The organism is Silvibacterium dinghuense (genome assembly GCF_004123295.1).
GTDB classification, from domain to species: domain Bacteria; phylum Acidobacteriota; class Terriglobia; order Terriglobales; family Acidobacteriaceae; genus Silvibacterium; species Silvibacterium dinghuense.
Genome location: NZ_SDMK01000002.1, coordinates 1 through 461373 on the forward strand (window position 1 = coordinate 1; position 461373 = coordinate 461373).

Here is a 461373-nt window from a genome sequence, read left to right on the forward strand (position 1 = left end):
GGAGTAGGTTCACAACCTGCTCAGGGGTATGCCGCTTCCTCGCCATAGCCAGCTCCTTGTACCCAGTTCCTATGATTACAACTGGTACAGATCAAGCCGGGCAGACCAAGCTGAATGCGGCCTATACCTGGAGCAAATACTTGACGAATGTCCAGCCCGGCAATCCAGGAACAAACGGAGCAGGCATAGGCTATGACGAGGCTGCGAGTCCTCAGAACCCGCATAATCTGCGCGGTGACTATGGCGCGCCCGACTTTGACCGCCGGCATGTCTTTACCTCGGTGTGGGCCTATCAGTTGCCGTTCTTCCTGCACAGCGACAGCATATTCAGAAGGGAAGTGCTGAGTGGATGGGGTACATCTGGTCTGGCAGTGGCAGAAAGCGGCTTTGCGTTGAACCCGGCAGTAAGTGTTTCCGACGTTGGTCTGGCTACACATCCAAATCTGGTGGGACCTGCCAACTCGACAGGGAGCGGCAAGCCAGGAACGGGAACTACGTTTATCAACCCCAACGCATTTCAATCTCCGGCATTCGGCTATTTCGGTAACGCCTCTCCAGGTGTGGTCCGCGGACCGAAGGACGTGACTTTCAACGTAGCTGCCGATAAGAACTTCCCGATCACCGAGAAAGTGATTGCGAAGCTCAGAGTGGAGGCGTTCAACGTATTCAACCACCCCAACACGATCGTCAACTCCACCTGGAGTGGAGCCAGCGGAGGGACATTCGGCCAGGTCATCGGGTCAGGAGATCAGAGAATGATGGAGTTCTCAGGACGCTTGAGTTTCTGATTATCTGGGTATCGATCAACAAGGGCCAATGCGGTACTGGTAGCGAAGAGAACTAAGAGCCCATTCGGTGTCCCGACGGGATTCGAACCCCTGTTACCGATGTGAAAGACTCCCTGGAAGTCAGAACTGAATGAAAATGCCAGCCGGGAAACTATTGGAACACGTCCTTAGTGCAGCAAGGGATAGCCCAATTAGTACTCAGTGGGCGCCCGAAGTGGTTCAGAGATGTCGGATATGGCGATGCCGACAAGTGATCGGGTTCGAACCAACGGCCTAGGGCGTGTCGACATATTGAGAGAGCCATCTCCGGGCACAAGCGATGGCGACGGTGGCGTGAAAATTTTGCTTGAGTTTATCAAAGCGAGTGCTGAGTCTTCTGAATTGCTTGAGGTGGGCGAAGGTTCGTTCGATGCGGTTTCGCGTTCAGTATAAGGTGCGATTGAAGTCGCGTTGAGTCAGTCGCCGTTTACTGGGTGGGATGATGGCTTCGATGTTTTGTTCGGCGAGATGGTCGAGGATGTAGTTCATATCATAACCCTTGTCGGCCAGAACCGCCTTGGGTCGAAGGTCCCCGAGCAAGGTCAGGGCCTGGGTATAGTCGTTTCGTTCGCCGCCGGTCAACAGGAAGCCTAGAGGGCGTCCAAGCCCATCGGCGAGTAGATGGATTTTGTGCTTCAACGAAGCTGAGCCTGAAACTATGCAGATCGGCAATGATTACCCCTTTGGCTTATATGGAGCGATGGAAGGCAGATCGAGCCCCCGCTCGGCGGCGCACCGAATTGCCTCTTCATATCCGGCGTCGGCATGACGCATGACACCGGTAGCCGGGTCATTCCACAAGACGCGTTCGATGCGGCGGGCTGCAGCTTCTGTTCCATCGCACACGATGACCACACCGGCGTGTTGTGAATAGCCCATACCCACTCCACCTCCATGATGGATGGATACCCAGGTTGCACCCGATGCGGTGTTCAGAAGTGCGTTGAGAAGAGGCCAGTCGGAAACGGCGTCGGAGCCATCCTGCATCGCCTCTGTCTCGCGATTGGGGCTGGCGACCGAACCCGAATCAAGATGGTCTCTTCCAATGACGACTGGAGCTTTGAGCTCTCCATTGGCGACCATCTCATTAAAGGCCAGACCCAGGCGGTGCCGGTCTCCCAGGCCCACCCAGCAAATGCGCGCTGGCAGACCCTGAAAACGGATTTTTGTTCTGGCGAGATCAAGCCAACGGTGAAGGTTTGTATGGTCAGGAAGGAGTTCTTTTACCTTTTGGTCGGTTCGATAGATATCTTCCGGGTCGTCGGACAAGGCCACCCAGCGAAATGGACCAATGCCCCGGCAAAAGAGCGGTCGAATATATGCAGGCACAAAACCGGGGAAGGAGAACGCATCCTCCACGCCCTCATCCTTTGCAACCTGACGAATGTTGTTGCCGTAGTCCACGGTCGGGATGCCCAACCGATGAAACTCGACCATGGCGCGAACGTGAATTGCGATGGACGAACGCGCCGCGGCGGCAACTTCTGCGGGGCTGCTTTGGCGCTTCTGCTCCCATGCCTCGATCGTCCAGCCCAGTGGCAGATATCCATTGGCTGGATCGTGAGCGGATGTTTGATCCGTCACAATATCCGGGCGGATTCCGCGCCGGAGGAGTTCGGGAAGAATCTCGGCTGCGTTTCCGCAAAGCCCCACCGAAGTCGGCTTTCTCTCGCGGCTTGATTCTTCGATGATGCGCAGGGCTTCATCGAGGTCTTTCGTTGCTCTGTCCAGATATCCGGTCCGGAGCCTCATCTCGATGCGTGACCACTGGCATTCGATTGCCAGGCAAGATGCTCCGGCCATGACGGCAGCAAGGGGTTGAGCGCCACCCATGCCGCCTAACCCGGCAGTCAGAATCCAACGCCCCAGAAGGTTACCTTGATAGTGCTGGCGGCCCATTTCAACGAACGTCTCGTAGGTTCCCTGTACGATTCCTTGCGACCCGATATAGATCCATGAGCCGGCCGTCATCTGGCCGTACATCATCAATCCCTTGCGGTCGAGTTCCTGGAAGTGTTCCCAGGTCGCCCAGTGGGGAACAAGGTTGGAGTTTGCGATTAGAACACGCGGAGCATCGGCATGAGTTCTGAAGACGCCCACCGGCTTTCCTGATTGAATGAGAAGCGTTTCGTCATCGGCCAGTCTCTTCAATGTCTCGACGATTTTGTCGAAGCTCTCCCAATCCCGGGCTGCGCGGCCAATGCCTCCGTATACCACCAGCTCCTCAGGACGTTCGGCAACATCAGGATGGAGGTTGTTCTGAAGCATGCGCAGTGGAGCTTCGCAGAGCCAGCTGCGGGCGGAAAGCGTATTGCCTGTCTGCGGAACGATTCTTCTCATTTGCTTAGTGGGTGGCATGGTGATCCCTCGCTGCAGGCTTTTGATTACTTAACTCCGCAAATTGCAAACAGTCGCTCAATAAAACTCGTAGTATTTCGCGCAGCCGTTGTGCGCTCGCGGGCAAGTAGGGCGTCGGCCATTCGTCTTCTCGTATTACATCGGGATCGCGCATGTACGAACGGCATGCGATCTCCATTTGTACGGCATGGACGCCATCTGACGGCGAACCGTAATGCCGTGTAATCCATCCGCCTTTGAAGCGGCCATTCTCCACATGCGAAAAGCCGGAGTTGGCAGCTGTTTGTGTGAGCCGTTGTTGAAGCCCTGCATCGCAGGTCTGACCGTCGTTGGTTCCAAGATTCAAGTGCGGCAATTCTCCGGAGAAAAGCCGCGGGATACGGCTTCGAATCGAGTGCGCATCGTAGAGCACGACATTCGCATGTTGCGCCTGAAGGCGATCGATCTCCATTCGCAATGTCCGGTGATAGGGTTCGAAGTACTCTTTCGTTCTCTGTGTAATCTTGTCAGGCGTGGGTTCTTCTCCCACAAGATAGAGAGCTTCTCCATCGAATGTAGTGCTGGGGCAAAGCTCGGTCGTTGCCTGTCCTGGATAGAGAGAAGCTCCCGATGGATCGCGGTTGACGTCAATGATCGATCGACAGATTTCTGTACGAACCACAGTAGCGCCTAACTCCTGGTGAACAAAGTCATAGAGCTTTTCCAGCCACCAGTCCACGTCTTTGCGTGCCAGCCACTGTGAAACGAACGATGATCGATAGCAAGCGGGGAGCTGCGTCCCGGCATGGGAAATGCTGACGATTAGCGGCGCATCTCCGCGATGAACGTGGAGCCAATCTGGATATTCCATCAGCAATCCGGCGACTTCATTCATGGCCGGCCCTCACGCGGGTATGCAGTGGATTCAGTCCAAGGTTGTAGACAAGCTCTGCCGGGTTGGAGACATTCCAAATAGCGAGGTCGCAGACCTTACCCTCCTCCAGCGACCCATGGGAGTCTTGCAATCCGAGTGCTCGCGCTGCATGGCACGTTACTCCGGCAATGCACTCTTCGGCAGACATGCGAAAGAGAACAGCAGCCAGGTTCAGGACGGTCAGGAGGGAAGAAAGTGGAGAGGTGCCAGGATTACAGTCCGTTGCAAGGGCGATTGGAATGCCTGCCTTCCGCAAGGCTTCGACCGGGGGCACCTGTGTTTCACGCAAGAAATAAAAAGCTCCAGGAAGAAGCGTGGCCACGGTGTGGTTCGCAGCCATGGCCTGGATTCCGCTTTCGTCGAGGTACTCCAAATGGTCAGCCGAGAGTGCGCCGAACCGCGCAGCCAAGGCTGCACCATGGCCCGTCGTGAGTTGTTCTGCATGTACTTTGACGGGGAGTCCAACCTCACGAGCTCGTCGAAAGATCATCTCGCTCTGAGCGAGACTAAACGCAATCGACTCGCAGAAGACATCGACCGCATCGACAAGTCCAGCTGTGACAGCAGCAGGAATGATCTCGTCACAGATCAGCGAGACATATCGATCAGGGTCTGCTTTGTACTCGTAGGGGACGACGTGTGCAGCCAGCAGTGTCGTAGAAATTTTTACGTTTCGCTCCTGTTCAAGCTGACGGCCAAGACGAAGCAATCGCAGTTCCTGCTCGAGTGAAAGTCCATACCCGGATTTCACCTCGATCGTCGTGACGCCTTCGGCAATCAAGGAGTCCAGTCGTACCAGGGCAGACTTCAGCAGTGCAGCATCGCTCGCTTCGCGTGTTGCACAGACCGTCGACCAGATGCCGCCACCGGCTTCGGCGATTTCCCGATACGATTTTCCTGCACGTCTCAGTTCGAACTCGTGAGCCCTGGAGCCGCCGAATATGAGATGAGTGTGGGGATCGATGAGTCCGGGAGTGATGAGCCGACCATCACAGGAAACGATCTTTTCTGCTTCAAATTTTGGGGCTCTATTCGCTGGCCCGGCGTAAAGAATCTTTCTGGCTCTGCATGCGATGACACCGTCCTCGATCAACCCGAATCGTCCGTCGCGCATGGTCAGGAGGCGGGCATCGCGCCAGACGGTTTCACACGAGGAAGCCATGGGTATCGAAGGCATGATAATGTCTATACATTATTTAAGACGCTGTAGTCTAGGAATTCTTCATGATAGAGCCGCATTCTCTTTACTTCGAGCAAGCGCTGCTTCCGGAAGGATGGGCAGCACGGGTTTCACTTCGCATGCACGAAGGGCGAATCGTCGAGGTCATGCGAGACGTCGATCCAAGTAGTGGTGACGAGCGGCATGCTATTGGAATTCCAGGCATGCCCAATGTCCACTCGCATGCTTTCCAGCGTGGGATGGCCGGGCTCACGGAGACGAGGGGACCGGCGCACGATAACTTCTGGACGTGGCGCGAGGTGATGTATCGATTCGTGGGACGGCTAGGTCCAGGGGAATTCCAAGCGGTCGCGGCCCTCGCGTACATGGAGATGCTGGAAAGTGGTTTTACCCATGTCGGGGAATTCCATTACTTCCACCGCCCAACCCATTTCAGTCAAACGGTGCCAATAGATATGATCGCGGCCATTTGTGCGGCCGCCTCCAAGACGGGCATTGGACTGACGCTTCTCCCTTCGTTCTATGCCCACTCAAATTGTGGAGGGAAAGCACCTCTAACGGGCCAGCGTCCTTTTCTGCTTACTCTGGAGGAATACAGCCGTTTACTGGATGACACGCGAAAGTTGGCGCATCGCTTAGCCGGTGCAGTCGTTGGCGTCGCTCCTCATTCTCTTCGTGCCGTATCTCCTGAAGAGCTCGCAGTCATCGTTCCACTTGCGCAAGATGGCCCCATTCATATTCATGCCGCCGAGCAGACGCAGGAGGTAGAGGACTGTCTCCGGTGGTCGGGGCAACGGCCTGTCGAATGGCTTCTTGAGCATGCACCGGTCGACGAGCGCTGGTGCATCATTCATGCCATCCACATGACGTCTCAAGAAATCACTGGGCTTGCCCGATCGGGAGCGGTTGCCGGACTTTGTCCGGTTACAGAGGCAAACCTGGGAGATGGCATATTCCCTACGCCATCTTTTTTGCATGATGGACGCATGGGTATAGGCACGGACTCAAATGTCTTGATCGGGGTTGCGGACGAGCTCAGAACGCTGGAGTACACGCAACGGCTGATAACCCGATCGAGGAATGTTCTCTGCCGCGGCGAAGGTTCTTCTAACGGCGGAACACTCTATCGATCAGCCTTGAGTGGTGGATCACAAGCGCTTGGTATTGGATCTGGCCTGGCAGAGGGTTCTTTCGCCGATATCGTGTCGCTCGATGCAAAACATCCTTCTTTAGCAGGTAAAAAGAACGATCAGATCCTCGACTCATTTCTCTTCTCGTCTTCGAATCGACCGGTAAGCTGTGTCTGGCGGGCGGGCTGCAAGGTGGTGAGTGATGGTGCGCATATCGAACGCGAGAACATCCTGGCTCGGTATCGCGATGCCATCGCTAAAATTGTCTGATGCCTATCGCCAGTATCTCCGAGACAATTCGGTCGGAGCTTGAGTCCCGTATCTTATCCGGAGCGCTGTCCCCGGGAGCGCGCATTCCCGTCGAGCGCGAACTGATGGAAGAGTATGGTTGCTCGCGGATGACAGTGAACAAGGCAATCTCTTCTTTGGTTGCTGCAGGGCTGATTGAGAGACGCAAGAAAGCGGGTTCTTTCGTTAGCCGTCCCATCATGCATCCGACGATGCTTGCCATCCCGGACGTGCAGACAGACGCTGTTGCAAAAGGGCAATATTATTCTTTTCGCCTGCTGCGGAGGGAGGTTCGAACTGCCCGGAAGCGCAATGGTATTGAAGCTGCATTGGGTCAGAACGGGCAGTTGCTCGCTTTGTCGGGGATTCATATCGTAGATCATCAACCTCTAGTAACAGAGGAACGGATCATCAGCCTCGCATCCGTTCCAGAGATTGAAGACGTGGATTTTACGAAGGTTTCACCGGGAACCTGGCTTCTCCAACATATTCCCTGGACTCAGTCGGAAACCAGATTGAGCTCCACCGCTGCCTCAATGACTGAAGCGCCGTTGCTGGATATTCCATTTGGGGCTGCATGCTTTGTGGTGGAGCGGAAAACCTGGCGCGAGACGCTGCCGATCACGTATGTCCGGCAGGTTTATAACGGTTCGGCGTTTAGCCTGACCGGACATTTCGGCGTTGGCTCCTCCCGATAGCCAGCATGCGGGATGGCATCTTCTTGCAGAGAGCGCAGCATACTGCATAACAGAACCTTCACTCATGTCACTCACATCGCAAGGTGATCGAAGGATCCACATCCATGGCCCGGCGTGCCGGGATGAGGGTTGCTAGGACGGCGATACCAAGCAGAAAGCACGGCACGGAAACAAATGCGACGGGGTCATGGGCCCCAATGCCAAACATCATGCTGGCAAGCACGCTTGAGATCATGCTGCACAGAATCACACCTGCTGCTCCACCGATAAGCACCGGTTTCATGGCCTGCCAAAGCACATGCCGCATGATTGCTTTTTTGTCCGCGCCGAGAGCCAGGCGAATACCGATCTCCCGTATGGAACGGCTGACACTGAAGGACACCATACCGTATACGCCGATGGAGCACAGGAGAAGAGCCAACGCGCCCAGGCTGCTGGCAAGACCGGCGACAATGCGTGAAGGTGTGCGCCAGACTTCAAGATAATCACTCAACCTCGTGACATCGACAGCAGCATTTCTATCGATGGCATGCGCGGCCGTGGTCATGCTCCTTGCTGTGTCGCTGAAATCCGCGGCATAACGAACCAGCACAGAGCCGTGTCCATCGTATTCGGGACTGAACGGGTAATAGAGATAGTTTGAAGTGGACTCTCCCAGGTGTGACACCTGTGCGTCCCGCACAACGCCAATTACGGTATGCACGTGGCCGTTCCCCTCCCGCAGAACTTTGCCAAGTGGGTCCTGCTGCGGCCAGAGCTGTCGTGCCGTCGATTCCGTAACAATGACGCCGGGGGAGCTTTGTGTTTCTGACGATGTGAAATTACGCCCGCGTATGATGGGCATTCTTAAGAGAGAAAAGTAGCTTGGCGTTACTTCGTTGTATTCGATCGGAATTTGATCCGAGTGGCCGGGCAGAGTGAAGTGGTCGACACTAAAGTCGTGTGCCAGAGGCGCAGACTCGGCCTGCGCAACCTCGGTGACGCCAGGAATGCTGCGAAGTCTCTCTGTGAATTGCATCATGAACTGTGTTGCCTGCGGCTGATCGTATCCCTGAGACTTTAGATCCAAGACAGATGTCGCCACACCGTTCATCTCAAAACCGGGATCGACGGTCTGTGCATAGTAGAGTCCGCGCAAGAGCAAGCCCGCAGCCAATAGCAACACCATGCAGACGGCCACCTGCGAGCTGACCAGCGTTTTCAAAAGGAGCCGGCTGCTTCTTTTTCCTGAAACCGCATAAGCGCCGTCACTCTTCATGCTGCCATTCAGATCGGTGCGCGTGCTATGCAGGGCTGGAACCAGACCGAATGCAATGCCCGTGCAAACTGTGAGCAAAAGGGCATACATGAGCACATGCAAATCGGGCGCAACATTGATGGAAACCACAGGAAAGTCACTCGGCAGATGACTCGTTACAAAACGCGTGAGCCCCGGAAACAGGCAGCAGGCGATGATCGAGCCGAGGACGCCGCCGGCGAGTGAAAGCAGCAGGCTCTCTGTGAGCAGTTGACGGATGAGACGGCCTCGGCCTGCTCCCAGAGACAGGCGCAATGCCATTTCTCTCTGCCTCATCGAAGCGCGCGCCAGAAGAAGGTTGCTGACATTGGTGCAAGCGATGAGTAGCACAAGAGCGAATGCTGCAAGGATGACAGACGAAACCGGGATAAGGACTTGACGCTCTTCCGGACTGGAAAAGAACCGTGCCGTGTGGATGACGAGCGAGATCGTTCTGCCCGGATACTGGCGATTGATGCGCTGGGCGATGACATTCAGTTCGGCGCGCACTTCGTCGAGAGTAGAGCTGGGGCGCATACGTCCAAGCAGCGCCAACCAACTCATGTTGTCATTTGCAAGACGGTTCTCCCCCGGTTCAAGCGCAGTCTGCATGGTGACAGGAACCCAGAAATCACTTGGTATCAGATCCGTACCGATAAACCCCGAGCGCGCAATGCCGATGACGGTAAAGGGTGTTCGATTGAGAATGATCGGCTTGCCGATAAGTGCCGGGTCTGCTGCGAACTGATTGCGCCACATTGACTCACTGAGCACCACGACGCCGTTGCTTTCCCGTGCTGTGCAGTCGGCTTCGACAAAGCCCCGCCCCAGTGTAGGGTGTTCCTGCAGCACGTCGAAATAATTGCACGAAGCAAGGGAACCCATGATCCGGTGCGCACTCCCGCCTGCCAGTGTCGCTTCCACATAAGGCTCGTAAGCCGCGATGCCGGATAAGGTGTGATTGTGATCGCGGTAGTCACGATATTCAGACCAGGAAAAGTAACCTCCGTTGTTGTGTACGAAGCGAGTCCCGTGATCGTGAAACTGGATAACCTGGCTGATGCTCAGCACTTCTTGAGCACGTGGAATGGGGAGCAGCCTGAGAGCCAGTCCGTTGATCACGGAGAAAATCCCAACGTTCATTCCGACACCAAGAGCGATAGCCAGCACGGCAGCAATCGTGAGACTGGGACTATGACTCAGGGTGCGCACACCAAAGCGGATGTCCTGCAGGAACTGTTCCAGCCATGTCAGGCTCCAGACCTCGTGCGTCTGCTCCTTAACGCGTGTGACATTGCCGAATTTGCGCAAAGCCGCATAACGGGCACTTTCTGGAGGCATGCCGCGATCGATGTTGTCCTGTGTCTCGCGTTCGAGATGTTCGAGAATCTCTTCATCGAGCAGTTTCAACATCTGTTTGCGACGCATCATCGGCCCTCCTCATCCGCCGGCCGGAGGATCTGAGCAATCGCCGCGGCCAGTTTTTCCCACTTGCTGGTTTCAATTCTCAGCTGCTTCTTGCCAAGTGCCGTGAGCGCATAAAACTTGGCGCGGCGGTTGTTCTCCGATGTGCCCTCTTCGACAGAGATCCATCTCCGCTTGATGAGCCGGTGCAGAGCCGGATAGAGCGATCCCTGCTCAACCTGAAGCACTTCGTCCGAGCGATACTCGATCGCCTTCGCAATGGCGTGGCCGTGCAATGGTCCGAGTTGCAAGGTCCTGAGAATCAGGAGGTCCAGGGTTCCTTGCAGCAGCTCAATCTTCTCTTGTTCTTCTTTAGTAGACATTCTAGGTGACAATAGGCCTGCACAGGTAGAATGTCAAGGGGAGAAATCGAACGCCATCAAAGCACCCTCGAAGCTTCACCATGAAATTCTCTTGAGGCCATCGAGTAAGTTGTGGCCTTGCGGTTTCTTCTTGAAGGGGTAGAACTGAGGCTGTTGAGAAGCGCGTATTTGCGTGATCAAGATCCGGGAGCTTCAGAACGAGCTTGCGGCAGGGTAGCTTATGTTCTTTTTACGCAGGAGAGCAGCCTCCATGCGCAAGATAGACCTGACGCATTAGCAATGCCCTCAAAAAGTGCGTAAGCGATACGGTATCTCTCCAGTTTATTTAGATCACGAGGTACCTCTCGGTGGACATTAGGCTCATCCTTATGGCGGATGACATCTGCGCCTGCCTGTCTCGATTATTGCCGCAGCTTTCAACGATGATTTCCAGCGCAGATCAAAGGCCCTCCCCTACGTTTGTTCAGGCGCGTTTATCCGCCACGATCGCTAGAGATGCTCTGTCTCTGATGCGCTCCTGAACGGCATCCGGAATAAATCGTAGAAAGAATGGTCCCCCCTCACAAAACATCAGCGCCAGAGGTCTGCATTCACAATCAGGCGCGAGAGCACGGAAACGCTTTTCGGAGGTCTCGTGAAACTTCGTATCTCTGCAATATGGATGAGTATTTTCCTTCTCATGCTTGGTTTTTCAGGAGCAAACCGTAGCAGCTATGGACAAGCTACAAATGCATCCATTCATGGCACAGTGATTGATCCCAAAGGGGCTGTATTGCCGAATGCTCTGGTAACAGCGATCAATATCAGCACCGGCATTGCCATGAGCCAAAAGACGGATAGCAAAGGCTATTTTCTCTTTCCACAGCTCCATATCGGCGGCCCATATTCGATCGCTGTAGATGCAATAGGATTTCAACGCTTCATCGTTACCGGCATCATGCTTGATCTGAGCTCTGCACGGGAGGTCGATGCTCAACTACAGATCGGAGCCTCGTCGCAAACGATTCAGGTGAACGCTCAGAACGTGCAGGTTGAGTCTTCAGATATTCAGCTGAAGAACGTGATCGGCGCCCGTGAGCTCGAGGAGCTACCAACGTTAGGCCGTGACGCCGTTCAGCTGCAGAAGACAGCGCCAGGTGTGATGGAGGCTTCGGATCGCGAAGCCACCTTCTCTACAAATGGAAGCCAGACGCAGGAGAACTCTTATCTGCTCGATGGCACCGACATTAACGACTTCCTGCTGAACCAGCCGGGCATTACAGTGAATCCCGATGCGCTGGCTGAAATCAACGTCATCTCCAGCACACTCGATCCAGAGTTCAGTCGCAACTCGGGCGCCATCGTAGACGAAGCATTGAAGAGTGGTACAGATCAATTTCATGGCAGCGGCTTTGAGTTCTATCGGGATACGTTCCTGAACAATGGCAACTACTTCTCAGCTACGCGGCCACCATTCCACCAAAATGTCTTCGGGGGGACACTTGGTGGCCCGATTCTGAAGCATCACGCGTTCTTTTTTGTGGCTTACCAGGGGTTGCGAAACCGCACAGCGCAGACGCAGCTGACACCGGTCTTCTCAAGTGCCCAGCGACTGGGAGACTTCTCAAACGATGTGCCGCAACTTTCAAGCAAGCCTATTCCGTTTCCTGCGGGGTTGAATGGCACTACGGGCTATTGTCCGGCGGGCACTCCGTGGAATACCTGCTTCCCTGATGGGCACATTCCAGCGGCAGACTTCGACTCGATTGCAAATACGCTGATGAATCGATATGTGCCTACTGCGAACTACACAGCCGCCGGCACAAGTTACTACAACTTCAATGCGCCAAATACAGCCGCAGATGACCAGGGGATCATTCGCATCGACGATCAGTTGACTTCAAAAGACTCTCTGTGGGCATCGACGATCTTCGATTCGAATCCCGCGATGGACACGCTCCCGCTGCCGTCAACCGAAGCCACAGGAACTGGCGCTACATTGCCAGGCTTTGCAGCGAATAACTCTTCACACACGAAGATCTTCAATGCTTCATGGACGCACATTTTTAATAGCACCACTCTGAATGAGCTTCGCGCTGGATATTTCCGTTTCAATTACAAGGCTCTGGAGCCTGCAACCTCAACGCTGGCCGCACCGTCCTCGTTCGGCTTCAATATTGTGCCTCAGAATGAAGCGGCCGCTACACTGCCCTTCATGAATGTGAATGGCTACTTCGCACTGGGCTTCAGCACGAACGGGCCTCAACCAAGGAAGGACGAGAATTACACATACTTCGATAACTTTAGCAAAGTTACCGGACGTCACGACCTCAAGTTCGGAGTGAATACGGAGCGGTTCATCATCAGCAATCCGTATTACACGAATAACAGCGGCGCATACACGTTCAACAGTTCGGCTACCTACAGCACGGGCGATCCCGCAGCCGATTTTCTGCTCGGAATCCCTGCAACTTACAATCAGGGGTCAGGTTTTTTCGTGGATATCCGAGCTTCCCAGTACTATGCCTATGCTCAGGATCACTGGAAGGCCACAAGCACCTTGAGCCTGGCTTATGGACTCGGCTACGAGGTGGAAACGCCATACGAGAATCTGCAGTACGACGGCGTGGGCGTCACCTGCTGGTTCCCGACTGACGTGCAGTCGAAGGTTTTTCCTGGAGCGCCTCCGGGAACACTGTATCCCGGCGACCAGGGCTGCAATCGTAACGGTGGACCCACGACTCACTGGAACCACTTTTCACCCCGTGTCGGATTTGCATGGTCACCGATGAATGGTCCTCAATCCATCTTCGGAGCGCATGGACAAGGAACTTTTGTGGTGCGCGGCGGCTTCGGCGTCTATTGGAATCGCGTACAGGCCGAAGGAGCGCAGGAGAACTCGAATGATCCGCCATTTTCTCTCAGCAGTGTCGGCGCGTCTGGATTAGGTGGCAACCCTGGCTTCGCAAATCCCTTCGCAGATATCGCTGGTACTCCAGGCGCTTCCTATACGGCGAATCCATTTCCATATTCTGTACCGAAGCCCGGTTCGGATGTGAGCTTCGCGTCTCTCTATCCGCTGGGCATGGACAATCTCACCGCGGACTTCGACGTTCCATACACTTACAACTTCAACCTGAATGTGCAGCGCGCATTGCCAAGCAACATGGTACTGACAGTGGGTTATGTCGGATCGCTTGGAAGAAGCCTGGCGCGGGCGCGTGAAGGCGATCCGCTCACGCAGCAGGGACACGACGACTGCCTCAACGGCACGGGCGCGGGCGCGCCAATTGACCTGGGCGGACGCACTTTCACCTGCCTGCAGCTGATCGGCTCACAATCTATTTACTTCCCGGGCGAAAAGCTGCAGCCAGGTGTGGTGCCGGGCTCTCAGATCCCGGGTGTGCTCCCCAATGGCGAGCCCTACTATTTCTCGATCGGCGGCATGCACACCAGTGGCTTTTCCAGCTATCACTCGCTCCAGGTATCGCTGGTGAAGGCTCCGACACACGGACTTTATTTCTCGCTCGCTTATACCTACAGTCACGCGCTCGATAATGCTTCGAGCCTCGAAGACTCCGTAGCGAATGGATACGGATCTAACTATGTTCCGGGCTTCGAATATCTGAGCTATGGTGACTCCGCCTATGACGCACGCCAGCGACTGGTGGGCGTCTACAACTATGAAATTCCGACCTGGCGTAGTTTGCAGAGCGTAGCACCAGTCCGCTCGATCCTTTCTGGCTGGCACTTCTCAGGCATCACGGCTGTACAAAACGGGTTCCCCGTCACCGTTTACGATGGAGGTGTCTATAACTCGCTCTATTGTGATCAGTTCAGCTTTGTGAACTGCCCCGATGTGCCCGACACGTCCACCTTTCGCATCAAGACGTTGAATCCGAGAAATGCTGGGCATTTCTGGTTCAACACCGCAACCTTTTCTCAGGAACCGATCGGGACCTTCGGAAATGTGAAGCGGAACTTCTTCCATGGTCCTGGATTCAACTACTCGAATTTTGAGGTCTATAAAAATATTCCACTCGGCGAGCATGACAGCACGCGGTATATCCAGCTTCGTCTGGAGGCTTATAACGCATTCAATCATGCGAACTTTGCGAACCCAAGCGGCAACTACGGAGCCGGCTCCACGGTCTTCGGCGTTGTGACCTCGGTCGATCAGCCTATCAATGCCGGCGGCGATCCGCAGCCCGGACGCGCCATTCAACTTGCCGGAAAGTTTTACTTCTAACCCTGCCGTCCGGTCGCCCCTGATATCCATCTTTTGATGGATATCAGAGGGATTTCTGCGGTCCTATACTCCGACGCAATCCCTTCATGGCAGATGAGAAACACGTGAGTACACCAGTGAACCCAAGGCGTCCAAAGCGCGGGACTTACAGGCCAAAGCCGGAGACGCTGGCTCAACTCGGAGTGTCCGGCAATCCTATCAATGGCCTTGGAGAGGCTACTCTACGCAGGCCTTCTCCCTTCTTTTGGCATCCGCCAGACAAGCATCCATGGGGTGGTTTGCAAATCATCGCACGTGAAAACTCGCGCAAGTGTCCGGGTTCCATGGATGCGTTTCAGGCTGCCTATAACTATCCTGAACTGGTTGAAGTTGCGGCGACAAAGACCCAGGCCACGCCGGAGCAGCTTTCTGCTCAATTGAAGCAGTTCGCTCTTGCCCACGAGGCCGATGACGTGGGCATCGCTCCAATGGACCCGCTCTATGTTTTTGAGGGCTACAGCGTTGAGGAGCCCTGGGTCATCGTGCTCGGTCTTGCGCACAATTACGAACGCCTCAGGGAAGTTCCTTCCGACGAGACGAATGGCGTCGGAGTCTGTGATGTCGGCGATCAGTATGCGAAGGGCACGCGCTCCTCTTACGCGCTCTCAAACTGGATTCGCTCGCAAGGCTACAACGCCAGCCCGTATCCCGGACCCTCCGCAGGGGCGCTGGCACTCATTCCTCCCGCCATCGCCGCCGGTCTTGGTGAGCTCGGCAAGCATGGCTCGCTGATCAGCCGGTATTTCGGCGCAGGTGTGCGTCTTGCGGGAATCGCCACCGATATGCCTCTTGTGGCCGATTTTCCGGATCACTTCGGCGCCGATGAGTTCTGTGCTACCTGCCAGGTTTGTACCAATGCCTGCCCTCCCGGTGCCATTGTTCCGCAAAAGCAAATGGTGCGCGGCGTTGAGCGATGGTATGTGGACTTCGACAAATGCATTCCGTACTTTGCTGAGGCCGCATCCTGCGGTATTTGCATTGCAGAGTGCCCCTGGACGCGTCCGACAGCGCGACCAAAGCTGCTTGCCACGATGGAGCGGCGGCTGCGCCAACTCGAACCAGAAAAGATTGAGCAGAGCAGATGAGCGAAGAATTATCCCGGTCCGTGAGCGAGAACTCCATCCGATACGCCGGCTGGGGAGTGACCGCCGCCGCCTTTGCTGGCGTGATGGTGAGCTTCGCTCCCATCATCCCTTATACCTTCAGTCTCTTTCTCAATCCATTGCATGCAGCCTTTGGCTGGAAGCGCCAGGCGATGGGCACAGCCTTCGCACTTGCCGCAATGACCGTCGCGTGCGTTTCGCCGCTGATCGGCCTGCTTCTTGACCGGTTCCCTCCGCGGCGCATTCTGTTACCGGCAATCGTCATCTTTTCGGCAGCGCTGGCTTCGTTGAGTCGCTTGGGTCCAGGCATCGCGCGCTTTTACTTCACTTTTTTCATCCTGGGCCTTGTAGCCAATGGCACGGCACAGTTTGCTTATACCCGGACGGTGCTGACATGGTTCGATCGCCGGCGCGGTCTGGCTCTTGCATTGATACTCACGGGTAGTGGAGTCGGGGCGTTCATCATTCCTCCGCTGACGCAATGGGTTATTCAGAATCACGGATGGCGCGATGCCTATCTTACGCTGGGTGGTATCGCACTGCTCGGCATTCCATTGACGGCACTGTTGGTGCGCAATCGGCCACACCCTATACAGCATCGGAATGAAAATGCAGATTCGGGCGCAACCATAGGAGCAGCCTTTCGCAGCTGGCCCTTCTGGATTTTGGCCATCATCATCATGCTGTCGGCGTTCAGTGAGAACGGACTTGTCACGAACCTCGCAGCCATTCTCACCGAGCATGGCATCACCGCTTCTGTTGCGGCCCTGGCACTTTCCGTGCGAGGCGGCTGCGGCATCATTGGCAGGCTCTTTGCGGGAATACTTCTCGATCGTTTCCCGGCGCAGCGGATCCAGACCTTCATTCTTTTGCTTTCTGCTTTTGGGACTCTGATTCTTGCTTACGCGAAGACTCCGTCCATCTCGCTTATCGGAGCTGCTCTACTGGGTGCGGGCCTTGGCAGCGAAGCCGATGTCGCGCCGTATCTGCTCTCACGCTATTTTGGACGTAAACACTTCTCCGTGCTCTACGGCTTTACTTGGACCGCGTATGCCATTGGCGGAGCCACCGGTCCGATGACGATCGGACATCTCTACGATCGGGCAGGCGCATATCTCCCTATCTTCATCGTGGGACTGGCGGGGGTAGCGATGCTCGCGGTTTTATTCAGCCTGTTTCTTGCTCCAACGAAAGACGCACCATTCGAGCACATCGAAGACGCTGCTTCGGCCAATTGGCGGCTTGCCGCTACAGGTCAGGAAAACTAGGCCCTCGTCCATGAGCAAATCTATTGGAAGATGGAGGCGCGTGTGCGCTCTGTCACCGCATGCTGACCTATCGCATGGGGAAATATGCTCTGCGTCAGGAAGATCTGCTCGTTGCTGATTGTTTCTCCAGATCGCAGATTCCGGCCTAAGCCGCATCCATGCGTGGGAGCGCTACCGTTATATGCATAACGCAGGTGGGGCGCGGCCCCAGTCGAAAAAACAACGGCTTGCATACGCCATAAGCTGATACATCCTGGCGTGCCAGCATGCAGGATGCGTGCTTCTGGGCAGAATCGGAATGCTCCCGGGCAGAATGAGGCCATGCATTCATATTCTGTTGACATGCAATCACGATCGCGCTAACGTTCATTCCATTCCCGCAGTACTATTCTGCCGCAGAGCTTCATCTCCAAGCTCGGTGGGATTCGACCATTTTGTATCCGTAATCTCGAGTGCCTCGCTGTCCTGGTTTTTCAGCCAGCGAGTTGTCGAAAGGCCATTGCGTCAGCAGTACGCACGCTCTGGTTGTTTGAGGTTGTCGAGGTCTATCTGAAAGCTGCTTCACGGCAGCGAAATGGTTTTTGGGCGCCTGGCCTGCAGTAGCTCGGGTGTCGACAGGATACGTGTATCTGGCAACAGTGGGGGCTGCCCCCGGAAGCAGCGGTGTCTTTGCACGTGCGGCGAGTGTGAGCTCGTTCGCGGGAAAGGCAGGTCTGTCTGAATCAACGTTAAGGCTGAAGTGCAAAGCAGGATTCTGGATGTCGAAGCGACTGCCCGTCGCCAGCGGCACCGGTTGAGCTGTCACACGCCTGTGTATTCCCTATCGCGTGGCGGGACGGCCAGATAGATAAGCACAAGCTGGAGGGAAGTTCGATGACGCGTTTTGTTGTGAAACAGGCGGGGCGTAGTGGGCTCCTTCTGTTCTGCGTGTTTTTGACTGCGATGTTGTCGTTTGCTCAGGCAACGAATACGGGTACGATCGTCGGCACCGTGACAGATCCGAGTGGAGCGGTGGTTCCGGGAGTCACGATCACCATCACTGATATATCGACCGGCGCCAGCCGCTCGACGGACACGAATGGCTCCGGCCAATATGTGCTGGTGAATGTCGCGCCGAGTATCTACAACGTTTCAGCAACGAAGAGTGGCTTCGCAAAGGCGGAGATCCTGCGTCAGACCGTGAGCGTCGGCACGCAGGTTACGGCGAGCTTCAAGCTGGTCCTGGGTGCGGCACAGCAAACAGTGCAGGTGCAGGAGCAAGCCGTTGAAATGCAGACGCTGAACTCGACTGTCGGCAGCACGGTGACGCCCGAAGCGATCCAGGCACTGCCCTCGCTGGGCCGCGACGCAACGACCTTCGCGACACTGCAGCCGGGCGTGGGCCCTGACGGCAGTGTCGCCGGCACGGTCGTGGACCAGAGCACCTTCCAGCTGGACGGCGGCAACAACACCAACGACATGGACGGCAGCCAGAATGTGTATACGCCGACCTTCGCCGGCAACCCAACCGGACTTACTGCGATCTCCAGTTCGGCCGGCGTCATGCCGACACCGGCAGACTCGGTCGAGGAGTTCAAGGTCAACACCGCGAACCAGACGGCGGACTTCAACAGCTCGGCCGGTGCGCAGGTGGAAATCGTCACCAAACGCGGACGCAACGACTGGCACGGAACGGTCTACGAGTTCTATCTCGATAACAATTTTGGCGGTAACACCTGGGATAACAACCTCTCCGGTACGCCGATCCCCGGGTATCACTACAACCGCTTCGGCGCTGCCGGCGGCGGCCCGGTCATTGCCAAACCGATTCTTGGCGGCGAGACGTACTTCTTTGCGAACTACGAAGGCTACCGCTTCCCGGATTCCGCCACCTATGAGCGCGCAGTGCCTTCCGATGCGATGAAGGAGGGCATCCTCCAGTTCAACGGAACCAGCTATAACCTCAACACACTCGATCCGCGAGGCGTAGGCCTCAATCCCATTGTTTCCGCGATGTGGAACAAGTACGAGCCGGAGGGGAACGATGCTTCGTGCGGTGCGATCCTGGGCAGCCGTTGCGATGGCGTGAACGAGATTGGCTACAAAGCGAATGTGAGTCTGCCGGAAAGCAGCAACTTTCTGGCGACGCGGCTGGACCATGACTTCGGCTCGCGCTGGCACTGGATGTCCAGCTACCGCTATTACGAAGACACACGCGCGACAAACAGTCAGGTGGACATCGGCGGCCTGCTGGGTGGCTCGCTGGGGACGCCGACAGCTCTCTCCAACCGACCACAGCGCCCGTGGTACTTCGTAACCCAGCTGACGACGGATATCTCGCCCGGCTTCACGAACGACTTCCACTATAGTTTCCTACGCAATTACTGGGCATGGAAGGACTCCAATGCTCCAGCGCAGATTACTGGCCTTGGCGGCGCTCTGGAGCCGCTGGGGGAGAGCGCGACAGGCGTACTGGCGCCTTACAACGTGGACACGCAGGATATCCGTACCCGCTTCTGGGATGGAAAGGACAACTTCTTCCGCGACGACCTTACCCTGCTCAAGGGAAACCACCTGATGAGCTTCGGCGCGCAATACCAGCACAACTTTGACTATCATCAGCGCTCGGATAACGGTGGTGGCATCAACTATACGACTACCTATCAGCTGGGCGATTCGAGTGGCGCGGGTCTGGTCAGCCTTTCGGGTCTCACTTCGGCGGGATATCCGACAGGCACGACGGCTGGCCGCGACGCAGCAGCGGTACTGGGCATCGTCACCGATTCGCAGGTGGCCTATACGCGCACCGGCGCCAACCTCACCCTGAATGCTCCGCTGACTCCGGCTTCGGATAAGTCAACGATTCCTTACTACAACGTCTACTTCTCCGACTCCTGGCACATGAAGCCGAACTTCACGCTGACCTACGGCCTGAGCTACGCGATCGAGATGCCGCCCACGGAGGCTACCGGCAAGCAGGTGGCGCTGGTGGATGCGGCCGATGAGCAGATCCAGACCGAAGACTACCTAGCACAGCGCAAGGCGCAGGCTCTCGAGGGTGAGGCATACAACCCTGAGGTTGGCTACGCATTGGTGGGCAATGTGGGCAAGGGTTTGAAGTATCCCTACAACCCGTTCTACGGCGCCTTCAGTCCGCGTGTGGCGGCGGCGTGGAATCCTCACGTAGATACGGACAGCTGGCTGGGCAAGCTGCTGGGCGGCGATGCGACGGTGATCCGCGGAGGGTACGGCCGGGTCTATGGCCGCCTGAACGGCGTGGATCTGGTGCTGACGCCGCTGCTCGGCACGGGCCTGATTCAGCCGGTGCAGTGCCGCCTTGCGCTGGCCTCCGGCGCTTGCGGTCCGACAACGCCGACCGACTCGACGGCTTTCCGTATCGGTGTGGACGGCGACACGGCGCCTTTGCAGGCGGCGACGACAACACTGCCTCAGCCGCTCTATCCGGGCTACAACAATACGTCGGCAGCCGCAGGCGAGGTGCTCGATCCGCACTTCCGTCCGAACGACGTCGACTCCTTCGATCTGACCATCCAGCGCCGCCTGACATCGACGACGATGGTCGAGGTCGGTTATATCGGCCGTCTCATCCATCACGAGTATCAGCCGATCAACCTGAACGCGGTGCCGTACATGATGTCGGCCGGTGGCCAGTCCTTCGAGGCTGCATACGCGGCGATTGAAACCGCCATGGGCTGCGCGACTTCGGCTGCGAAGTGCGGAGCCAACGGTACACCGACCGTGGCCAACCAGCCTTTCTTTGAAACGGCACTGGCAAGCAGCGGATACTGCACCGGCTACACGAGCTGCACGGCCGCGGTTCTGGCGAACGAGTTCTCAAACCTTCAGACCCAGTCGGTCTGGAGCCTGTGGTCGGACCTGGACAGTGCTGGCTTCAGCTTCGGCCGGACGATGATGAACACGCCGATTGCCGATTCGACAAACGGCTCGAGCGGACAGATCACCGGTGGCGTGGCGGAAAACGCCAGCCTCGGCCATGCCAACTACAATGCGGGCTTTATTTCGATCACGACCAACAACTGGCACGGGGTCACGGCCCGCGAAAACCTGACCTACAGCAAGGCGCTGGGCACCGGCGCATTCGTACAGGCCACCAGCGAATATACCGCCAACGATCCTTTCAACCTGAACGCGATGTATGGTGTGCAGGGCTACAACCGCAAGTACATTTATAACCAGTTCGTGGTGTGGGACCTGCCCTGGTACAAGGACCAGCATGGGCTGATTGGCCGCGCGGCCGGCGGCTGGACCCTCGCTCCGATCTTCACCGCCGGTAGCGGCGCTCCACTCTACTGCAACACGCAGACGGATGCGCAGGGCTGGGGCTCCGGTGACGGCGTGAACTTCTACGATAACGAGCAGTGCGTCTTCACCAGCAAGTACACCGGCGGCAACTCTTCGCACTACGGCATCACCGGAGGCACCGATCCATATGGCAATTCGGTGGGCACGGCTGTGGCCGGCACTGGTAGCGCGGCGGTGAACATGTTCAAGAACCCGGTGGCGGTGTGGCAGCAGGTGCGTGCGCCCATCCTCGGCATCGACACCAAAAACCCGGGCCTGGGTCCGATCGTGGGCCTGCCCTACTGGAACATGGATATGAGCATCTCGAAGACGGTAAGGATCGCCGAAAAGGCGACCTTCCAGTTCACCACGGTGATGACGAATATCCTCAACCACAACGTGTTTGGCGATACGACGCTGGCTCTCTACGAGCCTTCTGCCTGGGGCGTGCTGAATGCCCAGGGCAATGTGCCGAGAAAGATCCAACTCGGTGCGCGTTTCAGCTATTAACCCTCACCGCTGGCAGGGGAAGGGCCGGAGCGAAAGCTTCGGCCCTTTGCTCCGTCTCCGTTAGAATGCGTTTGATCCATTGGGGGCTGCGCATCGGCCTTCACATCTTCTGTCGCAATTCACCTGGAGAGGTTTGTCGCATATGCGTGTTGTTGTGGCCGCAGCCTGCCTGGCTGCTCTTACCGCTCATGCCGTGGATACAGGAAAGTCCCTGCGTGGCTATACCCCGGCTGACTCGGCGACCGAGGTGCAGTGGGAACAGAAATTCCGCGCGATTCCCGAGCCGGACAACATTCGCGAGAACATGCGCCGGCTTTCTGCGCGTCCGCACCACGTCGGCTCGCCCTATGACAAGGACAATGCCGAGTGGCTGCTGGCGCAGTTGAAGTCCTATGGCCTCGATGCGAAGATCGAGACCTTCTCGGCGCTGTTTCCCACACCGAAGTTTCGGTCATTGGAGCTGTTAGGGCCACAGACTTTCAAGGCGACGCTCGAAGAGCCAACGCTCAAAGAGGATCCGACTTCGGGACAGAAGAGCGAGCAGCTGCCGACCTACAATGCCTACTCAACCGATGGTGATGTGACAGCTCCGCTGGTGTATGTGAACTATGGTCGGCCGGAGGATTACGAAGAACTCGAGCGCATGGGCGTATCGGTGAAGGGCGCGATCGTGCTGGCGCGTTATGGCGCGAGCTGGCGCGGCATCAAGCCAAAGGTGGCGGCCGAACATGGCGCTGTCGGCTGCCTGATCTACTCCGATCCTAAGGATGACGGTTACTTCAACGGTGATACCTATCCCGAAGGCCCGTCGCGGCCGGACGAGGGCGTACAGCGTGGCAGCGTGATGGATATGCCGGTGTATCCGGGCGATCCGCAGACCCCGGGCGTAGGTGCGGTGGAAGGCGCGAAGCTGATTCCGCTTGATCAGGTGAAAACCATCACCAAGATTCCGGTGATGCCGATCTCCTACGCGGATGCGACGCCGTTTCTCAAGTCGCTGGGCGGGCAGGTGGTGCCGGAGGCGTGGCGCGGTGGCCTGCCGTTCACCTATCACGTGGGGCCGAGCACGGTGAAGGCCCACCTGGTGCTGAAGTTCAACTGGGACCGCGCGCCGCTGCGCGATGTGGTAGCCACGATTCGGGGAGCGAAGTATCCGGATGAGTGGGTGATTCGCGGCAATCATCACGACGGCTGGGTGAATGGGGCGGAAGACCCTATCTCAGGCGCGAGCCCGGAGCTCGAAGAGGCTCGGTCGCTCGGTGAGCTGCTGAAGCAGGGGTGGAAGCCGGATCGCACCATCATCTACTGCTTCTGGGATGGTGAGGAGCCCGCTCTGCTCGGTTCAACCGAATGGGTGGAGACGCATGCGGAGGAACTGAAGAAGCATGCGGTAGCGTACTTCAACACCGACGGCAATGGTCGCGGATATTTCGGCGCTGAAGGGTCGCACACTCTTGAGAACTTCGTGAACGACGTGGCCAAGGACATCACCGATCCGGAGACTGGGATGTCGGTGTGGAAGCGTGTCCGGTTGGTGGATCTTTCGCGTGCAGATGCGGATAGGAAGAAAGAGATTCGTTCGCGTGCAGATCTGCGGATTCCAGCGCTAGGTTCGGGATCGGACTACTCGGCCTTTATTGATCACCTGGGGATTGCCAGCGTGAACGTCGGCTACGGCGGTGAAGATACCGGCGGGCAGTATCACTCCATCTACGACGATTTTTACTGGTACACGCATTTCTCGGATACGAACTTTGTCTACGGCAAGGCGCTGGCGCAGACAGTCGGCACAATGGTGCTGCGCATGGCCGATGCCGATACGCTGCCGTTCGAGTTCGGCGATTTCGCTGACACCATCCACATGTATGTGGACCAGCTGCAGGCGTTGGCCAAGAGCGAGCGCGAGAAAGCGAAGGAGCAGGATGAGGAGATTCGCGAGGGCGTGTATAAGGCGCTCTACGATCCGAAGAAGACAATGGTGCCGCCCTCCATCGAGCCGATCCCGCCTTTCCTGAACTTCGCGCCACTGGAGCAGGCATCGGAAGATCTGAGCGATGCGGCCAAGAAGTTCGACAAGGCGTATGCCGTAGCTGGGGGCGTCGCTCCTGCCGGGCTGAACGCCGAGCTGATCGAGAGTGAGCGTGATTTGACTGATGAGCAAGGGCTGCCCAACCGGCCCTGGTTCAAGCACCTCATCTACGCGCCTGGGCTTTACACCGGCTACGGGGTGAAGACGATTCCGGGCGTGCGCGAGGCCATCGAGCACAAGGACTGGACGGTGGCGCAGGAGCAGATTGGCCTGGTCTCGGCGGCGCTGGAGCGTGAGGTGGAGTTGTTGAAGAGGGCGGCAGCGGCGCTGCCGTCTCCGAAGGAAGGCGAGTAGTCACGCTGTACGCAGAGGGAAGCATCGCGCAGGGCGGCCAAGGCCGCCCTGCTTTTTTATGGAAGACACGGGGCAGTCGATGAGGAATATGTGGCTGGTTGCACGAGAAGACGCCGTAGTATGGACCAGCGCCACCCTTCCGGAGTGAGCGAGAAATTCTTGGTACCAGAACGGCAAACGGACGGAGTCGCCCCTTCTCACATACTTCGACTCCGTCTTCAGCAATTACTCAATTTAACTCTAAGCTCTGACTGTCAAGTGAAGCCTGGACAGTCAGTTTGATGGGCTTGGCTAGAACTATCCTTCTGACTGGTATGGAAAGACGAGGCCCTTCAACTGCCAGCAGGCTGATTTCTCTGTTATCCCCAGTTGGAGCGAACAGCAGAACACGGTCTCCATCGGCACCATTGAGAAAGGGCCATGGGTCAGGGCAATCTGCCTCGTGAAGTCCAGATCGCCTGTAAGCTCATGTGGTGAGTCCTATCCACCGAAAACACAATAACCACGGCGCGAAGAGAGCTAGCACGCTCTCCGCGCCGTACTCTTTTCTGCCTATGCTTTCTTTTATGCGAACTCACCCCCTGGCCGTTGCTCTGTTTTTCGCTGCGATGGCACTGCCGGCACACGCCACGTCATTTTATGTAGATGCTGTGCACGGTGACGATCATGCCTCCGGATCGCGTTTACATCCGTGGAGATCGCTGGATAAGGTGAATCAACATGCTTATCTGCCTGGAGACTGCATCCTTCTGCATGCCGAGTCGCGGTGGCAGGGACAGCTTCATATTACAAACTCCGGATCGGAAGGCTTGCCCATTCGTATCGATCGTTATGGGCAAGGCTCATGGCCGCGCATCGATGGAGCAGGTCTCGCGCGGGAAGCTGTGAGCCTCATCAATGTCTCCTATATGGAGGTGCGCCATCTCGAAATTACGAATCACACGGCACAGCCGGCTCTTCTGCGTGGAGTCCTGGTTGCAGCGATTGATAGCGGGACGGTGCGCCATATCGTGCTCTCGGATTTATATCTTCACGACATCTCTGGTACGGAGAAGAAGAAAGACTCCGGAGGCATCATATTCCAGACCTCAGGCAGTCATATTCCGAGCCGGTTCGACGACTTGCGCATAGAACGCAATCTGCTCTGGAAGGTCGATCGTTCGGCCATTGCCGGCCTAAGCGATGAAGCCGACCGCACGCGTTGGTTTCCCAGCCTTCACGTCGTTATCCGTGACAATGTCGCCGACGATATCGGAGGCGATGGCATTGTTCCCTGGGCTACGGATGGAGCGCTGCTCGAGCACAACATCGTGTGGCATGCGAATCAGCGCGCGGAAAGTTACAACGCGGCTATCTGGCCCTGGAGTACCGATAACACGACTCTGCGCTGGAATGAGGCAGCATGGACGCATTCCACGCTCGACGGCGAAGGCTTTGATTCCGACTACAACTCGCGCAACACGCAGTTTTTTCAGAACTACAGCCATGACAACGACGGTGGCTTTATGCTGCTCTGTACTCCGGTGCGCCGCGATGTTCGCAAGAACTTCGGCAACTCCGGAACGGTAGTTGCTTATAACATCAGCCGCAACGATCACAGCCGCACCTTTCATTTGAGCGGTGCAGATAGCGTGACAATCCATCACAATGCCATTTACACCGCGCAGGGCGAGGATGTGCAGCTCCTCCTCGTAAGCGACTGGGATGGATGGTCAAACGATGCGCGCCTTGCCTTCAATCTCTTCGATGTGCAGGGAGCCGGCCGCTATGGTCATGGAGCCGAAAGGCACTCAGACGGTACGTTCTCTCTTGCTCCGGGCTGGGGTGGCGCTACAGAAATTCAATTCCAATGCAACCACTATGTGGGTAGACAGATCGATGCACCGCAGGACTCCTGCTCTCCTGATGATCAGGCTAAGGCCGTAAAGCCTCTCGACTGGAGTATGCTTCCACCTGAGCCCACCTTTAACCCACGCAACCCAACGGGGCTTCCGGTTTTTCTTTCTGCACATCGCAAGTGGATGTATCGCCTTTTTTCGCTGCAGTTTTCTGCAAATATCAAGCTTTATCGTCCGTAAATATGAGCTCCTTCTGAATGCCGAGATGCTGAGTCGGGCTTAACCAGCTGAGCACGATTTCTAGAGCTTGTCACCGTCAGATGGATTCTCACCTCCTCCGATCTCGCTTCCGGCCTGGAATCTGTGTCGTCCCATTGCAGTGGGGCCTTACTGATGCGAAGGCCAAGAAGACCATGCAGATACACGAGAACCACGGTGTCGCCTGCTCATCATGCGGTTTTATTGAAATTGAGAGAATAAGACTTGATCGTTATGGTTATTTTCGATCATATTGAAAGACGTATCACGCATAATTGAAGGTGAGCACTTTAAATGGATGACGCTTCCGGTACAGGACTAACGGTGCGTGGCTTTTATGATCGGCAGCCCTTTCTTTGTATCGAGGAGGACTCGACAGCGTGCCTGGAAGGCATGGAGGAGATTCTTGCCGTTCTCGGTCGTGCCATTGCCGATGCCCATACGGTTGTACTTGAGCAGTATCCGGGGGTGCTTTCTCAACCGTTACTAGAATCGCTTCGTACTGTGCTTCCTGATGTCTTGTTTGTGAACTGCGAAGATGCATACCAAGAGCCGGAGCACTTGCGGCAGCAGTTTGCCGGCACGCTAGGCGACGACCCGGTATTTGGATTCTTGCAAGCGTGGGATGTGGCGGCTTACTTCGATCCGAAGCGACTGGAGGGGATTCGTGAGCGGATTCGAACGCATCATGGCGTGAGTGTTGTCTTTGGAACGGGTGCTTCACTCGCATGGGAGAAGCCGGATTTACTGGTGTATCTGAGCGGAACGCGCTGGGTATTGCAGAAGCAGCAAAGAGCCCATCGCATCGGGAATCTTGGTTTGGACAATGCGGCAGATTCGCCTGCAACGCTGTACAAGAATGCCTTCTTTCTGGAGTGGCGTGTCGGAGATGCATTGCGGCGCGAGTTATTCGAGCGAGTGGACTGGTTTGTAGATCTGGACGATCCGGAAGTGCCACGAGTGCTTGCTGGCAGTGTGCTGCGACAGGCCGTGAAGGATGCAGTGTTGAGGCCATTTCGCGTAGTCCCGTTTTTCGATCCTGGGCCCTGGGGCGGGCAGTGGATGAAAGAGCGTTTTGGGTTGCCGGAAGATGCTCCGAACTACGCCTGGGCGTTTGACTGTGTGCCTGAAGAAAACAGCGTGCTGCTGGGTTTCGGCGACAGAAGGTTCAGCCTGCCGGCACAAGTATTGGTGGAGCAGGAGCCTGAAGCGCTGCTGGGAGCGGCTGTGCACCGGGAATTCGGTGCGGAATTTCCCATCCGGTTCGACTATTTGGACACAGTGGGTGGTGGAAACCTGTCGTTGCAGGTTCACCCGCTACGAGCATACATTCGCGAACACTTTGGGATGAAGTACACGCAGGACGAGAGCTACTACATTCTTGACTGCGAACCAGGCGCGCATATGTACCTGGGGCTTCGTGAGGGAGTAGAAGCGGATAAGTTTGCCCATGCTCTAAGCGAAGCGAATGCGGGGCGCGAGCGCCTGGATGCGGAGCAATGGGTGAATCGGATTCCTACGCACAGGCACGATCATTTTTCTATTCCTGCGGGCACAGTGCACTGCTCCGGACGAGACAACGTGGTGCTGGAGATCTCCGCAACACCCTACATCTTTACCTTCAAGTTATGGGACTGGGGAAGGATGGGGCTGGATGGCAAGCCCCGGCCAGTGCACTTGAAGCATGGGTTGGAAAACATACAGTGGGACCGGGATACGGAGTGGGTGAATGAGAACCTGCGCCGTCCTGTTGCAGTGGTGGCTGAGGGGGAAGGCTGGCGTGAAGAGAAGACCGGGCTGCATGAGCTTGAGTTTCTGGAAACACGCAGGCATTGGTTTACCCAGCCAGTGATGCACGATACATGCGGCACTCTGAATGTGCTGAATCTCGTAGAAGGGGATGCCGCCATAGTGGAGAGCCCGGATGGCCGCTTTGCGCCGATGATGGTGCACTACGGCGAGACGTTTATTGTGCCAGCAGCCGTTGGGACATATCGAATTCGGCCAGTCAATGAAACAGAGACGCCGCTGGCCACGGTGAAGGCATATGTGCGCACGGACGAATTTGCAAAGCGATAGGTGAGGACGATGCAGCGACGCGATGTGTTGAAGGGCTTGGGTGTCACGGTAGGTGGTGCATTGCTCCCGCGTGCAGGATGGACACGCATTCTGGCGACAGGCGGTCTGCCGTTGGTGACAGCTGTTCGCGGGCTCGTACGGAAAGACGGGAAGTTATTGCAGCCCCTGCGGATTGCATTGCCGGAAGCGGGGGCTGGCGTACAGGTGGTGACGAAGCTGGATGGGGTGGAGGTGGATCGTCGCACGCTTGAGAGCGGAACGCATGGCTTCGAGGTGTTGGTAGAGCCGGTGACCGCGGCGCGTATAAGTCAGGTGGCGGTTGCTGTGAATGGCATGGAGCAGGCAGCGAGTGTAGAGCGGAAGCCAGTGTGCAGGGTGCTGGTGTATGTGCTGCCGCATTCACACCACGACCTTGGTTACACAGATCTGCAAGCGAACGTGGAGGAAAAGCAGATTAACAACATTCTACTGGGCATGGATCTGGCGCGGAAAACCGCGAGCTATCCGGAGGGTGCACGCTTTGTGTGGAATCTGGAAGTGTTGTGGGGTGCGGATCTGTTTCTGAAGCGGAGGCCGGAGAGTGATCGCGCCGCATTGCGTGAAGCAGTGCGTAAGGGATGGATTGGACTCAACGGATCATATGCGAATGAGTTAACCGGGCTTTGCCGTCCCGAAGAGCTGATGCAGCTCTTTCGCTTTGGTACGCGGCTGGGCAAGGAATTTGACGTGCCTGTTCGTTCAGCGATGATGAGTGATGTGCCAGGCTTTACATGGGGCACGGTCATGGCGATGTCGCAGGCAGGGATTCGCTATTTCTCGGCTGCACCAAACTTCTTCGATCGTATCGGCACATTTATGGAGGCATGGCAGGACAAGCCGTTCTGGTGGATTTCACCATCGGGCAAGGAACGAGTGTTGTTCTGGGTTCCATGGACCGGCTATGCGATGTCTCACGTGATGAAGCTCGGCGATGAGTGGGTGGACAAGTATCAGGATCGGCTGGATATGGTGAGCTTTCCGTATGACATCTCGTATATCCGGTGGTCAGGGCATGGAGATAATGCAGTGCCTGACCCAGAGCTGAGCGAGTGGATCAAAGATTGGAATGAGACGTACGAGTGGCCTAAGTTTCATATCGCGACTACGGAGGTTGCATTCTCTGCCTTTGAAAAAGCCCATGGAGACAGGCTGCCTGAGTTCCGCGGGGATCTGACACCGTACTGGGAGGATGGCGCAGCTTCTTCAGCATTGGAAACGGCGCTGAGCCGCAACGCCGCGGAGAAGATCGTGCAGGCAGGAGCGCTGGCGGCATTGTCCCGGCCAGCAGCGTACGATGTGGCACGGTATACCGAGGCCTGGCGGAATGTCTTGTTGTATTCCGAGCATACGTGGGGAGCATGGAACAGCGTTTCGGATTCAGAGAATCCGTTCGTGCAGAAGCAGTGGGACGTGAAGCGCAGGTTTGCTGTAGATGCAGCGCAGCAGGCGAATGAATTATTGGAACAGGCAATTGGGACGCCTGATCAGAACACCGCGGAAGTGGACATCTGGAACACGACTTCGTGGGTGCGAAGCGAAGTGGTGTTGTTGAGCAGGGAACTCTCCCAGGTTGGAGACCATGCAGAAGACGAGCATGGCAGAAGCGCTCCGACGCAAAGGCTTGCTTCCGGCGAATTAGCGCTCATGGTTGAGAAGATCGAACCCTTCAGCAGCAGGCGGTATCGTTTGACGGGCAAAAAAGCCGTGCGCCCTGAGCATGCAGTGACGGTACGAAGCGGAATTCTGCAAAACGGCAAGCTGCGCGTGACCGTGGATGCAAAAACGGGCGACGTGATCGAACTGGTGCAGCAGGGCGATGCGGTGAATCTTGTAGACACCTCAAATGGCGCGGTGAACCGCTTTCTCTCTATGGCCGGGAATGACGTCGATCATCTGAAGCGGAGTGGAGTGCCAGCGATAACGGTAGAAGATGCAGGCCCGCTGATTGCGACACTGCGTATCGAGTCATCCGCGCCGACGTGCAACAGGCTGGTACGCCGTGTGCGACTGGCGGCAGGTGCGGATCACGTGCTGCTCGAAAACCTCGTGGACAAGCAGCGCGCGCCGCTGAATCCGAATCCAGGCAACGGGGACCAGGGTAGTGCATTTGCGCAGCGTGGCAACAAGGAGAGTATCCAATTCGCGTTCCCTCTGGCCGTTGCGGATGGAAAGATGACGATGGACGTTCCGCTTGCGGTCATGCGGCCAGAGCTGGATCAGCTGCCGGGCTCATGTAAGAACTGGCTGCCGGTGGGGCGCTGGGTCGATGTGAGTTCGGAGACGCGCGGCGTAACATGGGCAACACTGGATGCGCCGCTCGTAGAGATTGGCGGAATCACGGCGACCATGCTGGGCTCACAGAAAAATCCGGATGTGTGGCGTAAAAAGATTGCCGAGACACAATTGCTCTACTCATGGGTGATGAACAATCACTGGGGAACGAACTATCGGGCGTATCAGCAGGGGCCAGTCACGTTCCGGTATGCGCTGCGGCCGCACCGTGGAAATTCGGCTGCGGAGAAGCAGGAGTTCGCAACCGGTTTGACGCAACCTCTGGTGGCAGCACCTGCTACAAATGCGGAAGACGTTCGGGAGCCGCTGCTGCGGATATCTCCGGCAGATGTGGTGGTGCAGAGCCTGATGCCGAGCGAGGATGGCAAGGCCTGGATTGTTCGGTTGTTTGGCGCGTCTGGCGAAGCGCGGGAGGTTATGCTGAACTGGTCAGCGAGGGCGAAGGCAGGAAAGACGTGGATCAGCAATCTTGCAGAAGAGGCGATAGCGCCTGCCAATGGAGTAATCACGGTAGCAGGATGGCAGCTGGTGACCGTTCGAGTTGAGCGTAATCTGTAACCAGGACAGCGACATATGCATGATGCAGCAACGGGTGGGATGCTGTTGATCCTGGCTGGCGTGATGAATGGCAGTTTTGCTCTTCCCATGAAGCGGATGCCGCGCTGGGAATGGGAGAATGTGTGGCTGGTGTGGTCGCTGCTTGCGCTTGTGGTGATGCCGTTAGCGACTGCGCTGGCATGTGTGCCGCATTTGTTTAGCGGCCTGCAGGAAATACCCATGACTACGCTGCTGCCTGTTGTGCTTTGCGGTGCCGCCTGGGGTGTTGCACAGGTTCTGTTTGGATTGAGCGTTGTAGCGATTGGGATGGCGCTGACATTTTCCCTGGTGCTCGGGATTTCCGCAGCGCTGGGCGCGGTGATTCCGTTCCTTCACTTTCATGAAGACCTGCTGTGGACCCGATCGGGTGCGTTTCTCTTTATCGGTCTGGGTGTATTGGCGCTGGGTATGGCATTGTGTGCATGGGCCGGGGCCTTGCGTGAGCGCGCAGCCGGAGGCGCGGCGAAAGCTGCCTCTATTCGGTTTGGGTTGTTGCTGGCGATAGCAAGCGGTGTTTGCGCGAGCTCGATGAATGTAGGGTTTTCCTATGCGAAGGAACTAAGCGTAATGGCGGTAAGGCACGGAGCATCTCCTGCCGGCAGCGCGACGGCGGAGTGGCTGCCGCTGTTGGCAGGCGGAGCAATTCCAAACCTTTTTTATGCTGCATATCTGTTGCGGCGGGGAACAGCGGGACGCTATCTCGATGTAAGAACGCGATGGTACTGGCTACTTACCATGTGCATGGCCAGCTTGTGGTTTGCAGGCACCACGTTGTACGGGGTGGCGAGCGGAATGCTGGGAAGTCTGGGAGCTGTGCTTGGATGGCCGGTATTTATGTCCATTATGGTGCTGGTCGCTTCCTTGCTGGGCTGGATGGCAGGTGAATGGCGAGGTTCCGGCTCGAGGCCGGTGCGCGTTCAGTTTGCGGGCCTCATCTTATTGACGGCGGCGGTATTTCTTTTCTCAAGGGCAGCGGTTTAGTCCATGCGACATGCAATCGCGATTGATCTGGGTGGATCTCACGCATCGATCGGGGTGATTCGCGAGAATGTGCTACTTACAGCGCGGGATATTTCCGTGGAGGCCATGGATGGATTGCAGCCTTTGCTGCCGCGACTCCGGGCGTGTGTGGATTCACTGCTTTGCGAACAGGGACTGACATCTGCAGATTGCATCGGTACAGTGCTAAGCCTGCCGAGTCTCGTGGACTTCCGCTCTATGCGGATCGCTTCCGTGAATAACAAGTATCCCGATGCGACGACGGTCGATCTTCAGGAGTGGTCGCGGGAGGCATTTGGATTGCCGCTGGTATTGGAGAATGACGCACGTGCGGCATTACTCGGAGAGGTGACTGCAGGCGCGGCCCAAGGCCTCCGGGATGTAGTCATGCTGACCCTGGGCACGGGTGTTGGCTGTGCTGTTCTGGTAGATGGTATTCCGTTTCGCACGATGCAGCCGCAGGGCGGCAACCTGGGTGGGCATATTCCGGTGCGCCTGGATGGGAGGCAGTGCGTGTGCGGAGCATCTGGCTGCCTCGAATCAGAGGCCTCTGGCTGGGCTTTGCCTCTGGTTGCGAAAGAGATGCCAGGTTTTTCCCGAAGCGCACTTGCGCATGAGCCCGGGCTGGATTTTGCGACGCTGTTTGCGTGGAGCGATGCGGGCGATATCGTGGCATCAGAGCTGGTGCGGCACTGCATTCGAGCATGGAGCGTGGGGACCGTTGGGTTGATTCACGCATATGGCCCGCAGCAGGTTGTATTCGGCGGAGGTGTGCTAGCCCGCGCCAACGATGTGCTGCCGGCAATCCGCAGCTATGTGCAAACCCATGCATGGACGCCTGCGGGGCCAGTGGAGATCGTCGCTGCACAGTTGGGGAATCGCGCGCCGCTGTATGCGGCTATCGCACTGATCGAGGAGGCTGAGCGGATGCGTGAACGATGAGGCAGCGCTGGAGTCTGCGGTGCAGGAGATAGCTACAGATCTTTAGGCTTTGATTATTGAAATACCCTGTTTCTCAAAAGGCGCGATCAATCCGCGGCTTGCTCCGCTATCTGTAATAAGACAATCGATGTTGCGCGTTGGGCAGAGAAGATATTTACTCATATGGCCTAGCTTACTGTGATCTGCCACCACGACCTTTTTTGTGGATTGCGCTGTGAGTTTCCGGAGCAGCTCGGCCTCTGCGGGGTTTGTGCAGGTTAGACCGCGTTGCGCATCAATACCGTCGACTCCAAGAAAGATAATGTCTGCAAAGAGCATTTCCGTGGAAGCATTCGCGATCGGTCCGATGAGCGTAAACCAGTTGCCACGCAGCACGCCGCCAGTGACGATCACCTCAATATCCTTGCAGTTGCTCAACTCCATGGCGACGTTCACCGTATTTGTAATGATCGAAATTCCGCGCATGGTTTTCAAATTCCGCACGACTTCGGTTGTTGTCGTTCCTCCACTCAACGCGATGGTCTGGCCCGGTTGGACCATACCCGCAGCGACACGCGCAATTCTTCGTTTTTCGTAGGCAAAGCTCGCTATTTTGTCTTGGAAGGATGTGTCGTTACGGAAAGGTTCATAGAAGAGAGGACCTATAGGTACCGCGCCTCCACGCACTCGTTTAATTAAGGAGCGCTGCTCCAGATCTGCAAGATCTCGCCGAATGGTGGCGAGGGAGGCACCAAATGTTTTGCAAAGGCTCTCGATGGAGACTGTTCCAGATTCCTGCAGTGCACGAAGTATGTATTCATGCCTTGCAGCAGAGTTATCCGCTTTCCTCGCCATGAGACGGAGGATATCAAATATTGTCGCGAGGATTTCAATGCCTCGCTGAGCACTGCAGGCGCCGGAGCTGATATCCGAGAACCCGTTTATTTGCTCCATCCAGCTGGATGGAGCAAATTGCATAGGTTTAACGCAAAGATGAAGAGGTAGATCGCAATGACGCATCCATGGAAGCTCCGGAAGAATGCTCAATTCAAGACTACGTTTAACCGTCGCCAGTTCTGCGAAGCAGGTGCTTCCGCGATTGCAATGGCATTTCTGCCTGCAAAAGCTCGTACTGCAATGGCTGAACCGACCTCCACAGACATGTCTGGGATTCCGACGTTGGATGAGTTGGGAACAGGATGGCTCGACTGCAGTCAGTTGGCGCACATGCCGTCGCTCCATAATTTCCATGAAATGGCTGCATGCGCGCCAGACCTGGTCGGCGTCAATTTTTTACCTGGCGGGCAGCTTTATAAAGATTCAGGGCCTCACTGGTTTATCTATAACACTCTGCCTTTATGCCGCATGTCTGTCGATGGCGCGACATATGACAGTACGAGCTGCAAGTGGTCCGCCTACCAGGCAGTAAGGCGTACGCAGCTCCCTGATCTTGAAATAGTGACGACAAATCGTCTTGTCATGGAAGAGCCGGCCATTTTGTGGCGAGTCAGGTTCAGGAATACCAGTGAGACGGAGAAAACCATTCGCATATCCATCGAGACAGATGGCGTTCTCAGGGAATTTATAGGAGGAGTTCAACTGGTAGCGAAGTCACAAGAATTTGCGATGACCGCGGTCTATCAGGTTTTTGATTCTCCTCAACACGATGCGAATGGTACGCGAGTGGAGTGGGTGTTGCACCTTCCTCCGAAGGAATCCCGAGAGATTCGTTTTTCTATGAACGCTTGTGCCAAAGACAACGAGCCTCAAGCAGTTATGTCTATTCCGTGGTTTGAGTCAGAGTGGGTTCGAGCAAAGAAGGTCTGGGAAGATCGCTGGAAGGATGCTTTTACACCTGGTAACAAGTTTTTCTCGGGGAATGCACCTACCTTACATACAGAGGATGCTGCGATCCGTGTAATTTACTACCGCAGCATACTGACTCTCATGGTTCTACTCCGAACCAACCTTTGGAGCAAAAGGACGTTTATTACAAGTGGGGAACGAGCGAAGGGAATTGTCTATTACTGGGACACCTCGCTCTTTTCGACACTTTTTGCCATGCTTGAACCTAAGGGGATGAAGGAGCAGATCAAGCTCTTTCTTGAGCAAGATCCACACGAGAGTGCTGTCATCGTGTTCAAGGCCGGACGCCCTGCTTCCCCCGAGAAAATAGTCAGGTCTGAAGGATGGGACCTCAGAGGTTATGCTGCGAACGACCTCTCCATCTTTCGCTTAACGTGGTCGTATTTATCTGTAACTCAGGACAGAGCATTTCTGGCTGAAACAATCGGAGATCAGACAGTAAACGAAAGATTGCGAGCCCTGGCAACTGGATGGAAGAGGCTCTTACGTGAGCCATCGGACAAACTTGCGGATTACGGGGAAGCGCCTAACCTTTTGGAATGTGTTCCTACGTATATCCACAAAGTACCATCTTTCAATTCGGCAAACGTGTGGATGATGCGTGAATATGCCGGCATTCTCGACTTAACAGGAGATCATTCGGAAGCGGTCGAACTTCGCAGAGAAGCAGAGGGGATGGCCAAGGCTGTATTAACTCTCTATGAGCCAGGCAGAGGTGTATGGGTAAGTGTGCATCGGGATGGCACACGGGTTGAGATGCGGCACTGCTATGACTTTGCTACCGTTGGCAGATTTATGGCGGCAGACTTGTCTCCCGCCATTCGCCAGCAAATGGTTGAGTTTGTTCAGAGTGAATTGTTAACTGAGAGATGGATGCACGCCCAATCGTTGCTTGATGTAGCGGCTGCCAACTCTGATCGTCCTGATCATGGTCCGATGGGAGCCTATGATGCATGGCCAGCGGTGACCGTTGATGCAATGTGTGTGCTTGGGTATTGGGAGAACGCGATTTCGTTCTTACGCAGAACCGGAGTTGCAAACTACGAAGGCGTTTATGCGCAGGCGCATGAATTTTACGGGCCAAGACGGCGTGAATATGACGCTCCAGTCCGGATCGCACAACGCGGAGGCTGCATGCGGGAATGCACGGGTGGCGGTGCTTTTGCTGAGACCATTATCAATAGGCTGTTCGGTTACATACCCAGGCTGGGACAGCCATTGCATTTATTCGAACCACAGACTCCTCGAGGGTTTGCAGGAGAGCTTTCTCATGTGCGCTACGGGAGCAGTCAATTCACGATCCAGTCTGATCGCTCAGGTCTGCATTTGAGAAATGAAGTTAATGGAAATGCGCATGTTGATCGAATGCCAGCGCATTCCCTTTCGTATAGTGTCTGGGGGCGATCAGATTCAGGCCGCATTTAAGGCTTTTCTCCATTTCGAAAGGCATCGATTCCAATACATGAGAATGCCCGTCATGGCGAGAGCGGGGAAGGCGAGTCCGGCGGTAGCCCAGAGGATTTTCCCAAGCATGCCGAACGAAGTCCCGAAGTGGAGTGGAACCGCAAGCCATAGGAGCCAGTCTCCCAGGGTGTGATTCTGGCCACGGTGCCAATTGAGAAAAAGATTGCCGCTGGATTGATCGAAATAGACGAAGTCTGTATTCGCATAGTCTCCCATGGCGCCTCGAGCCATATAGACGGTGAAGATAGGAGCGCGGCCTGAACCGTAAAAGAACCCCTCCAGGCGTGCGGGATGAGAGTCAGAAACCGCACGCTCAAGGGTGGAGGTGAGGTCGAAGGTAGCGGGTTCAGCCGATGAAAACCGGGCCTGGAAGCGGGCGATGTCTTCGGCGGGATAACGCGCTGTAGTCATAGGCGAGAGCAGTGAGATAGCGCGCTCGAAAGGGGTTTCCCAGGCAAAGTAGATGCCGGTGAGAGCCCAGGTAAGGCTGAAAAGAATAGTCCAGAAGCCTACGGCGCTGTGAAGATCGAAATTGATCCGCTTCCAGTTGAGGGAAAAATTCACCTTGAGGGCGCGTGCCCAATTGCGGATACCGGGCCACCAGAGGAAGAGACCAGTGACAGCCAGAGCAAGGAGAATGCCTGCGCCAAGGCCATTCCACTGGCGGCCGTTTTTTCTGAGCAAGAGGTCGATATGAAAGCGTTCGACGAACCCTATCCACGTGGCATCCTGATCCTCTTCACCGGCCACTTGGTCGGTTGCTGGATCAACGTAGAGGGTGACAGCGGGTTGGCCGGATGCTTGGAGATTGATCTGATAAAAGCGGTCGGCATCGGTTGGGCAGCTGGCGAGTTGCGGCATGAAATGCGGATGTAGATGCTCAGCCGCCTGGAGTGCGGTGACGAGGCTTGTCGGTGTACAGGGCGTGCCGGGGGGTGATCCTGTGAAGTGTGGTCGCGGCATCAGTTCGTCATGAAAGACAAGAATGGAGCCACTGATTCCGATAGCACAGATATAGAGGGAAAACAGAATACCTGCCCAGAGATGAATTTGAAAGCAGGCACGACGCATCCAGAGCTGCCGTGGGCGATGGATGAAGCTGCGGAGCCAGCCTTGCGGCTGGCTCGTTTGCGTGACTCCTGGATTGCTTGGGATAGGCATTGCTGATGGAGTGTCCGCTATCTACCGGCCGTTTCAGGTGGTAAGTGCTGAGAGAACCAGTCCAGCTCACGGGTAAGCGAATCGATCTGGTGTTCCGTCTCGCGGAAGATGTGGGGCTCGCGTGGGTAGATGACCATGACGGCTTCGCGATTCAGGAAGCGTAGTGCATGGTAAAACTCTTGTCCCTGGCTGAGCGGGACGCGAACGTCTGCGCCACCATGAAGTACAAGGGTAGGAGTATGGCAGTTGGCGGCAAAGCGCACCGGGGAGTGCAGGTCCAGGTCCTTATAACTCTTGGCGTAGACGTTATACAGCGCGTCAAGATAGCTCGGAGCAATGTCCGTTGTCGTGGCCATGCTGTAGACATCTGTTACTGCTGCGCCGGCCATAGCCGCTTTGAAGCGATCCGTGTGCGTTACAGCCCATGAGGTCATGAAGCCGCCGTAGCTCCAACCCGCAATAACCATGCGGTCGGGATCGGCATAGCCTTGCTGGATGACCCAGTCGGTGCCTGCCATCACATCGGCAAAGTCCCCACCGCCGCCATCCTGATAATTGGCCTCGGTAAAGTCAATAGATTGCCCGGAGGAGCCTCGGTAGTTTGGTTGAAGAACAACATAGCCTTGCGAGGCCAGCAGGAGAGCGTAGTTGTACCATGTGGCGCTGAATCCAACTGTAAAGGACTCTTCAGGGCCGCCGTGAATGTGGATGGCGGTCTTGTAACGCTTGCCGGGTGTGTAGCCAGGAGGCAAAGTAAGCACGCCGTAGATGATGCGATGGTCCTTGGGGTTTATCCACTGTACTTCGCGCTGTTCGCCGAGTGCCCAGTTCTTCGTCTGAGGATTGGTGTCCGAGAGGACGGTCGTATTCTCTGCGTGCCATACAGTGACTTCCGCCGGTTGTGTGGGTGTTTCACTCAGGAAAGCGATGGAAGAGCCGTCCTTGGTCGCGTCGAAATCGAGGGCTGTAGGTGTGAGATGGCCGAGCTGCGTTGCGCTGAGCGTCGCGGGATCGAAGATGTGCGCTTCTGTGTGAGCGTGCACGAAGGCATTCACAAGTAGTCGGTTGCCGGTAAGCCAGCGCATCTCGTAGAGGGTGCCGTCGAGCTTGTCTTCGAGCCGGATGTCTTTGCCGGTAGCAAGATTGCGGATGAAGTGCTCATCGGTGATGCGCTTTTGTGTGAAGCGGGAATAGGAGATGTTCTGCCCGTCTAGTGAATAGATGGGTGTTTCATAACCGGATTTCTTCTCAATTACCTGCGTGATCTCCCCACTCGATGTTGAGAAAATTTCGACGACGGAGACGCGCCAGTAATCGTCGATGCGCGGTGTGGGCGAAACACGGGCAAGAATGCCCGTGCCGTCCGGAGACCAATCAATGGAGTCTACATTGACGTCCTGGCGAGAGAGCAGGCGCGCCTGATGAGTATCGATGTCATAGAGCCAGAGTCGATCGAAATGATATTCGCCGTCGATGATCTCGCGATCGTCCTTTTTTTTCTTGCGCGCACTCTCTTCGGGGGTGTCAGAGTCTGTGCGAAGAAATGCGATCTGTTTACCATCTTTCGACCACTCGAAAGATTTGATGCCACCGGGGAGATTGGTGAGAGGTTGGGCTTCGCCGCCGTCGAGCGAGATCGACCAGAGCTGCATATCCTTACCCTCGTTGTCTCCGCTCGACACAGATACAGGAGGCTGAGGTTGAGGATCTTTTTGCTGCGGGGTGGGTGTCTGCGATTGCGTCGGCGGAGTGCTCGAGGACGTATCGATCAGCTCCTTCGGGATATCGCCGCGATAGTTGCCGGGAGCCACGCTGAAGTGGAAGGGCGATCCGGGAGATGCGAGCGGGTTCGGGCGATTGGAAAGAAAGACGAGGGTGCGGCCATCCGGTGACCAAGCCGGAGAGCTATCGTCTCCAGAGCCGGAGACGAAGAGTCGGGCCGGCGAAGAGTGATCGGTGGAAACGAGCCAGATGTGCGTGTTGCGTGGCTTACCCGCGGGCATGGGCGTTGTCACGGTATAGGCAATGAGCTTGCCATCAGGCGAGATCTTTGGCGTTTCGATGCTCCTCAGGCCAGCGATATCGGCAGGCTGTACGGTGTGCTTCTGCGCATGACAAGGAAAAGAGAGGAGCAGGGAAGCGAACGCGAGGAAGCAGGCGCGGCGATATGAGACAGAATGGGAGACGTGCATCGAGACTCCTGGAATATGTGCTCGAAAAAGAATCAGAGCGCACCAAGCGAACTGGCAAGCTACGATAGCAGGCGCGCTCTGATTATTTAGAACTGCAGCTTAAGTGCGAACTGCATGGAGCGCGGTGAGCCGATCTGATAAAGGCTGCTAAAGCCGCCATCGGCGCCGCCTCCACCGAGACTATCGGCAAGCGTGTGTTCGGAGATACCGAAGTATTGATTTGTCAGCGAATTGCGATCGCTGTCATTGGTGCCGGGATCGCCAAAGAGAGGGTGGTTAAAGACGTTGAAAGCTTCTGCCCGGAACTGAAGTGCCAGGCTGTCGTGGATCGGGAAGGTGCGGCGGAGAGCGACATCTTCCTGCCATGCGCTGAAACCGCGAATGGTATTACGCTGCAGGTCACCCTGCGCATCGATAGTGGGCGTGGAGAAGTGACCGGGGTTATAGCCCTTGCCGCCGGGACAGGGCAGACCGCCATTGCGGGCCGCGCAGGTGGAACCGCGGACGTAGAGTGGCGAGTTTGGGACGAGGTTGGGTCGTTGGTTCACCGCGTCGTCATTCCATTCCATGCCGAAGGCACCATAGACGCCGGTGTTTACATTGACAGGGAGTGCTGTATTGGAGCGGAAAAGACTGTCGAGGGCCCAGCCGCTGCTGACATACCGCGTAAAGGCATGGCTGCTGTGGAGGCCGGGCATCTCGTAGGTGATGGCATTCGAGAAGGACTGGCGCACGTCGAGGTCGGAATTGCCATAGTCCTGATGCGGGTCGTAGATCGTGTGATACGGGTTGGGTAGCGCGAGGCTTGAGGAGTTATCGAGCGCATGCGACCAGGTGTAGCTGAAGAGCGCCTGGAGGTGGTGCGAGAGGTTCTGCTTGAATTGGACCTGCAGAGAATTGTAGTTCGAATATGCGTGATTGAAGTAAGCAGTCAGATATTCGAAGTTGGCATTGCCGCCTTCCGCCGGCTGGAGGAGTTCGCTTCGGAGTAGGTTATCTCCCTTGTTGCCGACGTAGCTGATCTGGAGGGTGCGGCTGCTGCCAAGGCTCTGCTGGAGGGCCACGTCCCACATGGTAACGCGGGGATCCTTGAGGTGAGGATCGAATGCAAAGACGAGGCTATACGGTGGATCGGTGCTGAGAGGAGCAGGTGTGCCCGCGGAGGTGTCAAGCGGATACTCACCGTCCGCGCCATAGAGGTACTTGGTGCTGGTGTAAGGAGTCCCAAGGGTTCCCTGAGCGCCGATCTCATTTCCAAGACCGTAGTAAACGCCTGCGCCGGCGCGGACGACCGTTTCCCACCCAGGCTGGGTGCGGGCGAGATAAGAGAAGCCGACACGCGGAGCAAAATTGGTGCGGCTCTCATTCCAGAGTTTGGTCCCAGCTGGAGCAAGCTCGACGTTTGCCGGGTCTTCCAGGTTCGTGGCGGTATAGAGAGGGTACTTGCCTGAGCTTGGCGGAGGATCGATGTCCCAGCGGAGGCCGTAGTTGAGGGTAAAGCGAGGGCTGATCTGCCAGGAATCTTCGGCGAAGAGAGAGAGGTTGTTGAAGACAGGGTGAATCTCGGCCGTCTCGGCGCTATCGATCGCGGCGTAGACAGGTTCCTGCGTGGTTACCAGCGTCTTCACATCGGCGAAGTCGTAGAAGATGTCGTAAGGCCGATATCCATTGAGCGGCGTAAGACGCCGATAGTCGCCGCCGAATTTGAACGCATGGTGGCCGTGAGTCCAGCTGAAGCTATCGACGTAGTTGAGCTGGCGCTGGTGGTTGGTTGCGTCGTTGCCGACGTAATAGTCGCCGGTTCCGTCATTGAAGAAGACACCGAAGACCGCAGTATTCAGGTTGTATTGGGGCTGCGACTGGAAGAGGTAGGCACTCGAGGGTACAGTTGCGCCGCCGAAGTCAGTCGGGCTAACAGTGGTGGCTCCTTTGGCGTGGCTGATGTTGAAGCGGAAATCATTTACGAGCGACGGACTGATGATGTACGTGGCGCCGGCCGTAATGGTGTCGACATTGGAGATCGTGTGGCTGAGTGTGGAGCGCGTGTAAAAGTCGAAGGCACCGTATTGCTCGCCATCCGAGGGTGCGTAATTGCCGCGGATGAAGAGATTAAGCTTTGAGGTCGGGCTATAGTCGAGCCTGACGCTGGTCGCGTTCAATGTCGATGGATTGGAGAACGTGGCATAGAAGATTCCGGTGTAATTGCCGGTAATATCCTGCCCCGCGGATGGTTTGGCATAAGCCTCAAGGAGCGGGGCGACCGCCGAGGAGGCCTGGTTGCGGGCCCAGGTTGTCGGCACAACATCCTCTCGGGATTCGGGGACGCGGAGCCGCAGCCCCTCATAGGATCCGAAGAAGAAAAGCTTGTTCCTGATGATGGGGCCGCCGAAGACGCCGCCGAAATCATTCTGCTTCTCGGCCTGACGCGAGAGACCTTCTTCATTATTGAACCAGTTGTTGGCGTCGAAGATCTCATTGCGGAGATATTCGAAGAGAGTGCCATGGAACTGATTGCTACCGGAACGGGTCACGATCGAAAGCTGCGCGCCGGTGGTGCGACCGTACTCGGCATCGAAAGTGGAAGTCTGTATCTTGTATTCCTGCATCGCGTCGACGGAGACAAGATTGTTATATCCGCCATTGTTGCTCGTAGCCTGCGAAGTGCCGCCGCCGGCCGTACCGAGATAGACGTTGCTGCCCTGAGTGATACCGACGTCGGCGCTGACACCGTCGATGGTGAAGTAGTTGGCATCTGTCCGCTGCCCATTGACGCTGAACTGGCCGGCATTGGTGTAGTAGGTCTTTGCGGTGACATTACCGGGCGTCAGCGCAATCAGGGCCTGGAAGCTACGGCCGTTCAGAGGCATATTCTCAACGAACTTGCGATCGACGGTGGTCGAAATAGCGTTCGAGGTCTCGAGTTCATCGGTTTGTCCATTCACGGAGACAGATTCGCTCGTGGAGCCTACTTCCAACGTGATTTCCTCGCCAAGGTTGTCCTGCGCATGGAGATCGATGCTCTCGATGATGCCTTCCTTGAATCCGGAGGCGGCGATGCTGAGCTTATAGCGGCTGGGCTTGAGCTGTGCAAAGTGGAAGATGCCGTCCTGGCCGGTGGTCGCGGTCTGTGACTGGTTGGTGGCAATGTCGGTGATGGTCACCTTTGCCCCAGGAATGCGCGCTCCGCCGTGATCGGATACGGTTCCGTTCATCGCTCCGCTTTCCAATTGCGCGGAGGCCATCTGTGTCAGCCCCGCAAAGCTGAGGATCAAGATCAAGAGAAGAACAACAGGGTGTCGCTTCATAGCGTCTCCTTAAAAACCTTTCGGTAACAGCGTGTACAACCAAGAAAATGGCTTCGCCGATGTGCTATTCGCGCCCGGCGTTCTGATCGCGAATCATTGCGGCAAGCTTGCGATGCTCGGGAGCGTCATGCCTCCCAAGCACGTCCGCGACTGCCAGTGCATCGCGCAGCGGTTCGTCCTGTCCCAGCTTGAATTTGGCTTCCACACGCGAAACGCGCAGACGGAAACCGGTGATGCCGGCAAATCGGCGGGTGATCTCACTGCGGGGAATCTCGCTGGTCTTCCAGCCGCTGGAATAGGAAGCTTCCATGCTGTTCACCAGGAGCTCAAGCGAGCGATCGAGTTCCGGCTCTTCCTGGAACTCGATGGTGCCGTAGCAATGTACGGCCGAGTAGTAATAGGTCGAGGGCATCTGGCGCTCGGGATACCAACTGGCCGTGACGTAACTCCAGGGGCCTTCGAAGATTGCCAGCACCGGTGTGGTGTTCTCCCGCAGAGCGGCAAGGTGTTCGTTCGCCCGGGCGATATGGCTGACGAGTACAAGTTCATCGACCGAATGATCACCGGCAGCTTCTTCCACCAGAAAGGGAAGATTCGTAGCCAGAGGACCTGCATCGCTTTGGCTGACGAGGAGCGCCCACGGGTTCTCGTCGATGATCTGTCGGATATCTGCCGGCGATTTGGGTTGCCAGCACGGGCGCACAAACATACACGTCTCCTGGAATGCTTCGGCTGCACCTTTTCTTCGGCAAGTATTGCCGGGATGCGGTGCAGGTCTGACGAGGCTCCTACGATGCCTTCAGGGCCTGACAATTTCGCCACCGAGGACAGTGGTCAAAACCTTCACGTTCTCGATCTGAGCTGGGTCGATGTGAAAGATGTCGTCGGAAAGAACGTCGAAATCGGCGAGCTTCCCTGGTTCGAGACTGCCCTTGATGTCGTCCTGGCTTTCTGCATAGGCAGAGCCCACGGTGTAGGCATGAACGGCTTGTTCGACGGTGAGCTTCTGCTCCGGGAACCATCCGTCGGGGTGCTTGCCATCCAGCGTGCGGCGTGTCGTGGCTGCGTAAATCGTGAGCATTGGATTGATGGGCGCAACGAACCAGTCCGTTCCAAACGCGAGTGTCGCGCCGGAATCGAGCAGTGACCGAAATGCGTATGTACTTTTCGCACGCTCGTGGCCGAGGCGTGTTTCGGCCCATCGTCCATCATCGATGGCGTGATAAGGCTGCACTGAAGCGATGACATGAAGCTGCCCGAAGCGCGCGATATCTTCCGGACGCAGTGTTTGTGCGTGTTCGATCCGGAGACGGCGATCAGCGGGACCGTCTTCTTTCTCCAGACGCTCATAAAGATCGAGAATGACTTTGTTCGCGTGATCGCCGATGGCGTGCGTGGCGATGTGATTACCGGCCTGATCCGCAGCCTTCAATTCGGCATAGAACTTCTCTGGATTGGCGAGGTCTTCCGAAGGAAGACCTCGGTTGCCCGGCTGGTCGTCGAAGGGCTGCTCAAACCATGCTGTCGCCGAGCCGAGGGAGCCATCGGCAAAAGCTTTGAGCGAGCCGATGACCAGCGTATCGTTGCCGAAGTTGGTCATGATGCCGAGCGCGCGATAGCGGGCACCTTCGGGCAGTGGAAAGCGGGCGGCAACGCGAACCTTCCACTTGCCTTCCGCCATCAGGCGCTGGTAGCCGCGCACGACGCGGGCTTCCATGTCGGCCGCTTCGGTACCGGTAAAGCCCATGTCCTGTACGCTGGTTACGCCGTTATCGAGGGCGTATTTCTGGGCGGCGAGGAGTGCGGCATCCACCTGAGCATCCGTCGGCGGTGGGATAGCGCGAGTGATGAGATCCTTGGCCGCGTCCTTGAATATGCCGGTGGGATTACCATTGGCGTCACGGACGATCGTTCCGCCAACGACGTCCTTCGTATTTTTATCCACGCCGGCGAGCTTCATCGCCAGCGCATTGGCAAGAATCTGATGCCCATCGGTGCGCTGGACCCATACAGGATTATGCGGAGTGACAGCGTCGATCCAGTCGTGGCGCGGTAGCTCCACGGGAGACCATTTCTGTTCGTCCCAGTTCCCGTCGACAATCCAGGCGCCGGGTGGCTGAGTTTTTGCGAAGGCTGCGATGCGGGCGACGAACTCTTCGCGGCTGCGGGCATCGGTGAGCTGAACGCTGGCCAGGCCTTGCCCACCCCAGAAGAAATGAACGTGTGCGTCGTTGAAGCCTGGAACGACGCGGCTTCCCTTGAGATCGATCACTTTCGTATTCGGGCCGGCGAGTTTCTGGATTTCGGCGTCTGAGCCAACGGCGAGAATGCGGTGGCCGGAGATCGCGAGAGCTTCCGCTTCGGGCTGCCTGGGGTTCTCCGTCCATATCTTTCCGTGCAGAGCAATCATGTCTACCTGCGCGAAGAGTGGGCGGGAGAGAAGAACCGCCACGAGCATGAGGATTTTTCGCACGTAATCTCCTGATCCGGATACCGGGAGCGATCGAGCTGGATGGCTGCGAGCTCCATGGGGCGTATGCTTTTGCAGCGTTTCGTAAAAGTACGGCGAAGTCTGGATGGTGTAAAGAGCCAGTTTATGCAGTTATGCTGGTGCCAGATTTTCGTTTATCACCCACCAGAGGTTTTCCATGAAGGGTTTTGAACATCTCGATCTGGATCGAGACCATCGGCGCACACTGCAAACTCAGCTGACCGAACAGTTGAAGGTCATGGTCCAGCAGGGTGAGCTTCGGCCGGCGGAGAGGCTGCCGTCGACGCGAGCACTGGCCGACGAACTCCGGATATCGCGCAACACGGTGGTGGCGGCCTATGAGCAGCTGGAGAGTGAAGGGTATCTACAGGCACATGAGCGGAGCGCCTTCACGGTTGGAGCAGCGGCAAGAGCCTTCGCGCGACCACGGCAGGGAGATGCCAAGCCAGGACAAAGAGTGGTGGGTCCGCCGCGAACTCTGATTGCACCCAGGCCATTCCGGCCAGCCCAGCCGGATATTCACCTCTTCTCGCTCAAGACCTGGAATCGTCACCGGACCCGGGTGCTGCGTGAAGCCTTGCTGCTGCAATATCAGTCGCGATTCTCCATGGGACTGGATGTGCTGCGGCAGAATGTCGGGGCATATTTACAGGAGAGCCGTGGGATCCGCTGCTATTGGGATGAAATCGTGATCACCGGGGGCTCGCAGCAGGCGCTGTTCATGGTGGGACAGCTTCTTCTGGACTCCGGCAGCAGCGTTTACATGGAAGACCCCGGATTCCCCGGAGCGATAAGAGCATGGCAACAAACGGGAGCAACGATTGTGCCCGCGCCCGTTGATGAGGAAGGGATCTGTCTGCCGCTCCCCATGGCGGAACAGGCAAAGGTGGTGTATGCAACTCCCTCCCATCAATTCCCACTTGGTGTATGCATGTCTTTGGCGCGGCGATTGGAGTTGCTGCGGGTGGCGCGCGAGCGTGAGCTGTGGGTGGTTGAGGACGACTACGATTCGGAGTTTCGGTACAACAGTGCCCCGCAACCCAGCCTGCAGAGTCTGGACGAACATCGCAGGGTGATCTACGTGGGATCGTTCAGCAAGACATTGTTTCCGGGGCTCAGGCTCGGTTACATGGTCTTGCCGCCACAGCTGGTGGAGCGTTTTGCACGGCTGAAGGCGACGCTTGAAGATCATGGACCACTCATCGATCAGGCAACGCTCGCGAGTTTTCTGGAAAGCGGAGCATTCGACTCGCATCTTCGCCGCTGCCGGAGAATCTACCGCGAGCGGCAGCAGCTCTTTCTGGACCTGGTAAGCCGGAAGGGATTGCCCTTGCGCTTTCCGGTAACAGGTCGGGGTATGAACCTGGCGGGACACTTTGTAATGGAGACCGACGATGCCCGAGTTGGTGCAGCTCTGGAAAGGGAAGGAGTCGACACTCCCGCGCTCTCTTCTTATTGCAGCCAGGCTCGGTGCTCGGGGTTACTGTTTGGGCTCACGGCGTTTACGGATGCCGAGATCCGAATGGGCATCGAGATGTTGGCGAATACGCTGGTCCGTAGTGTGGAACATAAGAGAGGCAGATAGGGAAGCACGCAGATTACGTCCGCGTTAGGCCTGGGATGAAAATCACTTTCATGCGCATGGTTGGGAGGGCAGGAGACGGTAGTACAGGAGAACGGCTATTCTAGTAAGCACCTCTGCTCCAGACTCGCTGTTTCGGGCGGAATAGCCCAGAATCCTTGTGTCGAATTTATCTCCAGAATCCATGCAGTCAGAAGTTGCCAGTGAAGCATGCGATGCCTTGCTCCTGCGCATCGTGGAAAGCCAGGAATTGCGGCGTTCAGCGCGGTTGCGTGAATTGCTTCTTTACCTGGGCCGATGTCACCAGAGTGGGGCGGGGAACGTCCGCGAACAGGAAGTAGGCGCGGCGGTCTTTGGACGGGCAGAGGACTATGACACGACGCTCGATAACATCGTGCGGGTGAATGTTTCCGAACTGCGCAAGCGGCTGGCGCACTACTTTCAGGAAGAGGGCGCGCAAGAACCGGTCATCGTGGAGATTCCGCGCGGTGGGTATCTGCCGAAATTTGTGCGCAGGACCTTCCTGGAAGAGCCAGAGCCGCAACCCGCCCAGGAGGCAACTCCTCTAGCGACAGCGGTGGCCGGAATAGCGGCGGTCGAAGCGGGTGCAGTGATTAAGGTGGGCCGAGCAGAGCGTAACCCGAGGCGATGGCTGGTGACCGTACTCGTCCTGCTGATGCTCGTGGCCGGAGCCGGATGCGGGGTACTGATCTGGCAGAACGCGGCTCTGCGCACGGAATTGCATCCGTGGACGGCGGACCCGGCTCTTGAGAGTCTGTGGTCACAGTTTTTCGCAACGGGACGCGAGGTCGATATCGTCTCGGCCGATACCTCGTATGCACTCGAAGAGGATGTGCTGCGGCAGCCGATCTCGCTCGAAGATTATCTGAACTACAACTACAAGCGGCTGGGTAACCGGTCCGATGTACCGCAGGCGACACGGGATGCACTGGAACAGATTCTTGACCGGGATAGCGGGAGCATTGGGGATTTTCAGGTGGCGGTGCGCATCCTGCGACTGGGTGGTCATGATGAACACCTGAAGGTGACTTCGGCACGGTTTTATTCGCCGGAAAGCCTCAAGACGAACGACCTGATCCTGATCGGAAGCCAGCAGTCGAATCCGTGGGTGGAGCTTTTCCGGGACCGGTTGAACTTCTATCCGGAATATGATCTTTCTCTGCACCGCTCGTTTGTCCATAACCGCGTACCTGCCAAGGGCGAGCAGGCGGTTTACACGGCGGCCGAAGAGCCGAACCGGGGTTACAGCGTGATTGCGTTTCTGCCGAACCTGAACGACCGGCAGAATACGTTGATCCTCGCGGGGACGGACTCGCGGGCGACGCAGGCAGCGGGAGACTTCATCACGTCGAGATCGGGGATGCGGGAGATTGCGAAGCGGCTGCCGGTCGGCCCGTATCCGCATTTCGAGGTGTTGCTGTCCTCTTCGCAACTGGTGGGCACCCCGTTGCATACGGAGGTTGTGACGGTGCGGGTATTCGACCACTGAGCCCGGCGGAGTTCTTACTTTGCTCCTTACAGTAAAAGTGCAGCATTTTTCCAATCACTTACTTGCGCTCGGGTAATGCGGTGAGCAGAATCTTTCGCAATGTCACTCCACGGGTTTCTTTTCACTTCACCATGTAAGCGTCTTCTTCTGCTTTTTCTCCTGGCTGTCGCGGCGCTGCCGTCGATAGGGGCTCCTCATGCTTCTCCTTTAGATGAGGGAGGAGATCCGACGAGCCTGGTCAACATGATGATCGGTACGGCGGCCGAGGGGCAGACTTATCCGGGCGCGAGCATGCCCTATGCGATGACGCAGTGGACGCCGCAGACGCAGGAAGGAGAGACCAAGTGCGTGCCTCCGTACTACTACGCCGATACGCGGATACAGGGGTTTCGCGGATCGCACTTCCTGAGTGGCTCTTGCGCGCAGGATTACGGCAGCTTCACGGTGATGCCGCTGGTTTCGGCGGAGAAGCTTGACGCTCAGGGGCGGTCCGCGGCCTTTTCGCACGCGCATGAGGTCGCGCGTCCTTATCTGTATGCTGTCGATCTCCAGGACAGTGGCATTCATGCGGAGATTACGGGCTCGGAGCGGAGCGGAATGATGGAGTTTCATTTTCCAGCCAGCGCAGAGATGGGATGGATCGACGTGGAGGACAACATCCGGCTGGGTACAGGAGCGATCCGCATCGATGCCAGGCGGCAAGAGATTACAGGGTATAACCCGGTGCACCGTATTTATGCAGGCAACGGAAAGAATGCGGGATTTTCGGGGTACGTGGTGATTCAGTTTGACCAGCCGTTCGAGGTCGGAGGCACCTGGACGCCGGCGGCGAGGCACGAAGGTGCAATTGAGCAACAGGGTGAGAGCGGAGCGGCGGGAGCGTATGTACGTTTTCGCTTGCCGGAGAGCCATGTCATCCATGTGCGGATCGGAACGTCATTCGTGAGTGTGGATGAGGCGAGGCGCAATCTCGAAGCAGAGATGCCGGATTTCGATTTTATGGCAGCGGTGCAGCGCTCCCGCGACGCATGGACAGCGGCACTGGGGCGGTTTGCGGTGGGAGGCAACAGCCCGGACAGGAGCATCTTCTATACCGCGCTGTATCACGCCATGCTGCTGCCGCGCATCTACAGCGACCGGAGCGGGACGTATCCGAAGTTTGCAGGCGACCCGGCGGGGGGACAGACGGAGCTGGCGAAGGGGTTCACGTATTACTGCGACTACTCAGTATGGGACACCTTCCGGGCGGTGCATCCGCTGTTGACGCTGGTGGATCCAGCGCGGGACCTGGATATGGTGAAGTCACTGATTGCCAAGGGCGAACAGGGCGGATACCTGCCGATTTTTCCGGCATGGAGCGAATACACCAATGAGATGGTAGGCGACCACGCGGGAGTGATCCTTGCTGATGCGTATGTAAAAGGTATCCGCGGCTTCGATGTTGAGGAGGCCTATCGGCTGATGCGAAAGAACGCCACGGAGACGCCGGAGGAGCAAGCGCTCTATGAGGATGGTCGAGGCAGGAGAGCGCTTCCGTCGTATGTGAAGTATGGCTATATCCCACTCGAAGACCCGGTGCCGTTTGCCTTTCATGGAAACGAACAAGTGTCGCGGACGCTGGAGTATGCCTTCGATGATTTCGAAGTGAGCGTAATGGCGAAAGCGCTGGGGCATGCGGAGGATGCGGCGATGTTTGCGCGGCGGGCGCAGAGCTGGCGCAACGTGCTGGACCCGGAGACGGGCCTTGCGCGCGGACGGCATGCGGACGGGACGTGGGTCACCCCCTTCGAGCCGGGCAAGACGGCCAGCTATATCACCGAGGGACTGCCGTGGCAGTACACCTTCTTTGTGCCGCAGGACATCCCGGCTCTGATCGCCTTTGAGCACGGGCCGGAGAAGTTTGCACAGAAGCTGGACGAACTGTTTGCCGGAGGTTTCTACGACCACGGCAATGAGCCGAGCCACCATATCGCCTATCTCTATGATGACGCTGGAAAGCCATGGAAGACCCAGCTTCATGTGCACGAGATCATGCAGAAGGAGTACCGGAATGCTCCGGCCGGGCTGGCGGGCAACGACGACGCGGGACAGATCTCGGCCTGGTATGTGATGTCGGCCATGGGAATCTATTCAGTGACACCGGGGACGCCTCGGTATGCGATTGGGACACCGCACTTTGACGAGATGCGGGTGCGGATGGGATCAGGGCGGGAGTTGCACATCGTGGCACATGGAGCTGAAGCGGGACAGTTTTATGTCCGGACGGTGCGGCTGAATGGGCGGGAGATCACGCGGCCCTACCTGCTTCACGAGGAACTGGAAGAAGGTGGGGAGCTCGAGTTCACGATGAGCGATCAGCCGATGAAGGGAAAAGAGGAAGTCTTCACCCCTGTGCGCACTGTGAAATAGCCTCTCCTTACGTGAATCTCACTGTAAATTCACTTGTCTGCGCTCCTTGCGAATCAGCAGGATGGATGCCGCTTCAGAAACAGCACTTTCTGCTGGTGGTGGATACTGCTCCATCTTCCGGGCACGGCCACGCAGGCGTGGCGTGTCCAGGGGCAATCGAAGAGTAGGCCTCCGCGGACGGCAGGTTTCCGAGGCAGTTTTAGGGAAGCCAGGAGAAACAAATGAAGAAGATAGAGAAGGCGCTGAGTAGAATCGCCATGGCCTTAGCGCTGATGTTGACCATTGTTGTCGGAGGCAGCCGTGCTCTGGCCCAGGGAATCACGGGCACGATTACAGGAACGGTCACCGATGCCAGCGGGGCAGCGGTTCCAGGCGCGACGGTCACCATTCTGAATCTGGATACGAATGCGGTGCATGCGGTGCATGCGTCCGATGCGGGTACCTATACGGTGACCCAGCTGCCGCCAGGAAATTATTCGGTGACGGTGGAGAAGCCCTCATTCCGGACCTTCAAGCAGGCCCGGCTCGTGCTGGCGATCGACCAGACGGCTGAGGTGGATGCACCGCTGGTGGTCGGCTCAGAGGCGCAGACGGTAGAGGTTTCGGCGGCTCCTCCGGTGATTCAGTCCGAGGATTCGTCGGTAGGTTCGGTGATCGATTCACAGGCGATCCAGAACACGCCGTTGAATGGGCGGCTGAGTGTGATTGGACTGATTGCGCTGGCACCGGGCGTGCAGAACTCCGGCGCGCAGGATCAGCTGGCGACACGCGGCGTGACGGCGGCAGTGGGTACAGGCTCACGCAACTCCTACGGCGGACTGGGATCGACGCTGGACGGTGTGACAAACCAGGAAGTGACGCTGCAGCGCGGCGAAGGCGAAGTGCCGTCTCTGGATGCGATCTCGCAGTTCAAGGTGCTGGCGACAGGCGCGCCGGCGGAGTTCAACCAGCCGGCACAGATTATCGTGGTAAGCGCGAGCGGTACGAACCAGCTGCACGGCGAAGCACTCGAGTACAACCGCTCGAAGGGCATGGGCGCGAAGACGTATAACTTTTCGACTGCCGCGGCGCCGGAGCGTCCGCCTTACCAGCGCAACGAATATGGCGGCAATCTGGCGGGGCCGATCTATATTCCGCATCTTTACGATGGCCGGAACCGCAGCTTCTTCTTCGCGGCATTCGAAGGCTTTCACCTGACGCAGTCCTATGCTCTGAGCAGCGAACAGCCAACCGAGCTGGAGCGTGAAGGGAACTTCTCGGAATTTCTCTCCGGTGGAGTGTGCGCGACCTCATCCGCAAATACAGTGACGATCACGAATTCGAATTTCACCAATAACGTGATCAATTCCTCGTCACTGATCAACACTGTGGACCAGAAGCTGATGAACCTGCTGTACCCGAAGCCGACGCAGTCCGGCTGCGGCACGAATACCTATGAGCAGGTTGCGGCGCTGAGCAAGTCGACGCGCTTCTCGTTGCGGCTTGACCATAAGATCGACGACAAGAACCAGATCCGCTTTACCTGGCTGCGGGCCTTCTATGGACCGAACCAGACTGTGGGTACGGACAGCCTGCAGGGCGGCAACTCGCAGGACGGCGAGCACAACAGCAACTTCATCCTGGGTTACACACACATCTTTTCTCCTACGGTCGTGCTCGACCTGAATACCTCGTACTTCCACCTGCCGATTTATCGCACGCCGCAGAACGTGGGAACAGATTTCTCTTCAATTATTCCCGGGCTGGGTACAGAGCTGATCGAGGGCGCGCCACAGATCTCGATCACCAATATCACCGCGGTGTCGGAGTCGGGCTCAAAGGATCTTGAGCAGGACGCACAGATCAATGCCTCGTTGACGAAGGTATTCGCGCGGCACACGGTGAAGGCCGGCGTCTCTTACCTATTCAACAACCACTGGAATGACTCGGTAGAGAGCCCGCAACGCGGTTCTTATACCTTCAATGGGCACTACACGGGCATTGCGTTTGCGGACTTCATCCTGGGTGATCCGATCTCGACCGGCAACGCGACGCCGAGCGACTACATCACCAAGAATCTTTCCCACCAGTACGGTCTTTATGTGCAGGACGACTGGAAGCTGCGGCCCAACCTCACCATCAATATGGGGCTGCGGTATGACCTGCAGTGGTTCCTGGACAGTCCTTATGGCGAGAACTCGCTGTACATCCCATCGCTCGAGAAGGTAGTGGTCTTTGGGAAGAGCTTCCCGGCGGCAGCGGAGAGCTACATTGCTGCCAATCCGTCGATCCCGATTGTGCTCTCATCCTCGGTGGGTCTGGGATCGAATGTCTTCTCCTATCTTGGGCAGGACAAGAACAACTTTGCTCCACGACTGGGTTTTGCCTATGAGCCGATGCAAAACACCGTGGTGCGCGGAGCCTTCGGCATTTACTTCAACCTGCTGCCGGCCAGTTATGTGGGCACGGCTCCTTTTTCCACGCTGCCTTTTGTGAGCGCGGTGACCTATACCAATTCGAGCAGCTCGACTCCTTCGTTCACCATGGATAATCCGTTCTCGGCTACGGGAAGCTACAGCGCAAACCCGAGCGTGCTGGCGCAGGCAAAGACAACGACTCCTTACACCGAGGCCTATAACCTCGCGGTCGAGCATCAGTTCCCGAAAGAGCTTTCGCTGCGCATCGGTTACGTAGGGCAACACAACCTGAAGCAGAACAACTATGGCGGCTCGGGCAACTATGCGCCGAATATCAACCTGGCCGATCCGCCGGTGATTGGCAAGACGGTGCAGAGCACGAACCTGGTGCAGCCGTTCTCGACGATCAGCCTGGATATGGCCCCGATCTTCCACAGCTCCGAGAATTCGCTGCAAGTCGGTGTGCACAAGCAGTACAGTCACGGCATTGCGGTGGGCGCAGAGTACTCCTGGACGCGGGTGCTGGGCACAGAGAATCTGGAAGACCCTTCGGGCAGATATCCGAACGATTCTTATGGGCCGATCGGAGGCATTGCGCCGCAGGTGCTGACGGTGAACTATTCCTATGTCCTGCCCTTCGGCAAGGGGCAGACCTTTTTCTCGACTGCTGGCGATGTGGTCAACAAAATCATCAGTGGATGGCAGCTTTCCGGCATCAGCGTCTTCCAGGGCGGCCAACCCTTTTCGGTGACCTATACGGCATCGGGTTCTCCGACCGGACAGGTGAGCGGACGCGCGAATGTGGTTCCGGGTGAGAGTCTGTATCCCAGGCACAAGACGAAGTCGGAATGGTTTAATCCGGCAGCATTCACCGCTCCTCCCTGCTATACGGCATCGGGTACGGTGAGCTGCAGCAGCTGGACATCATCCAGTCCAACGACCTATGCCAGCTATGGCGATTCCGGCTATGACATGCTGCGCGGGCCCGGTTTCCAGGACTGGGATATGAGCCTGCAGAAGAATATCGAGTTCAAAGAGCGGTATCGGGTGCAGCTGCGTGCGGATTCGTTCAATATCTTCAATCATCCAAACTTCAGCACGCCGGTAGCATCCATCACGAATTCCAGCGTAGGCGAGATCACATCCAGTTCCAGCGTGCCAACGTATGAGCAGCGCACGGTGGAATTCGCGGCAAAGTTCAACTTTTAACGAGTCCTGTTCTACCCGTTGTTATCCGTGGCGCATGTTGATGCGAACAGTGTCGGCATGCGCCACTTTTTTATGAGCAGCCGGGTATCTGGCGACGCTCTCAGAAGAAGAAATTCTCACTGCATGGTAACGAGGAACGTCTTGACCTGCTTGAGGCGTGCGTCAACGTTGTCTCGCTCTTCGGCGCTGAATTTGCGCTCAAGGGTGATCTCCTGCTGAGCGCGCTCGCGCTCGCCGGTGTGGTTGAGAGCCAACGCAAGGCGATAGTGAGCAGCCGCGTATTCGGGCCGCAGGCGGATAGCAGCCTCCAGTTCGGGAATGCTCTGCGGCCACTGGCTGCGCGTCTGTAACAGCAGGCCCATGCCGTAGCGCGCCTCGGGAAGATCGGGCTGTGCGTGGACGGCGGATTCAAGGAGGCGTTGGGCGAGGTCAAGCTGCGCGGCATCGGAGGGCTGGTGAAGGATGCTCGTGGCCGCGTAAGTCGCGAGGATGGCGTTCTGCGGATGCTTCTCTGCAAACGTGATCAGGGAAGCGCAATGCGGATCGGAGCCCTCGGTGAGCACGGTGCAGACGCGCCCGAGCAGCTCGGCGTACATTTCGTTCGAGGAGTCAGCCGCGAGCAGGTCGGCGAAGACGGGGATGGCCTTGCTGTAGTCACCATTGGCGTAATAGGCGATGCCGAGCCCGGCGCGCATGCGGCGGCTATCGGGAAAATGCTCGATGCCGGCGGAGAAGACATCGATGGCCGGTGTGAAGGTCCAGTGACGCAGCAGTTCGATGCCAAGCACATACTGATTCGCCTCGGTCGGTGCAAGCCGTACAGCATTGGCATAGTGCTGGGCCGCGTCCTTGTAGCTGCCGAGTTTCTCGTCCACGTCACCGAAGAGCGACTGGGCCTCGGCGGAAGACTCCGCGCCGGGCAGGCGGCTGAGCAGTGAGGCCGCTTCAGCAGCATCATCGGCACTGTAGTCGGCGAGAGCGGCGTTATAGAGCAGGGTAGGGTCGTTGGGTTCGAGAGCCAGAGCCGCGCGATATGCTTCAGCGGCCGGTTGCGGCTGGTTGAGCTGCATCCGTACTTGTCCGAGCGCCTGCTGAGTCGCTGCGTTGGATGGGTTCAGATGCGCGGCCCGCTCGAGTTCGTGCGCAGCCTCCTGCGGGCGGTTGAGCTTGAGATAGGCGGTGCCGAGGTTGGCGTGCGCAATGTCAGAGCCGGGCTGCTCGAGAGCAGCCGCTTCAAGCAGCGGCGTGGCCTCGGGAATTTTTTCTTCTCCGGCAAGCAGCAGGCCAAGCGATTCGTTGATTTCAAAGTTATGCGGATGGCGTGCATGGAGCTGGCGGAGCAGCGGCTCGGCAGTGGTGGCGTCGCCACGGTTCATCGCATCCATGGCACGGGCAAAGGCCTGCTGATCTGCGGCGGAGACAGGCGCGGCGGCTTGTTGCCCGGCCTGTGCTGCGGGAGCGGGTAGAGCAAGGATCGCGGCGGAAAGTAAGAATAGAAGGAAATTCACGCAGACAATGCGGGCGGAGATAGGCAGGCGCAGCAACAAGGAGGGAAGCCTCTTCTGTGGGACATGGTAACGGCCATGTCCCTCAGAAGAAAAGTGGTTGGAGTCGAATCCATTTCGCCTAAAACTGATACTTGGCGGCGAACTGGAAGAAGCGGGCATCTGGTGTGAAGTTCTGGAAGGTGCGGGGAGCGGTGATATTCCCCAGGTTGGAATTGATGGTGGTGATGCTGGGCTCACCATATGCCGGTGTGTTGAAGACGTTGAAGATATCCGCGCGGAACTGGAATGTTTGTTCGCGGAAGGTGTGGAAGTCCTTAAAGACGGACATGTTGACACGCTGATATCCGGGACCGTAGACGTCGTTGCGGCGTCCGCCGAGGTAGGACTCGACCTGAGTGATGCCGGTGACGAGCGAGCCAGTACCGGAGACCGGAATATCGGTTCCGGGCAGCGGGTTGGCGAAGGCGCAGGGATTGATCCAGTTCGTGAGGTTGCGTGTCTTCGTCGCGCAGGTCACATCAGGATTGGTGGAGTTTGGCGTGCCGCCTGATTTGAATGGATCGCCGATACGAATGGCACGCGTGCTGCCGCCGGAAGGACCGCTGTTGTTGGGATAGACAGTGAAGGGATTGCCGGTCTGCGCCTGGAAGGTGAGGTTCGCGGCCCATCCTCCAATCACTGTATCGGCAATAGCGTTCTGGTTAAGGTATTTGCGGCCCTTGCCAAAGGGCAGCTCGTAGTAGGTGTTGAAGGTGAAGCGCTGGCGGGTGTCCCAGGCCGAGTTGCTGTAGTCGTAGATGATCGGCAGCAGGTTCGTGTTCCGGTAGCCGCCGTCGCCAGTGGAGCCGAGCGGAGTAGGCGCATCATCGAGCGAGTGCGCATACGTGTACGTGGCAAGGAAGTCGAATCCGCTGCTCATACGCTTTTCCAGCTTGGTCTGGAATGAGTTGTAGTTGCTGGAGCCAGCGTAGTTGGTATACGCCGTACCGCCGAAGCCGGGGAAGGGACGAACGGTCTGATCGCTGTTCGCCGGATTCTGCAGAGCCATGGGGTTGTTGGGGTCAGGGAAGACTGCCAGGTGGCGGGAAACATCGCCCACATAGCTGAACGTCGCGACCATATTGCTGGAAACCGAGTGCTCGACCGAGAGGTTGTAGCTCATGGTGTAGGGCGTATGCACGTTCTCGTCGGAGCCGCGCAGCGCAGGGGTGGAGATGTAGTTCGCCAGGCCGGCAGCAAGGGCGTTTGAGAACCCGTTTTCGAGAGAGACGCCACCGTAAGCCGAGTCGCTGATGCTCTGGCAGCTTCCAGCCGTGCAGGAGGGTGCGGTGAAGGTATCGGTGAATTGGAAGGGATAGTTTTCACCGAGGTTCGGGTAGTAGCCCGTACTTTCGAGGCCACCGTAGAAGAGACCGAAGCCTGTGCGGATAACGGTCTTCGGGTCGAGCGAATACGAGACGCCGAAGCGAGGAGCGAAATTCAGTTTTTGCGCATTGATCAGTGCGGGGTTGTTCGAGTACCCGAGGCTGATGTTGTTGGAGGTGAGCAGGTCAGTAAATGCGGCGACCAGCGGGTAGCTCTGCTGCTGTTTGGGAATGAGGTATTTGGCTGATCCGCTGCCAATGCTCGAGGGACCGGTGAGATAGTAGGTCGCCTGGTATCCACCTACATCCTTGTAGGGCTGGTAGTAGTCATAGCGCAGGCCGATGTTGAGGGTGAGCTTGTCCATGGCGCGCCAGTCATCCTGGAAGTATGCGGCGCGATACCAGTGGGCGTCGCCGTTTTTGAACTCGTTGGAAAGCTCGGCATAGTAATTCTGGTCGGCGAGGAAGTCGGCTACTCCGTAGCCGGTATAGCTGGCGTTCAGGTCGCTGGTGTACTGGCCGGTGAAGTCATAGGTGCCGCGTGGGTACGGTGGCTGCAGGGTGGAGAAGCGCAGGCTCTGGAAGCTGACGCCTGCCTTGAGCGAGTGATTGCCGGCGACCTTGGTGACGTTGTCGAGGATCTGGAAGACGTTCTCGTGTTCGTCGGTGACATAGAACGTCGTGCTGCCAAAGGAGGAAAGGCCACCGATGCTCACGTTCGGCAGACCACCATTCAGCGGGAAATCAGGTCCGTAAGGAATGCCGCCAAGACCGAGGCTGGCAGCGATGTCCGTGGTGGCGTTGGGCTGCTGATAGCCGTCGTGGAGGTAGTTGTAACCGAAGCGGAACTCGTTGGAGAGCGTGGAGCTGAAGATATGGGTCTCGCTGCCGACGAAGTTTTCGCCCAGATTGATGATGGTGCCGGTGGTGCCGAAGCTGCCGCCGTCGAGAATAGGGCCGAGCGGAGGGGTGTAGTCGCCAGGCTCATGGTAGTAGCTGAAGCGCGCGAAGAGCTGGTCCTTGGGGCTGATGTTCCAGTCCATACGCGTGTCCCACTGCCACGTGTTATCAATGTCGCTGGCGTTGACGACATAGTTGCTATAAGTCTTGCCGCCGTTGGTATTAGGTGAAGGGTAGAGGTTGAGGATCTTTTGTGCCAGGGCATCAATCTGGCTGGAGCAGAAGACGTTCTGCTGGCCATTGCAGGTAAGCAGGGAGGACCCGCCGGAGTTCGGCTGGTAGAGATAGATCGGTTGAGAGCTGCCGGTGAGCGAAGTGTTGAGCAGTTCGGTGAAGTTGCCTTCACGCATGAGCGCGGTGGGCACCGATTCTGTCGTGGTGTTGCCGAAGATAATACGATTGGCCTGTACATCACCGAAGAAGAAGAGCTTGTTCTTGATGATGGGGAAGCCCAGCGTTGCGCCGAACTGGTTCTCTCGATATTTAGGAACTGAGAGCGCGTTGAAGTTGCGGGCATCAAGTACGTCGTTGCGGAAGTACTCCCACATGTCGCCGTGGATCTGGTTGGTGCCAGACTTGATGCTGGCGTTGATGACCGCGCCGGCAGAGTGGCCAAACTCGGCCGAGTAACTTGAAGTCTGGACCTTGAATTCGGCAAGGGCATCAGGCGGCGGCTGTACGACATAGCTGGCGCCGTTCACGAAGTCGACGACGTTGGAGTTGTTATCGACGCCGTCAAGAATAAAGTTGTTCTGCTCGGCGCGTTGGCCGTTGGCGTTGAAGTCACCTTTGCCCTGACCGCGTGAGCCTTCCGGCGGATCGGCTCCGGCGGAGAGCTGCGCGATGTAAACCCAGTTGCGGCCATTAAGAGGAACGTTATTGATCGTCTGAGCACTCATCACCTGTCCGACAGAGCCATCCTGGGTCTGCATGAGCGGCGGCGCGGTGGTGACGGTGATGGTCTCGGTTGCCGCGCCAGGCTTGAGCGTCATGTTGACGCTGAGGCGCTGCTGTAGATCGAGGTGCACGTTCTGTTGCGTGGTGATTTCAAAGCCGGAAGCGCCGGCACTGAGCGTGTAGTTGCCGATCTTGATCGGCGAGAAGACATAGACGCCGCTGGAGTCCGCTTTACCTTTGAGCACGAGGCCGGTGTCTGTGTTGGTGAGTGTAATGTCGGCGTTCGGAATGGCAGCGCCGGTGGTGTCGCTAACGATACCAGTGATGGTTCCCTGGTCAGTTTGCGCGATGGCAGCATGTCCAGCTGTCAAGAGAAATACAGCAAACATCGCGAAAAGGAGGCGTCTCGATGCGCCTCTATTCCATTGCGTCAATTGCATTGCACAACCTCCTCGAAATGCCGTCTGCGCATCTACCGCAGCGGCTGATGCAATACCTGCCAATGCGAACCGCAATTGCGGGCGGTTGTTTAGCAGGGAACAGCGGAGGCCTGCACCTGATCGAAGATCATCCTGAGAGCACTGTCCTCTGGCGCAGGTAATGTATTCGTATACATCGGAAGGGGTGTGAGTTTATGTATACGAATACATTTCAGCGTTCAGTTCGAATTACTATCGACGATTCTGCAACTCGTTTTGAACGCGGGACTCTGTATATTGCAGCGGAAATTGCGGTGTCAAGTGAAAACCAGATAGTTCTGACAATGCGATTGCGAAGTCTGGAGGGCGAGTGAAATGGGGAGCGCTTACATTGAGAGCTGGCTGTTACTCGTGTAAGCGCTTTTGTTCGCAACTGCATGAACGGAGATTAAGACAATCGTACTCAGAGAGCACAAAGAGAGTAGTTAAGCGCTACATTGGACACGCTTGAAGGTATGCGGAGTGCGCGGCATCCACGACATAACTCTGCCGGGCATGCCAACTGGAATACCCGGCAATCTGTGTGCAGTTTTTAAGGAATGATTTACTTGTCGATGTCACGACTGTGGAACTTGGATTGCGAGTGAATGCGACCCTTGGGAGCAGCGAAGATCATGTCCCTCTGGGTTTCGAGCACGATGGCCGGGGGGCCTGTGTCTTCGTGGAGCTCGGTAAGCATCAGGCGGCTGCTCTTCGGCGTAGCCATCGAGATCGTCTCCTGGCCATGCGTGCCTACGATGGTGATGCGGTGACCAGCAGATGCAGATGATGCCTATGCTCTGGACTCATCTGAGCTTTGCGTGCGCACGTTGCGGCTCGTTTCCTGTACCGTGACTGGGAACTGAAGGGGTGACGCGAATAATCCGCACCGAGCGTATATCGACATCTCGGGCGTATCCCGCGATTCTGCTATGTGAGAATGCTATGAACTAACTCTTTAAAAGCGCACAAGACGACCCTCCGGCCTTCCCCGCAGGTGAACAGTGTTACGCATACGGCCTTCTACAACAGCAGCCAGGTGCAGGACTTCACGATCCAGTGCATCAGCATGCTGGCCGAGGCGTATCGCAAGTCTCAGGTGGGCTGAATTTATCGCAGACGCCTGTGGGCTGCTCGATAATGATTTTCTGGATCGTGTCCAAGAAGCCTGATATCCATTCGCAGTCATTTGGACACAAAGGTCGTGCGCGCTCGACATTTTGCAGATGAAAGAGGTGCGTAGGCGACTACTCCGCCTTCCTTGTGTCATGCTGCGACGTGCTTTAACGAAAGCCTTTTCTCATTCCAATCGCAAATCTTCAAATTTTGATTGAAGCATCGCCGGTGCATTTGTGTGGGGTCGCTACCCCTCTTATTTTAAGTGTTTAAATATTTAAAATTGACGGAATATTTGTCGATTTATATGATTTTTGAGTATTTTGAGCGCCTATGTGTGGGTGTACGCGCTGAACGTCTGGCCGGGTTGGAAGAGCGTGCTCGGAATCGAGAAGCATGGTGCTGGAAATCTTATTCATTTTTAGGAGCGATGATGGCGGACTGCTTCATTACGCGGGTTTCCGCGATAGACAAACGGTATTCACTGCCTCCGGGAGCGGGTTCGGACGCCGTACATAGCAATCCCGAGTACAGCCTTGCGGTCACCAGGCTGGAGACCGGAGGACCGCTGGCTGGTACAGGAATTACGCTGACGCTTGGCCGCGGCAACCGATTGGTCTGCGATGCCATCGAGATTCTGGCGCGGCCACTGATTGGGCGAGAGATCGAAGCGTTGATGGCAGAGTTCGGACGCGTGCTGCGGCAGCTTGCTGACGATCCAGCGATGCGCTGGCTGGGACCGCACAAGGGTGTCGTTCACCTGGCGCTGGCCTCCATTACCAATGCATGCTTCGACCTGTGGGCGAAGAGCCGCGGTGTACCGCTGTGGAAGCTGCTGCTGGATCTGAGTCCCGATGAGCTGGTGGCCTTGCTGGATCTGAGCTATGTAGAGGACGTTTTGACACCGGAGCAGGCAAGGGAGATTTTTGCCGAGCGCTGGGCTGGGCGCACAGAGCGGGAGAGCATTCTGAAGCAGGGATATCCGGGCTATGACACCTCCGTGGGCTGGATGGCGTACGAAGATCAAAAAGTCTGCGAGCTGACGAAGGCTGCACTCGCTAAAGGATTCACGGCGTTCAAACTGAAAGTGGGGTCACCGGATCACGGCCGGGACCTGCGGCGGGCACAGTTGCTGAGAGAGTGTGCCGGCGACAGAGCGACACTGATGTTTGACGCGAACCAGCAGTGGAATCTTTTTGCTGCGACAGAGATGGGCCGGGAGCTGGCAGCTCTGCGGCCGCTATGGATTGAGGAGCCAACCCATCCGGATGATGTGCTGGGGCACGTGAAGCTGACGCGTGAGCTGGCCCCGGTGAAGCTGGCGGCAGGCGAGCATATGCCGAATCGCGTCGTCTTCAAGAACTTCATCGAGGCCGGGGCAATTCACTTTGTGCAGGCCGATGCCGTACGCCTGGCGGGAATCAGCGAGTTTCTGACGGTGAGCCTGCTGGCGACTCGTTTTGGTTTGCCGCTGGTACCGCATGTAGGGGATATGGGGCAGCTGCATCAGCACCTGGTGCTCTTCAATCGCGTCGCGCTGGGGCAGGAGATTCACTTCCTCGAGCACATTCCGCATCTGCGGCAGCACTTCCTGTTCCCAGTCGAAGTGGAGGGAGGCGTCTATCGAACACCGCAAGAGCCGGGGGCATCGACCGATCTGGTAGACCTCAGGCCCTCGGCTTGACACGTTTCTCTTCGCCGCGCCGGCGCTGCTTGGTTTTTGCGGTGTCTGGCGTGGCATTCTTCTTTTCCCAGTTATCGTAAGCGCTCTGACCAAAGCGCCGCATGGCATTGTGCACGTATTGCTCGGCAAGATCACCCGGGCCTTCGTGGACGAGGTCAATGATGCGTTGGTGGATCTCGATGTCTTTCCCCCATACATCAGCGGTCTGTCCGGTGGTGAGAACGCGGATGCGGGCAAAAGCGAAGAGCGGCAGGATGACCCGGCGCGCGTGGTCGAGAAGATATGGATTGCCGGAGAGACGGCAGAGCTCGAGGTGGAAGGAGAGATCCCCGTCGAGCATGTGTTCGGCATCGTCTTCCTTGAGTGCCTGGCGCATCTGATCGAGCGCCGCTGCGAGCGGAGCGATGTCGGCAGAGGACTCTGCAACGAGCCGCGCTGCCAGGCCTTCAAGAACACCCCGCAAGGCGAAAATCTGCAGCACATCCTGTTCCGTCAAGCTGACGACGCGGGCACTCCGGCCGGATGCCTTGGTGACGAATCCATCCTGCGCCAGGATGTTGATGGCTTCCCGGATCGATCCCTGAGCGACGCCGAAACGGCGAGCCCAAGTCCCCTCGACGATACGCATCCCGGGAAGCAGGGCACCGGTGGCGATTTCATTCCGTAGGCGATCCGCTACGGTGTGTTTTACAAGCGTCTCTCCGACGCTTTCGTTTGTTTTGGGCGGCACTGTGGGTCCTTCAAGAATTTTTCAAAGCTTATAGAAAGCCATAATGGAGGTCAATCGTTTAAGTGCTCAAAATTGAATCCATTTGGATTTCTGCGACGCTAGACGCGAAAGCGGATACCGAGACGCCCAGGAGACAACCTGGCTCCAGCGATCTACAGCATATTTTCGACCAGACGTGAGCGATAGTGAGTATTAGGGCAGCAATCCCGCCCTTTAAGTACTTACTGGCGGCACGGAGAAAACTGTTGTGTCAACGGTTACATCGCGCTTGAAGTCGTATTTCTTTACATGGAATCAATTACTTACAGGAGGGCGTTGACAAGCAGTATTTTAAGCGCTTAAGTTTGGCGTCGCATTATGAGTGCTCAAATGTCGCATGGCTTACGGCTTAGGCAGGCTTTTCTTCCCGAGAATTGCGGAGGAACAGGAAGCCCTTCCAGGGAAGTTTGCTGACAGATGGGTACACACAAAACGAGGGAAGGCGAAACCATGTCTCCACAACTTAGAAAGCTGCTCACGCTGTTTCTTTTTTCCGGAGTGCCGTGCCTGCTTCTTCTGCTCCTCTGTTCTATGGGTTATGCCCAGGTAGATCAGGGAACGATCACGGGTGTAGTGCAAGATCCATCCGGAGCAGTAGTTCCAAAAGCAAAGGTGACGTTGACCGAAATTGATACGGGACTTGTACTGGACCGGAGTTCGAATGAGAGCGGCGTTTATGTTTTTTCTCCACTGAAAATCGGCAATTACAAAGTAAGCGCCACTGCCTCAGGGTTTCAGACGACTACCCGGGAGAATGTGCACCTCGACGCACAGCAGCGCTTGAACATTGTTCTGAGTCTGGTTCCTGGCGCTGTGACGCAGACGGTGACGGTGACCGATGCCGCTCCACTGTTGCAGACGCAGACGAACGAAGTGGGACAGGTGATCAGCGCCGAGACCATCAATAACACCCCGTTGAATGGACGCAACTGGGTCTACATCGCCCAGTTGACAGCTGGTGTGGCTCCGCCATTCGGGCAGACGCGCGGCAGCGGATCGGGGGACTTTGTCGCCAATGGCCAGCGTGCGGAACAGAATAATTTCATCCTCGACGGCGTCGACAACAACACGAATCTGGTGGATTTTCTTAACGGCTCCAGCTATGTGATGCGGCCTCCTCCCGATGCTCTCTCCGAGTTCAGCTTGCAGACCAGTAACTTCAGCGCCGAGTTTGGTCACTCAGCAGGCGGTGTGATGAGCGCCAGCATCAAATCCGGTACCAACCAGATTCATGGAGATGTCTGGGAATATATTCGCAATACTGCACTTGACTCCAACTATTGGTATTCGGCTCCTAATACCCCTGTCCCGCCCTATCATCAAAATCAATTCGGCGCGACGCTGGGTTTCCCAATCTTGAAGAACAAGCTGTTCTACTTCGGAGATATCGAGGCCAACCGAATCTCGATCAGCTATCCGAGCATCCAGACAGTGCCTACGGCGCTGATGCGTCAAGGCAATTTCAGTGAGTTGCTGAACGGCAATCTGACGGGAAATGGTCCAAATCAGCCGGTAACACTTTATCAGCCGAATTCGGCGAACCAGAGTCAACCGCTTTCGTGCAATGGGCAGGCCAATGTCCTGTGCTCGAACCAGATTGATCCTGTTGCCCAGAGCATTCTGAACCTCTATCCGAAGCCGAATGCGAATAATGGTCTAACTTACAACAACCTGAATGAAGTGCTTTCCAATTCGGACGACATCATTCAATGGGACCAGCGTGCAGACTGGAATATCAGCTCCAGAGACCAGGTTTATGCGCGCTTCAGTTACATGCATGAAATCAAGACGAACGGTTTGCCTCTGGGGCCGGTCCTTGACGGCAGCGGCTATGGTGGTCAAAGCGATACGAATCTCTTTGAGAACTTCATGGGTAGCGAGACGCATGTCTTCAGCCCAATGCTGACGAATGAATTTCGCTTTGGCTATAACTGGGGAATCTCCAAGTATCTCCAGGCGAATGCTTTTAATCCAGGGCTTGCTGCGTCGCTCGGACTCGGAGGCATTCCCAGCCTTGGACCAGGAAAGTATGGTCTACCGCTTGGGCAGGTAAGCGGCATCACGAATTGGGGATCGGTAGGCACGAACGACGAATCCCAGAACACATATCAGATTCTTGACAACGTCACAGATGTCCTGGGCAATCATTCACTGAAGTTCGGCGTTTCACTTCAGTCGATTCGTTTTGCATACCAATATGCGCCCGCCTCTCTGGGGCAGTATGACTGGAATGGCACGTATACAGGTATTCCTGGCGTGAGCTTTACCGGTTATGGCGTGGCGGATTTCCTGGCAAACCAGGCAGCCAGCGCCGATGTCGCGAATGCACCGAATATCAGCGATGCCCAGTGGTACTACGCGGGCTATGCGCAAGATGATTGGAAGGTAACGCACAAGCTGACTATCAACCTGGGCCTGCGCTACGACTACTACCAGCCATATAAAGAGAACGCGGGACAGCAGGCGAACTTTGTTGTGACCGGTCCTCTTGGACCTGGTACTGGCTCGGCCGTATACGAGTTGCCAAAGAAAGCGCAAAACGTTGCATTAGGCGCAAACTTCATCAACACGTTGGCGGCAAACAATGTCACTGTGCAGTATGTGAACAACGATCGCTTAGTAAATGGGCAAAAGACGAACTTTGCACCTCGTATCGGCTTTGCCTATCAGGCTCGTCCAACAACAGTCGTGCGTTCAGGCGTTGGTATCTTCTATGGCGGCCTGATGGCTGAAGGCAATACCAACCTTGGTGCAAACTATCCGTTCTTTAACCAGGCAAATTTCAATCCATACAACTGCCAGCCGGACTTCTGCCCTTCGATTGCCACTCCGTCGAATGGAACAGGGGGTTCGTCTGTCATTGCCGCGCCGGGCATCACTCTTGAAACTGGAGTCGAACCGCAAATTGCAGCTGGAGGCTTGGTCAACTTTGTTTCTTATCCCAGCTTCCACGCCTCTGATGTCAATATCAAGACGCCTTATACGATGAGCTACAGCTTGTCGGTTGAGCAGGCGATTACGAATAACACCGCTGCAACCATTAGCTATGTGGGCAACTTTGCCCGTCACCTCTCACTGTACGGATCGCCAAACACGGCACCCGCGCTGTGGAGACCAGGTACTCCAAATACGAATCTCTATAATCCGTTCCCGACGCTCGGTGGTGTCGGTCAGATCCATTACGCAGGCGTAAGCACTTATAACTCGCTGCAGGCGAAGATTGAGAAGCGGTATTCGCATGGTCTCTCCTTCCTTGCGACTTACACCTGGTCACATGCTTTGGACGATGCAAGTGATGCGGGCGGTAACTTTGGGGCGGTCGGCGATCGCAATCTTGCATTGATTCCTTTTATTGATGAGCTTACAAACTCAAATTTTGACGTTCGCAATCGCTTCACCATCAATGGTAACTATGAACTGCCTTTTGGAAGAGGCAAGACATTCCTGAGCAACAGCTCTCGTTGGGTCGACGAGGCTATCGGTGGCTGGTCCTCCAGCTTGAGCTATGCCGCACAGACCGGCACGCCATTTACAGCTGGCCCGAATATCAGCACGGCGGGCGGCGGTGGTGCGCGGGCCATTATCAGGCGTGACCCGTATGCTGGGGGAGGCTCGCCTGACCCGACGAACCCGAACATTACATGCCCGGCACATGTAAAAAATAAGACGAATTACTTCAATCCATGCGCACTGGCGAACCCGATTCCAGGCGAGGCCATTTCCAATGCCAGCAATCCGGTTGGTACTCGGAACTCGGATGGTTCTTATGTCACGATCCAGGGACCGGTTACGGATACGGCAACTGCGGAAGCTCTGCTTGGTGGTTTGCAGAATACTCTCTACAGCCCGGGCTATTACCAGGTGAACATGTCTCTCTTTAAGTCGTTTCCAACCTGGCGTGAGCAGAAACTACAGTTTCGCGCAGACGCTTTCAATATCCTGAATCATCCCACGCTTGGGACTCCGAATGGTTCGATCAATGAAAACGGAGGCCAGATCACGGGGAGTAAATTTTTCCAAAACAATACCCCGGACTCACGCTTCTTCCAGCTCTCTCTGAAATATACGTTTTGAAAAGTGGCTCCTCGAAAAGGGCGGCTTCCATTACCGCCCTTTCTTTTTATGCAGTATCTAGACAATCCTTGTTTACTGTTGCAACCATGCTGGCCGGGTGAAAGAGATGAATATGTGCGTGCGCCTTTTATGGCGCGCTACTGTAACAAGCATTGTGTTATTTGTGGGGCTGGCTTCTGCCGAGGCTCAGGTAACCTCTTCTATTCATGCAGACGAGATCACGCTCAAGAGTCGTCTGCTGACTATCGACTACCATACGCAGACCGGCCGCATGGATGCGGAGTGGCACGATGGGCAAAGGCTCAAGGGAATAGAGAGTGCGGTTCAGCTGGCGGATGGGCGTGAGCTTGCGACCTCGGCTTATACGACACATACGCTCGAGTCACATATGGCTTTGAGCGGTAAGGATGGGGTGACGGAGTTCACCATCGTAAGTCGGGCGGAGGGCAAACCACCCCTGTTGCAGCATGTGCGGATTGCAGCGGATAAGCCGTGGTTTTCTGTGCAGCTTGAGTTGGATGCCGCCGCAAGTGCGGTCGGTACAAGGCATATCAATGCAGTCCGATTGGCAGGCGATGATGCGGTGACGGTAAAGCCAGGTGCTTCCTTGCGCGTACTGCATGTTCCATTCGATAACGACATGTGGTTTCGTTATGACAGTGAACCGGTGCAAGGGCTGACGGCGGGTAAAGACTTCACCAGCAGTGAAGTGACGGCGGTCTACGACAACGCAAGCCGCGCGGGCTTCGTACTGGGTTCGATCGATCACGATGTATGGAAGACGGCGATTGATGTGCGTGTGGATTCCGGTAAGATCCGTGGATTGGATATTTACGGTGGCATTGCTTTACCGACCGGAGTTCGTACGGATACGCATGATACCTTGCCGCACGGCGTGGTAAGCGGCAGGCGGGTGACTTCGCCGCGGGTTTTGATCGGATCGTTCGCGGATTGGCGGGATGGACTGGAAACATATGGCGCGGTGAATGCGGCAGTGCATCCGTCATTGCACTGGGCGGGGCCTGTTCCGATGGGATGGAATAGCTGGGCAGCATATGCAGACAAGATTGATTATGACCGCTATCTGGGGGCCGCTGCGTATGTGCACGACACGCTGCTTCCGCAAGGCTTTGGCAAGGGGCGGGTCGTCTACATCAATCTTGACGCCTTCTGGTCAAGACTGGATGCAGTGCAGCTAGCAGATGCCGTGGCGACAATCAAGGCTATGCGCGCACCAGATGGCACGCGCTTCGAGCCTGGCATCTACTGGACGCCGTTTGCATATTGGTCAGACAATCTGGATGCGATAGTTGAAGGTACACATGGTAAGTATCGCTACCGGGACATTCTTTTAAAGGCTCCGGATGGATCGTTGCTGCCAAAGGTGGACGGAGGCCGGCCGATCGATCCCACACATCCTGGAGAGATAGAGCGCATTCGCTTTACGATGCAGCAGTTTGCGCAGATGGGATTCCAGTACCTGAAGATCGATTTTCTCTCGCATGGAGCGCTGGAGGGCAAGCACTATGATCCGGCGGTCCAAACGGGCATCGAGGCCTACAACAAGGGGATGCAGGAGATCGCGAAAGCGGCTGACAGGCGTATATTCCTCAGTCTGTCGATTGCACCGTTGTTCCCTTCGGGGTATGGGAATGCACGGCGCCTCTCCTGTGATACGAAGGGGCACATCGACGGCGACCAGTCCACGGAGTACATGTTGAACTCGCTGACGTATGGATGGTGGACGAGCGGGAATCTATATATCGCAGATCCAGACCATGTGGTGCTGGGCGAGAATGCTGACCTGGGTGCGCGGAATGTCACCGAAGGAAGGAGCCGGTTACTGTCAGCGATCATAAGCGGAGGGATGATCCTGGACAGCAGCAGATTAGCGGATGATCCGCAGGGGCGTGAGCTGGCGCGACAGGTCTATGACAATCCGCGATTGTTTGCTGTGGCCAGTGAGGGTAAGGTCTTTCGTCCGATTGAGGGGGACACGGGAGATCGGGCTGCAGCCGCCTTTGTGCGGAAGACATCGAGTGGCTACTATCTTGCGCTGTTTAACTATGACGCGAAGAATGCGAAGACGATAGACGTGCCACTGGAGAGGATTGATCCATCACTGAGAACAGTTAGTGGGGCCGCGCTCACAGATGTTGCAAGTGGAGAAGGAATGCCTTCGGTGCATGGAACGATTGCGATTTCACTTAGTGCAGGGGAGTCGAAGCTGATAGAAGTACGACCGCAGAGATGATGTGATTGCATGATGAGTTGCATCATGTGGCAAAGAACTGGTAGCGAAAGGGTTTGGCATTGTCCGTATCAAGGCGTGAATTTCTTCAGGGTGCCGCAGCGTTGGGGGTGATGACGAAGTTGCCTTCCTCATTGCATGGGGAGCAGACGCAAACAGGTGACGTGCTGTGGTATAGCAGGCCGGCAGATACGTGGTTGGAGGCGATTCCGCTGGGCAATGGACGGCTCGGTGCGATGGTTTTTGGCGGTATGCAGCGGGAGCGGATTGCACTCTCTGAATCAACCGCGTGGTCGGGAGCCGCAGCAACAGGGGATGTGAACCCGGGCGCGCGCGAGCACCTCGAGGAGATCCGGCGGCTGCTTTTTGCGGAAAAATACGATGAAGCGCAGGTGCTCAGCTCGAAGTATCTGGTCGGCAGTATGAAGAACTTCGGCACGAATCTTCCACTACCAGAGTTGCTGTTGGAGTTTGAGAGCGGCGCCGAAGTGACTGAGTATCAGCGATCGCTGCGTTTGAACGAAGCCATCGCACAGGTGCGATGGATGGCGCACGGAGATCGCTATGAGCGGGAAGCCTTTGCATCCCATGCTGATGGCGTGCTGATAATGCGGGTGAGTTGTAACAGGAAAAAGCGGATCGGGTTCCGCATGCATTTTGGCGAGGGCGTATTGCCTGGTGAGGTGCATGCTGCGGATGGTGCGCTACGGTTCACTGGGCATGCGTGGGAGACGTTGCATAGTAGTGGTCGTGATGGTGTGGCAGTGCAGATTGAAGCACGAGTGTTGAATGACGGTGGCATGGTGACAGCACAGGCGAATAGCCTAGAAGTGCAAGGTGCCGATGAGGTGACGCTGCTTGTGGCAATCGGTACGAGTTATGGTGGTGCAAACGCTGGCCAGATGTGCCGCAAGATACTGGATGCGTCCACAGTCAAGAGCTATTCGCAACTGCGAAAGGCTCATGTATCCGACTATCAGCCGCTTTACCGGCGCATGGCCATCGATCTTGGCGAAAGTACATCGGCAATGCGCACCATGCCAATCGATCAGCGGAGGAAGGCAGTCGAGGATGGCGCGGATGATCCGGAGCTCCTGGCGCTATTCTTTCAGTACGGGCGCTATCTCACCATTGCTGGTTCGCGCGAAGACTCGCCGTTGCCACTGGCTCTGCAAGGTATCTGGAATGATGGGTTGGCGAGCAGCATGGGCTGGACAGATGACTTCCATCTGGACATCAATACCGAACAAAATTATTGGCCGGCCGAAGTATGCAATCTCTCCGAATGCCAGATGCCGCTGTTTCGTTTGATTGATGGGATGCGGGAGCATGGACATGAAACGGCGCAGGGCATGTATGGGGCTCCAGGATGGGTAGCTCACACGGTTACCAATCCATGGGGATATACAGCGCCGGGAGGCACAGGGTGGGGCATATTCGTAACTGCTGGCGTATGGATATCACTACAGCTCTGGCAGCATTGGAGCTTTGGCGGAGATATCGTATTTCTGCGCACGCGGGCGTATCCGGTGCTGCGCGATGCCGCGGAGTTTTTTCTCGGTTATATGGTCACAGAGCCGAAGCATGGATGGCTGGTGACCGGGCCATCCGAATCGCCTGAGAACTGGTACCTGACACCGACGGGTGGGAGGGCCAGTGTCTCCATGGGGCCAACTTGTGATCGGGTGCTGATCGATGCGCTCTTTCGCATATGCATAGAAGCGAGTGAAACGCTAGGAGTGGATGAAGCGCTACGTGAACGACTCATGTCTGCCAGACGGAAGCTGCCGCCATTTCAAGTTGGACGGCATGGGCAGTTGCAGGAATGGCTGGAGGATTTTGAAGAAGCGTATCCGAATCATCGCCACACGTCACACCTCATTGCACTCTATCCGGAGAACGAGATTTCACCTCGCAAGACGCCAGAATTGGCTCGTGCAGCGGAGGTGACGATAGAACGTCGTATCCATGCGCCACACTGGGAGCAGAGCGAGTGGGGGCGAGCCAATCTGGTGGTCTACTACGCGCGGCTGCTGAAAGGTGATGAGGCACGGAAGTATCTGATTGAGCTGATATCGAAGTCCTCTGCATCGAATCTGCTGACCTTTTCAAGCGGTGGCGTTGCCGGTGCGGAGCAGGACATCTTTGCCATCGATGGAAATACAGCAGGGGCAGCAGGTATTGCGGAGATGCTGCTGCAATCGCAAGGAGGAGAGATCGAACTATTGCCCGCGTTGCCCGTGGCCTGGGCGAAAGGATCAATCCGTGGATTGTGTGCGCGGGGTAGCTTTGTGGTGGATCTTGCATGGGAACGCGGGCAGCTGAGGGAGGCAATGCTGTTTAGCCAGCGCGGCGGCAAGACACAGATCCGCTACGGGGAACGAGTACTGAGCGTAGAGATTGCTCCCGGCGAGACGCGGCGTATGCTGGCAAGGGATTTTCGAGCATGATGGACGAATGTTTGATCGAGCTATGCGCGATCTTGAAGGTAAGTGAAGGGAAGATGAGGTGACGTGGATGTTTGTATGGTTCCGTAGAAAACGCGCCGTTGTGCTCCTGATTGCAGCTGGCGCGCTTGGCACACCGCTGTTATCCCTTGCACAGACACCGGTGTCGATCCCTGAAGAGATTGAATGGACATGGGAGGTGCGGCCAGCGCATGTCGATGCGCATTTACCGAATGTGCTGCTCCTGGGTGACTCAATCTCGCGAAATTATTTCCCAGAGGTGACGAAGCAACTGACGGGCCTGGCAAATGTTTATTTGATGGCATCGTCGATCTGTGTGGGAGACCCGCGTTTGCCGAAACAGATTGCGGAGTTCGCAAAGCTGGAAGGAGTGCGCTTTCGGGTGGTCCACTTTAACAACGGGATGCACGGGTGGAGTTATACGGAAGCTCAGTACGAAGCAGGTTTTCCTTCATTTGTGAAAGCGGTGCGAGGACTTGCAGGCAGGGATGGTGCGCTTATCTGGGCCTCGACGACGCCAGTGCGCTCCGATGCCGATACAGGTGCAACCAATCCACGTGTAGATGCCCGGAATGCGATTGCTCTGGCGATGGTAAAGGCGAAGAGGATTGCAGTAGACGACCAGCATGCTCTGATGCTGGATCACCAGGATCTGCACGAGGATCCAGTTCACTTTAACCCGAAAGGGGCGGACATTCAGGGTGACCAGGCTGCCGCAATGATTCGCTCTGCATTGGGAAAGGTAGCCCATTAAGAGGCAGCAAAATTTAGATGAAATCCATGCATGACTTGCAAGATTGATTGCCTCGATCTGTGCCTACTCGAAGGATTCGCGTGGTACTGCTCCCGCTGTTCCAGCCATTGTGGATGCTTCGGCATTTCAGTGCTTTTCAACGGCCAGGAGTCGCTGTTATGAGTGTTAGAGGTTTTCTTCGCAGTCGGGTTGGATTTTGTGCCACCCACTTCCTTTTCCCTGAACCTGCAAGACGGTCGAGATTGCGTCGCGTAAGGCAGGCGCTCTTGCTTCGGCGAAGCTGGTGCATGTTAACAGTCGTGCTGGCTTTGGCTTCATCAGCCTTTGCACAGAGCACGGTTCAACATCGCAACCCCTATTTAGGTTGGAGTACATTCAGCCAGCAGACAATCGATTCGTCATTCCTCACGCAGAGCAATGTCTCAGCGGAGTCTGATGCCTTGGCTGCTTCAGGGCTTGAAGCGCACGGATTTCAGTACATCAACATCGATTCAGGTTGGATGGGCAGCTTTGACGGCTACGGCCGGCCAATTCCGGATACAACGACATTTCCAGACATTCAGGCACTGATTGCACATATCCATGCGAATGGGCAGAAGGTCGGGATCTACTGGATTCCAGGTGTAGAGTATCCAGCTGTGGCGGCGAATTCGCCTATTCTCGGAACGCAGTACCACATTCAGGACATCCTTACAGTGCCTTATACAGCGGGGAATGCTTTTGGAGGGTCGGGGACTTCGCCGTATCACTACAAGATTGATTTTTCAAAGCCAGGCGCGCAGGAATATATGAATTCGGTCGTGGCGCTGTTTGCTTCGTGGGGCGTGGACCTGATCAAGCTCGATGGAGTTACACCGGGATCGGATAGCTACGGACTCTCTATTGATAACCGTGACGACGTAGCTGCATGGTCAAAGGCGATTGCAGCAAGTGGCCGTCCGATCTGGCTGACGATTTCCTGGGCTCTCGATGAGGATTACCTCAGCGTATGGCAGGAGTACGCGAATGCGCGGCGTATCGATCAGGATGTAGAGTGCGAAGGTGATTGTTCAAAGCTGACGAACTGGCCTCGCATCTATGAACGCTTCCGGGATCTGCCGGGATGGGAGAGTGCTGCGGGGTTCGAAGTGGGATGGAACGACCTCGATTCGCTGGAGTTGCTCAATGGCTCTGCAGACGGTCTGACGCGGGAAGAGAAGCGGTCGGCATTGAATCTATGGGTACTGGCGAATGCACCGATTACTCTAGGTGGCGATCTGCGCAGCATCGATACATTTGGCAAAGAGCTGTTGAGCAACGATGAGGTGCTTGCTGTAGACCAGAGTGGCAGTCCGGCGAAGCAGGTGCTCGATGGCGACCTGGAAGTGTGGGTGAGCGATCTTGGCCATGGTGATTACAACGTCGGTATTTTCAATATGAATGCAACCGTTGTGCGCGCGCAAATCCCATGGAGCTTGCTTGGCTTTGGGCAGGCAACGGATGTGCGTGATGTATGGCTGCATCGTGAGCTCGGTTCTGTGCCTGGGGGCTTTTCGACGGTACTAGCGGGCCATGGTTCACGACTGCTGCGGGTGCACGGCATTGGAAAGCCTGCCTCTGCTCCTTCAACAAACTATGAGGCAGAAAATGCAACGCTGAGCGGCTCGGCCTCGGTAGCAGAATGCAATGCCTGTTCAGGCGGAGAGAAGGTTGGCAATCTGGGACTTGGTGCGGCGAATACTGTGACATTTGAAAATGTGACGGTGCCGCGGAGCGGAGAATATCTGATGGAGGTGGACTCGATGACAATCGGTCTTAGGTCCTTCCTCTATAACGTGAATGGTGGCTCTTTCCAGACGCTTAACTGCAGCGGTGGAAGCTTCGAGATTCCGGCCAGCACAACGGTGCCGGTGTATCTGAAGAAAGGTGTGAATACCATTTCCTTTGGCAATCCGCCCAGTTATCCGCCCGATCTTGATCGCATCGTGATTCGCGGCAACGGTGATTTTCCCGCTCCATCCACAACGAGCTATGAAGCAGAAGTTGCTACGCTCAATGGTTCGGCGAGTGCGGTCTTCAGCAACTACTCCTCGGGACTTGCTAAGGCGGGAAACCTCGGTGGTGGAGCAGGGAACACGGTCACATTCGAGCAAGTGACTGTGCCGAGTGATGGAACTTATCAGCTCGAGATCGATTATCAAACCAGCGGCTTGCGCTCGTTCTTTATGAGTGTGAATGGAGCGGCGGCGACGGAACTCGATCTGAATGGCGATACCTTTAGCGATCCAACTCCGACGGTAGTTCCTGTGACGCTGCACGCGGGGACAAATACGATTGAGTTCGGCAACGCATCAGGTTATGCACCGGATCTGGATCGTATTGTCGTAGCCCCGAGACTTGGACACCCCTGATCGCATTCTTGTCGGCCACACCGCATGTTTGCGGTGTGGCCGATTCTTGTCGCCTCAGATCCTATGACCCTTCATTCGATCTGTGGATGGTCCAGATGGAATCTCAATACCTGTGCGATATTTACTTTGTTGTAGAAACGCGGATCACACGTACAGGTCCCAACAGTCCGGAAGGAAGAAGAGGGGAATCGGCATGATATGGGGTTACATCCGCAAAGGTGTACTTCACCGTAGCATCCGGCTGCTGGTCGCCGATCAGGCGATTAACCCATAGGTTAATTACCCGAATGGATATGTCATTCTTTCCTGGGTGTAAAGCGTGCGAGACATCGATTCGATACGGCGCGTGCCAGGTTACACCTAGATCTTTTCCATTGATCGTGACGCGTGCGAGTTCTTTTACCGCTCCAAGGTCGAGATAGAGTTTGCTGCCAGATTGAAACCATGCCTGTGGAGCTTCAAGAGATTTTGTGTATGTTCCGGATCCCGAGAAGTATCTGACTCCCGGATCCGTGTTTTCACTCCAGGAGGCAAGGGACTGCATCGTGATAGAGGAGGGAGCACCGCGGCCAGCCTCGAAGCTGACAGTCCACGGTCCCTGCAAGGTCTCTAGATTCGTTTCCAGTAATGGCGGCACTTGGTGGGATGATTCTGTCGTTGACTGGCGGAAGACAACAAAGGCTGTCCCCCACGCTTCGAGGTGAAGAGGAACGTTTGTACGTCCATTGGCGATCTCGTACGAGACCGGCTCGGAGGTCCCGGTTTCTGCCTTCCAGATTTCCGGGGCTTTGCCCATGACTCGGAAACTTGCATCGATCGACGCCTCATGGTCGCTGCGATTGTCTATGAAATAGATCTCCCCATTGCTGACAGTGCGGTGTGCGAAGAGCACGGACGGATCGTCGCCTGCTCCCTTATAGTCAAAGTCGGGGGCGATATGCATCGCCTGAAATACTTCAGTAAGCGGCCTGCCAGCATAGACTGTCCCCCTGCCCACATGGCGCACACTAGGTTCGCTGCCGAATAGCTCTTCGCTCAAGCGTTTAAACTCGACCTGATCATCTGCGAGGCTCGGATCGTCCAGCGGCTTGGGGCCTGCAACCGTTGCACCAGACTGCACCAGCTGATAAATGGCTCGTAGAACTGGCAGAGACATATGCTTTGAAAACGAATCGAGGCCGAGCAGGCGATAATGCATTCCGCTCGCTGTAGTCAGCGAGCCATCGTTCGCAACGTGTAGTTCATGGATCAGTGCGTCGGCATTGATGTAGTCGAAGCCATGCCCTGGAGGGATAGCGGGCGACGAGTTTTCGAAAATTGCTGTTAGATTCGAATCTTCTCCGTAGAAATAGACAATGTCTGCAGCATAGTGACCTTGCTGCAGAAGATAGCTGGTACGTGCTAGGTAGCTGATCCATGGGCCGGCTTCCTTGGCCCATGTCTCGTTCCTGTTGAACCATTGGCCGTAGGGCCCGAGTGTCAATCCCGGTGCTTTTCCGATAAGTGGCTGATGGGCCGACTCGTGGATCACGATACGATTAATGCCATTGAGGAACTCTTGATCTGCTGTGGGCTTGAGAGTAGCCGGCGACCAGCCCCATGGTGCATTCCCTGCGGTCATAGACTCGGCTGCAGCAATGTTTTGGCCATAGATGTGGGCCACGGATGCTGACTCGCGGTCGTCTGCGTTGTAGCGATATATCACGTTGTTCACGCCAGGCGTTTGCGTCCACATGGCAGACATCGGAATATCATCAAGTTTTTTTACTTCCATGCCATCTGCGATAAAAGCGCGCCCGGATTCATGCGATTCACCATAGTGGCCCATGTCGCGCGCCTTCAGTGATGCCTCGATCTGACCATAGTGCTCATCGGCTGTCAGATCAGCAATCGTCTTGCGGAAGTCCCACAGGAAGCGATCGCTATCCGCTGCGCTCTGCACAACCTGTCCCGCTAGAACGGGCATCCATGGCGTAGGATCGTAGCCGCGCAGCCGCTTGAAATCTGCCACCATGTCGTCTGTCCAGTTCTGTGCGCCAGCTTCCCAGCTGTCCGTAATCACATATTGAATGCCGCGCTTGCCCATCTCCTCTGCACCGACCGTGCGTTTGTAGCTGTCGAGATACTGATCCATATAGTTTGCGACGTATCTGCGGTTCAGTTTGTCGACTTCGAGGCCTGTGGCTTCGGCCGTAGCCGGATGATTGGTTATGCCGAGCAGCGAATAGCCAAATCGCAGGACTACCCAGTGGCCCGATGGCGGAGTCCAGTCCAGAGTGCCGTCAGCCTTCATCTTGCTAGTGAGATCGATAACATCGTGCTTTGCCACCGTGGTATCTGAGGGGAACTCTGGTGTGGCAAGATCGTAGAGGTTCGGCACTGGAACAAATGCGGCCTTCTCTTCAAAATGATTCACATGAGCATCACTGAAGAGGCGCAACTCTTCGATGTCGAAGGTATTCTTTGCCTTGCTCCTTGCCGCCTCGAGTGCTTTCGGGTCCATGTTCCTGATCCGTGCAGGCAGCTCTTTGGGAGGGTTCTTCTTGAAGACAACGCGATAAAATCGTGCCTTTACAGCGGGAAAAGAGATCGTGGACTCCTGCGATCTGCCGCGAGGGATGTCTACAACCTTGCGGAAGGTCGTTCCATCCTCACTGGATTCCAAATCAATCTCGGGATTTGCTGTCCCGGTGATCTGTGCCTCCAGGCCGGAGTTCGTCTTCATCGCGAGTGATAGCCCGCGAATTGTTTGTGGGGATGAAAACTCATACTGGACCCAGGCCTCTCCGTCTTCGGCGATGGGAACATCTACTGTCTTTGTGAAGTCACCGTCCGAGAGCAGCGCGGCATCCGCGTTGTCTCCACTGAATGTAATGCGGGGCTGAGATGCTTTCATCGCAAGCGCATCGGCAGGCATGCGATAGGCGACCACGACAGAGTCTGCATAGAACTGAGGAGAGGTTTGAGATCCATCCGGCGCGGTGATTGTTTCGTGCGAGGAGAGATTCTGGAAGGCGCCTGTATCGCTCGGAGGATGCGCAAGTATTCCGTGGAATGGTCTTCCGCCCTCGACGAATGTCTCACTCCACACATATTTCTTCATGCCCTGCGAGGCAGGTACCCATGGTCCTCCGGTTTCGCTCCAGCCTGGCGATCCGGCGATGGCTTCTTCCATGCCGAGTTCATCAGCCGTCCTGGTGGCAAAGCGGAAGGCATCCTGCCATTCCGGCGTCATGTATACGAGACGCTTGGGAACAACCTGTGGCGTGGAAATGGCCGCATCGAACATCTGGAATCCGTCGATGCCTACGCTGTGCATCCAGTGCAGGTCCAGGTCAATGCCACCCTTGCTGATGTTTCCGTTCATCCAGTGCCACCATACCCGCGGATGCGCTTCAGGCGGAGGGTTCAGAAACCCTAGTGGGTCCGGTTCCTGCGCAAATGCGGCTGCAGACGCGCAGCCAAGCAGCGCTAAAGCAAGGATTGTGCTGCGATGAGCGGCCATGAAATTCTTCTCTCCTGCAAAGCATCGTGGTCCAGGTCACAACGCAAAAATGCGAATGAGACTTGCCGAACTCTGATAACACACGCAATGCCATTAGGGCAATAGAACCATTAGGAAATCAATGGCACCCCTATGCCATTTCACGGAATACGGTAAATCCACCAGGTTACTGGTCCGGAAAGCCCCGATGGCAGAAGAGATCGATCTGCTGGCGGTATGACAATGTTGGTGTGGGTGCTTCGCTGCGCAGGGTCCATTGCATCTCCAACAAGCCGGTTATGCCAGAGGTTTGTGACATCGATGGACAGATGAACGCGGTCGCTCTTGAATTCCCGGATGCAGTATTGGTAGGGATCTGTCCACACGATCGCCGGGTCCTGATCATCGCTGTGGAACCTGGCGACTTCATGGATCTGCGATGTGTGCAGGCAGGCAAATTCGCCGGAAGCCAGACGAGGAGCATGGAGATTCGCCTGATAGGTTGCGGTGCCCGAGAAAAAGCGAAGCTCGTTCCTCTCGGTCCAAAATTCTGGCTTGTCGAGGGAGAGAGCAACCTTACCAGGCACCTTGAGCTGCCAGGAGCCTTCAGTTGCCTCTTCTCGCACTTTTGTGGGTGCGGATTGGGTGGTGCTTCTCTCCGGGAAGACGATGCATATAGAGCCAAAAGCGGGCAGTTGCAGGTCCACTCTTGTACGATCGCCCGTGACTTGCATAGAAGCGGAGTAGATTTCTCCAGTGACGGGGTCCCAGAGCTCTGCTGCTCCTTGCGCGCGAAGGTAGAGGGAAAATTTCTTTTCTTCGCCATAAGCGCTGCGGATGAAATAGATACTTCTTCCATCCACTATGCGATGGACCCAGTCGATGGTATTGCTGCTTGCAGCAGCGATGCGGATATCGCCGGAGGCAAGTTCTACATCTGGGGTCATCTCCATCTGTTGCAGCGCAGCATGAGCATCCGCGGTGCAATACACCATGCCTTTCAAGTATCGATGTACACCGTCGTGGCAGTGGTTCCATATTTGTGCGGATAACTGATCAAATTTGTTTTTTTCCGCCTCCGGCACATTGCCAGTCGCCGATGCAGGGGGGAGAGATGCGATGTGTCCACCGGCTTTGAGATATCGCTGTACAAACTGCAGGACCGGAAGTGATAGTCGTCTCGTAGGTGGAAGAACCAGCAGCTTCCAACGTACTCCGCTTGGTCCCAGGAGTTCTTCTCCTTCAATGTGAATGGTGCGCAGCAAGGCGTCTTCGTTGGTGACATCGTAGTCGTAGCCGGGCAACACATGGGCCGGGTCGTCGGCCTTGAGACGTACGAAGTTTGGCGTCTGGTCGCCATAGAAGTACAGAACATCACGGACGGCATGTCCCTGCTGCATCATGAACTGCACGCGATTCAGATAGTCAAAGAATGGGCCTCCGACATTCCACCATGTCACGTTGGGGTTCAAGTGTGTGCCTGCAAAGTACTCCTGCCCAGGCACACCCGCTGATGCAGGGCTCGAGGTAAATTCGTGCCAGACGAGGCGATTCATTCCTTCGGTCACTGCCATATCGAAGGAGGGTTTCAGGTCTTCAGAGAGAGACTCTGACCATTGTGGTCCGATGGAGGTTTCGCCTTCGGCAGCTGCATAGGGTTGGCCATAGATATCCGCGGCACTGGCGGACTCTTTGACGAAGTAACGATTCCTGTCATTGCGGCGGTGGTTGTTTTGCGCCCAGAATTCTGTCTGAGGTACAGCCGATCGGCGAAAGGTCTCGAGTGCATCGAGCGGAGCGACATGCGGGCCACCGCTTTCTGCCTGTGCACCAAGGCCGAACTCCGCAGCACGCGCGGCAAAATGGTCATAATGCTGCTTCACAATGAGATCTGCCACAGTACGCCGCATATCCGTTAAGAAGCGCGTCGAGACAGAGGGATTGCCGATGATGCGGCCCGCGATAACGGGAAGATAGGGGATCGGGTCATATCCGCGATTCTTTTCAAACTCCTCACGGAAGTCTTCAGTCCAGTTCATGCCGCCGACTTCCCAGCTGTCTGTGGCCAGGTATTTCAGGCTGTGATAAGGCTTTGCAGCTATGAGCAGTGGTTTCACATTCTGGTCCCAGTAGTGGTCGAAGGCGTGGCTGCTCAGATAGTCGATGGCAAGGCCCTTCCACGTATCACTGGATGTCGAGACTCTTGCGCCTGAGTTCGTGTACCCGACGCGCAGAATCTCCCATGTACCGGCTGGGAGCTGTATATGCACGAAGCCATCGGTGCGGAGGTTCAACACATGTACCTCGGCGACGGATGCATCCGCAAATGTGGGGTCGGCCTTAAAGGTTGTACTGGTGTCGTCGTCCAAGAGGAATGCGGTGTCCTCCATACTCATTCCGAATTCGGATGCAGCAGAGCGTACGCGCAGCATGTGCTCGTATGAAGCAGGACTTATCGCTTGGGAGTCAGTCTTTGTGATTGCGAAAGCTGCTCCGTGGTGCAGCGGATATGCGAGCACTGCAATATCCCGATAGAAGTTATTTGCAGCAGGCGGAAGAGGGAGATGAAGATCCTGTGCAGAGCCACCCTGTACATCGATGGCGGCAAAGGTGAGCAGCTTGGCAGCATCCTGCGGCGTTACCCCGGGGCCTCCCAGGTTCCAGCCACTCTGAATGTTCAAGGTAACTTCGAGCCCGAGACGGTCCGCCTCCTGGAGTGCATATAGGTAGAGTTCGGTCCACGCAGGAGATCCAAACCTTGGTCCTGCAGGTACGGATGCATTGCCATTCTGAGTGGCACCGCCAGCATCGACCAGAAGGACGCCACCGAAGCCTTTCTCCTTCATCTGCTCAAGATCATGCCGAATGGTCGGTTTGTCGGTATTGCCGTTCAGCCACCACCAGTAGCAGCGCAAGCGCGCCTGTTGTGGAGGGTTGCGAAAGCCTGCGCGAAGCCGACTGATGCTGTCTTCCTGGGAGGGTGAGCTTGCAGTTTGTGAATAGCTGACCAGAGAGAATGTAAAGACGATCGTCGCCGCGATCATCTGGCGAAGAAACATGCCGATCCTTTCAAGGTTGTTCGGCTTGAAAGACAGACGCAGCGGCGCAAACAATAGCGCCGCTGCGCTCAGAAGATGGACTCAGAAGTTAAGGCGAGCTGTAAGCTGACCAATGCGCGGATCATTAGCCTGCGTCAGCGTCACCACCCCCCAGGTCGAGCTGCCGATGGATGTTCCCGGGCCGCCGAAGATAGGGGTGTTCATGATGTTGAAGAACTCACCGCGGATCTCGAAGGTCGTTCCCTGCCGGATCTGGAATTGTTTGAAGAGCGAGGCATCGGCGACTGGCTTCACATGTACACGGATATTGAGTTCCGTGCTGTTGTACTGCGTGGTGTAGGACAGCCGCTGGCGATAAGCAGGTACAGGTGAGAGACTGTCGCAGGCTGGAGCGCTGGCGGTCGACTCTACAAGCTCACCCGAAGTGTTCTCATAGCAGGTATTGAGATAGCGGCTGTATGTCGGGTTGGCCTGCTTCGTATTTCCGATAATTGTTACGCTGCCTGGAGCCGAAATAAGCGGTCCGTTTTCGAGACGCAGCACGCTGTTGAAATTCCAGCCGCCCAGGACCATGCGCTCAAAGAGATTATGTCGTGCGAACTTTGGCAGTTCGACAGTGGCGAAGATATTGCCTACCAGTGTCGGGCTTGAGTCTTCAATCGATGCGAGCTTGGTGTCGAATCCGTTCAGGTAGGATGTGTGATCCATTGTCTTGGACCATGTGAAATTGCCTTGCAGTGTGTAGTGGTTCTTCATCGAGTGCTGTACTTGCACCTGCAACGCGTTATAGGGAGCGCTGCCGATCGAAGAATAGTCCTCGGTGACCGAACCAAATTCGGGATATGGCAGCAGGAGCAGATACTGCGCAATGGTTGTGTTGTTCAGCGAGGTCGTTCCGCTGAACACTCCCGCCATCGGATTCTCAACCTTGCTGTTCAGATACGTTATTTCGGCAGAGCCCTTGTCGTAATACTGTTTCGACAGGTAATTGATGTTGTGATTTACTTCCAGCCGGGTCGGCCGTGTTCCAACGTAGGCAATCTGGAGTACATAATCGCCGGGCATCTGTTGCTGCACGCTGGCCGACCACTGCGCGCTCTTTGGCTGTACGTGATTCTGATCGACGAAGCTGATGCTCTGGCCGAGCCCGGTGGACAAGCCTAGCGAACTGCCTGTTGGTTCCTGTACACCTGAGGGGAATGGATTGCTGATGGAGTAGAGCGGTGCGCTGGTTTCGTAATTGTTGTAGCTGGTCGTCTGGCTGAAGCCAGTACCAATTGGAGATTCCAGCGTGTTGAAGTAAATGATGCCGAAGCCGGCGCGTGCCACTGTCTTTGGTGTCGCAGCGTAAGCCAGGCCAATACGCGGCTGGAAGTTGTTCCAGTCCGAAGGATAGGGATGGCGGTTGGACGCATTGGTGAATTCCAGCCCGCCGTCGAGCGTAAGCCCGGAAACTGAAGCTTGCAGCGGGTTGGTGCAGCTGAAGCAGAAGCCGGTAACCTGCTTGTTGTAACGCTCAGTGAAGGGCGACTCATAATCCCAGCGCGCGCCGAGATTGAGTGTGAGTTTATCGGTTACGCGCCAATCGTCCTGCGCAAAAGGCGCGGTGTAGATTTGTTGCAGTGCGTAGGCTGCTTCGATGTTGTAGGACATGGACGAGTCGTAACCGAGCAGGAAGGATGCGAACGGATCACCGGAACTTGCATCTGCCCCTACATTTTCGGTCACAGAGTTTTTCTGCGTGAAACGGCGATCGAACTCATAGGCACCAAGACCGCTTTCAGGGTTCTGCACGTTGTAGCGAATTAATTCGCCGTCAAAGCCGAAGCGGAAGGTGTGACGCGCAATTGTCTTAGTAAGGATTTCCGAGAGTGCAGCCGTCAGGTTCGTGCTGATCTGTCCGCCTGAGCCGCCTGCTAATCCGGCGTAGCTGTCAGAGTTGAAAGTAAGCCCTGGAAAGCTGGTATACGGCAGTCCTGTGGACGAGATACCAAGTTGTGACAGATCGTAGTTTTCATTTCCTGGATAGACCAGGCCGAACGGGTGCCACATCACGCCCAGACGAGAGTCAAGAACCAGCGAATCAGAGAATTGTTGTACGTCGTCGATGCTGCCGCCGCGGTTATTGCGATAGACATGATAGCCATAGCCGGAGGGGCCGATTCCTTTGGGAAAACCCTGGAGTGGATAGTTCTGCGTGAGACCGGAGCGGAACATGATGGCTGAGAACTTGTTCCTTGCGCCGATCGCCTGGTCGACACGACCGATGAAGGATGGATAGGTGCTCGGATACGAGGTCTGGTTGGAGATATAGTTTGGTACGGTCAACGCCGTTGCATTCACGACATTGGCCTGGGGAAAATAATTCACCAGCGTTGCGGCCGAGGCGTTGATCGCCGAGGCGATATTATTGTCTGCGTAGTACTCCGTGCGGTTTCCATTCGCGTCTACCGGCGAATTCGGCTGGTAGAGCTGCACACCTGACTGACAGAGCCCATTTCCATCAAATCCTCCTGTGCAAAGCGCCGAAAAATCTCCGGAGCGCTCGGCGGAGGTTGGCACGCGCGAACTGTAGTTGATCGCCGTGTGCGAGGCATAGCGCTCGAAGGCAAACATAAAGAATGTCTTGTCGCGGCCATCATAGAGACGCGGTATACGCACTGGGCCGTCAATGACAAGACCGGTCTGGCTAAGCTGATCGTTGTTGCGTGGCGTCCGGATCGCGGGATTTGTCGCATCCTGATCAGGAACCTTCTCGTAGGTGTTTGCGTTGAGGTAGGTATTCTGAAAGGCGTAATACAGCGCGCCGTGGTAGGCGTTGCCGCCGCCGCGGATGATGGTATTGGTTACAGTTCCATTGCCGTGGCCCACCTGCGCGTCGAAAATCGAGGTTTGGACTTTAACTTCCTGCACAGCCTCGGGCGAGGGAACGAATCCCGTATAGGAGGCGCCGGACAACCGCTCCGCAGGATCGTCTGGGATGCCGTCCAGCGTAAGTCGGTTGTGGCCGCTGCTGCCTTCGCTCTCAATCTGCACAGCGACGCCGCTGAATGGATTGGTGAATTGGCTGGCTTTGGCCTGCGTATATTCCGTGGTGACCACGCCAGCCGCAAGCGTTGCCATGACAAAGGGGTTGCGGCCATTATTCGGGACGCTGGTGACCTCTTTCGCATCAAGCGTGGTGGCGAGATTAGGAGAGGCGGTATCCATCAGGGTGTTTTGCTCGGCCAGCACCCTGACGATCTCATTCTGCGTGCCGGGTTCAAGCCTGACGTCGACCTGCTCTACATTCCCCGCAATGAGCACGATGCCTGTCTGGGTCGAGGTGCGGAAACCTGCTGCTGTCACCGTGACCGTGTAGGTCCCGGGGTTGAGTGAGGCGAATGTGTAAGCCCCGTCGCCGTTGGACTTTCCCGTGGTCTTGAAGTGTGTGGTGGTTTCTTCCGTAACGATCTCCACCCCTGGAACAACCGCTCCGCTCGAGTCTGTGATCGTGCCCCGGATTGAGCCGAGATAGCTTTGTGCCCGGGTAGTGGTCGAGCCTACCCAAAAGAGAGTGGCAACTATAGTTGCAAGTAAAAGGAGCTGGAATCTGTTCCTCAAGTGACGCCTCCGGAAATTGCCGCGAAGAGCCTGCTCTTCGAAGACCGGAGGCCATGCTGAGTGGCCCATAGATCAACCAGCAAGTGAATTTACCGGAAGACCACAGGTGGTCTTTACCGTTAAAAGTCTATGTAAGTTCTTATTTGTCAATATTCTTCGCAATGTGGAACGTCGTGGTGCGAGCGATAGGCACTCTTTGCAGGTACCCATGCCAGGCCATTTGTTACGTGGATGCCACCTGATAGTTGCGGGTGCTACACTTCGACCACGATAAATGTTCCCTGTGGAAACTCGATTCCGTATTAAAGATGACCTCGCCGGCATCCCATCCGTGGAAGAACGCCGGGCGCTGATCGACCGGGTAGCTCATAGCTCCCAGTTCTCCCGGTCGGCGCGCCTCCGTGACTTTCTGCAGTATGTTGGGTATGGCTCTCTCGAGTCCGGTGGATCTGAAATCCACGAGCATACGATTGGTGTGCATGTGTTCGGCCGGTCTCCTGACTACGATCGCAGCCAGGACAATATCGTTCGCGTTAATGCGAGCGAGCTTCGCAAACGCATCGACCGTTATTTTGAAACCGAAGGTGCGGAGGAGACGCTTACCTTTTCCATTCCACGCGGCGGATATATCCCGCTCTTCCAGTGGCGAGAAGCGCCAACCTCTTCTGCCATCGCCCTTCCGGAGGCGCAGGGGCTAACACTTTCTACAGACGCGTCGCTGGAGTCAGTTGCAAAGAAGCCTGTATCGCGAAAGCTTCCTTGGGCATGGCTTTGCGTCACATTTGTACTTGTTACAGTCTGCTGTATCCAATGGTGGCAGAATCGCGCACTGCGAATATTGACCGATACATGGGCGGGGCGGCCTGTGGTCTCGGAGTTCTGGACGAGTTTTGTCGCAGCGGCGCCAGAGACGCATATCATTCTTCCGGACGCTTCCGTGACCATGAGCGAAGAGATCACCCATAAGCAGCTCTCCTTATGGGACTATATCCATCGAGATTTTCCCGGGAGTGCTCATGGCAGTAATATGAGTGCGGACCGGCAGCGAGATTTGGACACAATCTTTGGCCACAACATCGTTACGCTCGGAGACTTCGCCGCTGCGCAGCAGTTTCTGGCTCTCTCGCCCATTGCTCCGTCTTTTCACCTGTCATTGGCGCGCTTCTTTGAGGCGGACTCGATCAATCACGCCAATATGATTATTATCGGTGGCAGAAAAGCCAATCCGTGGACTGCGCTCTTCGATGAGAAGCTGAACTTCGGCCTCGAGGACAGTGACGAAGCTGCTTCACTCTGCGTGGTCAATCGGCATCCGCTCGCCAGCGAGTCTGCCAGGCTTTGTCCATCGATAGGGCAGAACTACATCACGGCGTACAGTGTGGTTGCCTTCGTTCCTAATCCGGGCAGGACCGGTAAGGTGCTGCTATTAGGCGGAACAGATTCTGACGCTACGGCTGCCGCGGCACAGTTCATGACGTCGACCGATGGTTTGAACGATCTAAAGGCGCAGCTGCATAGCGATCATATTGGATACTTCGAAGCGGTTTTGAAGAACACGAGCTTGCGTGGCGCGCCGTTCCGCGCTCAGTTGCTGTCCATACGCGCACAATAGTTCGCTGTAGAGGCATGCAGCCGTCATCGTTTCCGATATAACGATTTTCTATCTGCACGTATCGGCATAGCTGAAGCGCCTGCTGGAATAAATTTTGACCTCTCTGAACTTTCGGGAAGATAATGCCCGCGTTGGAAATACGTTCAAGTTCTGAGCGTTGTTGCGACGGCGCGTTTCGAAAGCCCATGTTCGGGCGGATACCGAAAGAGTAAGAATGCACTTCGCTGTAGCCGATTGCATCGAGTGCACAACAGCCTTAGAGCTTAGAGACTCTCTGAAATTATGTCTGCCTGGGTCTGTCCTGTCGAAAGTTCTTGATGCTCTGGGTAGCCTAGATGCAATAATGCGTCATTAAGAAAACAGACGGAAGAAGGAACGTCCTGGCGATCGTGCGATTGCAGGGATACTGAAACTCAGTGCTGGCCGATCTGGTCACCTTAACCTTTATAACCGTGTCGTCGTACGAGACTGAATCTTCAGCTCGTGCGATCTCTCTTCTTTGCATGATTGGTTTGCAACTTCGGAGGCTGGTATGAGGAATTTCTTTATAGGTACTCGTGTCATTGTCTGTTGTAGTATCGCGGCGCTGTTATCTGGCGGTATCAGCTTATCCGCGCAAGATGCTACTACCGGTGGCATCAGCGGCACGATTACAGACACGTCTGGCGCTGTGATTAAGGGGGCCCAGGTCACCATCACGAACATTGACCGGAACCAGGTAGAAAAGACACTGCTCTCGAATGACAGGGGCTACTACACCGCAACGGCGTTGCCTCTGGGGCATTACACCATACAAATCAGCGATAACGGATTCAAGACCGAGTTGATTTCGGGCATTACGCTGCATGTGGCAGATGCGCTGACGGTGAACCGGTCTCTGGTGCCGGGCTCGGCGGATGAAACGCTGGTGGTGAAGGCGGATACGACCAGTATTGATCTGCAGGATGCAACTTCAGCTGGCCTTATCAACAGCACACAGATCAACCAGCTGGTCATGGTCTCTCGTAACTATGAGAGTCTGATGACGCTGCAGCCCGGCGTTGCCTATGGCAATACGACCGACAATCTGCAGCGCGGTCCGGTCGGCGTAAATGGCGCTTCCTCGGTGGTGAACTTCTCGGTCAACGGTGCTCGCGACACTTCGAACAACTGGACGATTGACGGCGCGGATAACCTCGACCGCGGAGCCAATCTTACGCTGTATGTCTATCCCAGTCCGGATGCGATCTCTGAATTCAAGACTCTGCGCGGGCAATATAGTGCAGAGTTCGGACGCAATGCCGCGGGCCAGGTGGACGTGGTGACAAAGTCAGGCAGCAATAGCCTGCATGGCAGCGCTTATGAGTATTTTCGTAATGACGCGCTGGACGCCAACAACTATTACGACAACTACGTTGGCGTACATATCCCGAAGTATCGCTACAACGACTTCGGCTTCACCGTTGGCGGACCTGTTTTGATTCCGAAGATCTATGACGGTAAGAACAAGACCTTCTTTTTCTTGAGCGAGAACTGGCTGCGCGAGGTGACCTATAGCACCGGTTCCGCGGTCGTGCCCACTTCAGAGGAGCGTAGTGGAGATTTCTCAAACGAGTGGTACCAGAATGCCTCTGGTGCATGGGTGCAGGGAGCAGTGCCTGTGTGTACGGCCTTTACCAATAACTCGTCCGAGCAGATCAATACCTGCACGACTGCGGGCACACAGGTTTCGAACATCTCATCGGCGGCCAATGCTTATCTGAAGGATGTCTACAGCATCATCGGCAAACCGGACGAACAGGCTAACGTCGCCAAGGGGCTCGATCCCCACACGCTCACCAGCACGATTCCCAATAGTTATCCAAATCTCGATACAGTCGTTCGCATCGATCACCAGATCGGGCAGAAGCTCGCCTTCCTGTATCGCTACGTGCATGACACCTTTCCCGATTACATCGGTTCGGGCACCTTTGTGGCTGTGCCAATTCCTGGCTTATCCGGCACTACTTCGGATAATCCAGGCACGCAGCATCTGGGCAAAGTAACCTGGACTGTTACCCCCACACTCGTAGCGAACATTGGCTATGCGTACTCGAATGGCTCTATCTACACAGCTCCGCAAGGCGCGTTGCTCTCTGCAAACTCGAAGGATATTGATATCACCACGCCCTATACCAACGTGGTGGGGCTGGTGCCGACGATTGCTGTATCGAATATGACTACTCTCGGCGGAAGCGCTGTGTATCACGATCACGGAGTGAACCACCAAGCCTTCGGCGATATCACGAAGGTGTTGGGAAACCACACCCTGAAGTTCGGCTTTTCCTATTCACATTACGAGAAGCAGGAGAATAACTCTTCAAGCGGCAATAACCAGGGTTCTTTTGGGTTTATCAATGACTCAGCTTACGCTTCGGTCGTAGGATTGCCGAGTGGAACTACCGCCTATGGGACCGGCGTCTCCGAGGCTCAGGCGTTTGCAAATTTTCTCCTCGGTAATGCCAATGACGGATTTTCGCAGTACAACCGCAATCCTGCGGTGGATGTAAAAGAACAGATTTACGAGACATATGGGCAGGACAATTGGAAGCTGACGCCCCGCCTTACACTGGATTATGGTCTGCGTTATAGCTACGTGACACCGCCTGTCGATGATACGGGCTACCTGAACAATTTCGATCCCGGAAGCTACTCTGCAGCGAAAGCGCCGACTATTGCAGCTTCAGGTCTGATATGCTTCACAGCTCCTTGCAACCAGTCGAACAGTGGCGCGGGTCAGTCAACCTCGCCGAATGCAAGTGCGGATTATGCCGGCGTCAACTACATCAACGGCCTTATCTACGGCACGCCGAGTTCGGCCAATAACAACCAAGCATCTCCATTTGGGCAATACACCAACACGATGCAGAAGACCAATTTCGCGCCGCGCTTCGGTTTTGCCTATGACGTGTTCGGTGATGGCAAGACGGCTCTCCGGGGTGGGTACGGCCTGGTCTTCGATGAACTGGAAGTCAGCTACTGGGAGACAACAGACTGGAGTAATCCTCCGGCTGTGACGACTTACTCTGTGAGTCAGGCTGTGTTGGATAATCCGACAGGCGGATCTGCCAGCACATCGCCATCAACCACGCCGGGACGCATCCAGGCCGTGCCTCTCCATGCCGCGACACCGTATGTTCAGCAGTATTCGCTTGGAATACAGCAGCAACTTGGCAGAAATGCGACCTTTGAACTCGGTTATATTGGCTCGCATGGCACACACCTGGCCGGAGCGGAAGAGATCAACCAGCCTGTGCCTGGCGCATGGCGAGGTGTCATCACGCCACTTTCAGCAAATACGGGCTGCTACATCGGTTCCTCGGCAACGCCGGCCTTTATCAGTTCCACTTGCGATCGCGTCCTGAACCAGATCAAGCCATACCTGGGTTATTTCTCTGTGGATGCGATGCGCACCGTCTTCAGTTCGAACTATAACGGGTTGCAGGCGAAGGTGAATAAGCGGTTCAGCGGTATGACGTATATCGATGCGAACTTTACCTGGTCGCGCGATCTCACTAATTCGCCGGCCGACTACTCCGGCTTCATTCAAAATATTTATAACCCTAATGGCGACTATGGGCGCGCTACCGATGATCGCAATATGATCCTGTCGATCGATGGTGTCTATGAACTGCCATGGTTCCGTGAACAGCACGGACTGGAGGGGAGGCTCATTGGAGGATGGGAGTTATCAGGCATCTACTCCGCGGCTTCGGGTCTTCCGTTTACGGTTGGAGCTTCGGGCGGCGCATCGATTCAGTACACTCCAGGCATCACACCTGCGGCCAGTGCCGATAACCCCAGCAATATAGTCAATGACAATGCAGGTCTGAGTGTTCTCGGCAATACGAATGCAGGTCTGCGTGTCAATCAGGTTTCAAATCCGCAGGACGGCCATGGCATCAAGCTACGTACGACCAAGAAGCCTGGGCAAGCTTCCAACCCGGAATTTTATACCGGTGCGTTCGAGGCACAGGATCCCAATAGCAACGTTCCCGGCACTGCCAAGCGTGGTACGATCGCTGGTCCGGGTTATCAGACTGTCGATCTCGGCGTCTTCCGCAACATTCGCATCTTCAACAATCTCAAGACGCAGTTCCGAGCAGAAGCCTTTAACGTCGCCAACCATACCAATGTAAACAGCTACTATGCGACAGCGACATCATCTTATTTTGGACAGATATATCCTGCCACTACTTCCTACCGCGATCCGCGTATTCTTCAGTTCGCGCTCCGTTTTGACTTTTAATTTCCAGAGTCATCTCTTGGCCCTCCGCCTCAAGGCGGAGGGCTTTCACTTTGCTTGCTGGTTCATTGCGAAGTCGTGGGGAAAGATAAGTTCAGAATTCTGTATCTCAAACGCTCGCACAGGTTCTTATTGCAAGTCGGGTGCGACTGATTTTTTAATTGCGTCAGGCTCAATGCCCGCATTTTTCATGATTTCGCGGGCTTCCGCAGGCCATTGATTGTTTATCACAAGATGGTCGTCGAAAATGAGATCGTTTTGGTAGTTGGTCCACATGCCGCCGATCTTTGTGCTGTCGTGCCAGTTATCGATAGCTGTGTTGTCGGGTGAGATGCGGAGCGGATAAGCAGCGTGAACGGTGTTGATATTGAGCCATTCCCCAGTCGGATCTTGCACTACATTTTTGCGCACGGTGATATAGCGCGAGCCTTCGTCGAGATACAGTGCGATACGGCCGCTGTTGTCGAAGATGTAGTTCTCAGTGATCAGCGTGTTAGGGCTTGCGGAGAGATTGTAGATTGCTCCACCGTCATGGAAGAGCTGTTTGGCTCCATGAATGCGGTTCGCGGCAACCACGACATCATGGTGGGTGGTGGGTGTTTGATAGACGAGGTTCTGCGGCCAGTCGTAGCCATGCATGCGCAAACGATAATTGGGGTTGCCGCCGGGGTCCTGAATGCCCCAGCCATATCCAATGTCGATGGCATCGTACGGAACATCGGAGATGTCGTTATGCAGGATAATGGCTCCTTCCACGTAGGTACTGAGGATGGCACTGTTATCGTGGTAATCGCGACTGACTGCATGGATGCGATTATTACGGATGATGAGCTGACGGTTTATCTGGCGTAAATCTGTAGGATGGTGCGCATCGCGCCGAACACCGCCGGCAAGGATAGCGCCGCCGGCACAATCGGTGAAGACATTGGCTCCGACGGTGATATCGCTGGTGGCGAGGCCGATGCCGGAGAGCATTGCATTGGCGTCGTTGCCGATGCCGAGCGCATATTGACCGAGATGAGCGAAAGTATTTCCATCAAAACTGATACGTTCGGCTGCGCTCACCTGGACGGATGCAGGCATCTGCTCCCACTCATTGCGCATGCTCTCGAATTCCCGGCATCCAACTGCGCAGGTGGCAATGGGGTCTGCGGGATATGCAGAAGCATGACCTGTCAGATACGAGCCGCTCTGCTGGCTGGCATAGCCTTCAGCTCCGGAAGGGCCGAGCCATGTGGTGTAAGAGAAGCGCAGGCCACGGAAGACGAGATCGTGTACTGGTGCATTCAGGCTGTTACCAATGGAGAGTAGGACGCTAAGTTGTGGCAGCTCCACATCGGCAGTGTTGAGTTTGATTCCCGCAGCAGGGCGCAAATAAAGGCGGCCATGGTCAGAATCGAGATACCACTGGCCCAGCTGCGTGAGCAATGACAGCGCATTGGCGAGGTATAGGTGCTGAAGTTCAGGGTGAAAGGGCTTCTCTATCGTGTCATAGCCCCATAGATTGTTGTCCCATGCTGGCTGTTGCATGATGAGCGTGCCGTGATCGACGCGGGCGATTGGTGAGACACGCTCGGTGAAAAATCCGGTAGCACGAAGTTCGAGATGTATAGCTGTGTCGAGTGCAGGTATTGTTGGCGCGGAGCCCTTTGGCAACATGCCTTGGCGAGTGAAGGTGTAATCATTGCGATGAATCTCCATGGAGGCAATGGGCGCGAGCGCATTGTTAACCCAGAGCTGTCGCGAGGCTAGACCTAGGGGTGTCTTGGCAACGTAGATGTCTCTTTCTTTGTCGTAAAGCTGCCATCCGGTCACAGGAATGGCTCCGCTAAGGATTGGATGCGCACCAGGTGCGGCTTGCCAGACGACGGTGTGTCCGTTGTGGCCTCCATCTTCTGCCGAGAAACGCAGAGGCTGCGCGAGACGATAAACACCATCTTCGATTTGCACGGTGACATCATGCTGCGCATTCAGCGTGCGAACTGCGGACTGGGCTCGCTCCAAAGTGCGGAAGGGAGTAGCAGGGGTGCCGGCGGCGTTGTCATCGCCGGTAGGCGAAACCGCGAGAGTGATGGCATCCGGCGATGATATTTCCGTATTTAACGGAAGAGCGTGGACAGAGAGCAGCAGAAGTGCAGAAGAGATGAGGAAAACCCTGTGCGCGAATGCGCCGAGATGATGGAGTAACCTCATAGATCGAAATGACTCCCTGGGATGGAAACAGTATGCTGCATGCCGCTGTAACGGAGTTCGCGCATTACCTGTCCTTGCTGTGTATGAAAAATGACACGGTAATCGCGTTCCCGCACAAGCGATGAAAAGTCTCCTATGCGCCTCGAAAGCGTGAGGTTGTGCGTAGATTCATCCCAAGAAATAAGGGTAGTGGCGAAGGCGCCATCTTCATAGGCGTAGCTGTCGCCATCGTCTTCGTAAAGCGTGAAACTCGTATTTGCTCCGGTATAGACATGAATCTCGTAGGGCGCATCTGGCTGCTCTTCAGTATGTTGTGTTACCTCGCCGAGAATAAGAATCGATCCGGAAGGAACGTAGAGCGGGATGTGATCGAGAGTTGCGGAGGTGAGGATGGTCTGGCCGCCGCTGAAATAATCATTAGACCAGAAGTCGTACCAATCACGGCCATGCGGGAGATAAACGAGGCGCGTGTGATCTACGTCTCGTATCGGGCGTGAGTTTTTACTGTAATGCATGGCATGTGTGATGGGGCACACCATTATGGCGGGTCCGAATAAGAACTGGTCGGCGATCACATGCGTGGCATGGTCTTGCGGAAAGCATAGGGCCATAGCTTGCACCATCGAAGCATCAGAGAACGTAACATCGGCAGCGACAGAATATATGTAGGGGAGCAGGCGATAACGAAGCCGGATGGTAGAAGCGATGGCGTCATAGAACAGATTGCCGGGCTCGCCGAAGCGCCATATTTCGCGCGGGGCATCGGTACCGTGTGAACGAAACATAGGTAGAAATGCGGCATATTGCAGCCAGCGGGTATAGAGCTCATGAAAGCCAAGATCGGTACAGCCCAGGTCGCTGGGGTCTGGCTCGATTGCATCCATGGCGGTGAGGCCACGAGAGCCAGCGTTATAGTCGCCGCGCCAGAACCAAAGCGAGGGGTCGTTACGAAGGAAGAAACCTCCGATGTCGACGGTCCAGTATGGCTCTCCAGTTGCGCAGAAGTTCAGTCCCTCTGCGATAGACCGGCGCAGTGAATCCCAGGTGCCGCAGATATCACCGTTCCAGGTGAATGTGCCGTAACGATGCTGTCCGGCGTAGGAAGAACGGGTGAGATTGAGCACGCGTTTCTGGTGATTCGTTCGGCGCTGTCCTTCGTAGATTCCTTGCGAGTGGAGAAGCGAATAAGCATTGATATTGCCTGCATCCAGGTAGCGCTTTGATGCTTCTGTGTTGAGCCTGAGCCGCTGATGTGGCTCAGGCTTGATGGCGCCGGACCAGTCTGCCTCGAAGGGTTCCGTGCAATCGCACCACCAGGCATCGACTCCTTTTGAAAATAGACCGCGCGACACCTGCTGCCAGTAAAGTTCGCGCGCTTGGGGATGAAAGGCGTCATACGTGGATTGGTTGCCGAGCATGAAGCCATGCTGAAGTAATTCGCGCTGGTCAGGGCATGAACCGGTCATGATCGGCCAGATAGAGACCATGAGCCGTGCGCCGAGCGTGTGAAGCTCGGTGGTAAGGCCTTCGGGATTGGGGAAACGGAGTGGGTCGAAGGACTTCTGGCCCCAGCCGGCACCGTTTGGCCAACTTTTCCAGTCAAGGACGATGACATCGAGCGGGATAGCGCGGCGTCGATATTCCCGGACTACGTCGATAAGCTCTTGTCCGTTGACGTAGCGCTCCTTGGACTGCACATAGCCAAAGGCCCAGCGCGGCGGTAATGGTGTGCGTCCGGTAAGACAGCGATAGTGACGGATGACGCCGTCGTAGGTCTCTCCGTAAAGCAGGTAGTAGTCAAGTTGATCGACGCAGTCAGCCCACCAGTATGAGCCAAGCGCATCGTCATGGAAGGTCATCAGGGAGCAGCAGTCAAACAACAAACCGTAGCCGCGGGTGGAGACGAGATGCGGTACGACGGCCTTCATATTTTGTTGATAGAGCTCGCGTGAGCGGCCGCGAAGATTTGCGTATCCCTCTTCATGTGAACCAAGGCCGAAAAGCGCCTCATCTTTGGCAAATTCGAATTCGAGCTTTGCCTCAAAGGCCTCGCGATCGAACAAGGAAGTATAAGTAGCAGAATTTGCGCGAGCACCGTCGATGCCTTGTCCTTCGGCAATGCCTATACCCCTATCAAAAACATTGCGTGTAACTGGTCGTGGCGTGAGCCATTTCCCGCCATGCTCAGGTTCCTGCATCAACGTACGCCCGCCAGCAGTTGCATACACAAGACGGCCGGTTGCGCGAACGAGTGTGATCGTAAGTGCCGTGGTACGGAAAGTGTACTCATGCGGAGTTTCGTGCAGTTTGACCTCAACTTCTTCCGGTCTTCCAATGACAATGCGGCTAGGGCGGTCATGAAATACATCGTGCCCGGTGACAGTGATGCGGACGATGGCTGGAGTAACAAAGCCAATCCGTAAAAGGCGATCCAAGGAGCGAAAGAGGAAGGCCCCGGGCATTTCGTCCGCATGATAACTGTCAATGGTAAACATGTTAAACAGCTCCGCTTACGAGAGCCGCGATCCTACGACGCGCCTCGAGCTCTGCCCGAATGCGCGGCTCCAGACACTCATAGCGGTGATAAAAGCAGACAGGCACCGTGGCGAGCAGCCATGCTGCGGCAGGCAGCCAAATGAAGCTGGCACAGATGCCATGCAGCGCGGAGGAAGACTGGATCGCATTTGGCACATAACCGGTATTGGCGAGAATCCATGCGGATGCCGCGCCCCCAATGCCACTGCCGGCCTTGAGGCAAAAAGCGGCACCGATCGCAGTGAGCAGGCCTGCGGCGCGGATACCGCTCTTCCATTCGCCGTAATCGACGCTGTCAGAAAGCACGGAGAAGGGGATCGCCATGGCGATCCCGCTGGCTAGAAAACCCAAAATCCATCCGGCGAAGATGAGAGGAATCGACGCGGCAAAGGTTCCTGCGCCGAGAATAACTTGTCCTGCAATGGAGCCGAGGAGTGCGACAACCCAGGTATTGCGCTTTGAAAAGCAACGACAGAGTGTGGGTAGAAAGAAGATGCCGGCCAAAGAGACGACGTCCATGCTGTTGGCGATGGAGGTGAGCTCGGGACGCCGAAGCACGTACTGAAAAAAATAGGGTGCGGAGGAGATGCGCGCGATGAAGGCAATCCAGAAAAAGAGGCTACTGAAAAAGATGATGTGCCAGGGCGCATTGCCTCGTAGCGCATGGAGACTGCGGGCCACAGGGAGTCGGTGGCGATGTGTAGGTACTGCTTCGTGAAGGTTTCGAAAGGCGACGAGGTAGAGTGCCACAGTGCCGAGCGCATAAATGGGCATCACCCTCATGAAGCCAAGGCGATCATTGCCTTGCCCAAGCACAGACACTAGCGGCAGCACGGAGAGATTTACGAAGAGGACGCTGAGCTTGGAGCCAAACATGCGCCATGTGGTGAGCGTGATGCGCTCGTGTGGATCTGACGTGAGCGACGCAAGAATGGATGTGACCGGAGTATTGATGCCTGTGTAGAGAATGCTGGAGGCAACGTAGGTGAGAACTGCGTAAATGATTTTAGAAGCGGGCCCGAAGTGGGGCGTGACAAAGGTGAGGACGCCGAAGACTGCGAAGGGTAGGCATAGCCAGAGGAACCATGGGCGGCTGCTTCCCCAGCGGCTGTGTGTTTTCTCGAAAAGGATACCCCAAAGAGGAGCGTCGAACGCATCGACACAGCGTGCGATGAGCAGGATCATGCCGGCCACTGCTGCGGAGATGCCGTACACATCGGTATAAAACTTGAGCAGATAAAAAGAGATGACACAAAAGATGAGCTGGCCGGCGATTTCGCTGGCCATATAGCTGAAGCGCGTGGTGTAGCTCCTGCTGCTCATCGATTGCACGGTTGTGTTCCGCAGATCGTCCTCGCGATACTTGCATAGCATACCGATTCCAGTGGGGCTGGCGGCGTTGTGTGCGTCAGGCCGAATATGTCCCAGTTATGCCGTCAAACGGGTTAGGCATAGGGACGGTTTACACGACAACATTCTTGTCTTCGGGGAAAGGGCCCCAGTTTTCTGCAGAGTCTTCTGCGTGGTTATAGATATTCTTTCCGTCTTTGAGGAAAGGGGTAGCCATTGCCCAGGGTTTGCCGTCGGGGCGGGTGAGTGGCTTTTCACTGTATTGTGGGAGGTAGATGCGGCGCATGTTTCCCGTCAGGTTGGGGCCACTGCGGTGGAAGACGAAGCTATCAAAGGCGACGATGCTGCCGGCAGGCACAACTACGGGGTCGCCGGGATCGCTGCCGGTATAGCCGATGAGATCGTTGGTGCCGTCTTCCTTGATATGGGTGATGATCTCGCTCTTTGTACCCCCGCGTGAATGTGGCAGAAGATAGACCGTGCCATTCTCTTCACTGACCTCGTCGAGCGTGCACCAGCAGGTGACGTAAGGTTTGTGCTGCGTGGTGGGGTTGTACCACTTCACATAACCGGAGTCCTGATGCCATGCAAATTTCATCCCTTGTTCGGCGCCTTTGACAACCCACTGCTCATGCATCAGCCATGCCTCATCCCCAACGGTGGCCCGAGCCACCTCCGCCATGAGGTCGCTGAAGATGAATTGCCATAGGCGGCTGCTCAGGCGGTAGCGGTTGTTGATAAAGTAGCGCTTTCCACGATGGCTGATGTTCTCGGTTTGCACTCCTCGGCTGTCCATTATGCAGTCGTAATAGCCGAGATAGTAGGAGCACTCCTCGCGCAGCATGGCAAGCATGGCCGGCGGGATGACGCCGGGCAGGATCATATAGCCTTCAGAGCGATAGAGACTGCGCTGTTCTTTCGTGATCATCATGGCCGCTACTTTAGTGAGGATGCGACACGACTGGCTTCTCACTTTTGTCGAAGTTGTTATCATTTTTTGTCGCTATGTTGCAACGCCTCCAACTCCCGGACGAACTTGACGGAAATATGTGGCGCTATGCCAGCCTGGCAACGGCGAACCGGCGGCATCGGCACGCTGAGTTGGAGCTGAACCTGGTAACTCGCGGTAAAGGTCTATATTTACTGGGTGCACGCCGATATGAGATCCGGCGTGGAGACCTGCTGTGGCTTTTTCCGGCGCAGGAGCATGTCTTGATCGAGCAGACTGCGGACTTTGCCATGTGGATCGCAGTTTTTCGACGCCGGGCAGTGAAACGCTGGGCCGTCGATCGGGCTGCGCGTCCTCTTTTGCAGCGGGAGCTCCAGGGCGAAGCATGCCGCAGACTGGTGCGACAGGAGCTCGAACGCTCCGAACAGCTATTCCAGGAACTGGCTGCCACGGATTGCGACCCCGGACTGAAGAATGCAGGGCTGGGATATGCCCTGCTGCATGCCTGGAAATGTTTCGAGCAGGCCGCGGCGGTACCTGCGCAGGCACTGCACCCCGCAGTAGAGCGGGCAGCAAAAATCATCCGCTCGGGTGGTGATGGATATAGTCTGCAGGAGCTGGCGCGACAGGCAGGTATTAGTACATCCAGATTAAGCAGGTTATTCCCACAGCAGACGGGGACCACAATTGTGGAATTTCGTAATCGTCAACGCGTGCAGCGATTCCAGCAGGAGCGGGAACGAAATCCTCACCGTAACCTGCTGGATGCCGCTCTGGATGCGGGCTTTGGAAGCTATGCGCAATTCCACCGTGTCTTCCGCGAAATGGTGGGATGCTCTCCGAAAGAGTATGGGCTCTAGAGCCGGCTCCATAGTTCTTCGACCTCAAGACGCACGATGCGCGCATCCTCCCATGGGTTGGGAAAGGTGGATAGCGCATAGCCTCCTTCGACTGGGCCAAGTTCGGGGCAGATAAAGATCTCCCGATCGGTGGATGAATTGCCGGAGAGCCAGCATTCAAGGAGTGCCTGTGCAAAGGGTAGCCAATCATGAAACTCCTGCGTTAGGGAACCGCGTCCATCCGTGATCGGAATCTGGACGTGGTGACCGTTAAAAGGGCGGAAGTGAAACTGCTGTGCATGCTGGATGAGCTCAGGGCGCAGCATGAGGCGTGCTGCGAAGTGCGAAGTTGCAAGGTGTTTTACGACGGCAAAATGTGAGAAATCCCAGGAGATACGAAGCAGGCGGCCTGTCTTTTGCTGGTATGCATCCGCAAGGGCATAGGTCTTCTCTGGAGTCTCGGTACACGTGCCGCGATGCGATTCGATGGCGGGTAGCAGGCCGAGCGGTTCAGCAAGAGTATCGAGGGCGAGGGTAAGATCGAGAGCCTCAGGTGTCAGAGTATCGTCCGCGGCCAACTGCACATTGACGTGATGGGCGCCCCAGCGATGCAAGTCATGAAGAAGTATGGGAAAAGCTGAGGCGTCGCCTGAGGCCATACCGCCGACAAAGATCAGCCCACGCTGATGGCAACCGGTATGGAGCTCTGCGCTAGGAGCCCAGCAGACACCATCAAAGCCAGCTGCCTGGATAGCATCGAGCTTTTCGCTGAGTGTCCATTCGGTACTGGGGGCTGGATGGTTCATCAACGTCCAAAGATTGGCGATGTGGCGGAGTTGCGGTTTCACGATTCCTCTCAGATGAGCCATGCGAGAAGCCATGGCTATGCAGATTCAGGTGACCGGAATGGAAATTACTTCCGTATTCACGTAGATATCGAAAATTAGCTTGACATGATTTTCAGGTTTTCGGAAGAATGCAGAGGACTTCGGGAGCAACCGGTCGATAGTTTCAAGGCCGAGGAAAGAGGATCAAATCGCTTACGGCAAAGCTCCAGAAGGTGTGGCTATCGTCGCAGACGACCTGACGGGCGCCTGCGATGCCGCAGTTGCGTTTACGGGCTTAGGCCAGACGGTGCGGGTGTACCTGGATGCAGTTCCGAAGGCGGCTGAAGGTGTGTACGCGGTATCCACGGAGAGCCGTAGTCTTACCGAGCACGAAGCGGTCGCGAGGCTGGCCCGACTGGCATGGGAACTGCCGCGCATGGCGCAGATCTTCAAGAAGATTGACTCCGTATTTCGTGGCAACAGCTTCGCGGAAATTGCAGCGGCTGTACGAACCTTTCCGGAGCGGTTGGCGGTGCTGGCGCCGTCGTACCCTGCGCATGGGCGACGGGTACGGAACGGAATGTTGCATGGGAGTGGATTGGAGAATGATCGCCCGCTGGATCTGGCGGCAGCACTATGTGCTGCTGTATGCGCGCCTTTGGTGATGGTGTCTGGAGAGGATGCGGAAACGCAAATGCAGGCAGCTCCGTATGGAGCTTTGTTGCTCTGCGATGCATGGGATCAGGATGAGTTGGAAGCTGTGGTGCGGGCCGCGGCTACGCTTCGCGAACGTGTGTTGTGGATCGGATCGGGAGGGCTGGCGCATGCGCTGGCCGCGGCTTATGGTGTAACAGTGTCATGCGACTCAGTGCGCTGGCCACGAGGGCGAACAATTTTTGTTGTGGGAAGCGATCACATCGCGACGCAGCAGCAGGTACTGCATTTGGAAGAGAGCGCAGTTGTTCAGCGGAGTGGATGCGGAGAAAAAATAAGGACAAAGACTTCGAGCTTTGTGCTGGATGTACCGCGAGGCACAGGAGTAGAGAGCGTGCGGGCCGCATTGATGGATATCCGTCCTGAGGATACTGCATGTCTCTTTCTTACTGGAGGTGATACCGCGATGCTTGTGTGCCGGGCGCTGGGAATACGAAGCCTGCGTCTGTTGCGTGAGTTCGCGCCTGGCGTTCCTATGGGGATTGCCGAGGGCGGTGCCTTCGATGGCGTGAGAGTGATGCTGAAGAGCGGCGGGTTTGGAGAACGCGATCTTTTGCAGCGTGTGTATGAGTCATTTCACGACAAAGAAAGTGTCACTGTCTGATGCATATATATCCCCCTAGGATCGTGATATCGCTGGGCGACCCTGCGGGCGTTGGCGCGGAGGTGACTTTGAAAGCGCTCAGCGCTGCAGAATTACCGGCCGCGAGGGTTCTCGTATTAGGAGACCGCGCAGCAGTTGCCACGGCTGAAGCGAGCACGGGCATCCACATGGCAGAGCTGCCGGTGGAGTTTCGCGATTGCGGGATGTTATCTCCGGACGAGCCGGTCCGGATGGGATCGTTGCGCGCGGAATATGGCGCGGCGGCGATGCGCTACGTGAAAGATGCGACTCTGATGTGCCTGCATGGAGACGCCGATGCCATGGTGACGGCGCCTCTCAACAAAGAAGCTGTTGCCTTGAATGGCATTCCTTTCAGCGGACACACAGAATATATCGCGGAGCTATGCGGTGTGAGCGGGTCCTGCATGATGTTGACCAGCGAACGGCTGAGCGTCGTGCATGTTTCGACGCATGTAAGCCTGCGTCGCGCGACGGAACTGAACACTGAGAGGATTATCCGCACCATCGAACTGGGTTACGAAGCGATGCGGATGATGGGCAAGGAACGGCCGCGGATCGCAGTATGCGGGCTGAATCCCCATGCTGGCGAACACGGCATGTTTGGTGCGGAGGACGAAGCCTTCATCCTGCCTGCAGTGGATGCATGCCGCGCGCGGGGCATCGCCTGTGAAGGTCCGGTAGCGGCAGATACGATTTTCTTCAAGGCGGCGCGCGGATCGCATGACCTGGTGGTGGCGATGTATCACGATCAGGGACACATCCCGATGAAGCTTCTGGACTTTGAGGCGACGGTGAACACCTCACTTGGTATTCCGCTTATCCGCACGTCGGTGGATCACGGCACTGCATTCGACATTGCGGGAAAGAATCTGGCAAGCGGCGCGAACATGGCTGCGGCGATTCGGCTGGCGGTGACGATGGCGAGTCATCGCATTCCGGCGCGGACGAAGGGCTGAGCCATGCGGACCGCCGATGTGCTTGTGATTGCAGCGTATATCGCCGGGTTGATAGGTATTGGGCTGCGCTTTTCCCGCCGGCAGAATACGACGGATGAGTACTTTGTCGGCGGCCGTTCCATTCCAGGCTGGGCGACTGGGCTCTCGCTACTGGCGACAATCATTACCAGCGTGACGTTCATTGCCTATCCAGGCTCCTCGTACGCCGGCGACTGGTCGCTGATGGTGCCCGGGCTGCTATTTGTCGGTGTGCTGGCGCTGGTTGGGCGCGTCATTGTCCCGTTCTTCCGGCATGTTGTGCGAATGAGCGTGTACGAGTATTTCGGGCATCGCTTCGGACCTAGAGTCCGACTCTATGCCTCGCTTGCATTTGCCGCCGGACACTTCTCGAAGATGGCCTTTGTGTTTTATCTGCTGGCGCTCACACTGGCAGGCATGACCGGATGGCCGGTGCAGCGCATCATCGTATTGACCGCTGCTATTACGATCTTCTACACGCTGATCGGCGGAGTGAAGGCCGTGGTATGGAGCGACGTGGTGCAGGGCTTCGTGCTGTGGACCGGGATATTGGTTTCTCTGGGATATCTGCTCTTTCTTCCTGCGCAAGGGCCGCATGCGGTGCTGGCAGATGTGTGGAAGCATGGCAAGATGAGTCTGGGCAGTACGGCTCTTCGCTTCGATCAGCCGACGATCCTGGTTCTGGTGATTTACGGATTCTTCTTCTATTTGCAGAAGTACACAGCCGACCAGACAGTAGTGCAGCGATACCTGATCGCCAAGTCTGACAAGAGCGCATTACGCGGGATTGCGTTGGGTGCAGGGCTCTGCGTACCTGTATGGGCAGCCTTCATGTTGATCGGAAGCCTATTGTGGAGTTTTTACCGGCTCACCGGCGAGCGTCTTCCGAAGAGTATTACCAAGCCGGATCAGGTGTTTCCACACTTTTTGTTGACTCACCTGCCTGCCGGGTTGGCAGGGCTTTTCATCGCTGCTTTGCTGGGCGCAGCTATGGCGATGCTGGCATCGGATATGAACTGCTTTTCCGTAATCGCGACAGAGGATTTCTATCGGCTGGCGCGGCCGCAGAGTTCGGACCGTGAGTTGCTGCGCGTAGGGCGCATCGTCGTGGCGCTGTGCGGAGCCGCGGCTGCAGCGATGGCCATCCTCCTGGTGCACAGCCAGGGGAGCGCGCTCTCGCTTTACTACACGTTGACTTCCATCGTGGCAGGGGGACTTGCGGGGCTCTTTCTGCTGGCCTTCCTTGTGCCGCGCGCTACACCCGCAGGAGCCACTGCCGGCGTTCTCGCCGGGTTGCTGTTTACGGCGTGGGGCGTGCTCACGGAGAACGGAAAGATCCTAAATCTCGTGCACTGGAACTTTACCTGGCACGACTACATGCTGGGTGCGCTTGGACATGTAGTGGTGCTGGGAGTGGGTGTGGCCGCGAGCCTACTGCTGCCGGGCACGCCGCGATCCAGCGAGCTGACGTGGCAGGGGTGGCGGCGACGCATGTCTTCTGCGACAGAAATGTCTGTGCCCAAACTCTCCGCACCATTCACTTATTCCATCGATCGGGAGCCCAGATGAATCGCCTGCATGCTGCAATCGGAATGAACAAGGGAAAGCCTCTGCTCGGCGCCGCGCTCTATTCCTACGACCCGATCTTCCTCGAAATTGCCGGACACCTGGGCTTCCAGGTGATCTGGATTGAAATGGAGCATGCAGCGATCACCTTTGCTGAAGCGGCGGATCTGTGCCGGATGGCTCAAGGGGCTGGGTTGTTGACGATGATCCGCATCCCCGATGCACGTCGGGAGAGCGTCCTGAAGGCCTCGGAGTGTGGGCCAGATATGATCGACATCCCCATGGCCGATTCGCCCGAGCAGGTCTCCGAACTCGTGCGGTATGCGAAGTTCGCACCGATGGGGGCGCGCGGATTCTTCAGCGTATCTCGTGCTATCAAGTACGGCATTGTAGACAGCGTGCCCGAGGAGCAGCAGAAGCTGAACCAGGAATTGGCCCTCCTGGCGCAGGTGGAGACGAAGGAATCGCTGGCGCGGATTGAGGAGATTGCCGCTATTCCTGGCGTGGATATTTTTATTGGACCGGCGGATCTCGCTGCGAGTATGGGGCTTCCGGGACAAACTGGACATCCTCAGGTTCTCGCCGCCGCCGAACATATTGTCAGCGTGGCGCGACAGCATCACAAGAAAGTTGTGACTGCGTGCGGCACAGCGGATTACACCCACTGGATTCGGCTGGGTGTGGACCTGCTCTTCTGCACGAACAACATCGTGTGCCTGAAGGTGGGAGCACAGCATGCGCTGGATGCCGCGAAGAAAGCTTGCGCCGAAGCGGATGCGCAGACCGGTGTGCGTCATAGTGCGGAGCCCGCTCCGATGCGCATTTTGCGGTAATCACCTTTTAGGCCGGCCACAAAGGCTTCTGAAATCATGCGAACGATTACTTTTCTACAACCGCGTGTTCTGACGTTTGGAAACGGTTGTCTGCCGGATGCAGTGACATATCTGCGGGAGACGCCGCACACACGCATTCATATCCTTGGATCACCCTCGCTTTCGCAGACAATTGAGGTATTGAGCGGGCAACTTGCGCATGCAGGATGTTCAGTGACGGCGCAGCTTGCTGCACGTGCCGAGCCGACGATCCGTGACTTTAATCTGGCACTGGAAACTGCGCGCAATGCAAGCCCAACGTGCGTTCTGGGTATCGGCGGTGGGAGCACGCTCGACCTGGCGAAACTGGTGGCTGCCTTCGTCAATAGCACGCAACGGGTAGAGGAGAGCTTCGGTATCGGCCTGTTGCGGGAGCGCACGTGCGGGCTGGTCTGCATGCCGACGACATCGGGTACGGGCAGCGAGGCCTCTCCGAACGCTATTTTGCTGGATGAAGCAGCGCAGCTAAAGAAGGGTGTGATCAGTCCGCATCTGGTGCCGGATGCAACCTTCATCGATCCATCGCTTACAGAGAGCGTTCCTCCGGAGGTGACTGCGGCGACGGGGCTCGATGCCTTGACACACTGCATCGAGGCATACACAAACAGACATGCGCATCCTCTGGTGGATGTATATGCGCTCGAAGGCGTGCGGCTGGCAGCTCGATTTCTTGTAAGGGCCGTACAGGATGGACGAGATCGCGAGGCTCGTGAGGGGATGGCACGAGCGAGTCTCTATGGTGGCCTGTGTCTTGGTCCAGTGAATACTGCGGCGGTGCATGCGCTGGCTTATCCGCTGGGCGGAGAGTTTCATCTTCCGCATGGGCTTTCCAATGCAGTGCTGTTGCCGGCTGTTTTTCGTTTCAATGCCGAAGCCGCGCTGGAGCGCCATGCTGCGGTTGCGCTCGCCTTGGGGGCAGAGACGGGAGTGGATGCGATGGAGACAGCGGAAAATGGCGCCCGCGCACTCGAAGACTTAGCACGGGCCTGCGGAGTGGAGATGGATCTGGAAAAGCACGGGCTGCGGAGGGATGCAATCCCGAAGATGGCCGAAGTCGCGCTTAGTGTGCAGCGGCTGTTGCGGAATAATCCGCGTGAGGTAACGCTCGAAGCTGCGCAGCAGATTTACGCACAGTGCTTTGGCAAGTCCTGAGCCCATCTGCGAACGCGCATTGGTGCGAATGCGCGGGGTTCAGGAGCGAGGGACTTCCGCGAAAGAAAGATGGACGTGCCGGATGGCGGTGCGATGCCAGGTGTAGGTGATTTCCAGATCGCCGTTGCGTGTCTGGATGATGGCAGGGTACGAGTATTCTCCTTCTCCCTGCTCGAGTGTTGCGAAGACGCGAAAGTGCTCGCCGTCGGTACTGATGGCGAGGTTGAGTGGTGAGCGTCCGCGCGGAGTGTCGTTGAAGATCATGATCACGCGGCCGTCGGGACGGTTGTTTTTGCCGAGCAGAGACACGGCGTCGAGTCCGGAATTGTTGCTGGGCAGATCAAGGAAATGAGTCTTTGTCCAGGTGAGTCCCTGGTCGTAGGAGTCGGCTACAACAATCTTTGCGGCAAGCGTGCGAGATCGTGCATAGAGACGCAGATGCGCAGGCCCGAGAGACACGACGGATGGTTGAATGATGCCGTCGAAGGCGCGTGGTCCTTTGTCTTTCTCGCGCAGTTCGGGTGAGCTGAGAGAGGGTTCAGGCGCTGGCGGCTCTGCCTTATCCTGGGCTTCTGTCACTGTGATTGGACCAATCTTTGTCCATGTGGCGCCATCATCGGTGCTCCGTTCGATCCATGAGGCCCAAGCTTTGTAGGCCTCAACGGAGGAACCGCTGACGATGAGGTGATCCGGCAGCACCAGCGGCTTGGTGCGGCTGGGACCGATGATGCCCGCAGGCAGGCGCTCGGGACTCGACCAGCTGCGGCCTTCATCCGTGCTCGAGATGCGAACGGCAGACCATTCGCGCGGATTATCTCCGGTCTTGTAGTAGAGCCAGAGTCGACCGTCCTGGGTATGGAAGAGAACTGGATTCCATGTTGGAATGCCTTTGTCGCCGTCGTGCTCGCGTGCAACTTCTACGGGTGGCGACCAATGGCCGCCAGAGAAACGTGCCGTGTAGATGGCGACGTCGGGCGCGCCCTCCTTGGTGCCACCAAACCATGCGGCCAGCAATGAGCCATGGCGGAGCTCGATGAGCGTAGAGGCATGACACTGCGCGAAGGAGGCCGAGCCTGGAGCGAAGACAAAGTCGGTGACCGGGTGAATGCCGGGGTCTGTATTGTGCGCTGGTTTCCATTCCGCAAATGCGGAAATGCAGGTCAGTAGCAGGGAGGCGGCAAGGGTTCGGCGGAAAGTTCTAGTCATCATGGGGCAGAAAAGCTCGCGAGGGTGACGATCTCGCCGGGAGCAATGGTGAGGGCATCGGGCATCGCCGTCTCGAGATTCGGTGAGTAGAAACTGGTGCGCTCGAGCCGTGTCCAGTGTGCATCCGGCCAGCTAATGTGAAGCTGCTGCGTCGAGGTAGACCGGTTGAGAACAATAAGGGTGGTGCGCTTGCCGTCCGTAAAGGCTACGGTCAGCAGATCGGGGTTAGAAGACGAGGCATCGACGCGGTGCATGCCCTTCGGCACGTGCCGGCTGAAGGCGCCGAGAACTCGTAATTGGAAGCTGGAGGGAATAGGAATCTCCCCTTGCGAGCGATCAGGCACAAGCAGTGAGCGTGAGCCACCGAAGTTGGGTTGTTCAACATCGAGGATGAGCCAGCAGTAGAGCAACATCTCCGCATCGAGCTGCGTGAGGTCTTTCTGGTAGAGCTGACCAACCTGCAACGCAAGGCGATACGAAGCATCCTGATAGCGGCCGTCGTTCAGGCAGATTTCGGAAGCGAGGAATGGCTTGTCCTCCGAAGCTGTGTGCATGGCGGCGAGGCGTGAGTTGTAGAGATCGGGGTTGGCGAGGAACTCCTGGTAGTCGTACTGGTGAGCTGCGGTGAAGTCGGTCGCAGACCATGCAGCAGGGAAGCGTTTGAGATCGTTTGCGCGGGTGGTGCCCATCCAGAGGTACGGTGCGTCGGCCATCTGGATCTTCGTGGATTGGAAGCCGGCTTCATCCAGAGCCTTGCGCACAGCGGTGGTCATAGAGGCATAGATTTCTGGGTACTGTTCGACTTCATTCTCGATGCCGATGATCTCGGGTGCAGCCCCTGAGCGCTCCTTTGCGCGACGGCAGAACTCGACCACGATACGCGCATAAACCTCCGGATTCGCCGAGGTTTTCACCGGCTTACCCCAGGCATCGAGAATCGGTTTTCCCTGTGGGGTATAGTCCTGCGTTGCCCAGTGTGGAAGAGCCCACATCTCGTAAAGCACACTGCCGCCAAGCTCGCGTGTTCTGCGGCTGTAATCGAAGTCGGAGACTTCGCCGTTGGGAAAGTTGTCGCCGTAGTAGTGGGGCGTGGCGTCGTGGAGATCTTCCACGTTGGAGAGATCAGGCTTGAGCTCTGTCCCCATTGGATACTCGCGGTCGATGAGAAGGTTGTAGCGGCGTAGCCAATCCCAGTATTGGCGCTTGCCCTCATCGCTTAGGGCAGCATAGGCGGGAACACTGGGACTGCCGCCAAAGCCGAGCATCACTTGGTGTTGCTTTGCAGACGAGACGGTGATCGTTGTATCGACCACCTTTTCTGCGAGGAGCGCGCCAGCCAGCACGAGATGCTCATGGCGTGGGCCAGTGAACTTGAGCTGATGTCGGGTGAGGTCGAAGATCAGCGGCTGCATCAGCAGTGTCTGACCATTGAGCAATACGCTTACTGAAAGATGCGCATCGACCACTACCGTGAGCGTGCGTGCCTGCCCTGTATAGGGCCGCTCTTCGTCATGGAGAATAGGTTCGCCTTCGCCAGGCGCTCGCAACCCCGCCGAGGCATATTCACGCTCGTAAAGCCGCACCGTGGTAGCGGTCAACTCGACGGTGAGTCCGGCATGTGGACCAGTGAAGATCCAGGAGAGACGGGTCTTGTCGGGAATGCCGGCATCCAGCAGTATCGTGCGGCGGAAGAGCGCGGGCAGCTCCTCGTGAAAATAAACGCGTGCAACTTCGTCCGGATGCGACCAGCCGGGACCGATCGGACCGTCAGATGCAAAGCGGAAGTCCTGCGCCCGCGCTGCTACTGGCTGTGAAATGGCGGGAAGCGGAACTGCCTCCTGTGCGAGAACAGGAAGTGGAAGCAGGGACGCGGTGAGAAGCAGTGCAATTCGCATAGGGGCTTACTTCCTCTCCATATCGAGACCAGGCCCTTTGAGGATGCTTTCTCCGCTGGACGCAGTCACGACGAAGTCGGTGGCGCGAATTTGAGCGTACTGCATTGCTGCACCCTTTTCACTGGCGATATGAACATGGCGCAGGACGAGGTTGCGGATTGGGCTCTCAGGTAGCCCGTAAATCTCCGCGGCCTGCTTCGCACCCGTGGCACGGACGTTCTCGATCCTGAAGTCATGAAAGCGCGGCGTATGCGGCGTCATGGGTTGCGCCGTGTCTCCGTGTACGCCGCCGGTGTAGTATGCGGTGATCTGGATAGGCACCTCCACGCCAGAGAGCGTGATGGCCTTGAAGACGAAGTTCCCGATATCATTGCCGCGGCCGCGCGCGCTCTTGATGCGGATACCTTGCCGGGTGCCCTGAAAAGTGACATGTTCGACGTGCACATCGCGAACACCGCCTGCGGTCTCGCTGCCGATGGACAGCCCATGACCATTGCGCAGCGCACAATTCCGAATGGTGATGTGAGTGCTGGGAACATCGGGATCACCGCGCTCGACTAAGCCGCTCTTGATGGCAATGTCATCGTCACCGGTGTCGATGAGATCGTGTTCGATGAAGACGTGACTGCTCGAGATGGGATCGATGCCGTCTGTATTCGGTGCGTTACGTCCGGGATTAAGAATCTTGACGTTGCGCACGGTGAGGCCATCGCAAAGCACGGCCATGATGTTGTACTGCGGCGAATTCTGGATCGTTACGCCATCGATGCGAATCTTCGAGGAGTGGGTGAGGTCGAAGAGCATGGGGCGAGGTTTTTCCTTAAGTCCTGCATGGCGGTCGGATTCTTGCTGCGTCCACCAGATCTGGCCATTACCATCGACGATCCCCGCGCCGGTGAGTGCGATATCCGTCGCGTGATCCGCGTGAAGTAGTGACACGCGACGCCAGGGAGCATCCTCGCGTATTGGATAGTCGTCCATATCGGACGATCCAAGGAGCGTAGCGCCGGAGTCGAGCTGGAGCCGGACATGGCTCTTCCACTCAAGTGGCGCAGAAAAATAGGTTCCAGGTGTGAAGCGGACTGTGCCGCCTGTCTCGGCGCAGCTGTCGATGGCTTTCTGTATGGCGGCGGTGTCCTTGCTGTGACCGTCTCCAGCGGCGCCGAAAGCGCGGACGTCGCAAACCTTGCCCGAGGCATGAGCGAATGTGGCTACAGACAGGGCGAAACAGAGCAAGGCTGCCTGGCAGGGGGTAGACTTTATTTTCATATCTGAGTGTTAACTTGCATGTATGCGGAATCCTACCTGCAACACGCGGCACGCGACAAGCGGGATATTTCGGGCAGCGTGGATCATGCTGTATCTGTTGACCGTTGTCGCTTCATCTAATGCGCGGGCGCAACGTTCCATTGATCCGGCGCGCAGAGTAGTTCTGGCCGAGCCTCCGCCGAACCGGTTGCGGGAGCAGTTCGTATGGACGGCAAACGATGCTGCGGCGCTGGACCCGACGTTACAGGCGCGTGTCCGGGGGCAGAACGACAAGGTAGAGCCGCATTTCTTCCGGGCACACTTTTATGTGGAGCAGGTGCCGCGCGAGGCGACGCTGTATCTGGCCGGACCTCGGGCTGCGACTGTGTATTTAAATGGGCAAGTCGTGCTGCAGAGCACAGATCACCCAACCAGGCCGAAGGGATTGACCGTACTCCATGCCGCTGTATCCGCTGCGCTGCGGCCGGGTGAAAACGTGATTGCTATCGAAGCGATGCGTGGGCACTCCTCGCTGCACACAGGAGCGGACGCGACTATTAACCAGGTGACCTACGGAGAAGTGCTGGCATGCAAAATCGTGCCACAGTCTACGGGCATTGATGCCAAACCGCTGGTGATCTCGGATGGCTCGTGGAGGAGTGTGCTTGCCTCCGGGACAGGATGGCAGGAGCCAGGGTTTGATGACACAAGCTGGCCGAGGGTACAGGCGCTGGGCGTGCTTGGGATGAAGAGCGATTTTCTGCAATGGAATGCCGACGCCGGGCTATACACCTGGCCAGGATATGCCGGCATCAGTGACCGGCTGCGTGTGTTTTCGCTGCAGCCGGTCACCGATACTAAGTCAGCGGACGGAGAGACGGTGGACTTCGGGCGCGAGATCAGCGGGCGCGTGCGGATCACGACCCGTTCTTCAGAGCCGCTGACTGTGCAGGTGAGCTACGGTGAATCGCGTGAGGAGGCTGAACGCGGGAAGAGCTATCTGGGAACGCGGACGATGCTGATTCCCCCGCGCAGCATCTCTTACGGGCCAAAGAGCGGTTTCCGCTATGTGCGGGTCATCGCACCGCAAAGCTTGCTGCGGCGGATACAGATTGACGCACAGGGAATCACGTATCCGGTGCGTTATTTAGGCTGGTTCGAGAGCTCAGATCCTACGGTGAACCGCATATGGGAGACGGCCGCATATACAGCGCGGCTGTGTATGCAGGAGGGGATCTGGGATGGCGTGAAGCGCGATCGCGCGCGATGGATGGGCGATCTCGATGTGACCGGACGTACGATCAGCAGCGTCTTTGGCGAAGATGCCGCAGTGGAAGAAACGATGAAGGACATTATTGGCGAGCCGCCGGTGACACGAGATATCAATACAATCGTGGGCTACTCGGCATTATGGATCACAGGGCAGGCCGAGCTCTATCGCCACAGCGGAGATCGAAACTATCTGCAAGCAATGCGTGTGCCGCTGATGCAGTTGGTTAAGCGGATGGAGAGCGAAGTGGATGCGGATGGAGTCTTCCGCAATCATGAGGGGCATAAGGTCTTTGTCGACTGGTCCGAAGGGTTCAGCTCGGATACCGCAGAGTCGCGTGTGGCTACCGGCTTCGAGTTGACACGGGCCTTTGATGAAGCTGCATTCCTCTTCGAGCAGCTCGGTGACAAAGAGGAAGCAGCGCAGGCTCGCACAGAAGCAGACCAGATGCGGGCAGCTGCACGCGTTCATGAGCTGACAGGCGAGACCTTTGGCCAGAGATGGCAGACGAATGCGATGGCCGTGCTTTCCGGGAGTACCGATGCCGGCGAACGGGATGCCATCTGGGGGCAGATCTTGTCGCATATTGGCGAGGGCGATGCGGTGATCACGCCTTATTACGGCTATTACGTGCTGTCAGCGATGGCCGAACTGGGGCATGGCCGCGAAGCACTGGACTGGATGCGCCGGTACTGGGGTGGCATGCTCGAGGAAGGGGCAACGAGCTTCTGGGAGGCGTACGATCCGCACTGGCCGAAGCAGGATTTTCATGCGTATCTGCAGGCCGACGGCAAGCAGGGATATTATGTTTCGCTCGCGCATGGATGGTCGAGTGGCCCCGCGCCCTGGCTGATGGAGCGGGTGCTGGGCATTCGTCCAACCGATGCAGGCTTTCGCGAGGTGACGATCGCTCCCGAATTGGACGGGTTGAAGTGGGCACGAGGCGCAGAACCGACGCCGCGTGGAGCTATCCGCGTGGAGGTAAGCGCGAACGTAGTGATGGTGACCTTGCCTCCGGAAACGCGGGCTACAGTGCGATTGCCTTTCTCGGCAGACGCGGTTGTGAAACAGAATGGAAGGCTGTTGCCAACATGGGATGAAGCAGGCAATCAGAAGAAGATTGTGCTGGACCATGCGGGGACCTATCGCTTTGATGTGACTTCTCCGCTCGTTACAGAGGAGAAACATCACGCACCTTGATCGGCACATGAGGAAGAGGATGAAATTTGCGGCAATGCTGCTGAATGCGGTTGTTCTGGTGCTGTGCGTGGCTTCATCTGCCAGCGCTCAGCGCATTCCTGGCTACCTGTATGACGAATCGAAGATCGCGTCGTATACGATGCTCGATCCCCTGCGGATGGAGAACGGTAAGCCAGTGACAAACGCGGCGATGTGGAACGCGCAGCGCAGGCCCGAGATACTGCGGCTCTTCGAAGAGAACGAATTTGGGCGAACGCCAGATGCGGCCAGGGCCGCGGTGATGCATGCGAAGATCATCGAGCGGAACGACTATGCTCTGAACGGCCTTGCGGTGCGGGAGCAGATCGAGCTGACCTTCGATCCTGCGCCGGGTGTCACGCCTCCAGCCGAGGCCTCGCGCAGCATGCGCCTGCTGCTCTACGTGCCGCATGTCCAGCATCCCTCTCCGGTAGTGCTGGGGCTTAATTTTCTTGGTAATCAATCGGTGGTGGATGACGCCGGGATTCTACCGACGCCAGTGTGGTCGAAGCCGAAGGGAAGCACCGCTCTGGTGCATGAACTGCCTGCGGAGAGTACGCGCGGCAGTGGTGCTCAGCAGTGGCAAGTAGAGATGCTTCTGAAGCACGGCTATGGGCTGGCGACAATCTATTACGGTGATTTAGAGCCAGATTTTAAGGATGCTTCGCAATACAGCGTGCGACAGCTCTTCGATCGGCCAGGTGCTGTGCAGGCTCAGGACGCATGGGGATCATTGGGTGCGTGGGCCTGGGGATTGAGCCGGGCAATGGATTATCTCGAGAACGATCCGCTGGTGGATGCGAGCCACGTTGCGGTTACGGGACACAGTCGTCTGGGCAAAGCTGCGGATTGGGCTGCGGCGCAGGACACTCGTTTTGCTGCACTGCTCTCGACAGAGAGCGGACATGGCGGCCAGTCGATTCAGCGGCGCGCGCTAGGCGAAACCGTTCAGCACCTGGAGCATTCGTTCCCCTACTGGTTTTGTCCGGCATATGCCCAGTGGGTCGGGCACGATAACGAGATCCCCGTCGATGGAAATCTGCTGGTGGCGCTGGTAGCGCCGAGGCTGCTGTATGTGGCAAGTGCGAAGGAGGATGAATGGTCGGATCCGAAGGGGGAATTCCTGAGCGCGTTGAGCGCCAGCAGCGTCTACCGTTTGCTCGGCGAGAAGGCTCTCCCTCCAGATATCCCAATGCCGGCGGTAGATACAGCGATCGGCTTTGACGGCGATGTGGCGTATCACGAAAGAGCAGGGAAGCATGATGTGACGAGCTTCGACTGGGAGCATTACATTGTGTTTCTGAATCGCCATTGGGGCGACCCAGAAACGTTGCCAGCCGTGCCGCCGACAGGAGAAGTTCCGCCTCCTGCTGCAACCCATGCGGCGAGCAAGGTACAAATCGCAGCATGGCGCCGACAGATGCAGCATGCGCTCTATCTGCCCGGCCAGCCGCTTGCGCCGCAGACGCAGAATTTCGGCGGCAGCGAGGTGACGCCAGGTGTAACGGTGGAGAAAATCACGTACCAGACGCTCTACGGGCTGCGTGTACCGGCGGTGATCTATCGTCCGACGGTGCGTCCGGCAAGGAAGTTGCCGGCGCTCGTGATTGTGAATGGGCATGGAGGCGATAAGTCGAGCTGGTATGCCTATTACGCAGGCATACTTTATGCGCGAGCTGGAGCCGTGGTGCTCACCTATGACCCCATCGGCGAAGGCGAGCGCAATGACGAGCATAAAACGATGACCGGCGAGCACGATCAGCTGGTGTTTTCGCCGAAGAGTATGCCGATCCGCATGGGGGGCTTGATGATCGCCGATGCGATGGGTGCTGTAAGCGCGCTTGCGGCGAGGCCGGATGTGGATCGGCATCGCATCGGCATGATGGGATTTTCTATGGGGTCGTTCATCGCCGCGCTCACCGGGGCGGCGGACGAGAGAATTCATGCGCTGCTGCTGGATGGAGGTGGCGACCTGGATGGGGTCAACGGGTATTGGGATTCAGGCCACGCCATCATGTGCCAGGCGGCGCCTTACAAAGCCCTGCGCGTGCTGGGCGATCGGGGAGCCGTGCTCTATACGCTGAATGCCCGTCGTGGCGACACGTTCGTAATAAATGGGACGGCGGATACAGTCGTGGCGATTCCGACGCATGGGCCTGAATTCTTCTCCATGCTGCAGACGCGTGTGGTGGCATTGAATGGTGGCGAGAAGGGCGTATTTGCTACCTATTTCGATCCGGGTGCGAGCCACCGTCCTTCGTGGATGACGCCCACGGCGGCAGCGTGGCTGCATGCGGAGCTGAGGTTTCCCGCGTGGCGCGGCAAGAAGATAGGCGTCATGCCGACGGTGACTATCCGTACCTGGGCTGCGAAGGTTGGTTATGCTCTCGGCAAGAGCAGTGGACGCGAAGATCGAGACGCCGGAATTGTGGCCCTCGAGGCAGGTGTGCCCTTGCTTACCGCGGACCAGCTGGATGTGTTTTCGCCTCCGGAATGGGAGCAGAGAAAAGCAGAGCTGATTTATGCCTCCTGGCTGGGCCGGGCAGCGCAGGCGGCTACGGCAAGCACTTCCAATAATGGACGTTAATTTTCATTTATGGTTGCCGACTCTCGTATCATTTCGCTATAGTGGCACCGTCTGAACTTCGCCATGTCCTGCCATCGCGTGCTCCTTATCTGCTGCTTTCTTCTGTTGCCGCTGGTTCCCAGTAGCACCTGGGCTGAGACTTCGGCTATGGTGCTGCAGCCTGCGGATTATCGGCACTATGTGGAGCAATTCGAAGCCGATGAGCGGGCCGCGACGGGGAAGGTGTATGACGGCGAGCCTCAGGCAGACGGCCTTACACCGGAACCAGCGTGGGCGTGGATGGAGCGTGAGCTGCCCTGGTTCGACAGCTCTGACAAGGCCGTCGAGGAGATGTACTACTTTCGCTGGTATGCATGGAAGAAGCATCTGGTGAAAACGCCGCATGGCTATGTGATCACGGAATGGTTGCCGAAGCCGGAAGTGAAAGATGGCAGCTATGGTGCGCTGCCGGATGCGGCTCCGTTTCATCTGGATGAAGCGCGCTGGCTGCATACGCGGGCGATTGCGGAAGACGATGCACGGTTCTGGTTCCAGCCTGAGAACGATGTACGGAAATATTCCGACGCCATGGCGACGGCGGTGCGATCGGTCATGCTCGCCAATGGCGACAACGCATTGGCGACAAGTCTCCTGCCAGAAATGAAGCGGGTATACGGGGATTGGGAACGGACGCAGCAGGACTCGAATGGGCTGTTCTGGTCGATCGATACGCGGGATGCGATGGAGAAGTCGATCAGCGGTGACGGTTACCGACCCACTCTGAACAGTTACATGGAATCCGACGCGCGGACTATCGCCGCAACCGCGCGGCTGGCGCATGACGAAACAACAGCGCGCGAGTATGAGGCCAAGGCAGACAAACTACATCAGTTGATTGAGACTGTGTTGTGGAATCCGAAGGATGAATTCTACGAAGTGGTTTCCCCGGCAAAGGATTCGGGGATTCGCGCTCAGAAGAAATTTGTGGATTCCGGAACGACGATGCAGTTCTCCGGCGTGCGTGAGTTAATTGGTTATCTGCCGTGGGAATATAGCGAGCCGGCGCAGGACCATGACGTGGCTTGGAGGCAACTCTTCGCCCCGCAGGGCTTTGACGGGCATTACGGCGCGACCACAGCGGAGCGCCGCAGTCCGCGATTTCGTTTCGCTTCCTCCGATCAGTGCACATGGAACGGACCGGCATGGCCGTTCGCGATGACGCAGACGCTGCAGGCACTTGCATCCTATCTCGATGGAGCAGGCAAGCACGTATTGGACGGTGCGGACTACATGCGGCTTTTCGATCGCTATGTGCTGGCGCAGCACATCAAGCTGAAAGATGGCCGCATGATCGATTGGATCGATGAGGACTATGACGCCGACACGGATGAGTGGATTGCGAAGCGGATGCTGATCGAGAAGAACAAACAGGTGGGACGTGGCAACTATTACAACCACTCCGGCTTTGCTGATCCGCTGATTACAGGAGTTATCGGGCTGCGGCCCAGGGCTGATGACCGCATTGTCGTGCAGCCGCTGGTGCGCGCATGGAGCTACTTTGCCATCGATGCGTTGCCTTATCACGGACATCTACTGACGATTGCCTGGGATGCGACCGGCAAGCGATACAGGCATGGCAAAGGCCTGTGGCTGGCAGTCGATGGCCGCATCATAGCCCGGCGCACAACCTTGGGCACACTCGAAACACGCTTGAACGCAACCAAGGAGAAACGATGACGCTGGCTGTAACACGGATGGGCCGTCTGACTGCCTGTTGGGGTACAGCGCTTCTGTGCTGCCTGGTCGCAACGGCTCAGAAGGATGGCGTGCTGGCGCGGATGGCTGGTGAAGCCCCGGTAATGGCTGCGAATGGCGTGCCGGCAACCGTGAATATTCCGGCGGGAAGCTTTGAGATGGGCGCGGATGGTGAGACCCTCGATGCTTCGATAACAAAGGGCTATGGCGTGATGTCGTCACGTCCGAAGCATGGAGATTTCGATGAGAAGCCGGCGCACCGAGTAAGGATCACGCGCAGCTTTCGCATGAGCGTCACACAGATTTCTCCTGAGGAGTATGCGCAATTTGATCCGACGTACAAGGCTCATGCCTCAACGCCCGCGTACGCGGCTGGTGTGAGTTGGGATCAGGCTATGGCGTACTGCCGCTGGCTGAGTCGCAAGACGGGCAAGCCGTGGCGGTTGCCGACAGAAGCCGAATGGGAGTATGCAGCACGCGCTGGCGGTACAAAGATCTACGGCGCAACAGATTCGCCGATGCCAGTGGATCAGCCGAATGCTTTCGGCGTAAAGAATATGGAGGTGGGACGCCCGGAATGGACTCTCGATTGGTACGGACCATACCAGCCAGAGGAGATTGCGGATCCAACCGGCGTTGCGAGCGGTATGACCAAGGCCATCCGTGGCGGCGGTCTCGACTGGCGCCACACGGCGACGAAGACCTCACCCGATCTGGATGTGCCGGCAACCGCTTCGTATTTTGATCGGCCGGCAAATCGCGCGAGCCTGCCGCCCACGTATAAATCGGACACGGGTAACGTGGGCTTTCGTGTTGTGCAGGCAGCGATGCCGAAGGTGAATACGACGCCACCTCGTCAGTATTTCTTTATGTCGGCAGTGAAGCAGCGGTCGCTGGCAGGCGGTCCGGCACGCTCCCAGAGCGTGGATACGCCGGATGCATCGACGCCAATCTATCGCACGCACGAGCTGTTTCCGGATCTCGGCGGGAAGAGCATGATGGGCATCGGTTGGCGCCTGGGCATCGCTGAAGGGATCGGCGTGAATTATCACAACTCCGCCATCCAGGTACTGCCCAATGGCGATCTGCTCGCGGCGTTTTACAACTCTCCGGATCATGAAGACGACCCGGACCAGACGATTATGACGATGCGCCGTCGTGCCGGAGCGAACGAATGGGATATGCCTGAGCCTTGGCCGATCTTTGCCGATGCGGGGCTCGCCGGACCAGTGATCTGGAACGATCCTGCGCATCAGCAGCAGGCGGGTGGCAAGGTCTGGTTCTTCTGGGGATTCGCAAGGCTCATCGGTGCCCCTCCATTTGCATGGGCTACGAGCGACGACAACGGTGCGACATGGAGTGCTGCACATTTTCCGGCATTCCCGCAGCCGATCGGGCGTTATGTTTCACAGCCAATCAACTCGATCGTACGCGGGCCGGATGGTGCGATTTATATGCCCACCGATTCGACTGGAAGAGACTCCGACGGCAATGGCTCTATCAGCGCGGTATGGCGCACGGACGATGAAGGCAAGAGCTGGGCCGACACGGGAGGACGCACAGCGGGGCGGCACACCACGATCGTGTTTGCTGAAAACGGCGACTTGCTGGGCTTCGGCGGAAAGAATTCGAATATCGATGGCCGCATGCCGCTGGCAACATCGAAGGATGATGGCAAGACCTGGGTCAAATCGAAGCTGCCTTTCGATCCTTTGCTCTCCGGCGAGCGCCCGAGCGTGATCCGGCTGAAGAGCGGACGCTTATTTTTTGTTGCCGACAGAAATCCGAATCATCAAAAGCATGTCCACAAGGATGGTGCCTATGTGGCACTCTCTGACGATGATGGAAAAACCTGGGCGGTGAAGTCACTGCCTGAAAACATCCTGACGGTGGGCTACACCACGGCTACGCAGGGACCGGACGGCATGATCCACATCGTAACAACAAAGAACACGGTGAATTACGAGATCGAGCTGAATGAAGCCTGGGTACTGGATAAATCCGCAGGCGAAGAAAACGCAGAGCCAGAGCAGGTAAAGGACCGCAAGAGCTATACGGAACGCTATCCGGGAGGCCACGTGAGGGCAACGTGGAGCGTTGGTCGTGCCGTTGATGGTCGCTTACTGCTGGATGGGGCAGAGAAGTTCTTCTATCCGGATGGAAAGCTGATGTGGGCGGTGAATTTTCGCGCAAGTGAGAAGACAGGCGAGGAACGATGGCTTCGTGAGAATGGCACGCCGATCTGGGTGAAGACTTATGCAGAAAATGGTATGTGGACCTGGGAGAACTTCGACGCGTCGGGCAGGCGCATCGCCATCTCGCATTGGAAGGGCAAGCATTTGCTGAGCAGCGATGTGCCCGATGGCCCTGTGGATAAGCTGCCGGGGGTGGATAAGATGCCTACTCCAGAAGGGATGTAAGCGTGAGACGGAGCATGCAAATTGGCGCGATGCTTCTGGCTGCAGTTGTGCCGGCAATGGCGCAGGCGCTGAAGGCCGGTGATCCATATGTCTTTGCTTATTTCAGGGAACCGGGTAATCAGGGCATCTACTTTGCACTGAGCCGCGACGGTTACCACTACACTCCGCTCAACGATGGGCAGCCGTGGATTAGACCCACGGCTCCGGGTGAGATCATGCGTGACGTCTACATCACGCGGAATCCGGATGGGCACGGCTTTCGGATGGTCTTCACCTGGGCCTGGCACGGAGATTCGATCGGTGTAGCAAGCTCAGATGACCTGATGCACTGGTCGCCGCAGCGTGATGTGAAGATCATGAGCGATTTTCCGTCGGTGCAGAATACGTGGGCTCCGGAGACTTACTGGGATGTGAAGAAGAAACAGTGGCTGATCGTGTGGGCAAGCTCGTTTGCGGCCGCATCGGGGAGCAAAGATAAGGGTGAGGGGCTTCGTCTGTGGTCGTCATGGACACGCGACTGGCAGAGCTTTACGAAGCCGGAGAAGTTCTTCGACCGTGGCTATCCGGTGATCGACGCCACCATGTTTCATCGTGAAATGCATGGGAAGAAAGATGTGGTGATGGTTTTTAAGGATCAGACGACAGACCCGTTGCGCTATAACGAGCGGTGGGTAGCCGGCCCGACAGTGGCCGGTCCCTGGGGCGAAGCTTCGGGGCCAATCAACGAGAGTTGGTCCGAGGGGCCAAGTGTGATCCATGTGAAAGACAAATGGGTCGTCTTCTACGATCATTACCGCTCTCCCCGGGCACGCTTCGAAGCGGTCGAGACCTCGGACTGGATTCACTGGGAAAGCGCGGATGACGCCATCGATCTTCCCGAAGGTTCGAAGCACGGCAGCTTCTTCCAGGTGACGAAGCAAGAAGCGCAGCGGCTGCTCAGCCGCCACGATACTCCATCTGTTGCAACGCAGCCCTGAGGCTAATCCTCGAAGAGCCAATCCAGATTCGGTGGCTGCTTGCTGTTCGGGTCAAAGGCAACGTGCGGCGTAACGTGCGTATCCGCTGGGATGAAGCCCAGAACAACATAGGCTCCTTTGCCCAGGTCGAGATCGTTTTCACCAGCAGGAAGTGGTTTTGCCCACACGCTGATGGGCAATCCCTTCTGCTGTGCGACCGCATCGGGTAGCAGGATGTTCCACTGCTCAGTATCGGGTGAGACATTCATGGCCTTGCGCGAGTTCGACTTAAAGAAGCCGACAAGAATTTGTGCCGGGTGATCGAGGGTAAAACGGATCGGTGTCTCCTGGTGGATGGAGAGCCGGATGCCCTTGAGGCCGTCGAGTTCAGGAGAGAGTGCGGTGATTAGCTCCTGCTGGTCGGTGTAAAGGCTCACACCTTTGTTTACGGTGAAGACTTCACCGCCTCCGCCGTCGAGAGTGAATCCAACCTGCGGCAAAGGCCCGTTGCTGTGTGCAGTTTCAACCGCCGACCCGGAGGCCAGCGCGCTGAGGCGATGATCGAAGATGGCAAGCTCTTTTTGATAGACAGGCAAAAGCTCGCGCCAGTGATTCGTATCCGGGCCGCCGCGCACGGGGATCTGCCGCTGCGAAGTCTCCATGCCGGCCGCGTTGCGATACGTGTGCTCCGTGAGGCTGGAGAGTTCTGCAAAGTGCTGCACGCTCTCGGCCAGCAATGGCTGCGCCGCGGTGAGGTGTGCCACATTGCGGTCATAACCGTAACGCATCACCAGTGCAGCTGCCTGCACCTTCGCGTTGTAGAAGGCCATGAGCGCTGCAATGCAGCGCATATCGTTTACCACTCTCTCATACTCAGGCTGCGCGGAGGCCGCAATGCCAGGCGATGCAGCTTCTGCTTCTTTGACCGCTTTCGCAGACTTTTCAGCTGCGTCAGCTGCAACGCTCAGTGGGCTTTCGCCATGATGCTTGCCGCCATTGATTTCATTTGCTACCCACTCATTTAGCTCCTCACCGTCCGGAGCATCAGCAGTCCAAAGCGTGGTTGCTGGATTAAATCTTGCAGCATCGATGAGCTGCGGCATGGTCATGCCCAGCGAGAGCACCTCACGATTTCCTTCGGTAATGCCGAGGCGGCGGATAACCTCCGGAGCTGCCACGCCGGAATCTTCATACGCTGCCAGCAGGTCGCGTCCAGCATCCAGTTGAGCCGCTGTGTAGTCGTGCGGTTGGGCCGTGAAGGTGTCCAGGCTTTCGAGACCGACGACTGTGTCGCTATGTCCCTGGGCATCGATGCCGCCGGGCACGGCAAACCGGCGTGTAAACTGCTCCGCCCAGTATTGCTGTTCCATTGCCGGATCGCGTTCCGGGTTCCAGGCATAACGCGCCCAGCTGGCAAACCAGATCCAGTCGCGGTCTGTCTGTGACAGTAACGGTTCCGTATTGTCTGCGGAAACAGGCCAATCCCAGTAGCGCAGGGGATAGACATGCACGCCGCCGATGCCGAGACGCACAAAGTTGATGGCTGTCTCGCGTACAAAATCGGGATCGCCCCAACGGAAAGGCTCGAGGTTCGATAGGAGATGCATGTTCACGATGGTGTCGTTGGAGTTGGCCACCATCATCTGGAATTTCTGCCGGACGCTGCCGCGGATGTTGGTCCAGGTCAACGACTCTCCATTCCATTTCCACATGCTGTCGATATTCGAATAGAGCGGTTTCGCATCGGCGAGGACTTTGTCGATATCTGTGGCGTGCGCACGCACTACGATGGGCGGCTGCGGAACAGGATGGCCGACGGCCTTTTCTTCTTCCGCAAGGCCGTCGAGCACGCCAGGGATGATTGTTTTCGTCAGCCATTCAGGTCCGTAGTGCGGGCCCATCGCCTCACCGAGCGTCATGAAGATGCCGACGTTTGGATATTCGCGGATGAACTCGGAGATGCAGTAGCGGGTGTATTCGCTGGCGAGCGGGCTGGGAGCAGAGAGGTGATAGGGAAGGTTGTGCGCGCGAGCGAAAGCATGCGAGAGGTGGATGTTGTAGAAGCCCTGCAAAATCCAGATGCCACGCTTGTCGGCTTCTTTCGTGAGCCAGCGGAACATGGCAATGTTTTGCTCGAGTTGTGCATCAGGAAGCTCCTGTGCCTCCGGATATTTCGATAGCTTCAGCAGAGAAGTAAAGGGATGTCCGTTCCAGAGGAAGAGCGCATTTGTGCGCTGTTCAGCTAACTGATCGAGATAGCGAGTCCACGCAGCTTTGTCGTAGAACCAGGGAAAGCTCTGCGGTGTGTAGGGGTAGTCGTATTCTGCGCCGTCGTATGTAATTTCAGGTTTCTGCAGTCCGATGACGGCTCCACGAATCTTGAGCTGGGGATGGTCTTCGAAGTCGAGCTCACGCGGCAACGCGTGCTTCGCATGGATGCGGTCGATCAGCTCTTCCGTGCCATAGAAAACACCCGAAGGGTCATAACCGGCGACGAGAATCGTGTTGCCGATGCGCCGGAGAATAAAAGCTTCTTTCGCGCCGGGCCACAGGTCGGGAATTGTTTTGTCATAGCGGAGGAGCAGCGCATCATGTCGCGTAGCGAGCAGGATCGTCTCACGGCCAGGCAGGCTGGATACCGCATCGTGAAGAAGCTCAGCAGCATATTGCTCACGAGGTGTGGCAGTAGCGGAGATCTTTATTTGCGGTGCGGCATATGCTGCAGAGGTAGAGCAGGCTGCGGCGAAGAAGAGAAGTATGGCACGGTGCAAAACCATCGTCAGTCCTGCACCTCTGGTGTCGGAGCTTTGCCGGTGGGTTTGCCGATCACATCGGATATCTTGCGAAAGAGAATGGCCTGATAAGGGCGGTTAGGGAGTGCGACGCGCGACTTTCCGGAGAACATTCCGTCAAGCTTAGTCTGCGTCATGGCATAAGGATCGATGAGCGTTGCTTCGAAGTTAGCCGTGTTGGGCAGGGGAAATTCATAACGCGCGGGGCGATGGTAGTCGAAGTACCACAGGTACAGTTCATTTGGGGTGCCGGAGCAGAGGTAGTACGAGCCTTCATATTCATTCAAGCCAACCTGCGTATGCGCGGCAACCAGGTCATGGAGAAAGTGAATCCGGGATGCGGATTCTCCGCGAAGACGTCCAGCGTCGGACCAGCTCGGCTCATGCGCATGAGGTCCGTTCTCATCGGCGATGAAGACTTCTCCATGCGTTGCGTAGACACCCCGCACGGCAGCAAGCCAGAAGCGTCGGGTCATCTCTTCCGCAGAGAGATTCCCCCAACGCCGTTCCACGTCGCCTTCATACTGGATTTCGTCATAAATAATGGGCTTGTTCCATGCCGCGCGGCGCTCGGCAGACTTCTCGAAGTCATAGCTCTGCAGGCTGGCATGCGTGCACCAGGGTTTCGAATGGTCATAGATGACGGCAGAATGATGGATCGAGCGTAGATGGCTGTATGGATCTTCGGCTTGCACGATACGAAAGAAGCGATCCCAGTCGGCGGTGGTCTTGGACTTCACCAGGTCATACTCGTTGGCGATGGACCACCAGACATTGCGATATGCCGCGAGGCGCGCGACAACATAGCGCAGGTAAAAATCATCGACCTCGGACGGCATAGCCTTGTATCCCCACGCATCGTAAGGATGGAAGAGGATACAGTCGGCCTCGATGCCCGCGGATTGAAGCTCGACGATGCGTTTCTCGAGCAATTGGAAGTATGCAGGGTTAAAGCGCGCGTAGTCATTTGTGCCGCCGCGACTGTCTGCCGCTGCGCCGGTATTGGGAAAAGGAAGAATCTGAGCTCCCTGGCCCAGGGGCTTGGGCAGCACACAGGCGCGTGTTTTGTTGAAAGCCCCTTTCATGCCGGCAAGCGAATCTGCGGCGTGTGCATCCCCGGTGAAAAAATAGGCGTAGGTTGTGGTGCCGAAGGGGAAGTATGGTGTGCGATCGGCATGGAGAAAGTGATAGCGGTGCGCAGTCGTTACAGGGCCGTGATTCTCGGGGGAAGGTGCGGTGCAGTCAAAGCGGGTGCTGTGGCCGTTGAGTTCCTTTGACGAGCTAGCAGTGACGCAGCTCCACGGCCCCTGCATATCGGGCATAAATCGGACCTTGTAAACGCCATCTCCGTCGTAGAAGCCCTTGACCTCAACGGTGCGATGTTCATGAGTAAAAGCGGCGCTGAATGTGACATCCTGGAACGGGTTGCCCGAGGCTGGGCCATGCAGCGCGAGTTCGAAGAGCCCCCATTGTTCAACCCTCTGCAGAGTGTCAGGAGAAGGAGAAGCTGTGGATCGGGTTTTCTCCGCGCTTTTGGCGAAAGCTGCCGGCTGCAGCGTGACGGCCATTGTGGCCGCGCCAAACTTGAGCATCTCTCTTCGATCCATCTTTCCGTCCATCCCTGCAATTTGTCCCGGCACATGTCTTTCCGCCGCCGTACTGGACGCATTGAGTTCTAACGGAGCTGAGAAAGCAAAGTCAATATATTTTGGAAATTAATGACGATAAGCGAAAATATTCATCGTGCCCTACAATATCGCACAAGCATCTACCCGGTTGAAGGCAGGCAAATACGCTGTGCTCCTTCGCGACGAGAGTGACGTATGAAGAAAACTGAAAGCAAATCGAAGGCTGGAATCCGCAGACGGGTTCCCAAATGGGCGATGACGAACACGGAGACCGCGCCGGATGACGATGCTTATTACCTGCGATCGATCGGCCGGGCTCTCGATGTCCTGAATTGTTTCGACGGGCAGACTCCGTTGTCGTTGAAGGAGATCAGCATGCGGGTGGGATTACCGGAGTCCTCGCTCTTCCGCGTGTTGCGAACGCTCGAAAAGCATGAGTATCTGCAGCAGTTCCGCGATGGCACCTATCAATTGTCGCCGCGGCTGATCTTCGGATGGCTCGTGCGGGCTGCTGACAAAGTGCGGGATACGGCGCGTCCTGAGCTGGAACGCCTGGTGAACGCGTTCAATGAAACAGCGAGCCTGGCGTATTTATTCGATGACCGCATTCACGTGCTCGATTGCATGGAGACCTTCCATGAGATTCGCATGACCAATAAAATCGGGCGCGTGCTTCCGCCACATTGCTCTGCGCTGGGCAAGGCCATTACCGCGTTCCAGGAGCGCAGCCAGGCAGATCGCTTGCTTGAGGTATACGGCTTGACGCCACGTACCGAGCACACGATCACTGATCGTCAAAAGCTCTTCGCGGAGTTTGCGCACGTACGCAAAAGTGGTGTGGCCTGCGATCGCGAGGAGTCTATCCGCGGCGGTATTTGTTTTGCGGCCGCAATGCATGCGGAGAATAAACCGGTCGTCGCTGCCATCAGTTTGTCGACGCCGGCGATTCGCATGGATAGCAAGCGTGAGCTGGAGATTCAGGCTGCACTGCTCGAAGCAGCTCAGAGCATCGCTCGCAAGCTATAGTCGCGGGTGGCTTCATATCCTCGTTCTAGCTTTCTGGAGAATTCCGCCAAACGGATTTTCCTATGCAGTGGCGGTCTTCAGCCTGAAGACCGCCATCGTGCCAATTAGGCTTTTCTGCCGAAGATATTTATTTTCAGTGTTTGAAATCCCTCCTCTCGCCGGTACCCGGCATTTGTCTTTGAATTTTCAAGTTCTCCATAAATGTCGCTTGACATTCGTTTGCTCCGTAAACTATTTTCGCGTCCGATCAATAATTTTTACTTTTCAAGTAAAGCGGAGTTTCGCATGAAAAGGCACATGACTCATCTTTCGGCGAGTCTTGTTTTTCTCACTTGTGGATTGGCTATGGCGCAGGAGGTTCGTTCCACTATCGCAGGTCATGTTTCCGATAGCACCGGGGCGCGTGTTCCAGGCGCGCAGATCACGGTTCGAAACACGGACACCGGGGTGGTTACGACGGTAAAAACGAACGAAACAGGCGATTACACGGTTCCATTCCTGCAGCAGGGAACCTACGACGTGATCGCAAGCGAACCAGGATTCAAGGCTACGCATTATGCGGGGTTGCTGCTTTCAACCGAGCAAACGCTGACCGAGAATATCGTTCTTGCCATCGGTAACGTGAGCGAGACGGTGACAGTTGCCAGCGAAGGTGCGCTGATCGACACCGCCACAGCAGAGACGGGACAGACTTTGACCGCGAAAGAGGTAGAAGATCTACCGAGCAATGGCCGCTCGCCCCTGGGTTTTGCGCGCGATGAATATGGCGTGGTCTCCAAGGGTAAGCATTCGCAGGCGCAGACAAGGCCTTTCGACAATAGCGCGGCCGACGACTTCTCCCTTGGCGGAGGCAACTCGGCGTCGAACGAACTGCTGTTGAATGGTGTGCCGAATATGCAGGACTCAAGCCGCACGGCAGGTTATAGCCCGCAACTTGATTCCGTGGATGCAGTCCACGTGGACGAATTTACTTCGGATGCCTCCTTTGGTGACACCTCTGGTGGCACGGTGAACATCACGACCAAGCCTGGAACCAATACCTTTCATGGGAGCGCATCAGAATACTACTCAGGCTCCCGTCCGTTGACCGCGGAGCCCTATTTCACGACACAGGGTGCGAGCGTGAGCTCGACGCATTTCAACCAGTTTGGCGGAGCTATTGGCGGGCCGGTATATATCCCACATGTTTTTGATGGACATAACCGGGTTTTCTTTGAGTATGCGTTCGAAGGCTACATCGGAGCACTCCCTTCGACCTTCATCGGTAGCGTGCCGACTGAGGCCGAGCGGAAGGGCGACTTCTCGTCGCTGCTGGCTGTCTCGCCGGAATATCAGCTTTACAATCCGTATGATGTGACAGCCACAACCGCGAATGGCAAGACAACTTATACTCGTGCGGCGATCAATGACAATATCATGTCCAACGCCGGGCTCTCGGTAAACTCGGTCGGTGAGAACTATCTTGCCTTGTTCCCATCGCCAAACTATAGCGGACCGTCAACCAAGGATGACGGCACGAATAACTTCTTCGCAAGCGATCCGACGCAGAATAACTACAAGTCCAATGCGCTGCGCGTCGATGTGGCGATTTCACAGGCGAATAAGATTTATGGGGAAGTGCACCGCAGCACCTCCTACACAAATCAGTCGAATGTATTTCACTCGATTGCGACTGGAACGAGCGCAGAAGTGCTGCTGTGGGGCGGCTCGATTGATGATACTCACACCTTCAACAGTACGACCTTTTTGGATACGCGGCTTGGCTTCAGCCGCAGCATAAACAGCTCAAACCCAAACAGCTATGGCACGGACCCCACAACGCTGGGCTTCCCGTCTTATATTCGTGGCGATTCGACGGCGTACGCCATTCCGCGGCTGACATTCTCAGATGATGGATATAGCAATATTCCGAGCATCAGCAGCGAGCCTGGAAGCACGGCGTCTTACGATAGCATTCAACTCTTCGCCAGTTTAAACAAGTCGATTGGCCGGCACACAATCAAGATCGGTCCAGATATTCGAGCGAATAAGGACTCGGTGTTATCGCCTGGCAATGCGGATGGCGACTATAGCTTTAGTACTGGTTCAACAGACTTCCTGACCAGTGGATCTACTGGAACAGTACAGCCCTTCGGCAGTACTTTTGCCATGCTCTATCTTGGACTACCGAGCAGTGGTTCTTACGATGTGAATACCAAGTTCCAGTACAACAACTGGTATAACGCGTTATTCATTCAGGATGACTGGAAGATCCGCCCGAACCTCACGGCCAGCCTCGGGCTCCGTCTCGAGCACGAGACGCCAGTGAACGAGAGCAATAACAAGATGACCACGGCATGGGATCCGAATGTCGAAAATGCATCTTCATCGGCTGCCGCAGCAGCCTATGCGGCCGATCCTTCGCTGCTGCCTGTTGCTGACTTCAAGCCGACCGGCGGGTTATATTATGCCAACAGCAGCGACCGGCACGCGTATCATACGGCGCCGTTGTACCTTGGGCCCCGTCTTGGCCTGGCCTACTCGCCTGAACTTACACACGGCACTACGGCCATCCGTCTGGGCTGGGGGGTGTTCGAAAATCCGTTCAACAACTATTACCAGGGGCAGACATACGGTTATTCGCAGACGACCAGCATGATCGTATCGAATGACAGCAATCAGACGGTCGCAACGACTCTGTCCGATCCCTTCCCGACAGCCAGCAATCCTATTGTTCAGCCGGCAGGCGCCGCGTGGGGCATCAATACGAACCTGGGTAGCAAGATGGTGTTTTACGGCAATATCAAGGTCCCGTATGCGATGCGTAGCAGCCTGGACATTCAGCAGCAGTTTGGAAAGAACTGGATGCTGGATATCGGCTATATCAATACTCACCAGGTGCATCTCTCTTATTCGAACACGATTACAGGTGGATCGGGATCCGTTCCTGTCTCCTATCTCAGCCGGTCGCGATATTACGATGCAGCGCTCACGGCAGAGTACAACACTACGGTCGCCAACCCATATAAAGGCACGCTGGTAGGGCCTGGAGCGACGACAGGGATTAACACCGCCTCCACACTCTCGGTATCGCAGTTGTTGTGGCCTTATTCCGAATACAGCAGCGTGACCCAGCAGCTGGTCCCGTATGGGAATGCAAATTACAACGCATTGCTTATTCGTCTCGAAAAGCGCATGGCAAATGGGCTTGATCTGGATGTGAACTATACCTATTCGCGCAACCTCGGCGCAGAATCGCAGCTGAACACCGCTGGCGCACTCTGGTATGGAGAAACAGCCTCGGATTTCCCACACAGCCTGCATCTCACGGCCATCTACCAACTCCCGTTTGGAAAAGGGCGCGCCTTCCTTGGTAACGCATCGAAGCTTGTAGATGAAGCACTTGGCGGATGGGAGCTGAGCACAATCTATAGCTTTGACTCGGGTACTCCGTATAGCTGGGGCAATGTGATTTATAACGGCAACTGGCACGATATCGATAACAATCCGCACAACGCCAAGGGAGAGGCTTTCAATACGAAGGTCTTTGATACACGTACCTGCGAAAACGGTACGACTACCTGCAACAATACTGTCGGATCGTCGAGTTACAACCCGAGCATTCAGCCGAATGCTTATAACAATCGCACCTTCCCGCTCTATGCGTGGAGAGCCGATCCAACCAATAACTGGGATTTCTCGATGCTGAAAAACTTCCGTATCCACGATCGGTTGCAGATTCAGCCTCGCATAGATGCTTTCAATATCTTTAATCGCGTGCAGTTCAGTGCGCCAAACTTGAGTCCGACCTCATCGGCCTTTGGTACGATTACTGCTCAACAGAACACGAATCGTCAGCTGCAGGGCGGAATTCATATCCTGTTTTAAAAACATTTACAGCAAAGCAGAAGGCCCACTACATGACGGGCCTTCTGCTTTACGGCGGAGATAACTGTTAAACAAAGGTAAGCCGATAATGTTGCCCGGCTTTAACCGATAGCGATGGGAGCAATTCTGACGATGCACGGAATGGATGCCCATTGATGGATGCAACAGATTCTCCGGCAGGCAGCTGCAAGCGGTAAACATGATCGAGGGTTGCTCGGAAGGTCGCTGCGGTCGCCTTGCCGTTGGTCCATTGCAGATCGATCTCAAGGCCGCCGCGAGCACGCAAGCCTCGAAAATTGCCATTGGGCCATGCGGATGGGAGAGCAGGGAGCAGACGCAGTGTCGTCTCTGTCCCCTTATCACTGCTGCGTGCATCGAGTGGCGTGTGGCCATGCGATTGTAGAAGCATTTCGATAAAGCCACAGGGCGCACCGAGATTGCCATCGATCTGAAATGGCGAGTTCTCCTTCAGGCCGCAGACGTCGAAGAGATTTGGACGAACAGACTGGCGAAAGAGTTCGCGGATATTTGCATAACAGGCCTCTCCATCCTGAAGGCGTGCCATGCAGTTGATGATCCAGGAACGTGACCATCCAGTAGAACCTCCACCCGCAGCGAGTCGTCGGTCAAGAACGAGACGGGTGGCACGGGCAAGTTCGGGTGTTTCGTCAGGTGTGATCTGGTCTTCGGGGAAGAGCCCGAAGAGATGCGAGATGTGGCGATGGCCTGGCTCATGGTCTTTGTAATCCTGCTGCCATTCCTGCAGTCGTCCATCCTGGGCAATCTGATAAGGCGGGAGCTGTACAAGCGCTTCTCTTGCGCGCTGGAGGATTTCAGTATCCTTCGCAACAAGTGCGGTGCTCTGCAGGCAAGTCGCCGCCTCAAGCAATCGAGAAAACACCGCACGTGTAATAGCGATGTCCATGGTGGGCGCCATGCAGAGGTTGTGGCTTTTGCCGTCGGGAAGCTCGTAGGCATTCTCTGGCGAGCAGGAAGGGCCGGTGAGAAGATGTCCGGTTTGCGGGTCGCGGACGAGATAGTCGAGAAGGAACGCAGCATTCTCACGTAATGCGGGATACGCTTGCTCCGCGAGGAAACGCGCATCTCCGTGAAATGCATAATGCTGCCATAGATGCAGCGAAAGCCAACTGCCCCCCATCGGCCATACACCGCCGCCGAGCCCGTCGATGGGGCAGGCGTCGCCCCAGATATCAGTGTTGTGGTGCACAACAGCGCCGCGTGCATGATACATTGCGCGCGCAGTGCGCATGCCTTGCGGGAGCGTGGCATGAAGGAGATCGAAGAGGGGAAGCTGTAGCTCGGCGAGGTTTGCCGTATTGGCGAACCAATAGTTCATCTCCGTGTTGATGTTGATGGTGTACTTCGATCCCCATGGCGGATCGATGCTTTCGTTCCAGATGCCCTGCAGATTTGAAGCGAGGGTGCCTGGACGCGAGCTGGAGATGAGCATGTAACGCCCATATTGAAAGTAGATGGGCAGAAGATGAATATCTTCTCGGCCCTGCTTCATGGCATTTACACGTTGATCGGTCGCTACCGCTGCATTTGGATCTGGACCGAAGTCAATCGAGGCTCGGCGGAAATAGCGGCGATGATCGGCAAGATGCCAGCTGCGGAGTTCAGCGTAGGAGCGGTGCATCGCCGCTGAGAGATTGCGATCGACAGCGGCACGCATGGCCGCCTGATCTCCTGTAAGAACATCCGCATCCACGCCGGAAGATCTTCCGGTATGTGCGGGATAGCGATAGCTGGTCGCGCAATCAAGCAGCAGGGTTACGGCGTTAGCACCTGTAACCTGGAGTATGTTGCCCGCAGCGACCATGGAGCTGCCACCGTCGCAAATCACGCGAAGCTCGGAGAGGAAGCGAACCCCAGTCGGATGCTCCTTTACTGCAAGGCCAGGATTGTCATGGAAGGGAAGCGCCTGGCCGGTCATCACGAGACTGTGTGAGGAAGCCGCCTCAACCGAAAAACTCTGCGGGCGATCGAGCGTGGCATGGAAGGACAGGCTGGCTGGCCTGCTTGTGGTCAGGCGGATAACGAGAACCTGGTCTGGCGCAGAAGAAAAGACTTCACGACGATACTCGATCCCTTGATGCGTGAAGCGCGTCGTGACAATAGCCGTGTCGAGATCCAGGTCGAGACGATAGGCATCGACTGCGGAAGCATCGGTGATGCCGAGTGGAGAGAAGTCGAGATGAAGATCGCCGAGCGTCTGATAGCAAGGCATGCGCCGCGGGAGAGCTAGGACATCACGGGTCGCAAGAGCTTCAGCTGCTGCAATATCTCCCTGGAAAAGCAGCTCGCGAATCTTCGGAATCGCTTCGGCTGCGGCAGGGTTGGTGCGGTCGCGGTTGGGTTCGCCATCCCAGATGGATTCTTCATTGAGCTGAATCCGTTCGATGGCAGGGTTGCCGAAGACGACCGCACCGAGGCGCCCATTGCCGACGGGCAGTGCATCCGGCCATTTTGATGCCGGTTGTGCAAAGTGCAGCGTGTAAGGGCTTGGGCTCTGCTCTTCTTTCGTTGCGAGAGCAGAGGCCAGTCCATGGCTGATGGGCGCTGCAAGCACTGCCGCGCCACCAAGGAAGCTGCGTCGGGATAGATGGGGGATGGAATGTTTCATGCTTTTTTGAGCGCAAGACCGCGAAGTGCGTAGGTGTTTGCTGTATACGGAGACGCAGTTACAGACGATTTGTATGCATCATGTGTCTCAGATATTTCGATCCCATCCTTCGCCGCGAGGGAGGGAGCGTGCAAGACTGATCTCTTTGCCGCAGCGATGCCGGCAGGAAGTGAGAGCTGAGTCTCATGAGCTGTGGAGTTTACGATGACTAATTCATGCTCTTTGGGATGTGCGAAGGTAAAAGCCTCTACATTGGCTTCGGTTCCTGCCAGACGTGTAGGGATCATCGAAGCGCCGGCAAAGCGTGCGACGAAACGGATGCCGAAGAATTCCGGGCGACGCGTGAAGCCGCGTGAGGGAGCGCCGACAATAGGAGAGTAGATGCCGTTGCCACCGCCATGAAGATTGACCCCTGCCCATCCCCGCTGCATACAGCGAAGGATGTAGCCTGCAGACCAGAGCGCAGAGGCATATCCATCGGATATGCCCGGCTGACCGCCATTCCAGCAGGAATTGCCTTCAGACATGCGATAGGGAAGATGCGCGAGCCGACGTGCATCTTCGATAACAGAGAGATCGCGGTTCTTGAGCGTGCTTGAAACCGGATCTTCGCTGAGCAAATTATCGAGCGTGGCATGAGGGCTGCCCGCAGGGCCCATGGCATAGTAATGGCTGGTGAGGAGGACCACATCGGGATGATGAGGAGCTTCCTGCGCGAAGGCCGTCAGATAGGAGAGCTTGTTCGATATGTCCGGTCCTGCAAAGCGTGCACCGGGCGCAGCATGCGCCACTCTGTCACGGAAGTGATTCCACTCGGCAAGATAGTCGGCAGGAGTATAGGTGGCAGGGCGGTAGCGATTGCGAAAGCTGTCTGGCTCATTTCCTATCTGAAAGGCTAGGAGCCGTGAGCCAAGAATGCGCTGTGCCGCGGCAGCCTCGCTCGCCGCATTTTCCGCTGTTCCGCGGCCTAAATTTAGCCCGTAGAGGCAACTCCATCCAGTGGCATCGAGAAAGCCGCGCAGTTGATGCAGTGCGAGAGCTGTGGTGATCGTCCCCGTCTTGACGGTCTTTGAGGTGTCGGGTCCGAAGGCTTCGAAGGGTGGTGGAGCCGATGGATTCTCTGCTGAAAATGTTGTGAACTCGCTCGAACCTCCTCCGATACGTAGGTTCCCCGACCGTGAGAGCTCACGGAAGAGCGCAATCAGTTTGTGATTCTGCGGCGAAAAGAAATCAGGATTCGCAAGCTGGGCACTTTCATAAGACAAACCGATAAAGTCAGTGGGAACTGTGGGCGAGGGGGAGTCGGGATCAAAGACAAGAGACGGTTGTTGCGGGGATTGGGCCCTGGCACAGCGCAGAGCAACCGCAGAAGCAGCAAGCGAGGCAAGAAAATGGCGGCGATTCATGAGGGTATAGGGCAAGAGATGCAATGTATCCGCATCGCTGCAGCACAAAAATCAGCACCACCTGTGTATCACTTCGTTATGAGAAATTGGAAGCTTCATTGCGGAAGCTCAGTATCAGCGATTTGTATTCATACGCGTGTGTTCAGAGCTGCTAAGGAGAAAGACAGAGGCCGCGCTGATGAAGCGCGGCCTCTGTCTTTGATTGGCCTTCTTTCGAAGGGCCGGGGTTAGAAGGTGTAGTGGAGAGAAAACTGCAGATGGCGCTCCGTGGAGCGAATGGAGCCGAGCTGCGCGATTTCACCAAAGGTGGCGTCGCTGACACCGGTGTCGGGATTGCCGTAGCTGACCAGGTTGAATGCATTGAAGGCATCGAAACGGAAGCCAATGACCTGTTCCTTATAGGTCTGGAAATCCTTAAAGGCAGAGAGGTCGACATTCTTGTAGTCGGGGCCGCGGAGAGAACCATTGCGCGCCGTACCGAAGAGTGTTCCGCCGGAGCCGTTGGAGGCCGGCAGTCCGAATGCGCATGTGCCGTCGTCAACGCCAGAGGGACAGATGTCGGTGGCGGAAGCATCGGTGCCGAACCAATGATCCATGCTGCGATGAACGACCTTGATACGGCGATATTGATTGGGGCGAGAGTTACCGTAGCTGTTGGAGTTGTTTCCTGGGCCGGTTGCGGTTTCGGGGAAGCCGGACCAGAAGACTCCGGCTGCGGAGATCTTCCAGCCGCCGAAGGCTTCCTCTACCAGCCGGTTGGCGTTTGAGAGATATTCGTGTCCGCGGCCGATGGGCAGGGCATAAACAGGCACGAACGAGAGGTTGTGAGTGGCGTCGTAACCGGCAGGGCCGTAATCCGCGCCGCTGTCGTAGTAGTTCTGGAAGGCGCCGCTGTAGCCGTTGACGTTGAGTGCATAGTTGCCAAGGCTGTTGGTCATGGCCTTGCTGTAGGTGTAGTTAAGCTGAAATTCGAGTCCATGGTTCAGGCGCTGGCGCAGGGTGGACTGCAGCGCGTTGGAGTTCATCATGGCACGAGACTCAGTGATAAGCAGGGAGTTCGAACCGATCGAGGTGGAGGGATCAACGGCATTCACACCAAGATATTCGTTGTTATAGAACGGGGCCGAGGAGGGAACACCGTTGACCAGATACTGGTTGACGTTGCCGTAGTCCTCGATGTGCTGTCCTTGCTCACCGATATAGCCGATCTGCAGAGAGAGCGTGTGGGTGAGAGCATACTCCGTGGTGAGGTTCCACTCCTGGATATAAGCGGGCTGAATGTCCTGCGGATAGACATTGAAGGTGCCGCCATACTGGGTGGTGCCACCGCTGAAACCCTCTTCCGCAGTACGCGGGTCTCCGCCATTGTCTACGGTAGGCGTGACCACGGTGACGCTGATGGCCTGGATGAAAGGAGTAATCGAGGTGAGTCGCTGGTTGGAAGAGTTGCCTTCGAAGAAGCTGGTCGCGCCGTATCCTCCGCGGACGACAAAGCGGTCCGTGGCCTGATAGGCAAAGCCCAGGCGCGGCATGAATTGGTGATAGTTGGGCGCATAGCAGCCGGCATATTTGCAGATACCTGAACCGACAGGCGCACCGACAGGTACGTGGCCTTCATACTGCACCTGCCCGGTTGTCAAATCGATGTTTCCAGTTTTGTCATTCTGTTCGACCCAGGGCTGGTCATATTCGTAACGCAGTCCAAGGTTGAGAGTAAGTTTTGGCGTGGCTTTCCAGTCGTCGGCAATATAGCCGGCCACACGCCACTGGCGCTGACCTACATTGACACTGCTGAGCGTGGCGCCGGCCGAACTGACGCGATCGAGGACAAAATCCGCTGGGCCGAATCCGCCTGCGCTGGCAGCATTGATCGATGGGTTGCTGGTGAAAAGGCCGCCATAGCCAAGGGAGCCAAGGTAACCGGAGTTGTTGGCTGTGGGGTAGTTGTTCTGGTAGCGCATGGCCTGGATGCCGGCAACGATCGTATGCGTGCCGCGCTGCCATGTGAGGTCATCGATGTAGGAATAGGTGTTGTCGATCAGACCGCCGCCATAGGCCGGATTGCCGACACCGGAGACATAGCTGCCCATCGACTGGTAGGTGAACCCGGCGAAGGATTGGTTAGGAAAAGGGATGCCGATAATCTTGTCGCCGTTGTCCCCGAAGATGCCGGTCGTGTCGATGGGATAGTCCGTCGCCCAAACGGTGCGTGTGAAGCCGATGTGGGCAGAGTTGACGATTTCCGGCGAGAAGGTGTGAACCCAGTTGGTGCCGAAGAGCTTGGTGGGATAGTTATTGACGCCTGGGAAGCTGATGGCAAGGACGGAGGTGGTACCGTCATACGCCGTGGACATCGAGTAGAAGCCGGTGATCTTGTCCGTCGGCCGAGGTGTGTACTCGATTTTGATGTCGCCCTGGTTGTTCGCCTTACCTTATAGGTGCGCGTGGGGCCCTGGTAATTGTTCTTGAGCAAACCATCGGTGCCGACAGCGTTGGGCAGAGGATAGATGTTCGAGTTGGCGAAGAGGTACTTGGCTACCGGGTTGACGATAGAGATCTGGTTGTTCGCGTAGGGGACGAATTGATTCTGCGTGTTGTAGAGCTGAATGCCGTAGGTCTCGAGCACGTCGGAGAAATCGCCACTTCTTTCGGCTGCAGTAAAGACGCTGGCTGAGCCGGTGCCGCCCGCGTGATAGCGAGAACCGCGATAGTCGACGAAGAAGAAGAGCCGGTCACGCTTGATGGGGCCACCGAAAGTGCCGCCGAACTGATCCTGCGAAAAAGGATTGATGGGAATCTTTGGCGAGGCCTGGTTGTTGGTCCAGGAGTTGGCATTGAGGCGGTAATCCTGCACATAGCCATAAGCCGAGCCGTGGAACTGGTTGGTTCCGCTCTTCAGCACACTGATCTATAGCCGTCAGGAAGAACCGCCAGGATCTGGTTCGAGCCGGGGATTGCGTTGCAAAGAATCGAATGGTTCATGGAGCACTTCCTGCTTGCAATGTGAGCGCTTGCGTCACATCTGTACTCGAAATATCTAAAATCAATCAAATATTTGATTGAAATTTGCAAAACAGAGCACTAAAGTCACATTCATCAGGTATTCATACCTGACTTGTGGAGGCAGCATGTTTCAAACTTTTAAGGCTGGCGGTTGTCGTCCGCAGCGGGGGACAGCTTCGCGAGCCCTTCGCCTGGCGCTCTTTGCCACAGCTCTGCTGGGATCGGCAGCCATACCCTTCCATATGGGAATGGTGGCCTATGCGCAAAACGCGCAAGGAAGCATCCTTGGCCACGTGGTAGACAGCACGGGAGCAGTGATTCCCGGCGCCCAGGTGACCGTGACCAACCTGAGCACGAATGTAAAGGTAGTTCTTCCGACGAACGGTAACGGTGATTATGTGGTGCCGCAGCTGAACCCCGGCCCATACACGATCACGGTTGAGGCATCCGGCTTTAGCGCCGCATCGTCCACCCAGCTGACGCTGGAAGTGGACCAGAAGCTCCGTCAGGATTTCAAGCTGTCCGTCGGCTCGGCCGCATCCACGGTAACGGTCTCGGCAGATACACAGATGCTGCACACCGATGACACGACCATCGGTCAGGTGATGGATGACAAGCTGATCCAGGCTCTGCCCGTGAACGGTCGCGACTTTACCAACCTGATGCTCACCAATGTGGGTACGAATATTACCCCCGGTGGCTCGGGAACAGACTGGTCCTTCCATGGTCTGAACAATACCTATATGGAAGTGAGTGCGGATGGCGCGCAGGCGCAGACCACCAGCTACAGCGTCGACGGCATCTACGACGCGGACTTCTTCTTCAGCGTGCCGATCAATATTCCGAACGAGCTCTCCGTTCAGGAATTCAAGATGATGAACGGCATGTATGGTGCACAGTACGGTTCCGGCGTTTCACAGGTAAACGTGGCCATCAAGTCGGGCACGAACCAGCTGCACGGTGCCGCATACGAAGCACTGGAAGCGAATTGGCTGGAGCCGGATAACGCCTATCAGGCAGCCGAGAATGCAGCCACCGGCAGCACCTCTTCGACCAGTCCCGATTTCCATCAACACCAGTTCGGTGGCACGCTGAGCGGCCCTCTGGTAATCCCGCACGTCTATGACGGCCGGAACAAGACCTTCTGGTTTGGCAGCTATGACCAGGGTCTGTATACGAAAGTGAACAGCCCCTCGACGGACTTCGTGCCGACAGCTGCGGAGCTTTCGGGTGACTTCAGCGCTTATCCATTCCCGATCTACGATCCAGAAACGACAGTTACGAATACGGCTTACAACTCCAGCGCGGCACAGAGCCCGACGAACTCACCGGTCATTCGTAAACAATTTGCCAACAATCAGATTCCGGCAAACCGTATTGATGCAGTGTCGGCTGCGATCGCCAAGTATTTCGACGCGGAGAATATCTCAAGCTGCTCGGAGTCAAGCCATATTCTCAGTGGTTGCGATAACTACTCGGCAAACACAAAGACCACGAAAAATACGGGTGTGGGTACGGCGCGTATCGATCAGTACATTGGTGCTGACGATCACGTCTTCCTGACGGCCAATGTGGGCAATCTTTCGCAGACCTCAACCTCCATTCGCTTCGGTCAGGGCGGACAGGTGTATACGCGTCCAAAGCTTTTTGGCGGAACGTGGAATCACACCTTCAATTCGAACCTGATGAATCAGGCGACGCTGGGTTACAGCCGGGACCACTTCCTCAGCGGTACGAACACCGCGTATGGCGCGAACCTCTCAGAGGACGTAGGCCTGGCGAATACTGCCAGCAATCCGGCGACATACGACCTGCCGACGATGTCGGTCTTCAATTACCAGGGATTCGGTGGCGGCGAGCCGACCACGTATGCCGATAACATCTACCAGGGCGTGGATACGGTCACTTGGTTACACGGACGCCATACCTTCAACTTCGGTGTGGACTATCGTCGTGTTCAACTCTATGAGTTTGACAACTACGACGGCACCGGTTCGCTGACCTTCAACGGTGAGTTCACCTCCGCAGTTCCGGGCTACGCCGGCGATGCACTGGCTAGCAGTGGTGCCTACTCCTCAACCGCGGCGTACCAGGGCAACGCCCTGGCTGACATGCTGCTGGGGGACTGGAGCGGCGCATCGGGCCCTCCGCCGATCGCTACAGACGATTACATCCTCTGGGGCAACAACTGGAACCTGTTTTTCCAGGATGACTGGCGGGTCTCTGATCGTCTGACCCTCAATGCGGGTCTGCGCTGGGAGCGGCCAGCGGACTTTCATACGGCCCACAATGACGGCTATGCCTTCAGCCCCTCGAATGGCGGCCAGTTTGTCTGGGCCAACTGCTCCTTCACGGAGCCGATCCTTGCTGCTGGGGGCAACTCCAACTTTCTGCAGTGTGGCGCGAGCAGCACCCTGGTGCCGGTCGACAACAAGGACTTTGCTCCGCGTATCGGTTTCTCGTATCGCCCTGCAGGAGCAAAGGAGAAGCTGGTTGTGCGTGGCGGCTTTGGCATCTTCTACGGCACTTACAATCGCTACTACGACGGCTCGCAATACGATAAGGATGAGCTGTACAACGAAACTGCAGCAACCTATACTTCTCCCACCGGCACCGAGGAGTATCCCACCAATGCGAGCGGCCAATCGCTGGTAGTGAGCAAACTCTGGTCTGCGCCTCTCAATGCGGACAGCCTATTTGAGACCAACGGTTGGGAATTTCCCTTTAATCAGGTCAACTGGCCGAAGAATCATACCCCGTATGATGAGCAGTGGTCTTTCGATACCGAATATCAGCTGACCTCTTCGCTGATGCTCGATATCGGCTACGTCGGCGATCACGGTCTGCGTCAGCCCAGTCAAGACATCATCGGAGCAGCAGCACCCCCGAAGGTGGCTGGCGACTCCTGTAACAATCTGGTGGACGCTTCGCTCGCGACAGGCAGCAACGCCTATTGTGCCTCGGATTCAAACTTCCAGCCGATGGATGAGCGGACGCCGTACGCCAATATGCCGCCGTACCTCTACGCAAACATCAACGGTTTTCAGTCAACCTATAACGCACTGCAGGTGCAGCTCATCGAGCGGATGATTCACGGTCTTACTTACCACGTGAACTACACCTACTCGAAGACGATGGACCTGACCTCGGGCATCAACCTCGTCAATGGCGAACAGGCGCAGATTCAGAATCCGCAGCATCCGTACCAAGAGTACGGCCTGGCGGCTTCCGATGAAACCCATCGCCTAGTGGCTACCTATGCCTACGAGGTGCCAAAGGACCTCATTCACATCGCGCACATGAACTGGCTGTTTGCTGGCTGGACCACCAGCGGTATCTATCAGCTCTCGAGCGGTTTCCCCTTCTCTATTCTCGGCGGCGTCGGTTCGGACCAGATGGCGGAAGATTACACGGGCCGCTTCCTGGCCAACTCCACCTACGCAAAAAATGCGAGCTTCAAGAGCACGCTGGGTCAGGCGTTTAATACCTCGATGTACTCCACTCCCGAGCTGGGCCGCTATGGCAACACGAATAAGAGCCCGGAACGCACGCCCTACTTCACGAACTTCGACGCTAGCTTTGGCAAGACGACCCACATTGGTGAGCGTCAGGCTCTACTGATCCGCATCGAAGATTTCAACCTCGGCAGCACGTGGCACTCCAGCACCAGCCTGCTTTTCCCCGACTCGACCGTGACAGATACGAACTTTGGATCGCTCATCAACAAGACGTACGGAAATGTCTCGCTATGGAATCCCCACACATTGCAGCTGACCGCGCAGTACAGCTTCTAAGGCATTCTTGACGTTGTCTCCGCCCGTCCCGGTAGATTAGGGACGGGCGTTTCTTTTTCCGAGAGGAGCACTTTTCGTGGTGAAGTTATTTGCAGGCTTGTTGTGCGTTCTGCTTGTTATTTTTTTACCGATGAAAGGGATGGCGCAGATGCCGCTTTCTTATGAGTGCCTGCGCGCTTCATCTCCGATTCATATCGACGGCAAGCTGGATGATCCGGCTTGGCAAAAGGCTCCATGGACGACGGACTTCGTGGATATCGAAGGAGATAAACAGCCTCGGCCAAAATATCGAACCCGGGTAAAGATGCTGTGGGACGATCAGTATCTGTACATCGCAGCCGAACTGGAAGAGCCGAATGTGAAGGCCACTCTGACAAAGCACGATTCAGTGATCTTTCGCGACAACGACTTCGAAGTCTTCGTAAAGCCATTGCCGGCAACGGAGAGCTACTACGAATTTGAGATAAACGCGCTGAACACGGGCTGGGATCTCTTCCTGTCAAAGCCTTACAGCGAGGGTGGAAGCGCGGATAACAGCTGGGATATCGCAGGTCTGAAGACCGGCGTAGCGGTGCAGGGAACGCTCAATGATTCCCATGATGAAGATCATGGCTGGACTGTAGAGATTGCGTATCCTCTCAACGCGTTTGCCTCGCGGCAAGCGGTCCCGCATCCGAACTCCGGAACGGTATGGCGGATCAACTTCAGCCGCGTGGAGTGGACAGCTGAAAATCCCAGGGAAGACAACTGGGTCTGGTCGCCGCAAGGAGTCATCAATATGCACGTGCCTGAGCGTTGGGGTTACCTGCACTTCTCGGAAAGAAAATAGTACTGGACGGGTGCTTTGTCGCGGAGCAATGCGATACAGCACCTTTTGTATTGATCGGTAGGATGCATTCTCAATCACCACGAATACCGCTGTGCAAATAGAAGCTCTGCATAGCTGAATCGTCCATAAACCATGCAGCAGCTGCTATTTCAAAAATTAGATTTTCATAACCTCATGCCCTCTGGTTTAGCCACCGTATTGCTGCGGTAAGGCTAAGGCCTGCAGGAGGGTCCCATGAGGGCATATTGCATAGTGTTGTTGTTCCTTCTCCTGCCGTGCTATGCCCCGCGCTTGAAGTGTCAAAATGCGGGGAGTCAGGTATCCGATCCGGATACTCACACGGATGTTTCCGATACCTCGACTCGTAGACATCCGGAGACACTCGCATCTGCCGCGCCATTACCCCAGGCGGTGCAGCCTGTGAGATTTCAGAGTAGTGTCGTCGTCAGCGGCTATGAAGACAGCAGTGCGAAGCCCGGCGGTGCCACAACGCAGTACCATGCGACATCGAAAGAGATAGAGTCTTCTGCCGGCACGTATGGTGATCTTTCACGATACCTGCAGCTCTTTCCAGGCGTGGTCTTCAACAGCGACGAGAGCGACGACGTTCTTGTCAGAGGAGGAAATCCGATCGAAAACCTCTATCTGCTGGATGGTATAGAGGTGCCGAATATCAATCATATTGCGACCGATGCCACCACTGGAGGTCTGGTCTCAATGATAGATAGCTCAGCCATCAGCAATGTAGAGTTCTTAACCGGTGGGTACGACGCCAGTTATGAAGATAGGCTCTCTTCGGTTATTTCAATTCATTCACGAGAACTTTCTGGCCGGCAGCCATACGATGCAGTCGATGCCGGCTTCATTGGAGCTGGTTTTATCAGCGAGAGGCCTTTTCTCGACAATGGGTCAATTCTTGTGACTGCGCATCGTAGTTTGTTGAACCTGTTTACGAACAATATCGGTCTCAGTGGTGTCCCGATTTATACGAATGCTCTGAGTCGCGCAGAGTGGAACCCCACTGCAAACGATAGCCTATCGATCGATAGTCTTACCGGAATCGATTCGATCCGCATTACGCCGGATCGTGATGACCCCTTCGAGACGAATACCATTGACACGCAATATAGCGGCTGGCGTTTAACAAATGGTATTCGCTGGCGTCACATGTATTCGCGGGATGGTTTTGGAGTCTGGACTCTTAGCAATTCCGAACAGCGATTGAATATTGATCAGCAGGATCAGCTTTTTGATGACACGCTCTCCCCTGGAGCTAACCGTGATGATAACCCATTGGTTCCCGTGTACTCCGAGTCAACCCATGATGGCATGACGAATCTTCGCTATGATGGCTATCAGCGCCTTGCATCTGATTTGGCATTCGCATTTGGTGCATCCGGCCATTTGTATCGTATTGCCTACTCTGTGCAGCAGCCGTATGGTGAGCAGTCACCTCTCAGTACAGATCCGACACGTTCTGATGCGACATCGTTCTTTCCGCATTTCTGGACAGCTGAGACCGGTTACTACGGCCAGGTGACGAAGACGTTTCGGAGGTGGAGTCTTGATGCTGGAGGAAGATTTCAGCAATTTTCCTTCGGAGACCACCTGACATTTACCCCTCGAGTCGGTCTCTCCTATCAGGCGAGTGAGAGACTCGCATTCCATGCGGGTGGCGCGGAGTATCAGCAGCTTCCGCCTTTTTTGGAGCTAACCTCATATTCGCAAAACAGAGCTCTCAAGCCGATAAAGGCGTCCCATTTCACTGCGGGCGCGCGATGGAATCCTGTACGCGGCATGGGGGTAAACCTTGAACTCTATCAAAAGGAATACACAGCCTATCCTGTATCAACCGAGTATCCATCCCTTTCACTCGCTAACATGGTGGATACACTCGGACAGGAGTTTATCTGGATTCCTCTTGTGAGTATGGGTAAAGGATATGCGCAGGGGATAGAGCTCTCGACGGAGATGCGCTGGGCAGATCGTCTCGAATTACAAGCAAATGCGGCTATGGCCTTGGATAAGTTTGCAGGTCTGGATGGAATCTATCGGAGAGGGAACTTCGACTATCCATTTGTTCTGAATCTGGCGGGACAGACTGCTATCTCCAAGAGGTACGCTGCTTCCTGGAGATACGAGTACACGGCGGGTAGACCATACACTCCATTTGCTGAAGCGGCATCCGTTCAGCAAAATAGGCCGGTATACGATTTGAATCGAATGAATGCATTGCGTGGGCCGTTTTACAGCCGCCTTGATTTCAAAGCCAGCCGCATGTTCCTGTTCGGATCAAGACGTCTCAGTTTATATGGCGGACTTGAGAATGCCATGGATCGAAATAACTTCCTGGGCATTGCCTGGACACCTCGTCGCGGAGATGTAGGCTTGTGCCAGAAGTCAATAACCTACTGCATTTCTGACCAGGATCAGATGGGAATCTTCCCGGATCTCGGAGCCATGTTTGTGTTCTAGTCATTCTGGAAGTGAATGGCTGGGGATGAGATCGAAATTGAGCGTTGGGTAACAAGAGAGAATCTAAAGCGCTATTTCCTAAGAAGCTGTTCAAAGAGTGCGAGATAGCGAGCAGCGACTGCAGAGGATTGGAACCGTTCAAGATGTGCTGGTCCGGCGTCAACAAGACGTTTACGCTTCGCATCGTTTGTTAACAGTGTTTCGAGATGTGCAGCCATTACTTTGGCGTCGCGATTAGGAAAATACAATCCAGCTGGACCACCTGCTTCTGGGAGACCGCCTTGATTAGACGCTACGATCGCGCATCCTGAAGCAATGCCTTCCAGTGCAACAATGCCAAACGGCTCAGCCCATACAGAAGGAATGGCCATGATGCGGTGCTGAGCGACAAGCTCGCCGCGCCCTTCGCGTACTGCGCCTTTAAATTCCACCTGAGAGCCTAACTCGAACTGTTCGACGAGTGCTCGCAATTTCGGCATCTCTGGTCCATCGCCGATAATGGTGACTGAAGGAGTGAAGCCTCGCGTCTTTAACTCGGCCAGTGCTACCAGTAATACATCACATCCTTTATCGGAAACCAGGCGCCCCATGAAGACGATGTCTCGATTCTTGGGGCGTTCGCGCAGAGGCGCAAACTCAGCGAACTCAAAGGGATTGCCAATTACCTCAGACTTTACCGGTAGGGAATCGGCGATGGATTGGCTGATCGCGATGTTATGGCAGAAGCGAGACGCCAGGCGCTTGAGATGGTTTTCTGTTCCCAGAGTGCCATCATTGCGACGCATCCAGCTTTGATGCGTTACCAGCATGGGCTTGCGAGTTAACAGCAAAGGCATCAGTGTACGTAACGAAATCATGTTCTGCATCAGCACATCAGAATGCTTCGCAAGATGAGAAAGTGCCCTCCCCGAAGGATTACGAACGATCTCATAGGCAACCTGCATTTCGCTCGCAGAAGGACCGGAAGTACTTGTAACAATAGTCACAACATGACCTGCGCGGGTGAATTCTTCGGCAAGGATCTTCGAAACTGTTTCTACGCCTCCGATGCTTGGAGCGAACCAGTGAGAGCAGAGCAAAATGCGCAAGAGATCGCCTTTTCGAGAGAGCGGACTGATGCAGTCCGGTAAAGAAAAGCCAAATTTAGCAGAGCGCAAGATGTGCGCTATGAAGGATTGTGATCCCCAATGATTCGAACGGTGAAAGGGAAAGCTTAGCCGCGAACGGGATTGCAATTTGCAGTCCCGTTCGCGGCATTCTTTAGTTCTTTCTAGCCATGCTGCTTTTCAAACCGCAGACCATTGCAGAAGAGGCTTGCCTATTGTTCTTTTCCAAGTAGGCGGCTTCGCAAGGAGTCCTCTTCGTCAACCTTGTCGAATTTATGAAGGTGTGAGCCAGGTTGCTCTGGAAGATGGCCATATCCTTTGTTACTGGTCGCTGTCTGGCCATACGCACTACGCATTCCGGGCTTTATAAGCTTCCGAAGGCTTGTAATTTCACTGGCGGAGATTCCACTATATGCGGTAGAAGAGCTTCCCGATGTCATGCCTTTGGCCGATAGAGCGTGGTGCGAAAAAGAGAGTCCGTTGGTTGCGCTACCCATCGTTGCCGCAGAGCCAAAGCCGGAACTGAAAGGGCTTGTCCCCAGACTGTGCTCATTCATAGAAGAAGAAAGCAGGCTTCGGCGGGAAGCACCAAAAGACATCGCAGCGGCAGGCCTGGTAGAACTTGCTGAGATTGTCGAATTGCTGAAGGCTGAATTGGATGACGATGCCAAGCCCACAGTGGAAGGATAGAGTGCGACAGCTTTTTTTTCTGTAGAGCCACTTGCACTCATGGCCGATTGACCGAAGGTGGTTGTGGAAGCAGTCCTCGCCGCGTAGAGCATAGCAAGTCTTTGCTGTGCGGCAGGGGATAGCTGAGCCATACTGCTGGCGAGCGAAGGGTTACTCCGCAAAGTCGATGCGATACCCCCTCCTCCACTGCTGCTGCCTGGAGCTAATCCGGTCGAGGTGACCGGATTAGCCGCGATGCTAGGGCTGTTGATGCCGGCATATGCCCCATTTGCGGAAAGATTGGCTGCAGCCTGAGCATGGGCTGCAGCCGAAAAGAGCAAGACTCCGAGAGACGTTGCTGCTGCAATAGTTTGTAAGGCGCTATGGTGAAGGACCATTCGTTTTCCTTTCAAAGAGGCAGCCTAATCAATCAAGGAATATGCAATGGCGCTTGATATTGCACTACTGACACCCGGCATGGCCGTAAAGCCGAAGTCCTTCCAGCCGCTGCGCGGCAGGACCAGAACATCTCCAGCCTGCATAGCAAGATTCGGTGCCTCATTATGCATAACTTTATTCAGGTTAAAAGAGATTGTTTTCGCAGTGCCATCAGGCATAGGCCGAATAATTGCTGCATGCTTCATGGCCGCTGTGCGATTCGGCCCTTGCGCTAACGAAACAAGATTCAGAATGGTGAGTTGAGTTCCACCCTGAATATAAAAGGCACCGGAATGGACAAAGTCTCCCACAACATAAACAAGCGGTGCCCGGTTAACCACAATCGTGTCACCGGGCAGTACAACCGTGGCCTTCTGCTCGGGAGAATAGTCCACCGTATTTACGTTGACGATGATTGGATGGGTTGCGTCGTCAGCATGCGTGATGGTGATGGTCGATCCTTCGCTGGCGGTCGTCCCCCCAGCAGCAGCCAGCGCGTCATACAGGGAACGCGGTCCCAGCAGGGTATAGATCCCAGGCATCTTTACTTCACCGAGAACAGTGACTCCCTCCGAGGAGTATTCGACAATGGAGACCGTCACTGTTGGATGCAGCATGAGGTTCGCATGTATGAGCTGATTCTGGATTGCCAGCGCCGCATCTCTGACGAGAAGTCCCTGGACTTTGACATCTCCGCCAATGGGCAGGGTGACGTTGCCGCGCTGATCTACGCGCAGCTTCCCTGACATCTCAGGTGTAGCAAAGATTTCTACGTCCAGTAGATCGCCGGAAGAGATCGGAATGTTCTTGAGTGGACCATGGTCTACCGGATTCTGCATCGATTGTGCACTGGCTATTGCAGCAGAGCCGGCCGGAGGCAAGGCCTGTCCAAACACCAATACAGGGCTAATGAAAAGAGCGGCAATCCCAAAGAGTCTAGTTGTAGTATGCATAGCCGTCCTTTCCGTAATATCCGGAATCTTCATTCGCATGGGAGATATCGTTGAGCAACACACCAGAAATGCGAGCGTGTGCACGCAGAAGGATAGCCTTCGTACGAGCTAGTGCCTTTAAAGGAGTTACGCCGGCACGTGCGACCAGCACCGTGGTATCTGCCCAGGTGGCCAGAGGTAAGCTATCACTGACCGTAAGAAGGGGAGCGGAATCCAGCAGCACAATGTCGTATTCCTTTTTCCACTCTTCCAGTTGCATGCGCAGCTTGGAGGATGCAAGTGTCTCAGAAGGGAACGCGACACTCTTGCCTGCGGGCAGGAAGTGGAGGTTCGGCAATTCTTCTATGGGTTGCGCTATATCTTTGGAGGTTCCGCGATCAATGAGCAGGTCGCTAATGCCAATTGTGTTCGAGACGCCAAAAATCTTATGCAAGGTTGGGCGGCGTAAATCTGCATCGATGATCAGCACCTTGGCCCCATTCTGCGCCAGAACTACGGCATAATTCGCGCTCGTGGAACTCTTGCCTTCGCCGGGGAGTGAACTGGTAACCAGCATGAGTCTCGGTGGCATATCGATCGAACTGAGCAAGACAGAATTGCGCAGTGTTCTGTAAGACTCTGCTGCGCGGGAACGCGGCTCTCGCAGTGTGATGAGTCGCACGCCATGGCCCATTTTTGTTGCTGTTCCATCCGCGGCCTTATTCTCCCAATCCATGTGAGGCACCGTGGCCAGATTGGCAAGGCCTACATTGCTTTCGACCTGAGAGATCGATTGGATTTCACCGCCCATGGATTCTCTTAAGAGAGCGGCGCCGATACCGGCTACACATCCCAGGATCAACCCTGATGCGAGGATGAGCGCCTTCTTCGGCTCAACTGGAAACCTCTGCAGTCGGGCACGATCGACAATCATCGTATTGATCGAATCGAGGCCGGCATTTACGCTCGCCTGCTGAATCTTGTACTGCAGCGTGTCGTAAAGATCGCGGCTTGCGGCTCCTTCCGCTGCCAGCACGGCATAGTCAGCTTGTTTGCGGTTCAATGCATAGGCCTGGGAGACAGCATCCTGATATTCCTGATGCATCAGGCTCTCTGCCTGTCTTGAAGCATCAAGGTCTTGCTTCAGGTGAGCCGTTATGTTACCTACGTTCTTCCGGATCTGATCACGGACACTTGCTAACTGCTCGCGCGTCTCGACCAGGGGAGGATAGCTGGAGCCGAATTTTGTTGCGAGTTGTGCTTCCTGCGCATAGAGACTAGCTTCTGTGGTTTGTAGCGATTGCAAATTCTGGTCTGGCATAAGGGCAGCCAGAACAGCAGGGTCGCCAGTTTCAGCGGCACGGTATTGGGCTTCCTTGACAATGCGATCGCCCTCTGCCTGTGTCAACTGCTCATTGATCAGTTTCAGGCGGTCGATCACGGTGTTATCCGTGGGATCTGTACCAACCAGATTGTTATCTTCCTGGAATTTAGCCAGCTTTTGCTGCGCGTCGGCGGCGTGCTTCTGCAGATCATCCATCTGGGCAGAAAGCCAGTCGCGGACCTGCGCTACAGAGCCATAGCGGCTATTAAAGCTTTGCCGAAGGTATGCGTCTACCACGTGATTGAGCAACAGCGCAGCCATCTGCGGGTTTTGATCACGGAAAGAGACATCGACAAGCTGAGTCCCTTCTTCCTGTTTTGCCTTGAGGGCTAATTGGAACTTATCGAGGACATCTTCCTGCTGAGGAGTCAAATTGATGGGCCGATGTTGATCGTCCTCGAGGCGAAAGACCATCTGGCTGCGGGAGAAGCCGGCATAGTTTTGAAATTGCTCAGGTGTCAGCATCTCCAAAGCCGACAGGGCAACCTGAGCACTGCCCAAAATCCCAATTTCTGTAGGGACCTCGTCGCTATTTGCTCCCAGTAAGGCGTCGGTGAGCCCAAGTGTGCCTGAGCGATTCGGATCGATGCGTACTATTCCGTCTGCTTCATATACAGGTTTTGTGACGGTAATGTAAATCAGTGCAATGGCACCGCAGAGTACGGTCGAGGCCAAAATAAACCACTTGCCTTTAAGGATCGCGCGGAAGATCTCTCGAAAAGAGATGCCTTCGGAGTCACCGACTCCCGGACTCGAAAAAGCCGCAGGTTGAGCTTGCAAGGGGGATGCAGCAGCAGGTTGGTTCATAGGTTACCTTTTATTCTAAATGAATTGACATTAGGTGTAAGCAGCTTCTGCAGGTAGCGATAACTTTTAAAGAGTGAGCGCGGCTTACTGGCTTGCGCCCAATTGATGGATAGCTTGATCAATTCCGTGAATCATTCCCTGGATGGAGAATTCTCGTTCGGCGCTTAACCGGCCGTTAGTTGCTAGCCTTACACGCAGTTCAGAATGATTTTGCAGTTGCATAAGGGCAGTAGCCAGTGCGGCTGAATCGCCAGGTGAGACAAGCAGTCCATTCTCTTTATCACGGACAATCTCCAGAGCTCCTCCCGCCCGGGTCGCAATCACGGGACGTTTGGCCAGCATTCCCTCCACGATTACGCGGCCAAAGGGTTCTGGCGCTGTTGCGGTATGGGCGACGACATCGACTGCGCGCATGAGCTCCGGGATGTCGCGTCGAAATCCGAGGAAGTGCACGCGGTCCTCTATGCCATGCTGTTGAGCCTGAATGCGCAGTGACTCGGCATAATCTTTCTCTCCGAAAAGTGCATCCCCTACGATTGCAACGTGCAGAGTTGGGATCGAGGTTATTGCATCCAGAAGAATATGCTGGCCCTTCCATGGAGAGAGTCGTCCGAAGGCCCCTGCCACGAAACGCCCCTCCCAGCCGAGCTTCTTCCGAATCTCCAGCACCTGCTCATCGCTGATCGAATCAAACGGTGCTGGGCTGATTCCGTTGTAGATCACTGTGGCTTTGTCGCGTCGCCCACCGGAGGCAACAAGCGACTCCAGAGTAGCTTCTGAGTTCGCAACAATCAGGTCTGCTGCGTGATTGCCGGTAAATACAGCAACCTTGCGCAAAAGCTTGCTGAAATGCTCGGCACTCAGCATGTCTCGTAGATGCCACAACAGCGGCTGCCGTGATTGTTTCGCCAGCGCGCTTACGATGAAGGCCTTTTGCGAATTGGCATAAATGACATCGAAGTCACGTGCAATATGAGCAAGCTTGTTGCGCAGCTGCAAGAAGGAGGGAATGGCTGAGAGCAGAGCGCCCATGGCCGCTTCTCGCCGTACCTCGCCAGCGCCTCCGGCAGATAAAAGGTGAACACGTACAGGTATTTCTTCGAGCAATTTGCGAAATGGCCCATCGGTAAACAGCACAACTTCGGCGGTGTGTCCTGTACCGCGGATGAGATCCAGCAGGCTCAGTTCACCGCCGCCAAGCTGGCCGGTCTGGTCGACAAATAAGACCTTCAAACCAATGCCTCCTCATAAACGGCTCGAGTTTTTGCTGCGATAACCGGCCAGTCAAAGTTTTTCACTGCATAGGCACGGCAGGCATCGCTGGAAGGCAGCTTTTCTGCGCCAGTGAGGAAGCTGGTAAGCGACTCCGCAATGGTGTTGGTGCTCGCATCTGCGAGCACGCAGCGCGGGTCGAAGGGCCGGATCACCTCGGGAAGCCCGCCCACGGGGGAAACTAGCACGGGCGTGCCGCAAGCAAGGGATTCGAGAGTGATCATGCCGAAGCCTTCCAGAGCCTGAGTAGGCACAATGGAAAGATCAGCGGCACGATAGGCCGTAGGGAGATCGGCGTCCTCTACGCGTCCCAGCTGGCGGATATGATTCTCCAGCCCAGCCGATGTGATACGTTCACGTAACTCGCCCATGATGGGTCCGGAACCAGCCAGCATGATCATGATTTCCGGCACGTGCTTGCGGACCTGCAGCGTGGCGTCAATCAGGTTCTCAAGCCCCATGCGGCGAACCTGGCGTCGCACAGCCAGCACGGTTGGCCGATCGATTGGCCAGCCCAGGCGTTCGCGAGTTTCTGCACGTGTCAACCGATCATGGAAGCGGTCTGAATCGATTCCTCCGGGGACAAGGCGCACGAGATTTTCCGGAACCCGATAACGGCGTACTAACTCATGTGCGAAGGCTTCCGAGAGCACAATCAGACGCCGTCCGCGCTGGTAAACGGCGCGTTCCATGGCAGCCTGTACACGCGAACCGAGTGAAGACTGTCCTTCTACACCGGCTTCCGCTGCCCAGGGGCCATGAAAGTGAATCACCGTCGGCGTGCGCTTCAGTGCATCCACAATCGGCAGGGTATAGAGCGCGAAGTGAGAGGCTACGAGATCGAAGTGGCCGCTCTTGAGTTCATGAAGTCCTGCTTTCCGTGCTTCCCATAGTCTCTTTGGCAGAGGAGCTTTCGCCGGGGCAAAGCCGGTAACTACGCCTCCGGTTGAAGCGGCCACGCCTGGGCTCCCGGCTACAAGGCCGCGTACTTCCACATTGGCGCCAGGGAGATGACGGAGCAGCTCACTGTAAACGCGGTTGAGGCCGCCTTGTCGTTCTCCGAACCAGTCATTTCCAAGTTGCAGGGTGCGCAAAGATTCTCCGTTCGTCAGTGGCACTGCTGTTACTCCACTGCCGTTATGTATTGATTGGCCTAATACCCTGGGCAGGTCTTGTTGCGCAACCTTTTGATGTGCCGGCCAAAACGTTATGCGAGGTGACCTATTTCGTACGTTGCTGCAACTACAGCTATTAGCTGGCCACCATCACTACATGGAATGGCAGCAGAAATCTCTCCTTGGTAGATCCGAGGAACTGGACATTCATTGTGTGACAGCCGTATCGAGCAGCGAGTCTATTCGATCGGCGAAGCGATCCACAGAAAAGCTTCTGCCTCTCTCTCGTGCTTGTTTGCCTGTTTCTGCACGGAGAGCAGGATCGCGCAGAAGTCGAAGCATGATGTCCGCAAGCTCGGTTGAATCTCCTGGAGGAATCAAAAAGCCATCCTTGCCATGTCGAATGATCTCCGGGATTCCGCCGGTATTGCTGGCGATGACGGTACGGCCCATGCCCATGGCTTCCGCCACGGCCATGCCAAAGGGCTCCGTGCCGATGCAGGGATGCACGATCAAATCTGCACTGGCAAGCCAGAGAGGCACTTCGTCCGCGGGGCGTTGCCCGGCCAGAATGAGTCGATCTCCCAGATTCAGGCGGGCTGCCATGGTTTCGATCTCATGTGCATAATCCGGATCGCGCGGATGGGGTCCTCCCACGATAAAAAAGCTCGTTTCAGGTTCGAGTGCGGTCAGCTTCGCAATTGCTTCCAGAAATACATGCACGCCTTTCCAGCGTTCCCAGCGCGAGACCATGCCAACTAAGCTAGTATGAAGTCCAAGATTCAGCTTTTGTTTTGCCTCAGCAGTGGTAGACATCTCGATTGGGAATGTCACGCCTGGATGGCACACTACACTGCGCCGATGTGGGGGGAGACGATCCTGCGCTTGCTGTGAAGCTGCCGAGCAACAAAATACCGTATCTGCGCGCAGCCTTGAAGCGAGTTTATCTATGCACTGTCCTGATGAGATGCCATGCTGAAACCAGTACAGTCGCTGCGATGAAAATGCCAGTGCTGGCGCAACGTAAAGATGCGCTTTCGACATCCAGGAAAGGACGGCATCGAGTTTTTGAAAGCGAGCCCACCTGCGGATACGCCACTGGCTTCGTATAAGATTGAGCGCATCCGTAAGTCGCGTTGTTGCGATAACCTCGACCGAATAGTTTAGAGCTCGCACGCGCTCCACCATAGGCCCATCTTGCAGGAAAAGGCAGTGTAGCGTAAATCGTTTGCTGCCATGGGTAAGCAAATGCATCAGCAGATTTTCGGCACCACCTTGCTGGTGGCCCAGTGGCATCACGATTCCGATGCGCTTCTGCTCCATGAGGTTTAGCTTGTCCCCTTCCGGCGAAGTTCCGCACTACGTGCAATCGCGGCACGTCTGCCTTTGTGCGCAGCGGTCCATACTTGCATTGTGCGCTGATCGCGCCGTGCTATGGCTATTGCTCCGCGTAGCCAGCCGGGATGCCCATTGGTTCCTAATATAGATTCCCACAACATTGCCATGCTCCGCCGCGGTCCTGCTTTCAGATGATGCTGCAATATCCACCATCGATTGAACGAAACATTTTCGACTGCTTCGAGGTTGAGAACACCTCGGATATCATTATCGAAGCGCTGAGAAGGATAATGGTTTACCTGTACTGCGGGATCATAAAGAAGACGCCACCCTCGGGAAGCCACGGCCAGGCTAAAGGCCATATCGTTGCCGACCTGTGCTCCCGCGCCGCGCAGGTCAGTGTCGAAGCGTAGACCGCGGATTGCTGACATCCGATAGCTCATATTGGCGCCCTTCAGGATATCGACATACGTCATTGCTGGTGCGATGAGATGATGATTGCCGACTACGCGGCCCCATGGCTGCACACGGCCAGTTACTTTACAGTGACCGGTGAGCAGACCTTCCGTAGCATAGACTATATCTCGCCCACCGATACCTCCGATCATCGGATCACGAATAAAATGCTCTTCGACACGCCGGCACCAGTCATTGTGTGGGATGGCGTCGTCGTCTGTGATCATCACGATCTCGCCGGTGACAGCACTCAGACCCGCATTGAGTGCTGTCACCTGGCCGCCAAGACGCACTTCGACAACACGTAAATATGGCTTGTTCTGCCAACGCGCGAGCACCTCGCGGCTTTCCTCATCTATATCGCGTATGACCACGATGACTTCATCGGGTCTGCGCTGCTGGCTGTCGAGGCCTTGCAGGCAGCGTTCGAAATCTACGGGGCGCCGATAGGTCGGGACCAGAACACTCAGCCGCACGTCTTTTGCATGACCTCCTCAGTTTTCTTTTATAGCCGTCGGCCGTAGTTATCTTCGCCGGGACGCATCTTAAATGTTGGACGAGGTGGCGGATGTCTTTGGCCGGAGCCGCTCATAGGTCCTGAGATAGGCCGCAACGGTTTCTGACCAATTTACTGTCAGAGCTCGTTCACGTGAGGCTTGGCTCATGAAAGCTCGACGCTCCGGCGACGCCAGCAGGCTATTCAGGATCGCAGCTAGAGCCTCATGATCATCGGGATTGTCCAGTACAGCGAAGGTTTCGCCGAAGCTCTTCACCGATCCGACATTTCTCGAAATGACGATGGGGAGAGCGCTGGCCATTGCCTCGAGCACCACGAGAGGATGTGCCTCGTAGCGCGAGGGAAAGCAGAAGAGATCTACTGAACGCATGAGGGCAGGGGTACGCGATGTCTTACCTAAAAAGTGTACGCGATCTGCGATGCCGAGTGAGCGGGCCTGTGCCGGAGCAGGGCTGCCGTTGACAGTACCTGCTACTGCCAGATGCACATCGGGTAGATTCTGTAGTGCACGCAGTATAGTGCCGAGGTTTTTGCGAGGTGTGCGGATGTCTCCGACGAAGAGCAGCATGGGGACGCCTTCCGGTAATCCGAAAGAGGCGCGCGCGGAAGCACCAGGTCGAAATTCGTCTGTATCCACGCCGTTGTATATCACTTCAATCTGGCTAGGGGGCACACCAAGAGCTGCAACATCCGCGGCTACAATTTCAGAAACCGCGATGATATGGCGTGCTGAACGGAAAGCGCCCTTCTCCCAGATTGAGTTCAGCTGTGAATATGTGCGCTGATATAGCTCGTAAGGCTTTAGCCAGTTACGGAAAGGATAGTATGGGCTTCTCATCCACGAAGTATGCACAAAGTGCGCAGCGACGATATCGCAGGGCTCCCAAGTAATGAAACCATTTGCCTGCACAAGATCGAATTCGGTGCGATGCTTACGCAGCCATGCCGCGCTGTCAGATGCAAAACCAAGATTCTTAGCTAATCTTGTTGGCCAGTTTTCACGGCCCACTTTTACTACAGTTGCGTTTGGATGAGAGGCGATTTCCTCCGCGCAGTGTGCCGTTACGAGAGTCAGTTTAACCCCGCTCTCTAATGCTGCACGAGCTACTTCATAGTTGACTCGGCCTTGTCCGTCATTTTTTTCGAAACGATTGGCCACAATCGCCAGCCGCAGCGGAGCAGCGGTACTGGCAAGGAAAACGGTTGCGTCGGTAACTGGGGTCGTCGGAGGAATCACGCAAAATGTCTCTTTAAGCGTAGTAGGGGTTCTTCAAAAAAGTGATAACTGGCTATAGAGATTGCCAAAATAACGCTCATGGCTATGAGCAGGAAGAGCATACCGCCTACAGCATCTGAGTGAACGAATCGCTGTATGGTATGAACTCGATGCGTGAGTGGTTCGAGCAGTAGACCCTGGTAGACATATAGCCCATAGCTGTATCGCCCGAAGAATCGAAGCCAGCGAGTGCCAAAGATGCGTGTTACCAATACATGGCCCTGCTGTGCCCAGTAAACAAGACAGGCGAAGAACAGACCTAGCGTGGTGTAGCCGACCGTGGAAATGAGTTGAGTGCGAAGGCCGCTAACATGGCCGCTGAGGAGAATCAGTACGCTCAGCAATCCGCAGAGAAGCGCTACAGGCTTGACCGGTAGATGCTGACCATTGGGGCCACGTACAAGCAATGCCACTGCAGCGCCAAAGATCAGGCTGTCGGCTCGAGTGGGGAGTAAGGCATACACATCCAGTTGTGTGCCGCCGTGCAGGATGATTGCGGTTCGCAATGCCAATGCGCCGACCATTACGGCAGCAGAAATCCATAGCAGCTTGCGGCGATCGCGAATAAACCACACCACAAATGGCCAGAGAAGATAAAACTGTTCTTCTACCGACAGGGACCAGAAATGATTCAGCACCATCGATGGTCCGGGACTTGCCAGCTTAGGGGCAAGGAGCGGAACCATGTTGTAGAGATAAAGAAAATACAATGCATGCCCGGGTCGCCAGTGCAGGTGTAGCACAGGGGTCAGCAAGAGAAAACCAAACAGCACGCCATAAAAAAGTGGGAAGATGCGCAGAGCGCGGCGCGCGTAGAAGTTTTTGATGCGGTCTTTCTTGTGTGCTGTGTCGTACAGAATGCCTGTAATCAGGAAGCCGGACAGTACAAAAAAAAGATCCACTCCCATCCAGCCGGCATGCACGATTGCCAGCCAGATACGAATGGGCAGATTTGTGGGTTTGTGATTTCCCCCACCAAAATGAAAGAGGAATACAGCCAGAATCGCCGTCCCGCGCAATCCATCGAGCGCAAAGTAGTGTATGTGCGGCTTTTCCGCCTTGATTCTCGGATGTACAGATGCGGGCACGTTCGGCTCGACCATTGCTGGTTGGGTCGTCGACATCATTTTTTCCTTAAACCTGAAGGATGGCGTCTGCCCAGCTTCGGCAGAGACGTGCACGGATATGTGACTTCAGTATACGAAGTATGTGACTTCAGTATATAGAAGAAGAGCAGCTTTTCAGAAGGAAACTGGAAGACTTTTGGCTATAAGTAGTAATGTTTCGTTCACAATATGTAATTCTATGGTCCCGGTCGTCGGACTGTCTCCCAGGGCCGCGGTTCCCCATGCATAGGGTGGTAGCTCCCCTTTCCAGGTACCTGTTCCGGCTGGTTGCAGTCTTGCCGCCGCCGCAATTTTAGGTGCGGCCCCCATTGCTTCCGCAGCTGAGGTGAAGCTCGCTGCCCACACCGCGTTCCCATAGGCGCGACGATGCAGCCCTGTGGCGTAGTTGTGGTAGGAAGCAATCTGCCCGGGAGCGTCCCATTGACCTGGCTCGTAATATTTGGCTTGCCAGATCATTTGCGGCATTGTTCCGATGTCCTCCAAGGCGCCGCGATATTCATCCTCTGCTACCTGTGTCAGGGCTATTCGTCGTAATGAGCCCAGCTTTTCCGGTATTACCGCTGGTGTGACAAAGCCTGGCGACAAGGGATCGCGATCCAGCAACGTTGGAGCTGTGCGTTTCCAGCCCGGAGCGGCAATCAGTCCATTCACCAAACCCTGCTTGAGAAAGCCATCTACCGCTAACGTTACCCCAATGGAATCCGTACCAGTCAGGCTTATCCACTCGCACTCATAGGGGGCTTTCGGAATGGCGGCAGCATGGAGGAAGGGGTTTCGATCCGCTTCAAGATAGCCAATCGAGCCTTGTATATGTCCGAATCCAAAAGCAAAGAGTGATCGGGATGCCGGCTGGATTGCAGCTTCACGCTGCCATGCTTGCTGCAAAAGTGGATCGTTTGCCAGCGCAATCAGGACCACATGGTTGTAGGCCAGTTGCTGCGGATTCGGTGACGAGATGTCGATCATCGGTCGCCCGCCGGAAAGCGTTATAAGCAGGGGATGAGTAGATGCGGCAGCCTGGATGACTCTACGAAAAGCATCCCCCTCGGCTCCGAGTCTCATATCGATATATAGAAGCAGGCCTCGTTGCCCCGCGTTGCTGGGGGGCGGACTCATTGGACTAGCATTATCCCAACTGATGGCGGAACGCGCTGGAATCGCTAGGGTCGCTGCGGCTGCGGTGGAAAGTTCGAGAAATCGACGCCGATTCAAAAATGTTGTCATCGGCTTTCCTGTATGGCCAAAAGAACGCTATCGCCAGAACGCATAGGAACTGTGATTTCCCAGTAGGCTCCGTCATCAGCCACTGTCAGCGTGTTGTGATCGTTCAGGTTGGCGGCAGACGCTCGTTGTGCCCCAGGAGATTTTCGAAGCCGGACGTTTGCCTCACGTGTCTGCTCGAGCCAATCTTCGACAACGATCAGATTCAGATTCTGGCAGCGGAAGCCATAGCCCGCAAAGTCGGCGGAAAAGCTGATGGGAAGCTCGAGCTCTTTTATGAGTTGAGCCGCGATTTCGAGCGCCTGCGCGTGCGTCAAGCCGGAAGCCAGCATTTCCAGTAGGAATGTGCCGGGACGAGAGAAAAGAGCGGCGACATTGGGCGGCAGGGAACTGCGTGGGGCGAATGCTGCGACCCGCACCCCTTGCTCCTGCACGCGGATGAGTCCTTGGATTTCCTCAGAATTGAAATCCTGCAGATTCAAGACGATCAGGGAAGCAGATGGAGTAGGCTTCCAGGATGCGAGCGTTGAAGCATTCGTTGCAAAGGGAATGCTGACTCCTGCTTCGGTGAGAGAACGAAAGGCATCCATGAGCAGACGGGTTTCCGGCAAAGCTGTAGGGTCACTTCCGTTCCATCGGGTAGATTGTGGCTCAGCATTCTTCCGCGTGCTGATAACGAGTCCGGCCCCTAGGGGCGATTCCGGTTGCAGTAGACTTCCGCGTTGTTGGAGATTCCACCATTGCTGGTACTCCTCTGCGGTGAGCACATAGGGCGAGCCCACGTTATCGGTGTACCCATAAGTTGCGGATGCAGCATAGGTGCCATCATCCCACACAAGCCCGCGCCATATCCGGTTATGAAGTAGTCTGCGATTTGGCTCTGTTGTCCCTACCGGATCATGCCATTGCCAGTTATTGAAGACTGGGGATACGAATCCCCAGGGCATCATGGTGTTTACTTGCCACACCGGATTGAAGGCAAGGCTACCAAGCGTTCGTCCTGTCGTGAGATTAGGGCTGTTATCTTCCATGCCCCAGGTAAAATCGTCGTTCATTCCGCGAATGGTTTGAGCAAGTTCACGCCCTGGCTCCCCGGCAACAGCGGGGAAGCCCTGAGAATAGATCACTGCATCTTTATGCTCAACACGGAAAGCTTCTCGGATCGCGCGGACAGCCTCCACGTATCGACCGAGTTGCCATGCTTGCCATTGGTTCTCATGATCGGTATGGATAGAGTTTTCTATTTCCGTATGAGTGCGTCCATCCAAGCCTTTGCCGGTTTGGGTGCGCAAATAACTATCGAAGGCAACGTACTCCTGCCAGCTGTTGCAGTTTCGCAGGTCTGGGCCAATTACCCAGCGGTCGGCAAAGTTCAGTCGCACTAATACGGACTTTTTCCAGCCATTCTGTTGCTTCAGATGCTGTACGAGTCCAGGAACCGATGTCTGAAAAAACGGCTCACCGTTGCTGAACTCGCGCCAGGGAATCGAATAATGGCGCATATCCGACTGTGTCGCATAAAGACGATTTGCCGCTGTACGCGCTTTCGGCGGAATCTCCTTGAATTGGCGGCTATAAGCCCAGACCAGATCGTCTGGATGTCCCCATCCATTCCATGGCTCCGATGTTCCCGTAGCCAGCTGAAAAAACTGCGTAAAACCATTGGTAACAATCATGCCCGTCCCAAAGACATCGGGGCCGGTGATCTCCTGGATGGATCTCAATGTTTTGCGCGGAGAGATCGCTAATATCGGAGCTGTGGCGATAACTCGGTTTTGAGCATTGTCCGGCTGGAAGGTTCCCTCTAACCGATAAATCTCTGGCTTTGCCGACTGCGGCAGCTCCACGGTGAAATCCTGCAAGCGCGTCTCGCAGGAGCCAAGCATCACAGCTTGCTCTAGGACTGGTTGCCGATGCCCGCTCAAAGCTTCTACCAGTGCTAGGGTCAAACGGCCGCTTTTATGATCAGTAGTGGAGATTGGTACGGGCCAGCCTTCGATCTCGATTTCGCCCAGCCATGGTTCCTGTCGCTGCCGATTCCCAACTTCGGGAACCCATGGCAGCCGTATTTTCACTCTGCTACCAGTAGTCCCTGGAGGCAGCGCTATCCGGACTTGTCCCAGACCTTTTGTAAAAGCCGAATCAAGATCGGCGATTGCTGTACCTGGCTTATCGTCGATCTCGACGGCAAGCTGGCCTGGATTATGCAACGCAAAATTACCATAGCTCTCGCAGCTGCCTACCAGTGTGATTGCAGAGAATCTTGAGGGCACTGAAAAGGTAAACTGCAATACATTTTCTACACCGGGCTTGCCGTTCCATGTTCCATACCCCTGTATGTGGTCGATCGGTGTGCGGCGAATGGCAGCACCTCGATCGTTCAGTGCAACCACTGATACATTCCCTGGCTGAGTCAGGTCTTCGACCTTGGCGAGAGGCGCAAGATTCTCGCATTGATACCGAAGCATCACCGCCCCTCGTACTACACTTCCGGGCAGGTAGGCATAGGAGGAGGTGGCTGTCCCCATTCGACCTTGGAAGCCGGCTAGTGCATCGGTTCCCGGCCCCGAGAAGGGAAAAGGCGCGGTATACAAGTTTTCTGTTGCAATATGTAGTCGGAGCGCTGGAGGCAGGGAAATAGCTCGTTGTTCCGCCAGCAGGGTGGATCCATCATCGGCTAGCAGACCGGCTCGCACTTGGAGGCTGGTTTCCGCTTCGTTTGCTTCGATGCCTGGTAATGCAGGCGGTAAAAGAGGCAAATCCAGAACGGTAGAGCGCCCTGCGGGGAGTGTCACGGGTTTCACGAATTCGCCGGCTCCATCGCCGAGCATGGCCCCGTCGCGATCCAGCGTACGCATAACAAGTTGAACCGGTAAGGGTGTATGCGAAGGGTTGTTCATGGTCAGTCGAACGGTGTTCGCTGAAGGGAAGCTCATAGCCAGAGATGGCTTGATATCCGGAATTGAACCACCGCGTGTATTTGCTTCATTGAGCCATCCGATCACCGCACGCCAGAAGGCCTGCGCTGCAGGAGATTCTCCAAGCGCGGCAGAGGTGGTGGCTAGCATCGCCACCTTTCCTGCTCCATAACGACTCGTCACCAGGAGTGGCAGACGTTCGATGGTGTTATAGCAGGCACGAACAGTCCATTCCCGATTCAGCAGTGGCCGCGACCACAAATCGGAGTTCGGTGCCATGTCTGTTCCGAGTATGGGGTGCTGTATCCGATAGCGTTCATACCGCGATTGCCCACGCTCCACAGCGGAGACAGGACGGATATCAAAACCTAACGGTGCTGCGAGCCCGTCGAGATTGGCTCCTTTAAAAAAAGTGGCATCGGGCGCAAGGATAGGTGTGGGTGTCTGGGGATCATAAGAGGGGGGCTGCCTCTGTGAGGTCCAGCCAGTAGATGGAAGGGCCTGGCTCAACCAGAAGGGGCTTTGCCCGGGATGCATGCCGACGGTAAACAGGAAACTTCCCCCTCTGCGCAGATTGTCAAGAAGAGATACCGTACTTTGCGCATTCAAGGAGTTGTTCGGGCGCTGACCTGCTTCAAACAGCATCAAAGGCACGGAGGATGAAGCAGAAAATGCCTGGGCGTGCGGAGTGATGTTGTGATCCTCGCAAGCGCTTAGGAGTGCCTGCGAGGGCTGGGGGATATTCGAAGAAAAATTCGGCAATCTGCTTCGCTCCTTGCAACATGAGAAGGGGGCAACATCATTTCCGTTGCCATCTGCTCCGTTAAAGGCTGCTGGCTATCTCAGGCGCAGGGTTGCGCGAACGTCCTCGGCGCAGTGCGCGAAGATCCTCACGACGTAACAGCAAAGACGGCGGTTTTACACCAAGTCGGCGTTGGAAACTGAAATATACGAATGTGAATCGCGCCAGAGTCGAGAGTGCGAAGGCGATCGCAGCGCCCATGATTCCCCAGCGAGGGACCATCAGCAACAACAGTGGAACCGCAGTCAACAAGCCACATCCCTGAAGCATGGCGACAGTGCCGGGACTGGATGCCGCCAGGAAAGCCTGCCCCAAGGTGCTGGTCACGCCATCGATGACTGACTCCACCAGCAGCAGCCGGAGGATCGGAGCTGCTCCGTCGAAGCGTTCGCTGTATGCGAAGTGAAGAATGGACGGTCCTAACAGAATCAGCGTTAGCGATGCGGCGGCCATGAGAGCGGCTGTGACGCGTACTGCGCGCCCGGTAAAGGCCACGATCTCTTCTGTGGAGCGTGCAGCAACCTTGGGCAGCAATACTGTGGTGACAGCATTCGGAATTACCAGCAGCACATTGGAAACGCTTTGCGCGACAACATACAGGCCCATCGATTTAGGGTTCACCATGCCTACGATCAGCAGGCGGTCTACCTGATTGGCAATGGTGCCCAGGATATCGGAGCCCCACGCACGCAAACCGTAGCTTAGAAGGTCACGCAGCAGGCGTGGATCGCGTGGCCATTCCGGGCGGAAAGTGCGCCACACCCAGAAAATGTTGATGATCATGACGGGTACATTCGCCATCAGGTAAGCTATGGCGGCATTGGTCGGCGTCAGCACGCCGAATGCCCACTCGACCAGCAGGCATAGAAGGATGAGCACCGGTTGTGCGCCGGTGAAAAGACTGTACGTCTTAAAGGATTCCGTAGATCTCGCGAGGACAGTAAGCGTCAGGCCAAGAAGAGCCTGAGGTGCGACAAGCAGTAGCCACTCTGCAGTATGAACGACGTGATGCTGGTATGTATGCAGCGCATAAGGTAAAAGGAGTAGCCCCACGCCGATCGCCACGATGCCCAGAAGAACGCTGGATAAGAGCGTGGCTCCTGCGACCATGCCTTTCTTCTCGGGTTCTTCCCTGATTTTGTAGATCGATGCCACAGGGATGCCCAACGTGAGGGCATAGGCGAAAAACTGCGGCCACATAATCATCGCGGCCAACTCACCGCGGCCGGTAGGTCCGATAGCACGCGCAGTTACGATGCCGCAAAGGAAATTGCCGCCCTGAATCAGAATGTTGGCAATAAAGACAAAAGAAACGGAAGATGCTCCGCTCTTGCCGGAGAACAGCCGCCGACGCAGGCTGCCTGTCTGCTCATTCGCCAAACAAAGTCTCCTGAAGCTCTAATATTTATCGCCGTTTCACAAACGGCTCGGGGAAAGATACATCCGTATATGAGCGCTCAGTCTCCGAACTGTAGCCGGATTTTGCGCACAGTCGCAACCTGGTTGCCTAACGTCCGGAACGCGTCGGCCTGGAGATGAGCTAGATCAAGTGTATAGCACGCTGTTTTGTGACCAGTGACTTCTCAGCTATAGAAAGCGAGCTCTATAGCCTGTGACATGAAGCAGATGTCATTCTTATCTGGAAATCATAGGTCCATATACGGTACAAAAGAGACAGCACATTTCATAACCGAAACTACGCAGATGCATTTCGTATCCGTTACTACAAGGTGCGCGTTTTTTCAAGAAAATGCTGAATGAGGCTGCGACACATCGACAAAGCGGCCTCTCCCTTTAGCAGTCTGTAAATAAATGGAAGAAGCACCCCCTTTGCTGTCAGCCCCCAACATGCGAGAGGAGCGTTCTCTATTGCCTGAACATGTTAAAGAGACGAGATGCCTCGACGAGGTGAGCGAAGTCTGGGCTCACAAGAGTTATTCAGTCCATCTGTTTGAGGTCTGTATGCTGAAGGTTATCCATCTGTGAGCATGATCGGTTCTTCTCCCGACTCGCTATCCAGCGAGCATATTGTTTTGTCTGCTAGTTCGGAACTGCCGATTCCTGCACCACTGCCGAAGAAGGGAGAACTGACAGCGCATCGTGGCGCCCTTCCAGCTCTTACCGGCATTCGCTTCTTCGCGGCAATGTATGTTGTTTTTTACCACTCTCATCTGCCCGAAACCTTGGACCAGCATCATCTTCATTTCGGCGCGATGATGATCCGCAATGGCCTGTTGGCCGTGCCACTGTTTTTTATTCTTTCTGGTTTTATCCTCAGTTACACCTATGAAGGGCAGGTCGCGCGGCCGCGCGGGTACAGGCGATTCTGGGAGGCACGCTTTGCACGTATCTGGCCCCTCTACATGGTGTCCCTGATACTGAGCACGATCTTTAATCACACGACGCCACACTCGCCGCTGGTTGCGTTAGCGACGGTGGGAATGGTGCAGGCCTGGAACCCGTTCGACATGAAGGTTGCGGGTAGTTGGAATTTTGTCTGCTGGACACTCTCTACTGAGGCGTTCTTCTATCTGCTTTTCCCGCCGTTTCAGCAATGGTTGGAGCGGCGCCGACCGTGGGTCCTGCTGTCGTGTCTCTCTCTAATGATCGCCATTGCGGTCGCCGGAGCTATCGGGAGCATCAATTATGAAGACACCCGCGGATTGCATGGCATCCCACTGGCTCTGGTACATGTTCCTGAATTCATCATCGGTGTGTGTGCCGGGAATTTTTTTCTGCGCTATCGCACGCGAAGCCCCGAAAAATCAGCGTTTCCTCTGCGCGGCGCACTGACCTATCTGGCCTGTGCGGCTTCTCTATGCCTGCTTTGTCAGCCTACGGTCGGGCTGGCTCGATGGACTGCTCTGAGCTTTGCGATGTTGCTTTACGGCCTGGCCGCAGAACGCACGATGCTGCAGCAATTGCTCTCGACTCGAACATTATTGATTGGAGGGCAGATCAGTTTTGGCATCTATCTTTTGCAATGGCCCTGCAAGGCAGCAATGAATCAACTGGATGATCTGCTTCATTGGAACTCTATGCCGCTCCGTTTCGTCCTGGATTGCATCGTGCTCATTCTTCTCTCAACAGCGGGTTTCTATCTCGTGGAAGAGCCGGCTAGGCGTCTGATCCGCTCGCTCTTTGCACGTACTCAGGGTGAGCCTGGTAGGAGCCGCGCATGAGTGCCCGCAGCAATCGCATCGCCTGGATTGACATTGCCCGCGGAATAGGCATCATCCTGGTTGTCTACGGTCATGTGCTTCGGGGACTGGTGGGAGCGCATCTGCTTACGACAGCAAATCCGGTCTGGGCTTCCGACTATACGATTTACACCTTTCACATGCCGCTGTTCTTTCTGCTGGCAGGTTTGCAGGTGGATCGCTCTCTGAGCAAGGGACCGCAAGCGTTCTTACGTAGCAAGATTATTACCATCGCTTACCCTTATTTGCTTTGGTCGCTTTTCCAGGGTGGATTGCAGCTTCTGATGCCTGGCTTGTTGAATACGCCGCGCTCACCGTGGACGCTTGTAACGATCTTGTGGCATCCGATTGCGCAATTCTGGTTTCTTTATGTGTTATTTCTCTGCCATGTCATCGGATTCCTCACTCAGGCACGAAGGACGCTGCTTATCCCTCTGCTGCTGATCTCTATGGGCTGCGCGCTTCTTGCCATGCACGGTGTACCGGGTCTGTTTGTTCTGCCCGCTACGCTCGCACATTGCTTTGTCTTTTATGCCGCGGGTATTTTGCTTAGCCATGCCTTGTTAAACTGGCGGCCCTCTGTTGGCATGGCCATGTTTGCCTCTGCTCTTTCAGAATTCGGGCTGGGATTGTTTTCGCACCTGGGACGGGGTTGGTCGCATAGTCTCTCCGATATTCCCCCCTCCTGGCCCTCTGCCATCGCAGGCATCGCTTTGCTGATCTGCCTGAGCCATCTCCTGGATCTGCTGACACGCAGTCTGGGGAGTTGGTTTGAAACCCTCGGGCGTGCTTCGCTGACGATCTATATTTTTCACATCCTCGCCGCAGCTGGAATCCGAGTGGCTTTGAAGAAGGCTCACTTGACGGCTTGGCCACTACAGCTTGCGGTGGGAACGATCATGGGAGTAGGACTGCCCCTGCTTCTGCATCTATGGCTTGAGCGCGCTAATCTGCTGGCGCCATTAGGTTTGGGAGTCAAGCGACGTTCGGCGCCGCAGTCCATTCCTGTCATATAAGTGATCCATGCTACAAGTTCTCGCCTATACTTGAAGTTGTCTACTGCATATGCCTATGTCTTCTGCCTCCCCCATGGCGAACCTCTCTGCCTCTTTCCGCAGAGGTGCGGTTAGTCGGACCACGCTAATCTTTGGCGGCACACTGCTAGCTCTTTCTGCCGGCATGTGGATGATTTTTCACGACCAGTTCAGCTTATTAGGCGCTGGAGTGTTTTTAGCTGTCCTCCTTCTAATTTCTCTGCGTAACAAGGCTCTCGCGATTCATCTCGCTATCGTTTACCTATTCCTGCTGGGAGATATTCGGCGAATTTTTGATATGACCGGCGAGATGCCGAAATTCGATCCATTGCTGCTTGTAGGCCCTATATTCAGCATTATTTTGGCACTTCCTATTCTGATGACATTGCGGCTTACAGATCCCATGTCTAAGGCCGTAACTGCGCTTATGGCCATCATGACCTTGGAAATATTCAATCCGAAACAAGGCCCTATTGTCGTAGGAGTCGCTGGAGCAATGTTCTATCTGATTCCTATGTTTTGGTTCTGGATTGGGCGGCAGTACGGTACGATTCCGGTTGTTTATCGCATCATGCAGCTTGGGCTTATACCTCTAGGTGTTCTTGCTGCAGTGCTAGGCATGATCCAAACCTATATTGGTTTCCTGCCTTGGGAGCGAGCATGGATTGACAACGTAGCTTCGCATTTTACTGCGCTGAACTTGGGGGGCGGTTTTATCCGTGCCTTCGGTTACTCCGTGAACGGTGTTGAATTTGTGGCCATTATGCTGACTGGCTGTACTGCGGCGATGGCGATGTTCTTTGCGGGACGGCGAGCCTATATGTTCTTGGTCCCCATTATCGTTTGGGGAATATTCCTGTCATCATCTCGTGGCGCTATTCTTAGGTGTCTCTTTGCTATTTGTGCTTCTTGGGCTTTAAGCAGTAAAGGTGGACGAGGCTGGGCTCTCCGTCTTGTCCTGGCACTTGGTCTTGGAGTACTCGCGCTCGGATTTTCTGTAACGAGGGCAACACAGGCTGCGGGTGATCATAGTGGAGGATTTACTTCAGCCGCAGATGCTTCTACTCAACACCAATTACAGGGATTGTCGGATCCATTAAACGCGAAGCATTCAACAGCCGGAGTTCATTCACAAATGTTCTTGGCTGGACTCATGAAAGGCATTACATATCCGATTGGGTATGGTCTGGGAGCAACAACTCTTGGTTCAAGCCGCTTGGGTGGCGATTCCTCTGCTGCAGGCAGTTCTGAGGTCGATCTTAGTGATGTTTTTACAAATACAGGATTGATAGGCGGAGCCGTATATTTATGGATGTTTTTTCTGATCTTGAAACGGGCAATCCGTTTCGGTCGAACTGCGCCAAGGGTAGTTGGTTTGTCCGTTCTGGGAGTGATTTTTGCATTGCTGGGCCAGTGGCTGGCACTCGGTTCCTATGCGATGACACCGTTAACATGGTTCTTTATAGGTGCAATTTCTCGGTCCATGGCGGATCCTCTCGCGGAGAGAAATCCCCAACAAGTTGCTTTTTCTCCTCACTTGGCTCGGACCTAGATTTGGCTCGAGCCATATAGATGATCCGGAAGATGAACCAGGTAATTGTGACAGCGAATATCGCTACTATGGGAGTGCTTCAGTCAGGAGTCACGAGATAAGTGCACGTTGTTTCGTCGTGTGCTTCGTCGGAAGCCGGTCAGTTCTGGAATATGCGCGGGTTTAGGCTCGAAGCATCATCTCCACCGGGACAGCCCGGTAAGTGAACCGGGGAAAATACAGTCGGAACAGTGCCTACAGGAATGAGCGCAGGCATTGTCAGCGTTCCCTAAAGAATGATTGGCGAGGATGTTCTTAAAATGAAAATTGCAGTTGTTCACGATTACTTCACGCAGTCAGGTGGCGCAGAGCGCGTTGCGGAAGAGATCGCTTGTATCTTTCCATCGGCGCCAGTATTTGCTGCTGTGACCTTGCCGGAGCGGATTCCATCACGGCTGAAGGATAGAAAGTTTTTTACCTCGTGGATGCAGCGTCTGCCGTTTATGCGGCAGCTTCATCGCCTGTACTTTGCGTTTTATCCGCTGGGTGTGGAGTCGTTGGACCTCAAGGACTACGACCTGATCGTTTCGAGCTCTTCAGGTTACGGAAAAGGCGTTCATATCCGCCCAGGCGCGGTGCACGTCTGCTATTGCCATACCCCGATGCGCTGGGCTTGGGAATATGGCAACTATTCTGCACGGGAACGCCACGGTCAATTCATTCAAGCCCTGCTCAAGCCTGCCATTTCCATGCTGCGCTGGTGGGATTTTCGCGCGGCGCAGAGGCCGACTTATTTTCTGGCCAATTCAGAGAACGTTGCAGAGAAGATTCGGGCGATTTATCGCCGCGATGCAGTTGTACTGCATCCGCCTATCGATATTCATCGCTTTCGCCCGGCAGATGAGCATGAGGACTACTACCTCATCCTGGCGCGGTTGGTTTCTTATAAGCGCATCGATCTTGCCGTAGAGGCTTGTACAAAGCTTGGTCGAAAGCTTCTGGTGATTGGCGAAGGACCGGATCGCAAACGCCTGGAGGAGATGGCTGGACCAACCATCAAGTTTCTAGGACGGCTCCCGGATGCCGATGTGGAGCGCTATGCTTCCCGCTGCCGGGCGCTGATCTTCCCTGGAGAAGAAGATTTCGGCATGGCTCCCTTGGAGATTGCATCGGCGGGCAGGCCGACGATCGCGTATCGCGCAGGCGGCGCGCTGGAAACGATCGTCGAAGGTGTGACCGGCGTCTTTTTCGATACGCAGGATGCAGCATCCGTAATGGATGCCATCGTGCACTTTGAAGAGCTGAACTGGGACTCCGAAGTGTTGCGAAAGCATGCCAGTAAATTTGGAGTGGAAGCCTTCCAGGAAGAACTGCTCCGGTTTCTGGCCCAGGTCGGCATGCCGTACGAGCAGTCGAGAGCCAATGAGACGACGGCTATGCCGCAGCTGACTCGTGCGGTCTCATAGCGGTCTTTCCATACGGCGAGTCCTGGTCGCAAGTTTGCATAAGAAGCCCCGCAGATATTACCTGCGGGGCTTTTTATGGATTCAGTGTGGAAGCTGGCAAGTGAAGCTGGCGGCTTTATTCGGGTTCCCCTTGCCGCTATAGTGAGGCTGCTTAGGATAAGCGCAGAGCGGGCGGCTCATCGTAATAGCCGGCTTATGGTTCGCGCCAGGTTCGATTTTTTCGGCAATCACTGTCTCCGGTGCCGGGCCATGATCCACCCAGTTTTCGAGTGCGCGATAGAGATTGTGGGCCGCGTCGTCCGGTCCTGAGCCAGGCATCCATCCAAACTGGCCAAAGCTGCTGGGGCCGGGGCCGTTCATGCAGTGCTGCATACCAGGGACGAGAAAGAGCCGGACATAGGAGGATGAGGTCGGATCGATCTTCGTGACAGTCTCGTAGTACTGAATGGTGCTGAGTGGAGAGATGGCCGGATCATTCCATCCGTGATAGAGGATGAGTTTCCCGCCGCGTGCCGCGAAGGGGCGGAGATCGGGATCCGATGCGTTGAGATCGCGAGCGGTCTTCGACATGGCATCGTTGATCGCCTTGTCGAGCTCGAAGGTTTTCCAGTCCCAATTGGGGTCTTCGTAGACCATGTTGGAGAAATAGTGCAGGCCGAAAGCAATCCCCAGGCTCTGTCCGGGCTTTGGACCGTAGATCCAGGTTGACCATCCGCCAGGACCGAGTTCGCCGCCGGGGAGTGTCTGCGGGTAGATGAGGTTCCCGGCATTGTCCAAGGTGGGCGCATAGAGAGATCTGAGGTTCTCGACCTGGGGTCGCGTAAGGCAGGCATCCGTTTTTGCGCCTTTGCAGAGGAGCGTCTCCGGATCGAAATGGCAGGCGCGCGGGTCATTGAGGATACCGTCCTTCAGGCCGTCTTTTGCATCGCATGCCTTGAGAACGGCAGAGGCAACGATGGCAACCTTCGCGGGCGGAATATAGCTGGATGGCTCGGAGAGCATCGCCTTGGCCTTCTTCATGCCGGCGGTGACAAGGTTTGTCCAGAGATAGGCCGGCGCGCCGGCGAGGATGCCGTCATAGTCGGCAGGGAAGCGCTGAGCTTCCATGAGAGCTTCACGCCCGCCATCGGAACAGGATGCGAAGTAAGAATGCGCAGGCGATTGTCCGTAGAAAGCGGTGATGACATCCTTGGCGCGAAGGGTCATGAGATGGACGGCGCGGTATCCGAAGTCGGCAATCTTCTCAGGATGATGAAGCGCCCAGGAAGCGTCCGTGCTGTCGCCGGTGTGGCCGGTATCTGTGTCTGCGGTGGCATATCCTTGCGAGACGGAGAGCGCCATGAGGCTGTAGTAGAAAGAGCCGGCAAAGCCGCCGTTGCCCTGGCCGCGAAACTTGCCGTTCCATGCGGTGCGCGTAAGCGGCAGCCAGACCTCGATACGGATGTTGGAGTCGGATGTAGGCGTGGATGCGATCTGAATGCGGCAGAAAGCGGGAAGGCTTTTGTAAACGGCTGCATCCTGCGGTGAGGGCGGATCACCCGCAGGCAGGAAGACTCCGGCGGCGACGATGGAGGCATCGGTGACACGAGCGTCGCTGAGCGAGAGACTGGTAAGGCGGGAGCAGGCAGAGGACGATTGCTGAGCGAAGGCAATGGCGGGCAGAGTGAAAAGAAGTGCAAAGAGCAGCGGCCGGCGAGGCATGTGTTCCGACTCCGTCAGACGTTGACACTGCGGGAGAATGCTGTGGCCCTCTGGGAAGGCCCGGATACAGATCAGCTTGTTGCTAGAGGGAATCCGGGCAGGAACCGAATTTTTGCTCGAGGGCCGCGACATCGTCGGCATTCTTCGATCGCCAGGTCTCTTCTTTCCACTTTTTTACTTCAGGCGCACCGCTGGTCTCGAGCTCCTGGTAGACGTAGCTCAAAACCCGGTCGAGGGGTTCTTCGACCCACGTATTACCTTGACCGTGGACGCGGGTTGCGCCTTTTTCCCATCCGCGCGGTGTCAGGTGCCACTCGGTCCATTCTTTTCTTAGAGGCATGGAAGTCTCCTTCAAATGCGGTTAACCGTGTCATTGTAACCCGGGTAGGGCAGGTGGATATGGGTGACACGAAAGGGTATGGAGGAGAATAGAAACATGATTTTCGAGACCTTTCCGGTGGGACCGCTGCAATGCAACTGCTCAATCGTGGGTGATGAGACGACGCGCGAAGCGATGGTCATCGACCCGGGAGAAAATATCCCGACTATTCTTGCCCGGCTGGCGCATCACGGGTTGACTCTGAAGCAAATCGTAGTGACACATGGGCATATCGATCATGTGGGGGGTGCGTTGAAGCTGAAGCGGGCGACGGGAGCGCCTGTGCTGATGAATCAGCGGGACATGGAGCAACTGGCGCTCATGGGCGAGCAGGCGGCATGGCTGGGTGTTGAGACGCCAGAGGTCGCTGAGCCGGATGTAAGCGCGGAAGATGGGATGGTGGTGGGCATCGCGAATCATGCCGCCCAGGTCATCGCGACCCCGGGCCACACGCAGGGCTCGATTTGCCTGCACTTTGTGCCCGAGCATTTGTTGATTGCCGGAGATACGTTATTTGCAGGATCGATCGGACGCACGGACCTGCCGGGCGGGAATCCGCGGCAGATTCTTACGTCCATTCATGATCGTCTGCTGACCCTGCCGGGCGAGACAAAGGTGATCGCAGGACATGGCGCACCGACAACGATCGAACGCGAAACGAAGGGAAATCCGTTTCTCCGCTGAGGAAACCGTCGAAGTAACGGCTGGAGTGCGCCGGGTTATTGTGGCTGCTGGTCCGTCTGCTGCTGCGATTGCTGGTCCGTCGTCTGTTGCTGCTGCTGGCGCATCTGCTGCAGCTCCTGGAACATCTGCTGCGGGGTACGGACGCCGTTTGCGCTGCCTGGAGTGGTCGCTGCCGGAGGCGCGGGTTGCGGCGGTTGCTGAGGGGTATCGTCTTGCTGCGGCGGTGTGTTGTCATCGTCATCTGCCGCCTGATTGACCGCAGGATGCGAGGCGTTCATCGCAGGTGTGGGTGCGGCGCCGCGCGGAGAAAGCGTGATCTGGCTTGGCATGCCGGCGGAGGTCTTTCCGAACATCACAATGTTGTAGCCGGAGCCTTCCAGGAGCTCGGTGATAACGTCGCGGGGGTCGCCGGGGCCGTAGACGCCGAAGACGCGTTCATCCTTGCTCAATCCGTCGATGTTTGTACCGCTGGAGGAGGCAACCTGCTGCAGAATGGCGGTGAGGCTGGAATTGTTGGCCTGGATGCTGAGCTTGCCGGCCTGGATGCTGACTTTTGCAGGCTGTGATGGCTGGGTCAGGAGGGAAGGGGCAGTGGCGTTTGCCGGCGCGGCGGTTGCAGGCGTCTGGGTTGGCGCCGCTGCACGCGGTTGCGAAGCCGTAGCGCCAGCCTGAGGATGCGGATGAAATCCTGGCTGTGGATAGGTTCCGGGGGACTGCATGACCTGCGCGGAAATAGAAAGGGATGCGACGGAAAGCAGAGTCGAGGCCAGGGCAAGCCGGGATAGGGCTTTGTGCAGAGAGTAGCGGCGGTGCTGAGGAGTTCTGCGGAGCATAAGGGAATATCGGCTGGCCTTCCGGGTGGAATGAGTCTGCTGAGGAGGCGAACTCACCCAGGCCCTCTCTGTACTAGACTAGCAGTGGTTCCGGTTCGCTCATGATTGTTGCCGACCGGACCTTTTTCATTATGCGCCTGATTCGTCCGATTCTGCGGCAGGGAGCGTGGCAGAGATGCCCGCATGTGGTCAGCACGGCGTGCTGGTTGCTGGGGCTGGTTACGACTTTACTGGCGGTGCAGCCAGCCTGGTCTGTAACCTGCACGACCGAGAGCCAGATGAACAATGCGCAGCGCGCAGAGTATGTGCGGGCGTTGCGTGAACTGGAAGCGCCGATCCTGGCCGGGAACTCGGGCGCGGTCAAAGCGATGACGATCCCCGCGGTTGCATCTTCCTTCGATGGCATCGCACAAAGCATTGAGACATTGAGTCCACAAATTCAGGGCGGCACCTTCACCGTCAGCGGCATGTACCTGCTCAACGCGACAGACCTGAAGGGTGGCGAAGAGGAGACGCAGTTCTTCTGCTCGGTGAACGGCTCGTCGCTGGTGGTGACGGTGACCATTCCGCAATTGCCGCCGGGAACATATCTGCTGGCTCTGCTGCATGCAACAGGAGTGGAGCATCCGCAGCAGGTTTCGATGATTCTGCAGCAGGATGCAGGGGCCTGGAAACTGGCAGGCTTCTTTGCGCGTCCCATGAGCCTGGGCGGGCGGGAAGGTGTCTGGTACTGGATGCAGGCCCGCCAATATAGCCAGAAGAAGCAGGATTGGCCTGCGTATTTCTACTACCAGACTGCGGCTTTTCTGCTGACGCCGGTGGATTTTCTCTCCAGCCCGAATTTCGAAAAACTGCAGAAGGAAACCCAGTCTGTCCGTCCGCCAGACCTGCCCGGAGCGGAGCCGATGAAGCTGGCGGCCGCCGGCGGAAAGACCTTCGAGATCACCGCGCTGCGAACGGACAGCTTCAGCGGAGAGCTGGATCTGGTGGTGAACTATAAGACAGCAAGCGTAGCTGATCCGGCAGCGGTCCGGACGGAGATACTGGAGCTGATGAAGACATTGCTACTCGCTCATCCGGAGCTGCGCGGAGCATTCCACGGGCTATGGGTATATGCCGAGGCCCCGGGCCGGCAGCCATTTGCGATTGAGCTGCCGATGGGGCAGATCTCCTGAGCAGGTTCATGATCGGGGCTCTGGAGGATAAGGCAAGCAGGAAATGGTTTTCTTTGAGTATGATTGCGGCATCTTCATCATGAAATCGAACGTGGAATGTGGCGCCTGGCATGCTGCCGCAGCAGCGAGAGCAACAATGAACCGTCTGTGGATGATTAAGGGAAGGATTCCTGCGGAATGAGCCAGACAACGGACAAGAATTTCTTCCAGGCCGTCGCGCAGAGGCGGGCTACGCCGAGCTTTGAGGCGACGCCGGTGCCGGAAGGAGACCTGCAGCGGATTCTGGATGCAGGTCTGCATGCGCCCTCGGGCTACAACATGCAGCCCTGGCGCTTTGTGGTCGTGCGCAATGCGGAGCAGAGGCGGAAGCTGCGCGCGGCAGCCTTCAACCAGGCGAAGGTAGAAGAGGCTCCGGTCGTGATTGTGGCCTGCGGCGACGCAGACGGGTGGCGCAACGGTGATCTGGATGAGATGCTGCGCATGGGGCGCGAGGGCGGCATGCCGGAGAACTACGCCGAGCAGGCTCGGCTGAATATTCCGAACTATCTCTCCGAGCATCCGAACATCACGGCATGGCTGGAGCGCCAGGTGATGCTGGCTTTCACCACCATGATGTGGGCGGCGGAGGTGCTGGGCTACGATACAGCGCCGATGGAAGGCTTCGAGGAGAAGAAGGTGATCGAGACATTGAAGCTGCCGCTGAGCTATCACGTGGTGGCTCTGCTGGGGATCGGGAAGCTGCGCGGCCATGACAAGTTTCATGGCGGGCGCTTCAACGGGGCGCGTACGGTCTTCGATGGCGAATACGGCAAGCCGCTTCGTTTCGGATCGTAATGCGAATAGCGCGTATCGAGGACTAAAAAATTGAGCAGGGAGTATCCGCAGGCGCCGATGGTAGGCGTCGGTGCGGTGGTGCTGGATGGCGAACGGGTGCTGCTGATCCGGCGTGGCAAGGAGCCGATGAAGGGGCAGTGGTCGCTACCGGGCGGCGCTCTCGAAGTCGGTGAGACGCTAGCCCAGGGCGCTCAGCGCGAGACCCGGGAAGAGACCGGCCTCGAAGTTGAACCGCTGGCTATGGTTGAGGTGCTGGACCGTATCTCGCGCGATGACGCAGGACGGGTGCAATACCACTACGTGCTGGTCGACTTCCTGTGCCAGGTGACGGGCGGTAAGCTCAAGCCGGGCAGCGACGCATCGGAGGTGCGATGGGCGCGGCGCAATGAGCTGGAAGGAGTGGCGGAATTCACGGTCGCGGTAATCGAGAAGGGTTTTCGATTGCGAGAGACACTCGCCGGGAAATAAAAAGGGCAGCCGGATGGCTGCCCTTCGTTCTGCGTGGTTGTTCTTAGTCTTTGATCACACGATCGAAGATCGCATCGACATTCGAGAGCTGGCGGCGGTAGTCGAAGGCCGCGGCAAGCTTCTCCGGGCTGAGGCGGCTGGTAATCGCCGGGTCGGCAGCCACGAGTTCCTTGAAGACGAGATCGTTCTGCCAGGCGTTCATGGCATGGCTCTGTACCAGCCGGTACGCGTCTTCGCGAAGCATGCCGGATTCGGCGAGATCGAGCAGCAGCTGGCCGGAGAAGATCAGGCCGCCGGTTGATTCGAGATTCTTCATCATCCGATCGGGGTAAACGAGCAGCTTGTCGATGAGATTCGTCGTCTTGGCCAGCAGATAATCGGTCAGGATGGTCGAGTCGGGGAAGATAACGCGCTCGGCCGAGGAGTGCGAGATGTCGCGCTCATGCCAGAGGGCTACGTTCTCGTAGGCCGTCTGCGCATTGGCGCGGACCACGCGGGCAAGGCCGCTGATCTGCTCGCAGGTGATGGGGTTGCGCTTGTGCGGCATCGCCGACGAGCCCTTCTGCTTGGGCGAGAAGTACTCTTCTGCCTCGCGCACCTCGGTGCGCTGAAGATGACGGACTTCCGTGGCAATCTTGTCGAGCGTCGCGGTGATGATCGCGAGTGCGGAGATATAGTGGGCGTGGCGATCGCGCTGGACTACCTGGGTAGCAACCGGGGCGGGCTCAAGGCCGAGCCGGGCGCAAATCTGCTCTTCATGCTCGGGCTTGAGATGGCCGAAGGTGCCCACCGCGCCCGAAAGCTTGCCGATCCGGATCTGCTCGGTGGCAGCTTCGAAGCGGGTGATGTTGCGCGTAACCTCGGCATACCAGCCCAGAAGCTTCAGGCCGAAGGTGGTGGGCTCGGCATGAACGCCATGGGTGCGGCCGACGATGGGTGTGTGCTTGAACTCGAGAGCGCGGCGCTTGAGCGCGGCAGCCAGATCGTGAAGGTCTTCGAGAATGAGCGCCGAGGCATCCTTGAGTTGCAGAGCCTGCGCAGTGTCGACCACGTCCGTCGAGGTGAGGCCATAGTGGAACCAGCGCGACTCGGGACCGACGTGCTCGGCGACGGCCGTGGTGAAGGCGATCAGGTCGTGGCGAATCTCGGCTTCGATCTCGAGCGCTCGCTCGGCGAGCTTCGCAGGGTCGATCTGGCTGCCGCGTTCGCGGATGGCGCGTGCGGCCTCAGCCGGAACGATGCCGGCTTCCGAGAGCACTTCGCTGGCCGTGGTCTCTACTTCGAGCCACTTGCTGTACTTGTTGGCGTCGGTCCAGATCTGGCCCATGCGGGGCCGGGTATAGCGGGCGATCAATGCGAATCCTCCTGAAGTGCAAACCCTGGTCTACAAACCCTGGTGCGTAAGAATGTTGAGCGGTGGATACCGGACTATCCATTGTATCGTTCCCGCATCCAAGGGAATGATGGGAGCTGGTCGCCCACAGGGAAGTGCTAGGAAAGGGGATTTATGTCCGACGTGGTTACAATTGCGCGCTTCAACGAGCCTTTGGAGGCCGAAATGGCCCGGCTGCGGCTGCAATCGGCGGGAATTGAGACATTTCTTTCAGGCGAAAATGCGCGGATTCTCGAGCCAGGCCTCGGCCCGCTGCAATTGCAAGTCAGCGCCGAAGATGAAGCGGATGCGCGTGCACTGCTGGCCGATCCCGGACTGAAGGATGGTGATGTGATCGTCGAAGAGCTTTCGGATGCGGAGTAGATGTCCGAAAAGAAACAGCCCGGCTCTTAAAAGCCGGGCTGTTTCTTACCAGTTGAGCTTGGCCCCTGAAGGTTACTCGATCCTCAGGCCCTTTCAATTTTGCTGCGCTTCATGAACATCGTAGTAATAAAAGCTACATTTGCAGCAGCAATAAAGGCATATTCCTCGGAAAGATACCCTTGATATGGATAGATCGGGGGCGGGATGACCTTCGTGATGACAGCTATGAAAGTCAGACCAGCGACGCACTCAGCAACCCACGGCCATCTCCATGCAGTTAATGCCGAAGCAAGATACGCTGGCACTTGCACTAAATTGATGATGTAGATTTTGGGCAATGGACCAGCATCTAAAGCTAATATTCCCATCAAAAGCCAGAATGCTTTGATAAAGGTTATTGACAGCATCACCATACTAGCCATCACCAGAAATGACGACTCTATAAACCTACGCACATTGCTCACCATGGCGGGTGGCCCACTCAAGGCTTCCTTTGGTTTGAGTGGGGAAGAAGAATTTTCGAATATCGCGTTCCTTGCGGACTTTTGAGTCCATTCAAATCTTCAAAAAGATCTTTCGCCGGTACAGTACATACGTAGGCACCCAGCAGACCAGAACGAAGAGCAGCGAATAGAGCAGGGAAACGAAGGCCGGATTCCCGATCGCTTGCAGAACGGCTTTATAGGGGCCGGCGACGACGGACACTCCGGGGCGAAGCGGGAAGTTGTAGATCGCCGAGGCCAGCAACTCCGAAAGAACATAGGCAAAGATGGAGTTGCTGCCAAAGACCAGGAACGGCATTAACCAGCCGGGCTTGTTATTTGCAGATTCCGTTCGGTTCCTGCGCAGTTCGACAAGAGCCATGCTCAGAGCGAGCAGCAGCAGGCTGAGGCCGCCGGCGAAAAGCACGTAGGAGCTGGTCCAGAGCTTCTTATTGATCGGAAAGCTGAAGTTCCAGAGCACCCCGAGAGCAACGCTCACAGCTCCGGCGATGGCAATGTACTTTGTCTTTTCCGCAAGCGGACGTGTGGTGCGCAGCCAGATGCCGGTGATCATTCCCATCAGCGCAGTGCCGACGGCAGGCAGTGTGCTCAGGAACCCTTCAGGATCGCGCACGCGCTCGTAAAGGTGAGGCGCGGAGAAGATATGGCGGTCGAGCCAGGCAACAAGGTTGCGGTCTGGGTCATTGATGGGGATCTCATGCGTCGGGATGCCATATCCGGGAACCGGCACATAGCGCATCAGTATCCAGTATCCAAGCAGGCAGCCGACGGCTACGGCAACCTTGCTCCGCCACCCCGGGCTGATGAGATAGAAGACAGAAATGATCAGGTAGCAGATGGCGATACGGGGCAGCACGCCATAGACGCGCCACGTTGCGAGGTGGAAGTAGGGAAAGTTGTTCACCACCTGGCCGAAGGCGAAGAGGATGACGGCGCGCTTGAGCGCGTGCAGAAGGAGTGAGGCGCGCGAGGCTCCCTGCGCGAGGCGGGCCTGCGTCGAGAAAACTGTCGAAATCCCAACCAGAAAGAGAAAGGTAGGGAAGACCAGGTCGGTAGGAGTGAACCCATTCCAGGCCGCGTGCTTCAGCGCCCAGTAGGCGCGGTCGCCGTCGCCATTGTTGTTGACGAGAATCATGAACCCGATCGTGAGGCCGCGAAGAGCGTCAATCGAGACGATGCGGGGCGGTTTGGAGGCGGAAGCGGTGACGGTGGCCATGGTGTGTGCTGTCGTATCCGATCTGAGGAAGATGCCTGGCTCGTTGCGATTCAGAGTATCAGGAGAAATTCAAGGCAGCAGTTGCAGCTCGCGCGCGACCTCTGTTGCCTGCAGGTAGGCATCGCCGTGAGGCTCAGCCGGGAAAGATTCCGTCGCATGGTTCCACTGGTCGCCCACGGTAAACCAGTCAATGGGGCGAGGCGGCTGGCCGGATGTGAGCGACGCATCGAGCGAATCGAAATACAGCTTCCAGCGTGGCTGGTAATACGAGTTGATCAGGCCGGACCAGTCCTTATCGGCATATTCATGGAGGTCGCCGTCGTCGCTGGCCTTGCGGTCACCCCACGTGGTGAGAATGGAGCGCGCGTCGAAGTTGAGGCGGATCAGTTCCTCAGGGGAAGACGCCCACTGCGGTACCCAGGAGAGCCAGCGTCCGAGCAGGAACCACTGGTTGGTCGCGAGCAGCGCGTCTTCGAGCTGCATCCGTTGCAGCCACTCAGAGGTGAGGCGATCAAATTCAGCCTTGTCCTTGCGTTCGTAAGCGGATTTGATCTGGGGCAGGAGCGTGCGTGCGCTGTTGGCGAGAACCTGGCGGGCGACATCGACGAGATCGTACTGATAGGTACTGCTTGAGCGTAGAGCCGGTGCCACCTGCAGCAGCTCGGTGAGTGCCGAATTCAGGTCGGATGGGTTGTAGCGCAGCTCGTCGGGCGAAGGGCCGGCAGCATGGGTTGTATCGAGCGATGGCTGCGCATTGAAGAGGGAGTCCGCTGCGGCGTCGCGCTCACCATGCCCGTTCACACCGTCGGCACGATAGCCGTACGCGGTGTGGAGAAGTACCTGCCAGGCGGCACGGGCGTGAGGGTCGTCAGCACCGTAGCGCCGGTGGGCATACTCGCCGAACCAGTTTTCGAGATCGACCGGCTCTTGATGCCACGCCATCTCGGTGTAAAGATCGAAGGCCGCCGGGTTGGTGTCCACGCCTTCGGTGAAATACGCGATGCCGCGGATACCGCTGCCGGGCTTTGCGGCCATCTCGGGCAGGCGGACGGCATAGTCGTAAAGCGGCGCGCCGAGCGTGGTGCGGCCACCGAACTCCCATAATCCGCCGAAAAGCCAGGGCGCATGGCGAAACTCTTCGTCACGATTCTCGCGCGGGGTGCGGCCCTGCTCGATATCGGCAATGAGGATGCGGCTCGTATCCAGTTCGGAGAGAAGCGCGGTGGAGGGTTTACGCTGCCACGCCATCATGAACCAGACCGCGTCAGGCCGCGATTGCGCAAGGGCATCCTGCACCGCCTTCGCGCCGGCGCCTTCAGGCACATCGCCCGCGGTGCCGCCCTCCTGAAAGATGTTCATGTCGTAGAGAGGGGCGTCGCCGAAGAGCTCATGCTGATGCCGATAGTACGAGGCAGCAAGCTTGGCGAACCATGGGTCGCGTGGGTCAATCCATCCGGGTCGTGTGAAGCCATTCCATTCGCCCTGCGGAATGACGTGTGCGCCGGCATGGCGAGCGGCGAAGTCGGCGGGGACAATGCCGTAGTAGCCCGGCAGGACGGGAGCAATGCCGAGGCGGCGAAGTGAGGTGAGGATGCGTTTCGCGGAGTCCGCGCGCTTGTGCAGGAGCTCGAGCGAAATGGGCTCATTGAAGCAGCACATGTTGCCCATGAGCTGCCAGTTCTGGTGTGCAGGCTGGGTAATCCAGCGGCGAATATCTTCGTCCGAGTAGCCGGCATCGCGGAAGGTTTCATAGAGGACAAGATCGGTGCCTCGCTCGATGAGAACCGCATTGATGCCGCTCATGGCCAGAACGTCGATCTCGCGCTGCCAGCGGACATTGTCCCAGTAGGGCGAGGAATAGCCGTCCACATTTTCATTCAGAGCGTAACGCCAGGGATAAAGCGTGGGCTTTTGGATGGGCTCAGCCGGTGCATGCAAGATCAGGCTGCGGGCTCCGATCTGGAGACCGTTTGGCGAAACCTGGAGGTGAGCCACGTATTTGAGATACCAGTTCACGCCAAAGAGCAGTGTCGGTGTGGTGGCGGCTTCGACGCGAATGTGGCCGTCCGTTCCGCTGATGCGGAAGCCATCCTGAGGCGCAGGCTTCAGGACGAGTGTGAACTGGGGTGCGAGAGCAGGCATCAGCCTTTGCAGCACTTCCTGTGCGGCCTGCGTGGACGGGCTTGTCGGGGCTGCGAGAGCAACGGGAAGCAGGGCAGTGCAAAGGATGGCAACGATACCAAAAGATGACAGAGAAAAGAGTCGGCGGAAAGCCATGGGTATCACTGTATCGAAGAATGCGCGGGCCTGGGTGGATAAGCGACGAACATTGGCAGGGATGGTAGCCTACCAACGATGAAGTTGAAACTTGCTGCCATCCGTTCGGGTACCGAGCCCATGGGGAGCCTTCCCGGAGGCTCCTTTCACCGCTGGATCGATCCACCGCTGGTGTGCCCGAAATGCGATGTGACGTATAACGTGGCAGCGGAGTGGGACCACGCTGTGGACAGATTTTTCGAGGACCAGGCTGGGCCTCTGATCCGCTTGCTGAAGAAGACGATTATTCTTGGCCACGCGCACGGGCACAGAATGACGCACCTCGAGACCTCGGGTGTAGTCGTAACGGCTGTGACGTCTGAGGGCGTGGTGCGGCTGGGGTAGAACTCGGTTGTATCCACGGAGACCACCTGATCCCTGCAGGAACAACTGAGATATTGTCATGCCTCCACTGCGCAGTATTCTGCTCAGTCCCCCATCCCCGGGCCCGGCGTTATCTCAGAAATAGGGCAGCCATGCTAGTGACCACCACCGCCACGCGCCTGTCCGGGTAGCTTCGGTGGCTTGCGCATGATGAAGGGCAGCGGGATCAGGCAGGCGATAGCCATGCTGAGGGCCCAGAATGCGTTCTGGTAGCTCAGCATCGATGACTGCCGTAGCAGCATTTGATAAGCCTGTCCCGTGGCGAGCGAGGCCGCCTGATCCGCATTCTGGCCGAGATGCATGAGCGCGGTTTTCGTCGAATCGAGAAAATGCGTATAGGCGGCGCTGCCCTGGACGACGTGTCCTGCGAGATCGGACTGGTGTGTCTGCTGCGTGCGCTGGATGAACGTGGTCAACATGGCGGTGCCCACCGATCCGCCGAGATTACGCGCAAAATTCGAGAAGCTGGAGATCTGGTTGTTCTTGTCTCGTGGAACGCCGACGTAGTTCAGCGTACTGATGGGAATGAAGACGAAGGAAAGCCCCATCACCTGGAACATGCGCCAGAGCACGATGGTGCCGAAGCTGACATCGAGATCGAGACGCGTGAGGTTATAGAGTCCGGCGGCGGTGATGAAATAACCGATGGCGACGAGAAGGCGCGCGTCGATCTTGCCGCTGCCCACAAGGCGGCCTGCAACGGGCATCATGAACATCAGTACGACTGCGCCGGGAGAAAGCGCCATGCCCGCACGCTCGGCCGTGTAGCCCATCAGCGATTGCAGAAACTGGGGAATGAGCACGGTCGACCCGAAGAGCACCATGCCGAGGATGAACTGTAGAAAGACGGCCGTGCCGAAGTTGCGGTTGCGTAGCAGCTTCAGATCGACGATGGGATCGGGATGTCGCCACTCCCACCAGATGAAGAACAGCAGCGCGCATGCGGCCAGGATCGCGAAGAGCGTGATGTGCGGATCGCCGAACCAGTCTTTTTCCTGGCCTTTATCGAGAACGACTTCCAGGCAGCCGACACCGACAGTGACAAGGCCGAGTCCCATGGTGTCCACGCGGCCAAGGGTCTGCTTCTTCGCCTTCAGATACGGCGGGTCCTCGACCATGCGCTGGCTGAGATACATGGAGAGCAAACCGACCGGGACGTTGATGAAAAAGATCCAGTGCCAGTTGAAATTGTCGGTGATGTAACCGCCGAGCGTGGGACCGATCGCCGGAGCGCAGACCACCGCCATGCCGTATACCGCGAAGGCCTGGCCGCGTTTGGCAACGGGGAAGGTATCGGCGAGGATGGCCTGTTCGCTCGGGGCAAGACCGCCGCCTCCAATTCCCTGCAGAATGCGGGCGAGGATCAGGATCGGTAGCGTAGGCGCAAGTCCGCAGAGCATCGAGCAGACCGTGAACAGCGCCACGCAGGCCATGTAGAAACGTTTGCGTCCGAAACGCGCCATCAGCCAGCCGGAGATAGGCAGGATGATCGCGCTGGAAACGAGATAGCTGGTGAGGACCCAGGTGGCCTCTTCCTGGCTGGCGCCGAGCGATCCGGCGATGTGCGGCAGCGCGACATTGGCAATAGAGGTGTCGAGGACCTCCATGAACGTGGCAAGTGTGACGGTGAGAGCAATGGCCCACGGGTTGTGGGCGGGCTTCCAGTCATGAATATCCGGGGGCTGCTGGGGCAAAGCGATCCTCGCCGGAAGATGCCGGCCTTGAAGAAAAGTCGTTAGGCTAGATGGATTTTATCGCAGTAAAGTTGCAGAAATTTGCACGGGTCCACAGCGTCCGGTTTCGGACGATCATCATGAAAAATGAACAGCGTGCGCAGACGAGGCATGGAGGAGAAACGCATTTTCAACACTTTGAGGTGGCCTGGTTTGGCATTACGGATGCACTCACCTCACTGCCCCTCAAGGAGAGATATGCACGCCATTTTGAGCGATATCCGATTTGCACTCCGTCAGCTTCGCCGCGCGCCCGGTTTTGCCGTCACCGCTGTGCTGACACTGGCCCTGGCGATCGGGGCGAACTCGGCCATCTTCACGCTCCTCCATCAGGCGCTATTGCGGGCGCTGCCCGTGCAGAATCCTGCGCAGCTGGTCGTGCTGAGTTTCGCCGGCGGAGCCTCCGGCCATGTCCATGACGAAGGCGGCGACACTCCGGACCGCATGCACTACTTTACGTATGCCGACTACACGGAGTTGCGCGATCGCAACGCGGTGCTGAGTGGACTCGCGGCATCGGAGCCGCTGACACTCGGAGTGAAGTGGGGTGAGCAGGCCGAACAGGCGAGCGCGGAGATTGTCAGCGGTAATTACTTCCAGATGCTCGGAGTGCAGGCAGCCGCAGGCCGGTTGCTCGAAATGTCCGATGACACCGCTCCCGGCGCGAATTCCGTGGCTGTGCTCAGCTTCGATTATTGGAAGCGGCGGCTGGGTGAGACTCCGGTAGCAGGAAAGACGCTGTTGATCAATGGCCATCCCTTTACCGTGCTGGGCGTAGCTGCACCAGGCTTCCACAGTATCGTGTGGGGGCGCACGCCGGAGATCTGGGTGCCGCTGAGCATGCAGAAGACCGTCGAGCCGGATTGGGATTATCTGACCGATCGCAGTAACTACTGGCTGACGCTGACCGGGCGGCTGAAGCCCGGAGTGACGGCGGTACAGGCCGAAGCAGCGATGAATCCGCTCTTCCATGCGATCCGGCTGGAGGATTTTCAGTTCCTGCGCAACCGTTCGGCCGCCGAACATAAGAGCTTTGTCGATCGCAGTCATTTGCATATCGATGATGGTGCTCGCGGCTTCTCCCCCATGCGCGATGAGCTGCGCACGCCGCTGACCATCGTGATGAGCATGGTGCTGCTGGTGGTCGTCATGACGGGCGTGAACGTGGCGAGCCTGCTGCTGGTGCGCGCCGCTACGCGCGTGCGGGAATTCTCCATGCGGTATGCCTTGGGAGCTACGAATACGCAGGTCGTCCGCCAGCTGCTTGCCGAGGGGCTGCTGCTGAGTCTGCTGGGGGCGCTGGTGGGACTGTTGCTGGCGCCGCAGGTGCTGCGGGCATTGATCGCCTGGATGGCAGGACGGACGCCCGAGGCGTCGCCCTTCACTGCGGAGATCGACTGGACGGTGATGGCATTTGCCGGTGGCGTGACGCTGTTCGTCGGATTGATCTTCAGCTTGGCGCCGGCGCTCCAGTTCTGGAATCCGCGTCTCGCAGAGTCGCTGAAACAGCAGGTCGGCACAGGGACCGGCGCCGCACTGCGCTTTCGCAAAACCTGCGTGATGCTGCAGATTGGTTTCAGCCTCCTGCTGCTGATTGGAGCGGGATTATTTGTGCGTACAGTGCAGAATCTGAAGGCCACGAATCCGGGTTTTGCCACCGACCACGTTCTTTCCTTCGATCTGACGCCCGAACTCGCGGGGTATCCGGAGGCCGAAGTGCCTGCGGTGGAGAAGCAGGTGCTCGATGCGCTCGCGGTCGTTCCTGGGGTAAAGTTCGTGGGCGCGACCAACGATGCCGATCTGGTTGGGAATGGGGTTTCGGGCGATGTCTCCGTGCCAGGCATGGGCCCGAAGAACGACGATTTCGATTCCGAGCTGCCATGGGTGAGCGACAGCTATCTGCAGACTCTCGGTGTGCCGCTACTCGCGGGACGGTATTTCAATAGCGGAGACACCGCCAGCTCCGATCACGTGGTAATCGTGAATGAGAAATTCGCCAAGCGCGTCTTCGGCAGTGCGGCCGCTGCGCTCGGACACCACATGACCCGCCCGTTCAAGCCAGGAGATCCTGCCGGTGGCTGGAACATCGTCGGTGTGGTCGGGGACGTGCGGCATGAAACTGTGCGTGACAACCCGACTGTGACGGCCTATCGCCCCTTTCTGCAGGCGGATCGGCCTGACAGCCTCACAATCTATGTCCGGACCTGGCAGTCGCCGGACACCGCCTCGGCATCCATCCGCGAAGCTGTGCGCCGTGTCGATAGCCGGTTGATTGTGGAGGACATCGCCACGCTCGATACCCGTATCGACGACAGTCTTTCGAATGAGCGGGCGATTGCGCTGCTGGCCGCAAGCTTCGGCATCCTTGCGGTGGTCATGGCCGGAATCGGCGTCTACGGCATTCTGGCCTACACGACGGCCCAGCGCACACGCGAGATCGGAATCAGAATGGCATTGGGTGCGCGCCGCGGAACGGTGGTGGGGCTCATCCTGCGCGAGGTGTTGATCCTGGCAGGCATCGCCATTGTGGTGACCGTGCCGCTGGCGCTGCTGGCATCGCGGGCGCTCCGCAGCCAGCTCTACGGGGTTTCTGCGTCCGATGCGGCCGTGTATAGCTTGGCGGTGCTGGTGATCGGCGGTGTGGCGCTTCTGGCCGCCTTGCTGCCGGCGCGAAGGGCGGCGTCCATCGAACCTTCGCGGGCGCTGCGCAACGAGTAGAGTCTTTCATCTATCCAAAGCCCATGGATGCCGAGGCTCGCAATTGCGGCGGGCCTCGGATCATCTATCGAAGTCTTCGGCCCATGGATGAAACACGCTGTAGCACGTCAGTCAGCGACAGGGACGCTTTCACGCAGCGCGGCGCGATGACCGCTGGCGACCGCTCCTGTGTTGGGAGCGAGGCGCAGTGCATCGACGAGCGAGAGCAGTACGAGCACTGAGACCAGCAGCATGGCAAAGTGGAAGTCATGGAGCGAAGGCTGCGGCAGGTGCTCGCCGCGGAACCATCCCGACGCGCGGACAAGCGCTGCGCCCGTCGCCACTCCCATGCTGCCGGAGAGCTGGACAACCGCGGAGAAAAAGCCATTGGCGCGGCTCATATGTGCGGGCGGGATGTCGGCATAGGCGAGTGTACTGATGGCGGTAAATTGCAGCGAGCGCAGTGCTCCGTGCGCAAAGAGTACGGCGCTGATGATCCAGGGCGACATCTCGGGCATCAGGATGGCGCAGAGTGCGACGGACGCAGCAGCCAGAACCCCATTGACCAGCAGCACCTTGCGGAAGCCGAAGCGGCGCAGGATCGGAATGACCAGGGATTTCATGGTCAGGTCGCCGGCGAAGAGCACCAGCAGGTAGAGGCCGGCGTGAAAGGCGTTGAGGCCGAAGCCGATCTGAAACATGAGCGGCAATAGAAACGGCAGCACGCTGACGGCAACCCGGAAGAGCGATCCGCCATAAATTGACTGCGCAAAGCTGGGCAGGCGCAGGGAGATGAGATCGATCAGCGGGAAGTCGGCATGGCGCGCGGTGAGGACAGCAAGCGTGCCGGAGACGAGGCTGATCGCGAACAGGATCAGGGCAAGATGGAAGTTGGCATGCTCCTGCGAGAGCGCCTCGAGTGCGTAAACGAAGAGCGTCGAGGCAAGCCCTGCGAGCAGGAAGGTGCGCCAGTCGAAGGAGTGCCGGGTCTCGGCCCGCTCATTGGCGATCCAGAGCACGGTGAGGATGAGAGCCGCCACGCCGAGCGGGGCATTGAGGAAGAAAATCCAGCGCCAGCTCCAGTAGGTGGTGATGAAGCCGCCGAGAGGCGGTCCGATGATCGGAGCGGAGAGTGCGGGCCAGGTGATGTAGGCGATGGCCTTGGCCAGGTCTTCCTTGGGCGTGGCGCGGAGAACGATGAGGCGGCCGACAGGGACCATCATGGCTCCGCCGATGCCCTGCAGGATGCGGGCAAGGACAAACTCCGTCACGCCGTTTGACAGGCCGCAGAGAATCGAAGCCAGCGTGAAAACCGTGATCGCGGAAGCGAAGACGGAGCGCGAGCCCATGCGGTCGGCCATCCATCCGCTGATAGGGATGAAGACGGCGAGCGTGAGCATGTAGGCGGTCATGCCGATATTGAGGCTGACGGCCGAAGCGTGAAGGGCGTGGCCCATCTGGGGCAGGGCCGTGGCAATGATCGTGCCGTCGAGCAGCTCCATGAACATGGCTGCGGCGACAAGGCTGGTGACGAAAACGGGCCGGACGCGCGACGGTTGGTAGGAAATAGGGGACGAGGTGCAGTCGTCGGGGTTCGATGGCGCGTCTCTTCTCATTCGCTCCTCTCTATTGTCCTATATGTGCATGAGGAATCAGAGAAACTGCGCGGACTAGGAATCAGAGAGACGGCGATAAAGAGATATTTGCTGGCACTGGCAGCGGTTTCGAATCGATAAGACGATTCAGGCTGCAACCGGGCGCGGTTTTCGGCTGAGCAGATAGAAAACGGCTCCCATGGCGAGAATAGAGCCCATGCCCGCAATGCCGAGAATACGAAGCACCGCGACGGTATAGCGTCCCTGGCTGGGCGAGTAGCTGCAGCAGTAAAGCAGGACAATATCCGAGAGCGAGCCGATGCGGCGGTTGCTGGCCTCAATCAGGGCCAGACGAAGGTCGCGAGGCTGGTATTCGATGCCGGAGAAATATTTCGACAGGCGGCCATCCGGCGTCGCGATCATGATGACGCTGGAGTGGGCGAACTGATCCATCTTGCCGTCGGGGCCGGGAACGCGGACAAAGTGAAATCCGGTAGCTGAAGCCAGCGCATCGATGGCGGGCTGCCGGCCGGTGAGGAAATGGACATGGTCCGCGGCACCCGGGGTGCCGAGCATGGTGGCGATATGGGCCTTTGCCTCTGCGGCATCGGCTGGCGTGTCGTCAGGATCGATGCTCGTCACGAGAATGTCGTATTCGTCACCGGGATGGAAGCCGGTCTGGCGCAAAGCCTGCGCCATCCCATGCAGCACCTGCGGGCAGAGCATGCCGCACTTGAAGTAGACCTCGGCGAGCACCACAGGCCGCTGGTGGAAATAGTCGCCCAGGGTGACAGCCTTGCCGGTCGAATCGATGAATTGCGCGTTGAGCGGAAGCTGCGTCCCGAGACGCTGGTCGATGCCGGCATTTTGCAAATAGCTTGGCTTGTTCTGCGCAGCAGCTCCCAGCGGCTTGTCTGCGGAGTACTGCGCGAGGCAGGGATTCGCGGCGGCAAGGGAAGTCAGGGCCGCGAGCAGGACAGCAAAAAACGGGATGACTCGGCGGGGACGCAACATGTCGGCACCAGCATACGCCTGTGAGGGGAGCTGCTGCAGGTGGCCGAGGGCTTCCACCTGCAGCAGCGAAGCTTACTCTCCGTCGGGAGGCAGAGGCTGGAGCTCGACCGTGCGTCCGGTTGCGGCGGAGTGGCGTGCCGCATCGAGGATCTGAACGACGGTGACGTTCGTGGGCAGGCTGGTGAGGTCATGGCCGGGATCGAGCTGGCGGCGGACGACAGCAGCGAGATAGTGAAGAGAGGTGTCTTCGGGAGACTTGAGCGGATCGGCGGTGAATTCTTCCTCGGGAGTATTCTCCGCGGTGCGCAGCTTCACTTCTTTCGAGTTCACGGCAATCGCATAGGCCTTTGTCCCGTAGACTTCCATATCCTTACGCGAAAAGGTCCAGTTCCAGGACGGCATGAGCACGGCCTGGGTGCCGGGATAACGCAGGATAATCGTGGCGTCGTCATCCACACGGGGATACGTCCCAGGCTTGTCGGTCTGCGCGGAAGCCGTTACGGAGATGGGCGCCTTGCCCTGCATGAGAACGGTCATGAGATCGGCTCCATAGCAGCCGAAGTCGTAGAGTGCGCCCGCGCCGTTGAGAGCGGGATCGGTGAGCCACTTGAGAAACTCGGGCTGAACACCGATTTCTGCCGGCCCTTGGTGCCCGTCATGGACGACCACTTTGCGGACATCGCCGAGCTTGCCCGAGGAAGCCATATCGAGCACAGCCTTGTTGCTCGCATACCAGGTGGTTTCGTAGTTCACGAGAACCTGGATGTGGTGTTCGCGGGCCAGGTGGCGGATGGCGAGAGCATCGTCAAGGGAGATCGCGAGTGGTTTTTCGACCATGACATCCAGGCCGAGGCGGGCCGCGGCTTCGATCACGTGGCGGTGCTCGCCAACCGAGGTATAAACCAGCAGCGCCTGCGGATGGGTGGCCGCAACGGCCTTATCCAGGTCGGAATAAAAGAGGCTGGACGGAAGCTGGAAGTTCTTCTGTGCTTTGGCTTGCAGAGCAGGATCGGGATCGACGACGGCAACCAGCTGCGCGTCGTGTTGCCTGGAGAAAGCAGAGAGAAAGCCATCCACATGGCCATGTTCGAGTCCGACAATGGCAACGCGCACAGGTTCAGAAGTCTGTTGGGCGTGGAGCGCCGTCAGGTGAAAGCTGGATGCCAGGGCAAGGAGAGTGGAAGAGAGAAGAATCGCATGGCGTCGCATAGCAGCGACCATCTTAGCCGAGCGAATGGACTTTATGGAAACGTTACCGCACGGGAGGCAGGACAACGGGCCAGGGCTGGCCCGCCGGGACTCAGGATTGCGAGGGCTCGCCGTCGAGCATGTGGAGCTCTTTGCCGGGCTTGAAGCGAACAGCCTTACCCGGGGCGATGGTGACTTCGGCGCCAGTACGGGGATTGCGGCCGATGCCGGTTTTGCGAGGGCGCACGTTAAAGACGCCGAAGCCGCGCAGCTCGATGCGCTGACCGTTGGCAAGGGCCTTCTTCAGGCTTTCGAAGACGGTATCCACAGCAGCCTCGGCCTTGACGCGGGGCAGGCCGGTTCGCTCGATGACGTGATGAATAATGTCCTGCTTAATCAAGATGTTCACCCGGAATTCGGATTTGCCTGCGTATGCCTCTCGGCTGGAGTGATGCTAGAAAGCTTTGCGCCTGTTGTCAACGCATCGGCTGTCTCGTAAGATGCAATTTTTGAAGCAAATATCACAGAACCCCGGTAGCTCATGATGAGGTTTGCCGGCAAGGAGCAGTTTCTTGGCCATTAAGAGTGACCGTTGGATTCGCGAACAGGCGACGAAGCACGGAATGATCTCGCCGTTTAGCGAGAAGCAGGTACGGGAGGGAGTGATCTCGTATGGGCTCTCCTCCTACGGTTACGACCTGCGCGTATCGAACGAATTCAAGATCTTCACCAACGTGAACAGCGCGATCATCGATCCGAAGAACTTTGACGAGCGCTCGTTTGTGACGGTCGAGGCTGACTCGGTGATCGTGCCGCCGAATTCCTTCGCCCTGGCGCGTTCGATCGAATATTTCAAGATTCCCCGGGACGTCCTGACAATCTGCGTCGGCAAATCGACCTATGCGCGTTGTGGAATTATCGTGAACGTAACCCCCTTCGAACCGGAATGGGAAGGCTACGTAACGTTGGAGATTTCGAACACAACGCCTCTTCCGGCGCGTGTCTATGCAAACGAAGGCTTGTGCCAGATACTCTTTTTCCAGTCTGACGAGCCCTGCGAGGTCAGCTATGCCGATCGTCGAGGGAAATATCAGAAGCAGCAGGGAATTGTACTTCCGAAGCTCTAATCTGCCGCAACGTAAGGACATTGCGATGAGTACGAACGCTCCGGAAGAAGGAGCTTTGCGGATTGGCTTACTGGACTTTGAGCCGATCCGGATTGCCGGGCTTGAAGATGTTCTGGGCGAGCTGCCGCATCTGCAGGCCGTGCCGACAACTCTGGAGGTAGCGATGGAAGACGAGTCGCTGCCTCTGATTCTTGTCGGACTCCGCGATCCACTGGATTCTTTCGAAACGCTGGCCCGGCTGAAGGCCAGGCGCCCGGCCGTCAAGCTCATCCTGATGGGTGCGGAGGCCAACGAAGAAACAATCATCAGCGCCATCGCTGCCGGTGCCAAGGGATACCTGGAAGAGACGGTGACCCCGGCGCAGGTGACCCACTGCATCGAGGTGGTGCAAAGCGGTTCGATCTGGGCGCCGCGGAAAGTGCTGTCGAAATTCGTGGACCGGATGCTGCATACGACCGAGAAGCGGGTGCTGCGGCATCATTTCACCTTTACCGAGCGGGAGCAGGAAGTGCTGCGCCTCCTGGTAGCGGCACGTTCTAACCGGGAAATAGCCCAGAGCCTGGGAATCGAAGAAAGAACGGTCAAGGCTTATGTCGGCCGGTTGATGCGCAAAGTTGGCGTCCAAAACCGAATAGCCCTTTCGATTCATGCAGCTAGCCGGGTTTTTGGATTGGAAGAATGAAGCTTTTGCATCCCTCAAAAGTTATGTAGATTGTGGTTACTTAAGCCCACTGTACCCATGTTACCTTGCGGTCTCGTTGGTAACGCTCTAAAACGTTACTAGCAACAACGCAGATCTGGGGAACGGGGCTGGTGGCGCAGGTGACTGTGATCTCACAGCCCCTCTTTTTTGCTCCTGCCAGCGCTCCGGGATCTGTCATCCCTCTCTTCCTCTGGAATGTTCACCCGGGCGGTGCTGCATGCCCATCCGGAACTACTCGGACATTGCGGCTTTCTGAAGCCCTCTCAACCTTCTGGCAAAAGGCTGCATCTATCTACCCGTGCTTGGATGGTCAGGACGGAGGAATATCCTTTTGGTTTCCGGCCTCCCCGTTCCGGGCAAAAAGAATTTATAGTGTGTGCGCGTCAGTAGAGGAACAAACAGGTTTGCCAGGAGAAGATAAATCGTATGAAGAAAATGCTAGTTCTACTCTGTCTTGCGGGTGCGTCCCTGTCCGCGTTTGCCGCCAGCGACAAGGCCACCATCAATGACCGCCTGGAAAAGTCGCGGATGATTATCGACGAATTGGCTAAGACTCCCGATCGTGGGATTCCTGACGGCATCATCAAGCAGGCCACCTGCGTGGCCGTGGTGCCGAGCCTCAAGAAGGGTGCGTTTATCATCGGTGGCCAGTATGGCCAGGGTGTGGTCACCTGCCGCACCGGCCACGGCTGGAGCGCGCCGGCATTCATTCGCATGGCCGGCGGTTCGGTAGGCTTCCAGATTGGTGGTCAGGGCACAGACTTGGTGCTCGTTGCCGTGAATGGCAATGGCATGCAGGACTTGCTCAAGAGCAAGTTCAAGATCGGTGGCGACGCAGCTGCCTCAGCTGGTCCGGTAGGACGCAATGCCCAGGCCGGAACCGATTGGAAGCTGAACTCCGAACTCCTGACCTATTCGCGTAGCAAGGGCCTGTTCGCGGGCATTGATCTGGATGGTACTTCGGTCAGCCAGAACACCGATGACACGGATGCTTTTTACGGTTCGCCGCATCCGTTTGAGCAGATCCTGAAGGGCAATATTCCGGCTCCTCCGGCTGCGCTGCCGTTCCTGCGTGCGGTTCGCAACTACTTCCACGCAGCTCAGTAAAACCTTGGTTCCTCTCAACGAGAAAGGCCGGGCAAGATTGCCCGGCCTTTCTCGTTTTATTTGCGGCAGCTATTTCGGATCGACCCAGCCACCGTAGCCCTGAGTCAACGATGCGGCGGCTTCCGGACCCCAGGTGCCGACCTTGTAGGGCAGCGGATCGCCGTGCGCGGCGAAGATGGGATCGATGATGCGCCAGGATTCGGAGACGTAGTCCTCGCGGGCGAACCAGGTCTGATTGCCCTGCATCGCGTCCTGCAGAAGCTCCTCGTAAGCCAGGAGATTGGCAGTACCGCAGCCCTGGTTGGCCGAGAGCTCGACCATACAGCCACGCAGACGGTCGCCGGCTTCCTTGACGGAGCCACCAATCGCGATCAGCGGTTCGGGGCTGAGGCGGAAGCGAACGTAGTTCTGCGGCGGAACCGACTCGGAGAAGACCGGAGGGGTCTGGCGGAACTTGGCAACCACCTCTGTCGCGGTAATGGGCAGATTCTTCCCGGTGCGGATGAAGAAGGGCACATCGCGCCAACGCCAGGAGTTGATCATCACCTTGAGGGCGGCGAAGGTCTCGACCTGTGAGCCGGGCTTGACGCCGGGTTCATCGTGGTAGCCCTCGAACTGGCCGAGGACGACATCTTCACGGCGGATGGACTGCACGCTCTTGAGAACCTTGACGCGTTCATCGCGGAGAGCTTCGACGTCCGGACACGGCGGCGGCTCCATGGCGATGTTGCTGAGCAGCTGCATGAGGTGGTTCTGGACTACGTCGCGGAGTGCGCCCACGCCGTCGTAGAAAGAACCGCGGCCCTGAATGCCGAACTGCTCGGCCATGGTGATCTGCACGCTCTCGATGTACTGGCGATTCCACACCGGATCGAGGAAGGCGTTGGAGAAGCGGAAGTAGATCAGGTTCTGAACCGCGTTCTTCCCCAGGTAGTGATCGATGCGGAAGATGTTGGGCTCGGGGAAGATTTCGTGGATGGAGCGGTTCAGCGCGTAAGCCGACTGTTGATCGTTGCCGAAAGGCTTTTCGACGACGACGCGCGCGCCTTCTGCGGAACCGGAATCCTTGAGCTTGCGGATAACCTCGATGAAGAGGCTGGGAGGAATCGCAAGATAATGCAGCGGATGCTGCGCGTTGCCCAGCTCCTTGCGAACCTTCTGGAAGGTGCTGATATCGGCGTAATCGCCGTCGACATAGCGGAGGCGGCTGCTGAGATCGGCAAAACCTTCGGGGTCGAGACCACCGTGCTTTTCGACGCTGTCCTTGGCGCGGGCCTTGAGCTGATCAAGATTCCAACCCGCTTTGGCTACACCGATTACGGGTCCTTTGAGCTTGCCGCGCTTGGCGAGGCGCTGGAGTGAGGGGAAGATCTGCTTGTAAGCAAGGTCTCCGGTGGCGCCGAAGAACACTAGGGCGTCCGACTGGGGCTGATCCATGTATCCGACCTTCTTTCCATGCGTGTGAAGTAATGCTGAGATCTAACAGGTCCATGGCCGAACGGCGGCCTGCAGGGACTCATCAATATCTATTTTAGAGATGCATGAGCGCTTGCGGGAGTCGCATACGCGGAATCTTGAGGAAGGAAAGCTGCAAATGTGAAGAAAGCGTTGCGCAGCTAGGTACGCAGCCGCGCTTTGCAGAATGCGGAGCTCTGCTTGTCGCCTAGTCTAAAGAAGGAGCCCCGTTCGTTGGCGGCGAATTTATCTCAAGGAGATTTGCATGGCAGAAAGTATCAAGAAGGCCAAAACTCCGGCAAAGCCCCGGAAAACCACAACGAAAAAGCAGGCGAGCCCGGAAGCAGCCAGGCCGAAGCCGACGCATGAAGAGATTGCGGAGCTGGCCAGGCGCTACTGGGCCGAGCGTGGCTGGAAGGATGGACACGCAGAGGAAGATTGGCTGCGTGCAGAGCGCGCATTGCTGGAACTGGCGTCTTGAAACGCCGCAGAAATTACTGAATGCGTTCAGTAATTTATCGAAAATTGATGAAGTGCGGGATGTGCCGGGCCGAGGCCCGGCTTTCTGCATTTCAGGAGTGCTTTCAGGCGGGGAGTTCGCGGCCAAGGTATTGAGCCAGCTCTTTCGGGCTGGCTGCGTGGGCATACGCCGTTTCAAGCGTGATGCGGCCGGATTGCACCAGGTCGGCGAGGGATTGCTCCATGGTCTGTAGTCCTTCCGCGCGGCCGGTTGCGACAAGGTGACGGATCTGGTGATCGTGTCCGGTTCGGATGAGATTGCGAACGCCGGGGGTGGCGAGCATGATCTCGACCGCCGGGAAGCGGTGCAGGCGATCGGCCCCGAGTACTAGCTGCTGGCTGAGAACGCCGAGCAGGCTGAGCGAAAGCTGCTGGCGTATCTGCTGCTGATGGCTGGCCGGCAGCAGGTCGAGGATGCGTGAGAGTGCCTGCGAAGCATCGTTGGTGTGCAGCGAGGAGAGCACGAGGTGGCCGGTTTCCGCGGCGGTAAGCGCAGCGGTCATGGTTTCGCCGTCGCGCATCTCACCGACGAGGATGATGTCTGGGTCCTGGCGGAGAACGGCGCGGACCGCATGCGCAAAAGAGGGCGTGTCACGGCCGACCTCGATCTGCTCGATGATGGCGTTGCGGTTTACGTGTTGATACTCGACTGGATCTTCGATGGTGATGACATGCTCATGACGGCGGGTGTTGACAAGGTCGAGCAGCGCGGCAAGCGTCGAGGTTTTGCCGCTGCCGGTTGGGCCGGTGACGAGGATAAGCCCCTGGCGCTTTTCTGCGAGCTGCCCGAGGCTGGCCGGCAGATGCAGGGAGTCGAGCGTGGGCACCTGCGCGGGTAAGAGCCGGATACTGGCGGCGAGGGTGCTGCGCTGGTAGTGGAAGTTGGCGCGGAAGCGGCCGATGGAGCCTCGCGAGAATGAGAGATCGATGGAGCGCTGCTCTTCGAGCTCGGCAGCCTGCGCAGGTGTGAGCACTCCCATCAGCATGAAGCGGAGATCCTCCGGGCTGAGTGCCTGGCTGTCCGGAGTGATGAGCGTGCCTTTGATGCGGAAGGTCGGAGGAACACCGGCTAGGAGCAGAAGATCGGAGGCGTTGCGCTGAGCGGCGAGCGCAAGCAGATGATCCAGGGATGGCCGGTCGTTGTATGTATTCGTCCGGACATCCGTACGGGGTTCGGGAGCACCGGTTTCGGGCCGGTCAGACAGGCTGGTGCGAGGGGGAGCGAGAGAAGAGCGGTTGAGCTGCTCGACCAGGCGGGAGAGCTCGTCATCGTATTGCGTCATGAGGCTGTACTCCAAAGCGGCGGCTGGCGAATGAAACACGCGGGCGCGAAATATCGTCCCTGTGATGATACCGACGGAACGAGGGAGACGTTTGCTCAGGGAGCGCCGTGCGCGGCGTATACACTGAGGGCTGCTTTTCATGATGCGAGAAAGACTGGAATACGGCGTTGTCTGGCTGCTGGTGACGGTGCTGGGCAGGCTGCCGCGTCCGCTGGCGCGGGCGATGGGAGCAGGCGTGGCGCGGCTGGCGCTGCGAGTGATGGGACGGCTGCGGAAAACCGGGTTGAGAAATCTGGAGCTGGCTTTTCCGGAAAAGAGCGAAGCCGAGCGCGAACGGATTTTGCGCGAGCTCTTCCGCAACCTTGGCTGGCTGATGGCGGAATTCTGCCTGATGCCGCGCTATACGCAGAAGAACGTCGGCGCGATCGCACATTACGAGGGCCTCGATCACTATCTCGCCGCGCAGGCCAAGGGCAAGGGGGTGCTGATTGTGACCGGTCACCTCGGCGCATGGGAGCTCTCGAGCTTCTACCACTCGCTGATGGGGCACCCCATGAGCATGGTCATCCGGCGCCTGGACAATGCGCGTGTCGATGCACTGGTGAACGGTATCCGCTGTCTCCATGGCAACAAGGTGCTGCACAAGGATGATTTCGCACGCGGCCTGATCGCGGCGATGCGGCGCGGTGAGACGGTGGGCATTCTGATGGACACGAATATGACCCCGCCGCAGGGCGTCTTCGTGCCCTTCTTCGGGCACATGGCTTGCACGGCATCGGGATTGGCGCGTGTCGCTCAGAAAACCGGCGCAGCAGTTCTGCCCGGCTTCATGCTCTGGGAAGAGCGCGAGCAGAAGTATGTGCTGCGCTTCGGTCCCGAGATCGAGCTGGTCGAGACTGGAGACACCGAGCGTGATGCGCTCGAAAATACGGCGCGCTGCACGGCGGTGATTGAAAGCTACATACGGCAATACCCAAGCCAGTGGCTGTGGGTGCATCGTAGATGGAAGACGCGGCCGGAAGGCGAGCCGACGCTGTATCCGCGGCGATAAACAACGAGGAATGGCATGACGCGATTGGTGCAACTGGCAGAGGTTCTGAAGACGGAGCTGCGCTTCGCCGAAGGCAGGGAAGAACTGCACATCTCGGGTGTGGCGGGTGCGAAGCGGGCCGGCGCAAGCGACCTTGTTTTTGCGGAAGATGCCGAAGCCCTCGAAGCGGCGCTGGCCTCGGCGGCGCTGGCAGTGATTGTGGCCCGGAAGATTGCTCCGGAGGAGAACCCGGGAAAAACACTGCTGGTGACGCCTCAGCCCAAGCTTGCCTTTGCACAGGCGGCACGGCTGCTGCGCGTACAGGATGAAGCGGCGGGTATACATCCGACCGCAGTGATTGCGCCTGATGTCGTGCTTGGTCGGCGTGTCTCCATCGGCGCTTATGCTGTGCTCGAGGCCGGCGTAAAAGTGGGCGATGACAGCCGTGTGGACGCGGGCGCAGTGCTGGGTGCTGGAGTGAAGGTCGGCCAGGGGTGTCGGATCTATCCCCGGGTTGTGGTTTATCCCGGCGTAGAGATGGGGGATCGCGTGGTGATCCATGCCGGCGCGGTGCTGGGCGGTGACGGCTTCGGCTACGTGCGCGACCGTGAGACCGGGGCGTATACGCAGTTTCCGCAGCAGGGGCGGTTAGTGATCGAGGACGACGTCGAGATCGGCGCGAACACGACCGTGGACCGCGGAGCGCTCGAAGAGACGCGGCTGGAGAAAGGCGTAAAGATCGACAACCTCGTCCACATCGGTCACAACGTGCGCGTGGGGAAGCATGTGGTCATCGCTGCGCAGACCGGCATCTCCGGCTCGAGCGAGATTGGCAATCATGCCATTGTTGGCGGGCAGGTGGGCATCGGCGACCACGCGACGGTGGGAGAGCAGGTGATTCTCGGCTCCGGCTCGGGTGTGCTGACGCACAAGAAAGTGAAGGGCGCGGGCGTAGTCTTCTGGGGACGGCCCGCTCGCCCCTTAAAGCAATACTTGAAGGAATTGGCGACGCTGGCAAAGCTCAGCCGCGGATAATGCAGCAGCAAAAAGCCAGCCATTTCCATGGCTGGTTTTTTGCTTAACGAGGAGTGTCGAGCGAAGGAAACGGCTCGCGCTTCATCGAGCCATCTCGCTGCTTCATGAGGATCTCGACCTTACCTTCCGCTTCTTCGAGTTCCTTTTTGCAAAGTGCAGAGAGCTGCACGCCTTCTTCGAAGATTTTTACGGAGTCTTCGAGGGGAAGATCGCCGCGCTCGAGCTGCGCGACGATCGTTTCCAGTTTCTTGAGCGATTCTTCAAAAGCTGCCATGGGGATTCCTAAGCGGTGATGGCCTGCGCGGCCGGAAGTTCTTCGACGGACTGCGGCTTTGGCAGAACATCCTTGATGGCTTCAATAGCGAGTGGATAGCGTCCGAATGGAGCGCTGACCTGCACGCCCTGGACCATCGGCATGGTAGCGGCGAGCATCTCCTGCGCAATTTTGATGCCTTCGGCGCGGGCGAGGTCGGGTGTCGCCGCCTGCTGCATGCGGAGCAGGATGCTGTCCGGCACGCTCACGCGCAGGTCGTTCTTCATGAATTCGGCGTTGCGCAGGCTGGTGAGAGGCCAGATGCCGGCAACGATGGGAATACGGAAGCCCTCGATGCGCTTGAGGAAGGCTTCGAGGATGCGGAGATCGAAAACCGGCTGCGTGATGGCGTATTCGGCTCCGGCCTCTACCTTGTAGGCGAAGCGGCGAATCTCGTTTTCAATATCCGGCACGCCTGGGTTGGCAGCAACGGCAATCGTCAGTCCCGTGGATGAGCCGATGGGATTGCCGCCAATGTCGAGGCCGTGATTCAGGCGCTGGACAATATTGACGAGACCGATCGCATCGACATCGAAGACCGCCGTGGCATCGGGATAATTGCCGAGCTTAGGCGGATCGCCGGTGAGGCAGAGGATGTTTTTGAGGCCGATGGACGAGGCGCCCAGGAGATCGCTCTGGATGCTGAGGACATTCCGGTCCCGGCAGGTGTAATGCAGGATCGTCTCGATGCCTGTTTTCTGCTGGATCTGGATGCAGAGGCTTTGCGCGCTCATGCGGGCAGAGGCGCGCGGCGAATCGGGCACGTTGATGGCGTGGATGCCATGGCTGGCCAGCATGGCGGCGCCGTCGAGTTCACGGCTGGCATCGACGCCGCGCGGCGGGACGATCTCGACCATGGTGACAAAGGCGCCGTCATGGATGAGCTGGCCGATCTTCGAGCGCTGTGCGAGCGGCGGCGGAACAACCTCGGAGACAATTTCGACCTTCGCCGTGGGCTGAACGCTGACCTTCTGCGCGTCGGCGGCACGCAGAGCGGCACGCATGGCGCGGATGTGGTTGGGCGTGGTGCCGCAGCATCCGCCGATGAACTGCGCGCCTGCTTTGAGGAACTTACGCGCAAAGCTGGCCATGTACTCCGGCGAGCAGAGATAGATGTTGCGGCCGTCGATGGCGCGAGGCATGCCGGCATTGGGCATCGCGGCCAGCGGCAGGCTGGTTCCGGCGGCAAGCTTTTCCAGCGCGGTGAGGATGGTGGCCGGCCCGGTGCTGCAGTTGCAGCCGACAATATCCGCACCCCAGGCAGCGAGGCGGGTAGCAGCGATTTCGGGCGAGGTGCCATCGAGGCAGTTACCCTCGTCGTCGACGTTGACCATCGCCAGGATGGGCAGATCCGGGGCAACCTCTTTGGCCGCCAGAATGGCCTGCTCGGCCTCGTTGAGCGCGACGATCGTCTCGATGGCAAGCATGTCGACGCCGCCTGCGACGAGGCCGCGGATCTGCTCTGCGAACGCAACGCGGGCTTCTTCCAGACTGGTTTTGCCAAGAGGCTCAAGATGCACGCCGAGTGGCCCGACGGAGCCGGCGACAAAGGCCTTGCCGGCATGTTTTCCGGCATGATGCTCGACGGCCTGGCGGGCCAGCTCGGCACCGGCCTTATTGATGGCGAAGACCTGGTCCTGGAGCCCGTAACGGAGCAGGCGGAAGCTATTGGCCCCGAAGGTGTTCGTCTCAATGACTTCAGCCCCTGCCTGGAGATATTCGTCGTGGATCGAGCGGACGAGATCGGCCTGGGAGAGATTGAGCTCGTCGTAGCAGCGGTTGATGAAAACCCCGCGGGCGTAGAGCGTGGTTCCCATGGCGCCATCACAGAGAATGGTCCGGTCACCGAAGAGCGCCCGTATACGTTCGTTCATAGTCCTCTCATGGTATGCCAGCGATGTTGTGTTTGCCACCGTCCGGCATTCGCAACTTGCGGACAGTGAAGCGGGTTAGAACACGGCAAAAGCGTGAGCGGGATGACGGGATCGGCGACCGTTCGTCTAATCGACAGTGACACTGGCGATGTTGGGAAAGCGACGGAACGGGCATCCGAGAGGGTAGTTTCCGGGGCCGCCAGAATGCGCTAATGCTTTGCTATACTGTGGCTTCCCACGTTCGTGAGGTTTTGGATTTTGAAGAAAAGAAGTTTCGCGGCTTACTGGCTCCTCCCCGTTCTGTGCCTGGCATCCTTGCTCCTGGTAACTTCGTGTGGCCAAAGCTATTACGCTGACGGTCGCAGTCTTCCGCCGAGCGGGCTCTTGAACCGCGTCCTGATTGCGGAGCAGAACCCCAGTGCCCTGACCAAGGGCGCGCTGCCGTTTGTCGATGCGTATTACGACATCCGCCACAACTACAACAACACGGTCGCCTCGTTCTCGATCAGTGGCTACTCCGGCTCGCTGCCGCAGACGATCCAGAACATGCCGGAAGAGCAGATCGGCGCGGTTTATGGCGAGGGTGATGGCAGCTTCGCGCTGGTGAGCTACGCATCGGAGAAGGAAGCGAGCACCATCAGCATTCCTGGCGGCCTCTCTTCGAGCGTTTTCATCGCACGCGACAAGTCGTTCGTCTACGCGGCCAACGATACGACCCACGTGGTCTCGGTCATCGACGTGGCAAATTCGAAGTCCTACACGCTGAATCTGCCGAACGTCTATGCCGTGTCGGTCAACCCCGGCGGTTCGATTGCGCTGCTGTTCGTGCGCAATGCAACCCAGGCAGCCAGTGCCAGCACGGCAGGTGGCACCTCGGAGGCCAATTTCGCGGTCTATAGCGTGGTGCACCTGACGACAACGCAGAGCCAGGAAGCCATCAATAACCCGAACTGGACCTATACCTCAGGGAGCGTTTCCAACACGGCGCAGGACTGCGAACCGCAGAACCTGCCGGTCTACTGCATCTTCCCGGTGAGCACGGGCGCGAACGCAACCTTCGATAACCCGGTGAAGGCACTTTTTTCGTCGGATGGTTCGACCGTCACGGTTCTGAACTGCGGTAAGGAATGCGGCGGCACGACTTCGAGCATCACGACGATCCCGCTCACCAGCTCCGAGCTGAACACGGGCGTGACCGGTGGCGAGGGCATTGCTCTGACCGCTACGGCTACGACAGCGATACCCGGCGGCGTGACCAATGGTCTTTACAGCGGGAATACCTTGTATCTTGCCGGCCAGGAAGAGCAGAGTGATGGATTGTTCGCGGGCAACCTGACGGTCTTCGATACGACGACCAGCTCCATCACCGGTACCTATTCCATCAGCGACGGCACGCATAACCGCATGGTCCTCGGCGACGAGGATACGCTGTGGATCGGCTCATCGGGCTGCATCGCGGGCGAGCGCTATAAGCAGGTAGAGGCCGGCTCATCGGCGGCTTATGGCTGCCTGACCATGTTCAACACCTCGACGAATGCGGTAACACTCGACTCTTACAAGGGCGATGCCACCGGCATCGCGCCGGTCACGGGCCTGGATAAGGTCTACACTGCCGAAGGTGGACAGGTGTACATCTACAACACGGCTGACATGTCGGAGCGCAACAACGCCAACGTAACGGTCAGCGGTACTGCCGCCGACGTTGCATATATGGATGCGTCCAGCGACGCGGACAACACCATCTACTAAGCGCGGCAGAAAAGTAGAAGAGCGCGGCAGCCTGGCTGACCGCGCTTTTCTCTTTGGAGGAGAAAGACAATGGCAGAGCTCGAATCCAGCTGGGCGGAGCCGGTCGAGGCCGAGGTATTGGCAATTGCGGCGCATCGCGACGACGTAGAGCAGACCTGTGGCGGCACATTGCTTAAAATGCGCGCGCAGGGAGTGTCCACGGCGATCCTCGACCTGACCCGCGGTGAGGCAGGAACGCGTGGATCGGCGGCAGAGCGGGCGGCGGAGGCCGATGCCGCGGCACAGATTCTGGGTGTGAGCTGGCGCGGGGCGCTGGATATTCCGGACGGACGGGTCGAAAACACCTATGAAAACCGCCTCAAGCTGGTGCGGGTGCTGCGCCAGGTGCGGCCGCGGGTGGTGATCCTGCCGTACTGGACCGGACGGCATCCGGATCATTACACGACTGCAGGGCTTGGATATGAAGCCTGCTTCCTGAGCGGCCTGGCGAGCCTCGATACGGGATTTGCGCCGCACCGGCCATTCAAAATCCTCTATGCAAGTCTGTATGCCGATGTGCGGCCGAGTTTTGTGGTGGATGTTACTGCACACATCGAAGCCCGGCATCGCTCCTTGATGGCCTATACCTCGCAGTATGCGAACCAGGAGCGCGGCGGCGGCCTTTTTGTGCCGGAGGAAGAGATCCGGGAGCGGACATTCTCCGTGGCGCGGCACTATGGCTTGCTGGCCGGGGTGCGATATGCCGAACCCTTCGTGCAGAAGGAAATTGGCCTGGTGGAGGATCTGACGCTGATCCCGGTGCAATCTTTATAAGGTCAGGCGTTGGCAGCGATCAGCCCGGAGGGGATATAGGGCAGTGCCCGTAACGGCAGATAGATGCTGACCTGTGCCCCATGCAGCGAGGTCGAGCCGCCATTCTGCACGCGGATGGTGCCGCCATGTTTCTGCACGATACCCATGCTGACCCAGAGGCCGAGACCGGTGCCCTGATCGCCCTTGGTGGTAAAGAAGGGCTGGAAGAGGTGTTCGAGGCTGGCCGGAGGAAACCCGAGGCCGCTGTCGGCAACTTCGATGAGTACGCCGGCGGAAAACAGCTCCTCCGAAGGAGCTTCGCGCAATGCGATGACGATGGTGCCCCCGTCTCCGGCGGCTTCCATGGCGTTGACGAGGATATTGGTGAAGACCTGGCGCAGTTCGGCAGGAAATCCCTCAATTTGGGCCGGACCGAGAACCTGCAGATCGACACGGATGGAAAGCTGCTGGATACGCCGATCGAGCAGCAGGAGCACGCTTTCGATGAGCTGCTGCAGGTCGATGCTGACCGGCGCTCTGGGCTCGCGGTAGAGACTGAGTAGCGTGCGGCTGATCTGCATCGTGCGTCCCAGTTCCTGCTGTGCCAGTTGCAGGTATTCTGTGCGCTTGTCCGCATTCTCTTCCAGCATGAGCAGGTAAAGCAGGTTGGCAACCGAGTCGAGCGGGTTGTGGATCTCGTGAGCGATGGTGGCGGACAGGCGACCGGCGACCGCGAGCTTTTCGCCGGCAAGCAGGGCTGCCTCCGTCCGTCTCTTCTCCGTGATATTGCGGAAAACAAGCACGATGCCCGTCATTTCCCCCAGGGCATTGTGAATAGGGGCAGCGCTGTCGTCGATTAAAAATTCCTTGCCCTGGCGGGAGAGAAGCGCGGTGTGGTTGGCTATCCCGACAATCTGATTCAAGCGGCGGACCTTCTCCACCGGGTTTTCGGCAAGCTCCCGTGTCTCTTCGTGGATGATGTGAAAGACATCCTGCAAGGGGCGCCCGATGGCTTCGGCGGAGCTCCAGCCGGTAAGGTTCTGGGCTACCGGATTGATGAATTCGATATGGCCGTTCAGGTCGCAGGAGATGACAGCATCGCCGATGGACTCGAGCGTCGTGAGATATTTCTGCTGGCTGTCATAGAGATCGTGCGACGTCTGGCTGAGCTGGGTGAGCGTCGTGCTGTAGTTGCGGGAGACGAGTTTCAGGCGGCTGCGCGTGAAGAGCGCCAGAGACACTCCGACAAAAAGGGAAGCCAGCAGCAGGACAATAAACGCAACCTTCTCGCGGAAGAGCACCGTTGCCGCGCGATGATGCCGGGCCTGGGTCTCTGCCTCATGCATAGCCCGCACGGCCTCGCGGATGCCGTCTATGAGCTCCTTATCCTTCACCTCGTCGGCTGGGGTCTCGCTCGGGCTTGCCGGCGAAGCGAGGATGGATTCTGCAAATCCGAGCCAGATCCGGTAGCGATCATGCAGGATGGCAAGGCGAAGGGACTGGTGCGGGCGATCTACCTTGAGCCGGCCTGCCAGCGCATCGAAAGCACCTGGAATCTGCGCTCCGGCAGAACGATAAGGTTGCAGCTGGGCGGGATCATGCGTGAGTTCATAGCCGCGAAGGCTCATCTCCTGATCGAGGATCAGGCTCTGAAGCTGGAGGATGTCGGTATCGATGCGATCACTGGTGTCCAGTGCGGACATGGTGACCGAGCCTCGATGGATAAGCCCGAGCGTGAGCACACCCATGGCCGCCAGCAGCAGAATCGGGAGAATCGTAGTTTGCCGCAGTATTCTCCGGAACTCGGCAAGGTTCACAGCGCTTTCCTGACGGGACCCTGAGCCGGATGCAGCAGCCCTAACAGCGTGTCGATCAAGATCTTGGGATCGTTGCCCTTCATGAGGGTAGAGTTTACCGACTTCGTGATTCCGGGAGGAAGCTCGATGTATGCGGAGAGCAGAAGGATCGGTACGCGGGCGCGCAGGCTGCGCATGCACGTTGCGACTTCGTCGCCATTCATGCCGGGCATGGAGTAGTCCAGCACGACAGCGTCTACGGAATTCTGGCGGAAAAGATCCAGTCCGCTGGGGCCATCGGAGGCGGTGAGAACACGGAATCCGGCGCGTTCCAGAACGACTTTTCGGACTCTCAACCCGATGAGTTCGTCGTCAATGCAGAGGATGAGAGGGGAACTCGGCATGGAGACCTTTGCGTGGACAGAGGAAAGATGACGGTAAAGTGTTGCGAGTATAGCATCTTAGCGAAACTGCATTCCTGCATCAAAGCGTTGATTTTGCGCGAAAGCCGCTAGGCGAATTTACAATCCTTTTGCATTCTCTTTGCCTGATTGTCGTACGCTTGAGCTGTGAAACCACGGCCTGACGGCCAAGGGTTCCTGAGGACGATTTGTTTTGAGCCAAACCGTATTTGTCCTGGAAGACGATACCGATATCTCCCGCCTGGTACAGCACCATCTCGAAGCTTCGGGCTTCGGGGTGAAGGTTTTCTCCACTCCCGCCAACCTGATTCCCGATGCCGAGCGGCAGCCGCCCTCGCTGTTTCTTCTGGACATCATGGTGCCCGGCGGCGATGGGCTGGATGTATGCCGCAGGTTGCGTAGCCATCCGGCGCTGGCCACGGTGCCGATTATCTTTTTGACCGCACGCGCGGGTGAGAACGAACGCGTACTCGGTCTCGAGCTTGGCGCGGACGATTACATCACCAAGCCGTTTGCTACCCGCGAGCTGCTGGCCCGCGTGAAGGCCGTGCTGCGGCGCTTCGAGCGCCCGACCACGCCTTCGGTGATCAGCTTCGAAGATGTGGTGATCGACGCAAGCGCCATGCAGCTGAAGGTGCGCGGCGAGCTGACGACCACGACGGCAACCGAGTTCCGGCTGTTGGATTACCTGGCGCGGCACCCGGGCCGGGTCTTCAGCCGCGATCACCTGCTCGATGCGGTGTGGGGCGATTCGCGCTTCGTCACGCCGCGTTCGGTCGATGTTTATGTACGGCGCATCCGTGAGAAGATCGAGGTGGATGCGGAGAACCCGCGCTATTTGAAGACGGTGCGCGGCGCCGGTTACCGCTTCGAGATTCCGAAGGCGGGCTGACAACTAGTTGCGGATCGGTGTTGTCACCGGTCCGCGGCTTTACAGCAGCGGGGTCCGCCGTTCTGGCGAGACCCCATGTTCTTCTCTGCAGTCTTTTCCTTCCAGAAGCCTTCGATGACCGGCCGAGTATTCACTAAATTATTGCTGTCCTTCATCCTCGTGCTGGCGACCAGCGCTGCGATTCTGGACTTCACCCTGCGCGGCATCATCGAGCATTCGCTGCGGGAAGAGATCGCTCAGTCGCTTACCGGCAAGGCTCGCCTGCTGGCCGGCGAGGCGCATCCGGGAGATGGGCAGCGTCTGGATGAACTGGCGTCACGGGCAGCCTTCGAGGCCGGAGCGCAGGTAACCTTCTTTGCTCAGGACGGCACCGTTCTTGCTTCTTCTGCCTCGTCCCCGGCCACATCTGCGATTCCTCCTGAGGTCAAGGAAGCATTGACCCACGCCGATAAGGTCGGCAGCACGGAGCGGGACGGCATGCTGTATGTCGCGGTGGCCGGAGGCGGGCTGGTCGTACGGCTGGCATACCCGCTGCAGGGCATTCATGACACGACCCATGTCCTGCGCAGGGATGTGCTGCTGGCTTCCATGTTCGCAATTGCGCTGGCGACCATCCTGGCCGCCTTCATCGCACAGCGGGCCCAGCAGCGGCTCAAACGCATCGTGACTTTCGCTGCGCGGATGTCTGCGGGCGACTTCACCGCACGCATCGAGGAAGGCGATCTCGACGAAGTCTCGGAGGTCGCGCGAGCGCTGGATACGACGGCAGCGCGGCTGGAGGCAAGCTTCCATGCGCTTGAGACGAAGCAGAGGGAACTGGCCGCCCTGCTCGACAGCATGCAGGAGGCAGTGATCGCCGTCGATGCGGCGGGCCGCATCAGCTGGTCGAATACCGTGATGCAGCGGATTGCTCCCGGCGCGACACGCCAGGGGCAGGCTCTGGTCCATGCGGTGCGCGACCCCGAGGTCCTGCACTGTGTCCAGATAGCTCTGGAAAGCCGGGAGTTGAGCAGTGGCAAGGCGACGTCGGTGGCTCCGGCCCGGGTGTATGAGGTGAATGCCGCGCCGACTCCGGGCGGTGGCGCCGTAGCGGTGCTTCACGACGTCACAGAGATTGAGCGGGTAGAGAAGATGCGGCGGGATTTCGTCGCCAATGTTTCGCATGAGCTGCGTACGCCTTTGACTTCGATCTCGGGCTATGTCGAGACGCTGCTCGAAGACCCGATGATCGAACTTCCCCAGCACGCGCGGGAGTTCATGGCGATCATCCTGCGCAATGCGACGCGGATGAATCGTCTGACCGAGGATCTTCTGGCGTTGGCGAGCGTGGAGTCGAGCGATTACAGGCTGAAGCTGTGCCCTGTGAAGGCTTCGACGCTGGTGCGCGACGCCATTGATTCGCTGGCCGGGATGGTGATCGATTCGGATATCAGCCTCGATGAGGCTGAGTTGACCGACGCAGTCGTAGGCGCCGATGAAGATGCACTCACCCAGGTCTTTGGAAACCTGGTCGAAAACGCGATGAAGTACGGCAAGGGCGGCAAGCGGGTGCTGATCGGTGCACGCAAGGTGGAAGATGGCGTGGAGTTCTGGGTCCAGGACTTCGGGCCCGGGATCGCTTCGGAGCACCTGGGCCGTATCTTTGAGCGCTTTTATCGTGTCGACAAGGCTCGCTCGAGAGAGTCGGGAGGCACGGGGCTCGGTCTCGCGATTGCGAAGCATATTGTGCTGGCGCACGGAGGAAACATCCGGGCCGAGAGCGAACTGGGATCGGGGGCGACTTTTCTTTTCACGCTGCCGGCTGTATCGCGGCGGGAGTCGACCCGGGGAGATGACGTTCGCGATACCAGTGAGATAGCCTCTAAGTAGCTCATCACAAGCGACTTAAATGGATCGATGCGCATCCATTTGTTGCCATTTTTACGAATTCGTCACCTGTATGTAACAAGCGGGCTTAACAATTCATGCATATCCCACGAGGGGGAAACTCCATGAATCGTAAGCTTGTTGTCCTTGCCGCGGCGCTGATGGCGTCGATGGCTTCCTCCGGCCTTGCGCAGAAGTTAAACGGTGCGGGTGCGACCTTTCCGAACCCCATTTACTCGAAGTGGTTTATCGAATACAGCAACGCGCATCCGGGCGTGCAGATCAACTATCAGGCGATCGGTTCCGGCGGCGGTATCCGTCAGGTGACAGCTGGCACGGTCGACTTTGGCGCGAGCGACGGTCCGATGAGCGACGCGCAGCTCTCCGAGTCGAAGATCAAGATTGTGCACATCCCGACGGTTCTGGGCGCGGTGGTGCCGATCTACAACCTGCCGGGCGTGAACACTGAACTGCGCTTTGCTCCCGATGTGCTGGCCGATATCTACCTGGGCAAGATCTCCAACTGGGACGACGCGCGCATCGCGAAGGACAACCCGGGCGTCAAGCTGCCGAATCTCGCTATTAACGTGGTGCACCGCTCGGATGGCAGCGGCACGACCTACATCTTTACCGACTATCTCTCGAAAGTAAGCTCGGACTGGCAGAGTTCGGTGGGCCGCAACACCGCGGTGAGCTGGCCGAAGGGTATCGGAGCGAAGGGCAACGAAGCGGTCGCGGGCATGGTTCGCCAGCTGCCCGGCACGATCGGCTATGTGGAGTTGATCTACGCGCTGCAGAATAAGATCTCGTTCGGCTACGTGCGTAACCCTGCCGGCACCTGGGTCAAGGGCAGCGTGGAGGGCGTGACGGAAGCAGCCGCATCGGTGAAGTCGATGCCTGCGGATTACCGCGTTTCGATCACGAATGCGCCGGGCAAGACTGCGTACCCGATCTCCAGCTTTACCTGGCTGCTGATTCCGAATCCCGCTCCGGATGGCGCGAAGGGCAAGGTCATCAAGGACTTCCTGAACTGGATGCTCGACCACGGCGAGTCCGAGGTATCGGCGCTTTACTACGCTCCGCTGCCGCCGTCGGTTGCGGCGAAGGTCAAGGCGACGGTCTCGCAGCTGAAGTAACGCAGGCCACAAACGGCTCCGGGCATGGCAATCCTTCTGCCCGGAGCCGTTTCTTTTCCCCGGAAGCAATGATACTTACACCTTATTTTTCAACGGCTTTAACCGTCCTTTCATGTTTGACGGGTAGCGTAATGTCTGGTGGACTATAAGACACAGGACGTTCGTGTGCCCGGATCTCCGAACACAACTTTTCCCTCCCCGGAAACGCATGAGGCAGTGGTGAGACCTCCGATCGTAAGCGATGCAGAGCAATCGGAGATTCGCAGGTTTCTGCTGGGCCGTGGCAGCTCGACGCTGCAGGATCGCGGCTTCGCTTGGCTGATGCTGGGCTGCGCGCTCAGCATATTCGCCATTGTGGCGCTGATTGCCACGGAACTGGTGCTGCGCTCGCAGCTGACCATCCAGAAGTTCGGCATCACGTTCTTCTTTGGCCACGCCTGGGACCCGGTCAGCGGCAACTTCGGGGCCTTCCCCTTCATCTACGGCACGCTGATGTCCTCGCTCGTAGCGCTGTGCATTGCGGTGCCGCTTTCTGTAGGCGTGGCCATCTTCATCACCGAGATGTGCCCGAAGTTTCTGCGCGGTCCGCTCTCCTTCCTGACCGAGCTGCTGGCGGCGATTCCCAGCGTGGTCTACGGTCTGTGGGCGATCTTCACGCTGGTGCCGCTGCTGCGCGAACATATCGATCCGGTTCTGATCAAGCTTTTTGGCTGGACAGGCCTTTTCGCGGCGCCGGACTTCGGTCTGGGCACTCTCTCCGCAGGCGTCATCCTCTCGATCATGATTCTGCCGATCATCTCGTCGCTGACGCGCGAGGTGATGACGGCGGTGCCGCACTCACAGCGCGAAGCGGTGCTGGCGCTGGGCGCGACCCGCTGGGAAATGATCCGCATGGGCGTGCTGCGCAATGCGCGCATCGGTATCGTGGGCTCGGTGATTCTCGGCCTTGGCCGCGCACTGGGTGAAACGATGGCCGTAACCATGGTGATCGGCAACAGCCCGCAGATCATGAAGAATCTGCTGGCGCCGGCATACAGCATGGCCAGCGTGATCGCGAACGAGTTCAGCGAAGCTTCCGATGACATGTACCGCAGCGCGCTGATCGAGATTGGTCTGGCGCTGTTTATCGTGACGATTCTGGTGAATGCACTGGCCCGGCTGCTGGTGTGGGCTGTAACGCGCGGCGCACCGCCGCGGGCGGCGTAAGGAGAGAACGAGCGATGACGAAAAGCAATTCTCCGAGCGCATTCCATACCCTGCGCCGTGCGGCGACAAATCACCTGGCAACGGGACTCGCAGTTCTGAGCACGATCCTGGTGGTGGCTCCGCTGGTGGCGATCTTCGCGTACCTGATCTACAAGGGCGCGAGTTCGCTGAACCTGGCCTTCTTTACGCAGATTCCGAAACCGGTCGGCGAGGCGGGCGGCGGCATGGCGAACGCCATTCTCGGCTCCGCGGTGCTCCTGCTGGTGGGCAGTCTGCTGGGCGTGCCGATCGGTATTGCCGCTGGCATCTACCTGGCGGAGTTTGGGCAGGGTGGCAAGCTGGCAAACGTCGTGCGGTTCACGGCAGACGTTCTGAACGGTGTGCCGTCGATTGTGATGGGCATCGCTGTGTACTCGCTGATTGTTCTGCCGCAGAAGCATTTCTCGGCTTTTGCGGGCGGCGTAGCGCTGGGCATCATGATGATCCCGACCATCACGCGCACCACTGAAGAGATGCTGCTCATGGTGCCGGGCTCGGTGCGTGAGGCTGCGCTCGGTCTCGGCGTTCCCAGCTGGCGCGCGGTGCTCTCGATCACGCTGAAGACGGCCTCGCCGGGCGTGATCACCGGCTGCATGCTGGCCTTTGCGCGTGTTGCGGGCGAGACGGCTCCCCTGATGTTCACGGCCTTCGGCAACCAGTTCTGGAGCTCCAACCTGCACGAGCCGATTGCCGCGCTGCCGCTGCAGATTTACGCATACGCAATTTCTCCATATGACGAATGGCACCGCCTGGCCTGGGCCGGCGCGCTGGTGCTGATCCTGTTGATCGTGATCTCGGTATCGCTGGTGCGGTACGTGACGACGCGCGGTGTATTGAAAGGGGCGAACTGAGTGGGTGTCGGGATTGAGGTCAAGAATCTGAATGCGTGGTATGGCGCGAACCATACGCTGCTGGACATCAATCTGCATATTCCCGCGAACGAGGCCACGGCGCTGATCGGACCCTCGGGCTGCGGCAAGTCGACGTTCGTCCGCTGCCTGAACCGGATGCACGAGACGAACCCGATCGCCAAGGTGACGGGCTCGGTGCGGATCGGGGATATCGACGTTTATGCCGACTCGTCGCCGGTGGAAATCCGCCGCCGGATCGGCATGGTCTTCCAGCGGCCCAACCCGTTTCCGACCATGTCGATTTACGACAACGTAGCCTCGGGTCTGAAGCTGAACGGCTTCCGCAACCGGCGCGTGATGGACGAGGTGGTGGAGCGCTCGCTGAAGCATGCGGCTCTGTGGGACGAGGTGAAGAACGACCTCAAGAAGAAGTCCGGAGCGAGCCTCTCGGGTGGTCAGCAGCAGCGTCTCTGCATTGCACGTGCGCTCGCGGTCGATCCGGAAGTGCTGCTGATGGACGAGCCGGCATCGGCGCTCGATCCGGTCTCGACGGCGAAGATCGAGGATCTGATTTTCCAGTTGAAGTCGCAGTACACCATCGTCATCGTCACGCATAACATGCAGCAGGCGGCGCGCGTGGCCGAGCGAACTGGCTTCTTTTTGAACGGTAAGCTTGTCGAGTTTGATTCGACCCACAAGATCTTCACAAATCCCGGCGACAAGCGGACGGAAGATTACATCACGGGCAGGTTCGGCTGATGAGACTTCGATTTCAGCGCAGTCTGGATGATCTGAAGGAAAAGCTGCTGGTGATGGCTGGCATGGCCGAGCAGTCGATTCAGCGTGCAGTGGAAGCGTATCGTACGCGGGACCTTTCGATCTGCGATCTGGTAGACCACGGCGAGCTGGCGATCAACCGCTTCGAGCGGGAGATCGATCAGATGGCGCTGGACCTGCTGGCGATGGAGCAGCCGATGGCCATCGACCTGCGGTTCATCCTCGCGGTCATCAAGATCAACGCGGATCTCGAGCGCGTAGGCGACTCGGCAACCAGCATCTGCGACCGGGTGCGCGATCTCCAGGCCTTCCCGGTAGCGGATCTGCCGGTCGATACGCCGAAGATGGCGTCGCTCGCTGCGGCCATGGTGCGCAAGGCTCTGCAGGCGTTCATCGAGGCAGATGCTTCGGTCGCAGAATCCGTGCTTTCGATGGACGATAACGTGGACAAACTGAATGACACTGCCTACTTCACGCTGCTGAACCTGATGAAGGCGCAGCCGGAGCTGGCTCCGCAGGCGCTGAACGCGATCATGATTTCGCGCAGCCTCGAGCGCGTGGCGGACCATGCTACGAACATCGCCGAAGATGTGATCTTCTGGGTGCGCGGAGCGGATGTGCGGCATCACTCGTTGAACAGCGAGAGCCAGTCAGCGTAAGAGCCTTCACCGGCGGCTATTCCGCTGCCGGTGCCCACCACTCAAGACGCGGGATGCGCGGGAAGTAGAGGCCGAAGCAGATTTCGAGCTTCCTTCCGCGCACCTGCTCAAGCATTTCCGCATAAGTCTCAAGCTGTGGTGCATAGAGCGCCCGCTGGCGGGCCAGGAAGTCTTCGATCGGCTCTCCGGCCGGTGCGCTCATCTTGTAATCGACAATCCAGGTGATGTGCGAGCCTTCGCTTCCCGGCGTTTCGCCGGCGAGAAAGACGCGATCGGCACGCAGCGTATGCAGCGCAACCTCTGCGCCTGTGCCGTTCCATGATGTCCACGAGGTTTCGGACTCCGCGCCTTCGCGCTGGCCGAGCAGCCATGCGCTATCCGGATCGGCGAGCGAGGCGTGGACCGCGCTGATGACTTCGTCGAGGGCGGATTCGAGTGCGCGGCCGGCGAGCGCCGCTTCCCGGAGCAGACGCTGGGTGCGGGGACGGATGATCTCGGGCGATGCTCCGCGGCTGAGATCTTCGAGCAAAGTGTGCACGATGCTGCCGACGAGTCGGGCACGACGCGTACCTTCAGGACGCGCGAAAGGGTCCTCGACAGCTCCGGTATATGTGCCGGTGAGCGTTACATTCTGCATGGCGGCGATGGGAGGGAGATCGCGTAACCGGCGCAGGGTGGGTGCAAAGTTTTGCAGTTCTGCGTTTGCCGCCATTTCAAGAGGCCGCCTTTCCGAGGATGGCTCCGGAAAGGGCAGGAGGGTTTCAGCCGGTTCGGATGCAGGAGCAGCGAAAGCGATGAATTCCGCCTCGAGTGCAGGCCAGGCGCAGGCAAGCAGGCTACGGGCATCACCGGGTTGGAGGCCGTCTTTTGTCACCGTGGCAGTGCCAAATAGATGCAGTTCGCGACGGGCGCGGGTGCAGGCGACATAGAACAGACGCTTGCGCTCTTCGGCGGCGCGCTGATCGCGCTGGCGCTGAATCCAGGCGTAGGTGGCGTGGCGGTCATCACCGCGTGTGCCGATGGGGGCGAGCAGGACCTCTTCTTCGCCGCCAGGCGCGTTGCGCTGCAGTGAAACGATGAGAGAGCCGCGATCTCCTGTCGGCTTGCGATCGAGCCCAGGCACCAGTACGACATCGAAGCCGAGGCCTTTCGACTTATGGATGGTCATCAACTGGACACCCGCTCGCTCGCTGACCGTGGGATCGGGCAATGCGAAGAGATGATTCAGCTGCTCGTCGAACTCCGATGTAAAGACGGCGATACCATCGGGCGCAATGCCATCGAGGAGCGCGAAGTAGACCTGCGCATTTTCAAGGCCGGCGGCATCGAGGCATTGCGGACCGCCGAGACTGCGCCAGGTACGCTCGATCCACTGCGAGAAGGATGCGGCATGGGGACCGGTGTAGCGTGCTTCGAGCGCGGAGCGAAGGATGACGAAAGCGCGTGCTGCGCGTGCCTGCGATTCTGGTGCAAGCTCGGGCAGATGCTGTTCCAGCAGTTCAAGCATCGGGAGATGACGCTGGCTGCGGTCGTCCCGCCCGGCGAGCGTGTGCAGGTCCGTAAGCGTAAGGCCGCACCACGGTGCGCGCAACACGGAGAGCCATGCGATGCGGTCCATCGGATGAAGCAGTGCGCGGGTAAGCGCGAGGAGGTCGAGCAGTTCCTGCCGCTCGGCAAGGGTCTCGAGCTCAACGGCGCGGAAGGGGATATTGCGGCGGCGCAGCAGGGGCACGATCGCGGCAAGATGCTGGCGGGCGCGTACAAGCACGGCGACGCGGTATTCGCGTCCTTCGAGTTCAGCCTGGCGGATGGCAGGGAGATGATGTTCGATAGCCGTGACCACAGCCTCGGCTTCCTCACGCTGAGCCTGTTGTTTCTCTTCGGAGGATGGCCGACTCTCACTGGTGCCGATGATCTGCGGATGTACATGAAGAGATTGCGCGGCGGGTGCAGGTTCGGAGGCGAAGGATTCGGTGAAGGGCACGGCCGCAGACTGCGACGGGGCACCGAAGACTGCGGTAAATATTTCATTCCACCTGCTGGTGAGGCCGGCATGTGAGCGGAAGTTGGTGAGGAGCTGGATGGGCTCGCAGGTAATGCCATGTTCGTCATGGCCGATACCGCGTGCTTCCACCTGGTAGAAGAGCTCGACCTCGGCCTGGCGGAACATATAGATGGATTGCATGGGGTCGCCGACAAGAAAGCAGGTGCGGCCTTCTCCCTGCTCCCATGCGTGGACGAGATACGAAACGAGCTGATGCTGGCTGCGCGAAGTGTCCTGGAACTCGTCGATAAGCAGATGGCGCAGGTTGCCGCTGAGTGCCAGGAGACGGTCGAGGCCGCGATTCTCCTCTTGCAGAACATGGCGGGCTGCGATGCCGAGCTCCGGGAAGTCGACAGCATTTTGCTCGGCGAAGAGCACGCGGAGTTCGGCAACGGCGTAGCGCAGGAGAGTAAAAAAGTGGCGAAGCGCGCTCCACTGCTGCTCGTCGTAATGTGGCCTGGGCAGCGCGCGGATAGCGCACAACAGCGCAAGCAGGTCCTGCTCCTGTGAGAACTGCTGGAGCAGCTTGAGCATCGCGTCTTTGGCTTCCTTGAAGGCACGATTCTTTGTGCCCGGTGGAAAGCCTTCGGCGGCTGTGACAGTTTTTCGCCACGTATCCGATTTCGTGAGGAGCATGGAGCAGATCGCCAGCCAGTGATCGACAGAAAGCGTCGAAGCCGAGGGCAGAGCGCTGATGCCGGCCAGCCCGGAGAGCTCTTCGTATCCGTTTGCGAGCGCGAAATTGGCGAGGCGGAAAAGTTCGCTGGCGAGCAGCGGACGCGCGGCCAGCGCGGCATGGGCCTGCTGGAGAACGCGGCGGATTTCATCGCGGAACGGCTTCTCGAGCTTATAGCGCAGCTCCTCCCACGCCTCTTCGTCGTCGCCGAGATGAGAGATGGGGAAGATACGAAGCCATTGGTCGCGTTGTGCCAGCATGCCGGCGATGAGGCCTTCGCAGTCGGCGAGGTTGTTGTCGCGCATGGCGAGCAGATGTGTGAGGGCTTTGTTCAGCGCGGTATGGGAGCTACCCAGGCGGCTGAGGAGACGGCGCGCGGCCTGGGCGTACAGCCGTGCACCCTGCTCGGTGGGCGTGAGCTGGCCGCCGAGGTTGGAGAGCAAAGGCTGCCCGTGCGCAATACGCAGGCAAAGCGAATCGATGGTCTCGATGCTGAGGCGATGGGGCTGCTCAAGCAGCCGCCAGCCGCGTCTTTCCGCGTGTGCAAGCGCAGCACGGGCAAGGGCAAGGCGATCGTCTTCGTCTGCAGCCTCCGGTGTGCGTGCAGCGCGCTCGAGGTCGGAGAGGATGCGTGCGCGCATCTCGGCCGTGGCGGCGCGGGTAAAGGTGATAGCCAGAATCTCTTCCGGCTCGTTGACGACCGTGAGCAGGCGCAGAAAGCGGCGCGTGAGGAGATCGGTTTTACCGGAACCGGCAGGCGCGCGGACGATGAAGGATTCAGAGACATCGAGTGCGCGGGCGCGCTGGTCAAGATCGCGGATTGGGAGGGGAAGAACTTCGGGCATGGCTCTACTCGAGATCTCCGTCGTTGCTGTCTTCAGGCTGTGCGAGGACGCGGGTTTCAGCTACGCGGCAAAGGGTAGGCAGCGGGCAATGCTGGCAGGTGGAGGCGCCGTTCTTCGGGTCGACCATGGCATCGCCACGCAGGAAGCCTGCAGCGAGATCGAGCAGCGCGGTCGTCCACTCTTCGCGAACGACGTCGGTATAGGGGTACTTGACCAGCGCGGAGGTCGCGGCGAGATCCGGCAGGAGCAGCGATTTCGCATCTTCCACCTGGCCGAGAAAGCCACTTTCTCCGGCACGGATGCGGGCGAAGACGACCCCGCAGATGTCGTCGATGTTGCCGAAGGCGGCATAGAGCGGCAGCTGCGGATCGGCGGGGCGCGGTGGGCGCCAGTCGGCAACGGAGACGAGGCCGGTCTTGTAATCGATGAGCAGATTGCGATAGCCGGAGAGCTGATCGACGCGGTCACCGCGCAGATTCAGCCGCAGATCTCCGACATGCACATCGATCAGTTTCTCCTCGGTGGCGATGACCTCGAACGGCGCGCGCGTGGACTCATAGCGGAGCCAGTCGATGAGCTGGCGGGTCAGGCGGCGCTGCTCGCTGTCGAGATAAGCGCGGGTCCACTCGTCGGGGATGTATCCGTCTTCGTCCGGCGCATAGAACGGTGCGGTAGACGGGTGTTTGAGGAAGACGTCGGCGATGGTCTCTTCGACGAGCGCGGACAATCGGTTTTCGCGTTGCACAGCGAGAAGATCGTTGAGAGTGTGAAGGCGGCCGTGGTCCGGTGACCAGATGGCCTCGAGAACCGTATGCAGGAGATTGCCGCGTTCGGCTGCAGTCAGCCCCCATTCGCTGTGGTTGAGCTCCCGTGCGTGGAGGCGGCGGGTCGCAAACGCGCGAAAGGGGCATGCTGCCTGGTCGCGGAGAACGTCGGCGCCACCGGCGCTGCGTTCTACGGGCCAGGGGAGTATCCCGGTGGGGTCGGGGATTTCCTCAACAACGAATGGTGCAGCCGCCACGGGCGAGAGCGCGTTCTCGGCACGCCATTCGGATGCGGTGAGAAAGCGAAGCTCCGGCGCGACAGCGGCAAGCAGTGGCGAGGGGCGCAGATCCCCGTCGCGATTGCGCTGGGCACAGCTGAACACGACTGCGGGAGCGCTGGATGCGAGGCTGAGTGTGATGGCGCGCGAGAGCTCGAGATCGAGTGCAGGCGTGGCGTGGGGCATGCCCGCATGGATCTGTACGGCAGGAGGCAGAAGCGGGTGCGTGCTCCCGCGCAGCGGCCAGTTGCTGTCGTCAAGTCCGAGGAACCAGAGGGCATCGAAGGATTGTCCAGAGGCTTCGAGGGCGCCCATAACCTGGACGGGGGCGTCATGCGATTCAAGGGCGAAGAGCGTCCCGGTAGCATGGCGCTCGAGGACGGTGAGGAAGCCGAAGAAGCTGAGCTCGCGGCCGTCATAGTCGAGCAATGCCAGGTCGTCGAGGAGACGATCCCAGCGGGCGAGTGCCTGGTAGCGAACCGCGTCGGCAGCGCGGCCTCCGGGGAAGCCGGTCTGACGGAGAAGCAGAGGGACAATCTCAGCCCAACGGCTGGGAGGATGCCGTTCCTCGCTATTCACTCCGTTGGCCTCGGCAACGGTGCGAAGCTGAGCGATGCGTAGCGCGAGAGGATGTGCCGCAGTCATCCGCTCGGGGATGCGGGCGAGGAAGCCGGACAACCCGATCTCCATCGACAACGAGGCGTTTGCGCGGAGATCCGCGTCGAGGCGTGCGGCCGTGAGTGTCTCCGCATCATTTGTGGTGAGAAAGCCGGAGAGCAGCAGCCAGGTGAGCTCTTCTTCTGCGAGCGGGGCGACAAGCCAGCGTAGGAGCAGGAGCGCAGCACGAATGATGGGTACCGAGGCGAGCGGCTGGCCGAGTGAGAATTCGAAGGGCAGCCCGCGGGCCGGGGCGGTGATGTCGCTGCTCTCCGGTGCAAGAATCTGCCGGAAGATGCGGTCGATCTCCGGGCGGACCGATTCGAGGGCCGGGGTGACGACACCGATGCGCGGCGTAACCCCAGCGCCAGAAGACGCGAGCTGTTGCCGAAGCCATTGCGCGCAGAGTGTTATTTCCTCTCGGAGATCGGCGGCGCGGATGAGCTGTGGCTGCTGGTGCCGTTTGAGTGAGGCGGGATGCGCGATGCGGGAGCTGTGTCGGGCAATAGCGTCAAGCAGCGATCGCTGGGCCGGGGTGACGCGGTCGAAGCCGACAAGAAGAATTTCTTCAGGCAGAGGGAAGTTGGATGTGCTGATGACTTCGGCGAGCCAGGATTCGAGCCTTGAGGCGCTCAGCCAGTTGCGGGTATCGCATTCGTGATCGAAGGCCGCGGCCCACTGCCGGAAGTGCGCGGCGTCGAGCTGGTCCCATGAGTAATTGCGGGAGGCATGGGCCTCGTAGCTCGAGAGCAGAGCATAGGCACCCGCGGCAAGGCTGCCCAGAGATGCGGGTGAGACGACGGCGAGCTCTTCGTCCTGCTGCTGGACGCGGAGCCAGAGCTGTTCTTCCTGTAGCGGAGTCAGGATGAGCGGGGCATCCGGGGGTGCGTGATCGCGAACGAGCGTATCCAGCCAGGCATTCCAGTCGTGGATGGGCGGGGTCTTCCAGGCCTGGCGGCCTGTCTCGCGCATGCGCATGGCGTATTCGTAGCGAAGCCAGCGTGCGGCGCGGGGATTCGCGGTAACGACAAGCGTGCCGACTCGCAGTGCATCTTCCAGTTCCGGGGAAAGCCGGCTCATGGGCCAAGTGTAAACTGAGGGGTGAATCGCAGACGGTGTGGATTGCTTTGGATGTTCGCTCTCCTGGCGGTACTTGGCCTGTGCGGAGTGGTGGGGTGTCATGGCGCAGGACAGGGTCCGGCGGCGAGCCAGGTGAAACGCTATGCGGTGCGCGGGGTCGTGGTGTCGACGGATGCGTCGAAGGGCGAGGTAACGGTGGACACCGAGGCCATCCCGGGCTACATGGACGCGATGATCATGCCCTACAAGCTGAAGCAGCCGAATATCATTTCGGAGCTGCATCCTGGGGACAGGATCACGGCAACGCTGCTGGCCGGAGAGGACAGCGATTTTCTCGACGAGATCGTGATCGTGGGGCAGAAGAAGCTGGACTACGTGCCCAAGGTGAGCTACCACATGCCGCAGCCGGGCGATGAAGTGCCGGATTTTGCGCTGCTGAACGAGAACGGGCAGACGGTCCATCTGGCGCAGCTCCACGGCAAGATCGTGCTGCTGACCTTCATCTACACACGGTGTCCTTTAGCGGATTATTGCCCGCGGATGAGCCGCAACTTTGCCGAGCTGGATAAGGCGCTCGCAAAGAATCCTGCGCTTTATGCGAAGACCCACCTGCTGAGCGTGAGCTTCGATCCGAAGTACGATACTCCGAAGGTGCTGCGCAGCTACGGCGGCGCCTACACGGGGCGTTATACGCAGGAGACCTTCGACCACTGGGAGTTCGCCGCTCCGCAGCAGCACGATCTGGACAAGATGCTGCAGTTTTTCCTCGTCGGCGTGACACCGGAGAAAGATAAGACGATCACGCATTCTCTTTCGACCGCGGTGATTACACCGGGCGGACGGATTTATAAGTGGTATGGCACGAATGACTGGACGCCGGAGCAGATTCTGGCCGACGTGAACGACCTGGCTGCGAACAAGTAGAGAAAGAGAACGAGCAGAGATGATCGCAATACTGATGGGTGTCATGGGATCGGGCAAGACAACGGTAGCCAAAGAGCTGCAGGTGCTGACAGGTTGGGAATACGCCGAGGGCGACAACTACCATAGCGATGCAAATAAGGCCAAGATGCGGGCAGGCATTCCCCTCACGGATGCCGACCGCCAGCCATGGCTCGAGAGTCTGCACGCCGTGCTCAGGGGCTGGGAGGATGCAGGCAAGAGTGGGATTATGACCTGCTCGGCACTGAAGCAGACCTATCGCGATACGCTGGTGGGCGGCCTGCCGGCGGGCTCCTTACGGTTTGTGCTGCTCGATGTGCCGAAGGAAGAGCTTGCGCGCAGGCTTGCAAGCCGCACGGGGCATTACATGAATCCGGGCTTGCTGGACAGCCAGCTGGCAACACTGGAAGAACCGAAGGATGCGCTGCGCGTGGATGCGACAGGCGCGGAGCCGGAGATCGCCAGGCACGTGCTGGCTGCATTGAACGGGAAATAGAGAAGCGAGACCGCGCGTTGCGGCAAACAGAAGGGATCTGGAAAGAGATATGGCAAAGCTGACAATTACATTTGGCGTGGTTCTGATTGCCCTGGGTATATTCAGTTTTCTGATTACCGGGCACCACTATCCGACATCCCTGATTCCGGCTGGCTTCGGACTGCTGCTGGCTATCTTCGGCGCGCTGGCCAACTCCGATGATGCAAAGAAGCGGATGCTGCATATGCACATCGCAGTGACGATCGGTCTGCTCGGTTTCCTGGGCACGGCGAAAAGCATCGTGGACTACATCGAGATGATGCAGGGCAGGCAGTTCCTGTTCCCGGCAGCCGTGGAAGAAAAGGCGGCCATGGCGGTGCTGCTGCTGATCTTCGTACTTCTGTGCGTGCGCTCCTTTATCAACGCGCGCCGGGCGCGGGCGTAGAGGGACATATGCGCGGAGGCGGACTGGGCGGAGGATTGGCGTCGAAGGCAGAGAGAACGACGTCACGGCGGGGAACGATCCGCGCCGCTGCAGGCGAGCAGCCGAAGGCGAAGCCGGACCTGCGCAAGGCGTTTCCCAAGGTCTGGGAGCTGGTTCGCCCGCGGCGCTGGCTGCTGCTCTTCGGTCTGGTGCTGGTCGCGGTGAACCGCGTGGCGGGCCTGATTCTGCCCATCTCAACCAAGTACCTGATCGATGGTGTGCTGAATCCGAAGAGCCCGCATCCGGGGCGGCTGCTGCCGCTGGTGGGAGCCATCTTTGCGGCAACGGCGATTCAGGCCGCAACCTCATTCTCTCTGACGCAACTCTTGTCGAAGGCGGCGCAGCGGATGATCGCCGACCTGCGCAAGCAGGTGCAGCAGCACATCGGGCGGCTGTCGGTGAGCTTCTACGACAGCAACCGTACCGGCGTGCTGGTCTCGCGGATCATGACCGACGTCGAAGGCGTGCGCAACCTCATCGGCACGGGGCTGGTGGAGTTCGTCGGCGGCATGCTGACGGCATTGATGGTTTTCACCTACCTGCTCATCAGCAACGCGCGCATGACGCTGATCGTCTTCGCGGTGATTGCAGCCTTCGTGCTGGTGCTGCAGCGGGCTTTTAAGACGATCCGGCCGATCTTCCGTGAGCGCGGCAAAATCAACGCCGAAGTGACAGGCCGCCTGACCGAGTCGCTGGGTGGCGTACGGGTCATCAAGGGCTACCATGCCGAGGAGCGTGAGGCGACGGTCTTTGCCGGCGGCGTGCAGCGCCTACTCGACAACGTGATGCGCTCGCTGACAGCGACCAGCACGATGTCCTTTGCAGCGACAACGGTGCTGGGTATCGTGGGCGGGCTGGTGATGCTCATTGGTGGGCATGGAGTGCTCACCCATCGCATGACGGTGGGCGGTTACTTCCAGTTCACGGCGCTGCTGGCCTTTATGATTGCGCCGGTCTTCCAGATCGTGAATATCGGCACGCAGCTCACCGAAGCGCTGGCGGGTCTCGATCGCACGATGGAGATTCTGGCAGAAAAGGACGAGTTCAGCGACCCTGAGCGTGTGCATGCGCTGGGACCGATCGAGGGCAACGTGACCTTCGACGACGTGCGCTTTGCCTACGAGACGGACAAGCCGGTGCTGCATGGGATCTCATTCGAAGCCAAGCCGGGGACGATGACCGCGCTGGTCGGTTCATCGGGTTCGGGTAAATCAACGATCATCAGTTTGGTATGCGCCTTCCATAAACCTGACTCCGGCCGCGTGCTGATCGATGGCATCGATCTGGCGACTGTGCGTCTGGACGACTATCGCGCGCAATTGGGTGTGGTGCTGCAGGAGTCCTTTCTCTTCGACGGCACTATTCGCGAGAATGTGGTCTTCTCTTATCCCGATGCGACCGAAGAGCAGTTTCTGAACGCGTGCAGGATCGCAAGGGTAGACGAGTTCGCCGAGCGCTTTCCGGAAGGCTATGACACCATCGTCGGCGAGCGCGGCGTAAAGCTCTCAGGCGGCCAGCGGCAGCGGCTGTCGATTGCGCGGGCAATCCTCGCCAATCCGCGCATCCTGATCCTCGACGAGGCAACTTCGTCGCTCGATTCGGAGTCGGAGGCGATGATTCAGGCAGGCCTCGCCTTTCTCATGGAAGGCCGCACCACCTTCACCATCGCGCATCGCCTCTCCACCATTCGCAAAGCCGACCAGATCCTGGTCATCGAACAGGGGCAGATCGTCGAGCGGGGGACGCACGCAAGCCTCTACGAGCTTGGCGGGCGCTATTACGACCTCTACACGCGGCAGCATGGTTTGGAGACAAATCTCTTTCTCGCGCCCGGCGAGGGCGACGTAGTGGAAGAAGCGAAGTAGAGCAGTCTCACAATCGATAAGAACAGAGAACAGGCCCGGCGACGGGCCTGTTTTGTTTGCATCCTGCATCCGATGTACGCGGATCGGACACCTCCAGTGGTTGACGCCGGTTACGCGCGTCCCGTTCAAGCACAAATGCATCGCGCCGATAAACGGGAAGTTCCCGCTCGTGGAATGGGCATGGTGACGAGCCTGCAAAAATCCGGGTGGGCGGAGGATAGGTGTGCTGAATGTATTGTTGATCGACGATTCGATGGTCATCCGCAAGATGCTGCGGCGGGTGCTGGGGGAATGCAACCTTGGTGTCAACGAAATTCACGAAGCCGGAGATGGCAGCGCGGCGCTGAAGGTGCTCGAGGCGAATACGGTGCAGCTCATCCTCTGCGACGTGAACATGCCGGTCATGAACGGGATGGAGTTCCTCGAAGAAAAGCAGAAAAACAGCGCGTGGAAGGATATTCCGGTGCTTATGGTGACCACGGAAGGCGGCATGGAGAACGTGATGAAGGCCGTGCAGCTGGGCGCCAAGGGCTATATCCACAAGCCATTCACCACGGATGAAGTGAAGCAGAAGCTGTTGCAGTGTCTTGGCGCGGGCGTGGCCTGAAGGCAAAGGGAGGAATTCAATGGCGGAAGAGAAACTCGATCTCGCCAGGGCTGGAGAATTGGCCTGCGAGGCAATCCGCAAGGCGGTGCCGCATGCCTTTGCGACGATGGCCGGCGTGGACGCGGTTCTGGATGTGGAGGCCGATGGGCAGCCTGTGGAACAGGATCTGCGCTGTGTAGCCGGGGTGATCGGCTGGGTGGGAAGCCTGAGCGGGACAGGGATGCTCGAGTGCACGCCTGAGTTTGCCTGTACGCTGGCCAACCTGATGCTGGGCACCGAAGAGAAGACGCTGACCCCGGAGGCGCTGGACGCAGTCGCGGAGATGACGAACATCATCTTCGGCTGCATGAAGACCGATCTCGAACCACTGGTGGGGCCGATGGCGCTGAGCGTGCCGACGATTATCAGCGGTACCGATGTGCAGATGCGCACCTCGGGCGAGAGGATTGCGGTCTTCCGTATCGGCGTCGACGCGAGCCGTTTGCGGGTGCGCCTCTACCTGAACCAGATGGAGGAGCGGCGCGGCGCACTGGGCCAGTACTGGACCCTCTCCTGCGAGCCTGCGAAATAAGCTGCGCGGGTGGACTACCTCAAGTGCAGCGTTCTTCAAACCGATAAATGCGACACAAACCAATCTGCTGGTCTCCCCCCAGGCCAGACAGTGCGCCCACAGGCCATAGAGACCGGAAGACCGCATGATCGACGACGAGGATGTTCGAGAATTTCTGATCGAAAGCAATGAGAATCTTGCCCATCTGGACAGCCATCTGGTGGAGCTCGAGGAGCGGCCCGATGATGCGCGGCTGCTGGCCGAGGTCTTCCGCACCGTGCACACCATCAAGGGAACCTCGGGCTTCTTCGGCTTTGACCGCCTCGGTTCTATCACGCATGTAGCGGAGAACATCCTGAGCCAGCTGCGCGATCGCCAGCGCGAGCTCACCCCTCCTCTGGCCTCGCTGATTCTTGAAACGGTCGATGCGGTCAAGGCGATTCTCGAGAACATCGAGACGACCGGCGGAGAGGGAAGTGAAAGCTATGCCGGGCTGGTGGCGCGTCTTGAGTCTGCCTATCGCGGTGAGGCGGTTTCCTCTGCTGGTGAGCCTGCGTCGGCCGAGGCCGCTGCGCAGGCCGCGGCGGCGGAGCCGGTGGAAGAGCATGCGGCCCTGGTGCCGGTGGCCGCGGCATCGGTGCAGGTAGAGCTGGTGCACGGGATAGAGAGCAAGCCTGGTCATGGACAGGCTGTCGTGCGCAGCACGGCGGCACCGCCTGTCGCCGCAGAGGGTGAGCGGAGCAGCGGACGCGCAGAAGAGGCCGGCGGAGGTGGAACAAGCCTCTCGGACTCGACCATCCGCGTGGATGTGCAACTGCTTGATAAGTTAATGAACCTGGTAGGCGAGCTGGTGCTGGCGCGCAATCAGCTCATTCAGGATGTAGCAGCAACCTCGCAGCTGACCGGCGCCTCGCAGCGGCTGAACCACATCACCAGCGAGTTGCAGGAAGGCGTGATGAAGATGCGCATGCAGCCCATCGGCGTGGTGTGGAATAAGCTGCCCCGCGTGGTGCGCGATCTGGCTGCCGAGTGCCGCAAGAAGATCCAGATCGAGATGGACGGCGCCGACACGGAGCTGGACAAGACCATCATCGAAGCCATCAAGGACCCGCTCACCCACATCGTGCGCAACTCCTGCGATCACGGGATTGAATCGCCGGAGGTGCGCGTGGCGCGGGGAAAAAACGCGGCGGGGAAGATTCAACTCCGCGCCTTTCATGAGGGCGGTCACGTCATCATCGAGATCAGCGATGACGGCGGTGGGATCGACCCGGAAAAAGTGAAGGCCAAGGCTCGCGACAAGGGATTGCTGCCGCCGGAACGCATCGCCGCGCTGAGCGATCGCGAGGCGACACAGCTGATCTTCCTGCCTGGATTTTCGACTGCGGAAAAGGTCACCAACATCTCCGGCCGCGGCGTAGGCATGGACGTGGTGAAGACGAAGATCGAAAAGACCGGCGGCTCGGTGGATATCTTCAGCACTTTCCATCAAGGCATGACCGTGCGCATCAAGATTCCCCTGACGCTGGCCATCATTCCCGGGCTGGTGGTTGCGGCGAACTGCCGTGTTGCCGGGCGGGAGGGCGAGTCGCGCCGCCATCGCTTCATCATTCCGCAGGCCAATCTGCTCGAGCTGATCCGGATCGAGGGCGAAGAGGTACGCACGCAGTTCCAGAGCGTGCACGGCACCGAGGTCTATCGCCATCGCGGACACCTGCTCCCGGTCATCTCGCTGCATACCGTGCTGCATCTGCCGCCCGGCGTACCGACGGAGAGCGACGAAGAGGTGCGCAACATCGTCGTACTGCAGGTGGAAGACAGGCAGTTCGGCCTGGTAGTCGATCACATCAGCGATACACAGGAGATCGTGGTGAAGCCGCTGGGCAAGGAGCTGAAGGGGCTGAATTGCTATGTCGGCGCGACCATCATGGGCGATGGCAAGGTGGCATTGATTCTGGATGCGGCAGGCATTGCGCGGCTGGCCGGCTTTGGCGCGAAGCAGAAGGATGCACTGGTCATGGCTCAGGAGCAGGGTGTGGACGGAGGGCGTGAATCGCAGCGTCTGCTGCTCTTTGCTGCCGGGAGCTTTACGCGGCTGGCGGTACCGCTCAGCCTGGTCTCGCGCCTCGAGGAGTTTGCCGCGGCGCGCGTGGAACGGGCCTCCGGCGCGGAAGTCCTGCATTATCGCGGACAGATCCTTCCTCTGGCTTTTCTCGAAAGCGCGCTGGGCGGCGGACATTCCTCGGAGCGGCGGGCAGGACGGGAGAGCGAACCGATCCTGGTGATCGTGTGCAGCAATGGCGCCCGCAGCCTGGGACTGGTGGTGGACAGGATTCTCGATGTGGTCGAGGACGCAATCGGCGCGGCGCGGCCAAGCAGCGTGCCCGGGCTGCTGGGTTCGGCGCTGATCGGCGGTGCGCTCACCGACTTCATCGACCTGCACGCGCTGGGCCGGCTAGTGGGCGAGGACTGGAACCAGGCTCCGGCGCAGGCGCATGGACAGGGTTCGCTGTTAGTGGTGGTTCCGGCGCTGGCGCCGCGTGAGATGCTGCGCAATGCTCTCGAGCTTGCTGGTTACCGGGTACAGGCGGTGGCTTCGGTGCCGGAGGGAGTAGCGCGGCTGGCCCGGGGCGGCACCGATGCGGTGGTCACGGCATCGGATCTTGGCCATGGAGAGGGACGCATGCTGCTCGAGGGCATGCGGGAGCAGCCGCAGCTCCGCGAGATGCCGTTGATCGCGCTTGTCGGAGAAGGGGAAATCAATGGAGCCGAAGTGCAGGCACAGGCCGATGCCTGGACGCTTTTTGCCGATGGGCGGGAGCAGTTGCTCGAGCGGCTGGGCGAGGTGTTCAGCACCCAAACGCCGGAGCCGGAACTGGCTCTGGCCGGGGCAAGGTAAGGGACGATGCAGAGTTTGGAGCGCGTGAACAGAGGACTGGTGAGGAGAGACGCAGGCGCCGCGGGCACACGGCAGTTCGCCACCGTGAAGGTAGGGGAATGCCTGCTGGGCATCGCCGTGGAGAAGGTGCGCGAGGTGATGCGCCCGCAGGAGATGACCGATGTGCCGCTGGCCGCGCCGGCGATCCGCGGGCTGATCAATCTGCGTGGACAGATCGTGATGTCGGTGGACACGCGTATGAGCCTAGGTCTTGAGGCTGCTCCGGAGGAGCAGGCGATGCGCAGCATCATTCTTCGCTCGGAGGAAGGTGGGGTGAGCCTGCTGGTGGACGATATCGGGGACGTGCTGGATGTGCCGGTCGAGGCCTTCGCTCCAGTGCCGGACAACATGCCGGAGATGCGGCGGGAGCTGATCGACGGCGTATACAACCTCGACAACCATCTGCTCCTGGTGCTCAACACGGAGAAGCTGTTGGAAAAAGCGTGCCGCTGAGCCGGAGAACAAACATGCGTGCGCAAAGCAGGCCAGGGCTGTAGCGGCGGCAGGCAGTGTCCACGCAGGAAAAGCGAATCATGAAAAGGAATGGGGAGAAGCGATGGCGACAGGTGTGGTGAAGCATGTAGTGACGATGCCTCCGGTCATGGCCAAGACGCCGCGGGCAGGCAAGACGGCCAGCAAGGCAACGGGGAAGAATCATGAGACGCACGCGGCGAAGAGCACGGTGAAAAGCCCGGCGAAGCCCGGCCAGAAACCGCATGCATCCAGCTTCGAGCGCTCTCTCGAATCGCTGCTGACGCCGGTGATGCTGGTGGATAAGAACTTCACCATCGTTTATGCCAACAAGGGCACGCGCAAGATGATTGCGAGTCATCTCGCAGTCTTTCAGCAGGTCTATCCGGGATTTACTGCGGAACAGATTGTGGGTTCTTCGATCGATCGCTTCCATCGCGATCCAAGCCATCAGCGCCGCCTGCTCTCGAATCCGGAAAACCTGCCTTACGAGACGGATATTCACGTGGGCTCGGTGACCTTTCACCTGCAGGTGAGCGGATATTTTGACGAGGCCGGGAATCTCGACGGCTATTCGCTCGAATGGCAGGATGTGAGCCGTGAACGCGAGAAAGAGATCGACAATAACGATCTTGCCGGGCAGCTGAAGGCTATCGACAAATCCTGGGCACTGATCTCCTTCGAGATGGATGGGACGATCAAGAGCGCCAACAAGAACTTCCTGCGCCTGATGGGCTACACAGAGGAAGAGGTCATCGGAAAAAAGCATGCGATCTTCATGTTTCCCGAAGATCGAGGCAGCCGCGAATACACCGAATTCTGGGATGGACTGCGGCATGGAGAGTATCAAAGCGGCGAATTCCGGAGGGTGAGCAAGGATGGCCGCGAGGTATGGATTCAAGGCGCTTACAATCCGATCCTCGACGTGAATGGCAAGCCCTTCAAGGTAGTGAAATTTGCTACCGATGTCACCGAGCAGGTGAAAATGCGCGATGCCATGACGTCGCGCGCGGAGGAAGACCAGCGCGAGGCAGCTGAGCTTCGGCAGAAGGTCGCAGGCATTGTCGAGGTGGTATCGGCAGCGGCCAGGGGTGATCTGACACAGGAGATTACCGTTGTCGGCAGCGATCCGGTTGGCCAGATTGGCGAAGGTCTGAAGCGCTTCTTCGGCGATCTGCGCGGGAACATGAAAGGGCTTCAGGATACGGCCGTGGCGTTGGCCGCTTCTTCCGAGCAGCTTTCGGCCATCAGCCAGCAGTTGACGCAGAGCGCGGGTGAGACCGCTGAGCAGGCGACAACGGCCTCTTCCGGCAGTGAGTTGGTATCCGCAAACGTGGGCATGGTGGCTTCAAGCTCGGAGGAAATGCTGGCTTCGATCCGCGAGATCTCGAAGAGTGCGACCGAGGCTTCGCGCGTCGCGAAATCCGCGGTGTCGCTGGCCGATTCCACGAACCAGACCATCGGGCAGCTGGGGGCGTCGAGCCTCGAAATCGGCAAAGTCATCAAGGTGATCACCTCCATTGCCCAGCAGACGAACCTGCTGGCACTCAATGCAACGATCGAAGCGGCACGCGCCGGCGAAGCAGGCAAGGGGTTTGCCGTGGTAGCCAACGAGGTGAAGGAGCTGGCCAAGGAGACGGCGCGCGCGACCGAGGAGATCGGACGGAAGATCGAGACCATCCAGACTGATACGAAGGCTGCGGTGACCGCCATCGCGCAGGTCGGCGAGGTCATCAACCAGGTCAACGACATCTCGAACACCATCGCTTCGGCGGTCGAAGAGCAGACGGCCACGACCAATGAGATCGGCCGCAACGTGACCGAGGCGGCGCGCGGCACCAACGATATTGCGCGCAGCATCGCGCGGGTGGCCGAGACGGCGACGCACACCACCAGCGGAGCCCGGGATACGCAGGCGGCGGCGCATTCGCTCACCGAGATGGCGGCGCGGCTGCGGAGCCTGGTCGATGCCTTCCGTATTTGAAGAGGGTGGTGCTGCGGAAGACAGAGGAGCGATGAAACTCGCATTGGTGGCAGACGACTCGCGCGCGGTGCGCGGCATCCTTTCTCGCATTCTGCAGCGAGCCGGCTTCGAGGTCGTACAGGCAGAAAACGGACGCGATGGCATGGCCATGCTTCTGACCGAGGCGCGTCCGGTCGCTCTGGTCTGTGCGGACTGGAACATGCCGGAGATGAATGGGCTCGATTTCGTGCGGGCACTCCGCGCAGAGAGCCGTTTTGCGGCAACCCCGGTGATGATGATCACCAGCGAAACACACTTTGAGCGGATGCAGACAGCACTCGGGGCCGGGGTGAGCGAGTACGTCACCAAGCCCTTCACCGAAGAGGTGATCCTCGAAAAGCTGCAGCTGCTGCACGTAATGGATTGAGGCCCATGGCAGAGAGCGGATTACAAACGGCATTACCGCCGCGCAGCAGCGCCGGTCGCAGAATACGGGTTCTCGTGGTCGACGATTCGATCGTCATCCGGCACCTGGTCAGCCGCGTGCTTGAGAGCGACCCGGCCATTGAGGTGGTGGGCACGGCGGTCAATGGAGTCATTGCGCTGGAGAAGGCGGCGCAGCTGCGTCCCGACGCGATGACCCTCGATATCGAAATGCCGCAGATGGATGGGCTGGAGACGCTGCGTCACCTGCAACGGGATTTTCCCGCAATCCGCGTGATCATGTTCAGCACCCTGACCGAGCGTGGAGCGCGGGCGACGATCGATTCGCTGCTGCGCGGCGCCAGCGACTATGTCCCCAAGCCCTCCAACAGCGGGCGCATGGACGAGGCGGAAGCCCGGCTGCGCGATCTGCTGGTGCCGCGGCTGAAGCAGCTTTGCGGAGTTGCCGGAGCGGCCTCGCCGGTAAGAACGAGGATGCAGCCATCGCCTGCTTCTGTGCGAAGCGCATCGCCGGTGACGGACAGCCGATCCGAGCACGCCCGCCATTACCGCGTGGTGGCGATCGGACTCTCAACCGGAGGTCCGGCCGCGCTTGGCGAGGTGTTGGAGCAACTGCCGGGCAATTTTCCGCTGCCCATCCTGGTTACGCAGCATATGCCGCCGCTCTTTACGCAGTTTCTCGCCGACCGTCTGAATGCCCGCTGCGCGCTCAAGGTCATGGAGGCGCGGGAGGGCGAAGAGGTTCTGCCCGGCTGCGTTTATATCGCTCCGGGAGACTTTCACATGCGTGTCGTCTCGCGGGAAGGACGTACAGTCATCACGCTCGACCAGGGTCCTCCGGAGAACTCCTGCCGCCCTGCGGTCGACGTGATGATGCGCTCGGTCACCGAGGTCTTCGGTGGCGATGTGGTGGCCGCGATCCTGACCGGCATGGGGCAGGATGGCCGCCTGGGCGTGGAGAAGGTGCGCAGGCACGGAGGCTATGTCATCGCGCAGGACAGTGCATCGAGCGTGGTCTGGGGCATGCCTGGAGCGGTGGTGGAGGCAGGTCTCGCAAACCAGGTCCTGGATTTGCATGCGATCGCCGATGCGCTGTTGGCGAAGGCAAGGCTGGCATGATCGAGTCCCGCCAACAGGTCGAAACCAAACCGGCACCTGCTCCTCGTGTGGCTATTTCGAAGGAGAACTACAGTTTTCTACAGCGCCATCTCTATGCCGCTTCCGGCATCGTGATCGATGCTTCGAAGGATTACCTTATCGACTCGCGTCTGATGCCCATAGTGCGCGTGGAGCGGCTGCAGTCGCTCGATGAGCTTTGCCAGCACATACGCGGAAATACCACATCGCTGCTTTCGCGTCGTGTCGTCGAAGCGATGACGACGAACGAGACCCTGTTCTTCCGCGATGTCGTAGCCTTCGATGCCCTGAAGAAGCATGTGCTGCCCAGGCTGCTTGCCGGGCGCCAGGCAGGGCGAAAGCTGACGATCTGGTCGGCCGCTGCTTCGACGGGCCAGGAGGCCTACAGCGTGGCGATGATGCTGCTCGAACTGGGAGTCGATCCTTCCGAGGTGCAGATTCTCGGGACGGATCTCTCCGAGCAGGTGCTGGAGCGCGCACGCAAGGGGCGATACCTGCAGCTCGAAGTCAATCGCGGGCTTCCGGCCGCCTACCTGCTGAAATATTTCCGGCAGGCCGGCATGGAGTGGGAGATCCAGGAGCGGGTGCGCCGCATGGTCACCTTCGAGCCACTCGATCTCCGCCAGAGGATACGGAATCATGGCCCCTTCGACCTCGTCCTGTGCCGGAACGTTCTCATCTACTTCGACGTGGAAACCAAGCGGGCGATTCTGAACAACATCCAGCATGTTCTGCGCAGAACGGGCGTCCTTGTGCTCGGCTGCGCGGAGACGATGATCAATCTGCACAATGGCTTCACCAGTGAATCCATGGGCGGAGCCACCTTTTACGCAGCGAAGTGAACATACAGCGCGGGAGTGCGGAGATGCAGGCAGTCGAGATGTTCCGGGATGAGCAGATTGCGATGGCACAGCAGGCCATTCTGCAGATATGCGATGTGTGGATGGACCCGGCGGAGACAGGATGGACGCCGACAGCGACCGATGTGTGCAGCGAAGTGCGGTTTCTCCATGATTGGGAAGGGCGTTTCTCTCTCGAATGCTCGCGCGGCCTGGCCGAGGTGCTGGCGAATGCCATGCTGATGCGGCCGATGGAAGAGATCAGCGAGTCCGATGTGCAGGACGTGATTGGAGAGCTGCTGAATACGATTGCCGGCAACCTGAAGTGCCTGCTTCCGGCAGATACCGAACTGACGATCCCGGAGACGATGGAGAGATCGCGGAAGCCGCAGAGCATCGGGTGCAGCGAGGACCGTTGCAGGGAAGAGCGCGGGATTGTGCTGAGCTGCGAGATCGGCGTGATCCGGATGGCTTTTTCGCGATGCGAGCCTGCCATCGCGCATGGAAGCTCAGCAGGCTTCGCTTAGGGGGATATCTGGCCGAAGTGCAGCAGCTCGAGAGAGGGCATTCCGGCGGTTATCCGGGGCACGGCCTCCAGCAGAGCCGCATGCTCGATAGGCCGCGAGGCCCGCAGGCGGGTAGCCACCGTATCCAGGGCCATATCGTAATAGGCCGGATGCGTGACCAGCTCCCACGTTCCCTCCGGCATGGCGTGGAGAATGCTCTCAAGGGTTGCCGTGTTAAGCGTTCCGGTAGCCAGAACGCCGAGAGAGCCATCCGTGGTCGCCAGGCCGGCATCGGCAACCATCTGCAGGAAGCGCCTGCGGCGGGTGCGCAGCAGGGCCACCTGGAGCTTGCGCAGGGCGGGTGCGTCATGGGTTGCGGCAATGGACCACTCCGGCTCAAAGGGGTTGCGGATGGCGCGAATCCCGCAGGCCCGGGCAGCGCGCAGCAGGGGACGGAGCACCCGGATAAACATATGCGTGTGCTTGTGAGTATCCACATGCGTAACCGGAACGCCGGCAGCCTGCAGATGGCGGATCTGCGATACCGCTTCGAGTTCGATCTCGGCTTCGGAGATCGCTCCACGCAACAACTGCGAAAGGAAGGCTCCAAGGGTGGGACGAAACTGCCCGTTTGGAGCCAGAGCGGGCGTTTCGCCGGCGGGCAGCGCCGACTCCCCGTCGACCAGCACCACGTGGCAGCCGACGCCGAGGAGGTGTCCCCGCTGTGGAGAGCTTTCCGCGGCCGCAGGGGCAAAATGCGGCGCCGTGGCCATGAGTGTCGCGGAGGTGAGCGCTCTGGCGGCAGAGAGCTCGAGCACGGATTGATTGATCCCGGGAGTGAGGCCGAAATCATCGGCATTGATGATGAGACGAGGCACGCTTGCCTAGTCTAACAATCGATGGACTAACACCCCTGGCAGGTACCGATTAACACAGATGGGGGATGCCAGGTATGGTGCAATTTCCCTAAACTTCCCCATGTCGTTGAGCAGTGGAGCATGGAAGTGGTGAGGGCGGAGAGATGGCGGGGATCGGTCTGATGATGCACGTGGCGGTGTACTGGCTGGCAGTCAATCTGGCGGTGGTAGGGTATCTGGCTGTTCTCTACTCCAGGCAGCGTCTGCTTGAGCTCCATGAGATGGGGAAGTTCAACCGGAGTATTTCCGCTGTTTCGGCGAGTGAGAAGACGCAGCAGTTTCAGAATCTTATGCATTTCGGTGCAGGTAGAGGAAGCAAGTAACAGTTGCTGTTATGATGAAGAAACAAAGAGCGCTGAACTCCGGCACAGATAGGAAAGTGACGGTATAGAAAGCGCAGACCGGAATGCCCGGGCGGTTAGCTCAGCTGGTTAGAGCACTTGCCTTACAAGCAAGGGGTCGCAGGTTCGAATCCTGCACTGCCCACCATCGAATTCGTATCTGCCGCGCTTTTTCTTCTTTCACGCATTTGCCTTCCTTTGTGCTGTTCGGCACTCCCAAAGTGCAGTTGGCTTCCTCATGCACGCATAAGTGCCGCCGCTAAGACGGGCCTCCGCAGTACTGAAATAAGTTTCAGTTCGCTATGCCGAATGCGTTTCTCGACATCCTGATCCTCGGCCTGCTGGTACTGGTGTTCGGTTCTATCTTCCGGACACGTCCGACGGTTCGTCTGCGCTATTGGATCATCGGCTGGTTTCTGATCCTGATTCATTTTGCCGTCCTGCTGTGGAGTCCGGCCACTCCATTCAAGGCAGCGCTGGCGGCGACGGCGATGTTAAGCACTCTGCTGTTGGGAGGCGTGGCTTTTCTCCTCGCTGGAGATCGCCGCCACCTGGGCGTGTTGCGTGGGTTCCGTCTGATCGCACTTTTGTGCGGCCCGGGACTTCTCTATGCAGCGCTGACCTCCTTCCAATACAGCAATCGCCTCTTGTTGACGGGTATCGTACTGCTGCAGGCTGGCGGAACGCTGGTTGCGATTCAGCGCCTCTGGCAAAGGCACGCATCGATGGTGCGGCTCGGTGCAATGCTGGTTCCGCTTTGCACGCTCTGGAGCCTGGCTGCTATATACAGCGGCAATCTGATTCAGGGTACGTATGCGGATCTGACGCTGCTCTACCTGCTGAATGCCATTCTCTACTGGCTGGATTTTCGCCGGGCATCCATGGGTGTGGTGACGGCGATCGGCGGACTGCTGGCCTGGGCGATGGTCTTCCCCTGTGCGGTTGCGATGGAGACATGGTTCCCGAACGTTTCCATATCGCCTGAGATCTGGAACCTGCCCAAGTATTTCGTCGAGTTCGGGATGATCCTGACCCTGCTGGAAGACGAGATTGCCGCCATGGCTCTGCAGCGGGAAGAGTATCGTCTGCTCTTTGAATACAATCCGCATCCCATGTGGATCTATGACGAAGAGGCTCTGGCTTTTCTGAAGGTGAACGAGGCGGCTGCGGCAGCCTACGGTTTCACCATGGAAGAGTTCAGCCGGATGTCCTTGCATGACCTGCGGCCCATCGAGGAAAAACTGAAGCTGGAATGCCGGCTGCGGGAGCTGGACGAGGTCTCTTTGAGGTCCGGCCCATGGACGCACATCAAGGCCGATGGCTCTCGGATCAAGGTCGATATCGCTTCCCACGCCATTCAATTTGAAGGCAGGAAGGCGCGATTTGCTCTGGTGCAGAATGTCACCGAGCGGATAGAGCTTCACGAGCAGCTGGTCCATCAGGCCAACCATGACACCCTGACCGGATTGCCAAACCGGCTTCTGCTGAAAGACCGCATGGAGCACACGCTCAGCTCCGCCGCTCGCAACGGGGAGAAGGTCGCGGTCATGTGTCTGGACCTCGATCGCTTCAAGCAGATCAACGACCGGTATGGGCACCCCATCGGCGATGCATGCCTGAAGCATCTGGCGGACCTGCTGCGAAGCCGTCTGCGCGCCGCCGATACCGTGGCGCGGTCTGGAGGCGAGGAGTTTACGTTGCTGCTGGCGGGATTGTCTTCTGCCGAGGACGCGGCAGGAGTGGCGCAGGTGCTGCTCGAAAGCATCCGCCAGCCCTTTCAGGTCGAGGGCTATCAGTTGGAGCTGTCTGCCAGCCTGGGTATCGCCATGTATCCGGATGACGGCAGTGAAGCGCAGGTGCTGTGGCGCGCCTCGGATACGGCGATGTATCGGGCCAAGAAGTCGGGAGGCAGCCAGTTCGTTTTCGTCTCTCATGAGATTTCGGCTGCAGCCCTGGAAGTCAACGATTTAGAGGCAGCGCTGCGTCAGGCTCTGAAAGAAAATGGATTTCGAATCCTCTATCAGCCGCAGTACGCGACGACCGGCGAGTTGCGCGGCCTGGAAGCTCTTCTTCGCTTGGAAGATCCGGTCAAGGGGACGATATCTCCGGAGCGCTTTATCCCTGTTGCCGAAGAGAGCGGCTTAATCATGCGTATCGGTAACTGGGTGCTTGAGGAGGTCTGCCGCCAGATTGCCGAATGGAGCAGGCATCACCTTCCTCCGGTGCGTGTTGCGATCAATGTGTCCCCGCTGGAGCTCGTTCGTGCGGATTATGCGCAAAATGTCCGGCGCGTGCTGGTGAGTTACGGGGTGGATGCGGCGCGCCTGGAAATTGAAATTACCGAGACGAGCGTCATGCGTAACCTCGAAGACGCAGCCCGGCAGATGCTCGACCTCGCGGCAGTGGGTGTGCAGTTTTCCGTCGATGACTTCGGGACCGGATATTCTTCGCTGCAGCATCTGCACCAGCTTCCGATTTCCACGCTCAAAATCGATCGTTCCTTCATCGAGCGGATGTGCGACGAACCCGAAGCGCGGCAGATCGTGCAGGCCATTCTGTCGCTTGGACACAGCCTGGGCATGCAGATCGTGGCGGAAGGCGTGGAGCGCGAAGAGCAGCTGCTCTTGCTGCAGGCGATGGAGTGCGATCACCTGCAGGGCTTCTTATGGGGACGTCCCCAGGAGGCCGCGGTGGTGCCGGGATTGTTGCTCCGGGGAAGCATCCAGCGGGAAGAGGACGGCCCGGTTCTCTTCTCGACGCATCGCTCGAAGCGCTGAAACGGCGCCTGCTCCCACCTCACGTATAATCGCCGTGGACCACACCGCTCCTGTCGCAGGCTATCGTTTGTCTGTCGCCACGTTTGCCCACGATGACCCCCCCGGAGGCTTCCGTTTCGATGTCCGTTCGCATTCGCTTTTCCGTATTTTTCTGCCTTGCCTTCCCCGCATGTTCTCTACTGGCGAGCTCACCGGCTCTCTGGTCTCAATCTGTCACAGATATGACGAAGTCGCTTCCGGCTGCAACCCAGAAAGTGGTGAGCGAGCTGGAAGAACTCGACAATCTGCCTTCCGGGCCATGGCGTTATCATGCGGGCGATGTACCGCATGGCGAGGCGACGAACCTCGATGACAGCGCATGGACGTCGGTGACGCCGAAGAGCGAAGTCCCTAACGAAGCTGTCTGGTTCCGGCAATGGATTACCGTGCCGGCGAAGCTCCACGGGTACAACCTGACCGGGGCGCGCATCTGGTTTCAGTTCCAGGCCTACGGCCATGGGACCACGCCGCAGATCGTGTATTTCAACGGACGCCGCGTGGCATTAGGCGAGGACCTGGAGCCGATTGTCCTGTTCGATGACGCCAAACCGGGCGACAAGGTGCTGGTAGCCGTCAAGCTGCTGCCGACGGTAGAGAAGAAACAGTTTCATGCTGTCAACATGAAGATCGATTTCGCCGAAGGCCGTCCGAATCCGGATGATGAACGGCGTGAAATCCTGTCGGCATCTTTCCTGCTGCCGAGCCTTTCGAAGAACCTGCCTGCCGATCAGTCCACGCTGAACAAGGCGATCGGTCAGATCGATCTCCAGGCGCTGAATGCAGGGGATGAGCAGAAGTTCGATGCCTCTCTGCGCGCCGCGCAGACCACTCTGGATGAGTTGCGCCCGGTGATGCAGCAGGCGACGCTCCACCTGACGGGTAATTCGCATATCGATGCGGCGTGGCTCTGGCCGTGGACCGAAACCGTAGATGCGGTCCGCCGTACCTTCGGCACGGCGCTGCAGCTGATGAACGAGTATCCGAACTACACCTACACGCAGTCGGCTGCGCAGTACAACGAATGGATGTCCGAGAAGTACCCGGATATCAACGACGGGATTAAGCAGCGCATCAAGGAAGGGCGTTGGGAGATCGTCGGCGGCATGTGGGTCGAGCCGGATCTGAATATGCCGGACGGTGAGTCCACCGCGCGTTCGCTGCTGATCGGCAAGCGCTGGTACCAGAAGGAATACGGCGTCGATGTGAAGATCGGTTGGAACCCCGACTCTTTCGGCTATAACTGGCAGCTGCCGCAGATCTACAAGAAGTCGGGCGTGGATTACTTCGTGACGCAGAAGATGGCGTGGAACGACACGAATCAGCTGCCGCTGAAGCTCTTCTGGTGGGAGTCGCCGGATGGCAGCAAGGTGCTGACCTATTTCCCGCACGACTACGCGAACGACAATCTCGATCCGGTGCGCCTCTCGGCCGATCTCAAGGTCGCACGTGAGGACAATCCGGGACTGCCATCGATGATGGACCTCTACGGTGTGGGGGACCACGGCGGTGGTCCGACGCGCGAAATCCTCGACCAGGGCGAGCACTGGGCCAATGGCAGCGACAAGGTTGTGCCGAAGATGCAGTTCGGAACGGCGAAGAGCTATTTCGACTCGGTCGAGCCGAAGCTGGCAAGCGATTCGCCGGTATGGGACTACGACAAGATCGCGAAGGGCTGGGAAGCTCCGGCTGCGGTAGATGGCAAGATCGCGATTCCCACATGGAACAGCGAGCTTTACCTTGAATATCACCGCGGCGTCTTTACCACCCAGGCCGCACACAAGCGCAACATGCGCGAGAGCTCGGAGTGGGCGCTGAACGCGGAGAAGTACGCTTCGCTGGCATGGCTGGACGGAGATGCGTATCCGGGCGACGAGTTGACGGACGACTGGAAGAAGATCACCTTCAATGATTTCCATGATCTGGCCGCTGGCTCGGGCGTGGGCATCATCTATAAAGACGCGCAGCGCGACTATGACAAGGTAAAGCTCTCGACGGACGCGATCTCGGAGAAGGCATTGGGCACGATCGCTGCCCATGTGGATACCGAGGTGCAGGATGGCGTGCCGGTGATGGTCGTGAATCCGCTGGCCTGGAATCGCTCGGGGCTGGTGACAGTCCACGTGCAGATGCCGCAGGCAACGGACGAAGTCTCGGTCATCGACTCCAAGGGGCGTGTATTGCCGTCGCAGGTAATCGAGAAGGATGTCGCGACGCATCGCTTCACCCTGCGGGTGAAGGCGGAAGAGGTGCCTTCCCTGGGATATGAAGTCGTGCGCGTGGTGCCGGGCAAAAAGAGCTTTGCCAGCGATCTGAAGGCCGATGGGCTGACGATCGAGAACGCAGACCTTCGCGTGACAGTGGATAAGAGTTCCGGTTGCATCACCAGCCTGCTCGACAAGAAGACTGGCTTCGAATCGCTGGCCAAGGGGGCTTGCGGCAACGAACTGCAGCTCTTCAAGGATCTGCCCAAGGACTACGATGCCTGGAACATCGATCCGGGTACGCTGGATCAGCCGCCGGTAAAACTGGACACGGCGGATTCGGCGGAGCTGGTCGAGCAGTCTCCGATGCGGGACGTGATCCGCGTGGTGCATCACACGGAGAAGTCGAAGTTCGTACAGGACATCGAGCTCTATACCGGCGCAGACCATGTGGTGGTAGAGAACCGTGTCGACTGGCACGAAGATCACATCCTGCTGAAGGCAGCCTTCCCGCTGGCGGCAACGAGTGCCAAGGCGACGTACGAAATTCCTTACGGCTCGATCGAGCGTTCGACCGAACGGAACAACACCTGGGAGAAGGCGCAGTTCGAGGTTCCGGCACTGCGCTGGGCTGATCTCGGTGATGGCCAGCACGGCTTCAGCCTGATCAACAACTCGAAGTTCGGCTACGATGCAGCGGGTAACGTGCTGAGGCTCTCGCTGCTGCGCGCTCCGACCTATCCGGACCCGGTGGCTGACCGCGGGGAACAGAAGTCCGCCTATGTGCTGTATCCGCACGGCGGCGATTGGAAGCAGGCGATGACCGTGCGCGAGGGGTTGGAGTTCAACTACGGCCTTTCAGCCACGCAGGTGGAGGCGCATAGTGGCGAGCTGCCGGCGGAGCACTCCTTCGTCGCGGTTGAGCCAGGCAATGTGGTGCTGACGGCGATGAAAAAGGCCGAGGACGGGAACGGGCTTGTCTTCCACTTCTATGAGTGGGCGGGCAAGGCCTCCGAGGTCAAGCTGACAGTTCCGGCCGGTGCACAGCAGGCCGTGGAGACAAACCTCCTGGAGCAGTCGCAGGGCGGGGAACTGGCCCGTGACGGACGTGTCATCACGGTTCCGGTAAAGCCGTATGAGATTGTCGCCGTAAAGGTGACATATGCGGGCGGTTCCGGAGCAGAGTCGGCAAAGTAATGCAGTTCGAAGCCGCCTTCCCCAGCGAAGGCGGCTTCGATAACATCTTTTGTTTGACCGGGATGGGTGGGTTCGCTACACTCAGAGCACATTGCGGTTGCCCTGCCTGCGCCGATAGCCGTGTGCAGGCCTGTTCCTCGGCCCGAGCCTTAAGTAGACGACCACTTGCTCGGAAGGGCGCTTGTTCCGCATGGTCATTCATCTCTTTCGACAGGTATTGCCGATCTGAGCGGTGTTTACACAATCAGGGCCAAGTCGGGTTCTCGCTTGTTCTTCCTCTTTTGACACGCTTTCCTTTCCCGTATGTTACGGAGAAGCAGCAGTGTGTTTTCAGCAGCCGCAGGAATCATGCTGCTGACTGATAGAGTGTCACCAGCTACTTTCTAAGGCGTTTGTCTCGATCCAGGCTCCATGGAGGAAAGAGGCTTGCCGCCGGCAGAACCGGCAACAAGGAGTCCATCAGGATGCAAGGGTGGTCAGCACCTCCGCAGGAGCCTCAAAAAGTTGCGTCGTCCCCGGCGGTTGGATCCGTACAAGAGCACACGGTCTTTACTCCGGCTGACCTGCGCAAAGTAGTTTTCAAGCGGAAATGGATCATTCTGGCGTGCTTGCTGCTCGGGCTGGGAATCGGTCTGTATTTTGCATTGGCGACGATTCCGCAGTATGAAGCTACGGCCAGGGTGCATATCGATTTCAGCCGTTCGGCCAATATCGGCATCGAGGATCTCATCCAGCAGCAGCTGGGCGGCGGCGGCAATGCCGAGGATAAGCTGCAGACGGAAGTAGAGATCATGCAGAGCGAAACGGTCGCCATGGAGGTGATCAATTCGCTGGACCTGTATCACAAGGCCCCCTTCGATGCGATCTTCAAAACCTCGCCGTATACCGGAACGCTGACCCCGGCGCAGCGCCACGAGATCATCTCCCTGTTCCTCGGATCGACCAAGGTGCAGGTGCTTCCGAACACAGAGATGGTTGAGATCAGCTTCCGCAACCCCGATCCCAAGGTAGCCATGGAAGGGGCGAACGGGATTGTCGATGCCTACCTGGACCGCGACCTGCGCGCAAAGTTTCAGGGGACGACCCGAGTATCGAACTGGCTCTCGCAGCAGTTGACGTCGGTAAAGAAGCAGGTCGAAGACGCGCAGCAGGATCTGGCAAAATTCCAGCGCGAGAATAACCTCGTGGCGATGGATGCGACAGGTGGCGACCTGGTGACCGAGCGCCTGCGCACCGTCAACGAACAGCTGGCAGAAGCCGAAGCGGACCGCATTGTGAAAGAAGCGCGGTATCGCATGGCCATGACGCGAAACCCCGATCTGCTGGTTTCTGTTGCTCCCGGAACCGTTCTCGGCAGCCTGCGGACACAGCAGGCCGCGCTCCTGGTGCAGGCTGCGCAGTTGAAGGCCAAGTTCGGCCCCAACTATCCCAAGGTTGTTGAGGTCAACAACCAGCTCGAGAAGGTGCAGAGCGATATCGATCAGGAGATCAACAGCCTGACCAAGCGCTTCACCGAAGAGTACGATGCCTCGGTCAATACCGAGTCCCTGATGCGCGCCCGTCTGGAGGCGACCAAGCAGGAAGCCTATCGCGAGAATGAGTCCGCAGCCCAGTTCGACATCCTGAAGCACGGAGCCGAGTCGGCATCGGAGCTCTATGACGCCTTGCAGATGCGTCTGAAGGAAGCGGGCATCACTGCGGGTCTGAGCGCCACGAATATCGATGTGATCGATCGCGCGAACATTCCGCCTTTCCCCGTATTGCCGGCAAAGCGCTCGGATGTCATGTTCGGCCTTCTCGGCGGCTTGATCGTCGGTATGGCACTGGCCTTCTTTATGGAAGGTCTGGATGATACGGTCCGTACTTCGGATGACGCCGAACAGATTGCGCATCTGCCCACGCTGGCCGTCATCCCGCGGTTCCCCATCGCAGCGCGAAAGGGAACTGATCCGCAGCCGCAGAAGGTATCTCCGGACCTGGTGAGCCTTCTGGAGCCGCAATCCATCGCCGCTGAGAGCTTCCGGACGCTGCGTTCCTCCATCCTGCTTTCTGCGGTGGATAACGAGATGAAACTGCTGTTGATTACCAGCAGCTTCGCGGCGGAAGGGAAATCGACCTGCGCAGCGAACATAGCTATTTCCTTCGCGCAGCGCTCTGCGCGGGTTCTGGTCGTGGATACCGACCTGCGCAAGGGAACGCTGCATATGAAGTTCCGCATGTCGAACCGAGTTGGGCTCTCGACATTGCTCTCGCGAGAATCAGGCAATGAGTCTTTCGAGCATCCCATCCCTGAGCTGCCGAATCTGACAGTCCTGAGCCGTGGTCCCATTGCTCCCAATCCGGGCGAAATTCTGGCGTCGCGCATGATGAGTGAGCTGCTCATGAAGTGGCGCAGCGAATACGATCACATCATTCTGGATTCGTCGCCGATCCTCGCGGTGTCGGACACGTTGGGGCTGGCGCAGCAGGCCGACGCCACGTTTATCCTGGTTCGTTCCGGCGTGACACGAAAGAAAGCATTGCAGCGCGTGCGTGAGCAGCTGCGGCGTGCGAACGCGCATATTCTCGGAATTATTGTGAACGGCGTAGATCTGCGGCTGGAGAACTACTACACCTACGCCAAGCGATATGACTACGGCTACAAGAGCAACTACGGTGCCGGTTATGGGGTGAAAGAAAATCAGGATGGGCAGAAATAAGATGCGGAACTGCACTCGCCTGGTAAAGACTTTCGCTGTGCTGGCGCTGAGCTCGCTGGCTGCAGCCCAGACACAGAACGGAAGCTGGTCCCCGGCTTCGATGCCGGAACCAGGACAGGCTGCGGCCAGACCTGCTGAGCCCTCGAGTGTGCCGAAGATCGCCATCGGTCCCGGCGACATGCTGGACGTGGAGGTCTTCGATACCCCGGAGCTTTCCGGCTCTACGCGCGTAAACCAGAGCGGCGAAGCCAATCTCGTCGTCCTGGGGACCGTGCATCTTGCCGGCGAGACGCCCAATCAGGCAGCGAGAACGATCGAGGAAGCCCTGCGCGCGCGCGGGATGATGAATGATCCGCACGTATCGGTATCGATTACCGAATATGCAACGCAGGGTGCGACGATTACCGGAGAAGTGAAAACACCGGGTGTATATCCCACGCTCGGCAGCCGGACTTTGACGGATATGATCGCCCTGGCGGGCGGGCCATCTCCACTCGCCGGCAAGACGGTGACTATTCAGCACCGGAGTGATCCTGCCCACCCGCTCACCGTGATGCTCGCAGCGAATCCCAGGGCGCTGGCGCAGCAGGACAACCCGGTAATCGAGCCCGGGGATACCGTTACGCTTGCGAAGTCGGGAATTATTTATGTGCTTGGCGCAGTCACCAAGGGCGGCGGCTTCCTGATCGATAACAATGAGCACATTACGCTGATGCAGGCGCTGTCCCTGGCAGGAGGATGGACGACCGTGGCGTCGACCAGCCATGCGCAGCTGATTCGGAAGGTGCCGCAGGGCCGGGAAGAAGTGCGACTGGACCTGAAGCATATCGTAAAAGGCAAAGAGGCAGATATCTCTGTGCAGGACGGAGATATCCTCTATGTCCCGACAAGCTTCGGCAAGACCGTAGGCTACCGCAGCGTCGAAGCGATTCTTACGGCAGCGCAGAACGCCCCCGCTTATGCGTATGTTTATTAATGTCGATTTCGGCATGAGGCAGAGGCCTCGGGCTTGAGTATGCTTCCTCAGCGTGAGACAGCCTGGAGGCCTGTGGCAGATCTGCCGCCGCAGCGGCTCTTCGGCCAGATTCTCGCTGTTCCGCGCCGGCGTTATTGCGTCCACATCCCCCTGCTGTTACTGCTGACAGGCCTGCTGACCTGGGTCGTGCCGACAGACTTCATGCTGGCCATTGCGTCCTTTGTCGGAGGCGTTGTTGGCTTCTATATGTTTTTCGAATGGGTCTTCCGTGGTCCCACTCGATTCTCGACAACGCTGGGCATCGGACTCCTGACAGGATATGCGGGTGGCTCCTTCAATACCTGGGCTACGGTGCCTCGTGCGGGATTCACGCTGGGCCATTTCCTGGGGCTTGACGATGCGGTGCTTGCCCGCGGGATTGCCGGAGTACTGATCTCCTGCGCCATTCTCATTGCCTGGGGAGAGCTGTTCGAAAAGCCGATCTTCGGCCTGGATTTCGAATTCCGCCAGGGCTCGAGGCTGAACTCACTGATCGTGCTCGGCATGCTGGCGGTGATGGCAGCCTTCAAGATGGGCGCACTCTCTTACATGGGAGTGTCCAGCGAAGGCGGACATCTTGGGCTTGGAGCCGCCGCCGCGCAGTGGTTTTTCCCACCGCTCGTGAACATCGCGGTGACCAATTTTGTGTTGATTCCCGGCAAGGGGATGCGGAAATGGGTCATGGGGATTTGCGCGTTTGCCCTGCTGCTGATGCTGGCTGTGACCGGCCGCCGCACGCTGATCTACACCTGCGCCGTGACCCTGTTCATGATCCGCATGGCCGGCTTTCGGCTGATGGGCAATATCCGCCGCCAGGTAATGGTGCTGGGACTGAGCGCAGTCTTTATCGTGACCTGTTCCCTGGGGTTCATGTTGCTGCGCGTCGCCGGTTACAACAATGAGGGAAGAAAGTCCGTCGGCCTGCAGGAGCGCATGACGGTCGCTCTGGCTCTCATCAAGAACGGCACCGCACTGGACCGGGCCGTATCCTCCACGCAGGAGAACGTGAAGACACGTACCTTTGTGCTGGGTTTCCTGGCACAGGTTTTAGATGGCAGCGAGCGGAAAACCCCTGGGCTCGGGCGGGATGCTTTTACGTTGCTGCAGGCAGCCGTGCCTTCTGCGATCAACCCATACAAGCATGAATTCGCGTCCATTCACGAGAATGATTTTCCCTCGGAGGAGTTCCTCGCCGATTCGCTTTTCGGCTTTTCCTACTGGGATGAAGCGAATTCGATTTTGACCGCTGGCGCGGTGGATTTCGGGCTGATAGGGATGATCCTCTATCCCATCATCACCGCGTGGTGCCTGCGTTGGGTTGTGGAGTTCGCCTCCAGCTTTCTGCAGCAGACATCGGCTCTGTTTCTGGTCCTCTCGTGCCTCTTCGAGGTGCTTTCCGCAGAGAACACCATTACCTCGTTTGCGGTCACGGTATTCCATGGAATTCTATTCATTACGTTTCTCGAGATATTTTTCAGGCTTCCCAGATTTCAACTTCGCGCGGCAACGCCGGTTGCCGGTTACTGAGGGAATGCAATGAAGAGGTGGGTTCCTCGTGCATGCCTGAGCAGTTACGGTGTGCTCTTGTTCGTGACCGTGCATACCCATGCGCAGGTTTCGTTAACCGCTGAGTCTCCGACTGTCATGAGGTCGGTGACCCAGGGCGACCTGATGACGTCGCCTTTTTCTTCCATGACGTTCGAGGCGCCCACGACGTTATCGACGGCAGACCAGACAGGCGCGACCGTATACGGCGGCCAACTGCAGACATCGATCGATTCGCTCCAGACCATGTCGGGCCTGGCGCCCGACGGCTCCCAGGGGAGCGGAAACCCCGCGCGAGCGGTCAATCCTGCCTTCTCGATGCGCATGGCATTTCAGCCCGTGAAGCCGCTCGGGGCTGCGCCTGGGGGGCAACAGGCGTGGAGTGGAGGAGCGAGTGCGGGCAAGATGGGATTCGGACCGCAGGATGTTACCCGGCAGGCCTCTCCGAGTGGAAGCTCTGCAGCAGGTCTTTCCGCCTCGAACTCCGCAGGTCTCACCGGAGGCGATTCCGCTCCCGGCTCGAGTATGCTGCACGCCCTGGCGGCAGGTGGGGCAGATCGGTACGACCAGGACAACTACCTGCAGGCAGGCTCGGGGAGCGGCGTATCCAGGACCGGTGCTGCAGGCGGCGGATCGTATGTGCAGGGAGAGTTCCCGGATAGTACGCGTGGCACCGCAGTCCTGAGTCCGCCCATTCCGCCTCCACGCGAGTACGAACAGCCCGCAGATGAAGGTCTTTCCTTCGGTTCATTCGACATGACCAATCAGACCTTCCTCAGGCCGTCTTTGACAGGTCGCGGCAGCGGTTCTGAGACGGCGGGAGCGAACGCCTCCAGCATGTACGAGCGCTATCTTCGCCGGGTCGCAAGGGAAAATGCGATGCGTTCCTCTCAGGCCGGAAATGGATTATCCGGCTCCGCTGGGAAGACGACAGAAAATGGCCTCGGGAACGGCCTGAGCACTGACCGAAAGATGGGGAAATCTCAGTCCAAAGGGACCTTATCCAACAGCCTGTCTCCACTGGGACTGACCAATCCGTATTAACCGGTTGGAACTCCGCAAGGCTATCTGGAGAAAGCAGGAATAACGCAAAGAAGCTCCGCTGGCAGCAGCCGCGGAGCTTCTTTGTTTTGGGAAGCGCGTGATCTTAAACGCGTTCGATGACCAGGCTTTCAATCTGCACAGGCTTGTGCGGCTTGTCCTGCCCGTTGCGGGCGACCTTGGAGATCTTCTCGACGATATCCTGGCCTTCGACCACTTCACCGAAGATGGTATGACGGCCGGTGAGCCACTCGGTATTGGCCACGGTGATGAAGAACTGCGAGCCGTTGGTATTCGGACCAGCATTGGCCATGGCCAGCTTGCCGGGCTTGTCGAAGCGATGCGGCGAACCCTTGGTCTCGTCCTCAAAGCGATAGCCCGGGCCACCAAAGCCAGTGCCGGCCGGATCGCCGCCCTGGATCATGAAGTCGGGGATGACGCGATGGAAGATCGTGCCGTCGTAGAGCTTGTCCTTGCTCTTGACGTTGCTGACCGGGTGGGTCCACTCGCGGCCGCCCTCGGCCAGCTCGATAAAGTTGGCGACGGTCTTGGGTGCATCCTTCTCAAAGAGGCGAACGGCAATCTTGCCTTCGGTGGTGTTGAAGACAGCGTAAGTTCCGGGTTGACGGGACATGGTTTCTCCTTGTGCTGAAATTCAGGGCGCTGAAATTCCGGCTTCTGCCTGAGAGCCCGCGTTCTCATTGGATGCAGCAGCGGGTTTATGGCTGGGGTTGAGGAGCGGGAGCCGGAGGAGCGGCTGCCGGTGCTGGTTCGGGCGGCAGCGGTTGGCCATCCTGCACGATGGTGACTTTGTTGAGGATGACAGGGGTGAGAGGTTTATCGTTCCCGTCGCGCTCGACGCGGGCAATGGACTGTACGATGAGCACGCTGTGCTCGTCACACTGACCGAAGATGGTGTATTTCTGGTCGAGCGCATCGTTTGGCACTTCGGTAATAAAAAACTGCGAGCCGTTAGTATCGGGGCCTGAGTTCGCCATGGCCAGACGGCCGGCCACATCGAAGTTGAGATTCGGGTCGAACTCGTCCTTGAAGAGATAGCCGGGATCGCCGGTACCGTCACCTACCGGGTCGCCGCCTTGAATCATAAAGCCGGGAATGACGCGGTGAAAGGTGGTGCCGTCATAGAGCGGTTTGCCATGCACCAGCTGCCTGGTCTTCGGATCGGTCCAGTCCTTGGTCCCCTCTGCGAGGCCGATAAAGTTGGCTACAGCATTCGGCGCTTCCTTGGAAAAGAGCTTGCAGGTCATGCGCCCCATGGAGGAGTCAAAGACAACCGTCGGACCGGCCGGCTGCGGGCTTACGTGGATCTGCGAGCCCGGCGAATCGGGGAGATCCTGCGCACTCTGCGCTGCCGGTGTAGCCGGAGAAGAGCTCTGGCTCTGCGAAGCTGCGGCAGGCTGGGAGTCAGTGGTGGATTGCTGGGAAAAGCCGGTCAGGCTGGTAAAGGCGAGGCAAACGGCAGGGATCCAGGGTGAGACACGCATGCGGATTCTCAAAGGACCAGAGTACATGATCGGGACGGAGAGGGAAATCTAAGGGGAAAGAGGGTGCTGACGGCAAGATTTCCAAAGTAATAGTCTCTTGCCAAAAACCTTGAAATCCTCATAGGGCTGGCCATTCTTTTAGTGTGGAAGCGTTGTATAAGGCAAGAAAGTCACAAAACTCATCGCAACAGGCATGGGAACGTGATGGCCATGCGCTTCCCCGGCGCAAAAGGAGGAAACGGCATTAGGCCGATCCTTATGAGCGCGTTGAAGATACGAAATCGTTGGGCGAGTATTGCGCCATGGCACTGGGGAGTAGCGCTACTGCTGGGAGGACTGGCAGCCTGCGTGGCCTGCTGGGGCTGGATGCAGTATCCGGCGGATTACCTGGCCTCGTCCCTGTTGTCGTATGACGCTCCCAAATCGTCGGCTATCGATCAGTCGGACACCGCGACTCCCGCGCTTGCGGATGCCATGTTGACTGCGGAGCAGTTGGACGCGATTGCGGCAAAGGCGCATTTTCTTGCGGATAGCCCGCAGGATGGGGAGGCAGGCGAAACGGGGGAAGCAAAAACTCCCGGGCAGAGCCTTCGTGCGCAGCTTGAGTTAGACCAGACCGGTCCGGGCTTGCTCCAGATCTCCCTGCGCGGGCAGAATGCCCGCAGTGTTCTGGATACGCTGAATGCTGTTTCCAGCCTCTTGATCTCCGCGAGCCCGGCAGAAGATCGGCATGATACTGCACCTTCCGGCGCAGGCAGCATCCAGACGTCGGCTCGCGTCGACAGTGAGAACCTTGCAACGCTGCAGTTGCAGGAGAGCGAGATCCGGAAGCATATGGGGCAACTCACGACCGAACGTTATGCGCTCGAAGGCAGTGACAGCTCGGACAGCGGCACCGCGACGCCGGGAGTGGCAGCAAACCCGGCAGATGCGGAGCGGCTCAGGAGCATCATGAAGCAACTGGCGCAGCTACGGCAGGAACGCGCAACGCTCCAGGCGGAAGAGCAAAGCCTGCAAAGTAGATTGCCGGGGCAGCAATCCGGAGCCGGCTCCGGCGCGGCCGGAAAGACATCATCGGCAGACGAGCAGCGACCGGTGGCTAAGGGGCGGTTTTCCCTGGTTGCAGCGCCGGACAGTGCTCATGCCATACCCGATAGAACCCGGTCCCTGATTCTGTGGGGGGGCATGTCGGGCGCGGTGTTGCTGGCCATCGGTTATATGCAGCTCCTGTTTCTTCGCTACAGGCCTGTGCGCGATTCCGTGGAACTCCTTGCGGCCGTGCCGGCAGGCACGAAGTATTTCGGCGCGCTGGCCTGGAGCCCGGTGAAGGGAGAAGCTCGATGAGCGCATTCGCCTTAAGCGACAGGGAAAGGATCGAAATGGGGCTGCTGATTCGCGGCGGCCCGCGGCAGAAAGTGCCGCTGAATCGTCAGAGCCTCGATCCGGCGCTAGTGTTCGCGGATGTTTCGCAGTCTGCGCGCCTGCAAAGCTATCTGGAGCTGGCAGAAAAGCTGGAAGCGGCTGAAGAATGGAAGCAATCGCATACCGTTTTTCTTACCAGCGCTGAACCCGGGGATGGCAGGACGAGTACCGCCTTCAACCTGGGATGGGCTTTGGCGAGCCGGCTCGCGGAAGGAGCGAAACCAGTGCTCGTCGCAGAGTTTGAGCTGGAGCGGCCGGCCATGCGACGGATGCTGGGAAGCCCCCGGCTCCGCTATGGGATCGATTGCGCGTTGCGAAACATCGCATCGGAAGAAGAAAGCGCCTTCACACTGGTGAATGACCGTCTGCATGTGTCGGCAGTGCGCGACCGGATGAGCAGGCGAAAGACGCAGCAGCTGCTTTCCAGAGCGGAATCGTTTCTGGAGTGGGCGGTAAAAGAGCACTCCTGGGTGGTGGTGGATTGCCCGCCGGTGCACTCCCGCCGGTGGACGAAGTGGTACCGGGAACACGCAAAGGATGTGCTGTTGCTGGCTAGAGCCGATTGGACGCCGCAAGTGCGTCTGCGGAGTGCTGCGAAGAAGTTGGGCAGCGCACTGCGCGGAGTCACGATGAACCGCGCAGCCGTTTTAGAGTAAAGCGGAAGCAGGCGAGCAAGACCTGCTCCCGCTGGTGAGATTATTCGTGTCCCGCCTGCATTTCGTGGCTGACGCGTTCCACGTCGCGCAGAACCCGGAGCAGATTCCCGCCGAGAATCTTGCGGCAGTCTTCCGGTGAATAGCCGCGGGCGAGCAGCGCCGCCGTGATCTTCGGCAGGTCGGCGGCTGAGTCGATGCCCTGGGGCAGCTGGCCGCTCACGCCGTCGAAGTCCGAACCGAGGCCGACGTGGTCAATGCCGGCAACCTTTGCGATGTGGTCGATGTTGTCGATCAGCGCGCTGAGCGGCGGCCGCGGAATGCGGTCGGCATAGCTGCGCTCAAGCTTTTCAAGGTCGCCATAGGTGACCTGCTTGCCCTCGGCGGCGTATTTCGCCTTGAGGTCGTCCTTGGCTTTGGCCACTTCCGCGGATTGAGCGTTCGAGGCATTGCGGTAGTCCTGGGAGATGAAAGCCGAGTAGTAGTTCACCTGCACCACGCCGCCATTCTTCGCGACCGCGCGCAGCATGTCATCGGTCATATTGCGGGGTGCGTCGGCGATGGCGCGCGCGTCGGAGTGAGAGGCGATCACCGGAGCCTTCGTCGTCTGGATCGCGGCCCAGAAGGTGTCGTCGGCGACATGGGAGATATCGACCATCATGCCGAGGCGGTTCATCTCCAGGACAACCTGCTTGCCGAAGGGAGTAAGGCCGTCCGGATTATGCGGCGCGCCGGGCTTGTTCTGATCCCCGGAGGAGTTGGCCCAATCGAGCGAGTTTGACCAGGTAAGGGTCATGTAGCGGACGCCGAGGCGGTAGTAGTCGCGCAGCAGCGGGATCGAGTTTTCGATGGAGTGGCCGCCCTCGATGCCCATGAGCGCGGCAAGCTTATGCTCGCGATGGGCGCGCTCGATATCGTCAGCGGTGAAGGCCATCATCATCTGGTCGGGATGCTTCGCGGCCTGCTGGTAGACGGCATCGATCAGCTCCAGCGTGCGGTGCGCGTCACGGCCCTTGTAGAGATCGGGCTCGACCCAGATGGAGAAGAACTCGGCGCCGAGATTGCCCTTTTTCGCGGACTCGAAGTTGAATTGCCCGCCATTCAGTGGACCGACAAGGTCGAAGTTTTCATCGACCAGCCGTTGCGTGACGTCGCAATGGGTATCGATCACAATGGCGGAGTCGTGGACCTTGAGGGCCTCGGCGGAGACGGTATCTGCGTTCACCTGTGGGTTCCTGGGCTGGGGGGATGAAAAGGCGGGAACGGCTGCCACGGACACAAATCCCAGAAGCAGCGCGGAAGAGATGAGGGTCTTCATAGCGTGCCTCCATAGTACTCGTGCCTGTCTGCGGCGCCGACCGAAAACAGCTGCGCCGCGGTGATTGAGAGCAACCTCGCGGCGCAGATGCAATGCCGGGAGAACGGGCAGGGTGAGCCGAAAGGATTATCCGCCGGCGATAGCGCCGAGGATAAGGAACGGCTCGCGGCCCGTCGCAACTGCTTCCGGTAGCGGATCGTCAGGCGAGAGGTGCGAGAGGTCTTGCTCGCAAGCGAAGAAGCGCAGGTATGGACGGCGGAGCTTCGTGGTGTGATCGCGGATGGTGCCTGCGAGCATGGGGTAGTGATCCTCGACGGTATCGAGGATGGTGCGCTGGGTAACCGGGCCGGTGATCTCAATGGAAATCTCCAGCGGCGTGCCGGCAAGGCGGCGCAGGCCGGCGGGAAGTTCGATGCGGATCATGGGCATGGTGGAATCACGCAATGGTCTGGGCTTCTACCGAGAGTACCGGCGGCAGATCATGCACAATTGCCTGCCAATGATCGCCGCCGTCGGGCGAAACATACACCTGGCCGCCGGTCGTGCCGAAATAGATGCCGCAGTCGTCAAGACGGTCGACCGACATGGCATCCCGCAGGACATTCACGTAACAGTTGGCCTGTGGCAGACCGCTGGTGAGCGGTTCCCAGTCGTGGCCTCCTGACCGGCTGCGATAGACGCGGAGCTGGCCGTCGATAGGGAAGTGCTCGGCATCGCTCTTGATCGGTACGACATAGAGCGTCTCCGGTTCATGGGCATGCACGTCGATGACAAAGCCGAAGTCCGTCGGAAGGTTGCCGCTGATCTCGGTCCAGGAGTCGCCGGCATCGTCCGAGCGCATCACATCCCAGTGCTTCTGCATGAAAAGTGTCGAAGGGCGCGAGGGGTGGAGCGCGATGTGATGCACGCAGTGGCCAACCTCCGCCGTTGGGTTGGGAATGTACTTCGAGTAGAGGCCGCGGTTGATCGGTTTCCACGACTGCCCGCCGTCGTCGGTGCGGAAGGCGCCGGCGGCGGAGATTGCGACAAAGATGCGCTTCGGGTCGGTCGGATCGAGAAGGATGGTATGCAGGCACATGCCGCCGGCGCCGGGTTGCCAGTCCGGACCGGTGCCATGGGTACGCAATCCTGACAATTCGTGCCAGCTCTGTCCGCCGTCGGTAGAAGTGAAGAGCGCGGCATCCTCGATGCCGGCGTAGAGGATGTCTGGCGAATGAAGCGAGGGCTCCAGGTGCCAGACTCGCTTGAACTCCCACGGATGCGGTGTGCCGTCGTACCACTGGTGCGTACCGGGTGTGCCGTCATAGGAGAACTGGTTATTGACCGCATTCCAGGTTAAGCCTCCATCGTCGGAGCGCTGGATGACCTGGCCGAACCAGCTGGAAGATTGCGAAGCGTAGATGCGGTTGGGATCGGCAGGGGAGCCTTTCAGGTGATAGACCTCCCATCCGGCGAAGTGAGGACCAGAGACCTGCCAGTCGCGGCGGCTGCCGTCGGAGGTAAGAAGAAACGCGCCTTTGCGGGTTCCGACGAGGAGACGGATTGTGCTCAAGTAGGTACCTCTCTGCGGGAAAATGAGCGCCGGGGAGCAGGCGCGAGGACAGATCGGCAAGCGGGCTCATGGTATCGCGGTGTAGGGACATGGGGGTAGGGGAATGCCGGAAAGGGGTGCCGGTCGAGTAAAATGGAGATGAGGACTTTATGCCGGAGATTCATCGCAGGAAGACCGTCACGGTCAAGGTAGGAAACGTTCGAGTGGGTTCGGAGGCGCCGGTGGTGGTGCAGTCGATGACCAACACGGACACAGCCGACGTTGCGGGCACGATTCAGCAGGTCGCAGCGCTGGCTGCAGCCGGTTCGGAGCTGGTTCGTGTGACGGTGAACAATGACGAAGCGGCGCAGGCCGTGCCGCATATCGTGGAGGGCCTGGATAAGCTGGGCATCCACGTGCCGATCATCGGGGACTTCCACTACAACGGGCACCTGCTGCTGAAGAAATATCCGGATTGCGCCAGGGCGCTGGCGAAGTACCGCATCAACCCCGGCAATGTCTCCGTAGGCCGCAAGAACGACGACAACTTCCGCATCATGATCGAGTGCGCGGTTGAGAACGACAAGCCGGTGCGCATCGGTGTCAACTGGGGCTCGCTCGACCAGGCATTGCTGACGCGCATGATGGACGAGAACTCAAAGCTGGCCGAACCGGCAGATACCCGCGACGTGATGATGGAAGCGATGTGCCGCTCGGCGCTCGACTCCGCTGCTGCTGCCGAGCGTTATGGCCTCGGTCACGACAAGATCATCATCAGTGGCAAGGTCAGTAACGTCCGAGACCTGATCGACGTGTACGAGATGCTTGCCGGCCGCTGCGACTACCCGCTGCATCTGGGTCTGACTGAAGCGGGCATGGGCATGAAGGGCATCGTGGCTTCGACCGCGGGCCTCTCGCCGCTGCTGCTCAAGGGCATCGGTGACACCATTCGTGTTTCGCTCACCCCCAAGCCGGGCGGCGACCGTACCGAGGAAGTGCTCACCGGCCAGCAGATTCTGCAATCGCTCGCCATTCGCAGCTTCACCCCGCAGGTCACCGCCTGCCCGGGTTGCGGACGTACGACGAGCACCTACTTCCAGGAGCTGGCCGAGCAGATTCAGAACTACCTGCGCGACTCGATGCCGGTATGGCGTCAGCAGTACCCCGGCGTGGAAGAGTTGAAGCTGGCGGTAATGGGCTGCGTGGTCAACGGGCCCGGCGAGTCGAAGCACGCGAACATCGGCATCTCGTTGCCGGGCACCTTCGAGGAGCCCAAGGCGCCGGTCTACGTGGATGGCCGCCTGATGACGACCCTGCGCGGCGACACCATCGTGGCCGACTTCCGGAAGATTCTCGATGAGTACGTACAGAATCGCTACGGTTCAGGTGAACCGGTAGAGCAGCTGGTGGAAGTGCATTAGCCTTGGCGGCAAATAGAAAGCAAGGGAGACGCAGAAGCGTCTCCCTTTTATTTGTGTCGGCATTTGGAAACAAAGTAGAAAAGGAACAGAGATGAGCGAAAAGCGCTGGGCAGAAGTGGATTCTTATCTGGATAGGCTCCTGGTGGGCGATGATGCTGTTCTCGAGGCTGCGCGGGCAGCCGGTCTGGAGGCCGGTTTACCGGATATCGCCGTGTCTCCGAGCCAGGGCAAGCTGCTGTATCTGTTGGCTCGGATGCAGAAGGCTGCCAGGATCCTCGAGATCGGAACACTCGCCGGATACAGCACGCTGTGGATGGCTCGCGCTCTGCCTGCGGACGGACGTCTGATCACGCTCGAGGCGGATGCGACGCATGCTGCCGTGGCGCGTGCCAATTTCAAGGCCGCAGGATATGCGGATCGGATCGAACTGAAACTTGGAAGAGCCATCGAGACACTGCCAAAGCTCGCGAGTGAAGCGCCGTTCGACCTGGTGTTCATCGACGCGGACAAGGCCAGCATGCCCGAATATTTCCAATGGGCGTTAACGCTGTCTCGCCCCGGAGCTGCGCTGATCTTCGACAACGTAGTGCGCGACGGCCGCGTAATCCATGCGAAAAGCAGCGATCCGAACATCCTGGGTGTGCGGCGTTTGAACGAGATGCTGGCTGCCGAGAAACGTGTGTCCGCGACCTGCATCCAGACCGTGGGCGGCAAGGGTTACGACGGCTTCACGCTGGCAATTGTCGAGGGATGAGCGGACATCAGGGCACGACGACCGCGGCTCCATCCACCGCGTCGTTACGCACAGCGTCGAGGGCCCGATTTACTTCGGTGAGGGAAAAGACCGTGGTCCGGGGTCGAATGCCGATCCGGTGAGCGAGAGTGACAAAGTCCGTTGCGTCCTGCCGCGTCATGTTGGCTACGGAACGGATCTGTCGCTCTCCCCAGAGGAGTTTGTCGTAGTCGAACGGAGGAATGCGGTCGAGGTGAATGGCATTGATTGCGACAATGCCGCCCTTGCGCAGAGAACCGAGTGCGGAGATAACCACGTCTCCGCTCGGAGCGAAGGTGACGGCGCGGTCGAGTGGAACAGGCGGATATGCGAGGGCATCTCCAACCCAGGTGGCACCGAGTTCGCAGGCGAGTTGGCGGTGGGATTCGCCACGCGTAGCAACATAAACCTCGCAACCCCAATGCTTCAGAACTTCAATGGCAAGATGCGCCGAAGCACCGAAGCCATAGAGTCCGACGCGGTCGCCAGGTTCGACTTCGGCGACCCGCAGACTGCGAAATCCGATGATGCCGGCACAGAGCAGCGGGGCGAGATGGATGGCATCCACTTCTTCGGGCAAAGGAATGCAGAAGTCGGCGCGGGCAAGCGTATATTCCGCATAGCCTCCGGGCACGGAGTAGCCGGTAAAGGTCGGATTGTCGCAGAGGTTTTCGTGACCTTTCCGGCAGAGAAGGCATGTCCCATCGATGCCGCCCATCCACGAAACGCCGACACGGCGACCAATAAGATTTGGGTCTGCACCGGAACCGGCTTGCTCAACGCGGGCGACAATCTGATGTCCGGGCGTGATGGCATTATGCAGTGGCGGCAGTTCGCCGGCAGTAATGTGCAAATCCGTGCGGCAGACGCCACAGGCTTCGACGCGTAGCAGAAGCTGCCCCGCAGCAGGAACAGGAATGGGGATTTCTTCAAGAGCGAGCGGTTCGCGATTGACGGGATCGGGATGGTGAAGAACGGCGGCTCGCATGGGATTTCGATACGCCAACAGGGAAGTGGTGATGTGGTGACCGGGGCAGGATTCCAACCTGCGACCTTGGCGTTAGGAGTGCCCTGCTCTATGCAACTGAGCTACCCGGCCACATAGAGTCAAGTTTACAACGAGATGCAGGTGCTATCGACGTTGCTCGGCAAGGTAGACAATCACGGTGATCGCTGCCGTGAGCAATACCCAGGCAACCTGGTACCAGTAGAAGAACGGGAAGCCGAAAAGCTCGGGCGTGGCGCGGCTGTAAAGCGCGGGGAAGAGAAGACCCGCTAAGGGCAGCAGGAGCAGCAGATACCAGGGAGAAAAACGTTTCCGAGGTGTGGAGTTCACGCGTCGATTGTACTCGACGGAACAGGGGGCTGCGGATGAAGCGGGAGCAGGTCGAGAGGCGCCTCCTGTGCGCCTTGATTGCGACTTCCGGCCATGCGTTTGCTGGCGTACATCGCAGCATCGGCAGCCATTTCCAGCTCCTGGAAGGTACGGCCGTCTTCCGGGAAGAACGCGATGCCAAGGCTGGCTGTGCCCACAAGCAGATGATCGTAGATGGGGAAGGGAGCATCGAAACAGCCGGCAAAGCGATGGACCACTTCTTCGACTTCGCTGCGGTCGTTGACCTGGGTAATCAGCGCCAGGAACTCATCCCCTCCGACGCGCGCCAGCGTATCTCGCCGGCGCAGACGTTCGGAAAGACGCCGCGCTACGGTTTGTAGGTAGGCATCCCCGGTGCGATGCCCATAGCGGTCGTTGATCTTCTTGAAGTGATCGAGATCGATGTAGATGAGGGCAAAGCCCTGGGCATGGCGTTCGGCCGTCGCCATGGCCTGCGCGACTCTCTGCTCCAGCAGAATTCGATTGGGAAGATCGGTAAGGGCATCGTGTTCGGAGCGGCGTACCAGGTCTTCGTGCATCTGGCGATTCCGAATCGCAAGTGCGGCCAGTGCTGTACCGATCTCGAGCACCGTATCGTCCTGCGCGGACCACGTGCCTTCGAGCAGGAAGAAGCCGAGCCATTCCTTGTCCTGGGTATAAATCTCGTGTCGGAACTGCGGTATCTCTGCTCCGGGATATTCCAGCTCCATGGCCGTGGCGGAGGGGGCAGTGATGCCGCGGGCCGTGATGCACCAGCAGCGGAGTTGATGGCGGTGGCCGCTGATGAAATCCGCGATCGACTCGAGAAGCTGCTTGAGAGGAAGTGTCTGGCCGATGGCTTCGAGAATGAGGCTGCGTTCACGCTCAAGGAGTGCCTGGCAATGCTGACGGGCGGTTTCCTCCTCGATGCTCTGGCGGAGCGGCTGCGCGGGGCCATGCATGCAGAAGCGGTAGATAGCGCCCCACAGAAGCGACGCCAGCAGGGCTCCGCCGAGAGCGCTGGTGCCTGCGGCAAACCGGGACAGATGCGGATCGAGCAGCATGAGAACGAGTGAGAGCGAATGGGCCGCGATCAAACTGAATTGGGATGGGATAGCGTTCATCAGCATCCGGGTAATGAGAAAAACTTTGCCTCATCATGCCAGTGAAGTTGCATGGAGCAACGAGATTTTCTGGAAGCTCTAAGGTACTTTTGTCACTTTGAAACATCTGTGATCGAAATTGGTACAAATCGGAACGGCGCACTCAGTTTTTTGCAGATTCCTCGGCATGGATTCATGGGATGTGATCTTCCTAAACACCTGGGAGAGATTTCCATCGCAACTCATATCCACGGCCTGTGTCTATTCCGTGCGTGATCACAGATCGCAAGCAGGAGAGAGGCATGAAAAAGAAGTGGATTCTTACTCTGGCAGCCGCCGCGCTGTTGAGTACCAGTGCTGCATTCGCCCAAATGGTGGTCCGTGTTGCTCCCCCGCCGCCAGTGGTGGAGAGACGGCCGATAGCTCCGGGACCGCGCTACATCTGGGTCGATGGATACCATCGCTGGGTCGGACAGCGTTATGTCTGGGTTCCCGGCCGGTGGACGCTCCCGCCCCGCCCAGGCGTAATGTGGGTGCCGGGACATTGGGATGCCCGTCCTGGCGGATGGGTCTGGATTCCAGGACATTGGCGGTAAAACAAACGCAGGGCGGAGTCATCAATGACTCCGCCCTGTTTCTTTCATCCGCGATCGGTAGCGGAGTCCTGGGAAGGCTTTCGGTATCGTATGCCCCGGGTCTTGAGCAGGAAGATGTTGCGGCACTGTCCGCACTCCCACGGATACAGTCCGAATCTGGGATATACCCTTTCCTGAAGAAATCCACGCCGGGCGATCCGGATCAATTCGACTTCTTGACACTTAGGACAAGTCTTTTTTGCCTTTCTCATTGCGACCTTCAGGGCAGAATTTGGGCTACAGGCTGAAGATAGAGCTTGTTTCGTCATCTGGTTGGAAGTCTGAATTCAGTACTGCTCAGACATCCCGGAATGGAATGGGATTCGGAGAGTAAATCACAGGATGGACTAAAACGGGAAGGTTCCGGGGGAGCGTTCTGAACTCATTGCAGTTACGTTACTAGGATGCAAGCTGTTTGCAAAAGGATTTACACTGGCAGCAATGATTCCCACACTGGAATGGACCTCTGAAGGCGTTCGGTTTCTCGACCAGACACGCCTGCCGCTGGAAGAAACCTATGTTCTGGCTACCACCTACGAGCAGGTGGCCGATGTCATCGTGACGATGGTGGTGCGCGGCGCGCCGGCGATCGGCGTTTCGGCGGCCATGGGCGTGGCTCTGGGCGTGGAGCGGAGCAAGGCAACGACGGTCGAAGCTCTGGAGCCGGAATTTCAGACGATCTGCAAGACCCTGGCCGGCACGCGGCCGACGGCGGTGAACCTGTTCTGGGCGATCCGGCGGATGGAAGACCTGTTTGCCGAGCTGAAGGCGAAGCCGGGCATGACCGTCGAGGCGATCCGCGAGGCGATTACGGCCGAGGCGCTGAAGATGTATGACGAGGACATCGAGGCCTGCAAAACGCTCGGTGCGCACGGCGCGGACCTGCTGCCGAAAGAAGGCGGCGTGCTCACGCACTGCAACGCCGGAGCTCTTGCGACCTGCGGTTACGGCACGGCGCTGGGTGTCATTCGCGCGGCGGTCGAGCAGGGCAGCAAGATTGAGGTTTATGCCGACGAGACGCGGCCGTTTCTGCAGGGTGCACGCTTAACAGCGTGGGAACTGATGCATGACGGCATTCCGACGACGGTGCTTTGCGACAACATGGCGGCCAGCCTGATGCGTCGCGGAAAAATCCAGGCCGTGGTGGTCGGCGCGGACCGTATCGCCGCCAATGGCGACGTGGCGAACAAGATCGGCACCTACGGCGTAGCGGTACTGGCGAAAGAGCATGGGATTCCGTTCTACGTAGCAGCTCCGTGGTCGACGATCGACCTCGAAACCGCACATGGCGACGATATTCCGATCGAAGAGCGCGCCGCGGTAGAAGTGACCCACCATGCCGGCAAGCAGCTGACCCCGCACAACGTGGGCATCGTAAACCCGGCCTTCGATGTGACCCCGGCAAAATACGTCACCGCGATCATTACAGAACGCGGCGTGCTCCGCGCTCCGTACGAAGAGTCACTGGCGGGTCTGGAAACGGCCAAGGCGTAAGACAACAGCATGACGAAAGAACGATCGCCCGGCATCTTGCAGAAGATGCCGGGCGATTTGCTTTGCTGCTCAGGGCATCAGCGGCATGCAGAAAGCGCGATGCACAATCGCCTGGACGGCCACCAGCTCCTATTCCACCCGGCTGAAATAGGAGCCAGCATAGGGATAGAGGAGAAGGAAGAAGATCATGGCGATGGCCATCACGTCCATGTAGAGAAGCATGAGCACGCCGCCGTGATAGAAGCTCCAGCGCAGGCGCAGGCAACGGAGCGTCTCCCAGGTTCCCCAGAGCGCGGTAAGCGCGGGAATGGCGACGTACCAGGTAGGACGCGGATGAGGAAATCCCGAGAGGACGAGGGCCAGGGCGAGGCTGGCGAGAACGAGGAGCGTTCCGCGCAGCAGCGAGCGGGAGCGGAGGTGAAAAAACGCCAGAAGCATGACGATCCTGCTAGGATGCGAACGCCATGCATACTAACGCAGCAGGAACAGGACTTGCAGCTACCGGTAAAAGCAGCGACGCGATGAAACGGGAACGAATTGTACGCCGGGTGGCGCGTGAGCTGCAGGATGGATTCTACGTAAACCTTGGCATCGGGATGCCGACTCTGGTGGCCAACCACGTGCCCCCGGGAATCGAAGTAGTGCTGCAGTCGGAAAACGGCATGCTTGGGGTGGGGCCGTATCCCTTCGAAGGCGAGGAAGAGCCGGACCTGATCAACGCAGGCAAAGAGACGATCTCCGAGCTGCCGGGTTGCTCCTACTTTTCAAGCGCGGAGTCGTTTGCCATGATCCGCGGCGGCCATGTGGACCTGAGCATCCTCGGCGCAATGGAGGTCGATGAGCAGGGCAATCTGGCCAACTGGATGATCCCTGGCAAGATGGTGAAAGGGATGGGCGGCGCGATGGACCTGGTGGCCAGTGCGCGGCGAGTCATCGTGGCTATGGAGCACACGACGCGCGACGGGCAGCCGAAGATCCTCAGGCAATGCACGTTGCCCTTGACCGGACTGCGTGTCGTGGATGTGATCGCAACCGAGATGGCATGGATGCGCGTGACGCCCGAGGGCCTGCTGCTCGAGGAAATTGCTCCTGGGCTCTCCGTCGATGCAGTGCAGGCGGCGACCGGCGCGAAGCTGCGGGTAAGCTCCGCGCTCAAGGAGATGCGAACATAGAGAGAATGGCTCTGACAGGAAAGAAGCTGCCGTTTGCCGTCCTGAGCACGGCTGTATTGTGCGGAGTGGCGTTTGTGGGCTCGGTTTACTATCTCCGTGCGCAGGGACTGCCATGCAGTCACCTGACGCCGCTGACGGTATTGGCAACCATGGCCGCATTCCTGATGTCGATTTGTTTCCGGCAGATGGCGCGCTACAAGGAGCGGCCGCAGCGTTGGATTCTTGCCGCATGCCTGGCGGTGGCGGCCCTGGCGCTGGTGCTGGACTTCCGCTATGTGCGTCACTATCGCGATGCATGCGATGGGCTGGGGCAGGGAGTTCCACTGTTGAAATAGCCTGTGACGACGGACACGTCCGCAGTGTGCAATGCGCTCTACAATAGAACCATGGAACCACTGGTAATTGCGGGCAAGGCTTTCCAGTCGCGGCTGATTGTAGGCACGGGAAAGTACAAGGACGGAGCGGAGACGCAGGCGGCGATTGAGGCCTCGGGCGCGGAGATGGTGACGGTGGCGGTGCGCCGCGTGAACCTGGACCGCTCGAAGGAGTCGTTGCTGGACTTCATCGATCCGCAGCGGTATTTCCTGCTTCCGAATACGGCCGGCTGCTACACCGCCGAAGAAGCGATCCGCGCAGCACGTCTGGGGCGTGAAGTCGGACTTTCGGACTGGGTGAAGATCGAGGTGATCGGCGACCAGGCGACGCTCTATCCCGATGTTCAGGCAACACTTGAAGCCACGGCGACGCTGGTCAAGGAAGGCTTTACTGTTCTGCCTTATACCTCGGATGACATTGTGTTTGCGCGGCGTCTGATCGATGCTGGCGCAGCTGCGGTCATGCCCCTGGCGGCGCCCATCGGCAGCGGTCTCGGTATTCAGAACCGGGCGACGCTGCAGATTCTTCGCGAGAAGATCACCGAAGTACCGCTGATCGTCGATGCGGGCGTAGGCACAGCCTCCGACGCAGCCCTGGCGCTCGAGCTGGGCGCGGATGGCGTGCTGATGAACACCGCCATCGCTGCCGCGGCGAACCCCATCCTGATGGCCGAAGCCATGCAGCACGCAGTGCTCGCGGGGCGACAGGCCTACGTAGCCGGGCGTATGGCGCGCAAGCTCTACGCGACGGCAAGCTCGCCGCTCGAAGGCATCTCGCGGTAAAAGAAACCACAAAAGCCTCCCCACGCATGTCTGGACAGTGCCCGACCCGAGCCTCTGTTGCTCCGGTCGGGCACAACCCTTTTCACCAAAGGGAGCAACAGCCTCCGACAGTGAGTCTCGCAGCCACGTTCTGTCATGAGTGAGCGCGAAGAAATTCTCTAAAGCCTGAATATCCCCTGAGAGGCGGTCACCTTTTCCTTGACAGCCCTATATCGCATTCGTACATTTGTTCCGCATTTGCAACTTGTTCAATAGGGGATGTAATCATGCGCACGCAGCAATTCCTCCTCCGCATGCGATGGAGCAGCCTGCTCCTCGCCGCCTTCTCGCTCTCCTCCACCAGCGCAGTTTTTGCCCAGAACGCCGCATCTCCGTTACAGCTTTCGAGCAGTGCATTGAAGTTTTCTTCGATTGCCGCCGGCTCTACGAGCCTGGCCTCGCTCACGCTCAAGAACACTGGTCACGCCTCGATCAGCATCGATTCGATTGCTCTGCACGAGGGAGATGAGAATGCGTTCTCGCTGAGCAGTGCGTGCGGGCAGGCGTTGGCCGCAGGGGCTTCGTGCACGGCGTCGGTCACCTTTTCTCCGCTGACTCCCGGCCAGTACGCGGCTGAACTCGAAGTGACCTCGAGCGACGGCTCTGCGCAGGTGCCCATGGAGGCTACGGCCACGCCGCCCACCATCACCATCGATACCAGCAGCGCGACCGACTGGAAGATCAACAACGGCGTCTTCGCGATCGACTTCAATCCGGGTGCTGGCAACATCTACAGCATGACCATGAACAGCACCGGTGACCAGATGGTGGATACGACAAATCTGAATTCGAATGGTCAGCCCAAGGGCTTCTACATGGATAACTCCGGCTTCGGCACCGCATCGGCGACCACCACGGGTTATGCGAATGTGCCGGCCGATGGTGATATGCCGGGGTATCTCGACTGGTGGGTGACTTATACCTCGGGCTCGACGCTGGCTTATACCTACTCCGAGCACTGGGTGGTGACGGCCGGCGATCCGGGGCTGCACGTGTACTTTGTCGCGAACCATTCCACCTCCGACATCGCCGGGAGCATCGGCCAGGTGCAGTGGGTCTTCCGCGATTCGCTGACCGCCTTCACAAACACCTATAGCGTGGATGCCTCGGTGAACAACCCGGGCGTAACGACGGTGCCGCTGCCCTCGAGTTCGGAGATGTTTTCCACCGATCCGGGGCGCGACGTGCAGGATGCCACCGTCGACCTGCACGGCTTCGCGCTGCCGGCCGGTTTCACCCGCGAGTTCTACACCAAGTACGACCACGCCGGTTATGAGTACCTGCATCGTGCGCATGGCCTTTACGGCGGCAAGTATGGCATCTGGGCCGTGTTTCCGAGTAAGGAGTCGATGGTGGGGGGCCCGACCAAGCAGGATCTCTACTTCACCGGCAACCTGCTGATGATCGAGGCCTATTCCGACCACCTGGACAACCCGATGACGCTGACGACGGCCGAGGGCACGGCGAGTACGCGGCTCTTCGGGCCGTTTTATGTGCGCTTCAACCAGTTAGGGCGCTCGTGGAGCCAGCCTGGCAGGCAACTGGCGACGGCCGATGATCTCTATGCCGATGCGCTGCGCGCCTCGCATGGCTTCCGCTCGTTTTACGATCACGAGACGCAGCTGCTCGACGCCGGTTATGTGCCGAGCGATAGCCGCGGCGGCGTATCGGTCCAGGTGAAGGGGCTGGCGCGGCTGGGCTCGACACCCACCAAGGCCGCGTGGGCCGTGCTAAGCGATCCGGAGAAGAATGTGCAGCTTTCGAGCGCGGGCGCGCAGTACTGGGCCGACATCACGCAGAGCGGCCGCGCCGAGTTCAAGGGCGTGATTCCCGGCACCTATCGGCTGAGCGTGTTTGTGCTGGGGCAGTTCGGTGAGTATCGCCAGGACGGCATCGTGGTGACGGCGGGCCAGACCACGGCGGTGCCTGCGGTGCAGTTTACACCGGAGAATTTTGGCGAGACGGTCTTCCGCATTGGCATTCCCGACCGCTCCTCGCACGAGTTTCTGCATGGACACGACAGCCGCGGCTTCGACTACAAGGACTACTGGGGCTCCTATAACTACTGGGAGGATTTTGCGGCGAACAGCGGCTCAGTGGTCTACAACGCGACGGCAGGACCGGCCGGCGCGGCGACCAATAACTGGGAAGCATGGAATTACGACCACTGGGGCGTCTTCGATCCCGGCCTGTACGACGCGACCAACGACACCACGGATAACTACGAAAACACAATTCCGAGCTATGTGGCGAGCCTGAGCGGCGCCAGCGGCAGCAACGGCGTGAGCACGCGGACTCCGGTGTGGACGGTGCACTTTGCCACGCCGGCCGATGCGGCGAACTATAGCTACGCCGTGCTGTCGGTGGCGCTGGCCTGCGACTACGGCAGTTACGTGGTGAAGTTGAACGGGACCACGCGCACCTGGGGCTACCGCTCGACTGTGGCCTCCGATTGCTCGGTGCGCAGCGGGCTCTCCGGCTACTATCAGTGGGTGGTCTTCCAGTTCCCGGCGAGCGCGCTGAGTGCGGCAGGCGCCGACAACGTGATGACCATCGGGGTGAGCCAGACCTATGGCGCAATGGACGACGCGCTCCGGCTGGAACTGACGAATACCTCGGCCGCGCCCACCTCGACAAACTGGTACGACTACGAGTACGTGAGCACCTCGAGCACCTCGAGCACGTCAAACAATGTCGCGGCTGATGATGCGGTGAACAATCCTTAGGCTGTATCGACCTATTGAGCTTTTGACGTTTTTCTTCTGCATGCGATTGTCATCTCGACCAGAGCGAGACAGGTTTATCGTCTCGCGGAGTGGAGAGACCTGCTTTTTTCTGTTCGCGCCGGAGGCTTCCAGCCGCAAACAGGCAAACCGCAGGTTCCTCCACTGCGCTGCGCTCCGGTCGGGATGATGACAATTTCACTTAGAAAAGTGCTTGCTTGCGAATAGGTCGATACCGCTTGGTCCACCCGTCTCTAAGCTATGAAAACAACGCCGCGGACCGAATGAAGAATTCGGTTCGCGGTTTTGTTTGAAAAACCGGCTTGGTGTGATGCCGGGGGAGAGCATTTCCCTCCTTATGTCGATTGTCGTCCTGTGCGGTCACGTACAACTTCAGGCAAACTGCTCTAAACTTCCACCATGCGGGTCTTTGGTATTGACTGTGGCACGGAGTGCACCGGCTACGGCGTGGTGGAATGGAACGACGCGGCGCGGAATCCCGAGCTGCAATGGCGCGACGCCGGTGGTATCCGGCTTTCTAAAAAAGACACCACGCCGCAGCGGCTGGCGCAGGTCTATGCCGAGCTCTGCGCCCTGATCGCGCTCCACCAGCCGGACATCGTCGCGATCGAAGAGGTCTTCTACTCGGTCAACGCCAAGTCGGCGCTGAAGCTGGGCCAGGTGCGCGGTGTAGCGCTGCTGGCGGCTGCGACGGCCGGGCTTCCGGTGGCCGAATACGCTCCGCTCAAGATCAAATCCACGGTGACCGGCTACGGCCTCGCGCAAAAGGAGCAGGTGCAGTTCATGGTGGCCCGTCTGCTGCGCCTGGACGTAGTGCCGGAGCCCGCCGACGCCGCAGACGCGCTGGCGATTGCCATCTGCCACATTCACCACGCCCAGACCCTCGAGGCGGTGCGGCGGTGAAAGCGGTTGCGGCGGCATGGCTGTTTGCCGTGGGATCGGCCGTAGCACTGGGCCAGCAGGCAACAATCACTTTTTCCTTTGAAAATCCGCAGTTGCAGCCCCCGCAATACAGGATCACGCTCCACGAGGATGGAAGCGGCCAATATGAGTCCGCGGCCACGCCTGCGACGGCAGGCGTAGATGTTCCAACCAGCGATGCAGCCGCCCTGAATCTTCCCGCAATGAAGCGCGAGATCCGGATTGCCGACCCACTTCTGGAACAGGTATTCGCTCTGGCGCGCTCCCACCACTTCTTTGACATGGCGTGCGAGGCTCCCAAGGAGCACACGGCGTTTACCGGCAAAAAACTGTGGAGTTACGAGGGAACGGATGGCCACGGTGCCTGTACCTATAACTTCTCGAAGGATCCGCAGGTGAACGCTCTGGGGGAGCAGATGGAGGCGGTCGCCTATACGCTGGCCGAGGGGCAGCGGCTGGATTTGCAGCACCTGCACAGCCGGCTTGCTCTCGATGCGGAGCTCGAGAATCTGCAGGATTCTTTCCGGGAGCATAGAGCGGCGGAAATCGCGAATATCGCGCCAACGCTCAAAGCCATTGCTGGCGATCAGGAGGTCATGGAGCGTGCCCGGAAACGTGCTCTGTCGCTTCTGGCTGCATCTGAGAAAGAGGGAGCGCAGTAAACCTTTCGACAAATGGATCATTTGCCGGGGGTGATGCGTCTGAATATCAGCAGGTGTCCGGCAGGAACGAAACTCTCGGTCGAGTTTCGGGGTTTTGCAGAGGTTGGACACAGGGTTGGGCGCGCTGTGCGCCGGCTAAAAGGAGGTGTCTATGGGGCACCTGGGAAATCAAGCATTGAAGCGTTGGCTGCCGATTCGAGGAATTTTTTCAGGTCTGGTTCTTTCCGTACTGTTCTCCGGTGCCGTTGCCTTGGCACAGGATCAGGACTCCGTGCCTCCGCCGCCTGCGGACTCGACGGTACAGACGCCTGTGACAGGGAGCGCTGTCCGCGCGGTACGGCTCAGCGATGTCGAGGGCAAGGTCCAGATCTCCTCTGACGGGCAGTCAGACTTCGATCAGGCGCAGCAGAATATGCCGGTCATGCAGGGGATGCGGCTGCATACCGGAGACGACGGCCGGGTAGAAATCCAGTTTGAAGATGGTTCGGTCGTCCGCGTGACGCCGAACAGCGCCTTGACACTGACGGAGCTGCGGCGCGATGCCGACGGGCACACAGTCACCGCGATCACCGCGGACGGCGGCCTGACCTATTACGAGCTCAATGGGCAGGCGGGGCAGTACACGGTCCATCTGGGTGGCGAGACGCTGACGCCTGCCGATAGCAGCGTCTTCCGCGTGAATCTCGACCAGAATCCTGAAGTTGCCGTGATGCATGGCACCGTGAAGGCAGTCGACAGCGCGAACGGAAGCATCGACGTACACACCAACCAGACGGTGAAGTTCGCCGCGGCCAACTCCTCACAATATGACCTGGTGCCGAGCATCGATTCGGACAGCTGGGACCAGTGGAACAGCGACCGCGATCAGGCTTTGGCGATGCTCGATCAGAACGCCACCACCGCGCGGGCTGGTTCCGGAAATCCGGATGACCCGGCCTGGAATGATCTCGATTACTACGGCGACTGGTATGACGTGCCGGGTTACGGGCAGGGATGGGCTCCGGCAGGAGTGGACGCCAGCTGGGATCCCTTCGGCGTAGGCGCCTGGGGTTACTACTCGGGTGTCGGCTATACCTGGATCTCCGGCTATTCCTGGGGTTGGTGGCCTTATCACTGTGGCGCCTGGGATTACTTCGACAGCTTTGGCTGGATGTGGTTCCCGGGAAACTGCGGATGGGGCAGCGTAGGCGTGGGCTGGTATCCCTATGCGACCGTATGGCGGACGCCTCCGGGGTACAAGCTGCCGATCCGGCCGACGAACCCCGGTCACGGGCTGCCGCCGCATGGACCTGGCAAGCATCCTGAACCGCTGGTTGCGGTGAATCGTACACCGCAGGCGCTAAACCAGTTCCGGACAGCGGGACAGGCGAAGCCGACGGCGCGTGCCTTCAACTTTAACGGCAATGCCGTCCATGCGGAGCAGGCAAGCGTGCATCCGCAGCAGTCGGGTCCGCTCGGAGAAAGCTTCACGAATTCTCTCGTCCGGACCAACCCGACGTACCTGAGTGTGGGCAATAATCGGAGCGGCGTGATTCCAGGCAGCTTCGGCTTCAGCAACCAGAGCCGGACCGCCTACACCGGCAGCCGTGGCGGTTATGTGCCGCCTTCGAGCGGAGCGCGATTTGCAGGCTCCGGAGCTTCGGAATCGCACTTTTCCTCTGCTCCTGCGGCGCCGCATTTCTCCGCTCCGGCCTCGGCTCCAGCAGGTGGCAGCCCAGGCGGAGGTCGTCCTCACTAGGGCAGAACAAGCCGCAAAGCAAAAGCCGGTTCTCACAAGAACCGGCTTTTGCTTGGTCGGAATGCGGGCTCTCGATGCCTATCGAGACTCCAGCTGTTTCCAGAGGCGGGCCATCGTAGCAAGATCTAGCTCTTCGGCGCGAGCCATCGCAGGGATGCCCGCTGCTTCCAATGCCTGTTGCGCTATGTCGGATGCCAGCCCTGCGGCGCGTAGATTGCTGGCCAGGGTTTTGCGCTTCTGGGCAAAGGCCTTCTTGACGAAGCCGAGAAACGCATCGGGCTCGACCCCGAGGGCTGCGAATTGCGGCTGCATGGTGAGGCGCAGGACTGAAGAGTGCACATCCGGCGGCGGCATGAACGCCTCCGGTGGCAGGGTGAGAATGCGTTCGACGCGCGCGTAGAGCTGCGCGGTAGCCGAGAGAACGCCATAGTCGCGCGTGCCGGGATGCGCGGCAACACGATCGGCAACCTCCCGCTGCACCATGATGACGGCGCGGTCCACATCCGCATGAAAGCGGAACAGGTGGAGCAGGATGTCCGAGGTGATGTAGTAGGGCAAGTTTCCGATGATCAGAAGCGGAGGCCCATCGGCGCGCAGATCATGCAGATTAACGCTGAGCACGTCGGCAGAGATCACTTCGAACGAAGGCGTGGAGGCATGCTGCTCGGTGAGCCGCTGCGCAAGAACGCGGTCGAGCTCGATCGCAATCAGGCGCTGTGCGCGCGGAAGGAGCAGCTCGGTAATGGCGCCGGCGCCGGGTCCGATCTCGACGACAGTGCGTTGCGAAAGATCGCCCAATGCGTCGGCAATGGCGAGTGAGGCATGCGGATCGATAAGGAAGTTCTGCCCAAGCTTTGGCTTCGAGCGTGGTCCGGGACGAGTTCCTGAGCGGCTCATGCCTTCTTCCCCCTGAGACCGGGTAAGGCGTATAGACTTGCTTTGGACTGTGGTTCAAGCGGCCGGATGCTCGCGGCCGGATGCGACGTAACTGCCATCTTTGCATCATATAGACGAGTACGGAGTCAGCGCACAATGCACATTGTTTTTGCCGCCTCGGAATGCGTTCCTTTTGTGAAAACCGGCGGTCTCGCCGACGTGATGGGCGCCTTGCCCGCGGAGATCGCCAGGCTCGGCCATCAGGCCACGGTGTACCTGCCGTATTACCGCCAGGTACGGGAGAAGTCTCCGGAGAAGAAGCCGGTGATCGCCAGCCTCACGATCCCGTTCACGTACTACAACCGTTTCGTCTCGGTGCTCGATGGCGGCAAGCGGGATGGAGTGCAGTTTTACTTCGTGGATTGCCCCGAGCTCTTCGATCGCGAATCGCTCTATGCGACGCAGAGCGGCGATTATCTCGATAACTGGGAGCGGTTCGGACTCTTCAGCCGAACAGTGCTCGAGGCATCGAAGCAGCTCGGCGTGCCGGATATTTTCCATGTTCACGATTGGCAGACAGCGATGATCCCGGTGTATCTGCGGTCGGTGTACTACTTCGATCCGGCGCTGCGGAACGCAGGCGCGATTCTGACCATTCACAACGCCGGCTACCAGGGATGGTTTCCGCCGCAGACCACCGAACGGCTGCTGCTGCCATGGGATCTCTTCACCATGGATCGTGTCGAGCAGTATGACACCTTCAATTTCCTGAAGGGTGGAATGGTGTACTCCGATGCGCTGACGACGGTGAGCCCGACCTACGCGAAGGAAATCCAGACCCCCGAGTTCGGCTATGGCCTCGATAGCACGCTGCGCAAGCGCGCCGCGGATCTGCACGGCATTCTGAACGGCGTGGATTACACCAAGTGGAACCCGGCTACGGATCACAACATCGCGGCTCACTACACACCGGACAGGCTGGAGGGGAAGTCTGCGTGCAGAAAGGACCTGCTCCATGCCTTCGGCGCCTCGCACGTCAGCGCGGAGACAGCGGTGCTGGGCATCGTTTCACGGTTTGCGACGCAGAAGGGCTTCGATCTGATTGCGCAGATTGCGCACCGCCTCTTGAACGAGGATGTCTACCTCGTTGTGCTCGGTACCGGCGAGCCGTATTACGAAAATCTCTTCCGCTCCCTGCAGGAGCAGTACGCCGCAAAAATGTCGGTGAAGATCGCCTACGACGATGCGCTTGCGCACAAGGTCGAGGCGGGTGCGGATATTTTCCTGATGCCGTCACGCTATGAGCCTTGCGGCCTGAATCAGATTTACAGCCTGAAGTACGGAACGGTGCCGGTGGTGCATGCCACCGGCGGTCTGGAAGACACGGTTGCCGAGTGGAATGGCGAAACGGGTGAGGGAACAGGTTTCAAGTTCCCGCACTACGATGCGAATGAGTTCTATGCCGCAATCGAACGGGCTCTCGGGCTCTTCCGCTCCGACAAAAAAGCATGGACGAAGCTCATGCAGAACGGCATGAAGCAGGATTATTCCTGGTCCGAGCCCGCCAAGGAATACGCCGCGCTCTACGAAGAGGTCGCGCGCCGGCGGAGCTAGATCATATCCCCATAGAGCGATCGTAAAAGGCTGTCATTTCGACCGGAGCAGGACAGTTTCACCGTCCTGCGGAGTGGAGAAACCTGCGGTTCTCCCTGTACCGGCAAAACCGCAGGTCCCTCCACTGCGCTACGCTCCGGTCGGGATGACAACGATATGGGTATGTTCTTTAGTCTCAGACCAGCTATAGGTGGATACAACCTAGGTCGTATTCACATATATCCCTGACGCAAATTGTCATCCCGAGCGGAGTGGAGGGACCAGCTGTTTTGTTTAGTCCTGCCACATCCCAACTCGCGACCAAAGGGAGCGGGTGCCGAAGGCAGATTCGCCCTGCGCGCAGCAGTTACTCGTGCACGGGTAGGAAGAGCATCTTTCCGGCTTCTTCCCGGTGCGCGATGCGCACGACGTGCGGCGTCATCACGATGAGAAGGTTCGTGATATCAAGCTGGACATCTTGATTCGTCGTGTTTCCCATCCCAGGCAACTCGCTCAGCCCGGGAAGGCCGCTGACGGCCTTGGATTGCTGTTTGCTCAGGCTGCTCACGACCATGGCCGTAGCTCCCGGCTTGAGCGTGGTGATCGCCTTGTATTCCTGGTTGTCGAGAACAGGAATGTCGTTGAGCGTCTGGCCGGCCAGTGAGCTGATTGTAAAGTCAATATCCAGAGTGACATCGCTATCTTTCTGAATGTGTGGCTTTATCTTCAGCGTCAGGCCGATATCCTCATATTGCACCTGCGGAATCGTCTCGCTCGTCGAGGTGAGCGAGGAAGCGCTGAGCCCGAGGCTGGCCAGCGTGCTCGATACGCCAGCGGTCGAAAGGCCGGCTATGCTGGTCGTGGAGCCGGAGAGGCTCGAATAGGACGAGGTGATGATCGGGTAGCGGGTGCCGCTCTTGAGCGTCGCGTCCTCCAGGTCGCCGGCCCGGATCTGTACATGATCCAGAATGCGTGTATCGGAGGAGTTCAGCGCAAGGTTGGCGGTAATGCTGCCCGGCGCGATGCCGGTGAGCGTGTCGCCGCCGCCGAAGTAAGCGAAAGGCTGGTTGAGCACTGAGCCCGTCACCTCGCCCGAGGCGATGAGAATGGCGGCAATGGCCGCATAGTCGCCGGCGCTGGCCAGGCCGCTCGAGATGATCTCCTGCACCAGGCTCGAGTTGTTCTGCAAAACAGAATTGAGCTGGGTCGGGATATTGAAAACAGTGGTCTGTGTCGGTAGCTGAAGACCAATGTTCTGCGTCCGCGTCTTCGCGATCTGGTACAGACGGACGTCGAGCACCACCTCGCTCTTCCCGTCGAGCAGTCCGGAGATGGTCTGGTTGAGGGCCTTCATCTGCGTGGCGGGAGCACGCACATTGATGGCCGAGGAGCCCGGAACCAGCTGTACATGCACCTGATTCGGATCGAAGATGGCCTTGACCATCGACACGACCTCGTTCGTTTCCTTCTCATCGAAACCGGGGAAGTAGATGTTTTCAAGGGCCAGCCGCTCGAATTGGGCGCGGTTGTCCTTGGTGTCGGCGGCTACCAGCGCGCGGTGAGGATCGAGCGGCACCAGGAAGGTGTTGGTGACCAGGTTTACCATCTGCCGCGCCTGCTCAAAGTTGATGTCATCGGCGTCGAAGCGCACGGGGAGATTCTTGACCGAGCTGTCGAAGGTCGGAGTGATGCCATATGCAGTGAGCACCTGGCGGAGGAGTTCCTGGCCGGTGGTGCGCAGGTGAAAGCTCTGCTTCTTGTCTGCAGGTGCAAAGACAACGGGTGGCGCGAGCGTAGTGTCTTCGGGATAGAGTGCGACCGGATCAGGCGCCGCGGCGCGCGTAATGTCGTCGAGATGCTGCACCAGCATGGGATTGCGTGGATCGAGGCGGAAGGCCTGACGCAGATCGGCATTGGCCTCGTCGAGATGATCGAGTATCTTCGCCTTCTCCGCGGCCTGAATCAGCTCCGTGACCTCATTCTGGATAGTGATCTCGTGCGCGGTCTGGTAGCGCTGGTTGGCGGGGTCGAGCTTGAGGGCGCGGGAGAACTCATCCTCGGCCTTATGCAGGTTCTCCTGCTCGACGGCCTTTGCGCCCGCGAGATAGTGCTTTTCCGCCTCGGCGCGGTCATGCGCCGAAGGCCGATGCTGCGATGCCGCCGGCTTCTGCGCAGCAGGCGCGGTGTCCTGCGCGGAGCAGAGCAAAGAAGAGCTCAGCAACGCAAGAACGAGAGCGGATTGGCGGTGAAAAGACAATGGATTAACCAGCTTAAGCGGAGGCCTTCGAGGTCACACGCAGCAGAGCAGAGAGCGAGGTCGCGCAGACCTCGGGCTCATATTGCATCAGATCGTCAAAACTGAAGCTGCCTGTAGCCACGGCAATGGTGGGCAGGCCGTTGGCGCGTGCCGCCGAGATGTCGGAAGGCGTATCCCCGACGACGCAGACGGTAGCTTCGGGGCCGGAATGCTCACGGGCGAGCTTTGCGGCGTGCGCGATCATATCGGCGCGGAGAGCGAAGTTGTCACTGAAGCCGCCGAAGGTGAACCAGTGCCGCAGGCCGAGGAACTCGATTTTGAGCCAGCCGATCGCTTCGAGATTGCCGGTCGCGACACCGAGCGCTGCACCCTTCTTCTGGAGGTGAGCGAGCGTGTCTTCGACACCGGGCATCATGGCAATCTGCATCTCGTGGCGGCGGCTGGCCACTTCGACGCGCATGTTTTCGAGGATGGCTTCCAGATGCGGCTGCCAGAGGTGTTCTTCAAGCTTGGCGAGGCGAAATGCATCGTGGAGGATGCCGGGATCGGTATTGCCGCTCAGGATGACGCCATCGAGCACCAGTTCCTGTCCCATGACTGCGCGGACGCCGGAAAAGAAGGAGCCGACATGAATGCGGTCGCGGCAGCGCAGCAGGGTGCCGTCGATATCAAAGAGATAGGCGGCCTGCTGGTCCCAGAGAAAGCCGGGCTGAATATGAACGCGATCGTCAGTTTGCGTCGTCGCGGCGAGAGGCTGCTGCGTGGAGGGAAGAGTCACTGAAAAGATCCTTGCTTCCAGATTAAAGCAGGAGAGCACAGGAAATCGGCGCAGGCCTCTTCCTGGGAGAACAGTTCAGCGGGCAACCTGACGGCTTTCCAGCATGGGGCGCTCGCTGCGCGGCGGCCGCTTGAGGCCGAGACGGATTTCGGCAGGGTTGATGTCAAGCTCGGCGATGGTGCGGCTCAGCGTGTTGCGGTGCATGCCAAGCTCCTTGGCCGCCTTGCACTGGTTGCCCTTGTGATGTGCGAGGACCTCGATGAGGAAGCGCCGCTTGAATTCGCGCACGGCTTCGTCATAGGTAATACCCCCGGCATGCATCTGTGTCACAAGGTTTTCCAGTTCACGCTTCACATTCAACCTCTTTCTTTCGCCTTGCAGGGCGCTGATCGCCCTGGTGCGCTTCATCATTCCAACCCACTCACGCTGTTCTGTGAGTGTGCAACCTGCTGCCTTTTCTGCAAAGGCAAAACTTGCGCCGTAGACCTGATCCTAAGCCGAAGGCCGAATCCAGGACGGCTGCGCATGGCGGAGAATCGTCACCCCTTGGCGAATGCGCTCGCCGAACTCCGTGGGCGTCACGATCGATGCCTGGTGGGCCGCGCTCAGGAAATACGGAATGAGACGCGACTCACGAAACCACGTGGCCTGAGGCAGGAACGCGGCAACCGCCAGCACCGCAACCGTAATCAGAGCGCACCCTTTCACCAATCCAAAGACTGCGCCGACCAGCCGGTCTGCCCAGCCCAATCCTACCGAATGCACTGACCAGCGGATGAGGCGGCCGATGAGTCCAGCGGCAATCATCACCCCCAGGGCAATGGCCAGAAAACTGAGAGCCTGATCGGCTACGGCGTTGTTGATCCAGCGCCCGAACCAGGGAACCAGCTTCTGATAATTCCAGCTCGCGAGGAGCAATCCCAGAATCACACCCGCGAGCGAGAAGACTTCAAGAAAAAAACCCTTCTTGGCTGCCGACAGGATCGAAACAACAAGGATAACGACAATGACCCAGTCGATCAGCGCCATGAACATCCCGTTTTAAAGAGAAAGTGACTTGCCGGTAAGCAGCCGGTAGGCCTCGAGATACTTCTCCTGCGTACGCTTGACCACATCCTCCGGCAGCGACGGCGCAGGGGCCTGCTTGTTCCAGCGGATGCTCTCGAGATAGTCGCGTACGAACTGCTTGTCGAACGAAGGCTGCGCGCCGCCCGGCTTGTACTGGTCCTGCGGCCAGAAACGCGAGGAGTCCGGCGTGAGCACTTCGTCCGCCAGGATAATACCTTCCGCGGTGGTGCCGAACTCGAACTTGGTGTCGGCCAGGATGAGGCCGCGCTCTTCCGCGTAAGCCGAAGCCTTGGTGTAGATCGCGAGCGTGAGGCTGCGCAGCTTCTCGGACTTGGCCGCGCCCACGCGCGCCACCATCTCGTCGAAGCTGATGTTGATATCGTGCTCGCCGTCCAGGCTCTTGGTCGCGGGAGTGAAGATCGGCTCGGGTAACCGGTCGCTCTCGCGCAGGCCGGCAGGCAGCGGAATGCCGCAGACGGCGCCGGTGGCCTGGTAGTCCTTCCAGCCGGAGCCGGAGAGGTAGCCGCGGACCACGCACTCGACCGGGAACATCTGCGCCCGCTTCACCAGCATGGAGCGGCCTCCGAGCTCCGCGGCAAAGGGCTGAAGCTCGGCCGGATACTGCTTCACATCGGCGGTGATGAGGTGATTCGGAACGACATCCTTGAGGAAGTCGAACCAGAAGAGCGAGAGCTGCGTGAGCACCTTGCCCTTGCCCGGGATGCCGGTGCCGAGGACGTGATCGAAAGCGGAGATGCGATCGGTGGCGACAAGTAGAAGATGCTCGCCAACGGCATAAAGATCGCGCACCTTTCCGCGCGCGTGAAGGACGAGATCGGCAAACTCGGTTTCGATAAGAGCGGGCAACGGGAGAGCCTTCCTGGTTGGGACTGACGATGAGACTGAACTTCGATTTTCAGTCGCAGGAAGAGCTTTGTCAACGCGCCGTGAGCGCTCTCGAGGGGAGAGGATACCGGTCTTGATACGGTAGAAATGCAGGGCCAAGGTTGCGTTATCCGGAGAACGCAACGGCAGAATACGGTGGCCGCGTGTTCCCCAAGAGCGCCCGGCCTGCTTCATGCCTACCCCGCTTTTGGGTGAAGATGCCGCGTCAATTTAATCTGCTGACGGGGGAAGATCGATATGTCCGGGATCAGGCGATTAGGCGATGGGTATGAGCCGCATGTCGATGAATTGGCCGACAAGTTGACCTACTCGCTGCCGGTTGATTCAGGCTTCTTCAGTACGAGCTTTTCATTCGACATTGCGAGAGCTGATCTGAACGTTCTTCTTTCAGATCCATACCGCCGCGCTGCGCTTGAAATCATAGCGCACACGGTACTTCAGAGATCCCTCCTTCCAGGTGCCGAGCGTGTAACCCAGCCAGCATTCGATGCTCTTGTATCACAAGTTTTGCACTCTACGCCGACGCTGCTGGAAAATTACATCGCCGAGATAAGCCAGGATTACCACATCGCCATTCGTGTATTTATCGAGCGGGCAATGGCTCGACGGTCTGAGAATCGAACTCTCTAGTTGGCGATACGAGCGCCCGCTTTCAAGCTTACAGGTGAACCCACACCGCAGCCGGCCTGGTATACGGCGCGACGAGAAACCGGACGAAGAACCATGACTAGGTATGTCGAAGGAAAGGTATTGCGAATGCGGTGTAGCACCTGCGCCGTGACTTTTCCATCATTTGAATTTTCCGGTGACACCGACATGGCCACGGACGGGTTTGTCGCAGCGACATCGATGGATACAGACGCGGTAGCACTTGGGGTGGCAACTGTCGAGGAATATCGCGCTGGTTATTCCAGCGGGCAGCACCTTTTTGCGGCGCGAGTGAGGCAGAAACTCGATCTCAATATGGTCGCCATCGATTTTGTGCGCTATGAAGACCACCGCCCTTCATCTCCGGGCAGAAGTTTCCAGCTTTTCCAGGAGAGCTATAGGCCGCCTGAAGCAATCTACGCCTGTCCGATTTGTGGCGGTGATGCTCATGTTGAGCAGAAGCTAACGCCGGAAGTTTTCAGAGATGCGGGCGGGCAACTGATCCTGGTAGATGGTTTGACCTTGAGATCCACCTGAATGCCATAACGCCTTCTTCGGCATTCAGGTAGATCGATAAGATCAACGCATCTCGCACATGAGGTAGAGCGCGAGGATTATGCGGTAGCGCGCCGGTCGCCGGTGTTTTGCTGGCCGCCGAGCTTCACGCTGACGACCTTCGAGACGCCCGGCTCTTGCATGGTAACGCCGTAAATCATGTCGGCAGCGGTCATCATGCGTTTGGAGTGCGTCACGATGACGAACTGCGTGTCGTTCGACATGCCGCGCAGCATGTCGGCGAGGCGGCCGACGTTGGTTTCGTCGAGCGGGGCATCGACTTCGTCCAGCACGCAGAAGGGGCTCGGCTGGTACTGGAAGATGCCGACCAGCAGCGAAAGAGCGGTCAGCGCTTTCTCACCACCGGAGAGCAGCAGCACATTTTGCAGCTTCTTGCCCGGCGGCTGCGAAACGATATCGATGCCGCTGTCCGCGCTGTTCTCCTCATCCGTAAGCCGCATGAAGGCCTGACCGCCGCCGAAGAGCTTCGAGAACGTCGCACTGAAGTTCTCATTGATGCGCACAAAGGCTTCGTCGAACTTGGTGCGCGAGATCTGGTCGATTTCGCGGATGGTCGCCGTGGTGTTCTCGATCGAGTCGAGCAGGTCCTTACGCTGCGTTTCGAGGAACTCGTGGCGCTGTGAGGTCTCCTGGTACTCCTCGAGAGCCATCATGTTCACCGGACCCATGCCCTCGAGCTTCTGCTTCAGGCCGCGGCAGGCCTCGTCTTCGGTCGACAGCGCCTCGCCGTCGATGCGGACGATCTCCTGGTCCTCGCGCAGCACCGAGGCTTCGACGGCGAGATCGTTCATGCAGGTCTCTTCGAGGTGCGTGAGCTCGGCCGTGAGCGTTGCCGAGCGCGAACTGCGGACACTGCGGGTTTCGCGCAGGGTATCGGTCTCAGCACGGAGGCTCTTGAGCTGTTGCTCGATCTCGGTCACCTGGGCGCGCAGCTGCGTGGCTTCGGCGGTGAGGCGGGCAATCTCCGCGAGTGCCTGCTCCCGCGTGCCGGCAAGCTGTTCGCGGCTGGCGGCGAGCTGTTCATTCTCGCGCTCACGCTGCTGTTTCTCCGACTGCGCTGCGACAAGCTGTGCCTCGATCTGGCCTACACGCTGGCGCACGTCGTTGAACATGCGGTCGATGCGCGCGAAGTTCGCTTCGGCGCCGCGGCGGCGTTCTTCGAGTCCGGCCAGCTCCGCCGAGACCTGAGCAGCCTGCATCTGCGCCTCTTCACGCTGACGGCGCAGGTTTTCGAGCGTCTTCTGTAGTTCTTCGATGCCGGCTTCGGCGGCAAGGTGCTGCGACTCGATGCGGCTGGCCTCTTCGCGCTTCTGCTCGATGAAGGTCTGCTTCTGGTTGCGCTGATCCTTGTTGCGCTCGCCCTGCAGAACCCACTCCTGCAGCCGGCGTTCCAGGCGCTGGACTTCCGACTCTAGCTGCCGGAGAGCAGCCGACTGGTTCGCGCTCTCACGCTCGGCCACGCGGCGCTCTTCGCCCAGAATCTCGAGCTGGCGATTGATCTCCGAGAGTTCTTTCGCAAACGTAGCCGCGGCCATCTCGGTCTGCGCCAGTTCCGTCTCGACCTTCTGCAGCTTCTCCTGTGTCTCACGCAGTTCGCGCTTCAGCGTAAGCGGACCGCCGTTGCGCGGCTTGCCGCCGGTCACGGTGACGTTGTGGAAGCATTCGCCCGAAGGCGCGAGGAAGAAAGCCTGCGGGTTCTCGAGCGCAAGCGAGCGAGCCGTCTCGGAATCCGGTGTCACATAACCGTCGCGCAGCTTGGGCAGGATCACTTCAAGCGAGCGACCGAAACCGTCCAGCACGCGGATGCACTTCTTGAGCGGCACCACGCCCTGATGCTGTTCGTGGCGATTCTGCGAGTCGTCGCCGGCAAACGAGAAGCGGGCCTGCGAGTCCTCGGGATGCACGAGGAAGGTCGCGCGGCCATCGACGTCGGTCTTGAGCAGGCGCATGCCTTCGTGCGCGGCATCCCAGCTCTTCACCACGATGTAGTTCAGCTCGTCGCGCAGAAATTCGTCGACGACGCTTTCGTACTGGTCGTTGACTTCGAGAAAGTCAGCCAGCGTGCCCACGGGCTTAAGACCGCCGGCGAGCGCATGCGAGCGGAATAGCTTCTTGACCGTGTCGGTGGAGTAGCTGTGCTCTCGGATGAGCGATTCGAGCGAATTCTTACGCCCGGCCAGCGTGGCGCGTTCGCCGCGCAGCTGATCGCCGCGGCGCTTGGCCTCGGCTTCTTCGCTGCGCTTCACGTTGATCTGCGCGCGAAGCGTCTGAATCTCGGCTTCGAGATTCTTCAAGCGTTCGGTGACGGATTCGAAGGTGAGCGATGCCTGTCCGCGTTCGGCTCCGAGCGATTCCAGATCCTTGCGGGCCGTGTTCATCTCCCCGGCAAGGCGTTCGGCTTCGCGCTCGAGCGAGGCAAGCGACTCTTCGGCCTGCGTGGCTTGGTTGCGAATGTTGCCGACCTGCGAGAGCAGCTGCATGGCCTGGCGGCGGGCATTTTCGGCACGCTGCTCGCCGGACGACACAGCGGCGAGTGCCTCACGGGCCTGCTGCTGGCGTACCTGCGCCTCTTCCTTGAACGCCTGCGCCTCGGAGGCCGCAGAGTCGAGGAACTTGCGCTGCGCATCGCGCTCGGCGGTGAGGTTCGCAAGCTGTGCGCGCGTCTGTTCGAGCTCGGCAGCGCCGGCAGTAGCGCGGGCATCGAGATCGATGATGCGTTCTGCGTTCGCATGGTGGCGCGAAGCGGCGCGTTCGAGCTCGACCGCAGCCTGGTTGGCGCTGGTCTGTGATTCCTTGGCGGCAGTGTCGATCTCGTAGCCGCGGGCGCGAAGCGTCGAGTGCTGCGCGTCCATCTCCTCGATCGCGGCAGAGTGCTGGTCGATGCTGGTCGTCAGTGTGCCGATCTCTTCGGTCACCGCAGCCTGTTCGGTGTCGAGCTGCGAGATGCGGCTGGCGAGCACCACGCGCAGGCGTGCGCGCATCTCGTCGCGCAGTTGGCCGTAGCGCTCGGCCTTCGCGGCCTGGCGCTTCAGCGAGGCCATCTGCCGCGTAATTTCTTCGAAGATATCGTTGACGCGCGAGAGGTTCTGTTTCGACTGCTCGAGGCGCAGCTCGGCGAGGCGCTTCTTGGTCTTGAAGCGGGTGATGCCGGCGGCCTCTTCGATGATCGAGCGGCGGTCGTGCGGCTTCGAGCTGAGCAGCTGGCCGATGCGCTCCTGCCCGATGATTGCGTAGGACTCCGGCCCTAGGCCGGTGCCCATAAAAATGTCCTGAATGTCGCGCAGGCGGCAGAGCTTGCCGTTGAGCAGGTATTCGCTGTCTCCGGTGCGGAAAAGCCGGCGCGTGACGACGATTTCGCCCTTCTGCGGCGTCTTCTGGAACTTGCGGCGCCGGATCTTGAGAACGACGGGGCTGCCGCCTTCCACCGACGCTTCAGCCTGCTCACCCTCGGGCTGCTCTACAGACGGATTCACAGCGGACGGGTTCGCGGCTGGAGCCGCGCCTTCGACGGCGACCGGACCGGGCTGGGCCTCGGCGATGATCTCTTCCACTTCGGCGGCACGTTCGGCGCGGATCTTCTCCTCGTCCCAGTCGGCCTCCATCTCGTCCTCGATCACGATCTCCGGCTCGTCGAGCAGCGGGCCGCCGACATAGGCTTCCGGATCGATGAGGGTGATGGTGACCTCGGCCATGCCGAGGGCCTTGCGGTCGCGCGTACCCGCAAAGATGACATCTTCCATCTTGCCGCCGCGCAGGGTCTTGGCGCTCTGTTCGCCCAGCACCCAGCTGAGGCCATCGAGAATGTTGGACTTGCCGCAGCCATTGGGGCCGACGACGATGGCAATGCCGGATCCGGGGAGCGCGACCTCGGTACGGTCACAGAATGACTTGAAGCCCAGGATCTGGATCTTTTTCAGCTTCAGCATGGGAATTGACTCCTTCCTTCGCTGAGGGGAGGCGAAATGCAGGCGAAATACGCCGGACCAGGCCTGAAAACAAGCTGGTCAGAGTCGAATGTAGCGGTCAGCCGGGGCAGGGTCAACATGGCAACCCCAAGATGTTGTGGATAAGGCGTCCCAAACTCAACCTTTAGACATCGAATGCAGATTTCGAGGCTGCAGAGGATGCCTTTCAGGGCATTCCACCCAAAAACAGCCGCCATTCGTCAAAAAGAAGCAGGAGAACCCCGCCAGACGATTTCAGGGTAGAACGCACGGCGGAGCGTCGCAAGCGGAAAGCAGGCGGGTAACCGCAAGAGGCAAGAGGGAAGCGGCCATGTTGGAAAAACAAGTCCGCGCACTCCCAGGCAGGGTCAGGACTTCTTCTTTTGCAGCGGACGGACTTTGATCTCGCTGATAAAGGAGCTATCGGCCTGCGTGACGATAAGCTCGACCGCGGCGGCAATGTCCTCCGGCTGGATCTTCCAGCTGCCGTCTTCGGTGTGGCCAAAGGAGGTGTTGACGGACCCCGGAGCGATGGCAGAGACGCGGACACCATAGTCGCGAAGCTCTTCGGCGACCGAATAGGTAAGGCCATTCAGGCCCCACTTGGAGGCGGCGTAGGCTGCCCCGTTTTTGAGCGGATTGTGTCCGGCGAGCGAGGCGATGTTGAGGATGTGGCCCCTGCGGGCAGCGATCATCATGGGAGCAAAAGCCCGGATCATCAGGTAGGGACCGCGCAGGTTGGTGGCCATCAGGTCGTTCCAGGCGCCGGGATCCATCTCATGCAACGGGTGACCGAGCGAGCCGATGCCGGCGTTGTTGACAAGGATGTCAACGCGGCCGTGACGCTCCTTTAAGGCCTGCATAAGCGCCGTGATGGATTCCTCGCTGCGCAGATCGAGGGCATGCGCTTCTGCCTTTCCGCCGGCAGCACGAATAGCCTCTGCCAGCTCTTCCAGCTGTCCGGCGGTGCGCGAGGTCAGGACTACGGTTGCGCCAAGAGCCGCCAGGCGATGGCTGACAGCGGCACCGATGCCGCGGCCGGCTCCTGTGACAATCGCGATCTGCGAAGCAAGGGGAAGAAAATTTTGGGAACAATCGGGTGTCGTCATGGTGTCTATGGTGTCTGAAGTGTGATGACGAAAGAGTACCCTAAGCGACATGGTCAACGCTTCACGGCAGTCGCGCATCACAAGGGGCGTAAGTGAGATGAAAATCTCGCAAAATCCGTAGCTGGAACAGTTCTTTTCCAATACGGAATTCAATGCCTGGCGTAAGACGAGTCGAATTTCGTCTCCTCGTGCCATCTGCTTCCGGGCTGCTGTTCATCCTGTTCTCAAAGGGATGGGCGGTTGAAAGGAAGAGCGGGGAGGGGAATGGAATCGTTGAGGAAACTCTTACTTGTCATGGAAAGGAACTGGTTTCTATAATCCAGCCACGTGGCTGTAGTGTAGATGCATGGCATGGACGGGATTCCGTCTGGTTCGGACAGGTTCCGCGTTTTATCCGCACTTGGCTCGCACTCGCGAATGCAATTAATAAGGAAAATTCCTTAGGAGCGTTGAATGAAGAAGGTCGTTTTTGCATCCTTGCTGGCGTTTGCCACCAGCACCCTCTGCACCATGAGCGCCACGCCGGTCGCGCTGGCACAGGATGCTTCGGGGTCCCAATCCAGCTCGATCACCATTAAGGATCCAGCCGAATACAACGCTTATACGAATGCGATTGGGCAGACGACTCCTGCCGCAAAAGCCGCTGCGATCGAAGCTTACCTGCAGCAGTATCCGAACAGCGTGGTCAAGAAGGAAATGCTCGCGCAGCTCGTAGGCGCCTACCAGGCGACCGGCGATACGGCGAAAACTTTTGATGCCTCCAAGCGGCTGCTCGAGGTCGATCCGACCAACCTGCGTGCGCTGACCTTCATCGTCTACGTGGAAAAGGCACAGGCTGCCGGGGATCAGGCAAAGCTTGACCAGGCCGCTGCCGATGCGCAGAAGGGGCTGTCCGCAACCAAGCCCTCGGACATGAGCGATGCCGACTACCAGAAGCTCAAGGATGTGGCGACGCCGATCTTCTACAGCACCGAAGGTGCCGACGATACGGCCAAGAAGGACTACAAGGACGCCATCGATGCTTACACGAACGAGCTGAAGTCGACCAAGGACCCGGCAGGCACCACCCAGGGTTTTGAGCTGGCCGATACCTACTACCTCGGTAACGCCTACCTTCAGCAGGACCCGAAGGATCTGGTCAACGCGATCTGGTACCTGACGCGCGCCGCGCAGTACCTGCAGGAGCCGTACAAGTCCAATGCTGAGAAGGCCGCCGAGTATTGGTACAAGAAGTACCACTGCGCGCAGAACGACGCGAACTGCCAGAACACGCTCGAAGGCTTCGATGCGATCAAGCAGCTGGCGCACGACAACATCTTCCCGCCCGACTCCTACAAGCCCGTAGCGGCGCCTCCGCCGCCGTCGCCTGCCGATCTGGCGCACCAGGCTATCGTCAGCACGCCTGACCCCAGCAAGCTGGCTCTGGCCGATCAGGAGTACATCCTGGCCAATGGTAATGACGACGATGCGGCCAAGGTGTGGAACGCCCTGAAGGGCCAGACCTCGCAGATTCCGGGTGTCGTGGTCCAGGCCACGGCGGATTCGGTGCAGCTGGCTGTCTCCGACGACGCCAAGCAGTCGCAGAAGGCCGACTTCACCATCAACATGAAGGAGCCGCTCAAGGAAGTTCCGGCGGTTGGCTCGAACCTGACCCTGATCGGTACCTTCGACTCGTACACGAAGAATCCGGCAATGATCATCCTGAAGGACGGCGAGCCCAAGCCCGCGGCAAAGGCTCCTGTACACCACACGCATCGCACCACCGGTAAGTAAGGCGAAACGCAGGAAACAAACGGGCAGCCAGCTGGCTGCCCGTTCCTGTTTGCGGCGATGGTAGAGTGGGATGCAATGAGACGCGCTCGCTATCCTTTCTGGATGATGGTCCTGCTCTGTGCAGGATTCCTGCGTGGCACGGCCCAGGAGCATGGCCCAGGGCCGTGTGAAAAAGGGACAGACGCGTCAACCCAGGGTTGCGGCGCATACGTTTCGCTCGAGCATCGCTCGCTTGACGCGATGACGCCGGAAGACCGGGAGCTTTGGTCCTCCCGCACGCGGGATATCGCGCAGGCTGCGGCGATTCACGGTTACAACATCGAAGGCACGGCAGCCTCCGGCAATCCAGAGTGGATGGTCTCGCAGAGCCTGTGTCTGCACTGCGGGGATACACTGCTGCTGCAATACCGCCTGATCCACGCGGACAGGGCGGTCTCTGCGTTTACCGTGCTCGTGCCGCGCAGCGGCGGACCGGTGCGTGTTGTCTCCGTGCTCCACCACAATGCGTGGGATTTCCTGCCGTCCATCCAGAGTCCGGGCAGCTTTGCGCTGTTCGATACATGGCTTCCGGAAGAGGAGCGCCGGCGCGCGCTGGAGCAACGGGCCGCTGCTCCCTGGCTCGGACTGGGGCTGGATTATGCCGAGTTGACTGGAAACCGGCCGATCGTTCCAATCGAACCGAGCCTGGATAACGCTACGATTCTGGCGCCTGAAGTTATCCTGCAAATCGACGATATCCGCCTGAAACGAGAGCTGATCTTTTCCGATCGCGAAGGGCCGGAGGCGTATCGCGTCTGGAATATCCGCATGGACAGGAATGGAAAGATTTTGCAGGTGAAGACCAGGGCGCATGCGGCTTACACCGCCCATCTTCTGCCGACTGCGGCCCCTGCCGGCAAACTCATCCAGCCGACCGAGCAGCCGCAGGGGAAGAGCATTCCTGATGTGGCACCGTAACGGGTTCTGAGGCGCGCAGGAGATTCAGCGCGGATTAAGCTTCTTCTGGCAAGCTGTAAAGATGCGGGTCCTGTTGGTGGAAGACGAAGTGCGTCTGGCGGAGAATGTGGCAGCAGCGCTGCGCGAAGGGCCGGGCTACGCCGTGGATGTGGCGGAAGACGGAGAGACCGCTGTCGATCTGGCCGGAAACCGCTGCTACGATCTCGTCATCCTGGATCTGATGCTGCCGCGCATCGATGGCGGCGGTGTCCTGCGGCGCATTCGCGCTGCGGGGGATAAGACGCCCGTGCTGGTATTGACGGCACGCGCCGAAAAAGATTCGATCATCCGGCTGTTGAACGACGGCGCGGATGACTACCTGAGCAAGCCGTTTGATCTAGGCGAATTGATTGCGCGCGCCAAGGCGCAGATCCGGCGCGGCAAAGGTGCGGCCCATCCGACCATCCGGGTTGGAGACATCGAGATTCATAGCCTCGAGCAGCAGGTGACGCGCGGCGGCCGTCCTATCGATTTGTCGCCGATGGAGTATCGCATTCTCGAGTATCTGGTCTATCGGCCGCGAGTGATCGTCTCGAAGCGGGAGTTGCTGGAGCATCTCTACGATTACAACTGGGAGCACCACTCCAATGTGATCGAGGCCCATGTGTCGAATCTGCGCCGCAAGCTCGACGCGGATGCGGCGCACCCAAGCATCGAAACGCTGCGCGGCCGGGGATACCGGCTGGCCATCGTGCGTGAGGTCGGATGAAGCGCTACTCCCTTACGCGACGGCTGGTGGCGACAGTGCTGCTCGTGGAGTTGCTCTCCGCAGTGGCTGTGACAGGGCTGGCATGGGCCTATGAACGGCATGCGCATTTCCGCGCCTTCGACGTGCTGCTGCGCGGGCATGCAGACTCCATTCTCGGGGCAGTGCAGGACGCAGAAGATCCAGGAGACAACGTATTTCTGGACAGGACAGTCCTGAATCAGGGAGATCTGTCGCTTCCGCGCGACGATGTGTACGAGGTGCGCGATGAGAAAGGGCGCATCCTTGGCCGGTCTACGAACTGGAGCGGCGCGACGGACGCCCAGATGGCAGAGCCGGAAGATCATCCCGTAAAGCTGATGATCGGGCACCGGCATTATCACGGTCTGCTGCTGCATGGCACGCGGCGGGTGGACCCGAACGACAAGGGCGGCGGCGGCACGCTGCATCACCTCACGGTGATCTATGCCTCGCCGGTCGATCATGTCTGGCACGCCGTGGCGGGCGCCGTGCAGTTCTATGCCATCGCAAGCGTTGCGCTCATGGCCGTAACTGGCCTGCTGATGGCGTGGCTGCTGCGCAGGGGATTGAGCCCGCTGAGAGATCTCGCGGACGAAGCCTCAAAGGTGACGGCAACCGCGTGGAGCTTCCATCCTTCGGAGCAGGCGCGCGCGATGGCGGAACTGGCTCCTCTGGCGCTGGCCATGGAGCAGACGCTGACCAGGCTGGAAGACGCCTTCGCGCAGCAGAGGCGTTTTACCAGCGATGCGGCTCATGAGTTGAAGACTGCGGTTGCCGTAATCAAGTCGTCGCTCCAGTTGCTGAGCATGCGGCCGCGTGACGTAGAGGAGTACCGAGCCGGTCTGGAGCGTTGCCAGCTGGATTGCTCGCGCCTGGAAGAGATCGTTTTAAGAATGCTGCTGCTGGCCCGTTATGAGGCAGGCGCGTCATCTTCCGATACCGGCGTGGCGGAATGCAACCTGCGCTCCGTGATCTTTTCCGTGCGGGACGAGTTCATGCCGGTGGCACTGGCGCGCGGCCAGCGGCTTGAAGCAAAGGCAGAAGAAGATAGCTTCGTACCGCTCGTGCATGCGGATGCGACCATGCTACTGGCGAATCTGGTGATGAATGCCCTGCAGCACAGCCCGTCGCATGCCGTTACGCGGGTTACGGTCTGTGAGGACAGCGCAGGGACGCTGCTGACGGTCAGCGACGAAGGAGAAGGGATGTCCGCTGAGGTTCTGGCGCATGTCTTCGAGCGCTTTTACCGGGGCGATCCTTCGCGCGACCGCCACACCGGCGGCACAGGCCTGGGGCTCTCCATCTGCAAGGCCATCGCAGAAAGCGCCGGCGGCAGGATCGAGATTCGAAGCGAAACGGGCAAGGGAACCGCGGTGGAAGTATGGCTGCCTAAAATTCATAAAGAGCTGGAAGTATCTTCAGCGGGCCTTCAGGATCGCCTGCCATGATGCATCCCGGGGGGATATGCATCTGCCCCACATCAGGAGGAACAATTCTATGCCCCGTATGTCTCGACGCCTGCACTGGCTTTCTGTCGGCGCGATGGCGCTTGGTGCCTGCTCACTGAGCACGGTTGCCCTGGCGCAGAACCCTTACAAAATTGTGGACCACTGGAAGATTGGCGGCGAGGGCGGCTGGGATTACCTCAAGGTCGACTCTGCGGCTCACCTGCTCTATATCACGCATGGGCCTGCCGTTGAGGTCGTGAGCACCGAGACCGGCAAGGTCATCCATACCATCACCGGGCTGAAGGGCACACACGGCGTGGCCTTCGATGCGAATGGAAAGTACGGCTATATCTCCGACGGCGGCGCGAATGAAGTCGTCGTCTTCGATCGCCATAGCTTTGAAAAGGTGGCCGAGATCCCTGCGGGGACCAATCCGGACGGCATCACCTACGACCCTTCGACCAACACGGTGTGGGCCTTCAATGGCCGCAGCAGGAACGCGACGGTCATCGACGTGGCTTCGCAGAAAGTCATCGGCACCGTGGCATTGCCGGGCAAGCCGGAGTTTCCTCAGGCCGACGGCAAGGGCAACGTTTACGACAACATTGAGGATAAGAACGAAGTTGTCCGTATCGATGCAAAGACGTTGAAGGTGACGGCGGAGTGGCCGCTGGCAGGCTGCGATTCGCCTTCGGGCATGGCCATCGACATCGAGCATCACCGCCTCTTCTCCGTCTGTGACGGAAAGAAAATGGCGGTCGTGGACACCGAAAGCGGTAAGGTCCTGGCGACGCCGGCAATCGGAGATGGTCCGGATGCAGCCAGCTACGATCCCACGCTGGAGTTGGCCTTCAGCTCGAACGGAGATGGCACGCTGACGGTGGTCGATGCGAAGGGTGACAGCTATGGCGTGCTCCAGACGCTGCCGACGCAGCACGGCGCCCGTACCATGACTTATGATCCGATAGCCAAGCGCGCCTACCTGGTCACGGCAGAGTTCGGTCCCATGCCGGCGGCAGTCCCGGGGCAGACTGGGCACCGCCGTCCTCCCGTCATTCCGGGAAGCTTTACGGTGATTGTGGTGGGACGCGAATAGTCCACAGCACTTCAGAAGAAAACGGCCGGAGCCCAGTACGGGTTCCGGCCGTTTTGTATCTGTAACTGTGACGAAATCCTTTAGTGCGCGTTACGGGTCAGCAGGTAATAGACCGCCGGGGTGACGATCAGGCTGAGCAGCATGGAGATTGTCAGGCCGCCAATGACGGCAATCGCCAGCGGCTGGAGCATCTGCGATCCCGAGCCGAGTGCGAAGGCCAGGGGAAGCATGCCGCAGACGGCAGCGAGAGCGGTCATCAGGATGGGACGCAGACGGCGCTGTGCCGCGTGAACCATGGCATCCTCCGCCGTACCACCTTCTGCGCGGTAGTTCTCGTCTGCCTCGAGCAGCAGGATGCCGTTCTTAGCGACAATACCGATCACCATGATGAGGCCCATGAAGGATGCCACGTTGAAGGTGGTGTTGGTGATGAGCAGGGCCGCTACCACGCCGGAGATAGAGAGCACCGACGAGGTGAGGATGGCGATGGGCGCGGAGAAATTGCGGAACTCCGCAAGCAGAACACCGAAGACCAGGGCCAGGGCAAGCACAAGGACGCGGACCAGGTCATGGAAGGACTTCTGCTGCTCCTCGTAGGTGCCGCCGTATGTCACATGCACGCTGGGCGGCAGGTGCATGCTGGCAATCGTCTTCTGCACCTGCTGCATCGTGCCTCCAAGGTCTGAACCTTCGAGCCGCCCGGTGACAGTAATCAGTTGTTGCAGGTTTTCGCGATGGATTTCATTTTGCGGCGGCAGCTGCTCGACCTGCGCGACGGCACCGAGCGTTGCCGTGCGCCCTGAACTGCTGTTGAAGACTGTGTTTTCGATCGCATCGAGCGAGCTGCGGGTTTCGTCACCGAGACGGATACGAATGGTGTACGGGCGTCCGTTGGCAATGAGCGGATCGCTCGTGGTCACGCCATCAAGGATGCTGGTGGCGTCGACAGCGAGCTCCTGCGGAGTGAAGCCGGATCGGGCCGCAACCTCGGGATGGATGCGGAAATTTGTCGCCGGACCACTGATGGTGTTGTCGACACCGTTTTCGACATCGACGACTCCAGGGATCTTGCCGATCGCGTCGGCGACGCGCGGACCGAGCTGATTCAGCAGCGTCTGATCGTTGTTGTAGAGCTTGATCTGGATCGGTTCCGGAGAGTTCGAGAGATCGCCGATCATGTCTTGCAGAACCTGTGTGAACTCCACGTCCAGCTCAGGTTCGGTCGAACGAATCTTCTGTCGCACATCGTTCATGACTTCATCGATGCCGCGATCGCGATCGGCCTTGAGCCGTACGGTGAAGTCGCCGGTGTTGGCCTCGGTGACAGCGGCCAGACCCATCTGCAATCCGGTGCGCCGCGAAGTGCTCTCTACCTCCGGTGTAGCGCTAAGGATGCGCTCGACGTGATCGAGCACACGGTTGGTCTCGGTAAGCGAACTGCCCGCGGGCATGATGTAGTCCAGAACAAAGCCGCCCTCATCCATTTCCGGCAGCAGATCGGAACCGAGATTCTGGTAAGCAAACCAGCTGACGCCAACCAGCGCGAGGCACGCAATGCCAAGAACCAGCGGACGGGCGAGGCAGAACTGCAGCAGGTGGCGATGGCCGCTCATGATGCGGGTGAGAAGGCGCCCGGCCTGATGAGCTTCTCCGGCCGGCTGTTTGGTATGACGTTCCCGGAGGAGTGTGAGGCTGAGGCCCGGCGTCCAGGTAAGCGCGAGCACCAGTGAGGTGAGGAGTGCGACCGTCATCGCGACGGCAAGGGCCCGGAAAAAGCTTCCGGTAACACCGCTGACAGAGATGAGCGGCAGAAAGACGACGACCGGCGTGAGAGTCGAGTAGACGAGGGGCTTTGTGATCTCTCGGATGGCTTTCCGAACAGCATCGACGCGGTTTTCGCCGGAATCGCGATGCATGACGATGTTTTCGACGACAACGATGGCGTCGTCGATGACCAGGCCGATGGCCGCTGCAAGGCCGCCGAGCGTCATCAGGTTGAAACTTTCGCCGGTGATCCAGAGGAAGAGAATCGTAACTGCCACGGTGACAGGAATCACCAGGCCAGCGATCAGCGAGCTGCTCCAGTCGCGCAGGAAGAGAAAAAGAATGCCGCAGGCCAGAACAAGACCGATAAGGATGGCATCGCGCACGCTGCGGATGCTGTCGCGGACCAGCTGGGACTGGTCATAGAACGGCTTGACGGTAACGCCCGGGGGGAGATTCTTTTCAAGCTGCACCATCTCGGCAGCGACGGCATCCGCAACAGCCACCGTGTTGCCGCTCGACTGGCGCGAGATGTTGATGAGCACGGCGGGCTTGCCATCTGCGGTGACAGCCGTATAGGCGGGCATGGTTGCCGCCTCCACGCGCGCGATGTCGGAGACCCGGATAGGCGCACCGGAGGCTGTGGTCTTGATGACGAGCTGCCCAAGCTCTTCCAGGCTATGTGCCTGCGCGCCGACGAGCGCGAGGTTGAGCATGTGGTTCTCTTCGTAGAGACCGGGCGAATCGATGAGGTTGGAAGCCTGCACCGCGTTGACAATATCCGAGATCGTGATTCCGGCGGTCTGAAGCCGCGCGAGGTTCGGAATGATGTGATACTCCGGCACCTTGCCGCCCTGCACTACGACGGTGCTTACGCCGGGAAGCCGGTTAAGTGGCGGCTTGATATCGTAGGTAGCCAGCTCCCAGAGACGAGTCTGCGATACCGTGTCCGAGGTGAGGCTGTAACCGAGGATGGGGAAGGTTGCAAAGGTCAGGCGGTTAGTGGTGATCTTTGCCGTCGCGGGCAAAGTCTGTTCTACCTTGGAGAGCGCAGCGTCGACCTGCTGCAGCGTGCGGAACATGTCGACATTCCAGTCGAAGAAGAGACTGACTTCTGCCGATCCACGGCTGGTGTTCGAGCGCACGGTGGCGAGGCCGGGAACGCTGTTGACCGCATCTTCGATAGGCCGCGTGATCGTGACCTGCATCTGCTCGACAGGCATGACGCCGTTATCGACGCCGATGACGACGCGCGGGAAGCTCGTCTCTGGAAAGACGGAGATGGGGAGCTGAAAGGCGAAGTACACCCCGGCCATCGTGAGCACCAGGACAAAGAAAAAGATGGTGCGCGTAGAGCGGGCAAGCCAGAAGGAAGAGGAGTTCTGCTCGGCCATTACTTGCCCTCTTTTCCGGCTGCGGGCTTCGCATCAGAATCGTCATCGCTGGCGGCGCCGACAGTCACCTTGGTGCCGTCATCAAGCCCGTAGGCTCCGGTGGTGATGACGTTGTCGGCGGCGGTAAGGCCGCTGCGAATTTCGACGTCGGCATTGTCCTGGATGCCGGTTGTGACCGCGCGCTTATGTGCGATGCCATCCGCGCCAACAACCATGACGTAGTGGCTTCCGCTGTCGTTCACAAGTAACGCGGAGAGAGGCAGGGAGAGGATGTTCTTCACCGTGTGACCGGCAATCGCGACGTGGACCGGCGTGCCGACTTTGAGCGAGGAGTCTTGATTGGCGAGCGTCAGCCAGACTTCGACCGTCGTGCTTCCGGGATCGAGCGCAGGGCTGACCAGAGAAACCTTTGCCTGCACCGGATCATCGAGGCCGGGCACGGTCACAGTCGCATCGTCGCCGACTTTGATCTGCTGGGCGAGGCTCTGCGCAAGATGGACCTTGGCGAGCAGCTTGGCCGTCTCCATCACCGTGATGAGCGGTGCACCGGAGGCCGCGGTCTCACCGGCAAAGAGCGGCCGGTCCGTAACAATGCCGTCGATCGGGCTGCGCAGCTCGGAGTAGCTGACCTGCGCCTCGGCGCCAAGATACTTACCCTTCGCAGAGGCAAGCTGGCCCTCGGCGGATTGCACGGCTGCGCCGCGGCTGACCTTCTGCATCGACTCGAAGTGCTGGTCGGCAGTGTCGTAAGCAGCCTGCGCCTGCACCAGGGCCGCGGTTGCGGTGTCGAGATCGCGACCGGGAATCGCGCCCTCGGCAAAGAGCTGCTTGCGCGCGGTGACAATGGACTTGTTCAGATCGAGATTCGCCTTGGCCTGCGCGAGGTCGAGCTCCGCACGCTGATAGTCTTCAGGAATCTGTGCCTTGGTAGAGGTAGCGTAGGCTGCCTTCGCGGCGTCGTAGGCTCCGCGATTGTCGAGTGCGGCAGCTTCCAGGTCGCTGTTCTCAAGGGTGGCGAGCAGCTGTCCTGTCTTCACCCGCGAGCCGCGCTGGACATAGAACTTCTTCACCGGCGCGGTGATCTTGGGTGAGATCGCGGCCTGTGCGATAGGCGCGAGCACCGCATCCGCGGTGATCTGCTGCGTGATGGAGCCAAGCTCGGGATGGGCAGCCTGCACGCTGACCGAGACATCGGGCTCCGCTTCTTTCTTCGTGCAGCCGATAACGAAAGAAAGCGCGAGCGCGGCAGTGAGCGGAGCAGTAAGACGAAGGCTCTTCAGGGCGAGAGGAAGGACGTTCGGCATGATCTAGAGAGTTCCTGTCAGGGTCTGGAGCGCAGCGAGAGCTGTCTGGTAGCGGAGAACGCCGTCTTCGCGGGCATTTTCCGCCGTGGTGAGCGAGTTCTGTGCATCGATGACTTCGAGTACGGTCGCTTCTCCGCCGGTATAGCGGAGACGGGTGAGACGAAGACTCTCCTGCGCAGTCGTGACACTCTGATCGAGTGAGGCGAGGAAGTCGCGTGCGGCCGCGGCCTCGGAATAGGACTCTTCGAGGTCGGCGATGGCGCGTCGTTGAGCGGCAGAGAGTGCAACCTTCGTCGCATCGCGGCGAATCTCGCTCTGCTTCACCTTGTGCGCGGTGGAGAGCCAGTCCCACACGGGAATATCCAGCGTGACACTCGCCGAATAGCCAAGATTCTTCGCGCCATCCGGTCCATTGGTCGCGAACTGTGGCGCATCGATGCCGTAGGTGAAATTGAGGCCGAGATCGGGCAGATACGCGGCGCGAGCGGAGAGCACGTCCGCATCGCTTTCCTTCATAGCTGCCATGGCACTGCGCAGCTCCGCATTGTTCTTCGCGGCAGCGGCTTCGATATCGGCTTTCGAGGCGAGCGGCGGCGGCATCGCAGGCGTATCGAGCGTATATGGTGTGCGCGGATCAGGGAAGAGCAGCACGCCGAGCTCGAGACGAGCCTTCTCGGCGGTAAGCTCGGCATCTGTCAGGTCACGGTGGCGCTGCTGCTGCTCAAGCTGGGCGCGGATGACGTCAGCGTGAGCAGCCTCGCGCGCCGTCTCACGGTTTCCGGTAAGGCTCACAAAGCTGTCTGCCTCATCGGCGGCTCGATGACTGACAGCCACCTTGCGGTCCGTGCCGAGAAGCGTGTAGTAGAGCTGGACGACCGTAGCGACCAGGCCTCGGCGTGCAATCTCGGCTTCGGCCTCGGCGCGAGCGGCGGCGGCATTCGCGTGCGCGACAGCCGCGGTCTGCTGCAGGCCGATGGTTTCCTGGATAGCGCCCTGGCTGGCATATTCCCGAACCGCATTGTTGGCGATGAAGCGCGGAGAAGGCTGTGAGCCGATGCCTTGTCCGGCCTGGTTGTCGAGACCGTTAGGCTGCGTGTAGAGCACCTGGTTGTGGTAGACGACCGAGGGCAGCAGCGCGGCCTTTGCCACCCATCGGTCTGCCTGTGCAGCGCGGCCTTCGGCGCCGGCTGCGGCAAATACCGGTTCGTTGGCTTCGGCTCGCTTGATAGCCTCATCGAGCGTGATGGTTATAGGATGAGACGCTCCGTCGGGATCATTGGCGGCAGGCATCACCGCCTGCTGCCCGCATGCGCGCGGAAGAAGACCGATAAAGGAGGCTCCGAGCAGAGCAGAGGTGCTCAGAGACACCAGGAGGCTGACCGTGTGTGTGCGTTCCATGCTTTATCCGTAAAGTAGCCGCAAGACCTTAAATGCCGCTGAAGATGCTTGTAACGATACAGACGAAAGTTTTCGGCAGGGTGGAATCCCTGCATGAAGCTCCGCGATGCGCGATTTTCGCCAAAACAATCAAATATCTGCATATATATGATTGACAGTTGAGCGCTTAACGCCATATTCTCTAATAGAATGTGGTACTTGGCGGAAGTCAGGATGCATTCCAGCAAGTTGCCGAAACCTCTCAAAAGCCGGATCGAATCACCTAGAGGTTTTCGCTTGTCGGACTGCACCATACAACCGCGAACCCACCGGAAGGTGGACGGCACAGGCTTATCCTTTTTAGGATCGCGCGTGCAGTGTTCCCCGAGCAAAAGATCAGTAACCCACGAGGCAGTGTGACAGGAAAGCAGGAGATTGTGTTTGAGCTCTGCGCCGAAAGCGTAGAGGCTTGCGTCGCTGGAGAAGCAGGAGGCGCGGATCGCATCGAGCTATGCACCGCTCTGGTGGAAGACGGTCTGACGCCGAGCCATGGCCTGGTGCGGGTAGCGTTGGAGCGCTGCAATCTCCCCATCCATATTCTGGTGCGTCCCCGGGCCGGCGATTTTGTCTACTCTGAAGCCGAGTTCGTCACAATGAAGGAAGACATCGCGCATTTCAAGCAGATGGGAGTGGCCGGATTTGTCATCGGCGTGCTCCACGCTGACGGGACGGTCGATAGGGAGCGTACCCGTGAGCTGGTCGAACTGGCGGCTCCGTTTGAAGTCACATTCCATCGTGCCTTTGATGTGACCCCTTCGCTCGAGCAGGCGCTCGAGGATGTGATTGCCATTGGCTGCAAGCGGGTTTTGACTTCAGCCGGTGCACCGGACGTGGTAACGGGTGCACCAATGCTGGCCACCCTGGTGGAGCAGGCTGCAGGACGGACAGAGATCGCGCTCGGCGGCGGCCTGCGCATCGAAGATGCGGAGTGGCTGGTGCGCGTGACCAAGGCGCGGCATTACCATGGCTCGCTGCGGCAATCCGAGCCGGCCCCAGTGCTGGCGGTGGGCGATGAGGGAATGGAAGCAGTGGCGTCTCGTCGGGGACGCAGCATCGTCAACCCGAAAGATGTGCAGACCATGGTGGCGAAATTACGCAACTCCTGAGAGTCTAGAGCCTGTTAGGGATTTTCCGGTGGTCGTCGTTGCTGGGGAAAATCGGCCCAGACGAGGCGGAGGACGAAGGCTTTGGTCATTCCAAGGCGAGGCCGACAACGAAGTATGGGCCGATTTTCCCCGCAACCCGAAGGGCTGGGGCCAATTTTCCCGATCTCTTCGTCGTTCGCTGCTCGGAGATAACCCGATATCCGTCGCAACTCGCTCCTCGACCTCGAAAAAATTGTCGCCCAGCGACGGCCGCCGGAAAATCCCTAACAGGCTCTTGATTTCGCCGCATCTACTTTGCTGCGGCGTAATCAAGACGAATCGCGTAGAGCCTTCGCCAGAAGGCTTACGCGTGGAGGATGGATGCGCAGGCTGCCTTTGATCTTTCTTCTCGCCGCAACCGGGGCATTCGCGGCGGATCGCGCGGTCCCCGCAGACCCGGTCACGCGCGCCGATTATGAGCGCGCGGCCCAGCTTCAGGACAAATACAAAGGACTGGCTCTGAACGTAGCCGAGATGCCGGCATGGATCGGCTCGACGGATATGTTCTGGTACCGGCGCAGCGTGGAAGGCGGCCATGACTTTGTACTGGTAAACGCGGAGACGCAGGAGAAGAAGCCGGCCTTCGACCATGCTCGGCTGGCTACAGCGCTTTCTTCTGCAACAGGCAAGACCTACAACCCGCGCGAGCTGCCGTTCCGTCGCATCGAACTTACTGAAAAACTGGATACAGTGCGTTTCGAGCTGGATGCTGCGCGCTGGGAATGTAACCTCGGCAGTTACGTATGCAGCAAAGAGCCTGCCCCGGATCAGTCTGCAAAGGATCCGGAGGACGAGGGGTACGACGATACTCCCAAGGCGATCAACGGCGACAAGACCACGAAGTGGTCACCGGACGGCAAATGGGAAGCCTTCGTAGAGAATTTCAACCTCTGCATCCGCGCCAAGGGCGAGACAGAGAAGGTCTTTCTGAGCATGGATGGCTCGGAGGGCAACTACTACGCCTTCGACACGATTACCTGGGCCCCGGATTCGAAGCACCTTGTGGCCTATCGCGTGCGGCCCGGCTACAAGCGGCTGGTGCACTACGTCGAATCATCGCCTGCGGATCAGCTGCAGCCCAAATACTCGGCCATGGTTTATCCCAAGGCCGGTGATGTGCTCACGCTCGAGCAGCCGGTGCTCTTCGAGGTATCTCCCAACAAGGAGATGCCGGTGGCGAACGATCTCTTCCCGAATCCCTACAGCATCAGCGATCCGGTGTGGTGGAAGGACAGCCGCGGCTTCACCTTCGAATACAACCAGCGTGGTCACCAGCTCTACCGCGTGATCGAAGTGTCTTCGACGAACGGAGAGGCGCGCACGCTGATTGACGAGCGTGCGACGACCTTTGTGAACTATGAGCCTCTGACCGCGGACCAGTTCGATACCGGCAAAATCTATCGGCACGACCTCGAAGATGGCAAGGAGATCCTCTGGGCATCGGAGCGCGACGGGTGGGAGCATCTTTATCTCTACGACGGCCAGACCGGCAAGGTGAAGAACCTCATCACCAAGGGCGATTGGGTGGTGCGCGCCGTCGATCACGTGGATGATGCCAAGCGCCAGATTTACTTCGAAGCAAGCGGCATGGAGGCGGGTAAAGATCCTTATTCCATGCATCCGTACCGTATCAACTTTGACGGCACCGGCCTGACTCCGCTCTCGACGCAGGAAGCCGATCACAGACTGAGTTTCTCGCCCGACGGCAAGTACTACGTGGATCTCTATTCCACGCTGGAAGTGCCTCCGGTTCTCGAACTGCACAGCACCGCCGGTGATAAGGCGACGGCGACAATCGAGCAGGCCGACGTGCGGCATCTGCTCGAATCGGGATGGCGTCCGCCGGATGTCTTCACCGCCAAGGGACGTGACGGCAAGACAGATATCTGGGGTGTGATCTACAAGCCGGCAAACTTCGATCCACACAAGAAGTATCCGGTCATTGAGGATATCTACGCCGGGCCGCAGGGCTCATTCGTCCCGAAAGACTTCGGTGTCTACACGCAACCGCTGACAGAGCTGGGCTTCGTCGTGGTGCAGATCGACGGCATGGGCACGAACAATCGATCACGCGCCTTCCACGATGTGACCTGGCAGAACATCAAGGATGCGGGCTTCCCCGATCGCATCCTGTGGCATCAGGCCGCGGCGAAGCAGTTCCCGTGGTACGACATCACGCGCGTAGGCATCTTCGGTACGTCATCTGGCGGACAGAGCGCGATGGGGGCGCTGTTGTTCCACCCGGAGTTCTACAAGGTGGCTGTCGCCAACAGCGGCTGCTATGACAATCGGATGGACAAGATCTGGTGGAACGAGCAGTGGATGGGTTGGCCGGTGGGACCGCAGTATGCGGCCTCCTCCGACGTGGACAACGCACATCTGCTCGAAGGCAAGCTGATGCTGGTCGTCGGCGAGATGGATAAGAACGTCGATCCATCGAGCACCTACCAGGTGGTGAATGCGCTCATCAAGGCGAACAAGACCTTCACGCTGCTCACCGTGCCCGGCGGCGATCACGGCGCGGGCGGAGCCTATGGACAGCGGGCGCTCGAAGACTTCTTCGTGCACAACCTGCTCGGCCAGGAGACACCGGACTGGAATGCTCCGGAACCGGAAACCCCGGATAAAAACAAGCCGGACACGGCAACCAGGACTGCGAAGTAGAGAAAGCAAAAAGGCCGGCAGCAATGCCGGCCTTTTCGTTTGCCATGGAAGGAGTTGTTACTGCGCCTTCTTCTGCGCGTCCACCCAGCCGCGGATGCGTGCATCGAGAACATCGAGCGGCAGCGGTCCTTCGGCAAGCACCGCATCGTGGAAGCTGCGGATGTCGAACTTCGCGCCGAGCTGCTCTTTTGCATAGGCACGCAGTTCGAGAATCTTCATCTGTCCAAGCTTGTAGGCAAGTGCCTGCCCGGGCCATGCGATGTAGCGATCGACTTCGCTCTCGATGTTCTTTTCATCCATCGCCGTGTGATCGCGGAAGAACTGGATCATCTGCTCACGCGTCCAGTGATCCTGATGCACGCCGGTATCGACGACCAGGCGGATGGAGCGCCACATCTCGTTCTCGAGGCGGCCATATTCGCTGTAAGGGTCCTGATAAAAGCCCACCTCTTTGCCCAGCCGCTCGGCATAGAGCGCCCATCCTTCGGAGTAGGCGTTGTAATCGGCAAACTGGCGGAAGGTGGGCAGATCGCTCCGCTCCTGTGCGATGGAGAACTGCATGTGATGGCCGGGAATGCCCTCGTGATAGGCGATTGCCTCCACGTTCAGCAGCAGGCGATGCGTCGGATCATACTCATTCACATTCACGCGGCCTGGACGATTCGCAGCACCAGGTGAGTAGTCGGCCGGCACAGCATCGGGTGCACGAAAAGCATCCATGGGCACAACTTCGAGCTTGTTCTTCGGCAGGCGATGGAAGAGCTCCGGCAGCTTGGCGACCATCTGGTCTTCGTAATGCTGATAGAGGCCGAGCACCTGTTCACCGGATTTGCCGTAGAGATCGCGATCATTGCGGATGTGCTCGTTGAAGCTCTTGAGATCGGAATAGCCCTGCGATTTTGCAAGCGCAAGCATCTGCTCGTCGATCTCTTTCACCTGCTTCAAGCCCATGGCGTGGATGGCATCGGGCGAAAGCTCTGTCGTGGTGTTGTCCTTGATCGCCTGGCGATACCGCGCGGCGCCATCGGGCAGTGACCAGATACCATCCTCGGTGCGGCCGTGCGGCGCATAGTCGTTCTTCACGAAAGCCTCGAACTTCGCATACGCAGGTGTCACATCCTGCGCGATCGCATCGAGGATTCCTTTGCGCAGGCGGTCCTGATCCGCTGCCGAGATCGATGCGGGAAAGCTCTTGATCGGTGCGGCGAAGGGGCTTTCTTCCGGACTCTTGTCCGCAATGTCGTGAATCTCGGTGACGGCGATTGCCAGCAGGGAACGCGGCGGCATCAGGTGATCGCGCAGGCCAAGGCGCATATCTTCGGTGATCTGCGCAAAGGCCGTGGGCAGTGCATGCAGGCGGGCGATGTAGTTCTCATAGTCCTGCACCGTGCGAAAGGGCATCTGCGAAGCAAGCGCGGCATAGTCGAGATGCGGGCCGTTCATCTGATCGACGGGCATCTCCCACTTGCGGAAGGGCGCATCTTCGATCTTCCGCTCCAGGCTGCGCATGATGAGCGTGCGGTTGAGCTGCGCTTCGTTGCTGAGCGTCTTCGGATCGATAGCATCGAAGCCTTGAAGCGCGGCCTTCGCATGCTCCGTGTCGCGGGCAAAAGCGGCTGCGGAGTAGTCGGTGAGGCGATCGTTGTAGCGCGTGTCGCCCACATAGGTTGCCATCTCAGGGTTGGCGCGAAGCTCGTACTGCCATTCGGCGTCGATGGCGGCCTTCAGGCGCGCATCGCCGGTAGGAGCAACGGTCTGGGCAAGAGCCGTGGTAGCCAGGGCGAGCAGGATAGCAAGAGAGGCGGTGCGCAAGGGCAGCTCCTGAGAGGCAGATGAAGGGAATGAAAAATATGTGCCCGTCACGGTGACAAATCCGCAACGGGCGGTGAGATGAGACTATGCCTGGATGGCATCCCGGGTAAAGACACCGTTGACAAGGCGCTGGACACCGAGCGGATTCGCATTCTGAAGCTCCGCAGGCAGCAGGCTCTGCGGATAGCCCTGGAAGCAGACCGGCCGCGCGAAGCGGAAGATGGCCATGCTGCCCACCGAGGTGGTGCGGCTGTCGGAGGTCGCAGGATACGGACCGCCATGGACCATCGCATGGCTCACTTCGACGCCAGTGGGATAGCCATTGAAGATAAGCCGGCCGACCTTCTGCTCAAGAATGGCGATGAGGTCCGTGTTGGCGGCAAGATCCTCTTCCGTGCCGAGGATCGTTGCAGTCAGGTGCCCGCGCAGGCCGCGAGCAGCCGCGAGCATCTGCTCACGCTGCTCGTAGTGGACGAGCAGCGTGCTCGGTCCGAAGATCTCATCCGCCAGCTCGGGCTTGCTCAGCAGCTCAGCCGCGGTCGTCTCCAGCAGCGCCGCGGTTGAGGCCGCTCCGGTGCTCTCGTTCTCCGTGCGATAAAGCGTGTTCACGGATGCATCGCCTGCGCGCTTCTCGATGCCGCTGCGATAGTGCTTCGCAATGCCCGGCGTGAGCATGGAGAACGTCGCGACGCCTGCGGCCTTTGTCTTGAGCTCTTCGACGAGGCTCGCAGCATCGGCCGAGCGGTCGAGGAAGACAAGGCCCGGCTTGGTGCAGAACTGTCCCGCGCCGAGCGTGTAGGAGCCGGTAAGATCCGCAGCCACTTTCTCATGCTGCTTGAGTGCGCCGGGCAGGATGAAGACCGGGTTGGTGCTGCTCATCTCGGCATAGCAGGGGATAGGCTCGGGGCGCGCATGGCAGAGATCGACCAGCGCCTTGCCCGCGGCGAGCGAGCCGGTGAAGCCGACCGCCTTGATGAGCGGATGCTGCACCAGCTGCACGCCAATCTCAATACCCGCGTCGAAGAGCAGGGAGAAGACGCCGGGGTGCAGACCGCAGTCCTTCACCGCCTGCTGAATCGCGCCAGCAACGAGCTCGCTGGTGCCGGGATGCGCCGGGTGCGCCTTGACCACCACAGGATTGCCGGCCGCAAGCGCCGAAGCCGTGTCGCCACCGGCGACCGAAAAGGCCAGCGGAAAGTTGCTTGCTCCAAAGACAGCAACAGGCCCGAGCGGCACGAGCACGGTGCGTAGATCGGGGCGGGGAAGCGGCTTGCGCTCGGGCAGCGCCGTGTCGATGCGCGGGCTGGTCCACGAGCCTTCCTCTACCACATCGGCAAACAGCCGCAGTTGGCCTGTGGTCCGGCCCACCTCGCCCTGCAGGCGAGGCAGAGGCAGCGCCGTTTCAAGATGCGCGCGTTCGACAAGCTGCTCGGTAATCGCCTGGATGCGGTCAGCGACAGCGCGCAGGAATGCGGCGCGTTCCTTGCCCGAGAGTTTGCGATAGCTCGCAGAGGCTTCCTGCGCCAAAGTGACAGCGCGATCGACATCCGCCACGGAGGCGGGGAAGAAATCTCCGGGAAGTGTTTCACCGGTAACGGGATTGATGCCGTGAAAAGGTGCCGACGAAGCGGCAGCGCGATCTGCGCCCAGGAACGATACACCGAGTAGAGTCAAAGAGCCTCCGTTGCTGCTGGTCCGTAAGTTCAATTTGATTGTATGCGAAATTGAATCCGAAAAACTCTGGCTCTTGCAGTCATCCTGTAAGCAGCCGAACAGCTACAGGATATTTGGCAGCGCGGATGGTGGCCGGTATGATGCCAGCGTTGCAAATTTGCAGAGGAGACGGTAGCGATGCGAGTGGGTCTGTTGACGGGCGGCGGTGATTGCCCTGGGTTGAATGCGGTCATTCACGCGGTGGTCAAGAAGGGCATCATTCACTACGGCGACGAGTTCGTCGGATTCCTCGAGGGCTGGCGCGGTGTGCTCGACAACAACACCATTCCGCTGACCCTGGCCACGGTCGACGGCATCCTGACCAAGGGAGGCACCATCCTCAGAACCTCGCGCACCAATGTGCGGAAGATCGAGGGCGGCATCCAGAAGTGCGTGGAGACGCTGAAGGCCAACAAGCTGGACGCGCTGATCGCCATCGGCGGCGACGACACGCAGTCGGTAACGAATGCGCTCATCGAGGCGGGTGTGCCCGGAGTCGGCGTGCCCAAGACCATCGACAACGACCTGAACGGCACCGATGTCTGCTTCGGCTTCGACACCGCCGTTGGTATTGCTACCGAGGCGATTGACCGCCTGCACACCACGGCCGAAGCGCACAATCGCGTCATCGTCTGCGAGGTGATGGGCCGCGATGCGGGATGGATCGCGCTGACGGCAGGCGTGGCTGGCAATGCGCACGTCGTACTGGTGCCGGAAAAGCCGATCGATCTCGATCACGTATGCGCACTCCTCAAGTACAACCACGACCATGGCAAGAAGTACGGCATTGTCGTAGTCGCAGAGGGCGCAAAGCTGCCGAGCGGGGCTCAGACTACGGTTGGCAGCAAGGTCGACTCTTTCGGGCATGCGCGGCTGAGCGGCATCGCCCAGGCGCTGGCCGAGGCCATCGAAGAGAAGACCGGCTATGAAACACGTTCGGTGAATCTGGGGCATACGCAACGCGGCGGCACGCCTTCGGCCTATGACCGCATGCTGGCTACCCGCTACGGCCTGGCAGCGATCGACATGGTCCACAAGGGCGAATTCGGACGCCTGGTGGTGCTGCGCGGCACCGAGATCCAGAGCATCCCGTTGGCCGAGGCCATCTCGAAGAACCGCACCGTGGACGATCACTTTCTGGAGATCCTGACCGGACTGGAACCGAAGGTGTAAAGACCGGCTTCCGCAAGAGAAAAGCGGCAGAGCATAGGCTCTGCCGCTTTTTGTTTGAAAAGGAACCGGAAAGAGTACGAGATAGGACGGAAATTCCTTGAAAGACGCGGTAAAAACAGGATATAAGCAGGGCGGCTGGCCTAATTTCAGGAAATTCGTCCCGTTTTCCTGCATACCCTGGTAATGGACTTCATTCGGGCCGGACAGAAGCACGCTGCAGGTCAGGAGCCATACATGAAATCGTCGACGGTGCGTACGCATGAAACGCGCGAAGTGATGGATATACGGCAGGCGTCGGATTATCTCGGCATCAGCCCGGACACGCTCTACAAATACGCATCGGAGTCCTTCATTCCTGCCTTCAAGCTGGGAAACCGGTGGCGCTTCAAGAAGTCGCGGCTGGATGAGTGGATGGATCAGCAGTCCGGAGTCTCCATTGCGCCGGAGCCCATGGCGGAAGCGAAGACAGCAAAGCCTCGCCAGAAGAAGCCGGTGCGCGGCACGCGCGTGGCGTCGCGTGGCAAGAGCGCGGTGCTGAAGATTTCCTGATCCGTTGTCATCGTTTTCCTTGCCGAGGCCGGAGTGCTCCGCGGATGCTTTTCTCCGCATTCATGGATAGGCTAGAGGCTCTAGGGAAAAAGCGATGAGCGAGAGCGAGACAAGCACCATCACGACTTCCAACATCGATGTGCCAGGGTCTCATCGGGCGGATGCAGCAGGGGGTGATCCGACACTGATCGCAGCCTTCCCGCTGCAGGATCGGCTTCGTCGGCTTGCCTGGAATCTCTGTTACATCCTGCTCTACCGGACCTCTCCACGTCCCCTGCATGGGTGGCGCTCGCTGCTGCTGCGGGCCTTCGGCGCAAAGATGGGCGCGGCCTGCCATTTCTACCCGAAGTCTAAGATCTGGGCGCCGTGGAATCTGGTCTGTGAGGACCGTGTAACAGTGGCCGATGACGCGGAGCTCTACAATCCGTCACTGCTCCATCTCGATTCGCATGTCATCGTTTCGCAGGGCGCGTATATCTGCGGAGCAACGCATCGCTACGACGAGCCTTCCTTCCGTCTCGTATCCTTTCCGATGCGGCTCGGAGCCTATAGCTGGATCTGCGCGCGCGCCGCAGTGAATCCCGGCGTGAACGTAGGCAACGGCGCGATCCTCGCTCTCGGCTCTATCGCGACAAAGGACCTTGAGCCCTTCGGTATCTACGCTGGTGCTCCGGCGAAGAAGGTGAAGGAGCGCTCGCGCGAGGCGGTGCCCGCACCTTACAATCAGAACGCGTATGGTCAGAACGCATACGCAGGCCGGAGTTGATGGGATCAGCATGAAGGAAGTTGAGCGGTTACGCGCTCTGCGAAAGAGCGCAGCCTCCCTGGAAATAGAAGCGATCCTGATCACACATCTTCCGGATGTGCGTTATCTGACCGGCTTCACGGGCTCGAATGCGGCCCTGGCGGTGACCGCATCGAAGGCCGTCCTGTTTACCGACGGCCGCTACACGGCGCAGGCGAAAGAAGAAGTAAAGGGTGCACGTGTGGTCATCGCGAAGGGCTCGGCGCTGAAGGAAGCCTGCGCATGGCTTGAGGAATCGGCAGCCGCAGCTGGATTTGATCCGGCAAACACCACCGTCTCGCAGTTGGAGATGATGCGCAGTGCGCTCAGCGGCAAGCGGCGGCGGAGCTTCTTTCAGCCCCTTACACAGCCTCTGGCCGCCGATCTGCGCATGGTGAAGGATGAAGACGAGCTGCGTGCCATGACCGCAGCCGCAAAGCTTGGCAACCGCGTCTTCAAGGCGGTGCTGCCGCATCTGAAGCCGGGCGTGCCGGAGACGGAGATCGCCGCTGGACTCGAGTTCTTTGCGCGCAGCATGGGCGCGGAGGCCATGTCCTTTGAGACTATCGTGGCCTCAGGCGAGCGTTCGGCACTGCCGCACGGCCGGGCGAGCAGCCGAAAGCTACCCCGCAAGGGCTTTGTAACGTTAGACTTCGGTGTTATTCTTAAAGGTTATTGTTCGGATATGACACGTACCGTTCACCTGGGCAAGGCAAACCCGGAGGAACGGCACGCGTATGAAGCGGTTCTGGCTGCGCAGGAAGCTGCGGTATCGGCAATCAAGCCGGGAGTAACCTGCGGCGAAGTAGATGAAGCTGCGCGGTCGGTGCTCCGCAGCGCAGGGCTGGCAAAGTACTTCACGCATTCGACCGGGCATGGCGTAGGGTTGGAGATTCATGAGAATCCTCGCGTTGCCGCGGCCCAGGCGCAGATACTTCAGCCGGGCATGGTCGTGACGGTAGAACCTGGCGTCTATATGCCAGGGAAGTTTGGTATACGCATCGAAGATATGGTGGCAGTCACCGGTCGCAGCCGCAAAGTACTGACGCCGGTGGACAAGAAACTGATAGAACTGTGACCGGTGCCGAAGTAAAGGCACGGCAGGAATACGACAGGCAGATAAGGGATGAATCCGGAAGAGATGAAAGAGTTACAGGAACTGATTGCGTTCCTGAAGGAAAACAAGATCGCGGAGTTTGACCTGGAGCGCGGTGAGCTCAAGGTTCGCCTGAAGTTTCAGCAGGAGGGCGGGGTAAGCCCTGACCTGGCGACGCTGGCGCGCCTGTTTGCCGCGCAGGGAACCGCGGCTGCGGCTCCGGTCGTGCTTCCGCAGGTACACGCGGCCACAGCAGTAGCACCCGCACCGGTTGCGGCGCCTCCCGCAGCGGCTGAGCCCGCCGAGGATGCTTCGCTGCACATCGTGAAGTCGCCGATCGTGGGCACGTTCTACGAGTCGCCGTCACCGGGCTCAGCGGCCTTCGTGAAGGTGGGCGATACGGTTTCGAACGGTCAGACGCTTTGCATCGTGGAAGCGATGAAGCTGATGAACGAGATCGAATCGGACTCCGCAGGCGAGATCGTCAAGCGCTTTGTCGACAATGGCCAGCCGGTGGAATACGGACAGGCGCTGTACGCCCTGCGCACCCGCTAGGCATAGCTGCGTTTTTTATTGATCGGAAGATATGTTTCGAAAAGTATTGATCGCGAATCGCGGCGAGATTGCGCTGCGCGTCATTTGCGCGTGTAAGGAACTGGGAATCCGCACGGTGGCCGTCTACAGCGAGGCGGATCGTCACTCGCTGCACGTGCGCTTTGCGGATGAGGCCATCTGCATCGGGCCTCCGCGCTCGGCAGAGAGCTACCTCAACGTGCCGGCTGTCATCAGCGCCGCGGAGATCGCCGACGTCGATGCGATCCATCCGGGTTACGGACTGCTCAGCGAGAATGCCAACTTCGCCGAAGTCTGCCGCGCCTCGAACATCAAGTTCATCGGGCCTCCACCCGAGGTGACGCGCCTGATGGGTGAGAAGGAAAAGGCTCGCCAGGCGATGAAGCGCGCCAAGGTGCCGATCCTTCCCGGCTCGGATGGTGTAATTGCCTCGGCTGAAGATGCGCTCGCATGGGCGCAGCAGGTCGGCTATCCGGTCATCCTGAAGGCGACAGCGGGCGGCGGCGGACGCGGCATGCGTGTGTGCCGCACGGCCGAGGAACTGCCCGCGCTCTTCCATGCGGCGTCGACCGAGGCAGCCAATGCCTTCGGCAATGGCGACCTCTACATGGAGAAGTTCATCGAGCGGCCGCGCCACATCGAGTTCCAGGTACTGGCGGACCAGCACGGCAACGTGATCTCGCTCGGCGAGCGCGAGTGCTCCATCCAGCGCCGCCACCAGAAGCTCATCGAAGAGGCGCCCTCGCTCCAGGTCACGCCCAAGATGCGCGAGGAGATCGGCAAGACCATCAAGCGCTCGCTCGAAGCGGTCGGCTACCAGAACGCGGGCACCATCGAGTTTCTGATGGACGAGGACGGCAAGCTCTACTTCATCGAGATGAACACCCGCATCCAGGTGGAGCATCCGGTGACGGAGATGGTCACCGGCATCGACCTGGTGAAGGCGCAGATCCGCATCGCCGCAGGCGAGAAGCTCTCCGACATCCTGCCCAAGGAAATTCCCATCCGGGGCCACTCCATCGAGTGCCGCATCAACGCCGAGCATCCGGAGAAGTTCACTCCGTCTGCCGGCAAGATCACGGCCTTCAACGTGCCCGGCGGCAACGGCGTGCGCGTGGATACGGCGCAGTACGGCGAGGGCGTCGTGCCTCCGTATTACGACTCGCTGATCGCCAAGCTTATCGTGCATGGCAAGGATCGCGAAGAGGCCATGCAGCGTATGCAGCGAGCCCTGGGCATGTTCGTCGTGCAGGGCATTCACACCACGATTCCGCTGCACGAAAAGATCTTCCAGGACGAGGAATTCCGCAAGGGAGACTTCGACACGAAGTTCATGGAGCGCTTCTTCGAGCGCCAGAAACAAAAGTAAAGCTTGAAGTTGTACTAAAAGGTCCGCCTCGTGCGGGCCTTTTGGCTTATGCGCCGAATGTATGCCAGAAGTGCTTTAATGGTCGGCGCGCGTTGCGCAGCGCGGCATAACGGAGGTGCGGATGAAGCGGTTTCTGCCATGGCTCTTGTTCATCGCGACGACATTTGCTTTGCGAGGCTTCGGACAAACAGCCTTTCCCGACCTGACGCAGCAGCAGACCTATACGCTGCATCGCGCCTCGAGCATGGAGAAGACGGGCGGAAACATAGACTCGCGAGCAGTGACGCCAGGGGAGACGCTGACCGTGCTCGATACGGATGGCCCGGGGATGATCTCCCATCTCTGGTTCACCATCAACGATCCCGAGCCCTACCACCTGAAGCGGATCGTGCTGCGCATTTACTGGGACGGAGAGACCAGTCCGAGCGTGGAGACGCCGATCGGCGACTTCTTCGGCCTGGGCTTCGGCGAGTACTTCAACTGGCAGTCGGAAATGCTGTCGGTGGGCAGCTCGCGCGCGCTGAATTGCTTTTTTCCCATGCCGTATCGCAAGCATGCGCGCATCACCATTACGAATGAGGGCAAGGAGCCGATCGTAAACTTCTACTACAACATCGACTACCGGGCGTATGCGCATCCGCTGCCCGCGGACACGCTCTACTTTCACGCCGAATACCGTCAGGCGCAGCCCAATCACGGCTGGACCAACCAGTGGTATGAGAACGGCGACCCGAATGTGAACTATCGCAGGAACCTCGACGGCAAGGACAACTACGTCTGGTTCGAGGCCAAGGGACACGGGCAGTATGTCGGTGTGACGATGTCCGTGCTTCAGAACCAGGACGGCTGGTGGGGCGAAGGCGATGACATGTTTTTTGTCGACAACGACACCACGCCGACCATTGTAGGCACGGGCGCCGAAGACTATTTCCTCGGCGCCTGGGGATTCGGCTCACCCTTTTCGTATCAGCTCTACGGCGCGCCGGTGGTGAACCGGGACCTCGCCGGCGAACGGCAAAGTGTCTATCGCTTTCATCTCGATTCGCCCATCCCGTTCACGAAATCGATGAAGGCAACCATCGAACATGGCCACGCCAATCATCGCTCGGACAACTTCTACTCGGTGGCCTACTGGTACCAGGCTGAGCCGCATGATCCATTTCCGCCTCTGCCCCCGATGGACGATCGCATTCCCACGCTGCAGGTAGTGGGAGGCCCCGGCAACACCGGCATGACCGAGCATCCGGCAAGCCTTTCGCCAAAGTGAATCCCCGGGCGCCCCAGATCTCGCTTTTGAGACCTGGGTTCGCAGAACACCTGAGCGCGACCAACGGGAGCGGAAACCGAAGGCGAGTCGCCCTGCGCGCAGCAGTTAGACTGATCTGTGACTCGTACGGACTTTCCTCGTCTTTATCCGATCCTCGATGCGTCATTTCTTCCCGTGGAGCGCCAGGCGCGAGAGGCAATGCTGTCCAGCCTCGTGACCGGGCTGGCTGATGCAGGCGTCGGCATCCTCCAGTACCGCAACAAGACTGGCGACATGGCCGCGCTGGCGGCGGATGCGCGGGTGATGCTGTCGGCCCCGCATGGCGCGATGCAGCTGATTCTCAATGACCATCCAGAGCTGGTGAACGAGCTTGGCTTCGACGGCGTGCATGTAGGCCAGACGGATGCATCTCCGGCAGAGGCCCGGGAACGAATCGGTCCGGCGCGGATTCTCGGCATCTCCACGCACAACGACGCGCAGCTGCGTGCAGCTTCTACGGCGCCGGTCGATTACGTGGCCATCGGCCCGGTGTATGCGACTTCGTCGAAGGCCAATCCCGATCCTGTCGTAGGACTCGAAGGCGTGCGCCTGGCGCGGGCTCTCACGGAGAAGCCGATTGTCGCCATCGGCGGCATTGGGCGCGAGCAGGCTCGAGAGGTGTTCACAGCTGGAGCGGATTCGATCGCGGTGATCTCGGCCGTCTTTCCGCAGCATGCCGGAACGGATGCGCAACGGGTGGAGAGCGCTATTCAGCGAGCCCGCGCGTTCCTTGCCTTCTGTGGATAGACAGGTTTGCACACAATCTTGTATACGAGCTAGAAAAGATTTCTATGGGAAGCGGATCGAAGTCCTTATGTGCGAGAAAGTTATGGCACAGGGAGTGAAATTCCGGTAGAACAGACAAAACGTGGCTATCCGTACCGAGTCTTCAGGCAGTTCCGTGACCTCATCCAGCGCTTCTCAGCCGCGTCTGGTTCAGGGTTTAGGCCTCTTCAGCGCTACCGCCATTGTGATGGGCACCATGATCGGCTCAGGAATCTTCATCGTTCCTGCCGATATCAGCCGGGGTGTCGGCTCACCGGCCTTGCTGGTGGCCGCGTGGCTGATCACCGCGGTCATGACCATCATCGGCGCATTGAGCTACGGCGAGATGGCCGCGATGATGCCCAAGGCAGGCGGCCAGTATGTCTTCCTCCGGGAAGCGCTCGGTCCCATGTGGGGCTTTCTCTACGGATGGACGCTCTTCGCCGTGATCCAGTGCGGCACGCTGGCTGCGGTCGGTGTCGCCTTCGGCAAGTTTCTCGGCGTCTTCTTTCCCAGCGTCTCCGCCTCGCACTGGCTGTGGCATATCGGCCATGTGCCGGCAGTGCGTATCGGCTCCATGGTGCTCGGCAACATGGAGATCGGCCTGAGCACAGCGAACCTGGCCGGCATCATCGTGGTCGTCCTGCTCTCCGTCGTGAACATCTTTGGCGTGAAGCTCGGTGCATTGGTTCAGAACGTCTTCACGACGGCCAAGACCGCGGCGCTGCTCGGGCTGGTGCTCTTCGGCTTCTGGCTCGGCCGCAATCCTGCGGCCATTCACGCCAACTTCGGCGCAAACTTCTGGCAGGGAGCATCGCTGCACACCCTGCATCCGCTGCAGATCGGCGTCGGTGGTCCGATTGCGATGGTAAGTATCTTCGCCATCCTTGCCGTAGTGCAGACCGGATCGCTCTTCTCCGCCGACTCGTGGAACAACGTCACCTTCGCCGGCGGCGAGATCAAGAATCCGAAGCGCAACCTTCCGCTCTCGCTGGCATTGGGTACGGGCATCGTGCTGCTGCTCTACATTGCAGCCAATTTTGCATACATGATGGCGCTTCCGCTGCATGGCGATCCGCACGGTACGACGGTATTCTCGCGCGGTATCCAGTACGCGTCGGAAGACCGTGTGGCGACAGCCGTGCTGCAGCAGATTTTTTCCTCACGCGGTGCGGAGCTGATGGCCGCGGCCATCCTCGTCTCGACCTTTGGCTGCATCAACGGCCTGGCGCTGGCCGGTGCTCGCGTTTACTACGCGATGAGCCAGGACGGATTGTTCTTCCAGTCCGTAGGCAAGCTGCACCCGAAGTACAAGACCCCGGCAGCTGGGCTGATCGTGCAGGCAGTCTGGACCTGTGTGCTGTGCCTCTCCGGTTCTTATGGCCAGCTGCTGGACTACACCATGTTCGCGCAGCTGCTCTTTTACATCCTGACCATCGGCAGCCTGTTCGTTCTGCGCAGGAAGAAGCCGGATGCCGAGCGGCCCTACCGGGCAATCGGATACCCTGTATTGCCGGCCATCTATATCGCGATGGCCGCCTGGATCTGTATCGTACTATTGCGATACAAACCTCAGTACACTTGGCCGGGGCTGATCCTGGTGCTGCTGGGAGTTCCTGTATTTTTGTTCTGGTCGAGGCGGAAGCCTGCGGAACCGGCACACGGAAATGAGCTGGGAGGAAGTGCCTCATAACATGGCGAATCTTTTGGCGGTTAAGCCGCTTTCACAACTGAAGCAGGAGGCCGTCGAAGAGGGCGAGCACACGCTCAAGCGTTCGCTCGGGCCCGTAAATCTGATCACGCTCGGCATTGGCGCGATCATCGGGGCTGGCATCTTCGTGCTGACAGGACAGGCGGCCGCGCTTCATGCCGGGCCTGCCGTCGCTCTGAGCTTCATTTTTGCAGGGATCACCTGCGCCTTTGCCGGCCTCTGCTATGCCGAGTTCGCATCGATCATTCCCATTGCAGGTTCGGCCTATACCTACGGCTACGCCACGCTGGGCGAGTTCGTGGCCTGGGTCATCGGTTGGGATCTGGTTCTCGAATACGCCTTTGGCGCGGCCACTGTCGCCTCGGGATGGTCAGGCTACCTGCTCAGTCTGCTCGAACAGATAGGATTCACCCCGTCGCCGTCGCTGGCTCGCTTCACAACCACCTACGGGAATCCGCTTTACTTCTTCCACGGCAAATGGGTGTCGGCCGCGGCGTTGCCGATGGGGACATCCACCGCTGGTCTCCAGCACGTGACCGGGATCTTCAACGTGATCGCCTTTGTGGCTATCCTGGTCATCACGACCATCCTGGTCATCGGCATCAAGGAGTCGGCGAACCTCAACTCGGCGATTGTGATCGTGAAGCTGGGTGTGGTTGCGATCTTCCTGGTGCTCGGCGTCGGTTTCCTGATGCACCATCACGAATTGCTCCAGGCCAACTGGCATCCATTTATCCCGCCGCACCAGGGAACGGGAGCCTTCGGCCTCCAGGGTATCGTCGCCGGAGCCTCCTCGGTCTTCTTCGCGTACATCGGCTTCGATGCCGTTTCGACCGCGGCGCAGGAGGCGAAGAATCCGCAGCGCGATATGCCGATCGGCATTCTCGGCTCGCTGGTGGTCTGCACCATCCTCTACATTCTGGTCTCGCTCACGCTGACCGGCCTGGTCAATTACCACTCGCTGGATGTGGCCGAGCCGGTAGCGCTGGGCATCGACGTCACAGGTGTGACCTGGGGCAGTCTGCTGGTAAAGATTGGCGCGGTCTTCGGCCTGGGCACAGTCATGCTGGTGATGCTCCTCGGTCAGTCGCGTGTCTTCTTCTCCATGTCGCGTGACGGGCTGCTGCCCAAGTGGGCCAGCTCGATCCATCCTAAGTTCCGTACGCCGTGGATCTCGAACATCGTCGTCGGCACCATCGTGGCCTTTCTGCCCGCGCTGCTGCCCATCGACAAGCTCTCCGAGATGGTGAACATGGGCACGTTGCTCGCTTTTGCCATCGTCTCGGCCGGCGTGTGGATTCTGCGTCGCCGTCACCCGGATCTCGAACGTCCCTTCAAGACGCCGTTGGTGCCGCTGGTGCCGATCCTCGGCGTGCTGAGCGCGGGATATCTGATGCTCAACCTGCCCATGCTCACCTGGATCGTGGTGGGCGCGTGGCTGGTGATCGGCCTAATCATTTACTTCACCTATTCGACGAAGCACAGCAAGGTGCAGGCAGGTCTGCTCAAGTAAGCCGCATTTTCAGAAAGCAGAAGCCGCAATGGGATCGCCCCCATTGCGGCTTTCGCTTTTTACGGCAGCGCAACAGAATGCATCTATCTGCAGAGGGCGTGGTCTTGGAAGAATATTTGCCCGCGCAGCAGGTTGCGATTTGAGCATTTCTCCTGAAGGTGTAGAGTACGGCGAGATCGCCAGTGCCGTTTTCTATCAAGGGAAACGGGATGGAACGTCTGAGGACTCCACAGTATCAGGAGAAATGCTTTAGAGTTTGTGCAGTCATTGGCGCGCACGCGGGAGAAAACGCGTTCGCCGGTAGCGGAAAGCGCCAGCCCCGAAGGGCTGGCCGGGACACGAGGGAGTGCGGCAAGTGAGAAGATGTCCGGCCATGGAGTTCCATATCTCGCGTGAGGCGCGGCAGAAGTACGACGTCGACGAGACGCTGTTCAGCTACACCGGCAACGTAGTCTTTGCCAACCTTGCGGCCAGCAGGGAACTGGCTGCGAAGGTGAATAAGGTACGAGGCGCCGATCTCGCGCCTGAGCGGGCCATACACGCAGCGGCGCTCTTTGCCATGGGACTCATCGACGAGCTCAGCCACGCGATCATCGCGCGCTTCCGCACCATGCAGGACCCGGGCGTATTGACTGAAGCGCTTCGCTGGTTCGGCGAACGGCAGAATCAGCCCGAAGTGGAAAAGCTGCTGCGCACCTTCACCAGCCAGTTTCCGAATACGCCGATTTATCGCGGCGAGATCACCGTGGAGCAGTGGCTGGATGGCGTCACGGAGGATCTGCCCAATCGCGAGGCGGCTTTCGAGGAGCTGGTGCTGCTGTGGCTGGCGAACGTCAATCCCGCATTCCGCCCCTTCCGCGAATTCTTCGATGATCGGAAGCTGAGCGAGCAAACCGTCTATAAGGAAGTGACACCGGAGCTCGATACGTATTTCGCGACACGCCCGCGGATCACCCTGGAAGGCGGGACACTGCTCGAAGCGCTGAAGGCGCCCATGCTCGCTTCGCCTGATTCGCTCAGCGGACAACTTTCCTACATTGGCGAGCACTGGGGGGAACACCTGGGCCCGGAGCTGGACAAGGCCCTCCGGCAAACATTGCTGGCCATGGATGTGCTCAAGGAAGAAGAGATCGCCATCTGGCTGCAGTTTCATCCCCCATCTGCTTCGAAGTGGCATGAGTACCGCGCCGACCAGGGCTGGGGCGCGGAGGGTTTCGAAGGCGACGAGTTCCAGGGTTTTATGCATGCGCATGGAGTCATGTCCGGCTCCGGCATGCCGGAATATGAAGCCTTCAGCCCGGATACGGACTGGATGCCGAATGTCGTGCTCATCGCCAAGAGTACCTATGTGTGGCTCGAACAGCTCTCGAAGAAATACGGCCGCCACATCGCGCGGCTCGACCAGATTCCGGATGAGGAGCTGGAGCTGCTGGCCCGGCGCGGCCTGAATGGTCTCTGGCTGATCGGCCTGTGGGAACGCAGCGATGCTTCACAAACCATCAAGCGGATGCGTGGGCAGATCGACGCGGTGGCTTCAGCGTACTCGCTCAAGGACTACGCCATTGCCCAGGACATCGGCGGCTATCTCTCTTATACGAACCTGCGCGACCGTGCCGCGCGCTATGGCATTCGCCTGGCCAGCGACATGGTGCCGAACCACATGGGCATCGATTCGTACTGGGTCATGGACCACCCGGACTGGTTTCTCACCCGCCCCGACTCGCCCTATCCGTCGTACACGTTTGAAGGTCCGGATCTCTCGAACGATCCGCGCGTCGAGATCAAGATCGAGGATCACTACTACGATCAGACGGATGCCGCAGTGGTCTTTCGTCGCCGCGATCGCTGGACCGGGCACACGGAGTACATCTACCACGGCAATGACGGCACGCAGTTCGCCTGGAACGATACCGCGCAGCTCGACTACTCCAAGGCGCATGTCCGCGAGCAGGTCATCCAGACCATCCTGCATGTGGCGCGGCAGTTTCCCATCATCCGCTTCGACGCGGCCATGACGCTTGCGAAGAAACACGTGCAGCGACTGTGGTTCCCGCTGCCGGGGGCGGGGGGAGCCATTCCGTCACGGGCCGAATTCGCCATGACGCAGGAGCAGTTCGACGCGCTGATGCCGCATGAGTTCTGGCGCGAGGTCGTGGATCGCGTCGCTGCCGAAGTCCCAGGCACGCTGCTGCTGGCCGAAGCCTTCTGGCTGCTCGAAGGCTATTTCGTCCGCACGCTGGGCATGCACCGCGTCTACAACAGCGCGTTCATGAACATGCTGCGCGATGAGGAGAACGCGAAATATCGTTCCTATCTGCAAAAGACCATTGAGTTCGATGCCGATATTCTCAAGCGCTACGTGAACTTCATGAGTAATCCCGATGAAAGAACGGCGATTGATCAATTCGGGACCGGCGACAAATACTTCGGTGTCTGCACCATGATGGCGACCTTGCCCGGCCTGCCCATGTTCGGCCACGGGCAGATCGAAGCCTTCACCGAGAAGTACGGCATGGAGTTCAAGAAAGCCCGCTACGACGAATGGCCGAATGAGGATCTCGTCGCCCGGCATATGCGGGAGATCGCGCCGCTGCTCAAGAACCGCGCGCTTTTTGCCGAAAGCCAGAACTTCGCTTTCTACGACTTCTGGACCGAGAGCGGCACGGTCGACGAGAACGTCTTCGCCTATTCCAACCGCCGGGGAGATCAGCGAGCGCTGGTTCTCTTCCACAATCGTTATGGCGAGACGCAGGGCACAGTACACAACGCGACCCCGATGATGGACAAGGGCGCAGGTGGACTGGTGCAGCGGCGTCTGCACGAGGCGCTGGCACTGCCGTCTGGCAACGGCGCAATCCTGGCCTGCGAGGATACAGCCTCCGGACTGAAGTATCTCTTCCGTGCCGGAGCCATCGAGCACCACGGCCTCCGCTTCGAGCTGCGTGCCTACCAGTACGCGGTGTTGCAGGGCTGGCGGGTGATGGTGCCCACGGCGGAATATCCATGGGATCAGTTGTGCGACGTACTCGGCGGCGCAGGCGTGCGTGATCTGGACGAGGCACTGGTACGCCTGCGGCTCCGGCCCGTCCACGAGGCGCTGAAAGAGGCACTGAGCCCGGTGCTGGTCGAGGGCTTTATCGAGACCGTGGAAGCCACCGCAGCGCCTGCAAGGATCAACAAAGCAGAGACGCAGGCCACTCCTGCAGCAGGTTCTGTTTTTGTCCTCGGGCTTGCTGACCGCGCAGAAGACTTCTACCGCCGGGTTTCGGAGAGGGTAGATCTTCCGCTCCCCGGGAAGGCTCTGCAGGAAAACCTCGACGGCCTTCAGAAGCTGCCGGGACTGCTTGAGAAGCTCAACGGCGAGGCTGCCGAGGGCGCGCGGCGCATCCTGCCGATGGCGCAAAGCGCGGAGCGTGCAAGCGCGCTATGGGCGCCAATCCTGGCCTGGCAGATGTTAACGTCACTGGCTTCGCAGCCTGAGGAGAGAGGGGAACTCTTTGACCGGCTGCGTCTACGGGAGGCGCTCGCAGAAGCCTTCTGGCGGCTGGGCCTAGTGGGCGAAGGCGCATGGCGGGCAGCGGCTCGGGTCCGCATCCTGCTCTCGGAAGAGTTTGCGGGCAGCGGCCTGGAGAGCGAGACAGAGACGCGGAACTCCCACTTCTGGGAAGATCCGGAGGTTCGCTGGCTGCTGGCGGTGAATGAGTCCGACGGTATCGCCTATTTCAACCAGGAATGCCTGGAGGAACTCTTCTGGTGGGTCCAGCTTCCCGGTCTTCTGTCCGGTGAGGAGACAGCGGCAGACATCACGGAGCGCTTCACCCTGTGGATGCAGCGGGCCGAGGAGTCAGGCTTCCAGCTGGAAGCGTTCCTCAAGCCAGAGCAGGAAGAAGCCAAGGATGCCGAAGCGGAGGAGAGTGAGGTCTCCGAGACAGTGAAAATGGTCGAGATTGCGGAGGATAAACCTGTAATCGAAGAGGAACCGGCCAGCAGCAAAGCGGGCGTGGAATAGGGCAGCAGTTCCGCGACGATTGCAAACTTCCCCTCAAGCTTTTGCTTGAGGGGAAGTATCTGTAAGGCGAAAGCGCCCTGCGTGCAGCAGTTACTCGATGCCGAGCTTCTTCTGCATCTGCTCGAGGGAAATGCCCTTGGTCTCGGGATAGACGAAGAGCACGACAAAGAACTGCAGCGCCATCATGGCCGCGAAGAACGCGAAGGGCGCTCCGGCCGAGTGCTTCGCCACCGGCGGGAAGGCGAAGGAGATGGCGGCGTTCATGATCCAGTGCGAAGAGCTGCCCAGGCTCTGCCCCTTGGCGCGAACGCGCGTGGGAAAGACTTCGCTGATATAAACCCAGATCACCGATCCCTGCGAGATCGCGAAGAAGAAGATAAAGCCGACGATGAGCCACAGCAGGGCATCCTGGTGCTGGTGCGTGTGGAAGACATAGGCAACACCGGCCAGTGCAACCGTGGTGCCGACCGAGCCGACGAGCAGCAGCGTCTTGCGGCCCAGCTTATCGATCACGCTCATGGCCAGCAGCGTCGCGACCAGATTCATCAGGCCGACGAGCACCGATTGTTTATCCCCGGAGAGCTTGCTGAAGCCCGCTGAATTGAAGATCGACGGCAGGTAATACAGGATCGCGTTGATGCCCGAGAGCTGGTTGAAGCAGCCAATGCTGGCCGCAAGAAAGATGGGCAGCCAGTACTTCTTGCGGAAGAGCGGCTCGTTCCGCGATGCCCGCTCGAGGTGGATCGAATCGACGATCTCCTTGAGTTCCTGTTCGGTGTTCGTCGAGCCCATCATGCGAAGAACTTCGCGGGCCTCATCCACGCGGCTCTGGGTCACGAGCCAGCGTGAGCTGCGCGGAATGCCGAAGAGCAGTACGAGAAAGAGCAGCGCAGGGAGTGCTGCCACGCCCAGCTGCCAGCGCCATTCCAGGGCGCCAAGGTTCATGCCGGCGATCAGGAAGTTGGAGGCATACGCCAGCAGAATGCCGATGACGATATTGATCTGGAAGAGCCCGACGAGCCGTCCGCGCCATTGCGCCGGCGCAAGCTCGGCGATATAGACCGGGCCGAGCACCGAAGAGCCGCCGATGCCCAGGCCGCCGATGAAGCGGAATGCAATCAGCATCGGCCAGTTCCAGGCGAAGGCGCAACCTACGGCGGAGATCACGTAGAGGAAGGCCATGATGCGCAGCGCCTCACGTCCACCGATCTTCTGGCCGAGTTCGCCGGAGGTCATCGCCCCGATCACTGTGCCGAAGAGCGCGATCGAAACGGTGAGCCCAAGCTTGAAGGCGGAAAGATGAAAGACGTCGGTGAGCTGCTGCGTTGTGCCGGAGATGACGGCCGTATCGAAGCCGAAGAGCAGGCCGCCCAGAGCGCCGACAAGCGTGCCTTTTGCGAGATAGTAGTTGATTCGCATCCTGGCGAAGAGGTCCTTCCCAGAGGATTGGCCCAGGTATGGGCCCGGATAGTGATTGGGCCCGTGATCGCGAGCCCGGCCTAAAAACCTTAGATCGGAAGCTTAGTTGGCTTCTAATTCGAGAAAGGGAAGAATACATGCGCCGAGCAACCCTGCGTCAGGGCCAAGCTCTGCGGGGAGAACTCGCGTCGCTCCGCGCGGATGGCCGGCGGCAATCTTGCTGCCAGGTGCAGTGAGACGGTAAACGTAGCTGCGGCGATTCAATTCTTCGAAGAGCGCGCCTTCCATCAGATGCCAGGCCTGAACCAGACCGCCGCCGAGAGTATAGAGAGGCAGGTTCAGCGTGTTGACGAGCGCAGCGAGTCCGATGCCGAGAGCGCGGCCTGCGTCGGCGAAGATGCGAGCGGCGTCGGCATTGCCGGCATCGGCCGCATGAGCCAGCGAGCGGGCTGTCCAGCGCGGAGCGCCTTCCGACTGCACAAGTTCAGGAGCCGAGCCATCGGCAATGCGCTCATACGCAATGCGGACGACGGCAGTGGCCGAGGCGTAGAGCTCAAGGCAGCCGTTGCTGCCGCAGGTGCATGCGGGGCCATCGACATAAATGGTTGCGTGACCGGCTTCCCCGGCCATGCCGTGCGCGCCATCCCATACACGGCCATTCAGGATGATGCCGTTGCCGACGCCCGTGCCGAGCGTCAGCATGCAGAGGGAATCGAGGCCGAGGCTCTTGCCGAGTCCGAGCCGAACTTCCGCGAGAGCGGCGAGATTCGCATCCGATTCGACGATCACGTCGCGCCGCAGGCGGGCATCGAGGCGAGCCTTCAGTTCAAAGCCATCCCAGCCAGGAAAATTGGGAAGGTTATGCAGGCGGCCGGTTGGAAGTTCGAGCGGTCCCGGAGTGCCGACACCGACACCCACCAATGTGTGGGCGGACGAGAAGCGTGCTTCGAGGGTTTCGATGGCCTGACACATATCCTCGAGGACCGCGTCACGACCGGCGGCTAAACGGGTAGGCAGGAGGATGGAATCGAGGATGGAATCCGCTTCGGTATAAGCTGCGATTCGAAGATTCGTGCCTCCGAGATCGACGCCGATGCTGTATTGTGCCACTTCAACCTCTTTTCAGATGAGCGGGCGATACCCCGTCCCTGGGTGGCAAAACTGCCTTCTATTGGAACGCCAAAACTGCACCCATGGTATCGATACCGAGCCGGAAATTCAAGCAACTTCAGTAGTTAGACGCTATGAAAAATGGAAAGTTTGAGGCCGGACTGCACCGTCCGGCTCGAAAAAGACACAGGCTGCGCGGAAGGCGCAGCCTGTGTCCATGCAGAAAAACTGGCCGTTCAATTTTGGATGGAATGCGTCTCGGCCAGAGAGTTCGCGGCATAGGCCGATCTCTGGGGCAGAGCTGTGGTATCGGCTTTCGCAGTGGCGGAGTCCGCAGGCTGATTCGGTCCCAGTCCCAGCTTGATGAGCGCGCGGGAATCGGGGGTGAGCTTGGTCTGCCAGCCGTGATCGGACTGGTACCGGATCATGGCCGCCTGGGTATCTGCATCCCACTGGCCGCTGGGCGTGCCGGTAAGGTAGTTCTCGCGGATGAGCGCCGTCTGAATCTCTCTGGCGCGATCGGAATCGATGCCGCGCTGGCCCTGAATGACATGGTGCACAGCGACGTGCTTGGCCTTCTTCGAAGAGGTCTTGTGATGTCCGGAGGTAGGGGCGCGATGTGCTCGGCTGGCCACGGCAGGTGTGACCGCCAGCGCCGTCATGAGAAGAAATGACTTGCAGGCTCGAAAAGAAAGCATGCTTGGGAGGAACCTCATTGACTGAAAATCGACGCTTAATCGTTAAACCATCATACCTGACGGGTACTGTCGCTCAGGCTAAAAGCAAATAATCGGGAAATCAATAGAAAAACAAGGGCTCCCCGTTACTCCGGGGAGCCCTTGTTTTTCCTGGTTCCATTTTAGGGCAGGGTTCCGCCCACGTAATGGCTGCCCAGACTGCGGTGTTGCGGATCGACGACCTCGAACGCGACGTCTGATCCGGACTTGAGGGCTGCGACAATGCGACCGAATTCCGCCGCACTATGTACCGGCTGGCGGTTGACGGCCACGATGACGAATCCCTGGAAGTCGCCAAGACCGGCTTCATCGGCAAAGGAGCCAGGCTTGACATTCTCGATGACCACGCCATGGAGTCCGGCAGGAGCACCCTGCGGGATGTCGCTGACCTGGAGCCCGAGTTTCGCCTGGGCTGCGTCCGGAGCCGAGGGGCTGGAGTTGTCGTCATCGTCGCTCGCGCCGCTGTTGGCGGCTGCGATCATCTTGGCGCGGTCGCCGATGGTGACGGTGGCGGTTAAGGACTTGCCGTCCCGCAGGTAGCCGAGTGTCACGGTCGTGCCGGGCTTGCGGGCGGAGATGTCGTCGACCAGATCGTTGCCGTCCTTAATGGAGCGGCCATCGATGCTGGTGATGATGTCGTTCGGCTTGAGACCGGCCTTATCGGCAGGGAACCCAGACTGGACAGTATTGATCATCACGCCGTTCTTGAATCCATAAACGCGGGCTACAGCCGGGGAGATGCTGGGCTGGAAGGTAATGCCGATGCTGCCGCGGATGACCTTGTGCTCAGGCGAGATGAGCTGGTTGTAGACGCTGACGATGACGTTCGCGGGCATCGCGAAGCCGATACCGGCATAGGTGCCCGACTGGGTGAAGATGGCGGTGTTCATGCCGATGACTTCACCGGCCATGTTCAGCAGCGGGCCGCCGGAGTTACCGGGGTTGATGGCCGCGTCGGTCTGGATGAAGTGCTGGAACTGCCCGGCCTGGCTCTGATCGATGGTGCGGTTCTTGGCCGAGACGATGCCGGCGGTCACGGTTTGCGAAAGCGTGAAGGGGCTGCCGATGGCAATCACCCAGTCACCCACCTGCGCGCCGTCCGAGTTTCCGAGATTAACCGTCGGAAGCGGCTTGTCGGTCTTGATCTTGATGACTGCGATGTCGGTGTCCTTATCGACGCCGACGACGGTTGCGGGGCGGCCCTGCAGGCCATTGCCGGAATCAGGATCGCCGGGCAGCTTCACGAAGATCTTGTCGGCCTTATCCACGACGTGATTGTTGGTGATGATGTAGCCGCGGGGATCGACGATGAAGCCCGAGCCGAGCGATTCGCGCTCCTGGCCGGCGTCATCCTGCCCGCCCTGCGGGCCCATACCGAAGAAGCGGTTGAAGAAGTCCTGCAGGTTGTTCTGGTTCTGATCCTGATCGTCGCCACCCTGGCCGTCCTGGTCGTCATCGCCGTCATCGGGAGACTGCTGCTGCTGGGGCGGGGCCACACTGCGGCCGTGGAGCTTGCGGGACTGCTGGCGCTCCTTGGGCAGGGTGATGGTGTTGATGTTCACCACCGCCGGCTCGACTTGTTTGGCGATACGGGTGAAGTCGGTGGAGAGATCGCGGGGCGCGGGCACCTTCAGCGGCGTCGCGTCGGAGGTATCGACCTTTGAGGACTCCTGGCCGCGCACGCCATGGGCGGCGATGGAGCCGATGAGGATGCCAGCCGAGAGGGTGGCGAGAATCGTAAAGGTGGATGCGAGACGGCGGTAGCGGAGCCGTCCTAAAAGTGATTTCATCTCGGGTCTAACCTCGTGTCTTCCGTGAATCGGCATGAACGATGAGTGCGATCGGTGTGACTGTCTCCGCAGCCAGATGCATTCCTAAGTATAAATCTCCTGCGGAGGCGATGGTTGCCATGCCGGAGCCGGTTCTAGAGATAGACGAAGGATCGGTTGGTTGCGATGCATAACTAAAGTATTGGCGCGGCCTCGTGGGCTGTTGCTTGGATGCGCGCGGGGATCAGTTCGGTTACAGCGATGCCTGCAAGGATGAGCAGCGCTCCGGATCCGGAGCGCAAACCGAGCCGCTCACGGAGAACGACAAAAGAAGTGAGCCAGGCGAAGACCGGCTCCAGGGTCAGCAGCAGTGCGGTGTGGGTCGCGGGCAGATATTGCTGTGCCCAGCTCTGGATGGTGAAGGCGGCCGCTGTCGCGAGCACGGCAGCGATGGCAATGGCAATCCATACGCGAGCGGAAAGATGCAGGTGAGGGTGCTCGAAGATGGGCAGGCTCAATGCCATGAAGAGGGTGGCGAAGCCGACCTGCAGCACTGCGAGCTGCTCGAAAGGAAATCGCGGCGAAAAATGCGCGAGGGCGAGCATATGGAAGGCGAATCCGAAGGCGCAGCCGAGTGAGAGCAGGTCTCCGAGATTGGCGGTGTGGAAATCGAGCGCGCCATGCGCCGGAGTGGTGAGCAGGACAATTCCGGTAAAGGCCAGCACCGCACCGAGGTAGGCATTCCAGGAGGGTGCGTGACTGCCCGCCGGGCGCAGGCGCGGAAAGATCAGCAGCATGGGCACGATCACCACCACCAGGCCGGTGATAAAGGCCGATTTCGCCGGGGTGGTAAGCCGCAGGCCGGCAGTCTGGAACTGGTAGCCCATGGCAAGAAAGAATCCGACAACCGCTCCGGCCAGGATCGTCTTCCGGTTCAAACCGGCAAGGCGGCGTCCATAAATAGCTGCGAGGCAGATAGTGGCGATCGCCATACGCAGCAGGTTGAAGAGCAGAGGCGATATGTCGGTAAGCGCGTCCTTGACGAGGACGAAGGTCGTACCCCAGATGAAGACCACAGCCAGCATCAGGAGATGGGCGAGCGTCGAGCGGTTCTTCTCCGTGGCAGCGGCGGAGGCGGCATGCATTCTGTGAGCGTAGCAGGTGCGAATTTTGACCAGAAATGCAGGGAATCTATCCATGGACCATCGCCGTTTGTGGCTCGGAGCATGGAGAATACGGGGGATGGATTCTTCTGAAACGAAAGCAGCACCCATAGCAGAGGTGGAAGCAGCGCCGGCGCAGGGGCGGCGCGCAGCGGTGACCTTCATCATGGTCACTGTGGCGCTGGACATGCTGGCCATGGGGATGATCGCGCCAGTTCTGCCGCGCCTGGTTGCGGACTTTGCCGGTGGCAGCGAAGCGCATGGCGCAGAAATCTACGGGCTCTTCGGCACGGTATGGGCGGTAATGCAGTTCTTTTTCTCGCCGATGCTCGGAGCACTGTCGGACCGCTTTGGCCGCCGGCCGGTGATCCTGCTCTCGAACTTCGGGCTGGGGATGGATTACTTCGTCATGGCGCTGGCGCCCAACCTGCGCTGGCTCTTCGCTGGACGGTTGATCTCCGGAATCACGGCGGCGAGCATTCCCACGGCCATGGCCTACATCGCCGATGTGACGCCGCCGAAGAAGCGGGCCGAGGCATTCGGGATGATCTCCGCGGCCTTCGGCGTGGGTTTTGTGCTCGGACCGGCGCTGGGCGGCGTTCTGGGCAACTACAACCCGAAGCTGCCGTTCTGGGTAGCCGGCGCCATGAGCCTTCTGAATGCCTGCTACGGGTTGTTCGTGCTGCCCGAATCGCTGGGCCGTGAGCTGCGCGGAAGGTTCTCCTGGAAACGGGCGAATCCGGTGGGCTCACTTACGCTCCTCCGTCGGCATCGCGAGCTGCTGGGGCTGGCGGGGGTGCTCTTCCTGAGCTACCTGACGCAGCAGTCGCTGATGAACACCTGGGTGCTCTATCTGGACTATCGCTTCCACTGGACCAACCGGGCCGTGGGCCTGTCGCTTGCGCTGGTCGGGGTATGCTCGGCACTGGTCGGCGCGTTGCTGGTCAAGAAGACAGTGCGGGCTTTGGGCGACCGGCTGACCCTGCTTCTCGGGCTGGGAGTCGGATGGATCGGTTTTGCGACCTTCGGGCTTGCGCCGACGAGTGCGCTCTTCGTGGCAGGCATCCCCATCATGTCGATCTGGGGGCTCTGCGGACCACCGGCGCAAGGGCTGATGACCCGTCACGTGAGCGCTCAGGAGCAGGGGCAGCTCCAGGGCGCGGTGCAGTGTATCCGTGGCCTGACCGCGCTGATCGGGCCAGGGATGTTTACCTCGGTATTTGCATGGGCTGTCCGGCCGGGAAACCCGGTGCACCTGCCGGGTGCGCCGTTTGTGCTGGCAGCAGCCATCCTGCTCGCGGCGCTGCCGCTGGCCCTGCTGGTGACACGGAACACCGCAGCCGCCTGATTCCTGCCACGCGCAAGCCGACTGTCGGCCTGCGGATCACTCTCTTTCTGTCCATTACTCTCTAAAAGAGAGTAATGGACAGAAAGAGAGATATGCGCCAAAAGAGAGCGAACTCCGGGCTAGATTCCTGCCATGGCCAGCAGCAGGAGCAGGACGCGGCGCAGACCGAGTTCGCGGCCGCGGGCGTCATACCACTCGGCGCGGGTGTGAATGCCGCCGCCCTCGCCGCCTCCGCCGAGGGTGACGGCAGGCACGCCGAGAGCGAGCGGGATATTGGCGTCCGTTGAGGCGACCCGGGGCTCGGTGTGGATATTGAGGTGCCGATCGACGGCGAAGAGGTTGTCGTAGAGGGCGGTGTCCTTGCGCAGGCGGCCAGCCGGACGGGAGCCGATCTTGTCGATCATGAAGGCCAGGGGAGCATGCTTGCGCGCGCGCTGTGCCGCCTGCTGGTTCGCCGCGAGCACGGCATCTTCCATCGCGCGGTGGACCTCGACTTCGAGGCGGATCAGCTGCTCGGGCGCCGTGGAGCGGGTGTCGATGCGGGCCGTGGCGCTCTCCGGAATGGTGTTGACGGAGGTGCCGCCTTCGATGGTGCCGATATTGAGGGTGGTGCGCGGCGACGCGGGCATCTCCAGGGTCGCGATGCGGGCGATGGCCTGGCTGAGTACCGTAATGGGATTCGGCCGGTCGGAGTCCGTCCAGGAATGACCGCCCGGGCCGGTGATCGTGACCTGGAATCGCTGGCTGCCCAGGGCATCGGTCACGGCGACTTCGTGACCGGCGCCATCGAGGACGAGATGCGCGGTGATGCGGTCGCGCCAGGGGGCTTCGTCATAGATATGACGCATGCCGCGCAGGTTGCCTTCGCCTTCTTCGCCGACATTGCCCACAAAGTAGATATCGCATTCAGGGACGAGGCCGGCGTGTTCGAAGGCTGCCGTCAGAGCAAGCAGGCAGGCCAGACCTGCTCCGTTGTCGCAGGCTCCCGGGGCTTCGAGCCGCGTACCGTTGAGCCTGGGTTCGATCACCGTGCCTGAAGGGAAAACCGTATCGAGATGAGCCGAGAGGAGCACCGCATCTTCGCAGGGAAGCGCCGCATGGCGCAGGCCGACCGCGTTCCCGACAGCGTCGATGCGGACATCGGAGAGGCCGAAATCCCGAAAGCGATTGCAGAGCCATTCGGCCCGGGCACGCTCTTCGAAGGGCGGCGCGGGGATCGAGACCAGTTCCGATTGCCAATGCAGAACCTGCGGCTGCTGGAGATGGAGCCAGCGAAAGGCGGCGTGGACGCGGCGATCCGCCGCAATCTGCGCCACGCGGGCGAAAGCGGAGGTGGGGGCGGCGGAAGACATGAATCCCCAGCCTAACAGGGGACTGGCCGTCCAGGCCTTTCGCTTCCGGCTGCTGCGCGCAGGGCGATTCGCCTTCGGCCTCCGCTCCCGCTGGTCGCGATCCGATGGCTTGGTCTTCTCCGGAACAGAAACAAAAAGCGGGTGCCCCGTCCAAGCTCTGCCTGGGCGGGAGGTAGAAACCACTCTTTGCACTCTGTGACCTCGGTCCTCCACCCAGGCAAAAACCGGCTTTGGTTGGACCCCTGCCATCCGAACTATCTTTCGGGGTTGTATTCGACGCTTTCGAGAAAGAGGCCGCGCGCCGGCGCGGTAGCTCCGGCGGCAGTACGGGTACGTGCGGCAAGGATCGCCGGGATGGCCTCGGGGGCGATGTGGCCACGGCCGATATCGAGAAAGGTGCCGACCAGGTTGCGAACCATGTGGTGAAGAAAGCCGGTGCCGCGGACGCGATAGACGAGAACCGCGCCGGAGGGATCTTCGCGAAAGAGAAATTCGGAACGGAAGATGCGGCGCACATTGCCCGGACCGCCTTCTTCCTCGTGGATCGCGGCGCGGCGCGCGGTCAGGTCGGGATCGTTGGCCGCAAACGAGGTGAAGTCATGCTCGCCTTCCACCTGGGGGGCGGCAGCCTGCATGGCCGCCAGATCGAGAGGCCAGTTCAGCGCGTAGACGTAGCGCGCCAGCCATGGCGGGCAAAGCTCGCCGCGGAAGAGGCGGTATTCGTAGGTTTTGGCGATAACAGCATGGCGGGCATGGAAGTCCGGCGCAGCCGGTTCCGCGGAAAGAATGCGGATAGGCGAAGGCAGGGAACGGTTCAGCGCGCGTTGAAGGCTGGCGGGTGGGATGTTGCCGGGAAGCTCGCAGCTCGCGACCTGCCCCAATGCGTGGACACCGGCGTCGGTGCGGCCGCTGCCCTGGGGCAGAACGACGGCGCCGGTTACGCGACGGATGGCCTCGGCAAGGTGCCCCTGAATGGTGGGCTTCTCGGGCTGGACCTGCCAGCCATGAAAGTCTGTGCCGTCGTAGGCGAGGGTGAGTTTCCAGTTCATGCGTATCGACCTAGCATTGTCGCAGATTCTGAAGCACTTCCGGCACAGCTGAGGCATGCGGACGCTGCGATATACTCGGCTTTCGCTGGATACCTGGAGCGAAATGCGCGCGGCGGGAACACAGGGCCAACGGGGAACGAATCCGGCGGGGAACGCGTATCTACCTGAGAACTCGAACGCAGTGGCGATTCCGGCGAAGTATCGGACGCTGAATGGGAGGTTTGTGCCGGCGATTGCGGCGCGCCTCCGGCAGATTTTCTGGAGACGGTGAATGGATTTTTCAGTGACGAGGGGAAGCAGGCGCAGAGCTCAGAATGACAATGGCTGGTTCAGAAAGCTGAAAGCCGGGGCGGCGCTGAGCTGCTTACTCGCAGGAACGCTGCCGGGTTACGCGATCGGACTTCCCGGACAGGATGCGGCTGCGAAGCCCTCCTCGCTGCCCTCTGCCCCTGGCGCAATTCCGGCTCCGAATTTCACGCAGCCGCTCTTCATGCGTCCCAGCGATCGCGATTTCTCGAAGGCGCGGGGCTATTTCCGCAATCCGCTGGCGCCTTATCTGCCGACCACGGCCCCGGCAGGGAACTTTGCGAATTCACCGAAGCTCGGCGACCTGGTGAAAGACGGCAAGATCTACCTGAGCCTGAGTGATGCGATTCTGCTGGCGCTCGAAAACAACTACGACATCGCCATCCAGCGCTACAACCTGGATATTGCCGATACGGACATTCTGCGCACGCGGGCGGGCGGCAACTTTCTCGGTGTGAGCTCGGGTCTCGTCGAAGGCACTCTGGGCGGCTCGGGGCAGACGGTGACCAGTGGCGGTGGTCCGGGCGGCACCAGCGCCAGCGCAGGCGGCGCGGCAGCGGGCGGCAGCGGTCTTGCCCTGACGACGAACGGCGGCGGTTCGACGCCGGAGACGCTGGACCCGGTGCTCACTGGAACGGTCGAGCTGCAGCGCCAGTCGACGCAGGAGCTGAGCCCGCTCTTTTATGGCACCGATAAGCTCAACCAGAACTCCGATACTTATAACTTCGCTTATAACCAGGGTTTCCTGACCGGCACGCAGCTGCAGGTCTCGTTCAACAACAGCTACACCACGTCGAACAACCTCTACAGCACCTACAGCCCGGCGCTGCAGACCACCTTCAATGCGCAGCTGACGCAGCATATTCTGCAGGGCTTCGGCTGGGGCATCAACGGCCGCTTCATGGTGCAGGCGAAGAACAATCGCCGCGTCGCCGATTCGGCCTTCCGGCAGCAGCTGCTCTATACCGTCAACCAGGTGGAGAACATCTACTGGGGCTTGGTGAGCGCGTACGAAGATCTGCAGGCAAAACGGCGCTCACTCGAGCAATCTCAGGCGTTGCTCGACGACGACAAGCGGGCCTTGCAGATCGGCACCATGGCGCCGCTGGATGTGGTCAGCGCAACCAGCTCGGTGGAGACCGACCGGCAGGCGGAGATCAGCTCGGAGAGCAACCTGGAATACCAGCAGCTGCTGATGAAGCAGGCCATTGCGCGCAGCCTGGAAGACCCGGTACTGGCCAATGCGCCGGTGATTCCGACCGACCGCGTGAGCCTGATCGAGATGCCCGAGGAGCGCGAGTCCGCGGACGACCTGGTACGGCAGGCTGTGGCCAACAGCCCGTCCATCGAGCAGGCGATCCTGACGCTGAAGAACGATGAGATCACGCTGAAGGGCGAGAAGAACAAGCTGCTGCCGCAGGTGGATGTCTTCGCCTTTTATGGAGCTTCGGCGCTGGGCGGCAAGCAGAGCCCGAACTGCGAGGACTTCTACACCGGGACAACCTGCCCGCCCAACACGTATCCCAGCACAAACTACAGCAGCGCCTTCCAGAATCTGTTCAATTCGAGCAGCCCGGATAAAGGCGCGGGGGTGCAGATCAATATTCCGCTGCGCAATCGCGTGGCGCAGTCGGAGCAGGCGCGTTCGGAACTGGAGTACCGGCAGGCGCAGATGCGTCTGCAGCAGCTCTACGTGCAGACGCGGATGAATGTGATCAACGCGCAGTTTGCGCTGACCAACGATCGCGCGTCGGTGCAGTCGGCAAACGCAACGCTGGAGTACGACAGGCAGAGCCTCGATGCGGAGTTGAAGAAGCTGCACCTGGGGGCTTCGACAACGGCGCTGGTGCTGCAGCAGCAGAGGGCGCTGGCGATTGCGCAGAACTCAGTGATTTCAGCGACGGCAAAGTATGCCATCGACCGGGCGGCACTGGATGAAATTCTTGCGAGCACGCTCGACCGCTACAACATCTCGATTACCGACGCCGCGACCGGCAACGTGAAGACCGCGCCGGTGATTCCCGGGCTCAGGCCTGCCGGCAGTGAGCCCGAGGTGCAGCTGCCGGCGCAACAGCAGCGGCTTCAGCAGGAGCAACAGGGACCACCGCCGCAGCAGCAGTAAATTCCAGGTGGAATTCCAGACAGAATCTCCCGGCCGGAACAGGGCCGGGAGATTTTCTGCGCTTCTGTGAGAAGACGATGAAAAGAAGGGGGCTTGGAGTGTGCGGGGAGGGCTCGGAACCTGATAGAATCGATTGAATCCACTCATTGGAGAAGCGATGCAGGCGATCCTTGCGCTCGAAGACGGGCGCATCTTCCGCGGTGAGGGCTACGGCGCCAAAGGCGAGTGTTATGGCGAAGTCGTTTTCAATACATCCCTGACCGGTTATCAGGAAATCTTTACCGACCCGTCCTATGCCGGGCAGATCGTCATTCTTACCAATCCCCAGGTGGGGAATTACGGCACCAACAACGCGGACAATGAAGCGAATAAGCCTTTTATCGAAGGGCTTGTTACCCGCGAATTTTCTCCCGTCTCTTCCAACTGGCGCTCCGAGCAGGTTGCCGACGAATATCTCGAGCGTTTCCAGATTCCTGTCATCTCTGAGATCGATACCCGCGCGCTGGTGCGTCACCTCCGCAAGCACGGCGTGATGCGCGGCGTGATCTCGACGATTGAGAGCAACCCCGACGTGCTGGTAGCCAAGGCGCGCTCGCTTCGCAAGATGGACGGCACCGATCTTGCGAAGGTGGTTTCGACCAAGAGCATCTACGAGTGGAACGAAGCGCATGATCTGCTGCCCAGCGAGGTGAAGCAGGTTGTCGAGCCCCGCACCAAGCTGCACGTGGTGGCCTACGACTACGGCATCAAGCGGAACATTCTGCGCATGCTGATGCAGGAAGACTGCCGCGTGACCGTGGTGCCGGCCGAGACCTCTGCCGAAGATGTGCTGGCGCTGAATCCCGATGGCATCTTCCTCTCGAACGGTCCGGGCGACCCCGATCCGCTTGACTATGCGCAGGACGGTATCCGCAAGCTCGCCGGCAAGAAGCCGATCTTCGGCATCTGCCTGGGGCATCAGCTGATCGGCCTGGCGCTTGGCGGCAAGACCTTCAAGCTGAAGTTCGGGCATCACGGCGGCAATCACCCCGTGAAGCAGCTGAACACCGGCAAGGTTGAGATCACGAGCCAGAATCACAACTACGCTGTCGATCCCGATTCGCTCAACACGAACGACGTGGAGCTGACGCACATCAATCTGAACGACCACACGCTCGAAGGACTGCGGCACAAGTCGATGCCGATCTTCAGCGTGCAGTACCACCCGGAAGCTGCTCCGGGGCCGCATGATTCGAACTACCTCTTCAAGGACTTCCGCAAGCTGATGGAGGAGTGGAAGGGGTGAAGCGGCGGCAACACAAAGCGAAATCGATAAAAGCGGCGGGCTTAGCGTCCCGCCGTTTTTATGGGAACAACACGAGAGATCTTTCGAAGAGGTTGAAGAATTAGATGCCACGCAGGAATGACATCACCAAGATACTCGTGATCGGCTCCGGGCCGATCGTGATTGGCCAGTCGGCGGAATTCGATTATTCGGGCACGCAGGCGTGCAAGGCATTGAAGCAGGAAGGCTATGAAGTGGTGCTGGTGAATTCGAACCCGGCCACGATCATGACCGATCCGGAGCTGGCTGACCGCACTTACATCGAGCCGCTGACGGCTGAATACGTCGAAGAGATTCTGCGGATCGAGTCGGAGATGCTGAAGGCCGAAGGCCGCAGCGGCAAGTTCGCCGTGCTGCCCACGGTGGGCGGACAGACGGCACTCAATCTTGCCGTGGACCTGGCAGACTCCGGCGTGCTCGACAAGTATGGGATCGAGCTGATCGGCGCGAAGCTCGAGGCGATCAAGAAGGCAGAGGATCGTCTGCTCTTTAAGGATGCGATGACTCGCATCGGTCTCGACATGCCGCGCTCGGCCCTGGTGAACAACGTCCGCGATGGCTCTGAGTTCGCGACCAAGATCGGCTTCCCGGTCATCATCCGTCCTTCGTTCACGCTGGGCGGCTCGGGCGGCGGTATCGCCTACAACCGCGAAGAGCTGATGGACACGCTCTCGCGCGGCCTCGACCTTTCGCCGGTGCATGAGTGCCTGATCGAAGAGTCGGTGCTGGGCTGGAAGGAATATGAGCTCGAAGTCGTGCGCGACCTCGCCGACAACGTCATCATCATCTGCTCGATCGAGAACTTCGATCCCATGGGCGTGCATACCGGCGACTCGATCACCGTGGCTCCGGCGCAGACGCTGACCGACCGCGAGTACCAGGCGATGCGCGATGCGGCGATCCGCGTCATCCGTGAGATCGGCGTGGAGACGGGCGGCTCGAACGTGCAGTTTGCCGTGCATCCGAATACCGGCCGCATGACGGTGATCGAGATGAACCCGCGCGTGTCGCGCTCTTCGGCCCTGGCTTCAAAGGCGACCGGTTTCCCGATCGCGAAGATCGCAGCCAAGCTCGCCGTGGGCTACACGCTCGACGAGATTCCGAACGACATCACGAAGATGACGCCGGCCTGCTTTGAGCCGACGATCGACTATGTCGTGACAAAGATTCCGAAGTGGCAGTTCGAGAAGTTCCCGGGCGCCGATGAGAACCTCGGGCCACAGATGAAGTCGGTGGGCGAAGTGCTGGCAATGGGCAGAACCTTCAAGGAATCCTTGATGAAGGCGCTGCGCTCGCTCGAGACCGGCAAGAAGATCGGCTCTGAGGAACTGGAGCCGCGCCGCCTGACGCAGAAGCTGGTAACACCGCAGCCTGAGCGCCTGAACTACATCCGTTTTGCCTTCCGGCAGGGCATGTCGGTGCGCGACGTGGCGCGGATGACCTCGATGGACCCGTGGTTCCTGTACCAGATCAAGGAAATTACGGACACCATTGCCAAGGTCGGCGAAGAGACGCCTGAGAGTGTCTCTCCGGAGCTGCTGCGTAAAGCCAAGCGCATGGGTGTCTCCGACGAGCGCATCGCCGAGGTCTGGAACATTCCGACCAACGATGGCGTGGCCACGGTGCGCGAGCTGCGCAAATCGCTGGGCATCAAGCCGGTGTACAAGCTCGTGGATACCTGCGCTGCGGAGTTCGAGAGCAGCACGCCCTATCTCTACTCCACCTACGACGAAGAGAGCGAAGCGGAGCCGACGAGCAAGCGCAAGGTCATCATCCTGGGCTCTGGGCCGAACCGCATCGGGCAGGGCATCGAGTTCGATTACTGCTGCTGCCATGCGGCCTTCGCGCTGCGCGAAGACGATTACGAGACGGTGATGGTGAACTGCAATCCGGAGACGGTTTCGACGGATTACGACACCAGCGACCGCCTGTACTTCGAGCCGCTGACGCTGGAAGACGTGCTGGCGGTGTATGAGCACGAGGCTTCGAGCGGCGCGGAGATCGGCATGATCGTGCAGTTTGGCGGGCAGACGCCGCTGAACCTGGCGCTACGCCTCAAGGCGGCAGGCGTGCCGATTCTCGGCACCTCGCCCGAATCGATTGATCTCGCGGAAGACCGCAAGCGCTTCGGCAAGCTGCTCGAGGACCTGGATATTCCTCAGCCTCCGGGCGTGATGGCTACGAGCGTGGAAGAGGCACTGAACGGCGCGGAAAGGATCGGCTTCCCGGTGCTGGTGCGTCCTTCCTACGTGCTTGGCGGCCGCGCCATGGTCATCGCCTACGATGCCGATGCGGTTTCGCGTTACATGAAGGAAGCGGTCGAGTACTCGCAGGAGCGGCCGATTCTCATCGACCACTTCCTCGAGGACGCGGTGGAAGTGGACGTGGACGCGCTGTGCGACACGAAGGACGTGGTCATCGCCGGCATCATGCAGCATATCGAAGAGGCGGGTATCCACTCGGGCGATTCGTCCTGCGTGCTGCCCGCGGTCGATCTTGCTCCGGAGACACTCGACACCATCCGCAGCTACACGCGCAAGCTGGCGCTGGCGCTCAATGTGATCGGTCTGGTGAACCTGCAGTTCGCCATCCAGCGCAAGCCAGGGCAGCCGGACAAGGTGTATGTGATCGAAGTGAACCCGCGTGCCTCGCGCACGGTGCCCTATGTTTCGAAGGCGACGGGAATTCCGCTGGCCAAGATCGCATCGCGCCTGATGACGGGCCGCACGCTGCGCGAGCTGTTGCCGGAGCAGGTGGCCTCGGCCAAGGATCTGGATACCGGCGACCACTTCTTCGTGAAGTCGCCGGTCTTCCCCTGGAACAAGTTCCAGGGTGTGGACCCGGTGCTCGGGCCGGAGATGCGTTCGACGGGCGAAGTGATGGGTGTGGCTGATAACTTCGGTGAAGCCTTTGCCAAGGCCCAGCTTTCGGCCGGCCTGCGGCTGCCGCTGAAGGGCACGGTCTTCTTTAGCGTCAACGATCGCGACAAGGCGCAGCTTGTGGAGCTGGCGCGGCAGTATGTCGAGCTCGGCTTCCACCTGGTGGCGACCGAGGGCACGGCGAATGTGCTGCGTAAGGCAGGCCTGGTGGTGGAGAGCGTCTACAAGGTGAAGGAAGGCCGTCCGAATGTGGTCGACTTCATCAAGGGCGAGCGCATCAACCTGATCATCAACACGCCGCACGGACAGGACCCGTTCTTCGACGAGAAGGCGATCCGGCGCGCGGCGGTGCTCAACCGCATTCCCACGATCACGACCATGGCTGCTGCCCGCGCGGCTGCCGAGGGAATCGTGGCGCTGCAAGAGCATCAGACCAACGTGAATCCGCTGCAGCATCTGCATGCAGCGCGTGTGGCGGCGAAGTAGGGCAGTTTTGTACTATCCCACGTCTCAAAATCGAGACGTGGGACACCCATATTCACGTTCCGCGGATATTTATTACCGCAACAGTTACAAAACGAAGGGAATCAGGGCGCGCGTATGCCGGCGATAGTCGGTATATTGTGCGCCAAACTGTTGCAGCATGAACTGCTCCTCGACTTTCAGCTTGAGCCAGAAACTGATGGCAATCACGAGCACGCCGGCAAAGCTGTAGGCAAAGCCGATGGCCGTCGCTGTGCCGAGGAAGGCGATCAGCAGTCCGGTGTAGATGGGATGCCGGACGATCCGGTAAGGCCCGCGCACGATGAGCTCGTGATCCTGTTTGATCGTGACGACGCCGCTCCAGTTCCGGCCGAGAATCAAGCGCGCCCAGACACAGAAGGCGAGTCCGCCGAAGGTGAGCGCGGCTCCTGTACCGACAGAAGCGAGACTGTTGGGCACAAGCGGCGCAGCCAGCCATCCATGGCCAAGGAAATGCCGGTAGTTCATCAAAAGCGCTACGCCGAGCAACATGATCAGGCTCTGTACCAGGCGCGAACCTCCGCTCTGCTGCTGCACGGAGCGCTTGGTGGTGAAAGCGCTGAAAAGCCAGCCCAGCAGAAATACAACCCACATCCAGGTAATGGTGCGGCCTAGCATCTCCATCCTTGCAGCCTCCGCGATTTCCGCCTTCTCGCGCGAGAAGGGTCGAAGCAGGGTACGCGGGACGGGGGAAAAGAGTTCCGTGCGGAGCGGGAACTTCAGCTAAGCAGAATACGCAGGTCGCGCAGATTGTTCCCGGTAGGGCCGGTCACGATGGTGTCGCCGAGCGCGGTGAAGAGTGGGCAGGTGTCGAAGCGGGCGAGGCTCTCTTCCGGGCTGAAGCCATAGCTGCGGGCGCGCTCTACGGTGGTGGGATCGGCAATGGCGCCAGCGGCAGGGCTGTTGCCGTCAATGCCATCAGAGCCGGCGCTGAGGACAGCGATATTCTCTCCCGGAGCTGCGGCAAGCTGCAGGGCGGCGTCGAGGGCGAACTGCTGATTGCGCCCGCCGCAGCCGCTGGGGCCGTCGATGGCCACAGTGACTTCGCCGCTCGAAAGCAGGCAGAGACGCGGAGTCGTTTCACGCAGCTGATGAAAACGGGTGAGGAGATAGCGCGAGGCGTCGCGATAATCCCAGTCGTCGCAGGAGTTATCGATGACCACCTGATATCCGAGCGAGCGGGCATGCTCCGAGGCGGCTTCGACAAAGTCGAAATTCGAGAGCAGGGTCTCGAATTGCGCGTTTGTGAAGGCAGGATGAGATTCAGGATTCTCCGGCGCAGCAGTGCGGTCCAGAGACTCGAAGTATTCGCGCACAGATTGTGGGAATTTTTCGAGAAGATTGTAGCGCTCGAGGACGGCAAAACACTCCGCGCGTGTGGAGTGGTCGGGCAGCGTAGGCGAGGAAGCGACCGCGCCAAGGTCCTTGAGCGGCACATCGGCCAGCAGCAGCGTGAGCTTGGGCGAGTCCGGCGCGGCCATGGCAAGGCGTCCGGCTTTCACCGCGGAGAAATGTTTGCGGACCGTGTTGATCTCCGTGATGGTGGCGCCGGAGGCGACGAGCGTCTCGTGAAAGGCAATCGCGTCGTCGAGGGAGATGCGCGGGTCGAGCGGCAATTCCATCATGGCGGAGCCGCCGCCGCTGACCAGGAAAAGGACGAAGGTGTCCTTCTTCGCATGGCGCAGCTGCTTGAGCGCTTCGCGCGCAGCGGCGAAGGAGCCTTCCGTGGGCAACGGATGACCGCCTTCGTAATAGTGGATGCGCCAGTTGCGCTTTTTGGGAATGGATGGCGCGGAACAGACACCGCGATAGGAGATCCCCGGGGGAAGTCGTTCGAGCGTTGCTTCGAGCATCGGCAATGCGGCCTTGCCGAGAGCGATGACCAGGACGCGCTTCGCACTCTCGAGCGAGAGCGACGCGGGCGGCGTCGCCGTCATGCGATGAATCGTTCGTCCCTCGAAGCGGATATGGCGATCGAACGCCGGAGCTACATTGCAGCTCTCGAGCGCATATTGAAAGATGGCGTGGGCGTCGGCGTGGAGCGTCTCAAGAGCACTGACTGCAATCATGGCAATGCGGCATCCAGAAAGTGACTGCGGGTCCAGCCGATGATGGCATGCTGCACCTCATCGAGCCGGCCGACAAAAAAATGATCCGCCCCTTCGACAAGAACGAGCTCCGAAGGAGGCGCTGCGTGGGCCACGACGGATTGTATCGTATCGACCGGACCGTACTGATCACGGGTGCCGCTGATGAAGAGCTTGGGAATGGTGCAGGTGGAGAGGAATCCAAAGTCGTAATCGCGGCCTTCGGCATGTGCCGGTGCGCCGAGAAGCACCGCTCCCTTGACGCGGGCATCGCCGCAGCAGGCACGAGAGCCGACGTAGGAGCCGAAGGAGAAGCCGGCAAAGAGAATCGGCAGCCCATAGCGCCGTTCCAGCCAGTCGAGGGCCGCGCGCGCGTCGTCCTGCTCGCCCTGGCCGTAGTCGTGTGTGCCTTCGCTCAGTCCGGTGCCGCGGAAGTTGAAGCGCAGCACGGGCAGGCCCAGACTCTGGAAGGCCTTCATCGCGTGATAGACGACCTTGTTGTGCATGGTGCCTCCGCCGAGCGGATGCGGATGACAGAGAAGCACGGCATACGGCGCGTCAGGCACACCGGGATTGAGCAGCGCTTCGAGCCGGCCGGCGGGACCACGCAGATCGTCAATCGTGACGACGGAAAAAGAGGGCGAAGACTTCAGATCACTCACCTGGATATTGTAAAAGGCTCGCGACATACGGCCTGAAGCGGTGCGGGTCTTGTATTCTGACAGCGATGACGAGCATACGCACAACGAACCTTCCGGCGCTGGACGCCATCGCGCTGACCCGGCAACTGATCGATATCGAGTCGACGACCTTCAACGAAGGCGCGGTGGGCGCATTCCTCGTAACATTCCTCGAAGAGCGCGGTTTTACTGTCGAGAAGATGGACGTGGCTCCGGGACCGCAGACGAAGCCAGGGACGGAACGCTTCAACGTCTATGCGGGATACGAAGGCGAAACGCCGGACGTGGTGCTCTCCACGCACATGGATACGGTGCCGCCGTATATCAGCTCCAGCGAGGACGCGGAGTATATCTACGGACGCGGCGCGTGCGATGCGAAGGGCATTATCGCTGCGCAGGTGGCTGCCGCCGAACGTCTGTATGCGGATGGCGTGCGCGTGGGATTGCTTTTCGTGGTGGGCGAAGAGCGTGACTCGGCCGGCGCAAAGGTCGCCAACGAGCATGCGAAGGGCAGCCGGTTTCTCATTAACGGCGAGCCTACGGATAACCGTATCGCGCTGGCGTCCAAGGGCGCGCTGCGCGCAGAGATTTCGGCCAGCGGAAAGATGGCGCACTCGGCGTATCCGGAGCTGGGGGACAGCGCGGTACACAAGCTGGTACAGGCGCTGGAGCGCTTGCTCCGCGTGGAGTTGCCGGTCACCGAAGATGTGGGACCGAGCACGCTGAATATCGGCGTGATCGACGGAGGCCGCGCCCCGAATGTGATCGCGGACAAGGCCGATGCGCAGGTGCTGATTCGCCTGGTCGGGCCTTCGGAGTCGACGCGGCGCGCGGTAGAGCAGGCGGTCGAAGGGCTGGCGAAGGTGGAGTTCACGCTGGAGATTCCTTTTCAGCGGTTGAAGAGCCTCGAAGGCGTGCCGACGATGGTCGCGGCCTTTACCACCGACGTGCCGTGGCTCGGCAACTGGGGCGAGCCGGTGCTGCTGGGACCGGGTTCGATCCACGTGGCGCATACGCCGCATGAAAAGCTGAGCAAGCGCGAACTGGCCGAGGCGATCGAGCTATACGTCGAGGTCGCGAAGCGGCTGGTGGCGAGCGGAATCTAACCCGACTTCTGAATTGCCATGTCCCCACCCCGGCAAAGCCGGCTTGAGTAGGCCGTCGTCGGCGGTGGATGTTCTCCCACGTCTCAAACGCGAGACGTGGGGCACCCGGGTTCTTCTCTCCCACCCTGGCTGCAGGCTTGTACACTCGAGGGGATGGCACACTCGCAGAACGCTCTCTCGAAGGCGCGCTCGTCCTACCTGCGCTCGGCTCAGCATCAACCGATTGAATGGCATGAGTGGGGCGAGGCGGCTTTCGCCCGCGCGAAAGAGCTCGACCGTCCTGTGCTGCTCGACATTGGCGCGGTGTGGTGCCACTGGTGCCACGTGATGGATCGCGAGAGCTATGAAGATGCGACGCTGGCCGCGATTGTGAACGAGCATTTTGTTGCCATCAAGGTCGATCGCGATGAGCGTCCCGATGTGGACAGCCGCTACCAGGCGGCGGTGCAGGCCATCAGCGGACAGGGTGGCTGGCCGCTGACGGCATTTCTCACACCGGATGGCCTGCCTTTTTATGGCGGCACGTATTTTCCACGCGAGGATCGCTACGGCCGGCCGGGGTTTGACCGCGTACTGCTGACCATGGCGAATGCGTGGAAGACCAAGCGCGAGGATGCGCTCGATTCGGCCAACAGCGTGATCTCGGCCATTGAGCATGGTGAGAGCTTTGCCGGACGTTCGGGATCGCTTTCGCTGGAGATTGTCGGCAAGCTGGTGGAGAGCGCGGTGAAGCAGTTCGATCCGCGCTATGGCGGCTTTGGTACGCAGCCCAAGTTTCCGCATCCCTCGGCGCTCGATCTGTTGATCGACGTGGGCGCACGTACCGGACATGAGGGCGCGCTGCAGGCGGCGACGGTCACGCTCAAGAAGATGGCGCAGGGCGGTGTTTACGATCAGCTGGCGGGCGGCTTCCATCGCTACTCGGTCGATGAACGCTGGGTGGTGCCGCACTTCGAGAAGATGCTCTACGACAATGCGGGACTGCTCGGGAACTATGCGCATGCGTTCCAGACTTTTGTCGATCCCGAGTATGCGCGGGTGGCGCAGGATATCCTGCGCTGGCTGGATACGACGATGACCGACCGCGAGCGCGGCGGCTTCTATGCCTCGCAGGATGCGGACATCAACCTCGATGACGACGGCGATTACTTCACCTGGACACGCGACGAAGCCGCGGCGGTGCTGGCGCCCGAAGAGCTGGAGATCGCCGGCGTGTACTTCGACATCGGCGAGATGGGCGACATGCATCACAATCCGCGCAAGAATGTGTTGCATCGTACACAGACGCTGAGCGAGGTGGCGAAGGCAGCAGGGAAGAGCGAGGGCGAAGCTGCTCTCCTGCTGGATGCGGCGCAGAAGAAATTGATGGCTGCGCGGCGCGAGCGGCCGGAGCCGTTTATCGACCGGACGATCTATACCTCGTGGAATGCGATGGCGATCTCGGCGTATCTGCAGACCGCGCGGGTGCTGGAGCGGAAGGACACCGCAGCATTCGCATTGAAGAGCCTGGACCGCATTCTGAACGAGGCATGGAATGCGGAGCAGGGACTGAGCCACGTGGTGGCTTATCCGGAAGGGGACGCGCGATTTGTTCCGGGAGTGCTGGACGATTACGCCTTCTTCGGACTTGCTTTGGTGGATGCGTGGGAGTCGACCGGAGAGCGGCGCTGGTATGACGCGGCGATGCAGATTGCCGAGGCTACCGTGACACGCTTCTACGATGCCACGGGCGGCGGATTTTTCGATCGCGAGATCGATGGCGCCGATACGATCGGCGCATTGGCTGCCCGGCGCAAGCCTCTGCAGGATACACCGACTCCGGCAGGGAATCCTGCGGCGGCCGCTCTGCTCTTGCGGGTCGAAGCATTGAGCGGGCGTACGGATTTCCGGGAGAAAGCTGAAGATACACTCGAGGCTTTTGGCGGTATCGTCGAGCACTTCGGGCTTTACGCGGCTACTTACGGTCTTGCGCTGGAGTTGCTCATGCTGCCGCCGGTGCAGGTGGTGGTGATCGGCGACGGCGTGGAGGCGCGATCCCTGACGGCCGCGGCTCGCGCGCGTTATGCCGTCCATAAGCAGGTGCTGCATCTGCGGCGTGAGCAGGTCACGGCGGAGAATCTGCCGCCTGTGCTGGCGGAAACACTTCCGCAACTGCCATGGTTACAAAATGAGGGGGCGTTTGCGGTCGTCTGCCGCGGCGCAAGCTGCATGCCGCCGACACGTGACGCTGAAAAGCTTCTGCGGCAGATGGCCGGTGAGTAGTCAGGCCGTAACCATGTCTTGAAGGACAGGGGATGACAGGGATTCAGACATTGGCAGCCCGAGGGCTGCTGGGACTTGCAGGCGCGCTGGCGACTCCGCTTGTCGCCCGGATGGCTCGCCGCGATGCAGGCGCGGGAGAGCGCTGGGACCGGGTATTTCTTGCCGTGTTCGCTCTCAGCCGCCTGTTGCTGTACGGCCTTGTTTTCGGCCTGCTGCATCTTGCGCCGCGCGGCGATATCCCCGCTTTTTACTATCCGCAGGCGTTGCATGTGCTCGCCGGACAGCGGCCTTATCGTGATTTCATCAGCAGCTATGCGCCGTTGCACAGCTATCTCGATGCAGCAGCGGTTTTGCTCTGGCATTCTCCGCTTGCGATCATCCTGCTCGCTGTGCTGGCAGAGATTGCGATGATGGCGACGTGGAGTGCGGTGACGAGAGGCTTCATCCCGGGACATTCGGGGCGGACTGCGCGATGGCTCTACCTGGTAAGCCCGCTCAGCGTGATGTTTGTCACCGTCGATGGCCAGAACAATGTCCTGATCGGTCTGCTGCTGGCTCTTGCGGTGCTGCTGGCGTTGCGCGAGCGCCGCGCACTGTCGGGCATCAGTTATGCTCTTTCGGCCTGCGTGGTGAAATTCCTCTCGCTGATCTATCTGCCGGTTTTTGTGCTCACCATGCGCCGCTGGAGCGCATGGCTTGCCGGCACGCTGCTGACGCTCGCCGTCGTGTATGGATCGTTCGCAGCGATGCACCTGCCGATTCAGCAGCCGCTTACCGCTGAAGGCGACCACCGCGGAGCGGGATGTCTGCCGTATGTGATCGAGGTCCTGGCGGGCAGGCAACTGAGCGGACACCTGTGGGATGGCCTCCTGGTGCTGGCACTTCTGCTCATCCTCGGACTGATTCTGATTGTTTCCCGCAGTCACGAGGCGCAGCGTATCGCAATGGAGAAATGGCGCGGGGTGCAGCTCTACCTGCTGCTGCATGGCATGACTGCCATGACAATTGCCGTTCTTCTGCTCTCGAAAAAGTCCTGGCCGACATACGTGCTGATGGCGCTTTTTCCGCTGTGTGTCCTGGTCGCGCAGTCGCGGCCGCTTACGATCTGGCTCTTCGGGCTGTTTCAATGCGTGGCCGTGGTGGAACACAGCTTTTGGGCCTCGATCCTGAGCCAGCCGGATTCGGTGCAGATGCGGACGCTGCTCAGCGCGGGCAATCATGCGGCGTTTGTGCAGATGGGGCTCGAGATTCTGCTCCTGGCCGGGTATGTGCTGTTTTTAGGGATAGCAGTCCGCGGCATTCGCAGGAGTGCGTTAAGTCGTATCCCCATATCGCCATGGGATGAGCCTGCGGGGTAGCGAAGTGGTAGGGATGACGACTCTAAAACATTTGTTCGTGCCTCCCACCCAAGCAGAGCTTGGATGGGGCACCCAACCGCAGTTTTCCTTGATATGTGCAGCAAAAGCAGAAGCCCCGCCGGAACGGGGCTTCTGCTTTTGTGCCTGGACGGGTTAGTCCTAGTACATGCCTTCCATGCCGCCGCCGTGTCCGGCCGGGGCCGCTGCCTTGGGCTCGGGGATGTCCGAGACCATGGCTTCGGTGGTCAGCATCAGGCCGGCGATCGAGGCCGCGTTCTGCAGGGCAGTGCGCGTGACCTTGGTCGGGTCGATGACACCGGCCGCAACCAGGTCCTCGAACTTGTCGGCACCGGCGTTGTAGCCGTAGTGGTCGTCCTTGCTCTCGTGGATCTTGCCGACAACCACGGCGCCTTCGACACCGGCGTTGCTGACGATCTGGCGGAGAGGCTCTTCGATGGCGCGGCGGATGATCTGTGCACCGATCTTCTCGTCACCTTCGAGGGTCTTGATGAGCTCATCGACCGCAGGGGTGCTGCGGACGAGGGCCACACCGCCGCCCGGGACGATGCCTTCCTCGACGGCCGCGCGGGTCGCATGCATCGCGTCCTCGACACGGGCCTTCTTCTCCTTCATCTCGGTTTCGGTGGCTGCACCGACCTTGATGACGGCAACGCCGCCGACCAGCTTGGCCAGGCGCTCCTGGAGCTTCTCGCGGTCGTAATCGGAAGAGGTCTTCTCGATCTGGCTGCGGATCTCCTTGACGCGACCGGCGATGTCGGAGTCGCTGCCGCGGCCCTCAACGATGGTCGTGTTGTCCTTGTCGATGGTCACGCGCTTGGCACGGCCGAGGTCTTCCACCTTGACGTTCTCGAGCTTGATGCCGAGGTCTTCGGTGATGGCCTTGCCACCGGTGAGCTTCGCGATGTCTTCGAGCATGGCCTTGCGGCGATCGCCGAAGCCGGGAGCCTTGACGGCCGCGACGTTCAGGGTGCCACGCAGCTTGTTGACGACCAGGGTCGCGAGCGCCTCACCATCGACGTCCTCGGCGATGATGACGAGCGGCTTGCCCTGACGGGCGACCTGCTCGAGCAGCGGAAGCAGATCCTTCATGGAGCTGATCTTCTTCTCATGGATCAGGATGAACGGATCCTCGAGCGAGGCTTCCATGCGGTCCGGATCGGTGACGAAGTAGGGGCTCAGGTAGCCGCGGTCGAACTGCATGCCTTCGACGACGTCGAGCTGGGTCTCGAGGGTCTTCGACTCTTCGACGGTGATGACGCCGTCCTTGCCGACCTTCTTCATCGCTTCGGCAATGATGGTGCCGATGGTCGCGTCGGAGTTGGCCGAGATGGTGCCGACCTGGGCGATCATGTCGCCGGTGACGGGCTTCGAGAACTTGGCGAGTGCGCCGCCATGAACAGCACCGTTCTCGTCACGCTTGCCGACGATGGCCTCGACAGCCTTGTCGATGCCGCGCTTGAGAGCCATCGGGTTCGCACCGGCGGCAACCGTCTTCACGCCTTCGCGGTAGATGGCCTGGGCCAGGACAGTGGCGGTGGTGGTGCCGTCGCCGGCCACATCCGAGGTCTTCGAAGCCACTTCGCGAACCATCTGGGCGCCCATGTTCTCGAGGGAGTCCTTGAGCTCGATTTCCTTGGCGACGGTGACGCCGTCCTTGGTGATCGTCGGCGAGCCGAACTTCTTCTCGATGACGACGTTGCGGCCCTTGGGGCCGAGGGTGACCTTCACCGCGTCGGCGAGGGTGTTGACGCCGCGCAGGATGGCCTGGCGGGAGTCTTCCCCGTGCAGAATCTGCTTTGCCATTTTGTGTCTCCTTCAGATCTTTGGTTGAGCGGTCATCGCACCCACATCTCAAAATCGAGATGTGGGGCACCCGGCTCTTACCGGTTATGAAAGCTTGTGCGCCGAAGGCGCGAGTCGCTGGACGCGCAGTCCTACTTCTTGAGGATGCCGAGGACTTCTTCCTCGCGCATGATCAGGAACTCTTCGCCGTCGATCTTGATCTCGGTGCCCGAGTACTTGCCGAAGAGGATGCGGTCGCCGGCCTTGACGTCGAGCGGGAAGGTCTTGCCTTCGTCGTTGGACTTGCCCTTGCCGACGGAGATGACTTCGCCTTCCTGCGGCTTTTCCTTGGCGCTGTCGGGGATGATGATGCCACCGCGGATGGTCTCACCCTCTTCGACACGACGGACGAGGATGCGATCATGCAGCGGAGTGAAGGTGGTCGCTACAGTTGCAGTTGCCATTGCTATGCTTCTCCTTCGCGCGGGAATATCCCGCGAAATGCTGTGCTGAGTTCTGGACTGGACAGGAAAAACGTCCGACGGTCACCCCGGCATCCGGGATTTAGCACTTAGCACCGTCGACTGCTAACGTAGCTGGATTTTACGCGGGTTGTCAAGCCATAGAGCGAGAAATACAGATAAAATCTGCGTGAATTACGCTCAAGGGTAATGCGGGTAGCCACCTGTTCCGGGAAGCAAGGGAAAAGCGGTGGTCAACATGGAGTTTGAATCGCGTGTATAGGATTGATTTTGCACCGCTTCTTTGCCCTTTCAGCGGCGCCTTTGAGGAGCCGGCCAGTAGACGGACAGCCGGTTGACCGAAGCGGGGACATCCATCGAATGGATGACGCGGGATTCGTCATCTGTGCGTAATATGGGCGAATTCCTGGAGATACCCACTGTGCGCAAGATGTCACTTTTTTCTTCCCCGATGCATGCCTATGCCTTCTGGGGTGGTTCTCTGGCGGTTGTGGCCGGAGTTTTGATGCATGTTCCCATGTTTCTCATGGGCCGGGCTGTTCACTATCAGCTTGCAGGCATGCCCATGGGCAACACCATGCTCGCAGGCATGGGTTTGATCGTTGCCGGATGCATGGCCACGGCCTACGGACTGTTGCCCAAGCGTGTTGCGAAGCCCACGACGTTTGAGGAGATTGCCGCCCCCGAGGGCGCGCCGTTGAGCCCGGCGCATTGGGGACAGATCGCATTGCTTGCCGTCGCTCTGGTGATCGACGTGATGAAGGCCGCCTCGCTTGGCTTCGTCGTTCCCGGTATGCGAACGGAATATCACCTGACGAAGGCTGCTGTTTCGATTCTGCCGTTTGTCGCGCTTACGGGAACCACTGTGGGTTCCTTCCTGTGGGGGTGGCTTGCCGATATCTACGGTCGCCGCGCCACGATTCTGCTGGCGGCGGTCATGTTCATGGCTACCTCGATCTGCGGAGCCATGCCGTCGTTCGCGTGGAATATCTTCATGTGCTTCCTGATGGGTATCGGCGCAGGCGGCATGCTGCCGGTGGGATACGCCCTGCTGGCGGAGATCATGCCCACGCGGCATCGCGGATGGTGCCTTGTGCTGGTCGGCGGTATCGGCACGGTGGGCGGGTATTTCGCCACAAGCGCCTGTTCGGCGCTGCTGCAGCCTACCTTCGGGTGGCGCATTCTCTGGCTCATCAACCTGCCGATCTCGGCGATCCTGATTGTCGTGAGCCCGCTACTGCAGGAGTCGGCCCGCTTTCTCCAGGAGATGGGCCGGGTGGACGAAGCGCGTGCCACGCTGGCTCGTTACGGCCTCACGCTGTCCTCGACGGAAGCAGGTTCCTCTACAGGTCTTCCAGCAGAGCGTAAGGCTGATTCTTCGGCAACGCGAATTGTGGCCAGGCAGCCTGGACTAGCAGGCATGACGGTGGCGTTGACCATCGCAGCGTTGTCCTGGGGATTCGTCAACTTCGGCGTGCTGCTGTGGCTGCCAGGCAGTCTGGTGGCGGAAGGCCGCAGCATGGGGGTTGCCAGCGCATTGATTGCGCGCTCCTCCTTCGTTGCCATTCCGACCATCCTTCTCGCAGCCTGGCTCTACAACATCTGGAGCACGAAACGGATGCTGGCGCTCTCGGTCGGCTTGACCACGCTCGGACTCGTGGCGGTTCTGCTGCGGAGTAACGGGACATTCCCCTGGCTGGCCAATCCAGCCATCCCGATTACGCTGCTCATTATCGGTTCGAGCGCTGCTATTTCGATGATGCTGCCGTACGCCGCTGAAAGCTATCCCATCCGCGTGCGCGGGCGGGCGACTGGCTGGGTGGCCGGATGCAGCAAGTCTGGCGGGCTAATCGCGCAGGGACTGGGCGTGCTCGGCCTGGTACCGGCCATCGGCCATGCCGCGGGATTGATTGCCATCCCGTCGGCACTTTCGATGATCCTGATCCTGATTCTGGGCCGCGAGACACATGGACACGACCTGCGAGAGCTGGAAGTCCGTCCGCTAGCCGGCGAAGAGGATACTGCTACCGCCGGCACTTTGACTGCAAGCTAGTCGGGCAACTGCTCAAATTTATATTGCTCGGGCGGGAAACCGCAGGTCCCTCCGCTGCGCGAGACAAAACGTCTCGCTCCGGTCGGATGACAACCTTCGACTTACCCCTGTTATACCCATACGGCTATAGGTGGATGCGCTCTAGCGCCCGCCGCGGAACATGTACCGGTCTGCGGCGAGATGTCCCGGGCCGGTGCCGAGCAGGACGATTGCCAATGCGAAGAGGGCCAGGGGAAATTCAAGGCCCTGCGGCCCGACAAGCCCATGGTGCAGATGCACCTTGAAGATGGCTACGGCCATGTCGATGGCGATGCCGAGAGCGGCGATGTGAAGCAGCAGTCCGAGGATGAGGCAGACGCCGCCGAAGAGCTCGGTAAAGGCGGCGAGGTAGCCCATCCAGTAAGGCAGACCAAGATGAGCCACGGATTGCGCGAAGAGGTAGAGCGCTCCGCGAGGGAAGACCTTGTGCGCGCCGTGCGCCACCATGATGACGCCGAGAATCAGCCTGGCGACGAGGGCTGCTGCGGGCCGAATGCGTTCAAATGCGGAAAACATGGGTAGCTCCTGAGCGGTGTATCCGAAGATGATGCTGTTGGAATCGGATACTGGCAATTTCCAAAATGATATTTAGTGAAGAACCTGATCGAAGAACTGCTGGAGTGCATGCGTGGTGTCGATCTGGCTGCGCGCCTCTACGTATGTACGGGGATAGGCTGCGGCATGGAAGAGCTGCCGGGTCCGTGGCCGTTCTCCATCGCGGTCGAGGAAGAGCTTGGGAATCGCCAGCGCGCGCAAAACGGGTTCGGGATCGAAATTCTGATTCTGCAACAGCCACAGTGGCAGGATATGCGAACGGCTGTCACGCAGGAACAACGTGCGCGCGGTTTCGCTGGGGGTGTCGAGGATGATGCCCGCAGGAGAGGTTGCTGCTGCGAGCTGTGTGGCAGGGGTAGCTCCGAGCCCGGTGCCGTAAAGCACCACGGATTGCGCGGAGAGACTGCGCGTTTGCGTGAGATAGTTCCACGCGGCCTGGGCATCGGCCTGCATCGTCTGCTCTCCGGGCCGGACAGAGACGCTGCGGCCGAAGCCGCGGTAATCGAAGGCGAATACGTTCACGCCAAGATCGTGCAGCATGGCCAGCGTAGGCAGTGCATCGGAGAGCGAGCCGGCTCCATCGTGGAGATAGAGAATGGCGGAGCTGCTCCAGCGGCTGCCGGGGTCGGCGGGAATCCACCAGCCATCGAGCTGGGACACGCCTGTTTCCGTTACGTCGAAATGGACGTCTTCGAACTTCAGACCCTGCGCTGCGGGCGTGGCCGCGATGAGATGCGAGGGATGGAGGATGAGCTGCCATTGTCCCTGGTAGAAGAGCAGGCAGAGCGAAGCGTACACACAGAATAGGGCTGCCGCGAGCGTGATGAGCACGGCCTTCAGCAGCCACGCGGCGCGAATGGTTTCCTCAACAGGCGCCGAGGAAGTGCTTCGATTCGGCTGGCTCTTCGGCTTAGCCAAAGGCAAGCTCATCCGGGGATTCGAGCGGCGTACCGCAGACGCGGCAGATGACGGCCGAGCAGTCGCCGCAGACGAGAGGGTCATCGACGACGCGAGCGCATTGTGGACACCAGAGCCCGGCCGGAGGCGATTGAGGTTCAGCAGTCATGCAGGGTTGAGCGTAGCAGGGAAGGAAGGTGGACGGAAAGGGTACGCATCCTGCACCCGCGCGTATACGCCCTGCAGGCGCCAAGACCATCGCTCTGGATTGTCATCTCCTGAGCGGAGCAGGATGTTTTATCTCGTGTCGTTATCTCGCGTCGTGGGGTGTTCGCCCGCTCTGGCAGTCAAAGCAGGTCCCTCCACTTTGGGCGGGATGACAACGTTTTTGGGCCACGCCCATTAAGATTCAGTCGATCTCGACGAGGACGTCGTCTCCTTCGACATGCACCGGATAAACACGGATGCGAGCGAGCGGGGAGTGTTCGGCGGCGCCGCTCTTGAGATTGAAGGCCCAGGCATGCCAAGGGCAGACGATGTTGCCATTCTCGACGATGCCCTGACCAAGCGGACCGCCACGATGCGGACAGACGTTGTCGACAGCGTGGACTTCACCATTCGCGTTGGCGATGCACAGTGTGCGGGCGCCGCAAACGGCTTCGCGAGCCTCTCCTTCGGGAGGGAGCTCGGAGCGGCTGAGAATTCGGACCGGTTGAGACATGCCTGAAATGAGCTTTCTGTGTGTGACTTACTTGCTACCGCACGCCACGGCAGGCGCAGCGCGCGGTATCTGCTAATAATTTACGATTTTTGCGAAGGAATAGGGATCGAGGCTTGCGCCTCCGACCAGGGCGCCGTCGACTTCCGGCTGATTGAGCAGGGCGCAGGCATTCTCCGGCTTTACCGAGCCGCCGTAGAGGATGCGGATGCGGTCTGCCGTGTGGCGGCCGAGCAGATGCGCGATCTGCGTGCGGATGAAGAAGTGCGCCATGCCGGCCATCTCGGGCGTCGCGGTCTTGCCGGTGCCGATGGCCCAGATGGGCTCATAGGCGATGATGAAGTTTTCTGCCACCTGCGGAATGATGCCTTTCAGCGACTCCTGGCAGTGGAGGAGAAGCGCCTCTTCGGTTCTGCCTGCTTCACGCTCTTCCAGGGTCTCTCCCATGCAGATCACCGGGGTCAATCCGTGATGGATGGCGGCATGGATCTTCTTGTTGACGATCTGATCGGTCTCTCCAAAGTACTGGCGGCGTTCGGAGTGGCCGACCAGCACGTGCGTGGCGCCGAGCGCCTCGACCATCGAGGGAGAGATCTCGCCGGTGTAAGCACCTTCTTCGGCGTAGTGGATATTCTGCGCGCCTACAGAGACATTGCTGCCCGCGGTGGCGGCGATCGCAACAGAGAGATCGACGTAAGAGGGAAAGAGAAGAATCTCGTCGCGCGTGTCGTCCGCGACGAGGGGTAAAAACGACTGTAGGAACTCCTGCGCCTGTGCGGGAGTCTTGTACATTTTCCAGTTGGCCGCGATAACAGGCTTGCGCATCCGTATGTGATCCCCTATTCAGGCGCCGCGGCTCTTCCCGTCGTGCTGCTGCCGGCTGCGGCGTCGCGTGACAGTATACGCAACGCCGCGCTGGCTGTTTGCTTTTTCGAAGGCGAACTATTTTTCGGTGAGCGCTTCGACGCCGGGGAGCTTCCTGCCTTCCAGAAACTCAAGCGAGGCGCCTCCACCAGTAGAGATGTGCGTAATGCGGTCAGCGACTCCTGCTTTCTTCACCGCAGAGACGGAATCGCCGCCGCCGACGATGGAGATGGCGTCCTGATTCGCAGCAACCGCCTTGGCGATGGCGTTGGTGCCGACGGCGAAGGCAGGGAACTCGAAGACACCCATGGGGCCGTTCCAGACGATGGTCGAAGCCTCGGCCACTTCCTTGGCAAAGAGCTCGACGCTCTTCGGTCCGATGTCGAGACCTTCCCAGCCGGCAGGATATTCTCCGGTGCCATCGTAGATCTGCGTCTTCGCGTCGGGTGCGAACTTGTCGGCGATGACGTTGTCGACGGGCAGCAGGAGCTTGACGCCCTTGGCTTTCGCCTTGGCGAGCGTCTCCTTCGCCAGATCGACCTTGTCCGGCTCGAAGAGAGACTTGCCGATCTCAATGCCGAGGACGGTCTGGAAGGTATAGGCCATGCCTCCGCCGATGATGAGCGCGTCGACCTTGTTGAGCAGGTTGTCGATGACCTTAATCTTGTCGGAGACCTTGGAGCCTCCGAGAATGGCGACGAAGGGCCGGGCCGGCTCTTCGAGCGCCTTACCCATGTAGTTCAGCTCTTTCTCCATGAGCAGGCCGGCGGCGGACTGCTTCACGAAGTGGGTGATGCCTTCAGTCGAGGCGTGGGCGCGGTGCGCGCTGCCGAAGGCGTCGTTTACGTAGATCTCACAGAGCGAGGCGAGTTCTTTGGCGAACTTCGGATCGTTGGCCTCTTCTTCGGCGTGGAAACGGAGGTTCTCTAGCAGCAGAACCTGACCGGACTCGAGCTGGCGCGAGAGTTCGGTGGCGATTTCGCCGACGCAGTCGGGCGAGAAGGCGACGTTCACCTGCTCACCGAGGTGATGGTCGAGCAGCTGACGCAGACGATCGACGACGGGGCGCAGGCTGTACTTCGGATTCGGTTTGCCCTTGGGACGGCCGAGGTGCGAGGCGAGGATCAGCTTGGCCTTGTGGCGCAGGGCATATTCGAGGGTGGGAAGCGTCTCGCGGATGCGCGTGTCGTCGGTGATCTCCGAGCCGTCCTCGCTGAGAGGGACGTTGAAGTCAACGCGGATGAGGACGTGCTTATGGGCGAGATCGAGATCACGAATGGAGAGTTTTGCCATAGTTCGAACCGCTTTCCTTAAAAATTTCGTCGGGGGTGAATCAGGCGTGATCGAGGACGGCGTCGGCCTCGATTTCGACACGCCATGCGGGATTCAGGAGCTGGGCGACTACGACCATGGTAGCCGCTGGCCGGATGTGCGCAAAGAACTCGCCGTGAGCCCTGCCCACTTCTTCCCAGTCCTCGGCGCGAGTGAGATAGATGCGGGTACGGACGACATCTTCGAGGCGCGCTCCGGCGCGCTCGAGCACATCCCGGATGATGCCGAGGGTGTGACGGGTCTGGGCAGCGGGATCGGCCTCGTCCGCGCCGACCGGACCGGTACCCGAGACGTGCACAGTGTTCCCGACGCGTACGGCGCGGGAGAAGCCGATGATCGGCTCGTAGGGGGAGGAGCCGGGAAAATTTGTGCGGAGGAAGTCTTCGCTCATGGTCCTTATGCTGGCTGCCCCTGCAGCCGTGACGGCAGCAGGGGCAGAGGTTTCAGAACGGAATTGCGTTGATGACTACAGACCCTTCTTCGCGAGGAAGAGGATGAGGTCACGGACACGGTTGGAGTAGCCCCACTCGTTGTCGTACCAGCTGATGACCTTGACCGAGTTGCCGACGACCTTGGTCAGCGGCGAGTCGACGATCGAGGAGCGGGCGTCGCCCTTGAAGTCGCTCGAGACCAGCTCGGCGGTTTCGTAGCCGAGAATGCCTTTGAGCGCGCCTTCGGAGGCTGCCTTGAGCGCGGCGTTGACAGACTCGACGGTAGCCGGCTTCTCGGAGATGAAGGTGAGGTCGACGACCGAGACGTTCGGGGTGGGGACGCGGATGGCGAAGCCGTCCAGCTTGCCGGCCATCTCGGGGATGACGAGCTTGAGGGCCTTGGCGGCGCCGGTGGAGCTGGGGATCATGTTGATCGCGGCAGCGCGGGCGCGGCGCAGGTCCTTGTGCGGGAAGTCGAGGATGACCTGGTCGTTGGTGTAGCTGTGGATCGTCGTCATGATGCCGGAGACGATGCCGAAGTTCTCCTGCAGGACCTTGACGACGGGCGCCAGGCAGTTCGTAGTGCAGGAGGCGTTCGAGATGATGTTGTGCTTCGAGGCGTCGTACTTGTCGTCGTTGACGCCGAGGACGACAGTGATGTCCTCGTTGGTGGCCGGGGCGGAGATGATGACCTTCTTGACCGAGCCCTGGAGGTGCGCCTTGGCCTTGGTGGCATCGGTGAAGATGCCGGTCGATTCGACGACGATCTCGGCGCCGGTCGAGGTCCAGTCGAGCTTGGCGGGATCGCGCTCGGCGAAGACCTTGATGGTCTTGCCGTCGATGGTGATCGAATCGGCAGTCGAGCTGATCTCGTTCTTGAGATTGCCGAGGATGGAATCGTACTTCAGCAGGTGCGCAAGCGTCGCGGGGCTGGTGAGGTCGTTGACTGCGACGATTTCGATATCGGGATTGCCCAGGGAGGCGCGGAAGACATTGCGCCCGATGCGGCCGAAGCCGTTAATTCCAACCTTGACTGCCATGGAAACGAATCTCCTTACGGTGAACGGTGAGCTGATGATTGCGATGGACGGAATGCGAAACAGCAGGAACTGGGAGCGGAGCTCGTCCGCAACAGACCTTTAAATCCCGATGCTAGCATCAGGGTCCATCGGCTGCATAAGAAATCTCTATGGGGCGGTTGTGGCCGGCGAATGGAATGGCTGCGTTGCCGAGGATGGCACGCTTGCGTTGCGGCAGCGGCAAGTCTGTGTTAAACCCTGAGTTATGCGCGAATGGATGCGCGAGAAAATGAGAAGACGTTCCAAGCGTGGACCGAACAATTCCGAGTCCACAGGCAAGATCGGGCAGGAGATTCCTGTGAACCAGCCGGCGCCGCTGCGCCCGTCCTACGAGATACCTTCCGTAGTACCGGATGCTCAGGCCGATGACTGGGCAGAAGAGCCGGAAACTCCTGAAGAGGCGCTGGCTATTGAGCCCGCCGAAGAAGTAGCGGCTGAGCCCGCGGAAGCGGAGCCGGTCGCAGAACCAGATGAGCCCGCGGCGGAAGCCGTCGGGAAGCTGGTGATGGAAACACAGCCGGAGTCGCCATCGACTCCTCCACCTGAGCCGCAGGCTGCGGCTCAGCAGACCGGCCAGGCGAAGGCACCGAAGGGTTTTGTCGTGCTGACCATCGGCTTGCCCGGCTCGGGCAAGACAACCTGGTTCAAACGCCGCAGCGTAACGCCGCTCTCGTCGGACATGCTGCGCAGCATCCTTTTCGACGACATCACCGAGCAGCGCTACCAGGGGCTGGTGTTTTCGACGCTGCGCTCGCTGCTGCGGGCGAGGCTGATCGCCAAGATGCCGTGGAACTATGTGGACGCGACGAACCTCTCGCCCCATGAACGGCGCCAGTGGATCAAGATGGCGAAGAGCTTCGGCTACGATGTGCAGGCCGTATTCTTCGACGTGCCGCTGGAAATCTGCATGGAGCGGAACAGCCGTCGTGAACGCGTGGTCAGCGACGAAGTGATGAAGAAGATGGCCGAGCGGCTGCGTCCGCCGTCCTTCAAGGAAGGCTTCTCGAAGATCGTCGTGGTCCGGGTGAAGAATCCGGCAGCCTCGGATGCACCTGCAGAGACGGAGTAGTTTTTTGTGGGAATAGAAAGAGCCGGGCACAAGCCCGGCTCTTTCTATTGCTCGCCTGAGTGAGAGTCGGGCGCTTGTTGTTTGGTATGGGAAGAGTTCCCACGTCTCAAAATCGAGACGTGGGGCACCCGAGATTTTTGTTTCTCCACTCATGCCAACTGCGGGCTTGCATGGGCCAGGACTGGCCGTTCAGGCGGTTGCGCCTTCGGCGCGAACTGCAGGTTCCTCCACTGCGCTCCTTCCGGTCGCTCCGGTCGGAATGACAACTCTAAAATATTCGTGCGTATCTTCCCACCCAAGCGGAGCTTGGGTGGGGCACCCTTTTCTGTCTCCACCGCGAAGATCCCGGATCGCGACCAGCGGGAGCGGAAGCCGAAGGCGAAAGGCCTGGACGGCCAGTCCTCAGGCAATCACGGGCGCATGCGATACGCCGGCGAGACCGAAGACACGCTGATAGCGCTCGACCTCGGCTGCCGGGCCCATGGCCTTTTCGAAATTGTCGGAAAGCTTGACTGCGGGGTGTCCGTCGGCATGGTTGAGCTTGCAGACCAGGCTGATGGGATCGAAGCCTTCGGTGCCGAGCGGGTTGCAGTCCCGGAAATCGTTGGTGAGCAGCGTGCCCCAGCCGGCGCTGAAGCGGATACGGCGCTCGGGGAGCCATTTCGCCCGATCTTCGAAATCGGCAGCGTTACGGAAATCGTCTGGCGTGAAGCCCGGCTGGATGCGGCCGGAAAAATAGGCGTGCAGGCCGAGAATCTGGTCCACATCGAGGGCATCCGAGGCGATGAAGAGCTTCTGGCGCGGGTCACGGCCGCGCGATTCCAGCCATGCAATGAACTCATCACCGGCGACGTATGGGTCCTTACTGTCGGCGCGCTGGCCGGTCCAGTCCGCGACCCAGGCCGGAGCGTCATGGAGGAACTGCGTGGTGCCGTAGGTATCGGGCAACAGGATGAGCAGTTCCTTGTGGTAGGTCTGCTGCCAGAGATCGAGCAGTCGATATTGCGAAGCCTTCAGCTCCTCGTCGGTGCGAGCCATGGCGGCGAGCGCCATGGGCAGTTCGTGGGCGTTGGTGCCGATGGCTTCGAGATCGTGCTTGTAGGCAAGGTAGGTGTTCGAGGTGCCGGTAAAGTGCATCCCCAGCACATCGCTCATGGCGCGGACGACGTACTCCTGCCAGAGAAAGCTGTGGCGGCGGCGGGTGCCAAAATCCGAGACGCGCAGACCGGGGACACCGCGCAGCCGGGCCATCTTTTCCCAGAGGCGAGTCTTGGCCCGGGCATAGAGGATGTCGAGGTCGAGTTCGCTGAGCCCTTTGAGGGTAGCCCGGGTCTTCAGTTCGCTGACGATGGAGAGCGTGTAGATCTCCCACATGGTGGTTTCGGGCCAGGGGCCATGGAAGGTGAGCTGGAACTGGCCGTCGACAACAGAGAGTTCGTAATCGGAAAGGCGGAAGTCCTTTTCGAGCCATTCGAGAAAGGCGGGCTCGAACATGCCCTGACGGCCATAGAAGGTATTGCCGGCGAGCCAGATGAGCTCGGACTTGCGGAAGCGCAGGCGGCGGACCTGATCGAGCTGAGCGCGGAGCTCTTCTGGCTCAATGACCTCGGCGAGCCGGACGTGGCGGGTACGATTGAGGAGCGAAAACGAAGTCTCGACAGAAGGGAAGTGCTTCCAGATGAACTGAAGCATCAGAAGCTTATAGAAGTCTGTATCGAGCAGGGAGCGGGTGATCGGGTCCAGTTCCCAGTTGTGATTGTGCGCGCGCCGGGCGAGGTTGATGATCACGGTATATTCACTTTACTGTACCGGTCTACGCTGGCCGGCGAAACCGAAGATGCGGGCATGAGGACAGAGTGAGTCCAGTCATCGAATTTCGGGATGTGACGCTGAGCGTGGCGCAGGGGCGCGTGCTGCTCAAAGGTGTCTCACTGGCTCTGGAAGAAGGCACAACCACGGCACTGCTGGGACGAAGCGGCTGCGGCAAGACAACGCTTCTGCGCACGGTGAACGGCATGGCGCAGCCGAGCAGCGGCGAGGTGCGCGTCTTTGGAGAAGGCGTGGCATCGGCAGACCCGATTGCGCTGCGGCGCGGCATCGGCTACGTGATCCAGGAGACCGGCCTTTTTCCGCACTTTACCGTCGAGCGCAATGTGGGAATCGTGCTGGAGTGCGAGGGCAGGCCGCGTACTGAGCGCAAAGAGCGCAGCTACGCGATGCTCCGGTCTGTGGGCCTGGAGCCCGAAGCCTATGCGCGGCGGCATCCGCGTCAGCTTTCCGGCGGGCAGCGGCAGCGTGTAGGGCTGGCACGGGCGCTTGCGGCCGAGCCCAGCATTCTACTGATGGACGAGCCCTTCGGCGCGCTCGATCCGCTGACACGCGCCGAGATGCAGGAGATGCTGCGCAGCCTTCTGAGGCGCATCCGCAAGACCGTGCTGCTGGTGACGCATGACCTGGACGAGGCGCTGTATCTTGCCGACCGCATCGTGCTGCTCTCCGAAGGGCAAGTGATTGCGAATCTCGAAGCAAAGGATTTTCTCGCCTCGCAGGAACCGGTGGTGCAGGCGTATGTGAAGGCCTTTCGGCGTGGCGAATCCAGCGCTGCGGCGGGGACACCGGCTTCCGGGAGCTTTTGCGAGGAAAGTCCAGCATGACCGGCTTTCTTTCCCAGTATGGAGAAGAGATCTGGCTGCTCAGCCTCGAGCATCTGTGGCTGACGGGCGCAGCGATGCTCTTTGCCACGGCCATCGCTGTGCCCCTGGGGATCTGGCTGGCGAACTCGCCTCGCTGGGCAAAGATTGTGCTGGGTGTGGCGAATGTGCTGCAGACGATTCCGTCACTGGCCATGTTCGGCTTTCTGCTGCCGCTGCCGTGGCTGGGCGAGCGGGCAGCGCGCATCGCGATTGTGGCGCTGACCGCCTATGCGCTGTTGCCGATCGTGCGCAATACGTACGCGGGAATCCGAGGGATCGATCCGGCGACGGCAGAGGTGGCGCATGCGCTGGGTCTTACGGCGTGGCAACGGCTCTTTAAGGTGGAGCTGCCGCTGGCGGCATCGTTTATTCTCGCCGGGCTGCGTACCGCGACGGTGACCTGCGTGGGCATTGCCACCATTGCAGCAGCCGTGGGCGCCGGTGGCCTGGGGGAGCTGATCTTCCGCGGCGTTGCGTCGGTCGACAACCGGCTGGTGCTGGCCGGAGCGATTCCAGCGGCACTGCTGGCGCTTGCCGCCGATGGATGCCTGGGACTGCTGGAGCGAGGGCTGCGGGTCGGCAAACCATGAAGGCATTTGCCGCTGTCGCGGTTCCATTCCTCCTGGTCCTGATGGGATGCTCTCCGCCGCGTCCGGATTATCCGGTGATCGGGGCAAAGAATTTTACCGAGCAGGTCGTGCTTGGGGAGCTGCTGGCACAGGAGATCGAAGCCAAGGCGCACCTGAAAGTGGAGCGGCGGTTTTATCTCGCCGGCAGTTACATTTGCCAGCAGGCGTTGGAAGCGGGGCGGATAGACGGGTACGTGGAGTACACGGGCACGGCCTTGACGGCGATCCTCAAGCAGCCGGTCGCCAAGGACCCGCAGGCGGTGCTGGATACGGTGACGCGGCTCTATGCGCAGCGGTATCACGTGGAGGTCGGGCCTCCGCTGGGCTTTGAGAATACTTTCGCCATGGTCATTCGCGGGGACGACGCGCAGCGCCCTGGCATCACGACGTTGAGCGAAGCGGCAAAGTATACGCCGCAGTGGAAGCTAGGCGTGGGGTATGAGTTTGAGCAGCGTCCTGACGGATTGCCGGGGTTGAGCAGGGCTTATGGATTCACCTTCGACGGGCCGCCGCGAACCATGGATCTCGGGTTACTGTATCGCGCCTTGAATGCGCACCAGGTGGATATGATCGCGGGTAACTCCACCGATGGTCCGATTGCTGCATTCGGGCTGAGGATATTGCAGGATGACCGGCACTATTTTCCGCCCTACCAGGCCGTTCCGCTGATCCGGCAGGAAGCATTGCAGCGATGGCCGCAGATTCAGATAGCCCTGGATGCGCTCAAAGGGAAAATCACGGCTGAGGAGATGCAGGCGATGAATGAAGAGGTGGACGGCGAACACCGCGATCCTGCTGCTGTGGTCGAAGCGTTTCGGAAGAGGAAAGGATTGTAACCATGAGCGTGACAAAACCTGCGACTCAGCCGGAACCATGGCTGCGAGGTACCAGGACAGAGCTTTCGGCGGTGCTGCGCGGGGTGCTCCATGCGCTCGACCTGGCACGGGAAGATGTACTGCGAGCCTGTGCGGGGCTGAGCATGGACGAACTCTATGCCATGCCGCTGGGTCTTACGCCGCTGGCCTACCATCTGCGGCATATTCCGCGAAGTCTCGACCGCTTGCTGACCTATGCCGAGGGGGAAACACTGAGCCAGGCGCAACTCACGAAGCTCAGCAGCGAAAGCGAGCCGGATGTCGAGAGCGAGGAGCTCATCACGGAGTTTGTAGAGGGTCTGGATCAGGCCGAAGCGCGGATACGCCGCTTTGTGAGTGCGGACCTTGAGGCTACTCGCAGCGTTGGACGCAAAGAGCTCCCCACAACGGTGGGAGGTCTCCTGGTGCACCTGGCCGACCATACGCAGCGGCATGTGGGGCAGGTGGTGACGACGGCAAAGGCGGTCAGGGCCAGCGCTGTATAGCTGTGTTCTGCTTCCCGCACGATCAGGAGAACAGGGTATAGGGTGTAGGGTGTAGAAAACCCCGGGTGCCCCACGTCTCAACATCGAGACGTGGGGCACCCGGGTTGTTTTCAGAGGAAGAGCGGTGCGAGGACGAGCGTCACGGTTGCCAACAGCTTGATGAGCACGTGCAGCGATGGTCCGGCGGTGTCCTTGAATGGATCGCCGACCGTATCGCCGACGACCGCAGCCTTGTGCGCCTCCGAGCGTTTGCCGCCGTGTGCGCCGGTTTCGATGTATTTCTTTGCGTTATCCCAGGCTCCGCCCCCATTATTCATGAGCATTGCGAGAAGGATGCCGCTGATGGTGCCGACCATGAGCAGCGCAGCCACGGCTTCGGCTCCGCTGAGATTCACGGGGTGCCCATCGATCATGGGGTGATTGGTAAAGTTGGTCGGGTTATATTCCGCACCGAAGTAGCGGAAGATCAGCCCCACGGCCAGGGGCATGCCAACGGCGAGGATGCCGGGCAGGACCATCTCCTTTAATGCAGCCGTGGTGACGATGCGGACGCAGCGGCCGTAATCAGGGTGCGCTGTGCCTTGCATGATGCCGGGGTTATCCCGGAATTGAGCATGCACATCTTCGATGACGGTCTGCGCGGCTCGTCCCACGGCCTTGATGGCCAGCGAAGAGAAGAGATAGGTGAGCATCGCGCCGAGCAAAGCACCTGCGAACACGGGAACCGAGGCCAGGTTGACATTGGAGAAGGTCCATGTGGGCGGCATCACGCCGCCTGACGCGGTCACGCGCTGGGCTACGATGTCGTGAATCGTAGCGAGGTACGCAGAGAAGAGCAGAAACGCCGCGAGCGATGCCGAGCCGATGGCATAACCCTTGGTGAGGGCCTTGGTGGTGTTGCCGGCAGCATCGAGCTTGTCTGTTTTTTCGCGGACGGACTCCGGCTGCTCACTCATTTCGATGATGCCGCCGGCGTTATCGGTGATGGGGCCGAAGGTATCCATGGCGAGAATGTAGGCAGCCGACGACAGCATCCCCATGGTGGCGATGGCTGTGCCGTAGATGCCCTTGGCGTAGGCGTTGATGGTGGTCACATCGGCCAGGCCGCGGACACCGAAGTAGTAGCTGAGCAGGAGCGCAGCGCAGATGACGATGACCGGAATTGCAGGCGTTTCCATGCCCACGGCCAGCCCCTGGATGATATTCGTGGCCGGTCCGGTGGTGGAAGCGAGAGCGATATTGCGCACCGGGCGGAAGCGCGTTTCTGTGTAGTACTCGGTGATACGGACGAACAGGAAGGATGTGGCGATGCCGCAGATACCGCTGCCCAGCAGCCACCAGCGAGCGCCGAGCATGAAGTAGATGGCAGCGGCAAATCCGGCGAGTGCAAGCAGTGTGGTGACGTAATATCCCCGATTGAGGGCATGCATCGGGTCTTCGTCTTCTCCGCTTCGGACGACGCTGACACCGAGGATGCTGGCCACGATATTGATGGCCTGCACGATCAGGGGGAAAAGAATCCCCTTGAGCCCGAAGACGGGGTAAAGCGCGGCGCCGAGGATCATGGCTCCGACATTTTCCGCCGCCGTCGACTCGAAGATATCCGCGCCGCGGCCGGCGCAATCGCCGACATTATCGCCAACGAGATCAGCGATGACGGCGGGGTTGCGGGGATCGTCCTCAGGAATGCCTGCTTCGACCTTTCCCACGAGATCGGCACCGACATCGGCAGCCTTGGTATAAATGCCGCCGCCCAGCTGCGCAAAGAGGGCGACGAGCGATGCTCCGAAGCCGAAGCCTACAAGCTGGTAGGGAGCCTGGCGTGGATCGTGCAATCCGCCGAAGGCAAGAAAGAGCAGGCCGATACCGATCAGGGAGAGACCGACGACAACCAGGCCTGTGACCGCTCCGCCATGGAGCGCCAGCTGCAATGCCTTGCCGAGACTGGTGCGCGCGGCAGCCGCGGTGCGGATGTTGGCGCGGATGGAAACCCACATGCCGGTCTGCCCGGAAAGGGCCGAGCAGGTGGCGCCGATGAGGAAGCTGATAACAACCTTGTTTGCAAAGGGTGCGGTGAGGGGCGAAAGACGATAGCCAATATATAGGACGACGGCGAGGCCGAGAGCAATGAGTGCGATGGTGCTGTACTGGCGCTTCATGAAGGCTTCAGCGCCCTGCCGGATGGCATCGGAGATGCGGCGCATCTCCGGAGAGCCTGTATCCGAACCGAGCACGGAGCGCGCGAAGAAGAAGGCTGCAAGCAGACCTACGACTCCGATAGAAAGGGCAATCCAGAGGAAAAGCTGATCGTGCGCGAGGTCTGTCCCTGAAGAAGGAACCCCGGTCTGCCAGAAGGCTACCGGAAAAAAAGAGAACATGCTTCCGCTCCCAATGTCGCGAAGATGTGCGTCCTGTGCCATGCCTGCCTGTTGCGAACAATGCGTGAAACAGTGCAAGACCTTGACAGAACGCGCATTAAAGCATGAGCAGAAAGCCACGGTCAATGTCACGGAATAAGCAGAGGTATTCTGCATCACCGGGCATATTGGCTTCGGTATAAACGGGGACACCTGCGCAACGCTCAGGATAGCTACGTCATCTAAAACAGGCAGCCTTTTTCGCCGGCAGCAGGCGGTGTCCGGGCACTGCTTTCCGGCGCTGTACAAGGGTAGGGGCTTTCGCGTAAGAAAGAAGAGGCGAAACTTATATTGCGGAGAGGAGAAACGATGGCGCGTAGTACAGCCTCAGGAACAGAACGGAGCAGGACAACGCCATCGGCGACTCTATCCTCGACGCTTTCCGCGGAACAGCTTGTTTCGATCTACCGGCTGATGTATCTCTCCCGGCGCGTGGACGACCGCGAGATCCTGCTGAAGCGGCAGCAGAAGATTTTCTTCCAGATTTCGGCCGCAGGCCACGAAGCGCTTCAGGTAGCGGCGGGCGTAGTGCTGAAATCCGGTTATGACTGGTTCTTCCCGTACTACCGCGATCGCGCGCTGTGCCTGGCATTGGGGGTAACGGCGGAAGAGTTGCTGCTGCAAGCGGTGGGCGCGGCGGCGGACCCGGCAAGCGGCGGGCGGCAGATGCCGTCGCACTGGAGCAGCCCGAAGCACCATATCGTGTCGCAGTCTTCGTGCACCGCCTCGCAGTGCCTGCACGCGGTCGGCTGCGCAGAGGCGGGACGGTACTTTACGAAGCACCCGGAAGCGGCGCAGAAGCATGACGGCGACTACCGGCAGTGGAAGGATGTGACCTTCCATGGCGATGAAGTCGTTTACATGTCCGTGGGCGAGGGTTCCACCTCGCAGGGTGAGTTCTGGGAATCGCTGAATACGGCTTCGAATGAGAAGCTGCCGGTGATCTTTGTCGTGGAGAACAACGGCTATGCGATCTCCACGCCGGTAGAGGTGAACACGCCGGGCGGAAACATCTCGACTCTGGTCGCCAACTTTCCGAACTTCCATTTTGCGGAGATCGACGGCACCGATCCGGTCGCATGCGTGAAGGCCTTTGAAGAGGCGGCGGCCTGGTGCCGCGCCGGCAACGGTCCGGCTTTCATTCATGGTCACGTGATTCGTCCCTATTCGCACTCGCTTTCGGATGATGACCGGCTCTACCGGCCGGAAAGCGAACGCGAAGCCGATGCGCTGCGCGATCCGCTCTCGAAGACACAGATGCTCCTGCTGCGCGAAGGCATTCTCGACGCGGACGGCATCAACAGGCTCGAGAAGGAAGTGGACGAAGAGGTGCGCCAGGCGGCAGACCGCGCGGTGCGCGCGCCTCTGCCTGAGCCGACCAAGGCGGCGATTCTGAAGCACGTCTATTCCGAGGACTACGATCCGACCTCGCAAACGCTTGCAAGCGTACCGTTGCGCACGGCGGATAACCAGGAACGCACCATGGCCGACCTCATCAACGCATGCCTGCGCGATGAGATGCGGCGCGATCCTCGCATTGTGATCTTTGGCGAAGATGTGGCGGATGCTTCGCGCGAAGAGTATCTCAAGCAGGGACTGGTCAAGGGCAAGGGCGGCGTCTTCAAGCTGACGGCAGGTCTGCAGGCGGAGTTCGGCGGGGAGCGGGTCTTCAACTCGCCTCTGGCTGAAGCGAATATCGTCGGCCGGGCGGTCGGCATGGCCGCGCGCGGCATGAAGCCGGTCGTCGAGATTCAGTTCTTCGATTACATCTGGCCAGCCATGCACCAGCTACGCAATGAGCTGCCGCTGATGCGCTGGCGCTCGAATGGGACGTGGTCGTCTCCGGTGGTGGTGCGTGTGCCGATCGGCGGCTATCTCACCGGCGGTTCGGTTTATCACTCGCAGTCGGGCGAAAGCATCTTCACGCACACCCCGGGCGTACGCGTGGTTTTCCCCTCGAATGCGCTCGATGCCAACGGGCTGCTGCGGACGGCGATCCGCTGCGATGATCCTGTGCTCTTCCTCGAGCACAAGCGCCTTTACCGCGAGACCTACGGCCGCGCTGCCTATCCGGGACCGGACTACACGATTCCGTTCGGCAAGGCTGCGAAGGTGCGCGAAGGGAAAGACATCACGCTGGTGACTTACGGTGCGACGGTGCCACGCGCACTGCAGGCGGCGCAGAAGGCGGAGCGGGAACAGGGTATCCAGACGGAGATTCTCGACTTGCGCACGCTCAATCCCTACGACTGGGAGGCGATTGCCGAGTCCGTGCGCAAGACCAGCCGCGTGATGGTGGTGCATGAGGATATGCAGAGCTGGGGCTTTGGCGCCGAAATCGCGGCGCGCATTGCAGACGAGCTCTTCCTCGATCTCGATGCGCCGGTAAAACGCGTGGCTTCGATGGACACGTTCGTGGCTTACCAACCGATTCTCGAAGACGTGATCCTGCCACAGCCTGAAGATATCTACCAGGCAATCGTCGATCTGCGGGCGTTCTAGCCCTCATTCAGTCCAAATCTAGTTAAGGCCGGGGGCGCGTTGCTTGTCCCCCGGGCGCAATGAGCCGGGATGGGATGGAGGTTTTACCTCCGCCGTTCCGGCTTTCTTGTGCGGTGTGAACTGGATAAGGGTGGCGAACCCGACAATCAGTGCCCCTGCCGCGAGAAAGATGATGATCATTGGCCTTCCTCCAATCCTGAAGGTTGCCTTCTCAGATTAGAGGCCGTGGTGCCTGTACGAGGTTAGCTGCCTGGCAGCTATTTTTTGAGCGGCTACCCCACCGTGGGATTCGTGCCTGCGCAGATAAACGGCAGGTTCCTCCACTTTGCTTCTCCACCCCAGCGAGCCAACGTCGGGCACGCCGGGGACCCCGGTTCGCTCCGGTCGGAATGACAACGTGAAGTATGTGGATACGGTCTAGCGTACTTCGGCGAGCTCTTCTTCCAGCTGCTGCTTTTCATGCAGATCGGCATAATAGCCACCGCGAGCGAGAAGCTCCTCGTGGGTACCGAGTTCGGCGATACGGCCCTCTACGAGGACGGCGATGCGATCGGCATTGCGTACCGTCGAGACGCGGTGCGAAATCAGAATGGTGGTGCGTCCCTGCATGCGCCGGCGCAGTTCTTCGAGGATCTGTTCTTCGGTGTAGGTGTCTACGCTGGCCAAGGCATCATCGAGGATAAGGATGCGCGGGTTGCGGACGAGAGCGCGGGCAATGGCTGAGCGCTGCTTCTGCCCGCCGGAGAGCGTCACGCCGCGCTCGCCGACCAAGGTCTCAAAGCCGCGTGGAAACTCCTCGAACTCCTTGCGAATGTGCGCGGCCTGCGCGGCATCGAGCATTTGTTCGAGGCTGGCATCCGGTGCGCCAAAGAGGATATTTTCGCGAATCGTCTCGCTGAAGAGAAAGGTCTCCTGCGGCACGAAACCGATGCTTTCGCGCAGGGTGTCGAGCGGATATTGCCGGATGGGGTGTCCGTCGATGAAGACGGCGTCTTCGGGCGCATCGTAGAGGCGGGGGATGAGGTTCACGAGCGACGACTTCCCGGAGCCCGTCGGGCCGACGAGCGCGAGGCTTGAGCCGGCGGGAATGGACAGGGAAATATCGTGAAGCACCGGCTTCGCGCCACCGTCATAGGTAAAGGTCAGGTGCCGGAATTCGATCTGCCCGTGGATCTCGTGATCCTCGGCGAGTTCGATCTGGGCGTCGCGGTCATCGATGGTCGGCTCTTCGGCCAGCAGCTCATGAATGCGGGCGACCGACGCGGTGCCGCGCTCAAAGAGATTCACCACCCAGCCGAGCGCAATGATGGGCCAGGTCAGCATGAGCGTATAGGTGGCAAAGGCAGCAAAATTGCCGACGCTGATGCGGTGCGAGAGCACTTCATGGCCGCCGACGAGCAGTACGATCATCATGGCCATGCCGAGTGTGAATTCGAGCGTGGGCCAGAGCATGCCCATGAGTTGAACGAGGCGCAGGCCGCGGCGGATGTACTCACGGTTGGAACGCTCGAAGGCCTCTTTCTGCGCCTCCTCCTGGGCAAAGGCACGGATGAGGCGCGCGGCGGAGAAGTTCTCCTGTGCCTGCGCTGAGATATCGGAGAACATGGCCTGGATGCGCTCAAAGCGCTCATGGATTTTGCGGCCCATGGCCTGCACTAGGATAGAAGCAAGCGGCAGCGGCACCAGCGCCACCAAGGTGAGCCAGGGACTGATGCGGAGCAGGAAGTAGAGCGCGCCAATGGAGAAGAGCACCGTGTTGGCGCTGTACATGATCGCGGGACCAAGAAGCATGCGCACGGCGTTCAGGTCGTTGGTCATGCGTGCCATGATGTCGCCGGTGCGGCGCTGCTGGAAGTAGGCGGCGGGCTGCTTCTCGAGCTGCAGGAAAAGATCATTGCGCAGGTCGAGCTCGATGTCGCGCGAGATGCCGATCAGAATCCAGCGCGTAAAAAAGAGAAAAACGCCCTTGGAGAGGGAAATGCAGACCAGGAGACTGGCGTAGAGAACGATCTTCTGCTGGGTGACTCCATGATTCAGGTCGTCGATCGCTTTGCCAATCACGTATGGGAAGAGAATCCACACCGCATTCGAGAGTACGGTGACCAGTCCTCCCCACAGGTAGGCGCGTGTATAGCGGCGCATGTACGGGAAGAGCGGTCTGAGACGCTGAAACATCGATCTGAATTCCTCCGCGCCGGAGCGCTAGGTGGACGACCGCAAGAGCAGGTATCCGCCGGCCAGAGCAAAGATGACGTCCGGCGACCAGGCGGCAAGGACCGCCGGCAGCAGGTTGACATCCCCCATGGCCTCAAACGTACCGGATACCACGAAGTATGCGATCGCCACCCCGATGGCTACGCCGATGCCGGCCAGCGAGCCGCGCTTGCCCATGGTCAGGGCGAAGGGAACGGCGAGAATGGCCATCACGAACGTAATCATTGGATACGACAGCTTCTTGTTTAGCTGCACCTTTAAGCGCATGGTGTCGAAGCCGCTCTGGCTGAGATCGTGGATATAGCGCCGCAACTCCTCGAAGCTCATTTCTGTCGAGAGGCGGACTTCCTTCTTGAAGTACTGCGGCTCCTCGACAATCTCCGGGAAGGTGCTCACGTCGAAGGTCTGGTAGTTGCTGATCTCTTCGCCCGAGAAGCTGCGGTCCCAGCCATGTTCGAAGACCCACTTGTGCAGATGCGGCTCCCAGTGGGCGCTGGAGGCGTGGATACGCCGGGTGAGCGAGAAGGTGTCGCGGTTGAACTCAAAGACCGTCACGTTGCCGAAGGTGTTCTGGTCGGCGTCGAAGTACTCGTAGAAGAAGATACGGCTGGGCTGGCCCTTCTGCTGCAGGCCGAAGATCCAGTTCTGCCCCGGATGCTCCATGGTCTGTGGCGGCCGGCCTTTGATGACATTGCGCAGCGCCTCCTGCTTGCGGTTGGCCTTGGGCAGGTAGGCTTCGTCGAAGACAAAGAGCGAGGTGGCGAGAATGGCCGAGATCACCATGACCGGCAGCACGATCCGGTAGAGGCTGATGCCGGAGGCCTTCATCGCCGTCAGTTCGCTCGAGCGGTTGAGCAGGCCGAAGACCACCAGCACGGCAACCAGGACGCAAAGCGGCGTGATGATGTAGATCTGGCTGGGCGCGAGATTGAGCAGGTATTCGCCCACAATGAGCAAGGGCGTCCGGTTGCGGATAATGTCGCCGAGCAGTTCGAGGAAGGTGAAGACCAGGAGCAGCATCACGAAGGTGATGAGCACCATGAAGAAGACACCGAGGAACTGCTTCAGGACATATTCGTCGAGGATGAGAGGGAAGTGCCCGCGGGTGCTGCGAAGACGAGCCGTGGCGGTGCGGCCTTTGGTGCTGGCGTTTTCGTCCTTCGCCGAAGATTTGAACCACGATCCGATGGAGCTGACGGCCGCGAGCGCCGCGCCGCCGGAGGACATCTGGCGCAGCAGGAATACGCCGCAGGCGGCAAAGATGGCATTCGCGGCCCAGGCGCCGACCGCTGCCGAGACCTTGCCCTGGCGAGCGAGCGCGGTGCCCGTATAGGAAAGGATGTAGTAAAGGAAGACCAGGACAATGCTGAGCACAAAACCCGCACTCTTGCCGCCGCGCTTGGACGTAATGCCCAGGGGCACTCCGACCAGCATAAGAACGATGCAGGCGGCAGGATAGGCGAAGCGCTTATGCAGCTCGAGCAGGTACCACTTGCCGCCTTTGAGGTGCGAACGCCGCAGCAACTCCGTGTTGGACATGGCCAGAATCGGCGACTCGCCGCGTGAGGCGTGCGAGTCCTCCTGCGGAATCAGCTGCAGGGGCAGGTCCGTCTGCGAAAACGTGGAGACGGTGTAATGATCCGGCTGGTCGGGGTCGGATTGGTGTTCGGTTCCATCCCGCAGCCGCATGATCGCGGCCTCACCTTTATGGTCTACGACGGTGGCGCTGGCGCCGGTCGTGATCTTTGGCGAGGTGGGGTCGGAGAGATCGGCGAGGAAGACCTGCGTCCATTCCGCCGCGCCGGAGATAGCGCGCACATTTTCTACATAAAGGACGTAATTCTTGAAGTCTTCGTAGAAGACCCGGGGCTGAACCTCATAAGAAGCCTGGGCATTCAGCAGGTCAGCCTCGAGGTGCATGGAGGTCGCCGTAGCCAGCGGAGCGAGGTACAGCGTATTGCCGAGGCCGAGCAGCCAGCCGATGACCGCAACACTGCTGACGACTCCTACAAACCGCCATACGCCGACGCCGGAGGCGCGCATGGCCGTGATTTCACTGTCGGCTGCGAGACGGCTGAGCCCGAGCAGGATGCCCACAAGCACGGACATGGGAATCGTGACCGTGAACATGTTGGGCAGCATGAGGAAAAAGATGGCCGCGACGATTCCCAGCGAGGAGCTGTTCCGTACCACCAGCTCAAGCAGGTGGTAGATGTGCGGCATGAAAAGAACGAAGGTGAAAATCGCCCCGCCGATGAGGGCGTGGGACAGCACTTCCTTGAGGATGTAACGAGTGAGGATGCGCACGAAACTTCTTTCCGAGGTTTAGAGCCTGTTATGCCTTTTCCGGCGGTCGTCGCTGGGCGCCAATTTTTTCGAGGTCGAGGAGTGAGTTGCGACGGATATCGGGTTATATCCGAGCAGCGAACGACGAAGAGATCGGGAAAATTGGCCCCAGCCCTTCGGGTTGCGGGGAAAATCGGCCCATACTTCGTTGTCGGCCTCGCCTTGGAATGACCAAAGCCTTCGTCCTCCGCCTCGTCTCCCACCCCGCGGACGGAGACCTGTCCGTGGGGACCCCGGTCTGGGCCGATTTTCCCTCGCAACGACGACCACGGGAAAAGACATAACAGGCTCTAGTGTACCGTGCGCTGAGCGATGCGGGGCGCAGACAGGCTATTTTGCAGGTTGATAACTGCCAACTTCCGGACGAAAAGCGATGGCAATGCGATTCCAGCTGTTGATCTGGGTAATGGCAAAGGTGAGCACGGCAAGCTGGTGCTCATCGAATTCGGCCCGGACTTCCTCGTAGACCGCGTCGGCGGCGTGTCCCTGCTGGATGTTGGTGACGGCCTCGGTCCAGGCGAGAGCCGCACATTCGCGTCCGGAAAAGAAGGGTGTCTCACGCCAGGCATTCAGGACATAGAGGCGCTGCTCCGTCTCGCCGTGGGCACGGGCGTCCTTACTGTGCATGTCCAGGCAGTATGCGCAGCCGTTCAGCTGGGAGGCGCGCATCTTTACCAGCTCGAGGAGAGAGGCCTCAAGACCGCCGCGCCGGATGACCGCTTCCAGGTGATACATCGCCTGGACGGCTTCAGGAAAGGCCGATTTGTAATCGAGACGTTCGGACATGTTTGCACCCGATGAAATAGATGAAGAGGCAGAGCGGAGAGTCGCCTGGAATTTTGAGAACAAGCCGCAGTATCAGGCCGAACTGTGAAACCGGTATCCCACACCGCGAACGGTCTGGAGATAGACGGGGCGCGAAGGCTCGTCTTCGAGATAACGCCGCAGGCGGACAATGAAGTTGTCGATAGCGCGAGTGTCGGTGTCCTCGTGAAGCCGCCAGACCTGCTCTAAGAGCTCCTTGCGGGAGACAATGCGGCCACGGTTCTGGATGAGGTAGCGGAGAAGGTCGGCTTCCATCAGGGTGAGGTGCGTGGTGCGGCCTAACGCCGTCAGCTCGAGGGATTCGAAGTCAATGATGCGGCCGTCGAACTCGAAGCGGGCCGGCACGCTGCTCTGGACCGCAGCTATCTCGACAGGCTGCTGTGCGCTGGGGCGATGCCATTGCATGCGCCGCAGCAGGCCGTTGAGCCGGGCAAGCAGGATGGAAAGATCGAAGGGCTTGGTGAGGTAGTCGTCGGCACCGGATTCAAAGCCGAGGAGCACATCTTCGGGGCGGCCGCGGGCGGTAAGGATCATCACCGGAACGAAACTCTCGCGGGCGCGCAGCTCGGCCACGACTTCGAAACCACTTTTGCCGGGGAGCATGGCGTCGAGAAGAACGGCATCGAAGGAATCCTCGGCCAGACGCTCGAGCGCGCCCTCGCCATCGCCCTCAATCAGCACATCGTAGCCCTCGGCCTGCAGGTTAAAAGAAAGTCCCTGGGCGAGATGGGCTTCGTCTTCGACGACAAGAATGCGGGCCGGTGTGCTCATGCTGTCTCCGAGCGATGAAGCGAAGTGACCGCGGGCGTCTCGAGAGCGGTGAGCAGGCGGGGAAGCTGGATGCTGACGGTCGCGCCAAGGCCGAGTCCAGGGCTGGCCGCAAAGGCATCGCCGCCGTGCTGCCTGGCGATGGTGCGGACCAGAAAGAGTCCCAGGCCAGTGCCTTTTGTACGTAAAACACTGCGCGTGGGCACGCGGTAAAAGCGCTTGAAGATGCGCTTGAGGTGCGCGGCGGGAATACCGATGCCGGAGTCCGTGACGCTGAGGATAATCCAGGCATCTTTCTCGATGTGCAGGCTGACCCGGATGCGAATAGCGGAGGCCGAGTACTTCACGGCATTGTTCAGCACGTTGAGCACGATGGTCTGCAGTTCGTCGGGATTCCCGCGCACGATCATGGGCACACCGGGATCGTCGGCCTCAAAGGAGATCGGTTGCGGACTGCCGGGTTCCGCATCCAGGTGATTGCGCGAGCGGGTGATATCGATGGAAGCGGCAACGAGGCTGCGCATATCCACCGGAACGCGGACCTGGGTGCGGGAGCGCTGGCCGACCTCGCCCGCTTTGAGAACCTGCTCGACCGTAGCCAGCAGGCGGTCACTATCCTCGCGCATGATGCCGTAGAACTTGGTGCGAGTGGCTTCGGGCAGCTCGCGGCGTTCGAGCGTTTCGAGATAAAGCCGGATCGAGGCAATCGGCGTCTTCAGCTCGTGGGTGACGGCATTCAGGAAGGCATCGTGGCGCTCGTTGCGCCGGACCTCACGCACCAGAAAGATGGTATTCAGAACCACTCCGGCGATCAGCAGCACGAAAAATGGAATGCCCAGGATCATGGGCATGAAGCGGCGCCAGTTGAGGATGATCCAAGTGACGTTGAGCGTGACCGCGACGCCGACCAGGCAGACGCCGAGCACGATAAACAACACCATGTTCCGTTTTCGTCCGCTGATCCTCATGAGTGCAAAGAAGAAGCCCGCTCGGTCGATTGTACCGGGCGGGCTGATCGGTGAGGCGGCGCTGCTCAGGCGACACCGGCCGGCTTGGGGTTGGCCGGGTCCCAGTGGGCGACCTTTACATCGCGGGCGAGGCCCAGTTTTTTGAGCAGCAGGATGCCGTAGTAGTTGGGATCGAACTCCCACCAGGTGAGGCCGTGGCGCGCAGAAACCGGATGCGCATGATGGTTGTTGTGCCAGCCTTCGCCGCCGGTGAACATGGCGAGGACGAAGCTGTTGCGGGAGCTATCCTTTGTCTCGAAGCGGCGCGAACCGACCATGTGCGTCCAGGAGTTAACCAGCCAGGTGGCGTGGAGACCGAGGGTCACGCGGAGGAAGATGCCCCACATGATGCCCGACCAGCCGGCGATCCAGTAGAGCGGGAAAGCGACGACGACCAGCGAGAGCCAGTGCCACTTGCTAAGCCAGACATGGAACTTGTCGCGGGCGAGATCGGGAGCGTAGCGGGCGAGCACCGCGGTCTCGTCATGCAGTGCAATGCCGCAGAGAATCCAGCCGATATGCGCCCAGAAGGCTCCGTCCTTCGGCGTATGAGGATCGCCTTCATGGTCCGAAAGCTGGTGATGGACGCGGTGCGTCGCCACCCAGAAGATCGGTCCACCTTCAAGAGAAAGCGTGGCGCCGATGGTCATGAAGTACTCGAGCCACTTGGGAACCTTGTAGCCGCGGTGGGTGAGCAGGCGGTGGTAGCACATGCCGATGCCCATGTTCGAGGCGTAGAACCAGAGCACGACCGAGCAGATCAGCGCCTTCCAGCTGAACATGAAAAGGGCCGCGATCGCTCCAAGATGGAAAACGGCCATGACAATGGTCGTTATCCAGGCAATCGAACCACTCTGAGCCTTGCGGCCGAGGGTGATCTGCGGCTTCGTGTCCGCGGGGATGGGACGGGCCGCGGTAGCGGCAGTGCGGATTTCGGACTCTTCGAGTACATCAAACGGCATGCAGTAGGTTCTCTCAAAAATGAAAGTGTCTGTTTTGACCCTAACAGTGGAGCCATGGCCTAGGTGTAAGAGTTTTGTAATCGCGGTGACAGGTGACCGGGAGCGGCACAATCCGGCCGGAATTCCGGTAGACAGGGCGCTCCAGCAAAAGTCACAACTTGTTCATCTGGAAGACTCACAATACCCTGAGCAACGTGTGAGGCCCCGGCTGTGAATCGATCTGTAAACCAAATTGCGACGCGATCTTCCGCCATCCCTGCTCTTCTCGGCGGCATTCTCCTTTCCGCTCTCACAGCTTTCGGGCAGACCATTCCTCTGCCGACGAGCAAGCAGATCCTGGGACCTGTTCCCGGAGAGCCGGTGCGCACGAATGCCTTGCCGATGGGCACGGCGTGGTCGCCGGATGGGCGCTATCTCGCGCTGGTGAATGCCGGTTTCGGAACAGCTGAGTCGGACTATGCGCAGTCGATCTCGGTACTGGACACCACGACGGGCAAAGTGACAGATTTTCCCGATACGCGGACCCTGCTGCGCGCCAGGCAGACGATGTATTCCGGCATTGCCTTTTCAGGCGACGGCCAGCACCTCTATGTGAGCTTCGATTCGCTCTCCGCGCCTGAAGGCGGCAAGCCGGACGAGACCGGGAACGCGATTGCTGTCTACGGCTTTCATGATGGGCAGGTGAAGCCTGAGCGGCTGATCCCTGTTCCATTGCAGAGGCTCGCACCCGGGCGCATCCAGAACCAGGTCGGGAAGCCGATTTCCGATGGGATGGCCAATCCCGTTCCAACAGGGCTTGCGGTGCTCGCAGGTCCAGCCGGACACGACCGTCTGCTGGTAGCGGATGAATTCTCGGATGATGTGTTGCTGCTCGATGCCTCGAACGGGCGCACGCTGATACGCTTCGATCTGGCAAGCCGTTCGGTTGTCCCGTCGGCCTATCCGATTGCGGTGGTCGCTACGAAAGACAACCGGCGGGCCTTTGTCGCGCTGTGGAATGACTCCACGATTGCAGAACTGGACCTCAAGACGGGGCGGGTAACCTCGAAGACCGCTCTGCTACCTCCGGTATCCGAGATCGGGCCGAGCTCGCACCCGGTGGCGATGACACTGAGTCCCGATGAGAAGACTTTATATGTGGCGCTGGCCAACCGGGATGGGGTTGCAGCCGTGAGCGTCGCAGGGAAATTTGCGAAAGTGACGCGCTTCTACGACTCCCGGCTGCCGGGACAGCGCTACTTCGGTGCAATGCCCGACGCGGTTGCGGTCTCGGCGGATGGGACGATGCTGTATGCGGCGAACTCCGGGTCCGATGCGGTAGCGGTCTTCCGGACGCGGGCGGAAAGTAAAGTGGGAGCACCGGAGCAGCCGATCGGGTTCCTGCCGACGGAGTGGTATCCCTCGGCAATGGCGATTCGCGGCGACAAGCTCTATGTCGCGACCGCAAAGGGACAGGGCACCGGGCCCAATGCCGCTCCGCAACCGCCAGCGAAGGACCCAACGGACGAACAGGCTAAGCAGGCGCAGCGGCCACATACCTATATTGCGACCATGCTGCATGGATCGCTGGCGACGATCGACCTTACGGAAGCGAATAAGGACCTGGAGCGGCTGACCGGCGAAGTGCTCAGAAGCAACCTGATGCAGGCCGCGCAGACCCACCTGGCCTTCGCCGGTGGCGCGAATCCCATCCGGCACGTGATCTACATCATCAAAGAAAACCGGACCTACGATCAGATCCTGGGAGACCTTGCCGAGGATGGGAAGCCGGTGGGGAACGGCGATTCCTCGCTGACCATGTATGGCGCTGCGATTACACCGAACCAGCACAAGCTGGCGCTGCAGTTCGGCGTCTTCGATAACTTCTACGACTCGGGCGAGGTCTCGGGCGATGGGCATGTGTGGTCAACGGCCGGTATCACCAGCGACTACACCGAGCGCGACTGGCCGCAGTCCTATCGCGGCGCCGAGCGGACCTATGACTTCGAAGGCGTGGTGCAGAACGGTTACCCGATCCAGGAGAAGATGCCGGATATCAACGAGCCGGCAAGCGGCTACCTGTGGACGGACCTGGCAAAGCACGACAAGACGCTCTACCACTTCGGAGAGTTCATCTCGACGAAGTTCTGCGATGACTCGGGCGAAGCGCCGAAGGAGAAGTCTCCGCTCGAGGGCACACCTGAGCCGACTCACTTCTGCGAGCACGCCTTCATCGATCCGGGCGCGGAGATTCCTACGAACTATGGAGGCGGTAAGAACCCGTATCCGTGGAAGATTCCGATGATTTATCGCAACGTGGCGACGAAGCCGGAGCTCGAAGGGCATTTCGATCCGCAGTATCCGGACTTCAACCTGAGTTTTCCGGATCAGCTGCGCATGAATGAGTTCCTGAACTATTTCAACCACTGGGTTGAGGAGCGCAAGGCGGGCCACGACGAGATGCCGAACTTCGTAATGCTGCGCTTTCCGAATGACCATACCTTTGGTACCCGGGTAGGCAAGTGCACGCCGAAGGCCTGCATCGCAGACAACGACCTGGCGGTGGGACGCGCCGTTGAAGCGGTCTCGAACAGCCCGTACTGGGACGATACAGCCTTCTTTATCCTCGAGGACGACGCGCAGGATGGGGCCGATCACGTGGACGCGCATCGCTCGCTTGCACTGGTAGTGAGCAAGTATTCACCACGGAACCCGGCACCGCTGGTCGACTCGACCTTCTATACGACGGTGAGCGTGCTGCGAACCATGGAAGACCTGCTGGGCATTCCTCCGATGAATAACAACGATGCTTTCGCGCCGCTGATGGCTCCAGCGTTTACAGGAGAAGGGAATCAGCCGCCTTTCCGCGCCGATTATTCGAATCGTGACAATGGCCTGATCTATACCGCAAATACACCGGCGTCTGTCGGGGCCAAAGAGTCGAGCAAGCTGGACTTCTCCCATGAGGATCGGGCAAATCCGGCAAAGCTTAACGTGATCCTATGGAAGGATGCGATGGGAGCGAAACCGGTACCAGCGGCCCTCCGGCATCCTGCACATAAACAGGACGATGGTGATGACTGATATGGCGTCAGTGCCGCGTGGTAGAAGATCTCACCACGCGTAGTCCGGAAACAGCCTTCAGAGGCTGATTCTGCTCCAGCGTGGAGTAGAGCTGCTGGCGGTTTCGCCCGCCTGCTTTGGCACTGGCCAGCGCGCGTTCCGCCTCGCGAAGCACCACCATGGGCGATCTCCCCACGCTGTGGGCGATGCCGACGCTGGCGCTGATGGTCAGCTCGTCGCGGCCGATGAAGAAGGGCTTGCCGAAGATGCTTTGGCGCAGGCGCGCCGTAAAGTGCGCGGCCTCCTCGGAGCTGCTGGCCGGGAGCGCGAAGAGAAATTCGTCTTCGCCACAACGGCCGACGAGATCGTAGCTGCGCAGATGACGGCGAAAGCGTCCGGCCAGTTCCTGCAGTATTTTGTCGGCAGCTTCGTACCCGAAATCGAGGTTGACCTGCGAAAAGTGGTCGAGGTCGAGCAGCACGAGCGCGACGGGAGAGCCCTGGCGCTGAGCGCGGTCTGTCTCCGTATGCAACAGGCGAAGTAACGCTTCGCGGTTCCAGAGGCCGGTCAAGGCATCATGCTCGGCATGAAAACGCGCCGTGCGATGCTGGTGATCAAGCTGGCGCATCAGCGCGAGCGCGTGCCTGGCTGCATGGAGGCGCGAGGTGAGCGCCTGCTCCGAGAGAGGGAGGAGCAGGGAATCCTGAACCCCATCCAAGGCTGGCCGTGCCTGATCTCCCTTGCGCAGGAGAATCGTCCAAAGAGTAGGCAGTCTCTTCTTGAAGTGCACTTCGGCGGTGAGTTCGGCATGAGAAACGTCTTGAACCCTCTCATCGAACAGAAGAATCAACGGCTCTTCGGCTTCGAGCGCATGCCGGAGCAATTCATGCCTGTCCTTTGCCCAATAGCAGGGAAGATGCGCATCTCCGAGCAGAGGCAGGATTTCGGCGGCGAGAGCCGCGTCGGCGGTTACGAGCAGCAGCGGCTCGGGCAGAGGTTCCATTTCATGGACAGGGGTAGAAACCGGCACAGGTTGCTTATCGGCCGGGGCATAGGATTTCAGCTGCGTCTGTCCGAAATTGAGGCCTTCGGTGACCTTGGAATCGATACGAAGAAGATTGGGGGGGCATCATATTGACAAGGACGAAAAACAGGCTCACTATCCCTTGCGTAGTTCTTCTTTCCTTTTTCGGCTCTCTTTCTTCCCAAAACGGAATGCCAGGCTCCGATCGTTAGCGGGCCTTGCCGATGTCAAGTGATTCTCCCTCGGTTACTTCCAGGCAAGGAGTGCATGCCATGCTTCCAGCAGTTACGACCACGCATGTGAAACCAGGACGTCTTTTGGCCTCTCAGGCTCATGTCTCGTCCTCCACCGTTCGCTTCTGCAGCAAATGTCTTATGGCTATCGAAGCCGCTCCTACCTCGGCGGGCAGGGGCAAACGCTCCGGTCATCATTGCCGGGGCAGAATGAGTGTAAAGCCGGCTATCGCTGTGCCATTCAACTAGTTACGGGCAAAACCGGAAGAGAATCTTTCTGGGCAGCCTCAGCTATCTATTGATTTATGGATGAAAATATCCTTATAATCATAGAGTTTGTGACATTTCCGTGGACGATTGTGCACGATCCGGCCACGGATGATTCGTACGTCACCTTACTGTGCTGAGGAAAAATACGAGATGGCAAAGCGTCGTGGCAATCCAAATTGGGGTAAGCCGGAGCCGATCGGTCCGGTCGTACCCACTGTGACTTCTTTTGAGCAGGTTGTGAAGGAGTTCAAGCTGACTCCGGACCAGTATGTGCGGTCCACCCGTCTTCGCGAGTGGGCGCGTCGGAATCGGAACTCCAAGTACATTCCTGAAGCGTTGCTGGAAGCCTGGGGCTTCGAGATCGAGTCCACGCTGTAGTCTCGACAAGATTCGCAATTGAGCCGCCACCTTCGGGTGGCGGCTTTGTGTTTGCGCCCATAACAAATCAGGCCGTTACTCGATTTTGAACTGCCCTTCCTGGGAGGCCAGCGAGCTGCCTCCGATCCACACCGTGTACTCGGTCGCCTCGACGACACTGTGGCCCTGCGCATCGTAGAAGGAAAGCTCCGGGAAGCCCAGGTCGAAGGTGACCTTCTGCGACTCGCCGGGTTTCAGCGTGACACGGCGAAACCCTTCGAGGCTGCGTACCGGCTGTTCTATGCTGGCGCCACGATTCCGCACGTAGCACTGCACGACTTCGGTAGCGGTGCGGTTCCCGGTATTGGTGACCGTCGCGGTTGCATGGATCAGGTCTTTCCCTGTTTGCCTGGCTTCCCCCAGCGGCACGATGCTGCGGGAGAGCGTAGGCATGCTATAGGCGAACTGCGTGTAGGTCAGTCCATAGCCGAAGGGGAAGAGCGCGTCATTGGGGACATCGATGTAGCGGGAAAAGAAGCGCGAGTTGCCTCCCGGAGGCTGCGAGAGATCGATATTCCGGGGCGGCCGGCCGGTTGGAAACTGGTTGTAATAAAGCGGCTCCTGGCCGACTGCGCGGGGGAAACTCATGGGCAGCCTGCCACTGGGCGCGACATCGCCGTAAAGCACATCCGCAATGGCATGGCCTGCCTCGGTTCCTGGAAACCACACCTCCATGATCGCGGCGACATGGGTGGCGGCCCAGTCCAGCACCAGCGGGCGACCGGAGAAGACCAGCAGCACGACAGGCTTGCCTGTGGCTGCGACGGCTTTCAACAGCTGCTCCTGGTTACCGGGCAGATCGAGATATGCGCGCGAGCCGGCTTCGCCGCTCATCGCTCCTGATTCGCCGAGGGCCATGACCACCACATCCGCCTGCCTGGCCGCCTGTACCGCAGCGGCGAAACCATCTTCGCTGCTGCCGGTGATGGTTGTACCCTGCGCATAGGTGAGCGATCCGCCAAGCTGGCGTGTGCGCGTCTCAAGCGCCTGCTTCACCGTGACAATATCGGAAAGCTGCGGCGCACCGCTCCAGGAACCCACCATCTCAGCCGCGTTATCGGCGAGCGGACCGATGAGCGCGATCTTTTTCGTCTCCGTAGTGAGCGGCAGGGCAGAGTCGTTCTTCAGCAGTACGAAGGATTCTTCTGCGGCGCGGCGCACCAGCTCACGATGAGCAGGCACGGCGGCAGTGACCTCGGTTCCGCGCGCGTAAGGATGCTCAAAAAGGCCGAGAGCGAATTTGAGCCGTAACACGCGACGTACCGCTTCGTCGACGACGCTCATCGGCACCTGACCGCTGCGGATCAACTCAGGCAACTGGGTGTCGTAGAAGTGCGACATCATGTCGATATCCACGCCGGCCAGCAAGGCTTTGCGTGTGGCCTCGGCCGGTGTCAGCGCGATGCCGTGGTTTTCGAGCTCCATGATGGCGGTGTAATCGCTGACGACCAGTCCATCAAAGCCCCATTCGCCGCGCAGGATGGTCTGCAAGAGAAATGGATTCGCACTGGCCGGCACACCGTTGAGCGCATTGAAGGCGCTCATGACCGTAGCGGCTCCGGCTTCTATCGCAGCCTTGTAAGGCGGCAGATAGTCCTGGCGCAGCCGGATCTCGGACATATCCGTGGTGTTGTATTCACGGCCCGCCTCGGCGGCACCGTAGGCGGCAAAATGTTTCACGCATGCGGCTACGCTCTCGGGATCGGAAAGCGTCTTGCCTTGATATCCGAGGATGTAGGCGCGAGCCATCGCGGCGCCGAGATAGGCATCCTCGCCCGCGCCTTCGGTGGTACGGCCCCAGCGTGCATCACGCGAGATATCGACCATCGGTGAATAGAACCAGCGGATGCCTGCGGTCGTAGCCTCTTCGGCGGACATGTGTGAGACCGACTGCACGAGATCAGGATCGAAGGAGGCGGCCAGGCCTATGGGCTGCGGATAGATGGTGCGATAGCCGTGAATAATGTCCGCGCCGAAGAGCAGCGGAATGTGCAGGCGGCTCTTCTCCACGGCGGCACGTTGAAAGGCGTTGGTACGCGACGCACCCACTGTGTTGAGCATGGAGCCGAGGAGCCCCTGTTCGGCGAGCTGCATCGAGTTCACATTGTTGTGAGACTCGGGGTTGGCGGCGAGAGCTGCCGCGGCATCGGCCCCGGAATCGTTGTACTGGACCAGCTGGCCGAGCTTTTCCTCGAGGGTCATTTTGCTCAGCAGAGCATCGACGCGCTGTTCGATGGCCGGAGAAGCGAGCTCGGGATTGGAAGGGGATGCCTGGGGCGCACCCGGCTGTTGCGCAAAGACCACAGCGGCTGAGGCAAGGCTCAGCCCAAGCGCCGTGGCCAGAACGCTATGCCGAAGTGACGGGAAGAATCGTTGTGGGGTCAACGGAGCTCCTCTGTGAAATAGCTTGGCGATCAAATCAGTTGCTGTGGAATGCGTTTCTGGGTGGGACTGCCGGAGGCGCGGTGGAATGCCTCTCGACAAAACCCGGCAGGATGCGAATTGAATGTTTGGGCCAGCCGTCCTTACTGCTCTGCAACATGTGCAGAAGGGTCTTCGCCGCGACACGTCCCATCTCCTTCAACGGCTGCCGCACGGTGGTGAGTGGCGGATTGTTGGTGGCTGCGCCCAGGATGTCATCAAAGCCGACGACAGAGATGTGCCGAGGAACTTCCAGGCCGGTCTCGCGCAGCAGGGTAATGGCACCGATAGCGGCGAGATCGTTGAAGGCAAAGATGGCCGTAAAGAGTTGCCCGCGCTCCAGCAGAGCAGCGGTTGCGGTTCTGCCGGAGTCGACGCCGGGCCCGTCGTCCTGGAGTTGCACCACCAGCTGCGGATCGATTTCGAGGCCGAGCTCCGCTGCCACTTTGCAGATTGCGCGCCAGCGGGAGCGGGTATCAGAGCTGAAGGTCTGCCCCTTGATGAAGGCAATTCGTCGATGCCCTAGCTGCTTTAAATGTTCGAGCGCATGATGAGCCGCAAGCTGGTGGTCGAGCTCAATATTCACCACCGATGGCCGGTTGCGATGGCCGGAGACGGCAACAACCGGTACGGAGAGATCGGCCTGGATGTCGGAGTCGATCGCGATGATTCCCTCGACGGCGCGGGAAAGCAGCAGAGAGGGGTATTGGCGCAAGAGTTCGGTACGATGCCGGTGGCTCACTACGAAGTAAAAATATCCGGCGAACAGCAACTCGTCTTCGATGCCGCTGAGCACGGCGGAGGAATAACCTTCACTGATCTCCGGCACCATGACACCGATAGTCCGGCTTCTCTTGCTGCGCAGGCTGCTGGCTAAGACATTGGCCTGGTAGTTAAATTTCCTGGCTGCTTCCAGCACGCGCTGTTGCGTGGCTTCAGAGATGCGATACCGTGCAGCGGTGCCGTTCAGGACCCGTGAGATCGTCGTCTGCGAAATATCCAGGTGCCGAGCCAGGGTTTTCAGGTCGGTCTTTTCTTTTCCGCCTGATAACCCTTTTTCCGCGGACTTCTTTTCTGCCACCGACTCTGTTCCTCCCCCATACGATCGCGCTGATTCCACATTACGCTGCCACTGCACTCAATGCGCGTCGCCTATGGTGATAAGCAGCAGCGCGTCGGGGTCAAGTGAGAGCTCCAGAGTTCCGCCGCGAAGCTGTGTCTGCTCCGGGGAGCCGATCGCAGTCTGGCGGTTCATCTCTTTCACCTGCTCGTCGGTCGGGTCCTGGGGACTGCCCAATGCCTTATACGCTGCCAGAGTATTGCTGTGCATGTTGTCCACGCGGCTGATGGTGACTGGCGCATCAGCCCGCACACCATGCACCTCCAGGTGGATCTTCTTCTCATTTCCCGTGGTTCCGGGATCGACAATATTCCAGACGGCCAGCACAAGCGTTTTGTCTCCATGCTTACCTGCGCGTCGTGTCACGATAACGTCGGAGGCAGGATTGGCGATGCGCTCATCGCCAAGACGGTGAAGCAGGGCAAAGTCATAAAAGCTCGGCTTGTTGATGCCCCCCTTGGCGCGCAGGCCAAACTGCCCGGAGAACGGGACAGGGATGGGACCGCCCTCCTCGAAGACGTCGGAGAATGTCCAGAAGGACATCATGTTCACCTTGCCGTCACATTCGCGGATGGTGTTGGCCAGCCCGGTGCCGACGAAGTCCGTGTCGCGAGATTCGTGATCTCCCTGCACATTCCATTCCGTCCAGAAAAGCGGCAGCCGCGGCATCGCCGAGGCGGCAATTTCCTTGTGAACCTTCTCAACGGCGCGACAGACTCGATCATCCATGGGGATGTCTTCCTGTGTGCCGAAGAGGTTCTCCACCGTGTCATCGGCGTAGCCATGTGTGGATACGAAGTCGACGGGCACATGGTTCGCGGACATATAGGAAAGGAATTCCGGAATCCACGCGGCAGCAGCCGTAGCCGGACCGCCCACGCGCAGCTTCGGGCTCACTGTCTTCAGATCGCGGGCGGTGTGCGCATACAGCTCGAAGTAGGAGCGCTGGCGCGGGATGCCATTCCAGAAGTCGATGTTCGGCTCATTCCACACCTCGAAGTACCACTGGGAGACTTCGTCAATTCCATAGCGGTCGACCAGGTGCTGGGCAAAATGACGCATCAGGTCATCCCAGCGGTCCATGTCCTTTGGAGGCGAGACATTCTGCTTGTACCAGAAGGGATGCAGCGCATCCGGATTAAAAGCGAGCTTCTTCGGCATGAAGCTGATCTCGACAACCGGACGCACGCCATTGCGCAGCAACCCATCGTAAATCTGGTCCACATAGGAGAAGTTATAGACCGGGTTACCGTGTTCGTCCTCGTTATAGACCCCGACTTCATCGTGCAGGATGGCATGGAAGCGCACATAGCGAAAGTCCGTGACCTGCTTGACCGCGCGCAGATCGTCGCGGTAACTCTCCCGCAGTGTGAGAATGGCACGCCCGGAGCCGAACATCTGTTCCCAGAAATGCGGAAAAGGAGAGGCCGGAGCATCGGCATCTACGGTCAGAGTTTGCGCAGACTCAGTCCCCTGGCCAGAGCCGGAAGCAGGGAACACCAAAGCAGAAAGACAAATGCAGAGCAAGCAGAAACGAAAGGACCGCATAGAGAACGACTCCTGGCAAGCGCAGAACGCAGAAGGGGAGATTCGAAAATCGGCCCCTCCTTCTGCGCTCCACACTATTAGAACGAGAAGCGCGCCTGAATATCCAGCTTGCGCGACGCGAGTGCACCCTGAGCCTGACCGAAGCTCGAGGATGTGACCGTGGTCGAGATATCAGCCACATTCAAGTTCAGGTTATTGAACACGTTAAAAGCGTCGACGCGGACCTCGAAGTTTGCTCTCTCTCCCAGGACTTTGTTGGGGAAGGGAAAAGCCTTGCTGAGGGTCGCATCCACGGCCTTGTATCCCGGACCATCGAAGGAGTTTCGTGCCACACCAGGATTGCCGGGAAGGCCGTACTCAGTGCCGTAGGTTCCGGTGTTCCCGGTAGCAACGGCCGGTTCGGTAAAGTAGCTGCTGCCGCCCAGTGGGAAGTTGCTTTCTGCCGAGCCAGGCGCTGCCTTGAACGCGCTGTTGCTCGTGCTGTGCCGGGCGCCGCTCAGGTAAGAGGCAGGACGCACGGTGGTCTGTCCGCTGCCGTAGTAGAACTGGTTGTCGACCGAATAGACCGGCGTCCATGGGAAGCCGGAGTGCATATTGAAGATGCCGCTCAATGCCCAGCCATCGGCAATGGTATGAGCGATTCCATGATTGTGGAAGAAGGTAGGCTGCCACATGCCGAAGAGTTTGAACGCATTGGCAACGTTATAGTCCGAGCGCCCCCATGAATAGCGCTCATGATAGGGATACGGATCCTCGTAGTATGGCTGCGAGCCGTTATCCATGCTCTTGGACCAGGTGTACTGCGCCTCGGCCTGGAAGCCGTGGGCAAAGTCATGCTTCAGGCTGGTAAGGAGCGCGTTGTAGCTCGAGTTGCCTTTGTTGCCGTAGTAGTCCACGGTCGTCAGATTCGGGTTGAGTGCATAAGCGTCCGCAACCGCGATCACATTCATGTCTTGCTGCAGGAGCAGGTGATGTCCTGTGCTGCCCTGGTATCCGATACTGGCGATCCATTGGTGCCCCATATCCGTCTGGGTATCGAGCGAATAGTGATAGATCTGGATCGTTTTTACCTTGGCATCGAAGCCGGTCACGCTGAGGTACGTGGAAGTATTGCTGGGCAGGCCATTCGAGTTATAAGAAGTGATGGCCGCCGAGTTAGAAGGAAAGCTATAGAAGCTTCCGGTAAGCGAGGAGGGAAGTTGATAGAGGATGGACGAGGAACTGCCTCCCGTCGGGTCCGAAGCCGTCGAACAGCAGAAGTTCACATTCACCGTGTTGCCTGGATTTCCATTGCCGTTCGCGGTGATAGCCATTTCGTTCTGGTTGTAGTTCATGCCGAAACCACCGCGCACCACAACCTTCTGGCCGAAGTAGTTCGGACTCCATGCAAAACCGAGCTGCGGTCCGAAGTTCGCCTTCTGCGCCTCATAAAGATTGCCGCCCTTACGCACCGAGAGGCCAGTCACAAGCGCATCGCCCGCGCCGAGGTCCACCGAGCGCAGGTTTTCATCCTTGTCATAGTACGGCCCAAAGTATGAATAGCGCAGACCGAGATTCAGGGTCAGCGTGGGCAGTATCTTCCAGTCGTCCTGCACGAAACCGGCCCACAGGTTCTGCCGGTTGTCCTGACGGCTGGCGGTGGGGCTGCCGCTGGTTGCTGAAAAATATCCGGTTTCTGAATAGGGCGCGTCGTTGAGGAAATCCCAGATGCTATCGAAGTTATAAGTCGGCCGCGCGTTGTAGACCGCTTCATTCAGATAGTAGAGACGCGTCAGGCTTCCGCCCATCTTGATGGTGTGACGGCCGGCAACCTTGGTCAGAATGTCCTGATAGCCATAGGTCCACTGGTCGTACACGCTCGGCCCTGGCGTACCGAAATACTCCGGTGTGGCGCTGGGGAAGATTTTGCTGCTGGGTACATCGAAGACTGACTCGGCGAGCCCCCAGGGCGCGTTGGAATTGGATGTGAGCTCATTCCACCGCCATCCTGCGGCATTCACGCGGGCTTCGTTAAGCAGAGTAGGGGAAAAGGTATGGTTCCAGAGCAGCGTAAAAGCATTGTTGATCTGGTCGTGATGCCAGAGATTGGCGCTGCGCACGGGACCTGAGTAGTCGACAGTATTGAGCGGCACCCAATAGATCATGAAGCTCAGCCGGTCGGCCTGGCTGATATCTGCATCCAGACGGCCATAGTATTGCGAAGCGACGCTGGAGGTTGGATCGTTTGTGGTGTAATAGGCGAGATCGGGCACACCATCGAGTCCATTGCCTACGCCAGGCGTGCTATTGTTGCCGCCCCAGGTTGGATCATGGGTGCCGAGCGCAGTCGTGAGCGGCGAGCCTACGTCTACACCGCCACTGACTGTCGCACACTGCGAGCCCTCCGAGAGTCCTAGTTGTGAACAGGTGCCTCCGATCAGTGTGCCGGCGACAGCTTCGCCGCTATATCCCAGATAGCTGGCCGCGTTACTGCCGCTTCGTGCGCTGTTACGGTAGGCACTGGTTTCATACCAATTCTGTGCCGTCACATTCGTGTCGTTGCGCAGCGTCTCATATGCAAAGAAGCCGAACAGGCGATTCTTCCAGAATGGCCCACTGATGCTGCCTCCAAACTGGTTGAAGCGTGAATCATCGCGATTCAACCCGCGTTCGGCTGCGGTACCTGCCTGGTCGGAGGAGGGACCGTTCCAGCTCTGATATGCATTCATTCCCGGGCGATCAGCTTTGAAGAACAGGCTTCCGTGCACCTGATTGCTGCCACCCTTCGAGGTGATCTGGATCTGAGCACCGGAGAAACGGCCCAGCTCCGCATCGTATGAGTTCGATGTGATTTTGACGCTGTCCACAGAATCCTCGGTGGGAGTCACGACAGTGCTTCCACCCCAGGTCACCGACGAAGCGCTGATGCCGTCGATCAGCACGCTGTTGGTCTCCGCCTGGCCGCCGTTGGCTACGATCTGAGGTCCATTCTCCGTCTTGAAAATACCGTCGGATGCTCCGGAACCACCCATATTGCTGCCGGGCAGGCTATAGCTGCCACCACCAGCTGCTTGCGACCCATCAGACAGTGCGCCTGCGGCCAACTGGACTAACTGTGTCACATCGCGTCCGAAGGATGGCATGTGTTGAATCTGATTCGAAGTCACGGTGGTATTCACCGATGCAGTCTCAGTATCCAGAGCGTCTGCCTGGTTTCCATTCACAGTGATGGAGGTACTGCTGGTACCGAGCGTCATTCCGACATTCAGGCTGTTTGTCTGTTCGGGAATAAGGCTAAGGTCATCGATAACCTTACTCTCAAATCCCTTTGCCTCGACCTTGAGGGTAAAGGTGCTCGCAGGCAAAGCATTGAAGTTATATACGCCGCTGGCACTGCTAGTGGTCTTCGTTGTCCTGTTCGTTTGCTTATCGACGAGCGTAAGTTGCGCGCCTGGAATGACTGCTCCCTGCGGATCTGTCACTGTTCCCTGAATTGCGGTGCGGAACTGTGCATGAGCCAGCGACGCTCCGAGAGAGAAGAGCAAAACAAGCAGGGCACTTTGAAGAAGAATGTGGGTCCTGTTGTGCATGACACCTCCGAAAATAGACGTCGTAATTTCTTCTTTTTGCTTTGCGCGAACGATTGCGCTAGTTGGAATCAAGTAACATCTCAAAAAAGCGATTGTCAATTCGGAATGTCTTTTGGAGGGAGAGAAGCGATGCGCAGTTGCATCGCAGACTCGAAGAGTATTTGGAAGGAAGCGATTCCAACAGGCAAGTTGGTGTCGGTAAAAATATTGACAGCCGGCTGGATGATGCGGTGTTTTACACGCATGAAGCGTGCGTGCAGCGCAGTGATCCCTGCATGCAGCAGGAGTGATTTTTGGTCGTGGCCTTATCGATCAGCTTTAAGGTAGACAGGGGTATTCACAAACGGTGAAGTGTGGCAAGCTTCAGTCGCCAACGCTGGGCCAAAATCAGCAATAGTGTCTCTTGATCAACACGTCAATATATACAGAATATGTATTATCGGACACGGAGGTCCTTTTTCTAGTGTTGCATTTAGATCTCTATAACGACCTTTTACCACACAACAAAGAGACTATTGATGAGGAGGTGAGAATTAAGCACATCATCTCGTCTCCCTGCTTTTCGGCCGGCTTGCTGTTGCAGCATTTGCACCGGCACCTTTAGCTTTTTCCTCGATCCATTTCTTTTCTTCCTCGATCCATTTCTTTTCAAGGTGGTCCAGTTCCGGCACAATGTAGGTCCAGTACCCGGATGGGATCTCTGGGTTTTGGACCTCATCAATAACATCCCGAAAATACGCAAACCGGCACTTGGTGAGCGTGAAGGTTCGCGACAGACCTCTCATCCGCCGCAGTAAATGCAGATTGAACGCAGGCTCGCTTTGACAATAATGCTTTGATCCGAGCAAGGTACTGCCGGTCCTCCGAAGGTTCGATGCTTGAAGGCACCCTCGTATACGGCCAGAAGTCATTACAGACCTCAATCTCCGTGCAGCGGTGTTGGTTGACAGCCGGAGACATGCGGCAGAGGCCTAGTTGCCGCAGTTCGTCAAAGTGTGAAGCGATGGAACGCCTGCTCCTTCGCAGCCTCTTTGCCAGATCAAAGTAGCTGATCGAAAGCCGCCCGGTACTCCGGCCCGCATTTAGACAAATATAGAAGAACAGCCTAAACGCGCCATCTGACAATGACAACAGAGCACGCTCAGCCTCTGGTCCTGCCGCAAACCAATAGGAATGTTTGATTTCCATGGTAGGCAACTCTCTTTCTCTGGCGACTGAATCATTGTCGGACTTAGGGAACTCCTGTGCGTTCAGACCTGGATAGCGTTAATATTTGACATTTCGCTGTATGTTCGCCCATGCTGCTATTACTTAACAATGGCAGTTTTGTCTGCATGAGTATCTGATTTTGATCGAGGTGAGATGCTTGCCAACTTCCGCACTCTAGCGATTCCAGCACTACTGGGTCCCGCGCTCGTTGATCGCTTAGGAATTCCAAGATACTGGGCGACCGTATGGGCATCTTTCCTTCCCGCCGACCATGCGCCCTCGACAGTTGGGAAAAAGCTCAGCCATTTGGAGAGCTTTTATCGATATGCTGACGCTCACCTCGGTCTGGGGACTCTAGACAATGCGATTGCTGATTTTGACGTGGAGATTCTTAGTAGTGCTCTCGAAGGATATTTCATGTTCATCCGAAACGGGTCGCAGTATCGGAGCAATAAGCCGGTCCCTGCTTGAACCCTTTTCTGCCGCCGCATTGCGGTTAAAGAGCACATCGACGGCCTTCCGCTGCGCCAGCCGCTTCTTCGGCATGGCCGCCTGCGTGTAGACCTCCATCGTTGTGCTGAGTTTTGCGTGCCGCATCAGCTCCTGCACCACCTTGATGTCATTGCCCGTCGCGCCAAATTCATCATTTTGTTGCTCCCTTCTTCCCTCGGCAACCAGCAACCTCAATGGTTGTGATGGTGGCCGTGACCTTCTTCTTCAAACAACTCCTCGAAAAGCTCTTTTACCTTTGAGCGGGCTTGTTCTAGTGTCTTCTTCCCCGCGCGGGTTGCGAAGTAGACCTTGCGGTTCCGGCCCTCGATCTGAGTGTCTTGCGCCCGTAACCAACCACGTTTTTCGAGGCTATGAAGCAAGGGATACATTGTTCCTGGCCCGATTTTGTAGCCATGCCGCCGCAGTTCCTTGATCATGCCAAGGCCGAAGACTCCTTCCGCGCACGCGTGGTGCAATACGTGGATGCGGATAAGTCCCGAAAAGATTTCGGTGTCTCCCGTCATGCGTTTCGTCGTCGCCAATCGTTCCCACTCCTAGTGATGAAGCACTAGTCATTTTACGGCTTGAGCGGGTCTTAACAGCCCGAGAGCTGTTTCGTGTTATCTTGTATCGAGTTTCGATAATACACCTTGACAGGTGCCCTGTGACATCCCGTTGGCCGCGCTTCTCAGTGGTTCTTCTCGTGCTGCTTTTCTGGAGCGCCAAAGCGCTTCACGCTCAAGGACCGCCCTACCAGACTGACGATCCAGTGCCGGTCGACTATCAGCATTACGAGTTCTATATTTTCGGCGGTGCGGACGGAACACCCGTAGAGATGGACTCAACCGGCCCTGCCATTGAATTTAACTGGGGAGCCATACCCCGTGTGCAACTTCACGCCATCTTGCCGCTCGGTTCCATCAGCCCCTCCAACAAGCCGATCTATGCCCCCGCTGGAACGGGGCCGAGTGCCTTCGGTTTGACAGACTCAGAGCTGGGAGTGAAGGTCGCCTTCATCAAGGAATCCCCGCATTTCCCACAAGTGGGCACATTTCCCATGTTTGAGCTTCCAACGGGTAGTTATGACCGTGGCCTTGGTGTTGGCAAGGTCTATTACAAGATTCCGCTTTGGTTACAGAAGAATGTCGGGAAGTGGCTATTCGATGGAGGAGGTGGATACTCTGTCGTCCCACAAACCGATTACAAGAACTTTGCCTACACTGGTTGGCTCATAAAACGCGAGATTAATGAACGATTGGAGTTAGGGGCTGAGGTCTTTGCGCATGGCAGTGAAGGACTAGCCGCCGCTCAGACACAGGCTTCGACCCTCATCGACGTTGGCGGCTACTACCACTTCAAAAACCATCCGGGAGAACAATTCCTCTTCGCCTACGGCCATTCCATCGCCGGCCAAACCGAAAACTATGCCTATGTCGGCATGTACTGGACCTGGGGTAAGGGCGGCGATAAGCCGGATCAAGCCATGCTTTGGATCAACAGGCCGCGAAATGTGAACGGATTCTAGCTTCTATCAAAGGAAGGAACGATTCAATGGAAATCGCGTCGCATTCACTCTGGACGATCATTCATGGCATGGGCTTCGGAGCGCTCTACCTGCTCGCTGTCACCGGCCTGCTCGTCGAGTTTCACCATCGCTTCATTGCTCGAACAGGTTCCGTTATGTTGGCAAATGGTTCTTTCCTCAAGTGGTATCTGATCGCTATGAGCCTCTGCTCTTGGCTCGCGGTGCTCACTGGAACATACATCGTCTACCCTTGGTATCGCGCCACGCCCCCTGCTGGAACAACCGATTTGACGGCGTTCCCTCAAAAGCTACTGATGTCGGGCGCCTCCACGGCGGGATGGCATTCACTAGGGATGGAATGGAAAGAGCACATCGCATGGCTTTTCCCCATCGCAGTAACAATGGCTGCTGGAGTGGTCATCCGCTACGGTCAGGACCTTCGCAACCATCCCCGCCTCAGGTTTGCCGTGCTAGGTGCAGTACTCTTCTCGTTTGCATCGGCGGGTATCGCTGGCTTCTGGGGCGCGATGATCAACAAATACGCCCCGATCTCGGGCGGCACGACGATAACCCTGATGAAAGGTGAGGCCCACTGATGACCACTCACGGCGAATCGACATCCGTTCCACAACTCCCCAATGGCGCTGGCGCTGCAGCTCTCTTTTCGGCCGGATTTGGAGTTTTCGTGCTCTCGGTGCTGGCAATTATTGGGGATCAGTCCGCGGCATTCAAGAAGCTGATGATCTTTTATCTACCCACCGGACCGCTGTCTGGGGTCACAACCATCGCGGTCGCCGCATGGATAGTGTCCTGGGTTGGTTTGGACCTGCTCTGGCGACGAAGCGACTCGAAAGGCTGGGCAATAATGGCTGGCATTGCACTGCTGGCAATAGGATTTGTTTTGATGATCCCGCCCGTAGGAGATCTCTTTTAGGAGCTTTCCAAGAGGTTAACTTTGGGCTCCTGTCGAACATTCGTGACGACGCGCCGACCATGACGGACATGGTCGGCGGGTCCAGTTTCATCGGTATGTCACTACTGGTCTGAAGCGCAGGGTCCCGGCATCGAATTCGCCGATCTCCGTTTCTCGAAAAAATACTTTGAAGAAGGTTTCTCGCACCTCCGCAAACCCGATTTCTTCAAAGCGAAAGACTTCGCTAATGAAGACTCGATCCTTGTGCCAACTGATGTCCCCACTATTATTGACGCGTCTCGTGTGCATTCCTGCTGAGTGGGTGTATTCCGTGATGGCACGGGGAAACATCTTTGCACTCAGCTGGTACAGGCTGCCGGGTGTCTCATTGTTCAAGCCTTCATGAGGACGCTCGTGATTGAACACATGACGAAAGCGATCAAATCGCTTCTGTTGCTGTCGCAAGGTTGCAGCAGGAGGATTCGCGGTGTCACCCATGAGCGTCCGGTGCATCCGCTCATGGCGTGCATTCTGCTGTGGCTTGCTCGGCTGAATGTGTTCATGCAGGATGCCCAACTTCATCCATCCCAACGACAGCCTCGATAACCCTAGCAATCCAGTCCCAGCAAACGGCGCACCGTTGTCTGTCTGAACTCGTGCGGGTACTCCATACTCGCGCATCGCCGCTTCACATATCGCTCGCACCTGACTCAAATCCATACGCGAGACGACCTGGCAGCGAATCAAGTAGCGGGTATGGGCATCAGTGATCGTGAAGGGATCACTGCGCGCACCGTCTCCGGTCATGAAGTACCCCTTGAAGTCCATACACCAAATCTGATTTGGTGCGGTTACTTCCGAGAACGGTTCGGAGTCAGCGTCGTCCGGCGCCTCTTCTTTGTCGGACTGGTGAGTCCCGCTCTGCTCAGAATGCTTCCAAACGTGCTCGCAGCCGACCAACTAACGCTTGGCTCGATTTTCTCTAATCGAGCTTTGAGCTTTCTTGCTCCCCACGATGGATGTTTGGCACGCAACACGAGAATGGCATTCACCATTTCGTCTGCTGTTGCGTGTGAGCAACTGTGCGGCCTACGACTGAGATCGAGAAGACCTTCCGTGCCCACTTCTTGTAACGGTTGATCCATCGGTAAGCCATTGGCCTCGATATCCCGAACTCTAGACAGAGATCCGTTAGCGACATCTCTTCCCGCTGATAACTCGATAAGAACTGCAAACGCTGATCCACAATACAACTCACTTTCCAGGGCATACACGATCTTCGTGCGTAAGACCGGAGCTGTGAACCATAGGGGTTCAGCTTCGCTGTAACGCATGTCTCCGGTCTGTTTTGTAACGCAAGTGCTAAGTACGCTCAGGGGGCTGCCCCCTCGCGCGCGCAAGGAGTCTCCCCAGGCTTCCGCGCTCCGCTTGTGCAGCCCTTCGCCCTTTCCGCTCCATTGCATTGCGCTTCAAGCGTGGGTGGCCAAGTGGAAGAAGCGCCAGTCCATTGCCGATCGCCGTACCGGTAACTGTTCCGAGATCGACGGTTCTTTCTGTTGAGCAGGAGGCTATCGTCGTTGCGTTTCGCAAGCACACGCTGTTACCGCTGGACGACTGTCTCTACTCTCTGCAGGCTACGATTCCTCAACTCACTCGATCTTCACTTCATCGGTGACTAGAGCGTCATGGCATTAGCCGACTACCTGAAGTCGAAGGCGACAAGCCCAGGAGGAAGAAGTTCGACACGTATCCGATTGGCTTCTTCCACATCGATCTGGCCGAGGTCAGGACCGTCGAAGGCAAGCTCTACTTGTTCGTAGCTATCGACCGCACCTCGAAGTTCGCGGTGGTCGAACTCGTAGACAAGACAGACATGCGAGCTGCGGCAGAATTCCTCGAAACGCTCATCGGAACAGTTCCATATCGCATACACACCGTGCTCACCGACAACGGTATCCAGTTCGCCGATCTGCCCAGGAACCGTCAGGGACCAACTGCCCGCTTCCGTGCCCATCCCTTCGACAGGCTCTGTCTGGTTCATGGGATCGAACACCGGCTGACCAAACCCAACCACCCTTGGACCAACGGTCAAGTTGAACGCATGAACAGGACCATCAAGGACGCTACAGTCAAGCGATACTTTTACGACACCCCCGAACAACTCAAAGCGCACTTGAATGACTTCCTCAGGGCCTACAACTTCGCCAGGAGGCTTAAAACGCTCAAGGGTCTAACGCCCTACGAATACCTCTGCAAACTCTGGACTCAGACCCCGGACCGATTTACTCTCAACCCAATCCACCAAATGCCGGGACTAAACACCTAGCTGGTACAGGCGCGCAGTCATACAAACTAACCTGATCCGACTTGCGGAGCCAGCAGTCCAGTGAACAGGCTTTCTAATAAATTGGATCGCTAAATGACTTTCAGCACTATTTTTCCGACTGTATGCCCCGACTCAACAGATGCCAAAGCATCAGCTGCTGATTGGAGTGGAAAGATCTGCTGTATGTGAGGCTTTACCTGTCCGGAAGCGATTAGACGAGCAATCTCGGCAAGTTCATCTCCATCGGCCTCGACCGTATATCGCAACGCACGCACGCCGAATTGCTTCGCTTCTTGTTGCGACGGCTCTGTCAGAGTAGAAACCAACACCCCTCCTTTCTTCAGAACACTCCAGGAGCGCTCACGGGTTTCGCCTCCAACGAGGTCAAACACCATGTCCAGGTTCGACGCATAATCCTCGAAACGTTGAGTCTGGTAATCAATTACGACGTCAGCGCCCAGTGATCTAGCAAAACTCACATTTGCCGTTGAGACTGTCGTCAGAACGCGCGCACCCTTCGCTTTCGCAAACTGAATGGCGAAATGACCCACGCCCCCTGAACCCCCATGGATCAGCACCGATTGCGTTGCTTCGAACTGACCATACCTGAATAGGCCTTGCCAAGCCGTCTGCCCTGCAAGCGGGACGGTCGCAGCATGAATGTGATCTATACCGCTCGGTACAAGTGCGATAGCATCCTGATCTAGGACCGCCTCTTGTGCATAGCCGCCTCCGTGGATGTCGACAATGCCGAACACCGCATCACCTACTTTGAAACGCGTGGACTGAGCACCGCACTTCTCAATGACCCCCGAGATATCCCGTCCGAGCGTATAGGGAAGTCGGTCGTTCTTTACGGACGGATAATTGCCTAGGCGGATTTTGAAGTCAACTGGGTTAACACTGGCAGCATGCACCGCCACCAGCACCTGGCCCGCGTCCGGCTGCGACACGTCGAGATTTTCGCTTTTGAGAACTTCGTTACTGCCGAACTGATGAAAACGGATCATCATACTCATGAGCTTCCCCCGCGATAGATTGTCCAGGGCGATTTACATGGCTCGTTCCCTTTCATGAGGAATCCGCATCTGTTGTCCTAGCCGCCCGTAAAGAGACATACCGATCTTCGCAAATCGTCCACCAATAACATGGCTGTGGTCAAGTTCGGACACCGGCACCGGGCGTCGATTTCCGGCGTATCCACAGGAAAGAGATACTGGCTTATCTCATCCCTCAGAAGGCGATGACAGGAAGAAGTGTGACACGGGATAGTTACGTGAAAGTGGTTCACTAATTTATCGCAACTCATGCGTATACTTATTTCGCCATAACAACGTATTCTCGTTCCGCTTGCCGATTATCTCCAGATCCATTGGGAGAACCCTATGTCTAACGCTTCTTTTCACACGCCTGCTGTGATGACGGCAATCGAAATCACTCATCCTGGTGGCCCTGATGTACTGGTTCCAACGAAGCGGCCTGTTCCTCAACCGGCGGCCGATGAAGTATTGATTCGTGTTTATGCCGCAGGCGTAAATGGACCTGACGTCCTTCAGCGCAAGGGGCTGTACCATCCTCCCCCGGGCGCATCGGATATCCCGGGTCTGGAAGTCTCGGGTGAGGTCGTCGAAGTGGGATCCGCCGTACATAGCTTCAGAACTGGCGATCTCGTGTGTGCCTTACTCACAGGCGGCGGCTATGCGGAATACGCGGTCGCCAACCAGGCCGTCGTGATGAAAGTGCCGGACGGCCTTAGCATGATCGAGGCGGCAGCCATGCCGGAAACCTTCATGACGGTATGGCTCAACCTCGTCCAACGAGGCCAGTTGCAGGCTGGCGACTCGGTGCTCATTCACGGAGGAGCGTCCGGGATTGGCACCACCGCAACCATGATCGCAAAAGCAATGGGTGCGTCGAACATCATGACCACTATCTCGTCCGATGCGCAACGCGAGGCAAGCCTGAGGCTCGGGGCTGACCACGCCATCAATTATCGAAAAGAGGATTTCGTGGCCAAGGTCGAGGAATTCACCGCCAACAAAGGCGTGGATATCATCCTCGACATCATTGGCGGCGATTACGTAGCACGCAATTTTGCCGCAGCAGGAATGAATGGCCGTATTCTGCAGATCAGCGCCCTACAGGGCCCGGCAAAAGACCTGAATCTATGGCCGATGATGACCAAGCGTCTCGTACACCTCGGCTCGACTCTGCGCCCTCGACCCAATGAAGAAAAAGCCGCCATCATTGCCGAACTCGAAAAGCATGTGTGGCCATTCATCAAATCGGGACAGATCAAGCCCCAGGTGTACAAGACTCTCCCCCTCGAAAATGCGCGTGAGGCTCACGAGATGCTCGACGCAGGCGGGCACATTGGCAAAATCGTGCTTACCACCGCTGCGAATCCCACGCACTAGGAACGCTATAAGCTGTGACGTAGCCAATACCGGTTTGGAGTAGATATCAGATCCCTCCAGCGGCTTTCGGCTGCCTGCACACTTTATCGCAGGCACAGACGTCCTTCGGGGCACCCGCGCGATTGCAGCAGGTATCTCACCATGGGTTGATCCAGCTTTCCGTTTGCTGCAGTAATGGCAATCATCCTGCATTGAATCTTTACGTCCTCAATGAGCGCGCCCATGAATGGAGGATGTCACTTTCAAGTCACTTGCACGGCGCAATACCGTGTGCAGACACCACTGAATTTCGTATACAAGAATGCCCGTTGAGTGTTTAAGAACCGCCACAGATGCACCGGCGCAAACGCGAATAGCGACTGTTGTCGACATCATTCTCGACACTGTTGCCAATGGCAACCACCGCGCGATCATCGGGCACATCATCACACGGATGAGTTTCGATCACGGGACAATGTCAACCAGTTTGTCCAGCATCCGTAAATGCTTCGTCCACATCGCGCACGCTGGCACCCACGAGGGTGTCTTCCGCAAGGACAGCTCCCTCGTATGGGATCTACTATCGGGCGTCATGCATGCTGCTGCGACACATTTGTTGCACCACCCCGAAAAGTATCCGCGGGTTCGCGACGAAGTAGTCCACATCATGCTTTCCGCACTTCGTCTATCGCAGAACAAATAGTGCCATAGGAACAAACGACTATAAAGGCCAGTCTTCTGCGACTTGTCTGTTTGTTCCGACAATCAGTAACAGGAAGTCAACTATATCTCCCAATTGCGCTTCTTGTCCGTGGTGAATCCCATCGGAGATTCAAGGATTTTGCGTAAGATGAGCCTAAGATCAATGTCAAGTCGCAATCAATCTCAGTTCGCGGCGTCGAGTCTGATGCAGTCGATCTGGGCACTCAAGCCAAAAGAGCCGGCGCCTGCTTCGCGGGTTTCAGATAGCACTGGAGGATCGAATTGAATCAACGGATGGTGGTGTCTTCGCGTCTTGGAATGATGGGCGCGGTTGCCCTGATACTGCTAGCGGGGCATAGATGCTCTGCCGTTGCTCCACCTCTCCTGCAGCCCGGAACGGAGTCAAGCTCACAGACCCAGGCCAACTCCTCGCTCACGCAGCAGACCGATCTGCCTTCTAAGCCAGCTCCTTATCCCCACTCCGGCGAACCCAGTGCCACATCCAACGTCAATAGCGCCCAGGTTAAGACGGGACACGCGCCGGTCGATCTCCATCTGCTTCCCCTCGTTTCGCCCGCCGGACGTCCCGTCATCGGGCTTGCACTTGAGGGCGGCGGGGCGCTTGGACTTGCGCACATCGGCGTGCTGCAATGGCTTGAAGAACACCACATCCCGGTCGATCGTATCGCTGGCACCAGCATGGGCTCGCTCATTGGCGGCCTCTATGCTTCAGGTAAAAGCCCGTCAGAAATTCAGAAAATAGCGGTGAGTGACGCCTTTAAGAGCGTCTTCGATCTCGAGGTGCCCTATACCGACGTAAGCTTCCGTCGCCGGGAGGACCGCAGCGAACTGCCCCAGGGTATCGAGATCGGCTTGAAGGGCGGCCCCAGCATACGCAACTCTGCCTTGACCGACTCAGGTCTGGTCTCTTTTCTGCGCACGAATCTCGATCGCTATGACCAGACAGAACTCCGCTACGACGCGCTACCCATCCCCTTCCGCTGCGTCGCCACGGATCTCAACACGCTGCAGCCCGTCGTTTTCGAGGGCGGCCCGATTCCTCAGGCGGTGCGTGCCTCTATCTCCATCCCCGGCGTCTTTGCTCCTGTCGAATACAACGATCATTACCTTGTTGACGGAGCGATTCTCGACAACCTGCCCACCGATATCGTCAAGCAGGATCTTCAGGCCGATGTCGTCATCGGTGTGCACCTGAAAGGCACTAGCTTTTCCAGCGCCGACGTCAGTTCCATCGTCGGGGTCTTTACCCGCGCCTACTCAGCAGGCACCGCTAGGACAGAGCGGGCGGGCGAAGCGCTGGCTAACATTCTCGTCGTCGCCGATACCAGTAAGTTCTCCACCGCCGACTACGATGCCGCGCCCGCTCTCATTCACGCTGGCTACGCAGCCGCGGAAGCCGACCGCGCCGCGCTCGAACGCTATGCCCTGAGTGATGCCGAATGGCAGAAATATCTGAAGATCCGACAAAGCCGCATCAGCGCACCACCGCCACCTCTCAATATCGTGAAGGTCGAGGGCGGCAGCCCCGGCGCACAGGCCCGTGTTCAGGCCGATCTTGCGCCACTCCAAGGCAAGCCCATCGACGCAGCCACCCTCACCACCGCACTCAGGCACGTGCAGGGCAATGGGACCTACCAGGCCAACGTTGAAACTCTTGGTGCCGAAGACATTCATTCCGAAAATCCCACGCCTGCCGATCAAGCTCAGGCATCGGCGCCAGATACCGGCGTTCTCGTTCGTCTCAGCCCCGTGCGCAACGGTCCTCCCTTCCTGCTTTTCGGAGCTAACATCACTGCGGATAGCTCCAATGTCACACGCACGACCTTCGACTTCCGCCTCCTGAATCAGAACCTTGGCGGCTTTGGTTCCGAACTGCGCACCGATCTGCGCGTTGGCTTCCTCACCCAGGCATCGACCGAGTACTATCGCCTGATTTCTCCGTCGGGGTACTACGTGCAGCCGCACCTTGGCCTGCTGCGGGAGCCGGTCTACCTGTGGGCGAATCAGCAGCGCATCTCTGAGCGTCTGTTTCAGCAGGCTGGCGGTGGTCTCGATTTCGGACGCACCTTCAGCCGCAACATGCAGGCCTCGATTCAATACCGCGCACAGACGATCCGCTGGCATCTCGTCGATGGGCAGGACGGTACACCTACGGTCTCCGGCACCGCGCAGACCGCACTCGGCCAGTTCATCTACGACACGCGCAAGTCGGGAACAATCTCTCCGAGCGGCACTCGTTTCGAAGCCTCAGCAGGCGCCCTTTTCAACAGTGTCGACAGCGCGACCGCTCCACTCCTGCAGCTCTCCGCTACGCGCACATTCTCTTTGCCGGGCGGCATTATCGTGCTCTCCGGGGAAGGCAACACTTATTTCCGAAGGAACGTCACCGAGCCTTTGCGCTTTACACTGGGAGGCCCCTTGCGTCTCTCCGCTTCCTCGATCGACGAATTTCGCGGTACCGACAATTATCTGGCCCGCACAGGCTACCTCCATCGCATCTCGGCACTTCCATTTGGCACCGGCCAGGGCCTTTATACTGCCTTTGGCTATGAGGCCGGCGAAATCTGGAGCCCTGAACACAATGCCATACTGCGCCAGGACTTTGTCCTCACCGGGCTCGCTGCGACACCGGTCGGAGTCATACAGTTCGGCGGATCAGTCGGCGATGCCGGTCATCGCAAGATCTTCTTTTCCTACGGGCGGATTTTCTGATGCGTCGAGCGTTCCTGCACCTATCCATCCTGGCCGCCTGCACTGCTGCCGGTATCGCGGCAGGTGCACGCCCGGCACAAGCCGGTCCGCAGGGCCCCGTTCCCTTATCTGAGCTGATGCAGCGTCTCTCCACAACACCCGCATTCCGCGAAAAGGTGCTTGAGATTACGCGCTCTGTACCCAAGATAGGCGGATGGCTCAGCCCCTCCATGGTTGAGCTGTTGCGCTCCGCCATTCTTGGCAAGGATTGGCAGCGCGTAGACCACTTCCCCGCTTTCACCATCGGCGCACTCAACAAGAGTGTCGACGTCACCATGCGCGTAGCCGGTGACTCTTTCAAACAATTCACGGTGAAAGACCTCATCGACCTCGGAGCCTACGATCCCGGCAAAGCCGCGACGGTCGATCTCGATCAGCCCGTCGACCATCCGACCTATGCTGAAGATCCCGCTATGGCCGTCAGCCATCCCGCGCCTGGACTCACAATGGGCGATGGGCCTGACCCTGCACTCGCGCCAATGCATGCTGAAAGCACTCGCCTTGCCGAAGTTCTGAACAGACTCTCCCTGAACACCCCACACAGTCCGCAACTCACCGTTCGGCTTAACGGACAGAACCTGACTGACCCCGGCGCGCTCATCAAAGAGTTGCAAGTCTCGGGCTACCAGGTCACCGTCGATGATGACCTCTACTTCGCCAATTTCGGCCATCTTCACGACGGCGCCCGCGACGTCATGATGCCCTTCTGGCTTGACTCGCAGATTGCCGTTCCCGCCACGCGACGAAGCCTGCTTGTTCCCGTCAGCCACTCCGAACATGAACTTCATGTGCGCGGTCCGCACCTCAATGCCGATGTCAGCTACTACTTCGGCATCGATGGTAAGAGCGAGTTCCGCACCATGGACTCACTCAATCAGGCGTGGGTCATGCATCGCGTTGCATTCACGTATACCGGTGATCGCGCCGAGGAGGCGATCAACCTGCTGGCCGAGGCGACTCGCGTCTACCTGGCTGTCCATCTCGCCCATCCCGAGCTCCCCTTCGGCGGCTACTACAAACTGGGAGTCTGTCAGGATATCAATGCCGCGCTCGAACAGAGACTTCAGGATCACGTCATCCTCTTTCCACTCACGCGTGACCTCCAGTACTTCCCTGCTGATCCGGCACAACTTCATCTCGATCCGAGAGATGGCGAGTTTCTCCGCCTGCTCCATCAGATCCCGAATGACCGCGGCAACGCTCGTCCGGCTGTAGACCGGGTGCTTGGCGCACTTCCCACCAACGATCCCGCGGCCATACTCATCCCGGGGCTCGGCAACGATATTCTCCGCGTCGAGCGGGCTCGCGCCCTGGGTCTCATCAAGCGCACCAATCCACTGCTGACCGCCACCCTCATCAGTGTCCTCGTACTTCTACTTGTGAGCGCTATCCTCTGGGCGGCGTGGCGCACCATTCGGACCAAAGCTCATAACTAGCCATCACGAGAATCTATCCAGGTTGCTTTACTAGTTCGTCAGGGTATTACCTCAGGCTCTCAATCGCATATGTGCGAAGAATCACCCTAACAGCAGCATCGACATGTTTACCTGCCTCCTGCGCAAGCGGCTTTTGCTTTAAGCCAAGTCCAAACCATCGGATAGGACCACCTGCAACTAGGCTCATGAAGTGCTCGGCAATCAAACTGGAATCTTATCTTGCGATACGGCCACATTTGATTTGTTCGTCAAAATAACACGCGAGCTGCGTATACAGTATGCCCAATCGAGCTCCGATCAAGCGGACGCGCAATATAAGGCAGGAACGCGGGCGCTCATCGATTCACAGTGAAGCCTCGTTGAGCTAGTGAATAGGCTGGCTTGAACACCTCTATATAACAAAAGGCGAGCCAACCTTTCGGTAGGTTTCCCTTTATTTTCACAAGCCCTTTTGACTGCCCATTAGCTGCTATGGGCTTAAGAAAGCACTCTTACGAGGTCATGGGTTTGTGAATTTCAGCTTATGCTTCCAGCTACAGCTATTCTGAGTATTGCATAGAACACGAGACTCGAGCGCAACAAAACAGTTCAATTCCATGGCGCAACGCCAGTGCATGAACAATTCCAATTAAGTACATATCTAACAATGATTTACATAGAGCAACGGACACCATAAATACCAGAAATCGGACATAATAAGGCTGCAATATAGCGTTGCTTCTGCCCATCGATGCTCGGTTCATATAGACCGCATAGCCACAAGCGGTACCCAACCAAGCGCAAGCAAGACCTTCCGAGCGAATGATCGCTGGTTGGAAGATCGTGCCGAGCCGTGTTCCTTTCTGGTCTTCGTCGATGACGCTATGAACAAGCCTGTACGCTCTTGCCAGGAGAAACGATGCCGCACCGCAGGCCTGTACTTGGTACGACCGCCTTTCGTATGCCATACTCACTGAGGCAATCTTCTCAAGCCGGGATGGCGGAATTGGCAGACGCAGCGGACTCAAAATCCGCCGACCCTTGCGGTCGTGGGGGTTCGACCCCCCCTCCCGGCACCAACAAAATAAAAGACTTAAGCTCATTTTGCCTCTCGAAAACCGAGAGGCAAAAATCGTTTGGTGGCTGTTTTGGTGGCTGTTTGTTTTTTCTTTTTCCATTTCAGCCTCCATGCGTCTCTGTGCAACGGTGTGCTTCCGACTTTGCCGAAATCGTCGCCGTGCCAACTCTTTCTTCGCACCCTATCGATCAATCTCAACCACGAAAGTGATCGATAGAACATCCTCCTATCAATCACGCCTGGCGTGCTCTCTTCCTGTTAGCGTACCGGCATGGCAAAAGTTCACACACTCGATCGAGACCAACTGTATGCCGAGGTGTGGTCCGAGGCAATGACGAAGGTGTCCAAGCGTCACGGGCTCTCGGATGTTGCGCTGGCAAAGATCTGCCGCAGGATGGACATCCCGGTCCCGGAGAGAGGCTACTGGGCTCGTGTCGCAGCGGGTCAGAAGCTAACCCAACCGCCTCTTCCGTCCCGGGGACGGGGCGTGCCACAAACGGTCCAGGCCGAGCCAGGCCGGGGGAGGACGTGGGCTTCTGAACTGAAGATGGCGGATCCCACGCCGGTACCTGTGCCAGGTGTGTTGTCGTCGCCCCATCGCTTCACGCTTCAACTGCGGAAGAGCTTCGCTCTGCGCACCCCAGATTCTTATGGGCGAATCGGCTCCTCAAGAGAGGACATCGATGTGAAGATTGCGCCTAGTTCAATACCGCGTGTGCTCCTCTTCGTCGATGCCTTCCTCAAGGCGGCCGAGGATCGCGGATACTCTTTCGTACTCCCGGGAACGGGGTACGATAGCGGGCTTGAAATCGTGATCCAACGTCAGAGAGTCAAGTTCACGGTCTTCGAAGAGGCCGCCCGTGTCATCTCGAAGGGCACACGGTCCTCACCAACGATGATTGAATTTCGCCCGTCAGGGCGGCTCTCATTCAAGATCCGGGAATACCTGGCCATACGCAGTGAACCAACCTTCTCGGATCGATCGAAGGAATCGCTTGAAAGCCAGTTGGGCATCATCCTGCACGGCTTGCGTACCGCCGCGGTGGAATTAGCGGAAAGGGCGGAGAGGCTTGCCAGGAAGCAGCAAGTTGAACAACAGAGTGAGGATCAGCAGCGACGAGCCGCTGCCCAGTTGAAGAAGCTTGATGAAGACCTAGAGGCTTGGGCCAAGGCCGAAGCACTTCATCGATTGATCGCACAGGTAGAGCGCAAGATCGAATCGGAACCACCCACAGAGGCTGCCTACGCAGACCGGTGGCTCAAGTGGGCAAGAACGGTCGCAACCGACCTTGACCCGACCTCACGAGGCTTGAACCAGTTCTTCGAACACTATCGCAAGCTTGGCCGTCCTACATCACCGCACGACCTGGAGTGAGACGGTGACGCTTGTCTCATTTATTCCCGTACGGGAACAAGGAGCCATGATCAGCCAATGCGGCACCGAAATATTCCCGTACGGGAACCTCGAAGCAGTCCCATGACTATTCGGATGGTCTGGAAGAAATCCGATCAATCACCGAGAGACGATGTTCTGGCGAAAGATGGCTGTAGCGTGCAGACATCGTGATCGTCTTATGACCCGCGAGCTCCTGAATCTCTTTGATGGAAGCACCAGCCATCGCAAGCCAGGAACAGAACGTATGGCGATTCGAGTGCCAAACATAATCTTCGATTTCAGCTTCTTCCAGACTGGGCACAAACCATGACCGTGTATCAAAGCGTGGCCCTTGCTTCACGAAGATAGGATCGGTGGCTTTCTGCCCCTTCCTGCGAAGGCTTTCGAATGCTGAGGCAGAGTCGTCGTTGAGATGGACGGTTCGAGCGGAACCGTTCTTGGTCTCGATGAGGTCGATCGTGCGCCGATCAAGATGGACCTGTCCCCACGTCAGTGAATACTGTTCCGACAGACGCATCCCTGTGTTTACCGAGATGATGAACTCAGGTAGATGTTCAGGAAACTTCTTCCCGATCACTTTGTAGAGGCGGTCGTATTCTTCGCGTTTCAGGAACCGCAGTCGGCCCGAACCCTCGCGCCGATGACGAACCAAGCGAGCAGGATTGACGGTCACCTTGCCGTTGTGAACACCCTCTCGGTAGCAGAGAGAGATGAACGCCTTATAGCGGTTTGCAGTCGCTGGGGTTTTGCAACGACTGCGCAACCAACGCTCGATTTCCTGAGGCGTTAGCTCGTTCGCCGGGTGTTTTCCCAATGCTTCACGCACGATGCCAGCCTTGCTGACATAGCTTCGAAAGTCCTTGTGATCGGCGACATACTCCAAGGCATCATCGATCAATTCCGACAACCTCAGGACCCGCGAGTCTCGCAGTTCCGGCAACTTTCGACCCGAGATGATGTCGCCTCTACGCTTCTGGTAGAGCTTATTGGCCGCCGCTTTTGCTCCGACCTTTTCTCGTCGGCGCTTGCCATCGGCATAGTAGTTAATCCACCAGATCCCGCTTCCTACAGGTTTTTCGAAGACTCCACGCATTCCAAACCTCTGGTGACTGTTTCGTAGGATTTAGCAAATCATCCAATCCTATTTTACAGCCACCAAGGCTCTTATCCAGCCAGTCTCTCAGGATGGTCCGAACGGGAGAAGCGTCTCAGTTCGGCGGTTGGAATCAGCACGCGAGTGCCGATTCGCCGAGTGTCTAGCTGACGGGTGGCTACGAGATAATCGATTGCACGCGGACTGATCGAGAGCATCTCGGCGGCTTCATCTCTCCCCACCAAAAGTTTGTCTTGGGGAGCAACGTATGCACGAACAGGCCGCTTCTTCTGTGGCAAAGAGTTCTGCGAAACTGGTTCTTCAACTGGCATATCCTCTCCTGGCGCGGGTTAGCTTTCGAGGTTCCGCTCTTGGAGGAAAGGATTGACCATAGACAATCCATGCGTCCAATTCCATCTGGTATGTCTGCTATTCCAATCGGGAATAGTGGCTCCGAGCTAGATATTCAATATCAGTTGTCCTGCGGAGTCGTTCTGCTGAGGCTTGGGGACAATCCGTCTGATTAGAGCCCTTCCGAATTCGTTAACGAGGCGTGATGATTGGTCTGCGCGTAGCACCAGATAAGTCGTTATCTGTAGCGTAGAGGAGGAAAGCGGTCGCGCGACTATGTCCCGGGTCGCAATCTGTTGAGCGACTCCCATCGCCATGAACGCCACCCCGAAGTTCTCGGCGATGAGTTGTACGACCTCTTGCGGGGTCATGTAGTGATGCAACTCGACGGGGACTACGCCTTCTCGCTGGGCGGCTTCCTGCAGTTTGTCATAGGCGCTTGGGTTTGAACGCTTCGGGAACATCATCCAACCCACATTCCTAAAATCCGAGAGTTCAACACTGTGCTTCTGCGCAGCGGCGTGATCCGCCGACATCAGTACATGTAGCGGCTTCGTCGCGAGCGATACCAGCGTCAGAAGAGGATTATCGAGCGCCTCATCGAGGAGTGCCAGGTCGAGTTCTGCTGACAGAACTCCATGCACAAGTTCCTGCGAAAACATGGTCTCTATCCGCAGTCTCAGGTTGGGATAGAGCGGTAAGTGAACGGCGAGAAGATCACCAATGAAAGGCGGACTTATATACGGCCCATGACCAATCGAAACGAGTGGTTGAACATCATCTTGCGTCACCCTTCCGATACGAACAGCCTTCTCAAGAATTGCCAGAGAGTCCTTGCAACCGCGAACAAATACATTGCCTGCTTGTGTCAGTTCCACTCGCTTTTGAATTCTGCTAAAAACCGCAAACCCGAGACGGCTTTCAAGCTCAGCAACCTGCTTGCTTAAGGCTGGTTGTGTGATTCGCAGACGCTCCGCAGCGCGAGTGAAGTTGAGTTCCTCGGCGAGCGTTATTGCGGCGACCTGGTGTCGAATATCAGGCAGTGACAAGTGTTGCGACTCCTACAAAGCATCGTTTGCAAGCTCAACGATCAATGCTGCAGGTGCATCTGAAAGCTGCGAGCTCGGAACGCCTAACGAGCAGCATTTAGCGAACGTTTCTTCTATGTTCGTGAAGCTGCTCAACGACAGACCCGATGTGGACAAGCCGACTTCTCATCACTAGTCGGGCCTCGGTGAGTGCCTCAGCGATTTCGCAGTCGTACGGACGCCTCCTCGAGAGTGGTGTTACGTCTGCTCGCCGAGAATCAATGGCACATAGCTTCGGACATCTTTCAGCAATTCCTCGCGAGAGATGCCAACCTTGGCGCGAAGCTGTACACCCTGCAGCAAGTCAACGAGCAGACGGCCACGGACCTTGGCAGAGGGCGTACGGGTCAGACGACCCGCCTTTGCTTCCTGCTCAAAGCGTTTCGCGAAGACATCAGCGTTTGTTGTGAAGCCATTCGCGAGCCAAGAACGGATTTCTGTCACCCGTTCCGAATGTCCCAGCGCAGCAGCGGCCAACATGCAGCCGCTGCGAGCGTCGCCGGTGGCGGTGTTCACGGTTGCCTCGCAAAATGCGGTCACGGCCTTGTGGATGTCTGGCTCCGCTAGAAACGCTGCCATTTTAGGAGCTCCATAGATCAGCGCATAGCGCTCGACGGCCCTTAGCAGCAGGGTGGACTTGTCTCCAAATGCTCTGTACAGCGCGGGCTTGGTGACATTCACGGCTCGCGCGATCCGTTCCACGTCCACGCCCTCGAACCCATGCTCCCAAAACATCTCCACGGCACGGTCTAGTGCTTCATCGGGAATGAAGCCCTTTGGACGTCCCGGTGGGCGCTTTTCAATATTAGTTACCATTGCGTACGAAACTCCTTGCATTGCCTTCATGAGTATCGTACTCTCGCGTATGTAACGCTGCAAGGCAGTAAATACAGGAGTTAGCGCAATGAAACATTCGATTGCTCTCGTCACCGGGGCTACTTCCGGGCTCGGTTATGCGGCGGCCCGCTTGCTCGCCGCCAAGGGCTACCGCGAGGTCATCGTCACTGGGCGCAGCTTGCGACAGATCAAGGAAGCGACCGTTCAGCTCGCAGCGGATACCAAGAAGCAAATCTTCACGCCGATGGAACTTGATCTAAACGATCCAACCAACGTCGACTCTGCCGTCGCCGCCTTGGTCAAACAAGGTCGGCCAGTTGATTTCCTTTTGCTTAATGCAGGCTTGGTTCCTTATAAGCAACGCGTGCTCACGGCGGCGGGCGTCGAAGCTTCTCAGGCTCCGCTCATTGGGCATCATCAGTTGACTGTCGGATTGCTCAATGCAAGCCTGCTGAGTCCCAACGCGCGAATCGTTATCGCCGGTGCTGAACCTGCGCGTGGGGGAGTACCCATGTTCAAGTACACCGACCTGCCGGAGTTCGCTGCCAAATACTTCGAGGGCGACCGAACCGTAGCTAGAGTTCACAACCCAGATTCCGAGGTCACACCAATGGTCTTTCAAGCGGCTCTTGCAGCTGCACACCCCAACTCGTCTTCAAATGCGTCTTCCTTGGGTAAGACTCAGGAAGAACTTATCGAAGACATAGAAGTTTTCGATCATCAGGTCGGCTACTTGCTCGGGAGATGAGCAGTCTTTCAGAGTTGGGCCGAAGACTTTTCTGAACGCCTTTTCCCATCCCTTCTTCTCATAAACCAGATACCTGTCATAAGCATCAGACTGTATGCTTTGCACCAGTCCGCTAAAATTTCCTTTGATCCACCGCGGGCTTTTCCCCTTGATCGCGGCTTCAATGGCTTGCATTGCAATGATGCTTCCGCTCGGAACACTCGCTTTAAAGGTGGACTTCAATTGCTCAAGAAGCTCGTCCTGGTTACGCTTTGGCAAATGAATCTCTCGCAGAATGAGGTAGATGGAGCCAAAACAGAATACCGGATGGCTTTTCAGGTCGGGACCTTGCATCCTCTGGGACAAATATGGGACATTATGTCTCAGAGATGTCACATCAAGCACAATTCGATTTCCGTGATGCTGCGGCCCTTTTCTTTGCCGCTGAGAATTTCTTTGGCAAGAAGAACCTTGCTGAAAAGCTCGATGTTGATCGTAAGACCCTAACCCGCTGGAGAAAAGAGCCCCACAAATTGCCTACAACACGGCAATTGGCACTTCGTGAGCTCCTGCGCAGTGTTCCAAAGCAAGATGTTTCAGATACGGAATTCACATTCATCGATCTGTTTGCTGGTATTGGTGGCGTTCGTCAGGGGTTCGGAGGGGTCAACGGACGTTGCGTCTTTACGAGCGAGTGGAACCCTTGGTCTCAGATGACATACAAGGCGAACTACGGTATCGAAGACATCGAGGGCGACATCACCAAAATACAAGCTCGGGATATTCCGAATCATGATGTGCTCCTGGCAGGTTTTCCTTGCCAGCCCTTTTCGATTGCCGGCGTGAGCAAGAAGAATGCCCTCGGAAGGCCACATGGTTTCGAATGCACGACGCAGGGGACTCTATTCTTCGATGTTGCCAGAATCATTCAGGAGAAGCAGCCGAAAGCTTTCCTGCTGGAGAATGTGAAGAACCTCGTCAGCCACGATAAGGGAAACACGTTCAAGACGATTCGAGCCGTACTCGAAGAAGAGCTTGGATATCACGTTCGGACCAAGGTTATCGATGCTCAGCACTTTGTCCCACAACATCGGGAACGCATCATTATCGTGGGCTTTAAGGAACAGACCGGCTTTAGCTTCGACGATCTTGAACTCCCCGATAGCGGGCCACTCCTCGGAAGCATTCTGCACCCTGAAGACGGAACGGAGTCAGTCGAAAAGGACTATACGACTGGAGTGAAAGCGAAGGTCAACGCAAAGTACACGCTTACGGATAAACTCTGGGCTTATTTGCAGGCTTATGCGGAGAAGCATAAACGGGCTGGGAATGGCTTTGGCTTTGGACTCGTCGATGAAGAAAGCGTAACGAGAACCCTCTCGGCGAGGTACTACAAGGACGGTTCGGAGATTCTCGTCAGCCAAGGCAAGAAACGAAACCCACGTCGTCTGACTCCTCGTGAATGTGCGCGGCTCATGGGCTTCCCTCCGGAATTCGAAATTCCGGTCTCGGATACGCAGGCCTATAAGCAGTTCGGAAACAGTGTGGTGGTGCCCGTCATTGAGGCTGTTGCTCGACACATGAAGCCACACATTGCTGCGCTCAAGGAGTACGAGCGGACCGGCGCACTACAACAGCCACTGCTCGCAGGCTTTTAGAATGGCCGACGTCCACACTCGGGAGCAGCGCAGTAGAAACATGGCTGCGATCCGCGGGAAGGACACGAAGCCGGAGATTCGGGTTCGCTCTGCGCTGCACCGTCTTGGGTACAGGTTTCGTCTCCATCGGAAAGACCTCCCCGGGAAACCTGATATCGTTCTTCCGAAGTATCGCTTGGCCATCTTTGTCCACGGCTGTTTCTGGCACTCGCACAGTTGCAGATATGGGCAGGTTCAGCCGGCAACGAGAAGCGACTTCTGGACGAACAAGCGCACAGACACGATGGAACGAGACAAGAAGAAGGCTCTTGCTCTTGAACAGCTTGGCTGGACTGTTGTCACGCTCTGGGAGTGCGAAACGAAGGACGCAGAGGCAGTCTCAGTAACGCTGAGGAAGATCATTGAGCAGCAACAGGCCCAAATGCCTTCCGAGGCAGGCAAGGATGATCAGGAGCAAGAACCGCAGGATGCCTGAAAACGAATTAGATCTCGCGAAGCTGAAAGACCTGATGCGGGCGGCAGGTGCAACACAGCTTTACCTAAAACGGCTTGCCGAGAACGACAATTCGAAGAACCAGGTTTATCTTGGTCCTGACTTCTCGGCGCTAAACGTGCTCCCGACCGGGGAGCTTATTGGAGACCCCGAGAAGCCAACACGGCTGAAGGCTCCTATGCAGTTCAGCTGGCTGAGCCCGGAAGGTTCGCTGGCGTTGGCCCCGGGCGCGCAGCTCATTCTTTACCCCCAGTATCCGGAAGTACGGTTCTCGGGATTTCTGAAAGGATGCAGCACTGCTCCAAGCAGTCTCTTGACGGTCCGTCAGGCTGGAAGACTTCTGTTCTTCGGTGTGACCGCTGCAGGGCATGTGCTGGGGTTTGCTACTAGCCATGACTCTGGCCTTGCCCGCGAGCTCGAGGGAATGGGGCTACAGCCTTCTGTGGGAGTCTTTGCGCAGATTGAGCTTGAGGTTCACACTGACGATCGATCTCTTCTGATTTCTGAGTTGTCGAGGATCGCGGATCTTGGTTGGATTCGTTCCAAGCGCCTGAACAGCAAAGGGGAACTTCTGCAATGCAGCGCTCCCAACTGTGGGGGCTACACCCTAGAAGCGGAACTCGGTATACGTCCGAATGGCATTTCAGATCCTGACTTTCACGGCTGGGAAATCAAGCAGCATGCCGTTACAAACCTGCAGCGACCCTCCAGCGGTGGTCCGATCACCCTGATGACTCCCGAACCAACCGGTGGCATCTACGTTGATATGGGCGTCCGTGAGTTCATCCGACGATACGGATATCCCGACCGATCGGTGACAGACCGAATGAACTTCGGTGGCATTCATAACGCGCTGAAAATTTGTACGGCAACCAATCTTGCACTCACGCTCGAAGGGTATGACCCAGCGAGGCAGAAGATCACGGATTTCTCGAAAGGAATTTCGCTGTTGGATCAGCATGGTGAGAGCGCCGCTACTTGGCATTACAAGGATCTCCTGAGCCACTGGACGCGGAAGCACGCGAAGGCAGCTTACATCCCTTCTCTCCATCGAAAGGCACCGGAAAACGAATATCAGTATGGAAAGCGTGTTCGACTTGCAGAAGGGACAGAGTTCCTCTTGTTTGTGAAGGCTGTCGCATCCGGAGCGGTCTACTATGATCCAGGTATCAAGATTGTTGGCGTTTCTACTCAGAAGCCGGAGTTGAAGAAGCGCAGCCAGTTCCGGATAAAATCTGCGAACATTCCTCTCCTTTATAAGAGTCTAGGAGAGTTTGACTTACCGGCACGATAGGATTAGTGCTGATCGGCATTACTGCTTGTCCCAATCGATCCAACGTTCTGCACAACCGGAAGTTCTGGAACAGCAACAGAAGAACCAAACGCTGTGGCCGATGCGTCCTTGTGTGCCTCTTCATTGCTTGCAGTCGGTGGTGTAGTATTCGTGGCATTCTCAGTCACTGACGTCGACGCGATCTGTTTGAAAGCTATGATCCCAGGGCGCGCTCCGTAGCTATGGAAACGCGAAACTAAATCATTTGCCAGCGCCTCCCGGAGGCGAAATCTCTTCGGATAGGTTCTTATGAGAGCATCGGTGAAAGTTCTTCCAAACCGGTAATTGACAAGAATCTGGCTTTGCTCTGAATTGATAGTGAGCAAGGGACTTACCCACGCTGCCTGGGGCGATGCCTTCGTTTGCTTCGCTGACGTTTCGACTCCCAAGACATAATGAGTCGGGCCTGCCTAAGCTTGTGCGTGATCACAGATGCCTTCAATCTGGACTAATACCCATCGAACATCTGCTTCAGGATCCAATGAGAGTTGATCTCTCAGAAACTGTTTCGTGCTCATCCCGAAGGCTTCACGAAAAGGTACCTCCTCAAGCAAGGTAGATGGATATTCCAAGACCATGCCTCGATCGGTGGCTTTAGTGCTCTGGATATCAAAATCGAGGTGAAGCATCGTATTCAAATGTGCCGCTTCTTCACCGGAGAGATCCGCTTTCTTGCCTGGCTCGGGTATGGCTTGTTTCCAAAGCCTTTCGTCAGGAGCGACCATGCGCAGGCGTGAGACGCGGTCGTACAAAATCGGAAGCAAAGACTCATTAAGTGCCGAAAAGCGGTCTTTACTAACATTGCTGGAGCCTACCGCTTCAGTAGCCAAGGCATTCAATAAGCGTCCGATCTCAATCACAAGGGAAGCTGTGTCGCGCTTGTCACTGGGAATGAGTTTCAAAAGCTCTGAAATAGTATCTGCTGCGGCATCACCTACGCGGGTTTCCCAATTAATGAGAGCCGCAATCTGTGGCTCAGACGTTACCATTGCCTTCACCGCTTTAACAAGCTCCTCTGGTGCGGGAACTACGTGATCCCGTATGTGATCCACTTTCGAAAGAGTCTTGATCTGAGCCGGGATCGCATGAGGAGTGTCCTGCAGCCGATCGCATAAAAACTGTGCAAGTCCCTCAACTTGTCCAGGATATAGAGTCCAGACAATGAGAAGGAAGGGACCGTTGTTCGGTGCAATGTTCTCCTGAAGCAGACCTCCAATGGTGCTGAAGTGCTGGGTCTTATTCTCATTGCTTGGATGGCTGAGATGAAGGTCCATAAAGAGGACGCGAACTTGTTCAAGCTTGGCCCCTTCAGGGAGCGCTCCAGCGTATAGCAATTTGAGGCAAGCAGCGCCTGAACTGTTCAGAGCGTCAGCAATGGCCACCAGCGCACTATTCTCGTCGTCAATTGCGGCGATGCGGGGCTTTGGAAGCACTATCTTTTCTCCTTAAAAATCAGTGCGGCGATAGTGCCGTCGTATCCATCTGGTAATTCAATTTCATTGGGTTCCAGGAAGCGTAGAGATCCTCCCGTAAGTTGCATAACCATGTTTACGTAATACAGACCCAAGCCCATTCCGCCTGGGCGACGCGTATAAAAGGGAGAGACGACACGGTCCGGAGAATCTATTAAGCCGGGCCCATTATCAGCGATGATGATGGCTGGGCCTTCTTCTAATTCGTTCGTAATACCGGCATAAATTTTTCGCGGCGTTGGCAAGCCTTTAGCGGGCACATCAGGCCATCTCACACGGACCCAATAGAGCGCGTTATCGATCAGATTTCCGACAGCGCCCACCACTAGCCCAAACGACATCTGGGCCTCGAAATCTCCGAGCGCTCCTTCGAGAATAGGGGCTTCAAAGCGAACTCGGTGGTGTCCAAATCGCAATGAGTTGTTGCGCCTGGCACGATCTATCACTTTTTTTGCGCTGTTAACCGCTCCATCGTCGCGTCGGAGGATCGTTGCGAAACCATCCAGAAGACTCATCAGTCCTTCCGACTGTTCTTCTACTGTTTGTCGATTTTCCCCGGCCTGAATTGCCCGGTGAAGGGTCTTCACCCCGCGCTCAACCTCGTGGAATACAACTCCGAGATTGATCCCTGCCATTCCGGCATGCAGGAGTGTACGCTGCATATCTTCGTAATCGATTTCGATTTTGTCGATGTATTTGAATAACTTGTCTTCAAGACCCTCACGCCTCACGGCACGGCGCAACTCCTCGAGAGGACGTCTGATCTTTTCTGCTTCGATATCAGACGCTTTACCTGTGAGCCTTCTGATCGTTTCCTTGTCCTTCTGTCGCTCAACCTCTAGGGTCATCAAAGCCCCGAGGACAATGTCTTTCAATCGGGATAGACCGTCATCTTCAACGAATCCTTCACGGTTCGTCTTTTCTACAAGGCTTTGACTCGAATCTAACCTGAGATTTACTGCGCCAATGATGATATTTCTGCTGATGCTTCTGGTCGGGGTATTTACTCGGCGCATATCCAAGCCGAGCCAGTCGTCGGTAGGTTCACCGTAGTTATAGACCCGAATTCCATCACGATAGACTCTAACGGCCGCCATTCTCATCGAGGTAGTCTGTGACCAGTTTGCTCTCGGTGAGCAAGCGCAGGAAATCACGGTCTCGGTCATATACATAGAACTCGCCGGATACGGGTCCAATTCCGCGCTGGAAATCGCCAGTTGCCGTGACACGGTCCCTTTTGTTGTCTTGCGGCAGGAGGAGCTTGTCACCAGTTCCGACCAATTCACGCCCTTCTAGCTTGAGAAGTGGCAGACGCAGGAACTGATAGAACCAGTTGTATTCCCCGTTTATTAACTCAAACGTAAATTTCCAAATCGGTGCGACGCGGTGCGAAAGGGGAGTGGATCTTAAGTTGATGTAAATAGGATATTTGTGCGAGATTTTGCGGTTCGGTGCGAGCCCGTGCAAAATGGCCAAAGACAGACCTCAAAAGTCCGCCGACCCTTGCGGTCGTGGGGGTTCGCCCCCCTCCCGGCACCATTCAATCTAAAAATCAAATTTAGCTTGCGCCTGGCCTAGCGGCGCAGGATGCAGCTTTCGTGGCTTTACCTGATCCTGCGATTTGTTCTTTCCTGGAAGCAGCGATCCGATTTACGCGTTTCGGCTTCCCTCCTCTTGGAGGGCGTATTGGCAGCCGCCCGCTAGTTTCCTGCCAGAGCAAACATCATCAACAGCCCTAGCATCGCGCTCAAGAGCGCAGCAGGCATGGCAAGGATTCCGACCTTCAGAAAGTCCACTGCCGTGACATGTATCTGCTCTCGGCGAAGCGCCAGCAACCATAAGATCGTAGCGAGCGAGCCGGTGACAGAAAGGTTCGGCCCAAGATCTACACCCACAAGTACTGCATGGGCGAAGAGACCGTGCGTCTGGGACGCTGCCAGAGTTGACCCTGCGATCAGGCCGAGAGGCAGATTATTCACAAGATTATTTGCCAGCGCCACAATGAGAGCCGTCGACAGGCTGCCTCGGATTGCGCCCATGGCCTGCAAACGATGCAAGCCCATCTCCGCCAGGCTGAGCGCGCCAACACTCTCAACCGCATGAACAAGAATAAAGAGCGCAGCGACCAAAGCCAGCGTACTCCAACTGATTTCGCGGATGATGGGAAGCGGACTCTTTTTCCCTTTGAAACAGAGGATGGCGGTGATTGCCAGAGCAGCGAGACAGGTGGGCAGGCCGAGATCCAACCGGAGTGAAGAGGCGACAAGCAGCACGACTACGACGAAAGCCAGTCCGTAAAGAACGTACCTGCCATTGTGGCTGAGCTGTACCTTCTCTGCCAGCACTTCAATGGAAGCCTTCAATTCCCGACGAAAATAGATGCGCAGCAGCAGAAACGTCGCGGCAATGGAGAAGAGCGATGGCACCAGAAACGCCATCAGCCACCGGCCGAGTGACGGCATTCCGGAATGGAAGACAACAAGATTTGCCGGATTGGAGATGGGCAATACAAAGGAAGCCGCATTGGCAATCATGGCGCAGGCAAAGAGAAACGGAATCGGCTCTGCTTTGGCGCGCCGGACGGCGGCAAGTATCGCTGGAGTAAGAACGACGGCGGTTGCGTCGTTGGACATGCAGACGGTAACGCAGATCCCAACCCCGTAAATCAGGGCAAACAGCCGCATGCAGGAACCTCGCGCGGCATGTACGGCTACGGCAGAAAGCCAATCAAAAACTCCATTCTCCCGGGCGAGTTCGGAGAGCAGCATCATGCCGATGAGAAACAGGTAGACATCCGATCCTTCGGCAACAGCGTGCACGGCCAGGCGGAACGGGATAAGACGGAGAACGACCAGCAAAAGCGCTCCGCTTCCGACCCAGTACACCTCAGAGATTCTCCTGGGACGCAGCAGCATGAGCAGAATGCTGAGAGCGACAATAGCGATGAGCGACAGGTGCGCCAGCGTTTCGTGCATATGCTACAGTCGCTCGCCGCGCGGACCGATATCAGGATGACAGCGCGTTGTCCCTGCGCAATGTTTGCGTGGCTGCGAGTGTTCGGCTATGGGCTGATCCTGTAGCTGCTTTTCTTCCATGGCGCGAAAACGCACTTCCCTTCTCGTAGCGTGAGTCGATCTCTTTGAACATAATTTGTCTCAGGCTCGCATGTGCGTGCGCGGACAAAAATCTCTTCGCACAGATGCCAGGAGTCGCAGGTGTGGAGAAGATTTTTGACAGATGCCACTGTGACTGATACATTCAAAAAGGGTTGAGCGCAGGAACACGCGCTCCCGGTCTAGCAAAGTCCCCGTCGTCCAGTGGCCTAGGACACCGCCCTTTCACGGCGGTAACACGGGTTCGAATCCCGTCGGGGACGCCATAGATTCTAAAAGACTTAGAGTCTACAGCCGGGAAGAAACAAGGGTACAAAAAAGGTACAGTCGCAATACTAATGGAAATCGGCTCCTAATGCCAAGAAGTTATGCATAGAAAAAGCCCCCTTATGAGGGGGCTTTTTCGTCCTTCAAGGGAACGTTAGTCAGGCTGTCTTAGCTACTACGAACAGCCCTGACATACCATTTAGTGCTGATCGCTTCGCCTCCGTGTTTCCTTGCGTGTAGACCTCGAGGGTGATGCGACTGTTTGCATGTCTAAGAAGCTCCTGGATTGTCTTCACGTCTTCTCCATTCGCTTTCAGCAGCGTACCGAAGCTGTGGCGGAAGGTGTGCCAGCCGATGCGCTTCCGGATCTTGGCCCGGTCAGCTGCCGGCTGGACATGCGCGTTGAACACCGCGATGAGCCAGTAAGGGGCCTTCCCTTGCTTTGCCGGGCTGGCGAAGATCCAGTCCTCTTCTCTCGGGTAGGGAGTTTGCTCCCTCCATTCCTTCAAGATTGCGGCCAGTTCGGGCAGCATCGGAATTCCCTTCCTGGACTGCTCCGTCTTCAGCTTGGTTATCTCTCTGTCTACATACCCACGGCGAAGGTTGATCCAGTTATTCTCGAAGTCCAGGTCCTGCCATTGCAGGCCCTGGATCTCGCTTCTCCTGAGCCCTGTGGCTGCGGCTGTCAGGACAATGGCACGAGCATGTGGGGTCTTTATCTCCCTCACGAGAGCCTGAAGCTCCCCGAGGTCGAGAACCTCAGGAATCTTCACACGCTTCGATCCTTGGCGGACAGAACGCATCACGTTCTCGCCCTTGAGCAGCTCATGTCTAATCAAGTGGCTAAACAGGCTGGACATGAGGTTGCGGATCTTGCTCTTCGTTGCTGGCGCAAGATCCAGGCTGCGGAGCCACTTCTCCACGGCGACCGCCTTGACCTCATCTACTGGCATCTCGGCCCACTTAGGCAGGATGTATTGGGGAAAATACTCGAGATACCCACGGATCGTGGTGGGGCTGCGATCAATGTCGGGGTCGTGCAGCTCATGCTCTTGAAAGTGACCCCAGGCACGCGCCACGGTCAACTTCCCTGCTTGCTCCTCGGCGGCGTTTACCTCGCAACGTATGTTGTCGGCGGCCCGTTTGGCTTCGGCCTTGGTCTTGTAGTCCTTGACCGTGCCGAGGACGCGGCTCTTGTGGACCCGCTCGCCATTTTCAGTGGCGCGGTACCGATAGACCCAAACGTCGGGGCCTTTGGCTCGAGAGACGCGGGATATGTTCCCTTCTTGATATCGTGCGATAGACATAAATCTCCTATCGCTCGACGGGCTGGCAGTTCGAGTCTACCTTCGCCGCCGCCTAGGCCGTCAAGTCCTGGGCTCTGAAGCGCCAATGCTTACCCAGCCCAACGGTCAGGGGACTATCACCTGGCCCGCAGCTGATTTAACCGGCCTGTCCTTCGGTACTGTTTACTATGCCGTGGTGGACTCCAACGGTGATTACTTTGTATTCGAAGACTATGCAGACTCGCTCGCCGATGCCTATACACCCATCGGCGTCATGACCACAGTCAACTCCGACGGTACTGGTGGTGTGGTCGGGGTGGCGGTGTCACAACCGGGTCCAGCACTGTCACGTTCACCGGCGGCAGTAGCTCAGGCCACGCCATCGATCAGGAATAATCAAATGGCAGTTACATATACCAGCACCATTCAGGCATCAAGCCATCGTGAGCTGATCGTCTTTACGGACATATACGGCGCAACGTATCGCCTTTACATCGCCCCGGCCCAAGCGTCTGATCGTGCTCAGCTGATCGCTGCCCGACTGGCTACCGCTGAGGCAAACGAGGAAGCAATGACCGCGCTTATCGCTGCGGCATCCAGTTCCTCTAGTACGACCACGACCTCTACAACAGCCGGCTCCTAGTCGCTCACCGCTGCTCGATGCCCGGCCTCTCTTGAGACCGGGCATCACTCACATATGAAAGTGATAAATGGCAAGCAACGATACCAGCGAGATGATCCTCGCGGAGCTGAGAGAACTACGCTCTACCTATAACGATTGGGCACAGGAAGTAGCAGGAAGGTTGGCTGCTCTTGAGACCGACATGAAATCAGTAGTCGGCAATGGCAGGAAAGGCAGGCTTGAGAGCATCGAGGAAGATCTCGAGAATATCAAGAACTGGAGATGGAGGATTGCCGGGATCAGCACCGGCGTAAGCACGGTGCTGTCCATTATCGGCTTCCTGCTGTTTCATCACTGAGGTCTAAATATGTGTGTGTGTGACGATGTACGGCTGTCTGATAGAGATTACATACCCGGACGCAGTAAGGCCTCTCCGAAGGGGTTGCCTTACTATCAAGGCTATCAGACAGGCTCAAATCTCGGCAAAATATAGCTTCGAAGAAAGTCCACGTGTCTACGGATGATTCGAGCGTTATCCCCTGTCGGTAAACACTCGATTTGGATCGCGTCTTCGGAGATTACGCCCCAATCAGCTTCACCCGCCCAAGTGCTGAGTCCATCAGCATAGCGATCTATCGCTTGATATGGCGATGGTGCAAGATCGTAGCCCATGTAAGCCCACGGCAGCTCACCTCCGATCACCCAGAGCCACTCGTTCACACTAATCACTTTATCGTTCTTTTCAAAAACTAGTGTCACATGGAATAAAAATAGCCCTACGATGCCTCCAACACCGCCAGCATAATATTGCTCTCCAATCTCCCCACACCATCCGAAAGACCTCAGGAAGGAAACGGCAGCTATAGCCGTTTCTCGAAGCAGCTGAGTATCTTCATTGTCCTCGCCTTGAAGCGCTGCGATTGGCGAAAAGTGTTTGCCTGGATTTGTTGTAATTCGAGAAAAACTCCTACTGTCCTTTTTACTGTGAGATGTCATGAGTGTTTTAACGCCGAAGACATAGCGCTTCTCGGAGCCTTCCCTTTTTACAAGGAGTTAGTGAGTCCATCATCTGATTTACATAGATAAATGACATCATGATGTGATTCAGAGATTAACCAGCCTCCCTCATCACCTAAAAGGTTGTATTCAAAGAGCGGGCAGTCATTGAGAACCGCTTCCACGTCTCGGGCACTTATTTTGAAAATGGGTCCTTCGTGATTTGGATACTCAGGGATCAAATAAATTTCACTCTCCAAAGATGGAAGTATTTGAGAAAGTCTCACAACATTCCGGTCAAACTTAGAACAAGGTTTCTTCAATTGTGCCCACCACCAACCCGGCAACCCAAAAACATATCGCTCATTGATTAGAGTCGTCAGTTCTTGAGCTTTGGCGTCTGTGACAACCGACACATTAGATCCTGTGTTCAGCGCAGCTTCTTCGATCCATGACTTAATCTCGTCAGCAACTGTTCTCACTTCAAGCTCCATCGCAATCTCGCTAGTGGGGTTGAACAACATCGTTATCCTTATTAGGCGGTCCGACTCGCGAGGGGTGCTGCCCACCCGAATAAGGGAAGTTCCTTCTTGAAGTTCCACCGCTGCCACGTTTACCAGGTGTTTGGGCACTAATGTGATTTTGATCGTGGCTTGGGCCAGGAACTCCTGGATGCGGACCATCGTAACCTACTTCCGCACCGTCATCACCTTTGAATTCTGTGATTGTTCCGGTAGCCGGATCTGCCCGCGTGAATTTTACATTCCCGTCTGCCATACCGGCATGCTTAAATGCTGCCTCTCGTGCTTGGTCAAAGCTACTGCTTGAATTACCAGATAAAGCACTGTCCTGAGCAGCATCACCAGCTTCTGTAGATTCATCGTCAGAAGCGTCTTCCCCCTCTGCATTTTCAACTCTGAGTTGATTGTCGGCTCCAGCTAATGCTGCGGGGAATCCCGCAGCAATCTCAGCCTTCGTCGGCCAAGCGGCCTTCATCGCTGTGTTTATCTTGGCAAATACAGCTGGGTGGGATGCCACAAATGAAGTTGTTAAATTGATTAGAGTATCTTCAAAGCAGCAATGCCCATCTGGATCGACTCCACCAAGAGGATTATTCCGCATATATCCGTAGAGGTTTAGGCTCTGTGGATCGGTCAGATCGGCGTAGGGAACAGCGGTAGGCGTAGCACTCCAATCCGGCGACAAGAACCTTCCAAGACTGGAACTGTAGTATCGAGCCCCAAAGAAGTCATTGCCTGATTCTGTATCTCTTTCTTTGCCGGTGAAGTGTAATTCTGATGGATCGACTCCGGCCCACCCGAAGAAGAGAACATTGCCGTAAGGAAAACTGTTATAGCTGCTTCCATTCAGGCCGTTTTCGTCGACGAGCATCCGTTTCGTGCCAAGCCAGTTCTTCATCGCGAAATAGGTGGAGGAGCCTTTATACGTGGCAAGTAGCTGGCCATCTTCAAACACATTCGTATGGAGCCAATTGCCGGAGCCATCCATCTCGCTGAGCTGCTCATTGTCCAGCCCAATTACATAGCGATTCGTTACGCTAAATCCGTTCGCAGAAAACTCGCAGTTGAAGCTGCTTGCAGTTCCTTTCGCTACACGATTCCCTTCCGGATCGTATATATACTCCGTAATTCCAGAACTGCTTGATACGGCACAGAGCCTGCCCTGACCGTCATAGAGATACCTGTTCTGCACATCTTGCGTGAGATTCCCCGCAGAATCGTAAGAAAAGGTGACAGGCTGGGTAGTGGCACCCGAGAATGAGGTGATCCGATTGCTAGTGTTAAAGACTGCTGAAGTCGAGGTTGGGATGGGGAGCGCAGAGGAGCCTGTTACTGTTTCGGAAGTCCTATTGCCCCATGCATCATAGGCCCAAGCAAGATTTACTCCCTCATAGACTCCAGTAGAGCTGGCATTGGCGTTAGTGAGACGTCCCAAGGCGTCATACTGGAAAGTCCAGCCATTTCCCATTAAGGAGTCGTTCCATGTCTCCAACAGGCCATTAGGATAATACTGTGGTGTCGCCCAATTAAAGTTAGTAGACGTTGTTGTCGACCCATTTGTATTAACAATGTCGGTTTCATGAATTACGCGTTCGCGGTTATCGTAGGTGCGGCCATATTGAATCACCGGAACCTGGGTCGAATTATTCAAGCCGATGTTTGCTGCCTGCAATTCTCCGAACGCCGTATAAGCACCGCTTCCTGTAGCAGAAAACATTGTTTCCGGATGGGCACTATCATCCCATGTGCTTGTGATCGAAGACACTCTTCCGACAGTGTCATAGCCATAGGTAAGCCCAATCCCCGTCGAAGTGACACCATTAGAAATATAGGTGCGATCGCCGGCAAGATCGTACATGGCCTGCACGTTGATGTCGTATTTACCTGTTACGCAATCGCCGGGGATACAGGAAGACTTCAGAACAATGTGCCCTAGCACGTCGTAGCTATAGCTGTTGGCAGCATTGCTTTCATTCGAGTCGTGAGACAGACGTCCGATAGCATTCGAGACTGCAGGCACCAACGTATTACCTGATTCGTCGAGGCCGTCATAACCGAATCGATCTGCCCTGCTCGAAGGGCAAGATCCTACGAGATCAGTTTCGCAATAGGTCTTTGACGTGACACGGCTTAACGCATCATAGTTATAAATCAGCGAATTTCCATTTGCGTTAGTAAAGCTGCATGGAGCGGACTGATCTCCGGAGCAAAGGCTCGAGCCGCTAGCATAGGAATAGCTCCACGATCCCCGCTCTGGGTTAGAGCCGCTGATGAGTCTGGACAGTGAATCATAGGTAAAGTTCGATATCCGTGCCGTAGTGGATGATCCGCAACCTGGCGAAGGACGATCTGGATTCGATACGCACACAAAGTGGATACCGCCCCACTGAGATGCCTGAGTGAGGTTGTCATTAGCATCATATGCGTAATCGGTCTCATATCCCGAAGTGCCGCCGGGCTCAATCACACTACTGAGTCGACCAAGACCATCACTTTGCCTCTGCCAGTGATTACCAGATTCATCGGTGTAATCGACCCATGAGTGCAGTGATGAGGTGATGCTCGCGGAACAATAATTAGAGGAGCCCACTGATGCGACGTCGTTATAGCACCACTGTTTGGTGGACCCGTCTGGCTGCGTCTGGCTGGACAGCCGGCCTAAACTGTCGTAAAGGAACTTGGTTGTTCCATACGTGGAGTCACTTGTACTCCTGTACGGATTAGTTTCTTGGTAGACATGGCCGGATCCATCGTATGTGTAGTCAACCGTGTCAGTGCCGCCTGATGGGTCATTAAGAATCAGGCTGTGTATTGTATGCCCGGCACCATCCTCTATTGCCTCCGTCGTCTTTGTCTGGCCTGCTGCATTCAGCAGCACCGTAGTCTCAATACTCGGCGAAGTGCCGGTACCATTTGATGGCGTATCGTCATAGGCGTAGCTCGTCTTGGAGCTTTGATTGCCATTATTGGGATCTGCTGGTCCGGTAACGGCAGTCAATCTGTTCAATGGATCGTTATAGGCGTATGAGGTGCTGTGGAGGTTCTCATCCGTAGCCTGAACAAGAGCACCTGTTTCATAGTTATATTGAAAGCTTTGGGAATGACCGGCGCTATATACAGACGGCGCGATGATGCTTGTCAGATAGGCATTTGAATTTCCATACGAATTTGCACCTGAAGGTTCATCCGTATAGCCGTAATTCGTGGTATGGGAACTCGCCGCAGGAGAATTGCTGCAAGAAGCATTCCCGCAAGGGTCCGTGACAGATGCGATCTGTCCAGTCTCATCGTAGGACATCGAGGTCTGTGGACTTACAGTGCAACCGCTGAGACATTGCTGAATGCTTGCTGTAATGTTTCCTCTGGAAGAGGAAGAAGAGGATCCGAAGTTGGTTTCATCGTGAGTCCCAGATGGCAGCCCACTGATCGCAGCTGTACCACCACTCCCAGCCGTTCCACACGCACTGCTACCGCCGTCGTAGAGGTAGCTTGTCTGAGACAGAAGAGTCCCGGCTTGATAGACATTCTTCTGGCATGGTCGATCTATCAGGGTGTAGGTGGTGTAGTTGCTGACATATGGCTGGTAAAAGAGTGGATTAGCTCTGAACGCCTGAAAGGACAGAGCTGTCTCCCGCGTTGGTGTCACACCACTCGGCGCTTTGGCCAGGTTTGCACAAGCGGATGTGCTGGTTATTTGCCCATAGTCGTATTCTTTATCGTCAGCTAATACCCCCTCAGCCTGCCATGTATAGAAGTGGCCCGATATAGATCCATTAGGGAGCTGCTGAAGTTCACACGCTTCCGTGTATGGGTCGTTCCACCCTTTGGTAATCGTGAGAAGCGGAGTCCCCGATGTATTGGTCCCGCTGTAGTATGCAACTGTGTTTTCAACAGGAATCTGATGGTATGCAGGATCCTGTGTCTCGAGGGCTGGGCTCGGCGCACCCATGGAAGAATATGTATAAACTGTTGAGTTGCTGGTTCCATTTACAAGATCCTGCGTCGTAACTGTGGTCTGACGACTTGTCCATGGGCCTGCTGTATTTGAAGGGTAGTTGGGCTCTGCATAACTAAACGTCTGGACTAATGCAATATTTACTCCGTCATAGCTTACAGTCCGTGTAGAAACTCGGGCTTGCCCATAGATGTAATTGCAAGACTGACTTGTCTGTGATCCGTTGCTGATCCAAGTGTCCGTGTATCCATCCAATACCTGCGCAGGATAGGTTTGGTAGCTATACTTTACGTAGCCACCTGTTGGAAAGGTGATCTGGCTCACATAACCATATGTAGAGTCGTAGGTAAAGCTGTAGCTCTTTCCATTCGGCAACTCAATGCTGGATATTCCTGCACCAAGGCTTGGATAATCTGTACTGCTGGCATTATTAGAAGCGCATCCCGACGGATTATTGCCTGCGGATTTAATGTCAACCGGATACTCCAGGGTTTGCGCCGGCGCCGCATTCCAGTTGACAGTGAAGTCTTGCGAAAACCCTCCAACAGCTATTGTGTTTCCATTGGTTCCGAACCCATTTATTTTGAGGGTAGGCCTTCCTGCTGAGTCAGTAATCGACAGACTTCCCGCGCAACTGCTGTATCCGCACTGTGTCAACGCATCATTAAAGGTAGTTATATTTCCATTTCGATCCTCAATCGTTGCCGGTAAGGCTGCCCATGCAGTCGAAGGACCGTTCTGGTGGAGGTTGTAGGCGTTGTATTTGTATATCGTGCCATCGGCGCTCGATACTGTCGCGATGAGCGAATTGCCGCCCGTAGTTGATGCCACATACTCCTGGGTTGTGGGCATGGTTGCCTGGTATGCAGAATCGCTTGCATTAAGCAACGGGGACCAATTTTCACTGGAGCAGACATGTCCGCTAGGTACACTCTGTTCCGTAACAGTATCCAGGTACATAAGGTGCGAGGAACCGTCAGGAGCCCGAAAGACGTAGTTTGAGGTGTAGTAGCAATATGAAGCGGTGCCACCTTCATCATTGCCCTCTTGAGTCTGCCCGGCGTACTGCTGACCTAAGGCGAACCCAAACGCAGGTAGGGAATAAGACCAACCTGCATTGGACATGAAGCCGCCATTTGTACTCCATCCATATGGATAAGAGTTTGTCGAAGCATCTAGGCCCGGGACGAAGTGAGTCGAGTTGCTTGAGCTGTATTGAATCGAGAACGGCAGCGTATATCCCCTGCTAGCCGTGACAGGGATCGCTATATTGATGCTGACCGTTCCGTCTGCCGGATTTACTGTCTCGTTCAGTAGATGCAAATAATCATGCCCCACGCCTGGTATTGGTGTTTGCGGGGTATTGATAATATTTGTCATCCCCGTATTGGGGGTCTGCGCATCTGCGGATCTGCAGGCATACACCATCATGAACACTGCGACAACGAATACGACTGATTGCAGGGTATTCCTAAAACGATCTCCGGACAGATACGACATAGCTTCCCTCTTGCAGAGATGACTCACTGGAATGGAAGAGACGGTCTGACGCCTCGGCAATACGCAAGCGCTACCATTCGCAGGCGGAAAACCGCCCACGTATTGATCACGCTGCATTGCAATGATTGAATAAGCGAAAACTCAGAGAACCAGACTAGGCAGACAAAAAGGCTTGCAACATCATCGGATCTTTATTGATCCCTTATTAGGATTTTCGTTCTTTTGTATAGAGCACGGGCGCAAACATGTCAAATAAAATTCTATGGCTAACGGCTTTGAGCAGGAACCCCAATCAGGTCCTCTTCCATGTGCTAGAGAAGCACAAGATCTTGAGATAAAGCCGCTCTAAAAGCATGAAGCCCCCGGTCATCCCGGGGGCTTTTCTCATCTACTTGGATCTCTTTACTGCTGCCCATCTTTTCTTCTGGGCAGCAACGATCCGTGCTCTGGCCTCTGGGCTTAAGACTCGCTTCTGACTCGTCACAGCCTTTGGTTTAGGCCCCGGCTTGCCTTTGCCCGTGCCCCCAAGAAGGCGCTTCACCTCTTCCAGACGTACTATCTCCTGGTCGATAGCCGCGATCATTTGCTTAATCTGCATTGCTCCCCCTGGCCTCAGCATAAATGCAGAATATCCACAAGGTAAGTGCGTTTTGGAGCATGATGCCTATTCCCGCATGATCATTCTGACGAATGGCAGTAGGTAGGTACCGAGGACTATTGCGAAGTGTCTGCACCCGGAAGACTGGGCAGGGCGCTGGCTGGGGTCCGAATCGGATGCACGAAATCCTGGCAACGTGTCGGCCCTTACGACCAGGTCCAACGGCAAGCCCTTCGGGGTTTATAAGGCATCCGTAGGCTCAACAATCAACCTGCTGCCCGATGTTGTACTCTCCCCCTCATCGGAGGGAGGGTCATGGTTGGGATACCACCGGGACCACCGGATAGCTCCATAAAGGCTGCCCGACTCGGAAGGTCCATCACCCGTCCCCGTACGTGGCTTCCGTGACTCTCTCCCTGGCGAGGGGGAGCCCCTGGCAGGGCTCCCCGTTCCTTCAATGGTTGCGTGGGGTATTGCCTAGGAAAGGGGCCGTGTATCTAAAATATGGATATCGAGGCCGTGCAGCGCATTGTCCAAACTACAACTGCCTCGAAGCAAAGCCCCGGCTAGACCGGGGCTTTCGTGTGTACGGATTCCGTACGCACTATGCGATCATGCCGACCTGCGGCTTATATCGCCTCCGTCTGCGTGCCGGTCGGTGTGGCTGGTAAATGAGATTGGCCAGCTGCGCCATGCTCTTCGGCCTGACCAGAGCTTGGATCATCTCATCATCGCTGATTGTTTCCATGTCCAAGGCCAACTGACGGCCCGGCTCTATGGACTTGAGATCCTTCGCTCGAAGGCCGAGGACGTATTCTCGGACCTGCGACCAGTTGCTGGTAATGATCCGGCGGCGCTTCTCCTCGAGCATCCGTAGGAATCGCTCAATGCTCATAATCCGGTCCATGCCAGAGTCTGAATAATGAGTGTCGAACATGTGCTGAAGTAGGACCTGATCCGTGAGGTAGACCCGGTCGATCACATGCTTGCCGGCAGCTGTAACAGAAGGGAGGATCATGATCCTGTCCCGAATGTCATAGCTCAAAGGCCGGTCTAGCCTGACTTCAAAGAAGTACCGGCAGGCCCCGGCGAATTCGTCAGCGGAAGTGCCATTTCTTCCAAGGCCAAAGAAGACATAATCGTGAGCAGCGTCTGCGATGGTCGATAGAAGGATCAGCTGCTCCGGCGTTGTGTCGGTCGTCTTGAACGCAGCTAGATCCAGCTGGCCAATCCGAATGTGGCCTCCGAAGGCGTTAGAGGTCATTCCACCTTTCACAGGTCACCGCCTTGCCTGGCGATGTTGGCCTCGATCACTGGACCGCAAGACCGCAGGAGTAGTTCCCGCTCTCGACGGATGAACGCACGAAATCTATCGAGGGGGAGCCATTCTTCCAGGCCAGCTTTGGCATAGTGGACCTGTAGTCTCTCGCCGGTCAGGCCGGCGAGTCCGTCCTCTGTGGGGAACATCGAAACTACATTGGCAGCACGGCCGTCGAACAGGTAGACGAGGCTTGCTTGGTGAATAGTGGAATCCACCGCCGGGTGGAGTCCATAGAAGATGTAGGACTCAAGCTGGTCAGAAATGAGGGTGAGAAGCTCTTTCTGCTGGGGACTCGCGTCTGGGCGCGAGAAGTGACGGAGGTCGATTACGGGGTCCATGGTTGGAGTCACCTTGCGCAGGGTAGGTGCCAGCCCGCCGAGCGCGGTTGAAGTACGATGACGTTTCCAAGTCACCATCTTCACCCCGTATTACCTGCCCCGAAAAGGCGGTAATACATTCGTGCAAAGACGGAGAAATGGCAAAGGTACAACGAAGGAACAGGAGGGTGCTCCAAGCGCTCCCAATTGCTCTTTTTGTGCCTTTTCAGTCCCTGTAACTCCTTGAATCCATGATACTTAATCACCTTTCACGGCAGTAACACGGGTTCGAATCCCGTCGGGGACGCCAAACGCTGATCATCAACTTAGCTTAAATCCCCTGCGTTCGCCTCAGCCAGTCATGGCAGAGCCTGTGGGGCACATATCCTTTCCACGACCTTCTGCTGTGCCGCCCGTTTTGCGGGCATCTGCGCCTGTGCATCGACGTCCGGAGTGATCGGCGTGACTGGTCGCGGCCATGCCGAATACCTCAGAGAGGAGTGCGGCCGGATGACAGAGCACGAAGGCTCAGATCCGTCATTTCAAGATACGAAGATAAAGAAACGGGGCGGGCACTCGGTTACAGTCCCGCCCCGGCTAGTTTTCAGATTTGATTTACCAAAAGATCTTCGCAGATAGCTGCATCTCGCGAGGCAGGTTACTTTGTCCTGACGGTCCTCTTTCAATCAGACCAAAGGTTGAGTCGTTCGTGCTGCCATCCGGTGATTCCGACCACAGAGGGTGGTTGAGCACGTTGAATGCTTCCATGCGCACCTGCAGGTGCATATCCCTGAAGATCACAAAATTCTTCGACAGGTTAGCGTCAAACTGGTGCGTTCTGGGAAGGCGAATGCCGGTGTCGATATTGTTCGGTATGGGAGCATAGCTGGGTACCTGGAGAAAGTCTGCGCCATTCGAACAACTCCCGTCATAGTCGTAGGGCAATTGCACAAGCTGATATGTTCCGCTGCTGTTTTCGCTGTACTGTTCGGCGCAGGCGGCAACAAGCCGAATGAACCCGTTGTCTTTCTGGATGTGGGGCTTAACGTAGGCACTACGCAGGTACACTTCGTTCGGGTTACTTGGTACGAGCCACGGAGCACCCGTCTGATAGATATACAGGCTGCCTAATTCCCAACCGCCGATGACACCATCCACAACACGATTCAGGCTCCGCATGAAGGGACGGCCGCGACCCACCGGCAACATATACACACCCGAGACCGTAATGCGGTGCGTGTAATCGTTGCCGTCGATTTGGCGAAAGTGTGTCAGGTAGGTAGTATCCACGTCGCCGCCCTCGTCCATCATCTTCGACCAGGTCCAGGTGCCGTGAATGGTGAGTGAGTTGCTCCACTTGTGCAGCGCTGTTAGTTGTAGCGAGTTGTACCATGTGTGCGCGGTATTCGCTTGCCACATCGTCATATCCGTGAACTCAGGAAATGGACGGGTGAGATTCAGAGCGTTAATGGTGGTGGAGCTGTAGTAGCTTGAACCATTGAAAGCACTGATTCCGTAGAAGGGGTTGGCGACGTTGTCGTTGCTGCAATTCTCGTAACGGCCACCGTTCTCAGGGTTGCAGTCCGCCATGGCCGCCGCGCTTTCATGGTTGATGTTTGGGCAAGCCCCGGCGAAGCTGCCGTTGTCGCAATCGCCGTTATAGAGGCGGCTGCCCACATAGGTCAGATTGAACATATCGTTCCGGCCCAACTGCTGTTCAATGCCCAGCGAATAGTTCCAGAACGTGGGGATGATGTACTTCGGGTTAATCGTCCATGGTCCCTGGCCGAGATCTGTCAACAAGCCGAGAGAGTTGCCCGTTGGCTGCACCACCGAGGAATACGGATTGTTGATTGGGTTGGCAAGGTTGGGGTAAGTGCAGCCGATGTGATTCGGATCGCATGCAATATAGCTTGTTGTTGCGCTGTAGCCGATATTGTTCGGTGCATTCTCCGGGCTGCGAGCAGACTCACCAAAACCGCCGCGTAATACGGTTTTGTCGGTAACGGCATAGGCAAAGCCAACGCGGGGCTGAATGTCCCACTTCGACAAAGGATAAGCCGACCGGGAATAGCCGTTTACGCCAAGGAAGGTGACGCCGCCAAGAATCTGGCTGTAGCCGGGAACGCTGACTTCCGAATTGATCGGATTGACGGCTGTGGAATTGAAGCCACCGTTGCCGTAGTTATTCCGCTCGGTTTCAGGAGTGATGAAGTCCCAGCGAACGCCAAGGTTCAACGTCAGCTTGTGGGTCAGCTTCCAGTCATCCTGTACAAACGGAGCCCAGTAGTGTGACGACCAATAGGTTTTCACGTTGATGGTGTCACTGCCCGAGGTCGGGTTGCCGAGCAAGAACGAAGCAATGGAGTTACCGCTGGCAGGGTCCCATGAACCGCAGCTTCCGCAGTTGGTTTGTGTCCAGGTGCGATCAATCCAGAAGTCGTTTCCGCCCCCGATAACGTTGTAGCCAATCTGCCACAGACGCATATCGAGACCGCCATGGATGGTGTGAGTGCCTTTGATCCAGGTGATGGATGGAAGCATGGAAAGAGAGTTTTTGACGCTCTGGCCATTGCTGTTGGTTCCCATGCTGGCGAATTCGCTGATATCGAGGTACGGGAATTCAGCCGCTGCTGCAGGACCCATGGCCGCAGCCTGAGCCGCCGTCCAGCCAAGGTTGGTCGGATCATACGCAGGTCCGTTGTAGCTGTAGTCGGCGCGAACACCCACATTGGCACGGAAGTCGAAAGTGAGATTTGGAGTAAAGATGTGTGTTTCTTCTACCGTGAACGTGTGGCTGCGCTCGCCGTGCGGCAACTGGCCTTCCTGTTCCGGTCCGGTAAAGCCGTCATAGCTGCGGTTTTCAACACGCTCCCAGTAGCCGTAGTGCAAGCTGAAACGATCTTGCGACGAGAAGTTCTCATCCCATTTCGCCAGCGCATTGCGATAACGATCCAAGTCGGGGGCTGGAATGATGTAGTTGTTGGCAAATGGATTCGTGCCGACGGCGGTCTTCGTGTTTGGCGCGGGGTACAGTTGAATGATCTTCTGAGCCATCGCATTGATACGCGATGAGGGAATAATGTCCGGTGCGGAAGTAGGGTTGATGGTATCTGTAGGGCCGAACGGCACACGCACCCACTGTCCGTTTGCCTGCTCCGAGATGTTCTCGGGGTCGAGCAGGCTGATTGGTGCATAGGCCGAGCCAGTCCAGTAGACCAGGTTCGAGAAGTCGCCTGTTGCCCACTGCGGACTGGGTACAGAATCGGCGACCGTGTTGGGCTCGAGCTCGTGCCAGTTTTCGTATTGCACCGCGAAGAAGGACTTGTCTCGACCGTTATAGAGTTTGGGAATAACAATCGGTCCATCCAGTTCTGCGCCGTACTGATCCCATTTCATTTTCGGCGTTGCATACTGAGAAACATCCGTCCCCGGCAGCGCGTTGGCGATGGCGTATCCATTTGACCAGAGATTGGCATCCAGCCAGGTGCGGCGGGCATATTCGTATACATCACCATGCAAACGATTGGTTCCCGACTTGAGGACGACGTTTTCTACCGCACCCGCCATCAGGCCATACTGCGCATCGTAGGGGTTAGTCAGAATCTTGAATTCCTGCACCGAATCGACTGGCGGAACATAGGAAATAGCAGCCTGGCCAGAGTTGTTGATGGGCGTGGAGTTGTTCGGAACACCATCCAACATCAGAGCCACGTTGCCGGACTGGCCACCGTTGACTGCAAGATTCGCCTGCGTGTCGTCGAATGGGCGCTGATAGGTCAGGCTTCCTGTCCAGATTGCGCCCGCGCTCAGTATGGACAGCATGCCCGGATCGCGGCCGTTGAGCGGAAGCTCCGTGACGCGCGTATTTTCGATCACTTCGCCGTTGTCGGCTTTGCCCATGTCCAGCAGAGTGTCGGCGGTAACAGTTACGGTCGTAGACGTCGCGCCGACCTTCATGATGAAGTTGACGGTCGATGTCTGCCCAACCTGTAGAACGATGCCATCATGGACGGCGGTTTCAAAACCATTCGATAGAACAGTTACCGAATAATTACCCGGGTCCAGATACGGGATGGTGTAGGCGCCCGAGCTCGTGGTAACTGTTTTGGTGTCAATGCTGGTGTTTACGTTATGTGCAATGACTGTTGCTTTTGCAATTACTGCTCCGGTTGAGTCCGTAACACGTCCTGTAAACTCCTGCGCCGACAAGGAATAGGTGCAAAACAGGATGCCCGTCAGCAAGACAATCAGGCTGACGTTGTATCCGAAGATTTTTAAATTCATATTGCGTCTGCTCCAAAGAATTAGGGGTCGTCCCATGCAACTGTTTTGAGAAATCGTTTACATTTGAAATCAAAATAGTGGGCTGTATACGTATACAAAGTGAACCACCCGAACTATGAAGCAGGGCCTATCTGCTGTCAATATCTTTTTTATCTGCCCCTCTCCTCTTGCGAAAAGACGCGCAAATCCAGCAGAATCATTGCTTATCCGCATCGACCGGCAACTCGACATCCGGGATATGCCCGCTCGCCGGGCGGCTGATCTCATCGTTGAACTCGATGGACTCAGCCTTGAATCCCCCGTTCGTCAGATAGAAGCGGTCACCGATGACACCGGCTCCGCGGTCAAGCCGATCCTTGTAGATACCTCTTGCCGTATGGGTAAAGCGAGCCTTCGTCAGCTCCATCCACTTGTCATCCGTTGTTTTGATCCACTGATTGCCAAACTCTGCCAACCTGCGCTGCTGGCCATTTGACCCTTCGAAGTCTTCATTGAAGGAGTAAAGATGACGCAGATATCCGCCATCTTTCGGCGCTCGAAAGCTGGCGATCAAACCCCAGGCATGCTTTTCCGGGAAATAAAAGTACCCGGTGTAGATCGTCGAGTTCCCTTCCGGCTGCGCACTTACTAAAAAGCGATACGTCTCCCCTGTCTTCCATGGATAGATCAGATGACTATGACCGCCCGTTCCCTCATTGCCGAAGCCTGAAACAAAAACATCCGGCCCCTTTGCAATCAACTGCACCTGATTTTCTGCAGACACCTTATCCCGATCGGTAGGCTCTGTGCCGCTGTCCCATACGGAGAAGATGATCCGGCGTTCTGTCGGGCTATTCACTTGAATGCCAAAGTATCCACGGGCAAAACCGCAGGCCTCGTAGTAAGACCAGACAGGATCTGTCTTGACCGTCACCTCGTTATAAAACCACTTCGCCTGCACCCCGTCGGGGAGGGAAAAATTCAGATGAACAGAGGGCGCACCACGCTGTGGCGTGAGGTTGAAAAGCGCATTCTTTACCGCAGGCCCTGTGAGTATCAAGGAATCGATCTCTGCAAAGTCCTGCCCCGATTTCTTGACTCCAGACAGAGCAAACCGATACCCGCCGGCCTGCTCGATATTCAGCGAGCCGAAGGATACTGTCACCATACCGTCTGCACCTCGCACGGTCTTACTCTTCAGCTCATGATCTCCAACCTTCATGCTCAGCCTGGATTGCGCTCCTGTTGGAAGATGCAGACGCACGGCAACATCCAGCTTTCCAGGTGTCCGTATCAACCCGTACCACGCGATCGTTGTCTTGCTGTCCGACCAGCCTTGAATCGGATCGGTGGCCGGAATCTCGAACGCCTCAGGATCCGGCTCAGCATACGCGGTAAATCCCGGTATGGCCAGCGACGCAGGGGCAACAGGCATATCTTGCGCATAAACAACAGGCCGCCCCAACAAAACGCAAAGAGCCCAAAACCCTGCCAACAAGAACGACCGCTTCATATCAAGAAACTCCGTAATTTCATCGCGCAGAAATGAGAACGCGCTCCGTGTTCAGTGTGGCTGTGAATGGAGCGCGTAGTTTGTGCACTTACCACAGGACCTTCACGCCAAGTTGTCCCTGACGCGGGTTATTCGACTGTCCACCGGTCAGGATCTTATTCACCGTTCCGAAGTTAGTATCTGTCGGGTTCATATCCACTTGGTCATACCAGTTCGGATGATTCAGCACGTTGAACTCTTCCATGCGGAGCTGCATGCTGATCCGGTCTGTGAATTTAAAGTTCTTGGAAAGGTTCACATCGATCTGGGTTGCTCCCGGTCCTCGAATCTGGTCTGTGTAGGACTGGGTCGTATGCGGAGCATAAGGAGCTACCTGCTGCCACGCAACATGTCCTGCGCAGGAGGCTGCTGTCTGCCCATTTGTCGTGAAGAGTTTATAGTAGCCAGCCGTAGTCGGCGTGGCGTTATTCCATAAGTCGACGCACTGATTCACGCCTTCGTCGATGATGTCCGGCGTGCTGTTCTTGGGCCGGTTCGATCGAATGCTGCCGACGATGTTGTAACTCGTGCTTAGTCCGACCGGCTGTCCTGTTTCCCAGAACCCATTGGCGGCCAATTCCCAGCCGCCGATCACCGCATCCAGAGGACGATTGATGCTGCTCAGATACTTCAATCCGCGGCCGATCGGAAGGTTCATGACGCTCGTGACGGTGATACGGTTCTGTCGATCCGTTCCGGCAATGGAGCGCTCCGGAACCAGGTAAACGCCATCCATATATCCGCCGGCCTGCATCGTCTTCGACCAGGTCCAGGTGGCATTGAGCTGTTCCCAACCAAGGCGCTGCTGATAGGTCGTCTGCAGCGAGTTGTACCAACTCCGGCCCCAGTTATTCTGTACCTCTTCAATGCTTGGGAATTGCGGGTACGGGTTCTCAAGGTAGATCGTCGCAATCTGCGGCGATGTCTCGAAGCTTCCGATAAATCCGGGCACGCCATAGAACGGATTGGCGGCGAGGTCCTGGCAGCGTCCCTGCGGATAAGGATTCGTCGCCGTCCCGAGAGTGGCATTGCAGCTCTGGTAATACGCGTAGTTGACGTTTCTATCTCCGTAATTTCTATCCTGGCCGTAGCCCTGACTCATTACGTAGCTGATCTCTACCTTGCCGTCATAAGGCATTACCTGCTCAATGCCCAGCGAGCCATTGATGACAGAAGGAAGCCTGTAATGAGGATTGGCATACACGACACCTTCACCAAGATAAGTCTCCAACCCTTGCGAAGCTCCCGGGATGGAGGGGATGCCGCTCGGGAAGGGGTTTCCGAGGTTATTGGCGTAATACGTGCGGCCGCCGTCCGGCGAATTTGAGTAAACCGGGTTGTTCGTAAAGCCCGCAGCCTGAGGATTGTCTGCCGGGTTCATCACGATGCGCCCTGCCCCGCCGCGAATAATCGTCGTGGGACGCGCGAGCCAGGCAAAGCCGATGCGGGGCTGCCACTTGGTGTAGTCCTGCGCCCACGGCTTGTTCGTGCCGGATGTGGTTGGGAACGTGATCCCACCCTTCAATGTGGGCAGGCCGGGATAGGCAGCGTGATTCACAAGAGCATCCACAGGATTGACCGCATCGAAGTCAAAGCCGGTGTTCAACCAGTTATGCCTCGCCGTCGGCGGCCCATTCAGGTCATAGCGGAAGCCCAGGTTGAGCGTCAGTCTTGGAGTCACTTTCCAGTCGTCCTGTATCCAGGGCGCATAGTAGTGCTGGGTGTAATAGGGAAAGAGCTGATTCTGCACCTGTACGCTGTTGGGCTGACCAAGCAGGAAATCCAAAACAGCATTGCCGCTGCCGCTCTGCGAGAGAGGCGTACCGTCCGGCAAGGTTGCAATGTCGTTGGAGTCGTTGTCGTTCCAGTATTCCGAGGTCGCGAGTCCGTTGCTTGTAATGGACATCGTGTTGTCGTACTGGAAGGTCTGCACCAGGTGCGAGATGCGGTAATCCAGGCCCGCACGGATATTGTGCCTGGTCTTATTCCAGGTGAGCGTCGGAGACAGGTTATAGCTGTCGTCCGGCATGTAATAGAAGTCTCGCGACATGGCAAGCCAGTTGTTATAGCCATTTCCGGTCGCCGCAGTCTGCTGCTGCATATCGAAGTTAATTTCGGGGAAGCCCGTCTTCAAGGGGAGCTGGCTGATCAGGGACGAGGAGAAGCCTAGCTGCGTGGGGTCATAGCTGAGGTTCGCCGCAATCGGGCCATCTGTTCTCCAGTAGCGCTGATAGCTGAAACGAATATCGGAGATCAGGTTGCTGCGATAAGTATGGACCCAGTCGACACCGGAGTTCATGTGGTACTCGGTGAATGTGCTGCCGTTGAACCATGGAACATTGGCCGGCGTATTCGGAGAAAACGACGGATTGTAGCTTCGAACCCAGCTGCCTGACAGGTGATCTTTGCTGCCGATCATCTGGTCGAACTTCAGCACATAGTTCTGCGAGCTGGCGGTGTCCGGGACTGTATTGACCCAGATCGACTCCCACGGCAACTCGTTCGGGAATGTCAGAGAGGTGGGTGTCGCAGACGCCAGCATTAGCTTCACCGTATTCACGGCGATAGGATTGAAGCGGCTGACATCCACATGGTTATACTGCCCGGCGCTGTTCTGGAAGATCTGCCGCGTAGGATCAGTGGTCGTTGCCGTAGAGGGATCGAAGACCGGCATCAGATCGCCTGAGGCGTCGACGAAATTCGAGAAGTCTCCCTGCATCCAGGATGCATTTGGAATGTCGTAAGTCTGAAAGTCGGGCAGAATCTCCTTGAATCGCTCGAAATTGAACATGAAGAAGGATTTGTTCCGCCCGTTATACAGATGCGGAAGATATACCGGACCGGCGATTTCAAAACCATACTGGTCTTCCGTATGGGCCGGCCGATTGTCCCCTACATAGTTGTTTTCCCAGCTGTTCGCATCCATAAATCCGCGCTTGGCAAATTCGTAAGCAGAACCGTGCAGATCGTTGGTTCCCGACTTCAGCTCCATACTCACGACACCGCTGGCTGTACGGCCATACTGCGCGTCATAAGGGTTGGTAACGACCTTGAATTCCTGAATCGCATCGACAGAGGGCACAGTAGACGGCCCATTCGAATACCACGGGTTTGCATTATTCGGCATGCCGTCGAGCGTGTACTCCGTGTTCTGCGCCGGTGTGCCGTTCACCGTGAAGAAAGAGATGTTGTACATGTTGTTCGGGGGCGACTCGAGACCTGGACCCGCCTCATTCGTCACGCCTGGGATGTAGTCCATCAGGGAGAGAGGATTGCGACCGTTCAGCGGAAGCTGGGTGATGGTTTTGTTGTCGATCACCGTGCCTCGGTCGGCTTTCTCCGTATCGAGCCCCACCTTATAGCTTTCGCTGTTGACCGTTACCACCTGGTTCTGCGTGCCGATCTCCAGCATGAAGTTTGCAGTGAGCGTCTGCGAGATGGTCAGCACAACAGGCGGATACACCATCCTCTTAAAACCTTGCGCCTCGACGGAAACTTCGACCCGCTGCCCCGGATGCAGATAAGGAACGGAATAAACACCCTCTGCGTTCGTCCTGACCGTCTGCACCTCGTTTGTATCGAGATTCCTGACCGAGACATTCGCGTTGGGGATAACGGCTTTCGAGGAATCTGAAACGACTCCGGTGATGGTGGCTCGGAACTCCTGTGCCCGGGAAATCCGAGGACAACAAATCGCGATCCAAGCGATCAAGGTGAGAAACAAATAGCGTCGTGACATTCGGTTACGCCTCCAAAGTTGTTCCGCTCCGGCTTGCACAACGAGATGTCCGAAACGCCATGGCATCGTATGAGCGACCATTTCCGACATTCGAGAGCTTTATATTTATTAGCTTTCAAAGCGTTTCGCTTCGAAAACTTTAGGAATCGATATATAGGTATTTCAATCATTGCTGTCAACGAAAATATTGGTAATCACCATATCACTTCGATCAGTATGCGTCAGCGCGCTAGAGCTGCTCCCAGGGACAGGAAGTCCTGACGCCGGGAGCGGCCACTTCTGAAAGCAGAAGATGACAAATATGCAATAAATGGCGTGCATATCAGAGTTTTTCAGAGTTCTACCGAACGCACATCGGCGAAGTCGCGGCGCTTCAAGGAGATACAAGACATAGCATGATGGGGGTGCGGCAGAGCCACTTACGATAAATCGCTTTTACTTTCGACAAACACATGAAAGATAGAAATGAGCCTGAAAGCTGTCATTCAGCAGAAAAATAGAGCCCCACAGAACCGGCACTCTGCGCATGGAAAGGGTGCCTATCGTTATTCCCTGCTCAGACTGTGAATTTGACTGCAACCTGCACCATTCCTGACGCAGTGTTCTCACCCTGATTATTACTGCCGCTCGACGAGCTATCTTCATCGTCGATCATCGTTATCGCGAGTCAGCTGCCGATATGCGTGATATTGGTGAGCGACCCTCTTTTCGTCAGCCGCGACGGCAAGAGAGAAGATCCGCGGACAATACATAGCGATAAGTGGCAACGAAGTTATGACATATCTCAAAGGAAGATATACCGCGGCGCAGATAATAGCCATAGGGATAGATCTGTTTCTGGAGATTCGAGCCATCATCGACTGATTTACCATCGGTATAACTGGCATCGAACATGTAGCAGCGTCCGGTGTGCTTCGCCGCGGCATAAACATTGCACTCGCCAAATGGTCCGCAGATTGCCGAGCCTGGAACAACTTCGCTACGACAGTATTCGGTCTGGCGTGGCGTTCGATAGTGCCGAGCGAAAACAAATTGAACACCACAGATTCAATTCCCCGCGACGAGGAGCATCGTGGCAGAATTTCTGCGCTTGAGGTGGATGTGCTTTGCATTTTGTATGAGCACATGAGACGCAGGAATCATTACGTCCTTAAAGCAGTTATTGCGGCGACGTCATAGCGCTCTCATCCGCATCCTGAACATCACCGCCTGGATCGCAATTTGCACGATCTAAGCAATCAAGCAGCAATGTGTAAATGCTGCTGAAAAGCTTGTGCAGGCAGGTCTTAGCTGCAGTTTGCTTTTAAGCTCCCCATAAAAACGAAGCCGTCCTGTAATCACTCTGCAGAGAACCTGCGTCTGAAAGAGGTACACAACACGCACGACGATGTGCGCGGATAAAGATATGCAGAATATGCGCAGTCAATCGATCGAAGGCATTCTACGTATGGACAGCAGAGGTTCGGCACTCCTAGCTAGCGTGCCGTCGCTTCTGGGGATCGGCATTCTTTGCTGTATCGTTCTCGCCTGTCCTGAAGTTTGGAAAGTGAAGGCACATCTCAGTGAAAAGAGAGCGATTTCCGGCGTAGTCATGGATGCAGGCTCCCATCGGCCCCTGGGAGGAGCACTGGTTTGGATTGAAGAGGAAAAGAACAGGACGGTATCTACAGATTCTTCCGGTCTCTTTGCGCTTTTCCCTAATAACGCCGCTCACTTCGGGCAAACCGTTACTGTTCATGCTAAGGAACCGGGCTATCAGGATGAACGGTTGCAGATCAAAATTGGAAAGCCTTCCCATCCATTTTCACTGCAGTTGCCTGACGACAACGCGGCATACAGCTTCCTACGTAGTCCGCAGTATGAGAATGCGTCTGGTGTACATACAAACCAAGCCCTGATCTGCCATCTTGATGGCGAGTCTCCAGCTGGTGGTGTTCCGTGGAAAAAAGAGGATGCCTGCTATATCCCACGCGTCGAAGACCTGGATACGACGTATAGAGAAGGCTCGATGAGTTCATCAAAAGGAGGTGTCTATTCTCCGATGAAGCTCGCCGATCTCCCGCCTGGTATTGAGATGAGGATATCCGGTTATCACGATTGGGCCATAAGCGATGTCCAACTTACCCATCACCAACTTTCATTCTTCACGCACTGTGAACCAGAGATATCTCCCGGGCCAGGATGCTCTGTACGTGTCGAAGTAATTGCCCATTACAAGACGAGTCCGCAGAACTGAAACCGCTCACATCGCAGCGCTTCCCTGGATTGCACACGCAAAGCCGAGCAGAGCAAGCAGGTGCTGCTCGGCTGTCCAAAATACGTACATTTTCCAACTGTCGAGACTCAGGTCCAAATTTGCCGATGACTACACAAGAGCTCTTCACCTCTGAAACTGCTTATCCCACATATTCCGAAGATATGTCTTGCCCCAGCACTGTTCCCCTTGAACTCGCGACAGCGAAGCGGCATTCGGTCCCACTCCATCTCCCGATCGCTTCGTCGGCCTATCGGCTTATCAAGCCAACGATCGAGTTCGTTCTGATCATGTTGGCGCTTCCCTTCCTGCTACCACTGTGTCTGTGCATTGCGGTGCTGGTAGGAGCAAGTTCGCGCGGTCCGGTGTTCTATCGGCATCGCCGTCTGGGTCAGTTTCAACGGCCGATTTTTGTGTGGAAGTTCCGCACCATGTATCAGGATGGGGACCGTGTGCTCGAGCAATATCTGGATGCCAATGCCGAGGCAAGACAGGAATGGCTCACCAACCGGAAGCTGAAATGGGATCCACGGATCACTCCCATCGGACGGATTCTTCGTTCCACGAGCCTGGACGAAATCCCCCAATTGCTGAATGTACTTTGTGGCGAGATGAGCATTGTCGGGCCGCGCCCCATCGTACACGAAGAAATGAGCAAGTACGGAATGTACCTGCAGATGTTCTCGTATGCCGTTCCTGGTATTACGGGGCTGTGGCAGGTTTCCGGCCGCTGCGATCTCAGCTATGAAGAGCGCGTACAGCTGGACGTGCACTATGTGACTCGCTGGAATCTTTGGATGGAAACGAAGATTCTCCTGAAAACTCTCTTCGTCATGATTCATCGCGAGGGAGCCTATTAGTGCTAGCCTGCGCTCCTGGGTGTGCTTCCTCCAGAAGCTCAAAAATCAGCTGGCTCTGCACCTGCTTCTTCAGACATTCGGCTGCTGCTGCGAGCAAACGCTTGCATGGCGGGTGACTTTTAGCTCCTATCCTGCTTCGCATGCATTCACTCTTCGAAGCAGGCCCCTATTCTTCCAAAAATAAAGCGTTCTTCGTGTAATCAATTCTGCTCATTTATGCGACTCATACTCCAGTACGCCGTTGACCAAAGCGCTGCCCGTCATGAACCCACTCGGCGGGCAGCATCTTTTCGATATGGCTGCGATGGATGAACGAATCTCAGCAGTAGTCGCCACCGAGATCCCGGCTCAGCAATAGCTGCCCAGGGCGGAGGAACGCAGGCACGATGGGCGCATATGCACGCACCGAATATATAGACCTGGCTCCTCACGGTGAAATAGAATCACCCTTTGTGGAAACCACCCAACCCGCCAGCGAACTCGACGACATCGACGGGCTGGTCAGGACCTATCGGGCTCAGATTCTGCGATTTGTTACTTTTTCGACGGGTGACCCTGACCTGGCTGAGACTATTACGCAGGATACGTTGCTACGGGCATATTTGGGGCGGAAGAGTTTTCGCGGTGATTGCAGTGTGAAAACCTGGCTTACCGGCATCGCCATTAACCTGACTCGTGACCATATGCGGTCGGCCAAGTACAAGTTCTGGAAGCAGGCTAAGGCGACTGCAATCGATGTGCACGAGATGGCATCGTTTCTTCCATCCGCGGGATCAAGCCCTGAGCATCAGGTATTAGCGAAGGAGAAGATTGGCCAGCTGTCAAAGGTACTTGCGACCCTTTCCCCAAAACAGCGGACCGTATTTTTGATGAGATTTTCTCAGGACATTCCGGTAGCGGAGATCAGCCAAATGCTGGGGATGCAGATGCACACCGTGAGGACACACCTGCATCGTGCTCTCCATGCAGTCCGCAGCCAGCTTGGAGCGAAGATATGACGACAGACATGTTCGCCCACCTGACGGAAGAAGAGCTCCATGACGCTCTGATCGATCTGAACTCCGCCGAGACAGCTCGTCACCTCGCCCTCTGCGCAATGTGCCGCAGCAAGCTGGAGGTATTTCAGGCCGACATGGAAGCATTCAATACGGCATCGCTGGCCTGGAGCGAAGCACGGTCGATCACCACACCCATGATCGAGTTGCCCAGAAGAAAGCAGCACGGATTGTTTCCCGGAGCCGCATGGACACTAGCAACACTCATGCTGGTGACAGGCATCGTGACATTACGCTATGACCATCTATCCTTAAGGCGTGCCCACGTCGGAAATACGGCAGCGCAGGATAATGATTCGCAAATTGCGCAAGATAACGATCTCTTACAAGCTGTAGATAGTGCAATCAACGCAGACGATGTATCGCCCATGCGTGAGTACAATGTCCCCACGGGCCATCAGCCACACGCAGGCAATGACAGGAGTACCTACTAAGAACTATGTGCACTCGTTGGTTGAGAACTGCCTGTCTAAATCTTAGTCTTCTGGTCGCCGCGTCTGGAGCCGCTTACGCGCAGGCCGGTGGTCCAGGAGGTCCTGGCGGCCCGGGGGGTCCAAGAAATTCGAACGGGCCTGGTGGCCCGACGCCTCCAGCGACTTCGCCACAAGCATCGGCATCCATGACCGGCAACAGCACCGCCAGCGGCAGCTCATCCGGAAGTGGCGTGCAGTTCGGACCACCTCGGCGCTGGTGGGATGATAAATCGGCGATGAAGACGGTTGGCATCAGCAGCGAACAGAAGAAAAACATGGATGCGATTTTCGATGCCAATAAGCCCGCTATTCTGTCGAGCTATCAGAGCTTCCTGAAAGAGCAATCCAAGCTGTCGGCTATCAGCAAAAATTCGCAGGCAGACAAGGCCAGTCTCTTCGCACAGATCGATGCTGTAAATCAGGCGCGTGCCTCGCTGCAAAAGACAGTCGCACAAATGTATTTGGAAATTCGGCAGGTGATGAGCTCGCAGCAGATCGAGAAGCTCGAAAAGCTTCAGTAAGCAGGCGTCTTCACCTGGCTTGGCGAGCCTTTATCGATGGAACGCTGCTTGAGCCGGCCGTGGTATGAAGCCCATTACGGCTGGTCCGCTCCAAGGCCTGCAGCTTCACGAAGTGCCCGATCTATCATCGAGAGCTTCTTCCCGCCTCTTGGACTGCGTAACACATAGGTCACGCCGATCGAAACCGTATCGAGGTCTCTCCTCAGGCTACGGTTATAGTATCCAGTCAGCGTGAAGTGGCTTTGCAGTGGGATCCCAAACGATGTGGTGAATCCATTGTCTTCGCTCGCGCCATTGCTATAGGTCACGGTCTTCGACGGTCCCTTGCCGCCCGCTGGACCACCGACGGTATAAACCGTCTGGCCTCCCAGCGGTAATTGCTCATACGCTACGGACTCAATGTAATTGTGACCGTAGATCCAGAGGATCGCGCCGGCATTAAAGTGCGCCAGCGGCCCGACAGAGCTGTAATCCTTGGTGACAAGATTGTTTACCAGGTTTGAAGAGTCGCCTGCGCCCAGATCGACCAGAAATCCGGCTCGCCGAATATAGCGCTCCATGTGATTGTCGAGGTCGAAGGTTACGTGACCGGTACCGAGACCTTCTGGGCGATCTCCTGTGGGCGCAGTCAGTGATGCTGTTACCGTATCCGTAAAAATGGACGGTCGCCACGTAGCATGGAAGTCGATCAGCGTATCCCCTACATCAAATTTCTCCAGCACCTCTCCCTGGCTACTCTCAGAATTGTTGTGCAAATTTGCCACGGAGAGGTGTAGGTAAAGAGGGGTGCTGGCATCCACCGAGTAGCGATGCAAGAAGCTGTAACTCACCGCAGGCGTAACAAGCTGATACCAGCTCTGCGAAGAAGTATGAACACCAGAATACGTAAAACCAGCGTTTAACCCGGCAAAACGCGCACTAACGCCAGGCACCCGCGGTACAAGGTCTGAAACTTCAGAACCAGGCCGTATGGTTGCAGATTGCTGGGGACTCTGCTGCGCTTCCGCAGCGAGGCAGGCTGCCAGCCAAAAAGCTACACAGAATATGCGATATGAACTCGGTGGCACCCCTCGAAAAGCTCCAGTATTTCCAATGGTATCAATGAAGTCCAAAACCTACAGTATTCTCGCAGTGTGAAGCATTTTTTTCTGCGCAATCAAACGACTGTACGGCTTGCAGTCCTTCTCTTGTTGCTGGCTGTTTTTTTTAACCGGCCACTTCATGCAGAGCTCTCCTGCACTCAGGCAACCGTTGTCGCATCGCCTACAGCCAATTCTGTAGAGGCGAAAGCCGTATCCGTACTTCGCGAGGAAGAAGCCAAACGAACCGGGGTTGAATGGCCATTGAATGCACATCAGGAAATCGCAACCGTCAATATCATTGTCGGATTGCGCGGGGAGATCCCTTCCCTTCTTGCGTCTCCATGGCGAGATGCATGGCAGTCACTCTCGCCTTCTTCATCGACGCATGAGCCTGAGGGATTTTCGATCGAGACGCTTCACCGTACCTCTTCTACGACCATCGTCATTGCGGGCAATGATCCACGCGGTGTTCTTTTCGGAGTGGGATACCTATTACGCAAGCTGGAAATGGAACATGGTCGCGCTACTCTTGCTGCGGATTTGCACGTCACTACCGCTCCTGATTCTCCTGTGCGCGGAATTCAGATCGGTTATCGGCGCAAAAACAATACCTATGATGCATGGACTGTTGCGCAATTCGATCAGCAGACACGAGACCTCGCCATCTTCGGTAACAACACTATCCAGGTCATTGCGCCGGACTCAGATGATGCTGCAACCAGTCCGCTTTACCCCACTCCAGCGTTGGAAACTCTTATCGGCATCTGCAAATCAACAATCGCCTATGGCCTGGATTTCGATCTCTACTACCCAGAAATGGCCAAGGATTATTCCAATCCGATGCAGGTCGATGCCGAGCTCAAAAAAGCTGAGGCTCTCTTCCGCGCACTTCCACATATTGACGCGCTCTATATCCCAGGCGGTGATCCTGGCCACACAGAGCCGAAATATCTTCTTCCTGTCGTTGAAAAAGAAGCCTCGATATTACATAAATATCATCCGAAAGCCACGGTGTGGCTCTCAGCTCAGGGCTTCAGCGCTGCCTGGTACAGCGAGTTTTACTCCCTGCTAAAAACGCAGCAACCCGACTTCATAACCGGTTTTTTTGTCGGACCACAATCACGCGATAGCTTTGCTCTGCAGCGAGCGATGATTCCTGCCCGCTATCCGCTCCAGGCCTATCCTGATATTGGCCACGTGATGCATGCGCAGTTTGCTCTCCCCGCATGGGATCCGGCCTTTGCGTTTTCAGAGGGGCGCGAACCTATCGATCCTCGTCCATTAGGGGAGAAAGAAATCTATCGCACCTTCGCTCCCCTGCATCATGGGTTCATTGCGTACAGTGAAGGCGTCAACGATGACGTGAACAAAGTTCTCTGGGATCAGTTGGGATGGTCGTCTTCCGCTGATCCGATGCAAACCTTGCGTGACTATAGCCGCTATTTTCTTGGACCGCATATCGGTAAACTGAACAGCGATGCCTTCGCCCGTGGCCTTATGGATCTTGAGCAGAACTGGAATGGTCCGCTTCTGACCCACTCCAGCGTTGACTCCACCCTGCTTGATTTTTCAACCATGGAAGAAGAGGCCAGCGATGCTCAGAAGCAAAACTGGCGCTTCGAGCTTGCCCTCTATCGAGCGTATTACGATGCATATATCCACGCACGACTCATCGATGCAACCGATCGCGAGGAGCGCGCCATGGCTGCCATTCGAACTGCTCCCAGCATCGGGTCTGCCGAGGCCATCCGTGAGGCTCGCGAAGCATTGATGTCTATGCCTGTAGCTGCGGATTTACAGAAGCGCATCTTCTCACTCGCCGATGCCCTCTTTCATCACGTTGGAATACAGCTCAGTGTGCAGAAGTATGGAGCCTCAAACATTGAGCGAGGCGCGAACCTCGATCGTATCGATGTCGACCTGAATGATCGGGCTTGGCTGACGCAACGATACGACAGTATCTCCAGGCTTGCGACAGAATCGGAACGTCAGGCAGAGCTGGTAAAGCTACTGCACTATGAAGATCCCGGCCCTGGTGGTTATTATGATGATCTCGGCGATCCCACCCATGAGCCGCATCTCGTCTTAAGCTCTAGCTCTAGCTCTAGCTCTAGCTCTAACTCTAACTCAAGTCCGGACCCTCAACTTTATACCACCACCGTAAACGGTATTGCAGATAAGATTCCTGACGACGGCCTGCGCATCTCAACTCTTACGTATGCTGAGACTCTTTATGACAAGCCGTTGGAGATGCGATATCAGAACCTTGACCCGAAAGAGCATTACCATCTTCGCGTGACCTATGGCGGCGAGGATTACACATTGCCAATCCGCCTTGTCGCAAACGATACTGTAGAAATTCATGCACCCCTGCTGCGAAAGCACAACCCCGAAATCCTGGAGTTCGATATTCCGGACTCGGCTATCGCAGATGGGACGCTTGATCTGAAGTGGACTCGTCCAGCCGGCATTGGCGGTGGAGGACGTGGACTTCAAGTAGCGGAAGTCTGGTTGATTCCAGAGCACTGAACCACTTTCCGGGATTACAGGATTCAACGGATAAGAAAGGCCGAGCGCCGATAACAGTCTGCTTTGGTACGGTGATTACTCTTTATCACTGGATAACCTCTGCAGCAAGGCCAGCGGAATACGCTCTAGCGGGAGCACCTCGTCCACTCCACCGAGCTTGATGGCTTCGTTCGGCATACCGAAGACCACGCTGGTTGCCTCATCTTGAGCCATGTTGAAAGCTCCGCTCTGTTTCATCTCCAGCATGCCGCGAGCGCCATCGCCTCCCATCCCGGTAAGCATCACACCCAGAACATTGCGACCAAGCTCGCGCGCACAAGAGGAAAACAGAACATCCACGGAAGGCAGATGGCGATTGACTCGCTCACCACGATAGACGTGTACGCCGTATTCCATCCCTTTGCGGATGACCGCCATGTGGTGCCCCCCTGGAGCGATCAGTGCGTGTCCAGGAAGAATTCTGTCGCGATCTTCAGCCTCTTTCACCCTTATCCGGCAAAGCGAATTCAGTCGCGCAGCAAATTGCTGCGTGTAAGCCTCGGGCATGTGTTGCACAATGACGATCCCAGGAAAGTCCGCGGGAAGAACAGTGAGCACTTCACGCAATGCCTCTGTGCCGCCAGTGCTTGCACCGATAGCGACAACTTTGTGCGTAGCTGTAAATTGCGGCGTCGACTTTGCCGTCAATGACACGGGAAGCGGCGCCGGTGTCTGCCGAATGCGTACCCTTGCGCGCGCAGCCGCTTTTACTCGCGTGATAATCTCTTCGCTCTGCTGCAACGTTCCAGCCGAAACATCGAGCTTCGGCTTGGCGACGTAGTCGATTGCTCCCAGGCTCAGTGCGCGAAGCGTCACATCTGCGCCTTTTTCTGTCAGAGTAGAGATCATCACGACGGGCATGGGGTGTCCACGCATCAATTTTTCAAGAAACGTCAGTCCATCCATGCGCGGCATTTCTACATCCAGGGTAAGTACATCCGGATGGAGCGCTTTAATCTTTTCACGCGCCACATAAGGATCGCTTGCGACCCCTATCACCTCGATATCTGGATCCGACGAGAGGATCTGCGTAAGGATCTGGCGCATGAGCGCGGAATCATCGACGATAAGAACCTTATAGGGTGGTGGCATAGATTGCATCCTCTGCAGTTAAAAGAGAGTGATATCGCCAGTCGCATCTTCCTCGCCTCGGTGTGCGATGCGATAACTTTCTTCCTCGTGGACGATTTTCTGCAGGCGAGAGCCGTCGGCTGTACGAACCAGAGTTCTGCCTGTATCCGTGCGAAAGCTTACCTGCAACGCCTGTGTACCGCCCAGCCGATGCCCAAGAAGCGGAATGCCTTCCGTGGCCAGGAACTCACGAACGAACGCGGCATTCATCTCTCCAACACTCGGCCGCTGCAACACGTGCAGGACATTTGCCGCACCGAAGGCCTTTGCCTCGAGACGGCTTCTCAGAGCGCCGCGTTTCATCGTTTCGTTGATTAGCAGCTCCATTGCATGCACACCAAAGCGAGTTTCATGGGCTTCGCTCGAGCTCCACGGTAGAAGAATGTGATTCATTCCTCCGACCTGCGAGACTGGATCGCGAAGACAGACAGCAACGCATGATCCGAGAAGTGTCTGCAAAATGAGGGGCTCACTGCTGGCATACACTTCGCCGATGTAGATGCGGTGATGGGCCTTGAGCTGCAGATGCTCCATGATCGATGAGCGGTGCGCTCCAGGGGATGCGCTCCGGCCATGTGCTCTTCCGTGATGGCTCGCGTGTTTTTTCACTCAGGCCGTTCGCGCAGTTGAAAGATGGTGTGGTTTAGCGGGTGGATCTGGTCGTGCAGCCAGGGGACATGTTCCGAATGGCCAAGAATCAAATATCCGCGTGGCTCGAGCAGCTGCAGCATGCGGCGAAGAAAGACATCCTGCGTCTGCTGATTGAAATAGATCAATGCATTGCGGAAGAAGATTACGTGAAAGCGGCCGCTGAGCGGCCATGGCTTATCCATCAGATTGATGCGTTCAAAGTGGAGAAGTTTTCGTATATCGGGCCTGATCTTGACATAGCCTGCCATCTCCCCCTTTCCACGCAGAAAGTATCTTTTGAGCAGAGCTGCAGGCACCCCATCGAGCAAATCGTCGCGATACACTCCGCGTGATGCCTTATCGAGAACCGTAGTGTCGATGTCAGAGGCGACGATCTCAAGTTTCCACGAAGCTATTGCCGCTGCATATTCCGTCGTTGCGCTTGTATCGCCAGTCAAACGCCCCACCGAATCTCCTCCGCTTAAGGCTTCGCAGAGGCTCATGGCGATCGAGTATGGTTCCTCGCCGGTAGAGCAGGCCGCACTCCAGATGCGGATCGATTTCGATTGCCCATTGCGCGCCGCCTTTGTCCGCTCCGGAACCAGCACGTCATGCAGAAACTCGAAGTGGTGCATCTCGCGAAAAAAGGATGTTTTATTGGTCGTGACGCAGTTAATCAGCTCTCCGATCTCCAATGCGTCGCCAGAGCGTTCGAGATAGTCGTAGTACTCGGAAAAACTGCTCAACCCATGATGACGAAGCCTGCGTGTAAGGCGCGACGCAAGCATCACATTCTTCCCGTCACGCAGCCATATACCGGTTTGATGATGAATCAGTTCGCGGAAGCGTTTGAAGTCCCGCTGATCCATGGTGAGCATAGAACCCTCATTACGCCGGCATAAGAAAGTGGAGCAGACCGCCACTCGACGGTCTGCTGCCTCCCAAAGAGAAGATCCTGCAAGAGCGACAGTGGCTAGAATTCCTCGAAGCTATCGTCTCCTCCGCCATGTGCGCTCATGGCTAACTCAGGCTGACGCGCATGTGTACCTGCCATGGATGGCGAAGGACGGTGCGCGGCGGAGGGTCGCGCATGGGAAAAGCTGCCCGTTGTTTTCTTGATCAATGTGGAAGGCTTGCGCGACGCAGATTTTATTTTTGCCGGTGTCGACACAGCAGCTCCGGTTTCTGTTCCGAGCTTAAAGGCGCTTACAGTCTTCATCAGCTGAGATGCCTGCTCGGAGAGTGTCTGCGCAGTAGAAGAAAGCTCTTCGGTCTGCGCGGAGTTAGCCTGCGTCACCTGATCCATCTGCGTCATCGCAGTATTTACCTGCTCAACGCCAGTGCTTTGTTCCGCCGAAGCGATAGCGATCTCTCCGACAATATCCGTGACGCGCTTGACCGAAGTGACGATACCTTGCAGCGTCTCTCCAGAACGATTCACCAGCTCTGAACCGCGTTCCACCTTGCGCCGTGAATCTTCAATCAGGCCCTTGATCTCCTTGGCTGCACCGGCACTGCGTTGGGCGAGGCTGCGCACCTCGGTGGCCACCACGGCAAACCCTCTTCCCTGCTCACCGGCCCGTGCCGCCTCCACTGCAGCGTTGACGGCCAGGAGGTTTGTCTGGAAAGCGATCTCATCAATCGTGGAAATGATGTCGGAGATTTTCGCGGAGGCAAGGTTGATCTCTTCCATCGCAGCAACCGCACTTGAAACAACTTCCTGTCCTTGTACGGCAGCATCTTTTGATCCGGAGGCCAACTGGCTGGCCTGGCGGGCATTGTCCGCACTTTGGCGAACGGTCGCGGTGATCTCTTCGAGACTTGCTGACGTCTCCTCCAGGCTTGCAGCCTGCTCCTGCGCACCACTGGCGATGGAGGCTGTGGCCGACGCCAGTTCGGTAGCCGCAGAATTGGTGTTATCCGCGCTGTCCCACACGCTTTGTAGTGTTGTGCGCAGCTTGCCGACAGCGGTATTGAGCGCCTCTGCCATGCGCCCGATTTCATCCTTGCTGTCGATATTCAGGCTTGCGGTCAGATCGCCGGTAGCAACCAGCTCGAGTGATTCCACAGCCATGGCTATCGGACCGGAAATACTGCGAATGATCATCATCGAGACAATGATCGCAAGAACAATGGCCAATGTCAGGCCAACGATAAGACCATGGATGGTAGATCCTACTGCATCTCGAACGACTTTTAATCCCTCGACCGATCCCTTGTTATCGAAATCGACTACAGCCTGAAGATCGTCATCGTAGTTAGTCAGATAGACCTGGAGATCTCCGTCAATCATCTGCTGCGCTTTGGCATTACCTTGCGGGGTGTTGAGCCGGCTCAGCTGGCGGATCTGCTCGAACTTATCGTTGAAAGCGGCACGGTCCTCTTTGGCCTTTTCGTACAGCTTCCGTTCTGCATCTTCGCTGGGCAGAGCTTCGTATGCACGATAGGCGTCGTCGTTTTGATCGCGCAAGGCCTTGATCTGCGATTCGATCTCCGTCATCTCTGCATCGCTGGTGCTGCCAGCATGTTTCAACAGCAGCTGCACCTCATGCTGCGTGCGAGTCTGTATGTCACTCAGTGCGGCGGCCGAGGGAACATAATCACCATCCACGATGTCTGCCCGCTGACCGATGTTCATCACACGATTGATCGCAAACACGCTCATCAGCACGCTGATCAGGATCACTACGGCAAAAGCCAGCGTGATTCTGGTTCTGATTCTGAGGTTGTTCATCATGCTCCCGTCTCACTTTCCTTTGCACCTTCCGATGCCGGATATTGTTTTCTTACCTGCTCCTATTGCTTCAGGCATGCATGCCTGGCAGATTCAGGCTGGCAATGCCTGCCACATCCACGATGGGCGCCACGCAGCCGTCGCCCAGGATCGTGGCGCCCATCAATCCACCCACTTTGCGAAGGTTCTTTTCGAGGCTCTTGACGACGACCTGCTGCTGACCAAGCAGCTCTTCCACGACCAGCCCAACCTTCTTATGGCCGGCCTCTACTACGACCACCAGCTCGCGCTCGGAAGTGCTCACGCTTGAACTATCTGTTACCAACCCTAGAAAATGCCTGACACGAAGCAGTGGAATCGATTCTTCGCGTATGACCACTACTTCTCCCCGCCTGGCGATCTCAACGATCTGCGAACTCTCGGGAGCGACGGTTTCAACCACGGCAAGGAGTGGAAGGACAAGCGTGCGATCGGCAACCCGTACAAGAAGCCCTTCCAGAATGGCGAGGGTGAGTGGCAATTCCACAGACACGATGGACCCCATGCCCAATTCGCTGCGCACAGTCACAGTGCCGTTCAACTGCTCGACATTGCGTTTCACCACATCCATGCCTACACCACGCCCGGAAAGATCGCTGACTGCGTCGCGTGTCGAAAATCCGGCCGCGAAAATCAACATGCGCAGCTCATCGTTATTCAGCTGGGCGTCCGGTGCGATCAGGCCGCGCTCGATGGCTTTCCGGCGCACACGCTGTACATCGATGCCGGCTCCGTCGTCGGCAATTTCAATCACAATGCGACCGGAGCGGTGAAAGGCTCGCAGCGTAATGACACCTTCCTCGGGCTTGCCGCTGGCGCGCCGTACCTCAGGCATCTCAATGCCATGATCTGCGGCATTGCGTACCAGATGCGTGAGGGGGTCGCTGAGCAGCTCCAGCATGCTTTTGTCGATCTCGGTCTCTTCGCCTTCGGTTTCAAGGCGGATACGCTTTCCAGTACTGCGAGCGATGTCATAGACCGTGCGCATATAACGCTGGAAGAGCGGTCCAACCGGAAGCATGCGCACGCCCATCACGCGCTCGTGCAGTTCGCGTGTGTTCCGCTCCATCGCTGCCACGGCATCCCGCAGCTTCGGCAAGCAGTCGGGAGTAAATTCCTCTACGATCTGCGCAGTCATAACCTGGGCAATCACGAGCTCACCGACGAGATCGATCAGACGATCCACCTTGCTGGTCTCGACCCGTATCGACCCGGACTCGGCCGACGCCGATGCGCGCCGTCCCGGCTGCTCGCGCAGGGCAGGTTCCGTTTTCGCAAGTGGGGGCACTGGAGAAACGGGTGCCAGCGCATGATCCGCTGCCATGGCTATGTTCTCTGCATCTACCTTGGGCTCGATTTCAAGGCGCACAATCTGAATTTCAGCCAAGTGCTCGACAAATTCGAAGACCTCGCGCACCTCAGCCTCGCTGTGCGAAGTGACTAACTCAATCGTCCACCAGAGATAACAGAGCGAAGGATCGAGCGAGCTCAGAGCCGGTAGTCGATCGACATGGAGTTCGCAGGTACTTACCGTGCCCAGCGCAGCCAGGTCCCGTAACTGCAGCAGGGGGTTATTGCCGGTCAGGAACATATCCGCATGGGGGCGGAATTCGACACGGTAGATCGTCAGATCACCCGCATTTACGGGACTGAGTTCCGACTTTTCCTGCTCATCTGAAACAGCCATGCCACACAACTGCTCAAAGCGCTGACGCAGGGCTTCTGCCTCCGGTGAAAGTACGGCCTCGGGTTCGGAACCGAGCAGCGCGCGCAGCACATCGACGGACTTGAGCAGGAGGTCGATCACCTCGTCGGTCGCCTGCATCTCGGAAGAGCGTAACTTGTCGAGCATGCTTTCCAGAGCATGCGTAAAACGAACCAGCGCGTTCAGCCCAAACGATCCTGCGCCACCTTTAATCGAGTGAGCGGCGCGGAAGATCGCATTGAGCAGCTCAATATCCGATGGAGATGAGCGGAGAGCAAGCAGCTCGGACTCCATTGCCTCTACGTGCTCGGCGCTTTCCTGTAGATAAGTCTCGCGAAAATGGCTCAGATCGATCTTCATAGGGGACTCAGGGCAATACCTTGGCTACTGTGGCCAGCAGTTTTTCAGGCTCGAACGGCTTGACGATCCATCCGGTAGCTCCAGCGGCTTTGCCCTCTTCCTTTTTGGCGCCGAGGGTCTCCGTCGTGAGCATGAGGATAGGCTTGGTCTTCATATCGACACGTTTGCGCACGTTCTGAATCAGCGTGATGCCATCCATTACCGGCATATTCAAATCGGTAATGATCAGGTCGACGACAGCGCCCTGCAGTTTGTCGAGAGCGTCCTGGCCATGCTCGGCTTCCACCACATCGAAACCCGCCTGGCGCAGGGTGTATCCGACCATCTTCCGCATGGATACGGAATCATCCACGATGAGAATCTTCTTCATACTTCTCCTGTGCCGCCGGGCCATGCCGGCGCAGCTCTGTGCTTAGAAAAGCTCGACGTCGCCGCCGGAAACTGCCTCTACGCTCAGCCCTGAGAGCTCGCGCTCCTCATGCATGGTGTAAGCGCTGAATTCGCCTCCTGGATGCGCCACGCTCACAAAGCCGAACCGCGCAATCTCGTCGAAGCGACGGTCGAGAATTTCAAGATCTTCGATCACATGACCAATGCGCTGGCTCACCCGATCCTGAAACTGCATGCCGCGGATCGCTGAGCCGATCTCGCTGGCCAGCAGAGCACCATCGTCGGTCATATCGACGAGCATGGACTTCATTCCATCGTGTGCCCGGCGAAGATCTTCCAGAGAAGCATGAACCTCCCTGCGGCACTCCTCCACCCGTTCGTGACTGCGCTGATGCATGCGCTGCAGATCCGCGAGCGTGGACGCGGCGAGCGAGCGAAGTTCGGCGGCAAGATCGTCGACCAGCGCTGTCACCTTCTGCATCTTCTCCGTCTGTGAAGCGACCTCGACGGCAACCACAGCAAAGCCCGCGCCCTGCTCCCCGGCATGCGCGGCCTCAATGCGGGCATTGATGACCAGCATGCGATTTTCCTTCGAGATTTCTTCGAGCTGCTGGATCGAGGTGCGGATCGCGGCCGCCGATTCATCCATTTGCTGTACGCGTTCGACGGCGCGCTGCGAAACCTCACCTGCCTCCAGCGTCACATTCAAAATGCGCACCATCGTATCGCTGCAGTTCTGAATGAGCGTCTCGAAGCTGACGTTTTCCTGCCCACGATCGTCATCGGCAAGAAAGGACACCGCACGCGAAACCGTGGTCTTCGCCCGTGTAGCGATTCCCTGAAAGCTGTTGCACACCTCGAGAACGGAATGCTCGATCTGACTCGAGGTCTGACGAAGCTGCATGGACAAGGTGCCGAGCCGCTCGAGATACGGCTTCATCTGTGATTCCAGCCCGGGTACTGTAGCGACGGAAAGACCATTTTCATGTACCGTATCGGCACAGAGATCGTTCCTCATCCTCTCTCCTCCTGTGCGGATGCGGGCAGATGTTGCGCTGCGCCCGTGCTTTCGAGCCATTGGCCCAGGGCAGGCGATACGTTTCTCATCTGCAGCTGCAGGCCGCGTGCCGCCTGCTCGCCGGCAAGGGCCAGCAGAACCTGCAACGCGCTTGCATCGAGATTCGTCATCTCGGACAGGTCCACATCAAGATCACTGTTCCCGGCCAGGTCCAATACCTGCGTGTGCAACTCCTCGGTCGATCCATATGCAGAGAGCCGCAGGCTCGGTTTGGGTTCCAACACCTTCACCGGCGTCTCAGCCAGCATCGGCGCCTGCACCTCTACCGGCGTTTCCGGAGAAGAAGCACCGCTGCTGCTGGAAGTCTCTGCTTTCTTTTGTCGTCCACTTGCCCTGCCCATCGCTGGTACGGCTCCCTCTCTATGTCCCCTGCGCGAGTTCGTCCCCGCGTGCCTATGCTGGAGGCTTCGCACGCAGAAAAACACTTGCCCTGCGATGGGCTTATCGGCAAAGAACGAATTCTCACCAATCAGGCATGAGACACAGGTATGCGCAGCGATCTCATGCCTGACGAAAGGATGCCGATAGAACCATTGATGAGAAACGCAGTCCGGTAACAGGAAGGGACAAAACGCAGCCGATGACTTCTATGACACAACAGTCGGAACAGATGTCCACCCAGGAAGCTGCTGTAGCGGCCATCACTGCGGGCGCAGCTGGAGAGCAGGAGCAGACGCTGCAGTACCTCACGTTTACGCTCGACGATCATGACTACGGTCTCGAACTTTTCAAGATCCAGGAAATTCGCGGGTATGCGCCCATTACTCCCATCCCGAATCTGCCTCCGCACGTGCGCGGCGTGATGAACCTGCGCGGAACAGTGCTGCCGGTGATCGATCTGCGGATGAAGTTCCGGCTGCCTGCGATCGAATACAACAAGTTCACCGTCATTGTGATCGCCCTGGTCGAAGAGAAGGTGGTTGGGCTGCTGGTCGATGCGATCTCGGATGTGCTGCAGGTGTCTTCCTCCAGCATGCGCCCCGCGCCGGACTTTGGCACGGCTGTCGACACGCAATTCATCCATGGCGTTTTTCAGGCACGTGACCACCTGGTAGTGGCACTGAACCTCGAACGGCTGCTCACCGAGGGAGAACTGACACTGCCGGAGATGGTCCAGTAATTCCTCTGAACGCCTTCTCTCTGCCCACTAAGCCCAGTGGTGCTATGCCATCCCTGCCGGATGCGCTAAGCTGCATGAAGAGCCAGTTTCGACAGCAATCTGGCTCGTTTGCGGACAGAAACAACCCTGCAAACAATCCACCTTCTGCTCACGGTTGCCATGCAGGTTGTTTCATCCGTTCACGGTGTCTTCCATCATTTCGATCTTGCGCGTGAGCTAGAATCCCTAGGCCACCTGCAACGTATCTACTCCTCGTTTCCGTGGCGCCGCCTCGCCCGGGAAGGTGTCCCACGGGAGCGTGTACGTTCCTTCCCGTGGATTCATCCTGCACTGCTGGCTTTCGAGCGTAGAGTCTCTCTTCCCAAACCCGTATCGCAGACCCTTCACACGCGCAGCATGCAGATCTTCGACCAATGGGTTGCCGGGAAGATCGAGGACTGTGATGTTCTGGTTGCCTTGTCCGGATCAGGTCTCAAGACCGGCGCTGTGGTGCAATCGCGTGGCGGCCGTTATGTCTGCGATCGCGGCTCCTCGCATATCCGTTATCAGGACGCGGCTGTCACAGAGGAATATGCGCGGTGGGGATTTCCGCTCCGCGCCTGTGATCCTGCCATGGTGCGGCGAGAAGAGGCAGAGTATGAGCGCGCCGACCTGATTACCGTGCCTTCGGAATTTGCGCGGAGGACCTTCCTGGAAATGGGGATTGCCTCTGAGAAAGTAAAGAAGGTTCCCTATGGGGTAAGGCTTGATCGCTTCCGCAAAACCGGTTCCCCCCCGCAGGATCGTTTTGAGGTTCTCTTCGCCGGCACGGTAAGCCTGCGCAAGGGAGTGCCCTACTTGCTTGAGGCCTTTCAGCGCTTCCAGCACCCTAAGAAACGGCTCCGAATCGCAGGTCCGGTCGAGCCGGCAATGGTACAGACGCTTCGCCGGTTCGATCTCACCCATGTTGAAGTACTGGGGCGGCAGACTCAGCCGCAGCTTGCCGAGTTAATGAGCACCAGTCATGTGATGGTGCTCCCTTCGATTGAGGAAGGCCTGGCACTGGTGCAGGGACAGGCCTTGGCATGCGGCTGTCCGCTCATCAGTTCCGTGAATACCGGAGGCGAAGATCTGTTCACGGATGGCAAGGAAGGGTTTCTCGTACCCATACGCTCGCCAGAGACCATCCAGCGCTCGTTGGAAAAACTGGCGGATGCGCCGGGCTTACAAGGAGAGATGAGCGTGGCGGCACTGGAGCGTGTGACGTCGATCGGCGGATGGCGCGACTATGGACTGGCCTATGTTTCTGTCTTGAACGATCTCCTCCAAAAGCATTCCGAGAATATTCCTAGGTAGAGGGCAAAAACCTCCGTCTGAAGCGTGCCTGCAGTACTGCGCGTACCTCATGCAATCCGAATACGAAGTAAGCGGCTATCGTCGTGGCCAAAGTAACAAGCACGGCTACAGCAACGACTCTATTGAGCGGCCACTGCGCGGAGTGGAAGGCCGGCCATGCGGCGATACCGAAGGAAACAGCAAGCAGCCCGATCAGGCGAATCACCGGAGCCATGGAAATCTGCTCTGCCCCGGCAAAGAGCGCTACGTTGAGATGAAGGATGTAGACCAGCTGCGCTGCCTCTGCCGCCAGCCAGACAAGCAGGAAGCCCATCAGTCCGAAAGGATGAAGCAGAAAAGCCGCTGCTACCAGCATCAGGGCATACGTTACAAGCGTGAATTTGGAAAGCCGCTCATGTTCATTACTCGAGGACTGGAACTGGTACTTGTGCTCTTTGATACCCATGACTGCGGAGATCAGCGCCATCGCAAAGCAGAGCGAGGGGTCGTAAAGGCCTCTTTTGTGCAGCCAGACTGTAAAGAGGAATGGCGACAGCAGCATGATTCCTACACTGAATAACGGAATCAGCACCAGGACTACGCGTTCGGAGAGGTCGTAAAGGCGTTTCAGCTGAGGCCAATTCCTCTGCCCGACGAGATGCGTAATCTCCTGTCCGATTGAGAAGCTGATGACTGCAAGCGCCTGGCGTCCCATGGCAAACACGACGCGGGCAAGTGAGAAGACTGCGACGCTCGCCGGGCCCAGTGTTCTCTGCATCAGCAGAACCGGCCCTTGCCAGACCAGGAAGCTCGAAAGGGACAGCAATCCAAAGTGGCCGCTGGGCTTCAGCATTCTCACCGCTGTGCCCCAGCTTGCATTGCGAAGACGCGGCAGAAGCATTGGCGCATGCCATGCGATATCCACGACGACACAAACAGTGAACAGCACGATCGAGAGCAGCTGGGCAAGCGCCAGGATGGGAAAGCTGGCACGGAACCAGATGCAGGCAGCCAGCGCGAAGATGGAGATCAGCCGTTGTGCCTGCGACCAGTACGAGCCGCGATGCGCCTTGCCCACGACCATGAAACTGTTCGCAGTGATGCTCAGGATCATGTTGAGCAGAATCTGCAGCAGGAGCAGATAGAGCGTGAGCGAAGCATCGCGCGTACTGACATGATGCAGATGGAGCCAGCTGCCGATGGGCATGGCGAAAATACTCAGCCCGGCAAGGGAGACGATACCGATGATGCTGAGCAGAAGCAGCATGGCGCTGGCCTGGATATGCTGGGCCTCTTCTTTATCTCCGCGGTTGTAGCAGATCGTGGTCTGATTCGTAGCGTAGGTCTGAATGCCGTAATTGAGCGTATTGAGGTAGGTGACCGCCGCGCTCAGGGCAATCCACTCGCCATAGACCTCAAGACCGAGGGCATAACGATGGAGAAAAAACGGAGGGATAAGGAGCTGCGAGACGATGGTGACGCCCTGGCCCATGAAGAAGGCTGCGAGCATCTGCAGGATTCGCTTGAGGCTCATGAATGCCGTATTCCTGATGGCCGGGGATGCGGCCAGAAAAGCCGGAGAAAGAACCTTGGCCGGGACTACATCTTATAGCGGCCAAGATCTTCGTCGTTAAGATTTTCCAGCCATTTCCGGACATCCTGAGAGGACGCCTGTTCGGCAGGATTGGGAAGGACTTTCGCTGCCAGCAGCACGCTTTCATCGACGTAGATAGGGCAATCCGTACGCATGGCCAGGGCCAGGGCATCCGACGGACGCGCATCGAGAGCGATGATCTCGCCATTCTGCTCCATCCAGATGACCGCGTAGAAGGTGTCATCACGCAGTTCGGTCACAACCACACGCAGAACTTTAGCGTTCAGGCTGCGCACCAGCTCGCGGAGGAGATCGTGTGTCAGAGGACGCGTTGGCTGCGACTTTTCTATTTCGAGTGCGATGGCATTCGCCTCATAAAGGCCGACCCATATGGGCAGCAAGGTCTCACTGCCGGGATCCTTGAGCAGCACGATAGGCATGTGAGTCGAAGGATCGACCATCAGTCCGCGGATCTTCATCTCAATTTCCATCGATCGGTCCTCCCTTCTCCATGTGCCGCCATCTTAGAGCCCCATCGCCTCGCCGACCAGGCTATTGGGAAAACTCTGAGTCACCTTCACCTTCAAATAGCTTCCGATTGCCGGCAGGATCGTGGACCGGGTGGTGAAATTCAGGGTCTTATTCTGCGATGTGCGCCCGTTGACCTGTCCGCGTGCAGAGTTGTACCCCTCAACCATCACTTCTACTTCTTCTCCTACATGCTTGGCATAGTTGACCCGCTGCAGCTCGCGCTGGCGATCGAGAAGAATCTGCAGACGCTGCGATTTCTCTTCCTCGGGAATTGAGTCCGCCATCGTCACAGCCGGCGTATTCGGCCGCGGGGAGTACTTAAACGCGAAGACACCGTCATACTGCACGTCGGCCAGCATGTCGATCGTCTGCTCGAAGTCCTCCGGCGTCTCGCCCGGAAAGCCGACGATGATGTCGGTGGTCATGCTGATGGGGCGTCGCGCTGCCTTGATCCAGGCAATGCGCTCCAGATACCACTCCCGCGTATATTCGCGCTGCATCAGGTGCAGCACGCGCGAGGAACCGCTCTGTACCGGCAGATGCACGTGATCGCAGAGCGAAGGCACGGCATCGATTGCCTGGACGATGTCCTGTGTGAAGTCGCGCGGATGCGATGTCGTGAAGCGCACGCGCCGGATACCGGGAATCTCACCCACCGCCGCCAGCAGCTCCGCAAAGCTGCGCTTCCCTTCCTGATCACGATAGGAATTCACGTTCTGGCCGAGAAGCTGGATCTCGGTGTAGCCCTGGTCGGCCATGCGACGTGCCTCGGCAAGCACTGATGTCGAGGTACGGCTGCGCTCCTTGCCGCGGGTGTAGGGCACCACGCAATAGGCGCAGAACTTGTCGCAGCCCTCAATGATGGTGATGTAGCCACGATGCGGATTCGACCGCGCGGTGAACTCCGTCTCGAAAGTCTCTTCCGTCTGCCGGTCATCGAGACCGGTGATGCGGGTATTTCCCGCCTCGAGCTGGACCAGCATTTCCGGCAACTTATTGTAGGAAGCCGATCCGGAGACAAGCGAGACATAGGGAGCGCGCTCGAAGATCTTCTCGCCTTCCTGCTGCGCGACACAGCCGAGCACGCCGAAGCGCTTGCCCTGCCGATGGAGGCGCTTGTAATCATTCAGGCGATTAAAGACCTTCTGCTCGGCCTTATCGCGAATGGAGCAGGTGTTATAGAGGATGAGATCCGCATCCTCTTCATTTTCGACCTTGTCATATCCCTGCTGCACCAGCGTTCCGATGACTTTCTCCGAGTCATGGGCATTCATCTGGCAGCCGAAGGTTTCGATATAAAAGGTCCGATGCGGAGCTTCCGCATGGGTAGTCTTGTGCGGGGCTTCCGCCGGATTTTTGACTGCGTCTGTCACGCCCTTCAGTATAAAGCAGCAGGAGCAGCAGGCTTGTAACCGGTAGAGGCAGTAGAGCGTGCAGGCAGGAGGGTAGACCCCTGAATAAGCAGCAGGAAACAAACGATGGACTGCGTCCGCTGGCTCACGGCGCTGCGCATCACTGCTTCGGCTGCGGCAAGGCCAACCGGTCCGGGCTGCGGCTGAATTTTCTGGTGAGCGATGAGGGACTTATCGTCTGCCGGACAAAGATTCCTGCCCGTTTCGAAGGGCCTCCAGGCTATGTCCATGGCGGAGTGATCGCTACCCTGCTGGACGAAGCGATGAGCAAAGCCAACCGTGCGTGCAACGTTATCGCCATGACGCGGCACCTTGAAGTCGACTACCGCCGCCCGGTTCCTTTGCGTTCGACGATTGAAATCACTGCCCGCCACCTGAAGGCAGAAGGCCGTAAGCACTTTTGTGAAGCGGAGATCCGCCTCCATGGTGAAACCTTGGCTTCAGGAAAGGCCCTGTTTATCGCCGTAACGAAACAGTTCCTCCTCTCAAGGACGAAGGACTGAGGACGAGGCTGTACGCACCGGCAGGATATAAGGCCTGAGCGCCTCCCGCAGAGAATCCGTCCGTTTCTCGAAGCAAAACCAGAGAGTCTGCGCGTAAAGCAGGGCCATGGCAAAAATACCGAGTGCTAGAAGCAGTTGCTGAGCATCAGGCGCCAGCCGTATGCGTCCTGTTGCGCTGACCAGGAAAACGATCAGCGGCAGATGCACCAGATAGAGCGTGTAGGAAGAGCGGGAAAGCCAATGGGCAACGGTTTGATATGGCAGAGCCGCCTCTCCTTGAGCGCAGGAGAGGACGACATAAACCAATGCTGCCGTAAAGACCGTGAGTACCGCATCGGACGCGTGGAAATGCGTCTGCTTGCACCATGCCAGACAGAGCGCGAGCGCGACTGCGAAGCAAACTATCAGAGCTGTGCGAGAAAGAGGCTTCGCCACGGGGAGCCGGGGTAGGTAGTGAATCGCCGCCCCGGCAAGCCAGGCCAGAAAGTACACCGCAATGAATGGTCCGACGAACCAGAGAATCGCGGCAAGCACGATGCCATGCAACATACGGGCAGATATCCGCACTTTTGGCAAAAACGCCAGCAAAAGCAGCGGAAATGCGAGGTAGTACCAGAATTCGTTCGCAAGGCTCCACAAGGGACCGTTCGAGCCAAAGACGGGAACGAGAATTCCCTGCAGATAGAGATAGTTTCCGGCCAGCGTCGTCAGGTGGAGATGAGCTGCGACAGGAGTCGTCAATTCGTGGCTGCCAGAGCGGCCGCCATAAAGGCCGGCGCTCCCAAAGAGGTGCAGGCCGAGGAGATCGAACGCTCCGCCGAGCAACAGCGCAGGCAGCAGCACCATGTAAAGGCGGCTGAGCCTGTTCAGGAGATAACCCCGCCAGGACCAGCGGCCTGCGGAGAAGGATCGGAGTACGCTGCCGCCTACCAGGTAGCCGCTCAGTACAAAAAAGATCATCACCCACTGGTGACCCAGCCCGCTTGCAAGGTAGAGCAGCGTCAGTGCAGGATTGTGATGCGGCAGCGTGGAGTAATCCGCAAGCAGCGTGTCGCGCAGATGGTTTGCGCAGACACCGACCGCCGCAATGCCGCGCAGCGCATCGAGGTGGGCGGACGCGGCACCATGCGGAACGGTGAGATTCGGAACCAGGCGGCGATGAGACGGGGCTACAGAATCAGACATAAGCTACGTAGACGGCCAGCAGTCTCCGTAGCATGGCCCGTGGCTCCATTCTAGAGCCTGCGAGTCGGGCAAAGCCCCAACAAGCCGCCGCGAAACTGCTAAACTTGACCTTCCAAGTCAATTCGCACAGCGGGGCAAACCTGGCCTCCAACCAAGCCCACCCGCCCGCAATGAGAGAGGTTAGACAATGGCAGAGCAGGCAAACACGAACGGATATACGAACACCAGCCTCCGGCTGAAGGTGGGACTCGCCGAGATGCTGAAGGGCGGCGTGATCATGGACGTCATGGACGTCGAGCAGGCAAAGATCGCCGAGGCCGCCGGTGCCGTCGCCGTCATGGCGCTGGAGCGTGTGCCCGCGATGATCCGCGCCGAGGGCGGCGTGGCCCGCATGGCGAACCCCAAGCTGATCCGCGAAATTATCGCAGTCTCGTCCATCCCGGTGATGGCCAAGGCCCGTATCGGCCACTTCGCCGAAGCGCAGATTCTGCAGCAACTCGGCGTCGATTTCATCGACGAGAGCGAAGTGCTGACCATGGCGGATGAGGTTCACCACATCGACAAGCACGCCTTCAAGACGCCCTTTGTCTGCGGCGCGCGCGACCTGGGTGAGGCCCTGCGCCGTATCGCCGAAGGCGCGGCCATGATCCGCACCAAGGGCGAAGCCGGCACCGGCGACGTGATTCACGCGGTCAAGCACATGCGCCAGATCGTGCAGGAGATGAAGCAGCTGACCGTGCTGAGCGACCAGGAGCTCTACCTGGCGGCCAAGAACCATCGCGCCCCCTACGAACTGGTGAAGATGGTAGCCCAGACCGGCAAGCTTCCCGTGCCGAACTTCTCGGCGGGCGGTATCGCCACCCCGGCCGACGCATCCCTGATGATGCAGCTCGGCGCCGAGTCGGTCTTCGTCGGCTCCGGCATCTTCATGAAGGAGCGCGCCACGCCACTCGACGTCTCGGTGAACGAGAAGGGCGAGCCCAACAACCCCGAGGAGCGCGCCGAGGCCGAATCGCGCGCCAAGGCCATCGTGATCGCCACCACGCACTACAACGATCCTGAAATCCTGGCCAAGGCCAGCGAAGACGTGAAGGGCTCGATGAAGGGCCTGGCCGTCGCAGCGATTGAAGAGCGCGAACTCCTCCAGACCCGCGGGAACTAGCCGTTCAGGCACACGCGGCTTCGCCGCTTTCTTGCGGGTGACGATGCTTTTGGCGCTTCCTTTGGTCGCGATCCTGGAGCGTAGGAACAAAAGGGACCGGGCTTCTGCCCGGTTCTTTTCATTGGATAGACTTGAGAAAGACAGGACGACGCTTTGACTGAGATTGCTGAACAGAAGCCGCGTATCGGTGTGCTTGCCATCCAGGGCGACTTTGCCGCCCATGCTGAAGCTCTCCGCGAAGCCGGGGCGGAAGCCGTGCTAGTGCGCAAGCCGGCAGAACTTGCCGGGGTAGAAGGCCTCGTCATCCCCGGCGGTGAATCGACCACCTTCCTGCGCTTCCTTGAGCGCGACGGTTTCCTCGGCGCACTGCAGGAGTTCGTGCAGACACGGCCAACCTTTGGCACCTGTGCCGGCTGCATCCTGCTGGCAAAAGAGGTCCGCAACCCCGCGCAGCGCAGTCTTGGCGTCCTGGACGTCACGGTTGAGCGCAACGCCTACGGGCGGCAGATCGACAGCATTATCGAGACATCCCAGACCGCGCTTGAAGGCGGCCCGCTCGAGCTGGTCTACATCCGCGCTCCCCGGATTGTGCGTTCCGGTGAAGGCGTCAAGGTACTGGCCGAGCGCGATGGCTTCCCTGTCCTCGTCGAGCAGGATCACCTGATGGCTGCGACCTTCCACCCCGAGCTTTCCCTGGATCGCCGCGTACACCAGCGCTTCGTCGATCTGGTGCGCAGCCGCACCACAGCCTGAGGCGCAGATTACGATGCCGGCAAGCCACGCTCACTTCCCTGCCCTTGCCTCGCTCAAGCTGTACCTGCCTCCAGATGCGGTCCTGCACGGTGCGTCCTTCGACCGGCTGATGCGCTGGAACCTTATCGTGCTGCTGGTTTGCTTTGCCGCTTCCCAGGTCTGGATCGTTGTGGCCATGCTGCGCCAGAAGCGCTCCGGGAAGCCTCCGAATCCCCTCCTCCGCAGGACGCTGCTGGCCTTGCTGATCGCCCTGTATGTTGCCATGGCCGTGACGGCACAACACCTCTGGGCTGCCAGCCGGTACCAGGGCGCGTCGCTCGAGGCCATGCAGGTGGAAGTCGTCGGTGAGCAGTTTCAGTGGTACTTCCGCTATCCCGGCGTGGACGCCGCTTTCGGTATCACCCGACCCGAGCTGGTCAACGCCGCAGCCGGAAACCCGCTCGGCATCGATCCTGCGGATGAAGCCGGTCGCGACGATTTTGTTTCCAGCGTGCTCATGGTACCCGCAGGCCGCGAAGTCGATCTCCGCATCCGCTCGCTGGACGTCATCCACGGCTTCTTCGTCCCTGCCATGCGTCTCAAGCAGAATGCGGTCCCGGGCATGCTTCTTCACGTGCACTTCACCCCTGCTGTCGTCGGTACCTACCCTATTCTCTGTACCCAGGTCTGCGGTGTCGGACATGCGCGCATGCAGGCATTGTTGAGAGTCGTACCGCAAGCCGACTACGACCATTGGCTCGCTCAGCGGGAGCAGGCCCACGCCAAAGCGATGCAGGGAGGCCCCCAATGAGTCGGATTTTCACTACCGATCACCGGCGCCTCGGGGTGCTTTATCTCTATTTATCGCTCGCCGCAGTCGTGGTGGGAACGCTGCTTTCGCTGCTCATTCGCATTCATCGCATCTGGCCTGACTGGCGTCTGCCGGTTTACGGCCTGATGAAACCTGAGGACTACCTTGCCCTCGTGACCATGCATGGCACCCTGATGGTCTTCTTCGTGCTCACGACCGCTCCGCAAAGCGGTTTTGCCAATCTTGTTTTACCGGCGCAGATCGGTGGCGGCCGCATGGCATTCCCCCGCCTGAACGCCGCCGCATTCTGGCTCGCGGTTCTTTCCTTTGTTGTTCTCCTGGCTGCGTTTTTTGTTCCGCAAGGCGCGCCCATCTCCGGCTGGACGCATTATCCGCCGATGAGCGCCGTCTCCGCCTCCGGCCCCGGACAGGGCGCGGGTATGGACATCTGGCTGGCGAGCATCGGCATCTTCTGCCTTTCCGCCTGGCTCAGCGCGGTCAACCTGCTGGCGACAATCCTGACGCAGCGCTGCTCCGGGATGAGCTGGACGCGGATGCCCATGACCGTCTGGGGTTGGATGGTCGCCTCCATTCTCACGCTGCTGGCTTTCAGCGTGCTTCTCGCCGCCCTGCTGCTGCTTTTTTCCGATCGCCACCTCGGCTCGAGCTTCTTTGTGCCCATGGGCGATCTCGTCAATGGCCGTATTGTCGGCCACGGCGATGGATCGCCGCTGCTCTGGCTCCATCTCTTCTGGTTTTTCGGCCATCCCGAGGTCTACATCGCCATCCTGCCCGGCATGGGCCTTGCAACCTCGATTTTTGCCAACTTTGCCCGGAGAACGGTTCGCGGATACAGGACCATGGCCGGAATGCTGGTCGCGATCGGCGGCCTCGGACTACTGGTCTGGGGACACCACATGTTCGTGAGCGGCATGAATCCCTATGCCGGTACCGCCTTTGCCCTCACCACCATGGCTATCGCGGTTCCCAGCACCGTCGAAGTGCTGGGCTGGCTCGCGTTGCTCTCCCGTGGAGGTCTGCGTCTGACCACGCCGATGCTTTTCGCCCTCGGCTTTCTCTCCTTTTTCATCGCCGGAGGCCTTACCGGACCGCTCCTTGCGCAACCCGCGCTCGACGGCTACCTGCACAACACCTTCTTCGTCGTCGGCCACTTTCATCTGGTTATGGCCATGGCAGGCGTGTTCTCCATCTTTGCCGGCATCTACTACTGGTTTCCACTCCTCACCGGGCGCCGAATGAACGAGCTCGCCGGCAAGCTGCACTTCTGGATCAGTCTCTTCTGCGCCTACGGCACCTTTCTGCCCATGTACTTCTCCGGGCTCGCCGGCGAACCGCGCCACTATGAGCGCCTCGCCGGCCCGGCAACCAACTTTGCCGGTATCCTCGCCAACGAGCGTGGTATCACCTTTTCCGCCCTTACCCTCGGCGCCGCCCAGCTCCTGTTTCTCTGGAATGTCTTCCACAGCGCCCGCCGTGGAGAGCCCGCAGGACAGAATCCCTGGCAGGCAACGACGCTCGAATGGGCCCCTCCGGACGCACCACTTCGGGTCACCCACGGCCCCTACGATTACGAAGGATTTTCTGCCGTCACAAAGCAGGATACCTTCTCCTCAGAAGAGATACTTTGCCAGTGGGAAGCTGCATCCAAACAGGAGTAAGCTGTGTGCAGCAGGGAGCCGGAGCATGCCCGCCACCTTCACTCGTCATTCCGTCGAGGTCGAGCGCAGAGATCCAGGGATCGGCGGCAAGCCCCCTGTCGATCGGCGGCCGACCGGCGGCGGAGGCGATGGAGATAACTGGGATGATCACCAGTCCGGCCGTCGCGGTCCACGAGAGCTGCTGAGCCGCTATCGGCTTGGTGTGCTCTTTGCCATGGCCGGGGATCTGATGTTCTTCGTTGCCATCGTAAGCGCTTTTTTTGTTCGTCAGAGTGCAGGCCACTTCGATGCCCGGGATAATTACGTCTCTGACTGGCGCCCCCTGGCGGTGCCGCCTATCCTGTGGCTGAATACGGCCGTCCTGCTCCTGAGCTCGATCACGATAGAGATTGGGCGGCGGCAGCTCTTCCGCGAGATCGATGTGATGGAAGAATGGCTCGGTCTCGGGCGGCCAGCTGTCAAACGCGCTGCGCCATGGCTGCTGGCTACGCTCGGTCTCGGTCTGCTCTTTCTCGCCGGGCAATGGATTGCCTGGAAGCAGCTGGTGCTGGCAGGATTCCGCTTCGACTCACCCGACCCGAGCAGTCACTTCTTCTACCTCATCACCGGCGCGCACGGAGCGCACCTGCTGCTCGGCCTGGTAGCGCTCATCGCTGCGCTGATCGGGCTTTCCCGCCTGAAGCGCGTAGAGCTCCGGCAGATTGCGGTGGACTGCACAGCCTGGTACTGGCACACCATGGGCCTCTTCTGGATTTTTCTCTTTGTGCTGCTGGTATGGTTCCAATAGACGATGCCGCGACGCTGTTTCCCTGCCCTTATCCTCACCGCTTTTCTGATGCTGTGCGTTCCACGACTGCCTGCGCTGCAGGGTTGCAGCCTGTGCAAGGACACGACTGCCGGCTCCGCTCCGCGAGCCCAGGCGGCACTGCGGAAAGCGATTCTGGTTTTGGGAATTCCTGCTGGGGGGATCTTTGTGGGGCTGCTGCTGGTGGCGCGGAGATTTTCGCCGAAAGAGTAAGAGATAGCGGAAATTTCGGGTCATCTGCCCGGCTTGCGCAC

At 58.1% G+C, this 461373-nt stretch carries 325 protein-coding genes, 5 tRNA genes and 2 pseudogenes; 173 read left to right on the plus strand and 159 right to left on the minus strand.

What is annotated here, in order from left to right; all coding sequences use genetic code 11:
• Nucleotides 1-788: outer membrane beta-barrel protein (locus ESZ00_RS09500; protein ID WP_476749591.1), on the plus strand; the 788-nt coding region annotated here is incomplete at its 5' end.
• Nucleotides 789-1061: 273 nt separating this feature from the next.
• Here the strand turns inward: ESZ00_RS09500 and ESZ00_RS20475 are convergent.
• The 5 genes from ESZ00_RS20475 to hutI are packed head-to-tail and all read right to left on the minus strand — an operon-like array spanning nucleotide 1062 to nucleotide 5260.
• Nucleotides 1062-1199, minus strand: a complete 138-nt coding sequence (locus ESZ00_RS20475) for a transposase (protein WP_129208890.1) — start codon at nucleotides 1197-1199, stop codon at nucleotides 1062-1064.
• A gap of 12 nt (nucleotides 1200-1211) precedes the next feature.
• Complete coding sequence (locus tag ESZ00_RS09510; protein WP_164981432.1) at nucleotides 1212-1466, minus strand: transposase; 255 nt, start codon at nucleotides 1464-1466, stop codon at nucleotides 1212-1214.
• 36 nt (nucleotides 1467-1502) lie between these two features.
• On the minus strand, nucleotides 1503-3185 hold the full coding sequence (gene hutU, locus ESZ00_RS09515) for a urocanate hydratase (protein WP_129208042.1): 1683 nt from the start codon (nucleotides 3183-3185) through the stop codon (nucleotides 1503-1505).
• Nucleotides 3172-4059 carry an N-formylglutamate deformylase gene (gene hutG / locus ESZ00_RS09520; RefSeq protein WP_204520188.1) on the minus strand — a complete coding sequence of 296 codons (888 nt, stop codon included), beginning with the start codon at nucleotides 4057-4059 and terminating at the stop codon, nucleotides 3172-3174. The genes hutU and hutG overlap by 14 nt, the downstream gene beginning before the upstream one ends.
• A complete protein-coding gene (gene hutI, locus ESZ00_RS09525) occupies nucleotides 4052-5260 on the minus strand; it encodes an imidazolonepropionase (RefSeq protein WP_129208043.1) in 1209 nt (402 codons plus the stop codon). The genes hutG and hutI overlap by 8 nt, the downstream gene beginning before the upstream one ends.
• Nucleotides 5261-5322: 62 nt before the next feature.
• On the opposite strand from hutI, the gene ESZ00_RS09530 reads away from it, so the two are divergent.
• Complete coding sequence (locus tag ESZ00_RS09530) at nucleotides 5323-6678, plus strand: formimidoylglutamate deiminase (RefSeq protein WP_129208044.1); 1356 nt, start codon at nucleotides 5323-5325, stop codon at nucleotides 6676-6678.
• Entirely contained in the window at nucleotides 6678-7394 is a 717-nt protein-coding gene (locus ESZ00_RS09535; protein ID WP_129208045.1) for a UTRA domain-containing protein, read from the plus strand. Before ESZ00_RS09530 ends, ESZ00_RS09535 begins: the two co-directional genes overlap by 1 nt.
• A 67-nt stretch (nucleotides 7395-7461) precedes the next feature.
• Here ESZ00_RS09535 and ESZ00_RS09540 read toward each other — a convergent pair whose 3' ends face one another.
• Both ESZ00_RS09540 and ESZ00_RS09545 read right to left on the minus strand, forming a co-directional pair.
• On the minus strand, nucleotides 7462-10101 hold the full coding sequence (locus ESZ00_RS09540) for an ABC transporter permease (RefSeq protein ID WP_129208046.1): 2640 nt from the start codon (nucleotides 10099-10101) through the stop codon (nucleotides 7462-7464).
• Nucleotides 10098-10457, minus strand: a complete 360-nt coding sequence (locus ESZ00_RS09545) for a PadR family transcriptional regulator (RefSeq protein ID WP_129208047.1) — start codon at nucleotides 10455-10457, stop codon at nucleotides 10098-10100. The genes ESZ00_RS09540 and ESZ00_RS09545 overlap by 4 nt, the downstream gene beginning before the upstream one ends.
• A 661-nt stretch (nucleotides 10458-11118) precedes the next feature.
• On the opposite strand from ESZ00_RS09545, the gene ESZ00_RS09550 reads away from it, so the two are divergent.
• From ESZ00_RS09550 to ESZ00_RS09595, 10 genes are all read left to right on the plus strand, one after another.
• Nucleotides 11119-14685: a carboxypeptidase-like regulatory domain-containing protein gene (locus ESZ00_RS09550; protein WP_129208048.1), complete on the plus strand. Its 3567-nt coding sequence runs from the start codon at nucleotides 11119-11121 to the stop codon at nucleotides 14683-14685.
• Nucleotides 14686-15008: 323 nt separating this feature from the next.
• Nucleotides 15009-15809 (plus strand): 4Fe-4S dicluster domain-containing protein, encoded by an 801-nt coding sequence (locus tag ESZ00_RS09555; RefSeq protein ID WP_229741161.1) that lies wholly within the window; start codon nucleotides 15009-15011, stop codon nucleotides 15807-15809.
• Nucleotides 15806-17095: an MFS transporter gene (locus tag ESZ00_RS09560; RefSeq protein WP_129208050.1), complete on the plus strand. Its 1290-nt coding sequence runs from the start codon at nucleotides 15806-15808 to the stop codon at nucleotides 17093-17095. Before ESZ00_RS09555 ends, ESZ00_RS09560 begins: the two co-directional genes overlap by 4 nt.
• 873 nt (nucleotides 17096-17968) lie before the next feature.
• Nucleotides 17969-21907: a carboxypeptidase-like regulatory domain-containing protein gene (locus tag ESZ00_RS09565; RefSeq protein WP_129208051.1), complete on the plus strand. Its 3939-nt coding sequence runs from the start codon at nucleotides 17969-17971 to the stop codon at nucleotides 21905-21907.
• Nucleotides 21908-22049: 142 nt separating this feature from the next.
• Nucleotides 22050-24290: a M28 family metallopeptidase gene (locus tag ESZ00_RS09570; RefSeq protein WP_129208052.1), complete on the plus strand. Its 2241-nt coding sequence runs from the start codon at nucleotides 22050-22052 to the stop codon at nucleotides 24288-24290.
• Between the two features lie 710 nt (nucleotides 24291-25000).
• Nucleotides 25001-26368: a right-handed parallel beta-helix repeat-containing protein gene (locus ESZ00_RS09575; protein WP_129208053.1), complete on the plus strand. Its 1368-nt coding sequence runs from the start codon at nucleotides 25001-25003 to the stop codon at nucleotides 26366-26368.
• 312 nt (nucleotides 26369-26680) lie between these two features.
• A complete protein-coding gene (locus tag ESZ00_RS09580) occupies nucleotides 26681-28465 on the plus strand; it encodes a class I mannose-6-phosphate isomerase (RefSeq protein ID WP_129208054.1) in 1785 nt (594 codons plus the stop codon).
• 9 nt (nucleotides 28466-28474) lie between these two features.
• Entirely contained in the window at nucleotides 28475-31354 is a 2880-nt protein-coding gene (locus ESZ00_RS09585; protein ID WP_129208055.1) for a glycoside hydrolase family 38 N-terminal domain-containing protein, read from the plus strand.
• A 15-nt stretch (nucleotides 31355-31369) separates the two neighbouring features.
• Complete coding sequence (locus tag ESZ00_RS09590; RefSeq protein ID WP_129208056.1) at nucleotides 31370-32374, plus strand: L-rhamnose/proton symporter RhaT; 1005 nt, start codon at nucleotides 31370-31372, stop codon at nucleotides 32372-32374.
• A gap of 3 nt (nucleotides 32375-32377) precedes the next feature.
• On the plus strand, nucleotides 32378-33334 hold the full coding sequence (locus ESZ00_RS09595; protein WP_129208057.1) for an ROK family protein: 957 nt from the start codon (nucleotides 32378-32380) through the stop codon (nucleotides 33332-33334).
• Between the two features lie 42 nt (nucleotides 33335-33376).
• Here ESZ00_RS09595 and ESZ00_RS09600 read toward each other — a convergent pair whose 3' ends face one another.
• Nucleotides 33377-34333: a DeoR/GlpR family DNA-binding transcription regulator gene (locus tag ESZ00_RS09600; protein ID WP_164981433.1), complete on the minus strand. Its 957-nt coding sequence runs from the start codon at nucleotides 34331-34333 to the stop codon at nucleotides 33377-33379.
• On the opposite strand from ESZ00_RS09600, the gene ESZ00_RS09605 reads away from it, so the two are divergent.
• The gene (locus ESZ00_RS09605) at nucleotides 34325-36604 is read left to right on the plus strand and encodes a hypothetical protein (RefSeq protein WP_164981434.1); all 2280 of its coding nucleotides are present in this window, start codon (nucleotides 34325-34327) and stop codon (nucleotides 36602-36604) included. The genes ESZ00_RS09600 and ESZ00_RS09605 overlap by 9 nt on opposite strands.
• Here the strand turns inward: ESZ00_RS09605 and ESZ00_RS09610 are convergent.
• Entirely contained in the window at nucleotides 36590-37693 is a 1104-nt protein-coding gene (locus tag ESZ00_RS09610) for a PepSY-associated TM helix domain-containing protein (protein ID WP_229741213.1), read from the minus strand. The two genes, ESZ00_RS09605 and ESZ00_RS09610, sit on opposite strands and share 15 nt — an antisense overlap.
• Between ESZ00_RS09610 and ESZ00_RS20305 the strand changes: the two genes are divergently transcribed.
• On the plus strand, nucleotides 37616-37810 hold the full coding sequence (locus ESZ00_RS20305; protein ID WP_229741217.1) for a hypothetical protein: 195 nt from the start codon (nucleotides 37616-37618) through the stop codon (nucleotides 37808-37810). The genes ESZ00_RS09610 and ESZ00_RS20305 overlap by 78 nt on opposite strands.
• A gap of 11 nt (nucleotides 37811-37821) precedes the next feature.
• Here ESZ00_RS20305 and ESZ00_RS09615 read toward each other — a convergent pair whose 3' ends face one another.
• From ESZ00_RS09615 to ESZ00_RS09630, 4 genes are all read right to left on the minus strand, one after another.
• Complete coding sequence (locus ESZ00_RS09615; RefSeq protein ID WP_129208061.1) at nucleotides 37822-39996, minus strand: S9 family peptidase; 2175 nt, start codon at nucleotides 39994-39996, stop codon at nucleotides 37822-37824.
• An 86-nt stretch (nucleotides 39997-40082) separates the two neighbouring features.
• Entirely contained in the window at nucleotides 40083-43301 is a 3219-nt protein-coding gene (locus ESZ00_RS09620; protein WP_129208062.1) for a TonB-dependent receptor, read from the minus strand.
• 64 nt (nucleotides 43302-43365) lie between these two features.
• Nucleotides 43366-44010: an FMN-binding negative transcriptional regulator gene (locus tag ESZ00_RS09625; protein WP_129208063.1), complete on the minus strand. Its 645-nt coding sequence runs from the start codon at nucleotides 44008-44010 to the stop codon at nucleotides 43366-43368.
• Between the two features lie 90 nt (nucleotides 44011-44100).
• Entirely contained in the window at nucleotides 44101-45774 is a 1674-nt protein-coding gene (locus ESZ00_RS09630) for an amidohydrolase (RefSeq protein ID WP_229741162.1), read from the minus strand.
• 175 nt (nucleotides 45775-45949) lie between these two features.
• On the opposite strand from ESZ00_RS09630, the gene pdxR reads away from it, so the two are divergent.
• The 4 genes from pdxR to ESZ00_RS09650 all read left to right on the plus strand — a co-directional run bounded on the left by pdxR (nucleotide 45950) and on the right by ESZ00_RS09650 (nucleotide 54898).
• A complete protein-coding gene (gene pdxR, locus ESZ00_RS09635; protein ID WP_129208064.1) occupies nucleotides 45950-47377 on the plus strand; it encodes a MocR-like pyridoxine biosynthesis transcription factor PdxR in 1428 nt (475 codons plus the stop codon).
• A 217-nt stretch (nucleotides 47378-47594) separates the two neighbouring features.
• Complete coding sequence (locus ESZ00_RS09640) at nucleotides 47595-48884, plus strand: protein kinase family protein (protein WP_129208065.1); 1290 nt, start codon at nucleotides 47595-47597, stop codon at nucleotides 48882-48884.
• Nucleotides 48885-48983: 99 nt separating this feature from the next.
• A complete protein-coding gene (locus ESZ00_RS09645; RefSeq protein ID WP_129208066.1) occupies nucleotides 48984-51293 on the plus strand; it encodes a GH92 family glycosyl hydrolase in 2310 nt (769 codons plus the stop codon).
• Nucleotides 51294-51514: 221 nt separating this feature from the next.
• Nucleotides 51515-54898, plus strand: a complete 3384-nt coding sequence (locus tag ESZ00_RS09650; protein ID WP_129208067.1) for a TonB-dependent receptor domain-containing protein — start codon at nucleotides 51515-51517, stop codon at nucleotides 54896-54898.
• 116 nt (nucleotides 54899-55014) lie between these two features.
• On the opposite strand, the gene ESZ00_RS09655 is transcribed toward ESZ00_RS09650, so the two are convergent.
• The 3 genes from ESZ00_RS09655 to ESZ00_RS20065 all read right to left on the minus strand — a co-directional run bounded on the left by ESZ00_RS09655 (nucleotide 55015) and on the right by ESZ00_RS20065 (nucleotide 60812).
• Nucleotides 55015-56445, minus strand: coding sequence for a tetratricopeptide repeat protein (locus ESZ00_RS09655; RefSeq protein ID WP_164981436.1), 1431 nt, complete (start codon nucleotides 56443-56445; stop codon nucleotides 55015-55017).
• 79 nt (nucleotides 56446-56524) lie between these two features.
• A complete protein-coding gene (locus tag ESZ00_RS09660; RefSeq protein ID WP_308419059.1) occupies nucleotides 56525-59998 on the minus strand; it encodes a TonB-dependent receptor in 3474 nt (1157 codons plus the stop codon).
• Nucleotides 59999-60650: 652 nt separating this feature from the next.
• Nucleotides 60651-60812: a hypothetical protein gene (locus tag ESZ00_RS20065; protein ID WP_164981438.1), complete on the minus strand. Its 162-nt coding sequence runs from the start codon at nucleotides 60810-60812 to the stop codon at nucleotides 60651-60653.
• An 819-nt stretch (nucleotides 60813-61631) separates the two neighbouring features.
• On the opposite strand from ESZ00_RS20065, the gene ESZ00_RS09665 reads away from it, so the two are divergent.
• A complete protein-coding gene (locus ESZ00_RS09665; protein WP_229741164.1) occupies nucleotides 61632-62885 on the plus strand; it encodes an enolase C-terminal domain-like protein in 1254 nt (417 codons plus the stop codon).
• Here the strand turns inward: ESZ00_RS09665 and ESZ00_RS20480 are convergent.
• On the minus strand, nucleotides 62869-63513 hold the full coding sequence (locus ESZ00_RS20480) for a GntR family transcriptional regulator (protein WP_129208070.1): 645 nt from the start codon (nucleotides 63511-63513) through the stop codon (nucleotides 62869-62871). The genes ESZ00_RS09665 and ESZ00_RS20480 overlap by 17 nt on opposite strands.
• A 591-nt stretch (nucleotides 63514-64104) precedes the next feature.
• On the opposite strand from ESZ00_RS20480, the gene ESZ00_RS09675 reads away from it, so the two are divergent.
• The 5 genes from ESZ00_RS09675 (at nucleotide 64105) to ESZ00_RS09695 (ending at nucleotide 75591) form a co-directional block, all read left to right on the plus strand.
• Nucleotides 64105-67728, plus strand: coding sequence for a TonB-dependent receptor (locus tag ESZ00_RS09675; protein WP_129208071.1), 3624 nt, complete (start codon nucleotides 64105-64107; stop codon nucleotides 67726-67728).
• A gap of 97 nt (nucleotides 67729-67825) precedes the next feature.
• Nucleotides 67826-69982 (plus strand): alpha-amylase family protein, encoded by a 2157-nt coding sequence (locus tag ESZ00_RS09680; RefSeq protein ID WP_164981440.1) that lies wholly within the window; start codon nucleotides 67826-67828, stop codon nucleotides 69980-69982.
• A 53-nt stretch (nucleotides 69983-70035) separates the two neighbouring features.
• The gene (locus tag ESZ00_RS09685) at nucleotides 70036-72429 is read left to right on the plus strand and encodes a glycoside hydrolase family 95 protein (protein WP_229741166.1); all 2394 of its coding nucleotides are present in this window, start codon (nucleotides 70036-70038) and stop codon (nucleotides 72427-72429) included.
• Nucleotides 72430-72529: 100 nt separating this feature from the next.
• Complete coding sequence (locus ESZ00_RS09690) at nucleotides 72530-73201, plus strand: SGNH/GDSL hydrolase family protein (RefSeq protein ID WP_129208073.1); 672 nt, start codon at nucleotides 72530-72532, stop codon at nucleotides 73199-73201.
• 158 nt (nucleotides 73202-73359) lie between these two features.
• Entirely contained in the window at nucleotides 73360-75591 is a 2232-nt protein-coding gene (locus ESZ00_RS09695; protein WP_229741167.1) for an alpha-galactosidase D, read from the plus strand.
• 121 nt (nucleotides 75592-75712) lie between these two features.
• On the opposite strand, the gene ESZ00_RS09700 is transcribed toward ESZ00_RS09695, so the two are convergent.
• From ESZ00_RS09700 to ESZ00_RS09710, 3 genes are all read right to left on the minus strand, one after another.
• The gene (locus tag ESZ00_RS09700) at nucleotides 75713-79096 is read right to left on the minus strand and encodes a glycosyl hydrolase (RefSeq protein WP_129208074.1); all 3384 of its coding nucleotides are present in this window, start codon (nucleotides 79094-79096) and stop codon (nucleotides 75713-75715) included.
• A gap of 140 nt (nucleotides 79097-79236) precedes the next feature.
• The gene (locus ESZ00_RS09705; protein WP_129208075.1) at nucleotides 79237-82188 is read right to left on the minus strand and encodes a glycosyl hydrolase; all 2952 of its coding nucleotides are present in this window, start codon (nucleotides 82186-82188) and stop codon (nucleotides 79237-79239) included.
• Nucleotides 82189-82215: 27 nt separating this feature from the next.
• Nucleotides 82216-85737 carry an outer membrane beta-barrel protein gene (locus ESZ00_RS09710; protein WP_373283916.1) on the minus strand — a complete coding sequence of 1174 codons (3522 nt, stop codon included), beginning with the start codon at nucleotides 85735-85737 and terminating at the stop codon, nucleotides 82216-82218.
• Between the two features lie 283 nt (nucleotides 85738-86020).
• Between ESZ00_RS09710 and ESZ00_RS09715 the strand changes: the two genes are divergently transcribed.
• Both ESZ00_RS09715 and ESZ00_RS09720 read left to right on the plus strand, forming a co-directional pair.
• Nucleotides 86021-87349 (plus strand): hypothetical protein, encoded by a 1329-nt coding sequence (locus ESZ00_RS09715; RefSeq protein ID WP_164981441.1) that lies wholly within the window; start codon nucleotides 86021-86023, stop codon nucleotides 87347-87349.
• 532 nt (nucleotides 87350-87881) lie between these two features.
• Entirely contained in the window at nucleotides 87882-91616 is a 3735-nt protein-coding gene (locus ESZ00_RS09720; protein WP_129208078.1) for a TonB-dependent receptor, read from the plus strand.
• Between the two features lie 126 nt (nucleotides 91617-91742).
• Here ESZ00_RS09720 and ESZ00_RS09725 read toward each other — a convergent pair whose 3' ends face one another.
• The 4 genes from ESZ00_RS09725 to ESZ00_RS09740 form a co-directional block, all read right to left on the minus strand.
• The gene (locus tag ESZ00_RS09725; protein ID WP_129208079.1) at nucleotides 91743-93806 is read right to left on the minus strand and encodes a right-handed parallel beta-helix repeat-containing protein; all 2064 of its coding nucleotides are present in this window, start codon (nucleotides 93804-93806) and stop codon (nucleotides 91743-91745) included.
• Nucleotides 93803-96301, minus strand: a complete 2499-nt coding sequence (locus ESZ00_RS09730) for a glycoside hydrolase family 31 protein (RefSeq protein WP_129208080.1) — start codon at nucleotides 96299-96301, stop codon at nucleotides 93803-93805. The genes ESZ00_RS09725 and ESZ00_RS09730 overlap by 4 nt, the downstream gene beginning before the upstream one ends.
• A 1-nt stretch (nucleotide 96302) precedes the next feature.
• On the minus strand, nucleotides 96303-97715 hold the full coding sequence (locus ESZ00_RS09735) for a glycoside-pentoside-hexuronide (GPH):cation symporter (RefSeq protein ID WP_129208081.1): 1413 nt from the start codon (nucleotides 97713-97715) through the stop codon (nucleotides 96303-96305).
• An 88-nt stretch (nucleotides 97716-97803) separates the two neighbouring features.
• The gene (locus tag ESZ00_RS09740; RefSeq protein WP_129208082.1) at nucleotides 97804-98622 is read right to left on the minus strand and encodes a phytanoyl-CoA dioxygenase family protein; all 819 of its coding nucleotides are present in this window, start codon (nucleotides 98620-98622) and stop codon (nucleotides 97804-97806) included.
• Between the two features lie 44 nt (nucleotides 98623-98666).
• Here ESZ00_RS09740 and ESZ00_RS09745 point away from each other — a divergent pair, with 44 nt between their 5' ends.
• Nucleotides 98667-99500: an AraC family transcriptional regulator gene (locus ESZ00_RS09745; RefSeq protein ID WP_164981443.1), complete on the plus strand. Its 834-nt coding sequence runs from the start codon at nucleotides 98667-98669 to the stop codon at nucleotides 99498-99500.
• Here the strand turns inward: ESZ00_RS09745 and ESZ00_RS09750 are convergent.
• A complete protein-coding gene (locus tag ESZ00_RS09750) occupies nucleotides 99497-100327 on the minus strand; it encodes a hypothetical protein (RefSeq protein WP_204520190.1) in 831 nt (276 codons plus the stop codon). The two genes, ESZ00_RS09745 and ESZ00_RS09750, sit on opposite strands and share 4 nt — an antisense overlap.
• A 214-nt stretch (nucleotides 100328-100541) precedes the next feature.
• On the opposite strand from ESZ00_RS09750, the gene ESZ00_RS09755 reads away from it, so the two are divergent.
• From ESZ00_RS09755 to ESZ00_RS09775, 5 genes are read left to right on the plus strand one after another with little or no spacing between them, the layout of a single operon-like run.
• Nucleotides 100542-101624, plus strand: coding sequence for a four-carbon acid sugar kinase family protein (locus tag ESZ00_RS09755; protein ID WP_129208085.1), 1083 nt, complete (start codon nucleotides 100542-100544; stop codon nucleotides 101622-101624).
• Nucleotides 101624-102601 carry a 4-hydroxythreonine-4-phosphate dehydrogenase PdxA gene (gene pdxA / locus ESZ00_RS09760; RefSeq protein WP_129208086.1) on the plus strand — a complete coding sequence of 326 codons (978 nt, stop codon included), beginning with the start codon at nucleotides 101624-101626 and terminating at the stop codon, nucleotides 102599-102601. Before ESZ00_RS09755 ends, pdxA begins: the two co-directional genes overlap by 1 nt.
• Before the next feature lie 3 nt (nucleotides 102602-102604).
• Nucleotides 102605-104188, plus strand: coding sequence for a sodium:solute symporter family protein (locus tag ESZ00_RS09765; RefSeq protein ID WP_129208087.1), 1584 nt, complete (start codon nucleotides 102605-102607; stop codon nucleotides 104186-104188).
• Complete coding sequence (locus tag ESZ00_RS09770) at nucleotides 104185-105018, plus strand: HpcH/HpaI aldolase family protein (RefSeq protein WP_129208088.1); 834 nt, start codon at nucleotides 104185-104187, stop codon at nucleotides 105016-105018. Before ESZ00_RS09765 ends, ESZ00_RS09770 begins: the two co-directional genes overlap by 4 nt.
• Nucleotides 105019-105054: 36 nt before the next feature.
• Nucleotides 105055-106209 carry an iron-containing alcohol dehydrogenase gene (locus ESZ00_RS09775; RefSeq protein WP_129208089.1) on the plus strand — a complete coding sequence of 385 codons (1155 nt, stop codon included), beginning with the start codon at nucleotides 105055-105057 and terminating at the stop codon, nucleotides 106207-106209.
• Nucleotides 106210-106248: 39 nt separating this feature from the next.
• Here the strand turns inward: ESZ00_RS09775 and ESZ00_RS09780 are convergent, their stop codons facing one another.
• From ESZ00_RS09780 to ESZ00_RS09790, 3 genes are read right to left on the minus strand one after another with little or no spacing between them, the layout of a single operon-like run.
• The gene (locus ESZ00_RS09780; RefSeq protein ID WP_204520191.1) at nucleotides 106249-107418 is read right to left on the minus strand and encodes a sialidase family protein; all 1170 of its coding nucleotides are present in this window, start codon (nucleotides 107416-107418) and stop codon (nucleotides 106249-106251) included.
• A complete protein-coding gene (locus ESZ00_RS09785) occupies nucleotides 107415-109310 on the minus strand; it encodes a glycoside hydrolase (protein ID WP_129208090.1) in 1896 nt (631 codons plus the stop codon). Before ESZ00_RS09785 ends, ESZ00_RS09780 begins: the two co-directional genes overlap by 4 nt.
• A gap of 6 nt (nucleotides 109311-109316) precedes the next feature.
• Nucleotides 109317-110546 carry a glycoside hydrolase family 28 protein gene (locus tag ESZ00_RS09790; protein WP_164981444.1) on the minus strand — a complete coding sequence of 410 codons (1230 nt, stop codon included), beginning with the start codon at nucleotides 110544-110546 and terminating at the stop codon, nucleotides 109317-109319.
• Nucleotides 110547-110664: 118 nt separating this feature from the next.
• Here ESZ00_RS09790 and ESZ00_RS09795 point away from each other — a divergent pair, with 118 nt between their 5' ends.
• The 5 genes from ESZ00_RS09795 to ESZ00_RS09815 all read left to right on the plus strand — a co-directional run bounded on the left by ESZ00_RS09795 (nucleotide 110665) and on the right by ESZ00_RS09815 (nucleotide 120764).
• Nucleotides 110665-113028 (plus strand): alpha-L-rhamnosidase-related protein, encoded by a 2364-nt coding sequence (locus ESZ00_RS09795; protein WP_164981445.1) that lies wholly within the window; start codon nucleotides 110665-110667, stop codon nucleotides 113026-113028.
• 19 nt (nucleotides 113029-113047) lie between these two features.
• Nucleotides 113048-115633 carry an alpha/beta hydrolase gene (locus tag ESZ00_RS09800; protein ID WP_164981446.1) on the plus strand — a complete coding sequence of 862 codons (2586 nt, stop codon included), beginning with the start codon at nucleotides 113048-113050 and terminating at the stop codon, nucleotides 115631-115633.
• 63 nt (nucleotides 115634-115696) lie between these two features.
• The gene (locus ESZ00_RS09805; protein WP_129208094.1) at nucleotides 115697-117349 is read left to right on the plus strand and encodes an MGH1-like glycoside hydrolase domain-containing protein; all 1653 of its coding nucleotides are present in this window, start codon (nucleotides 115697-115699) and stop codon (nucleotides 117347-117349) included.
• Entirely contained in the window at nucleotides 117346-119787 is a 2442-nt protein-coding gene (locus tag ESZ00_RS09810) for an SUMF1/EgtB/PvdO family nonheme iron enzyme (protein WP_164981447.1), read from the plus strand. The genes ESZ00_RS09805 and ESZ00_RS09810 overlap by 4 nt, the downstream gene beginning before the upstream one ends.
• A 29-nt stretch (nucleotides 119788-119816) precedes the next feature.
• The gene (locus tag ESZ00_RS09815; RefSeq protein ID WP_129208096.1) at nucleotides 119817-120764 is read left to right on the plus strand and encodes a glycoside hydrolase family 43 protein; all 948 of its coding nucleotides are present in this window, start codon (nucleotides 119817-119819) and stop codon (nucleotides 120762-120764) included.
• A 2-nt stretch (nucleotides 120765-120766) separates the two neighbouring features.
• On the opposite strand, the gene ESZ00_RS09820 is transcribed toward ESZ00_RS09815, so the two are convergent.
• Together ESZ00_RS09820 and ESZ00_RS09825 are read right to left on the minus strand one after the other, a co-directional pair.
• On the minus strand, nucleotides 120767-123520 hold the full coding sequence (locus ESZ00_RS09820) for a hypothetical protein (RefSeq protein WP_129208097.1): 2754 nt from the start codon (nucleotides 123518-123520) through the stop codon (nucleotides 120767-120769).
• 2 nt (nucleotides 123521-123522) lie between these two features.
• Nucleotides 123523-125142 (minus strand): DUF5060 domain-containing protein, encoded by a 1620-nt coding sequence (locus ESZ00_RS09825; RefSeq protein WP_204520192.1) that lies wholly within the window; start codon nucleotides 125140-125142, stop codon nucleotides 123523-123525.
• Nucleotides 125143-125358: 216 nt separating this feature from the next.
• Between ESZ00_RS09825 and ESZ00_RS09830 the strand changes: the two genes are divergently transcribed.
• Both ESZ00_RS09830 and ESZ00_RS09835 read left to right on the plus strand, forming a co-directional pair.
• Nucleotides 125359-126189: an IclR family transcriptional regulator gene (locus tag ESZ00_RS09830; protein WP_129208098.1), complete on the plus strand. Its 831-nt coding sequence runs from the start codon at nucleotides 125359-125361 to the stop codon at nucleotides 126187-126189.
• 345 nt (nucleotides 126190-126534) lie between these two features.
• Nucleotides 126535-130056: a TonB-dependent receptor gene (locus ESZ00_RS09835; RefSeq protein WP_164981448.1), complete on the plus strand. Its 3522-nt coding sequence runs from the start codon at nucleotides 126535-126537 to the stop codon at nucleotides 130054-130056.
• 67 nt (nucleotides 130057-130123) lie between these two features.
• Here ESZ00_RS09835 and ESZ00_RS09840 read toward each other — a convergent pair whose 3' ends face one another.
• From ESZ00_RS09840 to ESZ00_RS20550, 4 genes and pseudogenes are all read right to left on the minus strand, one after another.
• Entirely contained in the window at nucleotides 130124-132703 is a 2580-nt protein-coding gene (locus tag ESZ00_RS09840) for a glycoside hydrolase family 95 protein (protein WP_129208100.1), read from the minus strand.
• Nucleotides 132700-133968 (minus strand): hypothetical protein, encoded by a 1269-nt coding sequence (locus ESZ00_RS09845; protein ID WP_129208101.1) that lies wholly within the window; start codon nucleotides 133966-133968, stop codon nucleotides 132700-132702. Before ESZ00_RS09845 ends, ESZ00_RS09840 begins: the two co-directional genes overlap by 4 nt.
• Before the next feature lie 368 nt (nucleotides 133969-134336).
• Entirely contained in the window at nucleotides 134337-136517 is a 2181-nt protein-coding gene (locus ESZ00_RS09850) for an outer membrane beta-barrel protein (protein ID WP_444544609.1), read from the minus strand.
• Between the two features lie 86 nt (nucleotides 136518-136603).
• Nucleotides 136604-137011: pseudogene (locus ESZ00_RS20550) on the minus strand (outer membrane beta-barrel protein); the annotation flags it as partial.
• Between the two features lie 226 nt (nucleotides 137012-137237).
• Between ESZ00_RS20550 and ESZ00_RS09855 the strand changes: the two are divergent.
• From ESZ00_RS09855 to ESZ00_RS09865, 3 genes are all read left to right on the plus strand, one after another.
• Entirely contained in the window at nucleotides 137238-140906 is a 3669-nt protein-coding gene (locus ESZ00_RS09855) for a TonB-dependent receptor (RefSeq protein WP_129208103.1), read from the plus strand.
• 148 nt (nucleotides 140907-141054) lie between these two features.
• Nucleotides 141055-141735 (plus strand): carbohydrate-binding family 9-like protein, encoded by a 681-nt coding sequence (locus tag ESZ00_RS09860; protein WP_229741171.1) that lies wholly within the window; start codon nucleotides 141055-141057, stop codon nucleotides 141733-141735.
• A gap of 420 nt (nucleotides 141736-142155) precedes the next feature.
• Complete coding sequence (locus ESZ00_RS09865) at nucleotides 142156-144210, plus strand: TonB-dependent receptor plug domain-containing protein (protein ID WP_164981449.1); 2055 nt, start codon at nucleotides 142156-142158, stop codon at nucleotides 144208-144210.
• A gap of 71 nt (nucleotides 144211-144281) precedes the next feature.
• Here the strand turns inward: ESZ00_RS09865 and ESZ00_RS09870 are convergent, their stop codons facing one another.
• Nucleotides 144282-145298 (minus strand): glycosyltransferase family 4 protein, encoded by a 1017-nt coding sequence (locus ESZ00_RS09870; protein WP_129208105.1) that lies wholly within the window; start codon nucleotides 145296-145298, stop codon nucleotides 144282-144284.
• A gap of 336 nt (nucleotides 145299-145634) precedes the next feature.
• On the opposite strand from ESZ00_RS09870, the gene ESZ00_RS09875 reads away from it, so the two are divergent.
• Nucleotides 145635-146006, plus strand: coding sequence for a hypothetical protein (locus ESZ00_RS09875; protein WP_129208106.1), 372 nt, complete (start codon nucleotides 145635-145637; stop codon nucleotides 146004-146006).
• Nucleotides 146007-146407: 401 nt separating this feature from the next.
• Here the strand turns inward: ESZ00_RS09875 and ESZ00_RS09880 are convergent, their stop codons facing one another.
• The 11 genes from ESZ00_RS09880 to ESZ00_RS09930 form a co-directional block, all read right to left on the minus strand.
• A complete protein-coding gene (locus tag ESZ00_RS09880) occupies nucleotides 146408-147415 on the minus strand; it encodes a polysaccharide biosynthesis/export family protein (protein ID WP_129208107.1) in 1008 nt (335 codons plus the stop codon).
• Complete coding sequence (locus tag ESZ00_RS09885) at nucleotides 147360-149546, minus strand: GumC family protein (protein WP_129208108.1); 2187 nt, start codon at nucleotides 149544-149546, stop codon at nucleotides 147360-147362. Before ESZ00_RS09885 ends, ESZ00_RS09880 begins: the two co-directional genes overlap by 56 nt.
• 84 nt (nucleotides 149547-149630) lie before the next feature.
• A complete protein-coding gene (locus ESZ00_RS09890) occupies nucleotides 149631-150779 on the minus strand; it encodes a glycosyltransferase (RefSeq protein ID WP_204520193.1) in 1149 nt (382 codons plus the stop codon).
• The gene (locus ESZ00_RS09895; RefSeq protein ID WP_204520194.1) at nucleotides 150776-151912 is read right to left on the minus strand and encodes a glycosyltransferase family 4 protein; all 1137 of its coding nucleotides are present in this window, start codon (nucleotides 151910-151912) and stop codon (nucleotides 150776-150778) included. The genes ESZ00_RS09890 and ESZ00_RS09895 overlap by 4 nt, the downstream gene beginning before the upstream one ends.
• 228 nt (nucleotides 151913-152140) lie before the next feature.
• Nucleotides 152141-153256, minus strand: coding sequence for a glycosyltransferase family 4 protein (locus ESZ00_RS09900; protein ID WP_129208110.1), 1116 nt, complete (start codon nucleotides 153254-153256; stop codon nucleotides 152141-152143).
• Between the two features lie 5 nt (nucleotides 153257-153261).
• A complete protein-coding gene (locus ESZ00_RS09905; RefSeq protein ID WP_129208111.1) occupies nucleotides 153262-154203 on the minus strand; it encodes a glycosyltransferase family 2 protein in 942 nt (313 codons plus the stop codon).
• Nucleotides 154204-154272: 69 nt separating this feature from the next.
• Nucleotides 154273-155481: a glycosyltransferase family 4 protein gene (locus ESZ00_RS09910; RefSeq protein ID WP_129208112.1), complete on the minus strand. Its 1209-nt coding sequence runs from the start codon at nucleotides 155479-155481 to the stop codon at nucleotides 154273-154275.
• Nucleotides 155478-156647, minus strand: a complete 1170-nt coding sequence (locus tag ESZ00_RS09915) for an acyltransferase family protein (RefSeq protein WP_129208113.1) — start codon at nucleotides 156645-156647, stop codon at nucleotides 155478-155480. Before ESZ00_RS09915 ends, ESZ00_RS09910 begins: the two co-directional genes overlap by 4 nt.
• A gap of 114 nt (nucleotides 156648-156761) precedes the next feature.
• The gene (locus ESZ00_RS09920; RefSeq protein ID WP_129208114.1) at nucleotides 156762-157871 is read right to left on the minus strand and encodes a hypothetical protein; all 1110 of its coding nucleotides are present in this window, start codon (nucleotides 157869-157871) and stop codon (nucleotides 156762-156764) included.
• The gene (locus ESZ00_RS09925) at nucleotides 157868-161548 is read right to left on the minus strand and encodes a hypothetical protein (RefSeq protein WP_129208115.1); all 3681 of its coding nucleotides are present in this window, start codon (nucleotides 161546-161548) and stop codon (nucleotides 157868-157870) included. Before ESZ00_RS09925 ends, ESZ00_RS09920 begins: the two co-directional genes overlap by 4 nt.
• A 61-nt stretch (nucleotides 161549-161609) precedes the next feature.
• The gene (locus ESZ00_RS09930) at nucleotides 161610-162968 is read right to left on the minus strand and encodes an oligosaccharide flippase family protein (protein ID WP_129208116.1); all 1359 of its coding nucleotides are present in this window, start codon (nucleotides 162966-162968) and stop codon (nucleotides 161610-161612) included.
• A gap of 608 nt (nucleotides 162969-163576) precedes the next feature.
• Here ESZ00_RS09930 and ESZ00_RS09935 point away from each other — a divergent pair.
• The 4 genes from ESZ00_RS09935 to ESZ00_RS09950 all read left to right on the plus strand — a co-directional run bounded on the left by ESZ00_RS09935 (nucleotide 163577) and on the right by ESZ00_RS09950 (nucleotide 168819).
• On the plus strand, nucleotides 163577-164770 hold the full coding sequence (locus tag ESZ00_RS09935) for an acyltransferase family protein (RefSeq protein ID WP_129208117.1): 1194 nt from the start codon (nucleotides 163577-163579) through the stop codon (nucleotides 164768-164770).
• Complete coding sequence (locus tag ESZ00_RS09940) at nucleotides 164767-165804, plus strand: acyltransferase family protein (RefSeq protein ID WP_129208118.1); 1038 nt, start codon at nucleotides 164767-164769, stop codon at nucleotides 165802-165804. Before ESZ00_RS09935 ends, ESZ00_RS09940 begins: the two co-directional genes overlap by 4 nt.
• Nucleotides 165805-165859: 55 nt before the next feature.
• A complete protein-coding gene (locus ESZ00_RS09945; RefSeq protein ID WP_129208119.1) occupies nucleotides 165860-167374 on the plus strand; it encodes a hypothetical protein in 1515 nt (504 codons plus the stop codon).
• Between the two features lie 275 nt (nucleotides 167375-167649).
• On the plus strand, nucleotides 167650-168819 hold the full coding sequence (locus ESZ00_RS09950) for a glycosyltransferase (protein ID WP_229741172.1): 1170 nt from the start codon (nucleotides 167650-167652) through the stop codon (nucleotides 168817-168819).
• Between the two features lie 81 nt (nucleotides 168820-168900).
• On the opposite strand, the gene ESZ00_RS09955 is transcribed toward ESZ00_RS09950, so the two are convergent.
• The gene (locus tag ESZ00_RS09955) at nucleotides 168901-170520 is read right to left on the minus strand and encodes a tannase/feruloyl esterase family alpha/beta hydrolase (protein WP_129208120.1); all 1620 of its coding nucleotides are present in this window, start codon (nucleotides 170518-170520) and stop codon (nucleotides 168901-168903) included.
• Between the two features lie 82 nt (nucleotides 170521-170602).
• Nucleotides 170603-170860: a hypothetical protein gene (locus ESZ00_RS09960; RefSeq protein ID WP_129208121.1), complete on the minus strand. Its 258-nt coding sequence runs from the start codon at nucleotides 170858-170860 to the stop codon at nucleotides 170603-170605.
• A gap of 96 nt (nucleotides 170861-170956) precedes the next feature.
• On the opposite strand from ESZ00_RS09960, the gene ESZ00_RS09965 reads away from it, so the two are divergent.
• Nucleotides 170957-171583 (plus strand): MBL fold metallo-hydrolase, encoded by a 627-nt coding sequence (locus ESZ00_RS09965; RefSeq protein WP_129208122.1) that lies wholly within the window; start codon nucleotides 170957-170959, stop codon nucleotides 171581-171583.
• A 35-nt stretch (nucleotides 171584-171618) separates the two neighbouring features.
• On the opposite strand, the gene ESZ00_RS09970 is transcribed toward ESZ00_RS09965, so the two are convergent.
• Nucleotides 171619-172302, minus strand: a complete 684-nt coding sequence (locus ESZ00_RS09970; protein ID WP_129208123.1) for a hypothetical protein — start codon at nucleotides 172300-172302, stop codon at nucleotides 171619-171621.
• A gap of 245 nt (nucleotides 172303-172547) precedes the next feature.
• Here ESZ00_RS09970 and ESZ00_RS09975 point away from each other — a divergent pair, with 245 nt between their 5' ends.
• From ESZ00_RS09975 to ESZ00_RS09985, 3 genes are all read left to right on the plus strand, one after another.
• Nucleotides 172548-173591, plus strand: a complete 1044-nt coding sequence (locus tag ESZ00_RS09975; protein WP_129208124.1) for a hypothetical protein — start codon at nucleotides 172548-172550, stop codon at nucleotides 173589-173591.
• Between the two features lie 177 nt (nucleotides 173592-173768).
• On the plus strand, nucleotides 173769-174425 hold the full coding sequence (locus ESZ00_RS09980) for a nitroreductase family protein (RefSeq protein WP_129208125.1): 657 nt from the start codon (nucleotides 173769-173771) through the stop codon (nucleotides 174423-174425).
• A 30-nt stretch (nucleotides 174426-174455) separates the two neighbouring features.
• Complete coding sequence (locus ESZ00_RS09985) at nucleotides 174456-174893, plus strand: NUDIX hydrolase (protein ID WP_204520195.1); 438 nt, start codon at nucleotides 174456-174458, stop codon at nucleotides 174891-174893.
• A 43-nt stretch (nucleotides 174894-174936) separates the two neighbouring features.
• Here the strand turns inward: ESZ00_RS09985 and purB are convergent, their stop codons facing one another.
• The gene (gene purB / locus ESZ00_RS09990) at nucleotides 174937-176247 is read right to left on the minus strand and encodes an adenylosuccinate lyase (protein ID WP_129208126.1); all 1311 of its coding nucleotides are present in this window, start codon (nucleotides 176245-176247) and stop codon (nucleotides 174937-174939) included.
• A gap of 153 nt (nucleotides 176248-176400) precedes the next feature.
• Here purB and ESZ00_RS09995 point away from each other — a divergent pair, with 153 nt between their 5' ends.
• Nucleotides 176401-176649 carry a putative signal transducing protein gene (locus tag ESZ00_RS09995; RefSeq protein ID WP_129208127.1) on the plus strand — a complete coding sequence of 83 codons (249 nt, stop codon included), beginning with the start codon at nucleotides 176401-176403 and terminating at the stop codon, nucleotides 176647-176649.
• A gap of 83 nt (nucleotides 176650-176732) precedes the next feature.
• On the opposite strand, the gene ESZ00_RS10000 is transcribed toward ESZ00_RS09995, so the two are convergent.
• The 3 genes from ESZ00_RS10000 to ESZ00_RS10010 all read right to left on the minus strand — a co-directional run bounded on the left by ESZ00_RS10000 (nucleotide 176733) and on the right by ESZ00_RS10010 (nucleotide 180645).
• Nucleotides 176733-177116, minus strand: coding sequence for a hypothetical protein (locus ESZ00_RS10000; protein ID WP_129208128.1), 384 nt, complete (start codon nucleotides 177114-177116; stop codon nucleotides 176733-176735).
• Nucleotides 177117-177204: 88 nt separating this feature from the next.
• Nucleotides 177205-178368, minus strand: coding sequence for an acyltransferase family protein (locus ESZ00_RS10005; RefSeq protein WP_129208129.1), 1164 nt, complete (start codon nucleotides 178366-178368; stop codon nucleotides 177205-177207).
• Between the two features lie 69 nt (nucleotides 178369-178437).
• A complete protein-coding gene (locus ESZ00_RS10010) occupies nucleotides 178438-180645 on the minus strand; it encodes an alpha-N-acetylglucosaminidase (RefSeq protein ID WP_129208130.1) in 2208 nt (735 codons plus the stop codon).
• 78 nt (nucleotides 180646-180723) lie between these two features.
• On the opposite strand from ESZ00_RS10010, the gene ESZ00_RS10015 reads away from it, so the two are divergent.
• On the plus strand, nucleotides 180724-181029 hold the full coding sequence (locus ESZ00_RS10015) for a hypothetical protein (protein WP_129208131.1): 306 nt from the start codon (nucleotides 180724-180726) through the stop codon (nucleotides 181027-181029).
• Between the two features lie 134 nt (nucleotides 181030-181163).
• Here ESZ00_RS10015 and ESZ00_RS10020 read toward each other — a convergent pair whose 3' ends face one another.
• Nucleotides 181164-182762, minus strand: coding sequence for a DHA2 family efflux MFS transporter permease subunit (locus tag ESZ00_RS10020; RefSeq protein ID WP_229741174.1), 1599 nt, complete (start codon nucleotides 182760-182762; stop codon nucleotides 181164-181166).
• A 237-nt stretch (nucleotides 182763-182999) separates the two neighbouring features.
• On the opposite strand from ESZ00_RS10020, the gene ESZ00_RS10025 reads away from it, so the two are divergent.
• Nucleotides 183000-185519: an ABC transporter permease gene (locus tag ESZ00_RS10025; protein WP_164981450.1), complete on the plus strand. Its 2520-nt coding sequence runs from the start codon at nucleotides 183000-183002 to the stop codon at nucleotides 185517-185519.
• A gap of 107 nt (nucleotides 185520-185626) precedes the next feature.
• Here the strand turns inward: ESZ00_RS10025 and ESZ00_RS10030 are convergent, their stop codons facing one another.
• The 4 genes from ESZ00_RS10030 to ESZ00_RS10045 all read right to left on the minus strand — a co-directional run bounded on the left by ESZ00_RS10030 (nucleotide 185627) and on the right by ESZ00_RS10045 (nucleotide 189695).
• Nucleotides 185627-187114: an MFS transporter gene (locus ESZ00_RS10030; protein ID WP_129208133.1), complete on the minus strand. Its 1488-nt coding sequence runs from the start codon at nucleotides 187112-187114 to the stop codon at nucleotides 185627-185629.
• Nucleotides 187115-187240: 126 nt separating this feature from the next.
• Nucleotides 187241-188107, minus strand: a complete 867-nt coding sequence (locus ESZ00_RS10035; RefSeq protein WP_129208134.1) for an SCO family protein — start codon at nucleotides 188105-188107, stop codon at nucleotides 187241-187243.
• Between the two features lie 72 nt (nucleotides 188108-188179).
• Nucleotides 188180-189316 (minus strand): Gfo/Idh/MocA family protein, encoded by a 1137-nt coding sequence (locus tag ESZ00_RS10040; protein WP_129208135.1) that lies wholly within the window; start codon nucleotides 189314-189316, stop codon nucleotides 188180-188182.
• A 91-nt stretch (nucleotides 189317-189407) separates the two neighbouring features.
• Nucleotides 189408-189695 (minus strand): HU family DNA-binding protein, encoded by a 288-nt coding sequence (locus ESZ00_RS10045; protein ID WP_129208903.1) that lies wholly within the window; start codon nucleotides 189693-189695, stop codon nucleotides 189408-189410.
• A 172-nt stretch (nucleotides 189696-189867) separates the two neighbouring features.
• On the opposite strand from ESZ00_RS10045, the gene dcd reads away from it, so the two are divergent.
• The 3 genes from dcd (at nucleotide 189868) to ESZ00_RS10060 (ending at nucleotide 192232) form a co-directional block, all read left to right on the plus strand.
• Nucleotides 189868-190422: a dCTP deaminase gene (dcd, locus tag ESZ00_RS10050; RefSeq protein WP_129208136.1), complete on the plus strand. Its 555-nt coding sequence runs from the start codon at nucleotides 189868-189870 to the stop codon at nucleotides 190420-190422.
• A gap of 25 nt (nucleotides 190423-190447) precedes the next feature.
• Nucleotides 190448-191104, plus strand: a complete 657-nt coding sequence (locus tag ESZ00_RS10055) for a LuxR C-terminal-related transcriptional regulator (protein ID WP_164981451.1) — start codon at nucleotides 190448-190450, stop codon at nucleotides 191102-191104.
• Nucleotides 191105-191551: 447 nt separating this feature from the next.
• The gene (locus ESZ00_RS10060) at nucleotides 191552-192232 is read left to right on the plus strand and encodes a lipid-binding SYLF domain-containing protein (RefSeq protein WP_129208138.1); all 681 of its coding nucleotides are present in this window, start codon (nucleotides 191552-191554) and stop codon (nucleotides 192230-192232) included.
• Between the two features lie 69 nt (nucleotides 192233-192301).
• On the opposite strand, the gene zwf is transcribed toward ESZ00_RS10060, so the two are convergent.
• The gene (zwf, locus tag ESZ00_RS10065; protein WP_129208139.1) at nucleotides 192302-193669 is read right to left on the minus strand and encodes a glucose-6-phosphate dehydrogenase; all 1368 of its coding nucleotides are present in this window, start codon (nucleotides 193667-193669) and stop codon (nucleotides 192302-192304) included.
• Nucleotides 193670-193952: 283 nt separating this feature from the next.
• Here zwf and ESZ00_RS10070 point away from each other — a divergent pair, with 283 nt between their 5' ends.
• On the plus strand, nucleotides 193953-194168 hold the full coding sequence (locus ESZ00_RS10070) for a DUF2934 domain-containing protein (RefSeq protein WP_129208140.1): 216 nt from the start codon (nucleotides 193953-193955) through the stop codon (nucleotides 194166-194168).
• 103 nt (nucleotides 194169-194271) lie between these two features.
• Here the strand turns inward: ESZ00_RS10070 and ESZ00_RS10075 are convergent, their stop codons facing one another.
• Nucleotides 194272-195489, minus strand: coding sequence for a type IV pilus twitching motility protein PilT (locus ESZ00_RS10075; protein ID WP_129208141.1), 1218 nt, complete (start codon nucleotides 195487-195489; stop codon nucleotides 194272-194274).
• A gap of 139 nt (nucleotides 195490-195628) precedes the next feature.
• On the opposite strand from ESZ00_RS10075, the gene ESZ00_RS10080 reads away from it, so the two are divergent.
• Nucleotides 195629-196540 (plus strand): lysophospholipid acyltransferase family protein, encoded by a 912-nt coding sequence (locus ESZ00_RS10080; RefSeq protein WP_308419060.1) that lies wholly within the window; start codon nucleotides 195629-195631, stop codon nucleotides 196538-196540.
• A 15-nt stretch (nucleotides 196541-196555) separates the two neighbouring features.
• Nucleotides 196556-197554: a UDP-3-O-(3-hydroxymyristoyl)glucosamine N-acyltransferase gene (gene lpxD / locus ESZ00_RS10085; RefSeq protein ID WP_129208142.1), complete on the plus strand. Its 999-nt coding sequence runs from the start codon at nucleotides 196556-196558 to the stop codon at nucleotides 197552-197554.
• A gap of 43 nt (nucleotides 197555-197597) precedes the next feature.
• On the opposite strand, the gene xseB is transcribed toward lpxD, so the two are convergent.
• Entirely contained in the window at nucleotides 197598-197828 is a 231-nt protein-coding gene (xseB, locus tag ESZ00_RS10090; RefSeq protein ID WP_204520196.1) for an exodeoxyribonuclease VII small subunit, read from the minus strand.
• Nucleotides 197829-197836: 8 nt separating this feature from the next.
• Nucleotides 197837-199741 (minus strand): bifunctional homocysteine S-methyltransferase/methylenetetrahydrofolate reductase, encoded by a 1905-nt coding sequence (locus ESZ00_RS10095; RefSeq protein ID WP_129208144.1) that lies wholly within the window; start codon nucleotides 199739-199741, stop codon nucleotides 197837-197839.
• Between the two features lie 384 nt (nucleotides 199742-200125).
• On the opposite strand from ESZ00_RS10095, the gene ESZ00_RS10100 reads away from it, so the two are divergent.
• Complete coding sequence (locus ESZ00_RS10100) at nucleotides 200126-201490, plus strand: hypothetical protein (RefSeq protein WP_129208145.1); 1365 nt, start codon at nucleotides 200126-200128, stop codon at nucleotides 201488-201490.
• A 69-nt stretch (nucleotides 201491-201559) separates the two neighbouring features.
• Complete coding sequence (gene bshB1 / locus ESZ00_RS10105; protein ID WP_129208146.1) at nucleotides 201560-202303, plus strand: bacillithiol biosynthesis deacetylase BshB1; 744 nt, start codon at nucleotides 201560-201562, stop codon at nucleotides 202301-202303.
• A 2-nt stretch (nucleotides 202304-202305) separates the two neighbouring features.
• Here bshB1 and ESZ00_RS10110 read toward each other — a convergent pair whose 3' ends face one another.
• Both ESZ00_RS10110 and ESZ00_RS10115 read right to left on the minus strand, forming a co-directional pair.
• Nucleotides 202306-204099 (minus strand): ATP-binding protein, encoded by a 1794-nt coding sequence (locus ESZ00_RS10110; protein ID WP_129208147.1) that lies wholly within the window; start codon nucleotides 204097-204099, stop codon nucleotides 202306-202308.
• Nucleotides 204096-204482 (minus strand): response regulator, encoded by a 387-nt coding sequence (locus ESZ00_RS10115; RefSeq protein ID WP_129208148.1) that lies wholly within the window; start codon nucleotides 204480-204482, stop codon nucleotides 204096-204098. Before ESZ00_RS10115 ends, ESZ00_RS10110 begins: the two co-directional genes overlap by 4 nt.
• Nucleotides 204483-204693: 211 nt before the next feature.
• On the opposite strand from ESZ00_RS10115, the gene ESZ00_RS10120 reads away from it, so the two are divergent.
• From ESZ00_RS10120 to phoU, 7 genes are all read left to right on the plus strand, one after another.
• On the plus strand, nucleotides 204694-205392 hold the full coding sequence (locus tag ESZ00_RS10120) for a winged helix-turn-helix domain-containing protein (protein WP_129208149.1): 699 nt from the start codon (nucleotides 204694-204696) through the stop codon (nucleotides 205390-205392).
• Nucleotides 205393-205506: 114 nt separating this feature from the next.
• Complete coding sequence (locus ESZ00_RS10125) at nucleotides 205507-207261, plus strand: sensor histidine kinase (protein ID WP_229741175.1); 1755 nt, start codon at nucleotides 205507-205509, stop codon at nucleotides 207259-207261.
• A 122-nt stretch (nucleotides 207262-207383) separates the two neighbouring features.
• Nucleotides 207384-208394, plus strand: a complete 1011-nt coding sequence (pstS, locus tag ESZ00_RS10130; RefSeq protein ID WP_164981452.1) for a phosphate ABC transporter substrate-binding protein PstS — start codon at nucleotides 207384-207386, stop codon at nucleotides 208392-208394.
• Nucleotides 208395-208613: 219 nt separating this feature from the next.
• A complete protein-coding gene (gene pstC / locus ESZ00_RS10135; protein WP_229741176.1) occupies nucleotides 208614-209600 on the plus strand; it encodes a phosphate ABC transporter permease subunit PstC in 987 nt (328 codons plus the stop codon).
• 14 nt (nucleotides 209601-209614) lie between these two features.
• Nucleotides 209615-210490: a phosphate ABC transporter permease PstA gene (gene pstA, locus ESZ00_RS10140; RefSeq protein ID WP_129208151.1), complete on the plus strand. Its 876-nt coding sequence runs from the start codon at nucleotides 209615-209617 to the stop codon at nucleotides 210488-210490.
• Nucleotides 210491-211249, plus strand: a complete 759-nt coding sequence (gene pstB / locus ESZ00_RS10145) for a phosphate ABC transporter ATP-binding protein PstB (protein WP_129208152.1) — start codon at nucleotides 210491-210493, stop codon at nucleotides 211247-211249.
• Complete coding sequence (phoU, locus tag ESZ00_RS10150; RefSeq protein ID WP_129208153.1) at nucleotides 211249-211926, plus strand: phosphate signaling complex protein PhoU; 678 nt, start codon at nucleotides 211249-211251, stop codon at nucleotides 211924-211926. The genes pstB and phoU overlap by 1 nt, the downstream gene beginning before the upstream one ends.
• 16 nt (nucleotides 211927-211942) lie before the next feature.
• Here the strand turns inward: phoU and ESZ00_RS10155 are convergent, their stop codons facing one another.
• A complete protein-coding gene (locus ESZ00_RS10155) occupies nucleotides 211943-215491 on the minus strand; it encodes a UvrD-helicase domain-containing protein (RefSeq protein ID WP_129208154.1) in 3549 nt (1182 codons plus the stop codon).
• Nucleotides 215492-215495: 4 nt separating this feature from the next.
• Complete coding sequence (locus ESZ00_RS10160) at nucleotides 215496-218270, minus strand: PD-(D/E)XK nuclease family protein (RefSeq protein WP_164981453.1); 2775 nt, start codon at nucleotides 218268-218270, stop codon at nucleotides 215496-215498.
• A gap of 51 nt (nucleotides 218271-218321) precedes the next feature.
• Between ESZ00_RS10160 and ESZ00_RS10165 the strand changes: the two genes are divergently transcribed.
• From ESZ00_RS10165 to ESZ00_RS10225, 13 genes are all read left to right on the plus strand, one after another.
• Nucleotides 218322-219194: an SCO family protein gene (locus ESZ00_RS10165; protein ID WP_129208156.1), complete on the plus strand. Its 873-nt coding sequence runs from the start codon at nucleotides 218322-218324 to the stop codon at nucleotides 219192-219194.
• Between the two features lie 19 nt (nucleotides 219195-219213).
• The gene (locus tag ESZ00_RS10170) at nucleotides 219214-219708 is read left to right on the plus strand and encodes a gluconokinase (protein ID WP_129208157.1); all 495 of its coding nucleotides are present in this window, start codon (nucleotides 219214-219216) and stop codon (nucleotides 219706-219708) included.
• Between the two features lie 49 nt (nucleotides 219709-219757).
• On the plus strand, nucleotides 219758-220132 hold the full coding sequence (locus ESZ00_RS10175) for a hypothetical protein (RefSeq protein ID WP_129208158.1): 375 nt from the start codon (nucleotides 219758-219760) through the stop codon (nucleotides 220130-220132).
• Between the two features lie 8 nt (nucleotides 220133-220140).
• Nucleotides 220141-222036, plus strand: coding sequence for an ABC transporter ATP-binding protein (locus ESZ00_RS10180; protein ID WP_129208159.1), 1896 nt, complete (start codon nucleotides 220141-220143; stop codon nucleotides 222034-222036).
• A 223-nt stretch (nucleotides 222037-222259) separates the two neighbouring features.
• Entirely contained in the window at nucleotides 222260-222643 is a 384-nt protein-coding gene (locus tag ESZ00_RS10185) for a response regulator (protein ID WP_204520197.1), read from the plus strand.
• Nucleotides 222644-222662: 19 nt separating this feature from the next.
• Nucleotides 222663-223214, plus strand: a complete 552-nt coding sequence (locus ESZ00_RS10190; RefSeq protein ID WP_129208160.1) for a chemotaxis protein CheX — start codon at nucleotides 222663-222665, stop codon at nucleotides 223212-223214.
• Between the two features lie 124 nt (nucleotides 223215-223338).
• The gene (locus tag ESZ00_RS10195) at nucleotides 223339-226092 is read left to right on the plus strand and encodes a chemotaxis protein CheW (protein WP_129208161.1); all 2754 of its coding nucleotides are present in this window, start codon (nucleotides 223339-223341) and stop codon (nucleotides 226090-226092) included.
• A 24-nt stretch (nucleotides 226093-226116) separates the two neighbouring features.
• A complete protein-coding gene (locus ESZ00_RS10200) occupies nucleotides 226117-226584 on the plus strand; it encodes a chemotaxis protein CheW (RefSeq protein ID WP_204520198.1) in 468 nt (155 codons plus the stop codon).
• Nucleotides 226585-226687: 103 nt separating this feature from the next.
• Nucleotides 226688-228586 (plus strand): methyl-accepting chemotaxis protein, encoded by a 1899-nt coding sequence (locus tag ESZ00_RS10205; RefSeq protein ID WP_129208163.1) that lies wholly within the window; start codon nucleotides 226688-226690, stop codon nucleotides 228584-228586.
• Nucleotides 228587-228617: 31 nt separating this feature from the next.
• Nucleotides 228618-228992: a response regulator gene (locus tag ESZ00_RS10210; protein WP_129208164.1), complete on the plus strand. Its 375-nt coding sequence runs from the start codon at nucleotides 228618-228620 to the stop codon at nucleotides 228990-228992.
• A gap of 5 nt (nucleotides 228993-228997) precedes the next feature.
• The gene (locus ESZ00_RS10215; RefSeq protein ID WP_129208165.1) at nucleotides 228998-230128 is read left to right on the plus strand and encodes a protein-glutamate methylesterase/protein-glutamine glutaminase; all 1131 of its coding nucleotides are present in this window, start codon (nucleotides 228998-229000) and stop codon (nucleotides 230126-230128) included.
• Complete coding sequence (locus ESZ00_RS10220; RefSeq protein ID WP_129208166.1) at nucleotides 230125-230988, plus strand: CheR family methyltransferase; 864 nt, start codon at nucleotides 230125-230127, stop codon at nucleotides 230986-230988. The genes ESZ00_RS10215 and ESZ00_RS10220 overlap by 4 nt, the downstream gene beginning before the upstream one ends.
• A gap of 23 nt (nucleotides 230989-231011) precedes the next feature.
• Nucleotides 231012-231512 carry a chemotaxis protein CheX gene (locus ESZ00_RS10225; RefSeq protein ID WP_129208167.1) on the plus strand — a complete coding sequence of 167 codons (501 nt, stop codon included), beginning with the start codon at nucleotides 231012-231014 and terminating at the stop codon, nucleotides 231510-231512.
• Here the strand turns inward: ESZ00_RS10225 and ESZ00_RS10230 are convergent.
• Nucleotides 231509-232369: a ChbG/HpnK family deacetylase gene (locus tag ESZ00_RS10230; RefSeq protein ID WP_129208168.1), complete on the minus strand. Its 861-nt coding sequence runs from the start codon at nucleotides 232367-232369 to the stop codon at nucleotides 231509-231511. The two genes, ESZ00_RS10225 and ESZ00_RS10230, sit on opposite strands and share 4 nt — an antisense overlap.
• Nucleotides 232370-232512: 143 nt before the next feature.
• Here ESZ00_RS10230 and ESZ00_RS10235 point away from each other — a divergent pair, with 143 nt between their 5' ends.
• The 8 genes from ESZ00_RS10235 (at nucleotide 232513) to ESZ00_RS10270 (ending at nucleotide 245266) form a co-directional block, all read left to right on the plus strand.
• Nucleotides 232513-232731 (plus strand): hypothetical protein, encoded by a 219-nt coding sequence (locus ESZ00_RS10235; protein ID WP_129208169.1) that lies wholly within the window; start codon nucleotides 232513-232515, stop codon nucleotides 232729-232731.
• 89 nt (nucleotides 232732-232820) lie between these two features.
• Nucleotides 232821-232897 (plus strand) — tRNA-Val (locus tag ESZ00_RS10240).
• Between the two features lie 154 nt (nucleotides 232898-233051).
• A complete protein-coding gene (locus tag ESZ00_RS10245) occupies nucleotides 233052-235526 on the plus strand; it encodes a putative bifunctional diguanylate cyclase/phosphodiesterase (protein WP_129208170.1) in 2475 nt (824 codons plus the stop codon).
• A 119-nt stretch (nucleotides 235527-235645) separates the two neighbouring features.
• Nucleotides 235646-238963: an alpha-mannosidase gene (locus ESZ00_RS10250; protein ID WP_129208171.1), complete on the plus strand. Its 3318-nt coding sequence runs from the start codon at nucleotides 235646-235648 to the stop codon at nucleotides 238961-238963.
• 464 nt (nucleotides 238964-239427) lie between these two features.
• Nucleotides 239428-241662: a GumC family protein gene (locus ESZ00_RS10255; protein WP_129208172.1), complete on the plus strand. Its 2235-nt coding sequence runs from the start codon at nucleotides 239428-239430 to the stop codon at nucleotides 241660-241662.
• A gap of 1 nt (nucleotide 241663) precedes the next feature.
• Nucleotides 241664-242638, plus strand: coding sequence for a polysaccharide biosynthesis/export family protein (locus tag ESZ00_RS10260; RefSeq protein ID WP_164981454.1), 975 nt, complete (start codon nucleotides 241664-241666; stop codon nucleotides 242636-242638).
• A gap of 72 nt (nucleotides 242639-242710) precedes the next feature.
• Nucleotides 242711-244204 carry a hypothetical protein gene (locus tag ESZ00_RS10265; RefSeq protein ID WP_129208174.1) on the plus strand — a complete coding sequence of 498 codons (1494 nt, stop codon included), beginning with the start codon at nucleotides 242711-242713 and terminating at the stop codon, nucleotides 244202-244204.
• 117 nt (nucleotides 244205-244321) lie between these two features.
• The gene (locus tag ESZ00_RS10270; RefSeq protein ID WP_129208175.1) at nucleotides 244322-245266 is read left to right on the plus strand and encodes a hypothetical protein; all 945 of its coding nucleotides are present in this window, start codon (nucleotides 244322-244324) and stop codon (nucleotides 245264-245266) included.
• Nucleotides 245267-245369: 103 nt separating this feature from the next.
• Here the strand turns inward: ESZ00_RS10270 and ESZ00_RS10275 are convergent, their stop codons facing one another.
• Both ESZ00_RS10275 and ESZ00_RS10280 read right to left on the minus strand, forming a co-directional pair.
• Entirely contained in the window at nucleotides 245370-245897 is a 528-nt protein-coding gene (locus ESZ00_RS10275; RefSeq protein WP_129208176.1) for a peptidylprolyl isomerase, read from the minus strand.
• Between the two features lie 85 nt (nucleotides 245898-245982).
• Nucleotides 245983-246768, minus strand: a complete 786-nt coding sequence (locus ESZ00_RS10280) for a peptidylprolyl isomerase (protein WP_129208177.1) — start codon at nucleotides 246766-246768, stop codon at nucleotides 245983-245985.
• 267 nt (nucleotides 246769-247035) lie between these two features.
• Between ESZ00_RS10280 and ESZ00_RS10285 the strand changes: the two genes are divergently transcribed.
• Nucleotides 247036-248112 (plus strand): GumC domain-containing protein, encoded by a 1077-nt coding sequence (locus tag ESZ00_RS10285; protein ID WP_129208178.1) that lies wholly within the window; start codon nucleotides 247036-247038, stop codon nucleotides 248110-248112.
• Entirely contained in the window at nucleotides 248109-248846 is a 738-nt protein-coding gene (locus ESZ00_RS10290; RefSeq protein ID WP_129208179.1) for a tyrosine-protein kinase family protein, read from the plus strand. The genes ESZ00_RS10285 and ESZ00_RS10290 overlap by 4 nt, the downstream gene beginning before the upstream one ends.
• 40 nt (nucleotides 248847-248886) lie before the next feature.
• On the opposite strand, the gene ESZ00_RS10295 is transcribed toward ESZ00_RS10290, so the two are convergent.
• The 3 genes from ESZ00_RS10295 to ESZ00_RS10305 all read right to left on the minus strand — a co-directional run bounded on the left by ESZ00_RS10295 (nucleotide 248887) and on the right by ESZ00_RS10305 (nucleotide 251713).
• Nucleotides 248887-250068, minus strand: coding sequence for a dipeptidase (locus tag ESZ00_RS10295; protein ID WP_229741178.1), 1182 nt, complete (start codon nucleotides 250066-250068; stop codon nucleotides 248887-248889).
• A gap of 219 nt (nucleotides 250069-250287) precedes the next feature.
• A complete protein-coding gene (locus ESZ00_RS10300; RefSeq protein WP_308419061.1) occupies nucleotides 250288-250605 on the minus strand; it encodes a MoaD/ThiS family protein in 318 nt (105 codons plus the stop codon).
• Nucleotides 250598-251713: a WD40/YVTN/BNR-like repeat-containing protein gene (locus tag ESZ00_RS10305; protein ID WP_129208181.1), complete on the minus strand. Its 1116-nt coding sequence runs from the start codon at nucleotides 251711-251713 to the stop codon at nucleotides 250598-250600. Before ESZ00_RS10305 ends, ESZ00_RS10300 begins: the two co-directional genes overlap by 8 nt.
• 149 nt (nucleotides 251714-251862) lie before the next feature.
• Between ESZ00_RS10305 and ispG the strand changes: the two genes are divergently transcribed.
• Nucleotides 251863-253113 (plus strand): flavodoxin-dependent (E)-4-hydroxy-3-methylbut-2-enyl-diphosphate synthase, encoded by a 1251-nt coding sequence (ispG, locus tag ESZ00_RS10310; protein WP_129208182.1) that lies wholly within the window; start codon nucleotides 251863-251865, stop codon nucleotides 253111-253113.
• A gap of 91 nt (nucleotides 253114-253204) precedes the next feature.
• A complete protein-coding gene (locus tag ESZ00_RS10315) occupies nucleotides 253205-253867 on the plus strand; it encodes an O-methyltransferase (protein ID WP_129208183.1) in 663 nt (220 codons plus the stop codon).
• 7 nt (nucleotides 253868-253874) lie between these two features.
• Here the strand turns inward: ESZ00_RS10315 and ESZ00_RS10320 are convergent, their stop codons facing one another.
• The 4 genes from ESZ00_RS10320 to ESZ00_RS10335 all read right to left on the minus strand — a co-directional run bounded on the left by ESZ00_RS10320 (nucleotide 253875) and on the right by ESZ00_RS10335 (nucleotide 256363).
• On the minus strand, nucleotides 253875-254873 hold the full coding sequence (locus ESZ00_RS10320) for a zinc-dependent alcohol dehydrogenase family protein (protein ID WP_129208184.1): 999 nt from the start codon (nucleotides 254871-254873) through the stop codon (nucleotides 253875-253877).
• 34 nt (nucleotides 254874-254907) lie between these two features.
• Nucleotides 254908-254984 (minus strand) — tRNA-Arg (locus ESZ00_RS10325).
• Nucleotides 254985-255017: 33 nt separating this feature from the next.
• Nucleotides 255018-255221 (minus strand): DUF3311 domain-containing protein, encoded by a 204-nt coding sequence (locus ESZ00_RS10330; protein WP_129208185.1) that lies wholly within the window; start codon nucleotides 255219-255221, stop codon nucleotides 255018-255020.
• The gene (locus tag ESZ00_RS10335; protein WP_164981455.1) at nucleotides 255218-256363 is read right to left on the minus strand and encodes a GGDEF domain-containing protein; all 1146 of its coding nucleotides are present in this window, start codon (nucleotides 256361-256363) and stop codon (nucleotides 255218-255220) included. The genes ESZ00_RS10330 and ESZ00_RS10335 overlap by 4 nt, the downstream gene beginning before the upstream one ends.
• Before the next feature lie 281 nt (nucleotides 256364-256644).
• On the opposite strand from ESZ00_RS10335, the gene ESZ00_RS10340 reads away from it, so the two are divergent.
• Both ESZ00_RS10340 and mtnA read left to right on the plus strand, forming a co-directional pair.
• The gene (locus ESZ00_RS10340; RefSeq protein ID WP_129208187.1) at nucleotides 256645-256938 is read left to right on the plus strand and encodes a YXWGXW repeat-containing protein; all 294 of its coding nucleotides are present in this window, start codon (nucleotides 256645-256647) and stop codon (nucleotides 256936-256938) included.
• Between the two features lie 480 nt (nucleotides 256939-257418).
• Nucleotides 257419-258471, plus strand: coding sequence for an S-methyl-5-thioribose-1-phosphate isomerase (gene mtnA / locus ESZ00_RS10345; protein ID WP_129208188.1), 1053 nt, complete (start codon nucleotides 257419-257421; stop codon nucleotides 258469-258471).
• 129 nt (nucleotides 258472-258600) lie between these two features.
• Here the strand turns inward: mtnA and ESZ00_RS10350 are convergent, their stop codons facing one another.
• The gene (locus ESZ00_RS10350; protein ID WP_129208189.1) at nucleotides 258601-258909 is read right to left on the minus strand and encodes a permease; all 309 of its coding nucleotides are present in this window, start codon (nucleotides 258907-258909) and stop codon (nucleotides 258601-258603) included.
• Nucleotides 258910-258992: 83 nt separating this feature from the next.
• On the opposite strand from ESZ00_RS10350, the gene ESZ00_RS10355 reads away from it, so the two are divergent.
• The 7 genes from ESZ00_RS10355 (at nucleotide 258993) to ESZ00_RS10385 (ending at nucleotide 266904) form a co-directional block, all read left to right on the plus strand.
• On the plus strand, nucleotides 258993-259643 hold the full coding sequence (locus tag ESZ00_RS10355) for a CoA transferase subunit B (RefSeq protein WP_129208190.1): 651 nt from the start codon (nucleotides 258993-258995) through the stop codon (nucleotides 259641-259643).
• 5 nt (nucleotides 259644-259648) lie between these two features.
• Nucleotides 259649-259978, plus strand: coding sequence for a hypothetical protein (locus ESZ00_RS10360; protein WP_129208191.1), 330 nt, complete (start codon nucleotides 259649-259651; stop codon nucleotides 259976-259978).
• 51 nt (nucleotides 259979-260029) lie between these two features.
• Nucleotides 260030-260800, plus strand: coding sequence for a thiazole synthase (locus tag ESZ00_RS10365; protein WP_129208192.1), 771 nt, complete (start codon nucleotides 260030-260032; stop codon nucleotides 260798-260800).
• A 266-nt stretch (nucleotides 260801-261066) separates the two neighbouring features.
• A complete protein-coding gene (locus ESZ00_RS10370; RefSeq protein WP_129208193.1) occupies nucleotides 261067-263565 on the plus strand; it encodes a choice-of-anchor D domain-containing protein in 2499 nt (832 codons plus the stop codon).
• 417 nt (nucleotides 263566-263982) lie between these two features.
• Entirely contained in the window at nucleotides 263983-264486 is a 504-nt protein-coding gene (gene ruvC / locus ESZ00_RS10375) for a crossover junction endodeoxyribonuclease RuvC (RefSeq protein WP_129208194.1), read from the plus strand.
• Nucleotides 264483-265166 (plus strand): hypothetical protein, encoded by a 684-nt coding sequence (locus tag ESZ00_RS10380; protein WP_129208195.1) that lies wholly within the window; start codon nucleotides 264483-264485, stop codon nucleotides 265164-265166. Before ruvC ends, ESZ00_RS10380 begins: the two co-directional genes overlap by 4 nt.
• A 250-nt stretch (nucleotides 265167-265416) precedes the next feature.
• Entirely contained in the window at nucleotides 265417-266904 is a 1488-nt protein-coding gene (locus ESZ00_RS10385) for a DUF6600 domain-containing protein (protein ID WP_164981456.1), read from the plus strand.
• Between the two features lie 78 nt (nucleotides 266905-266982).
• Here the strand turns inward: ESZ00_RS10385 and rsmA are convergent, their stop codons facing one another.
• Entirely contained in the window at nucleotides 266983-267801 is an 819-nt protein-coding gene (gene rsmA / locus ESZ00_RS10390) for a 16S rRNA (adenine(1518)-N(6)/adenine(1519)-N(6))-dimethyltransferase RsmA (RefSeq protein ID WP_129208197.1), read from the minus strand.
• 135 nt (nucleotides 267802-267936) lie between these two features.
• Here rsmA and glgA point away from each other — a divergent pair, with 135 nt between their 5' ends.
• The gene (gene glgA / locus ESZ00_RS10395; protein ID WP_129208198.1) at nucleotides 267937-269394 is read left to right on the plus strand and encodes a glycogen synthase GlgA; all 1458 of its coding nucleotides are present in this window, start codon (nucleotides 267937-267939) and stop codon (nucleotides 269392-269394) included.
• Between the two features lie 346 nt (nucleotides 269395-269740).
• On the opposite strand, the gene ESZ00_RS10400 is transcribed toward glgA, so the two are convergent.
• The 5 genes from ESZ00_RS10400 to ESZ00_RS10420 form a co-directional block, all read right to left on the minus strand.
• Nucleotides 269741-271630 carry a hypothetical protein gene (locus ESZ00_RS10400; protein WP_129208199.1) on the minus strand — a complete coding sequence of 630 codons (1890 nt, stop codon included), beginning with the start codon at nucleotides 271628-271630 and terminating at the stop codon, nucleotides 269741-269743.
• A gap of 13 nt (nucleotides 271631-271643) precedes the next feature.
• Nucleotides 271644-272408: an HAD family hydrolase gene (locus tag ESZ00_RS10405; protein WP_129208200.1), complete on the minus strand. Its 765-nt coding sequence runs from the start codon at nucleotides 272406-272408 to the stop codon at nucleotides 271644-271646.
• A 75-nt stretch (nucleotides 272409-272483) separates the two neighbouring features.
• Nucleotides 272484-272762, minus strand: a complete 279-nt coding sequence (locus ESZ00_RS10410) for a helix-turn-helix domain-containing protein (protein ID WP_129208909.1) — start codon at nucleotides 272760-272762, stop codon at nucleotides 272484-272486.
• Between the two features lie 138 nt (nucleotides 272763-272900).
• Nucleotides 272901-273437 (minus strand): CvpA family protein, encoded by a 537-nt coding sequence (locus tag ESZ00_RS10415; protein WP_164981457.1) that lies wholly within the window; start codon nucleotides 273435-273437, stop codon nucleotides 272901-272903.
• A gap of 12 nt (nucleotides 273438-273449) precedes the next feature.
• Entirely contained in the window at nucleotides 273450-274343 is an 894-nt protein-coding gene (locus ESZ00_RS10420) for a phosphoribosylaminoimidazolesuccinocarboxamide synthase (protein WP_229741179.1), read from the minus strand.
• Between the two features lie 276 nt (nucleotides 274344-274619).
• Here ESZ00_RS10420 and ESZ00_RS10425 point away from each other — a divergent pair, with 276 nt between their 5' ends.
• Together ESZ00_RS10425 and ESZ00_RS10430 are read left to right on the plus strand one after the other, a co-directional pair.
• Entirely contained in the window at nucleotides 274620-275012 is a 393-nt protein-coding gene (locus ESZ00_RS10425) for a hypothetical protein (RefSeq protein WP_129208203.1), read from the plus strand.
• A gap of 126 nt (nucleotides 275013-275138) precedes the next feature.
• The gene (locus ESZ00_RS10430; protein WP_129208204.1) at nucleotides 275139-275567 is read left to right on the plus strand and encodes a hypothetical protein; all 429 of its coding nucleotides are present in this window, start codon (nucleotides 275139-275141) and stop codon (nucleotides 275565-275567) included.
• Between the two features lie 77 nt (nucleotides 275568-275644).
• Here ESZ00_RS10430 and smc read toward each other — a convergent pair whose 3' ends face one another.
• Both smc and ESZ00_RS10440 read right to left on the minus strand, forming a co-directional pair.
• Nucleotides 275645-279532, minus strand: coding sequence for a chromosome segregation protein SMC (smc, locus tag ESZ00_RS10435; RefSeq protein ID WP_129208205.1), 3888 nt, complete (start codon nucleotides 279530-279532; stop codon nucleotides 275645-275647).
• Between the two features lie 386 nt (nucleotides 279533-279918).
• Nucleotides 279919-280659 carry an SDR family oxidoreductase gene (locus tag ESZ00_RS10440; protein WP_129208206.1) on the minus strand — a complete coding sequence of 247 codons (741 nt, stop codon included), beginning with the start codon at nucleotides 280657-280659 and terminating at the stop codon, nucleotides 279919-279921.
• Nucleotides 280660-281112: 453 nt separating this feature from the next.
• On the opposite strand from ESZ00_RS10440, the gene ESZ00_RS10445 reads away from it, so the two are divergent.
• From ESZ00_RS10445 to ESZ00_RS10465, 5 genes are all read left to right on the plus strand, one after another.
• A complete protein-coding gene (locus ESZ00_RS10445; protein WP_129208207.1) occupies nucleotides 281113-282432 on the plus strand; it encodes a tetratricopeptide repeat protein in 1320 nt (439 codons plus the stop codon).
• A 75-nt stretch (nucleotides 282433-282507) separates the two neighbouring features.
• Entirely contained in the window at nucleotides 282508-283389 is an 882-nt protein-coding gene (locus ESZ00_RS10450) for a hypothetical protein (RefSeq protein WP_129208208.1), read from the plus strand.
• Between the two features lie 61 nt (nucleotides 283390-283450).
• Nucleotides 283451-284137 carry a response regulator transcription factor gene (locus tag ESZ00_RS10455; protein WP_129208209.1) on the plus strand — a complete coding sequence of 229 codons (687 nt, stop codon included), beginning with the start codon at nucleotides 283451-283453 and terminating at the stop codon, nucleotides 284135-284137.
• The gene (locus ESZ00_RS10460; RefSeq protein ID WP_129208210.1) at nucleotides 284134-285603 is read left to right on the plus strand and encodes a sensor histidine kinase; all 1470 of its coding nucleotides are present in this window, start codon (nucleotides 284134-284136) and stop codon (nucleotides 285601-285603) included. Before ESZ00_RS10455 ends, ESZ00_RS10460 begins: the two co-directional genes overlap by 4 nt.
• 49 nt (nucleotides 285604-285652) lie before the next feature.
• Nucleotides 285653-286699: a YncE family protein gene (locus ESZ00_RS10465; protein WP_308419062.1), complete on the plus strand. Its 1047-nt coding sequence runs from the start codon at nucleotides 285653-285655 to the stop codon at nucleotides 286697-286699.
• 80 nt (nucleotides 286700-286779) lie between these two features.
• On the opposite strand, the gene ESZ00_RS10470 is transcribed toward ESZ00_RS10465, so the two are convergent.
• The 3 genes from ESZ00_RS10470 to ESZ00_RS10480 are packed head-to-tail and all read right to left on the minus strand — an operon-like array spanning nucleotide 286780 to nucleotide 292559.
• Nucleotides 286780-289857: an efflux RND transporter permease subunit gene (locus tag ESZ00_RS10470; protein ID WP_129208211.1), complete on the minus strand. Its 3078-nt coding sequence runs from the start codon at nucleotides 289855-289857 to the stop codon at nucleotides 286780-286782.
• Nucleotides 289857-291161 carry an efflux RND transporter periplasmic adaptor subunit gene (locus ESZ00_RS10475; RefSeq protein WP_129208212.1) on the minus strand — a complete coding sequence of 435 codons (1305 nt, stop codon included), beginning with the start codon at nucleotides 291159-291161 and terminating at the stop codon, nucleotides 289857-289859. Before ESZ00_RS10475 ends, ESZ00_RS10470 begins: the two co-directional genes overlap by 1 nt.
• Before the next feature lie 3 nt (nucleotides 291162-291164).
• Entirely contained in the window at nucleotides 291165-292559 is a 1395-nt protein-coding gene (locus tag ESZ00_RS10480) for a TolC family protein (protein WP_229741181.1), read from the minus strand.
• Nucleotides 292560-292954: 395 nt separating this feature from the next.
• On the opposite strand from ESZ00_RS10480, the gene ESZ00_RS10485 reads away from it, so the two are divergent.
• Together ESZ00_RS10485 and ESZ00_RS10490 are read left to right on the plus strand one after the other, a co-directional pair.
• Nucleotides 292955-293704 carry a copper homeostasis protein CutC gene (locus ESZ00_RS10485; protein WP_164981458.1) on the plus strand — a complete coding sequence of 250 codons (750 nt, stop codon included), beginning with the start codon at nucleotides 292955-292957 and terminating at the stop codon, nucleotides 293702-293704.
• Nucleotides 293705-294064: 360 nt separating this feature from the next.
• On the plus strand, nucleotides 294065-296407 hold the full coding sequence (locus ESZ00_RS10490; RefSeq protein ID WP_129208214.1) for a S9 family peptidase: 2343 nt from the start codon (nucleotides 294065-294067) through the stop codon (nucleotides 296405-296407).
• A 57-nt stretch (nucleotides 296408-296464) separates the two neighbouring features.
• On the opposite strand, the gene ESZ00_RS10495 is transcribed toward ESZ00_RS10490, so the two are convergent.
• Nucleotides 296465-298219 (minus strand): DUF885 domain-containing protein, encoded by a 1755-nt coding sequence (locus tag ESZ00_RS10495; RefSeq protein WP_204520199.1) that lies wholly within the window; start codon nucleotides 298217-298219, stop codon nucleotides 296465-296467.
• A gap of 84 nt (nucleotides 298220-298303) precedes the next feature.
• Nucleotides 298304-299893 (minus strand): aldehyde dehydrogenase (NADP(+)), encoded by a 1590-nt coding sequence (locus ESZ00_RS10500; RefSeq protein WP_129208215.1) that lies wholly within the window; start codon nucleotides 299891-299893, stop codon nucleotides 298304-298306.
• Nucleotides 299894-300070: 177 nt separating this feature from the next.
• Between ESZ00_RS10500 and ESZ00_RS10505 the strand changes: the two genes are divergently transcribed.
• The 11 genes from ESZ00_RS10505 to ESZ00_RS10555 all read left to right on the plus strand — a co-directional run bounded on the left by ESZ00_RS10505 (nucleotide 300071) and on the right by ESZ00_RS10555 (nucleotide 314780).
• Nucleotides 300071-301105 carry a 6-phosphofructokinase gene (locus tag ESZ00_RS10505; RefSeq protein WP_129208216.1) on the plus strand — a complete coding sequence of 345 codons (1035 nt, stop codon included), beginning with the start codon at nucleotides 300071-300073 and terminating at the stop codon, nucleotides 301103-301105.
• Nucleotides 301106-301339: 234 nt separating this feature from the next.
• Nucleotides 301340-301654 carry a helix-turn-helix domain-containing protein gene (locus ESZ00_RS10510; RefSeq protein ID WP_129208217.1) on the plus strand — a complete coding sequence of 105 codons (315 nt, stop codon included), beginning with the start codon at nucleotides 301340-301342 and terminating at the stop codon, nucleotides 301652-301654.
• Between the two features lie 94 nt (nucleotides 301655-301748).
• Nucleotides 301749-302420: an LbetaH domain-containing protein gene (locus tag ESZ00_RS10515; protein WP_229741182.1), complete on the plus strand. Its 672-nt coding sequence runs from the start codon at nucleotides 301749-301751 to the stop codon at nucleotides 302418-302420.
• 10 nt (nucleotides 302421-302430) lie between these two features.
• Nucleotides 302431-303516, plus strand: a complete 1086-nt coding sequence (locus ESZ00_RS10520; RefSeq protein WP_129208218.1) for a M24 family metallopeptidase — start codon at nucleotides 302431-302433, stop codon at nucleotides 303514-303516.
• A gap of 63 nt (nucleotides 303517-303579) precedes the next feature.
• On the plus strand, nucleotides 303580-304089 hold the full coding sequence (gene accB / locus ESZ00_RS10525; RefSeq protein WP_308419063.1) for an acetyl-CoA carboxylase biotin carboxyl carrier protein: 510 nt from the start codon (nucleotides 303580-303582) through the stop codon (nucleotides 304087-304089).
• Between the two features lie 31 nt (nucleotides 304090-304120).
• Entirely contained in the window at nucleotides 304121-305476 is a 1356-nt protein-coding gene (gene accC / locus ESZ00_RS10530) for an acetyl-CoA carboxylase biotin carboxylase subunit (protein ID WP_129208220.1), read from the plus strand.
• Nucleotides 305477-305597: 121 nt separating this feature from the next.
• The gene (locus tag ESZ00_RS10535; protein WP_129208221.1) at nucleotides 305598-306743 is read left to right on the plus strand and encodes a glycoside hydrolase family 172 protein; all 1146 of its coding nucleotides are present in this window, start codon (nucleotides 305598-305600) and stop codon (nucleotides 306741-306743) included.
• Nucleotides 306744-306860: 117 nt separating this feature from the next.
• Nucleotides 306861-307529 (plus strand): thiamine phosphate synthase, encoded by a 669-nt coding sequence (gene thiE / locus ESZ00_RS10540; protein ID WP_129208222.1) that lies wholly within the window; start codon nucleotides 306861-306863, stop codon nucleotides 307527-307529.
• A gap of 127 nt (nucleotides 307530-307656) precedes the next feature.
• The gene (locus ESZ00_RS10545) at nucleotides 307657-309240 is read left to right on the plus strand and encodes an APC family permease (protein ID WP_373283922.1); all 1584 of its coding nucleotides are present in this window, start codon (nucleotides 307657-307659) and stop codon (nucleotides 309238-309240) included.
• Nucleotide 309241: 1 nt separating this feature from the next.
• Nucleotides 309242-310771: an amino acid permease gene (locus tag ESZ00_RS10550; protein WP_129208223.1), complete on the plus strand. Its 1530-nt coding sequence runs from the start codon at nucleotides 309242-309244 to the stop codon at nucleotides 310769-310771.
• Nucleotides 310772-311144: 373 nt separating this feature from the next.
• Entirely contained in the window at nucleotides 311145-314780 is a 3636-nt protein-coding gene (locus tag ESZ00_RS10555; protein ID WP_129208224.1) for an alpha-amylase family protein, read from the plus strand.
• A gap of 90 nt (nucleotides 314781-314870) precedes the next feature.
• Here the strand turns inward: ESZ00_RS10555 and ESZ00_RS10560 are convergent, their stop codons facing one another.
• From ESZ00_RS10560 to ESZ00_RS10580, 5 genes are all read right to left on the minus strand, one after another.
• Complete coding sequence (locus tag ESZ00_RS10560) at nucleotides 314871-316199, minus strand: sugar porter family MFS transporter (RefSeq protein ID WP_129208225.1); 1329 nt, start codon at nucleotides 316197-316199, stop codon at nucleotides 314871-314873.
• Between the two features lie 102 nt (nucleotides 316200-316301).
• Nucleotides 316302-317309, minus strand: a complete 1008-nt coding sequence (locus tag ESZ00_RS10565; protein ID WP_129208226.1) for an ROK family protein — start codon at nucleotides 317307-317309, stop codon at nucleotides 316302-316304.
• A gap of 236 nt (nucleotides 317310-317545) precedes the next feature.
• On the minus strand, nucleotides 317546-318007 hold the full coding sequence (locus ESZ00_RS10570) for a peptidoglycan-binding domain-containing protein (RefSeq protein ID WP_229741184.1): 462 nt from the start codon (nucleotides 318005-318007) through the stop codon (nucleotides 317546-317548).
• A 161-nt stretch (nucleotides 318008-318168) separates the two neighbouring features.
• Nucleotides 318169-319836, minus strand: coding sequence for a trypsin-like peptidase domain-containing protein (locus ESZ00_RS10575; protein ID WP_129208227.1), 1668 nt, complete (start codon nucleotides 319834-319836; stop codon nucleotides 318169-318171).
• A 173-nt stretch (nucleotides 319837-320009) separates the two neighbouring features.
• The gene (locus ESZ00_RS10580; RefSeq protein WP_129208228.1) at nucleotides 320010-320960 is read right to left on the minus strand and encodes a DMT family transporter; all 951 of its coding nucleotides are present in this window, start codon (nucleotides 320958-320960) and stop codon (nucleotides 320010-320012) included.
• Between the two features lie 97 nt (nucleotides 320961-321057).
• Between ESZ00_RS10580 and ESZ00_RS10585 the strand changes: the two genes are divergently transcribed.
• Entirely contained in the window at nucleotides 321058-322326 is a 1269-nt protein-coding gene (locus tag ESZ00_RS10585) for a TCR/Tet family MFS transporter (protein ID WP_164981459.1), read from the plus strand.
• Between the two features lie 119 nt (nucleotides 322327-322445).
• Here ESZ00_RS10585 and ESZ00_RS10590 read toward each other — a convergent pair whose 3' ends face one another.
• Nucleotides 322446-323678 (minus strand): M20/M25/M40 family metallo-hydrolase, encoded by a 1233-nt coding sequence (locus ESZ00_RS10590; protein WP_129208230.1) that lies wholly within the window; start codon nucleotides 323676-323678, stop codon nucleotides 322446-322448.
• A gap of 254 nt (nucleotides 323679-323932) precedes the next feature.
• A complete protein-coding gene (gene truA, locus ESZ00_RS10595) occupies nucleotides 323933-324727 on the minus strand; it encodes a tRNA pseudouridine(38-40) synthase TruA (protein ID WP_129208231.1) in 795 nt (264 codons plus the stop codon).
• Nucleotides 324728-324998: 271 nt separating this feature from the next.
• On the opposite strand from truA, the gene ESZ00_RS10600 reads away from it, so the two are divergent.
• From ESZ00_RS10600 to carB, 3 genes are all read left to right on the plus strand, one after another.
• Complete coding sequence (locus ESZ00_RS10600; RefSeq protein ID WP_129208232.1) at nucleotides 324999-327155, plus strand: TolC family protein; 2157 nt, start codon at nucleotides 324999-325001, stop codon at nucleotides 327153-327155.
• 157 nt (nucleotides 327156-327312) lie between these two features.
• A complete protein-coding gene (carA, locus tag ESZ00_RS10605; protein ID WP_129208233.1) occupies nucleotides 327313-328440 on the plus strand; it encodes a glutamine-hydrolyzing carbamoyl-phosphate synthase small subunit in 1128 nt (375 codons plus the stop codon).
• Between the two features lie 104 nt (nucleotides 328441-328544).
• Nucleotides 328545-331844, plus strand: a complete 3300-nt coding sequence (gene carB / locus ESZ00_RS10610; RefSeq protein ID WP_129208234.1) for a carbamoyl-phosphate synthase large subunit — start codon at nucleotides 328545-328547, stop codon at nucleotides 331842-331844.
• An 84-nt stretch (nucleotides 331845-331928) separates the two neighbouring features.
• Here the strand turns inward: carB and ESZ00_RS10615 are convergent, their stop codons facing one another.
• From ESZ00_RS10615 to ESZ00_RS10625, 3 genes are all read right to left on the minus strand, one after another.
• Nucleotides 331929-332504, minus strand: a complete 576-nt coding sequence (locus ESZ00_RS10615) for a methyltransferase family protein (protein ID WP_129208235.1) — start codon at nucleotides 332502-332504, stop codon at nucleotides 331929-331931.
• A gap of 95 nt (nucleotides 332505-332599) precedes the next feature.
• Nucleotides 332600-333949 carry a glycerate kinase type-2 family protein gene (locus ESZ00_RS10620; protein ID WP_129208236.1) on the minus strand — a complete coding sequence of 450 codons (1350 nt, stop codon included), beginning with the start codon at nucleotides 333947-333949 and terminating at the stop codon, nucleotides 332600-332602.
• A complete protein-coding gene (locus tag ESZ00_RS10625) occupies nucleotides 333946-334656 on the minus strand; it encodes an alpha/beta hydrolase (RefSeq protein WP_164981460.1) in 711 nt (236 codons plus the stop codon). Before ESZ00_RS10625 ends, ESZ00_RS10620 begins: the two co-directional genes overlap by 4 nt.
• Nucleotides 334657-334694: 38 nt before the next feature.
• Here ESZ00_RS10625 and ESZ00_RS10630 point away from each other — a divergent pair, with 38 nt between their 5' ends.
• The 3 genes from ESZ00_RS10630 (at nucleotide 334695) to ESZ00_RS10640 (ending at nucleotide 339373) form a co-directional block, all read left to right on the plus strand.
• Entirely contained in the window at nucleotides 334695-335753 is a 1059-nt protein-coding gene (locus ESZ00_RS10630) for a M20/M25/M40 family metallo-hydrolase (RefSeq protein ID WP_129208237.1), read from the plus strand.
• A 153-nt stretch (nucleotides 335754-335906) separates the two neighbouring features.
• The gene (locus tag ESZ00_RS10635) at nucleotides 335907-338015 is read left to right on the plus strand and encodes a thioredoxin domain-containing protein (RefSeq protein ID WP_129208238.1); all 2109 of its coding nucleotides are present in this window, start codon (nucleotides 335907-335909) and stop codon (nucleotides 338013-338015) included.
• Between the two features lie 32 nt (nucleotides 338016-338047).
• Nucleotides 338048-339373: a glycosyltransferase 87 family protein gene (locus tag ESZ00_RS10640; RefSeq protein ID WP_129208239.1), complete on the plus strand. Its 1326-nt coding sequence runs from the start codon at nucleotides 338048-338050 to the stop codon at nucleotides 339371-339373.
• Nucleotides 339374-339532: 159 nt separating this feature from the next.
• Here ESZ00_RS10640 and groL read toward each other — a convergent pair whose 3' ends face one another.
• Nucleotides 339533-341197 carry a chaperonin GroEL gene (groL, locus tag ESZ00_RS10645; protein ID WP_129208240.1) on the minus strand — a complete coding sequence of 555 codons (1665 nt, stop codon included), beginning with the start codon at nucleotides 341195-341197 and terminating at the stop codon, nucleotides 339533-339535.
• 131 nt (nucleotides 341198-341328) lie between these two features.
• Nucleotides 341329-341640 (minus strand): co-chaperone GroES, encoded by a 312-nt coding sequence (locus ESZ00_RS10650; RefSeq protein ID WP_129208241.1) that lies wholly within the window; start codon nucleotides 341638-341640, stop codon nucleotides 341329-341331.
• Between the two features lie 523 nt (nucleotides 341641-342163).
• Here ESZ00_RS10650 and ESZ00_RS10655 point away from each other — a divergent pair.
• On the plus strand, nucleotides 342164-343711 hold the full coding sequence (locus ESZ00_RS10655; protein WP_204520200.1) for an MFS transporter: 1548 nt from the start codon (nucleotides 342164-342166) through the stop codon (nucleotides 343709-343711).
• 141 nt (nucleotides 343712-343852) lie between these two features.
• On the opposite strand, the gene ESZ00_RS10660 is transcribed toward ESZ00_RS10655, so the two are convergent.
• The 7 genes from ESZ00_RS10660 to gap form a co-directional block, all read right to left on the minus strand.
• Nucleotides 343853-344266 carry a DoxX family protein gene (locus tag ESZ00_RS10660; protein ID WP_129208242.1) on the minus strand — a complete coding sequence of 138 codons (414 nt, stop codon included), beginning with the start codon at nucleotides 344264-344266 and terminating at the stop codon, nucleotides 343853-343855.
• Nucleotides 344267-344338: 72 nt separating this feature from the next.
• Nucleotides 344339-345223, minus strand: a complete 885-nt coding sequence (locus ESZ00_RS10665; RefSeq protein WP_164981461.1) for an alpha/beta hydrolase — start codon at nucleotides 345221-345223, stop codon at nucleotides 344339-344341.
• Between the two features lie 388 nt (nucleotides 345224-345611).
• The gene (locus tag ESZ00_RS10670; protein ID WP_129208244.1) at nucleotides 345612-345923 is read right to left on the minus strand and encodes a Rieske (2Fe-2S) protein; all 312 of its coding nucleotides are present in this window, start codon (nucleotides 345921-345923) and stop codon (nucleotides 345612-345614) included.
• A 72-nt stretch (nucleotides 345924-345995) separates the two neighbouring features.
• Nucleotides 345996-346745 carry a triose-phosphate isomerase gene (gene tpiA / locus ESZ00_RS10675; RefSeq protein ID WP_129208245.1) on the minus strand — a complete coding sequence of 250 codons (750 nt, stop codon included), beginning with the start codon at nucleotides 346743-346745 and terminating at the stop codon, nucleotides 345996-345998.
• A 117-nt stretch (nucleotides 346746-346862) separates the two neighbouring features.
• Nucleotides 346863-348077 carry a phosphoglycerate kinase gene (locus ESZ00_RS10680; protein WP_129208246.1) on the minus strand — a complete coding sequence of 405 codons (1215 nt, stop codon included), beginning with the start codon at nucleotides 348075-348077 and terminating at the stop codon, nucleotides 346863-346865.
• Between the two features lie 40 nt (nucleotides 348078-348117).
• Nucleotides 348118-348507, minus strand: a complete 390-nt coding sequence (locus ESZ00_RS10685) for a RidA family protein (RefSeq protein ID WP_129208247.1) — start codon at nucleotides 348505-348507, stop codon at nucleotides 348118-348120.
• A gap of 75 nt (nucleotides 348508-348582) precedes the next feature.
• The gene (gap, locus tag ESZ00_RS10690; RefSeq protein WP_129208248.1) at nucleotides 348583-349587 is read right to left on the minus strand and encodes a type I glyceraldehyde-3-phosphate dehydrogenase; all 1005 of its coding nucleotides are present in this window, start codon (nucleotides 349585-349587) and stop codon (nucleotides 348583-348585) included.
• Nucleotides 349588-349855: 268 nt separating this feature from the next.
• On the opposite strand from gap, the gene ESZ00_RS10695 reads away from it, so the two are divergent.
• Entirely contained in the window at nucleotides 349856-350695 is an 840-nt protein-coding gene (locus tag ESZ00_RS10695; RefSeq protein WP_129208249.1) for an ATP-binding protein, read from the plus strand.
• 402 nt (nucleotides 350696-351097) lie between these two features.
• Here the strand turns inward: ESZ00_RS10695 and ESZ00_RS10700 are convergent, their stop codons facing one another.
• The gene (locus ESZ00_RS10700; RefSeq protein ID WP_129208250.1) at nucleotides 351098-352483 is read right to left on the minus strand and encodes a nicotinate phosphoribosyltransferase; all 1386 of its coding nucleotides are present in this window, start codon (nucleotides 352481-352483) and stop codon (nucleotides 351098-351100) included.
• 68 nt (nucleotides 352484-352551) lie between these two features.
• Between ESZ00_RS10700 and ESZ00_RS10705 the strand changes: the two genes are divergently transcribed.
• From ESZ00_RS10705 to ESZ00_RS10720, 4 genes are read left to right on the plus strand one after another with little or no spacing between them, the layout of a single operon-like run.
• Nucleotides 352552-353349: an ATP-binding cassette domain-containing protein gene (locus ESZ00_RS10705; RefSeq protein ID WP_129208251.1), complete on the plus strand. Its 798-nt coding sequence runs from the start codon at nucleotides 352552-352554 to the stop codon at nucleotides 353347-353349.
• On the plus strand, nucleotides 353346-353978 hold the full coding sequence (locus ESZ00_RS10710; protein ID WP_129208252.1) for an ABC transporter permease: 633 nt from the start codon (nucleotides 353346-353348) through the stop codon (nucleotides 353976-353978). Before ESZ00_RS10705 ends, ESZ00_RS10710 begins: the two co-directional genes overlap by 4 nt.
• On the plus strand, nucleotides 353975-354853 hold the full coding sequence (locus ESZ00_RS10715) for a glycine betaine ABC transporter substrate-binding protein (protein WP_129208253.1): 879 nt from the start codon (nucleotides 353975-353977) through the stop codon (nucleotides 354851-354853). The genes ESZ00_RS10710 and ESZ00_RS10715 overlap by 4 nt, the downstream gene beginning before the upstream one ends.
• Before the next feature lie 2 nt (nucleotides 354854-354855).
• Nucleotides 354856-355377 carry a DinB family protein gene (locus tag ESZ00_RS10720; RefSeq protein ID WP_129208254.1) on the plus strand — a complete coding sequence of 174 codons (522 nt, stop codon included), beginning with the start codon at nucleotides 354856-354858 and terminating at the stop codon, nucleotides 355375-355377.
• A 110-nt stretch (nucleotides 355378-355487) separates the two neighbouring features.
• On the opposite strand, the gene ESZ00_RS10725 is transcribed toward ESZ00_RS10720, so the two are convergent.
• Nucleotides 355488-357755 carry a sodium-translocating pyrophosphatase gene (locus ESZ00_RS10725; protein WP_129208255.1) on the minus strand — a complete coding sequence of 756 codons (2268 nt, stop codon included), beginning with the start codon at nucleotides 357753-357755 and terminating at the stop codon, nucleotides 355488-355490.
• A gap of 348 nt (nucleotides 357756-358103) precedes the next feature.
• Here ESZ00_RS10725 and ESZ00_RS10730 point away from each other — a divergent pair, with 348 nt between their 5' ends.
• A complete protein-coding gene (locus tag ESZ00_RS10730) occupies nucleotides 358104-360296 on the plus strand; it encodes an alpha-ketoacid dehydrogenase subunit alpha/beta (RefSeq protein ID WP_129208256.1) in 2193 nt (730 codons plus the stop codon).
• A gap of 417 nt (nucleotides 360297-360713) precedes the next feature.
• On the opposite strand, the gene ESZ00_RS10735 is transcribed toward ESZ00_RS10730, so the two are convergent.
• From ESZ00_RS10735 to ESZ00_RS10760, 6 genes are all read right to left on the minus strand, one after another.
• Nucleotides 360714-362471 (minus strand): ABC transporter ATP-binding protein, encoded by a 1758-nt coding sequence (locus ESZ00_RS10735; RefSeq protein WP_129208257.1) that lies wholly within the window; start codon nucleotides 362469-362471, stop codon nucleotides 360714-360716.
• Nucleotides 362472-362498: 27 nt separating this feature from the next.
• Nucleotides 362499-364817, minus strand: a complete 2319-nt coding sequence (gene lptF / locus ESZ00_RS10740; protein WP_129208258.1) for an LPS export ABC transporter permease LptF — start codon at nucleotides 364815-364817, stop codon at nucleotides 362499-362501.
• A 369-nt stretch (nucleotides 364818-365186) separates the two neighbouring features.
• Entirely contained in the window at nucleotides 365187-365642 is a 456-nt protein-coding gene (locus tag ESZ00_RS10745; protein WP_129208259.1) for a carboxymuconolactone decarboxylase family protein, read from the minus strand.
• A 72-nt stretch (nucleotides 365643-365714) separates the two neighbouring features.
• Nucleotides 365715-366452: a response regulator transcription factor gene (locus ESZ00_RS10750; protein ID WP_129208260.1), complete on the minus strand. Its 738-nt coding sequence runs from the start codon at nucleotides 366450-366452 to the stop codon at nucleotides 365715-365717.
• Nucleotides 366449-367390, minus strand: coding sequence for a sensor histidine kinase (locus tag ESZ00_RS10755; protein ID WP_229741185.1), 942 nt, complete (start codon nucleotides 367388-367390; stop codon nucleotides 366449-366451). Before ESZ00_RS10755 ends, ESZ00_RS10750 begins: the two co-directional genes overlap by 4 nt.
• 92 nt (nucleotides 367391-367482) lie before the next feature.
• Nucleotides 367483-368418, minus strand: coding sequence for an acyl-CoA desaturase (locus tag ESZ00_RS10760; RefSeq protein WP_129208262.1), 936 nt, complete (start codon nucleotides 368416-368418; stop codon nucleotides 367483-367485).
• Between the two features lie 210 nt (nucleotides 368419-368628).
• Here ESZ00_RS10760 and ESZ00_RS10765 point away from each other — a divergent pair, with 210 nt between their 5' ends.
• The gene (locus tag ESZ00_RS10765) at nucleotides 368629-371481 is read left to right on the plus strand and encodes a bifunctional YncE family protein/alkaline phosphatase family protein (protein ID WP_229741186.1); all 2853 of its coding nucleotides are present in this window, start codon (nucleotides 368629-368631) and stop codon (nucleotides 371479-371481) included.
• Between the two features lie 7 nt (nucleotides 371482-371488).
• On the opposite strand, the gene ESZ00_RS20070 is transcribed toward ESZ00_RS10765, so the two are convergent.
• Nucleotides 371489-372088, minus strand: a complete 600-nt coding sequence (locus ESZ00_RS20070; RefSeq protein WP_164981462.1) for a GGDEF domain-containing protein — start codon at nucleotides 372086-372088, stop codon at nucleotides 371489-371491.
• Between ESZ00_RS20070 and ESZ00_RS20075 the strand changes: the two genes are divergently transcribed.
• On the plus strand, nucleotides 372065-372598 hold the full coding sequence (locus ESZ00_RS20075) for a hypothetical protein (protein ID WP_164981463.1): 534 nt from the start codon (nucleotides 372065-372067) through the stop codon (nucleotides 372596-372598). The genes ESZ00_RS20070 and ESZ00_RS20075 overlap by 24 nt on opposite strands.
• A gap of 539 nt (nucleotides 372599-373137) precedes the next feature.
• Entirely contained in the window at nucleotides 373138-373365 is a 228-nt protein-coding gene (locus tag ESZ00_RS10775; RefSeq protein ID WP_050059088.1) for a hypothetical protein, read from the plus strand.
• Nucleotides 373366-373440: 75 nt separating this feature from the next.
• Here ESZ00_RS10775 and ESZ00_RS10780 read toward each other — a convergent pair whose 3' ends face one another.
• From ESZ00_RS10780 to ESZ00_RS10810, 7 genes are all read right to left on the minus strand, one after another.
• Complete coding sequence (locus tag ESZ00_RS10780; RefSeq protein ID WP_164981464.1) at nucleotides 373441-375789, minus strand: glycoside hydrolase family 3 N-terminal domain-containing protein; 2349 nt, start codon at nucleotides 375787-375789, stop codon at nucleotides 373441-373443.
• A gap of 34 nt (nucleotides 375790-375823) precedes the next feature.
• On the minus strand, nucleotides 375824-376906 hold the full coding sequence (locus tag ESZ00_RS10785; protein WP_129208264.1) for a LacI family DNA-binding transcriptional regulator: 1083 nt from the start codon (nucleotides 376904-376906) through the stop codon (nucleotides 375824-375826).
• Between the two features lie 57 nt (nucleotides 376907-376963).
• Nucleotides 376964-378493 (minus strand): GH39 family glycosyl hydrolase, encoded by a 1530-nt coding sequence (locus tag ESZ00_RS10790; protein WP_129208265.1) that lies wholly within the window; start codon nucleotides 378491-378493, stop codon nucleotides 376964-376966.
• Between the two features lie 77 nt (nucleotides 378494-378570).
• A complete protein-coding gene (locus tag ESZ00_RS10795) occupies nucleotides 378571-382062 on the minus strand; it encodes a TonB-dependent receptor (protein WP_129208266.1) in 3492 nt (1163 codons plus the stop codon).
• Nucleotides 382063-382604: 542 nt separating this feature from the next.
• The gene (locus tag ESZ00_RS10800) at nucleotides 382605-382910 is read right to left on the minus strand and encodes a hypothetical protein (RefSeq protein WP_129208267.1); all 306 of its coding nucleotides are present in this window, start codon (nucleotides 382908-382910) and stop codon (nucleotides 382605-382607) included.
• A gap of 715 nt (nucleotides 382911-383625) precedes the next feature.
• Nucleotides 383626-383952, minus strand: coding sequence for a hypothetical protein (locus tag ESZ00_RS10805; protein ID WP_129208268.1), 327 nt, complete (start codon nucleotides 383950-383952; stop codon nucleotides 383626-383628).
• A gap of 2 nt (nucleotides 383953-383954) precedes the next feature.
• Nucleotides 383955-384305: a PadR family transcriptional regulator gene (locus ESZ00_RS10810; RefSeq protein WP_229741188.1), complete on the minus strand. Its 351-nt coding sequence runs from the start codon at nucleotides 384303-384305 to the stop codon at nucleotides 383955-383957.
• A 122-nt stretch (nucleotides 384306-384427) separates the two neighbouring features.
• Here ESZ00_RS10810 and ESZ00_RS10815 point away from each other — a divergent pair, with 122 nt between their 5' ends.
• Genes ESZ00_RS10815 through ESZ00_RS10825 form a run of 3 tightly spaced genes read left to right on the plus strand, consistent with a single transcriptional unit; the run spans nucleotide 384428 to nucleotide 386222 of the window.
• Nucleotides 384428-385288 (plus strand): transporter, encoded by an 861-nt coding sequence (locus ESZ00_RS10815; protein WP_129208269.1) that lies wholly within the window; start codon nucleotides 384428-384430, stop codon nucleotides 385286-385288.
• A gap of 26 nt (nucleotides 385289-385314) precedes the next feature.
• Entirely contained in the window at nucleotides 385315-385884 is a 570-nt protein-coding gene (locus ESZ00_RS10820; protein WP_129208270.1) for a hypothetical protein, read from the plus strand.
• The gene (locus ESZ00_RS10825; RefSeq protein ID WP_129208271.1) at nucleotides 385884-386222 is read left to right on the plus strand and encodes a hypothetical protein; all 339 of its coding nucleotides are present in this window, start codon (nucleotides 385884-385886) and stop codon (nucleotides 386220-386222) included. The genes ESZ00_RS10820 and ESZ00_RS10825 overlap by 1 nt, the downstream gene beginning before the upstream one ends.
• Before the next feature lie 87 nt (nucleotides 386223-386309).
• Here ESZ00_RS10825 and ESZ00_RS10830 read toward each other — a convergent pair whose 3' ends face one another.
• Both ESZ00_RS10830 and ESZ00_RS20315 read right to left on the minus strand, forming a co-directional pair.
• Nucleotides 386310-387161, minus strand: a complete 852-nt coding sequence (locus ESZ00_RS10830) for an integrase core domain-containing protein (protein WP_229741189.1) — start codon at nucleotides 387159-387161, stop codon at nucleotides 386310-386312.
• 88 nt (nucleotides 387162-387249) lie between these two features.
• On the minus strand, nucleotides 387250-387471 hold the full coding sequence (locus ESZ00_RS20315; RefSeq protein WP_308419064.1) for a helix-turn-helix domain-containing protein: 222 nt from the start codon (nucleotides 387469-387471) through the stop codon (nucleotides 387250-387252).
• A gap of 62 nt (nucleotides 387472-387533) precedes the next feature.
• Here ESZ00_RS20315 and ESZ00_RS10835 point away from each other — a divergent pair.
• Nucleotides 387534-388527 (plus strand): annotated as a pseudogene (locus tag ESZ00_RS10835) (IS481 family transposase).
• Between the two features lie 89 nt (nucleotides 388528-388616).
• On the opposite strand, the gene ESZ00_RS10840 reads toward ESZ00_RS10835, so the two are convergent.
• On the minus strand, nucleotides 388617-389540 hold the full coding sequence (locus tag ESZ00_RS10840; RefSeq protein WP_204520201.1) for an NADP-dependent oxidoreductase: 924 nt from the start codon (nucleotides 389538-389540) through the stop codon (nucleotides 388617-388619).
• 372 nt (nucleotides 389541-389912) lie between these two features.
• Here ESZ00_RS10840 and ESZ00_RS10845 point away from each other — a divergent pair, with 372 nt between their 5' ends.
• The 3 genes from ESZ00_RS10845 (at nucleotide 389913) to ESZ00_RS10855 (ending at nucleotide 395833) form a co-directional block, all read left to right on the plus strand.
• On the plus strand, nucleotides 389913-390944 hold the full coding sequence (locus ESZ00_RS10845) for an NAD(P)H-quinone oxidoreductase (protein ID WP_164981465.1): 1032 nt from the start codon (nucleotides 389913-389915) through the stop codon (nucleotides 390942-390944).
• 963 nt (nucleotides 390945-391907) lie between these two features.
• Nucleotides 391908-394358, plus strand: coding sequence for a patatin-like phospholipase family protein (locus tag ESZ00_RS10850; protein WP_129208273.1), 2451 nt, complete (start codon nucleotides 391908-391910; stop codon nucleotides 394356-394358).
• Nucleotides 394358-395833: a hypothetical protein gene (locus tag ESZ00_RS10855; protein ID WP_129208274.1), complete on the plus strand. Its 1476-nt coding sequence runs from the start codon at nucleotides 394358-394360 to the stop codon at nucleotides 395831-395833. The genes ESZ00_RS10850 and ESZ00_RS10855 overlap by 1 nt, the downstream gene beginning before the upstream one ends.
• A 46-nt stretch (nucleotides 395834-395879) precedes the next feature.
• Here the strand turns inward: ESZ00_RS10855 and ESZ00_RS20485 are convergent, their stop codons facing one another.
• Nucleotides 395880-396038 (minus strand): TetR/AcrR family transcriptional regulator C-terminal domain-containing protein, encoded by a 159-nt coding sequence (locus tag ESZ00_RS20485; RefSeq protein ID WP_129208275.1) that lies wholly within the window; start codon nucleotides 396036-396038, stop codon nucleotides 395880-395882.
• A 765-nt stretch (nucleotides 396039-396803) separates the two neighbouring features.
• Between ESZ00_RS20485 and ESZ00_RS10865 the strand changes: the two genes are divergently transcribed.
• Nucleotides 396804-396891, plus strand: a tRNA-Leu gene (locus ESZ00_RS10865).
• A 546-nt stretch (nucleotides 396892-397437) separates the two neighbouring features.
• On the plus strand, nucleotides 397438-398265 hold the full coding sequence (locus ESZ00_RS10870; RefSeq protein WP_129208276.1) for a hypothetical protein: 828 nt from the start codon (nucleotides 397438-397440) through the stop codon (nucleotides 398263-398265).
• A gap of 106 nt (nucleotides 398266-398371) precedes the next feature.
• Here the strand turns inward: ESZ00_RS10870 and ESZ00_RS10875 are convergent, their stop codons facing one another.
• The 4 genes from ESZ00_RS10875 to ESZ00_RS10885 form a co-directional block, all read right to left on the minus strand.
• Nucleotides 398372-399379, minus strand: coding sequence for a tyrosine-type recombinase/integrase (locus ESZ00_RS10875; protein WP_129208277.1), 1008 nt, complete (start codon nucleotides 399377-399379; stop codon nucleotides 398372-398374).
• A gap of 71 nt (nucleotides 399380-399450) precedes the next feature.
• Nucleotides 399451-399711 (minus strand): helix-turn-helix domain-containing protein, encoded by a 261-nt coding sequence (locus ESZ00_RS20555; RefSeq protein WP_476749592.1) that lies wholly within the window; start codon nucleotides 399709-399711, stop codon nucleotides 399451-399453.
• A 126-nt stretch (nucleotides 399712-399837) separates the two neighbouring features.
• Nucleotides 399838-400779 (minus strand): LysR family transcriptional regulator, encoded by a 942-nt coding sequence (locus ESZ00_RS10880; protein ID WP_129208278.1) that lies wholly within the window; start codon nucleotides 400777-400779, stop codon nucleotides 399838-399840.
• Between the two features lie 237 nt (nucleotides 400780-401016).
• On the minus strand, nucleotides 401017-401634 hold the full coding sequence (locus ESZ00_RS10885) for a TetR/AcrR family transcriptional regulator (protein WP_164981466.1): 618 nt from the start codon (nucleotides 401632-401634) through the stop codon (nucleotides 401017-401019).
• 88 nt (nucleotides 401635-401722) lie between these two features.
• Between ESZ00_RS10885 and ESZ00_RS10890 the strand changes: the two genes are divergently transcribed.
• From ESZ00_RS10890 to ESZ00_RS10905, 4 genes are all read left to right on the plus strand, one after another.
• A complete protein-coding gene (locus ESZ00_RS10890) occupies nucleotides 401723-402403 on the plus strand; it encodes an SDR family NAD(P)-dependent oxidoreductase (protein ID WP_129208280.1) in 681 nt (226 codons plus the stop codon).
• A gap of 347 nt (nucleotides 402404-402750) precedes the next feature.
• On the plus strand, nucleotides 402751-404040 hold the full coding sequence (gene dcm, locus ESZ00_RS10895) for a DNA (cytosine-5-)-methyltransferase (protein WP_188590863.1): 1290 nt from the start codon (nucleotides 402751-402753) through the stop codon (nucleotides 404038-404040).
• Between the two features lies 1 nt (nucleotide 404041).
• Nucleotides 404042-404515, plus strand: coding sequence for a very short patch repair endonuclease (locus tag ESZ00_RS10900; protein WP_129208281.1), 474 nt, complete (start codon nucleotides 404042-404044; stop codon nucleotides 404513-404515).
• Nucleotides 404508-405827 (plus strand): MvaI/BcnI family restriction endonuclease, encoded by a 1320-nt coding sequence (locus tag ESZ00_RS10905; RefSeq protein ID WP_204520202.1) that lies wholly within the window; start codon nucleotides 404508-404510, stop codon nucleotides 405825-405827. The genes ESZ00_RS10900 and ESZ00_RS10905 overlap by 8 nt, the downstream gene beginning before the upstream one ends.
• 449 nt (nucleotides 405828-406276) lie before the next feature.
• On the opposite strand, the gene ESZ00_RS10910 is transcribed toward ESZ00_RS10905, so the two are convergent.
• From ESZ00_RS10910 to ESZ00_RS10925, 4 genes are all read right to left on the minus strand, one after another.
• Nucleotides 406277-407299, minus strand: a complete 1023-nt coding sequence (locus ESZ00_RS10910) for a hypothetical protein (protein ID WP_129208282.1) — start codon at nucleotides 407297-407299, stop codon at nucleotides 406277-406279.
• Complete coding sequence (locus tag ESZ00_RS10915) at nucleotides 407299-408435, minus strand: ATP-binding protein (RefSeq protein ID WP_129208283.1); 1137 nt, start codon at nucleotides 408433-408435, stop codon at nucleotides 407299-407301. The genes ESZ00_RS10910 and ESZ00_RS10915 overlap by 1 nt, the downstream gene beginning before the upstream one ends.
• Nucleotides 408422-408814, minus strand: coding sequence for a hypothetical protein (locus tag ESZ00_RS10920; protein ID WP_129208284.1), 393 nt, complete (start codon nucleotides 408812-408814; stop codon nucleotides 408422-408424). Before ESZ00_RS10920 ends, ESZ00_RS10915 begins: the two co-directional genes overlap by 14 nt.
• 224 nt (nucleotides 408815-409038) lie before the next feature.
• Entirely contained in the window at nucleotides 409039-410313 is a 1275-nt protein-coding gene (locus ESZ00_RS10925) for an arsenic transporter (protein ID WP_129208285.1), read from the minus strand.
• A 328-nt stretch (nucleotides 410314-410641) separates the two neighbouring features.
• On the opposite strand from ESZ00_RS10925, the gene ESZ00_RS10930 reads away from it, so the two are divergent.
• Nucleotides 410642-410717, plus strand: a tRNA-Glu gene (locus tag ESZ00_RS10930).
• A gap of 159 nt (nucleotides 410718-410876) precedes the next feature.
• Here ESZ00_RS10930 and ESZ00_RS10935 read toward each other — a convergent pair.
• Entirely contained in the window at nucleotides 410877-412025 is a 1149-nt protein-coding gene (locus ESZ00_RS10935; RefSeq protein WP_129208286.1) for a tyrosine-type recombinase/integrase, read from the minus strand.
• An 85-nt stretch (nucleotides 412026-412110) separates the two neighbouring features.
• Here ESZ00_RS10935 and ESZ00_RS10940 point away from each other — a divergent pair, with 85 nt between their 5' ends.
• Nucleotides 412111-412647 carry a hypothetical protein gene (locus ESZ00_RS10940; RefSeq protein WP_129208287.1) on the plus strand — a complete coding sequence of 179 codons (537 nt, stop codon included), beginning with the start codon at nucleotides 412111-412113 and terminating at the stop codon, nucleotides 412645-412647.
• A gap of 67 nt (nucleotides 412648-412714) precedes the next feature.
• On the plus strand, nucleotides 412715-412984 hold the full coding sequence (locus ESZ00_RS10945; RefSeq protein ID WP_129208288.1) for a hypothetical protein: 270 nt from the start codon (nucleotides 412715-412717) through the stop codon (nucleotides 412982-412984).
• A gap of 104 nt (nucleotides 412985-413088) precedes the next feature.
• Here the strand turns inward: ESZ00_RS10945 and ESZ00_RS10950 are convergent, their stop codons facing one another.
• The 5 genes from ESZ00_RS10950 to ESZ00_RS10975 form a co-directional block, all read right to left on the minus strand.
• Entirely contained in the window at nucleotides 413089-413622 is a 534-nt protein-coding gene (locus tag ESZ00_RS10950) for a hypothetical protein (protein WP_129208289.1), read from the minus strand.
• 47 nt (nucleotides 413623-413669) lie between these two features.
• Complete coding sequence (locus tag ESZ00_RS10955) at nucleotides 413670-414146, minus strand: hypothetical protein (RefSeq protein WP_129208290.1); 477 nt, start codon at nucleotides 414144-414146, stop codon at nucleotides 413670-413672.
• Nucleotides 414127-419598 (minus strand): RHS repeat-associated core domain-containing protein, encoded by a 5472-nt coding sequence (locus tag ESZ00_RS10960; protein WP_164981467.1) that lies wholly within the window; start codon nucleotides 419596-419598, stop codon nucleotides 414127-414129. The genes ESZ00_RS10955 and ESZ00_RS10960 overlap by 20 nt, the downstream gene beginning before the upstream one ends.
• Nucleotides 419599-420800: 1202 nt before the next feature.
• Nucleotides 420801-421460 carry a hypothetical protein gene (locus ESZ00_RS10970; protein ID WP_129208293.1) on the minus strand — a complete coding sequence of 220 codons (660 nt, stop codon included), beginning with the start codon at nucleotides 421458-421460 and terminating at the stop codon, nucleotides 420801-420803.
• Nucleotides 421461-421468: 8 nt separating this feature from the next.
• Nucleotides 421469-421933 carry a hypothetical protein gene (locus tag ESZ00_RS10975; RefSeq protein ID WP_129208294.1) on the minus strand — a complete coding sequence of 155 codons (465 nt, stop codon included), beginning with the start codon at nucleotides 421931-421933 and terminating at the stop codon, nucleotides 421469-421471.
• Between the two features lie 130 nt (nucleotides 421934-422063).
• Here ESZ00_RS10975 and ESZ00_RS20080 point away from each other — a divergent pair.
• A tRNA-OTHER gene (locus ESZ00_RS20080) sits at nucleotides 422064-422144 on the plus strand.
• A gap of 305 nt (nucleotides 422145-422449) precedes the next feature.
• Here ESZ00_RS20080 and ESZ00_RS10980 read toward each other — a convergent pair.
• From ESZ00_RS10980 to ESZ00_RS10990, 3 genes are all read right to left on the minus strand, one after another.
• Complete coding sequence (locus ESZ00_RS10980; RefSeq protein WP_164981468.1) at nucleotides 422450-426121, minus strand: TonB-dependent receptor; 3672 nt, start codon at nucleotides 426119-426121, stop codon at nucleotides 422450-422452.
• 196 nt (nucleotides 426122-426317) lie between these two features.
• On the minus strand, nucleotides 426318-427613 hold the full coding sequence (locus ESZ00_RS10985) for a DUF3472 domain-containing protein (RefSeq protein ID WP_204520203.1): 1296 nt from the start codon (nucleotides 427611-427613) through the stop codon (nucleotides 426318-426320).
• Nucleotides 427614-427701: 88 nt separating this feature from the next.
• Nucleotides 427702-431481, minus strand: a complete 3780-nt coding sequence (locus tag ESZ00_RS10990) for a TonB-dependent receptor (RefSeq protein ID WP_129208296.1) — start codon at nucleotides 431479-431481, stop codon at nucleotides 427702-427704.
• A gap of 1315 nt (nucleotides 431482-432796) precedes the next feature.
• Here ESZ00_RS10990 and ESZ00_RS10995 point away from each other — a divergent pair.
• The 5 genes from ESZ00_RS10995 to ESZ00_RS11015 all read left to right on the plus strand — a co-directional run bounded on the left by ESZ00_RS10995 (nucleotide 432797) and on the right by ESZ00_RS11015 (nucleotide 436554).
• Nucleotides 432797-433627, plus strand: coding sequence for a carboxypeptidase-like regulatory domain-containing protein (locus ESZ00_RS10995; RefSeq protein ID WP_164981470.1), 831 nt, complete (start codon nucleotides 432797-432799; stop codon nucleotides 433625-433627).
• Between the two features lie 29 nt (nucleotides 433628-433656).
• Nucleotides 433657-434505 carry a sugar transferase gene (locus ESZ00_RS11000; protein ID WP_164981471.1) on the plus strand — a complete coding sequence of 283 codons (849 nt, stop codon included), beginning with the start codon at nucleotides 433657-433659 and terminating at the stop codon, nucleotides 434503-434505.
• Nucleotides 434506-434891: 386 nt separating this feature from the next.
• The gene (locus ESZ00_RS11005) at nucleotides 434892-435503 is read left to right on the plus strand and encodes an RNA polymerase sigma factor (protein WP_129208299.1); all 612 of its coding nucleotides are present in this window, start codon (nucleotides 434892-434894) and stop codon (nucleotides 435501-435503) included.
• Nucleotides 435500-435994, plus strand: coding sequence for a hypothetical protein (locus ESZ00_RS11010; RefSeq protein WP_129208300.1), 495 nt, complete (start codon nucleotides 435500-435502; stop codon nucleotides 435992-435994). The genes ESZ00_RS11005 and ESZ00_RS11010 overlap by 4 nt, the downstream gene beginning before the upstream one ends.
• Nucleotides 435995-436179: 185 nt before the next feature.
• Nucleotides 436180-436554, plus strand: a complete 375-nt coding sequence (locus ESZ00_RS11015; RefSeq protein WP_129208301.1) for a periplasmic heavy metal sensor — start codon at nucleotides 436180-436182, stop codon at nucleotides 436552-436554.
• A 74-nt stretch (nucleotides 436555-436628) separates the two neighbouring features.
• On the opposite strand, the gene ESZ00_RS11020 is transcribed toward ESZ00_RS11015, so the two are convergent.
• Nucleotides 436629-437276 carry a hypothetical protein gene (locus tag ESZ00_RS11020; RefSeq protein ID WP_129208302.1) on the minus strand — a complete coding sequence of 216 codons (648 nt, stop codon included), beginning with the start codon at nucleotides 437274-437276 and terminating at the stop codon, nucleotides 436629-436631.
• 411 nt (nucleotides 437277-437687) lie between these two features.
• Here ESZ00_RS11020 and ESZ00_RS11025 point away from each other — a divergent pair, with 411 nt between their 5' ends.
• Entirely contained in the window at nucleotides 437688-440165 is a 2478-nt protein-coding gene (locus tag ESZ00_RS11025) for a hypothetical protein (RefSeq protein WP_129208303.1), read from the plus strand.
• Nucleotides 440166-440240: 75 nt separating this feature from the next.
• Here ESZ00_RS11025 and ESZ00_RS11030 read toward each other — a convergent pair whose 3' ends face one another.
• From ESZ00_RS11030 to ESZ00_RS11065, 8 genes are all read right to left on the minus strand, one after another.
• Nucleotides 440241-441296 (minus strand): protein-glutamate methylesterase/protein-glutamine glutaminase, encoded by a 1056-nt coding sequence (locus ESZ00_RS11030; protein WP_129208304.1) that lies wholly within the window; start codon nucleotides 441294-441296, stop codon nucleotides 440241-440243.
• A gap of 18 nt (nucleotides 441297-441314) precedes the next feature.
• On the minus strand, nucleotides 441315-441869 hold the full coding sequence (locus ESZ00_RS20490) for a chemotaxis protein CheD (protein WP_129208305.1): 555 nt from the start codon (nucleotides 441867-441869) through the stop codon (nucleotides 441315-441317).
• 71 nt (nucleotides 441870-441940) lie between these two features.
• The gene (locus tag ESZ00_RS11040) at nucleotides 441941-442843 is read right to left on the minus strand and encodes a CheR family methyltransferase (RefSeq protein ID WP_164981473.1); all 903 of its coding nucleotides are present in this window, start codon (nucleotides 442841-442843) and stop codon (nucleotides 441941-441943) included.
• A 95-nt stretch (nucleotides 442844-442938) separates the two neighbouring features.
• Nucleotides 442939-444702, minus strand: coding sequence for a methyl-accepting chemotaxis protein (locus ESZ00_RS11045; RefSeq protein WP_129208307.1), 1764 nt, complete (start codon nucleotides 444700-444702; stop codon nucleotides 442939-442941).
• A gap of 67 nt (nucleotides 444703-444769) precedes the next feature.
• Nucleotides 444770-446803: a chemotaxis protein CheA gene (locus ESZ00_RS11050; RefSeq protein ID WP_129208308.1), complete on the minus strand. Its 2034-nt coding sequence runs from the start codon at nucleotides 446801-446803 to the stop codon at nucleotides 444770-444772.
• 7 nt (nucleotides 446804-446810) lie between these two features.
• Nucleotides 446811-447173, minus strand: a complete 363-nt coding sequence (locus tag ESZ00_RS11055; RefSeq protein WP_129208309.1) for a response regulator — start codon at nucleotides 447171-447173, stop codon at nucleotides 446811-446813.
• Between the two features lie 42 nt (nucleotides 447174-447215).
• The gene (locus ESZ00_RS11060) at nucleotides 447216-448211 is read right to left on the minus strand and encodes a methyl-accepting chemotaxis protein (RefSeq protein WP_164981474.1); all 996 of its coding nucleotides are present in this window, start codon (nucleotides 448209-448211) and stop codon (nucleotides 447216-447218) included.
• Entirely contained in the window at nucleotides 448208-448612 is a 405-nt protein-coding gene (locus ESZ00_RS11065) for an STAS domain-containing protein (protein ID WP_129208311.1), read from the minus strand. Before ESZ00_RS11065 ends, ESZ00_RS11060 begins: the two co-directional genes overlap by 4 nt.
• A 269-nt stretch (nucleotides 448613-448881) precedes the next feature.
• Here ESZ00_RS11065 and ESZ00_RS11070 point away from each other — a divergent pair, with 269 nt between their 5' ends.
• On the plus strand, nucleotides 448882-449391 hold the full coding sequence (locus ESZ00_RS11070) for a chemotaxis protein CheW (protein WP_129208312.1): 510 nt from the start codon (nucleotides 448882-448884) through the stop codon (nucleotides 449389-449391).
• A gap of 108 nt (nucleotides 449392-449499) precedes the next feature.
• A complete protein-coding gene (locus tag ESZ00_RS11075) occupies nucleotides 449500-450726 on the plus strand; it encodes a glycosyltransferase (RefSeq protein ID WP_229741193.1) in 1227 nt (408 codons plus the stop codon).
• Here ESZ00_RS11075 and ESZ00_RS11080 read toward each other — a convergent pair.
• The 3 genes from ESZ00_RS11080 to miaB all read right to left on the minus strand — a co-directional run bounded on the left by ESZ00_RS11080 (nucleotide 450719) and on the right by miaB (nucleotide 454125).
• The gene (locus ESZ00_RS11080) at nucleotides 450719-452239 is read right to left on the minus strand and encodes a lipopolysaccharide biosynthesis protein (protein WP_129208313.1); all 1521 of its coding nucleotides are present in this window, start codon (nucleotides 452237-452239) and stop codon (nucleotides 450719-450721) included. The genes ESZ00_RS11075 and ESZ00_RS11080 overlap by 8 nt on opposite strands.
• Nucleotides 452240-452304: 65 nt before the next feature.
• Complete coding sequence (locus ESZ00_RS11085) at nucleotides 452305-452778, minus strand: bifunctional nuclease family protein (protein ID WP_229741194.1); 474 nt, start codon at nucleotides 452776-452778, stop codon at nucleotides 452305-452307.
• Nucleotides 452779-452823: 45 nt separating this feature from the next.
• Nucleotides 452824-454125 carry a tRNA (N6-isopentenyl adenosine(37)-C2)-methylthiotransferase MiaB gene (gene miaB, locus ESZ00_RS11090; RefSeq protein ID WP_268235301.1) on the minus strand — a complete coding sequence of 434 codons (1302 nt, stop codon included), beginning with the start codon at nucleotides 454123-454125 and terminating at the stop codon, nucleotides 452824-452826.
• A gap of 272 nt (nucleotides 454126-454397) precedes the next feature.
• Here miaB and ESZ00_RS11095 point away from each other — a divergent pair, with 272 nt between their 5' ends.
• Nucleotides 454398-454745 carry a PaaI family thioesterase gene (locus ESZ00_RS11095; protein ID WP_229741195.1) on the plus strand — a complete coding sequence of 116 codons (348 nt, stop codon included), beginning with the start codon at nucleotides 454398-454400 and terminating at the stop codon, nucleotides 454743-454745.
• Here the strand turns inward: ESZ00_RS11095 and ESZ00_RS11100 are convergent.
• Entirely contained in the window at nucleotides 454728-455930 is a 1203-nt protein-coding gene (locus ESZ00_RS11100; protein WP_129208316.1) for an acyltransferase family protein, read from the minus strand. The two genes, ESZ00_RS11095 and ESZ00_RS11100, sit on opposite strands and share 18 nt — an antisense overlap.
• A gap of 187 nt (nucleotides 455931-456117) precedes the next feature.
• Between ESZ00_RS11100 and pdxS the strand changes: the two genes are divergently transcribed.
• The 5 genes from pdxS to ESZ00_RS11125 all read left to right on the plus strand — a co-directional run bounded on the left by pdxS (nucleotide 456118) and on the right by ESZ00_RS11125 (nucleotide 461101).
• Nucleotides 456118-457092 (plus strand): pyridoxal 5'-phosphate synthase lyase subunit PdxS, encoded by a 975-nt coding sequence (pdxS, locus tag ESZ00_RS11105; protein WP_129208317.1) that lies wholly within the window; start codon nucleotides 456118-456120, stop codon nucleotides 457090-457092.
• A 153-nt stretch (nucleotides 457093-457245) separates the two neighbouring features.
• On the plus strand, nucleotides 457246-457845 hold the full coding sequence (gene pdxT / locus ESZ00_RS11110) for a pyridoxal 5'-phosphate synthase glutaminase subunit PdxT (protein WP_129208318.1): 600 nt from the start codon (nucleotides 457246-457248) through the stop codon (nucleotides 457843-457845).
• Nucleotides 457846-457858: 13 nt separating this feature from the next.
• The gene (locus ESZ00_RS11115) at nucleotides 457859-458635 is read left to right on the plus strand and encodes a cytochrome c oxidase subunit II (RefSeq protein WP_129208319.1); all 777 of its coding nucleotides are present in this window, start codon (nucleotides 457859-457861) and stop codon (nucleotides 458633-458635) included.
• Nucleotides 458632-460314: a cytochrome c oxidase subunit I gene (locus ESZ00_RS11120; protein WP_129208320.1), complete on the plus strand. Its 1683-nt coding sequence runs from the start codon at nucleotides 458632-458634 to the stop codon at nucleotides 460312-460314. Before ESZ00_RS11115 ends, ESZ00_RS11120 begins: the two co-directional genes overlap by 4 nt.
• A gap of 25 nt (nucleotides 460315-460339) precedes the next feature.
• A complete protein-coding gene (locus tag ESZ00_RS11125) occupies nucleotides 460340-461101 on the plus strand; it encodes a cytochrome c oxidase subunit 3 (protein ID WP_129208321.1) in 762 nt (253 codons plus the stop codon).
• Nucleotides 461102-461373: the final 272 nt, after the last annotated feature.

What these genes read in the sequence shown, in the direction of transcription:
- hutU (WP_129208042.1), bottom strand. Translation starts at nt 3,185, where the DNA reads ATGCCACCCACTAAGCAAATGAGAAGAATCGTTCCGCAGACAGGCAAT.
- hutG (WP_204520188.1), bottom strand. Translation starts at nt 4,059, where the DNA reads ATGAATGAAGTCGCCGGATTGCTGATGGAATATCCAGATTGGCTCCAC.
- hutI (WP_129208043.1), bottom strand. Translation starts at nt 5,260, where the DNA reads ATGGCTTCCTCGTGTGAAACCGTCTGGCGCGATGCCCGCCTCCTGACC.
- ESZ00_RS09530 (WP_129208044.1), top strand. Translation starts at nt 5,323, where the DNA reads ATGATAGAGCCGCATTCTCTTTACTTCGAGCAAGCGCTGCTTCCGGAA.
- ESZ00_RS09535 (WP_129208045.1), top strand. Translation starts at nt 6,678, where the DNA reads ATGCCTATCGCCAGTATCTCCGAGACAATTCGGTCGGAGCTTGAGTCC.
- ESZ00_RS09540 (WP_129208046.1), bottom strand. Translation starts at nt 10,101, where the DNA reads ATGATGCGTCGCAAACAGATGTTGAAACTGCTCGATGAAGAGATTCTC.
- ESZ00_RS09545 (WP_129208047.1), bottom strand. Translation starts at nt 10,457, where the DNA reads ATGTCTACTAAAGAAGAACAAGAGAAGATTGAGCTGCTGCAAGGAACC.
- ESZ00_RS09550 (WP_129208048.1), top strand. Translation starts at nt 11,119, where the DNA reads ATGAGTATTTTCCTTCTCATGCTTGGTTTTTCAGGAGCAAACCGTAGC.
- ESZ00_RS09555 (WP_229741161.1), top strand. Translation starts at nt 15,009, where the DNA reads ATGGATGCGTTTCAGGCTGCCTATAACTATCCTGAACTGGTTGAAGTT.
- ESZ00_RS09560 (WP_129208050.1), top strand. Translation starts at nt 15,806, where the DNA reads ATGAGCGAAGAATTATCCCGGTCCGTGAGCGAGAACTCCATCCGATAC.
- ESZ00_RS09565 (WP_129208051.1), top strand. Translation starts at nt 17,969, where the DNA reads ATGACGCGTTTTGTTGTGAAACAGGCGGGGCGTAGTGGGCTCCTTCTG.
- ESZ00_RS09570 (WP_129208052.1), top strand. Translation starts at nt 22,050, where the DNA reads ATGCGTGTTGTTGTGGCCGCAGCCTGCCTGGCTGCTCTTACCGCTCAT.
- ESZ00_RS09580 (WP_129208054.1), top strand. Translation starts at nt 26,681, where the DNA reads ATGGATGACGCTTCCGGTACAGGACTAACGGTGCGTGGCTTTTATGAT.
- ESZ00_RS09585 (WP_129208055.1), top strand. Translation starts at nt 28,475, where the DNA reads ATGCAGCGACGCGATGTGTTGAAGGGCTTGGGTGTCACGGTAGGTGGT.
- ESZ00_RS09590 (WP_129208056.1), top strand. Translation starts at nt 31,370, where the DNA reads ATGCATGATGCAGCAACGGGTGGGATGCTGTTGATCCTGGCTGGCGTG.
- ESZ00_RS09595 (WP_129208057.1), top strand. Translation starts at nt 32,378, where the DNA reads ATGCGACATGCAATCGCGATTGATCTGGGTGGATCTCACGCATCGATC.
- ESZ00_RS09605 (WP_164981434.1), top strand. Translation starts at nt 34,325, where the DNA reads ATGACGCATCCATGGAAGCTCCGGAAGAATGCTCAATTCAAGACTACG.
- ESZ00_RS09600 (WP_164981433.1), bottom strand. Translation starts at nt 34,333, where the DNA reads ATGCGTCATTGCGATCTACCTCTTCATCTTTGCGTTAAACCTATGCAA.
- ESZ00_RS20305 (WP_229741217.1), top strand. Translation starts at nt 37,616, where the DNA reads ATGAAAGACAAGAATGGAGCCACTGATTCCGATAGCACAGATATAGAG.
- ESZ00_RS09615 (WP_129208061.1), bottom strand. Translation starts at nt 39,996, where the DNA reads ATGCACGTCTCCCATTCTGTCTCATATCGCCGCGCCTGCTTCCTCGCG.
- ESZ00_RS09620 (WP_129208062.1), bottom strand. Translation starts at nt 43,301, where the DNA reads ATGAAGCGACACCCTGTTGTTCTTCTCTTGATCTTGATCCTCAGCTTT.
- ESZ00_RS09625 (WP_129208063.1), bottom strand. Translation starts at nt 44,010, where the DNA reads ATGTTTGTGCGCCCGTGCTGGCAACCCAAATCGCCGGCAGATATCCGA.
- pdxR (WP_129208064.1), top strand. Translation starts at nt 45,950, where the DNA reads ATGAAGGGTTTTGAACATCTCGATCTGGATCGAGACCATCGGCGCACA.
- ESZ00_RS09645 (WP_129208066.1), top strand. Translation starts at nt 48,984, where the DNA reads ATGTCACTCCACGGGTTTCTTTTCACTTCACCATGTAAGCGTCTTCTT.
- ESZ00_RS09650 (WP_129208067.1), top strand. Translation starts at nt 51,515, where the DNA reads ATGAAGAAGATAGAGAAGGCGCTGAGTAGAATCGCCATGGCCTTAGCG.
- ESZ00_RS20065 (WP_164981438.1), bottom strand. Translation starts at nt 60,812, where the DNA reads ATGGCTACGCCGAAGAGCAGCCGCCTGATGCTTACCGAGCTCCACGAA.
- ESZ00_RS09665 (WP_229741164.1), top strand. Translation starts at nt 61,632, where the DNA reads ATGATGGCGGACTGCTTCATTACGCGGGTTTCCGCGATAGACAAACGG.
- ESZ00_RS20480 (WP_129208070.1), bottom strand. Translation starts at nt 63,513, where the DNA reads ATGCGTATCGTCGAGGGGACTTGGGCTCGCCGTTTCGGCGTCGCTCAG.
- ESZ00_RS09675 (WP_129208071.1), top strand. Translation starts at nt 64,105, where the DNA reads ATGTCTCCACAACTTAGAAAGCTGCTCACGCTGTTTCTTTTTTCCGGA.
- ESZ00_RS09695 (WP_229741167.1), top strand. Translation starts at nt 73,360, where the DNA reads ATGAGTGTTAGAGGTTTTCTTCGCAGTCGGGTTGGATTTTGTGCCACC.
- ESZ00_RS09700 (WP_129208074.1), bottom strand. Translation starts at nt 79,096, where the DNA reads ATGGCCGCTCATCGCAGCACAATCCTTGCTTTAGCGCTGCTTGGCTGC.
- ESZ00_RS09720 (WP_129208078.1), top strand. Translation starts at nt 87,882, where the DNA reads ATGAGGAATTTCTTTATAGGTACTCGTGTCATTGTCTGTTGTAGTATC.
- ESZ00_RS09725 (WP_129208079.1), bottom strand. Translation starts at nt 93,806, where the DNA reads ATGAGGTTACTCCATCATCTCGGCGCATTCGCGCACAGGGTTTTCCTC.
- ESZ00_RS09730 (WP_129208080.1), bottom strand. Translation starts at nt 96,301, where the DNA reads ATGTTTACCATTGACAGTTATCATGCGGACGAAATGCCCGGGGCCTTC.
- ESZ00_RS09735 (WP_129208081.1), bottom strand. Translation starts at nt 97,715, where the DNA reads ATGCTATGCAAGTATCGCGAGGACGATCTGCGGAACACAACCGTGCAA.
- ESZ00_RS09740 (WP_129208082.1), bottom strand. Translation starts at nt 98,622, where the DNA reads ATGATGATCACGAAAGAACAGCGCAGTCTCTATCGCTCTGAAGGCTAT.
- pdxA (WP_129208086.1), top strand. Translation starts at nt 101,624, where the DNA reads ATGCATATATATCCCCCTAGGATCGTGATATCGCTGGGCGACCCTGCG.
- ESZ00_RS09765 (WP_129208087.1), top strand. Translation starts at nt 102,605, where the DNA reads ATGCGGACCGCCGATGTGCTTGTGATTGCAGCGTATATCGCCGGGTTG.
- ESZ00_RS09770 (WP_129208088.1), top strand. Translation starts at nt 104,185, where the DNA reads ATGAATCGCCTGCATGCTGCAATCGGAATGAACAAGGGAAAGCCTCTG.
- ESZ00_RS09775 (WP_129208089.1), top strand. Translation starts at nt 105,055, where the DNA reads ATGCGAACGATTACTTTTCTACAACCGCGTGTTCTGACGTTTGGAAAC.
- ESZ00_RS09780 (WP_204520191.1), bottom strand. Translation starts at nt 107,418, where the DNA reads ATGATGACTAGAACTTTCCGCCGAACCCTTGCCGCCTCCCTGCTACTG.
- ESZ00_RS09785 (WP_129208090.1), bottom strand. Translation starts at nt 109,310, where the DNA reads ATGCGAATTGCACTGCTTCTCACCGCGTCCCTGCTTCCACTTCCTGTT.
- ESZ00_RS09795 (WP_164981445.1), top strand. Translation starts at nt 110,665, where the DNA reads ATGCTGTATCTGTTGACCGTTGTCGCTTCATCTAATGCGCGGGCGCAA.
- ESZ00_RS09800 (WP_164981446.1), top strand. Translation starts at nt 113,048, where the DNA reads ATGAAATTTGCGGCAATGCTGCTGAATGCGGTTGTTCTGGTGCTGTGC.
- ESZ00_RS09805 (WP_129208094.1), top strand. Translation starts at nt 115,697, where the DNA reads ATGTCCTGCCATCGCGTGCTCCTTATCTGCTGCTTTCTTCTGTTGCCG.
- ESZ00_RS09810 (WP_164981447.1), top strand. Translation starts at nt 117,346, where the DNA reads ATGACGCTGGCTGTAACACGGATGGGCCGTCTGACTGCCTGTTGGGGT.
- ESZ00_RS09815 (WP_129208096.1), top strand. Translation starts at nt 119,817, where the DNA reads ATGCTTCTGGCTGCAGTTGTGCCGGCAATGGCGCAGGCGCTGAAGGCC.
- ESZ00_RS09820 (WP_129208097.1), bottom strand. Translation starts at nt 123,520, where the DNA reads ATGGTTTTGCACCGTGCCATACTTCTCTTCTTCGCCGCAGCCTGCTCT.
- ESZ00_RS09825 (WP_204520192.1), bottom strand. Translation starts at nt 125,142, where the DNA reads ATGGATCGAAGAGAGATGCTCAAGTTTGGCGCGGCCACAATGGCCGTC.
- ESZ00_RS09830 (WP_129208098.1), top strand. Translation starts at nt 125,359, where the DNA reads ATGAAGAAAACTGAAAGCAAATCGAAGGCTGGAATCCGCAGACGGGTT.
- ESZ00_RS09835 (WP_164981448.1), top strand. Translation starts at nt 126,535, where the DNA reads ATGGCGCAGGAGGTTCGTTCCACTATCGCAGGTCATGTTTCCGATAGC.
- ESZ00_RS09840 (WP_129208100.1), bottom strand. Translation starts at nt 132,703, where the DNA reads ATGAAACATTCCATCCCCCATCTATCCCGACGCAGCTTCCTTGGTGGC.
- ESZ00_RS09855 (WP_129208103.1), top strand. Translation starts at nt 137,238, where the DNA reads ATGTTTCAAACTTTTAAGGCTGGCGGTTGTCGTCCGCAGCGGGGGACA.
- ESZ00_RS09860 (WP_229741171.1), top strand. Translation starts at nt 141,055, where the DNA reads ATGCCGCTTTCTTATGAGTGCCTGCGCGCTTCATCTCCGATTCATATC.
- ESZ00_RS09880 (WP_129208107.1), bottom strand. Translation starts at nt 147,415, where the DNA reads ATGCGAATGAAGATTCCGGATATTACGGAAAGGACGGCTATGCATACT.
- ESZ00_RS09885 (WP_129208108.1), bottom strand. Translation starts at nt 149,546, where the DNA reads ATGAACCAACCTGCTGCTGCATCCCCCTTGCAAGCTCAACCTGCGGCT.
- ESZ00_RS09900 (WP_129208110.1), bottom strand. Translation starts at nt 153,256, where the DNA reads ATGGAGCAGAAGCGCATCGGAATCGTGATGCCACTGGGCCACCAGCAA.
- ESZ00_RS09915 (WP_129208113.1), bottom strand. Translation starts at nt 156,647, where the DNA reads ATGATGTCGACGACCCAACCAGCAATGGTCGAGCCGAACGTGCCCGCA.
- ESZ00_RS09920 (WP_129208114.1), bottom strand. Translation starts at nt 157,871, where the DNA reads ATGACAACATTTTTGAATCGGCGTCGATTTCTCGAACTTTCCACCGCA.
- ESZ00_RS09935 (WP_129208117.1), top strand. Translation starts at nt 163,577, where the DNA reads ATGATCGGTTCTTCTCCCGACTCGCTATCCAGCGAGCATATTGTTTTG.
- ESZ00_RS09940 (WP_129208118.1), top strand. Translation starts at nt 164,767, where the DNA reads ATGAGTGCCCGCAGCAATCGCATCGCCTGGATTGACATTGCCCGCGGA.
- ESZ00_RS09945 (WP_129208119.1), top strand. Translation starts at nt 165,860, where the DNA reads ATGTCTTCTGCCTCCCCCATGGCGAACCTCTCTGCCTCTTTCCGCAGA.
- ESZ00_RS09950 (WP_229741172.1), top strand. Translation starts at nt 167,650, where the DNA reads ATGATTGGCGAGGATGTTCTTAAAATGAAAATTGCAGTTGTTCACGAT.
- ESZ00_RS09955 (WP_129208120.1), bottom strand. Translation starts at nt 170,520, where the DNA reads ATGCCTCGCCGGCCGCTGCTCTTTGCACTTCTTTTCACTCTGCCCGCC.
- ESZ00_RS09960 (WP_129208121.1), bottom strand. Translation starts at nt 170,860, where the DNA reads ATGCCTCTAAGAAAAGAATGGACCGAGTGGCACCTGACACCGCGCGGA.
- ESZ00_RS09965 (WP_129208122.1), top strand. Translation starts at nt 170,957, where the DNA reads ATGATTTTCGAGACCTTTCCGGTGGGACCGCTGCAATGCAACTGCTCA.
- ESZ00_RS09970 (WP_129208123.1), bottom strand. Translation starts at nt 172,302, where the DNA reads ATGCAGTCCCCCGGAACCTATCCACAGCCAGGATTTCATCCGCATCCT.
- ESZ00_RS09975 (WP_129208124.1), top strand. Translation starts at nt 172,548, where the DNA reads ATGCGCCTGATTCGTCCGATTCTGCGGCAGGGAGCGTGGCAGAGATGC.
- ESZ00_RS09980 (WP_129208125.1), top strand. Translation starts at nt 173,769, where the DNA reads ATGAGCCAGACAACGGACAAGAATTTCTTCCAGGCCGTCGCGCAGAGG.
- ESZ00_RS09995 (WP_129208127.1), top strand. Translation starts at nt 176,401, where the DNA reads ATGTCCGACGTGGTTACAATTGCGCGCTTCAACGAGCCTTTGGAGGCC.
- ESZ00_RS10000 (WP_129208128.1), bottom strand. Translation starts at nt 177,116, where the DNA reads ATGGTGAGCAATGTGCGTAGGTTTATAGAGTCGTCATTTCTGGTGATG.
- ESZ00_RS10005 (WP_129208129.1), bottom strand. Translation starts at nt 178,368, where the DNA reads ATGGCCACCGTCACCGCTTCCGCCTCCAAACCGCCCCGCATCGTCTCG.
- ESZ00_RS10010 (WP_129208130.1), bottom strand. Translation starts at nt 180,645, where the DNA reads ATGGCTTTCCGCCGACTCTTTTCTCTGTCATCTTTTGGTATCGTTGCC.
- ESZ00_RS10015 (WP_129208131.1), top strand. Translation starts at nt 180,724, where the DNA reads ATGAAGTTGAAACTTGCTGCCATCCGTTCGGGTACCGAGCCCATGGGG.
- ESZ00_RS10025 (WP_164981450.1), top strand. Translation starts at nt 183,000, where the DNA reads ATGCACGCCATTTTGAGCGATATCCGATTTGCACTCCGTCAGCTTCGC.
- ESZ00_RS10030 (WP_129208133.1), bottom strand. Translation starts at nt 187,114, where the DNA reads ATGAGAAGAGACGCGCCATCGAACCCCGACGACTGCACCTCGTCCCCT.
- ESZ00_RS10035 (WP_129208134.1), bottom strand. Translation starts at nt 188,107, where the DNA reads ATGTTGCGTCCCCGCCGAGTCATCCCGTTTTTTGCTGTCCTGCTCGCG.
- ESZ00_RS10040 (WP_129208135.1), bottom strand. Translation starts at nt 189,316, where the DNA reads ATGCGACGCCATGCGATTCTTCTCTCTTCCACTCTCCTTGCCCTGGCA.
- ESZ00_RS10055 (WP_164981451.1), top strand. Translation starts at nt 190,448, where the DNA reads ATGAGTACGAACGCTCCGGAAGAAGGAGCTTTGCGGATTGGCTTACTG.
- ESZ00_RS10060 (WP_129208138.1), top strand. Translation starts at nt 191,552, where the DNA reads ATGAAGAAAATGCTAGTTCTACTCTGTCTTGCGGGTGCGTCCCTGTCC.
- zwf (WP_129208139.1), bottom strand. Translation starts at nt 193,669, where the DNA reads ATGGATCAGCCCCAGTCGGACGCCCTAGTGTTCTTCGGCGCCACCGGA.
- ESZ00_RS10070 (WP_129208140.1), top strand. Translation starts at nt 193,953, where the DNA reads ATGGCAGAAAGTATCAAGAAGGCCAAAACTCCGGCAAAGCCCCGGAAA.
- ESZ00_RS10075 (WP_129208141.1), bottom strand. Translation starts at nt 195,489, where the DNA reads ATGACGCAATACGATGACGAGCTCTCCCGCCTGGTCGAGCAGCTCAAC.
- ESZ00_RS10080 (WP_308419060.1), top strand. Translation starts at nt 195,629, where the DNA reads ATGATGCGAGAAAGACTGGAATACGGCGTTGTCTGGCTGCTGGTGACG.
- lpxD (WP_129208142.1), top strand. Translation starts at nt 196,556, where the DNA reads ATGACGCGATTGGTGCAACTGGCAGAGGTTCTGAAGACGGAGCTGCGC.
- xseB (WP_204520196.1), bottom strand. Translation starts at nt 197,828, where the DNA reads ATGGCAGCTTTTGAAGAATCGCTCAAGAAACTGGAAACGATCGTCGCG.
- ESZ00_RS10095 (WP_129208144.1), bottom strand. Translation starts at nt 199,741, where the DNA reads ATGAACGAACGTATACGGGCGCTCTTCGGTGACCGGACCATTCTCTGT.
- bshB1 (WP_129208146.1), top strand. Translation starts at nt 201,560, where the DNA reads ATGGCAGAGCTCGAATCCAGCTGGGCGGAGCCGGTCGAGGCCGAGGTA.
- ESZ00_RS10115 (WP_129208148.1), bottom strand. Translation starts at nt 204,482, where the DNA reads ATGCCGAGTTCCCCTCTCATCCTCTGCATTGACGACGAACTCATCGGG.
- ESZ00_RS10125 (WP_229741175.1), top strand. Translation starts at nt 205,507, where the DNA reads ATGACCGGCCGAGTATTCACTAAATTATTGCTGTCCTTCATCCTCGTG.
- pstS (WP_164981452.1), top strand. Translation starts at nt 207,384, where the DNA reads ATGAATCGTAAGCTTGTTGTCCTTGCCGCGGCGCTGATGGCGTCGATG.
- pstA (WP_129208151.1), top strand. Translation starts at nt 209,615, where the DNA reads ATGACGAAAAGCAATTCTCCGAGCGCATTCCATACCCTGCGCCGTGCG.
- phoU (WP_129208153.1), top strand. Translation starts at nt 211,249, where the DNA reads ATGAGACTTCGATTTCAGCGCAGTCTGGATGATCTGAAGGAAAAGCTG.
- ESZ00_RS10155 (WP_129208154.1), bottom strand. Translation starts at nt 215,491, where the DNA reads ATGCCCGAAGTTCTTCCCCTCCCAATCCGCGATCTTGACCAGCGCGCC.
- ESZ00_RS10160 (WP_164981453.1), bottom strand. Translation starts at nt 218,270, where the DNA reads ATGAGCCGGCTTTCCCCGGAACTGGAAGATGCACTGCGAGTCGGCACG.
- ESZ00_RS10165 (WP_129208156.1), top strand. Translation starts at nt 218,322, where the DNA reads ATGTTCGCTCTCCTGGCGGTACTTGGCCTGTGCGGAGTGGTGGGGTGT.
- ESZ00_RS10170 (WP_129208157.1), top strand. Translation starts at nt 219,214, where the DNA reads ATGATCGCAATACTGATGGGTGTCATGGGATCGGGCAAGACAACGGTA.
- ESZ00_RS10175 (WP_129208158.1), top strand. Translation starts at nt 219,758, where the DNA reads ATGGCAAAGCTGACAATTACATTTGGCGTGGTTCTGATTGCCCTGGGT.
- ESZ00_RS10180 (WP_129208159.1), top strand. Translation starts at nt 220,141, where the DNA reads ATGCGCGGAGGCGGACTGGGCGGAGGATTGGCGTCGAAGGCAGAGAGA.
- ESZ00_RS10190 (WP_129208160.1), top strand. Translation starts at nt 222,663, where the DNA reads ATGGCGGAAGAGAAACTCGATCTCGCCAGGGCTGGAGAATTGGCCTGC.
- ESZ00_RS10195 (WP_129208161.1), top strand. Translation starts at nt 223,339, where the DNA reads ATGATCGACGACGAGGATGTTCGAGAATTTCTGATCGAAAGCAATGAG.
- ESZ00_RS10205 (WP_129208163.1), top strand. Translation starts at nt 226,688, where the DNA reads ATGGCGACAGGTGTGGTGAAGCATGTAGTGACGATGCCTCCGGTCATG.
- ESZ00_RS10210 (WP_129208164.1), top strand. Translation starts at nt 228,618, where the DNA reads ATGAAACTCGCATTGGTGGCAGACGACTCGCGCGCGGTGCGCGGCATC.
- ESZ00_RS10215 (WP_129208165.1), top strand. Translation starts at nt 228,998, where the DNA reads ATGGCAGAGAGCGGATTACAAACGGCATTACCGCCGCGCAGCAGCGCC.
- ESZ00_RS10220 (WP_129208166.1), top strand. Translation starts at nt 230,125, where the DNA reads ATGATCGAGTCCCGCCAACAGGTCGAAACCAAACCGGCACCTGCTCCT.
- ESZ00_RS10225 (WP_129208167.1), top strand. Translation starts at nt 231,012, where the DNA reads ATGCAGGCAGTCGAGATGTTCCGGGATGAGCAGATTGCGATGGCACAG.
- ESZ00_RS10235 (WP_129208169.1), top strand. Translation starts at nt 232,513, where the DNA reads ATGGCGGGGATCGGTCTGATGATGCACGTGGCGGTGTACTGGCTGGCA.
- ESZ00_RS10245 (WP_129208170.1), top strand. Translation starts at nt 233,052, where the DNA reads ATGCCGAATGCGTTTCTCGACATCCTGATCCTCGGCCTGCTGGTACTG.
- ESZ00_RS10250 (WP_129208171.1), top strand. Translation starts at nt 235,646, where the DNA reads ATGTCCGTTCGCATTCGCTTTTCCGTATTTTTCTGCCTTGCCTTCCCC.
- ESZ00_RS10255 (WP_129208172.1), top strand. Translation starts at nt 239,428, where the DNA reads ATGCAAGGGTGGTCAGCACCTCCGCAGGAGCCTCAAAAAGTTGCGTCG.
- ESZ00_RS10260 (WP_164981454.1), top strand. Translation starts at nt 241,664, where the DNA reads ATGCGGAACTGCACTCGCCTGGTAAAGACTTTCGCTGTGCTGGCGCTG.
- ESZ00_RS10270 (WP_129208175.1), top strand. Translation starts at nt 244,322, where the DNA reads ATGAGGTCGGTGACCCAGGGCGACCTGATGACGTCGCCTTTTTCTTCC.
- ESZ00_RS10275 (WP_129208176.1), bottom strand. Translation starts at nt 245,897, where the DNA reads ATGTCCCGTCAACCCGGAACTTACGCTGTCTTCAACACCACCGAAGGC.
- ESZ00_RS10280 (WP_129208177.1), bottom strand. Translation starts at nt 246,768, where the DNA reads ATGCGTGTCTCACCCTGGATCCCTGCCGTTTGCCTCGCCTTTACCAGC.
- ESZ00_RS10290 (WP_129208179.1), top strand. Translation starts at nt 248,109, where the DNA reads ATGAGCGCATTCGCCTTAAGCGACAGGGAAAGGATCGAAATGGGGCTG.
- ispG (WP_129208182.1), top strand. Translation starts at nt 251,863, where the DNA reads ATGCCGGAGATTCATCGCAGGAAGACCGTCACGGTCAAGGTAGGAAAC.
- ESZ00_RS10315 (WP_129208183.1), top strand. Translation starts at nt 253,205, where the DNA reads ATGAGCGAAAAGCGCTGGGCAGAAGTGGATTCTTATCTGGATAGGCTC.
- ESZ00_RS10320 (WP_129208184.1), bottom strand. Translation starts at nt 254,873, where the DNA reads ATGCGAGCCGCCGTTCTTCACCATCCCGATCCCGTCAATCGCGAACCG.
- ESZ00_RS10335 (WP_164981455.1), bottom strand. Translation starts at nt 256,363, where the DNA reads ATGAACGCTATCCCATCCCAATTCAGTTTGATCGCGGCCCATTCGCTC.
- ESZ00_RS10340 (WP_129208187.1), top strand. Translation starts at nt 256,645, where the DNA reads ATGAAAAAGAAGTGGATTCTTACTCTGGCAGCCGCCGCGCTGTTGAGT.
- mtnA (WP_129208188.1), top strand. Translation starts at nt 257,419, where the DNA reads ATGATTCCCACACTGGAATGGACCTCTGAAGGCGTTCGGTTTCTCGAC.
- ESZ00_RS10350 (WP_129208189.1), bottom strand. Translation starts at nt 258,909, where the DNA reads ATGCTTCTGGCGTTTTTTCACCTCCGCTCCCGCTCGCTGCTGCGCGGA.
- ESZ00_RS10355 (WP_129208190.1), top strand. Translation starts at nt 258,993, where the DNA reads ATGAAACGGGAACGAATTGTACGCCGGGTGGCGCGTGAGCTGCAGGAT.
- ESZ00_RS10360 (WP_129208191.1), top strand. Translation starts at nt 259,649, where the DNA reads ATGGCTCTGACAGGAAAGAAGCTGCCGTTTGCCGTCCTGAGCACGGCT.
- ESZ00_RS10365 (WP_129208192.1), top strand. Translation starts at nt 260,030, where the DNA reads ATGGAACCACTGGTAATTGCGGGCAAGGCTTTCCAGTCGCGGCTGATT.
- ESZ00_RS10370 (WP_129208193.1), top strand. Translation starts at nt 261,067, where the DNA reads ATGCGCACGCAGCAATTCCTCCTCCGCATGCGATGGAGCAGCCTGCTC.
- ruvC (WP_129208194.1), top strand. Translation starts at nt 263,983, where the DNA reads ATGCGGGTCTTTGGTATTGACTGTGGCACGGAGTGCACCGGCTACGGC.
- rsmA (WP_129208197.1), bottom strand. Translation starts at nt 267,801, where the DNA reads ATGAGCCGCTCAGGAACTCGTCCCGGACCACGCTCGAAGCCAAAGCTT.
- glgA (WP_129208198.1), top strand. Translation starts at nt 267,937, where the DNA reads ATGCACATTGTTTTTGCCGCCTCGGAATGCGTTCCTTTTGTGAAAACC.
- ESZ00_RS10415 (WP_164981457.1), bottom strand. Translation starts at nt 273,437, where the DNA reads ATGGCGCTGATCGACTGGGTCATTGTCGTTATCCTTGTTGTTTCGATC.
- ESZ00_RS10425 (WP_129208203.1), top strand. Translation starts at nt 274,620, where the DNA reads ATGTCCGGGATCAGGCGATTAGGCGATGGGTATGAGCCGCATGTCGAT.
- ESZ00_RS10430 (WP_129208204.1), top strand. Translation starts at nt 275,139, where the DNA reads ATGCGGTGTAGCACCTGCGCCGTGACTTTTCCATCATTTGAATTTTCC.
- smc (WP_129208205.1), bottom strand. Translation starts at nt 279,532, where the DNA reads ATGCTGAAGCTGAAAAAGATCCAGATCCTGGGCTTCAAGTCATTCTGT.
- ESZ00_RS10440 (WP_129208206.1), bottom strand. Translation starts at nt 280,659, where the DNA reads ATGACGACACCCGATTGTTCCCAAAATTTTCTTCCCCTTGCTTCGCAG.
- ESZ00_RS10445 (WP_129208207.1), top strand. Translation starts at nt 281,113, where the DNA reads ATGAAGAAGGTCGTTTTTGCATCCTTGCTGGCGTTTGCCACCAGCACC.
- ESZ00_RS10450 (WP_129208208.1), top strand. Translation starts at nt 282,508, where the DNA reads ATGAGACGCGCTCGCTATCCTTTCTGGATGATGGTCCTGCTCTGTGCA.
- ESZ00_RS10455 (WP_129208209.1), top strand. Translation starts at nt 283,451, where the DNA reads ATGCGGGTCCTGTTGGTGGAAGACGAAGTGCGTCTGGCGGAGAATGTG.
- ESZ00_RS10460 (WP_129208210.1), top strand. Translation starts at nt 284,134, where the DNA reads ATGAAGCGCTACTCCCTTACGCGACGGCTGGTGGCGACAGTGCTGCTC.
- ESZ00_RS10465 (WP_308419062.1), top strand. Translation starts at nt 285,653, where the DNA reads ATGCCCCGTATGTCTCGACGCCTGCACTGGCTTTCTGTCGGCGCGATG.
- ESZ00_RS10470 (WP_129208211.1), bottom strand. Translation starts at nt 289,857, where the DNA reads ATGGCCGAGCAGAACTCCTCTTCCTTCTGGCTTGCCCGCTCTACGCGC.
- ESZ00_RS10475 (WP_129208212.1), bottom strand. Translation starts at nt 291,161, where the DNA reads ATGCCGAACGTCCTTCCTCTCGCCCTGAAGAGCCTTCGTCTTACTGCT.
- ESZ00_RS10480 (WP_229741181.1), bottom strand. Translation starts at nt 292,559, where the DNA reads ATGGAACGCACACACACGGTCAGCCTCCTGGTGTCTCTGAGCACCTCT.
- ESZ00_RS10490 (WP_129208214.1), top strand. Translation starts at nt 294,065, where the DNA reads ATGCGCAGGCTGCCTTTGATCTTTCTTCTCGCCGCAACCGGGGCATTC.
- ESZ00_RS10505 (WP_129208216.1), top strand. Translation starts at nt 300,071, where the DNA reads ATGCGAGTGGGTCTGTTGACGGGCGGCGGTGATTGCCCTGGGTTGAAT.
- ESZ00_RS10510 (WP_129208217.1), top strand. Translation starts at nt 301,340, where the DNA reads ATGAAATCGTCGACGGTGCGTACGCATGAAACGCGCGAAGTGATGGAT.
- ESZ00_RS10515 (WP_229741182.1), top strand. Translation starts at nt 301,749, where the DNA reads ATGAGCGAGAGCGAGACAAGCACCATCACGACTTCCAACATCGATGTG.
- ESZ00_RS10520 (WP_129208218.1), top strand. Translation starts at nt 302,431, where the DNA reads ATGAAGGAAGTTGAGCGGTTACGCGCTCTGCGAAAGAGCGCAGCCTCC.
- accB (WP_308419063.1), top strand. Translation starts at nt 303,580, where the DNA reads ATGAAAGAGTTACAGGAACTGATTGCGTTCCTGAAGGAAAACAAGATC.
- accC (WP_129208220.1), top strand. Translation starts at nt 304,121, where the DNA reads ATGTTTCGAAAAGTATTGATCGCGAATCGCGGCGAGATTGCGCTGCGC.
- ESZ00_RS10535 (WP_129208221.1), top strand. Translation starts at nt 305,598, where the DNA reads ATGAAGCGGTTTCTGCCATGGCTCTTGTTCATCGCGACGACATTTGCT.
- ESZ00_RS10550 (WP_129208223.1), top strand. Translation starts at nt 309,242, where the DNA reads ATGGCGAATCTTTTGGCGGTTAAGCCGCTTTCACAACTGAAGCAGGAG.
- ESZ00_RS10555 (WP_129208224.1), top strand. Translation starts at nt 311,145, where the DNA reads ATGGAGTTCCATATCTCGCGTGAGGCGCGGCAGAAGTACGACGTCGAC.
- ESZ00_RS10560 (WP_129208225.1), bottom strand. Translation starts at nt 316,199, where the DNA reads ATGCGAATCAACTACTATCTCGCAAAAGGCACGCTTGTCGGCGCTCTG.
- ESZ00_RS10570 (WP_229741184.1), bottom strand. Translation starts at nt 318,007, where the DNA reads ATGCTTTCTTTTCGAGCCTGCAAGTCATTTCTTCTCATGACGGCGCTG.
- ESZ00_RS10575 (WP_129208227.1), bottom strand. Translation starts at nt 319,836, where the DNA reads ATGAAATCACTTTTAGGACGGCTCCGCTACCGCCGTCTCGCATCCACC.
- ESZ00_RS10580 (WP_129208228.1), bottom strand. Translation starts at nt 320,960, where the DNA reads ATGCATGCCGCCTCCGCCGCTGCCACGGAGAAGAACCGCTCGACGCTC.
- ESZ00_RS10585 (WP_164981459.1), top strand. Translation starts at nt 321,058, where the DNA reads ATGGATTCTTCTGAAACGAAAGCAGCACCCATAGCAGAGGTGGAAGCA.
- ESZ00_RS10590 (WP_129208230.1), bottom strand. Translation starts at nt 323,678, where the DNA reads ATGTCTTCCGCCGCCCCCACCTCCGCTTTCGCCCGCGTGGCGCAGATT.
- truA (WP_129208231.1), bottom strand. Translation starts at nt 324,727, where the DNA reads ATGAACTGGAAACTCACCCTCGCCTACGACGGCACAGACTTTCATGGC.
- ESZ00_RS10600 (WP_129208232.1), top strand. Translation starts at nt 324,999, where the DNA reads ATGGATTTTTCAGTGACGAGGGGAAGCAGGCGCAGAGCTCAGAATGAC.
- carA (WP_129208233.1), top strand. Translation starts at nt 327,313, where the DNA reads ATGCAGGCGATCCTTGCGCTCGAAGACGGGCGCATCTTCCGCGGTGAG.
- carB (WP_129208234.1), top strand. Translation starts at nt 328,545, where the DNA reads ATGCCACGCAGGAATGACATCACCAAGATACTCGTGATCGGCTCCGGG.
- ESZ00_RS10615 (WP_129208235.1), bottom strand. Translation starts at nt 332,504, where the DNA reads ATGGAGATGCTAGGCCGCACCATTACCTGGATGTGGGTTGTATTTCTG.
- ESZ00_RS10620 (WP_129208236.1), bottom strand. Translation starts at nt 333,949, where the DNA reads ATGATTGCAGTCAGTGCTCTTGAGACGCTCCACGCCGACGCCCACGCC.
- ESZ00_RS10625 (WP_164981460.1), bottom strand. Translation starts at nt 334,656, where the DNA reads ATGTCGCGAGCCTTTTACAATATCCAGGTGAGTGATCTGAAGTCTTCG.
- ESZ00_RS10630 (WP_129208237.1), top strand. Translation starts at nt 334,695, where the DNA reads ATGACGAGCATACGCACAACGAACCTTCCGGCGCTGGACGCCATCGCG.
- ESZ00_RS10635 (WP_129208238.1), top strand. Translation starts at nt 335,907, where the DNA reads ATGGCACACTCGCAGAACGCTCTCTCGAAGGCGCGCTCGTCCTACCTG.
- ESZ00_RS10640 (WP_129208239.1), top strand. Translation starts at nt 338,048, where the DNA reads ATGACAGGGATTCAGACATTGGCAGCCCGAGGGCTGCTGGGACTTGCA.
- groL (WP_129208240.1), bottom strand. Translation starts at nt 341,197, where the DNA reads ATGGCAAAGCAGATTCTGCACGGGGAAGACTCCCGCCAGGCCATCCTG.
- ESZ00_RS10650 (WP_129208241.1), bottom strand. Translation starts at nt 341,640, where the DNA reads ATGGCAACTGCAACTGTAGCGACCACCTTCACTCCGCTGCATGATCGC.
- ESZ00_RS10655 (WP_204520200.1), top strand. Translation starts at nt 342,164, where the DNA reads ATGCATGTTCCCATGTTTCTCATGGGCCGGGCTGTTCACTATCAGCTT.
- ESZ00_RS10660 (WP_129208242.1), bottom strand. Translation starts at nt 344,266, where the DNA reads ATGTTTTCCGCATTTGAACGCATTCGGCCCGCAGCAGCCCTCGTCGCC.
- ESZ00_RS10670 (WP_129208244.1), bottom strand. Translation starts at nt 345,923, where the DNA reads ATGTCTCAACCGGTCCGAATTCTCAGCCGCTCCGAGCTCCCTCCCGAA.
- tpiA (WP_129208245.1), bottom strand. Translation starts at nt 346,745, where the DNA reads ATGCGCAAGCCTGTTATCGCGGCCAACTGGAAAATGTACAAGACTCCC.
- ESZ00_RS10680 (WP_129208246.1), bottom strand. Translation starts at nt 348,077, where the DNA reads ATGGCAAAACTCTCCATTCGTGATCTCGATCTCGCCCATAAGCACGTC.
- ESZ00_RS10685 (WP_129208247.1), bottom strand. Translation starts at nt 348,507, where the DNA reads ATGAGCGAAGACTTCCTCCGCACAAATTTTCCCGGCTCCTCCCCCTAC.
- gap (WP_129208248.1), bottom strand. Translation starts at nt 349,587, where the DNA reads ATGGCAGTCAAGGTTGGAATTAACGGCTTCGGCCGCATCGGGCGCAAT.
- ESZ00_RS10695 (WP_129208249.1), top strand. Translation starts at nt 349,856, where the DNA reads ATGAGAAGACGTTCCAAGCGTGGACCGAACAATTCCGAGTCCACAGGC.
- ESZ00_RS10710 (WP_129208252.1), top strand. Translation starts at nt 353,346, where the DNA reads ATGACCGGCTTTCTTTCCCAGTATGGAGAAGAGATCTGGCTGCTCAGC.
- ESZ00_RS10715 (WP_129208253.1), top strand. Translation starts at nt 353,975, where the DNA reads ATGAAGGCATTTGCCGCTGTCGCGGTTCCATTCCTCCTGGTCCTGATG.
- ESZ00_RS10720 (WP_129208254.1), top strand. Translation starts at nt 354,856, where the DNA reads ATGAGCGTGACAAAACCTGCGACTCAGCCGGAACCATGGCTGCGAGGT.
- ESZ00_RS10725 (WP_129208255.1), bottom strand. Translation starts at nt 357,755, where the DNA reads ATGTTCTCTTTTTTTCCGGTAGCCTTCTGGCAGACCGGGGTTCCTTCT.
- ESZ00_RS10730 (WP_129208256.1), top strand. Translation starts at nt 358,104, where the DNA reads ATGGCGCGTAGTACAGCCTCAGGAACAGAACGGAGCAGGACAACGCCA.
- ESZ00_RS10735 (WP_129208257.1), bottom strand. Translation starts at nt 362,471, where the DNA reads ATGTTTCAGCGTCTCAGACCGCTCTTCCCGTACATGCGCCGCTATACA.
- ESZ00_RS10745 (WP_129208259.1), bottom strand. Translation starts at nt 365,642, where the DNA reads ATGTCCGAACGTCTCGATTACAAATCGGCCTTTCCTGAAGCCGTCCAG.
- ESZ00_RS10750 (WP_129208260.1), bottom strand. Translation starts at nt 366,452, where the DNA reads ATGAGCACACCGGCCCGCATTCTTGTCGTCGAAGACGAAGCCCATCTC.
- ESZ00_RS10755 (WP_229741185.1), bottom strand. Translation starts at nt 367,390, where the DNA reads ATGGTGTTGTTTATCGTGCTCGGCGTCTGCCTGGTCGGCGTCGCGGTC.
- ESZ00_RS10760 (WP_129208262.1), bottom strand. Translation starts at nt 368,418, where the DNA reads ATGCCGTTTGATGTACTCGAAGAGTCCGAAATCCGCACTGCCGCTACC.
- ESZ00_RS20075 (WP_164981463.1), top strand. Translation starts at nt 372,065, where the DNA reads ATGCTGGTGATCAAGCTGGCGCATCAGCGCGAGCGCGTGCCTGGCTGC.
- ESZ00_RS20070 (WP_164981462.1), bottom strand. Translation starts at nt 372,088, where the DNA reads ATGCGCCAGCTTGATCACCAGCATCGCACGGCGCGTTTTCATGCCGAG.
- ESZ00_RS10775 (WP_050059088.1), top strand. Translation starts at nt 373,138, where the DNA reads ATGGCAAAGCGTCGTGGCAATCCAAATTGGGGTAAGCCGGAGCCGATC.
- ESZ00_RS10790 (WP_129208265.1), bottom strand. Translation starts at nt 378,493, where the DNA reads ATGCGGTCCTTTCGTTTCTGCTTGCTCTGCATTTGTCTTTCTGCTTTG.
- ESZ00_RS10795 (WP_129208266.1), bottom strand. Translation starts at nt 382,062, where the DNA reads ATGCACAACAGGACCCACATTCTTCTTCAAAGTGCCCTGCTTGTTTTG.
- ESZ00_RS10820 (WP_129208270.1), top strand. Translation starts at nt 385,315, where the DNA reads ATGGAAATCGCGTCGCATTCACTCTGGACGATCATTCATGGCATGGGC.
- ESZ00_RS10825 (WP_129208271.1), top strand. Translation starts at nt 385,884, where the DNA reads ATGACCACTCACGGCGAATCGACATCCGTTCCACAACTCCCCAATGGC.
- ESZ00_RS20315 (WP_308419064.1), bottom strand. Translation starts at nt 387,471, where the DNA reads ATGCCCTGGAAAGTGAGTTGTATTGTGGATCAGCGTTTGCAGTTCTTA.
- ESZ00_RS10840 (WP_204520201.1), bottom strand. Translation starts at nt 389,540, where the DNA reads ATGATGATCCGTTTTCATCAGTTCGGCAGTAACGAAGTTCTCAAAAGC.
- ESZ00_RS10845 (WP_164981465.1), top strand. Translation starts at nt 389,913, where the DNA reads ATGTCTAACGCTTCTTTTCACACGCCTGCTGTGATGACGGCAATCGAA.
- ESZ00_RS10855 (WP_129208274.1), top strand. Translation starts at nt 394,358, where the DNA reads ATGCGTCGAGCGTTCCTGCACCTATCCATCCTGGCCGCCTGCACTGCT.
- ESZ00_RS10870 (WP_129208276.1), top strand. Translation starts at nt 397,438, where the DNA reads ATGGCGGATCCCACGCCGGTACCTGTGCCAGGTGTGTTGTCGTCGCCC.
- ESZ00_RS10875 (WP_129208277.1), bottom strand. Translation starts at nt 399,379, where the DNA reads ATGCGTGGAGTCTTCGAAAAACCTGTAGGAAGCGGGATCTGGTGGATT.
- ESZ00_RS20555 (WP_476749592.1), bottom strand. Translation starts at nt 399,711, where the DNA reads ATGCCAGTTGAAGAACCAGTTTCGCAGAACTCTTTGCCACAGAAGAAG.
- ESZ00_RS10885 (WP_164981466.1), bottom strand. Translation starts at nt 401,634, where the DNA reads ATGGTAACTAATATTGAAAAGCGCCCACCGGGACGTCCAAAGGGCTTC.
- ESZ00_RS10890 (WP_129208280.1), top strand. Translation starts at nt 401,723, where the DNA reads ATGAAACATTCGATTGCTCTCGTCACCGGGGCTACTTCCGGGCTCGGT.
- dcm (WP_188590863.1), top strand. Translation starts at nt 402,751, where the DNA reads ATGGGACATTATGTCTCAGAGATGTCACATCAAGCACAATTCGATTTC.
- ESZ00_RS10900 (WP_129208281.1), top strand. Translation starts at nt 404,042, where the DNA reads ATGGCCGACGTCCACACTCGGGAGCAGCGCAGTAGAAACATGGCTGCG.
- ESZ00_RS10905 (WP_204520202.1), top strand. Translation starts at nt 404,508, where the DNA reads ATGCCTGAAAACGAATTAGATCTCGCGAAGCTGAAAGACCTGATGCGG.
- ESZ00_RS10915 (WP_129208283.1), bottom strand. Translation starts at nt 408,435, where the DNA reads ATGGCGGCCGTTAGAGTCTATCGTGATGGAATTCGGGTCTATAACTAC.
- ESZ00_RS10925 (WP_129208285.1), bottom strand. Translation starts at nt 410,313, where the DNA reads ATGCACGAAACGCTGGCGCACCTGTCGCTCATCGCTATTGTCGCTCTC.
- ESZ00_RS10935 (WP_129208286.1), bottom strand. Translation starts at nt 412,025, where the DNA reads ATGTCTATCGCACGATATCAAGAAGGGAACATATCCCGCGTCTCTCGA.
- ESZ00_RS10940 (WP_129208287.1), top strand. Translation starts at nt 412,111, where the DNA reads ATGCTTACCCAGCCCAACGGTCAGGGGACTATCACCTGGCCCGCAGCT.
- ESZ00_RS10945 (WP_129208288.1), top strand. Translation starts at nt 412,715, where the DNA reads ATGGCAAGCAACGATACCAGCGAGATGATCCTCGCGGAGCTGAGAGAA.
- ESZ00_RS10950 (WP_129208289.1), bottom strand. Translation starts at nt 413,622, where the DNA reads ATGACATCTCACAGTAAAAAGGACAGTAGGAGTTTTTCTCGAATTACA.
- ESZ00_RS10955 (WP_129208290.1), bottom strand. Translation starts at nt 414,146, where the DNA reads ATGTTGTTCAACCCCACTAGCGAGATTGCGATGGAGCTTGAAGTGAGA.
- ESZ00_RS10960 (WP_164981467.1), bottom strand. Translation starts at nt 419,598, where the DNA reads ATGTCGTATCTGTCCGGAGATCGTTTTAGGAATACCCTGCAATCAGTC.
- ESZ00_RS10970 (WP_129208293.1), bottom strand. Translation starts at nt 421,460, where the DNA reads ATGACCTCTAACGCCTTCGGAGGCCACATTCGGATTGGCCAGCTGGAT.
- ESZ00_RS10975 (WP_129208294.1), bottom strand. Translation starts at nt 421,933, where the DNA reads ATGGTGACTTGGAAACGTCATCGTACTTCAACCGCGCTCGGCGGGCTG.
- ESZ00_RS10980 (WP_164981468.1), bottom strand. Translation starts at nt 426,121, where the DNA reads ATGAATTTAAAAATCTTCGGATACAACGTCAGCCTGATTGTCTTGCTG.
- ESZ00_RS10985 (WP_204520203.1), bottom strand. Translation starts at nt 427,613, where the DNA reads ATGAAGCGGTCGTTCTTGTTGGCAGGGTTTTGGGCTCTTTGCGTTTTG.
- ESZ00_RS10990 (WP_129208296.1), bottom strand. Translation starts at nt 431,481, where the DNA reads ATGTCGGAAATGGTCGCTCATACGATGCCATGGCGTTTCGGACATCTC.
- ESZ00_RS10995 (WP_164981470.1), top strand. Translation starts at nt 432,797, where the DNA reads ATGCAGAATATGCGCAGTCAATCGATCGAAGGCATTCTACGTATGGAC.
- ESZ00_RS11005 (WP_129208299.1), top strand. Translation starts at nt 434,892, where the DNA reads ATGGGCGCATATGCACGCACCGAATATATAGACCTGGCTCCTCACGGT.
- ESZ00_RS11010 (WP_129208300.1), top strand. Translation starts at nt 435,500, where the DNA reads ATGACGACAGACATGTTCGCCCACCTGACGGAAGAAGAGCTCCATGAC.
- ESZ00_RS11015 (WP_129208301.1), top strand. Translation starts at nt 436,180, where the DNA reads ATGACCGGCAACAGCACCGCCAGCGGCAGCTCATCCGGAAGTGGCGTG.
- ESZ00_RS11030 (WP_129208304.1), bottom strand. Translation starts at nt 441,296, where the DNA reads ATGCCACCACCCTATAAGGTTCTTATCGTCGATGATTCCGCGCTCATG.
- ESZ00_RS20490 (WP_129208305.1), bottom strand. Translation starts at nt 441,869, where the DNA reads ATGGAGCATCTGCAGCTCAAGGCCCATCACCGCATCTACATCGGCGAA.
- ESZ00_RS11040 (WP_164981473.1), bottom strand. Translation starts at nt 442,843, where the DNA reads ATGCTCACCATGGATCAGCGGGACTTCAAACGCTTCCGCGAACTGATT.
- ESZ00_RS11045 (WP_129208307.1), bottom strand. Translation starts at nt 444,702, where the DNA reads ATGATGAACAACCTCAGAATCAGAACCAGAATCACGCTGGCTTTTGCC.
- ESZ00_RS11050 (WP_129208308.1), bottom strand. Translation starts at nt 446,803, where the DNA reads ATGAAGATCGATCTGAGCCATTTTCGCGAGACTTATCTACAGGAAAGC.
- ESZ00_RS11055 (WP_129208309.1), bottom strand. Translation starts at nt 447,173, where the DNA reads ATGAAGAAGATTCTCATCGTGGATGATTCCGTATCCATGCGGAAGATG.
- ESZ00_RS11060 (WP_164981474.1), bottom strand. Translation starts at nt 448,211, where the DNA reads ATGAGGAACGATCTCTGTGCCGATACGGTACATGAAAATGGTCTTTCC.
- ESZ00_RS11065 (WP_129208311.1), bottom strand. Translation starts at nt 448,612, where the DNA reads ATGGGCAGGGCAAGTGGACGACAAAAGAAAGCAGAGACTTCCAGCAGC.
- ESZ00_RS11070 (WP_129208312.1), top strand. Translation starts at nt 448,882, where the DNA reads ATGTCCACCCAGGAAGCTGCTGTAGCGGCCATCACTGCGGGCGCAGCT.
- ESZ00_RS11080 (WP_129208313.1), bottom strand. Translation starts at nt 452,239, where the DNA reads ATGAGCCTCAAGCGAATCCTGCAGATGCTCGCAGCCTTCTTCATGGGC.
- ESZ00_RS11085 (WP_229741194.1), bottom strand. Translation starts at nt 452,778, where the DNA reads ATGAAGATCCGCGGACTGATGGTCGATCCTTCGACTCACATGCCTATC.
- ESZ00_RS11100 (WP_129208316.1), bottom strand. Translation starts at nt 455,930, where the DNA reads ATGTCTGATTCTGTAGCCCCGTCTCATCGCCGCCTGGTTCCGAATCTC.
- pdxS (WP_129208317.1), top strand. Translation starts at nt 456,118, where the DNA reads ATGGCAGAGCAGGCAAACACGAACGGATATACGAACACCAGCCTCCGG.
- ESZ00_RS11115 (WP_129208319.1), top strand. Translation starts at nt 457,859, where the DNA reads ATGCCGGCAAGCCACGCTCACTTCCCTGCCCTTGCCTCGCTCAAGCTG.
- ESZ00_RS11120 (WP_129208320.1), top strand. Translation starts at nt 458,632, where the DNA reads ATGAGTCGGATTTTCACTACCGATCACCGGCGCCTCGGGGTGCTTTAT.
- ESZ00_RS11125 (WP_129208321.1), top strand. Translation starts at nt 460,340, where the DNA reads ATGCCCGCCACCTTCACTCGTCATTCCGTCGAGGTCGAGCGCAGAGAT.